The sequence below is a fragment of the Verrucosispora sp. WMMC514 genome (genome assembly GCF_027497295.1).
Taxonomy (GTDB): domain Bacteria; phylum Actinomycetota; class Actinomycetes; order Mycobacteriales; family Micromonosporaceae; genus Micromonospora; species Micromonospora palythoicola.
In genome coordinates this window covers 5,777,945-6,236,344 of record NZ_CP114906.1, presented here as the reverse complement: position 1 = coordinate 6,236,344, position 458,400 = coordinate 5,777,945, and the positions used below count along the sequence as shown (strand labels likewise).

The following is a 458,400-nucleotide window of genomic DNA, read 5'->3' as shown; positions in this document are numbered from 1 at the left end:
CGGGAGACGCTCCACGAGCAGGCCCGCCGTGGTCGTCTTGCCGACGCCGAAGGCACCGTTGATCCAGACAATCATGCCGATGATGCTCCCACGGCGAGGTTCCAGGGTGCTGCCTCCCAGGCTGGCGGCTGCCTACTGGTACTCGGCCGCGACTTCCTCCGCCTCGGCGAGGAACTCGTCCAGTTCGGCGTCGGTCAGGTTCCTGTCGAGGAGTATGTGGACGAGGACGAAGATCTCGGCGTCGAGCACGGTTTCGGCGCGCATGGTGTCGACCAGCTCTGGTTCGCCGAGGGCAGCGCGGATGAGACCCTCCGTTTCGAGGGCCGGCGGGGTGTCTCCGTCCTGGTAACGGGCGCGGACTGTCGACACCCAGGCCACGACGTCGGTGGGTGTCGCATCGGGCGCGAAGTACCGGTTGACGGCCAGGGCGAACGCGGCTCCGATGACGTAGGGGGTGCCGGCATTGCCGCTGCGGCGGATCTCGTCGCACAGTGCCTCGGCGGTGTCCCAGTCGGCCCGGGCCATGGCCCGGATGAGATCGCTGTACGGCTGTTCGTGCACCATGCCTCCTTCGTCGGGCCGGTCGATTTCCTGGCGGGTCACGGCTGTCGGGTCAGGCCGACCAGCGTGGCGAGCCGGGTGACGTCGGCTGGGGAGCTGCCCGCGCGTAGCACGGCGGTGAGCGCGGCGCGTCCGGCGGGCCGCACGCGGGTCTCAGCGGGGGCGATGCGGTCGGCGGCGATCAGGGCGCGTCCAGCCGCCTGAGGGTCGCCAAGGGCAAGGTGGGCTTGGGTGATGTCGATCAGGTGACCGGCGCGGTGTTCGGCGGGCAGCCGACGCCAGGCATCGGTGCTGACGGCGAGTGTGTGGGTGGCGATGGCGAGGCCGTTGTCACCGAGGCCGGTGGCGATCAGGGCGCGGGCGAGGTCAACCACAGTCGGCCCGAACCCACCATGGCGGCCGTGCCGGTGGGCGAGGCGGGCGGCCTGGTCGGTGAGGGTGCCGGCGGTGGTGGCGTCGCCGCAGGTGGCGGCGGCGAGGGCGGCTTCGACCAGCAGGATGCCGGCACGGGCGACGTCCTCCGACGGGCTGGTGGGGGAGGGCGTCGCGTCGAGCCGGTGCAGGGCGGTACGGGTGACGGCCAGCGCCAGCCGGCCGCGCCGCGCGGCACGCAGCGCCTGCGCCAGGCCGACCACCGCGATCGCGGTACGCCGTGCGTCGTCCCCGGCGACGGTCATCGCGCGGTCGGCGGCGAGCCAGGCCAGGTCGGGTTCACCGAGTTTGACCAGGACCTGCGCGGTCAGCCGGTACACCCGTACCAGCAGGTCGCCGGTGGACACCGGCATGCCGACGCCGGAGGCGTGTCGCGCGTCGGCGAGCAGGTCGGGCAGGATCCGGAGCAGCTGGGGATACTGGGCGTGCCGGTACGCCGCGAGCGCGTACTGGGCCTGGCGGTCAAGGCCCGCCGGGGCGACGCCGGCGGTGGCCGGTTCGTACCGGGCCAGGGCTTCGCGCACCCGTTCCACGGCGACGCTCATCTCGGTGACCGTCGGCTGCGGGCCGTCCCGGCCGACCAGCACGCCGGTGGCGACCCCGAGCGCCCCGGCGACCGTCTCGATCACCGACAGCCGGTCGAGCCGGCGGGCACCCCGTTCGATCTTGTCGACCCAGCTTTTCGACTTGCCGATCCGGTCGGCGAAGACCTGCTGACTCATCCCACGGCGGACCCGTAGCTGCGCGATGCGCCGCCCGATCGGCAGCTCCTGCCGGCTGCCGCCGGTCATCGCCGCGCCGCCGGGCCGATGGCCTCCGTGGACGCTCCGCAGCGCGGACACCACCGCGCCTTCACCTTGAACGCGAACAGCCCGGCGAGAAACCCCAGCAGTACGCCACCGAGCACCATCATCGCCACTTCTACGCCCACGCGCACTCACCTCTGGCGGGTGGTGCAAGTTGAGCCGCTGACCGTGAACCTGGCGTTCGGGTACGAGCGGTGCCCGCGACCGCCGCAGTCGCGCGGGTTCGATATCGGCGAGAGCCAGGGACGCGTCTTGGGTCCACCGCCTGAGCGGCGGCCACCGGGTGCATCAGGGAGGCATTCAGTTGATGATCTTTTCTGGTCTTGCAGATACTCTGCCGCATCGAGGCCACTCCTGCATGGCTGGTCCGTGGGATCTCGCACCAGCCCGCTCTTGTCCCGAAGCGCGGGGCGGTGCGAGGTCGATCGCTGTAGGACCAACCATGATGGATTGTCTGAAGACAATCAAGCGTTCAGCGGACAATTGTTGCCGCTAGACCTCGGCCGGGAAGGCGTAGACCAGCTCGTACGCCTCAGCGTCGAGCACCATCAGTGACACCTCGACGCAGCGGTCACCCGCGTAGGCGAATCTGGTGATCTCGAAAACCAGACCGCCTTCGCGTCGTAGACCCAGCCCTTCCCGGCCCTCCTGCCCGTCGATCTCCGCTGGGGTGGGCGCACGGCTGATGACCCTTTCCACGAACCTTGTCGGCCCGAATCCCTGCTCATCGAGTCGAGCGAACGTTCCACCGGGTCCGGTGTCTGTGTGTTCGATGCGAGTCCCGCGGGTCAGCTCGGTGGGAAGGTACGCAGTGGCGAGCTGGACCGAGCGTCGGTCTCGTACATACCGGCGGTATCTCAATAGCACCACCTCGCCGGGCGGCACCCCAAGCGCTTCGGCAACATGTGTCGGTGGTACGACATCGCCGACCTCGACATCTACCGCCTTCGGCGGGTTCGCTGCGTCGTGTGCCTGGATCGACAGCCCATGGCCCCACTGCTTCGGCGACAGTCGACCTGGAGATGTGCGGGGGATCCGGCTTGCCCGGACGTAGCTGCCAGAGCCTCGGCGGGACTCGATCAATCCTTCGGCGCGTAGGCGGTCGATGGCCTTCTCCGCCACGCCTCGAGCCACGCCCTCTTCGTTGGCGACGAACTCGCGCAGGGTAGGCAGCTTCGCGCCAGCTTCGTAGCCCGTGACGCGCGCCTCGATCCTGCGCCTGAGTTCGGCGGCGAAGGTTTCAGCGCTGTGCTTCTTGCCTCGGTCGCTTGCGTTGTCCACCGGATCTCCAACTGTCGCCTGACAGAAGGTTACTGGTGAGCCTGTCGGGGCAAAGCGCTGCCCTTGAGAGTATGGCGCCTAAAGGCCGATATGTCGGGAGACTGTCAAACTGTCAGCTGACAGTTTGACAGTAATGGCTCACTGTCGGTTGCCTCGGACACCCAACAATTAGCTGATAGTGATCGGGCGCGGGCTTGCAGTGAGGAATGCGGTATTTTGCTTGGTCGTCGCTCAGGAGGCCCCCTCGCGTAGTTCGTGGGTGCTCGGTCCGCAAGCTGACGTCGTACACACCGACGGTGCATCAGAGTCGGCGAGTGACCCGGTGCCGCCGTGAGCGATGTGCCACGTCCCTCGGTCATCTGCCGCCTCGGACTGTCGTGACTGGCGTCAGGTGGACGCCTTTACAGCTACGGCAATGCGTGCCGGTAGAGCGCGCAGCGGTGACCGGAATGCATGGCACTACAACTCCCCAGATGCCAAGTGCTACAGATGCTCGGCTGCGAGTTGCTCTGCCTCGGTCACGAACTCGTCGAGTTCCGTCGCGCTCAGGTTCTCCTGCAGAATTAACTGACCGAGCATGAGTAGTTCGGCCCCGAGCGCGGTTTCGGGAGCGATCGTGTCGACCAACTCTGATTCGCCTAGGGCGGCCCGGATGAGACCTTCCATTTCGAGTGTGGGCAGGGGGTCCTGCCCTTGGTACTGAGCGCGGAGCCCAGCGACCCAGTTGGCCACATCGGTCGGGGTGGCGTCGGGGGTGAAGCGTCGGTTAACGGCGAGAGCGAAGGCGGCCCCAATGACCCGGAGGCCGTTCGTCAGGCCATCCTGGCCGATCTCGACCACCAGCGCATCGACAGCATCCCAGTCAGTCCTAGCCAGAGCCCGGATCAGGTTGCGGAGCGTTTCTTCCCTCACCTTTGTTGTCCTTTGCTGTCCATCTGCGGATCAATCTGGTGGCTCGATCAACTACCACGCCGGCCAGCAGGCCGACCACCACAAGGTTTCCGGCGGCCTCTGCCCCATCTATCTTCGGGCGTGGCACGGGTGCCGGGGCGGTTGGGGTGGCAGTGCCAGCTGTTTGCGTGCCGGAGGGGCCGTTCATATCACGGAGAGCCTTGGCCCAGGGCTTAAGTCCTTCGATGGTGGAGGATGCCAGGTCCTGCGCGTCGTCCGCCCGTCGTAGGGAGCGAGTGAGGAACCCTCCCGCCCTTTTGCGGCGCAGGTCGCGGCGGTCGCTGTCGGACAACAGGTCTTCGCCCGAGGGTGGTCCCGACGGGGCGATGGCTGTTTGCGAAACCGAACCCGGGGCGATGGCGTTCAGGTACGCGGTGACATTCCGGGCGGCCTCGCTGCTCAGCCGGGCGAGTCGGTGGGCCTTGTCGACGCCGGTGCGGCTGTGGCTCACCGCCGCGCGGATGCTCGGGTGGTCGGAGCCCTTGCCGGCCGTCGCGTACCGGGTGTTGGCCCCGGCGACATCCGTGGCGGCCCGGGTGGCCTGCACCGCGAGGCCGTCCAGTTGGTCCACTGCGGAGCTGAGTTGGGCGATGACCTGAGCGAGCAGGCCGCTCATCCCAGCAGCTTCCGGTACGCGCTGCCGTTCTCCTGGGCCGTGGTGATGACTCGCAGGGTCAACGTCACCTCGCGGATGGCGTCCGCGATCGCCTTGCGGGCCTGTTCCGCCTCGGCCCGTCTGCTGTCGTGCAGGGTGGCGAGCACCAGCCCGGATACCTCGTCCAGGGCCGCGCCGACCCCTTCGATCGTGGCCTTGCCCTGGTCGAGCAGGTGGTTGGCCTCATCGAGGGTGGCCTTGACCTCGCCGATGCTCACGGGTCACCCGAGGATGCTGATGTACTGCCGGGCCGCCTGGGTGCTGCCCTGGAGCACCGTCGCCGCCTCGACCAGTCGCTGCTTGCTCTGCTCGGCCCGGCTGATCGCCTCCGCGATGGCGGGATGACCGGTGCCGGCCGCGACCGCGCGCAACCGGGAGATCACCTGTTCGGTGCCGTCGATGGCGGACCGGATCTGGTTCGTCGTCGCGTTGCACTGCTCGGCTGCCTGGGCGAGTTCGGCCTTCACTTGCTCGATGCTGGCCATGCCGTCCTTCCGGTCCACCGCACGGGTCGCTGGTCGGTCACGTCTCGTGGCGAGGCAGACACTATCCAACATGAATCGTCCTCCGCAGCCCCTGCGGCCGTGCGGGACGGGCTCAGCCGTGCCAGGACCGCCAGAGCGCGGCGTAGGCGCCGCCGGTGCGGACGAGTTCGTCGTGGCTGCCGAGTTCGGTGATCCGGCCGTCCTCCAGCACGGCCACCCGGTCGGCGTCGTGCGCGGTGTTGAGCCGGTGCGCGATGGCGATGACGGTACGCCCGTTGACCACGGCGGCGAGGGCTCGCTCGGTGCGTCGGGCGGTCGTCGGGTCGAGCGCGGCCGTCGCCTCGTCGAGGATCAGGGTGTGCGGGTCGGCGAGCACCAGGCGCGCCAGCGCGAGCTGTTGGGCGTCGGCGGCACCGAGGTCGCGGGCACCGTCGCCGAGTTGCGTGTCGAGTCCGTCGGGCAGGCCGGCGTACCAGTCGGCGCTCACCGCGCCCAGGGCGGCGCGCATCTGCTCGTCGGACGCGTCCGGCGCGGCGAAGGCGAGGTTGTCGCGCAGCGTACCGATGAAGACGTGATGCTCCTGGGTGACCAGGGCGATCCGGCGACGCCGCTCGGCCGGGTCGAGGTGCGTGACCGGGACGCCGTCGAGGCTGACCACGCCCTCTCGTGGCTCGTCGATCCCGGCGAGCAGCCGGGCGAGAGTGGACTTTCCCGCGCCCGAAGGGCCCACGATGGCGAGGCGTTCGCCGGGACGCACCGCCAGATCGATCCCGTGCAGCACGTCGGGGCCGTCGGCGTACGAGAACCGGGCGCCGCGTACGACCAGCCGACCGGGGCGGGCGGACGCCGGAACCCGCGGTCGCGGTGGTCCGGTGGCGACCGGGGTGGCGGCGGGCTCACTCTGCTGACCGACACCGAGTACCCGGGCGAACGAGGCGAGCCCGCGTTGGGCCTGTTCCATCCAGAGCAGCAGCCGGTCCAGCGGCTCGATCGCCTGTTGCAGGTAGAGCGCCGCCGCGACCACCTCGCCGAGGGTCACCATGCCACGGTCCAGCAGGAAGCCTCCGAACAGCAGGACCACCGCGATCGGCAGCGCGTAGCTCGCCTCCACCACCGGAAAGAAGACGGATCGCAGGGCCAGGGTCGCTCGGCGGGTGGCCCACACCTGGCCGATGCGCCGCCTGCCGTACCCGATGCGGTCGGCACCGAGGCGGAGCGCCTCGACGGTGCGGGCGCCCTCCGCGGTGGTGGTCAGCGCCTCGGTCAACTCGGCGGTCGCGGCCCCCTCGGCCAGGTAGGCCGGCCTCGCCCGCCGCAGATACCACCGGGTGACCGCGACGATGGTCGGCAGGCCGGTCAGGGCGACCAGGCCGAGCAGCGGATGCAACAGGAAGATCGCGCCGAAGAGCAGCGACAGCTGCGTCGCGGCGATGACCATGACGGGCATCACGTCCCGCACGGTCGTCCCGACGGTCGTCACGTCCACCGAGCTGCGGGTGGCGAGTTCGCCGGTGCCGGCCCGTTCGATGACGGAGATGGGCAGGTCCAGCGCCCGCGTGACGAATCCCTCACGGAGCCGGGCGACGGACCGCTCACCGAACCGGTGGCCGACGTACTGGGCGTACCGGGCGAGCAGCCCGTGAGCCAGCGCGCAGCCGCCGATCGCGAGGGCCAGACGGTCCACCGCGGCGGCGCCGGAACCGGCCGTGACCTCGTCGACGATCCGGCCCAGCAGCCACGGCGGGGCGAGCCCGGCGACCGCGGCGGCACCGTGCAGAACCAGGACGACGGCGACCGCGCGGCGGTCCGCGGCGATGAGGTTCAGCGCGGCGCGGCGGACGACCTGACGGTCCGCGACGGGCAGTCCGCTCACCGCAGTGATCCGTCCACGTCGGCGGGTTCGCTGTCCCGGGAAACCAGGGCCCGGTAGCTCGGATCCTGTTCGAGCAGATCGACGTGGGCGCCGACGGCGACGATCCGGCCGTCGCGCAGGTGCGCGACCAGGTCGGCGCGACCGAGCAGCAGTGGCGAGGTGGTCAACACGACGGTGGTGCGTCCGGCCCGCGCCCCCCGGAGCCGCTGCCCGATGCGCGCCTCGGTGTGCGCGTCCACAGCGGAGGTCGGGTCGATGAGAATCAGCACGTCCGGCTCGGCGAGCAGGGCGCGGGCCAGGCGTACCCGTTGCCGCTGGCCGCCGGAGAGCGTCCGGGCCCGGGTACCGACCGGCATCTCCAGCCCGTCCGGGTGAGCGTCGAGAAGATCCTCCGCCGACGCCGTACGCAGCGCCGCGCGCAGCTCGGCGTCGCCGAGATCCGCCCGGACGTGCAGGATCTCGCGCAGCGTGCCGGCGAAGAGATAGGAGTCGTGGTCGGCGACGAGGATCCGGGCCCGCACCTCGTCCAGCGCGATGCTGGTCAGCGGTACCCCACCCCAGGTCACGTCGCTGGCGACGAACCGCCCGAGCCGGTCGGCCAACGCGGCGACCTCGGCCGGGTCGTCGGCGGCGACGGCCAGCAGCGCTCCGGCGGGTACGGTCAGCCCGGACGCGGGATCGTGCAGGTCGGCGGGCCGGTCCGGTGCCTGACGTGTCCCGCCCTCAGGCGGCGTCGGGCCGGCCGTGTCCGGTCGCAGGTTGAGCAGCGCGACGATCCGGCGGGCCGCGACCCGCCCCCGGATCACCTGGTGACCGCCTTCGAGCAGGAACCACACCGGCACGATGAGGACCGCCACGTACCCGTAGACGGCCACCATCTGCCCGATCGTGATGTCACCGGCCGAGGCCATCCGGGCCGCCAGCCACACCACGGTGGCCAGGAACACCCCCGGTACGACGATCGTCAGCGACTCGATCCAACTGTTCACCGCACCCACCCGGTACCCCTCGGCCAGCAGCCGCTGCGAGCGGGCCGCGTACCGGCGGGCGAACAGCCCTCGCCCACCGACTCCGGCGAGCACGCGTAGCCCGGCCACGATGTCGGCGGCGCGGGTGGTGAGCAGGCCCTGCTGGTGGCGGTAGACCGACTCGACCCGTTCGAGGCGGCGCAGCAGCGGAGCGACGAGCAAAACCACCGTCGGCACGCCGAGCAGCACGAACACCGCGAGCGACGGCGACACCGACCACAGGAGAAAAGCGACGAAGACGTACGCGAGGACCGCTCCGACGCCCGGCCCGGTCATCGTCAGCACCGCCGAGGTGTTGGTGATGTCGGCACCGCCCACCGTGGCGACATCACCGGCGGCGAGCCTGCGGGGCAGCACGGCGCCGATCCGGGAGAGGTGGCGCAGCAGGACGGCGGCGGACCGGGCCGAGGCGTCCTCCCGGACGAACGTCATCGTGCGGTGCCGCATGATGCCCAGGTACGCCAGCCCTATCCCGGCGACGACGATCGCGGCCACCCACCACAGCAGCGTCCGGTGGTCGGCGGCGCGTAGCCCGTCGTCGATGGCGCGGGCGACGAGGTACGGCCGCAGCGACAGCCCGAGCATCCAGGCCGTGCCGATCAGACCGCCGCGCAACACCCGCCACGGCTGGCAGCGGACCAGCCACCAGATGTACCGCAGCGGCCCCCTCGTGTCCGGCGTGCCCGGCTCGGCGTGGGGGAGCTGTGGGGGCATCGGTTCAGGCTACGGTGAGCCTCGGGACGCTTCCACGTCAATATCAGCCGGTTCGGGCGTCCCTGAGGGGGTCAGGTCGGACGGCGCAGGATGGTGACGGCGAAGTCCGCGTCGTCGCGCCACGGACGCAGGTCCCAGGTGGCGAAGCGGTGTTCCAGGCGCAGTCCGGCGCCGACCGCGTCGGCGTCGAAATCGGTGAGCGGATACCCCCGGTCGGTGCCGAATCCGACCGCGACCACGCCGTCCGGGCGTAGGTGTGCGGCGACCCGGCTGAGCACCTGGCGTTCGGTGCCGGCGGCGACGAACGCCATCACGTTGCCGGCCAGCACCGCCGCGTCGAACGGCTCGCCCGCACCGGCCGTCGCGAGATCAAGTTCGGCGAGATCGGCGACGAGCCAGCGGGGCGCGGGGTGGTCGGCGCGGGCAGCGTCGATCAGGACCGGGTCCGCGTCCACCCCGACCACGGTGTGGCCGCGTGCGGCCAGCTCGGCGCCGACCCGACCGGTGCCGCAGCCGGCGTCGAGGATCCGGGACGCCGGCGGCACCAGCGTGTCGAGCAGCCGGGCCTCACCGGCCAGATCCGCCCCTTCGGCCGCCAACTGCCGGAACCGGTTGACGTACCACTGGGAGTGCTCGGGACCGGTGTCGGTGGCCCATCGGGTCCTGTTGGTCATGTCTGCACCGTAACTGGGCAGGCTCACGGAAGCCTGGCGACGGTGACGAACTCGTTGTAGGTGAACACCGTGCCGGCGGCGCGGTGGAACGGGAAGGAATATTGGCGCAGCACGGTCAGACCGAGATCCTGGCAGGTCTGCGCCGTCTCGTCGAAGCCCACGAAGCGGACGTGCGAGGCGTCGCTGCGGTAGCCCCGCTCCTGTGGGGTGATGAACACCGCCCGGCCACCCGAACGGACGAACGGCAGGTAGCCGGCGACCACCTCGCGTGCCTGCTCAACCGGCAGGTGTTCGAGCAGGTGCGCGGCGAGTAGCGAGTCGAACGTGTCCGGCCGGGCGTACTTGGACCGGAAGAATTCCGCGGCGGTGTACGCCTCCAGCCCCAAGGCCCGGGAGTGGGCCACCGAGGTGGGGTTGTGGTCCACCCCGACCGCGCCCGGTCCGAGGTTGACCAGGTTGCGGCCGAGGCCCGAGCCGACGTCGAGGGTCCGACCCAACTTCAGCCGCCGCAGGTTCCACCGGTAGGGCGCCTGCACGTCAAGCCACCGCTTCCAGCGCGCTCCGCTGAGTCGCCGCAGCCGCTGGGTGTAGCTCTCACTCTGCGTATCCGCTGGACCGGATCGTGGCTGTCTCATCGGGCACCCTCGCCTCGTCGTCTCGCCGTCCTGATTCACCCCCATGTACCGCGACCTGCGCTGCGGTCGTCCTAGCGTAGCGTCGGGCGCACCGCTACCATGTTGTGACTCATGGTGAACCGAACTGCTCCGTCGGCCGGACCGGGACCGGCTGCCAGTGCTGATGCCGCAGGCGAAGACGGCCTGCTGTGGGCGTTGGCCCGCGACACCCTCGACGGCAACTGGGCGGGCGGACACACGGTGCCGTCCCGCACCCTGTACCCGCACCAGTGGAGCTGGGATTCCGCGTTCATCGCGATCGGCTGGGCGCGGGTCCGTCCCGAGCGCGCCTGGTCGGAGCTGACCAGTCTGTTCCGTGCCCAGTGGCGCGACGGCCGGGTGCCGCACATCGTGTTCAACCCGGCCGTGTCCGGCGGCGCCTACTTTCCCGGGCCGGGATTCTGGTCGTCGGCGGCCGTCGAGGGGACGCCGCCGGTGGCCACGTCCGGCCTGGTGCAGCCGCCCGTGCACGCGCTGGCCGCCTGGCACGCCTACCGTCGGGTGCCGACGCAGGAGAGCCGGGCGGCGTTGCGTCGGCTCTATCCGCACCTGGTGGCGCAGCAGCGGTACCTGGCCAGCTGCCGCGACGTCGGTGGTGCCGGGCTGGCCAGCATCGTGCACCCGTGGGAGTCCGGACTGGACAACAGCCCCGCCTGGGACGAGCCGATGTCGGCGGTGGCGGCGGAGGCGGCGGTGATGCGCGCGTACCGGCGGCGCGACACCGTGCACGCCGATCCCGCCCACCGGCCCACCGACCTGGACTACGCGCGGTACGTCACCATCGTCACCGCGTACCGTGCCGACGGCTACCGTGACGACGGCCTGGCCGACCGACATCCGTTCCTGGTGGAATGTCCGCTGTTCAACGCGGCCATGGGTGCCTCGGAGTCGGCGCTCGCCGGGATCGCCGAGGTGATCGGCGTCGACCCGGGCCCGCACCGGGAACGGGCGGTCGCCATCACCGAGGCCGTGGTGGCCCGCCTGTACGACCCGGGCAGCGGCACCTTCCACCCGCGTGACCTGCGTACCGGCCGGCTGACGCCGGCCCGAACGGTGCTCGGCCTGACCCCGTTGATCCTGCCCGACCTGCCGGTGCGGCAGGTCGAGGCGGTGCTCGCCGAGGCCCGCTCGGCCCGCTTCGGTCTCGCCGCCGGGATGGCCCGGCCGCTGCCGAGCCACGACCGCACCGCCGGCGACTTCGAGCCGCTGCGCTACTGGCGCGGCCCGAGCTGGGCGAACATCACCTGGCTGGTCCGGCGTGGACTGCTGCGGCACGGACACGACCGGCTGGCGGCCGGACTGCGCACCTCGATGATCGACCTGGTCTCGGCGGCCGGTTGCCACGAGTACTTCCACCCGGACACCGGTGCCGGCCTGGGCTCACCGGCGTTCAGTTGGACGGCCGCCCTGCTGCTGGACGTGCTGGCCGACTGACCTGTGCGGCGTGACCCGTCCGGTGCCGCCTTCCGGGTGCCGTGGGAGGTGGCGTCGCCCGGGGGCGGGTAGGTTGCTGTCCAGGGTCGGCCGGCCGCCGCGCCGGTTCCGGGTGCCGCCGAAACGGGTGACCCGGCTGGACGGAAGGGACACGCGATGAGCCGGGACAGCTACGACGAGCAGCTCGACCGGCTGACCGGGGTGCTGGCGGTGATGAGCCGGGACGCCAGCGCGGCGATCCGGCGGGCCAGCACCGCCCTGCTGGAGGTGGATCGGGGCGCCGCCGAGACCGTGCTCGCCGAGGACGCGGTGCTGGACGCCCGGCGGGCCGAGGTGGAGGCGATGATTCCCGAGGTGCTGGTGCGCCATCAGCCGGTGGCCTCGGATCTGCGCCTGGTGGTGTGCGCGCTGCGGATCGCCGGTGCCCTGGAGCGGATGGGTGACCTGGCGGTGCACGTCGCGAAGGTCGCACTGCGCCGGCATCCGGTCGGGGTGGTGCCGGAGCCGGCGATGCCGGTGATGACGGCGCTGGCCGAGGCGGCGGCACGGGTTGCGGACAAGAGCGCGGTCGTGCTGGCCACCCGGGACCGGCTCGACGCGATGCAGCTCGGGCTGGACGACGACGAGGTCGACGCCGCCCAGGAACGCCTGCTGTCGCTGCTGGTCTCCGGCTGGCCGTACGGGGTGGAGTCCGCGATCGACCTGGCCCTGCTCGGCCGCTACTACGAGCGTTACGCCGACCACGCGGTGAACGTCGCCCGGCAGGTCGTGTACCTGGTGACCGGCACCATCCGCCTCTGACGAGGCCGGCAGAGGCCAAGAGGTCAGTAGCCGAGGCCCGCGGATTCCGGACATCCGGTACGGGGCGTCCGCAACGTCACATCCCGGCTCCCAGTTGGCCACCACTGAGCCGGCAAGTTCATTTTTCGTTCACCTGGGTCCGGGAGTCCGGCTACCTGCGCCTCCTAACTTGACTCGCGTACGGCCCGGACGGGCTGATGCACCCCGATAGAGAGGCTTACCTGGTGAACCGCAACGTGCTTTCGCGGCGCGTCCTTGCCGGCGTCGCGCTTGCCGCGCTCGCGCTTACCGGCTGTGGTAGCAACGACAACAGCTCGGAGCCGGGCGGCAGCGGCGGCGACAGCGCCTACGCCGACCTGTCCGGCGAGTTGAAGGCTTCCGGCGCCAGCTTCCCGGACGCTTACTACCAAGAGGTCGTCGAAGCCTTCAAGGCCGAGGCCCCCGACGTGACGGTCACCTACAACGCGACCGGCTCCGGCACCGGCAAGAAGCAGTTCGGTGAGGGTCTGGTCGACTTCGCCGGCACCGACAGCCTGGTGAAGGACACCGACGGCGTGGCCGCCGGCTCGTTCATGTACGTGCCGACGGTGGCGGCGCCGATCACGGTTTCCTACAACCTCGAGGGCGTCGACAAGCTCCAGCTCAGCCCGGAGACGCTCGCCAAGATCTTCCAGACCGACATCAAGACCTGGGACGACGCGGCCGTCAAGGCCGACAACCCGGGTGTCGAGCTGCCCAGCACCCCGATCGTGGTGGCGCACCGCTCGGACGGCTCCGGCACCACCAGCAACTTCACCAAGTACCTCGACGCCGCCGCCGCGGGCACCTGGAAGCTGGGCAGCGGTGACACCGTGGCCTGGCCGGCCAGCACCCAGGGCGGCGAGAAGAACACCGGTGTCGCCCAGATCGTCAAGCAGACCAACGGCGCCGTCGGGTACGTCGACCTGAGCGACGCGAAGGCCACCGGCCTGAAGTACGCCGCCATCAAGAACAAGGACGGCCAGTTCGTCGAGCCGTCGCTGGAGGGCACCACCGCCGGCCTGGAGGGTGCCGAGATCGCCGAGGACCTGAGCTACAACCCGCTCAACGCCGCCGGTGCCGCCGCGTACCCGATCACCGCGCCAACCTTCATCATCGTCAAGACCTCCTACGACGACGCGAACAAGGCCGCGCTGGTCAAGGGCTTCCTCACCTACCTGCTCAACGACGGCCAGGAACTGGCCGAGGAGGTCGACTTCGCACCGCTGCCGGCCTCGCTCAAGGAGAAGGCGCTGGCCCAGGTCGAGAAGATCCAGGGCTGATCACAATCAAGATCGCTAGGGCGTTCCAGCTGGGGACGGGATCACGTCGATCCCGTCCCTAGCGGGGTACCTGAGCTGGAGTGAAGATGACCTTGACGAACAATCCCCCCGCCGCCAAGCCGACGTTGACCCAGCGCGGCAGCAGCGCCCTCGGCGACCGCGTCTTCTCCTGGTGGACGCTCGGCACCGGACTGCTGGTGCTGGCCATCCTCGGGCTGATCCTGATCACCACGGTCCGGGAGGCCTGGCCCGCGTTCGACGCGATGGGCCTGCGCTTCATCACCGAACGGGTCTGGGACCCGAACCCGGCCACCGGCGACGCCATCTTCGGCGCGCTGTCGTTCGCGTACGGCACCGCGGTCTCGTCGCTCATCGCGCTGCTGTTCGCGGTGCCGGTCTCGGTCGGCATCGCGCTGTTCCTGACCGAGCTGGCGCCGCGCCGGTTGCGCGGCCCGGCGGTGACCGTGATCGACCTGCTGGCCGCCGTACCGTCGGTGGTCTTCGGCCTCTGGGGCATCCTGGTCGTCGCACCCGCCCTGGTCCCGATCTACCAGTGGATGCACGACCTCCTCGGCGGCATTCCGCTGCTCGGCCGACTCTTCGGGCCGGTGGCCAGCGGCCGCAACTTCATGACCGCCGGCCTGATCCTGGCGATCATGGTCACGCCGATCATCACGTCGATCACCCGCGAGGTGTTCAGCACGGTGCCGCGCGCCGACAAGGACGCCGCCCTCGCCCTGGGCGCCACCCGTTGGGAGATGATCCGGGGCGCGGTCTTCCCGCACAGCTTCGGTGGGGTGGTCGGCGCGGTGATGCTCGGCCTGGGCCGGGCGATGGGCGAGACGATCGCGGTCGCCCTGGTCATCGGCGGTGCCACCAACATCACCGCCAACCTGTTCGCCCCCGGCAACTCGATGGCCGCCGTGATCGTGCAGCAGTTCGGTGAGTCCACCGGCACGTTCACCGCCGCGCTGATCGGTCTCGGCGTGGTGCTGTTCGCGATGACGGTGCTGGTCAACCTGCTCGCCCAGGTGGTCGTCCGTCGGGCCGAGGCCCGGATGAAGGGAAGCGTCGCGTGACTCTCACCGCACCACCCGCCGCCCGTCCGGCCGCCGGCGGGCCCGACCTGACCCGGGCCGCGCTCTCCGGCCGCCGCCGGTTCACCAACCATCTCGCCACGGCGGCCATCTGGGTCGCCGTGCTGCTCGCCGTGATCCCGCTGGCCCTGGTGACCTACACCGTCATCGCCAAGGGCGGTGGGGTGATGAGCTTGTCGTTCCTGAACGAGGACATCCCCAACTCCTACCGCCGTGATGGCGGGGGCATGGGCCCGGCGATCGTCGGCACGCTGCTCATCACCGGGATGGCCGCCCTGATGGCGATCCCGCTCGGCGTCTTCGGCGCGATCTACCTCAACGAGTACGGCAAGCAGCGGCCGCTGGCCCGGATCATCCGGTTGATGGCCGACGTGATGACCGGCGTGCCGTCGATCGTGATGGGGCTGTTCATCTACATCTCCTGGGTGCTGCTGGTCGGCGAACAGACCGGCTTCGCCGGCGCGTTGGCGTTGGCCTGCCTGATGCTGCCGGTGGTCATCCGCAGCAGCGAGGAGATGCTCCGGCTGGTCCCCGACGAGCTTCGGCAGGCCAGCATGGCGCTCGGTGCCCGCAAGTGGAAGACCACGCTGACGGTCGTGCTGCCGGCGGCGATCTCCGGGATCACCAGCGGCTCGCTGCTGGCCGTCGCCCGCGCGGCCGGCGAGACCGCCCCGATCATCATCGTCACCGGCATCGTCTTCTCGCCGAACTGGAACCTCTTCGACGGTTCCAACACGGCACTGCCGGCACAGATCTTCCGCAACGCCAGCCAGCCGTTCGAGGCCGCCCAGAACCGGGCCTGGGGTGCGGCGCTGACGCTCATCGTGATCGTGCTCGGCTTCACGATCATCGCCCGATTCATCTCCAGCCGGTTCGCCATCAAGGAGCGCTGACATGGCCAGCAACGACACCAACCTCACCACCCGCCCGTCCGTGGCGGTGCACGCTCCCGGCACCACCGTCTCCGGTGCGGACTCCGCCGACTCGTCGGTGATGCAGTTGCGCGACGTGAGCGTCTACTACGGCAGCTACGAGGCGGTCCGCGGCACCACGATGCCGATCCAGCAGAACCAGGTCACCGCGATGATCGGGCCGTCCGGCTGCGGCAAGTCCACCGTGCTGCGCGCGCTCAACCGGATGAACGACCCGATCCCGGGTGCCCGGGTCAGCGGCGACGTCCTGTTCCACGGCCAGGACCTGTACGCCAAGGACATCGACCCGATCCAGGTGCGCCGCCGCATCGGCATGGTGTTCCAGAAGCCCAACCCGTTCCCCAAGTCCATCTACGACAACGTCGCGTACGGGCTGCGGATCAACGGCATCAAGGGTCGCCTCGACGACCACGTCGAGGAGGCGCTGACCAAGGCCGCGCTCTGGGACGAGGTCAAGGACAAGCTGCGCAAGAGCGCCCTGGCGCTCTCCGGCGGCCAGCAGCAGCGGCTGTGCATCGCCCGGACGATCGCCGTCAAGCCCGAGGTGATCCTGATGGACGAGCCCTGCTCGGCCCTCGACCCGATCGCCACGGCGAAGATCGAGGACCTGATCTTCGAGCTGACGAACGACTACACCATCGTCATCGTCACCCACAACATGCAGCAGGCGGCCCGGGTCAGCCACTACACCGCGTTCTTCACCGCCGAGGTGGACGAGGCGCAGGAGCGGCACGGGCGGCTGGTCGAGTTCAGCCAGACCGGCAAGCTGTTCACCAACCCCGCCGACAAGCGTACGGAGGACTACATCACCGGTCGCTTCGGCTGAGGCCGAACGCGACGGTCGACGGTGGGTCGCCGTTGGTCAAGGGTGACCCACCGGGCCCGGCTGGCTCGTCGTGACGCCCAGCCGTGTCCGGCCGACCGTCGTCGACCTGTAGTGCGGGGGATCGCCCGGCGCGCCCGAGGGTGTCGCGGTGGGCCTGAACTGAACCGGAGCCGGTGTGCGATGAACAATCTCGTCGAGGCCACCAGGGGTGACCATCGATCCGACGGGCGTTTCGTGCTGCTCGTGGTGGACGACGAGGAGAGCGTCGGTGCCGCGTTGGTCGCCCAACTGGCCGACCACCGGGTACGCGGCCACCACTTCGCGCACGCCGCCGAGGCGCTGCTGGCCGCCGGGGCGCTGCAACCGGACGCGGCCGTGGTCGCCGCCGGTCTGTCCACGATGAGCTGCACCGAGCTGGTGCGCCTGCTCGCCGGCCGGGCCGGCATCCCCACGGTGGTCGGGGTGGGCGACGAGGACGGTGGGGTGGCCGCCGCCGCGCTCAAGGCCGGTGCCACGGCCTGTGTCCGGCGTCCGTACCGGGCCGAGGAGGTGCTACCCATCCTGCGGGCCATCCGTCCGGAGACCTCCGGCGCCCTCGATCCGCCGATCGAGCTGGGTGGGCTGCGGGTGGACCCGGCGACGTTCGAGGTGAGCCTGGACGGCCGGACGGTGGCCCTGCCGTTGAAGGAGTTCCGCCTGTTGTACTTCTTCATGAGCCACGCGGAACGGACGGTCACCCGCGAGCAACTGCTCGCCGCCGTCTGGGGCGGCATCTCCGACGACACCTCGAACACCCTGACGGTGCACATCAAGCGACTGCGTCGACGGTTGGCGCTGGACGGGGACCGGGCACCGATGATCGTGACCGTACGCGGCCTGGGCTACCGGTTCGTGCCCGCCCAGGCCACGGCAACGCCGTCCACGTCGTGAACATGCCGGCGCTGCCGCCGTACCTGCCGTCGGCGGGTGTGCCGGGGACGCCTACCGAGGGGATGGTCCTGGTGGCGGTCCCGCTGGCGTACGTCCCGCACGTGGCCCGGTTGCTGGCCGACCTCGACGCGCGCCAGCGGGTGGCGCCGGTGCCCCGACGGCGGGTCGACCCGGTGTCCCGTCCGCCCGAGTCGGACTGGACGGTGGCGGACCTGCGCCGGCTCAGCCAGGGGCGCAGCGCCACCCACCGGACGGTCGCCGCGGTGCTCGACGCGCTCGCCTCCGAGCCGGAGCGGCTGTTCACGGTGGGGGAGCTGGCCGAGACGACCGGTCGGCCGCGCAAGAAGATCGTTGGTGCGATGGCGGGGCTGACCCGGCTGTTGAAGGCCCACTACGACTACGCCGGCCGAGGATTCCCGTTCGATCGGGTGCCCGGGCGGCCGGAGGCGCCCCGGGAGCTGTGCTACACGATGGACCGGGCACGCGCCGCGCGCTGGCGGGAGGCGCGGCTGCCGGCCTCGGAGGCGGACACCCGTGCGGGTCCGCCGGTCGACCCAGCGGAGCGACGCGAGGAGCAGGGCGCCGATCGGCGGACCGGGCGCGGCACCGGCGACCGCGCGGCCGAGGGCCCGGTGGCGTGCTCCGACGCGTGAGTGGCGGCGACGCTCAGCTTCCGGTCAGGCGCGCGGTGTCGCGGCGCCGACTGCCGGCGGCGACCTCCAGCCGGCGGACCTGCTCGATCACCGCCACCACGACGGCGTGGCCCTCCGGCGACAGGCGGGCGTCGACCAGCCGTCGGGCCACCTGCCGGACGTACGGGTCGGCCAGCAGGAGGACGAGGTCGTCGTCGAGCGGCCCCCGGTCGGCCGGCCGACCGGTGAAGAACGAGGGCGGACGACCGAAGAAGGCGGCTATCGCCTCCACCACGGACCGTCGTGGGTCCGGTGCCCGGCCCTGGCGCAGGTTGTTGAGGTGGGTGTGCGATATCCGGCAGCCGCGCCGGGTCAGTTCGACGGCGACGCGGCGGACGCTGTACGGCTTGCCGGTCGGATCCGGGGTGGTGCGGAACAGCCAGTCGAGACGCTCGGCGAAGGTCTCGCCGAGGTGGTCCGGCTCCTCAGGCATGGAGGCTCCTCGAACGGCGGAACACCATATTTACACAACGACTGGATCCGGAATCCAGCATTGACAGGACTCCTTACTGTCCGCGTACGATGACATTCGCCTGGCAACCCGGCGGCCGACTGACCGGCCCGGAGGGTTGCCAGCGTGGTCTTTCGGGCCGGCACACGTGGTGGCGAACGGGGGCGCGACGTGTGCCGGCGAGCCGCGCCGTCGGCCGAGAGACCTCCGGGCGGCGCTCGTCCCGCCGGCCTCGCTCGTGGTCGGTCCCCGACGGGCCCGCCCGGGCACCGTACGGGTCCGACCCGGGCCGGGCGGCCCCCGGCCGCGCCGGACGGGCGTTTGCCCAGTGCCGGCGGGGGTATCCAGCACGGCGCCGACGACAGGAGGGCGCCGTGCGGTTTCCGCTGTTCGTCGCCGCGGTGTCACGTCGCTCCGGGCTGGCGCCCGAACCCGCGGCCGACGTCGCGCGGGCGGTTCTGGATACCGTCGTGGAGCGGATGACCGGCGCGCAGCCGCCCGACCCGACCGGGTACCTACCGACCGAGTTGACCGACGCGCTGGCGCCGGGCGGGCCCGCGGACTTCCTGCGCCGGGTCGGCGAGCGGGCCGGAGTCGACGAGAGCACGGCGGCTGCCGGGGCGGCGGCCGTCTTCGCCACCCTGCGCGAGACGGTGACCGTCGGCGAGTTCCAGGAGATGGTGGCGCGACTGGCCACCGCCGACGGTGGTACCGACCCGGTCGTCGGGTGAGGCAGCCCCGTTCTGGGGCCAGGAAGCGCACGGTCCCTGCCGGCCGGGGCACCGGTGACAGCGGATAGGCTGCCGCCGTGGCAGGTCTGTTCAGGAGTGTGGCGTCCCGTGTCGGTGCGGTGATCCCGAGGCCGCGCGCGGCCGGGCCCACCCCGGCGAAGCTCGCGCGACGGCGTCAGGTCAGCGCGTTGCAGCGCCGCGAGTTGTCGTACGCCCCGGAGCCAGACGGACAGGCCGACCCGGGGGAGATCGTCTGGACCTGGGTGCCCTACGAGGACGACCCCCGGCAGGGCAAGGACCGGCCGGTGCTGGTGGTGGGCCGGCACAGCCGGACCCTGTTCGGGCTGATGCTCTCCAGCCAGCAGGACCGCCATGGCGACCGGCACTGGCTGGCCCTCGGGCCGGGCGACTGGGACCGTGACCGGCGGCCGAGCTGGGTGCGCCTGGACCGGGTGCTGACCATGCGGGAGGACAGCATCCGGCGGGAGGGCGCGGTGCTGGACCGGGCCCGGTTCGATCGGGTGGGCCAGGCCCTGCGCGCCGGGTACGGCTGGCGCTGACCGTCCGGCTCGCCCGGTCCGCAGCCCCGGCCGGCCTGCTGGACCGGGTCGGGCCGGTGGCCTCAGCCGGACCGCTGGGCCGGCTCGACCGCGGCGTCGCGGGCGTCCGGCGGCGGGTACGGCTGTTCGGCGAGCAGCCGCGCCAGGTGGGCGCTGTTGAGCGCCAACGCCTTCGTCGCCCGGCCGGTGGTGTCCGGCTTCGGACGCGCGTCGATGTAGTCGGTCTTGTGCAGTGCCTCGCCGACCCAGTACGTCGCGCCGGCCGCCGCGCAGGTGAAGCCGACCTCGTTGAGTGCCTGCTGCACCTGCCCGATCGTGTGGTGGGCACCGTCCTCGTTGCCGACGACCGCCACCGCGGCCACCTTGCCGTAGGTCAGCAGCCGCCCCTGGTCGTCGGTCTCGCTGAGCTCGGCGTCGAGGCGTTCCAGGACCATCTTGCAGACGCTCGACGGTTGCCCGAGCCAGATCGGTGTGGCGATCACGAAGATCTGCGCGGCCAGCAGTTTCGCCCGGATCTGCGGCCAGGCGTCGCCATCGCCCTCGTCGGTGGAGACACCGAAGCGGACGTCGTGGTCCACGACCCGGATCAGCTCGCCGGTGACCCCCTGCTCGCCGAGGGCGTCGAGCACCTCTCGGCCCAGCACCTCGGAGCTGGACCGGGTGGGGGAGCGTTTCAGGGTGCAGTTGAGGATCAACGCCCGAATGTCTGCCATGATCTTCCCTCCGCCGTACCAGCCTGGTTACGGCGGAGTACCCACCTGAGGGGCGGCGACGCGTGGTGCGGGTTGATGTCAGCACTCGGCGAGGTACGCGGTGTCGCGCAGCGCCCGGCCCGGTCGGCCGCTGCCGAGCGCCTTGGCCTCGTACATCGCCGCGTCGGCGCGGTTGAGCGCCTCGGTGAGCTGGCTGTCCAGCACGGGTGCCAGACCGACCGAGGCGGTCACCCGGAGGGTGACGGCACCCATCGGGATCGGCGCGGCGAGCATGTCGTACAGCCGCCGGGTGGCGTGGTCGATCCACCGCCGGTCGAGGGTCGGGCTGGCCAGCAGTCCGGCGAACTCGTCACCGCCGAGGCGGGCCACCAGGTTGTCACCGGCGAAAGTGGCCAGTCGCTGGGCGACGCTGACCAGTACCTGATCTCCCGCGGCGTGCCCGTACCGGTCGTTGATCTGCTTGAAGTCGTCGAGATCGAGGACCACGGCGATCAGATGGCAGCCGGAGCGGTCGGTGAGCAGCGTCGCGGCGAGGCGGTAGAAGGCCCGTCGGTTCGGTAGGCCGGTCAGCGGGTCGTGGCTGGCGGCGTGCCGTTCCGCGGTGAGTTCGGCCTGGAGACGTCCGATCTCCGCCTCGGCCCGCACGGCCCGGCGTCCCAACTGCCAGGAGGAGAGCAGCGCTCCTGCGGCGCAGATGCCGGACGCGACGGTCAGCGGATCCGGCACCACCATCTCCCTTCTCCGCGACACACGCCCGACACCTGGTGGCGGACGCTGCCAGACACCTCGTTTCCCCTGATGGTCGTCAGGTTCGCGGGACAGAGCGTGCGCAGGTAGGCGGCACGCACGTGCGTTATCATCCCCGGTGTCCATTGCAGATGCAATAGCAGATGCACGTGCATAACGAGCGACGCCGCCCCTCAAGCCGCTACCGCTCCTCCCACGGCACCGGCGCCAATCGGAGAGAACAGAAGCCCCTCATGCAGCAGCCGCCAAACGGTGTACCCGTTGACCACTTGCCTCCCCTCGCCTGGCAGAAGAGCCGGCGCAGCAATCCCAGTGGAAACTGTGTCGAGCTGGCGGAGCTGCCCGGCGGTGCGGGAATAGCCCTGCGCAACTCCCGGCACCCGGACGGACCCGCGCTGATCTACACGGTGGACGAGATCGCCGCGTTCGTGCTCGGCGCCCGGGACGGTGACTTCGATCATCTGATCGGCTGACCCCACATCCCATCGACGGGATTCGTCCCGCACGGGATGGGCGGTTCACCTCACTGACGGTTCATGGCATGCTTACACGTCGGTCGAGTCGGTCCACCGGTTCGACCACTGACGGCATGCGGAGGACGGTAGGTGACCATGGTTTCCGCCGAGGAGGGTCCGGCGGCCGGCCCGACCGTGCTGCGGATGCTGCTGGGTGCTCAACTTCGACGCCTGCGGGAGTCGCGGGGTGTCTCCCGGGAGAGCGCCGGCTGGGAGATCCGATCCTCCGAATCGAAGATCAGTCGGATGGAGCTGGGTCGGGTCGGGTTCAAGGAACGCGACGTCGCCGACCTGCTCACGCTCTACGGCGTCACCGCCGAGCAGGAGCGCGCCGCGCTGCTCAAACTGGCCCGCGACGCGAACAACCCGGGCTGGTGGCACCGGTACGGCGACGTCCTGCCGTCGTGGTTCCAGTCGTACCTCGGGCTGGAGGCCGCGGCCGCGCTCATCCGCAGCTACGAGGTCCAGTTCGTCCCGGGCCTGTTGCAGACCCGGGAGTACGCCCGCGCCGTGGTGCTGCTCGGTCACGGCACGGCCGGTCCCGAGGAGATCGACCGTCGGGTGGATCTGCGGATGCGCCGCCAGGAACTGTTGGCCCGGCCCCGCCCACCGCGCCTGTGGGCGGTCGTCGACGAGGCGGCGCTGCGCCGGCCGATCGGTGGCCCGCAGGTGATGCGCGGTCAACTGGAGGCGCTGCTCGAGGCGACGCGTACGCCGAACGTCCGGCTGCAGGTGATCCCGTTCGCCGCCGGTGGGCACGCCGCCGCCGGTGGCGCCTTCACCATCCTGCGCTTCGGTGACCAGGACCTGCCCGACATCGTGTACATCGAACAGTTGACCAGTGCCATCTACCTGGACAAGCGCGAGGATCTCGACTTCTACGCGGTGGCCATGGAGCGGCTCTGCGTCGAGGCCGAGCCACCGGAGCGCACCCCGGAGATCCTGGAACGAATGATCGCCGACCTCACCCCCCGCTAACACCCCCACCCCGCACCCCACCCCCCGCGCGCACCGCCCGCCCGGGGGTGCGCTGCGTTGCGCGCGGACCCAAGCGTTGATCATGAAGGTATCGCCGGGGCAAGCGCTTTCCGCAGCAACAACTTCATGATCAACCTGGGGGTCGGGGTGGTGGGGGATTGACGGGGGTGGGGGTGGGGGGTAGCGTCTGGATCGATCCAGTTGCTGGATCGATCCAGAGGGCAGGGGGGTGGGGAGATGAAGCCGACCTTGCGGGCCGTGGCTGAGGCCGTCGGTGTCTCGCGCAGCACCGTCTCCAACGCCTACTGCCGTCCTGACCAACTCTCAGCACAGCTGCGTCAGCGCATTTTGGGGACCGCGCGGGAGATGGGCTACCCGGGGCCCGACCCCACCGCCCGGTCGCTGCGGCGGGGCTTCGTGGGCGCGATCGGGGTGCTGTTCACCTCCCGGCTGTCGTACGCGTTCACCGACCCCTTCGCCGTCCGGTTCCTCACCGGGGTGGCCGAGGCGGCCGAGCGCCACGACAGCAACCTGCTGCTGATACCCCTGCCCGACGACGCCGTCGGCGCGCGCACGGCGGTGGAGAACGCCGCCGTCGACGGGTTCTGCGTCTACTGCGCCGGCGACGAGGAGGGCATTCTCGACGCGATCCGTGGCCGTGGCCTGCCCTTCGTCACCACCTCCTCGCGTCCCCGGGCGGGTGACCTCTGGGTGGGCATCGACGAACGGTCCGCCGCCCGGTCCGCCGCGACGCACCTGACCGCCCTCGGCCACCGGAAGGTCGCCCTGCTCGGCCACGACGTGCTGCCCGACGCGCCTGCCGGGCCGCTGCTGGTCGACGACGTGGCCGACGTGCCGCATCCCACCACCCGGGACCGACTGGCTGGCTTCGCCGACGCCTTCGCGGCGGCCGGGGTCGCCTGGCCTGACCTGACCGTGCTCACCGCGACCGACAACACCCGAGCCGCGGGCGCCGCCGCGGTCAGCGCGCTGACGCACCTGCCCGAGCCGCCCACCGCGGTGCTGGCCTGCTCCGACGTGCTCGCCCTCGGCGCACTCGACGTCCTGCGGGCCGACGGCGAGTGGGGACGGGGTGTCTCGGTGACCGGCTTCGACGACATCGCCGAGGCCGCCCCGGCCGGCCTGACCACCATCAGCCAACCCGGCGAGGCGAAGGGCCGAAGCGCCGCCACGCTGCTGCTCGACCCGCCCGTGGACACCGCCGCGGGCCAGATCCTGCTGCCCACCACGCTCGTCGTCCGGAGCAGCTCCGGACCGCTGCCGAGGAGTTGACCATGGAACAGTCCACCGGCTTCGTCATGGCCGTCGACGCGGTGACCCGCCATGTCCTGTCCGCCCGCCCGGACGCGCCGGTCCGACCCGACGTACCCCGGCCGGAGCGGCTGGTGGTCACCCGCCGGTTCGCCGCCGGGGCGCTGCGCCGGCTCGCCGAGAAGATCCAGCCTCGTCCGGTGCCCGCCCCGCCCGCCTGCCGTACGTAGGACGGGTGGTGCGCCGGGCGGTGCAGCAGGCAGACTGGAGGCCCATGTCGCCGTTCACCCCCAGCCTGCGGTTGCACGACCGCTACGTGCTGCACGACCGCGTCGGCCTCGGCGGAATGTCCGAGGTGTGGCGCGCCGACGACGAGGTCCTGGGCCGGTCGGTCGCGGTGAAGGTCCTCGCCGGGACGTTCGCCGTCGACCCGGACCTGCGGGCCACCCTCCGGCGGGAGGCCCGTGCGGCGGCACGCCTGGCTCACCCGCACGTGACCCAGGTGTACGACTACGGCGAGGCGGCTCTGACCGACGGCAGCGTCGTGCCGTACCTGGTGATGGAGCTGGTCGACGGGCGGAATCTCGCCGACCGGCTGGCCGACGGCCCGCTGCCCTGGCGGCCGGCCCTGCGGATGGCCGCCGAGGTGGCCAGCGCGCTGGCTGCCGCGCACCGCCTCGGCGTGGTGCACTGCGACGTCAAGCCGGGCAACGTCATGCTCACCGACGACGGTGCCAAGGTGCTCGACTTCGGCATCGCCGCACTCGCCGGGGCGCCCACGCCCGGTGGGCGACCGGCCGGCGGCGCCCTGATGGGTACGCCCGCGTACCTGGCGCCGGAGAGGTTGGGCAACGCCCCGCCCCATCCGGCCAGCGACGTGTACGCCCTCGGCGCGCTGCTGTACCGCGCCCTCACCGGTGACGTGCCGCTGCCCGTGCGTAGCTGGTCGGACGCGGTCCGGGTGCATGCCGACCGGCCGGCCGTGGCACTCCCACGGGTGCCGGGCCTGCCGGCGGATCTCGCCCAGCTGGTGCTGGCCTGCCTCGACCCTGATCCGGAACGACGTCCCACGGCCGGACGACTGGCCACCCGGTTGCGTGCCGCCGCCTCCGGTCCGGCGGCACCGGCCACGGTCGACGGGCCGGTCGTCAGCGGCGGCGGGCAGCAGCCGCAGGAAACCACCCGGCCGGTGCGCCACCATCCGCCGACCTTGATCGAGCCGGCGGACCGCCCGGCCGTCGTGTCCGGCATCGCGCCACGATCCGCGTCCCGTGGACCACTGCGGGCCCGCGGCCGGCCGGCACCCGGACGGCCGCCGGGCCGGCGCGGACCCACCGGCCCGCCCACCGGTGCGCTCGTCACGTTCGCACTTGTCCTGCTGCTGGGCCTGGGCGCGGCGCTCGTCCTCGGCGACCGGGGCGACGGGCAGCCGACGGCCACCCCCACCACACCCTCGGCCGATCGGCCGACCTCCGCCGCGCCGGCCGCACCACGACCCGCCGAGACCTCGCCGGCCGATCCACCGGAGCCGGCGAGCCTGCGGGGGGCGGCGGTCGAACTCATCGCGCTGCTCACCGAGGCGCAGCTCACCGGCGAGATCGAGCGGAAGGCCGCCGACCGGTTGCGTAAGGAGCTGACCGAACTGGTCGGGAGCCGGTCGAAGGACCAGCAGAAGCGACTGGAGGATCTGCGCGAACGGCTCGACGACGAGGTGGACCGCGGTCGGCTTCCCGCCGACTTGGCCGATCGGGTCGACGACGTGCTGGACCGGTTCGAGCAAACCCTGCCGCAGGGCTGAACGGTCCGGCACCGGCCAGCAGCCGGTCGGTGCGGACGGTCAGGTCAGGGTCGCCTGGACGAACTCACCCGGCGCGGTCCCGGCGCGGGCGAGGACCGAGCCGTCCGACGACCAGATCGCCGATCGTCCGGCCGTCTCGGTGTAGCCGCCGCCGGTGGCGCCGGCGAAGCTGGCGACCGCGACCGCGACCCGGTGGGTGGTGCTGATCCGCAGCGCCCGCTGATCCGGCACGTGCGCCTGGGCGGCGGCGTCGACGATCGAGGCGGCGTACACGTCGACGCCGGCAGCGCAGGTTTGTTCCGCGTGCGCCACGACCCCGGTGTCCTTGCAGATCGCCAGGCCGATCCGCCAGCCGTCGACGTCCAGCACGACCGGTGCCGGTCCGGGGCGGAAGCGGCGGGCCTCGACGTCCCCGAGCCACATCTTGCGGTACGCCACCTGGACCCCGGTGCCGTCCACGGCGAGGGTGGCGATGTGCTCCCCGGCCACCGGCGCGCCGACCAGCGCTACCGTCCCTGCCGCCGTACACGCGGCGACCAGCGGCGCGAGCCGCGGATCCGCCGGGTCGACCGGCGCGGCGTCGAGTTCGTAGCCGGTGAGCGACAGCTCCGGAAAGACGACCACCCTGGTCGCGGCGGCACGGACGATCGCGGCGTGCGCCGCCACGTTCGTCGCCACGTCGTACGACACGCACGGGGGCTGGGCGACGGCGACGGTCAGCGGAGGGCGGGGCATGCGCGCAGCCTAGTTCCGGAAAGTCGACGCCGGTGCGCCGACTCTCAGGTGCGGTTCGTAGCGTGTAGGACATGACGCATGTCCGGTACGCCTCGCCCTCGGTCGTCGGCCAGTCCGCACCACCCGAGGACGGCCTGGTCGGTTTCGTCACCGACCTGGTGGAGCGGCTCGGTGGCCCGGGTGCGGGGCTGGCCGTGGCGCTGGAGAACCTGTTCCCGCCGATTCCCAGCGAGGTGATCCTGCCGCTCGCCGGGTTCGTCGCGGCGCAGGGGCGGATGAACGTCATCGGGGCCATCTTCTGGACGACACTCGGTTCGCTGCTCGGCGCCCTCGCGCTCTACTGGGTCGGCGCCGCGCTGGGCCGGGAGCGGACGCGGGCCATCGCGGCGCGGCTGCCGCTGGTGAAGCTCAGCGACATCGACCGGACCGAGGAGTGGTTCCTGCGGCACGGCGTCAAGGCCGTCTTCTTCGGACGGATGATCCCGATCTTCCGGAGCATGATCTCCATTCCGGCCGGGGTGGAACGCATGCCGCTGCTCACCTTCGCGGTCTACACCACGCTGGGCAGCCTGATCTGGAACACCACCTTCGTGATGGCCGGTTACCTGCTGGGCGACAACTGGCACCTGGTCGAGGGGTACGCCGGCATCCTGCAGAACGTGGTCATCGCCGCCACGGCGTTGGGTGTCGTCTGGTTCGTCGTCACCCGGTTGCGCCGCTCGCGTCGAGCCGGCGGACTGCTGCCGAACGACAGCGGCGCCGGCCTGACCGACTCGACGCCCACCGGGGTGCCGGATCCCGACGGGCGGGGCACCATCTACCGCAGCGTCTGGTCGGACGGCCACGAACGGACCGACCGGGAACCCCGGCGCTGATTCCGGCCAGCCCCGGTGCGGACGACACGCCGCAGCGTCGCCGGACGTCGCGGTTTGCCGGCGAGGAGGTGTGGTGCGCGGATCGGACTGGGCGGACGGGGCCGGTGTGGTGGAACTGCCCGGCGGGGTCCGGATGCGGGGCCGCCGGATCGGTGACCCGGCGACACCGGCCGACTTCAGCCTGCTGCTCGCTGCCGGGCCGGTGCCCGGTTGGGCGTACCGGCGGGTCCGGTGGCCGGACTTCTGGGTTCCGCTGGATCGGGCGGACGCGCTGGACGCGCTCGGTGAGGCGCTGCGTCGCGGGTACGCCGGCCAGCGGGTGGAGGTGGCCTGCCGGGGTGGCACGGGACGGACCGGCACCGCCTTGGCGGCGCTGGCCGTCCTCGACGGGTTGCCCGCCGAGGACGCGGTCGACTGGGTACGCGCCGCCTACCGGCCGGACGCGGTGGAGACACCCTGGCAACGGCGCTGGCTGCGCCGGCTGTCCGCGGTCTGACGAGCCCGACCGGCGGTGTGGTGGTGGGGCCGGCGGGATGCGTAGCTCCGCGGCGTCGACGCGGCAGGAGCACCCCGGTCGGGCGACGGGGGGCCGGAGCCGGTCGGCGGGCGCCACCGGCTCCGGCGGCGTTCAGCCGGCCACGTAATCCCGCAGGTGGCGGGCGGTGAGCGTGTCGCCGCGCGCCACCAGGTCGGCGGGGGTGCCGGTGAACACGATCCGACCGCCGTCGTGACCGGCACCCGGTCCGAGGTCGATCAGCCAGTCCGCGTGTGCCATCACCGCCTGGTGGTGCTCGATGACGATCACCGTGTTGCCGGCGTCGACGAGCCGGTCGAGCAGCGCGAGCAGCTGGTCGACGTCGGCCAGGTGCAGTCCGGTGGTCGGCTCGTCCAGCACGTAGGTGCCGGCCTTGTCGGCCATGTGGATGGCCAGCTTGAGCCGTTGTCGCTCGCCGCCGGAGAGGGTGGTCAGTGGCTGGCCGAGGGTGAGGTAACTCAGCCCGACGCCGGCCATCCGGTCCAGGATGGTCCGGGCCGGTCCGCCGGGGAAGAAGTCCCGGGCCTCGGCCACCGACATGCCGAGCACCTCGCTGATGGTGCGCCCGCGCAGCCGGTAGGTGAGCACCTCGTCGGTGAAGCGGCGACCCTCGCACTGCTCGCAGACGGAGGCGACGCCGGCCATCATCGCCAGGTCGGTGTAGACCAGCCCGATGCCCTTGCAGGTGGGGCAGGCGCCCTCGGAGTTGGCGCTGAACAGGGCGGCCTTGACCCCGTTGGCCTTGGCGAAGGCGGTGCGTACCGGGTCGAGCAGGCCGGTGTAGGTGGCCGGGTTGCTGCGCCGGGAGCCACGGATCGGGGCCTGGTCCACGACGACCACACCGTCGCGGCCGTGCAGTGAGCCGTGCACCAGGGAGCTCTTGCCGGAGCCGGCCACGCCGGTGACCACGGTCAACACACCGAGCGGGATGTCCACGCTGACGTCGCGCAGGTTGTGCAGATCGGCGTGCCGGATCGCGAGGTGCCCGCGAGGCGTACGGACCGGTTCCCGGAGCCGTACCCGGTGGTCCAGGTGCCGACCGGTGAGCGTGTCGGAGCGGCGCAGGCCGGGCACGTCCCCGGTGTAGCAGATCCGGCCACCGGCGGCACCGGCACCGGGACCGAGATCGACCACATGGTCGGCAACCGCGATGGTCTCCGGCTTGTGCTCGACCACGAGCACCGTGTTGCCCTTGTCCCGCAGCCGTAGCAGCAGGTCGTTCATCCGGGCGATGTCGTGCGGGTGCAGGCCGACAGTGGGTTCGTCGAACACGTACGTGATGTCGGAGAGGCTGGAACCGAGGTGCCGGACCATCTTGACCCGCTGCGCCTCACCACCGGAGAGGGTGGCCGACTCCCGGTCGAGGCTGAGATATCCCAGACCGATCTCGACCAGCGAGTCCAGCAACTCCCGAAGGTTGCCGGTCAACGGGGCGACCGACGGGTCGTCGATGCGGCGGATGAACCCGGCCAGGTCGCTGATCTGCATCGCGGCGCACTCGGCGATGTTGCGGCCGGCGATGCGGGAGGACAGCGCCGCCGCGTTCAGCCGGGTTCCTCCGCAGTCGGCGCAGGTGGTGAAGGTGACCGCCCGGTCGACGAAGGCCCGGATGTGCGGCTGCATGGACTCCCGGTCCTTGGCGAGGTAGAGCCGGCGCACCTTGACGAACAGACCCTCGTAGGTCAGGTTCGTGCCGCCCACCTTGATCTTCGTGGCGGGCTTGTGCAGGAGGTCCTGCCACTGCTGCGGCGTGAAGTCCTGGAGCTTGACGTCCGGGTCGAACAGGCCGGAGCCGACGATGGTCTGCCAGTACCACGTGTCGACGGCGAAGTTCGGCACGGTGATCGCACCGTCGTTGAGCGACTTCTCCACGTCGACCAGTTCGTTGACGTCGAGATCGGAGACCCGGCCCAGGCCCTCACAGGTGGGGCACATCCCCTCGGCCAGGTTGAAGCTGAAGGCGCCGGCCCCGCCGACGTGCGGGTCACCCAGCCGGCTGAACACGATGCGCAGCATCGCGTACGCGTCGGTGGCGGTGCCGACGGTGGAGCGCGAGTTGGCGCCCATCCGCTCCTGGTCGACCACGATGGCCGGGGTGAGATTGCGTAGCGAGTCCACGTCGGGCCGGGAGAGGTTGGGCATGAACGACTGGAGGAAGGCGCTGTAGGTCTCGTTGATCAGCCGCTGGGACTCGGCGGCGATGGTGCCGAAGACCAGTGAGGACTTGCCGGAACCGGACACGCCGGTGAAGACGGTGAGCCGGCGCTTGGGGATGTCGACCGAGACGGCGTCGAGGTTGTTCTCCCGCGCCCCGCGTACCTCGATGACGTCGTGACTGTCGGCGGCGGACCCTGCTGACTGCTGCATGCGAACCCTTCGCGAGATCGTGGACGGACTCCCGCCCGGGAACTGGCTTCCGATGGCCTGGCCGGGTTCAATTGTCTCATTCAAGTGCTTGTGGAGACTTTCTCGGCAAACTGGGCACTGGTCAGCCCGATAGATGACGAGAAGTCTCAAACGACATGGGAGGCTAGACTGAGGCGGTGGTGGATCGTCGGGGCAGTGGACGGTTGCGTGCGGTGGATCTCGCCGCGACGGCGGGTGTCTCCGTACAGCAGGTCCGCAACTACGTCGACCTCGGCGTGCTGCCTCCGGTCGAGCGCACCCCGAGCGGCTACCGGATCTTCACCGACGCGCACGCGCGGGCCCTGGCGGTGGCCCGGTCGGTGGCCGACGGGCACGGCTGGACGCGTACCCGGGAGATCATGACGGCGGTCCACCGGGGTGACCTGCCGACGGCGCTGGCGTCGCTGGACGCCGGACACGCCGAGTTGGACCGCGAACGGGCCGAGATCCGGATGGTGCTCGGCGCGTTCGAGACGGTGGTCGGTAGTCCACGCCGGCCCACCGCCGTACCCCGCCGGGCGGTACGCGTCGGGGTTGTCGCCGATCTGGTCGGGGTCCGCACCTCACAACTGCGTCTGTGGGAGGCGCGCGGCCTGCTGCGCCCGGTCCGCGAGGCGGGCACCGGCTACCGGGTGTACGACGAGGCCGAGCAGCGTGCCGCCCAGGTGGTGGCGTTGCTGCGCCGGGGCGCGTACCCGTTCGAGATCATCACGGCGGTGCTCGACGAGATGCGGACCACCGGGAGCCCGCAGCGGGTTCGGGCCGAGCTGGCCCGCCGCGAGCAGGAACTGCACCGTCGCAGCCGGCGGCGGCTGGCCGCCTCGGCGATCCTGCACGACTATCTGTGCCAGCTGGCCGGCTGACACCGCTCGGCCAGGCACCTGGACCGAAGGCGGTGATGTCACGACGACATGTTCCGGTCTGAGTGACATCACCGCCTGAAGGCGATCTTCCAGCGGAGGCTCGGTCAACGTGGTGTTCGAGGGCGAACCACTCGTCTAGCTGCTCCGGGTGGCTCAGGTCGTCAGCGCGCCGAGCAGGGCCTGGCCAGGTTGACCAGATCGGCGGGCCGGTTGCCGTCGACCCGACCGATCGCGGTGGCGATGCGGTTGATCGCCGCGACGCGCCGGTCCTCCAGCGGGCCGATGATGGCGTTGCGCACGAAGTTCGGGCCGCCCTGAGGGTTGGCCGCCTGCCGGGCGAGGCGGGCGTTGGCGTCGGCGATCTGGCTCTCCAGGTTGGCGAGTTCCCGCCGTACCTCCGCGGCGGCCTGAGCCGGCACCGCCGGCAGCCGGTCGGCCACCGTCGGGCAGTTCACCCGCTGTGCCACCCCGGCCCCCGCATTCCCGTTACCCGCATTCCCGTTACCCGCGTTGCCGTTGCCCGCGTTGCCGTTGCCCGCGTTGCCGTTGCTCGCGTTGCCGTTGCCCGCGTTGCCGTTACCGGCGTTGCCGTTGCCCGCGTTGCCGTTGACGGCGCTGGGCACCCCTGCGGCGTTCAGGCCGCAGGGGGCGAGGCTGGCGAGGTCGGGGCGTTGACCACCGACACGGGAGATGTTGATGCCGATGCGATCGAGGGCGGCGGTCCGCTTGCTGGCCAGCGGCCCGAGGATGGCGTTCTGGATGAAGGCGGGGCCGCCCTGGGGGTTGGCGGCCTGCTGGGCGAGGCGGACGTTCGCCTCGGCGATCTGCTTGTCGAGGTTGGCCAGTTCCTGCTCCACCCCGGCGACGGCGGCGGCGGGCACGTTTGACAGCTTGTCCCGTACCGTCGGGCAGTTCGCCGTCTGCGGCTCGGCCGCGTCGTCGGCGGAGGCCAGCGTCAGACCACCGCCCAGGAGCACCACCGCCAGCACACCGACGCCACCGAGCTTCAAGGCAGCGTGCTTACGGTGCTGCTGCGTACGCCTGACCATGCTTCTCTCCTCATGATTGACCGCCCGACGGGTCGGCCCGTCGGCTGGTGCGCAAAGGGGTGCCCGGAAAGACGCTCGGCGGCGGCGGCCGGCCCCGCCCCGCATGCCGAGGACCCTCGCGGGTGACATCGGACCGAGCCGCGCGGGAGCGCTCCCGCCGCAGGTCCGGGCGTTTCATGTGTTCGGTCGTGGATACGGGGGGTGGGCGCGATCGGTTCAACGATCTGCGGCGACGATCGCGGCCAACGTCCGACCCGAGCCGGCCGAGCGGGGGTGGGCGACACCGACGATCCTGCCGTTAGTCTGCGTGTTCATGAGAGTCCGGGACCTGGCCACCGGTTGCGCCGCCGTCGCCGCCCTGGCCACGGCGGTGACTCCCGGTCCTGCGGTGATCACTGTCGGTTCCAGATCGTCCACCTCGGTCGCTCGGCCGGCCGCCGCCGCGCCACCGCTACCCCCGTCGGCGCCCGCGACGTCGGCCCCGACGACCGTGCCCTGTCCGAAGGCGGTGGCACCGAAGGTGGCCCGGTCGCCGAGGCCGACACCACCGCCATCCGTCGCGGCGCACCGGGTGGTCGGCGGAGCCGCGTTGGACACCCCCGGTCTGGTGGTGCCGCCGGGAATGCCGACCTCACCGAGGGTGACGGCGACCTCGTGGCTGGTGGCGGATCTGGACACCGGCGAGGTGCTGGGTGGCTGCGGTCCACACGAGTACGCCACCCCGGCCAGTGTGCAGAAGCTGCTGCTCGCCGCGACCATGCTGCCGAAACTCGATCCGGCGCAGGTCGTCACGGTCACCAGGGAAGACCTGGACATCGCACCGGGCAGCTCGGCGGTCGGGCTGCTGCCGGGCGGTCGCTACCGGGTGGAGACACTCTGGCTGGGGCTGCTGCTGCAGTCCGGCAACGAGGCGGCGAACGCGTTGGCCCGCCTCGGCGGCGGCGCCGAGGGCGTGACCGGCGGGGTGCGGGCCATGAACGAGCAGGCCAGACTGCTCGGCGCGTACCAGACCCACGCGGTCACCCCGTCCGGGCTGGACGCCCCCGGCCAGTTCACCAGCGCGTACGACCTGGCCCTGATCGCCCGGGTCTGCTTCGCCGATCCGACCTTCCGGCGGTACGCGCTCACGGAGCGCGCCCGCATCCCGGCGCAGAAGGCGGTGCGGGGCAGGGGCTTCGAGATCCAGAACGAGAACCAACTGGTATATCGCTATGCCGGTGCCCTCGGCGGCAAGACCGGCTTCACCGATTACGCGCGGCACACCTATGTCGGCGCGGCCGAGCGGGACGGTCGCCGACTGGTCGTCACGCTGCTCGGCGCCGAGCCCCGGCCGCAACGCGGCTGGGAGCAGGGTGCCGCGCTGCTCGACTGGGGCTTCGCGCTGCCCCGGCGGACCAGCGTCGGCCGGCTGGTCGAGCCGGGAGAGCTCGACGCCGCTCCGTCACCTACGGTGACCGGGCCGGTCGAGGTGGCACCGCCGCTCGACCAGCCGCGGGTCGGCACCGCCTCCGCCCAGGCGGCCGGCACCGCCTCGGCCACCGGCGGGCCGGGCGCGGGAACGTTCGTGGCGCTCGCCGTCGGAGCGCTCGCGATCACCCTGGCAATCCTCGCCGCCCGACGCCCGCGCCGAACAGATCTTGGTGCGAAACCGCCCTCATGAGGGCTGCCCGGGTCCAAGATCCGGGCCGCAGTGGTGGTCGATTTGCGGGACTGGTCGGAATTCACCCGATAGTGTCGCTGATTGTGAGAGCTTCCGCACTTACGGTGGCGGTGGCTGCCGCGCTGCTGACGACGCCTCTGGTACCGGTCGCCGACGCCCAGGCGGCGGCGGTGCGGTGTCCGCGTCCAGCGCCGCCCGCTCCCGGCCCCACACCTGCGGCGGCGCCGTCACCGGACCCGGTGCAGCGGGCCGTCGGCGGGCCCCGGCTGGCCACCTCCGGTCTGGTCGTGCCGGCGGGCGTGCCGAAGCCGCCGAAGGTGGCCGCCACCTCGTGGCTGGTGGCGGATCTGGACACCGGCGACGTGCTGGGTGGCTGCGGCCCGCACGAGTACGCCACCCCGGCCAGCGTGCAGAAGCTGCTGTTGGCCGCGACCATGCTGCCGAGACTCGATCCGTCCGACGTCGTCACCATCACCGCCGGTGACCTCGACATCGAACCGGGAAGTTCCGCGGTGGGGCTGGTGGCGGGCGGCCGGTACCGGGTGGAGACGCTCTGGCTCGGGTTGCTGCTGCGCTCGGGGAACGAGGTGGCGAACGCGCTGGCCCGCCTCGGTGGCGGGGCGGACGGCATGGCCGGCGGGGTACGGGCGATGAACGAGCAGGCGAAACGGCTCGGCGCGTACCAGACGCACGCGGCGACCCCCTCCGGGCTGGACGGTCCCGGGCAGTTCACCAGCGCGTACGACCTGGCTCTGATCACCCGGGCCTGCTTCGACGACGCACGTTTCCGGCGCTACGTGGCCACCCGGGAGGCGACCGTCCCGGCCCAGCCGAGGCAACGCGCCAAGGGCTTCACCATCGACAACGACAACCAGCTGCTCTACCACTATCCCGGCGCCCTCGGCGGCAAGACCGGCTACACCGATCTGGCCCGGCACACCTACGTCGGCATCGCCGAGCGGAACGGACGGCGGCTCGTGGTGACGTTGCTGGGCGCGGACGTGATCGACAAGCGGGGCTGGCAACAGGGCGCGGCCCTGCTCGACTGGGGATTCGAGCTGCCTTCGGCGGCCTCGGTGGGGGTGCTGGTGAGCCCGGGCGCGGCCACCGGCTCGGCGCCACCGGCCGCCGTACCCCCGCAGGCGTTGCCCGGCGGCGCGTCCGGCGCGGAGACCTCGCAGGCGGCGACCCTGGCCGGTCGCCTGCGGTCGGCCTCCCTGATCGGCCTCGCCATCGGGATGACGCTGCTCGCGGGCGGTCTGGTCGGCCGCCGTCGCGGGCGGCACCGCACCGCCGCGACGCGCACCGGCCGGCGGTGAGGTGACCTCGCCGCGCACCCTCGCCCTCGGTCTGACGGCGACGCTGGCGCTGGTGACCGGTGGCTGCGGACGGGGCGACGAACCAGAGCCGACACCATCACCACCGTCGCCATCGGTGTCGCCGGGTTTCGTCGTGCTGTCCGATGTCGACGATCGCATTCTCACCGACATCCGGTACGCCACCGCAGACAACTTCGTCGGCCGCCGCGTCGACGGCTACCGGGAACCGCTGTGCCTGCTCACCGCCCGCGCCGCCGAGGCGCTGCGCCGGGTGCAGGACACGGCGATCGCCGCCGGCCGCAGCCTCAAGGTGTACGACTGCTACCGCCCGCAGCGGGCCACCGACGACTTCCTGCACTGGGCCGGGCAGCCGGACCAGGACCTCACGAAGGCCGCGTTCTACCCTCGGGTGCCCAAGGCGGAACTCATCGACCGCGGCTACCTCGGTGCTCCCAGCTCGCACAGCCGCGGCAGCACCGTCGACGTCACGCTTGTCGACCTATCGGCAGTCGAGCAAGCTCCATCTCGCCCGGCACAGCCAATGGCGGCCTGCGCCGCTCGACGTCACGCTGGCAACAGCGTCGACATGGGTACCGGCTTCGACTGCTTCGACCCGCTGTCGCACATCGACGCCCAGGGCATCGCTCCCGCCGCCCGGGAGAACCGGCGGCAGTTGCGGCAGCTGATGACCGACGCTGGCTTCGTCGGCTACGACCGGGAGTGGTGGCACTTCCGCTACCGCGACGAACCCTGGCCGGACGCCTACTTCGACCTGCCGGTAACCCGTTCCTCGGCCGGCTGACACCGAACACAGTGCCCGTCTACGAGTGCGACGTGGATAGACCGGCCGAGCGGCTTCTCCTGTCCCGACAGCTGAGACGCGAATACGAGATCTTGGACATTTTTCGTTAGCGCGAAACGGAAAATTTCCAAGATCTCGTCTGGATGGTTCGAGGGTGGGGCGGTCTCTGCCGAGGGCAGAATGGTTGGCGTCGCGTCTGGTGTCGCGGGCAGGCTGGCGAGGTGAGGGCGGACTTCAGCGGTGAGGTGGCGGCGTACTACGCGAGGCACCGGCGCGGCTACCCGCCCCAGGTGCTCGACGCCCTGATCGCCGCATGCCAGCTCGACGTCGACGACACCGTGCTCGACCTTGGCTGCGGCACCGGCCAGCTGACTCTTCCGCTCGCCGCCAGGGTGGGAACTGTCATCGGCATGGACCCCGAGCCGGACATGCTGGCCAAGGCCCGCGAAGCCGCCCACCGCGAGAAGCGCGTCAATGTCACCTGGGTGCTCGGCGCTGACCGGGATCTGCCCACGCTGGGCCGGCTGCTCGGTGCGCGGACGATCAATGCGTTGACCGTCGCCGTCGCCGTCCATTTCATGGACCGCGACACGCTGTTCGCCGACGCCCGTCACCTGCTGCGTCCCGGCGGCGGTATCGCCGTGATCACCAACGGTGCTCCCTTGTGGGCGCAGGACGCCGAGTGGTCGGTGGTGCTGCGCGACTGTCTGCAACGGCTGTTCGGGCATCCGGTCACCGCCACCTGTCAGACCGACGAGACAGGTCGCCGGCTCAACCAGGAGGCTCTCGTCCGGGCCGGCTACCGGTACGCCGAGTCGTTTGTGCGGTACGACGCGCAGCTCACCGTCGAGGACATGGTCGGCGGGGTCTTCTCCGCCATGTCGGCCGAGCGGCTGCCCTCGGCGTCGGGCCGGGCCGAGTTCACCGCCGAGGTGCGTGGTGCTCTCGGCGGGCGGGACCACGTCACCGAGCGCGTCCAGGTGTGGTCGCAGTTCGGCGTCGTGGACTGATCGCGGCGACAGGGCGCAGCGGAGACCGAAGGGGGGCCGTCGACAGTGATCGGCACCACTGTGCGGCCCGGTGACGTGTGGGTCGCGGTCATGTCGGCGGTGACGCAGGTCACGTTAGCGTCGCCGTACGCCGACACCACCGCCGGCGCTCACCGAACCACAGGGAGCGTCATGATCAGACCTGTCTCGCGTCTGCTCGCCGCCGCCGTCGCGGCCCTGCTGCTCACGCCCGCGATGCCGGCCCAGGCCGCCGCCACCCCGCACACCAAGACCCCCGTGTCCGGCAGCCTGTCGACCTACCGCATCTCGGGGGTGTACGTCGCCGGGGTCTCCTCCGGCGCCTACCTGGCCGGCCAGCTCCAGGTGGCCTACTCGCAGCGGATCAGGGGAGCGGCGCTGTTCGCCGCCGGCCCCTACTACTGCGCGCAGAACAATGTCGCGCAGGCGCTGTACGGCTGCGGCGACAACATCTACCCGACGTATCTGAGCGCGTTGCAGTCGTACACCCGGACCTGGGCCGGATACGGCTGGGTCGACCCGGTCAGCGGGCTGTCCGGCGAGCCGGTCTACGTGTTCCACGGTGGATCCGACGGCACGGTGAAGCGGTCGGTCAGTGACGACCTGGTCCGCTACCAGCAGCACTTCGGTGCCAGCGTGCAGTACGACAGCGGCTCCTCGGCCGGGCACGGCTGGGTCACGCCCTACGGGACGGTGGGCTGCACGGCCACGACCGCGCCGTACCTCAACGACTGCGGCACCGACCCGCAGCGCACCTTCCTGCGCAAACTGTTCGGGTCGGTCCAGTCGCCCAACACCGGACCGCTCGGCGGCACGCTCGTGCGGTTCAACCAGAACAGCTTCGCGGTGAACGGCTGGGCCAACGGCCTGAGCATGGACGCCAACGGCTTCGCCTACGTCCCGTCCTCCTGCGCCTCGGGCGCGAGCTGCCGGCTGCTGGTGGCGCTGCACGGTTGCCTCCAGGGGCACAGCCGGGTCGGCACCGCCTTCGTGGATCGGGCCAACCTGAACCAGTACGCCGACACCAACGCCACGATCGTGCTGTACCCCCAGGCCATCACCAGTCCCGGCAACCCGAACGGGTGCTGGGACTGGTGGGGTTACCTCGGCGCCACCAACTACCCGATCAAGGGTGGTGCCCAGGTGGAGACGGTGATGAACATGGTGCGCCGGTTGGGCGGCTGAGCGCGGCCGGCGTCGGCCCGTACGCTGTCGTTCATGAATGCCGTACGTCAGCACACCGCCGACGCACGGTGGGCGGCCGCACCGGCCCCGGTGTCCGCACCGGGGCCGGTCGCACGATGAGCGGTGCACCGGTGCCGACTCCGCGAGGTGGACGGGCGCGTACCAGCAGGTTGTTCGGGTGCTGTGCCCGACTCGCCGCGTCCCGCTCCTTCGAGATCGCCATGGTCGGGGTCATTCTCGCCAACGGCGTCGTGCTCGGCCTGGAGACCTACCCCGACCTGGGCCCGGCGGGCACCGCGTTGCGGGCGTTGGAGTGGGCCTTCCGAGCGGTCTTCGTCGTCGAGATCAGCATCCGTATGCTGGCTTACGGTCGCCGCCCGCAGGACTTCTTCCGGCACGGCTGGAACGTCTTCGACTTCCTGGTGATCGCCGCGATCTTCATCCCCGGCCTGCACGGCGACTCGGCGCTGCTGCGGGTGATCCGGGTGCTGCGGATCGTCCGGCTGGTGCGGTTCTCACCCGGCCTGCGCACGATCGTCTCCGCGCTGTGGCGCAGCCTGCCCGGCATCGGTGGTTTCTTCGCCCTGGCGGTGGTGACGCTCTACGTCTACGGCATGGCCGGCTGGTTGATCTTCGGCGAGGCATATCCGGAGCAGTACGGAGACATCGGCCGCTCGCTGCTGACGTTGTTCGTGCTGCTGTCGCTGGAGACGCTGCCCGACCTCATCGAGCAGGGGATGGAGTTCTCGCCCTGGACGGTGCTGTACTACGCCAGCTTTGTGGTGATCACCGTCAACCTGCTGCTCAACATCCTGGTCGCGGTCTTCGTCAACTCGATGGAGGAGGCCCGACGGCTGGAGATGACCGAAGGGCTGGACCCCGGCTACGACTCCGACGGGGACGGTGTGCCCGACGAGGTGGACCGGATCGCGATCAGTCAACGTCTCGACGACCTGCGGACGCTCATCGTCGAACTCGAACGGGAGCTGCGCATCGACCGTGACGACCGACGACTCCGCCGCGTCGGCAGGGAGTGACCGCCGACCAGCGCGTCCGCCTTTGACCAGGATCACGACGCATGCGGATAACGGGCGTCACCGGATAGGGTCGTTACACCGGCTGATGATCTCTGGGGAGGGTGCGTGCTGGCACTGGTGGCGGTCCATGCGCTGACAGCCGTGATCGCTCCCGGTCTGGTGCGACTCTGGGGGCGTAACGCGCTCTATCTGGTGGCGCTGGCACCGGGCGCGACGCTGATCTGGGCGCTCACCCGCGCCACCGGCGTACGCGACGGTGTGCCGGTGGTCGAGACGGTGCCGTGGGTGCCGCGACTCGGGCTGGAACTCGCTCTCCGGATGGGGACGCTGTCCTGGCTGATGGTGGTCCTGGTCGGTGGGGTCGGCGCGCTGGTGCTGGCCTACAGCGCCCGCTACTTCCGCACCGACGACCCCGGCCTCGGCCGCTTCGCCGCCGTCTTCGTCGCCTTCGCCGGTGCGATGCTCGGCCTGGTGGTCTCCGACGACCTGCTGCTGCTGTACGTGTTCTGGGAACTGACCACCGTCTTCTCCTACCTGCTGATCGGCAGCGACCCGGCGAAGCGGGCCAGCCGGCGGGCCGCCATGCAGGCCCTGCTGGTGACGACGCTGGGCGGCCTGGCCATGCTCGCCGGGTTCGTCATGCTCGGCCGGCACGCCGGCAGTTTCCGCTGGTCCGAGATCGCCGGGAACCTGCCCGGTGGCGGCTACCTGACCGTCGCCGTGGTGCTGATCCTGCTCGGCGCCCTCAGCAAGTCGGCGATCTTCCCGTTCAGTTTCTGGCTGCCGGGTGCGATGGCGGCACCGACGCCGGTCAGCGCCTACCTGCACGCCGCCGCCATGGTGAAGGGCGGCGTGTTCCTGGTCGCCCTGCTGGGGCCGGCGCTCGCCGAGGTCACCCCGTGGCGGCCGGTGCTGCTGACCGCCGGCCTGATCACCATGTTCCTCGGTGGGTGGACGGCGTTGCGGCAGACCGACCTCAAGCTGCTGCTGGCCTACGGCACGGTCAGCCAGCTCGGCCTGCTGATGGTGATCCTCGGCGCCGGCACCCGCGACACCGCCCTGGCCGGTGCGGCGATGGTGCTCGCCCACGCGCTGTTCAAGGCCACCCTCTTCCTCACCGTCGGGATCATCGACCACGCCGCCGGCACCCGGGACCTGCGCGAACTCAGCGGGTTGGGGCGACGGGCGCCGACGCTCGCCGTGGTCGCCGGACTCGCGGCGGCCTCGATGGCCGGCCTGCCGCCGATGGCCGGCTTCGTCGCGAAGGAAGCCGCCGTCGACGCGCTGCTGCACGGCGGTGGGCCCGAGCTGGTGGTGCTGGCCGGTGTGGTCCTCGGCTCCGCGCTGACCGTCGCGTACACGCTGCGGTTCCTCTGGGGAGCCTTCGCCGGCAAGCCGGGCGTCCCGCCCGCCGAGGTGACGGCCGTGTCCTGGCCCTTCCTCGCCCCGGCGGCGGCGCTGGCCGTCGCCGGGGTCGCGGCCGGACTGCTCGCCCCGGCGGTGGACCGGCTGCTCGCCCCGTACGCAGACCGGTTTCCCGGCGCCGAGTCGGGCTACCACCTGGCGCTCTGGCACGGGCTGACCCCGGCGCTCGGGCTGTCGGTGCTGGCGGTGGCCGGCGGTGCCGCGCTGTTCCACCTGCTGCGCCGGGAACGGGTGCGGGCCACGCTGCGGCTGCCCTTCGACAGCGCGACCGGCTACACGCGGGTCGTCGGTGCCGTCGACCGGCTGGCGGTGGAGCTGACCGGTGCCACTCAACGTGGCTCGTTGCCCTTCTACCTCGGCGTCATCCTGGTGGTGCTGGTGCTGCTGCCCGGTGGGGCGCTGCTGATCGGGGCACCCTGGCCGCAGCGGTTCCACGTCTGGGACAGCCCCCTGCAGGGGGTCGCCGCCGCCGTGGTGATCGTGTCGGCGGTGCTGGCGGCCCGGGCCCTGCGCCGACTCACCGCGATGATTCTGGTCGGCGTCGCCGGCTACGGCACCGCGCTGCTGTTCATCCTGCACGGCGCACCCGACCTGGCGCTCACCCAGTTCCTGGTGGAGACCGTCACCATCGTCATGTTCGTGCTGGTGCTGCGCCGCCTGCCGGTGACGTTCTCGGAGCGGCCGATCCGGTCCAGCCGGCGTGGTCGCGTCGCGATCGGGATCGCGGTGGGCGCGGTCACCGCCGGCATGGCGTACGTCGCCACGGGCTCCCGTCAGGCCGTCCCGATCTCCGTCGGATTCCCCGACGAGGCGGTGTCGTACGGCGGCGGCAAGAACATCGTGAACGTTGCCCTGGTCGACATCCGAGCCTGGGACACGATGGGTGAGATCGCCGTGCTGGTGGTGGCCGCCACCGGCGTGGCCAGCCTGATCTTCCGGCGTTCGGGTGACCTGCACCGGCGCGCCGAGATTCCCGGTGGCGGCCGGGCCGGGTCGACCTGGCCGCGTTGGCTGACCACCGGTGCCACCACCCGCGCCCAGTCGGTGGTCCTCCAGGTGGTGACCCGACTGCTGTTCCACGCCATCGTGCTCTTCTCCATCTACCTGCTGTTCAGCGGCCACAACGCCCCGGGTGGCGGCTTCGCCGCCGGCCTGGTGGCCGGTCTCGCGCTGGCCGTTCGTTACCTGGCCGGCGGGCGTACCGAACTCAACGGCGCGGCACCCGTCGACGCCGGTGTGGTGCTCGGCGCCGGGCTGTTCGTCGCCGTCGGCACCGGGGTGGGCGCGATGCTGCTCGGCGGCGAGTTCCTGCAGAGCGCGGTCCTCGACTTCCACCTGCCGGTGCTGGGGCACGTCCACTTCGTCACGTCGGTCTTCTTCGACGTCGGTGTCTACCTGATCGTCGTCGGTCTGGTGCTGGACATCCTGCGCAGTCTCGGCGCGGAGATGGACCGGCAGAGTGAGACCGAGGATGCCGAGATCCGGGAAAGGGAGCTGGTGTGACCCCCAACCTCACCTACGTGATCGTGGTCGGCGTGCTGGTCGCCGCCGGGGTGACACTGCTGCTGGAACGCAGCCTCACCCGGGTGCTGATGGGGGTCATCCTGCTCGGCAACGGCGTCAACCTGCTGCTGCTGACCGGCGGGCGGGCCGGTGGCGCGCCGATCGTCGGCACCACCGAGCCGGAGCAGATGAGCGATCCGCTGCCCCAGGCGATGATCCTCACCGCCATCGTCATCACCCTCGGCATGACCGCGTTCCTGCTCGCGCTGGCCTACCGCAGCTGGCATCTCAACGGGCACGACGAGGTGCAGGACGACGTCGAGGACCGTCGGATCATGGATCTCGCGATCCGCGACGAAGGTCCGGGCACCGCCGACACCGAGGGCGGCACCGACGACGGCGACGGCGAGCCGACCGGCGATCCCCGGCCGGTCGCCAACGTGGTGGAGGCGGGTCGGGCCGGATGACGTACCTCGTTCCGCTGCCGGTGGTGATGCCGCTGCTCGGCGCGGCACTGACGCTGCTGCTGCTCGGTCGGCCGCAGGCCCAGCGCTGGGTCAGCCTCACCGTGCTCACCGCCACCGTGGCGGTGTCCGCCACGCTGCTGGTGCAGTCCAGCCTGCACGGCCCGCTGGTGGTGGAGGTCGGCGGCTGGGTCGCCCCGTTGGGCATCGTGCTGGTCGCCGACCAGTTGGCCGCACTGATGCTCGTGGTCTCGGCGACGGTGACGCTCTGCGTGCTGGTGTACTCGATCGGGCAGGGTATGGCCGACGGCCACGAGGAGACGCCCCTGTCGGTCTACCACCCGACCTACCTGGTGCTGACCGCCGGTGTCTGCAACGCGTTCCTCTCCGGTGACCTGTTCAACCTCTACGTCGGTTTCGAGATCCTGCTGGTCGCCAGCTACGTCCTGCTGACCCTGGGCAGTACGGAGAACCGGATCCGCGCCGGCACCACCTACGTGGTGGTGAGCCTGCTCTCCTCGGTGATCTTCCTGATCGCGATCGGTCTGGTCTACGCCGCGACCGGCACGCTCAACCTCGCGCAACTCGTCGACCGGCTGGACACCCTGCCGGACGACCTGCGCCTGGTGTTGCAGGGCATGCTGCTGTTGGCCTTCGGGATCAAGGCGGCGGTCTTCCCGTTGTCCGCCTGGCTGCCGGACAGCTACCCGACGGCACCGGCCCCGGTCACCGCGGTCTTCGCCGGTCTGCTCACCAAGGTCGGTGTGTACGCGATCATCCGCACCGAGACGTTGCTGTTCCCCGGCGGACGCACGGCCACGCTGCTGCTGGTGACGGCGGTGCTGACCATGGTGGTCGGGATCCTCGGCGCGGTGGCGCAGTCGGACATCAAACGGTTGCTGTCGTTCACGCTGATCAGCCACATCGGCTACATGCTCTTCGGGGTGGGCCTCACCTCGTCGCTCGGTCTGTCCGCGGCGATCTTCTACGTGGTGCACCACATCACCATCCAGACCACCCTCTTCCTCGCCGCCGGTCTGGTCGAGCGCCGGGGCGGCAGCACCGCCCTGGATCGGCTCGGCGGCCTGGCCCGGCTGTCTCCGCTGCTCGCCGTGTTGTTCTTCGTGCCCGCGCTGAACCTCGCCGGCATACCGCCGTTCTCCGGGTTCCTCGGCAAGCTCGGCCTGATCCAGGCGGGTGTCGACGACGGTGGTGCGCTGGCCTGGATCCTGGTGGCCGGCGGCCTGGTCACCAGCCTGCTCACTCTCTACGCCATCGCCCGCGTGTGGAATCTGGCCTTCTGGCGGACGCCGCACGCGGACATGCCGGCCGACGACGACGCCGCGGAGGCGGCCCGTACCGAGGGCGCGATGGAGCCCGACCGGAGCGGTGGGCGGTCGGGAGCGGTGCTGCCCGGCCTGATGATCGCGCCGACGCTCGCGCTGGTGGTGCTCGGGCTGGCGTTGACCGTGGTCGCCGGTCCGTTGTTCGACCTCAGCACCGACGCCGCCGACGACCTGTTGCGGCGGACCCCCTACGTCGACGCCGTCTTCCCGGGAGGTGCGCCGTGAGGTCCGATCCGTCGACGGAGTCGACCGACCCGGCACGTCCGCCGCTGAGCCGCACGGCCCGGCGACGCAACCAGGTCGTCGCGGTGACCGCCTTGGTCGCCGTGTGGGTGCTGCTCTGGGGCACCCTGTCCTGGGCCAACATCATCGGTGGCCTGGTGGTGGCCGCCGTCCTGCTGGCCGTCTTCCCGCTGCCGCCGGTGACCTTCGCCGGCCGCCTCCGTCCGCTGCCGCTGCTCCGCTTCTGGCTGCATTTCCTGCGCGACCTCGTGGTGGCCTCCGCGCAGGTCGCCTGGCTGGCCGTGCGGGTCGGCCACACCCCGCGGAGCGCGATCATCGCGGCGCGGCTGCGGGTCAACACCGACCTCAACCTCACGCTCACCGCCGAGGCGTTGTCGCTGCTGCCGGGCAGCCTGATCCTGGAGGCCGACCGGCGAACCGGCACGCTCTACATCCACGTGCTGGGCGTGACCAGCCGGGACGAGGTCGAACGGTTCCGCCGCGGCGTGCTGGAACTGGAGGCCCGCATCATCGAGGCGATCGGCTCACCCGAGGAGTTGCGTCGCGTCCGGGAGACCCCGGCCGACCGGGAAGGGGTACCCGCATGAGCGCGGTCGCCGTGATCGTCACCGTGCTGCTCGCCGCGGCCGGCGGGCTCACCCTCACCAGGGTCATCCGTGGGCCGTCGATCCTCGACCGGGCCGTGGCCACCGACGTGCTGCTGGCCGTGATCGTCGCGGCGATCGCCACGGAGGCGGCCTACAGCCGGGACGCCACCGCGCTGCCGGTGCTCGTCGTCCTCGCCGTGCTCGGCTTCGTCGGCTCGGTGAGCGTCGCCCGGTTCGCCGCCCGACGCGACGACACGTCCACCTCGGGTCCGTCGGACGGGAGCCGCGAATGAGCCTGGACGTGGCGTTCGACGTCGCGGCCTCGATCTGTCTGATCGCCGGGGCGCTGCTCAGCCTGGCCGCTGGGATCGCGTTGGTGCGCTTTCCCGACCTGCTCACCCGGATGCACGCCGCGGCCAAACCACAGGTGCTCGGGCTGCTGCTGGTGCTGGTCGGCTGCGCGTTGCGGCTGCGCACCGGGGTGGACATCACCACGCTGGTGCTGGTCGGTGCCTTCTCCCTCGCCACGGCCCCGGTCGCGGCACACATGGTCGGTCGGGCCGCGTACCCGCACGAGGACATCCGCACCGACCTGCTGGTCACCGACGAACTCGCCGCCCACCTGGACCGTGTCGCCGAGGAGCGGGAGCACTCGGCACCGGCCTGACCAGTCCTTTGACGGCCGGCAGGCCTCGCCCTGCGCACGACTGCGCCAGCCGGGACGGCGTCGCCGGCCAATATCCATTGCGGGCGCGGCGAATCCTCCCTAGCCTTTCCGGCATCAGGTCGATCACGACGGGAGCCGGAAGGAGTATGCCGTGCGAGAACTGAACCGCAGCCAGGTCGGTCGTTGTTCGTGGTGCCCCGCCGTCGCGCTCGCCGGCAGATCCGCCCTCCTGACGACCAGCAGGTAGTCCCGGCGCTCGGCACGTCGCCGCAGGGCAGACCCTGACCGGCACGGATTCGCCGACGTTGCCGCGACCGCCCCAACCGATCCGGGGCTGCCCCGGCATCTCTCACACCAACCCGCCACGCGCGCCCCGCGCGGCCGTGGATCATGCAGTTGTGGTCACGCCAAACAAGTACAAAAGCTGCATTCGACCGACCACAGGTGCATGATCGGCGGGCTTCGCCGCAGAACCAGGAGAACATCACCATGGGTTTCAGCCTGCTCGCGGGAACGCGGGCGCCGGTGCGGGTGTGGACCGACCCGTACGCCATCGAGCCGCAGGCCGCGCGGCAGCTGCGCAACATCGGCGCGCTGCCGTGGGTGCACGGCGTCGCGGTCATGCCCGACGTGCACTTCGGTAAGGGCGCCACGGTCGGCTCGGTCATCGCGATGCGGCAGGCGGTCTCACCGGCGGCCGTCGGAGTCGACATCGGCTGCGGCATGTCGGCGGTGCGTACCTCGCTGACCGCCGCCGACCTGCCCGACGACCTCGCCGGGCTGCGCCGGGCCGTCGAGGACGCCATTCCGGTCGGCTTCGCCCAGCGCGACGAGCCGGTGGACCCGCGCCGGGTACGGGGGCTGGAACAGCGCGGCTGGGACGACTTCTGGCGGCGCTTCACCGACCTCGACCGGCGGGTGGCGCAGCTGGAGACGCGGGCGAAGCGGCAGCTGGGCACCCTCGGTGGTGGCAACCACTTCATCGAGGTCTGCCTGGAACAGGGTGGCGCCGACGCCGGCCGGGTCTGGCTGATGCTGCACTCCGGATCCCGCAACATCGGTAAGGAACTGGCCGAGCGGCACATCGCGGTGGCCCGCCGGCTGCCCCACAACGCCGACCTGCCCGACCGGGACCTGGCGGTGTTCCTCGCCGGCACCCCCGAGATGGACGCCTACCGCCGGGACCTGTGGTGGGCGCAGGAGTACGCGCGGCGCAACCGCGCCGTCATGCTCGCCGTCCTGATGAACCTGATCCGGGACCGGTTCCCGCAGGTCAGTTACGACGAACCGATCAGCTGCCACCACAACTACGTGGCGGAGGAGACCTACGAGGGGGTGGACGTGTTGGTGACGCGCAAGGGTGCCATCCGGGCCGGCCTCGGTGACCTGGGCATCATCCCCGGTTCGATGGGCACCGGCTCGTACATCGTCCGTGGTTCGGGCAACGACTGGAGCTACCGCTCGGCCTCGCACGGGGCGGGCCGGCGGATGTCCCGGGCCCAGGCCAAGCGGACGTACAGCACCGCGGACCTGGCGACGCAGACGTCGGGTGTGGAGTGCCGCAAGGACGCCGGGGTGGTCGACGAGATCCCCGGCGCGTACAAGGACATCAACGAGGTGATGGCGCAGCAGGAGGACCTGGTCGAGGTGGTCGCCCAGCTCAAGCAGGTGATCTGCGTCAAGGGCTGAGGTGCGGTCGGCGCCCGTCGGGGGGCGGGCGCCGGCCGTACCCGTCGTCCGCCGCCGAGATCTCCGCGTGCCAGTCCGGAGCGTGCGCCTCGGCGAGCCGGTGCCACGTGGCCGGGCCGCCCCGCAGGGGCCAGGCGCGGCTGGTGCCGTAACCGGTGCCGACGCCGCCCAGCTCGCGGGCGAAACGGCGGTGCGTGGCGGCGAGGGCCTCCGCCGCGCCGGGCGTGCCGGCGGCCACCTGGTGTCGGACGGCCTCGGTGGTCGTCGCGTAGCGGCGCACGGCGGTGTCCGTGTCGGCGTCGACCTGGCGCTGGCTCACCGAGGAGAGTCTGAGCAGTGGCGGCGGTCCGTCCTCGGCGAGCGCGGCGGCCAGCCGATCGTGACCGTCCAGCACGACGTGGCAGTCGAGGCCGCTGATCCACCAGAGCAGCACCGGTGGCAGGACGCCCTCCCGGAACTGCTTCCGATACGCCTTGACCCGTCCGTCGTCGGGGTTCGCCAGCGGGCGCAGCGGCAGGACCTGCCGGTGCCGATCCCCGCTGAACCAGTCGATCCAGCCCCGGTCGTGCCACAGCGGCACCGGCGCCGGTGGCCGTGTCGCGCCGACGTTCAGGTACTCGACGTCGCCGCCGATCACCCAGCGGCCGGCATGCAGCGGGCCTGCGTCGGTCCCGGTCAGCGCGGTAGCGAAGTGATGGGCCCACCGCGCGTGCCAGGCACCGCCCGTGTCGGCGGTGCCGAAGGCCGCCGCCCGAGCCGCGCGGATCGGTGGCACCGGCGGGCGGTGGTGGCCCGTCGAGGCGTACGCGACGCCGAAGTGGTCGTCAGCCACCCGTGCCAGCAGCAGAACCGCGTCGTCACGCCGCAGCACGAGCAGGCCGCGCCCGGCCGCCTCCATTCGCAGGGCGGGACGCGTCGGTTCGCCGACGTCGAGAACCAGCGCCTCCCACGCCCCCTCCGCGCTCGACGCGGGAAGATTCGTCCTGCGCACTGCGGAACTGGTCTCGGCCACGGACCCATCATCGATCACCACGACCGCCGGCCGCCCCACGGTTACACCCGAGGACGTCCCCGCGTGGAACACCCGAGACGAACGCCGAAAACGGTTTGACGGCGCACATATTCTGATCCTCCGTGCCTTCGGCAGACCGTGAGTCGCGAGGGGGCCCTGCCCTCTCGACACTCAGGAGCCGCAATGCGCCGGGCACCCACCGTCACCGTTCTCCTCGGCACCGTCGTACTGGACATGCTCGGGCTCGGCCTGATCGTGCCGATCGTGCCGGCCCTGATGACGTCGGTCACCGAGGACGTCGCCGCCGCCGTCTTCTGGTCCGGCCTGCTCGGCTCGGTCTACGGGCTGCTCCAGTTCGTGGTCGCGCCGCTGCTCGGGAGGCTGTCCGACCGCTACGGCCGCCGTCCGGTCCTGCTCGTGTCGCTCACCTGCCTCGGCGTCGACTGGTTGGCCCACGCGGCGTCGCCGAGCCCGTGGACCCTGCTTGCGTTCCATGCTGTCGCTGGTGCCTGCGCGGGCACGTACACAGTGGTCAACGCCTATCTCGCCGACGTCACGGAACCCGGGGCGCGGGCGCACGCGTACGGGCTGATCGGTGCCGCTTTCGGGCTCGGCTTCGTCGCCGGTCCGCTCCTCGGTGGCCTGCTCGGCGCGGTCGACGTACGCCTGCCGTTCCTGGTCGCCGCCGCGCTCTGCTTCGCCAACGTCGCCTACGGCTGGTTCGTCCTGCCGGAGTCGCGTCCCGGTGACCCGAGCACTCCGTTGACCCTGCGGCTGGCGAACCCGGTCAGTGCCATCGCCGCCGTCCTCCGCCGACCGGTGCTCGGCCGCCTCGCCCGCGCCCGATTCTGCGCCGACGTCGCCCGGATGACGCACCAGTCGACCTGGACGTTCTTCCTCACCCACCAGTTCACCTTCGGCACCACCCAGATCGGGGTCGTCCTGGCCGTCTCCGCGCTAGCCGGTGCGGTCTACCAGGCCCGGGCCGTGGGACCGCTGGTGCGGCGTCTCGGCGAGAAGCGCGCCGCAGTGCTCGGCAGCCTCCTCGGTCTCGCCTCGCTCTGCGGTACGGCGTTCGTGTCGGTGCCGTGGCTGCTGTACTTCCTGTGCGGGGTCGGGGTGCTCGGCTCGCTCGCCGGGGTCGCCGCGCAGGCCTGGATCTCCCGCACCGCACGCGCCGATGAGCAGGGCACCGTGCAGGGTGCGCTGACGGGCATCGGCGCCGTCGCGGAGACCGTCGTGCCGATCACGGCCGGGGTGGCGTTCGGCTGGTCGCTGACGTACGCGTCACCGGGGTCGGTCTATCTCGGCGCGGCCGTCTTCGCGGCCGGGGCGGCGCTGCTGCTGGCCGCGACACCCGACGTCCCGAAAGGACAATGACGTAGGTCAGGTGTCGGTCGACCGCCACAGCCACCGCAGCGCATCGGGCAGGAGAACGCCACCGTGGTTGGGGGTGTGGCCACCGTCGCCGAGCACGAGCCGGAAGTCGTAGCCGGCCTCGGCCAGGGCGGCCGCGACCCGCAGATTGTGGGAGAGTCAGTTGTGGCGCGGCTCGCTCCAGTGCAGATCCCGATGACCGGCCTGCATGAGCCGTCGTCGGACCGGACAACGACAATTCCGCGTCGGGCGGTGCCTCAGGCCGGTGGTGTGCTCTGGCCGAGCGCCAGTGCCGCCGCGTCGCGTGCGCAGCCCCAGGACAGCATCACTCCGCTCCCGGCGTGGCCGTAGTTGTGGACGACGAGGATGGAGCCGCGCTGTTCGGCCTCGACCCGGGGCACCGGGCGGCCCGGACGGAGTCCGACCGTGTGCTCGATCACCTCGGCGTCGGTGAGTGCGGGTTCGATTGCGGCGCACCGTGCGACGATGTCGGCTGCCTCCGCCGGGTCCGGTGTGGTGTCGTCGCTACGCCGCTGCGCACCGCCGAGGACCACGTGGTCATCGTGCGGGAAGATCGACGCCCAGGTCGGTGTGATCGGTGCTTCGAGGAAGAACCGTTCGATACCGGGGTTGCGCAGCACGATCCTGGGACCGCGTAGCGGATACAGATCGGCGTCGCCGGTGAGGGCCTGCGCGCCAAGCCCGGTGCAGTTGACCACGATCGGCGCCACGGTTGCCGCCTCGTCGAGGGTGGCCACCGCCTGCTCGCGCAACCCGCCGCTCGCGTCGCGGAAACGCTCGAGCAGATAGGCCAGGTAGACGGGCATGTCCACCAACGGCAGGCGGACGTCGAACGCGGTGCCGAACCCGGCGGGCATCTCGTCGTCGCCGAGCGGCCGGAAGCCGGGTGTGCGTTCCGCGAAGGGCGGCGTGGCTCCGGCGGGGCGGGCGGCGAGGGTGCCCTCGCGCAGGGTCACACCCGGCATGGCCTCGTCGTGCAGGACCCGCAGGGTTTCGTCTGTCCACCCGCGTTGTGGGTCACCCGGCGGCGAGAGGTTCGGGCCGACCAGCGCGGACGCCAACGCCGATGTCGTCCGCGTGGGCGGTGCCGCGGTACGGATGAGGACCCGCGCACCAGCCTCGGCCAGCCGGACGCCGGTGCTGAGGCCGGCAACTCCGGCGCCGAGGACGACGACGTCCGGACGTACGGTCATGAAGACTCCCTCATCGGCGCGGTGGTCGTCAGGGCGGTGACGGCGCGGCGGACGCGGCTGGCCGCCGCCGGGTCCGCACCGTCGGTGAGGGCGACGTGGTGCAGCGCCCCGACCACCGCCACCGCCAGCGCCTCGGTGTCGGCGGCCGCGGGTAGCCGTCCGATGCGCCGCTCGACGGTCAGGTAGCCGGCGACGGTGCGTTCGAGCGCCGGCAGCGCGGCGCTTCCGCTGCCCAGTACCGCTTCGACGGCTTGCGTCAGGGTCGGCCGGTACGCGAACAGCCGGGTGACGGCGAGCAGCGTGATCATCGGGGTGGCGAGCAGCGCCTCGCCGAGGTTCGCGTCGACGGTGCCGGTGCCGGCGCGTTCGCCGAGCCCGGCCATGGTGGTGGCGATCTGGAAGCTCCGGTCGACCGCGTAACCGGTCAGAAAGTCGTCGAAGCTGGCGAAGTGAGCGAACAGCAGCCCGGTGGAGACGCCGCCCTCCCGGGTCACGGCTCGGCTGGTGAGCCGGCTGGGCCCCACTGCCGCGATCACGCGTTCCGCGGCGGCGAAGAGGTGCTGCCGAGGCTCGGTGATGGCGACTCCGCGGGGCATACCGGCAGTCTACGCACCCTTACGTCTGAATGAGCATGCGCTCATCATGGTTGAGCAAACGCTCATACCTGGGGGTCCGCCGAGCCTAGGCCGCCGTGGCCAGCCCGGCCCCAGTCGTCGCCGAGGCGGCACTGGGCCCCCGCACCATGACGGTGTTCCGGGGCGACCTGGAGGACGTGCTGTACGAGGCGGTCCGCGACCGGGTCGAGATCCGCTTCGGCACCACCGTCGATCGCGTCGCCCAGGACGCCGACCGGGTGGTGGTCACCCTCAGCGACGGCACCACCGAGGAGGCCGACCTGCTCGTCGGCGCCGACGGCGTGCACTCCACGACTCGGACGACACTGTTCGGTGCCGGTCATCGGGTCGACCTGCCGTACGTGGTGGCGGCCTTTCCGCTCGCCCACCCGCCCGAGGCCGTGCCCGCCTCGTCCGCCACGACATTCATCGGCCCGGGACGTACGGTGGCGTTGGTCAACCTGGATCCGGGGCGCTCCTCGGCCTTCTTCACCTACCGATGCGCGGACCCGGACCGGGAGTTGGCGCGCGGGCCGGTGCCCGCGTTACGCGCCGCCTTCGGCGACCTGGCCGGCGGCGTACCCGAGGCGCTGCGTGACCTGGAGGCCGATCCGGCCGGCGCCTACTTCGACCGGGTCAGCCAGGTGGACCTGCCGCAGTGGAGCGCCGGCCGGACGGTGCTCCTCGGTGACGCTGCCTGGTGCGTCAGCCTCTTCGCCGGGCACGGCGCGGCCCTGGCGCTCGCCGGTGCCGACCGGCTCGGCACCGCCCTGGCGCGGCACGGTGACGACGTCCGGTCGGCGTTGACGCAGTGGGAGGCCGGCCTGCGCGCCGAGGTCGCCAAGCGGCAGGCGCTGGCCCGCCGTGGCATGTACCAGTACGCGCCGCCGAGTCGCCTGCACGTGTGGCTGAACGAGGTCACGATCCGGGCGGTCACCCTGCCCGGCATCCGTGGCCTCGTCCGTCGCGGCATCGAACGGCAGAACCGGTGACCTCGGCGCGCGGTCGGTCAGCCGTACGGGTCGAAGGGGATTCCGGCTGGCTTTGCGGCGTTGAGCAGGTACTCGAACGAGCCATCTTTGATCTTGATGGTGGCGGCGCCGAAATCGGCGTCCATCAGCCGGGTGCGCAGCTCGGTGCTGGGCCAGCCGTTCCAGTCGACCACCGGTGGGTGGTGCCAGACGTGGTAGTGGTTCTCCGGCGGCTCGTCGTTGTTGTTGGCGAGCCGGAAGAAGTGCGTCGACGCGCCGTCCTTGTGGTAGACGACCTTCGGATGGGTGCCGTCGAACCGCACCTGTGAGCGCGGGTAGGTGCGCCGGCTGCTGTGTTGGGTGGTACTCACGTACTCGACCCGGTTGGCTGCCTGGTCGACCCAGGAGATGACGTGCTCCCAGTCGTGCCGATGGCCGCCGAGGCCGCTGCCGTGCACGGCCTGGTCCTTCTCGAAGTAGCTGGCGTAGACGATCGCGCACCAGCCGTTGTTGCACTTGGCGCGCGCGTACGTCTGCGACATGTCCAGATCGGAGCGGTCCCGGCAGCTGCCGTTGATCGCCCCGGTGGTCTTCAGTCCGCCGTTGATCGTGCCGTCCGGGCTGATCGCCGACACGGCGTAGCAGCCGTCGGTGTCGTAGTCGTAGGCGGGCGAGAACGACGACTCGTAACCACCGGCGTTGTGCGGCAGGTTGGGCAAGGAGTTCGCGTGTGCCGGTGCCGCCGGGACCAGGATGCCGAGCGCGGCCAGCCCGGCGCCGAGCCGGGACAGCCAGCGCCGGTCGGATCTCGGTGGCCGGCCGGTGGTCAGTGTCGGTGGGGGAGATGACGGCGATGACACGGGATCCATTCGTCGCCTTCCTGGGCCGGAGCGCCTGGTGGGGCACCGATACGTGAGCATCTATATCTCACACCGACGGGAGGCCGGTCAACGCAGAACACGAGGCAGACTCGTTAACGGTTGGTGGGGGCCGGTCGCGCCGGCGTCACCGAGCCGGTGAACTACGGCGTCGCACAGCGGTCGAGCAGCGTCGGCACCCCGTCGCCGGTCAGCTCCGCGCAGCGGCGGCCAGGGTCACCGGCACCGCGACCACCTTCGTGCGGGAACCGTCGACCGCCGACACCTCGTACACCTCGATCGTGCCGGCCTGCTCCGTCGGCAGCCGGTATCGCACGGCGACCCGGTAGGTGCCTCGGCAGCCGGTGCCGCAGGTGGCGGTGGTGAAGGCGGTGGCGACTTGGCGGCCGGCGGCGTCGAGCACCCGGACGGTGACGGTCGCCTCGAACACGTCGGCGCTGCCGGTGACGGTGACCGGGCTGGTCACCCGGTCGCCGATGGCCGGTCCGGTGACCACGATCGGTGGCAGCAGGTCGACATGATCGGCACGGCCGGTCGGTGCGGCGGTGCCGAAGTCGACCTGTCGCACAGTGGGGAACTGGGTGAGGGTGTAGACCACCTGCGCCTCGCGTAGTCGGGCGGTGACCGGGTCGGCCACGGCGGCCAGCCGGACGCTGGCGACGCCGTCGGCGATCCGGCTCACCTCGGCGCCGTCGGGCAGCAGGGTGACCAGACCGGCGTCGGCCTCCGGGCGGGTCGGCCCGGCGGCCAACTCGGCCAGGGCCAGCCGGGAGGTGGCCACCGTGGCGGGTCGGGTCCGCCGGGTCGGCACGAGCCGCCCGTCCCGGACGTACCACAGCTCCAGGGTGAGGGTCGCCGGCCGGGCGACGCCGGTGGTGCCGGTGGTGCCGGTGCGCGGCGTGGTTGGTGCGGGGGTGACTGTGGGCGGCGACGCGACGGTGGCGGACGGGCCGACGCTGGTGGGGGCTGGCACGGTCGGCGCGGCGGCGGTCGGCGCCGGGCCGAGCGAGCCGGACCGGGCCGGCGCGCACGCGGCGACCAGCAGCACCAGGGCGAGCAGCGTCGCGAGTCGGCGGCGGCTCATCCGGTGCCGCCGGTCGGCTCGGCCCCGCGCTCCCCGGACAGCTCGGCGCAGGCCCGCGCGGACCCGGCGTCCTCCGCCCGGGTACGCGCCGACGGGGCGGCGTCGGGCAGGTCGAGGCGGAAGCGGGTGCCGACGCCGGGGGTGCTGTGCACGGTCAACCGGCCGCCGAGCAGCCGGGCGTTCTCCAGGGCGATGGCCAGACCGAGCCCGCTGCCTCCGCCGGAGCGCGCCGGGTCGACCTTGTGGAACCGGTCGAACAGGCGGGGCAGGTGCTCGGCGGGGATGCCCGGCCCCTGGTCGTCGACGTCGAGGTGCACCCGGTCACCAGCCCGGGCCGCCCGTACCCGGACCGCACCGGCGCCGTGCTGCACCGCGTTGGCGATCAGGTTGCCCAGCACCCGCTCCAGTCGGCGCGGGTCGGTACGAAGCCGCAGTGGGCCGCCGTCGACTGTCACCCGATCAGACCAGCCGCGCGCGGCCACGACTGCGCGCACCAGGGCCGGCGCGTCGACGTCGGTCACGCTCAGCGCCTCCCGCCCGGCGTCCAGCCGGGAGATCTCCATCAGGTCCTCCACCAACCGGCGCAGCCGGACCACGTCGGTGACCAGCAGCTCACCGGCGCGCCGGGCGTCGCCGGGCAGCTGGTCGAGGTGGTCGCGCAGCAGCGAGGCCGCCCCCACCAGCGCGGTCACCGGGGTACGCAGCTCGTGCGCCACGTCGGCGGTGAACCGCCGCTCCCGTTCCTGCGCGCGGTGCAGCGCGGCGATCTTCGCCTCCAGCGCCTCGGCCATCTCGTTGAACGACGCGGCCCACCCGCTGAACTCGTCCCGCCCGGCCACCGGCAGCCGGGTGGCGAGCAGACCCTCGGTGATGGCCCGCGCGGCCCGGCTGGCCCGCCCCACCGGTTCCAGGGTGCGTCGGGCGAGGGTGTGCCCGACCGTGGCGGCCAGCAGCACCACCAGCACCCAGCCGGCGCCGAGCGCGTTGCGGAGCTGCTCCAGCCCGGCGGCGAGGTCCCGCTCGTCGGTGATGACGTACAACTCGGCGGTCGAGCCGGGAATCCGCCCGCCCACCACGAGCAGCCGGGTCGGTTCGAAGCTGCGCTGGTAGCCGAGTTGCCCGGCCGAGACGGTGCTGCGCAGCCGCTCGGTCAGCGGCGGCGCGTACGCCGGGTCCGAGGGCCAGCTGTCCCCGGCGATCAGCACCACGTGCCGGCCGCTGCCCTCGAAGCTGGTCAACAGTTCGGTGCGGCGCTGCTCGGTCAGCGGCAGGAACTGCCCGGCGACCACCAGCCGGTACCGGGCGTCGGCCGCCGCGGCGTGCAGCGACGCGTCGTAGCGGGCCTGCCGCAGCAGCAGGTACGACCCACCGGCGAGCACCCCGGCGGAGATCCCGGCGACCAGCACGAATGCGATGGTCAGCCGGCGGCGCAGCCGGGCGGGGCGGACCGTCTGCCGGTCCGCTGTCGTCGCCGGTGGCGGCTCGTTGCCCATCGCCGTCGCCCGCTCACCCGGCGATGAGCTTGTATCCGGCGCCGCGTACCGTGCGGATCAGCCGAGGGTTGCCCGGGTCGGCCTCGACCTTGGCGCGCAGCCGCTGCACCGCCACGTCGACGAGCCGGCTGTCGCCGAGGTAGCTGTGGTTCCACACGCGGTCCAGCAGCAGCTCCCGGGTGAACACCTGGCCCGGTCGGCGGGCCAGCTCCAGCAGGAGCCGGAACTCGGTCGTGGTCAGCGGCAGCTCGGTACCGTCCCGGCGGGCCACGAACGCGCCTGGGTCGATCTCGAGGTCGCCGACCCGCAGCGGCCCGGGCTCGGGCGGCACCACCGCCCGGCGTAGCACCGAACGGACCCGGGCCACCAGCTCGGGCAGGTCGAAGGGCTTGCGCAGGTAGTCGTCGGCGCCGCATTCGAGGCCGACCACCACGTCGATGGTGTCGGTGCGGGCAGTGAGCATGAGGATCGGCACCGCACTGCTGCGTCGGATCTCCCGACAGACCTCGAGGCCGTCGACGCCGGGCAGCATGACGTCCAGCACGATCAGGTCGACGGTCCCGGCCCGCCAGGTGGCCAGGGCCTGTCGGCCGTCGTCGGCGGTCGCCACCCGGAAGCCGGCGCGGCGCAGCCCGAGGGCGATGACCTCCCGGATGGAGGCGTCGTCCTCGACCACCAGCACGCGGCCGTCCATGACGCACCCAGGGTAGTCCCGGGCGGTCGGCAGGTCGCTCGGCGTGACGGGCGGCGACGGGGGGCCGGTCGGCGCCGGACCCCCGCCGCGGCGGTCGGTCATTCCTGCCACTGGTGCGCCACGTCGAGCACGATCCGGCTGTGGCTGCCCGGCCCGGCCAGCACGAACACCCGGAACGGCAGCCGGGCGCGGACGCCGACGGCGAAGGTGCTGTAGCCCTCGAAACTGCCGCCGAAGACCACGTCGCGCAGGGTCTGGTAGCGCAGCACGTTCGCCACGTGCTCGCCGGTCCGGTACGGCACCGTCGCGAGGTGCTCGTCGTCGTACGCGGGGGCGCGCAGCGAGACCCGCAGCAGCGCGTCACCGGCGGTGTACGGCGACAGCGCCAACCCTTCACCCTCGGTGTACGTCTCGCCGTAGCCGACCGAGTAGCCGGTGACCGGGCCGTCGAACTCGAACACCACCCGGTCGTGACAGTCGTGCCGACCGGTTCGCACGTCGACGAGCGGCGCGGAGCTGAGCGCCCCGGCGGTCTTGTCCGCGCTGCCCCAGGTGATCCCGCAGTACGGTGAGCCGGTCGCGGCCTGCCTGGCGGCGGTGGGTGTGGCTGTGGCGGTCGCGGCGATCAGCGTGGCGAGCGCCACGACCAGCGTGGTGACGGTCCTTCTGATCCTCATCTTCTGCTCCCTTCCGGCCCGCCGATTCCTGGGACGTGCGGGCTCGACCTGGTGAAGTCCCACCGTCGCGTCGCTTCGCCACGGCAGTTTCGCCGTGGCGTAACGCGCGGGTAACAGCGGTGGGCGGTATGACGCTTTCGCGATGACAACCAGCGAAGGGTGCGGATTAATATTCACACACATCGATTGCGGCGTGTCGGCGCGCCGCTCAGTCCGCAGGGAGTGCGTGATGATCCGACGACAACTGCTGCGCGCGGCCACCGCCGCGCTGGCGGCGGTGCTGGCGGCGACGGGGCTTCAGGTGGCCACCGCCGCCGGCGCCTCGGCGGCCCGGACCGTCTACTACGACGCCAGCCGGGCCGGCGAGTTCCGGACCAACTTCGACCAGGCCGCGCAGATCTGGAACAGCCGGGTCAGCAACGTGCGGCTGGTGCCCGGCACGCCCGCGAGCGTCACCATCTACGTCGACAGCGGCTGGCCCCGGGCACAGGTCACCGGGCTCGGCTCCGGACGCATCTGGATGGGCTGGCAGGCGGTCGACCAGGGCTACCACCGCACCCGGATCGCCACCCACGAGTTCGGTCACATCCTCGGTCTCCCCGACCGGCGCACCGGGCTCTGCTCCGACCTCATGTCCGGCAGCAGCGCGCCCGTCTCCTGCACCAACGCCTACCCCAGCGCCGCCGAGGCGAGCCGGGTCAACCAGCTCTTCGCCGGCAGCAGGAGCGCGTCGGCCGCCGGCAGCTACACCTGGACCGAGGACACCGGTGTCGGGATCCTCGTGGTCAACGGTCGCCCGGCCACCGAGAACTACCCGTGGTTGGTCTACACCTCCGGCTGCACCGGCACCCTGATCAAGGCCAACTGGGTGGTCACCGCGCGGCACTGCCCGACCCCGTCGTCGGTGCGGGTGGGCAGCATCAACCGCACCAGCGGCGGCACTGTCGTCCGGGTCAGCCGGGCGGTCAACCACCCGAGCATCGACGTCAAGTTGTTCCAACTCGCCAGCTCGGTCAGCTACGCGCCCGCGCCCATCCCGACCACCTCCGGCGCCGTCGGCACGGCCACCCGGATCATCGGCTGGGGCCAGACCTGCGCACCCCGGGGCTGCGGCTCCGCGCCGACCGTGGCGCACGAGCTGGACACCTCGATCGTGGCCGACAGCCGGTGCAGCGGCATCAACGGCCCGTACGAGATCTGCACCAACAACACCAACGGCAACGCCGGCGCCTGCTACGGCGACTCCGGCGGCCCGCAGGTGCGCCGGATCAACGGCGTGTGGAACGTGATCGGCGCGACCAGCCGCGCGGGCAACAACAGCTCCACCTGCGCCACCGCCCCGTCCATCTACGGTGACCTGCCCTCGATCCGCTCCTGGATCAACTCCCAGGTCGGCGGCCTGCCCTCCTGACCCGCACCGTCGCGATCAGGCAGTTGTGGTGCCCCACGGGTGCCACAACTGCCTGATCGGCAGGGGAGTGCGAAGGTTGGGCGGCGGGGTGGGATAGTGGGCGGTCGTGGCGAGGTATGGGGTGTTGAGTCTGCCGTCGAGTAACCGGGTGTACTCGGGGGCGGCGGTGGAGCTGACCCGGGCGGAGCTGGAGATCTTCGGCGAGGCGGTGCTCGGCGGGCGCATCGGTGACGTGGCGACTGCGACCATCGGCGGGGCGCGCTACGTCACGTTCGAGGCCGTCGGTGGCCTCAGCGAGCGGGACGCCGCGCTGCTGGGCAACCTCTCCAGCGCGTACGCGATCTTCGAGTTCGTCGGCGACCTGCTGCGCCCGGTGCCGTTGACCCGGCTGGACCGCTTCGACGACGACCTGCTCACCATCCAGAAGTACCCGGGCAAGACCAACGAGCAGTTCACCAAGCTGCTGCTCAACGTCACCCTGCTCGCCTCGGACGGGGCCGGGGAGCTGCTGACCCGACGGTTCCGGGTGCTCGATCCGCTGTGCGGCCGGGGCACCACGCTCAACCAGGCGATGATGTACGGCTTCGACGCCGCCGGCCTGGACCGCGACAGCAAGGACTTCGAGGCGTACCAGACGTTCCTGAGCACCTGGCTCAAGCGCAAGCGGATCAAGCACCGGGTGCTGGAGTCCGGGCCGATCCGCCGGGAGCGCAAGGTGGTCGGCCGTCGGCTACGGGTGGAAGTGGCCGCCTCGAAGGAGGCCCACAAGGCCGGTGACGTGCAGTGCGTGGACGTGGTCAACGCCGACACCACCCGGGTCGGTGAGTTCTTCCGCCCGGCGACGATCGACGTGGTGGTGGCCGACGCGCCGTACGGTGTGCAGCACGGCAGCCGTACCGCCGAGACCGGACTGACCCGCGACCCGCTCGCCCTGCTCACCGCCGCCGCGCCGGGCTGGGCCCGGGTGCTGCGCCCCGGCGGCGCGCTGGGCATCTCGTGGAACACCAACGTCGCGCGGCGGGAGGCCGCCGCCGAACGCCTCACCGCCGCCGGCCTCACCGTCCTCGACACCGGCCCCTGGCGCACCCTCACCCACCGCGTAGACCAGGCCATCCTCCGCGACGTCCTGATAGCCCAAAAACCCCACTAACACCCACCCATTCACCGCGTTGATCATGAGGTTAGCGGCAAAGTTGATCTATAAAACTGCCGCTAACCTCATGATCAACACGACCGGGGGGTGGGTCAGCGGGGGTGGGCTTGGGGGCGGGATCTGGTGGGGGCGAAGGCGGTTAGGAAGCGGTCGCGGAATTCGTGCATGGGCCAGACCGGGGCGTTGGCATCCGGGGTCAGGCCGTCCTGCCAGCCCCAGTCGTTGATCCGCTCGAACACGGCCGGGTCCTTCGCCACGATGTGGATCGGCACGTCGTGGCTCGGGTTCTCGCCGGTGACGACGGGCGCGGGCTGGTGGTCGCCGACGAAGACCAGCACCGTGTCGTCGTCGCCGTAGCGCTCCACGTAGGAGATGAGGGTACGCAGCGTGTAGCTGATCGAGTGCCGGTAGCCGGTGCGGGCCTGCGCCGTCGGCGTGCCGATGATGCCCCGCCGGAACACCTCGCCGTCGTCGATGGTGTCCCAGTCGACAAGCGACGGCACCTTCGTCCAGGGGGAGTGGCTGGAGACCAGGGCCAGCTCGGCCATGACCGGACGGTCCTGCTGCCCGGTCAGCTCCCGCTCGTGGAACTGGTGGATGGCGAACTGGTCCGGCATCGGGGCGAAGGCGAACTTGGGGCCCTGGTAGCCCAGGTCGGGGCCGCTGTAGAACTGCTCGTAGCCGTAGAAGGCACCCTCCGGCCAGGCCTGGTTGACCGCCGGCATCACCCCGACCGTACGCCAGGAGGCGCGCCGGAACGCGTCACCGAGGGTGAACCGGTCGGTGGCGAGCAGGTTCCGGTAGCGCTGGTTGTTGTCCACCCACAGGCCGGAGAGCAGCGTGGCGTGCGCCAACCAGCTCGCCCCGCCGATGGTCGGTGAGGTGAGGAAGCCGCTGCGGGTGGCGAACCCGGCCGTGGCCAGTCGATCGGCGCTCTCGTCGAGCATCCGGGGAATGGACGCGAACTCGGCGTCGGTGACCGCGTCGCGGCCGTAGCTCTCCACGAAGGCGATCACCACGTTCTTGCCGCGCAGCCCGGTGAGCAGCTGGTCGCCGGGCACGTCCCGGAACGGGTCGACCCCCACCTCGTTGGCGAACGCCTGGCGGTCGTACAGCCGGTCCCGGACCTCGGCGGCGTGCTCCTGCACCAGGATCGTGGCGTTGGTGTCGGCCATCGGCATGGCGGGCACGATCCGTGCCCCGAAGGCGGCCAGCACCGCCCAGACCAGCACCAGCGTGGCGATCGCGCGCGTGCTGCCGGTGCGGTGTCGGGCCAGCGACCCGGACAGCCGCACCGCCGACAGGGCGGTCAGCACCGGCACGGCCAGCAGGACCAACCCGACCCCGAGTGCGATGGCGATCGCGCCGGGTCGGCCGATCGACTCGGCCACGAAGGTGAACGCCTCGTCCAGCAGCGACCAGTCCAGCACCAGGTCGAACGGGCGACCCAGCGACGAGTAGAAACCGAGGTCGCCGACCTTCACCACGGCGACGAGCCCGAGCAGCCCACCGGCCAGCGCGGCCACCACCCGGCGGGGCCGACCGGGCAGCGCGAGCAGCAGCGCGGCCAGCAGCAGCCCCTCCAACGGGATCCGCAGGAACGCGCCGGGCTCCAGCTGCCACGGCCGGTTGGGCAGGGTGAAGGTGACGAGCACCAGCAGCGCGGCGAGCGCCGTGACCACCCGTGTGACGATCCGTCGGCGCAAGGTGACCGGCGCTGGCCGGGACGCGGCGTCATCCAGGTCGGTCCCGTGCGTCTCCCCGGTTCCGGTCCGACGCGCGCCGACAGTTCCGGTCGGGTGCCCGTCGGCCACGTCGGTCGAGTGCCCGTCGATCAGCGCGGTCTCGCGTGCGGAGCCGGCTTCGGGCGGGCCTGCCACGACAGTGTGCGTGCGCCGCTCGGTGGTGGCGCTCGGGTTCTGCTCGGCGTCGGGCGTGGACGCCCGGTCGGCGATCGGCAACTGGGTCTCCGGGGTCAGCGCAGCGACAGGACGGGGGCGGTGGGCAGGTCACGCTCATCGACCCGCCGCACGCCGATCGGCACGGTCGGCACGGTCGGTGCCACCACGGCCGCGACGGGCCGGGCCTGCCGGTGGCGCCACAGCCAGCCGACGTCGCGGCCGAACGACTCGACCAGCATCCCCAGCGCGACCACCAGCACGACAGTGGTCAGCACTCCGGGCAGCACCTGGGCGGCGGCGACCGCGAGCATGACTCCCTGGACCGCGGCGACCACCTTACGCCAGTACCGGTGCGGCAGCGGCGCGTTGACCCAGGGCAGCACCCAGCCGGCGAGCAGGAAGACGTACCGCATCAGGCCGATGGCGAGCACCCAGGCACCGACCGACGGCGCGACGTACAGGCTCAGCACCAGTACCAGGAACGAGTCGACCTCCATGTCGAACCTGGCGCCGAGGGCGCTCGTCGTCCCGGTACGCCGGGCCACCTTGCCGTCGACGGCATCCAGTGCCAGCGCCACCGCCGTCATCGCCACCAGCGGTACCACCGGGGCGGGGCGACCGTCGATCAGCGCGTCGGCGATCAGCGCGGTCACCGCGCCGACCAGCAGCCCACGGCCCATGGTCACCCAGTCGGCCGGTCCCAGTCGGTCCGAGCCCGCGTGGCGGAGCCCACGCACGAGTGCCAGGTAGGTCACCGCCCCGTACGCCAGGCCCGACAGCCAGCCCGCGACACCGAGACCGACCGTCGCGGCGAGCCCCGCCAGCAGGACGATCTGGACGATCAGCCCGATTCGTGGACCGGTTCGAACTGTGGACACCGTGCCTCCGTGTTTATGATCGACGACCCCCCGACTGGGAACTACGGAAAATACGACGGATCGGTTCGGTCTGGACGCAGGTAAGGAGAAAAAACCGGTGACGCGTAGCGCCCTCGCCTTCTGGCTCCGGACTCCCGGCGTGGGTGAACTCCGCCCGGAGACGCTGCCGGAACCGGGCACCGACGAGGTCCTGGTGCGCAGCCGGTACTCCGGGGTCAGCCGGGGCACCGAGACGCTGGTCTTCACCGGCGGCGTGCCGGCCAGCCAGTACGCCGCGATGCGCGCCCCGTTCCAGGATGGTGACTTTCCGGCCCCGGTCAAGTACGGCTACCTCAACGTCGGCGAGGTCGAGCAGGGGCCGGCGCACCTGCTCGGGCGTACGGTGTTCTGCCTGCACCCGCACCAGAGCGCGTACGTGGTGCCGGCGGAGGCGGTGACCGTCGTGCCGGCCGGGGTGCCGGCGGCCCGCGCGGTGCTGGCCGGCACGGTGGAGACCGCCGTCAACGCGCTGTGGGACGCCCCGCCCCTGGTCGGCGACCGGGTGACCGTGGTCGGCGGTGGCATGGTCGGCTGCGCGGTGACCGCCCTGTTGGCCCGCTTCCCGGGCGTACGGGTGGAACTGGTGGACACCGACCCGGCCCGCGCCGAGGTGGCCGCCGCGCTGGGCGTCGACTTCGCCACCCCCGAGACCGCCGGCGACGGCCGTGACCTGGTGGTGCACGCCAGCGCCAGCGCCGCCGGCCTGCAACGCGGCCTGGACCTGCTCGCGCCGGAAGGCACCCTGCTCGAACTGAGCTGGTACGGCGACCGACCGGTGCAACTGTCCCTCGGTGGTGCGTTCCACTCCGGACGGCTGGCCATCCGCAGCAGCCAGGTCGGCATGGTGGCTCCGGCGCGACGCGGCAGTCGCAGCTACGCCGACCGGATGGCACTCGCCTTGGACCTGCTCGCCGATCCGAGGTTCGACGCGCTGATCACCGGCCGGTCGCCGTTCGCGGAACTGCCCGACGTGCTCGCCCGACTCAGTGGGGGCGACCTGCCCGCGCTGTGCCATCTCATCACCTACGACGGGGAGTGAACCGTGTTCAGCGTTACCGTCCGTGACCACATCATGATCGCCCACAGCTTCCGCGGCGAGGTCTTCGGCCCCGCCCAACGGCTGCACGGCGCGACGTTCGTGGTCGACGCCACCTTCCGCCGCCCCGACCTCGACGACGACGGCATCGTGGTCGACATCGGACTGGCCACCGACCAGCTCAAGGCGGTGCTCGGCGAGCTGAACTACCGCAACCTCGACGACGAACCCGCGTTCGTCGGACAGAACACCACCACCGAGGTGCTGGCCCGCACCATCGCCGACCGGCTCGCCGACCGGGCGGCCGCAGGTCAACTGGGCGGCGGGGCCCGGGGTCTGACCGGGATCACGGTCACCCTGCACGAGTCGCACGTGGCCTGGGCCAGCTACGAGCGGGCGCTGCCCGGCTCGACCGCCGCCGGCGAGGGCACCGCCTGACGTGCCGATCCTGCACGTGATCCTGCCGGGCGACATCGACGACCCGGCGTCGCCCAGCGGCGGCAACGGCTACGACCGACGGATCTGCGCCGGGCTCACCGCCGCCGGCTGGTCGGTCCGCGAGCACGCCGTGGCCGGTGACTGGCCGCGACCGTCCCCGCCGGCGCGGGCCGCGCTGGCCCAGGTGCTGGCCGGTACGCCGGACGGTGCGCTGGTGCTCGTCGACGGCCTGGTCGCCTCGGTGGTGCCGGACGTCCTCGCCGCCCACCGCGGGCGGTTGCGGCTGGTCGCGCTGGTGCACCTGCCCCGAGACGACGACACCGAGGCCAGCGCCCTGGCCTCGGTCACCGCCGTGGTGGCCACCAGCGCCTGGACCCGCGACGCGCTGCTTCGGCGGTACGCGTTGCCCGCCGAGCGGGTGCACGTGGCCCCGCCCGGGGTGGACCCGGCCCCATCGGCGCCCGGGTCGGCCACCGGGTCGGGCCTGCTCTGCGTCGCCGCGGTCGCCCGGCACAAGGGACACGACGTGCTGGTCGAGGCGCTGACCACGGTGGCCGACCGGCGCTGGACGCTCACCTGTGTCGGACCGCTGCACCGGGAGCCGGAGTACGTGCGCCGACTGCGCGAGCGGATCACCGCCGGACGGCTCGGCGACCGGATCCGGCTGACCGGAGCGTTGGCCGGTGACCGGCTGCGCGCCGCGTACGCCGCCGCCGACCTGCTGGTGCACCCGTCGCGCGGCGAGACGTACGGGATGGTGGTCACCGAGGCGCTGGCGCGCGGCGTACCGGTGCTCGCCACCGCCGTCGGCGGACTGCCCGACGCCCTCGGTCGCACGGCGGCGGGCGACCGACCGGGTCTGCTGGTGCCGCCCGACGACCCGATCGCCCTCGCCACGGCGTTAGGCCGCTGGCTCGACGACGCGGCCCTGCGCGAGCAGTTGCGGCACGCCGCGCTCCAGCGACGGGACACCCTCGCCGACTGGAGCAGCACGGTCGCCCGGATCACCACGGCCCTGAAGGAGGCGTCGGCATGAGCATCGACCTACCGCCCGATTTCGCGAAGTGGCTCGCGCTGCGGGAACCCGCCGACGTGGCGGCCCGGTCCACCGAACTCGTCGACACGCTGCGTGCGGCGCTGCCCGGTCACGGCCCCCTGGTCGTGCATGATCTTGGCGCCGGGACCGGCTCGCTGGGCCGCTGGCTGGCCCCGCTGCTGCCCGGCGCCCAGCACTGGATCCTGTACGACCAGGATCCCGACCTGCTGGGCCGGGCGTGCGCCGGCATGCCGGCCACCGCCGCCGACGGGGCGCCGATCACCGTCGAGACCCGCCAGGGCGACCTGACCCGGCTGACCGCCGCCGAGCTAGCCGACGCCGCCCTGGTCACCGCCTCGGCCCTGCTCGACATGCTGACCGTCGAGGAACTCGACCGCCTGGTCGCCGCCTGTGCCGAGGCCGGTTGTCCGGCGTTGTTCCTGATCTCCGTGACCGGCGCGGTGCGGTTGACCCCGGCCGATTCGCTTGACGACGAGGTCGCCGCCGCCTTCAACGCCCATCAACGTCGTACCGTCGGCGGCCGGCGGCTGCTCGGGCCGGACGCCGTCGACACCTGCGTCGCCGCTTTCGCCCGCCACGGCGTGGACGTGGAACTGCGGCCCAGCCCCTGGCGGCTCGGGCCGGAGCAGGCCGCCCTGACGGCGCAGTGGTTCACCGGTTGGCTCGACGCGGCCCGCGAGCAACGCCCCGACCTGACCACCCACACCGACGAGTACGCACGACGTCGGCTGGCGGAGGCTGAAAGTGGTCGCCTCGGGGTACTGGTCGGTCACGTCGACCTGCTGGCCCTGCGCCGTTGAACCGGCAGCCGATCAGCTACGTGCGTACAGTCAGGAAAGATCGTCATGCCGGGGAGGCACGAGTGGGGGATGAAGCTGGCGGCGCCGCACCCACGGCGACCTCTGCGCGCCGGTCGTTCTGGGGCTGGGCCCGGCTGGCACTGGGAGTGGCCGTCCTCGTCGGGCTGCTCTGCTGGCTGGGCACCGGGCCGTTCCTGGCCGGGCTGCGGCTGATCGACGCGCCCGCGCTGGCCGCCGCGCTCGCCATCGGCGTTCTCACCACCGTCTGCGCCGCCTGGCGGTGGAGCCTCGTCGCCGGTGGCCTCGGCGTGCGCCTACCACTGCGCGAGGCGGTCGCCCACTGCTACCGGGCGATCTTCCTCAACGCGACGCTGCCCGGCGGCATCCTGGGTGACGTGCACCGCGCGGTGCGGCACGGCCGCGACGTGGGAGACGTCGGACGCGGCATCCGGGCGGTGGTGTGGGAACGGATGGCCGGGCAGGTGGTGCTGGTCGCGTTCGCCGCGGTGCTGCTGTTCGCCTTCCCGTCGCCGGTGCGCCCGTTCCTGCCGGTGGCGACCGCCGTGGCGGTGGCGGTGCTGGTCGCCGTGGTGGTGGCGGCCCGGCTGCTGCCGCAGTCCGGTGCCTCCCGGTGGGCCCGCGCACTGGGCACCGCCGTGTCGGACGTACGGCTCGGGCTGCTCGGCCGGCGGACCTGGGCGGGGGTCCTGCTCGCCTCCGCGCTGGCGGTGGCCGGGCACCTCGCGACCTTCCTGGTGGCCGCACGCACGGCGGGTTCGACCGCTCCGCTGACCCTGCTGTTGCCGCTGACCCTGCTGGCCCTGCTCGCGATGGGGGTGCCGGCGAACGTCGCCGGGTTCGGCCCCCGTGAGGGGGTGGCCGCGTGGGCGTTCGCCGCCGCGGGTCTGACCGCCGCCGAGGGGGTGGCCACCGCGACGGTGTACGGCGCCCTGGTGCTCGTCGCGAGCCTGCCGGGAGCCGCCGTGCTCCTGGCCCGACGTGTCCGTGTACCCGCCACCGTCTGACGAGGAGACCCATGTCCGAATCACTGCCTGTCGCCACCATCCGGACGCAGGTCACCGTGCCGCTGCGGTTTCCCGACGGTTACACCACCACGGCCCGGCTGTTCACCTTCGACGGGCTCGTCGACGGCCGGGAGCACCTCGCCTTCGGCCTCGGCGATCCCGGCGCGGCGGAACGCGCCGGTGGCGCGCCGCTGGTCCGCCCGCACAGTGAATGCCTCACCGGCGACGTGTTCGGCAGCCAACGCTGCGACTGCGGGCCCCAGTTGCGCGAGGCGGTGCAACGCATCGCCGACGTCGGCGGCTACCTGCTCTACCTGCGCCAGGAGGGCCGGGGCATCGGGCTGTACGCCAAGCTCGACGCGTACGCGTTGCAGGACGCGGGGCTGGACACCTTCGAGGCCAACGTCGCGCTCGGTCACGCCGAGGACGAACGCGACTACACCGTGGCGGCGCAGATGCTCGCCGCGCTCGGTGTCGGTCCGATCGCGGTGCTGAGCAACAACCCGGAGAAGACCGAGCAGTTGGGGCGGCTCGGGATCACCGTGACCGAGCAGGTGCCCACCGGCGTGTTCCTGTCCCCGGCCAACGCCGACTACCTCGCGGCGAAGGCCAGCCGCGCGGCCCGCGCCGCCGACCTTCCCTTCGTCCGGTGACCGGCCCGTCCGGGGCGGCCCGGCCGTACGTGCTGCTCAGTTGCGCCACCTCGATCGACGGCTACATCGACGACGCCACCGACGAGCGGCTGCTGCTGTCCAACGACGCGGATCTCGACCGGGTCGACGAGGTCCGGTCCGGCTGCGACGCGATCCTGGTCGGTGCCGGCACCGTTCGCCGTGACGACCCGCGGTTGCTGGTGCGCTGCGAGCGCCGCCGGGCCGAACGGGTCGCCCGTGGCCTGCCGGCATCGCCGATCCGGGTGACCGTGACCGGCTGCGGCGACCTGGACCCCGAGGCCCGGCTGTTCACCGTGGGTGACACCGACCGGATCGTCTACAGCGCCAGTGCGGCGGTCGAGAAGACCCGGCACCGGCTCGGTGAGCTGGCCACCGTGGTCGACGCCGGTGATCCGGTCGACCTGCGCTGGATGCTGGCAGACCTGGCCGAGCGGGGTGTCGGCCGCCTGCTGGTGGAGGGCGGCGCGGGCGTGCACGGCCAGTTCCTCGCCGCCGGGCTGGCCGACGAGCTGCACCTGGTGGTGGCCCCGTTCTTCGTCGGTGACCGGCGGGCGCCGAGGTTCGTCGGCGAGGGTCACTTCCCGTGGCACCCCGGGCGGCGGGCGCAGGTGATGGAGGCGCGCCAGATCGGCGACGTGGTACTCACCCGCTACGCCCTGTCCGAGCGCTGCGAGCCGCCGCCGTCCGACTGACGGTCGCCGGAGGCGGCGTCTCGCGGTGTCCGAGCGGTGGGAGGGCGCGACACGCCGAATGTCGGGCTACGCCGACGGGCGGTCGAGGAACATCAGCCGGGCGCGTTTGTCGGGCAGGTCGATCAGCGGACCGTCGACGAAGCCGGCCCGGCGTAGCCGGGCGATCGCCTTGTCGTTGCGGGCGTCCGGCTCCATCACCAGCCGTAGCCGGCCGGGATCGGTGAAGACGAAGGCGACGAACTCGGTCAGCAGCGTGCCGGTGAACCCCGGTTCGGGGCGCGCCGGGGTGCCGATCAGCAGGTGCCCGCCGTGGTCGCCGGGGCGTACCGGGTAGCACTTGCCGACCGGATCGTGCTCCGGTTCGTAGGTCTGGAACAGCGCCACCGGGTGCCCGTCGCGCAGGGTGAGGTACGCGTGATGGGTGGACAGCGAGTCCACGTACCGGTAGATCTCGGCCACCCGCTCCCGGTCGGCGTCGCGCATCCCCCAGAACCGGGCCCGCTCCTGACTGACCCAGGAGTGGATCACGTCGGCGTCGGCGTCCGGCTCGACCGGCCGGAAGGCCACCACACCGAACCCGGGCACGTGACGTTCGTAGTGGTGGCGGTCAGTCATGGTGCTCCTCGGTCAGCCGGTCCCAGTCGCCGCAGGTCTGGATCAGGTCGCCGCGCAACCACAGCGGCAGTTGGTCGTCGCGGTGCGGCCCGGTGCCGGCGGCCCCGAACGGCACCACCCAGCGGCTGTCGTCCCGCCGGGCCAGGTCCCACACGTACCGGGCCGCCGGCCCGCGCAGGCACAGGTCGGTGACGCCGGGGACGCTCGAGGTGGCCAGCACGCAGTCGTGGTCGCCGGACAGTCGCGGCCCCGGTGGCGTGGCCGGATCGGGCAGGGCCCGCCACGGCAGGAGCCGGTGCCGTTCGCCCCATCGGTGGGTGCCGCCGGCGGCGGCCACCTCCGCCAGGGCCTCGCGCAGCAGGTGGGCCCGCTCCACGCCAGGAAGGTCGGCGTACAGCAGCGGCGTCACCGCGTACCCGACCCGGGCCGGCAGGCCCAGCCACGGCCGGAACACCTCCGGGTAGGGGGGTGGTTCGGCAAGCGCCGCCAGGGCGGGGTGGGCGGCGAGCCGGCGGGTCACGGCGGCCCGCAGGTCGGCGAAGGCGGCGGCGTCGACGCTGTCGGCGTCCATCCGGCGGTCCCAGGTCAGCAGCCGCTCCCGCAGCTCGGCGGCGGCCGGCTCGAGCCCGTCCAGCGGGGCGAGCAGGTCCAGCAGCGGGCCGGCGGCGGCCAGGTGGGTGTCGGTGTGCACGGTCGCGAGCCGCTCGGCACGCCAGTCGTCGGCGGTGTCCAGCAGGTGGCGGATCCGGTCGGCCCGGTACGGCGGCGCGAACTCCACCCCCAGCCCGGCGGCGAGGCCACGCTCGTTGGCCATCACCGCCACCTGACCGACCGGGCTGCTCGGCGTGTCGTGCCAGCCCTGCCAGGCGTGGCCCGCCTCCCAACCGGGGACCACCCGCAGCCCGTTGTCGGGGTGGCGGCGCGGCACCCGACCGGCCACCCGGTGCAGCAGCCCGCCGGCGGTGTCGGCCGCGAGGACCACGTTCACCGGTTCGACCCAGCCGTCGAGTGCCGCGTCGACGTCGCCGACGGTGCGCGCCCGCAGCAGCGCCGGCAGGACGCCGAAGCCCAGCTCACCCAGGACCCGGGGCGGATATCGCAGGCTGACCGTGCTGGCCGGGTCGTCGTCCGGTCCACCGGAGACCAGCGGCCCCCGCTCGGTCTCGATCACCTCGACCTCGACCGGCGCGGCGCCGGCCACCTCGATCGTCTCGACGTGCCGGTGCGCCGGTCGCCACCCGTGCGGCCCGTACGCCTCGACCCGGTCGCCCCGGCGGCGCAGCCGTTCGACGTACCCGTCCTGGTAGTCGGCCATGGCGTTGGTGATCGCCCAGGCCACCTCCCCGGCGTGGCCGAAGTGCGGGATGCCCGGGACGCCGGGCACCGCGAAGCCGAGCACGTCGTACTCCGGGCAGGCCAGCCGGATCTGCTGGTAGATGCCGGGCGCCTCGATGAACCGGTGCGGATCACCGGCGATCAGGGCGGCGCCGGTGGCGGTGCGGTCGGCGGCGAGCAGCCAGCCGTTGCTGCCCGAGGTGACCTGGTTGTCGACGGCGAACAGGCCGGCGGCCCGCGGGCCGAGCCGGCGGGCCACGTGGTCGCGCCAGAGTTTGGTGCCGAAGCCCGCGAAGAGCACGTGGTGTCCGAGCCAGAGCGCGAGCGGCGTCCACGGCTGCCAGCGCCCCGGCCGCAGGCCGGTGGCGGCGAACTCCGGGGCCCGTGCCGCACCGGCGGACAGCCCGTCGTTGACCCCGTCCACGTAGCGCCCCACCCACTCGGCGGTGGCCGGGTCGAGGGCGGCGTGGCAGCGTCGCGCGGTGTCGTCGAGCCGGGCCCGGCGGGCGAAGCTGTCCCAGGCCACCGCCTCGGTGCCGAGGAAGGAGGCGGAGGTGCCCTGCGACCGGTGCCGTTCCACCTCGATCTGCCAGGCCCGGTCCAGGGCGGTGACCCGACCCTGGGCGTAGGCCAGTGACGGGTGGTCGTCGGCGCGCAGGTGGGGGACCCCGTAGCTGTCGCGGTACCGGCGGGCGTTCACCGCGGCACCGTACCGGCTCGGGCGCGGGCCGCCGGCACCACCAGCGGGGTACCCGTCTCCGGGTCGTCGATGACCCGGCAGGGCAGGCCGAAGACCTCCTCGACCAGTTCGGCGGTGACGATCCGGCGGGGTTCGCCGGCGGCCACCACCCGTCCGTCACGCATCGCGATCAGGTGGGTGGCGTACCGGGCGGCGTGGTTGAGGTCGTGCAGCACCGCGACCAGCGTGCGACCCTGCTCCTCGTGCAGCCGGGCGCACAGGTCGAGCACCTCGATCTGGTGGGCGATGTCGAGGTACGTGGTCGGCTCGTCCAACAGCAGCAGGGGTGTCTGCTGGGCCAACGCCATGGCCAGCCAGACACGCTGCCGCTGGCCGCCGGAGAGTTCGTCGACCAGCCGGTCGCCGAGGTCGTCGACGCCGGTGGCGGCCATCGACTCGGCGACGATCCGCTCGTCGTCGCGGGACCACTGGCGCAGCAGCCCCTGGTGCGGGTAGCGCCCCCGGGCCACCAGCTCGGCCACGTCGATGCCGTCCGGGGCGATCGGCGACTGGGGGAGCAGCCCGAGCGTACGGGCCACGGCGCGGGCGGGTAGCCGGTGGATGTCCGTCCCGTCGAGCAGCACCGCCCCGGCGGTCGGCCTCAGCAGCCGCGACAGCGCCCGCAGCAGGGTGGACTTGCCGCACGCGTTCGGGCCGATGATGACGGTGAAGGAGCGGTCGGGCACGGCGACGGTGAGGTCCTCGGCGACGACGCGTCGGTCGTAGGCGAGCCGCAGCCCGTGGCCACCGAGCCGGGAGGTCGACATGCTTGTTGCTCCGTTCTGAGGGGTGGTGGTCAGGACCGATCCGCTGGTCCGGCCCGGTCCGGCGGACTGCCCGGCGGTCACAGCCGGCCCGCCCGGCGCTCGGTGGCCAGCAGCCACACCAGGTAGCCGCCGCCGATCACGCCGGTCACCACGCCGACCGGTAGTTGGCCGGGCAGTGCGCGCAGCGCGACCTGGTCGGCGAGGACGGTGATCAGCGCGCCGACGACCGCCGCCGGTAGCAGGGTGACCCCGGGCGCCCGGGTGAGTCGTCGGGCCAGGTGCGGGGCGGTGAGCGCGACGAACGGCACGGGTCCGGCGGCGGCCGCGGACAGCGCCACCAGCAGCACCGCCCCGGCGAGCAGCAGCATCCGCAGCCGGTGCACGCTGACTCCCAGCCCGCTGGCGGCGTCGTCGCCCAACTCGGTCATCCGCAGCGCCGGTGCGCAGGCCAGCAGGGCCGGCAGCAGCACCGTGAGAGCGACCAGCAGCGGTGCGGCGTCGGACCAGCCGCGACCGTCGAGGCTGCCGGTGAGCCAGAGCATCGCCCGGGAGGCGCTCATCAGCGGTACCCGGGTCATCAGGTAGCCGTTGACGCCGGTGAGGATGGCCGACATGCCGATGCCGACCAGGACCAGCCGGTAGCCGTGCACGCCGCGCCGCCAGGCGATCAGGTAGATGAGCAGGCCGGTGACCACTCCGCCGAGGGCCGCGGAACCGGCGAGGGCGGCACTGCTGCCGCCGACGGCGACCACGACGAGCGCGCCGGTGGCCGCGCCCTGGGTGAAACCGAGCACGTCCGGGCTGCCCAGCGGGTTACGGACCAGCGCCTGGAACACCGCTCCGGCCAGGCCGAGCGCGGCGCCCACGGCCAGGCCGGTGACCAACCGGGGCAGCCGCAGCTGGGTGACGATGAACTCCTCGGCGGGGGTGCCGCCACCGGTCAGCGTGCGCAACACGTCGGTCGGCGACATCGGGTACTCGCCGTGCCCGATGGCCAGTACGCCGACGCCGACGGTGAGCAGCAGGCAGACCGTGCCGACGGCGAGGACGCGGGGACGCAGCCGGACCGAGAGCCGGGCGGGCGTCCGGATCACGATCATCGGACCGTCCTCGTCCGGAGCACCAGCGCCAGGAACAGCGGACCGCCGACCACCGCGGTGATCAGCCCGACCTGGAGTTCACCGGGGCGGCCGAGGACTCGCCCCAGCACGTCGGAGCCGAGCAGCAGCACCGGGGCGAGCAGCGCGCAGTAGGGCAGCAGCCAGCGCAGGTCGGGGCCGGTGAGGGCGCGGACCAGGTGCGGCACGAGCAGACCGACGAAGACGATCGGTCCGCACGCGGCGGTGGCGGCCCCGCAGAGCAGGGTGATGGCGATGATCACACCGGCCCGGGCCACGGCCGGTCGGGCACCCAGGGCCTGCGCGGCGTCGTCACCGAGGGCGAGCGCGTTGAGCGGACGGGCGGCGGCCAGCGCGACCAGCAGCCCGACCGCGATGAACGGCAGCACCCGCAGCACCGTGCCGGTGTCGGCGCTGGCCAGTGAGCCGACGGTCCAGAAACGCAGCCGTTCCAGGCCGGCCGCGTCGAGCAGCATCACCGCGCTGACGTAGGAGTACAGGGCCGCGTTGAGCGCCGCGCCGGCCAACGCCAACCGGGCCGGGGTGGCGGCGCGACCGCCGCCGACGGCGTACACCCCGACGGTGACGGCGGCGGCACCGAGCAGGGCGAACCACACCTGACCGGTGCCGCCGCCGAGGCCGAACAGGGCGGTGGCGGTGGCGATGGCGGCGGCGGCCCCGGCGTTGATGCCGAGCAGTCCGGGGTCGGCGAGCGGATTGCGGGTGAGGGCCTGCATCGCCGCGCCGGCCACGCCGAGCGCGGCACCGGCCAGCAGACCGAGCAGCGTACGGGGCAGCCGCAGCTGTCGGACGACGGTGTACTCGGCGGCGTCGCGGTCGGTCAGGGCGTGCCAGACCTCGGACGCCGGGATCGGCTTGGCGCCGACGGCGATGCTCAGCACCACGACCGCGAGCAGGGCCAGCACGGCTACGAGCAGACCGCCGGTCCGCAGGGCGGTACGGCGGTGCCGAGGTGCCGTGGTCGACCGGGTCGGCTTCTCGCGGGGTGGCGACTCGATGACGGACAGGGTGAACTCCAGTGTGGGGCGAAACGCCGTCGGGGGCTTGACAGGAGCCGAGTGTAGGCAGGAAGTTAGGTTAGGTTAGCCTAACCCCGGCTGTCCATGGTCCGAGACCCTGATCGAAAGACGACACGCATGTCTGAGCACCACTCCGTCCGTCGCCTCTCCCGCCGGGGGCTGCTCGCCGTCGGCGGCGCCGCCATGGCCGCCGCGCTCGTCGGTTGCGGCCGTGACGACACCTCCGGCACCGACACCGACAACGGCTCCGGGCCCTGGTCGTTCACCGACGACCGCCCCGAGACGGTGACCGCCGACGCCCGGCCCGACCGGGTGGTCGCCTTCACCGGCTCCGCCGCCGCGCTCGTCGACTTCGGACTCGGAAGCGAGATCGTCGGGGTCTTCGGTGAGACCAGGAAGGCCGACGGCAGCGTCGAGCCGCAGGCCGGCGACCTGGACGTGGAGAGCGTCGAGATCCTCGGCAACGTCTGGGGCGAGTTCAGCGTCGAGAAGTACGCCGCCCTGCGCCCGGAGCTGCTGGTCACCCACATGTACGACCCGGGTGCCTACTGGTACGTCCCGGACGAGAGCAAGGACAAGATCCTGCCGCTGGCGCCGGTGGTGACCATCACCACCGCCCGGGTGCCGATGACCAAGCCGATCGAGCGGTACGCCCAGCTCGCCGAGTCCCTCGGCGCCGACCTGTCGGCGCCGAAGGTCACCGACGCCAAGGCGCGGTTCGAGGCCGCGGCCGAGGCGGTACGCCAGGCCGTCGCGGCCAACCCGGGCATCAAGGTGATGGCCGCCTCGGGCAGCCCCGACCTGTTCTACGTCTCCAACCCCAAGGTCAGCACCGACCTGATGTACTTCGCCGAACTCGGCGTCGACATCGTGGTGCCGACCAAGCTGGAATCCGGTGACTACTTCGAGGCGCTCAGCTGGGAGAACGCCGGAAAGTTCGCCGCCGACCTGATCCTGCTCGACAACCGCGGCACCGCCCTGCAACCCACCGACCTGGCCGCCAAGCCCACCTGGAAGCAGCTGCCCGCCGTGCAGGCCGGGCAGGTCACGCCGTGGGACGCGGTGCCACGCTTCTCGTACGCCGGCGCGGCGCCGCTGCTGGAGAACCTCGCCAAGGCGATCCAGGGCGCCAGGAAACTGACCTGACACCGGCGGGCCGGCCGGTCGCGGTCCCGCACCGCACCGGCCGCCCCGCCACCGCCTGCCAGACCCGATCCGCCCGCCGCCCACCTGTCGTGCGGCAGGTTCCGGCTGCCCGAAAACCGAACCGCCGAGCGTGGAGGACACGTCCATGACCCTGCCGGTGCACACCGCCGAGGCAACGCCGACCCGCCCGCGACCCGGCCACACACCAGCCCGGGCCCACCTGCTCAGCGACGACACGGTCGAGCAGTACCGCCGGGCGGTGGCCGCCGGCACCGACCGGGTGGCCCGCCGGATCGCCGACGCCACCGGACCTTTCACCGGCGTACGCCCGGACGAACTCGCCCCCCAGGTCGAGGCGATCGACCTGGACCGGCCGCTGGGCGACACCACCGCCGCACTCGACGAACTGGAGGACGTCTACCTGCGCGACGCCGTCTGGTTCCACCACCCCCGGTACCTGGCCCACCTCAACTGCCCGGTGGTCATTCCGGCACTGCTCGGCGAGGCGGTCCTCAGCGCGGTCAACTCCTCGATGGACACCTGGGACCAGAGCGCCGGCGGCACCCTGATCGAGCGCCGGCTCGTCGAGTGGACCGCCGACCGGATCGGCCTCGGTCCGACCGCCGACGGGGTCTTCACCAGCGGCGGTACCCAGTCGAACCTGCACGCCCTGTTGCTGGCCCGGGAGGAGGCGCTGGCCGCCGCGACCCCCGCCGACCGGCGGATCCTGCTACCCCAGCTGCGGATCATCGCCTCGGCGGCCGGTCATTTCAGCGTGCAGAAGGCGGCCAAGCTGCTCGGCCTGGCGCCGGACGCGGTCGTGGTGGTGGAGACCGGCCCCGACCGGCGGATGCGTCCGGGCGCGGTCCGGCACGAGATCGCCCGTTGCCGGCGGGCCGGCCTGACCGTCATGGCGGTGGTGGCCACCGCCGGCACCACCGACTTCGGCACGATCGACCCGCTCGACGAGATCGCCGAGGTGTGCGCCACGGCCGGGGTGTGGCTGCACGTCGACGCCGCGTACGGCTGCGGGTTGCTGGTCTCGCCGACCCGCCGGCACCTGCTCGACGGCATCGAGCGCGCCGACTCGGTGACCGTCGACTACCACAAGTCCTTCTTCCAGCCGGTCAGCTCCAGCGCCCTGGTGGTCCGTGACCGGCGGACCCTGCGGCACGCCACCTGGCACGCCGACTACCTCAACCCGGCCCGGACGGTCGCCCAGCGCATCCCCAACCAGGTCGACAAGAGCCTGCAGACCACCCGCCGGTTCGACGCGCTCAAGCTCTGGTTGACCCTGCGGGTGATGGGGCCCGACGCGGTCGGTGAACTCTTCGACGAGGTCTGCGACCGGGCCGCGCAGGCGTGGGAGCTGGTCGCCGCCGACCCGCGCTTCGAGGTGCTGACCCGTTCGCAGCTGAGCACCGTGGTGTTCCGTTGGCGACCCAGCGGGCCGGGCCCGGACCTGACCGACGCGGCCAACCTGCGCGCCCGCGAGGCGTTGGCCGCCTCCGGCCTCGGCGTGGTCGCCGGCACCAAGGTCGACGGCCGCCAGTACCTCAAGTTCACCGTGCTCAACCCGGCCACCACTGTCGCCGACGTCGCCTACGTGCTTGACCTGATCGCCGAGCACGCCGGGCGCTACCTGCACGAACACGTGCCCGCCGCCGACCTGACCTGCCCGGTCGGCTGACCATGCCAGCTGCCAACCCGAGCCTGGAGGGCCGGATGCGAAGCTACGACTTCATCGGGATCGGCCTCGGGCCGTACAACCTCGGCCTGGCCTGCCTGACCGCACCCATCGCCGAACTCGACGGGCTGTTCCTGGAGGCCCGCGACGACGTCTCCTGGCACCCCGGCATGCTGCTGGAGTCGTCCCGGTTGCAGACGCCGTTCCTGGCCGATCTGGTCACTCTCGCCGACCCCACCTCGCCCTTCTCCTTCCTGAGCTACCTCAAGGAGATCGGCCGGCTCTACCCCTTCTACATCCGGGAGAACTTCTTCCCGCTGCGGGTGGAGTACGACGCGTACTGCCGTTGGGCCGCCGCCAAGCTGCCCAACCTGCGCTTCGGTCACCAGGTCACCGCCGTCGAGTACGACCCGACCGACGACCGCTACGTGGTGACCGCCACCGTCGACGGTGCCGTCGTGACCCACCGGGCCCGGCATCTGGTGCTCGGCACCGGCACTCCGCCGCACCTGCCGGACGCCTGCGCCGGCCTGACCTCCGACGCGGTGCACAACTCCCGGTACCTGGCGCACCGGGACGCGTTGCGGGCCAAGCGGAGCATCACCGTCGTCGGCAGCGGGCAGAGCGCCGCCGAGATCTACCACGACCTGCTCGGCGACATCGGCACCCACGGTTACCAGTTGAACTGGGTGACCCGCTCGCCGCGCTTCTTCCCGCTGGAGTACACGAAGCTCACGCTGGAGATGACCTCGCCGGACTACGTGGACTACTTCCACGCGCTGCCGGAGCCCACCCGGTACCGGCTGGAGGCCGAGCAGAAGGGGTTGTTCAAGGGCATCTCCGCCGACCTGGTCAATGACATCTACGACCTGCTCTACGCCTGCAGCGTCGACGGCCCGGTGAACACCCGGCTGCTCACCAACACCGAGCTGACCGGGGTGACATACGACGAGAGCGCCGGATCGCACACCCTTCGGCTGCGCCACGTCGAGCAGGGGCGGGACTTCACCCTGGACACCGAGGGGCTGGTGCTGGCCACCGGCTACCGGTACGAGATGCCCGCGTTCCTGGAGCCGATCCGGCACCGGCTGCGCTTCGACGACCATGGTCGGCTCGACGTCGCCCGCAACTACAGTGTGGACTCCACCGGGCGCGGCGTGTTCCTGCAGAACGGTGGCACCCACACCCACAGCGTCACTTCGCCCGACCTCGGCATGGGTCCGTACCGCAACAGCTGGATCATCCGGGAACTGCTCGGCCGCGAGCCGTACCCCATCGAGAAGTCGATCACCTTCCAGGACTTCGGGGTGCCGGGGTGACCCAGCTCGTCCACGTCCGCCACGATCGGCGACTCGGCGAGTTCGCCCTGCGTGCGATCGACGTGGCCGCCGACGCGCCGCTGCTGCACCGGTGGGTGACCCATCCCAAGGCGGCGTTCTGGCTGATGCAGGACGCCGACCTCGACGCGGTGGCCGCCGAGTACCGCCGCATCGCCGAGCACCCGCACCACGAGGCGCACCTCGGGCTGTGGCGCGGCGAGCCGGCCTTCCTCGCCGAACGGTACGACCCGGCGCACGTCGAGCTGGTCGGCCTGCACGACGCGCGGCCCGGCGACGTCGGGATGCACTTCCTCTGCGCACCCACCGACACCCCGGTGTCCGGGTTCACCCGGGCCGTCATCACCACCGTGCTGGCCTGGCTCTTCGCCGACCCCGCCACCGAACGGGTGGTGGTCGAGCCGGACGTGCGTAACACCGCCGTGCAGGCGCTCAACGCGGCGGTCGGCTTCGAGGTGGTCGGACCGGTCACCAAGCCGGAGAAGACCGCCCTGCTGAGCATCTGCACCCGGCAGGGATTCCGCGCCGCCACCGACGTGACCGCGGCGGCCGGCACCGAGACGAAGGAGCATCACCGTGACCACGCCTGACCCGGTCGCCCACCTGCGCCCGGAGACCTGGGAGCGGGCCAACCGCCTGCTGGTGCGCAAGGCGCTGGCCGAATTCAGCCACGAGCGGCTGCTCACCCCCGAGCCGGAGGGCTCGGCCGCCGACTCCACCGGCCGTCGCTGGTACGCCGTCACCGCCGCCTCCGGCGCGGTCCGCTACCGGTTTGCGGCCCGGGTGATGACCCTGGAGCACTGGGACATCGACCCGGAGAGCATCAGCCGGCACCGGGACGGTGAGTCGCTGCCGCTGGACGCGGTCGACTTCTGCCTCGACCTGCGTGACGCGCTCGGCCTCACCGACCGGATCCTGCCGGTCTACCTCGAGGAGATCACGTCCACCCTCGCCGGCCTGGCGTACAAGCTGGACCGGGCGCTGCCCGGCGCGGCGAAGCTGGTGGCGGCCGACTTCCAGACCATCGAGACCTCGATGACCGAGGGCCATCCCTGCTTCGTGGCCAACAACGGGCGGCTCGGCTTCGGCGTCGACGAGTACCACCGGTACGCCCCCGAGGCGGCCCACCCGGTCCGGCTGATCTGGCTCGCCGCCCACCGCGACCACGCCACCTTCACCAGCTCGGCGGACCTGGACCGGGAGACGCTGCTGCGCACCGAACTGGGCGAGGCGACCCTCGCCCGGTTCGCCGCCACCATGACCGGACTGGGCCTCGACCTCGCCGACCACCACCTCATCCCGGTGCACCCGTGGCAGTGGTGGAACAAGCTGTCGGTCACCTTCGCCGGCGAGGTGGCGCGGCGCCGGCTGGTCTGCCTCGGCGAGGGCCCCGACGAGTACCTCGCCCAGCAGTCCATCCGCACCTTCTTCAACGTCAGCCACCCCGAGCGGCACTACGTCAAGACCGCGCTGTCCGTGCTGAACATGGGCTTCATGCGGGGCCTGTCGGCCGCGTACATGGAGGCCACCCCGGCCATCAACGACTGGCTGGCCGACCTGATCGACGGCGACGAGGTGTTCCGGGCCACCGGGCTGACGATCATCCGGGAGCGGGCCGCGGTCGGCTACCGGCACCGCCAGTACGAGGCCGCCACCGACCGCTACTCCCCGTACCGGAAGATGCTCGCCGCGCTGTGGCGGGAGAGCCCGGTACCCGACCTGGCCGAGGGCCGGCGACTGGCCACCATGGCGTCGTTGCTGCACGTCGACGCCGACGGCCGGTCGTTCGCCGCCGAGCTGATCGCCGCCTCCGGGCTGGCGCCGGCGCAGTGGCTGCGCCGCTACCTGACCGCCTACCTGACCCCGCTGCTGCACGCCTTCTACGCCTACGACCTGGCGTTCATGCCGCACGGCGAGAACGTCATCCTGGTGCTGCGCGACGGCGTCGTCGAGCGCGCGATCTTCAAGGACATCGCCGAGGAGATCGTGGTGATGGGAGCCGAGGCGCAACTGCCGCCGGCGGTCGAGCGGATCCGCGCCGACATCCCGGAGGACATGAAGCTGCTGTCGATCTTCACGGACGTCTTCGACTGCTTCTTCCGGTTCCTCGGCGCGACCCTCGCCGGCCAGGGCGTCCTCGGCGAGGAGGAGTTCTGGCGCACCGTGGCCGACTGCGCCACCGAGTACGCCGGCCGGGTACCGCACCTGGCCGACCGGCTGGCCCGCTACGACCTGTTCGCCCCGCAGTTCGCGCTGTCCTGCCTCAACCGGCTGCAACTGCGCGACAACCAGCAGATGGTCGACCTGTCCGACCCGTCGGCGGCCCTGCAACTGGTCGGCGCCCTGACCAATCCGCTCGCCCGGTTCGCACCGTCCTGACCCTCGGCGAACCCCGGTGGCCGCGAACGAGGCACCGCATCACGACAAGCGTCGACCGACGTCAAGATCGAGCTAGGCTGTGGAAATGGCATCCATCGTGCAGCGGATCATGTCGTTCCTCAACAGCCCCAAGGGCCGCCAGGTTGTTGATCGGGGACGGCGCGAGTTGGCGAAACCTGGCAATCAGGAGAAGCTCCGGCGGCTCATTGCAAGGGGAAAGGGCAGCGGTCGCCGGCCCTGAACGGGCAGCGCGCCCCTGACTCGATGACCCTGGAATATCCGGGCCGCCACACCTGGCCGACCTTTCGCCGCGCCCTGCGACTGGTCGGTTCGGTGCTCACCGCGCGGCCAGCTCGGTGAGGTCGCGGTCGAGCAGCTCGGCCAGCAGGGCGTGCCGGCCGGGGTCGTTGTCCGGCGTGATGCCCCGGCTGGGCATCTCCACGGTCATCAGCAGGTGCAGGTGCATCCGGTACAGCGCGAGGCGGCGGCGGACCCCGTCGTCGAAGACCAGTGGCAGCCCGGTGGCCTCGGCGTACCCGCGCAGGAACGGGTGCGTGGGTTCGTCCTCGGCACGGCGGAACAGCAGCGGCGAGACCAGGTCGAGCAGCGGATCACCGTAGAGGAACCGCTCGCCGTCGACCAGGCCACACATCCGGTACGCGCCGTCGGCGTCCCGGTCGGCGAGGACGTTTCCGTCCCAGCAGTCGAAGTGCAGCAGCGCCGGCCGGCGTACCGTGTCGAGCACCTCGCCGTGCCGGGCCACCAGGGCGCGCAGCCGCTGCGGCGGCACCGGCAACGCCACCTGCCAGTCGGCCGCGTCGGCGAGCAGGTCGTCGATGATCGCGGTGAACGCGGCCGTCCAGGTCGGTCCGCCGGTGCGGCCGGCGTCGTAGCCGAACCGCTCGCCGGTGATCCGGTGCAGGGCGGCAGTCGCCGCACCCAGGTTGGCGCGGACCGGCCCGTCGTCACCGTCCAGGTCGGGCAGTGACCGGCCGGGCAGTCGGCCGGTGACCAGCCACTCGCCGAGCCGCCGGTCCCGGCCGTGGTGCAGCACCGGCGGCACCGGCACCCGCGGTGCCCGCTCGGCGACCAGCCGGAAGTAGCGGGCCTCGGCGGCGATCAGGTCGGTCTCGTAGCGCAGCAGCCGCGCGGTGGGCGGCGGGGCGACCTTCAGCACCACGTCCCGGTGACCTGGTGGCGTGCGGCCCGCTCCCGGGCGCGCGCGGTCGAGACGGACCCACCACACCGCGGCGAAGCCACCACCGGACAGCGGCCCGCAGTCGGTCACCCGCCGGTCCGGCCCGAACGAGGACCGGACGAGGTCGACCACGTCGTCGGGGGAGAGGACCCGTTGCGTTGGACTGACCGGCGCCACCCGGACAGCGTAGGGGGCGCTCCGCGCGCTGTCCGTCCCGTGCCCGTCGGCCGCACCGGGGGTGCGGCCGGCGGCCGGTACGGGTCAGCCGTCGGTCACCACCCCGGTCAGCACCACCTCCGGCACCGGCCCGTCGACGGGGTTGTGGACCTGTAGCTGTCCGAACCACTCCGGGTCGACGTCAGTGGCGTGCTCCGGTCGACGCGTCCGGCACGTACTCGAGCACCACCCCCCGCAGGTAGCGCGGGGTGGTGGGGAGATCCGCCGCGCCCACCGCGAACATCAGGGGGTGGCCCGGGGTCCCGGCGATCCCGTGCAGGCTCAGGCCGACCGCGTCCGGCGGCTGCGGCGCCGCAACGCCGGCCCACCCGCCCGTCCGGTACGTGACAAGCGAAGCGCTCGGTGCCGACGAGTTGTCGATCAGCCACGGCTGTCCGGCGGGTTCGGTGACCACGTCGGGCATCGCGCCACCCGGCGCGTACCTGAGCAGTTCGAACGATCCGCCGCCCCCGCGCACGGCCAACCCACCGTCGCCGACCGCCCACAGCTCGCTGGAGGATCGACCCGCCAGCGCTCGGAACGAGGACTCGTCGTTGTTGACGCCCACCTGGACCGTACGCCAGCCCGAGCCGTTCCAGTGGAAGAGCAACGGGCCCTTGAAGTCCTGCCACGCGCCGTTGCCGGCGGCCCAGACGTCATTCGGCCCGATGGCCTTGATCGTGGTGACGGTGCAGAAGTTCGGCATTCCGCCGAAGGACGTGCCGCCGGTGCGGCACTCGGCGGGCGGTTGGTGTGACCGCCAGGATCGTCCGTCCCACTGCTTGATGATCACATTGCTGCCGTCGTTGCCCACCAACCAGGTCTGTTCGCCGAGGACGGCAAGTCCGGTGATCAGTGCCCGGGTCTCGCCGTCGCCCCGCGCGAACGGCACCTCGCGCCAGGCACTCCCGTCGTAGTGCAGGACGTGCGTCACCTGCTCCTGCGGGGAGGCGGCGGCCGTGCTGCCGACCGCCCAGACATTCGACGGCGAGTCGGCCGCGACGAGGTCGAGCCGGCCGTGCCAGGAGATCGCCGGCACGGCCGCCCGCGTCCAGTTCGTTCCGTCCCACCGAAGGACCAACGGGGTACCGGTGTCGTCCGGCTGGTCCGGCGAGTAGGCCTCGCTACCGACGGCCCACGCGTGGCTCGCGTCCACCGACACCACGTCCCACAGCACGCTTGTGGGCCCGGCCAGTTCCGGCAGCGTGGCCAGCCGCCAACCCGGTGCCGGCGCGTCGGCGGCGACGGCGTCGGGTGGTCCGTCGGAGGGGTCCGAGGTGCTCGTGTCCGCCGCTCCGCCGGTGCAACCCGACACCAGCAGGACGGCGGCCGTCGCCACGACAATCTTGCGCATGGCCCTGATGATCGCACCGCCAATCCATGCACGCGACCACGTCTGTCCCATGCGTGCGACGTGCGGCGGCTGCCGGGTTCCGCGATGTGTCTAGCGCCTGGCCTGGCGGGTGGTCGATACGCTCGGCGGCGTGTTGGTCCCGGAGTCCGGATCGCCGGTTCAGCCGGAGCCGGAAGAGCCACGTCGCTTCGTCATCTGCGGCGACGACAGCCTGGCCTACCGGCTCGCCGACGAACTCACCAACCGGCACGGCGGTCGGGTCACGGTGATCCTGCGGTCCCGGACATCCCGGTACGGTCGACGCATCGCCCGGCTGCCCGGCGTCCGGTTCATCGTGGCGGAGCGACCGGATGCCGACGCCTACCAGACGGCCGGGCTGGGCGCGGCCGACGCGTTGGCCCTGGTCGACCGCAATGACGTGGCGAACATCGAGGCCGCGCTCCAGGCCCACGACCTGCACCCGACGCTGCGGATCGTGGTGCGGATGTTCAACACCGGACTGAGCCGAGGGCTCGACCAACTGCCCTACTGCACCGTTCTGTCCGACGGGGCGCTGGCCGCGCCGGCCTTCGTCTCCGCCGCCGTCGGCCAGGCCACTCCTCGGCACGGCCTACGCGACGGCACGATGTTCGTCGCCGGACGCGACGAGGTGCGTGAGCACGAGGTGGTCTGTGGCCTGGCGATCAGCCGGCACGGCGACGAGGTCGAGGTACTGCCGGCCCGCCAGCACGAGGCCGACCTGGTGCTCGCCGCCGTGGCACCCTGGCGGCCGGAGACGTCCCGCCGCCGTCCGATGACCCACGGCTACCCGCTCGGAACGATCGCGGGCCGGGTCTGGCGCCGGATCCGCGTCGTCCTGGGCGTCTTCCTCGGACTGCTGCTCGTCGCTGCGGCCGTGCTCGCCCTGAGTCGTCCGGCGACCACCTGGTCCCAGGCCTTTTTCGAGGCGGTCCTGGCTACCTTGGGTGGCGCGGACGTCGAGCCGACCGCCACCGGGGTGGAGAAGGTGACGCTGGTTGTCCTCACCATCGCCAGCATCGCCCTGATTCCGCTGCTCACCGGCGCCGTGGTGGACGCAGTGATCAAGGTACGACTGGAGGTGGCGGACGGTTCCCTGCCGAGACGGGCCAGCGGACACGTCATCGTGGTCGGGCTGGGCGGGGTCGGCAGCCACGTGGTCGAAGGTCTGCACGCCCTCGGGGTCGACGTGATCGCCATCGACCGCTCGGCGGACGCGCGCGGTGTGTCGGCTGTGCGGGAACTGCGGATTCCGCTGATCGTCGGGGACGCGAGTCGCCGAGAGACGCTGCTAGCTGCTTCGCTGGCGACCAGCCGCGCACTTGTCGTACTCACTGCGGACGATGTGACGAATCTGGAGACCGCGCTGGTCGGCCGCGCCGTTCGGGCCGATCTGCGGGTGGTGCTGCGGCTCTTCGACGGCGACTTCGCCGACCAGGTGCAGCGCGCCTTCGACCTCACCATCTCCCGCAGTGTCAGCTATCTCGCGGTGCCGTCGTTCGTCGCGCGGATGCTGGGTCACGAACTGGAGGCGATTCCCGTCGCCCGGCGGGTGTTGCTGGTCGCCGAGACGACGGTCGGCGAGCGCTCGTTGCTGGCCCGGATGACCGTCGGTGATCTGCGTCGGCCGGGCGAGGCATGGTTGCTGCGGTTGACGAACCTCGTCGGCAGTCAGCTACCGGCGACCGTCGCGGACGGACGGCGGTTGCGTCCCGGAGAGAAGATCACGGTGGTGGCGACCCGGGCCGGGCTGGCCCGGCTGATGGCGGAGGCGGCGGCCCGCCCCGACGCGCTCCGGCACATCGTGCCGCACGAGTGATCCCGGCGATCATGATGCGACTCCCGGTCAGGGGCGGTGTACGCCCGGGACGTCGCGCAGCGCCTCGGCGATCATGCGGTGGCCCTGGGCCTCGAACGCCTCGTCGCCCACCCGGTACGCCCATGCCGCGGTGCCGATCGCCTCGCGGATCCGGGTGCGGTGCCACGCGTGCGGCTCACGGGGGTCGGGCCCGTACCCGTCGAGGAAGGCTGCCTCGAGCCTCGGATCACCACGGAACTCCCGGGCGGCCAGCCGACCGAAGTCCGTGTACGCGGGACGCAACGCGGCGCGACCGAAATCGATCACACCGAGCACGCCGTCGTGGACCAGCCAGTTCCGGGGCTGCCAGTCACCGTGGGTGGGCACCAGGGACGCCGACGGGGTCGGCCAGGAGGTGATTTCGGCGCGTAGCCGCCGTACGGTGGGCGCGGCGATCCGATGTGGTCGGCGCAGCCAGGCCAGGGCCTTCTCGTTCTCGCGTCGCTCGTGGTCGTCGTCGGTGACGACGAGTTGGGCGTGCAGCAGCGCCAGCAACTCGCCGGCCTGCCGGTAGAGGCGAGGATCGTCGGCGTGCTCGCTGCCGAGCACCAACCGGCCGGGCAGGTAGCGGGTGACGAGCAGCTTCGCGTCGGCGTCGCCGTGTACGAGGATCGGCGCGCGGCCCCCATCGGTCCAGGGCCGCAACCAGTTGGCGTGGGCGTCCAGTTCGCGCCGGATGCCGTGGTCGTCCCCGGCGCTTGCCTTGACGATGAATCGCGCACCCGCGCAGGTCACCTCGAGGACCGTGGTGGCCACCAACCCCCAGCTGTGATCGGCCTCGACGCTCGCCCCGGGAAGCCACCGCGCCAGCAGCGTCTGCTGCTGGCGGGTCAGCTTCCCGAGCGCCGAGGTCACCGCGGGAGGATACAAGCCGACCGTGGGTACGGTCAGGACTCGCCGGACCCGGTTGCCTGCGGGATCGTCAGCGCGGTCCAGGACACGGGCGGCAGCTCGACGGTGAGCAGGCCGTCGGAGAGCCGCGCGGTGTCGTTGTTGCGCAGCCCGACCCGGTGCGGGTCGCGCAGGTCGTTGGCGGCGCGCACGTCGGTGTCCCAGACGCCCCGGGCCGAGACCGCACCGGTCGGCCGGAAGGCGCGCAGGTCGATCGTCACCGTCGTCGTCTCGCTGAGGTGCCGGTTCTGCAGGAACACCGACAGCCCGGTGCCGTCGCTGGTCGCCGCGGCGGCCACCACCGGCACCGAGCCGAAGGTCGCGGTGGTCGTCTCGTCGGCGTCGGCCAGCACCCGCAGCGCGTCGCCCCGGGCGGCGTGCGAGGTCACCGAGAACGGGAAGAACGTCGTCTGCCGCCAGGCTGGGCCGCCGGGCTCGGTCATGATCGGTGCGATCACGTTCACGAGCTGCGCGAGGTTCGCCGAGGTGACCCGGTCGGCGTGGTTGAGCAGGGAGATCAGCAGACCGCCGAGGACGACGGCGTCCGCGACGGTGTAGCGGTCCTCGAGCAGGCGTGGTGCGACCGGCCACTCGTCGATGGTGAAGGTACGTGCCTTCTCCTGCCACCGGCTCATGTACCAGATGTTCCACTCGTCGAACGCGAGATCCACCCGCTTGGCCGACCGTTTGACCGTGCGTACGTGGTCGACGGTCGCGACCACCGACTCGATGTAGGTGTCCATGTCGACCCCGGAGGCGAGGAAGCTCGCGAGATCACCGTCGTGTTCCTGGTAGTAGGCGTGGCAGGAGATGTAGTCGACGTCGTCGTAGGCGTGACTCAGCACGACGCGTTCCCACTCACCGAAGGTCGGCATGCCGCGGCCGGACGAGCCGCAGGCGACCAGCTCCAGGTTCTGATCCACCTGGCGCATCGCCTTGGCCGTCATCGACGCGAGCTTGCCGTAGTCGGTGGCGTCGCGGTGGCCGAGCTGCCAGGGACCGTCCATCTCGTTGCCGAGGCACCACATGGCGATGCCGAACGGCTTCTCCCGACCGTTGGCGGCCCGTTGCTCGGCACGGGCGGTTCCGGCCGGCAGGTTCGTGTACTCCAGCAGCTCGACGGCCTCCTTAGGGCCCCGGGTGCCGAGGTTCACGGCCAACATCAGTTCGCTGCCCACCAGGTCGAGCCAGTGCTGGAACTCGTGCAGGCCGACCTGGTTGGTCTCGGTGGAGTGCCAGGCGAGGTCGAGCCGACGCGGTCGCTCGGCCACCGGCCCGACCCCGTCCTCCCAGTTGTAGCCGGAGACGAAGTTGCCGCCCGGGTACCGGACCGTGCTGACGCCCAGTTCCTTGACCAGCTCGATGACGTCACGTCGGAATCCGTCCGGCCCGGCGCTCGGATGCCCGGGCTCGTGGATCCCGTCGTAGATGTGGCGACCGAGGTGCTCGACGAAACCGCCGAAGAGCCGGCGACGGACCGGCCCGATGGTGAACGCCGGGTTGATGGTGAGGTGCGCGCGGGGCATGAGACTCCTTACCGATGATCACCCACGATAACGTTTTCGGTGCCGGCGGACGAGCCCTCGGCAGGTCGTCGACGTCGCGCGGTGCCCACCGTCGGCCCGCCGCCTCACCCCGGGGCGGGGCCGGCGCTGTCCCGACGGACCAGTTCGGCGGCGAGCGACTCGATCCGGGGACCTGCGGCTCCCGGGTCCAGGGCCAGGGCCATCGCGCGGGCACCCATCTCGACAAGTGGCAGACGGACCGTGGTCAGCGCCGGGGTGACGTCCCGGGCCACCGGCATGTCGTCGAAGCCGAACACGCTCACCTGCTGCGGTACCGGCACCGCACGGGCGCGTAGCAGCGCCAGCGCGCCGATGGCCATCGAGTCGTTGAGCGCCGCGATCGCGGTCAGTCCCGGCTCGGCGTCGAGCAGCGCGGCGGTGGCCTCGGCGCCGCCGTCGCGGTCGAAGTCGGCGTACCGGACGCGGTGTTCCGGCAGTTCCCGGCCGTGGTCGGCGAGCGCCGCGCGCAGCCCGGCGAGCCGGTCGGTGATGGTGGTCAGCACCCGGGGACCGGCCACCACACCGATGCGTTCGTGGCCGAGGCGGCACAGTTCCCGACCGAGGAGTTCGCCGCCGCCCCGGTTGTCCGGCATCACCGCGTCACCGGAGTGCTCGTGGCGGCCGATCACCGCGACCCGCCCGCCGGTGGCCTCGTACGCGGCGAGCTTGCCGTTGAGCAGCCGGGTGAAGTCGGCGTCGTGGTACCCGGAACCGGCCAGGATGATGGCGGCGACCTGCTGGCCCCGCAGCAGCTCGACGTACTCCAGTTCCCGCTCGGGGTCGCGGTAGCTGTTGCAGATCATCAACAGCCGGCCCTGGTCGGTGGCGACGCGTTGCAGGCCCCGGGTGATCTCCGCGAAGTACGGGTCGGAGACGTCGTGCACGATCACCCCGACGGCGCCGCGATGCGACCGGGCCAGCAGTTGGGCGTGGGCGTTGGGCACGTACTGCAACTCGGCGACGGCGCGCAGCACCCGTTCGCGCAGCTCCTCGGTGACCGGCTTGCTGCTGCCGTTGATCACGCGCGAGGCGGTGGCGGGTGAGACACCGGCCCGTCGGGCCACATCGGACAGCGTCGCCACACCCGCCCCCTCACGCGTCGCGCCGGCCGCTGTCGCGGCGACCAGCGACACCGTACCGCAGGGCGGGGTCTTTTCCGGGGCGCGGTTAGCGCAGGTCAGGCCGGCCGGTCCGGCCGGTCCCGCGCGATGTCGGACGGATCGCGGACGATGCCCCGGGCGAGCAGATGGGCGCTCGCCGCGACCAGGGCGGGTTCGCGTCGGTAGACGCGGGCGAGCCGCAACGCGGCGGTGAACACGGTCTCCGCCATCGGCCCGTGCGCGGCCGCCTCGGCGGCGATCCAGGCCGGTCCCTCGATGCCGTCGACGGCCAGGTCGGACAGGCCGGCGGTCCGGCATTCGTCGAGCAGTTCCTCGACCCGGTGGAAGTAGGCGTGGGTGAAACCGAGACTCGCGTCGTTCCGGCCGTCGGTGAGCAGCACCGCGGCCTCCTCGACCATCCGGGCGTCGAGCCGACCGGTGGCGGCGAAGTCCAGCGGCCCGGCGAATCGTGAGATCGCGGCGGCGAGGACAGCACCGCCGGGCCGGGTGACCCGGACCGCCTCCGCCAGGGCCCGGCACCGGTCGGCGCGCCGGGGCAGGTGGTAGAGCGGCCCGAGCAGCAGGGTGGCGTCGTAGCTGGCGTCGGGCTCGGGCAGCGCGCGGGCGTCGGCGACGTCCGCGTCGACGGCGGGGTGGCCGGCGCGGGCCTGGGCGACGTGCGCGGGCACCAGGTCGAGCAGGCGTACCCGGTGGCCGAGGGCGACAAGGGCCCGGGCGTACTCGCCGGTGCCTCCGCCGACGTCCAGGATCCGGGCCGGGGGTGCGGGCAGGTACTCGCGCAGCAGTTCCACCGTGCGGGTCCGCTCCAGCCGGGCCTGCGGCCGTGCGGCGAGCCGCAGGTCCTCGCGGTACCGGTCGGTGTAGTACGCGACGATCTCGTCGGACTGGCGATCCATCCACTGATGGTCGTCGTTCCGGTGGCGGGGTGGCCAGCGATTTGCTCCGGCCGCGGCGGCCCGGCGTCGGTCGCCGAGGCCGGACGCACCGTCGTCAGGTAAGCCCTTGCCTGACTTCCGAGGTGCGGCCTAATCTGGGCGGGAAAGCGCTTACCTCGCCCGGTCCGAGCGCGTACGACGGAAGGACCCCCATGACCCGCAGGTCGATCGGCATCATCGTGAACGGCGTCACCGGCCGGATGGGATACCGGCAGCATCTGGTGCGCTCCCTGCTGGCCATCCGGTCCGCCGGTGGGGTGCCGCTGGCCGACGGCACCACCGTCTGGCCGCATCTCGTCCTCGTCGGCCGCAGCGAGGCCAGGCTGCGCGAGATCGCCGAACGACACGGCCTGGACGACTGGACCACCGACCTGACCGCCGCCCTGGCCCGCGACGACACCCAGGTCTACTTCGACGCGCAGGTGACCCAGCAGCGGGAGAAGGCAATCCGGCAGGCCATCGACGCCGGCAAGCACATCTACACCGAGAAGCCACTCGCCGAGGACACCGCGGCGGCCCTGGACCTGGCGCGTGCCGCCCGGGCGGCCGGCGTACGCACCGGCGTGGTGCAGGACAAACTCTTCCTGCCGGGGCTGCGCAAGCTCAAGCGGCTGCTCGACGGCGGCTTCTTCGGCCGGGTGCTCTCGGTACGCGGCGAGTTCGGCTACTGGGTCTTCGAGGGCGACTGGCAACCCGCCCAACGCCCCTCGTGGAACTACCGGGCCGCCGACGGTGGCGGCATCGTGGTGGACATGTTCCCGCACTGGCACTACGTGCTCGCGGAACTGTTCGGTGAGGTACGCGCCGTCTCCGCCACCGTCGCCACGCACATCCCACGCCGGGTCGACGAGGCCGGGCGGCCCTACGAGGCCACCGCCGACGACGCCGCCTACGGCGTCTTCGAGCTGGCGGGCGGCGTCATCGCCCAGCTCAACTCGTCCTGGTGTGTCCGGGTGCACCGCGACGAGCTGGTCGAGTTCCAGGTCGACGGCACCGAGGGCAGCGCGGTCGCCGGGCTGCGGCGTTGTCGGGTGCAACACCGGGCGGTCACCCCCAAGCCGGTCTGGAACCCGGACCTGCCCGCCACCGAGGACTTCCGGTCGCAGTGGACGGAGGTGCCGGACAACGAGGACTTCGACAACGGCTTCAAGGTGCAGTGGGAGGCGTTCCTGCGGCACGTGGCCACCGGCGAGCCGTTCCCGTGGGACTTCCTGGCCGGTGCCCGGGGCGTGCAGCTGGCCGAGCTGGGCCTGCTGTCGGCCCGCGAGGGACGCCGCGTCGAGGTGCCGGAGCTGAGCCTGTGAGCGGCACCGAGGTGACCCTGCCCGGCGGCCGTCGCCTGCGGCTTTCCGGCGGCACCGGGCATCCCCACCCCGACGGCCCGCCGACCTGCCGCGTCGCGTACGCCGCCGCGCACGTGGTGGCCGACCCGGCCGGCGACAACACCCCCGGCGCCCCGGCGGTCCTGGACTGGGACCGTACCCTCGCCTTCCGCCGCCACCTGTGGTCCTACGGCCTGGGAGTGGCCGAGGCGATGGACACCGCGCAGCGCGGCATGGGTCTGGACTACCCGGTGACCCGGGAGCTGATCCGCCGCAGCGCGGCCGAGGCGCGGTCCGTCGGTGGTCGGATCGTCGCCGGAGCCGCCACCGACCAGTTGCCGCCCGGCCCGGCGACGCTCGCCGAGGTCACCGCCGCCTACCGGGAACAGCTCGACGACGTGCGGGCCGCCGGTGCGGTGCCGGTGCTGATGTGCAGTCGGCACCTGGCCGCCGCCGCCCGCGGCCCCGAGGACTACCTGCGGGTGTACGACGAACTGCTGCACGCCACCGACCAGCCGGTGGTGCTGCACTGGCTCGGTCCGATGTTCGACCCGGCCCTGTCCGGCTACTGGGGCACCACCGACCTGGACCTGGCCGCCGACACCGTCGTCGAGCTGCTGAAGGCCCACGCCCGCCGGGTGGACGGCATCAAGGTGTCGCTGCTCGACGCCGGGCGCGAGGTGGCGTTGCGCCGCCGGCTGCCGGCGGGCGTACGCCTCTACACCGGCGACGACTTCCACTACCCGGAGCTGATCCGGGGCGACGGGTCCGGCCACTCCGACGCGCTGCTCGGGGTCTTCGCCGCCATCGCGCCCGCCGCGTCGGCCGCGCTCGCCGCCCTCGACCACGGTGACCTGGCCCGGTACGACGAGATCTTCGCCCCGACCGTGCCGCTGGCCCGGCACCTGTTCGCCGCACCCACCTGGTACTACAAGACCGGCATCGTCTTCCTCGCCTGGCTCGCCGGGCACCAGGAGCACTTCACGATGGTCGGTGGGTTGCAGTCCGGCCGGACACCCGAGCACCTGGGCACCCTGCTCGCCCTCGCCGACGCCGCCGGCCTGCTGCCCGACGCCGAGCTGGCCGCCGCTCGCGCCCGCGCCTTCTTCACCGTGGCCGGGGTGACCCAGTGACCGGGCCGGCGGACCGGGCGGCCCTGCGCCGGTTCTCGTTCAACCAGGCCACCGCCCAGCACTGGCCGCTACCCGACGTGGTCGCCGGCTGTGCCGCCGCCGGGGTGCCGGGCATCGGCCTGTGGCGGGAGCCGGTGGCCGAGTATGGTCTCGGCCGTACCGCGAAGCTGGTCCGCGACGCCGGGCTGACGGTCACCACCCTGTGCCGGGGTGGGTTCTTCACCGCCGACGACTGGCGGGAGCAGAACCTGCGGGCCATCGACGAGGCGGCCACTCTCGGCGCCCCGGTGCTGGTCCTGGTCTCCGGCGGCCTGCCCGCCGGCAGCCGGGACATCGACGGCGCCCGCGCCCGGGTCGCCGACGCGATCGCCGAACTCGCTCCGCACGCCGACGCCGCCGGGGTGACCCTGGCCATCGAACCGCTGCACCCGATGTTCGCCGCCGACCGGTGCGTCATCGCCACCCTCGGTCAGGCGCTGGACATCGCCGAACGGTTCGACCCGGGTGTGGTCGGTGTGGTGGTGGACGCATACCACGTGTGGTGGGACGACACCGTGCACGACCAGATCGCCCGCGCGGGGGAGTGGATCGCCGCGTTCCAGGTCTGCGACTGGGTCACCCCGCTGCCGGAGGGGGTGCTGCTCGGCCGGGCGCTGCCCGGCGACGGCTGCATCGAGCTGCGCCGGCTGCGCGAGGCGGTCGACGCGGCCGGCTACCCCGGCCCGATCGAGGTGGAGGTCTTCAACGCCGAGCTCTGGGGGCGTCCCGGCGAGCAGATCCTGGCCGCCGCCATCGACGGTTACCTCCGCCACGTCACCTGAGCCGCGGTGCCAACGCCGCTGCCTCCCGGTGCCGGCACTGATGCCGGACCGCCCGCCGGGTCCGACAAATGCTCGGACAGCTAACGTGCTGCGCAGACGGAAACATAGACGATCCGGCGTGGCCGGGTCCGAAGTGGGCGCGGGGCAGGTCGGGAGGTGGGTGGCAGGTGCAACGCGGGGCCGGCGAGGACCAGGCCGGTGACGCGCCGCCGGGGGTGGGCGTCGACTGGCGGGTACCGTCGCCGCGACCGGGCCTGGCCGGGGCTGCCGATCGGTTCTTCGGGCCGGGGCGCAGCCGGCGGGAGAATCTCGCCGAGGCGGGAGCGCACCTGCTTGTGCTGTCGCTGCTGGCCGGGTACGTCCTGCGTCAGGCGCGGGGCGAGCACTGGTCTGTCGTCGAGATCGTCGTGACGGCGGTGATCGCCGTGGACCTCGTCGGTGGCGTGCTCACAAACGCGACGAACGCGGCGAAGCGCTGGTATCACCGGCCCGGCCGGCGGGCTCGGCGGTTGGGCTTCGTGGCGGCTCACCTGGCGTACCCGGTGGTGGTGACCCTGCTCCCGGTGGCCGGTGCCGACCCGGCCTGGCTGCTGGCCAACGCGGCGCTGTTGCTGGTCGCGGCGGTCGTGGTCGAGTCTGCCCCGGTCGACGTCAAACGCCTGATCGCGATGGCGCTCTACCTGGTCGCCGTCCTGGTCAATCTCACCTTCCTGCCGCTCGCCCCGGCCTACGCCTGGTTCCCGCTGCTGTTCTACCTCAAGCTGCTGGTCTGCTTCCTGGTCCTGGAGGCGCCGCTGGTGCCGTCCGAGACCGACGGGTCGCACCGGGAGGGGACCGTCCGGTAGGGCCGGGTGGCCGATCCGTCAGGCCGACCCGCGGTACACCTGCTTCCGGTGATCGCGGCATCCATGAGAGTCTTACCCGGCTCAGCTCCCGTCGTGGTATCACCATGTTCCTGAGGGACCAGCCATGCAGACTCATGTTGTTCGTCGGTTGCTTGCCGGCGTGGCCGTCGTCGGTGTGCTCGCCACGGTGGCCCTCAGTGTGCCGGCCGCCGCCGAACCGGCCGCGACGGCAGTGGCACGCGTCAACAACGTCATCGTCGCCACCGACGGTCCGCAGAAGTGGGTCTCGGTCAGCCTGCAGGGTGACCCGCAGGTCGGCACCTACACCGTGCGGGTGGACCGCAGCGCTGTCCTGGCCTTCGCCGACGTCGACCAGGGCGACGACCCGGACGTCTGTACGGCGTCGGGCGCGGTCCTCAACTGCGCGGTGACGACCGACAGTGACTGGGGTTCGGAGCTGTTCAGCCTGGCCGTCCGGGCGGCGGCGGACGCGAAGCCGGGCCAGCAGGGTGAACTGGTGTTCACCGTCACCACGCCCGACGGGAGCACCGGGACCTACCGGTCCACCGTCACCGTCGGCGAAGGGGTCGACCTCGCCGCCGAGCCGAAGCTGGATCTGGACAGCAGCCTGGGCGGCCGGGTCGAGGTACCGCTGACGGTGCTGAACCGGGGTCCGAAGACCGCGCGCGGGTTGGTGCTGTACCTCTCCGGCTCCTACGGGTTCACCCCGTCGAAGCGGTACGCGAACTGCGAGTACAGCGACCTTGATCTCGACGACAGCAGCTTCGCCTGCACGTTCGGCAATTCGCTGGAGCCCGGTCAGTCGCTGCGGGTGGACCCGACGTTCGGCGGAACCGTCCCGGCCGACAGTTGGGCGCCGAACCTGCACCTCAGCAACGCGGTCTGGTTCACCCCCGCCGACTGGGCGGCGTTCCGTCCCGGGTTGGGCTCGACCGGGCCGCTCGGCCCGACGGGCGACGACGAGGCGCTGACGCTGGTGCCGCTCGACGGTACCCAGGCCCGCGCGCTCGGGCAGACCGACACCAACCCGCACGACAACGAAACCCGGATCACGCTGACCGTCGACGGCGACCAGCGTGGCGACGTGGCCGCCGAGGGGGCCACCGTCACGGGTGCGGTCGGCGACACGGTCGAGATGCGGGTCGGGTACCTCAACAACGGTCCGGCCAGCGCCGGACCCAACGGCCAGCGGGGGCTCAACGTCGAGACCATCGTGACCCTGCCGACAAACGTCACCGCGGTCACCGCCCCGCAGTCCTGTGTCGACCGGGACGCCGACGAGTGGCAGCCCGGCAAGCCGGGCGCGCGGGTCTACGTGTGTCTGGCGCGCGGCACGATCAGCCGCGGTGAGCGGCTGAGCTTCGAGTTCGACCTACGGATCGACCGGGCCGGTGGCAAGGGCGGCACGGTCCGGCTGCACACCTTCGACGGCACCGGCCCGGTCAAGGATCTGGACCCCGCCAACGACACCGCGAAGATCCAGGTGCAGCTCTCCGGCAGCGGCGGAGGCGGCGGCTCGCTGCCGATCACCGGTGCCCCGACCGGTCTGCTCGTCGGCATCGGTCTGGTGCTGATCGTCGCCGGTGCCCTCGGCTACCTGCTGGCCCGGCGCGGCCGGCTCCGCTTCATCGTCTGAGCCGACCCGGGACGGGTCAGCTCGTCGCGGTGCGGGTGGCGAGCGCGTCGACCAGGCGCCGGGTCGAGCCGGCGAGGTTCCACCGCTCGGCCAGGTCGAGCAACCGTTGCGGGTCGGCCGGCGATGCCGGCAACTCGGTGGACAGCGGTGGCAGCGGCACGTCCAGGGCCACCCGGACCACCTTCGGCGCCACGGCCAGGTAGTCCCGGGCCGCGGCGAGCTTGGTGCGCAGCCCGGGTGCGAAACCGGCGGCCGGGTCGTCCAGGGCGGCGAGGATGCCGGCGATGTCGCCGTACCTGTCGACCAGCCGGGCGGCGGTCTTCTCGCCGACGCCGGCCACCCCGGGCAGCCCGTCGGACGGGTCGCCGCGCAGCGCGGCGAACTCGGCGTACCGGTCGGCCGGCACCCCGTAGCGGGCGCGCACGGCGGCGTCGTCGCAGTCCTCCAGCTTGGCCACCCCTCGCCCGACGTAGAGCAGTCGCACGCCCCGGGCGTCGTCGATCAGCTGGAACAGGTCCCGGTCACCGGAGACCACCTCCACCGGACCGGGCTGGGTGACCGAGAGGGTGCCCAGTACGTCGTCGGCCTCGTAGCCGGTCGCGCCGACCACGGTCACCCCCAGCGCGTCGAGCACCTCCAGGATCATCGGCACCTGCGGGGAGAGGGTGTCCGGCACCACCTCGCCACCCTCCGGAGCCACCCGGTGCGCCTTGTACGACGGCAGCAGCGCGACCCGCCAGTCGGGCCGCCAGTCGTGGTCCATCGCGCACACCATCCGTCCCGGCTGTCGGGTGCGCACCAGGTGAGCGAGCATGTCCAGGAACCCGCGCACCGCGTTCACCGGCTGGCCGTCGGCGGTCTTCGCGGCGGACTCGGGGATGCCGAAGTACGCCCGGAAGTAGAGACTGGGCGCGTCGATGAGCATGATCGGGGTCTGCGCTGTCACGCCCGACAGCCTGGCACACCGCACCGACGTTCACGACGTACGGCATGTCGGCGGTGCGTTCCGCCGGCGCGACGAGGGAGGGCCCGATGACCGTACCGACCCGGCTGACGCTGACCACGGTGAATCTCGACACCCCGGACCCGGCGGCACTGGCCCGCTTCTACGCGCGCCTGCTCGGCTGGGACATCGCGGTCGAGGAGACCGACGACGTGATCCTGCGGGCCGCCGACGGTGGGGTCGGGCTGTCCTTTCAGCGGGAACGCGCGTACGTGCGGCCGAGCTGGCCGGCGCAGCCCGACCGGCAGCAGATGATGATGCACCTGGAGATCGGGGTGCAGGACCTGCCGGCGGCGCTGGAGCATGCGCTGGCCTGCGGGGCGACGCTCGCCGCTTTTCAGCCTCAGGAGGACGTCCGGGTCTGCCTGGACCCGGACGGCCACCCGTTCTGCCTCTGGCTGACGGACTGACCTCGCGGCGCCCTCAGCTCGCGCCGGCCGTGGCCCGCCCGCGGCGCCGCTTGGCGACGTACGGCAGCACGAACAGGTACAGGCCGGTGATCATCAGCAGGGCCAGCGGCAGCAGCGGCAGGTAGGCGATCCACTCGACCGGATTCTCCTGCGCGAGCGCGACGAAGGTGACGGCGACGGTCACCGTGAACGCGATCGCCAGCCACCGATGGGCCTGCCGGATCCAGTTGCTTCCACTCATCACGAACCTCCCGGGTGCCTCTCCGCACCGGCCCGAGCGGCTGCCCGGCCGGGTATCTACCCTGGTCAAGCTAGTGACGTCCGGCTGGTCGGTGCTTCTCGATTCCTGACCGGTGCGTCGTGGCGGTCCGGCACCGTGGGCGCCGACTGGCCCAAACGACCGTTAAGCTAGCGGTGTGGGGTTCGAGGAGCTGTATCCGCCAGGGCGGCTGGCCGCCGCGCAGCGTGCCGTGGCCGCCGCCGGGTTGGACGCGCTGCTGCTCAGCCCCGGCTCCGACCTGCGCTACCTGACCGGCTACGACGCCCACGCCGGTGAGCGGCTGACCCTGCTGGTGCTGCCCGCCGAGGGCGAGCCGACGCTGATCGTGCCGACCCTGGAACGGCCGGCGGCCGAGGAGTCGCCGGCGCCGGCCACCGGGGTGCGCATCGTCGACCACGCGGACGGCACGGACCCGTACCCACTGGTGACCGCCGCGCTCGGCGGGCCGGTCGGCGCGGTCGGGCTGGCCGACCGGATGTGGGCCGAGCAGGTGCTGGCACTGCGTGCGCTGCTGCCCGACGCCCGGCAGCGGCTCGCCTCGACGGTCCTGCGCGAGCTGCGCGTCCACAAGTCGGCCGCGGAGGTGGCGGCGCTCGCCGAGGCCGGCGCGGCGATCGACGCGGTGCACGCCCGGATGGGGCAGTGGCTGCGACCGGGACGGACCGAGGTGGAGGTGGCCGCCGACATCGCCGCCGCGATCAGGGCGGCCGGCCACGTCACCGTCGACTTCGTCATCGTGGCGGCCGGCCCGAACGCCGCCAGCCCGCATCACGGCACCGCCGACCGGCCGATCGGCGCGGGCGAGCCGGTCGTGGTGGACATCGGCGGCACCATGCCCTCGGGCTACCGCTCCGACTGCACCCGCACCTATGTCAGCGGTGGGCCGGCACCCGCCGAGTTCGTCGACTACTACGCGGTGCTGCACGAGGCGCAGCGCGCCGCCGTGGCGGCGGTCCGCCCCGGGGTGAGCGCCGAGGCCGTCGACGCCGCCGCCCGCGCGCCGATCACCGCGGCCGGTTACGGCGACGCGTTCCTGCACCGCACCGGCCACGGCATCGGTCTGGACGGCCACGAGGAGCCGTACGTGGTGGCCGGCAACGACCGTGCGTTGGCGGCGGGGATGGCCTTCTCCGTCGAACCGGGCATCTACCTGGCCGGGCGGCACGGCGCCCGGATCGAGGACATCGTCGTCTGCACGACGGACGGCGTACGACGGCTCAACACCATCCCTACGGAGCTCATCGCGCTATGACTGTCGACCGGATCCTGCCCACCGACGAGGCTCGCGACCTGCTGGAGTTGACCACCGAACTGGCCGACCGGGAACTCGCGCCGAAGGTGGTCGAGCACGAGCAGCGGGCCGAGTTCCCCCGGGAGGTGCTGCGCACGCTGGGCCGGGCGGGTCTGCTCGGCCTGCCGTACCCGGAGGAGTACGGCGGCGCCGCTCAGCCGTACGAGGTCTATCTCCAGGTGCTGGAGATCCTGGCCGGCCGCTGGCTCGCGGTCGCCGAGGCGGTGAGCGTGCACACCCTGTCCTGCTACCCGGTCGCCGCCTTCGGCAGCGAGGAACAGCGCAAGCTGCTGCCGGACATGATCGGCGGCGAGTTGCTCGGGGCGTACTGCCTGTCGGAGCCGCAGGGTGGTTCGGACGCCGCGGCGCTGACCACCAGGGCGGTGCGCGACGGCGACGGCTATCTGGTCACCGGCACCAAGGCGTGGATCACCCACGCCCGGGTGGCCGACTTCTACAACATCTTCTGCCGCACCGGCGGCCCGGGCCCGAAGGGCATCTCCTGCCTGCTCGCCGACCGCGCCACACCGGGCCTGCACCCGCAGGCCGCCGAGCGCACCATGGGCCTGCGCTCCTCTCCGGTGGCGCAGATCGTCTTCGACGAGGCCCGGGTGCCGGCCGACCGGCTGATCGGCGGCAACGGGGCGGGGTTCACCATCGCCATGTCGGCCCTGGACTCGGGCCGCCTGGGCATCGCGGCCTGCGCGGTCGGGCTGGCCCAGGCGGCGCTGGACTACGCGGTGGACTACGCCCGGCAACGCGAGCAGTTCGGCCGGTCGATCATCGACTTCCAGGGGCTCGGGTTCACCCTGGCCGACCTCGCCACCCAGATCTCCGCCGCCCGGGCGTTGACCCTGGCCGCGGCCCGGCTGCGCGACGCCGGTCGGCCGTACTCGATCGAGGCGGCCAAGGCGAAGCTGTTCGCCACAGACGTGGCGATGCGGGTGACCATCGACGCGGTGCAGGTGCTCGGCGGCGCCGGTTACGTCGCCGACCATCCGGTCGAGCGGTACCTGCGGGAGGCGAAGGTGCTGCAGATCGTGGAGGGGACCAACCAGATCCAACGGCTGGTGATCTCCCGAGCACTGGCGAAGGGCTGACCGTACGCGAGCATCCGCCCGCCGAACGCGACGGCGGGCGGGCTTGTCGGTCGCGTCGACCGGTCGTACCCGGTAGGTTGCACGCCGTGGAGGAGATCGACCGCGCCATCGTGGTGGCGCTGACCGCGGACGGCCGACTGTCGTACACGGATCTGGCGGAGAAGGTCGGCCTGTCGGTCTCCGCGGTGCATCAGCGGGTACGACGGCTGGAGCAGCGCGGGGTGATCAAGGGTTACGCCGCCCGGGTCTCGTTCGAGGCGCTGGACCTGCCCCTGACGGCGTTCGTGGCGATCCGACCGTTCGATCCGTCGCAGCCGGACGACGCGCCGGAGCGGCTGGCGCATCTGCCGGAGATCGACTCCTGCTACTCGGTGGCGGGGGAGGACTTCTACCTGCTGCTGGTCCGGGTGGCCGGGCCGGTCGACCTGGAGCGGGTGCTCCAGGAGATCAGGACATCGGCGAATGTCACCACCCGCACGACTGTGGTGCTGTCCACCCCGTACGAACATCGGCCACCGAAGGTGGGGCAGGATCCGGCGCGGCAGCAGCCGTCCCGCTGATCGACGCCGCGGTCCGTCACCGCCGGCCCGGCGAATGGTCAGTGGCGGGCCGGCGACTGCGCCGTGGGTGGGTCGAGCGGTGGGGGAGGCGGCTGGTTCCAGCGGAGGAGCACCCGCCGGCCGTGTTCGTGACCGAGCAGGCTGAGGGTGGCGGTGTCCAGCCGGAACAGCCCACCGGCCGACGGGGGCAGCCCGATCCACCGGGCGCCCAGCACGCGGAGCGCGTGCGCGTGCCCGACCACGGCGACGGGACCTCGGTCGAGCAGGGGGTGCAGCCGGGCGAGCAGTCGGTCCAGGCGTTCGCCGACCTCGCTCGGTGACTCGCCGCCCGGGCATCCGTCGGTCCAGACGCTCCACCCGGGACGTTCGTCCTGGATCTCCGCGGTGGTGCGGCCCTCGTAGTCACCGTAGTGCCATTCGGCGAGGTCGTCGTCGGAGTCGGTGACCGGCAACCCGGCCAGCTGCGCGGTGCGCAGCGCCCTGATCCGTGGGCTGGTCAGCACCGCGACGAACCGTCGCCCGGCGAGGGCCGGGCCGAGTGCGCGGGCCTGCCGCTCACCGTCGGGGGTCAGGTTGAGATCGGTGTAAGAGGTGTGGCGGCGGCTGGCGCTCCACGTGGTCTCGCCATGCCGGACGAGCAGGATCTCGTTCACCGCGTCGCACCACCGTGCGGCGCGACGCGGTGCGTTCTGACGGCGCCGATCCGGAGAATTCGCTCATCCATGGCCTCAGTCAACCAGGACACCGGGTTTGATGTCGGGCGGCGACCGGATCGGGCGATCCGCCGATCCGCCGATCGACGCCCGTCCAGCGATTCGCCCCGTGGTCGCCGCGCCGCTGACCAGGCTTCGCCATACACCTAGTATCCTAGGATGCTGTAGCGGTTGTGTGGTCCCGCACGAAGAGACCAACCCGTTTCAGCTCATCGCACGAGGGGACTCAAGAAAGAGCGGAGCGGACCGCTCCGCTCTACCGCCGAACAGGCAGGGAGGCGACATGAGCTTCACCGACAAGGCGAAGAACAAGGTCGAGGAACTGAGCGGCGCCGCCAGGGAGCGGATCGGCGACATGACCGACAACGAGCGCATGCGGGCCGAGGGCTCCAGCCAGCAGAGCGATGCCCGGGCCCGGCAGGCCGGTGAGAACGTCAAGGAGGCCGGGCGTAACACGAAGGACGCTTTCACGAAGTGATCGCCCGGTACGCAAGCGGGCCGCCGGATCATTCCGGCGGCCCGCTTCGCGGTGTGGCCCAGGTCGGCGAAGAGGCGCCGACCGGTCGGGTTCAGTCGTCGCGGTGGACGCGCCACCACTGCTGACCGGCCTCGGGGAGGGTGTCGATCGGGTCGTAGTAGGCGTAGCGCTTGCTGAGCGCCTCCAGGTCGGCGGATTCGATGGAGGTGCGGTAGTTCTTCGTCCAGTAGGAGATGCCGCGCTCGCGGTCGTACTCGGTGACCATGTGTACCCAGCGTTTACCGACGAAGGGCACGTCGCAGACGATCCGTGGGGTGGCGTAGCCGGGCAGGTAGCCCATGATGTCGTGCTGGAGCTGCTGGGCGTGCCAGACCGGGACCCGCCAGTGCTCGGCGTTGGGGATCATGTCGCACATGTAGAAGTAGTACGGCAGGATGCCCGCCTCGCCCTGGAGAGCGAAGCAGAGGTCGAGCAGGTCGGTGCTGGTCGCGTTGACCCCTCGCATCAGGACGCCCTGGTTGCGTACGTCGCGCACGCCGATGTCGAGGGCGGTCTGGGCGGCCCTGGCGACCAGCGGGGTGAGCGACTGGGCGTGGTTGACGTGGGTGTGGATGGCGAGGTTGACCCCGCGGCGGGCGGCGGTGCGGGCGACCCGTTCCAGGCCCTCGACCACGTCGGGTTGCAGCCAGTGCTGGGGCAGGCCCATCAGGGCCTTGGTGGCGAGCCGGATGTCCCGGATGGTTTCGATCTCCAGCAGCCGCATCAGGTACGACTCGAGGTTGCGCCAGGGCACGTTGGCCACGTCGCCGCCGGAGACGACGACGTCCCGCACGCCGGGGTGGGCCTTGAGGTAGCTGATGTGGGCGTCGTATCGGTCGACGGGCTTGAGGCTGAGCTTGAGTTTGTCCACCGTGGGGGTGGAGTTGCCGACCAGGTCCATGCGGGTGCAGTGCCCGCAGTACTGCGGGCAGGTGGAGAGCAGTTCGGCGAGGACCTTCGTGGGGTAGCGGTGGGTGAGGCCTTCGGCGACCCACATGTCGTGTTCGTGCAGTGAGTCGCGGGTGGCGTAGGGGTGGGACGGCCAGTCGGTGCGGCGGTCGGAGGCGACCGGGATCATGTAGCGCCGGATGGGGTCGGCCAGCAGCGTCTCGGTGGTGGGTGGGCCGTACGGCGCCATTGTGTTGATCATCTGTGGGGTCACCAGCATGGACATGGTGGCCAGGGCGCGTTGGTCGGCTTCGAGGTCGGCGTAGAAGGTGTCGTCGACGGTGTCACCGAGCACGGTGCGCAGTTGCTTGATGTTCTTGACGCAGTTGACGCGTTGCCACTGGGCGCTCTCCCACTGGTCGCGGGTGACCTCGCGCCAGCCGGGGAAGCGGGTCCAGTCGGGTTCGACGAGGGGGCTGCGGCGGTATTCGTAGGGCTGGCCGGTGCGGGTGGTGGGGGCCGGCGGGGGTGCCGGGATGGTCTGCACCGGCGGTCGGGTCTGGGTCACGGCCCCTCCTCTGGTCTGCCTGGGTGATCAGCGACCCGAAGGCTACTGGAAAAATTTCGGTAGAGAAATTATTCTGCCGTAAGTTTTCCCGCCGTGCGAGTCCAAGGCGAGGCTTCAGGCGGCCGGACAGGGGAGGTGGGTGTGACGTCACCGGTGGGTCTGCACCGTGTCGTGGAGCCTGCGGGCGTGTTGCCACAGGCCGCCTGGCGGCTCGACACGCGTCCGGAGATCGCGCCGAACGAGGTGCGGATCCGCGTGGAGCGGCTGAATCTGGACGCGGCGAGTTTCCGGCAGTTGTCCGTCAAGCACGACGGGGACGGCGCCGCGATCCGGGCCGAGGTGCTCGACATCATCTGCGCCCGGGGAAAGATGCAGAACCCGGTGACCGGGTCGGGCGGCATGTTGATCGGCACGGTCGAGGAGGCCGGTCGGCGTTCACCGTTGGGGCTCAAGGCGGGCGAGCGGGTGGCCACACTCGTGTCGTTGACGTTGACCCCGCTGGTGGTCACCGACGGGCTGGCCGGCTGGGACGGGCGCAGTGAGCAGGTGCCGTGTGCGGGGTGGGCGATCCTGTTCGCCCGATCGGTCGCGGCGGTGCTGCCGGAGGACCTGGACCCGCAGCTGTCCCTGGCGGTGCTGGACGTGTGCGGTGCGCCGGCGTTGACGTCGCGGGTGGTGTCCCGGCACGTGGCGGAGCGGGCGGCCGAGGGGGATCCCCGGCCGGTGACGGTGGCGGTGGTCGGCGGCGCGGGCAAGAGCGGTTCGTTGTCGCTGGCGGCGGCGCGGCGGGCCGGTGCGGGCCGGACGGTCGGGGTGGTGCCGGTGGCCGCGGAGCGTGACGCGCTGGTGGCGGCGGGCCTGGCCGATGCGGTGGTGGTGGCCGATGCCCGTGATCCGGTGGCGTTGTCGACGGCGGTGACCTCGGCGTTGGGGGTGCCGGCGGACGTGACGGTGCTGTGCGTGGATGTGCCGGGTTGTGAGCACGGCGCGGTGTTGGCGACGGCGGACGGCGGCACGGTGATCTTCTTCTCGATGGCGACGAGTTTCGCGGCGGCGGCGTTGGGTGCGGAGGGTCTGGCGGCGAACGTGACGATGCTCGTCGGCAACGGGTACGTGCCGGGGCACGCGGAGTTGGCGTTGGGGTTGTTGCGGGGCGAGCCGGGGGTGCGTGGGCTGTTCGAGGCGCGGCTGGCGGCAGACTGAGGCCATGACGAACATCCCCTCGACGTTGTACCGCGCCGGTGTGCTGCACTGCCCGGCGGATCCGTCCGCTACGGCGTTGCTGGTCCGTGACGGGCGGATCGTGTGGCTGGGTTCGGATGCCGACGCGCCGCCGGCCGATCGGGTGGTGGAGCTGGACGGTGCGTTGGTGACGCCGGCTTTCGTGGACGCGCACGTGCATGTCAGCGACACCGGGTTGGTGTTGTCCGGGCTGGATCTGTCCGGGGTGCGTTCGGCTGGTGAGCTGTTGGACGCGGTGTCCGCGTACGCGGCGGGGCTGCCGGTGGACGCGGTGGTGCTGGGGCACGGGTGGGACGAGTCGACGTGGCCGGTGGCGCAGCCGCCGTCGGCCGGGCAGCTGGGTCGGGCGGCGGGCGGTCGGCGGGTGTATCTGTCGCAGGCGTCGATCCATTCGGCGTTGGTGTCGGAGGCGTTGCTGGCGGCGTGTCCGGAGGCGGTGGCCGCGCCGGGGTACGACGGGTCGGGTTGGCTGCGTCGGGACGCGCATCATGTGGTGCGGGCGGTGGCGCGGGCGTCGGTGACGCGGGCGCAGCGGGTGGCGGCGCAGCGGGTGGCGCTGGGGTACGCGGCGTCGGTGGGGATCGCGGCGGTGCACGAGTGCGGTGGGCCGGAGATTTCCGACGAGGAGGATTTCTCCGGCCTGTTGGCGATCTCCGGTGCGGGGGTGCCGGAGGTGTACGGGTACTGGGGTGAGTTGGGTGGTGCGGCGCGGGCGCGGGAGTTGGGGGCGGTCGGTGCCGGTGGTGATCTGTTCGCCGATGGCGCGTTGGGTTCGCGGACGGCGCATCTGTCGCAGCCGTACGCCGACGGTGACGGGTGTGGTCACGGTTATCTGAGCGCGGACCAGGTTCGTGATCATTTGTTGGACTGTGCGGCGCACGGGATGCAGGGCGGGTTCCATGCGATCGGTGACGCGGCCGTGTCGACGGTGCTTGAGGGTTTCGCGGGGGCGGCGCGGCGCCTGGGCACGGATCGGTTGCGGGCGGCGCGGCATCGGGTGGAGCACGCGGAGATCGTGGATCGGCGGTTGATCGCCGGGTTCGTGGAGCACGGGGTGGTGGCGTCGATGCAGCCGGCGTTCGACCGGTTGTGGGGTGGCGCGGGGCGGATGTACGAGACGCGGTTGGGGTTGGCGCGGTCGTTGGCGTCGAATCCGATGGGTGCGATGCATGGTGTCGGGGTGGCGTTGGCGTTCGGGTCGGATTCGCCGGTGACGCCGTTGGATCCGTGGGGGTCGGTGCGGGCGGCGGTGGCGCATCACAATCCGGTTCAGCGGATGAGTGTGCGGGCGGCGTTCGCGGCGCACACCCGGGGTGGTTGGCGGGCGGTGCATCTGGACAGCGAGGGGGTGCTGGCGTTGGGTGCGCCGGCGACGTTCGCGGTGTGGTCCACGCCGGCCGGGGTGGAGCGGGGGTTGCCGGTGTTGCAGGCCGCTGATCCGGAGGCGCGTGGTGCGGATGATCCGACGCCGTTGCCGGTGTGCCGGCGCACGGTGCTGCGCGGTGAGGTGATCTATGAGGAAGGGTCCGCGTGACGGGGAAGCTTGACCTGGATCCGGTGCTGGTGGCGCGGGCGCGGGAGTTGGCGCGGCGGGCCGGTCGACCGGTGGTGGAGTTGGCGCGTGGTCACACCACGGTGTCGGTGGAGCGGGCGGTGTTGCGGCTGGCCGGGGTGGCCGGTGCGGATCCGGACGGCATTCCGTGGGTGAACCGGCTGGTGGACGCGGTGGTGGCGGATGTGGGTCTGGGTCACGGGGTGGCGTTGCCGGTGTTCGACGCTTTGGCGCGCGAGCAGATCAGTGACGTGACGCTGCTGGCGCAGAAGGCTGCCGCCGGTTCGGTGCGGTTCGCCGTTCCCGCTGGGCGGGCGGCTACCGCGGCTCGGCGGGCGGCTCGGCGGGCGGTTGGTGCGGGGATTCGGCGCATCGATCGGCGTCGCGTGGAGCGGGACCGTCTGGTGCGGCGGTTCGGTGATCCGCCGCGGCGGCCGTGGATCTATCTGATCGTGGCGACCGGGGACATCTACGAGGACATTCCGCAGGCGCAGGCGGCGGCGCGGGCGGGTGCGGATGTGATCGCGGTGATCCGGTCGACGGGGCAGTCGCTGCTGGACTACGTGCCGGAGGGCGCTACCCGGGAGGGGTTCGCGGGCACGTATGCGACGCAGGAGAACTTCCGGTTGATGCGGGCGGCGTTGGACGTGTCGTCGAAGGAGTTGGGGCGGTATGTGCGGCTGACGAACTACGCGTCGGGGTTGTGCATGCCGGAGATGGCGACCCTCGCTGGCCTGGAGCGGTTGGACATGATGCTCAACGACTCGATGTACGGGATCTTGTTCCGGGACATCAATCCGGTGCGTACGTTCGTCGACCAGCGGTTCTCGCGGCAGGTGCACGCGCGGGCGGGGATCATCATCAACACCGGTGAGGACAACTATCTGACCACTGCGGACGCGGTGGACGAGGCGCACACGGTGACGGTGTCGCAGTTGCTCAACGAGTACTTCGCGCATGAGGCGGGGTTGGCGGACTGGCAGTTGGGGCTGGGGCACGCTTTCGAGATCAACCCTGAGGTGCCGGAGTCGTTCCGCCTGGAGTTGGCGCACGCGTTGCTGGCGCGGGAGTTGTTCCCGGATGCGCCGTTGAAGTGGATGCCGCCGACGAAGCACATGACCGGGGACGTGTTCCGGGGGAATCTGCTGGACGGGTTCTTCAATCTGGTGGGCACGATGACCGGGCAGGGGATCCTGCTGGTGGGGATGATGACGGAGGCGGTGGTGACGCCGTGGTTGTCGGATCGGGACATCGCCCTGCAGAACGTGCGGTACGTGCTGGGCGCGGCGGGCGGGTTGCACGAGGATTTCGTGCCGGCTGCGGGTGGGTTCATTCAGCAGCGGGCGAATCGGGTGCTGGCCGAGGCGGTGGAGTTGTTGGAGCGCATCGGTGAGCAGTCGTTGTTGACGGCGATCGCCGAGGGCACGTTCGGGATCATGAAGCGGCCGGCGGATCGGGGTAAGGGTCTGGACGGTGTGGCGCGGCACGAGGTGGGTTACTTCAACCCGGCCACGGAGATCCTGGAGCAGCCGCGAGCCGAGGAGGCCCGGCCGTGACGGGCGGCAGTGTGGTGCGGCCGTACGGGGACACCACCGGTGACGGCATGGTGCAGGTGTCGTTCACGTTGCCGGTGCCGCACGACAAGCGGGCCGAGGGTGCGGCGGTGCAGTTGGCGAACAGGATGGGTATCGATCCGGCGTTGCTGGTGCACGCGAAGCCGATCGGTGACGGGTTCACGTTCTTCGTGGTGTACGGGCGGGTGAACCATCTGGTGGACCTGTCGGCGGTGCGGGTGGTGGAGCGGGACTTTCCGTTGCTGAGCGCCAAGGAGGTCAATGCGGTTGTCAAGCGGCGGTTGCGGCGGAAGTTGTCGGTGGTGGGTGCGTGTATCGGCACGGACGCGCACACGGTGGGCATCGACGCGATCCTGAATGTGAAGGGGATCGCGGGGGAGAAGGGTCTGGAGTACTACCGGGAGTTGTCGGTGACGAACCTGGGTGCGCAGGTGAGTGTGCCGGAGTTGGTGGAAGCGGCGCGGGTGGCGCGGGCGGACGCGGTGCTGGTGTCGCAGGTGGTGACGCAGCGGGATGCGCATCTGCACAACACGCGGGAGATGTCGGCGGCGTTCCGGGAGGCGTTGCCGGCGGGCCGACGACCGTTGTTGATCGTGGGTGGGCCGCGGTTCGACGAGTCGCAGGCCGCCGAGCTGGGGGTGGATCGGATCTTCGGTCGGGGTACGACCCCGGGTGAGGTGGCGTCCTATCTGGTCCATGCGTTGATCACGGGTAGGAGGGCGAGGGTGGCATGACTGACCGTCGGTTGGGTGTGACGGTGACGCATCGACGGTATGTGCCGTACGCGCACGCGCACTATGCGGGTGATCTCGTCGACGGGGCGTACGCGTTGGGGCTGTTCGGGGATGTGGCCACCGAGGTGTGTATCCGTACCGACGGTGACGAGGGGTTGTTCGCGTCGTACTCGGATGTGCAGTTCAAGGCGCCGGTGCGGGCCGGTGACGTGGTGGAGGTGGTGGCGACGGTGACCCGGGTGGGTGCCCGTAGTCGCACCATCGACTTCGAGGCCCGGGTGGTGTGCCGGGGTCGGCCGGATCGGGGTGGGTCGGCGGCGGAGGTGTTGGCTGAGCCGTTGGTGGCGGTGACGGCGACCGGCACGGTGGTCGTGCCCGCAGCGGTGTGAACGTCGCGGTCTGCGCCGACGTCGGTTCGACGTACACGAAGGTGGCGGTGGTCGACCTCGACGGTGGTGGGCTGGTGTCGGCGGCGGCGGCGCCGACCACGGTGGGGTCGGATGTGCTGCACGGCCTGGACGCGGCGGTGGGTGCGGCAACGGCCGGGCTCATGTCGGGTGAGGTGCCGTGGTTGGTGTGCTCGTCGGCGGGTGGCGGATTGCGGCTGGCGGTGATCGGCTACGAGCCGCTGGTGACCGCGCAGGCGGGTCGGCGGGTCGGCCTGTCGGCGGGTGCGGACGTGGTGCACGTGGCGGCGGGGCGGTTGGGTCGGGCGGAGTTGGCGGCGTTGCGGGCGGCCCGCCCGGACGTGGTGCTGCTGGTCGGTGGCACCGACGGCGGGGACGCGGAGACGCTCGCGCACAATGCGACGCGGTTGGCGCGGGCCCGGTGGCGGGTGCCGGTGGTGCTCGCCGGCAACGGTGATGTCCGCGATGACCTGCGTGTGCTGTTGGCCGGGGCGGGGGTGCCGGTGACGGTGGCCGACAATGTGCTGCCCCGCATCGGGGTGTTGGCGCCGGTGTCGGCGCGTGCGGCGATCCGGCAGGTGTTTCTGCGGCATGTGATCGGTGGTAAGGGGTTGTCGCGGGGTGGCCGGTTCACCCGGCTGGTGCGGGCGGCGACGCCGGACGCGGTGTTGTCGGGGGTGGAGGTGCTCGCCGACGTGGCCGGCGGTGACCTGGTGGTCGTCGACGTGGGTGGTGCGACCACGGACGTGTACTCGGTGCTCACTCCGGACGAGCGGGCCGGTGGGCCGGGCCGGGAGGTGGCCGGTGCGTTGTGGCGGGCCCGGACGGTCGAGGGGGATCTGGGTGTGCGGTGGAGCGCGCCGGGGGTGGTGCGGGCGGCCGTGGAGGAACGGCTGGTCGCGGTGGGGGAGGCTGACGGGTTGGCGGCCGAGGCCGCGGTGCGGGCCGCCGATCCCGGGTTCCTGCCGGCGGATGCCGCCGGTCGGGTGGTCGACGCGCGGATCGCGGCGTTGGCGGCGACGGTGGCGTTGCGTCGCCACGCCCGTGGGGTGGGCACCGGTGAGCGGGCCGGTCGGGATCTGCGGGACGTGCGGCTGCTGGTCGGCTCGGGTGGGGTGCTGCGGCACGCCTCGGACAACGACGCGGCCGGGGTGTTGGACGCGGTGTTGACCGATCATGCCGGTGGGTGGGCGTTGCCGAGGGCGGCCCGGCCGGTGGTGGACACCGACTATGTGCTGGCCGCGGCCGGGATGCTGGCCGAGGAGCATGAGGTGGCGGCCCGGGGGTTGCTGCGCTCGCTGCTCGGTTGACCGGGGTGGATGGTCGCGGTGGCCGAGGGTGACGGCGGGGTGGTGGCGCCCCGACACGCCGGATCGGGGCGACGACTCGTCGGGGGTGGGTTGACAAGGTCGGGGGTGGGCCACGTACCGTCTTTGAGTCCTACCACGGGAAGCGGCTGTTGTTCGCTTCGTCCCTTCGTCCGCTGGCCGAGCGACACGGTGCATGTTCAGTCGCGGCGGCCAGGTCCAGCGGGCGGGGGTCGGCGGGGCGGCGCGAACCGGCCGCGGTTACCGGTGTACGGGCAGGATGGGGTGCACGGCCAGTAGACAACGGCCAGGCGGGGACAGCCAGTCACCGTCGGGTCGGTCCGAAGGTCGGCGTGCCGCATTCCGCCGCACCGGCCGGGAGGGGCCTGGGAGCATCGGGGCGCGGCGTATGCCGCGCCCCGACTTCGTCGTGGCCGCTGATGCCGCCGCTGGGGCGGGCACGTACGTGCAGGTGTTCGCCCTGCGGGCCGTACAGGTTGAGCACTTCGGTGGGTTCGGGGCCGGGGTTGGCGACGCAGTGCGGCACCCGGGTGTCGAACTCGGCGACCTCGCCGGGGCTGAGGAGCAGGTCGTGGTCGCCGAGGCGCAGGCGTAGCTGGCCGGAGAGCACGTACAGCCACTCGTAGCCCTCGTGGGACTGTGGTTGCGCGTCGGTGGGGGTGTGTGGCGGCAGGATCTGTTTGAACGCCTGCGGGCCGCCGGTGCGGCGGGTCAGCGGCAGGAATGTCATGCCGTGCCGGACGATGGGGCGGGGGCGGACCCGGGGGTCGCCGACGGCGGGGGTGCCGACCAGTTCGTCCAGGGGCACCTGGTGGGCGCGGGCCAGGGGTAGCAGCAGTTCCAGGGTGGGGCGGCGCTGCCCGGATTCGAGCCGGGACAGGGTGCTCACCGAGATGCCGGTGGTGTCGGCGAGTTCGTTCAGGGTGGTGCCGCGTTGTTTGCGGAGGGCTCGCAGTCGGGGTCCGACCGCTGCCAGCACCGCCGCCTCCTCGTTTGCCACATCGGCAACATTACTTGTCGATTGTCGCGGCTGGCCGTGGGCTGTGCGGCAGGCCGGCCGCCGCTGACGGTCGCCTGCCACCGACCGGCCATCCGGGCAGGCGGGCGGGCGGGCGGGCGGGTGGTGCCGGCGGGCGGGTAGCCTTCGGCGCGTGATCGCGTCCGACCCGCCCGTGACGACCGTGGACCGCGCCGCCGGGCCCGAACCGCCGCCGCCCGGTCCGGTGCCGGCGGGCCTGGTGCGCCTGCCGGTGGCCGTCGCCATGGCGGTGGTCGCCGGCCTGGCGTTGCTGCTGGCCTTTCCGCCGTACGGGTGGTGGCCGCTGGCGCCGGTCGGGGTGGCGTTGCTGGCCGCCGCGACCCACCGGCGGCGGCTGCGGGCCGGCGCCGGTCTGGGTTTCCTGACCGGTCTGACCCTGTTCGCGCCGTTGCTGGCCTGGACGAACCTGCACACCGGCTACCTGCCGTGGGTGCTGCTGTCGCTGTTGCAGGCCGGCTACCTGGCGGTGCTGGGGCTGGCCGCGGCGTGGGTGTCGCCGCTGGTCGACCGGTTTGCGGCGATGTGGCCGGCGGTGACCGGCGTGCTGTGGGTGGGGCAGGAGGCGCTGCGCGACCGGACACCGTTCGGCGGGTTCCCGTGGGGCCGGTTGGCGTTCGGCCAGGACGAGTCGCCGCTGCTGCGGCTGGCCGCGCTCGGCGGTGCGCCGCTGGTGACGTTCGCGGTGGCGCTGGCCGGTGGATCGCTGGTCGCCGGGGCGTGGTGGACGGTCCGGGCGCGCCGTGGCGGCGGCGGTGCCCGGCGGTGGGTGCCGGCGGCCGGGTGCGCCGCGGCGGTGCTGCTGCTGCTCGCCGGTGGGCTGGCGGTGCCGGTGTCCAGCACCCGTGACGCGGCGGGCGTGACGGTGGCGATCGTGCAGGGCAACGTGCCGCGACTCGGGTTGGACTTCAACGCCCAGCGGCAGGCCGTGCTCGACAACCACGTCGAGGCCACCATCGCGCTGGCCGGTGAGGTCGCCGCCGGCACCCGGCCCCGACCGGACCTGGTGGTGTGGCCGGAGAACTCCAGCGACATCGACCCGCTGCGCAACGCGTCGGCGGGCGCGCGGATCTCCGCTGCCGCGGACGCCGTCGGGGTGCCGATCCTGGTCGGTGCCGTGCTGCGCGGGCCGGAGCGGGGGCAGGTGCGCAACGCCGGGGTGCTGTGGCGTCCGGGCAGCGGCGCCGACCTGGAGCAGCTGTACGTCAAGCGTCATCCGGTGCCGTTCGCCGAGTACGTGCCGCTGCGCCGGATCGCCCGGATGGTCAGCGACCAGGTCGACCGGGTGCGGGCCGACTTCGTGGCCGGTACCGAGCCGGGAGTGATCGACAGCGGGCCGGCGGTGCTCGGGGACGTGATCTGCTTCGAGGTCGCCTACGACGGGCTGGTCCGCGACACCGTCGTCGGTGGGGCGCAGCTGCTGGTGGTGCAGACGAACAACGCCACCTTCGACGAGGCCGAGGCGCGTCAGCAGCTGGCCATGGTGCGGCTGCGGGCGGTCGAGCACGGGCGTGCGGCGTTGATGGCCTCCACGGTCGGGGTGTCCGGGTTCGTCACCCCGGACGGGCGGGTAAGCGACGCCACCGGGTTCAACACCCGCGCGGTCGTGGTGCGGCAGCTGCGGCTGACCGAGGGACGCACGCTGGCCACCCGGGTCGGGGTGCTGCCGGAGGTGGTGCTGGCGGGGCTGGCCGTGGCCGCGGTGGTCGGCGCGGCGGTGCTGCGGCGTCGGCGGGACGGCCGGCCCGTACCGGGGGCCGCCCACCCGGGGTGAGGGGGCAACGGTGGTACGCGGAACCGACATCCGTCCGGTGACGACCGGGGTGCCCGGTGTGGGTCGGGTGCTGGTGGTGATTCCCACCTACAACGAGGCTGACAACGTCACGGCGATCGTGCGGCGGGTCCGGCGGGCCGCGCCGCAGGTGGAGATTCTCGTCGCCGACGACAACAGCCCCGACGGCACGGGTGTGATCGCCGAGGGCATCGCCCGCGCCGACGCGCGGGTGCACGTGCTGCACCGGGAGGGGAAGCAGGGACTCGGTGCGGCGTATCTGGCGGGGTTCGCGTGGGCGCGGCGGCGTGGCTTCGACGCGGTGGTCGAGATGGACGCCGACGGCTCGCACGCCCCGGAGGACCTGCCGGCGTTGCTGGCCGCGGCCCGGGACGCCGACGTGGTGATCGGATCGCGGTGGACCCGGGGTGCCCGGGTGGTGAACTGGCCGCTGCGGCGGCTGCTGCTGTCGCGGTGCGGCAACCTGTACGCACGGCTGGCGTTGGGGATGCCGGTCGCCGACGCCACCGGCGGCTACCGGGTCTACCGGGCCGGGGTGCTGGACGCCCTGGACCTGGACTCGGTGTGTTCGCAGGGGTACTCGTTCCAGGTGGAGTTGTCGCGGCTGGCGCATAGGGCGGGAGCGCGGATCGTGGAGGTGCCGATCACCTTCGCCGAGCGGGAGCGTGGCGCCAGCAAGATGAGCCCGCTGATCGTCGTCGAGGCGCTGTGGCGCATCACCGGCTGGGCGGTGCGCGACCGGCGTACGGCGGTGCGGCGTGGCATGCGGGCGGCCACGGCCGGACAGGCGCGGTGGCCCTGAGAGCGACCCGGCCGGGTCGGCGGCGACGCTGCCGGTGCGGCTCCGCGAGCCTGCGCTGAGCGGCGGCGTGTCATGCTGGACGGACGGGACGGCTGCGCCCGCCGGGCGGGGCCGAGATGACGAGGCGCCGTGAGGCGGTTGGGGTGAGATGCGCCGAGCACTGAGGTTCGTACCGTTGGCTCTGCTGGTGTCCGCGGCCGTGGAGATCGCCGTGTTCGTGGTGGTGGGTCGGGCGCTCGGGTTCGGTGCGGCGACGCTGCTGGTGTTCGCGGCCTCGCTGCTGGGCCTGGTCTTGCTGCGCCGGGAGGGTGTGCGGGCGTGGCGGGGTTTCCGGGAGGCCGCGCAGTCGGGTCGGCCGCCGGGTCGGCAGGTGACCGACGGGCTGGTGGGGCTGCTCGGTGCGCTGCTGCTGGCGACCCCGGGTCTGGTCAGCGGCCTGGTGGGGGTGCTGCTGCTGGTGCCGCCGGTGCGCCGGTTGGCCCGGGGTGGGGTGCAGCGGGCCGCGGAGCGCCGGGTGTCGTCGATGACCGCCGGTGACCTGTTCGGCCCTCGCCGGGTGCGGGTGTACCGGGGTGGGCCGCAGCAGCCGGGGCAGGCTCCGCCGCCGCAGGCACCGACGACGTCGCCGCGGACGTCTGCCACGGGGACGCGTCCGGCGGAGGGCGAGGCCATCGAGGGTGAGATCGTCGAACCACGCTGACGCACAAACGAAACGGTGCCCCCGGGATTCCCGGGGGCACCGTTGACGTATCGGGTCAGGCGCGACCGCGACGGGTACGAACCTCCTGCAGCCGTTCGGCCAGGATGTCCTCCAGCTCGGCGATCGAACGTCGCTCCAGCAGCATGTCCCAGTGGGTACGCGGCGGCTTGGCCTTCTTCTGCTCCGGCTCGCTGCCGTCGACCAGCCGGGCCACGCTGCCGTCGAACTTGCACTCCCAGGTGGTCGGCACCTCGGCGTCGACGGCGAACGGCACCTCGAACTGGTGACCCTTGGCGCACAGGTACTCGCGGGTCTGCCGCGGCGCGAGCTCCGTGTTGCGGTCGGATTCGTAGCTGACCGCGCCCAGCCGGCTTCCGCGCAGCATACGCTCGCCCATGATCGACTTCCCCTCTTCGGTGGTGCAGGTCCTAACGGTGTAACGGTCCGTCTCCGCCGGGTCATTCCCGATCCCGGGCCTCGACAACCCGTACACCCGGTGCGCAGTCCAGGGTAGCCGGCCATCACGTACGCCCGGCGGGGGTCGTCCCGGCCGGGTCGTCTCGGCGGACCGTCACCGCCAGCGGGAATGGTAACCGGCCGAGGTCTCGGTGCGGCGACGCGGCGGGTCGACGCGCCGGGCCGGGCCGCGCCGGTGCCGTAGTGCACCCGGTGCGGTCAGCCGGTCCGCGGCGTCGGCGGCAGCGGCAACGGCAGGCCCGGCAGGCCGTCGATGCTGGTGGCGATGTCGTCCTTGCCGGCGAAATAGGCGTCCAGTGAGGTGTCGTCCTCCCGGGCGAACCGGCGGGCGTGCAGGTCCCGGTCACTGTCGTAGGTCATGAACGGCACCGCGTAGCCGCAGGTGTCGCGGATCAGCCGGGCGCGCACCACGATGACCGCCCGCAGGCCGTGCGCAGTGGTGTCGATGTCCGGGAAGTGCGTCAGCAGGTCCGGGAAGCGGGGGTCGTCGCGGAACACCGGTTCACCCTGGCCGTGTATCCGCACGATGTTCGGCGGGCCGGCGAAGGCGCACCACATCAGCGTGATCCTGCCGTTCTCCCGCAGGTGGGCGATGGTCTCGGCGTTGCTGCCGGCGAAGTCCAGATAGGCCACCGTCTGCTCGTCGAGGACGGCGAGGCAGCCGCGCAGGCCCTTCGGGGAGAGGTTGACGGTGCCGTCGCCGGCCAGCGGCGCGGTCGCGGTGAAGAACATCGGCTGTGCCTCGATGAACTCCCGCAGCCGCCCTTCGATGCGCTTATGCGTCTTACCCATGCCGCCATCCTCCCCCACCCCGGCCCGCCGATCATGCAGTTATGGCGGTCAATTTGTCCGACCTGAGCGCTTTCTGGGGTGCCGCAACTGCATGATCGGCGCGGGACGGGGGAGGGCGGAGGTCAGCGGGCGGGACGGGTGAGGGCGGTGGCCAGGTCGGCGACCTGGGCGGCGAGTTGGGCCACCCGCTCGCGGGCGTCGTCGCGGTCGGCCTCGGTGGCGCGAAGGCGTACCGTGAGCTCACTCACCCGGCTCTCGGCGGCGCCGAGGGTCGCCCGCAGGCCGGTCAGCTCCGCACCCAACTGCTCGACGCGGGCGGCCAGCGCGACCTGCTCCTTGCCGGCCTGCCGGGCCTGCGTTTGCGCGTGCTCCCGGTCGGCGTCGGCCTGCGCCCGGGCCTGCTCCGCCCGCTCGGCCTCCGTTCGGGCCGAGGCCGCCTCCGTCCGCGCCCGTTCGGCCTCCGCCCGAGCCTGCGCAGCCTCGGCCCGCGCCTGCTCGGTCTCCGTCCGGGCCCGCTCGGCCTGCGCGTGGGCTCGCTCGGCCGCGGCCCGCGTCTGGTCCATCTCGGCCCGCAGCCGGTCGACCTCGGCGAGGGCCGCCGCGGCGGTGTCGGCGGCCCGCTGCGCGTCGGTACGGGCGGCGTCGCGTTCCGCGGTCAGGTCGCCACCGCGACGGCGTTCGGCGGCCAGGTCGGACCGTGCCGAGCTGACCTGGGCGCGGGCGGCGTCCCGGTCCGCCTCGGCCTGGAGCCGCAACGCCTGCGCGGCGGCGGCCTCCCGCCGCGCCTCGTCCCGGGCGGTCTGCGCATCCTGCGCCCGGTTCACCGCTGCTTCGGCCTGCTCGGCCGCGCGGGTGGCCTCGTCGCGGGCGCTGTCGCGCTCGACGGTCGCCGCCTGGGCCTGCCGACGCTGCCGCTCGGCCTGGGCGGCGGCGTCCTCGGCGGCCCGCAGCGCCTCGTCGCGTTCGGTCTGCGCCGCCGCGATCTCCCCGGCGGTCTCCGCACGCAGCTGTGACAGCTGCCGCTGCACCCCGGCGGGAGACAACTCGGCGTGCAGCGCCTCGGTCAGGGTGGCCACGATCTGGTCGAGCCGGTCCACCGCCTCCCAGGTCCGGGCCACCTGCCCGGGCAGGCCCGGGGCGTTGCGGTGCCGCATCCGGCTGTTACGGGAGGCCCGCTGGCAGGCACCGTCGTTGTCCCGGCAGTACCGGAACGGGCGGCCGGCGCCGGCCCGCTGCGGCACGTCGCGCCCACAGTGGGCGCAGGGGCGGGTCTCGGCGGCTGAAGTCGACTCAACGTCCATCGAGCGGGCAGTCTAGTGCCCGCCCAGCGCCGCCGACCGGGTCGCGGCGACGCCGGCTACCCGGTGAACGACACCTCGACCGGTACGCCGGCGGCCACCTGCCGGACCGTCTCGCCGTACGGGCTGCGGACCCGCAGCCGTCGGGGGACCGCCGAGACCAGCCGGGCCCGCACCGCACCCGGCCGCCAGGCCAACTCCTCGACGGTGACCCGCCCGGGACAACGCACCCCGCGCAGGGTGCCGCGCGGCAGCCCCGGCAACGGTGCCGGCAGCAGGCGCAGCCGGCCGGGTCGACCCTGCACCAGTGACTCGATCAGCACCGCCGGCAGCGCGTGCGCGGCATCGGCGTTGTAGGTGACCCGACCCGGGTTGTGGGCGCTCATCAGCGACCGGAAGAACATGTCGTTGCCGATGATCTTGAGTAGGTTCGCCTCGACCAGCGACCCGTCGTGCAGCCGGGCGGCGGCCAGCGCCCGGTGCAGGCTGCCGTGCGCGGACAGGTTCTCGTCGCCCCGGCGGCGCAGCGCCCGGTGCGCGGCGGTGGCCAGCTCCGGGGTGTCCTCGGGGTTGATCTCATCGAGCGGCCACACCGGATACAGGTGGCTGACGTGGCGGTGGTTGTCGTCGGCCCGGTAACCGGGCCAGGCCCACTCGGTCAACGCCCCGCCGGCGTCGACCCGGTACGGCGGCAGCCGCGCCGCCAACCGCGTCCACCGCCGGTCGCCGGTCAGCGCGGCGGCGACGGTGAACGCGTGCCGCGCCGCGGCGATGTCCATCGTGGCGTTGACCGCCACGTGCACCGCCGTACCCGAGGCGTCCAGCGGCCCGGTCTCCGCCGAGTACGACGGCACGAACCCCCACGTCCCGTCGTCGCCGGTGGTGGTCAGCACGTCGGCGAGGAACTCGGCCACCTCCACCAGCCAACCCGCCACCTCACCCAACGGCTCCCCGGTGACCAGATGCCGTTCGTGCAGCGGGAACAGCAGCCAGTGCGCGCCCGGCAACCACGCCGCGAACGGCCAGTCCGGATGCAGGTGGAACAGGTGACCGTGCTCCCCGTCGGTGCGGCTCGGGGCCAACAGCCCGCGCGCCCCGTAGATCGCGTGGGCGTTGCGCCGCCAGTGCCCGACCTGGGCGCGCACCAGCCGGGCGTGCGCCTGCGTGACCTCCGGCAGGGCGGCCAGATTGGCCGAGGCCAGTTGCAGGTTCAGGTTGGCGTCGGTGGTGAAGTCACCGGCCCAGGCGGCGTCCCACGAACCGAGCCACAGCCCGGTCAGCCGGGGCGGCAGCACGCCGCTGGCGCTGAGCAGCAGGTAACGCCCGGCGTGGAACAGCCGCTCCAGCAGCGCCGCGTCCAGCGTGTGCGGTGCGGCGGCCTGCCGGGCCAGCAGCTCACCGACGGGCAACTCCCGCTGCGCCGCCGGCACCGCCAGGTCCAGCTCCACCCGCCGGTACGCCGGGGTGTGCCGGGCCGTGTGCCGGGCCAGCAGATCGTCGTACCGGGCGTCGCGGTGGCCGGTCAGCCGACGCTGCAACGTCCCGGTACGCCACCGGCCGTGCGGGCGGGCGAGGACCGTCACCAGCAGGGCGGGCCCGTCGACCCGCACCTCGTCGCCGTCGATCTCGACCGCGCCACGCAGCAACGTCAACCCCTCGAAGCCGTACGCGGTGCCGGCCCTCGGGTAGCGGGCCCGCGCCCGCAGGAAGACCAACCCGTCGCGGCGGTACGCCGACACCGCGTAGCGCAGCCCCGCGGGGCGGCCGGGCAGGTCGCCGGTCACGCCGACCCGACAGGCACCCATGTCCAGCCGGGTGACGATCAGCCGGTCGGTGCGCGAGACGAACGACCGGCGGCTCCCGCCGGCCCACCGCACCACGACCTCGCCGGTGTCGAAGTCGGTGTACCGGCGGTAGTCGTCCACCGGCCCGCCGTCGGCGTCGACGGTCAACACGAAGCCGGGATGGAACGACTGCGTCCAGCGCAGCACGCCGTCACCGGCCAGCAGCCGGCTCGCCTCCGCGCGGCGGTCGGCCAGGATCAACCGCCGGATCCGGGGCAGCAGCGCGGCCAGCCGGGGCGGGCGGGCGTCGTGGGTGCCGTTGGGCAGCACGAACCGGTGATGGTTGACCACGATGCGTTCCGCCCACGGCCGGCCGTGCACCATGATCCCGTACTCGCCGTTGCCGGCGAGCAGGGCGTCCGGCCAGTCGTCCGCCGGTGCGGTGTCCCAGATCCGGTGCACCGGACCGGTCACCGGGCCGCCGCCCGGTCGTCGTGCGGTGCCGTCGCGCCGGTCGCCGCGGCGGTGCTGTCCCGCACGGTCAGCCGGGGTTCCAGCAGCGTCACCTGCGGGGTCGGCTCGTCCCGCAGGTGACGCATGAGCAGCGACACGGCCTGTCGACCGATCTCCTCGGCGGGTACCGGCACCGAGGTCAGGCGCGGGCTGGCGTGTTCGGCGAACTGGTCCGGGCAGACGGCCACCACCGACACGTCGTCGGGCACCCGCCGCCCCAGCGCGGCCAGCGCCGCCTGCACCGGGCCCACCGCCGCCTCGTTCTGCACCACCAGAGCGGACAGTTCCGGCTGCCGGGCGAACAGTTCGACCACCCGGGCGTGCACCTGCGCGGCGTTCTCCTCGCAGGGCAACGTGACCGCCTCGACGCCGTGCCGGGCCGCCGCCTCGACCACGCCCGCGCGGGTGCGGTGGGCGAACCCGGTGCCGCGTTCGTAGACGGCGGCCGGCGCGCCGAGCAGCGCGACGCGGCGGTGTCCGAGCCCCGCCAGATGCTCCACGCAGACCTGCCCGGCGCGGTGGAAGTCCAGGTCCACACAGGTCAGCCCGTCGGTGTCGGCGGGTAGCCCGATCAGCACGCTGGGCCGGCCCAGCGTCCGCAGCAGCGGCACCCGGGCGTCGTGCAGTTCCACGTCCATCACCAGCACCCCGTCGACCAGGGCGCCGGCGGCGATGCGGTGCAACCCCTGCGGGCCCTCGTCGGAGGTCAGCAGCAGCACGTCGTGGTCGTGACCGCGGGCGGCGGTCACCACCGCCGTGGCGAACTGCATCACCACCGGCACCTGGATGCCCGAGCGCAGCGGCAGCACCAACGCGATGACGTTGGCGCGTCGGCTGGCCAGGGCCCGGGCGCCCGCGTTCGGGTGGTAGTTGAGCAGCCGGACGCTGGCCAGCACCCGGTTGCGGGTCAGCTCCGAGATGGCCCGCTTGCCGCTGAGCACGTACGACACGGTGCTCACCGCGACACCGGCGTGCCGGGCCACGTCGGCGATGGTGGGTTGACCGGACGGCACCCGGCCCCGCCCGCTCACCGGACCCCGCTGGTGGCGTGCGGCCGGGCCGGCCGGGCCGGCGGCGCACCGCGTACGGCCACCGCGCCGACCAGCCGCACGTCGGTGGCCGACCGCCCGACCAGCACGGTATGGGTGGCGTCCTCCACCACGAAACCCTCCCGGTCGGCGTCCCACCAGCTCAGCTCGGCGCTGCGCAGCCGCAGCGTGACGGTACGCCGTTCCCCCGGCGCGAGCACGACCCGGGCGAAGTCGCGCAGTTGCCGCAGTGGCTGCTTCACCCGGGACCGCCGTTGCCGGGTGTAGAGCTGCACCACCTCCACCCCGGGCCGGTCGCTGGTGTTGGTGACGTCCACGCTCACCTCGACATCGTCGCCGACGTCGACCGACGTGGCGCTCAACCGGAGATCGCGGTAGTCGAACTCGGCGTAGGACAACCCGTGCCCGAACGGGTACAGCGGTTCGCCCCGGTAGTACAGGTAGGTGAAGTCCGCGCCGATCACGTCGTAGTCGAGCAGGTCGGGCAGTTCGGCGGTGTCGGCGTACCAGGTCTGGGTGAGCCGACCGCCCGGGTCGACGTCGCCGAGGAGCACGTCGGCGAGGGCGTTGCCGTGCTCCTGCCCGCCGTGCGCCGACCAGAGCACCGCCGGCAGGTGGCGCCCAGCCCAGCCCAGCGCGTACGGGTAACTGCTGGTGACCACCAGCACGGTGCGCGGGTTGGCGGCGTGCACGGCGCGCAGCATCGCCTCCTGCCGGGCCGGCAGGGCCAGGTCGAGGCGGTCCTCGGTCTCGCGTCCGTTGACCATCGGGTGGTTGCCCACGGTCACCACCGCCACGTCGGCGGCGGCGGCCAGCTCGGCGGCCCGCGCGGCACCGTCGGTGACCACGTCGATGCCGAAGCCGGTGCCGGCCCGGTCGTCGCCGTCGACCCGGAGCCGGCCGTGCTCGTCGACGGTGACGTAGCGGTCGGTGGCCAGGTGGCGCAGCAGCACGCTGCCGTCGGGCAGCGGATCGAACTGGAAGGTCTCCCGGACCACCCAGCCGCCGGGCCCGGAACGGTCGTTGACCAGCGCGCCGTCGTCGTCGACTCCGACGTGACGGCCGTTGCCGACGGCCCGCAACGCGACCGTGTCCCGACCCCAGTCGAACACGTCGAACGAGGCCGGGTCGGCACCGACGGTCAACGGACCACCGTCGGCCTCGTCGGTGCATCCCACGTAACGGTCACCCACCCGCAGGGTGATCCGGTCGGTTGCGGGGTCGCTGGTGAGCTCCGGCAGCCGCCGCGCCAACCCCTGGACAACGCTTGTCGCGTAGGGCAGCGTGCCGCTGTACCAGTCGGTGTGCACAGCGTCGGCGAGCGGACCGAGCACCGCGATCCGCAGGCCGGGCGACAGTGGCAGCAGGCCACGGTTGCGCAGCAGCACGATGGACTGCCGGGCGGCCTCCCGGGCCAGGTGCCGGTGCGCCGGGCAGTCGACGACCTCCGGTCCGGTCCCGGCGTACGGGTCGGTGTGCGGTGGATCGAGATCGCCCAGCCGCAGCCGGACGGTGAGCACCCGACGGACCGCCCGGTCCAGGTCGGACTCGGTGATCAGCCCACGGTTCAGGGCCTCGGTGAGGTATCGCCGGGTGGGCTCACTGTCGGCGTCGTGCTCGGTGAAGCTGTCGATTCCGGCGCGCAGCGCCGCGGCGAACCCCTCGACGTGGTCGGGCAGGTGGCCCTGCACCCCGGCGATGTTGCTCACCGCCCCCGCGTCGCCGACGACCAGGACCTCGCCGGGTGCCCACCGGCGCAGCTCGCCGTCGATCAGCGGGCTCAGGTGCGCCGGCACCCCGTCGACCAGGTTGTAGCTGGCCATCGCGGCGACCGCCGCGTCGGCGGCGAGCGGGGCGCGGAACGCCGGCAGCTCGTACTCGTGCAGCACCCGGGGTGGCAGGTCGCTGGAGGTGGTGGCCCGGTCGGTCTCGTTGTTGTAGCCGAGGAAGTGCTTGACCGTCGGAGCGGTGCGCAGCCGCTCGGGATGCCCGCCGCGCAGCCCCTGCGCGTAGGCGGTGGCGAGTCGACCGGTCAGCCACGGGTCCTCCGACCAGCCTTCCTCGTTGCGTCCCCAGCGTGGGTCGCGCAGCGGGTTGACCACCGGCGCCCACACGTTGAGGCCGACGTGCTGCGGGTCGGCGTGGTGCTTGGCGCGTACCTCGTCGCCGACGGCGTCACCGACGGCGCGTACCAGCTCGGGGTTCCAGGTGCTGGCCAGGCCGACGGCCTGGGGGAAGACGGTCGCCGGGCCGAGCCAGGCGACGCCGTGCAGCGCCTCGGTGCCGGTGCGGAAGCCGGGCAGGCCGAGCCGGGGGACGGGGGCCTGCCACTGGTGCAGCAGTCCGATCTTTTCCGGCACGGTGAGCCGGGTCAGCAGGTCCTCGACCCGGTCCCGGGTCGGGGGTGTGGTGCGGTCGGTCATGGTGGATCGCCTTCCAGTGCCCGGCGCGCCGGAGGTCGAAGCGCTTCGACGGCGGATGGCCGAGCGGCCTCGCAGGTCATGGTGGGGTGACGGTCGTCGGCCCGGACGCTGGCGAAGCGCTTCGACAAACCGTGGAAAGCAAGCCGCCCCGGGTGCCCGTGCGGAGCGGCTCGCTTCGAGGTTGGCACCCTCGGCGGGTCGGGTCAAGACTCCGACCGGCTGGGCACGCATCGACCGGCAACGCTGCGGTCGTTCAGCGGGCGGGTAGCCGCCCGGCCTCGATGGTGGCCAGGGCGGCGGTGGCGCCGCCGAGCGCACCCGCGGTGTCCAGGGTGGAGGCTTCCAGTCGGCACCCGCCGGCACCCGGGGCGTGCGCCCGGGCGGCCAGTTCCGACCGGGCCGCCGGCAGCAGCCAGGGTGCCAGGGTGGCGAAGTGGTCACCGAGCACGACGGTCTCCGGGTTCAGCAGGTCGGCCAGGACGGCGACACCACGACCGAGGTGCCGCCCGGTCTCCGCCAGGCCGCTGCACACGCCGGGGTCGTCCTGCTGGGCGAGCGCCACGATCCGGGTCAGTTCCGGCAGGTAGTCGACGACCGGGCCGTCGGCCTCGACGTCGGGCAGCAGCCGGCGTACCACGGCGGGCAGGCCGACCAGTGCGGTCAGGCAGCCCTGGATGCCGCAGCGGCAGGGCGGCCCGGCGGGATCCACCGCCAGGTGTCCGATCTCGCCGGCGAAGCCGCGCCCGCCCCGCAGCAGTCGTCCGGCGGCGATGATGCCCGCGCCGACGGTGAGCCCGCCGGTCAGGTGCACCAGGTCGCTCGTGGCCGCGTGTCCGCCGTGCCGTTGCTCGGCGAGGACGGCGAGGTTGGCGACGCTGTCGACCCCCACGGCGAACTCCGGATCCCGCAGGGCGGCGCGCAGTTGCGCCGCGAGTGGTACGTCACGCCAGCCCAGGGCGCTGGCCAGCGGTACCGCGCCGGACGGGTCGACAAGGCCGGGTACGCCGACGGTGAGGCCCAGGACGGTGCGGCCCTGGGCGGTGACCCGCCCGATCGCCCGTCGGGCGAGCGCGGTCAGGGCGCGCAGTGTCTCGGTGGGGGTGACGGTGCTGGCGGCGAAGGCCCGCCGCCAGGTCAGCAGCCGGTTGCCGCCGAGGTCGACGGCGACGGCCACCAGCTCGTCGGCGCCGATCTGCAAACCCAGCGCGGCGTACGGCTCACCGTCGAGGACCAGCATCGTGGCCGGTCGGCCGACCCGGTTCTCGGTGAGCCCGGTCTCGCGGACCAGCCGCTGGTCGATCAGCTCGGTCACCAGGCTGGAGACGGTGGCCTTGTTCAGGCCGGTCCGCGCGGCGATGTCGGCGCGGGAGCAGGGGGCGTGCAGACGTACGTGCCGCAGCACCACCGCCCGGTTGGCGACGCGGACGTCACCGAGGTCGGTCGGCTGCGGTTCGTTGTGGATGCTGATCACGCTCTGCCCGCTCCCTGCGCCGGTGTCGTGGCGCGCGTCCATCATCGCGTACCGCGCTGACGGGACCGACCAGGCCGCCCGCGCTGTCTTGTGGGACGCATTGCCGTCGATTAGTTTGTTCGGCTAGAACCCCAACTAATCCTAGCCGGAGTCCCCCGCTCCGCAAACCGCTATCGACGACGAAGGGAGTGCGCCGTGACGCCTGCTGCGCGCACATCCACCGACCGCCGGACCATGCTGCGGCTGATCGGCCTCGGCGCCGCCGCGACCGTGGGCGGCGGTGCGCTGGCCGGTTGCAGCAAGGAAGCCGGCAGCCAGGGCAGCGCCACGAACGCCGACGCCATCAAGGCGGTGCTGCCCACCTACCAGCCGGCCGAGCTGCTCAAGCCGGACATCCCCGGCGAGGGCCCGATCCCGCACGGCTACCTCAGCTATCCGCGCGAACTCGTCGACGCGGTCACCGAGCCGCCCGGGCGGGGTGGCCCGCCGATCCAGACGATGAGCCCCTGGTGGGGTCCGACCCCACCGCCGCTGGGCCGCAACTCCTACCTGGGCGCGGTGAACGGCAAGCTCGGCGTGGAGGTCAACCCGAGCCTGCAGGACGGCCTGACCTACGCCGACAAACTCAACGCGATGCTCGGCGCCCGCGACGTGCCGGAGCTGCTGTCCGCGCCGAACTGGGAGGTGGACAAGGTCGCCCGGTTCTCCGACGCGGTCAAGGCGTTGTTCACCGACCTGACCGACCACCTTCAGGGCGACAACGCGGCGAAGTACCCGTACCTGGCGGCGCTGCCCAGCGGTGCCTGGGAGTACTCGGTCTGGGGCGGGCGGCTCTACGCCGTGCCGTTTCCCACCGACGGTCCGTTCGCCTGGGCCATGTTCTACCGCAAGGATCTGCTGGGCGCCGCCGGGCTGGCCACCCCCACCAGCCCCGACGAGCTGTACGAGTTCGGCAAGAAGGCCACCGACCCGGCCAAGGGCGTGTGGGCCTTCGGCAGCGTCTTCGAGATGATCCAGCAGTACTTCGGCTGCCATCAGACCTGGCGCAAGAAGCCCGACGGCGGTCTGCAGCACAAGTTCGAGGACCCGGCGTTCGAGGCGGCGCTGGCGTTCACCGCCCGGCTGTTCGCCGAGGGCCTGGTACACCCGGACACGGCGGAGAGCAAGGGCGAGGACGAGAAGCAACTGTTCAACTCCGGCAAGATCCTCATGTACCGTGACGGCCTCGGCGCCTGGCAGGGCATGCAGAGCGAACGGGTCAAGGAGCTGCCCACCTTCGACATGCAGCCGCTGCCGGTCTTCGGCGCGCAGGGCGCCCAGCCGGTCATCTGGGGCAGCGAGAAGCCGATCTTCTACACCTTCCTCAAGAAGGACCTGCCCGCCGAGCGGGTCGACGAGGTGCTGCGGGTGCTCAACTGGTGTGCCGCCCCGTTCGGCAGCCGGGAGTTCGAGCTGCGCGAGTACGGCGTGGAGGGACAACACTTCACCCGGGGCCCCGACGGTACGCCGGCGCTCACCGAGCTGGGCCGTAAGGAACTCGGCGCGCAGTACACCCACATCGGTGGCCGGGTGCCGGTCAAGGTGCGCAGCGGCGACACCCCGAACTACGTGCAGGACTACATCGGGTACTACCGCAAGCACATCGGCCAGATGGAGCCGGACCTGTTCGCCGGGATCAAGCTGGAGCTGCCGGCGAACTGGTCGAAGATCATCCAGCCGACCGACGACAAGATCCGCGACATCCTGCGCGGCCGTCGCCCGGTCAGCGACCTGGCCCAGGTACGCAAGGAGTTCCTCGACACCGGTGGCGAGGAGGGCCGCGCGTTCCACGAGAAGGCGCTCGCCGACAACGGCCGATGAGCGGGCAGGCGACCGGTGCCGGGGTGCGGCCGTGAGTGCCCCCGGCGCCGTGGACACGCGGCCACCCGCCGGGCGTACGCCGTCACCCCGGCGCACCCGGCGGCGTGGGCGGCGCAGCCTGCGGGTCCGGCTGCGCCGCGACTGGCCGCTGCTGGCGATGGCCGCGCCGGCGGCGGTGCTGCTGCTGGTCTTCCACTACCTGCCCACGCTGGGCAACATCATCGCCTTCCAGGACTACAACCCGTTCGTCGGCGACGACCCGCTGGACGCGTTCCTCAACAGCGAGTGGATCGGCTTCGGCAACTTCGAGGCACTCTTCCGCGACCCGCTGTTCTGGGACGCGGTCCGCAACACCCTGAGCATCACCGCCTTCCAGCTGGTGTTCTTCTTCCCGCTGCCGATCCTGCTGGCGCTCATCCTCAACAGCGTCGTCTCCGGGCGGCTGCGTGGCTTCGTGCAGAGCGTCGTGTACCTACCGCACTTCTTCAGCTGGGTGCTTGTGGTGACGTTCTTCGTGCAGATGTTCGGCGGGGCCGGACTGCTGGCCCAGGAGATGCGCCAGGCCGGTCTGGAGCCCTGGGGGATCATGACCAACCCGGACACGTTCATCGTGCTGGTCACCGCCGAGGCGGTCTGGAAGGACCTGGGGTGGGGCGCGATCGTCTTCCTGGCCGCGCTGTCCGCCATCGACCAGAACCTGTACGAGGCGGCGGCGGCCGACGGGGCCGGCCGGTGGCGGCGGTTGTGGCACATCACCCTGCCCGGCCTGCGTCCGGTGATCGTGCTGCTGCTCATCATGCGGCTCGGCGACGCGCTCTCGGTCGGGTTCGAGCAGTTCATCCTGCAACGGGAAGCGGTCGGCCGGCAGGCCGCCGAGGTGCTCGACACGTTCGTCTACTACCAGGCGATCAGCACCCAGCAGTGGGGGCTCGGCGCCGCGGCGGGCCTGTTCAAGGCGGTGGTCGGGCTGGCGCTGATCCTCACCGCGAACAAGGTCGCCCATCGGCTCGGTGAGCAGGGGGTGTACGCGAAATCATGACCGCGCAGCTCAGTGGTGCCGGGCCGGTGCCGGCGGCACCGACCACGGCAGGGCCACCCGCGCCACCGCCGCGGCGACGCCACCCCGGCCGTCCGGTGTGGGCGGGCCGCCCGTCGACGTCGCTGACCATCGGCAAGGGGGTCGTGCTCACGCTGCTGGTGGCGGCGGTGCTGGTGCCGCTGTGGGCGGTGCTGGTCACCAGCCTCGCCTCACGCGGCACCATCGACGACGCGGGTGGCATGGTGATGATCCCCCGGGAGTTCGACCCGTCGGCGTACATCACCATCTTCAGCGGCGGCGACGTCACCCGGGCGGTGTGGGTCAGCACCCTGGTCACGGTGTTCGGCACCACGGTCAGCCTGGTGCTCACCGTGCTGGCCGCGTACGGGCTGTCCCGACCGGGCTCGGTGGCCCACCGGGGGCTGCTGTTCTATTTCCTGCTGACGTTCCTGATCTTCCCGGGGCTGGTGCCGAGCTACCTGGTGGTGACCGGGTTGGGCCTCAAGGACAGCCTCTGGTCGCTGATCCTGCCCAGCGCGATAAGCGTGTTCAACCTGGTGGTGATCCGCGCGTTCTTCATGAACGTGCCGGCGGAACTGCTCGACAGCGCCCGCATCGACGGCGCGGGGGAGTTGCGCATCCTCACCCGGATCGTGCTGCCGCTGTCCAAGGCGGTGATCGCCGTGGTCGGGCTCTTCTACGCGGTCGGCTACTGGAACGTGTACTTCAACGCGGTGCTCTACATCGACTCCAACGACAAGTTCCCGATTCAGCGGGTGCTGCAGAGTTACATCCTGGCCGGGCAGTCACCGAACGTCTCCGGCGCGTCGGTGAGCCTGCCCGGGGTCACCGCGTACCCGCCGACGCTCGCGGTCAAGATGGCGGTGGTGGTGGTGACGGTCATCCCGGCGGTGATCATCTACCCGTTCGTGCAGCGGCACTTCACCAAGGGCGTGATCACCGGCGCGGTGAAGGGCTGACCCCCGTTCCGCGACCCCGTGGCCGCGCGGTGCCCGACTCCGTCCAGTCGGGCGCCGCGCGGCCACGGTCAGCCCGACGCGGGGAAGAGCCCCGCGAAGGGCACGACGGTCACCGCCGCACCGTTGAGCAGTGACCGGGTCGGTCGGTCGGCGTCGCCGACCCCCGCGAGCGCCAACTGCCCCACCAGCAGCGGCCCTCGGGTCTCGATCCGCAACTCGTCGCCGTCGCGGACCGCCTCGATGATCGTGTCCCCGTCCACGTCGTGCACGACGGCGCACCCGTCCACCGCTCCCCAGCAGACCAGGGTGACCTCCCGGAAGGGCCCGTCGCCGACGGTGGCCCCCGGCGTGACCAGCGGCAGCAGCGCGCCCCGACGCACGTACAGCGGCATCCGGGCCAGCGGCGTGCGAACCCGAAGATGCCGGCCACCGGCATGCCGTTCGCCGGTGGCGGCGTCGAACCAGTCGTCGCCGACGGGCAGGTACACGTCGCGTACCCCGGACGTGTCGGTGACCGGCGCGACCAGCAGGTCGGTCCCGAGCCGGTACTGCAGGTCGGTCGTCCAGGCCGTCGGATCCTGCGGGGTGTCGACAAGCAGGGCCCGCATCATCGGTACGCCGGTGCGGGCCGCCTGTACCGCCGCCGACCACAGGTACGGCATCAGCCGGTAGCGCAGCCGCAGCGCGGCCACCGCGAGTTGTTCCGCCTCGGCCGGGAACTCCCACGGCAGTCGGCTGGTGGTGCCGTGCAGCCGGACCAGCGGCGACAGCGCGCCGAACTGCGACCAGCGTACGTACAGGTCGGGTTCCGGGGTGCCGTGGAAGCCGCCGGTGTCGTGGCTCCAGAACGGCACCCCCGACAGGCCGTGCGACAGGCCCCCACGCAGGGTGCTGGCCAGGGCCGGCCAGGTGGCGTTGACGTCGCCGCTCCACTGCGCGCTGTGCCGTTGCCCGCCCAGGTACGACGAGCGCGCCCACACCGCCCGGTGGCCGGCCACCTCCTCCGTGACGCCGGCGACCACGTCGTTGAACAGCAGGGCGTACACGTTGTGCAGCTCGACGCCGCTCATCCCGTTGTGGGCCACCGCGTCGGCGGGCACCCCCTCGGCGAAGTCGGTCTTGAACACCGCCACGCCCTGTCGCAGCAGCGGCCGCAGCAGCCCGGTGAACCAGTCGACCGCCGCCGGGTTGGTCAGGTCCACGATGGCCGAGGCCGGGTAGCTGCCGTGCCACACGTCGGCGACGTACGTGCTGCCGTCGGGTCGCCGCAGGAAGTAGCCCGCCGCGTCGGCCTCGGCGTAGAGCGGACTGGCCGTCATCAGATAGGGATTCATCCACAGGCAGACCCGGAAGCCCTGCTCGGACAGGGTTCGCAGCATCCCGGCCGGGTCGGGAAACGCCTCGTTGTCCCAGCGCAGGTCCGACCAGTTGCCGGCGACCTGCCAGTAGCAGTCCAGGTGCAGCACGTCGCAGGGGACGTCGCCCTCGCGCAGGCGCCGGGCCCGCTCCAGCACCCGCTCCTGGCTGTCCGGGTAGAAGCCCGAGGAGACCCAGGTGCCGAAGGCCCAGCGCGGCGGCAGGTACGGCTGCCCGGTCAACTGTCGCAGCCGGTCCAACACCTCGGCCGGGGTCGGCCCGGCCAGCACGTAGTAGTCGAGCAGGTCGTCGGGGACCAGGATCTGCACCGCGCTGTGGGTGGACTGGCAGACGTCGAACTGCACCGGCAGCCCGCTGTCGACAAGCACCCCGTAGCCCCGGTTGGACAGGTAGAACGGCACGTTCTTGTGCGCCCGGTCGGACTCGCTGCCGAAGGCGTCGAAGTTCCACATCAGAGCCCGCTGGCCGCGCTTGTCCAGCGGGGTGAACTTCTCACCGAAGCCGACGAACCGCTCGTCGCCGGGGGCGACGAAGCTCTCGTGCCAGGCGACCCGGACGCCGTCGGTGGTGGAGTGGCCGAACGGGAGGGTGCGTTGCCGGCCACTGATGTCGACCGTGCCCGGATCCTGCTCCAGCAGCAGCGAGCCGTCGGGACGCAGGAACCGGATGTGCCACGGGTCGAGCCGGATCTCGGCGACCAGCGCGCCGGCGTCGATCCGCAGGTGCCGGTCGTCGACGGTGACGGTGGCCGGGTGGGTACCGGGGTGCACCAGCGGCATCAGGCGGGCCGACCGGCTGCGGGCCTGCGGATCCTCGGCCAGCCGTACCCGGATCACGCCGTCGCCGGCCGCGTCGACGCGCACCACCGCAGTCATCCCGTCGGCCAGCACCGCCTTGACGGTGGCGCCGTGTGCGTCGGTGCCGGCGACCTCGGCCCGGCTCACCACGGCCGGGCCACCCTCGCCGGGGGTGCGCACCGGCAGGTCGGGTGGGTCGGCGACGAAGGTCTCGTAGGGCACCAACGGCGGTCGGTACGGCATCAGCTCTCCTCAGCGGCGGGTCGCGGCGGTACCGACAGTTTCTTTAACTATCCAACGAACTGTCAACGACGATCGTTGATATGAGCGGGTGATGGGCTGTTGACATGGGTCTGGGTGATCCATAGTTTGGACGCATCCCCAACTAAACCGGCGGGCTGGTGATGGTGATGTGGACCGACGGCCCGCTCTGCCACGGCGGTGACTACAACCCCGAGCAGTGGCCGGCGCAGGTCTGGTCCGAGGACGTCGCGTTGATGCGCCAGGCCGGGGTCAATCTCGTCACCGTGGGGGTGTTCGCCTGGTCCCGGCTCGAACCGGCACCCGGCCGGTACACCTTCGGCTGGCTCGACCAGGTGCTCGACCTGCTGCACGACGCCGGCGTACGGGTCGCCCTGGCCACCCCCACCGCCTCGCCACCGCCCTGGTTCTCCCTGGCTCACCCGGGCGCGCTGCCGGTCACCGCCGAGGGGGTCCGGCTGCACCACGGCAGCCGGGACACCTACTGCGCCGCCACCCCCGCCTACCGCGAGGCCGCACTGCGGATCACCGCCGCTCTGGCCGACCGGTACGCCCACCATCCGGCGCTGGCCGGCTGGCACGTGCACAACGAGTACGGCACCACGTGCCACTGCGAGCACACCGCCCGGGCCTTCCGGCGCTGGCTGGCCACCCGCCACGGTGAGCTGGCCGCCCTCAACGACGCCTGGGTCACCAGCTTCTGGAGCCAGCACTACTCCGACTGGGCGCAGATCAGCACCCCCCGGGCCACCCAGTACCTGCCCAACCCCGGCCAGTTGCTCGACTTCCGCCGCTTCTGGTCGGACACCCTGCTCGCCGCGTACACCGAGCAACGTGACCTGCTGCGGGCGGCGAACCCCGCGCTCACCATCACCACCAACTACGTCCTGGGCGACTGGGTGCCGGTCGACCACGCCCGCTGGGCCACCGAGGTCGATCTGGTCGCGGTCGACCACTACCCGTCCGCGGTGGACGGCGGCGCCGAGGAGCAGACCGCGCTGGTCGCCGACCTGGCCCGTGGTTGGGCCCGACACGCCGCCGCCCGCCGGCGCCCCGGCTCACCGCCGGCCGACGGTGCGCCGGCGTGGCTGCTGATGGAGAGCGCACCCAACCAGATCCACACGGCCGGACGGATGCACACCAAGGAACCGGGGCGGATGCTGCGGCACAGCCTCGCCCACGTGGCCCGCGGCTCCCACGGCGCGATGTTCTTCCAGTGGCGGGCACCGGTCGGCGGCGCCGAGCGCTTCCACTCCGCCCTGGTGCCGCACGCCGGCCCGGACAGTCGGGTGTTCCGGGAGACCGTCGCCCTCGGTGTCGCGCTGCGGCAGCTCGGCGAGGTTCGTGGCCGCGTCGAGGCGGCCGTGGCGCTCGTGGTCGACGCGGCGAGCGGCTGGGCGCTGCGCCATCCGGGCCTGCCGTCGACCCTGCCGGACCACCACGACGAACTCGCCGCCGCGCACCGGGCACTGTGGCGCAGCGGGTACGCCTGCGACACCGTCACCCCCGGCGACCCGCTCGACGGTCACCGGCTGCTCGTCCTACCCGCCGTCTACCTGATCGACGACGCCACCGCCGACTGGCTGCACGGCTACGTCCATGCTGGCGGGCATCTGCTGGTCACCTACCTCAGCGGCGTCGCCGACGAACACGCCCGGGTACGCCTCGGCGGCTATCCGGGCGCGCTACGGGACCTGCTGGGCGTGTACGCCGAGGAGTTCCACCCCCTCGCCGCCGACGACCACGTCCTGCTCGACGGCGGCGGCACCGGGCGGATCTGGGCCGAGACGCTGCGCCTGACCGGTGCCGACACCGTCGTCTCCTACGCCGGGGGCGTACTCGACGCGATGCCCGCCGTCACCCGGCACCGGGCCGGCGCCGGCACCGCCTGGTACCTGTCCACCCGCCTCGACGACACGACCTACCGGCGGCTGCTCGGCACCGTCGCCCGGGCGGCCGGCGTCACCACCGTCTACCCGGACGCACCCGAGGGGGTCGAGGCGGTACGCCGCCGCGACGGCGAGACGAGCTGGCTGTTCCTGCTCAACCACACCGGGCACGAGCAGCGCGTGCCGGCACGCGGAGTGGAACTGCTGACCGCGACACCGATCGACCGGGCGGTCACCCTGGCACCCGGCGGTGTCGCGGTGCTCCGCGAGCACCAGGGTTGATCCGTCGGCACCGACTGGCTAACCTCGCAGCTGCGCGTCGGGAACGCGCCGAGACTCGCCGGTAGGCTCGAAGCCACCCCCGCACACCACCTGTCGAGCGACGGACACCGAAGCTCAGTTCCGCCCGTGCGAGTCCGGGCGAGGAGTGAGGTGCCCCGTGAAGGACCTGCCCGACAACCCCAGCCTCGACCACCTGCGTCAACAGGCCAAGAACCTGCTCGCCGGCCTGCGTGACATCGACCCGGCCGCGACGCTGACCACCGCTCAGGCACGGCTCGCCGACCAGTACGGCTTCCCCACCTGGGCAGCCCTGAAGACCGAGGTCATCCGGATGCGGGGCCGGGCCGAGGCCGCCGAGGCATCCCTGGCCCACGCGATCGCCGCCAGCTACGGCCTCGGTGACGTCGTCGGCGAGATGCGCACCGTCGCCCGTGCCGACGACATGGGGCGTCGCTGGTCGCTGGTGACGGACCGGGGCCGCTGGGCGGTGCGGACGATGGACACCTGGTGGCCCATCGTCGACGCCGAGACCGACGTGGCGTTGCAGCAGGCCGCCGCAGCCGCCGGTGTCCTGCTGCCCGCGCCGGTGAGCAGCCGTGCGGGCCGGATCGTGGAGACGATCGGCGGACACCGCTGGCGGGTCTACCAGGGGCTGCGTTCCGGGCCACCACTGCTCGCCCCGGCCCGCTCGGCGGTCACCCGCGCCCTCGGCGGTGTCCTCGCCACGATCCACGGGCTGCGCCTGCCGGTCGATCGGGTCAGCCCGTGGCACGGCACCCGGTTGGCCACCGGGAGCTGGCCCGAACTCGCCGCCGTCGCCGCGGCCCGCCAGGCCAGCTGGGCCGCGGCGCTCGGCGCCGCGGTGGGCACCCTGACGGAACTCGACGACATCTGCGGGAACACCGGGACGCCGGAACCTGTGCTGTGCCACAACACCCTCGGTCCGGCGAGCACCCGGCTGGCCGCCGACGGTCGCCTCGTCGTCGTCGGCTGGGAACATGCCGGCGGTCAACCGCCGAGTTGGGAGCTGGCCAACGCGCTGCTGGACTGGGCCGTGGTCCCCGGTGGGTCGGTCAACGTGGCCGGCGCACGCGCGTTGCTCGACGGGTACCGAGCGACGGCGGGCACCCTGCCGCCGCTGGACCTGGCCGCGTTCCGTGGCGCGGTCACCAGCCTCGCCAACTACGTCTTCGGGCAGGTGGACGCCGCCCTGGCGGCAGCCGACGACGAGGAGCGGCGGTACGCCGACCGCAGCGTCGCGCACCTCCTGACGCACCTGCCCACCCGGGCGGTCCTGGACCAGCTGCTGGACGCGGCCACCGCGGCGGTACGCCGCTGAGCGTGGACCGGCAGTTCAGCCGGTCACGGCTGAGGTCGATGGTGGTGCGGGACGGCGGGCTCAGCCGGTGGCGACGGCGGCGCGGGAACGGTCGGCGGCGATGCGCACCGCCATCGCCGCCAGCACCGTGCCCATCAGCATCCGCTGGACGCGCAACCACAGTGGCCGCCGGCTGAGGAAATCGGCGATGCCACCGGCGGTGAGCACGATCATCGTGTTCACGGTCAGCGCCACGGCGATCTGGGTGAGACCGAGCAGCAGGCTCTGCCCGGCGACGTTGCCGCGTGCCGGGTCGATGAACTGCGGCAGCAGCGACACGTACAGGATGGCGATCTTCGGGTTGAGCAGGTTGGTGACCAGTCCCATGGTGAACAGCCGGCGGGCCGGATCCGGTGGCAGCGGCGCCGGGTTGAACGGCGACTGCCCGCCCGGACGCAACGCCTGCCACGCCAGCCACAGCAGGTACGCCGCGCCGGCCAGCTTGACCGCCGTGTACAGCGCCGGTACCAGCACGAACACGGTGGCGATGCCGGCGACCGCTGCCGCCGGGTAGACCGCGAAGCCGGCGGCGACCCCGAGCAGCGAGATCAGCCCGGCTCGTCGGCCCTGGGTCACCGACCGCGACACCAGGTAGACCATGTTCGGCCCCGGCGTCAGCACCATCCCGAGGGCGACAAGCGCTATGCCGACAATCCCGGCTGTACCGACCATGTCCGTGACCCCCGTCCCACCGTGCACCTGAGCCTAGGGCACCGGGGAATGCCGGCCGGGCCCGTGACGCTGCGCCATCGGGAGACGGTGGTCACGTTACGGTTGTCCGGGGAGGTGGCGAGGGTGGAGATGCGGTGGGAGGCGTCGATCGAGGCGCAGATCCGGGCGGCGCAGGAACGCGGCGAGTTCGACAACCTGCCCGGTGCGGGCAAGCCGATCGCCGGTCGGGGTCTGCCCTACGACGAGTCCTGGTGGATCAAGAGTTTCCTGGAGCGCGAACAGGTTCCGACCAACCTGTTGCTGCCCACCCCGTTGCTGCTGCGTCGTCGCATCGAGCAACTACCCGACGAGGTCCGGGATCTGCCCACCGAGCAGGCGGTGCGGGCGGTCGTGGCCGATCTCAACGCCGAGGTGCTGGCCTGGCTACGTAATCCGTCCGGCCCCCGGGTGGTGGTGCGCCCGGTGGACGCCGACGCGGTGGTGCGCCGCTGGCAGGAGCAACGGCGAAACGCCCCACCGTCGGCACCTGCCGCCCAGTCGCCGGCACCACGTCGGCGTTCCTGGTTCCGTCGCCGGGCCAGGTGACGGCAACGCCGCGCGTCCGGCGCGGCACGTCCCCTGAGCAGGTCGACCACCAACGAGCCGACCGATTCGCCGAGACCAGACAGGACCGCCCATGAACACCACCGCCGGGGAGCAGTTGCCGATCACCGTCTACAGCCGGCCTGGCTGCCCCTACTGCTACCTGCTGCGCCGTAGCCTCAAGCGGCGCAAGCTCGCCTTCACCGAGGTCGACATCTGGGCGGACCCGGCCGCAGCGGCAGCGGTACGGGCGGTGGCCGACGGCAACGAAACCGTCCCCACCGTGCACGTCGCCGGGCAGTGGTTGGTCAACCCGCGTGCGGCGCTCGTCGCCACCCTCGCCCGGCCCTGACACCAGTCGGCTCGGGCCCCGCGCCGTTTCCGCCGCGCCACGCGTCGCCAGATCGCCGGACCGGTTCCTGGCGGCGACTCGGATCCGAGCCGCCGCCGGTGACTCGATCCTCTATCCCACGGATTGTCGCGGCACTCTCCTCGTGATTTATCGAATTTCCGTTTACACGAATCCGATAATTACTGTGGAGCAATCGGACATTACGTGCGTGCATCATAATGACTGTTAAGGTGCGTAAGCGCTCAGGCTGTTGTAGACGGCCGGCTGGTCCTGTCGAGCGACCTCTCGATGTCACTGGTGCCGCCACGGGGCGCCAGCAGGCATTTGACATGGAGTTGAACGTGTCGGGCTGAAGTTGGCGACGAGCAACTGCACATCGATCCCGCAGTTGTCCTGCGTCCGCGCGGGCTCGCCTCGACCTGCTGCCATCGTGGCGAGCTGGTCAGCAGCAGGTCGCCAGGTAGGACTGCAAATCAGCCAGGGAGGCGAGGACGCCGTCGCGGTCGGCCCGGTAGAACACGGTCTTGCCGTCCCGTCGCGAGGTGACCACACCGCCGCGTCGCAGCAGGGTCAACTGTTGCGACGCAGTGGCCTGGCTGATGCCGACCCGCTCGGCCACCTCGCCTACGGACATCTCGGCGCCACCGGCGAACAGGATCATGATCCGCTGTCGGGTGGGACTGCCGAGAGCCTTGAGGAACTCCTGCGCCTGCGGCGTGAGACCTGGCGCGGGGACGCTCTGCGGACCGGTCGGCTGGTCGGCGGTCTGGCTCATGGTCACACCTTTCCTCGTCGCAATCATATTGTCATTAAGCGAAATGACAATATGATTGCGACGAGGACAGAGCTGATCCTGTGATCGTCATTGGCGGCGGCCAGTCCGGTCTCGCCGCCGCCCGCAGCGCCTTGGACGCCGGTCTGCGACCCGTCGTCCTGCACGACGGGGCCGAGCCGGTAGGCTCGTGGCCGCGCTACTACGACAGCCTCACACTCTTTTCACCCGCCCGTTACAGCGCCCTGCCCGGTATGCCCTTCGACGGCGACCCGGACCGTTACCCCCGCCGTGACGATGTGGTCGCCTACCTCCGCCGCTACGCGGACTCCCTCGACATCGAGACCCGCACCCGCACCCGCGCCGTCGCCGTGCACACGCGCCCGGGTGGGGGCTATCTCGTCCGCACCGACACGGGCGACGAGTTGGCCGGGCGCGGGGTCGTCGCCGCCACCGGCTCCTTCGGCAACCCGTACATGCCGACCCTGCCTGGGCGGGACGAGTACGGCGGGGACCTGCGGCACGTCGCCCACTATCACCGCGCCGACGCGTATACCGGCAAGCGGGTCGTGATCGTGGGAGCCGGCAACTCCGCCGTCCAGGTCGCCTACGAGCTCACCGTGCACGCCCGGGTGACCCTGGCGACCCGCGAACCAGTCCGGTTTCTACCGCAGCGCATCCGGGGCCGGGATCTGCACCACTGGCTGCGCGTCACCGGCGCCGACCGGCTGCCGCGCGCGGTCGTCACCCGTCTCATCCACCATGCCACCGTGCTCGACACCGGCCGCTACCGCGACGCCGTCATCTCAGGCGAACTTGCCCGGAAAGACATGTTCACCCGCTTCACCCCCGATGGCGTCGTCTGGAGCGACGGGAGGCACGAAGCGGTCGACGCGGTCATCTTCGCCACCGGTTACCGGTCGGACCTCGCCTACCTCGCACCCCTCGCCACTCTCGACCGCGGCGTGCCCCAGCAGGTCGGCGGAGTCTCCACCACCCATCCAGGCCTGGTCTACCTGGGCCTGGAGTTCCAGCGTTCCTTCGCCTCGAACACCCTGCGCGGCGTGGGACGCGACGCCGTGCACGTCATGGCCGCACTCGCCGCACACCGTCCCCGCGTGTTCCGCCAGAAGCTGCTGTGGACGGACCAAGCCACAGACAGTGGGCGGCGGTGGTAGGGGAGCGTGGTCAGGCTCGGGGCGCCGCCTCGATCGACAGCAGGGCGGCGAGCTGGCGCAGGATCTGCGGTCGAGCCCGGTAGTAGACCCAGGTGCCCCGCCGCTCGGCGTCCACCAGGCCCGCCTCGCGCAGCGTCTTGAGGTGGTGCGAGATCGTCGGCCCGGTCAGTCGAACGCCGGCGTCAGGTCGCACACGCAAACCTCCCCGCCCTCGGCTGAGGCGATCATCGACGTCAACTGCAGCCGCACCGGGTCACCGAGGGCCTTGAACGCGGGCGCGAGCACCGCGGCCGTCTCGGCTGGGACCGGGCTCTGCGCCAGTGGGGGGCAGCACGGCGCGTCGGCGTTGAGGTCGATGACCGGAAGCGAGGCCTGTTGATTCGACATGCCTCTAGGTTGACATCCCTCTAATCAGCGTGCAAGTCTCTGATTTGATAAACGTCAAGACAGGCGTTTCGAAGGAATGAGAGGGCCGACATGAGCGAGAACACGAGCGTCACCGGCGACCCCACCGCCGCCCTGCAGGTCACCGGCTCCAGCGCCTGCTGCGGCAGCCCCGCCCAGGCCGCAGGCGGAAGCCTCCCGCCGGTCGGCGCCACCGACGACCCGTGCTGCGGCACCCGCCAGGCAGCCGAGGCCGCCGGCTCCTGCTGCGACACGCAGGCGAAGGCCGACGCCGTCGCCGCCGGACGGGGATGCTGCTCATGAACACCCGCACCGATCTCACGGACCTGCTCGATCAGGTCAGCGCCGACCGGATGGCCGCCACCATCGTGATCCTCGCGTCGGACCCCCTGGCGTGGAGGTCGGCGGGCCCGGCCCCCGCATGGTCGTGCTCGACCAGGCGGAGTCTTCCCGGATGACACCGCAGCCTCGTCCTGCACCAGCGCGCCGGGTCCCTGTCATCGGCATCCGCGAGCGGGTCGGTCGGCACCAGGGGCGGCGGCGCCACGTCGTGCTGCGAGCGCCGCAGCCCCGTCATCACCTGAACCCCTTCAGTCCCATCCGCGCCAACACAACTGCACGTTCTTGATTCGACAGTTTCAACACAGAGGAGTTGTTCGATGAGCATCCCGAACGAGCTGCCCGTCGTGGTGATCGGCGCGGGCCCGGTGGGTCTGGCCGCCGCCGCCCATCTGCACGAGCGTGGCCTGCCCTTTCTTGTTCTGGAGGCCGGTGACACCGCTGGCGCAGCGGTGCGGCAGTGGGGGCACGTGCGGGTGTTCTCCCCGTGGCGGTACAACGTCGACCGGGCTGCCCGCCGGCTGCTCGACGACGCCGGCTGGATCGCCCCGGCCGAGGACGCCCTGCCCACCGGAGCAGAGCTGGTCGCCGACTACCTCCAGCCCCTCTCGCAACTGCCGGAGCTCAAGCCGCACCTGCGCTACGACGCGCGGGTGGAGGCGATCAGCCGCCTCGGCCTGGACCGGCTGCGCACTGCCGGCCGCGAGCACACGCCGTTCCTGATCCGCCTCGCCGACGGCGACGAGCTGCTGGCCCGCGCGGTCATCGACGCCTCCGGAACCTGGGGCACCCCCAACGTCCTCGGCGCCTCCGGCCTCCCCGGGCGAGGCGAGAAGAACGTGGCCGCGTACCTGGAGCACGCCCTGCCCGACGTGCTCGGCGCCGACCGGGACCGCTTCGCCGGCCGGCACGTCCTCGTCGTCGGCGCCGGCCACTCGGCCGCGAACACGCTGCTCTCCCTGGCGAAGCTGGCCACCGAGGAGCCGGGCACGGAGGTGACCTGGGCGATCCGCTCGGCCAGCCCGGCCCGTACCTACGGTGGCGGCGACGCTGACGCGTTGCCCGCCCGCGGGGCGCTCGGTTCCCGGCTGCGAGAGCACGTCGACGCCGGTCGGATCCGGTTGCTCAGTGGCTTCTCCGTGCACGCGCTCACTCCGGCAGACGGCAGGGTCGCCGTGGTGGTCCGGCACGCTGACGGTGGTGAGCAGTCGACTGTGGTGGATCGGATCGTCGCCGCCACCGGTTTCCGCCCCGACCACTCCATCGCAGCCGAGCTGCGTCTGGACCTCGACCCGGTCATGGGGGCCACCCGCGCGCTCGCCCCGCTGATCGACCCGAACGAGCACTCCTGCGGCACGGTGCCCCCGCACGGCGTAGACCAACTCGCCCACCCGGAGGTCGGCTACTTCGCCGTCGGGATGAAGAGCTACGGCCGCGCGCCGACGTTCCTCATGGCCACCGGCTACGAGCAGGTCCGCTCCATCGTCGCCGCACTCGCCGGCGACTGGCAGGCGGCCCGGGACGTACAGCTCGACCTGCCCGAGACGGGGGTCTGCAACAGCAACCCCGCCGACTCCACCGGCACCGACGGCTGATGACCACCACGATGGCGCTCGCCGACCGTCGGGTCGGCGGGCGCCACGGGTGGCGAATCGTCGCCGCCCTCGCCATCACCTCCACTGTTGGCTACGGCACCCTCTACTACGCCTACGCTGTCCTTCTCAACCCCATGGCCGCCAGCCTCGATGCCTCCACCACGGCGGTCACCGGGGCGCTGACCGCCAGCGTCCTCGCCGGCGCCCTGATGGCCGTCCCCGTCGGCCGGTGGCTCGACCGGCACGGCGGACGCGCCCTCATGACCACTGGCTCGATCACCGCCACCGTCCTCCTGATCGCCTGGTCCCAGGTCCAGACCACCGCGCAGCTCTACGCCGTCATGATCGGCATAGGCGTCGCCGGCGCACTGGTCCTCTACGAACCCGCCTTCGCCGTCATCGTCTCCTGGTTCACCGCCGACCGACGACCCAAGGCGCTGCTCGCTGTCACCATCGTCGCCGGGTTCGCCAGCACCATATTCATGCCGCTCACCGGCCTGCTCGTCGCGCAGTTTGGCTGGCGCGGCGCGCTGCTCACGCTCGCCGCCGTCCACGGCGTCGTGACCGTACCGCTGCACGCCCTCGCCATCCGTAAGCCGCCGCGTGTCAGGACTTCCAGGCCCGCGGGGCGACCGGATCACACCTCGCGTCGCATCGCCTCGCGCGCGGCGATGCGCGACCCCCGGTTCTGGATCCTCGCCGCCACCCTCACCGCCCACGGTGCCACCACCAGCACAATCGGCGTCCACCTCGTCGGCTACCTCATCAGCCGCGGCCACCCCGCCGCCTTCGCCGCCACCGCCGCCGGCCTCCTCGGCGTCCTGTCCGTCACCGGACGACTCGTCCTCACCGGCGCCCGCCGCCGGCTTCCGGTCACCACCATCGTCGCCACGGTGTTCGCCATCCAGGCCGCCGCCGTCCTCGCCATGCCCCTCACCGCGGGCAACAGGGTGGGTGCCCTGGTCACCGTCACCGGATTCGGGCTCGGCTTCGGCATCGCCAGCCTCGCCGCCCCCGCCCTCCTCGCCGAGAGCTACGGCACCACCGCCTACGCCACCATCGCCGGACGACTCGCCGCACCGGTTACCGCGGCCAAGGCCGCCGCACCCCTGCTTGCCGCCATGCTCCTAGTGCACGGCGGGTATCACGTCTTGCTGGCCGCTGTGAGCACCACATGCCTCTTCGCCGCCATCGGCATGCGGGCAGTGGGGCAGGAAAGGGATCGATAGCGGCAAGCATCGCAACGAGCCCGTTCAGAGAGATCAGGTACTTCTGGTCGGCGGTGCACTCGGGGACGGCGACGCCCGTACCCGCGTGCTGCTGCCGCGCGGGCCTGGCGGACAGCAGGCCAAGGGCGTCGGGCCGTACCTGCTGTTCCGGCGCGCGCCGGGGTTGAGGACCTGGTGGAGCCGGGCCCCGATGGAGACACTCGGTGCCACCGTCGCCGCCGGCCCGCACCGACCAACCGACGACCGTCGAATTCGGTTGAGCCCTCCTTGTCGTCCCCGTAGGTTGCCTGCGACCCGCGGCAGTGAGGACAGAGGACTAACCGCGTGACCCCACCTGCTCTCTAGACCTGACATTCACCGCTCACTGGTGGCCGACGCTCCCGTCGGCTCTGCCGGGCTGCGTCTGTGCGCCCGGTCGTACCGCGTGTGAGGCCGCGCTCAATCGGCCTCGGGTCAGGTCTTTCGGAGCAATCATGTCTTCACAACCTCATATCGTGCTGCCCTGGGTCGTGCGTCGGACCAGGCTGCCGCTGCTGTCGCTGCGCTGCGTGGACTGCCCGTCGGGGTCGGCCACCACCGGTCCCGGCAGGTTCCGCGTCAACGCCAACCACAAACTGCTCGACGTGTGGCTGCTGGTCCGCTGCGTGTCCTGCGACCGGACCAGCAAGCTCACCGTGTACGAACGCACCCCGGTCAGATCCTTCGATCCGGCGGAGTTGCGCGGATACCGCCTCAACGATCCGGCACTTGTGGCGTCCCGGCTGTTGGATCCGCAGTTGGCCCGCCGCAACCGGTTCGCTCTCGACTGGACGGGGGCGTGGCGGCTGCACACCCCGTCGGAGGGGCCCGACCAGACGTGGCCGGTCCAGGTGGCGGTCGCCTTCGACGATCCGGTTCCGGTGCGTCCGGAGCGGCTCATCGCGCACGGGCTCGGCCTCAGCAGGGGCGAGGTACTGCGTCGGATCAAGTGCGACATTCCGTTGCGCCGTCCGCGGAGTACCGGGTTCACCTTCACGGTGACGGCCGGGGACTGACGCAAGCGGCCGGGCGGGACCCACTCGACCCGCCCGGCCGCGGAGCCAACCTGGTGCGACAGGCGCGGCCGTCACCGCCCCGGCAGGCGGCGGGGACGGCCGGGTCAGCAGGGTGTTCGCCCGTACGCCGCACGGGCTGCGGCGACCTCCGCCGCCTGACGCTCCCGCCAGCGTTGCTGCGCCAGCCGGTTGCAGGTCCGGCAGACCCGCCGGTAGCGCCCCGTCGCCGGATCGGTCTCCCGGTCGTGCCCGTTGCGGCAGCGTGGCCGCTGGGTCCGTTCCCGGCAGTTGTCCGCATGGCTGAGCTGGCGCAGATGGGTCGGCTCGATGCAGTCCGGTGCGCCGCAGTCGTGGCGGACTTCGAGGGTGGGGTCGTAGCCGCCGACGAACACCACGTACGCCGCGATGTGCGCCCAGGCCCGTCCGGCGAGTTTCTGGTACCCGCCGCGCCGGCCGCCGTATCCGCGCACGATCAGGCATCCGTTGCCAGCCCGTGTCGAGCGGGCGAGCAGATACGCCCGCAGGGTGTCCTCGGTGAAGTGTCGGGACAGACCGGTGACCTGAGACAGCACCGGGCCAGCGTAGGGGTCGGGTGCGACGCGATGTACCGTCCGGCCGATCATGATGTGTCGGCGCGCCTGATCGTCTACTCATCACAGGACTGAGAGCATTTTTCACATGCGTCCGCACGACACTCCGGTGCAGTACCGCCCGTCGGCCTATCCGGCCCTGCCCGACGGACCGATGGCCGTCACCGACGCGTGGTTGCGCAACCGACGGTTGAGCGAGCACACCCGTGACGCGTACCGCCGGGACGTCGCCGGCTGGCTGGCCTGGTGCGCCGCCCGGGGGCTGGACCCGCTGCGGGCGAACTTCCTGCACGTCAACGAGTACGGGCGGGCGTTGGAGAGCACCGTCGCCGCCCGGACCGGCCGTCCGTTGACCCCGGCGACGGTGGCCCGGAAGCTGTCCGCGCTGTCGAGCTGGTACGACTTCCTGGTCAAGCTGCGGGCGGTGGAGCTGAACCCGGTGGCCGGCGCCGACCGGCCCCGGGTCGACCGGGACCACTCGGCCACGGTCGGTCTGGCGCCCGACGAGGTGGACGCGCTGCTCGCGGTGGCCGAGGCCGAGACCGGGCCGACCGCCGCCCGCAACCGGGCCGCGGTCGCGCTGCTCGCCGATCTGGGACTGCGGGTGGGGGAGCTGGTGTCGCTGAACCTGGACGACCTGGGCGCCGAGCGGGGACACCGCAGCGTGCGCTTCGTCGGCAAGGGTGGGCGGTCGCGCCGCCGGGCGTTGACCCCGGGCACGGCGTACGCCGTCGACGCGTACCTGGCCGAGCGGGCCGCCGCGCAGCGGGTGCCGGTGGCGGAGTTGACCGGCCCGCTGCTGGTCACCGCCAGCGGTGCCCGGCTCGACCGGCACTCGGTGTTCCGGCTGGTCCGGCGGCTCGCCCGGAGCGCCGGGATCGCCGCGTGGGCCCGGCTGTCACCGCACTCGCTGCGGCACGCCTTCGCCACCACCGCCCGGTCCGAGGGGGTGCCGCTGGAGGACGTGCAGGACGCGATGGGCCACGCCGATCCGCGTACCACCCGGCGTTACGACCGGGACCGGCACAACCTGGACCGGGATCCGGCGTACGCCATCTGGGCGGCCCGGGCCCGCCGCCGCGGCTGACCCGCCGGTCAGCCGCGCGTTGTGCGGACGCAGTACACGTCGCCGGAGTTGGCCTCGTGCGGCAGCGCGAGCAGGTGCGCGGCCATCGCCTCGGCATCGACCCAGCGCCCGAGGGTCAGTGTCTTGTCGTCGCCGAGGGCCACGTCGAAGCCGTCGAAGCCGAGCGCGGCGACACGGTCCAGGCAGCGCACCGCGACCGCCCGTCCGATCGTGGTGAACTCGAAGGACAGGGCGGGCAGGGGATGGCTCAGCCCGGCGAGCACGGCGTCCTCGAAGCCCTCGACGTCGATCTTGACGAAGGCCGGCGTGCCGTGTTCGGCGATCAGCGTGTCGACGGTGGTCACCGGTACCTCGATCTGGCCGTCCCAGACCTGGTCCTCCCAGCCACCCGCGCCGGTGGCGGCGGTGACGAAGTCGGTGGAGGCGGTGGAGACGGTGGGGTTGGCCGAGTTGACCAGGAAACCGATCCGGCCGGGTTGGGCGCCGCAGGCCGCCTCGATCAGGGTGACCTGGTCGTCGTCGGCGTAGATGGCGCGCAACGCCCGCAGGCACAGCGGTTGTGGCTCGACGGCGATGACCCGGGCGCCGAGCCGACGGAAGGTGCCGATGTGGTCCCCGACGTGCGACCCGATGTCGAAGACCAGGTCGCCGGGGCCGACGAAGCGGGCGTAGAAGGCGTCCATCGCCGCGTCCCGGTCCGGGTTGCCGTAGTAGACCTCGAGCGATCGGCGCAGTGAGGCGGTGCGCGGGTCGGTCTTGAGCGCCTCGACCGCGGCGGTATGGGTACCCATCGCAGCACCCTAACCCGCGTGCCGCGTCCGTCGTGGCGATCCGCGCGCCCGCCGGTCACCCCTGGTGACGCACTCCGGTGCCGCCGGCTGTCGGCCCACCGACGTCCGCACCCGTGCGACGCTCGCCGCAGCGGCTTCCACCAGGTCGGACACCGCCCGCCGGCCGGCGGGCGGGTGATGATCCCGATCCGGAGGATCTTGTTAGCCTCGGTGTATGGAATCCCCGTCGCCGGGTCGTCCGTCTGACCTGATGTTCCTGCTCAGCTGGGCCAGTCATGCGCTGCGCGCGGAACACGCCGCCGGCCTGGCCGAGTTGGGGATCTCGCCCAGGGCGTACGGGGTGCTGCTGCGCGCCCGCGGTGGTGACCTGACCCAGCGCCAGATCGGCGAGTTGTGCGGCGTGGACAAGACCACCATGGTGGTGACCCTGGACCAGTTGGAGGCCAACGGACTGGCCCGACGCGTGCCCGCGCCGAGCGATCGCCGAGCCCGGCTGGTCGAGGTGACACCCCAGGGGGAGCGGGTGCTCGACCAGGCCCGGCAGGTCGCCGCCCGCCTCGAAACGGATGTGCTCGCGACACTGCCGGAGGCCGAACGCGAGGTGTTCCTCCGGGCCATCCGCCGGCTGGTGGACGAGCGGCTCTCCGGTGCCCACACGTCCGGAGTGGCCGGCTCCGTCTGCTGAGGATCCCTCGCGCTGGCGAGCCCGCACATTGTTCCGCATCAGATAGTCTCGTACGGGATTATCTGATACGGTCGCTGCTCGGGTATCCCCTTGTTTTGAGGAGTGGTCCATGAGCAGCACCGCCGCGCATTCCGTCAGCACCGCCACCTCCCTGCGCCGTCGCGCCCTCGGCCCGCTGGTGGCCGTCGCGACCTGCGTCGCGATCTGGCTCGTCGGCGCGCTCGGCGGCGTCGACTACGCGGTCCGCAGCCCGGGGCAACCCGAGGTGGTGGTCAACCTCGTTCCGGTCGTCGTCGTCTCCCTCGGTTCGGCCCTGCTGGGCTGGGCGGCGCTGGCCGTGCTGGAGCGGTTCGCCGGGCGACGGGCCACCACCATCTGGTTCGGTCTGGTGGTGGTGGTGACGCTGTTGTCGTTCGTGCCACTGTTCCAGGTCGATGCCACCGGCGGAGCCAAGATCGCCCTTGGTCTGATGCACCTGGCGGTACCGGCCGCCCTGGTCGCCCTGCTGCCGAAGCGCGGTCACTGACCACGCGCCGGACGACTTGACGGGTGGCGGCTGGGCGCGCTAAATAGGAAGTGGAAGTTGAGTCGACTGGACTCAACTAGGGACCTTCGGCCAGGAGAACCGAGGAGGCACACGATGCTGATGCGTACCGACCCGTTCCGTGAGATCGACCGGCTCGCCGAGCAGTTCTTCGGCAGCACCAGCCGCCCGGCCGTCATGCACATGGACGCCTACCGCGACGGCGACTTCTTCTACGCCGCCTTCGACCTGCCCGGAGTCGACCCGGAGAGCATCGACTGCACGGTGCAGCGCAACGTGCTGACCGTGCGCGCCGAGCGGCGCCGTCCCGCCGGCGACAACGTCGAACTCGTCGCCGCCGAGCGCCCGATGGGCGTCTTCAGCCGCCAGCTGTTCCTCGGCGACACCCTCGACACCGACAAGCTCGAAGCCGGCTACGACAACGGCGTGTTGACGCTGCGAATCCCGGTGGCCGAGCGGGCCAAGCCCCGCCGGGTCACCATCAGTGCGACCGGCAACGGCCGCAAGGAGATCAAGCCCTGATCGACGACCTGCCCAGGGCGTGGCCGGACGGGACGCGGTAGCCGCCCCGCCCGGCCACGTCCCCTTTTCCGCCCGCCGCGGCGGCCGATTCTCTACCGTCGACTGGTGTGGGCGCTGCGCAGCCGTGGAGCAGACCGGCCCGGCGACGCCACCCGATGCGGGTCGGCCTCGTCGTCGCCGCGGCCGGGACGGCGCTGTGCTGTGTCGGGGTCGCCGGCCTGGGCGCCTGGAACCTGCAACTGGTCACCCAGGCCGCCGCCCCGGTGCGCCAGACCGCCGAGGGATTCCTGCGCGAGGTCACCACGGGTGACACCGGCAGCGCCTACGAGCGGCTCTGCGCCGACGCGCGTACCCGGTGGAGCGAACTCGGCTTCACCAGCTGGGTACGCACCCCGCCGGTGGTGCGCGACTACGAGATCGTGGACGTGTCCGTGGCCACCCGCGGCGGCCGACCCCACGGCAAGGTCACCGTGCTGCTGACCCGCGACAGCGGCAGCACCGAACAACGGGACCTGTCGGTGGTACGGGAGGACGGTGGCTGGCGCGTCTGCGGCGACCCGTACTGACGGTCATGCCGGAACCGGCTCGGTCGCTTCGACCAGCCGGCCGTCACGCAGCACCAGCACCCGGTCGGCCAACTCCACGAGCGTCGGGTCGTGCGTGGCGACCAGGGCCGTCATCCCCCGGGCACGCACCACCGCCCGCAGCAGGTCCATCACCGCCCGGCCGGTCTCCGAGTCCAACTGGCCGGTCGGCTCGTCGGCGATCAGCAGCGCCGGATCGTTGGCCAACGACCGGGCGATCGCCACCCGCTGCTGCTGGCCGCCGGACATCTCGTACGGCCGCTGCGCGGCGTGCCCACCCAACCCGACCAGTTCCAGCAGCACCGACACGCGCTGCTCACGATCCGCCGCCGGCACCTTCGCCAACCGCATCGGCACCCCCACGTTCTCCGCCGCGGACAGGATCGGCACCAGCCCGAAGGACTGGAACACGAACCCGATGGTGTCCCGACGCAGCCGCAGCAGCTCCTTCTCGCTGGCCGCCGTCACCTCCTGCCCGGCCACCCACACCCGCCCCGAGGTGGGTCGGTCCAGGCCACCGATCAGGTTCAGCAACGTGGTCTTGCCCGCCCCGGACCGGCCTCGCACCGCGACCAGCTCACCGCGACCGGCCCGAAACGACACCTCCCGCAGCGCATGGACGACCCGGTCACCACCGCCGTAGTCGCGGCTGAGCCCCTCGACCCGGATCAGCTCCTGCTCGCTCACCGCGCACTCCTCTCGTCACCGGGACGGACCTGCACGTGGTCCGGCTCCAGGGTCAACCGCACCCGGTCGCGCAACGCCAACGCGTCGACGAAACCCGCCGGCAGCTGCATCCGCCCGGCCCGGTCCAGCACCGCGTACTCCTCGGTCACCAACTCCTCGACGCCGTCGGCGCCGACCCGCGCGGTGCGGTGCACCTCCGAGGCGGTGCGGCCGTCGCGGATCGACACGGTCCGGCGCACCTGCGAGGCGACCTGCGGGTCATGGGTCACCACCACCACGGTCACCCCCAGCTCGGCGTTGATGGTGCGCAGCGCGGCGAAGACCTCCCCGGCCGTCGCCTCGTCCAGCTCACCGGTCGGCTCATCGGCGAAGAGCACCTCCGGGTCGTTGGCCACCGCCACCGCGACGGCACAGCGCTGCTGTTCGCCGCCGCTCATCTGCCCCGGCCGACGGTCCGCGCAGTAGCCGACGCCGACCATCTCCAGCAGCTCCGCCGCCCGCCGCCGCGCGGCCCGCCCACCCCGGCGCGCCAGCCGCATCGGCAACTCCACGTTCTCCCGGGCGGTCAGGTACGGCAGCAGGTTGCGTGCGGTCTGCTGCCACACGAACCCGACGGTGTGCCGCCGGTACCGCAGCCGCTTGGCCGCCGACATGGTCAGCAGGTCGTACCCGGCCACCCGGGCGATGCCCGCGGTCGGGGTGTCCAGCCCGGACAGGATGTTCAGCACCGTCGACTTGCCGGAGCCGGACGCGCCCACGATGGCGACGAGCTCACCACGGTCCACGACCAGATCGAGGCCCTGCAACGCGACGACCTCCACCCCCTCGCTGGTGAAGATGCGTACCAGCCCGTCGCAGACGATGTGTCCACGCAGCCGGTCGGCGCCACCGGCCCGCGCGGCGGCCCGCTCCGCCGCCCGTCGTTGCAGCGTCGCCAGGTCGGGACCATCAGACACCATCGTCACGGGTTCTCCTCTCCCAGCCGCAGCACCTCACCGAGGCGCATCCGCCGGTTCATCAGGTTCTCCACCACCAGCCCGGTCGCCAGGCCCAGGACCACCAGCCCCAGCACCGAAGCCAGCACCAACGGATCCAGGTGATCGCGGACCGGCACGTCGGGCACGAACGCGGACAGCCCGAGCGTCGGCCCCAGGATCCGGGGCAGGGCCGCACCCACCGCCGCCCCGGTCAGCGCCGCGACCAGGACCAGCGGCACCAGCTCGTACATCAGCAGCCGCCGGCCACGGCCGGCGGACAGGCCCAGGGTGCGCAGCCGGGACAGCATCCGGCCCCGCCCGGCGGCGTCGGCGACCACCGCGAACCCGACGGCCAGCACCGCCAGCGCGGTGCCGCCGGCCGCGCCGGCGGTGAACGCCAGGGTCAGCACGTCGTTGGCGCCGGTGCGGTCCAGGTCCTCGCGGTACCCCCGCCAGGTCTGCAACGACGCCGGCACCTGCGTCCGCGTCACCGCCACGCCGAGCACCGCCGACTGCCGCCGCCGCTGCGCGTCGTCGGCCACCCCCAGCAGGTCCGCCTCGTCGATGTCGTCACCGGCCACCAGATAGCGGTTCGGGATGATCGGCGTGTACTCGTACTCCGGAAGCGCCTGCCACGGAAGCACCACGAACCGTTCGGTGCCCAACCCCACACCCGGGAAGGCCTCGGCCACCTCGGCGACCCGGAACTCGTACCACCTGCCCTGCACGTCCACCGCTGCCTGGTCACCGACCTGCCTGGCCACCGCCGCCGACACCACCGCCGGCACCGGCCCGTCACCCCGCGCGGCCGCCCGCAGGGCCGCCGGCACGTCCACCTCGACACCGCTGCGCGCCACCACCTCCGCGAAGGCCGGAGCGTCCACCACCAGCACCCGGGCCGTGCCGATCTGCCGCGCCGGCGACCCCGCCTGCGGCACCAGCCGCCGGTTCGAGTCCACCCACACCCGAGCCACCGCCGACACCCCGGCCACCCCGGACAACGCGTCCTGCGCGTCGGGGGAGAAGGTGTACCCGGTCAGCCAGGCGTCCGCCGGCACCGTCAACGTGGCCGCCCGGTCCCGAGCCGCCGAGACGGTGGAGGTGACCACCCCGCCGAACACCCCGGTGCTGACCGCGACGATCAGCACCGCCAGCGGACCCAACGCCACCGGCGCGCCCCGTGCGGCGCGGGCCACACCGAGAAACAGCACCGCACCCCGGGCCCGCGCGGCCAACCGACCGGCCGCCCGCAGCGGCCACGGCACCAGCCGCACCGCCACCAACGCGGCGGCGACCGCGACCAGCACCGGCACCGAACTGAGGTACGCGTCGACACCGGCACCCGGGTCGAGACCACGCCGGCGCAGCAACACCACCCCGAGCACGGCCAGCACCAGCACACCCGCCTCGACCGTCAGCCGCCGCGCCGACGGACGACGCCACGCCACATCGGCACGCCCGCCGACCACCCCGACCCGCCGCTGCGAATACATCGCCAGCACCGGCACCACCGCGGTGGTGAGCACCGCCAACGCCAGCACCGCCCAGGGGAACCCCCCGTCGTGCCCCGGCACGCGGCTGCCGACGAACCAACCGACGAGCACCGCCAACGGCTGCACCGGCGCCGACTCGGCCAGGGCCCGCAGCCCGACGGCGCTCAGGGCGGCGCCCCGGGCCCGCAGCAGGGCGAACTCGTCACGTCGCCGCAGCACCGTCAACCGCGCCGCCAGCACGATCAAACCGAGCAGGCTGGCGACCAGCCCCGCCTGCACCACCGCGAGCAGGGCCTGCACGGCGCGCAACTGCCCGGCGAACCGCGACAACGCGCCGTCCAGCGACGTCTGCACCGTCGCGCCCGAACTCCACGACATGCGTCGGGCCTCGGCCACCGCCGCCGTCACCGACTCCAGCCCCGCCGCGTTCAGCCGCTGCTCGTCGAGGCGGTACCGCCAACCGCTGACGGCCGCGACACCACTGCCGGCGGCGACGACGTCCACCCCGGCCCAGTCGGTGACCCCCGCCACGACGTACGGCTCGCCGTCCAGCACCGGGACCACCGGCTCCAGCGCGTAGCCCAGGTCGTCCCAGACCGGGTCACCGGCGTCGCGCGGCTCGAACACCCCGACGACGCGCGCGTCCGCCTGACCGTCGCGTCCGGCGAACCGCAGCCGCTGGCCGGCGCGCAGGGACAGCGTCTCGGCCACCGCCCCCGACACCACCACCTCAGCCGGGCCGCCCGGACGGGTGCGGGGCCAGCGTCCGGCGGTCAGCTCGGCCGCCTCCGCGACACCGGTCTGGGCGCGCAGGCCGAACAGCTTGCGGGCACCACCGTCCATCGGCGGCTCGTCGCCGACGGCGAACAGTTGCTCCTCGTCCAACGACGCCGCGTACCACCGGCGCTCCACCAGGCCGGGCAGCGGCCGCGGCAACTCGGCGGCGTAACGGTCCAGATCGGCCTGCCCGGCCGCGGCCGGCGCGGACCGCGGCCCGGCCAGCGACACGTCCCGCACCAGGTGCGGCAGCCGGGCCACGTCCGCGCGCAACCCCCGGTCGGCGTACTCCCCGGTCAGCCGGGGTGCGGCGGTCAGCAGCAGCGCCGCCACCAACCCCAGCACCGCCAACAGGCCCACCTGACCGCCGTACGCCCGGATCCGTCTCGCGCTCACGGGACCAGCCTTTCGTTCGCGACTGCGGGGCTCCGCTGCGCTGCACTCCTCGCGCTCACGGTGCTGGCCTTTCGTTCGCGACTGCGGGGCTCGCAAGCTCACTCCTCGCGCTCACGGGACCAGCCTTTCGTTCGCGACTGCGGGGCTCCGCTGCGCTGCACTCCTCGCGCTCACTGGGACTCCCCGGCACGAAGGTGTGCGGCGGTGAGTCGTCGCCGCACGTTCACCGACACCGCGGCGCTGAACGCCAGCGCCAGCGCCAGCAGTCCGACGCCGGTGCCCAGCACCGGCACCCAGTCGACGCTCAGCAGCGGCGGCGGATCGGGGCGGTCCGCCGCCGGGGTGAGGATGACAAGCGGGGCCATCGTCGCCGCCACACCGATGCCCACGGCCAACCCCACCAGCACACCCATGCCGGCGAGCAACGACTGCTCGGCCAGCAGCGACCGGGCCACCAGGCGGTGACCCGCGCCGAGGGTGTGCAACACGGCCAGTTCGCCGGCCCGGCGCCGCGCCGTGGCGCTGACGTCCACGGCCACCCCCACTGCGGCCAGCAGCACCGCCGCGAGGGCGGCGACGAAGAGGGCACCACGGGCACCCACACCGAACGGGTCGCGAGCCAACTGGTCGGCGACGTCCCGGCGATCCAGCGCGGTCAGACCGTGGAGCGCGGCGGCTACCCCGGCCACCTGTGCCGCCGCGCCGGGCTGGGCGGCCACCCACCACTCCTGCGGCGCGCGGACGATGCCGTGTGCGTGGAACAGCCGGCCACGCAACGACGGCAGGTCGACAAGCAACGCGGCGTCCTCGACGTCACCGGGCAGAGCCGTGACCCGGTCGACCACGACGACATCGACCTCGGCGCCGCCGAGGAACAGCCGGGTCTGCGTCCCGACGTCGACGTGCAGCATGTCCAGCGCCGCCGCGGTGGCGACCACCGGCACCGGGTTCGTGCCGGCCGGCCGGGTGACGGCCAACTGCACCGGGGTGTCCGGGGCATTCCAGCTCACCGGCATGTCACGTGCGTAGCGGCCGGACAGGGTGGCGCCGGCGCCGGTGGACGCGGTGGCGGTGCCCGCCCGGTCGACCACCTGCCACGGTCCGTCCGCCCCCAGATCGACCGGGGTGCCGGCGCTGGTGTCCGGGCTGGCCCGCAGGTCCGACAACCGCCAGTCGAGGCTCAGCCGTGGGCCACCGCGGGTCTCGGTGGTGAAGCCGGCCAGCCGCCACTGCCCGTCGCCGGCCGGCAGTTCGACGGAGAACCGTAGCGGCTGGCCGTCCCAGCCGGTCGAGCCCAGGACCAGCCGGCGGTGTTCGCCCCGGGCGTCGCTGAGCACGACCTCATGGCGGATGGGCCCACCCGTGCCGACGTCGACGACGCCCCGGGTACGCAGCTGACCGGTCAGCCACCGGGTGCCGGTCGGCAACACCGTCGCCGGTGCCGGCACCCGCGCGTCCGCGAGGCCGCCGAGCAGCCGGCCGGTGGATCCGCCGGCCAGGTCGGACCGCAACCGCAGCACCCCGTCCGCGGCACCGGCGTCCACCGCCACCATGGTCGCCGGTTCGGCGCCGGCGCCGAGCCGTACCGGCTCCCGCCAGGCGGGCAGGACCGCCCGGGTACCCGGCAGGTCGGCGAGTTGGTCGGCGCGGCCGTCCGGGGCGGCGCCGGTGGTCTCGGTCAGCCGCAGGTCGGCGCCGACCCGGTGCGCGGCCTGGTCGTCGAGGGACCGTTGCGCTGTCCCGGCGAGGGACCAGGCCAGGGTGCCGACCGCCACGGCGAGGGCGAGCAGCAGCACCGGCCCGGCGTGCGGGCGCCGACCGGCCTGCCAGGTGCCGAGCAGCACGGCGGTCCAGGGCCGGCGGTCCACCCAGCGTTCCGTCAGCCGCACCAGCGGCGGCAGCAGCCGCAACGCGAGCACCGCCCCGGCCAGCACACCGAGCGTCGGCGCGGCCGCCAGCAGCGGATCGACCCCCAGCTCGCCGCCCCGGGACCGGGACAGCGGCGACGAGTACCTGCTCAGCTGGTACCAGCTGAGCAGGGCCAGGCCGACGAGCAGGACGTCCAGACCGGCCCGCTGCACCACGCCCCGCCGGCTCGGCCGGGACCGGCTGGCCAGGTCGGCGACGTAACTGTCGCCTCGGCGCAGACTCGGGCCGATCATCGCGGCCGCGCAGCCCGCGGCCGCGATCGCGGCCACCAGCCACACCGCCGGGTCGGCCCCGTCCGGCCGTAGCGAGACGGCGGCGAGGCCGGGCAGCCGGTCGGCCAGCCCCAGCAGCTCCACGACGAGCGGTGGGGCGAGGACCACGGCCGGCAACACCACCAGGGTGGCCTCCCGGGCGGTCAACCCGGCTACCTGCCAGCGGGCGGCGCCCCGGGCCCGCAGCAGCGCGGTCTCACCCCGGCGGTGCTCGGTGAGCAGGATCGCCACGAGCAGCAGCGCGTACCCGCCGAGCACCACCACCAGCAGCATCGGTGTGACCAGGGCGGACCGGCCGACGAGGGTGGCCTGGCGTAGTCGTCGCACCAGATCCACCAGGTCACCGCTGACCACCGCGGAGTCGCCGAGGCCGGCGTCGGCCGCACTGCTCGTGGTGATGCGGGCGGCGGCGTCGGCGAGCCGGTCCAGGGCGGCCGGACCGATCCCGGCCAGGTCGGGTTCGACAAGCCAGCCGGCGGAGGCGTTGGCCAGGAAGTGGGTGGCGAAGTCGTCCCGGGACACCGTCATCGGGCCGTAGGTGGCCGCCTGCGACAGCGAGCCGGTGCTCGTCTCCGGCGCCAGCCGCCAGTACGCGGCGTCCGGGTCCACGGGGCTGAACACGCCCGTCACGACGACCTCGGTGACCCGCCCGGTGAGCCCGTCGGTGATCGGGACGCGGTCGCCGACCCCCACCCGCAGCGTCGTCGCCGCGGCCGCGCCGATCGCGGTCTGCACCGGATCGGCCCCGGTCCGCGGCCACGTGCCGGAGGTCAACCGGGCGTGCGCGGGCAGATCGTCGAGGAACATCACCGACGCGTAGGTGACTCCGCTGCGGTCGGCGACAGCGTCACCGGTGTCGCCGCGCAACTGCCGGCCAGCCGCGTACCCGGCGGCGCTGACCCGCGCCGGCAGACCGGCCAGGTCGGCTTCGACCCGCTGCCGCAAAGCGCCGTCCCGGTCCCGCAGCCCCGCGTCGGTACCTCCGGCGGACGCGCGGACCAGCACCGACCGTTCCTCGGCGGTGGCCGCCGCCAGCACGTTGCGGGTGCCGGAGTCGACGACGTCGCGGTTGTACGCGGCCAGACCGGTGAGCGCGACGGTGGCCACCAGCGCCGCCCCGGCAGCGGCCAGCAGCAGGCCCCTCGTGGCCCGGGCACGCCGCAACGCGAACCTCATCTGTGTGGTACCCCCGCCGGTTCGCGGGCCGGTGCGGCCCCTGGTTGGTGCTCCCGTCATGCACCAGAAGGGGCCGGGACCGGGGAAAGGTTCGCAGCGGTGATCGTTTCGTTATCCGGGGGCGCGGGCTCAGGCTCCGGTGGCGGCGCTGCCGGGGCCCAGGTCACCGGCGCGGTGGTGCCGGCGGCAGAGCACCTGGTAGCGCACGTCGGCGGTGTCGGCGGTGTCGCCGATGACGACCTGTGCGCCCTCGCGGGCCACCCGCCCGTCGGCGACGCGGGCGTTGAGCAGCCCCTCGCGGCCGCACCAGCAGAGCACCTCGACCTGGATCCGAGCCACCGAGTCGGCCAGTTCGAACAGCCGCTGCGCCGCCGGGAACAGGCTGGAACGGAAGTCGGTGGCCAGGCCGAAGGCGTACACGTCGACGTCGTAGCTGTCGACCAGGTCGGCCATCTGCTCCACGTGCTCGACGGCGTAGAAGCTGGCCTCGTCACAGATCAGGTAGTCCACCCGCACCCCGTCGGCCCAGGCGTCCCGGACCAGGGTGCGCAGGTCCAGCTCGTCGGTCACCTCGACGGCCTCGTGGGCCAACCCGATGCGGGTGGTCACCTGCGGGCCGAGTGACCGGTCGATGCGGGTGGTGACCAGCCCTCGACGTCCCTGCCGGGCATGGTTGTAGTTCATCTGCAGCGCCATCGTGGACTTGCCGCAGTCCATCGGCCCCCAGAAGAACCGCAGCGCGGCGGCGTGTGCCGGTCGTCCGTCGACGCCACGGGCGGCGACACACCCGGCCGGGTTGTCGGCCGCACCGGGCAGGGTCGGGCGGGCCAGGCAGGTCGGTACGGCGTCGTCGGTCGTCACGGACCGGCAGCCTAGTGCGCGGTGACCCGCGCCCGCGCGGTTGCCCCGACCGGGGTGTCGATCATCGCATCGCCCGCCGGGATCAGAGCACCCGCGGCGGGGTGTTGCCGGCGGCGATGATGGCCCGCCGGATCGGCACCGCCGCCAGCAGCAGGAACCCGACCACGAAGAAGATCAGCAGGGAGACCAGACCCACCCGGTACGAGTTGGTCAACTGGAACACCAGGCCGAACGCGAGGGGGCCGAGCCAGCTGGTGCCCTTGTCGCTGATCTCGTAGAAGCCGTAGTACTCGCCCTCCCGGCCGGCGGGGATCAGCTGGCTGAACAGGGACCGGCTCAGCGCCTGACTGCCGCCGAGAACCAGACCGATCGCCGCGCCGAGCACCATGAACGGCAACGGCGCCTCGGCGGGGAGTCGGAACGCCGCGACGATCACCCCGGTCCAGAGCACCAGGCTGAGCAGCACCGTCTTCCAGGCCCCGATCCGCCCGGCCAGGGCGCCCAGCCCCAACGCGCCCCCGAAGGCCAGGAACTGCACCAGCAGGATCGTCACGATCAGGGTGCTCTGTCCCAGCCGCAGTTCCTCGGTGCCGTACTGACTGGCCAGGGTGATGACGGTCTGGATGCCGTCGTTGTAGACCAGGAACGCCAGCAGGAAGAACAACGTCAGCGGGTACGCCTTGATCTCCCGCAGGGTGCGGCCGAGTTGCCGGAACCCGTCGGTGAGCACGTTGCCGCGGCCGGCCGCGGCCAGCGCGGCGGCGGTGGGGTGCTCCCGCAGCCAGCGCAGCGGCACCAGGGTGAACGCCGCCCACCACAGCCCGGCCGAGACGATCGACCAGCGGGCCAGGTCCAGGGTGCGCTCGGCGGTGCCGTTGTCGAACGACTGCACGGCGACGAGGTTCAACGCCAGCAGCAGGCCGCCGCCCAGGTAGCCCAGCGCCCAACCCCGGCTGGAGATGGCGTCGCGCTCGTCCGGACCGCCCAGTTGCGGCAGGAACGAGTTGTACACCACGATCGCCGCGCCGAAGCTGATGTTGGCGACGACGAACAACGCCCCACCGAGCAGGTACCGGTCCCCGGTGACGAAGAGCATCCCGATGGTCGCCGCGGCCCCGGTGAACGCGGTGGCCGCCAGCAGCCGCTTCTTGTGCAGCGACCGGTCGGCGATGGCGCCGATCACCGGCAGCACGAAGACCGTCAGCAGCACCGACAGCGAGATCAGGTACGGGTAGTAGGAGCCGGCGGCCACCTTGATCCCCAGCGGGTACACGTACCCGACGCACTCGTCGGCGCCGAGTTCGCACCCGGCGGCGACCTCGGCGACGCTGGTCAGGAACGGCCCGAGGAAGACCGTGATGACGGTGGTCTGGAAGGCCGAGTTCGCCCAGTCGTAGAAGTACCAGCCGGTGCGTTCGCGGCGGGTGCTCCGCGGCGGTGGGATGTCCTGCGCCGCCGGGGTGACCGTCTCGGCCATGGGGGTCCTCCGCCCAGGTGTTCAGGCGGCCCAGTGGCCGCGGCTGCGGTAGACGTCGCGCAGCACGCCGACGTGGTCGGTCATGATGCCATCAACCCCAAGATCAAGTAACTCGTGCATCTCGGCAGGTTCGTCGATCGTCCAGACGTGCACCTGCAGACCGAGCCGGTGAGCCATCCGCAGGAACCGACGGTCGACCACCGGCACCCGGCCGTAGCGCACCGGCACCTGCGCGGCCACCACCGACGGCGGCAACCGAAGCGGCCGGCCGGTCCACGAGGCCCACCGCAGCCGGGCCACCCCGCGTACCCCGAGACTGGTGGCGACCCGCCCGCCGGTCAGCGCGCGCAGCCGGCTCAGCCGGGCGTCGCTGAACGAGGCCAGCAGCACCCGGTCGACGGCACCGGCCCGGTCGACGGTGGTCACCGTGGGCGTCACGCCGGCGTCGGACTTGACGTCGATGTTGAACCGCACCTGCGGCCACGCGTCGAGCACCTCGTCGAGGCGGGGCACCACGGCGGAGCCGCCGACTCGCACGGTGGCCAGATCGGCCCAGCGCATCGCGCCCACCCGGCCACGGTGTCCGGTGACCCGTTCCAGGGTGTCGTCGTGGAACACCACGGCCACCCCGTCGGCGGTGCCGTGCACGTCGGTCTCGACGTACCGGTAGCCCAGCTCGACCGCCCGGGCGAACGCGGCGGCGGTGTTCTCGTCGCCGTCGGCGGCGCCGCCGCGGTGGGCGAAGGCCAGCGGCGCGGGCGCGTCGAGGTAGGGATGCGCGGTCGTGGGCACGCGGCGCAGTATGCCTGGCCCTGGTGACCGCCTGGTGGCTGGCCGGCTGCGCGCCGGGTGCGTCCCGTCGTCCACGCCCATCCGATACCCGTCGGTGACTGCCGGATGCCGGGCGGTAGCCTTCCCCGGCCTCAGCGTCGTCGGCAAGGCGACCTGAGCCCGGCTCGTGCCCGGGCTTGCGGCGAGCGCTCAGCCTGCGGTGGGACGGCGCCGGTGTACGCGAGCGAGGTCGACCGGACGGCCGGGGTCGACGTGGCGGGGCCGGTCGGGTTCGTCCGGCCGCAGCGGGGCAAGGGTGTCGGTGATCGCGTCGATGATCCGGTCGGTGGCACGTCGGGCGGCGCCCGGGGCGCCACCGGTCAGGTCGGTCAGCTCCACCGGGTCGCCGAAGTGCACTCGTACCGTCGGGCGACGGACCAGCGCGCGGACGATGCCGCCCAGCAGGCCCTTGGGGGTCTGGTAAGGCAGCACCTCGTGGGATCCCCACTGGGCGACCGGGACGACGGGCGCACCGCAGGCCAGGGCGAGACGGGCGGCACCGGTCTTGCCGCGTTCGGGCCACATGCCCGGGTCCAGGCCGATGCGTCCCTCCGGATAGACCAGGATCGGCGCGCCGGCGGCGACCGCGGCGGCGGCGTCGTCCAGGGCCCGGTGTACGCCGCTGGTGCCCCGGTCGACGCGGATGTGCCCGGCGCGGCGCATCGCGACGCCGATCAGCGGAGCCCGGAACAGCCCGCCGGTGGCCATGATCCTCGGTGCCACCCGGCGGGCCCGGCAGGCCGCGGCGAGCACGATCGGGTCGAACGGGCTGATGTGGTTGGCGGCCAGGATCAGCGGTCCGCCGCGCAGCCGGGCCGGTATGTCGCCGGTGACCCGCAGCCGGGCCAGCATCCCGACGACCAGGCGGGCCAGCAGCAACGCGACGCGCCAGATCAGCGGCGGACGCCAGGGGGAGTGGGCTGCTTCCATCAGCGGGACATGATCGCACGGCGAACCGACGAGGCACCGCCCAGGGCGGGTCGTACGGCAGGAGTGAGCAGGGTCATCGGTCCCGGTCCGGTTCGGGCCACCCGCCCCTGCCATTCCGCGTACGACGCGCAGTAGTATTTACTACGTCTTGTAGTACGACTGGCTGGGGGTCGCAGGTGGACGCGTTGGACGTCGCCCGCTGGCAGTTCGGTGTCACCACCGTCTACCACTTTCTCTTCGTACCGCTGACCATCGGCCTGTCCGTCCTGGTCGCCATCCTGCAGACACTCTGGCACCGCACCGGAGACGAGAAGTACCTCAAACTCACCAAGTTCTACGGCAAACTCTTTCTGATCAATTTCGCCATGGGTGTGGTCACCGGCATCGTGCAGGAGTTCCAGTTCGGCATGAACTGGAGCGACTACTCCCGCTTCGTCGGCGACATCTTCGGCGCGCCCCTGGCCATCGAGGCCCTCGTCGCGTTCTTCCTCGAATCCACCTTCATCGGCCTGTGGATCTTCGGATGGGACCGGCTGCCCAATCGCCTGCACCTGGCCAGCATCTGGGCCGCCGCCATCGGCACCAACCTGTCGGCGTACTTCATCCTCGCCGCGAACTCGTTCATGCAGAACCCGGTCGGCTACCGCTTCAACCCGGACACCGGACGAGCCGAGCTGACCGACTTCGTCGCCGTGCTGACCAACAAGGTCGCCCTGATCACCTTCCCGCACACCATCGCCGGCGCCTTCCTGGTCGCCGGATCGCTGCTGGTGGCCGTCGCCCTGTGGCACCTGATCCGCAACCGCGACAGCGCCGACACCCCCGCCTACCGCTTCGCAGCCCGCTTCGGCGCCTGGGTCACCCTCGCCAGCGCCGCCCTCGTCGTCATCACCGGCGACATCCAAGGCAAGATCATGACGCAGGTGCAGCCGATGAAGATGGCCGCCGCCGAGGGCCTCTACACCACCGAGAGCCCCGCCTCGTTCTCCGTACTGACCATCGGCAGCCTCGACGGCAGCCGGGAACTGTTCGCCCTCAAGATCCCGTACCTGCTGTCCTACCTCGGCACCGGCGACCCCAACGGCACCGTGCAGGGCATCAACGACCTCCAGGCCAGCTACAGCGCCCAGTACGGCGCCGGCAGCTACACCCCGATCATCCCGGTCACCTACTGGAGCTTCCGAATGATGATCGGCTTCGGGCTCGCCGCCGCCGCCATCGCCCTGCTGGTGCTCTGGACCCAACGCAAGGGCCGCACCGTCCCGAACAGCACCTGGCTACTGCGCGCCGGCCTGGTCATGCCGATCCTGCCGCTGCTGGCCAACTCCTTCGGCTGGATCTTCACCGAGATGGGCCGCCAACCCTGGATCGTCTTCGGCGAGATGCTCACCCGCGACGGCGTGTCCCGCAGCGTCTCCCTGACCGAGGTGCTCACCTCCTTCACCGCCTTCACCCTCATCTACGCCGTCCTCGCCGTCATCGAGGTGAAACTGCTGATCCGCTACGCCAGAGCCGGCGTACCCGACGTCACCCCGGCCCCCGAACCCGACGACACCGACGACGCCGAGCGCCCGCTCGCCTTCGCCTACTGAGTCCGGAGCCCCACCGTGGAACTGACCACCATCTGGTTTCTCCTCGTCGCCGTGCTGTTCACCGGCTACTTCATCCTCGAAGGCTTCGACTTCGGCGTCGGCATGCTGCTGCCCGTGCTCGGCCGCGACGACAAGGAACGTCGCGTCATGATCAACACGATCGGGCCGGTCTGGGACGGCAACGAGGTCTGGCTGATCACCGCCGGAGGCGCCATGTTCGCCGCCTTCCCGGAGTGGTACGCCACCCTCTTCTCCGGCTTCTACCTGCCCCTGTTGCTCATCCTGCTGGCCCTGATCGCCCGCGGCGTCGCCTTCGAATACCGCCACAAGCGACCCGAGGTGTCCTGGAAACGCCGCTGGGACAACGCCATCTTCTTCGGCTCGCTCGTCCCGGCGATCCTGTGGGGCGTCGCGTTCGCCAACATCCTGCGCGGCGTACCCCTGGACGCCGACCACGAGTACGTCGGCGGCCTGCTCAACCTGCTCAACCCGTACGCCCTGCTCGGCGGCGCGACCACCGCGGCGCTGTTCGCCACCCACGGCGCCGTCTTCGTCGCCCTCAAGACCGTCGGCGACATCCGCCACCGCGCCGCCACGCTCGCCGTGCGCCTGGGCGTCGCCGCCGCGGTCCTCGCGGTGGCCTTCCTGAGCTGGACCCTGACCATCCGCTCCAGCACCGCTGCCGTCGTGCTCGCCGTCGCCGCCGGCCTGGCCCTGCTCGGCGGACTCGCCGCCGCCACCGTACGCCGCGAGGGCTGGGCGTTCACCGGAACCGCCACGGCGATCGGGCTGGCCGTGGCCACCCTGTTCGCCGCCCTGTTCCCGAACGTGCTGCCCTCCACGCTCGATCCCGCCGGCACCCTCACCGCCACCAACGCCGCCTCCACCCCCTACACCCTCACGATCATGACCTGGGTGGCGGTCTTCTTCACCCCGATCGTGCTGGCCTACCAGGGCTGGACCTACTGGGTGTTCCGCAAGCGCATCGGCGTCGCCCACATCCCGCAACACTGACCGGCCGCCGGGCGGGCCCCAGGGGGCCCGCCCGCCCGTCACACCGCCGTCAGAGTCTGCTCGGCGCGGCGGCGCACCACCTCCAGCACCCGCGCCGCCACTGCCAGATCCTCGGCGGAAAGATCGGCCCACAGCCGGGCTCCGATCTCGGCCGAAGCCGCGGCGACCAACTGCTGCGTGTGCCGTCCGGTCGGGGTCAGCGCCACCCGGGAGACGTCGGTGGACAGCGGCGCCACCAGTGTCGCCGCGATCAGCTCGGCCAGCGTGGCGTGTGCCGTCGCGGTGGGCACCTTCACGGCGTCGACCAGCCGACGAGCGGCCTCGGCGCGGGGGAGCGGGGCATCGGCGGCGGCCAGCGCGTTGAGCAGCAACGCCTGCACGAAGGTCAACCCGAGGCGGCCCAACTCCCGCTCCAGCACCGCCCGGGTGGCGTAGTGGGTCCGACCGAGGATCTGCCCGTTGAGCGTGGTGGACATGTCAACCCCTATCAATTGGCTTAGCCAACATTGGTCGGGCCAACGTACCACAGGTCGTGGGTGCCGCCAACGAAATGCCGTACAGTCACCCCATGGAGCACCCCAGCGCCCACCCACCCGGCCGACTACGCACCACCCCCAGCTGGCTGCTCACCCAGACCGCCGCCCACGCCGCACGCCTCGTCACCGCCGCACTCGGCACCCGCCACGCCCGCGGCTACCACTACCGACTACTGGCGACCCTCGCCGAAACCGGCCCCGCCAGCCAGGCCGACCTCGGCCGACACAGCGGCATCGACCGCAGCGACATCGTCGCCACCGTCAACGACCTCGCCGACCGCCACCTCGTACGCCGCCAACCCGACCCCACCGACCGACGCCGCAACATCGTCCACATCACCCCCACCGGCCAACGCGAACTCGTCCACCTGCAACACGCCCTCGACACCGCCCAGGACACCCTGCTCGCCCCACTGAACCCCACCGACCGCCACGAACTCGTCCGCCTGCTCGACCTCCTGCTCAACCACCACAGCAAACCGGAAGGCTGACCATGGCCCGCGCCCACCACTACGCCACCACCGTCACCTGGACCGGCAACCTCGGCACCGGCACCAGCGGCTACCGCGACTACCGACGCGACCACGACATCACCACCGACGGCCGCCCACCCATCCCCGGCAGCTCCGACCCCACCTTCCACGGCGACCGGACCCGCTGGAACCCCGAACAACTCCTCCTGGCCGCCCTGTCCCAGTGCCACATGCTCGCCTACCTGCACCTGTGCGCCGACAAGGGCATCGTCGTCACCGACTACGTCGACCACGCCACCGGCACCATGACCACCGACAACACCGGCAACGGCCACTTCACCGACGTCACCCTGCGCCCCCGGGTCACCGTCGCCGACCCCACCACCACCGACATCGCCACCGCCACCGCCCTGCACGACGACGCCCACCACACCTGCTTCATCGCCAACTCGGTCAACTTCCCGGTCCGCCACGAGCCCGTCACCACCACCTGACCCCACCGGAAAACACGGTCGACCACACCGCCACGACCGCTATCGTCGGCCCCGTGCCCGACGTGCGTGAACTCACCCCCGACGACCTCAACGACGCCTGGCAGCTCGGCCGGCTCGCCTTCGGCTCCGACCCGCAACCACCCCCACCACCCAACCCCGCCGGCCGCACCCTCTACGGCGCCTTCGACCCCACCGGCACCCTCATCGGCAAAGCCGTCGACCTGCACGACGACCAGTGGTGGGCCGGACACGCCGTACCCGCCGCCGACGTCGCCGGCGTCGCCGTCGCCCCCGAGGCACGCGGCACCGGAGTAGGCCGAGCCCTGCTGAAAACCCTGCTCCGCAACGCCCGCGACCGGGGCGCCGCCGTCAGCACGCTGTTCCCCACCACCGCCGCCCCCTACCGCGCCTGCGGCTGGGAGATCACCGGACAGCTCCGCACCCTCGACCTGCCCACCGCCACCCTGCCCCGACACCGCCCCGACCCACGGCTGACCGTCCGCGCCGGCACCACCGCCGACCTGCCCAACACCGCCGAGCTCTACCGCCGCGTCGCCCACCACCGCAACGGCCTGCTCACCCGCACCCACCCCCGGTTCACCGCCACCGACGAACTGCCCTACGACGGGCTCACCCTCGTCGAACACGACGGACACCTGCTCGGGTACGCCGGCTGGGACCGTGGCCGCGGCTACGGCCCCGACGCCGTCCTCACCGTCGAAGACATCCTCGCCACCACCGCCGACGCCGCCCGCGCCCTCGTCGGCGTCCTCGCCAGCTGGCACAGCGTCACCCCGACCCTGCGCCTGGCCCCACTACCCGGCGACACCATCAGCACCCACCTGCCCCTGGAACGCGCCCGCGAACACGAACGCGACGCCTGGATGCACCGACCCGTCGACATCGTCCGCGCCGTACAGACCCGCGGCTGGCCCACCCACACCCACGGCCAGGTCACCTTCACCCTCACCGACGACCTCGCCGACTGGAACACCGGCACCTGGCGACTCACCGTCGCCGACGGCCACGCCGACCTGCACCGCAGCACCGACGACGCCGACCTGCACCTGACCGTACGCGGCTTCGCCCGCCTCTACACCGGCACCGCCACCGCCCGTGCGCTCGCCGAAACCGGACTGCTGCACCACAGCACATCCGACCCGAGCGACCTGGACCTGCTCGCCGCCGGACCCACCGCCCACCTCATCGACTACTTCTGACAGACGCCGGTGGCCCGGCCCGGCAGGCGATGCCGGACCGGGCCACCGGTCGGATCGAGACCCTCAGCCCGCCTCGCGCAACTCCGCCAACCGGGCCTCGATCTCCGCCAACTCCGCCCGCAACTTCTCCGCCTGCCGCTCCGCCTCCGACCGCTCCGCGGCCAGGATCTGCTCCACCGCCTCGTGCACCCCCGGCACATCCACCAACGCCACCATCCGCAGCGCCTCCGCCGGCTTGAGCACGTACGGCTTGGCCAACACCTTCCCGCCCTGCTGCGCCGCGACCGTCCACTCGCCCTCGGCATAGGCCAACGTGACCGTCAGACCCGCCGGCCCCCTCGGCTTCGTCGCCTTCACCGCCCGCCGAGCCGGCTTCGCCTCCACCTTCGACCCCACCGTCTCGTCCACCCTCGGCTCCTCCCGACCCGGCTGCTCCTCACGGCGCTGCTGCTCCTCCCGGCGCTGCTGCGGCACCCGGTCCAGCACGAACTCCGGCGTCACCGCCCCCGGCTCGACCGGCGCCGACTCCGCCTTCGACTCCGCCGGCCGGCGACCCGCGCCGCGCGGCGCCACCGCCACATCGGCGGGGGAGAAGGGCAACTCGTCGCGCCCGAACCGCACCACCACGAACTCGTCGGACTCCGCCGGATCGGTCAACTCCACCACCTGACCCAGCTGACCGGCGATCTGACCGGCCGCCGCCGTGAACACCACCTTCGGCTTGCGGCCCGCGGCCAACGCCTCCCGGATGCCGCGCACCTCGTCCTCGGACAAACCCTGACCAGCGGCACCCATCGCCCAACCTCATTCCTCGTACACGTGTTCAGCCGCCTGCCTTGATACCAGCCGCCAGCGACAACACGAAGATCAGCCCCCCAGTGCCCGCAACGCCCGATCGGCGTGCTCGTGCATGCCCAACTCGCTGTGCACCACCTCGACGACCCGCCGATCGACCCCGATCACGAACGTCATCCGCCGCGTACTCAACGGACCCAACGGCAGCCGCCGCCGCACCCCGAACCGATCCGCCACCACACCGTCCGGATCCGACAACAACGGATAGTCGAACCCGTGCAGCCGCGAGAACTCCGCCTGACGCCGCACCGAATCCCGACTGATGCCCACCCGCTGCGCCCCCACCGCCGCGAACTCCGCCGCCAGATCCCGGAAGTGACAACTCTCCGCCGTGCACCCCCGCGTCATCGCCGCCGGATAGAAGAACAACACCACCGGCCCCGCCGCCAAGAACTCCGTCAACCGCCGCGGCCGACCCGTCTCGTCCGGCAACTCGAAATCGTCGACCAGATCACCGACACCCACACCCGCCACATACCCTCCCCACCGACACCGTCGCCGCGAGCGTATGCCAGGCCGTGCGCTCGGCCACACCGCGCTACCCGCCACCGCGACCACGCCGGTAACGTCCCCGACATCGGCTCGGGGCAGGGGAGAGGTCCGTTGACCAAGGTCACCATCATCACCGGCGGCAGCCGCGGCATCGGCGCCGCCACCGCCCGCCGCCTCGCCCACGCCGGCCACCACATCGCCCTCGGCTACCGCCGAGACCACACCGCCGCCGACACCGTCGCTGCCGACCTGCGCGCCACCGGCGTACGCGCCATCGCCGTACCCGCCGACACCCGCGACCCCGACCAGGTCACCGCCCTGTTCGACGCCGCAGCCGACCTCGGCACCCTCACCGGCCTGGTCAACAACGCCGGCATCACCAGCCCGATCGGGCCCTTCACCGACCTGGATCCCGACGACCTGCGCCGCGTCGTCGACGTCAACCTCGTCGGCTACGTCCTCTGCGCGCAACAGGCCGCCCGCCGCATGGGCGACGGCGCCGCCATCGTCAACCTCTCCTCCGTCGCCGCCACCCTCGGCAGCCCAGGGGAGTACGTCCACTACGCCGCCGTCAAAGCCGCCACCGACGCCCTCACCATCGGCCTGGCCAAGGAACTCGCCCCCCGGGGCATCCGCGTCAACGCTGTCGCCCCCGGCATCATCCGCACCGACATCCACACGCTGTCCGGCCAACCCGACCGACCCGAGCGCGCCGCCGGCCGCATCCCACTCGGCCGTCCCGGCGAACCCGATGAGGTCGCCGCCGCCGTCGCCTGGCTGCTCAGCCCCGATGCCTCCTACACCACCGGCGCCATCCTCCGCGTCGGCGGCGGCCTCTGACCGCCCATGCCCGCGCTCGTGCTACCCGCCCGGCCGCCTGCACCGCCTCCGGCAACCCACCATCGACGCCGACGGACTACGCCTGCGCCCCTGGCGACCCGGCGACCGCCCGGCGGTACTCGCACGACCGCCACGAGAAGGACCTCGGCCACCCCGACCCCGACTGGTACGCCCGCCACATGGTGGACGAGCGCACCGGCCACGAACAGCACCGCTGAGCGGTCGACGGCAGGTGCCCGTTCAACGTCAGGCAGGCCACGGCACCTCGTGGTACGTGATCCGCGAGGAGACGGTGACAATATGCTCGTGCCGCCGCAGTGGACCGTCCCGTAGCGCGTCGAGGTCGACCGATCGGGCCTCGACGAAGACCGTCGGCCAGGTGAGATCCGGTACGGGTTGACTGCTCGGGGGGCCGCCGAGCCGGGACCACTCAGCCTGCGCAACCCAGTCCTGTGACCATCCAACCTGGACAGTCCAGCCCTGCCCGGGGACGGAGTAGCCCAACCCGGGCCGAGGTAGCAGCAACCCGTCCTCGGTCCTACCGTTCGCCGCGTAGTACCCCTCGATCTCCTCGATCGCCGAGTCGGTGTGCGGTACCAGGCCGGCGGCTCTGGCATGCTTGTCGACCTCCCGCAGCACCTTGAGCAGGTCGCCGTCGGCCCCGAGGTACCTGATCTCGCTGAGACTGCAACTGAGGCGGTACTCGTCGTGGCCCCACAGAACATTTGTGTCCCCGGCATGGCAGATGTCCCGTGTTGCCACCGCGACCGGCCTGAGCGGCGCCGCCCGGCCCACGTCGGAGAGCAGGATGCTGATCTGCTCTGCGCTCGACGCGCTTGCCTGCCGGACCGCTGCCGATTGCGCTTCCCGGCTGGCTTCCTCGCGTGTGGGCGCGTCCGACCCGCAGGCCGTGAGCGTGAGCACCAGAGCTGTGGCTGTCGCCGCAGCGACCAGGTGACGAGCAGTCATGGTTGCGAGGATGATGGCCGCCTTGTGGCAAAGCATGAGTCGCCGTACTCACGTCGCTGCCGCACCGTCGGCGTTGTGAGCGCCCGCTCGTCGACGGTCTGCCAATCGATTCGATAATGCACATTATGTAAAGCTGACCAGAGTCGCCTCGCCGGGTCGCCCCGCGAGGCACGGACGTCAGTTGGTCGGGCCGAACCTGACCTCCGCGGTCTCGACGGTGCCGCCCTGACGTCCGGGTGCCTTCTGGAAACCCCAGTAGAGGTTGGTGTGGGCGACGACCTGCTCCGGCGGCGGCGCACCGTAGGCGGTCAGGTCCTCGGTGGTGTGCGCGTCACCCACAAGCGTCGTGTCGTACCCCCGGACGAACGCGCCGTGCAGGGTCGACCGGATGCAGGCGTCGGTCTGCGCGCCCGTGACGATCAGCCGGCCCACGCCGCGCTCGGCAAGCACCGTCTCCAACTCGGTGTCCTCGAACGAGTCGCCGTAGCGCTTGTGCACAAGCGCCTCGCCGTCCTCGCGGAACAGCTCGGGCACGACCTGCCAGCCATCGCTGCCCTGCGGCAGACTCTCGTCGGAGTGCTGCACCCAGACGACCGGTACGCCCTCGGCGCGGGCCCTGCCGAGCAGAGTGTTGATGTTGGCGATGACGTCGTCGCGGTTGTGGGTGCCCGCCACCACCCCGTTCTGCACGTCGATGACGAGCAGGGCCGTATTGGGTCGCTCGGGCAGGGTCGTCATGGCACGCCTCCGGTGACGGTGAATTCGGTGATCGCACCGTAGCCCCGACCCCTGACAGAAACGCTCCCCTCCCCACGGGCGCGGAATGTGAGAATCATGCATAATATCCCTTATGCATGACAAAAAGGACGAATCGGTAGTCCTACTGATCGAGGAGTTCCTGACCGCCCGGGCGACCCGCAAGCCCTCCCCCCATACCCAGGCGGCCTACCGGCGGGATCTGACAGCCGTCGCCGCGCTCGCCGCCGAACTGTCCACCCCTCCCCTCCCCCCGACCGACCTGCCGGTCGACGCGCTATCCCCCAGGATGATGCGGGCCGCGTTCGCCCGATTCGCCGCCGGACGGGCGGCCAGCTCCGTCGGTCGGGCCTGGTCGACCTGGAACGGCTTCTTCTCCTTTCTCGTCGCCGAGCAGGTGGTGTCCGGTAATCCGATGCCGGCCGTGGGACGTCCCCGCACTCCCCTGCCGACGCCCAAGCCGCTGCGCGGCGAGGACACCCCGGAACACCTGCTCACCTCGGTCGCGCGGGCCGAGGGTCGGCAGCGGGATCCGTGGCCGGAGCGGGACGTTGCGGTGCTGGCGTTGGCGCTGTGCGCGGGGTTGCGGCTGTCGGAGTTGCTGGCGTTGCGGGTCGGTTCGCTCGGCGGTCGTCCCGGTGAGCGACGGATCGAGGTGACCGGCAAGGGTGGGCGTCCCCGCGTACTGCCGGTCGAGCCGGACCTGGACGCGGTGCTGGCGACCTACCTCGACAGCCGGGCCCGCCGCTTCGGCACCCGTACCCTGCGCCAGGTGTCGCCGCTGCTGGTCGACCGGCAGGGTGAGCCGCTGCGCCGGGGTGGTCTGCAGTATCTGGTGGAGTCCTGCTACCGGCGGGCCGGGATCGGTGACCGGGTGCCGCGCGGAGCGCGGTTGCACGCGCTGCGGCACACGTTCGCCACCCGGTTGGCCGAGGACGGTGCCGGGGCCGCCGAGATCATGCGGCTGTTGGGGCACGCGTCGTTGGCGTCGTCGCAGACGTACATCGAGGTGACGTCGGGCCAGCAGCGGGAGGCGGTGCGGGCCAACCGTACGTATCGGGCGTTGGCCGGGTTGTTGCCGGCTGCTGACTGACCGGTGGGAGGTGGATGGCACCGTCGGTGGTGGTGTGCGAGGCTGGCGGCGACGCGACTGGCGGCATCGGGGATGGGATCGACCATCGGGAAGCTCGTCGTGGGGGTCGTCCGCCTGGGCCCGCCACGGGCGAGGTGAGTCATGTCGACGACGATGACCGCGCGGTTGCTGCCGGGTGCGCCGGTGGCGGAGGCGATTCTGGCCCAGGTGGCCGAGGGTGTGGCGGAGCTGCGGGCGGCGGGGGTGACGCCGACGTTGGCGACGGTGCTGGTGGGTGACGACGAGGCCAGTGCCGGTTACATCCGGATCAAGCGGCGGCAGGCGGCGGAGCTGGGTTTCGCGTCGCCGCACGTGCGGTTGGCGGCGACGGCGTCGCAGGCCGATGTGCATTCGGTGCTTGCCGACTTCAACGCCGATCCGGGTGTGCACGGGGTGTTGTTGCAGCATCCGATCCCCGGCGGTCTGGACTACGACCGGGCGTTGGAGGTTCTCGACCCGGATTCGGATGTGGACGGGATGCATCAGGTGAACATGGGGCGGCTGGCGTTGGGGTTGCCGGGGCCGCTGCCGTGCACGCCGGCGGCGATCGAGGCGTTGTTGGCCTGGCACGGGGTTCCGGTGGCCGGCCGTGAGGTGGTGGTCCTGGGTCGTGGGGCCACGTTGGGGCGGCCGTTGGCGATGCTGCTGGCGCAGAAGCGGTCGACGGCGAACGCGGCGGTGACGGTGGTGCACACGGGGGTGGCGGACTGGCCGAGGTACACGCGTCGGGCGGAGATTCTGGTGGCGGCGGCTGGTGTGCCGGGCATCGTGCGTCCGGAGCATGTGCGTCCGGGTGCGGTGGTGGTCGGTGGTGGGGTGCGGTACGCGGGGCGTCGGTTGCTGCCGGATGTGGACGAGTCGTGTGCGCGGGTGGCGGGGGCGATCACGCCGAGGGTCGGTGGGGTGGGTCCGGTGACGGTGGCGGTGTTGTTCCGCAACGCGTTGCGGGCGGCGCGGTCAGCCGTTGGTCTGGCGGGCCAGGTTCAGAGCGTCGGTGACGGCGGCGGGGATGTCGGTGATCGGGTAGATCACGGAGGTGATGGTGCGGCTCTGGTCGACGACCAGCACGAGGCGTTTGAGGCGGGTCTGCTGGCCGGCGCGGAAGGTGGGCAGGCGTAGGGCGGCGGTCAGCCGTAGGTCGGTGTCGGAGAGCAGGTCGAACGGGATGGCTTCGGCGGCGGCGAAGGCGGCCTGTTCGTCGGGGCGTTGGGTGCTGACGCCGTGGACGGTGGCGCCGGCGGCGGTGAAGTCGTTCCACTGCTGGCGGAACAGCCGGTTTTCCAGGGTGCATCCGGCGGCGCCGGGGATGTCTGTCCAGTGTGGCGGGGTGGGGGTCGGGTTGCCGGTGCCGGGATAGGTGAACAGCACGGTGGTGGGGGTCGTGGCGACCGGGTCGGTGGGTGTGTGGTCGGCGCTGGTGAGGGTGACGTCGGTTGGTATCCGGGTGCCGACGAGGGTCTGAACGCGGGTGGCCTCGGGCCCGTCGGGGCTGGTGGTGGCGGTGAGGCTGCCGTCGCCGAGCACCCAGCGGTCGGCCCAGTCCTGCATGGCGACGAGGGTGGGGAGCAGCGCGCGGCCGCGGTCGGTGAGCACGTACTCGTGGCGGGGTGGGTGGTGCTGGTAGGGGCGGCGGGTGAGCACGTCGTGGTCGACGAGGTCGTTCAGGCGTTGGGTCAGCACTTTGCGGGAGACGCCGAGTTCGGTGACGAGGGTGTCGAAGCGGTGGTGGCCTCGGGCGATCTCGCGTAGCACGAGCATGTTCCACCAGTCGCCGATGACGGCGGCGGCCTGGGCGATGCCGCAGGTGTCGTCGGCGCGGCGGCGGTTGGTCATGGTCGGATCCTGCCTCAGTGGTGCGTAGGGGTGTACGGGGCCACGCCTCCATAGTAAGTTCCCTTTGGGAACTCACCGGGAGGTGTGGCGGTGTCGGTCATGGGGGCCACCTTCGTGCGCAACTGGCGGATCACTCTGCGCGCCTACCCGTGGACCTACTTCGTCGGCACGCTGGCGACCGGGGTGCTGACCATCGGGGTGTCGATGCTGGCGTACCGGGCCATCGGGGGAGGTCGGGTCGGGGCGAGTTTCACCGCCGCCACCGGAAGTGCCGACTATCTCGGTTACGTCACCATCGGCGCCGCCGCGCTGACCTTCACCACCCGGATGGTGCTGTGGGTGGCCAAGGCGCAGATCACGGAGTACCGCGAGGGCACCCTGGAGAGCCAGTTGCTCACCCCGGCGCGGCGTCTGCCGTACCTGTTGGGGGTGACGGCGCAGGCGTTGAGCACCACCGCGGTGGAGATAACCGTGCTGGTCGCCGTGGCCGGCGTGCTGGGGGTGCGGCTGAGTGTGCCCGAGCCGCTGACGTTGCTGGCCGCGACGGTGGCGGCGACCGTGGCGGTGGTCGGCATGTCGGTGCCGTTGAGCGCGCTGATGCTGGCCGCCAGTGAAGCGCACATCACCCAGAACACGCTGTTCACCGCGATGGCGCTGCTGTGCGGGTTCACCTTCCCCACCAGCTACCTGCCGCAGGCGGCACGCTGGCTCGGTGAGGTGCTGCCGGTGACCTGGGCGCTGCGGGTGCTGCGGGCGGCCACCCTGCCCGGTGCCGACGTCGACCCCTGGCCCGCCTTCGCGGTCTGTCTCCTGCTGGGCGGGGCGTACCTGCTGGTGGGGTTGTCCATTCTCGCGCCCGCCGAACGGCGGGCGCTGCATCGGAGCGCGCGCGCATGAGCACTGGCATTGTCACCACCGACCTGCGCAAGACCTTTCCCGTCCGCCGTCGGCGGGGCTGGCGTCGCCGGCCGGCCGTCGCGCCGGTGGCGGCGGTCGACGGGCTGTCGCTGCGAATCCCACCCGGTCAGGTGACCGGCCTGTTGGGTCTCAACGGTGCCGGCAAGACCACCACCATCCGGATCCTGTCCACCCTGCTGCGGCCGACCGCGGGCACGGTGCGCGTGGACGGGTTGGACGTGGTCGCGCACGCTCGTGAGGTTCGCCGGCGGATCAACGTGATCTCCGGTGGTGAGCGGATGGTGTACGACCGGCTGACCGCCCGGGAGAATCTGTGGTACTTCGGCCAGCTGTACGACGTGCCGCGCGCCCGGTTGCGGGTCCGGATCGGGGAGCTGCTCGATCTGGTGGGGCTGACCGAGGCGGCGCACGTGCCGGTGGAGCGGTATTCGCGGGGCATGCGTCAGCGGCTGGTCATCGCCCGGGGTCTGATCAACGACCCGGCGTACCTGCTGCTGGACGAACCGACGTTGGGTCTGGACGCGCCGATCGCCCACCAGTTGCGGGCGTTGATCGCCCAGCTGGCCGCCGACGGGGTCGGGGTGCTGCTGACTTCGCACTACCTGGCCGAGGTGGAGCAGCTGTGCCGGCACGTGTACCTCATCGCCCGGGGGTCGCTGGTGGCCCAGGGCAGTCCGGCGCAGTTGGCGGGCCAGACGGTTCGCCGGCACACCGTGCGGCTGGTGCTCACCGAGGACGATCCGGCGGTCACGGCTGCGCTGCGTGAGCTGGCCGCCCGGCACGACGCGGAGCTGAGCGTCGACGTGGACCAGGAGGGCCGGCCCCGGTTCGCGTTGCGTCACCCGGAGGATCTGGTGGGGGCGGTGGTCACGGCGGTGGTGCGGCGGGGCGGGGCGATCGCCGGGCTGACCGTCACCCCACCGACGCTGGAGGACGCGATCCTCACCCTGGCCGGCCCGGCGGTGGTGGCGCGGTGAGCCATGCTCTGCGGGTCGTCGCGGCCGAGGCGCTCAAGCAGCACCGGCGGCTGTTCGGGCAGCCGTTGGTGTTGTTCTCCATGCTGCTGTGGCCACTGCTGACCCTGGCGGCCACGTACTACACGGTGCTGCCGGTGATGGAGTCCGCGGCGGCGCCGCAGCGGTGGCCGGTGGCCGCGGAGCCGCGCCGGTTGCTGGCGTTTCTCGCCGCTGGCGCGTTGGCGTACACGTTCTTCTTCTCGCTGGTCCAGTCGGCGTGGCACTTCTCGTTCGAGCGGGTCAGCGGCACCTTGGAGGCGTTGTTCCTCTCCCCCGCCAGCCGGATGGCGTTGGTGATCGGTAACGGTGCCGCGGCGCTGACGCAGAATGCCTGGTTGTTCGGCTGTTTCGCGGTGGCCGCGGCGGCCGCCGCCGACGTGTTGGACGTCGCCCATCCGGGGATGTACGTGGTGGCGGCGGTGGCGTTGTTGGTGCCCGCGGTGGCGTGGGGCGCGTTCCTGAACAGTTTGTTGATCTTTTCTCGGGACTCGGCGTTCCTGTACACGCTGCTGGACGATCCGCTGTGGTTCGTCGCCGGGGTGCGCCTGCCGTTGTTCGCGCTGCCGGTGTGGATCAAAGCGGTGGGCCTGGCGTTTCCGCTGACCAGCAGCCTGGTGGTGCTGCGGGGGGCGTTGTTGGATCGCGCGGACCTCGGTGACCTGGCGGTCCCGGTGGGGTGGTTGGCGTTGCTGACCGTCGCCCTGTTCGTCGGGGCTGCGATGCTGCTGCGCCTGGGCGAGGCACGGGTCCAGCGCACCGGCGATCTCCAAGTGTTCTGACGCGGGTGGCTTCCCGGGTGCTAGCCGAGGTCGACGACCAGGGGCCGGTGGTCGGAGATGGTCGACAGCGGGGTGCGCACGGCCGCGACCGGGGGTAGCTGGTCGAAGCCGTGCCGGTCGGCGAGGATGTGGTCGAGCTGGACGCGGGGTTGTGCGGCCGGGTAGGTGGGTCGGCGGCCCAGCAGGTGCCAGCCGGAGACGGCGCGGGTGGCCCAGGCGGGCAGGTTCAGGTCGCCGAGCAGGATGCGGGGGGCGGGCAGGGCGCGCAGGGCGCGGATGACCTGGCGGAGTTGGCGGACGTTCCAGCCGGCGACGAAGGACAGGTGGGTGGCGGCGACGGTGAGCGGGCCGTGTGGGGTGTCCAGTACGGCGGCGAGCACGACGCGGGGTTCGTCGCGGAGCAGGATGAGGCCGCCGCCCGGGCCGGGCACGTAGACCGGGGAGCGTACCGGGGCGGGGTGCAGTCGGGTGACCCGCCAGATGGTGACCGGGTGGCGGGAGATCAGGCCGACGCCGTAGCAGGGTTCGCCGTGGCCGTCGTCGTCGTGGGTCAGGGGGCGGAACGCCTCGCCGGGGGTGCCGACGACGGCGGCGGCGAAGCGGTGCTCGGGTGCGCCGACGGCCTGGGCGGCGATGGCGGTGAGGTCGAGGTGGCCGCTGCGGGACTGGTCGCGGTCGACCTCCTGCAGGGCCAGAACGTCGGCGTCGAGGGCGGCGACGGCGGCGGTCAGCCGGGCCGGGTCGACCAGGCCGTCGGCGAGGGACCGTCCGTGCAGCAGGTTGAACGTGGCCAGGCGCACGCTGTCACCTTAGCGACGGCGTGGGACAGTTGCCCGATGCTGCGGGCGTTGTGCTGTTCGGTGCTGGTGTTTGTCGCGGTCGGTGGGGTGGGGATCTGGGTGCGGCGTCGTCGGGGCCGGTGAGGCTGGCCACAGCCGGCGGTGTGGTGGGGCCGGCAGTGGGAAGAATGGCGGCTCGTGGAGGTGGACCCGGCGACCGTGGTGACGCTGCTGACCGCCGCTGCCCTGGCGGGCTGGGTGGACGCCGTGGTGGGTGGTGGTGGGCTGCTGCTGTTGCCGGCGTTGCTGGTGGCGGCTCCGGGGCTGCCACCGGCGACGGCGTTGGGGACGAACAAGTTGGCGGCGATCGCCGGCACGTCGACGGCGGCGGTGACGTACGCCCGCCGTACGAAGATCGACTGGGTGGTGGCGGGGCCGGCGGCGGCGCTGGCGGTGGTGTGTGCCGGCCTGGGCGCGGCGTTGGCCGGGGCGGTGCCGCCGTCGGCGTACCGGCCGGTGGTGCTCGTGGTGCTGGTGTCGGTGGCGCTGTTCGTGGTGCTGCGTCCCGCGCTGGGAGTGCTGGCGGTGCCGCAGCGGCGGACCCGGGCGCGGGTGGTGGTGGCGGTCCTGGTGGCCGGGGTGGGCATCGCCGCCTACGACGGGTTGATCGGTCCGGGTACGGGCACGTTTCTGGTGCTGGCGTTCACCGCGCTGGTGGGTGCGGATTTCGTGCACGGTTCGGCGATGGCGAAGGTGGTCAACGCGGGTACGAACGCCGGTGCCCTGGCGGTGTTCGCGGTCACCGGGCATGTGTGGTGGCTGATGGGCGCGGCGATGGCGGTGTGCAACATCGCGGGGGCGTCGGTGGGCGCCCGGATGGCGTTGCGGCGTGGTTCCGGCTTCGTGCGGGTGGTGCTGCTGGTGGTGGTGCTGGCGTTGGTGGCGCGGTTGGGTTACGACCAGTGGGTGGCCGGGTGACAGTGCCGACGCGGTGCGTGTGATCATCGGCGGGTGGTGGTGCGTGCGGAACACGACCGGGCCGTCCTGGCGGGTCTGCTGAGCCGGGATCCGGTGTTGCACGCCTACCAGTTGGGCGATCTGGACGACTTCTTCTGGCCGTACACGTCGTGGTTCCGGCGTGGCGATTCGGTGGTGCTGCTGTATCACGGAGCGGTGCCGCCGACGCTGCTGGCGTTCGCGCGGCCGGCGCAGGTCGGTGCGGTGGCGGCGTTGCTGGGTGAGGTGGCGCCGGTGCTGCCGGCGCGGTTGTCCGCGCACCTGTCCCCCGGCCTGGAGTCGGCGTTGGGCGGCACGTTCCGGGTCACCGCGGCGGGGCCGCATCGGAAGATGGCGTTGACCGACCGGGCGCGGCTGGCGGCGGTCACGCCGGCCGGTGAGGTGCTGGGTCGGGCGGACCTGCCCCGGCTGCACGAGTTGTACGCGGCGGCCTACCCGGGAAACTGGTTCGACCCGCGGATGGTGGACACCGGCCGGTACGTGGGCGTTCGTGACGGTGAGCTGCTGGTGGCGGTGGCGGGCGTGCATGTCGTCTCCGCGGCGCACCGGGTGGCGGCGGTGGGTAACGTGACGACCCGGCCCGGCTGGCGGGGTCGGGGGCTGGCGGGGGCGGTGGTGGCTCGCCTGTGTGGGCTGTTGGCCGCCGAGGTCGACCATGTGACGTTGAACGTGGCGGCCGACAATCCGGTGGCGGTGCGGTTGTACGAGCGGTTGGGGTTCACCCGGGTGGCCGACTACGGCGAGTTCACGCTCGTGGCGCGCAACGGGTCGCGGATGGCTGGTTCAGCCGCGGCGGGAGGAGTCGAAGCGGCCGGCGCGGATCTCGCGTAGGGCGCGGCGGCGGGTTTCGCCGCGCAGGGTGTCGACGTAGAGGCGGCCGGCGAGGTGGTCGGCCTCGTGTTGCAGGGCCCGGGCGAGGAAGCCGCTGCCGGCGATGGTGAGGGGTTCGCCGTGCTGGTCGTAGCCGTGGGCGGTGGCGTGCAGCGCGCGGGGGGTCGGGAAGTACAGCCCGGGGATGGACAGGCAGCCCTCGTCGTCGTCCTGGAGTTCGTCGGACAGCTCCAGCGTCGGGTTGACCATGTGGCCGCGGTGGCCGTCGGCGTTGTAGACGAAGACCTGGACGTTGACGCCGATCTGGGGTGCGGCGACGCCGGCGCGGCCGGGCGCGCCGAGCAGGGTGTCCATCAGGTCGGTGACCAGCGTACGTAGTTCGGTGTCGAAGCTGGTGACCGGTTCGCTGGGGGTGCGCAGCACCGGGTCGCCGATGATTCGGATGTCCCGCATCGTCATGTCGGCAAGGTTATCGGGCGGTGGCGGCCGGTGCGGGTCGGGTTCACCTCAGGGCGGCGCGTACCGGCGCGGTCTTGGCGGCGGCTTCGGCGACCTCGGCGGCCGGGTCGCTGTCCCAGGTGATGCCGCCGCCTGCCCAGACGTGCACGGCGGTGCCGTCGACGGCGGCGGTGCGGATGGTCAGGCCGAGGTCGATGTGGTCGGCCCCGATCCAGCCGAGGGCGCCCATGGCGGCGCCGCGGCCGACGGGTTCGAGGGCGGCGATGTGGTCGAGGGCGGCGAGTTTCGGTGCGCCGGTGACCGAGCCGCCGGGGCAGACGGCGCGCAGCAGGTCGGCCAGGCCGAGTCCGTCGGCGACCTCGGCGCGGACGGTGGATTCGGCCTGCCACAGGTCGCACCAGCGGCGTACGGCGAACAGCTCGTCGACGCGGACGCTGCCGGTGCGGGCGATGCGGGCCAGGTCGTTGCGTTCCAGGTCGACGATCATGATGTGTTCGGCGCGTTCCTTGGCGGAGGTGAGCAGGTCGGCCCGGCCGGCGGTGGTGGCCGCCCGGGTGCCTTTGATGGGTCGGGTGGTGAGGGTGCCGGCGCGGACCTCGACCAGGGTTTCCGGGCTGGCGCAGCCGATGGCCCAGCCGGGGCCGGTGAGGACGCCGCCGTAGCGGGCTCCGGGCAGCCGGCCGAGGCGGGCCAGGGCGGGGACCGGGTCGCCGGTGTAGGGGGCGCTGGCGTGCCCGACGAGGTTGACCTGGTAGACCTCGCCGCGGCCGATGGCCTCGCGGATCGCGGTGACCGCCTCGGCGTGCTGGCGTTCGCTCCAGCTCTCGGTCCAGGCGCCGCGCCACCACTGCGCCGGCGGGTCGGGACGCGTCGGCGCCGCCTCGGTGTGGCCGTAGACGACGACGGCCACCTCGGGCAGGCCGGTGGGGTTGGGTGCGCCGGGTGCGCCGCCGGCCAGCAGGGCTCCGGCGGCGGCGGAGACGTAGAGGGCGGCCCCGCAGACACCGTGCCGGTGGTGCTGGCGTGCCGGGCGGGCCAGGTCGTGCAGGTGCAGGCCGTGCTCGGCGAGGAACTGTTCGGCGTACCCGGCCGGGTCGCCGCCGTCGGCGGGGTGCCACTGCCAGCGGGCCCGTTCGACGAGCCGGCCGCGGCAGGACGCGGGAACCGCGGGCGGATCGACAGCCATCCGTGGGAGCGCTTCCACGACGTCTGGGCGGTTCATGCTCATCCGTTCAGCGGATTTCCCGCGCACCACGCGGACATCCGGTCGATGCGGCACGCTTCCGCTTGGTACTGTGCGTCACTGGTCATGTGAACCATGACACAGTGCCCCCACAGTCCGGAGAACCCGATGTGCCAGCACCAACCCACCTGTCCCTCCGCCGAAGCCACCGACCGGGAAGCCGCCAGGGTCATCGCCTGCTTCCGTGAACAGGGCTGGAGCCTGCTCTGCAACGGAGTCATCGTCTTCGAGGACACCGGCGAGCTGCTGCCCGACGGCAGCAGCATCGCACCGCACCGAGGCCCCGCCCGACACGCCCTCGCCGCCTGAGGCGCCGTAACGGTCCGTCACGACGTCTTTCCCGCGCCGACCCAGGCTAGTCCCCCGGTCAGGGACCGCCACGACCAGGTCGGCGCGGCACCGGACCGGTCAACTCTCGTAGGCCTGCGGTGACGGGCACGAGCAGACCAGGTTCCGGTCGCCGTACCCGCCGTCGACCCGACGCACCGGCGGCCAGTACTTCCCTACCCGGTCCATCCCGGCCGGCCACGCACCCACCGACCTCGGGTACGGGTGCGGCCAGTCGTCGCCGCCGACCATCGCCGCCGTGTGCGGCGCGTTCGCGAGGGGGTTGTCCCCGGCCGGCCACTCACCCGAACCCACCTTGTCGATCTCCGCCCGGATGGCGATCATCGCGTCGCAGAACCGGTCCAGCTCGGCCAGGTCCTCGCTCTCGGTCGGCTCCACCATCAACGTCCCCGCCACCGGGAACGACATCGTCGGCGCGTGGAACCCGTAGTCGATGAGCCGCTTGGCCACATCGTCGACGCTCACCCCGGTCGCCTTCGTTACTGGCCGCAGATCCAGGATGCACTCGTGCGCGACCAGGCCCTTGTTGCCCGCGTACAGCACCGGGAAATGCTCCCGCAGCCGCGCCGCCACGTAGTTGGCCGCCAGCACCGCCACCCCGGTCGCCCGGGCCAGACCGTCGGCGCCCATCATCCGCAGGTACGCCCACGGGATCGGCAGGATCCCCGCCGACCCGTAGCGGGCCGCCGCGATCGCCGGCCGCCCGTCCACCGGCGCACCGGCCGGGTCACCCGGCAGGAACGGCGCCAGATGCGCCCGCACCGCCACCGGACCCACCCCCGGCCCACCGCCGCCGTGCGGAATGCAGAACGTCTTGTGCAGGTTCAGGTGCGACACGTCCGCCCCGAACCGGCCCGGCCGGGCGAACCCGACAAGCGCGTTGAGGTTCGCCCCGTCGACGTACACCTGCCCACCGGCGTCGTGCACCTTCGCGCACAACTGCGCGATACCCGTCTCGTACACCCCGTGCGTCGACGGGTACGTCACCATGATCGCCGCGAGGGTGTCCCGATGCGCGTCGATCTTCGCGTCCAGGTCCACCAGGTCGACGTTGCCGTCGGCGTCGCAGCCGACCACCACCACCCGCATCCCCGCCATCACCGCGCTGGCCGCGTTGGTGCCGTGCGCCGACGACGGGATCAGACACACGTCGCGGTGCCGCTCACCCCGGCTGCGATGCCACGCGCGGATCGCCAGCAGCCCCGCCAACTCGCCCTGCGAACCGGCGTTGGGCTGCACACTCACCGCGTCGTAGCCGGTCACCTCCGCCAGCCAGCTCTCCAACTGGCCGATCAGTTCCCGGTAGCCGGCGGTCTGCTCCGCCGGCGCCAACGGGTGGATGTCCGCGAACTCGGCCCAGCTCACCGGCTCCATCTCGGTGGTCGCGTTCAGCTTCATCGTGCACGACCCCAACGGGATCATGCCCCGGTCCAGGGCGTAGTCGAAGTCGGCCAGTCGACGCAGGTACCGCAGCATCGACGTCTCCGACCGGTGGGTGCGGAACACCGGATGGGTCAGGAAGTCGGTGGTGCGGGCCAGGGCCGCCGGCAACCCCTCGGGCACCTCCCCGTCGACGCCGTCGACACCGAAGGCCGCCCACACCACGGCCACCTGCTCGACCGTCGTGGTCTCGTCGCAGGAGACACCGACCCGGTCGGTGTCGACCAGCCGCAGGTTCACCCCACGCCGCCGCGCCTCGGCGACCACCTGCGCCGCCCGACCCGGCACCCGCGCGGTCACCGTGTCGAAGAACGCCACCTCGGCGACCTCGACGCCACCGGCACGCAGTCCGGCGGCCAGCCGGGCCGCCATCCGGTGGGTACGGGCCGCGATCTCCCGCAACCCGTCCGGACCGTGGTAGACGGCGTACATGCCGGCCATCACCGCCAACAGCACCTGCGCGGTGCAGATGTTGCTTGTCGCCTTCTCCCGCCGGATGTGCTGCTCACGGGTCTGCAACGCCAACCGGTACGCCGCCGCGCCGGCCGCGTCCCGGGACACCCCGACCAGCCGGCCCGGCAGCATCCGCTCCAGACCGGCCCGCACCGCCAGGTAGCCGGCGTGCGGCCCACCGAAGCCCATCGGCACCCCGAACCGCTGCGTGGTGCCCGCGGCGATGTCCGCGCCGATCTCCCCCGGCGACCGCAGCACCGTCAACGCCAACAGGTCCGCCGCGACCGTCACCAGCGCACCCGCCGCGTGCGCGGCCTGCACCAGCGGGGCGTGGTCGCGCACCGCACCGGACGCCCCCGGGTACTGCAGGTGCAGACCGAAGAACTCCGCCGGCAACGGCTCGACGTCCAGGTCCAGCACCCGCACCTCGATACCGAGCGGCTCCGCCCGCCCGGCGAGCACCGCGACGGTCTGCGGCAGCGCGTCGGCGTCGACCACGTACACCCGGCTGCCGGCCTTCGACGCCCGCCGCGCCAGGGTCATCGCCTCCGCCGCCGCGGTGCCCTCGTCGAGCATCGACGCGTTCGCCGTCGCCAGGCCCGTCAGATCCGACACCATGGTCTGGAAGTTCAGCAACGCCTCCAACCGACCCTGGCTGATCTCCGGCTGATACGGCGTGTACGCCGTGTACCAGGCCGGATTCTCCAACACGTTGCGGCGGATCACCGCCGGGGTGTGGGTGCCGTGATACCCCAACCCGATCATGGACACGGCGACCGTGTTACGGGCCGCCAGGGCCCGCAACTCCGCCAAGGCGTCCGGTTCGCTGGCCGGCGGCGGCAGGTCCAGCCGGCCGTGCCAGCGGATCACCTCGGGAATCGCCGCGTCCATCAACTCGTCGATCGAGGCGTACCCGACGGTGTCCAACATGCGGCGCTCGTCGTCGGGACCGGGACCGATGTGACGGTCGGCGAACTGCTCGGCGGTCATGGGCGCTCCTGCACGGGCGGGGGTCGACAGGTCGGCCCTCCCCCTCTGTCACACCCGCGGGCGCTCCACAGTGCCTGACCCGACGTGGTCCTTCTGCCTGAGAGGTTCCGGGGAGGATTTGCCCCTTCGGCGCCGCCCCGGTGATCGCCAGGCGGTCTCTCCCACGTCGGTGCTACCGGCGCGATCAACGCTACCAGCGTGCCGGACGGCCCGCACCGAACCCCCTGACCTGCCCCCGCTCACCCGCCGACCGGACTCGGCACCGCCGGCACCGCCGACGGTGCGGCACCGAGCAGCCGGTCGGCCACCGCCGGCAACACCCGCCCCAACGGCGCCGGAACCCGCAGGCACGCGTACCCGTCACCACGGGTCGGCCCCTGGTTCACGATCACCACCGGCACGTTCCGCTTCGCCGCCCGTACCACGAACCGGCGCCCCGACATCACCGTCAACGACGACCCCAGCACCAGCAGCAGCCGAGCCTGCTCCACCAACGCGAAACACGCCTGCACCCGCGCCGCCGGCACCGTCTCACCGAAGAACACCACGTCCGGCTTGAGCAGCCCACCACAGGCCACGCAGTCGACCGTACGGAACGCCGCCACCTGCGCGTCAGCGAGATCCACGTCACCGTCCGGGTTGACCTCGACGGCGTGGGCGACGAACCCGGGATTGGCCGCCCGCAGCCGCCCGTCCACCTCCGCCCGCGACGTACGACGCCGGCACCCCAGACAGACCACCTCGTCGAGCCGCCCGTGCAACTCCGTCACGTCACGGCTACCGGCCGCGCCGTGCAACCCGTCGACGTTCTGCGTGATGATCCCCGTCACCAACCCACCCCGCTGCAGGCGGGCCACCGCCCGGTGCCCGTCGTTGGGCTCGGCCCCGGCGATCAACCGCCACCCCAGGTGACTGCGCGCCCAGTACCGCCGACGCGCCACCGCGTCGGTCAGAAACGTCTGGTACGTCATCGGCGTGTGCCGGCGCGCGACACCACTGGGCCCCCGATAGTCGGGAATGCCCGACTCGGTGGACAACCCGGCGCCGCTGAGCACCACCACCCCACCGGCGGCCACCAGACCCGCCAACGGCTCGATCAGCTCCTGCACCCACCCATCGTGCCCCAGCACCACCGTCAGCGACGAACACCACCGGCGGCGGCGGTGAACCGCCACCGGTGGCACCCCGGCGAGCCGGGCGGTCTCGGGTCAGCGCTGCTGGTGCCGAGGCAACGACCGGGCCGCCGCCGCACCGGCCGCCGCCGGCTGCGCGCCGATGCGCTCCATGGTCCGGGACAACTGCTCACTGCCGTCGTCCAGATGCCGCGCCGCCGCCTGCATGTGCGAGATCATCATCTCGCCGTAGATCCGCAGTGCCTCCCGCGCGGCCACCCCGTCGTCGAACGTCGGCCCCGCCGCCACGTGGTAGTCCTGCACCACCCGCTCCGCCTCCTGACGGGCCTCCTCCACCGCCGCCCGCACATAGCTCTCGTACTGGGTACGGGCATACTCGGCGACCCGCCGCGCGTAGTCGTGCGCCTGCGCGATGATCTGCTCGGCCTCCCGCTGCGCCGCCGAGAGCAGATTCACCTCCTTGGCCGCCGGCACCTTCGACGCCGGCTCCGAACTCGGAATCACCCCGTGACGATGCAACTCCACATGGTCGTTGAGCCGCTCGTTCTCCGCCCGCAGGTTCGCCACCTGCGTCGACAGCAGATCCAACTCATCGGCCACCTGCACCCGGAACCGGTCCACGTCGTTCTGGTCGTACCCACGCCGCCCGAACGACGACGACCCGAACTCCCACCGGCGCACCCGGTCGGCGGTCATCCGCACCTGCGCACCAGTGGCGACCTGCCCACCGTCGTACCGGCCGACCGGGACCCCACTCACCGCACCGGCCCGCCACTCGCGGCCACGAGGCTCACTCACCGGGCACCTCCGGAATCGTCAGAGACAGCGGGGCCTCCCACCGCCGTCCGCCACGAGGGGCCGTACCAGTGCCTACCCAGACCCTCGTGATGCACCTGCCCGGCATGGAAGCCGGACCGGGTCAGAATCGCCACCGTGTGCGACACCATGTCGTCGGAACCACACACGTACACATGCCGGGACCGCCAGTCACCGTCGGCCAGCGCCCGGTCCACCGGATACACGAACTCCCCCGGCCGGTTCAGGTCCAACCCGACCACCTGCGTCACCGACAACCACGGATACGAGGCGGTCAACTTCTCCAACGCGTCACCGTCGTAGAACTCACTGCGTGACCGTGCCCCCACGTACACGTCGACCCGACGCCGGGACCCCTCCGCGGCCACCTGCTCCACCAACGCCTTCAACGGCGCCCAACCGGTACCACCGGCCAACAGCAGCAGATCTGCCGAACCGGCCGCCCGCAACGTCAACCCGTCACCCACCGGAGCGGCCAGATGCACCTGGTCACCCACGGCACACCCGTACACCAGCCGCGACGACACCGCACCGCCCGGCGCGGCCCGCACATGCAACTCCACAGTGCCGTCCGCACGTGGCGCGTTCGCCGGCGAGTAGTACCGCCACGACCGCACCGCCGGATGCGACACCCCGATCGACTGACCAGCGGTGAACGGCAACAGATACTGCGGACGCAACGTCAGCACCGCCACGTCGAACGCCCGCCGCTCGTGCCCCACCACCTCCGCGGCCCACCACGGTGGACTCGTCGCCTCAGCGGCCTGCGCCGCCTCGGTCATCACCTGCGCCACCAGCCCGTACGCCGCCGCCCAGTCCTGCGCCAACTCGTCGGTCCACTGGTCGGCGAGGAAATGCCGCAGCGTCGCCAGCAACGCCTCACCCACCGCCGGGTAATGCTCCGCCCGCACCGCGAACTTACGGTGGTCGACGCCCAGATCCTGCAGGAAACCCACCAACCGGTCCACCTGGTCCACCTGGGACACGATGTGCCCGAGCGCGGTCACCAGCCGATCCCGCTGCCCCGCCATGTTCGTCGGGAACATCTGCCGGGTCTCCGGATACGCCAGGAACAGCGTCGAATAGAAGTAGAGCGGCACCTGGTCACCGTGCGCGGCGACCAGCGACCAGCTCTGCTTGAGCCGGGGCACGTCCACGCTCAGGCGCCCGCCTGGTCCCCGCCGGCCACCACCTGGTCCTGCACCTGCGCCAGCACCGCCTGCACGTCGGCGATGATGTCACCCGGCACACCCAGCTGCGTCAACGTCGCCGTCAGATGCTCACCCACCATGACGTAGTGCGCCACCGGGATGTTCAACGGCCGGTGCGCCGACGCCAGGTCCCGGCCGGTGTACTCGTTCGGACCACCGAGCACCACCGCCAGCATCAACGCCAGGTGCCGACGCTGCCCCGCCATGTCCACCTCGGCGAAGTAGCCGGCAAGCTCCGGATCGGCGAGCACCCGGTCGTAGAACAACTCGACAGCGGCCTTCACCGCCGCCGCCCCACCGATGCGCTCGTAATGCGAGACCGGAGCGGTCTCTTCGGTAACCGTCACGGTTGTTTCCTTCCGTCGTGAGGGGACGCGCGGTGTCAGCGCACGCGACGACAACCCGCCGACGTCTGCACCACCCCACGGCGGCGTCAGCCGGCAGACCGTGTCGGACGATAGCGTGCCCCGCCCGCCCCGTCACCGGCGACCCATCGGATTCCCGACAACAACCAGACACGAAGAGTCACAAAACTCACTCCGGGTCGTCACCCGAGCCACCCGGCGCTGTCACCGAGAGTGCACAACCTGGACCGACGGAACAGCGTCACCAGCGGCAGCGCGACCGCGGGACACCACAGTGGACCAACTCAACCCGCCCGCCGCCGGGCCCGCCGCGCGGCCAACTCGTCGCCCACCGCGCCACCCTCGGCGACCTCAGCCGGACCCGGCTCCACCGACACCGCCGCCGGCTCCGCCGGCAGATGCGACAACGAACCCTGGATCTCCTTGAACGCGCCACCGATCGCGATGCCGAACACCCCCTGGCCGCCCTGCAACAGGTCGACCACCTCCTCCGGCGAACGACACTCGTACACCGTCGTCCCATCGGAGATCAACGTGATGCCGGCCAGATCCGCCACGCCCCGCGACCGCAACGCCTCGATCGCCTTACGGATGTTCTGCAGCGACACCCCGGCGTCCAGCAGCCGCTTCACCACCTTCAACACCACCAGGTCGCGAAATGAGTACAACCGCTGCGTGCCGGAACCCGAGGCGTCCCGCACACTCGGCACCACCAGAGCCGTACGCGCCCAGTAATCCAACTGGCGGTAACTGATCCCCACCGCGTGGCAGGCCGTCACACCCCGGTACCCCACCGCACCGTCACCGTCAGTTGCCGACCCGGGCATCCCACCCGGCTCACCCGACACCGCACCCTGATCGGAATCCCGCGGCTCGTACATCCGGACAACCTCCCCGTCAGTGCGGTGCCACGCCGCTTCCGGAACGCGCACCCCTCGACACGGCAACCCTATAGCGACCGCCAGGAGTTACCACGGAGAAACCGTCGCGACACGCCGCGCATCGACAGCGATGACCATCACCATAACCGACAGTCACCGCCCACACGGCCTTCCCACCGACACCGGCAGGGCCGAACTCTCAGCCGGCGAAATCCTCCGGACGCACCTGATCCAGGAACTCCCGGAACTTCTCCACCTCGTCCTCCTGCTCGTCGGGAATCACGATCCCCGCCTCGCTGAGGACCTGCTCGGCACAACGAATCGGCGCACCCACCCGCAACGCCAACGCGATCGAATCACTCGGCCGAGCCGAGACCCGCACCCCATCACCGATCAACAGATCAGCGAAGAACACGTTCTCCTTCAACTCGGTGATCTCCACCGCCCGCAACGGCGCCTTCAACGCCGCCAACACATCCCGCAGAAGATCATGGGTCAACGGGCGCGCCGGCTTGACACCCTGCTGCTCGTAAGCGATCGCCGTCGCCTCGACCGCGCCGATCCAGATCGGCAGATAGCGGTCCCCCTCGACCTCCCTGAGCAGGACGATCGGCTGGTTGCTGGGCAACTCAACCCGAACCCCGACCACGCTCAGCTCGCGCACCGCCGCCTCCGTGTCGTTGTCACCTACGCCGCACCGCGCCCTTCCCTGCACGGTACACGGACCGCGACACGGCCGTCGCATGCGCTGCACGCACCCACGCCCGCGCCAGAAGAGGGGTTACCCCCGCAAGCCTACGCCACTCACGAACCGGCTGATCAGCACGCACACGCACCTCACCGCCCCAACGTCGAGCGCAACCCCACCCGCACCAACGCCGCATGCAACTGCTGCGACAACGCCACCAACTCCCGCGCCGTCTCCGCCGCCCGCGCCCGCGCCGCCGGATCACTCTGCCGCACCAACGGCGCCACCAACTGCGCGAACAAACCGACCTCACGATCGGCCGCCGTCCGATAACCCCGCAGATGCCGCGGCTGGAACCCGTACGCGGCCAGACCCGCCACCGCCCGCGCAATGATCAACGCATCGCCGTCGTACCACCCCGGCGGATCCGACACCACCAGCCCGAGCCGCTCCAACTCACCCAACGTCGACTCGTCCAGCCCACTACGCGCCACCAACTCGGCACGATCCAACCGGACCTGCGCCGACTCGACCGCCGACGCCGCGCCACGACCCGGCACCGCACCGTCAGGCCCCACCGCCACCAACGCCGGACGCGAACCCTCCGGCACCTCACCATCGGTGTCCCAGCGCGCCAACTGCTCACGGATCACCCGCAACGGCAGATACTGATCCCGCTGCGCGGTCAGCACGAACCGCAACCGCGCCACATCGTCCCAGCCGTACTTCCGGTAACCCGCCGCCGTACGCTGCGGCTCCACCAGGCCCTCAGCCTCAAGAAACCGCAACTTCGAAATCGTCACGTCCGGAAAATCCGCCCGCAACTGGGCCAGCACCTCGCCGATACTCATCAACGGCGGGGCGCCACCCACCCCGGACGGCCTGGAGGCCGCAGGCTCGTTCACCCCCGGCCGGCCTCACCCTCCGGGCGCGGACCGGCGATGAACACCACCCGGAACTTGCCGATCTGCACCTCGTCACCGTTGCTCAAGGTCGCCGCCTCGACCCGCTCCCGGTTCACGTACGTGCCGTTCAAACTGCCCACGTCCCGCACCGTGAACGTCCCACCATCCCGGTGGAACTCCGCGTGCCGACGCGACACCGTCACGTCGTCGAGAAAGATGTCACTGTCCGGATGCCGCCCACTGGTCGTCACGTCATGATCCAACAGGAACCGGGCACCCGCGTTCGGCCCCCGCCGGACCACCAGCAGTGCCATCCCCGGCGGCAGCGAACCGGACATCCGGCTCGGCACCACATCGGTGTCCGGCCCCTCCAGCGCTTCCTCGAGCGAACCGAGATTGAGCGTCGACGTGACGTCGAGCGGGGGGAACTCGTCGCCTGGGCGAGTCATGGGGACCACCTCACGGAATCTGTTTCGGTCGGCGTCGGGAGACGGCGGGTCTGGCCGCCGGGCTCTCATCCACCCGGCGGCTGGCTCTCCGTGCCCCGAAAGGCTGTCCGCGACGCTCAACTAATGGGTTCTCGGTCGACTGGGCGAGCCTAGCCAGCGCCGAAAAACAGGGCAACCGGACGCGCGGCAGACACCGCCCCGCCCGCACAGCAAGAAAGCTCAGCTCTCCGTCAACTCGCGATACGCGTCCGCACTCAACAACGCGTCCACCGCCGCCGGATCCGACACCGCGATCTCCACCAACCAGCCCGCGCCGTACGGATCACTGTTGATCACCTCGGGCGTGTCGACCAACGCCTCGTTGCGCGCCGACACCGTCCCAGCCACCGGGGCGTACAGCTCCGACACACTCTTGGTCGACTCGATCTCACCCAACGACTCACCGGCCGCCACCGCCGCCCCCGCCTCCGGCAACTGCACATACACGATGTCGCCAAGAGCATCCTGCGCGAAATGGGTGATGCCCACCCGAACGGCCCCACCGTCCGCGGCAGCCACCCACTCGTGCTCGGCGGTGTAACGCAGATCCTCAGGAATCACCAGCAGCGTCCTCATCCATCGCGACACCGGACCAACCGGTGCCGCCCGCCGACCTTCAGGAGACCGGACGGGCATGTTCCATCGGGCGGGGATCGTGCAGTGCCGAGACCTCGGCAACCTCACGCTCCTCAACGATCACGTTACCGCCGTCACCGGCCACCGACGCGACCACCCCACCAGGAATGTTGAGCGCCGTACGCATCGTCGCCGGGTCACCCAGCACCGTGATCGTGAACGGCCCCGTCAACGGACGCCCGTCCACGATCAACGACCCGCCCTCCCCGTTCAGGAAATACGTCGACGCCACGATCCGCACCGTCGCCCGGTCACCACCGGAGATCTGCATCGCCTCCGCACCGGCGCCCCGCAGCTCCTGCACCGCGTCCAACACCCGCACCGCCGAGATCGGCTTCGTCCCCGCCTGGAACCGCACCGTCAGACCCGGACCCCGCGCCGGCAACGTACCCGCCAGAATGCCCAACTCGTCCGCCCGCCGGGTCGCCTCCTCCAACGCGGCCTGACGCCCCTGTTCACCCGAACGCAACTGCCGCTGGCTGTCCTCCAACGCGGCGATGTCCTGCCGCAACCGGATCTCCCGCGCCTCCAGGTCGTACAGGATCCGGACCAGATCCTCCTGCCGCGCCGCCGCCAACGACGAATCCGTCGTCGTCATCTTCAGCTGCACCGCCAGGGTGAACCCCAGCAGCCCCAGCAACACCACGATCATCACCGCGGCGGAACTCAACCGCCGCCACGGCGGCACCGCCGCAGCCGGCTCGGCGGGCGCCGCCGAGACCGACCCGTCCGGCGCGGCCGACGGCTCCTCGTCCTCCGCCGGGTGACCCTGCGGCGACAACGGACTCAACTCGTCCGGATCCGGCGCCTCCGGACGCGGATCCGGCTCTCCCGCCGGGCCGTCCGGCCGCGCCGGCTCCGCCGGCTGCGGCCACCCCGTACCCGTCTGCGTGTGCTCGTCATTCACGCCACAAACCTACGCCCGGAACAGGTGCCGACGGATCGCCGCCACGTTGCCGAAGATTCGAACCCCCAACACGACCACCACACCGGTGGACAACTGACCGCCCACCCCCAACTGGTCACCCAGATACACGATCAGCGCGGCCACCAGCACGTTCGAGATGAACGACACCACGAACTGCTTGTCGTCGAAGATGCGGTCAAGCTTCGCCCGAACCCCACCGAACACCGCGTCCAACGCGGCCACCACCGCGATCGGCAGGTACGGCTGCAACGCCGCCGGCACCGTGGGATCAAGCCACAGCCCGAGCAGCACACCGGCCAACAGGGCCAGCACCGCGATCATCGACCACCTCCGGAGGGACTGGGGGACGTACCCGAGCCGGACGACTCGTCTGCGCCCGACGACGACACGCTCGGACTCACCGCGGGCTCCGCGTAGCGTAGCCGTGGCTCCGGAGCAGCGGGCAGCGTGAGGTCGTCGGCGTCGCGCACCGCGAAGGAGACCCCCGTCACCTTCGCCACCTGGCGCATCGTCAACGCGCTCCCGCTGGCCTCGTACCGCTCACGCATGCCGTCCGGCCCGATCGCACTCACCTCGTACGGCCCGGTCACCGGACGGAAGTCGACAAGGATCGCCTGACCCGCGGAACGGATCGTCGACGTCGACGTCAACCGTTGCCCGTTGATCGCGATCGCCTCGGCACCGGCCCCCCACAGGTCGTTCGCCACGCTCTGCAGATCAAGGTAGATCACCTGCGCCGGACCGGCGTCGGTGCCGCTGAGCGCGTCCTGACCAGCCGGCGCGTCCGCCAACTCCACCACCACACCGTCACCGCGCACCCGCCCCAGGCCGGTGCTCGCCTCCAGCTCCCGCAACCGGGCCGCGTGGGAACCACCCAACGCGGCCTCCCGCTGCCGGTTGACCTCCTCGCGCAGTTCCTCGGCCCGCGTCGACAGCGCGTCGGTCTCACCCTGCCGCTGCTTGATCTGCGCCACCAGGCCCGAGCGGGCCTGCGCACGACCCGGCTCCTCGGCCACCGTCTGCCGGTAGGCCACCGCGAACAGGAACCCGAGCAGCACGACCACCACCAGGCCGATCGGCCCCACCGACCAGCCCGACCGGGCCGGCCGGCCGGTCTTCGCCCGTCGGGCCGCCGCGTCGGCGTAGCCCGGATCCAAGGGATTACGGAACAACTCGGTGAGAAAGTCCGGGGTGAAGCCCCTCGGCCCACGCCGGCTCTGACCGGGATCGTCGCTCATGACGGCCCTCCCCCGTGCGGCAGCAGGGCGCTGAGTCGATGGACCGCTCGCCGCCGCGCGCTCATGCGACCGTTTCCTGCCGCTCGCGTACCGCCCGCACCAACTGCCGGGCCTGGATCACGTACAACACACCGGCGATCCAGTAGAGCACCAGACCCCACCACGCCAACGCCCAGCCGATCGCGCCGACGGTCGCCGCGGCCGCCGGAACCACCGCGGCCAGCAGCAGGATCGGAAAGGCGGCCAGCAACAGGAAGGTGGCCGTCTTACCGACGTAGTGCACCGGCGGCGGCCCGTAGCCGTGTCGCCGCAGCACGCCGAGCGAGCCCAGCAGCAGCAGCTCCCGCGCCAGCAGTGCGGCGGTGAACTGCCACGGCACCACCTCACGGGCGGTGAACGCGATGAGGGTGGCGAGGATGTAGAGCCGGTCGGCGAGCGGGTCGAGCAGTTCGCCGAGCCGGCTGACCTGTCCCAGCCGCCGGGCGATCCAGCCGTCCACCCAGTCGCTGGTGCCGCCGACGGCCAGCACCACGATCGCGGCGACGTCGGCGCGAGCCACCAGGAACAGGAAGAGGAACAGGGGCACACCCAGCAGGCGGACGAAGCTGATCAGGTTCGGCCAGGTGAGCACCCGGTCGTCGGATGTCCGGCCATCGCCGCCGCGGGCCTGCGGTCGCTCCGCCCGACCCGACACCGAACCTCCTCCGCGACGCGCTCGGGCACCGCGGCCCTGGTCCGCCGCGCGGCGTCGTACGCGTATCCAGCCGGCTGCTGCCGGCGCCCCCTGTGATTCCTGCCCCGGCCGTCCATCGTCGATGATCACCGGCCGGTCGGATGCGCTGCCACTATAGCGGGCTGTCGTGATGCTTCCGCTGCCCAGAGGTGGCGGGTCGGTCGTCGATCGATGCTGGTGTGACTGGCGTCACTGCGCGTAAAACGTCCTAGGATACTAGGGTCAGGTACTACGGGTGGCCGCGCGCTGCGCAGTCGCCGCCCGCCCGAAGGCCACAAGCGCCCAGAGCAGCTCCTGCCGTCCCCGGACCGGCATCCGTTCGAGGACGGCCCGTACCGCCTCGTGCCGGCGTGAGCGCACCTCCGCCAGCAGCGCCTCGGCGGCGGCGGTCGGGGCAAGGCGCACCTCCCGACGATCCCGCGGGTCGACCGTACGGCGCACCAGCCCGATCGCCTCCAGCCGGTCACAGAGCCGGCTGGCCGAGGAGGGCACCACGTCCAGCAGCTCGGCCAGCCCGTTGACATTCGTCTCCGGACGGACGCTGAGCAGGGACAGCACCCGTAGCTGGGTCGGCGACACCGCGAGCCGGTGCCGGTGCACGGCCGAGTCGAGCACGCCCACCAGCGCCTCGGCGGCCGTGTCCATCGCCGCGCTGAGATCCGGTCGCTCCACCCGATGTCCCCTGCGATCGTTCCGCTGTCCACACCGACCCGCCCCACGGTAGGTCAACCCAGATCCCGGCCGGCCGAGCCACGCCAGTCCAGACAGACGACAACCGCGTCGTCCCGCAGATCGGCGTCCGCGTGGAAGCTCTGCAACTCGCGCATCACCGTACCAACCGCCTCGGTCGGCGGCTGTAACCGTGTGGCCCGCATCGCCCGGGCCATCGCCCGCTCGCCGTACGTCTCCCGGCCGCTCGGATCCGCCGCCCACACCCCGTCGGAGACGACGAACAACCGGTCCCCCGGGTCGAGGTCGAACTCCTGGAGGTCGTACCGGGTCTCGCCGAACATGCCCAGCGGTAGCTGCTGTTCCAGGGCGACCCGGGACACCGCACCGCCCCGCACCCGCACCAGATGCGGCGAGCCGGCGTCCACCGCCCGCACCCGGCCGCTGGCACAGTCCAGTTCGAGCAGCAGCGTGGCCACGTGCCGATCGCCCCGATGCTGGTAGTAGACCGTGTCGGAGGCCAGCTCGGCCTGTTCCACCAGGCCGCCACCGGAGCGGCGGGCGTTGCGCATCGCGTTCACCGTCACCGCCGTCAACAGCGCGGCGGCGAGGCCGATACCGTCGCCGTTGAGCACCGTGACGGTGAGCCGCCCCTCGTCCAGGGACCAGTCGAAGTGGTCACCACCCACCGTGTACGCCGGTTCGAGCTGACCCGCCAGGTGGAAGGAGTCGTGGCTGACGCTGCGCCCTGGCAGCAGTTCCCACTGCAGCTCCGCCGCCATGCTCAGCCGCTCCCGCCGCCGGACCCGCCGGTAGCGGTCGGTCTCCCGGTCGGCCGCCCGCAGCGACATGGCCAGATCCCCGGCCATGTCGACCGCCGCGCGCACCACCGTCTCCGTCGGTTCGCCGGTCAGCTCGACCATGAGCACGCCGAGCCGCTCGCCCCACACCGTCAGCGGCAGGTGGATGCGGCACCGCCCGTCCTCACCGGACTGCCGGACCGGCTGCTGGCTGCTGAAGCAGCGCCGCACCGTACCCTGGACGTCCGAGCCGGCCGCGCCGCCCGGGCGCGAGTCGAGCACCGGCCACAACCCGCTGATCCGGTAGTCGGCGAGGTAGACGGCGGTGCCCGACGCACCGAGCGCCGACCGGATGGCCAGGTCGGCGGCTTCGACCACGCGGTCGGGCGGGGCCTCACGCAGGGCGCGGGAAATCCCTGTGGGGGCATCCGCCATGACCATCCTCCGAAAATACTTGCTCTGGGGCAAGCATCATACGGAGATGGATCCACGCATGGTCACCCGGCCGACCGCCTCGGCGGTATCGCCCCGCCGGCCGCCGGGAGACGGCGATACTGACCGGGACCGGTCCCGATGACGACCGAGCACGGGAGGCGACGGTGACCCCGGACAGCGGTGCGGCGGTGGTGGTCGGCGTGGACGGCTCCGAGTCCGCCCGCGCCGCGCTCCGACTTGCCGCCACGGCGGCTGCCCACCGCGGCCGACCGCTGCGGGTAGTGCACGCCTTCATCTGGCCGACGCTGCACTCCCCCGTCCGTCCGGCCACGCAGGGCGCCCCCGACGGCGGGCTGCGAGCGCGCGCGGAGCAACTGGTCGCCACCGCCGTCGACGAGGCCGAGGCGACCGCTCCCGGGCTCCGGGTCACCGGCGAGCTCGTCGACGGTGAGGCCACGGCCGTGCTGCTCGCCGAGGCGTCCACCGCGACGATGGTGGTGGTCGGTGACCGCGGCGGCGGTGGGTTCGCGGCGCTGGTGCTCGGCTCGGTCGCGGTGAAGCTGGCCGCGTACGCCGACTGTCCGGTGCTGGTGGCGCGCGGCACCTCGCGCGCCGACGGTGCCGTGGTGGTCGGGGTGGACGGGTCGGAACTGTCCCGCCGGGCCGTGGAGTTCGCCGTCCAGGAGGCCGCGCTGCGCGATGCCGCGGTGCTCGCGCTGCACGCCTACCGGCATCCGGTGTCCACCGGTCCGGGTGACATGCAGCCGCTGGTGTACGACGAGTCCGAGTTACGGGCCGACGAGGACCGCGCGGTGGCCGAGTCCATCGCCGGGCTGACCGAGCGGTACCCCGAGGTGCAGATCACCCGCAGCTCGGTGCGGGGTCGCGCCGCACGGGTGCTCACCGACGCCTCCCGCCAGGCGCAACTGATGGTGGTCGGTGGACAGGGGCGGGGTGAGGTGACCGGACTGCTGCTGGGTTCGGTGAGCCAGTCACTGCTGCACCACAGTCACTGTCCGGTCGCGGTGGTACGCCCGCCCCGATGACCGGCCGGCACGGTTGACGGCGGTTCAGGCGGGTAGACGGGCCGCGTCCGCCACCGGCGGCGAGCCGACGCCACGGCCACGACCCAACGGGTCTACCGAGGCCGCGACGACGAGGCGCCGAACAAAGGAGACAGTCATGCCCGGACCGCGACCCGGCAGCAACGCCTACGACAAGCAGCGTGCCCGCCTCCGCAACGCCATCGACGGCTCGGGCCGACACACCCCGGACCAGAAGGCCGACGAGGCGGCGAACCGGATCCTGCGGGAGGACCGGGGCCGGCGCGGCGTCGTGCGGGGCGAGCGGACCTACGGGCCCAAGGGCAACCGCGAGCCCGGAGATCCGAAGAAGTGAGGGCGACCGACCTGACCGACGGCCTCATCGCCGGGGCCGTCGGCACCACCGCACTCAACATCGCGACCTACCTGGACATGACGGCCCGGGCCCGACCGGCCAGCCAGACGCCGGAGCGCAGCGCCGGGAAGGTGGCCCGCATCAGCCATCTGTCCCTGGGCTCACCGCAACAGGCGGACAACCGGCGCAGCGGCCTCGGTGCGCTGATGGGCTACGCCGTCGGTGCCGCCGCCGCCACCGGCTTCGCCCTGCTGACCCGGGGCCGTCGACAGCCGCTGCTGCGGGCTGCCGTCCTGCTCGGCGGGGGCGTGATGACGTTGACGGACGGATCGCTGACCCTGCTCGGCGTCACCGATCCGCGCACCTGGCGCCGCGTCGACTGGCTCGCCGACCTCGGCCCGCACCTCGCCTTCGGGCTGACGGCCGCAGCCACCTGGAACCGGCTGCGGCCGTCGAGCTAGTGCGTCCAGCTACCGGTCGCTGTCGTCCTCGGCGACCGGTCCGCTCGGACCGTACGGCGACACCTGGCCGTGCGGCACCTTGCGGCCGGTGTCACCCGGCGACGAGCCACGGTTCCGGGGATGGCCCACCGGATCGGGGCCCTTGTTGTCCTGGCTGGTGTCACCGAGGGCGTTGCGCCGCAGTTCCTGCTGCTGCGGGTTCGTCACGGTGCTCTCCCTTCGCCGGTACGCGGCAAGCTGCCGCGTTCACCCGCGGCTTACCCGTCCCCGTCGGCGGCATTCCGGCGCGGTCAGCCCGGCGAGGGCTAACCGTGCCGCCGGTGGGTACACCCCGCGGATGGGCGACCAACGGGCGCTGGCGCGGACCCTGCTGACCCGCCGTACGTACGCCGAGGAGGCCGGCATCGCGCTGGCCGACCGACCGGCGCCGCTGTACCAGCTGCTGGTGCTGGTCACGCTGCTGAGCACCCGGATCCGGGCGCAGGTGGGGGTGGCGGCGGCCCGGGAACTCTTCGCGGCCGGCTACCGCACCCCGCAGGCCATGGAGGCCGCCAGCTGGCAGCAACGGGTCGACGCACTGGGTCGCGGCCACTACCGCCGCTACGACGAGCGGACCGCCACGATGCTCGGCTCCGGCGCCCGGCTCTGCCTGGACCGCTGGCACGGCGACCTGCGGCGGATGCACCGGGAGGCGGCCGGCGAGCCGAGGCAGCTGCGCCGGCTGCTCACCGAGTTCCCCGGCATCGGACCCACCGGGGCGGACATCTTCCTGCGCGAGGTGCAGTCGGTCTGGCCGGAGCTGCGCCCGTACGCCGACCGGCGGGCGGTGGCCGGAGCGCGACGGCTCGGTCTGCCGGCCACCACGGACCGGTTGGCCCGGCTCGTCGACGACGTCGACTTCGGTCGGCTCGCCTCGGCACTGGTCCGGGTCGCCCTCGGTGAGGAGTCGGCCGGGCAGATCACCCGCGCCGCCGCCACCCGCTGAGCAGCGTCACTTCGCCGCGTCGCCGCCGGGCCTGGTCAGGTACCACACCAGCAGCGACGCCAGCAACGCCAGCACCACCAACCCGCCGGAGAGGCCGCGCCCCTCCTCCGGCGACCGGCCGGTGGTGCCGAAGTAGATCACGGCGAGGCCGGCGAGCACCGCGAGGAACTTCCGGATGCCTCGGTCCTTCACAGTCGGCACCGTACGCGCCACCAGACGCGATCGGGCGTTTTGGCGGTATATGTCCCCCACAGGAGGGAGCGTTCAGTCGACCTCCAGATCGTCGAGGGAGATCTTGTGGCTCATCAGCCACCGCGCCAACGCCGACATGCCGAACAGCCACAGCGGCGCGGACTCAGTGGTGCCGTTCGTCGCGTAGACGGCGAACCGCAGGTCCGGCGCCCGGTACGCCTCGATCCGCCACCGGTGCTGCCGGTCCCGCCAGACCGCCGAGGGGTCCATGCCGTCACGGTAGGTGCCGGCTCCGGTTCCGGGGCGACGATGCGCTCAATCCACCACCACCCGGGCGTCATCCGGCAGTCGCCGGGTCAGTCCCCGCTGGTCCAGCAACTCCAGCAACGGCACCGCCACCCGGCGGGTCGTGTCGAGCGCCTGCCGGGCGGCGCTGAGGGTGAACGGCTGCGGCAGCCCGGTCAGCACCCGCACCGCCTGCTGCGGCGCGCCGGGCGGCAGCAGCACGTTACCGGTCAGTCGCAGCAGCGCCCCGGCCCGTACCGCCGCACCGATCTCCCGGGCACCCAACCCGACGGCGGTGAGCCGCGCGGCGTCGGGGGCGCGAAACGGGTGGGCCGCGTAGTCCTCGCTCACCAGGGCCAACGCGCGGGCCACCGGCTCGGGCAGCGCCGCCGTGCCGGGTCCCACCACCCGACCGGCGACCAGCCGCAGCGGCGGCCGGACCAGCGCCTCGACAAGCAACCGGTCGGGCAGGTCGAGGCGCCGGCGGAGCTGCTCGACCGGGGCACCCGCCGCCAGCGGATGCGCGGCGGCGTGCTCGGCCACGGCCACGGCGAGCCGATCGCCCAACCGCCGCCAGTGAGCCGGATCGGCCAGCCAGTCACCCGCCACCGGCGACCGGGTCACCGGCACCCCCGCACGGACCAGGTCGCCGACCCGGGCCAGGCCGCGGCGGCCCAGCTCACCGGCGAGATCGGGACGACCGTCCAGGGTGGCCAGCACCGCCGCCCGGGCCGCCGCGGCACCCCGACGAGCCAACGGGGGCGGCAACACGTCGAGCACGGTGACCGCCCCGGCGACGTACCGGCGGCCCGGATCACGCAGCAACGCCCGGTCCCCCACCAGCAGCGGCAGCGGGCGGCTCAGCCGCAGCCGGGCCGTGTCCGACCCCAGCGGACGGATCCGCACCGGCACCGCGGCCGAACCGACGTGCAGCGTCAGCGTCACCGGCAGCTCGGTCACCGCGACACCGGCCAGGCGTACGTCGACCAGGTCGGTGGGGCGGAACCGACCCGGGGTGAGCAGCGCGTCGCCGCGGCTGATCCGGTCGCGGGCCACCCCCCGCAGGTTCACCGCCACCCGAGCCACCGGCACCGCCTCGACGCAGGCGACACCGAGCCGATGCAGGCCCCGGATCCGCACCGGTTCGCCGCTGCCGGCCACCTCCAGTTCGTCACCGACGCGCAGCCGCCCGGCACCCAGGGTGCCGGTCACGACCGTACCGCTGCCCCGCACCGTGAAACAGCGGTCCACCCAAAGGCGGACCGGGCCGTCGGGCACCGGGGCCGGCATCCGGTCGGCCAACCGGTCCAGCGCGGCCCGCAGCGCAGGCAGGCCGGCGCCGGTCACGGCACTGACCGGCACCGCCTCGACCCCGGCGAGCGAGGTCACCGCCAGCTCCGACCGGGCCCGGGCCAGGGCCGCCGCCGGATCGGCCAGGTCCACCCGGGTCACCACCAGCAGGCCGTACCCGACGCCGAGCGCGTCCAGGGCGGCCAGGTGCTCGGCGGACTGCGGCATCCAACCCTCGTCGGCCGCGACCACCACCACGGCGGCCGGCACCGGACCCACCCCGGCCAGCATGTTCGGCACGAACCGCTCGTGCCCCGGCACGTCGACGAACGCGACGGTACGACCCGACGGCAGCGCCGTCCAGGCGAACCCGAGGTCGATGGTCATGCCCCGGCGGCGCTCCTCCGCCCAGCGGTCCGGTTCCATCCCGGTCAGCGCCCGCACCAGCGTCGACTTGCCGTGGTCGACGTGCCCGGCGGTGGCCACCACCAGCATGGTCAGTCGTCTCCCGACACGGCCAGCACCGCCGCGCGCAGCAACCCGTCGGCCCGCTCGGGCACGCAGCGCAGGTCCAGCAGCAGCCGGCCACGGACCACCCGCCCCAGTACCGGTGGGTCGCCGACCCGCAGCGGGCCCGCGTACCGCTCCGGCAGGCTCAGCGCCCACGAGTCGAGCTCGACGCCGGGTGCGCCGCCGCCGCCGACCACCGCCACCGACGGCACCACCTCCGCCGTGCGACCCTCGGCCGTGAGCGCGTCGCGCAGCCGTTCGGTCCGCTGACGCAGCACCACCGGGTCGGCGTGCAACGCCCGACGGGTGGGGGTGTCCTGGTCGCCGAGGGTGCCGGCGAGCGCGGCCAGGGTCAGCTTGTCCACCCGCACCGCCCGCGCCAGGGGGTGCCGGCGCAGCCGCTCGACCAGGTCGGCGGCGCCGAGCAGCAGCCCGGCCTGCGGACCACCCAGCAGCTTGTCACCGCTGGCGGTGACCAACGCCGCCCCGGCCCGCAGGGTGCTCGCGGCATCCGGTTCGTCCGGCAGCAGCGGGTCGGGCACCAGCAGCCCGGAGCCGATGTCGGCGACGACCGGCACACCGAGCCCGGCCAACCGCCGTACCGGCACGGCCGAGGTGAAACCGGTGACCCGGAAGTTGGACGGGTGCACCTTCAACACGAAGCCGGTACGCGGCCCGACGGCGGCGGCGTAGTCGGCGAGGGTGGTCCGGTTGGTGGTGCCCACCTCCCGCAGCCGGGCGCCGGTGCTGGTGAGCAGGTCGGGCAGCCGGAAGCCGTCGCCGATCTCCACCAGTTCGCCCCGGCTGACCACGATCTCGGCGTCGGCGGCGAGCGCGGTGGCCGCCAGCACCAGCGCGGCGGCACCGTTGTTGACCACGTGCACCGCCTCGGCGGCGGGTACGGCGGCGGCGAGCGCGGCCAACGCGTCCCGCCCACGACGGGCGCGCCGCCCGGTGCCCAGGTCCAACTCCACGTCGGTGTACCCGGCGGCGGCGGTCACCGCGACCAGCGCGGCCTCGGAGAGAGCGGCCCGCCCGAGATTGGTGTGCAACACCACCCCGGTGGCGTTGAGCACCACCCGGGGCACCGGCGGCGGCAACGCGGCCAACGCGGCGTCGCGTACCCCGGTCGGGTCGATCTCCCCCCGGCGGGCCCGGTCCTGCGCCTGCCGCACCGCGCTGCGCACCCGGTCGCGGCCGACCGCGACGGCGGCCGCGACCAGCGACGGCTCGGCCAGCAACACGTCGGTACGCGGCACCCGGCGCCGCGGGTCGGCGCCGCCGTCGCTCATCGGTTCATCTCCTCGCAGCCTGGCGGAGACGGACGGGAATCGAACCCGCCTGGCCCGGATCCCGGACCACACCGGTTTTGAAGACCGGGAGGGGCACCAGCCGCCTGAACGCCTCCACCGGCCATTGGATCACAGTGCGGCGGCGGGCGTGCGGCCTCGCCGACACCACGCTCACCGGTCGGGTTCGGCCGCCCGCCGGTCGAGCCGGGCCCGCTGTGGCAGCACCGTGTACTTCGGATCGCGGGCCGAGGCGACTCCGGCGTGGAACACCCCGAAGCGGGTGGCCACCGAGGCGGCCAGCAGCGCGGCACCGGAGACGGCCGAGACCAGTCGGCTACGCCGGCCCAGCACCGCCCCGGCCACCCCGGCCACGGTCAGTGCCCGTCCGGCACGCAGCAGCCGACCGGCCCGACCCGTCCGGTACGGCTCACCCAGCAGACCGAGGCGATTCTCCACCCGGTGCGCGCCGAACAGTTCCAGCCCGGCGCCGGCCACCGCCAGCCGGCGCGCCGGACCGGCCTGCGCCGGCGGCACGGCCAGCAGACCCACTCCCGCGCCGCTGGCCAACGCGGTGCCCGCGAAGACGAACGGCAGGTCGGGGTACGCCTCGTGCCAGGACGGCACGGCCGTGTCGGCCAGCAGCACCGCCGTGTACGTGCCCAGGGCCGGCGCGGTCACCGCGGCGGCCAGCCCGGCGACCCGCCCGACCGGCGGCAACGCCCGCCGGGCCAACCCCAGCGGACCCCGGGTGGGCAGCAGCGGCGCCACCTCGGCGACCGCGGCGAGTCCGGCGGCCGGACCGTAGCCGGTGAGGATCCAGGTGCCCACCGACATCGGTGAGGTCGGCTTGGCCACCCGCAGCATGTGGTGGAACCGATCCGGTCGGCCCAGGTCCTTGACCAGCAGGCCGGCGCTGGCGGTGACGGCGGCCAGCGCGGCGAACCGGCCGGCGCGGCGAACCTCGGCGCGCCCGGTCAGCTGCCCACCCGCCGCGAGCAGCGACGAGCCGGCGGCCAGCCCACCGGTGAACAGGTAGGCGGCGATCTCCCACGTCCACACCGGCGGTTTCAGGATCGGCCGGCCGTAGTAGGAGGTGAACTCCGCCGGCGGCACGGTCAGTTCCTCACCGCCACGGCGGCCGGCCCGGAAGCGGCGGAATCTGTCGCCGACCGCCGGCCGGTGCGGGTTCACCGTCGACCGCCGAGGAACGCACCGACGGCCGCCACCGTCATGGCCAGCGCGGCCAGCCCCGCCCGGCGCCACATCGCCGGCAGGTCCCGGGTGGTGACCTGCGGATCCGGCGGCAGGCCGTACACCTCCGGCTCGTCGAGCAGCAGGAAGAACGCGCCGTCGCCGCCGACGCCGTCGTCCGGGTCGTGGCCGTAGAGCCGTGCCTGCGTCTCCCCCCGTTCCCGCAGCGTGGCGACCCGGGCGGCGGCCCGCTCCCGCAGCTCGTCCAGGGGACCGTACTGGATGGACTCGGTCGGGCAGGCCTGCGCGCAGGCGGGGGTCAGGCCCGCGCCGATCCGGTCGTAACAGAGCGTGCACTTCCACACCCGACCGTCGTCCACCCGCCGGTCGATCACCCCGTACGGGCAGGCCGACACGCAGTAACCGCAGCCGTTGCAGATGTCCTCCTGCACCACCACGGTGCCGAACTCGGTGCGGAACAGCGCGCCGGTCGGGCAGACGTCGAGGCAGCCGGCCCGGGTGCAGTGCTTGCACACGTCCGACATCATCAGCCAGCGGAAGTCGCTGCGCCCTTCGGCGCTGCCGGTGCGTCCGGGTGGACCGGCCGCCGGCATGCCGAGGAACTCGGTCATCCGGGCGGCGGCCGGCGGTTCGCCGGGCAGCACACCCGGTTCGGTTCCGGTCGGGTTCGTGGTGTCGGCCGAGCGGGCGGCGGAGGTCGCACTGGCCGGGTCGCCGGTGGGGTTCCCGGCGAACGACGCGGTGCCGTGACCGGCCGGTCGGGGCTGTTCGACGAAAGCCACGTGTCGCCACGAATTCGCCGTCAGCGCGCCGGTGTTGTCGTAGGACATGCCGAGCAGGTCCAGCCCGGAGGTCGGTACCCCGTTCCACTCCTTGCAGGCCACCTCGCACGCCTTGCAGCCGATGCAGACGCTGGTGTCGGTGAAGAAACCCATCCGCGGTGGGGCATCGACCCAGCCGGCCGCGGCCGCCGGGTCGGTGTTCGGCAGCGACGACCGTGGTGGTGCGGCGGCCCGGTGCGGCGGGTCGGCCATCAGCGGTTCCCCTCTCCGTCGCCGGTGGGCCCGGGTGGCTCGACCGGTACGCCGGGGGTGACCGCCGGCGGTGCGGCACCCGGCACGATGCCGGCCCTGGTGCGGTAATCCTGCACCAGGTCTCGCAGCGCCGCCCCGGTGGGCCGGCGCCCCGGCCGCACGTCACAGGTGCCGATCTTGCTCTCCTGGATCAGCACGTTCGGGTCCAGGGTGATGCCGAACAGGTCGTTTGCCGAGTCTCCGGTGACCAGCCCCTCGAAGCCGAAGTGGTACGGCAGCCACAGCTGGTGGATCACCCGACCGTCGACGACCAGCGGCACCAGCCGATCGGTGACCAGCACCCGGGCCTCGATCGCCGCCCGGGCGGTGATCAGATGCGCCCAGCCGAGGTGGGTCAGCCCGGCCAGCGCCGCCAACTCCGGGGAGACCTCCACGAACATCTCCGGCTGCAGTTCCGCCAGCGGCGCGACGGTCCGGCTCATCCCACCGGCGGTGTGGTGCTCGGTGAGCCGGCTGACCGTGAACACGTACGGGAAGACGTGGTCGTGCTGCTGTGGCGGACTCGGGTTCGTCGAGTTCACCGGATGGGCGTACCGCTTGCGCGTCGGGTTGGCCTGCTGGCCGTAGAGCGGGTTGCGCACCGGCGACTCGGCCGGCTCGTAGTGCGTCGGCAGCGGCCCGTCCAGCACCCCGCTGGGCGCGTACAGCCAGCCCTTACCGTCGGACTGCATGATGAACGGATCGTCACCGGCCAGCGCCGCCGATCCCGTGGCGCCCTCCGGCGGCCGGTACGACGGCGGTTTCGTCGCCTCGAAGTCCGGCACGTCACGGCCGGTCCACCGGCCGGCCTCGGCGTCCCACCACACGTACCGCTTCCGCTCGCTCCACGGGCGGCCCTGCGGGTCGGCGGAGGCCCGGTTGTAGAGCAGCCGCCGGTTCGCCGGCCACGCCCACCCCCACTCGGCGGCCACCCAGTCCTGTTCGTGTCCGGGCCGGCGGCGGGCCGCCTGGTTGACCCCGTCGGCGTACACGCCGGTGTAGATCCAGCAGCCGATCGCGGTCGTCCCGTCCGCACGGGCCTGCGTGAACGCCGACAGCGGACGGCCGGTCGCCGTGTCGTACCCGTTGATCTCCCGCAGCACCGCCTCGGCGTCCGGCTCGGCGTGCCGGCCGTGGGTGGGATAGTCCCAGGTCAGATCGAGCAGCGCCCGGTCGCGCGGCAGGGCAGAGCCGGCCAGCTTCGCCCGGATCCGGCGCCCCAGGTGGTAGAAGAACCACAGCTCGGAGCGGGCGTCGCCGGGCGGGTCGACGGCCTTCTCCCGCCACTGCAGCAGCCGCTGGGTCTGGGTGAAGGTGCCCTCCTTCTCCACGTGCGAGGCGGCCGGCAGGAAGAACACCTCGGTGGCGCACTGTTCCGGCACGATCTCACCGGTGGCGACCTCCGGGCCGCGCTGCCAGAACGTCGCGCTCTCGATCATGAACAGGTCGCGGACGACGAGCCAGTCGAGGTTGGCCATGCCCAGCCGCTGGGCCCGGCCGTGCGCCGAACCGACCGCCGGGTTCTGGCCGAGCAGGAAGTAGCCCTTCACCTTGCCGTCGATCATGTTGAGCACCTGCTGGTAGGTGCCGTGGTCACCGGTCAGCCGGGGCAGGTACCCGTAGCAGAAGTCGTTCTCCGCAGTGGCCGCGTCCCCCCAGTACGCCTTGAGCAGGCTGGCGGCATAGGCGCGGGCGCCGCCCCAGAAACCCTTCTGACCCGGGTGCCGGATGCTGTCCGTCCAGGCGTCGAAATCGGGATGCCGGGCATGGTGCGGCATCGGCAGGTAGCCCGGCAGCAGGTTGAACAGGGTCGGGATGTCGGTGGATCCCTGGATGCTGGCGTGCCCGCGCAGCGCCAGCACCCCACCGCCGGGCCGACCCACGTTGCCCAGCAGCAGCTGGATGATCGCCCCGGTGCGGATGTACTGCACGCCGACCGTGTGCTGGGTCCAGCCGACCGAGTAGATCAGGCAGCCGGTGCGCTCCCGCCCGGAGTTCTCCGTCCAGGCCCGGGCCAGCTCCAGGAACTTCTCCCGAGGTACGCCACAGACCCGTTCCACCATCTCCGGGGTGTAGCGGGCGAAGTGCCGCTTGAGGATCTGGTACACGCAGCGCGGGTGTTGCAGCGTCTCGTCCCGCTGCACCTGCCGGGCGACCGGAGCACCGTGCGACTCGTGACGCAGCCCGGCCGCGGTCTCCCGCTCCCGGGCCGTGTGGCCACTGCCGGAGTCCCGCTCGTGGCCCGCGTACTGCCAGCTGTCCTGCACGTAGCTGGCGGTCGCCGGGTCGAATCCCGAGAAGAGCCCGTCGGCGTCCTCGGCGTCGACGAAGTCGTCACTGACGATCGTCGCCGCGTTGGTGTACGCCAGCACGTACTCCCGGAAATCCAGCTCGTTGCTGAGGATGTGGTTCACCACCGCGCCCAGCAACGCGATGTCGGTGCCCGCCCGGATCGGCAGGTACACGTCGGCGACCGCACTGGTCCGGGTGAACCGCGGATCGACGTGGAAGACCTTGGCCCCGCGCCGTTTCGCCTCCATCACCCACTGGAAGCCCACCGGATGGGCCTCGGCCATGTTGGAACCCTGGATGACGATGACGTCGGCGTTCGCCACGTCCTGCTGGAAATCCGTCGCGCCACCGCGACCGAAGCTGGCCCCCAGACCGGGGACGGTGGCGGAGTGTCAAATCCGGGCCTGGTTCTCGATCTGAAGCGCCCCCATCGCGGTGAACAGCTTCTTGATGAGGTAGTTCTCCTCGTTGTCCAGGGTGGCCCCGCCCAGACTGGCGATCCCCAGGGTGCGGTTCAACGGCCGGCCCTCGGCGTCGACGTCCTCCCACGTGTCGGCGCGCGCCGCGAGCACCCGGTCGGCGATCATGTCGAGCGCGGTGTCGAGGTCCAGGTCCTCCCACTCGGTGCCGTACGGCCGCCGGTAGCGCACCGTGGTCTGGCGCAGCGGGCTGGTGACCAGGCTCCGGCTGGCGGCACCCTTCGGGCAGAGCCGGCCCCGGGAGATGGGGCTGTCCGGGTCACCCTCGATCTGCGTGACCCGCTCGTCGGTGACGAAGACCCGCTGACCGCAGCCGACGGCACAGTACGGGCAGACGGAACGGGCGACCCGGTCGGCGTCCTGCGTGCGGGCGGTCAACTCGGCACTGCGGCTCGAACACGCCGCGGCACCCCGACCCAACGGGTCGGTGCCGGTGAGCTGCCGGTAGACCGGCCAGCCCAGCAACCTGTCCCGCAGCCCCACGCTCGACACCTCCGGTCTCGACCTTAGGACAGCGGGCCGGGATCGGCGACCCACCTACCGGAACCACACACGACGTCGCCCCCGGCCCGAGAACGGGCCGGGGGCGACGAAGGTGCCGGTGTGCAGGTCGCCTCTCGGCGAGTGGCGCGACGCGGCTCCAGCCGAACGGTATTCCGCGACGGCAATTTAGGTGAGGCCCGGGGACACTGGACACACCGACACCCGAGTCAACAGGTTACCCGCTCCGCTTCTTCGTACCCCTGTCGTGACCGCCGCCACAGTAGGGAGCCGATGGTCTCCGCGGAGCCCGCCGGCCGGCACCCGGGTTCGGGTGCCGGCCGGCGGCTTTCTGCTCCCCCTGTGGAGTAATGTTCGTGGTGGTCAGCTGGTGGTTGTCAGCTGGTCCAGTGCTGGGCGACGAGGTCGGCGGCCTGCTGTTCCCACTGGGCGTAGTGGTCGGGGTAGGCCGACACCTGCACGGTCTGCGCGGCCTGGGTCAGCGGCATGTCCTGCCAGCCGTCGACCTGCTTCAAACCCTTCAGGAACGCCAGGGTCGAGTACTCGGGGTCGGTGATCTGCTCCACCGTGCCCCAGCCGCTCGACGGGCGCTGCTGGAACAGGCCCTGCGAGTCGTGGTCGTTGCGGTCACCCAGGTGACCCAGGTTCTCCAGCTTCGACTCCTGCAACGCGGTCGCGATCGACACCACGGCGGCGCGCTCGTCCATGCCGGCCTTCTTCGTCGCCGCGATGATCGCCTTCACATTGCTGATCTGCTCGTCGCCCAGGTCGACGTGCGACTGGCCGGTGGGGGTGCCGTGCGGCAGCAGCCGGCCCATGTCCGGCTTGTCGGCCCGCACCACGTCGGCCTGCACGGCTGCGACCGGGTTGGTCTTGACCGGGGTGGTGTCGGCGTGAGCGGCCACCGGACCGGCGAACAGACCACCGGTGAACGCCACACCCGCGATACCCAACACGCTCTTACGCAGCATCGTGTTCATCACAAAGCTCCATTCGGGGGTCGACGCACACACACCCACAGGGGGACGGGACGCGCGCACGCAAGCACCAGAAAGGCGCTCAAACAAGGGGGAAAAATCTCCGGTACGCGGGGCCTCAGGGCCGCTTCGCGTCGCCGGGACCATGTGTAACGACCGCCGGCCCGCCATCATTCCCGGGGGCCCGCACCCACCCTCGGCGGGCGGCGTCTTCCACGGTCGTTCAGGGATGTCCAACGCCCCCGCCCCGGCACCCATTCCACCACCGGCCCGTCCCGAACCGGACACCCACCCCAAACCCCCCGACACCCCGCAATCTTGGTCCGACAACGCCCACCCAAGGGCACAATCGCACCAAGATCCACACCCAACGCTGATCCCTCCCGCACGACAAGGAAGGATGCGAGCCCGCCGCGCCCGGCGCACGGACCAAAGCTGACCGCCCGGCGCAGCGGCCAAGCCGCACCACCCCCGGAGCCGGGCACCACGCCCAAACCCCCGCAACACCCGACAGCACCCACAGCGTTGACCATGAGGTTAGCGGCAGTTCTAGAGATCAAAAACGCCGCCAACCTCATGATCAACGGGGAAGTCCGGGGGTGGGGCGGGCAGCGCACGCACGACGAGGGTGTGGCCCGCCGTGCCCGGCGCAGGGATCAAGCCTGACCGCCCGGAGCCGGGCACGGCGGGCCACACCCCCACCGCAACCCACCCCAACCGCAACCCACCCAGAACCAGGTCATCAGTTCGGATCGACCCGAACTGGGGTTACCCTGACACCATGCAGGCGGTCTCCCCCACCACGACCGGCGTGGCGCACCTGGCCCGACCCGGCCGGCCCGCCGTGGTGGCCCGGACCCTCGCCGAGCTGCGCGGGCCCACCCGAGGGGTGGTGGAACTGCCGGTGCGACTGATGTGGTGCGCCGACCGGGCGTTCGACCTCGCCGACCCCGACCAGTTGCTCTGGCTGTACGAGAACGTGCTGCGCGAGACCACGAACGCCGAGGACCTGCGTCGGCTGGTCGACGGACGGACGCTGCGCCGGGTGTGGCGACTGCTCAATCTGCCCCGGGGCGTACGGCTGGCGTGGGAGAGCCGACACCCGGGTCTCCGGTCGGCGTGACCGGGGCATCCCCCGACGCGCACCCCCACGAGTTCTACCGGGAGGTGGCCCGGGTCGCGCTGACCGTCGCCGGGCCGCACCGTTTCGTGCTCGGTGGCGGGGTGGCCTGGGCCGCGTACGGACTGGTCACCCGCCCCACCGAGGACGTCGACCTCTTCGCCGACGTGGAGGGGGCCGCCGCCGCGGCAGCCGCCGACGTCCGGGCCGCGCTGGAGTACGCCGGGTTCCAGGTGTCCGACGCCGACCCGGCCAGCGACCTCGGTGACCTCTTCGACGGCTTCGACCGGGACCTGCGGGACTTCGTCGTCGCCCGGGACGGCCGGCGCATCCGCCTCAGCCTGGCCCGTCTCGACCGGCACCGCAGCCCGGTGGTGATGGACCTCGGGCCGGTCATGGACGTCCGGGACCTCATCGCCAACAAGACCGCCGCCCTGGTCAACCGCCGCGAGGTACGCGACTACATCGACGTGGCATCCGCCCTGGCGCACCGGTCGGTGGCGGAGTTGCTGGAACTCGCCCGGCAGCTCGACCCCGCCCTCGATGACGACGACGTACGGGCGGCCGGCCGGTATCTCGACCGGATCCCGGACACCCGGTTCACCCGCTACGGCCTCGGCCCGGCCGACATCGCCCAGGTCCGGCGACAGCTGGCGGCCTGGCCCCGCTGACCGGGCCCCGCCGACCGGCACCGGGTCGGCGGGAGCACCGGGTCGACGGTGATGTCACTTGGTGAAGCGGCCGCCGGTGACGCCGAGGATCTCACCGGTGATGAAGCTCGACTCCTGCGAGGCGAAGAAGACGTACGCGGGTGCCAGCTCCGCGGGTTGACCGGGCCGACCGACCGGGGTGTCGGTGCCGAACTGCTCGACCTTCCCCTCCGGCATGGTCGCCGGGATCAGCGGGGTCCAGATCGGACCGGGCGCCACCGCGTTGACCCGGATGCCCCGATCGACCAGGTCGGCGGCGAGGGCCTTGGTGAAGTTCGCGATCCCCGCCTTGGTGGTGGCGTAGTCGAGCAACTGCGGCGACGGGTCGAAGGCCTGGATCGAGGACGTGTTGATGATCGTGGAACCTTCGCCCAGATGCGGCAACGCCGCCTTGCACAGCCAGAACATCGCGTACAGGTTGGTCTTGAACACCCGGTCGAACTGCTCGGTGCTGATGCCGGCGATGCCCTTGTCCTGCGCCATCTGGTACGCCGCGTTGTTCACCAGGATGTCGATGCCACCCAGGTCGGTCACCGCCCGCTCGATCAACGCCGCGCAGTTGCCCTCGTCGGCGATGTCACCCCGGATCGCGACGCCCCTGCGGCCGGCCGCCTCGATGAGACGTACCGTCTCCCGGGCGTCCGCGTCCTCCTCCGCACCGAGGTAGGAGATCAGCACGTCGGCGCCCTCCCGGGCGTACGCGATGGCGATCGCCCGACCGATACCAGAGTCACCGCCGGTGATCACCGCCTTCTTGCCGTCGAGCTTGCCGGTGCCCCGGTAGGAGTCCTCTCCGTGGTCCGGCTTCGGGTTCATCTCGTCGGTACGACCCGGTGGGCTCTGCTGCTGGTTCGGCTGCCCCGACTGCTGGCCGTACTGGTCGGTCGGGTCCTGCTGGGTGTACTGCGTCTCGCTCACGGAGGTCTCCTCGCCCGGGATCGTGGGGTTGCCGACCCGCAAGCACCTACCCGGGCGAAGTCGGCGGAAACCGACCAGCGAGCCGGACGAGACTCGCGGGCTTGGGCAGCGTGCGTCACTACGCGTACAGCATCCTAGGATCCTGGATGGCTGCCGTCGGGCGCTGGACCAGCCAGCCAGGGTCAGTCCGACACCCGGGCGGCGCGGCGGCGCCTCGGACCGGGCAGGCGATCCGCCAGCGCCAGTGCGGCCCGCACCGACATCCGGCCGACCACCTCGTCGAAGTCGGCGCGGCCCAGGCAGAACCGGGTGAACGCGCGCCAGCCCGGCGGGGTGGCGAGCGCCCGGTGGCAGAGCGCCGGGCGTTGGGCGAAGACGTCGAGCAGCCGCTGCCCGGCCCGCATGGCCGGGACGAGACGCTCGGTCACCGACCGTTCGTAGCCGGCGAGATCGGCGCCGGCCACCGCCGACCCGGCCAGCTCGCCGGAGCGCAACGCATAGCTGATCCCCTCCCGGGTCCAGGGCTCCAGCAGGCCGGCCGCGTCACCGGCCACCAGCACCCGCCCCCGCCGCAGCGGCGAGTCGTCGGACCGGCAGCGCGTCAGATGACCCGAGTCGTGCACCGGCGACACGTGGGCCAGCCCGAGGCGGTCGACGAACCGCCGCAGGTACTGCCGGGTCCGCTCCCCCTCCCCTCGACCGGCGATGACCCCGACGGTGAGCCGGTCCCCCTTCGGGAACACCCAGGCGTACGAGCCGGGCAGCGGTCCCCAGTCGAGCAGCACCCGGTTCCGCCAGCGCGCCTGCTCGGGCGGCGGTACCGGCAGCTCCAGCTCCAGCCCCAGGTCCACCTGACGGTGGCGCACCCCGACGTGACGGGCGGTCACCCCGGACGAGCCGTCGGCACCGACGACCGTACGGGCCAGCAGCACCTCGCCGCCGGCAAGTCGCAGTCGTACGACATCGGGGTCCTGCTCCACCGACCGGACCGTCACCCGCTCGCGGACCTCGGCCCCGGCGGCCACCGCGGCGGCCCGCAGCCGGTCGTCGAACTCCTCCCGGCGCACCATGCTCACCAGCGGTCCGGCAGCGTGCCGGCGGGTGAACCCGGCTCGCCCGTCGAGGGTGAAGGTGACCCGGTCCACCGTGTCGTGGGCGGGCACCTCGATCCGTCCGGCCACCGCGGCCAGCGAGGTGCCGATCAGACCACCGCCGCAGGTCTTGTAGCGCGGATGCGCGGCGCGCTCGACGACAAGCGTGCGCACCCCGCGACGGGCGGCGGCGTACGCGGCGGAGAGCCCGGCGGGGCCACCACCGATCACCACGAGTTCCCAGACGCTCACCGGTGCAGGGTAGATCAGCCGGGCGCGGGCATCTTCCCCGCCGCACCGGGTAACCGCCGGCCGCAGACCGCCTGCCGCAGGCGGACCAGGCGCGAGGAGGACACCATGCAAGAGGTGCGGCTGTCGGAGGACGAGGCGCGGGTGTACGACGCGGTGGCGGCCCTGGAGGCGCGCGGCCAGGTACCGTACCCCGACATGATCGCCCAGGAGTGCGGCCTGACCGAGGAGCAGTTGCAGACCCCGCTGCACCTGCTGACCGAGAAGAACCTGCTGCACCGGGAGGACTCGCCGATGGCCGGGCTGGACTTCGGCCCTCGATTCTGCGCGCAGCAGTTGGCATGACCGGTACCCGCACGCGTCGGCCGGCGCCACGGCGTCGGACCGCCGGTTGAACCCCGCGACGTCCGGCGGTCCGACGGGATCCGAGGCGGCCTCGTACGAACGGCGTCGCTGGCAGGCGCTCGGGGTGGGGCTGGTCGCGGCGTTCATGACGCTGCTCGACATCAGCATCGTCAACGTCGCCCTACCGTCCCTGGAACGTGCCCTACGGGCCGATCCGAGCGACCTGCAATGGGTGCTGTCCGGATACGCGCTGAGCTTCGGCCTGGTCCTGGTACCGGCGGGACGCTTCGGTGACGTCCGGGGGCGACGCAACGCGTTCGTCTTCGGCATCGCCCTGTTCACGCTGACCAGCGCGCTGGCCGGGCTGGCCCAGTCGCCCGGCTGGCTAGTCGCCGCCCGGCTCCTCCAGGGTGCCGCCGCCGGCGTGGTGAACCCGCAGGTGACCGGCCTGATCCAGCAGTTGTTCGCCGCCTCCGAGCGGGGCCGACCCTTCGGCTGGCTCGGTGCCACCATCGGAATCTCCACCGCGATCGGTCCGTTGCTCGGTGGCCTGCTGATCGCCGTCGGCGGCCCGGAACACGGCTGGCGGTGGGTCTTCTTCGTCAACGTGCCGGTGGGGATCGTCGCGGTGGTGCTCGGCTGGCGGTTGCTGCCCGGCCGGGTCACCCCACGCGGTGCGCAACGCCGGTTCGACCCGGTCGGTGTGCTGCTGCTCGGCGTCGGCGTGACCCTCGTGCTGCTGCCGCTGGTGCAGCGCGAACAGTGGCCCGGCGCGACGAAGTGGTTGCTGCTGCCCATCGGGCTGGCCATCCTCACCGGCTTCGTCGCCTGGGAGCGCCGCTACGCCCGGCACGGCCCGCCGCTGTTCGACGTGCGCCTGTTCAGGCACCGGTCCTACACCCTCGGCTCGATGATCGCGCTGCTCTACTTCGGCGGATTCACCGCGATCTTCTTCATCTTCACCTTGTACCTGCAGAACGGACGTGGCTACAGCGCCCTGGTCGCCGGTGCGGCGATCACCCCGTTCGCACTCGGCTCGGCCGTCGCGTCCGCCGTCGGCGGGCGGTTGGTCAACCGGTACGGCCGCCCGCTGGTCGCCGTCGGGCTGGTCGGCGTGGTGACCGGTCTCGGTCTCGCCGCGCTGGCCATCGAGCTGGCACCAAAAGCGCCGGTGCCCTGGGTGACCGCACTGCCGCTGCTGGTCGCCGGCATCGGCAGTGGCCTGGTGATCGCGCCCAACCAGACGCTCACCCTGACGGAGGTGCCGGTGCCACAGGCCGGCAGTGGCGCCGGGATGTTGCAGACCGGGCAGCGGATCGGTTCGGCCGCCGGGATCGCGGTGGTCGGCGCGGTCTTCTTCTCCGCACTCGCCGACGGCGCGGACGCCTGGTCGAGGGCGTTCGAACGGTCGCTGCTCACCTCTGCCGCGATCATCGCGCTGGCCCTGGTGGCAGCCACGGTCGACATCGTCGGCAACCACCGCCGAACCACGAGCGGACGACCCACCGGCAGCGAGCAGGCTCCGCGTAGCCACTGAGCCCGGCTTGCCTGAGCCGGGCATTCTCGCGCTCGTCCGTCCGGAGGGTGGCAACGAGAACCGTTGCGGAAACCCGGGCGAACAGTGGTCGCCGGGGCAGCGAAGCGGACGGCGGGGCCGGTAGACACAGCAACCATGACGAACACCCTCGACCGTCGTACCCTCCTCCGGTTGGCCGGCACCTCCGCCGGCACGGCCGCGCTGGCCGGCGCCACCCTCACCGGCAGCGCCGCGGCCCAGGCCGCCGCCGGCGCGTTCCGACACGGCGTCGCTTCCGGCGATCCGCTGCCCGACGGGGTCCTGTTGTGGACCCGGCTGACCCCCACCGAACAGGCCCAGCCGGGTTCCGGGACGGGCCCCGAGGCCGAGGTGACCTGGCAGGTGGCCGCCGATCCGGACTTCGCAACCGTGCTGGCACACGGTGTCCAGGTCACCGGGCCGGGACGGGACCACACGGTACGGGTGCCGGTAACCGGTCTGGCACCGGCCACCACCTACTGGTACCGATTCGGGTACGGAGGGAGTTGGTCGCCGACCGGCCGGACAATGACCGCGCCGCACCTGGACGCGGAGATCGACCGGCTGCGGTTGGGCGTCGTCTCCTGCTCCAACTGGGAGGCGGGCTACTTCGCGGCGTACCGGCATCTGGCCGAGCGGGGCGACCTGAACCTCGTGGTGCACCTGGGCGACTACCTGTACGAGTACGGCACCGGGCAGTTCGCCGCCGGTGCCAGCGTCGTGCGGCCGGTGAGCCCGCCGCACGAGACGCTGTCGCTGGCCGACTACCGGGCCCGGCACGCGCTCTACAAGACGGACCTGGACCTGCAGGCGCTGCACGCCGCGCTACCGTGGGTGATCACCTGGGACGACCACGAGGTGGCCAACGACCAGTGGTCCGACGGCGCGGAGAACCACACGCCGGGGGTGGAGGGCGACTTCGCGGCGCGGCTGGCGGCGGCGCGGCAGGCGTACCTGGAGTGGATGCCGGTGCGGGCCGGGGCGGACGGGGCGATCTACCGGCGACTGCGGTTCGGTCGGCTCGCGGAGTTGTCCATGTTGGATCTGCGCACCTACCGGTCGCGGCAGAGTTCGGGGGTCGCGGTGGACGATCCCGACCGGACCATGACCGGGCAGGCGCAGATGGACTGGCTCAAGAGTGGCCTGGCCGACTCCACCGCCCGGTGGAAACTGGTCGGCAACCCGGTGATGATCGCCCGGCTGGATGTCGGTGCGCTGCCCGCGTGGCTGCTCGGCCCGCTGGGGACACTGCTCGGCGTGCCACAGAACGGGGCGGTGCTCAACACCGACCAGTGGGACGGCTACAACGCCGACCGTAACGAGCTGGTCGACCACCTGCGAGCCACTGGCACCCAGGACGTGGTTTTCCTGACCGGCGACATCCACACGTCGTGGGCCAACGAGGTGACCACCCGCAGCACCGGGCGGGCCAACCCGGCCGCCGCCGAGTTCGTGGTGCCGTCGGTCACCAGTGACAACGTCAACGACTTCCTGGGCCTGCCGGCCGGCAACGCGCTCAGTGGCCTCGGCACGACGCTGATCCGTTCGACCAACCCGCACGTGCGCTGGACCGAGCTGGACGGACACGGCTACGGGGTGCTCGAGGTGACCCGACAGCGCTGCCGGATGGACTGGTACCACCTGTCCGATCGGACCCGGCGGGCGAGCGCGACCCGGTGGGTCGCGGGCTGGTCGGTCGGTGCCGGCTCCTCGACGTTGCATCGGGAGACGACGCCGCTGGTCTGACCGGACGACGCGACCGGCCGGCCCGGGTACGGGCCGGCCGGTCGGTCGGTCGGCACTGAGGTCACCAGAGCTGGGAGACGATGTCCGCCGCCTGCTCCTCCCACTGCGCGTAGTGGAACGGGTAGGCCGACACCTGCACCGTCTGCGCGGCGGCGGTCAGTGGCAGATCGCGCCAGCCGCCGACGTTCTTCAGCGCCTCGAAGAAGACGGTCGAGGAGTACTCGGGATCCCGGATCTGGTCCACGCTGCCCCAGCCGGTGGACGGACGCTGCTGGAACAGGCCCTGGGAGTCGTGGTCGTTCCACGCGCCGAGGTGTCCGAGGTTGTAGAGCTTCGACTCCTGCAGGGCGGTGGCGATGCCGATCACGGCACCACGCTCACCGACACCGGTGCGCTTGGCCATCTCGATGATGGTCTTGGCGTTGTCCCGCTGCGCGTCGTCGAGCGGGATGCGCGACTGAGCGCCCTGCACACCGTGCGGGATCAGCTCGTCGCGGGTCGGCTTCCCGGCTGCCGGCTGGTCGGTGCTGCCGGCGGTGGTCAGCCCGGATTCCACCGGCACACCGGTGCTGGTGCGACCGGTGGCCCGGTCGATCGCCGCGACCGCGCCGGAGTGCGGGCCGGCGGTGATCGGTGCGGCGACGGCGGTGGGGCCGAAGGCGAGTCCGGCGAGGGCGGTGGCGCCCACCACGCTGAGCGCGGTCTTCCGGTTCGGGATCGTCGCGATGGCCGGGAGCCATCGAGTGAAGTCCAGCTTCACGATGGTTGCCCTTTCGATCGGGTACGAGCCGCTCGGGGTTGAGCCGCTCTCGGGGGCGGACCGGGCCGGCGAGGTTTGCCGACCGGCACTATGGGGGACACAACTCGGCTGGCATGTCCGCCATTCCGGAAATGCTGTGATGGTGGTCGGCTGCGACCCAGGTCACGACGGGGGCCCACCCGGGCGGGCACGAAACGGACGGCCCGCCTCAAACCTCGTACGGGGCTCCGAAGCGCACCAGGACGTGCCAGAGCTGCTTGAGATGCTGCAGGGTGTCGGTGGCGGGGCCACGATCGGCCCAACGCCCCGGGTCGGTCACCACCGACGCGGCGGCCCGCCCGATCAGTGCGGCGTGCAGTGGCTCGCCCGCGCCGGCGAACTCGGCGTGCACCCGGGCCGCCAGCGGTGGGATCGCCGGCCCGCGGAACTCGGCGTCCACCCGGTCCACCGGCAGCGCGAAGCCGGCGTGCCAACGGATCGGAAAGCCGTACCGGTCGGCGGCGGCGATCAGCACAGCCTCGGTGTCGGTGCGCCGGAACGAGGGGTCGACGACCAGGTCCAGCACGTCCCGATCCAACCGGACCGCGCCGTGCACCTGCGCCTCGACGTAGTCGTCGAGGGCGCGACCGGCGGCCCGGGGCATCGCGGCCAACGCCTCCCGACGGCGCAGCAGCTCACCGGTGAGGGTCACCAGATCCATACCTGCCCGACCCAGGCACACGCCGGTGTCGATGGTGGCGGCGATCAGGGCGGCCAGCACCGGCTCGACCACGTCGACGGTGCCGACGTCGCGCGGTCCGAGGTGGCTGTCGCCGAAGCAGAAGGTGGTGCGGGCCAGCACCTCGGGGCGCAGCCGCAGGTGGCAGGAGCCGAACCGGGGGCAGGCGCCGTCGGGATGGTCGAGCAGGTTCAGGCCGCCGTACTTCGGCCGCTCCGCCGGGTCGACACCCGGTCGCTGGTAGGCGCCGCCGAACAGGCGCTCCTCCCAGCGGTCACGGTCACCGCCGGGATACGCGGTGAGGCCGCCGTTGGAGATCCGCGTCTCGAACTGGCTGCGGTAGACCCCCTCGGTGGCGAGCGCCTCGGCGACCGTGCGGCCGTCGGCCAGCAGCCGGTCCGGGTGGAAGTTGAGGGTGACCCTCCCCTGCCGGCCGATCGCCGCGACCAGCCGCTCCGGTTCGTGGCGTACGCCGGTGCCGGCCAGCGCCCGTCCGATGACGGCCAGCGCGGCGGGGCGGTCTCGCAGCGCCACCGCGCGTACGTGGCGCAGCGCCGCCCGTTGGGCGGCGGTCAGCGTCGGATCACCGGACATGCCGGCAGTCTCGTCCCAACCGGCCCCGGCGCGCAGCCCCGTTTCCGCCGCCGCCGGGCGACAGCGGTCCGGACAGCCCGGAGGGACCGAGCTCAATGCCCCCGGGCCAGCCACTGCGGTAGCCGCGGAGCCTCGGCCCCGATGGTGGTGCTGTCGCCGTGCCCGGTGTGCACGATGGTGTCCGGCGCGAGGGTGAGCAGCCGGTCGCGGATCGAGTCGACGATGGTGCCGAAGTCGCTGTAGGAGCGACCGGTGGCGCCCGGCCCGCCGGCGAACAGGGTGTCGCCGGTGAAGACGACGTTCAGCTCGGGGGTGTGCAGGCAGCACGCGCCGGGACTGTGCCCGGGGGTGTGCAACACGGTCAGCGCGGTGCCACCCACCTCGATGGTCTGGCCGTCGTCGAGGGTGCCGCCCGGTGGGTCGTCGGGATGCACCAGGTCCCACAGCACCCGGTCGGCGGGGTGCAGCAGCACCGGGGCGCCGGTGACCCGGGACAGCCGCGGCGCCACCCGGACGTGGTCGTCGTGGGCGTGCGTGGCGACGATCGCGGTGACCCGCCGCCCGGCCACCACCTCGACGATGGCGTCGACGTCGTGCGGGGCGTCGATCACGACGCACTCGGTGTCGTCGCCGACCACCCACACGTTGTTGTCCACGTCGAAGGTCTGACCGTCGAGGGAGAAGGTGCCGGAGGTGACCGCGTGGTCGATGCGGGCGGTCATCAGAACACCACCACCGAGCGGAGCACGTCGCCCCGGTGCATCCGGGCGAACGCCTCCTCCACCCCGTCCAGGCCGATCTCCTCGGTGACGAAGGCCTCCAGGTCGAGGCGGCCCTGCAGGTACAGCTCGGTGAGCATCGGGAAGTCCCGGCTGGGCAGGCAGTCGCCGTACCAGCTGGACTTGAGGGCGCCACCGCGGCCGAAGACGTCGAGCAGCGGCAACTCGACGCGCATCTCGGGCGTGGGCACGCCGACCAGCACGACGGTGCCGGCCAGGTCGCGGGCGTAGAAGGCCTGTTTCCAGGTCTCCGGCCGGCCGACCGCGTCGATCACCACGTCGGCGCCGAAGCCGCCGGTGGCGGCCTGGATCTCCGCAACCGGGTCGGCCTCGGAGGCGTTGACGGTGTGGGTGGCACCGAACCGGCGGGCCCAGTCGAGTTTGCGGGAGTCGGTGTCGACCGCGATGATCGTGGTCGCGCCGGCCAGGGCCGCGCCGGCCACCGCCGCGTCGCCGACGCCACCGCAGCCGATCACCGCCACCGAGTCGCCGCGGGTCACCCCGCCGGTGTTCATCGCCGCGCCCAGGCCCGCCATCACCCCGCAGCCGAGCAGTCCGACGGCGGCCGGCCGGGCCGCCGGGTCCACCTTTGTGCACTGGCCGGCGTGGACCAGGGTCTTCTCGGCGAAGGCGCCGATGCCCAGTGCCGGAGCGAGTTCGGTGCCGTCGGTCAGCGTCATCTTCCGGGCGGCGTTGTGGGTGGCGAAGCAGTACCACGGACGGCCGCGCCGGCAGGCCCGGCACACCCCGCAGACGGCCCGCCAGTTGAGCACCACGAAGTCACCGGGTGCGACGTCGTCCACACCCGCGCCGACCTGCTCGACGATGCCGGCGGCCTCGTGGCCGAGCAGGAACGGGTAGTCGTCGTTGATGCCGCCCTCGCGGTAGTGCAGGTCGGTGTGGCAGACGCCGCACGACTGCACCCGGACCACCGCCTCCCCCGGCCCGGGGTCGGGCACCACGATCTCGGTGACCTCGACGGGCGCGCCCTTGCTGCGGGAGATGACTCCCCGTACCTGCTGGCTCACGCTGTCCTCCTGCTCCGCGCCCGCGCGGCCCGTCGTCGCGCGGCGTGCCGCATTCGCCTCCGCAGGCGAACCTACCGCCGCGACGGCGTTTCGGCACCGTCGCACCGACGGCGCGGCGGTGGGGGGTGCGGGGTCGTGGCGGCCCCGGCGAACCTGCCCGACACGGCCGCCGCCGCGCCTATGGTGTGGCTGAACACGCCGCGAGGAGGGTCGGTGGACACCAGTGACGCTCCCCGGCCGTGGCGTCGACCGATGCGGCCCCGCCGCCGGGACGAGCCGCACCGGGCGGCGACCCCACTGGAACTCTTCTTCGACCTGTCCTTCGTGGTCGCTGTCACCCAGGCCGCGGGCGGCCTGCACGACGCGTTGGTGGCCGGTCGGATCGGGCACGCCGTCGTCAGCTACCTGATGGTGTTCTTCGGGATCTGGTGGGCCTGGATGAACGTCACCTGGTTCGCCTCCGCGTACGACACCGACGACGATCTGTACCGGCTCAGCACCCTCGTGCAGGTCGCCGGGGCACTGATCCTGGCCGCCGGAGTGCCGCAGGCGTTCGAGGGCGCCGACTACGCGTTGGCGACCCTCGGGTACGTGGTCATGCGGTTGGCCACCGTGGGCAACTGGCTGCGCGCCGCCGCCGGTGACCCGGCGCATCGACGCACCGCCCTGCGGTTCGCCGCCGGTGTGACCGCAGTACAACTCGGCTGGCTGCTCCGGCTGCTGGTGCCGCCCGGCCTGGGCGCCGTCTCGTTCCTGGTGCTGGCCCTGGCCGACCTGCTGGTGCCGGTGCTCGCCGAGCGGCGCGCGATGACCTCGTGGCATCCGCGACACATCGCCGAGCGGTACGGGCTGTTCGCCCTCATCGTGCTCGGCGAGGTGGTGCTGGCGATCACGGTGGCGGTGCAGACCGGCATCAGCAGTGGGGACGAGTGGCTGTGGCCGCTGGCCGGCGCGGGGACCGCGATCGTCTTCGCGCTGTGGTGGCTCTACTTCGACCGTCCGGTGCGCGTGCCGGCGTCGCTGAACGGTGCCCTGACCTGGGGGTACGGGCACTACGCCGTGTTCGCCGGACTCGGCGCGGTCGGCGCGGGACTGGGCGTCGCGGTCGAGCGCCAGCAGCACCCCGCCGAGGTCGACCCGCTTGTCGCGGGCTATGCGGTGGCGGTGCCGGTGGCGGTCGTACTGCTGGTGCTGTGGGGTTTGCGCATGCTCTCGGTCCGGCAGCGGGCGCGGCCCGCGGCGGTGCCGCTCGCCACGGTGGCCGTCCTGCTGACCCCGCTGACCCCGGTGCCGGTGTACCTGGTGGCGGTGGTGCTGGTCGGGCTGGCGGCGGCCCTCCGGTGGCCGGCCGCGTCCCGCCGGCCCCTGCCCTGAGGGTGGCTGACGACGTGGCTACGCGTCGACGGAACTTCGCGGGGTGCCGGCCCGGTCGAAGCGGATGGTGGCGTCGGTCAGCCGTCCGTACCGCATGGGCAGCAGGTCGCGCAGGTAGTTCTGGTGCAGCCGCCAGGGTGCCCGGATGCCCTGGCGGGGCAGTTTCCCGGCGCCGCGCCGCACGTACCCGGAGGTGAGGCCGATCAACGGGGTACGCGGCCCCGGTGGCGGGGCGAGCGGGGTGACGATCTGGGTTCCGGTGCGGTCCAGGTGACGCAACAGCCGGCACACGTAGCCGGCCACCAGGTCGGCCTTGAGGGTCCAGGAGGCGTTGGTGTAGCCGATCGTCATGGCGAAGTTCGGCACCCCGGAGAGCATCATGCCCTGGTACGCGACGGTCTCCGGCAGATCCACGTCCGTCCCGTCCACCCGCAGCGTCATCCCGCCGAGGGCGAGCAGGTCCAGCCCGGTGGCGGTGACCACCACGTCGGCGGGCAGTTCCCGACCGAAGGCGAGCCGGATGCCCTGAGTGGTGAAGGTCGCCACGGTGTCGGTGACGATCTCGGCCCGCCCGTCGGAGAGCACGGTGAACAGGTCGCCGTCCGGAACCACGCACAGCCGCTGGTCCCAGGGGTCGTAGCGGGGGGTCAGGTGGCGTTCGACGTCGAAGCCGGCGGGCAGCCGGCGGGCGGCCGCGCGGCGCAGCAGCCCGCGTACCAGGCCGGGGGCGCGCCGGCTGAGCTGATAGTTGGCCGTGGCGAGCAGGATGTTCTTCCAGCGCACGGTCTGGTGCGCCAGGCGCGCCGGCAGCAGCCGCCGCAGCGCGTCGGCGATCCGGTCGCGGGACGACAGCGCCAGCAGGTACGTCGGCGAGCGTTGCAGCATGGTCACCCGGGCCGCCTGTCGGGCCAGCGCCGGCACCAGCGTCACGGCGGTGGCGCCGCTGCCGATCACCACCACCCGGCAACCGGTGAGGTCGAGGTCGGCGGGCCAGTGCTGCGGGTGCACGATCCGGCCGGTGAACCGGTCCTGGCCGGTGAAGTGCGGCGTGTGGCCGGCCTCGTACCGGTAGTAGCCGGTGCAGGCGTACAGGAACGAGCAGGTCATCACCACGGTCTCGGTGGTGTCCTCGCGGTGGACGTGCACCGTCCAGCGGGCCTGGTGGCTGTCCCATTCGGCCCACCGCACCCGGTGCCGGAGCCGGATGTGCCGGGTGACGCCGTGCTCGTCGGCGGTCCGACGCAGGTAGTCCCGGATGGTGTCGCCGTCGGCCAGGCTCTTCGGGGCGGTCCACGGCGCGAACGAGTAGCCGAGGGTGAACATGTCCGAGTCCGACCGCACGCCCGGGTAGCGGAACAGGTCCCAGGTGCCGCCGATCGCGTCACGCGCCTCGACCAGCGCGAAGGTTCGGCCCGGATGACGACGCCGGAGGTGGCAGGCGGCTCCGATGCCGGACAGACCAGCGCCGACGATGAGCACGTCGACATGCTCAGGGGTCATCTCGTCTCCCGCCCGCCCAGTGCTGATCGAAACCCTATCGCCTGCGGCTGGCGGGTTCCCGGGTCACGCGGTGAGCAGGGCCGTCGCCGCGTCGAGCAGCGCGAGTTCGGTCGAGGTCTGGGTGGGGTTGGCCCGCCGGATGGCCACGGCCTCGGCGACCAGCGGAGCGGCGTGGTCGCGCAGCGCGTACCGGTAGGCACGCTGCATCTCGTCGGCGCCCGCCGCCATCGGCTGATCCGGGTCGACGGCGACCTGGGCGAGGATCAGGGCGGTCATCGCCACGTCCAGTCCGGGTGGACCGTGCCGGACGTTGCGCCAGTCGAGCAGCACCGGGCCGGCCGGGCCGAGGATGACGTTGTCCGGGTGCAGGTCCAGATGCAGGATGCGCTCGCCGTCCAGGGCGCCGGGCAGCGGCGCGATGGCGTGCAGTCGACGGTGCAGTTCGGCGAGGATGCCGGCGCCCGCAGCCACCTCGATCGTGCCCGCCGTCAGCGCCTGGAGCATCGTCGGTCCGGTCACCCGCTGCAGGACCAGGTCCGCACCGGCGGCCAGGTACACCCGGGGCACCGGGAACGCGGCGGCGTGCAGGTGCGACATGAACCGGGCCTCGCCGGCCACGGCGGTGCCGTCGCGGTAGCGGCGCAGCACCCGGCGGTCGTCCAGGGCGTAGACGTCGGCGTCGCGACCGGCGGCGAAGGGAGTCGACGCTGCCATGGGCGGCAGGGTAACCGGCGGTGTCCAGGGCCATGATGGACGGCGGGCCGAGCACTGAGCGTGGTTCCCCTGTGACAGGCTGGGGTGAGGGTGAGACCGCCGGAGGTGATGGTCACGTTACGCACGCTCAACCTGGTTGCCGTGCCGGACATGTCGCCGCTCGACGTCGAGGTGGCCGTCGGCGCGACGGCTGCCGTGGTCGCCCCACCCCGGCCGGCCACCGCCGTGGCGCGGGTGGTGGCCGGGCTGGCCGCACCGGTCACCGGGCAGGTCCTGGTCGGCGGTCGCGACGTCACCGACCTGCCTCCGTTGCGCCGCCGCATCGGGTACGTGCCGGCCGGCGGGGCCCTGCTGCCCCACCTCACGGTCGGGCGCAACATCTCCTACGGTCAGCGCCGTCGCCGGTGGGTGCGCGACGTCGCCGAGAGCTGGGCGGCCCTCCTGGTCGACCGGCTCGAACTCACCCCGACCCTGGGACTTCGCCCGCACCTGCTGTCCGAGGCGCAACGGTTCCGGGTCGCGCTCGCCCGGGCCATGGCCTGTCTGCCCGAGGTGCTGGTGGTCGACCTGCCGACCCCGATCGACGGGGTGCGTCTGCCGGAGCTGCTCGACCGGGCGGCCCCACCGGACGACCCGGGCGTGACGGTGCTGCTCTGCTCGGCCGACGAGGAGGTGCTGGCCGGCGTGAGCGCCCGGGTGCCGGTCGGTGACGACCGCCCGCCCGGTCCGGCCCGTCCGGCGGTGCGGGCATGACCGGGCTCGGGTTGCGCCGCCGTACGCTGCTCGGCGCCGCCGCCGCGGCCACGGCCGCCGTGACCGGAGGTTGCGGGCAGGGCCGCCGATCGGTGCAGGTGGCGGTGGTCTGGGCCGGCGGTGAACTGGCCCGGTTCCGCGAGGTGGTCGTCGGCTATCCGGCGACCGTGCAGGTGGTCGGCGTGGGCAACGACATCGACGCGTTCCTGACCGCGCGCCGCGCCGCGGGCACCAGTCCCGACGTGGCGATCCTGCCCCGCCCAGGTCTGGTGGTCGAGTACGCCCGGCGGGGCTGGCTGGACGAGGTGAGCCCGGCGGTCAGCTACACCGCCCCGGCCGGCATGGGTGACCTGCTCAGCGTCGGCGGGCGCCGCTACGGCGTCTGGGTCAAGGCGGCGCACAAATCGCTGTGCTGGCACTTTCCGTCGATGCTGGCCGAACCGCCGAGGTCCTGGGACGCGCTGGTCACCGTGACCCGTCAGCTCGGGCAACGGCACCGGGCGGGTGCGGGGCCGGCCCCGCTGGCGATCGGTGCCGCCGACGGCTGGGTGCTCACCGACTGGTTCGAGAACGTGCTCGCCGCCGTCGGCGGCGTGGACCAGTACGAGGCGTTGGCCCGTGGTGAGGCCGACTGGCGCGGCCGGCCGGTGGCGTACGCGCTGGACCGGCTCGCCGAGTTGTGGAGTGTGGCGGGGGCCTTCCCGGGCGGCGGACGGCGGGCCCTGCTCACCCAGTTCGAAGAGTCGGTCATCCAGGTGGTGCACCACCGTGAGGCGATCATGGTGTTCGGGGCCGACTTCGTCGACGCGGTGGTCGCCCGGTTCCGCCGTGGCACCGAACCGCCGGCCACCTTCCGCTTCCCCGGTGCCCGGCTGGCCGATCAACCGCTGATCGTCGGCGGTGACGCGGCGGTGGCGTTCGCCGGCTCCGACGGCGGTGCGGAGCTGGTGCGCTGGCTCAGCGACGCGGTGGCCTTCCTGCCGTGGCTGGACGCGGGAGGTTATCTCTCCCCCAACCTCGCCGTGCCGGTGGACAGTTACCGCGACCCGTTGCGTCGACGCCTCGCCGGTGAGCTGCGTGCCGCCGACGTCGTGCGGTTCGACCTCTCCGACCAGCTGCCCGGCACCTTCACCGGCACCGACGGGGTGGGCATCTGGCGGATCATGCAGGACTTCTTCATGGACGTGACCGACGGGGTGCCGGCCCGGGAGGCGGTCCGCCGGGCCACCGGGCAGCTCGCCGAGGCGGCCCGGGTGGCGGGGGGCGGCAGGTGAGCCGGGGCCCGCTGCTGGGTGGACTGGCGGTGCTCGACGACGTCGGGCCACCCCGACGTGGCCGCGCCTACCCGGCGGCGGGCGTCGGTTGGGCGCTGCTGACACCGGCGGTGCTGCTGCTCGGCGGCCTGCTGGCCTGGCCGGTGCTGCGCACCGTGCACGCCAGCGTCACCACCGAGGGCCGCTGGGTGGGTGTCGACCACTACCGGGCCGCCCTCGCCGCTCCCGGCACCGCGGCCGTGATCGGGCGGACCCTGCTGTGGGCGCTGCTGGTGCCGACAGTGGTCACGCTCCTGGGCTATCTGCTCGCCGCGGCCTCCCGGCGTTCCCAGGAGGGTTGGCTGGTCCGGCTCATCCTGGTGGTGCCGACCGCGCTGCCGCTCGTGGTCACCGGGGTGACCTTCCGGCTGCTGTACGACCCCGACCCCGGACGCGGGCTGGCCACCCGGTTGCTGACCTGGGCGACCGGACGGAGCCCGGAGCAGCTGCCGCAACTGCTCGGACCGGACCTGGTCACGGTGGCGGTGATGTCGGCGTTCGTGTGGGCCTGGGTCGGGCTGGCGATGCTGGTGTTCCGGGCCGCGCTCGACGCGGTGCCGACCGGGCTGGTGGACGCGGTCCGCGCCTTCGGGGGCAGCCGCCGCGACGTGCTCTGGGACGCGCAGTGGCGACCGCTGCTGCTGCGTACCGTCGCGGTGGTCTTCGCCCTGGTCGCCGTCGGCACCAGCCGGACGTTCGACCTGATCCTGGTGATGACGCCGGGTTCGGTGCGCGACGAGGCGGCGGTGCTGTCGGTGCGGATCTGGCAGACCTCCGGTGCGACGACCACCGGCGAGGGTGCCGCCCTGGGAGTCGTCTGGCTGGTCGCGGTGACCGCCGGCATGCTGGTCGTGGCCCTGTTCGTCCGGCAGGCATGGCCGCCGCCGCAGCAGCCGGCGGGCAGCGCCGTGACCGTGCCGCCACCGCGCCGACTGGTCCGGTTGCTCGCCGCCGGTGCGGCGATCGCGTGGCTGCTGCCGCTGGGGGTGCTGGCGGCCACCTCGTCACAGAATCCGGTCGGGGCGGCCACCGGCGGCTGGTGGTCCGGCCCACCGGGCCTGGACTCCTACCGGGCCGTGCTCGGCGGTGCCGAGCTGTGGCGCAGTCTCGGTTTCACGCTGGTCCTGGCCACCGTCGTCACCGCCGCGGTGCTGGGGGTCGCGCTGCTCGCCGCGTACCCGCTGGCCTGGCTGACCGGGCCGGCCGCCCAGGTCACCGGCCTGGTGCTGATGGCCGCGGTGGTGGTCCCCGTGCAGGTGATCGCCGGGCCGCTCAACGAGGTGCTCGGACTGGCGCTGTCCTCCGGCACGGCTCGGGGGGTGGCTCTGGTGCACATCGCCCTGGGGGTCCCGTTCGCCGTGCTGGTGCTGCGCAACGCCTTCGCCGACCTGCCCGCCGATCAGCTCCGTGGCGCCCGGATCGGCGGGTGGCACTGGTGGGGCACGTTGCGCCGACTGGCCCGGCACAACCGCACCGCCCTGGTGGCGGTGGCCGTGCTGGAGTTCGTCCAGGTGTGGAACGACCTGGTGGTGGGTCTGCTGTTCAGCGGGCCGGACGCCGCGCCCCTGGGGTTGTTTCTCGCCTGGCAGACCCGTGGTTTCGTGGCCGGCAGCGGGCCGCTCGCCGCCGGCTGCGTACTCGCCTCGATCCTGCCGGTGCTGGTGTTCGTGCTGGCGCGCCGGCAGGTCGTCGCCGGTCTGGTCGCCGGGGGTGTGCGGTGAACGGGCCGCCACCACGACGGGCCGACCGGCGGTCACGCCTGTTCAGCGCGCTGCTGGCCGCCGGTGGGGTGGTCGGTGCCGGGATCAGTGCGGTCCTCGGCAACGTCACCGGCAACCTGGTCTCCGCGTTGTCGTTGACCGTCCTCGGCTCGGCGAGCCTGGGCCTGGCCGCGCTCGGGGTGGCCGCGTCGTTTCTGGTGGAGTGGCGGCGGCGGCAACGCGAGCACCTGCTGGCCGGTGCGGAGGCCGAGGCCCGGTCGGGTAGCGGCGCACCGACGTTGCCCTGGCCGGCCGGGTACACCGGTCGGCGGGGGCAGGCGGAGGCGGTGGTGGCCCTGCTCGCCCCGGAACACGCGGTGGCGGTGGTGGGCCGGCGTGCCGTCGGTACGTCCTGGTGCGCGATCCAGGCGGCGAACCTGAGCCGGGCGGACTTCCCCGACGGGCAGTACTACCTCGACGTGCGCCGGGGCGGCCGGGCCCGCTCACCCCGGGAGGTGCTCGCCGCCCTGGCCCGCATCGTCGGCACCCGGGCACCGCGGTCCGGCCGACCGGACGACCTCGCCGACGCCGCCGACGAACTGCGCGGCCAGTTGGACGGTCGCAAGGTGCTGCTGGTGCTCGACAACGTGGACGAACCGGCGCAGGTCCGGCCGCTGCTGCCACCCACCGCCCGGGACTGCCGGTTGCTGCTGGCCGGCACCGGTCGGCTCGCCGCGGTCGACGGCGTGGTGGCGTACTGGCTGGCCGAGCCGGATCTCGACGACGCGGTGGAGATGTTCGCCGACGCGGGGACGGCCACCGCGTCGGCGCGTCCGCACCGCCCGGACCCGCGCACCGACCCGGCGGTACGGGCCATCGTCGAGTTGTCCGGACGGCAGCCGCGCGTGGTGACCGAGCTGGGACGACGCAGCGCGCAGCACGGGTGGCGGCCCACCGACGTGCTGCACGCGCTGCGCCGTGCCGCCGACACACCTCCGCACCAGCGGGTGGGCGTGTCACCGGTGACGGGGCTGGTCACCGCCCGCGACACCGCGTACCACGCGCTCACCGACGAGGCGCGCCGGCTGTGGCGGTTGCTGTCGCTGAGCCGGGTGCCGCTGGACCGGGCGACCATCGCCGCGCTCGCCGGACGCCGGCCCTCCCGGGTCGCCGCCCTGCTGGACGAGCTGGCCGACGGCGCCTTCGTCGTCGGCGCGCCGGGAGACCGGTACGAGGTCCGTCCGTTGCTCGCCGGGTACGCCCGGATGCACCTGCGGGACACCGAGCCGGTGCGCCGGCGGGTCACCGTGCAGGCGCGGCTGACCCGGCATCTGGCCCGCCGGGCCGAACAGCAGGTGGCCGCCCTGGCGGCCGGCGCGCTGGACCGTGACCAGCGACTGCCCGACGATGATCCGTACGGCTGGCTGGACCTGCACCAGGAGCTGCTGCTGGCGGTGGTGAAGGTGCCGGCCGGCGCGGTGGAGACGCTGCCGCGCCGGGTGCGGAACTGGTGGTTCCGGCTGGCCGTGGCGCTGTGCGGCTGGCTCGCCCACACCGAGCGGCTCGACGAATGGGAGGACGTCTGCCGCACGGTGCTGGCCAACCCCACCGCCCAGGACCGGCCGGAGATCGCCGGCTGGGCCCACAACGAGCTGGGCGTGCTGCGTCGTCGCCGGCACGACCCGTACGGCGCGGTGGCCGCGCTCAGCCTGGCGGTCGCCGGGCAGGGCCGCCGGGGCACCGCCCAGGCGCGGATGAATCTCGGGCTGGCCCTGCTCGACCTGGGTCGCACCGACGAGGCGGTGGAGCACCTGGAGCTGTCGCGGCGGTACCGGTCCGGCGCCGACCGCGCCGGCCAGGCGCTCAGCGATCTCGGCCTGGGTGCGGCGAGGCTGGCGCGGTACGAGCTGGACACCGCGCACGACCTGCTGGTCCGGGCCGCGAACTCGTTCCGTTCGCTCGGCGACGCCCGTGGCTATGCGGCGGCGTTGACGAACCTGGTGCTGGTCCACTCGGCGATGGGCGAGCACCTCGACGCGGCGCAGGCGTGGCGGGCCGCGCTGCGCGAGTACGAGTCGCTCGGTGACCCGACCAACCGGGCGGTGGCGCTGCTCAACGCGGGCGTGGCACTGCTCGGCGTGACACCGGGGCAGGCCGGTCAGGCGTACGAGCTGTTGGCCGAGAGCCGGCGGTTGCGCGAGGGTGGCCGCCCGGACGCCGGGTTGGGCCGGACGCTGTTGCATCTGGGCGACGCGGCGGCGACGCTCGGCGACGACGAGGAGGCCCGTGGGCGCTGGGCGGACGCGGCGGCGATCTGCGAGGTGGCCGGGGACGAGGATGGTCAGCGGGCCGCCGACGCCCGGCTGGGCGGTGAGCGCTCGGCCGAGCCACGCCCGGGGTGACGACGGCGGCTACCCCCGCCGCACGGCGGCGACGGTCGCGATCCCCGCGTCGATGGCCGACGCGGTGTTGGCCGCGTAGCCGAGCACCAGGCCGGGGCGATAGGGCCGCAGGCAGTGCCAGGACAGCGGCTGCACCTTCACCCCACGCGCCAGCGCCGCGGCGGCGAGTTCCGTGTCGACCACATCGCCGTCGAGGGTGACCATCAGGTGCAGCCCGGCCGCCGCGCCGTGCACGGTGGCCTCCGGCAGGTGCCGGGCCAGGGCGGCGGTCATCGCGTCCCGGCGGCGTACGTGGCGTTGGCGCAGCAGCCGCAGTTGCCGTTCGAACGCTCCGGAGGTGATCAGCTCGGCGAGCACGAGTTGGGGCAGGACGGCGTTTCCCAGGTCGGCGTTGCGTTTGGCCGCCACCACCGCCTCCCGGTATCGACGGGGCACCAGCAGCCAGCCGATCCGCAACGCCGGGGCGAGCAGCTTCGACACGCTGCCGGCGTAGCACACCCGCTCGGGCAGGGTGGCCCGCAGCGCGGGCACCGGCGGACGGTCGTAGCGATGCTCGGCGTCGTAGTCGTCCTCGATGACCAGGCCACCCGTCCGGGTCCAGGCGGCGAGCTGGCGGCGCCGTTCGCCGTCGAGCACCGCGCCGGTCGGAAACTGGTGCGCCGGGGTGAGCATCACCGCCGGCACGCCACTGGCTGCCAACTCGTCCACCAGCACCCCGGCGGCGTCCACCGGGATCGGCACGGTGGTCAGCCGCCAGTTGTCGAGATGCTGACGGACACCGAGCGAGCCGGGGTCCTCCACACCGACGGTGCTCACACCGTCGGCGCGCAGCGCCTGGGCCAGTAGGCCGAGCGCCTGTGAGACGCCGGTGGTGATGATGACCTCGGCCGGGTCGACGCCGATGCCCCGGCTGCGGGCGAGCCATCCGGCGACGGCCCGGCGCAGGGTCGGCGTCCCGCACGGGTCACCGTAGCCGAGGTCGGCGGCGACCAGCCGGCCGAGTACCGCCTTCTCGGCACGCATCCACGCCGCCCGGGGAAACACCGCCAGGTCGGGTACGCCGGGCGTGAGGTCGATGCGGGCCGGGATGGTGCGTACCGTGTCGAAGACGTCGGTGCCCGGTGCGGACCGGAACACGGCTGCCGGATCGGCCTCCCGGGCCGGCGGCGCGGCATTCGGCGGCGCGGCTGCCGAGGTCGTCACCGTGAGGGCGCTGGCCACGACCACCGTGCCGGCCCGGCCCCGGCCGGCGACATGCCCGTCCTCCATCAGACGCTGGTACGCCTCGACCACCACGCCCCGGGACACCCCCAGGTCCGCCGCGAGGGTCCGGCTGGCCGGCAGCCGGGATCCGATGGGAACCACTCCGTCGGCGATCGCCCGGCGTAGCCGGTCGGCCAGCCAGGTGGCCCGGCCACCCGGCGGTGCCTGGCCGACGTCCAGGTGCAGAAAGTCCGCCCCGGCGTTCAAGCTCGGTTCCGGCACCGGAGGCGACGTCCGGCCAGGGTCACCGCCGGCCGTTATGGACCTGTCGGCGGGCACGGTTTTGGCACTGCTCATCGGACCATTGTCGGCGGCAGGGTGGTGGTGAACCATAGCCGACCAAGGAGCAGTTCACGTGACCGTCGCATTCCTGCTGACCACGCTCATGGTGGTCGCGACCCCGGGAGCCGGGGTGCTGTTCACCCTCTCCGCCGGCTTGACCGGTGGGCACCGGGCCGCCCTGCTCGCCGCCCTTAGCGGCACGTTGGCCACCCTGCCGCACCTGGTGGCGGCGGTGACCGGGCTCGCCGCGTTGCTGCACTCCAGTGCGCTCGCCTTCGACCTGGTCAAGTACCTGGGCGTGGGCTACCTGCTCTGGCTGGCGGTGGCGACGGTACGCGAACGGGGCGCCTTCACCGTCGACGGCAGCGGCCCCGCCCGGCCGGCCAGCCGGATCATCGGCTCGGCGGTGGCGATGAACCTGCTCAACCCGAAGCTGACGATCTTCTTCGTGGCGTTCCTGCCCCAGTTCGTCCAGCCCGGCAGTCCGGGTGCGCTGGCCCGGATGCTCGGCCTGGGGGCGGTCTTCACGGCCACGACGCTTGTGGTCTTCGTCGGCTACGGACTCTGCGCCGCCGCGGTACGCCGGCGGGTGCTCGACCGCCCCCGGGTGGCCGACTGGCTGCGCCGGTGCTTCGCCGGATCGTTCCTGGGGCTCGGGCTGCTGCTGGCCCGCGCCGAGGCGTGAGCGGACGAGGAGCCGGAGTTGTTCTTCCAGCACTCACCACAGCTGTGGGCGCAGCACCCCACGCTCGTCGCCGGTGTGCTGTACGCCGAGGGCGTCGCCGGGAACCCCGATGCCGACCTGCCGCTGGCCGAGTTGGTCGGTGTGGCCCGCCGCAGGCTCGACGGGACCACCGAGGCGGCGTTGCCGGAGATCCAGGCGTGGCGACGGACGTTCGCGCGGATGGGTCTGGCTCCGACGAGGTACCGGTGCGCGGCGGAGTCGCTGCTGCGGCGGCTGCGCACCTCAGGTGACCTGCCGAGGGTGCACCCGCTCGTGGATCTCGGCAACGCCGTCTCGGCCGCGTACGCCGTGCCGGTGGGGATCTTCGACGTCGACCGGTGTGGCGACGGCATCGAGGTACGGCAGGCCAGGGGCGACGAACGCTACCTGACCTTCGGCGGGGTCGAGGAGCACCCCGAGCCCGGTGAAGTGATCTTCGCGGATTCGGCCGGCCGGGCACACGCGCGACGGTGGACAAATCGGCAGAGCGGATGGTCGGCGGTACGTGACGACACCCGCACCGTGCTGGTGGTGGTCGAGGCGATGCACCAGGCGGCGAACCGCGACGTGCCGGCGATGCTCGACGCGCTCGCCGCCGGGCTGCGACACGGCTGGGGCGTCTCGGCACACACCAGCGTGCTGACCCCGTCCGAGCCTCGGTTCGAGGCGTAGGGCCGGTGTCGAGGCCCACGGTCGAGCCGAGTTCAGGCGGCGGCCGGCGACGTGGGTAGGTCCGCAGACGGCCGGCACGGGGCGGCCGTCTGCGGACCTCGGTCCGCACGGATCAGCGGCTCTCGCCCGGCGCGAGATAGCGGTAGCCCGGCACGGTCTCGCCGAACCAGCCGTTGACGCTGGCCAGGCCACGCTCGTTGAGCTGGGCGTCGTGGATCGGCAGGACCTCGGGCGCACCGACCTCGACCGCGAAGTCGATCGCCTCGGTCAGCTTCAGCCAGGACGCCTGCGCCGGCACCAGCAGGGTCCGCACCGGCCGGTCCGGTGGGGCCAGCGAGTCGCCGGGGTGGTAGACCGCGTCGGCCACGAGGTAGCCGAGGTTCGGGCAGTCGGGCTGCCCTCCGTGGATGGTGGCGTGCCGCCCACCGACCGCGGTGACCTCGAGGCCGGCGGCGGTGAACCGCTGCCCCGACCGCACCCGGGTCACCGGTAGCGGCGCCAGGTCCGGCAGGGCGGCGCCCTCCGGCGCGAAGACCGGTACGCCGAGGCCGGCGAGCCGGAGCACGTCGATGTGGTCGGTGTGCTCGTGGCTGACCAGAACGGCGTCCGCGCCGACCAGTGCCCGCGGTTCGCTCCAGGTGCCCGGGTCGATGACCAGCACGACGCCGTCGTGTTCGAGCCGGACGCAGGAGTGCGTGTACTTCGTGATCCGCATTTCCGGGACGGTACGCCGCGGAGCCCGCCGCCGGGTGCCTCCCGCTCGGCGCGGGTCGTGCTGTCGCCGGCCGACGCGCCGGTGACGTGCTGCGTCAGGTCCGGGTCGGACGCCGCCGTGCGGCGCGTCCGGTGGGCGGCCGCTCCGCCGCCGCCTCGACCGCCTGGCACAGGTCGGTGAGCGGGTCGACCGCCTGCGCCGCGCAGGCCACCCGGCGCAGCAGAGCCCGCAGGGTGCCGGCCTGTTTCGGCGACAGCTCCCGCAGCAGCCGCGACTCGACCGCGTCGAGGGCTTCGCGCCGGTGCCGCGCGGCCGCCCGGCCGGTCTCGGTGAGGGTGACCAGGCGGCTGCGCCGGTCCGCCGGGTCGGGTCGGCGGACCACCAGCCCGCCCTGCTCCAGGTCGTCGATCAGGTACGTCAGGACGGTGCGGTCGATGCCCAGCTCCTCGGCGATCGCGCCCTGGTTGCGGGCCGGTTCCCGGTCGGCCGAGGTGAGCACCTGGTATCCGCGCGGTCCGCCGGGCAGGTCACCGACCGCGTGGTCGGCGGCGCGGACGTAGGCGCGGAAGACGACGCCGAGCATCCAACCGAAGTCGTCGTTGATCGGCTCGCTGCCCCGGGCACCGCTCATCACTCCACGATAGCGTAGGTCACATATTTTCTTGTGCGATGATGTTCTGTACGACATAACATTTTTCCTGCGGCGAGCGGCGCCGCGGGATCGGGAGGACGGCCGAGATGAGCGACTACGGGCACCCACTGACCTTCGGGTCGTTTCTCACGCCCGGCAACGCCGACCCGATGCGGCCGGTCGGCCTGGCCATGCTCTCCGAGCAGGTCGGGCTCGACCTGGTGACGTTCCAGGACCATCCCTACCAGCCGGCGTTCCTGGACACCTGGACACTGCTCAGTTTCGTCGCCGCCCGCACCGAACGGGTACGGCTGTCCGCCAACGTCACGAACCTGCCGCTGCGCCCGCCCGCCGTGCTCGCCCGTAGCGTGGCCAGCCTCGACCTGCTCGCCGCCGGCCGGATAGAACTCGGGCTCGGTGCCGGCGCGTTCTGGGACGCGATCGAGGCGATGGGTGGCCGACGCCTCTCCCCCGGGCAGGGGGTGCGCGCCCTCGAGGAGGCGATCGAGATCATCCGCCAGATCTGGGACGTCGACGCCCGCGGCGGAGTTCGCGTCGACGGCGAGTTCCACCGGGCGATGGGCGCCAAGCGCGGGCCCGCCCCCGCCCACGACATCGGCATCTGGCTCGGCGCGTACAAGCCGCGCATGCTGGCGTTGACCGGGCGGCGGGCCGACGGCTGGCTGCCCTCCCTGGCCTACCTGCAACCCGGCGACCTGGCCCGGGGCAACGCCATCATCGACGAGGCCGCCACCGACGCCGGGCGCTCCCCGACCGACGTGCGCCGGCTGCTCAACGTCAACGGACGGTTCGCGGCCACCGGGAGCGGCCCGCTCAACGGTCCGGCCGAGCAGTGGGCCGAGGAACTCGCCGGCCTTGCGCTGACCGAGGGAATCAGCACGTTCATCCTGGCCAGCGACGATCCGGACGACCTACGGCGGTTCGCCGCCGAGGTGGCACCGGCCACCCGGGAACTTGTCGCCGCCGAGCGCGCCGCGCCGCCGACCGGTGTCCCGGCCGGGCAGGGCCACACCGCGACCGACCCGGCCGGCGCCCCGGCCGACCGGACCCGCACCGCGACCGACCGGGCCGTCACCACCAGCGGCACGCGCAGCAGCACGTCGGCCGGCCCGACCGCACGTCCGACCACTGTCGGCGCGGCTCCGTTCGCCGTGGTGCCGACGCCGGACGACGGCGTACGCCGCAGCGAGGTGCGGGTGTGGGACGAAGCGGCCCGACCGGCCGGACCGGCCCCGGACCCGCAGCGCACCTACACGGCGCACGACCAGGCCGGCGCACAGCACCTGATCGACGTGCACGACGGTCTGCGGGCCGAGTTGGCCCAGATCCACGACCTGATCGAGCAAGTCGCGGCCGGTCTGATCGACGTGGGCACGGCCCGGTCGCACATCAACACGATGACCATGCGGCAGAACAAGTGGACGTTGGGCACCTACTGCGAGTCGTACTGCCGGGTGGTGACCACCCACCACACGATTGAGGACCGGTCGCTCTTCCCGCACCTGCGACGGGCCGACCCGCGACTCGCACCGGTCATCGACCGGCTCGAGGAGGAACACCACGCCATCCACGACGTGCTGGAGGGCGTCGACCGGGCGCTCGTCGCCTTCGTGGCCACCCCGGACGGGATGGCCGACCTGCGGGCGGCGGTGGACCTGCTCAGCGACACGCTGCTGTCCCACCTGTCCTACGAGGAACGCGAACTGGTCGAGCCGATCGCCCGCCTCGGCGCGCACTGACGTCGCGCTCGGCGCGGCTGGGGCGGGTGGTGGGTCCGGCGAACCTGTCGAGCTGACGGCACATCCGGATCGGTGGCGATAGCACGGACGGGTCAGGTCGACAGCGGGCATACATGGGGATCCGCCGGGAAGGACGCCCCGCGGGGTATGGGTGAACCCGAGGAACCGGCGGGGGCCGTGACGCGACAGCGGCATCGCCCACCGACGGGTCTGACGGCGGCTGGCGTACGTCGAGAGGCGATCCTCATCCGCGCCGTCAGACGGCAGATGACTCACCGTCACCGACCTACCGTTCACACCGCAACGGACCGAGCGCGCCCGCACGGGCGCCGAAACGGTGGGAGAAGCGGTGTCCCGCAGCAGATTGACCTGGCTCGGGCTGGTCGCGCTGACCTGGGCGGCGATGATGTCGTTCGGCGGCGTGGCGGCCGAGACCGTGATGCTCTACCCGAACATCTTCCACGACGCCCCGGCGTCGCTGGAGCGCGCCCGCGACTTCCTGACGGTGAGCGGCCCGAGCGACTACTTCCCGCCGCTGGGGGCCTCGGTGGTGCTGCTCGGCGTCGCCACCACGGTGCTCACCTGGCGTGATCGCCGGCTGCGGTGGTGGGTGGCCGCCGCGACGATGGTCTTCGTCGCGTGTGAGTTCCTGTTCTCGGTCGTCTTCTTCTGGCCGCGCAACGAGATCATGTTCGTCGACCCGGTGGGCACCCACTCACCGCAGTACCTGCGCCAGGTGGCGGAGGAGTTCGTCGCCGGGCACCGGGTGCGGCTCGCCGGTGGCGCGGTGACCGCCGCGCTGGCCTTCACCGCGCTGCTGCGGTGGGCCCGTACCTCCTCGGGGCCGCGGTCGACCGGCAGCACCGTCACACCTGGTAGAAGCGACGGTAACGGCGGATGAGCCGCCACTGGACCAGCACCGCGGCGACGGTCAGCAACATCATCACCAGGGTCGCCGCCGCCGCGTAGCCGTACCGCAGGTACTCGAACCCGGTCTGGTAGACGAACAGCGACAGGTAGGTGGTGGCGTACGGCGGGGGGCCGCCGTCGGTCACCACGAACGCCGGCACGAAGGTGAAGTGCAGGCTGGCCACCGCGTCGCGGACGGCCAGCAGGGCGAGCACCGGCGCCAGCAGCGGCAGGGTGATCCGGCGGAAGACGTCCCAGCCGGTGGCGTCCTCGATGGCAGCCATCTCGTACACGTCGCGGGGCAGCGCCCGCCGGGCGGCCAGCAGCACCACGAAGGTCTCCCCCATGGTGAACAGGCTCATCAGGATGATCCCGGCGCGGGCACTCGTCGGGTCGGTCAACCACTGCGGCGGGGTACGCCCCAGCACGGTCAGCCCGTTCTCCCCGCCGACCCGCAGCAGTTGGTTGATCGGCCCGTACAACGGGTTGAACAGCCACAGCCAGAGCAGGCCGTACGCGATCTCGGGCACGGCGGTGGGCAGCAGCGCGGCGGTGCGGGCGGTGCCGACTCCGGCCGCCCGGCGGTGCAGCAGCAACGCCAGGCCCAACGCCAGCAGCACCCGCAGCGGCACCGCGACGAGAGCGAAGACCACCGAGTTGAGCAGCGCCACGCGGAAGATCGGGTCGTCCAGCAGGGCGGCGAAGTTGTCCAGTCCGGCCCAGGTCGGCGGGCGCAGCAGGTCGTAGTCGGTGACCGACATGCCGAGCGTGACCAGGGCGGGCACCAGGACCAGCCCGACCAGCCCGATCAGGTAGGGCGTCAGCATCAACGCCAACTGCCGCCGCGCCCGGGTGTCCGGCCGGGCCGCTCGCCGCCCCGGCGCCGCGTCGCCGGCGCTCACGGCTGGTACCGACGGCCGGTGTTGGCGTGGAACAGGTGTGTGTCGGCCCATCGCACGTCGAGGCGTACGGTCGCGCCCCGCTCGGGCCGGCGGGCGGCCGGCATCCGGGCGACCACCTGGTGCCCGGCGGTGAGGCGCAGGTACGCGAAGGCGTCCTCGCCGATCACCTCGACCCGGTCGACGGTGGCCGGGGTGCCCTCGGCCACGTCGAGAGTGACCGCCTCGGGTCGGAACCCGATCTCCAACGGCTCCTCCCCCAGCGTCGGCGCGTCGCCGCGCGGTCGCAGCGGGCCGTCGGCCGGCAGCAGGTTCATCGCCGGTGAGCCGACGAACCGGGCCACGAAGCTGCTCGCCGGGGTGCGCCAGATCTCGTCCGGGGTGCCCACCTGCTCGACCCGCCCGTCCCGCAGCACCGCGATCCGGTCGGCGAGCACCAGCGCCTCGGTCTGGTCGTGGGTGACGTGCACCATCGTCGCCCCGAGCCGGTCGTGCAGGGCCCGCAGCTCGGTCCGCATCTCGGCGCGCAACGCCAGGTCCAGGTTGGACAGCGGCTCGTCGAGCAGGAACACGTCCGGTTCGCGGACCAGTGCCCGGGCCAGGGCGACCCGTTGACGTTCCCCGCCGGAGAGCTGCCCGGGCCGACGGTCGAGCAGCCCGGCGCAGCCCACCGTCTCGGCCGCCGCCCGGGCCCGGTCGCGGGCCAGCCGGCGCGGGGTGTCGCGGACCTCCAGCCCGAAGGCGATGTTCTCGACCACGGTCAGGTGCGGGAACAGGGCGTACGACTGGAAGACCATCGACACGTTGCGTCGGCCGGGCCGCTCGTCGGTGACGTCGCGATCGGCGATGCGGACCCGACCCGCGGTGACCGGTTCCAGCCCGGCGACCACCCGCAGCACCGTCGACTTGCCGGCGCCGGAGGGGCCGAGCACCACCAGCAGCTCACCCCGGGCGACGGTGAGGTCCACCTCGTGCAGCACGGTGGTGTCGCGATAGGCGGCGCTGACCCCGTCGAGCACGAGCCCGCCGCTCACCCATTCTCCCCTCGGGCGAACATCGGCCGGCTCTTGGTGTCCAGCTCCCGGATCACGTCGTCGATCTTGTCGCCACGGTGCACGGCGTTCTCCAGGATGCCGTAGCTGAGGTCCTCGATCTCCGGCCAGGTGGAGACGGTCGGCAGCGCCCGGACGGTGGGGATGGCGTCGAGGAAGACCTGCGAGTTGCGGGGCGGCTGATCCGGGTCCAGGAACGCCGGAGAGCGGGAGACCCCCATGTGCGACGGCACGGTACGCCCGGTCGCGGCGATGATCCGCTGTCCCTCCTCCCCCATCGCGTACTCCATGAACCGCCACGCGGCGTCCTTGTTCCGCGACCCCCGGGTCATGCAGTACGCGTCGGAGTGCAGCACCCCGACCGGCTTCCGGTAGACCGGCAGTGGTGCGACGTCCCACTCGAAGCCGGTGATGGTGCGGAAGTTGGTGGTGGCCCGGCGGGAGGTCATCAGCATCGCGAGCCGGCCGTTGAGGAAACGCGACTCGTCGTCCTCCGCCTCCACCTCGGCGTCGCTGGGCACCACCCCGTACGCCTGCCGCAGGTCGATCAGGTTCCGCAGCGCCTCCCGGGCGGCCGGGCTGTCCAGGGTGAGCCGGGTCGGCCGGTCGGGGTTGTCGACGATCTCACCGCCGTTGGACCAGACCAGCGGGGCCAGCCGGATGATCGACGGCTCCACGCCGAGGCCGTGCACGGCCGGCAGCCGAGCGGCGCCCTCGGCCTCGGTACCCTTGATCACCAGCCCTCGGTCGTCGCGGGTCATCAGGGTGGCGGTGGAGACGAGGTCGTTCCAGGTCCAACCGGCCGTCGGCTCGGGCACCGCGTACCTGGTGAACAGGGTGCGGTTGTAGTAGACGGCGAGGCTGGAGACGTTCTGCGGCAGGCACAGCTGGGCACCGCCCCACCGGAACGCCTCCATCGCCACCGGGTAGTAGTCGGCCGGGTCGAGCACCGACGAGGCGGCGATCCGCTCGTCGAGCGGCTCCACCACCCCCTTGGCGGCGAACTGGCCGTAGAAGCGGTAGTTCATCAGGAACAGATCCGGCGGCGCGCCGCCGGCCACCGAGGTGGCGAGCCGGGCCAGCAGGTCCTTGCGGTCACTGGCCTCGATCAGCTGGATCCGCTCACCGGTGCGGGCCCGCTGGTACGCCTCGGCGAGGGTGCGGTACGCGCCCAACTCCTCCGGAGCGCCGAACACCAGCAGCCTGACCGGGTCGCCGGCCGACGACCCGCCGCCGGAACCGCAGCCGGTGAGGGCGAGCAGGGCGCTCACCGCGAGAGCGGACAGGGATCTGATTCGCACGATGGTCATCCCTCGGCTCGGTCGTCGTGGCGCAGGAAGCGCCGCTGTGCCAGCGCGAAGACCACGAGCGCGGGCACCGTGGCGATCACCGCCCCGGCCAGGAAGACGGGAAAGTTGGTCGGGTCCAGCAGGGACAAGGACCGCAACGCCAGCGGCAGGGTGAACAGCTCGCGGTCGTAGACGTAGATCAGCGGATCGAGGAAGTTCGACCAGGTCAGCACGAAGGTCAACGCGGTGAGCCCGGCGGTCACCGGCCGCACCAGCGGCAGCGCAACCCGCCACCAGGTCCGCAGCGGCGACAGGTCCTCCACCAGGCAGGCGTCGTACAGGTCGGCCGGTAGCGCGCGGAAGGCCAGGTAGTAGACCAGGACGTAGAGCGGCGAGGTGCCCAGCAGCGCCGGGGCGATCAGGGGTACGAGGGTGTCGGTCAGCCCGAGCAGCCGGAAGATCGCGAAGCGGGGCACCAGCAGGGCGGTCGCCGGCACCATCAGCGCGACGAGCGAGGCGGCCACCACGACGGTGGTGGCGCGTGGGGCGATCCGGGCCAACGCGAAGCCGGCCAGTGCGGCGACCAGCACGCTCAGCGGCACCGCCAGCACCGCGACGAGCACCGAGTTGAGCGAGGCGCGCAGCAGACCGCCGAGGTCGACGGCGCGCTCGTAGCCGGTGGTGGAGAGCGGGTCGGGCACCAACTGCGGCGTCGGCGACGGCGGTAGCCCGGGCTCGGTGAGGGAGCCGGAGACCAGCAGCAGCAGCGGCGGGACGAAGACCAGCAGGACGAAGGCCGCGCCGAGGGTACGCCCCAGCCGGGCGGCCCGCTCGGGCAGCGGTGAGGGGCCGCGAGCGCGGCCCCTCACCAGTGTTGTGCCGATGATCGTGTCCCTACCTCAACGTCATCTTCCAGGCTCCGAGGCCGTGCGAGGCAGCGTAGAGGATCCGCTCGCCGGGCACGATGGTCAGCCCGGCCACCTCGACGTTCGGCATGCCACGGGCCGCCTTGGTCCAGGACTTCTTGCCCTTGGGCAGCAGCAGCACCCCGAAGTCGGTGGAGGCGTACAGGTCACCGGTGACGTCGTCGCGGACCAGGTCGGTGATCGGCTGGTCGCCGAAGTCGTACGACCGGTCGCTCCAGGTCGCCCCGTCGGCCGTGGCCGTCACCTCGAAGGCGTGACCGGGGGTGGTCGGCGTGTTCGAGCCGTACCCGCTGTAGGAGATCCACGCCCGGTCCGGGTTCGCCGGGTCGATGTGGATGCTGGTGACGAAGCGGTTCGGGCTGGTGGCGCTGTCCACCCGGGTCCAGGTCACCGCGGCGGCCGGCTCGGCGTCGACGTTGCGGCTGACGAAGACCCGGCCGGTGCTGGTGGCCGCCCAGGCGGTGGAGCTGTCCGAGTCGACCCGCTGGATCACCGACACCGCGCCGCCGGCCCGGTCGCCCCAGCCGGCATCGGTCAGGTTGGTGGTGCCCAGCGGCTCCCAGTCACCGCAGTCCTCCTCGTAGGTGCCGGTCCAGGAGTTGCAGATCCGGTCGGCCTCGGCCAGTGTGCGGTCGCCCAGACCGAAGGTCTTGGTGCGGTACGCCGTCCGGCCGGTGCCGGCGAACATGGTGCCGCTGACCTTCGGGTCGCTGATCACCGGGGCGTAGAACAGGCTGCCCGGCTGGCCGTAGATGGGGTCGGCGGTCCAGATCCAGCTCGCGATGTCACCGTTGGCGAAGCTCACCTCGGGAGAGACGTCGTAGTAGGTGTGGAACCGGAACTCGGGGCGGGCGACGTCCCAGCCGGAGGCTCCGCCGTCACCGATCATCGTGTTGACCCAGCGTTGCCGCTGGCCCTTGTTCTCCCAGGTGCCGTTGTCCTGGGTGCCGCCCTGCAACAGGTTGACGTCGTGCGGGCTGGCCGAGAGGCTGATGAACTGGAGGGTGTTCATCCCCTTGTTGACGCCGTCCAGCTTCGACGGGATCTTCGACAGCATCTGCCGGCAGCGGTCCCGCTGGGCCTGCGTGGTCAGGTTGCGGTCCGGGTTGTCGCACCAGGACGAGCGGTCCACGAACTCACCGCTGGAGCGCATCACCCCGCCGTCGTTGGCCTCGAAGAACTGGTACGGGTTACGCGGGTTGGTGACCAGGTCGTGCTGGTCGGGGTGCAGACCGTTGGGGTGCAGCTCGTCGGTGCCGTCGTAGGTCATGTCGGTGCCGCTGACCCCGGCGTCGGTGGACATGATCACGGCCCGCTTGTTGGCCACCGTCTCGCCGTACAGGTAGGAGCCGCCGGTGTAGACGATGTCGGGGTGCCCCGCCGGGGTGTGCACGAACACGTCGTACCAGCACTGGCCGGTGCACTGGTTGTAGGTGGCGAAGCCCGGGTCGGCCGGGTTGGAGCTGGTCAGGTCGGTGAACGTCGGAGTGCCGGCGGCCACGTCGTCGCTGCGGAACAGCCGTGAGTACGGGGTGCCGGTGTTGCCCTCGTAGACGTACATCCGGGTCTTGCCGCCGGGCAGGGCGGTCACGTCGATCGCCGGGCGGGTCTGGAACATCGCCGGGTTGAGTGACGGCTTGATCTGCGTCCAGGTCGCTCCGGCGTCGGACGAGCGCCACACCCCCCGCCCGTAGGAGGAGGCGTAGACGATGTCGGCGTCGCGCGGGTCGAGCTTGACCTGGCGTACGCCGCGCGGCGAGCAGCTGGCCGTGTTGTTGTACTCGGCGGCGCTGCCGGTGCAGGCCGTGGCGTCGGCCGAGCCGTTGTGGATGAACTTCCAGCTCTTGCCGCCGTTGGTGGACTTGTACAGGCCCCACTTCTCGGCGTCCGGCACCGGCCGGGTGACGCCGGTGCAGCAGGAGCTGGACATGCCGCGCAGCGCGGTGGTGGTCGCCACGTACAGCGTCTTGGGGTCGCCGGGCTTGATGGTGATCTCACCGATGCCCTTGCCGCCGAGCGCGTCCTTGCCGAGCGGGCCGGACCAGGTCAGGCCACCGTTGGTCGACCGGTACAGGCCCACGCCGGCGACGCAGCCGGAGCCGCAGGTGTTGGCCTCGCCGGTGCCGACGTAGATGGTCAGGCCGGTGCGGTCGTTGCGGTCGATGGTCACCGCGCCGGCCGCGTTGATGCCCAGCGGGCCACCCAGGTAGAACCACTTCGGTTCGGCGGCGAGGATGTTCAGGGTGCCCCAGACGCCACCACCGGCCGGGGTCACGTACGCCCGGCAGAGCAGCTTCGAGCAGTCCGGGCTGATGTCGATCGAGGTGACCCGGCCACCGGCGACGTACTCGTTGGGTACGTAGTTGAAGGCGTTGCGGTACTCGGTGAACGGGTAGAGCGCCTCGCTCGGGCCGACGTTCGTCCACTGCCGGCTGCCCCTGAACCGCTTGTCGGCCGCCGTGAAGGCCGCCTTCGACCGGTCCAACTGGGCGATGGTGATCGCGTCCGCGGGGTAGGCCCGCTCCAGGAACGCCTGCTGGGCGGCCCCACCGGGTCCGTCCGGAGACATGCCGCTGTCGCCCGGAACGGCGCGGCGCAGCCGCTCCAGGTGGGCACCGAGGGCGTTGGGCATCTCCCCGCCGACCGCGACGGGTGTCGGCACCTCGGCGCCGGCGAAGTGGATTCCGACCAGGCCGGTCGACGCCACGAGGGCACCTACCGCCAGGCCGACAAGAAGATGGCGACGTCTACGCTTCACGAGGGTTCCTCCGGCATGACGGCGTCACCGCAGCTCGGCATCCGGATTGGCGACCGTCGCTGGCAGCGTCCACGCAGGAATATGTCAGAGGGATCCACCACAGGCAATAGAGCTGTTAGACGTTATCCAACCGCCGCGCGGAGGAACGGATCGGATGTCGGAGGAGGGTGGGCCGACGGGCGCCGAGTTGCGGGCCGACTGTGCCCGCTGCTTCGGCCTGTGCTGCGTCGCCCCCGCCTTCGCCGCGTCGGCGGACTTCGCCCTCGACAAGCCCGCCGGCCAGCCGTGCCGCAACCTGGGGACGGACTTCGGCTGCACCATCCATGCCGGGCTACGGGACCGGGGTTTCCCCGGCTGCGCCGTCTTCGACTGCTTCGGTGCGGGTCAGCGGGTCGCCCAGGTCACCTACGGCGGGCGGGACTGGCGCGACGAGCCGCGACGTGCCGGGCAGATGTTCGACGTGTTCGCGGTCATGCGCCCGCTGCACGAGCTGCTGTGGCTGCTCACCGAAGCGCTGCGGCTGAGTCCCCCGGCCGACCTGCGGGCGGGGCTGGCAGCCGCGCTCGCCGAGACCGAGCGGTTGACCGGTGGCGACCCGCAAACGCTGCTCGCCACCGACGTCGACACGCATCGGGCTGCGGTCAACCCGCTGCTCTCGCGTACCGCCGAGCTGGCCCGCGCCCGGGGCGGAGCCGGCGCCGACCTGCGCGGTGCCACGCTGGTCGGCCGCGACCTGCGCCGCACCACCCTGCGTGGCGCGAACCTGCGTGGTGCGGTGCTGGTCGGCGCCGACTTGCGCGGGGTGGACCTGACCCGGGCCGACCTGACCGGCGCGGACCTGCGCGGGGCGGACGTGCGCGCAGCCGACCTGTCCGAAGCCCTCTTCCTGCACCGGTCGCAGGTCGACGCCGCCCGGGGCGACCCGCGGACCCGCTTGCCGGAGCGGATCAGCCGCCCGGCCCACTGGTCGCACCTGCCGCTCGACCCGACGAGAACGGTGCGGCGCGGCCGGCGCCGCTGACCCGGTGCCGGGTCGCTTCCCCGGCCCGCTCGACCCCGCCAACGGCGACCACCACGTGTCCGGTCCGGTCACGCCCGGCACCTGCCCGGGAAGCGATCCGCTGCCTGGCCGGTCAGCGACCACCGGAGGCGGCAGCGGTCCGGGCCTCGGTCATGCCCTGGTTGGCCAGGGCGTCGGCCCGCTCGTTCTCCGGGTGCCCGTTGTGCCCCTTCACCCACAGCCAGGTGATCTGGTGCCGGGCGCAGGCCGCCTCCAGCCGCTGCCACAGGTCGGCGTTCTTCACGGGCTGCCTGGCGGCGGTCAGCCAACCGTTGCGTTTCCAGGACGCCAGCCAGCTGGTGATGCCGTTGCGCACGTACGTGCTGTCGGTGTGCAGCTCGACGGTTACCGGACGGGTCAGGCTCTCCAGCGCCTCGATGGCGGCGGTCAGCTCCATCCGGTTGTTCGTGGTGGGGCTCGCCTCCCCGCCGCGCAGCTCACGCTCGTGGGAGCCGTAGCGCAGCACCGCACCCCAGCCACCCGGGCCGGGGTTGCCGCTGCACGCCCCGTCGGTCCAGATCCGCACCACCCGGCCGGCCGCCTCGTCCACCATGGGGAGAATCTACCGAGGCCACGCTGGCTGCCGGCGGGCACCGCGCAGGTGCCGGTTCCAGTAAGGTCTGGCCAGTGAGCGAACTCGTTACTGACACGCGTCTGGCGATCCGCCCGGCGGAGCCGGACGACGCCGAGTTGCTGCACCGCTTCATCGTCGAGCTGACCGTGGCCGAAGGCTATGCCGAAGAGGTCACCGCCGAGCCGGCGGACGTGCTGCGAGCGCTGTTCGGGCCACGGCCGGTCGCCGAGGCGGTGGTGGCTTCGGTCGACGGTGAGCCGGTCGGCTTCGCGCTCTACTACTCGACCTACAGCACCGTGGTCGGTCGGCCCGGCATCCACCTGGACGATCTGTACGTCCGGCCGGAGCACCGGGGCGGCGGCGTCGGCCAGGCGTTGCTGACACACCTGGCGCGGCTGGCCGTGGAGCGCGGCTGCGGCCGCCTGGAGTGGTGGGTGTTACGCACCAACGACCCTGCTCTGCGCTTCTACCGGAAACTGCACGCCCGCACCCTTGACGAATTGGACGTGCTGCGGCTCGACGGCGAGCACCTGCACGCCCTCGCTGCCGGGTCGCGCGGGCCGGGTCCGACCGGCGGCCGATCCTGACCCGGCCGCTACCGATCCGAGCCTGACCGCTCGACGCCCGGCGGCGCGGAGCCGACGACCGGCGGCGGCACGGTCCAGGCCGGTCGGCGCGACGGCGCGCTCCGATCACGCACCCGAGCTGCGGCGTCGGCGACGGTGGCGGTGACCATCGGTCGCAGGCGGGTGGAGCGCATCACCGCCAGGTCCTCGGCGAGGCTGGTGTCACCGTCGAGGAAGCGCAGCACCCGACTGGCCGGGTTGCGGTCGAAGAGGCGGCCGAAGAACTCCGGCCCGTTCACCAGACCACCGTCGAGCGCGCGCAAGGCCACCGCGTCCATCCACCGGTGCCGGCCGGGGTACGCGGGTGCCGGCACCGGCGGCCGGCCGGCGGCGACCGCCCGGGCCACCTGTTCGGCCTGACGGTGCATCGCCGAGAAGGTGAAGCCGGTCGAGGGTCGGGTGGCGCCACCGCCCGTGCCGAGCCGCACCACCCGGGGCGAGGGTCGGGCCACGAACGGACCGTCGGTCATCGGGATGACACCGTTCTCGACCTCGGTCACGGTGAGCCGGGTCGCATCGAGGCCGAGCAGGTCGCGATAGCCGGCCAGGGCCGTGTCGTACGCCGCTGCGGTCAGCAGGTCGGGCGAGAACTCGGTGTACTCGACGAGCGCGTACCGGCTGTCGACGGGCAGCACGTAGCCGAAGGAGACACCCCGGGCCGGCTGCGGGGTACGGAAGTCCATGAGCACGGCCCGCGCCGGGTCGAAGACCGGCCGGTCCGCCGTCAACCACCAACCCCGGAAGTGCTGCAACCAGTTGGTGCGCCCGGGTCGCCGAGGTGGCCGCGGTCGGGAGTCCAGCAGCCAGCGGGCCCGCAGCAACGGTCTACCGTCGACGGCACGCACCAGCACCCGGTCACCGTCGTCGTCGACCCGACCGGCGGCGGCGCCGATGCGGGTCACGCCCAGCTGCCGCTCAGCCTCGGCGGCCCGGGCGTAGATCGGGCCGGAACGCAGCATCGCGTACCGCAGGGGGGTCAGGTCCAGTGCGCGATGCGCGTCCGGCGTGACCACCTCGACCCGTGACCAACTGGCGCTGAGCAGCTCGTCCAGGTCGTTGCCGGACCGGCCCCAGAACGCCCAGGTGCGGTCCTGCCCACGTCGGTGCACCGGATCGACGACCGCGATCCGCACGTCGCGTACCCGGTGACGGGCCAACGCGGCCAGCACCAGCGACGCCGCACCACCTCCACCGACCAGGGCGAGATCGACGTCGACGGGCGAGGAGTCCATCCGATCACGCTGCCACATCGTCAGGCTCGTCGAAGGAGCAGGGGCCGTTCCAGACCTCTCCACACGACGACGAAAGCCCGCTGGCCGGCACCCGGGTTCGGGTACCGGCCAGCGGCTTTCTGCTCCCCCTGCGGAGGAATGTCTTCGGTTGTCAGCTGGTCGCTGTGGGGTCAGCTGGTCCAGTGCTGGGCGACGAGGTCGGCGGCCTGCTGTTCCCACTGGGCGTAGTGGTCGGGGTAGGCCGACACCTGCACGGTCTGCGCGGCCTGGGTCAGCGGCATGTCCTGCCAGCCGTCGACCTGCTTCAAACCCTTCAGGAACGCCAGGGTGGAGTACTCGGGGTCGGTGATCTGCTCCACCGTGCCCCAGCCGGAGGAGGGGCGCTGCTGGAACAGGCCCTGCGAGTCGTGGTCGTTGCGGTCACCGAGGTGGCCCAGGTTCTCCAGCTTCGACTCCTGCAACGCGGTCGCGATCGACACCACGGCGGCGCGCTCGTCCATGCCGGCCTTCTTCGTCGCGGCGATGATCGCCTTCACATTCGTGGTCTGCTCGTCGTTCAGGTCGACGTGCGACTGGTTGCTCGGGGTGCCGTGCGGCAGCAGCTTGCTGGTGTCGGGCTTGTCGGCCTGCACCGCCGCCGCGACCGGGTTGCTGGTGACCGGGGTGGTGTCGGCGTGGGCGGCCACCGGACCGGCGAACAGACCACCGGTGAAGGCCAGACCCGCGATACCCAGCACGCTCTTACGCAGCATCGTGTTCATCACAGAAGCTCCATTCGGGGGTCGACGCACACCCACACCAAGGGGGATCGGTCAGGCGTACGCAAGCACCAGAAAGGCGCCAGAAAAGGGGGAAGGTTCTCGATCCTCCGGGGCGCGGGGCCTCAGGGCCGCTTCGCGTCGCCGGGACCATGTCCAACGACCGCCGGCCCGCCATCATTCCCGGGGGCCCGCACCCACCCTCGGCGGGCGGCGTCTTCCTCGGCCGTTCACCCGTCTACAACGCCCCCGCCTCCCGCGCGATTCCGCCCTCAACCGGCCGACGGAACCCGGAAACCGGACACCCGGCACATCCGGGCAGTGTCCGCCCACGACGAGGGTGTGGCCCGCCGTGCCCGGCGCAGGGATCAAGCCTGACCGCCCGGAGCCGGGCACGGCGGGCCACACCCCCAACCCCGCACCACACCCCCAACCCCGCCCACAACGGACCCCGACCGCCCCTTTCACAACGCCTGCGGCGTCCGGGGTAACACGGGACGGCAACGAGGATTTCTCATTTTCACCGGATCGGGTCTCAAGCCCACCTAGTGTTGGGCACACCGGTGCTAGTCACGGAGTTGGCCACCCGAACGACGTCCCACGCAGTCAGCGGACGAAAAGTGAGGGAAGACGCGTATGAAGGCAACAAGATTTCTCGTACCGGCGGCAGGCGGAGTCGCTCTCGGCGCACTGCTGCTGCCCGGCACCGCGCTGGCCGACACGACCGTGTCGCCGTCCACCACACCGGTCGGTGGAACCGTCGTACTGACCGCGACGGGCTGCAACCCGAAGTCAGGTGACGCGATCTTCCGGGTCACCGGGCCGGACCGCGACCAGAACGTCCGCTCCACCACCGCCGCCGCCGGTGGCGGGTTGAGCGCGGAGCTGTTCACGGCCGGTTTCACCCTGGGCACGTACACGGTGGCCGCCACCTGCGGCGACGGTACGCCCGACGGCAGCGCGACCCTGACGGTCACCCCGATCGGCGGCGCCGCGGCCGGGGGCCGGGCCAGCGACGACGGTGTCGGGACGATGGCCACCGGCGCCACCCTGCTGGCCACCGCGCTCGGCGGCGCCGTCATCCTGGCCCGGCGACGCCGTCACGCCGTCACCGCCGCGACACACTGACCCACGACTCACCCCATCCCAACCTGCGACGGGTGCCCGTACCGTGCTCGACGGTACGGGCACCCGAGGTGACACGGCAGAGGTGGTTCCCGCGCCCCTCGCGGGCACCGGCGAACGGAGGTGCCCGTGCGGGCGTACCAGTTGGGCCGTCTCCTGGTCGCGGCGCTCGCGGTGACCGGCCTCGCGCTGGTGGGCGCGGGTGCGACGCGGCTGCCGGTGCGACCACCGCAACCGGACGGTACCGCCGCGCCGCACCGGACAGTGCCGGTGCCGCGCCTGCCGCCACTGCCCCGGGCCGTCCCCGTCGAGGTACGCATCCCCGCCATCGACGTCCGCGCACCGCTGGTGTCCGTCGCCGCCGATGCCGCCGGGGCGCTGGAGGTGCCGCCGCTGGACCGCCCGGCCGTGGCGGGCTGGTACCGGCTCGGCGTCAGTCCGGGAGAGACCGGCAACGCGGTGCTGGTGGGTCACGTGGACTCCCCCGACGGACCGGCCGTCTTCTTCGATCTCGGACGGCTGCGTCCCGGGGACACCATCGAGATCGTCCGGACCGACGCCCGGCTGGTGCGCTTCGCCGTGCTCGGGGTCGAGGCGTTTCCGAAGGACCGGTTCCCCACCGACCTGGTCTACGGACCGGGCGACGCGGCCGGGCTCCGCCTGATCACCTGCGGCGGCCGGTTCGACGGGGACAGCGGCGAGTACGTGGACAACCTCGTCGTGTTCGCCAGCAGGACAGCGTGAACCCGCGTTTGACCGTCAGGACGCCGGGAAGACCCGTCGCCAACGGCAGATTCGCAAGGAGCGACGATGGCGCAGGCAGCACGGGCCAGCAAGCGGACCGGCGCGGACAAGGGCGGCCCACCGCCGCGAAAGGTGGCGGCGAAGAAGGCGGCCACCGCGACCAAGCGGGCCACCGGGGCCACCGCCGCGAAGACGCCCGATACGAAGCCCACCCCGACGAGTTCCCGCGTCGCCCGCAAGAAGGCCGTCTCCGCCACCGCCAGCCCGGCCCGCCGCCCGACCGCCAAGGCGACAGCGGCGAAGAAGACCGCCTCGGTCCGGACGGCACCCGCGAAGAAGGCGACAGCGGCGAAGTCATCCGGCGCGACCGCACCAGCCGGCAAGGCCACGGGTACGAAGCGGGCACCGACGAGGAAGACCTCGGCCTCCCAGGCCGCCGCGTCCCGGTCCCGCTCCGCCAGCCCGGCACCGGCGAAGCGGGGCAGCACGATGGAGTCGTTCGGCAATCGTCGGGGTGCCCGAACCGGGTCGCGTTGACCGGCACGCCAGCGAGAACGTCGGTCACTCGCCGCCCGAGCGACGCGAAGTCCCGGCCACCGACACCGTAGGCGCCCCCTGACGACGCGGCCGGTCGGCCGTTGCGGTGACACGCCCCGGTGGCGGTGGCCGACGCCGCTACCGGAAGGATGGCGACGTGGCCAACCGAGACAGACGACCGGCCGGCGGGTCCGAGGTGAATGCGGCGTGCCCGTGCGGTCAGGGCCTGCCCTACGCGGACTGCTGCGGACGGCTGCACCGGGGCGAGGCCGAAGCGCCCACGGCCGAAGCGCTGATGCGATCCCGGTACGCGGCCTTCGCCGTCGGCGACCCGGACTACCTGCTGCGCAGCTGGCACTCCCGGACCCGGCCCCCTCGGCTGCACCTCGACCCCGCCCAGCGCTGGACGCGGTTGGAGGTGCTCGACACCGACCGGGGCGGCCTGTTCGACAGCACCGGCACCGTGCGGTTCCGGGCCCACTACCGGAACGGACGCGAGCCGGGCACGGTGACCGAACGCAGCCGCTTCGCCCGCGAGGACGGTCGCTGGGTCTACCTGGACGACGACCTCGGCTGAACCTGGATCACCGCCCGGGGCCGCCCCCACCGGCACGAGCGGTCTCCGGTCGTCGGCCCGGCCGGATCGCCAGCGCGGCCGCGATCAACAGGTACGGCACGGCGGCGACCGCGAACGCCACCGGGTTACCGGCCATGGTGGCGACCAGACCGTACCCGGCGTACACCACGATGATCGTCAGGTCGGTGCCCATGCCGGCGAGCGAGGTGACGGTGGCCCGCGGCCCGGTGATCCGGGCCTGTAGTCGTGCGTCGGCCAGCACCGAGGCCAGTTGCAGGCCACCGAACGCCACCGCCACCAGTCCGAACCCGGCCGGGTGACCCACCAGCGCACCCGAGGCCAGGGCCAGCGCCGAGCCGGCCAGCAGCACCGCGTAGCCGCGACCGCCGAAACGCTGACCGACCGGAGCGAGCAGACCGCCGACGATCTGCCCGACCGTGACGATCAGGAGCAGCAGCGGCACGGTCGTCAGCGCGACTCCGGTGTCGCGGGCCAGCAGCGGTGTGTACTCGTCCAGGGCACCCCAGACGGCACCGACCCCGGCGACGAGCAGCACCGCCCGGCGCACCGGCCGGCTGCCGCGGGCCTCGGCTACCCCCGCGCGCAGCCCCTGCCACCAGCCGAGCTCGTCCTCATCCGGGTCAGGTCCCGCCGTCGCGGCGTCTGCCGCGCTGACCACGGTCGACGCCGCCCTACCCCCGGCAGGCACGGCGGAATCGACGTCGAGGCCGCGCGGCACGGTGTGGACGGTGTCGTGGGCACCCGGCACGGTGTGGACGGTGTCGGGGCCACCCGACAGGCAGGTGCCGTCGCCGGCCCGGTCGAGATCCGGGCCGGCAACTCGGCGGTCGTCGGGGAAGCGGACCGCGACGGCCGCGGCGAGCAGGCAGGCCACCACGCTGGCCGCGCCGACCGCCGGGTAGCCGCCGAGCGCGAGCACGGGTGCGGCCAGCACGATCGACCCCAGCACGCCGACGGTGCCGGCGGTCCGTGCCCGGCCGATGACCCGGGCGTACCGGTCGGCGGCACCGAGCCGGTCGAGTTCGTCGAAGACCAGCGCCTCCGTCGCGCCGGAGGCGAGCGCGCCGCCCGCTCCCCAGAGGACGAAACCGGCGGCGAACGCCGGATAGGACGGGACGACGGTCCACAGGGTGAAGCCGGCGGCGGTGCACAGCGGGGCGAGGCAGAGCATTCGCCGCCTCGAGGTCGCGTCGGCCCAGGCGCCGGACGGCACCTCAAGCGCGATGCTGGCCAGCGACCAGATGACGAACAGCGAGGAGATCTGCCCGACCGACAAGCCGGTGTCGGCGAAGAGCAGCGCGTACACCGGGTAGAGCAGCACCAGGTCGGTGAGGAACGCGTACGCGTAGAGCGTGCCGGCCAGGCGGCGGGCACTCGGTGTGCTCGGGATCATCGGGGCCTTCCGAGGTGGGACGGGTCACGGACACCTGTGTCGCGGTGTCCGTGGCGGCCCACGGCCTCCGGTGACGGATCAATGTCGCCAGGTCATGGCGCTGATGGTAACGCCGCACGCGGCGGTTCCGCACGGCCGATCCGAGGCGGTCAACGATGTACGGGCGGAACGGGGCCGGTGCCGGCCCCGTTCCGCCCGTCAGTCAGCGCTGCTCGCCGGTCTTCGGCAGCACGATCGTCGAGTCGCTGTCGGCGGAGTCGCGCGGTGCCGGCACCTGCGGCGGGTTCGGGGCGACCACCTGGGTGGCGTCCGGGTCGCTCTCCGCCGACGTCGTTGACTCCGGCCCGGGTGTCGGGGCGGGGCTCTGGCGCGGCAGCGGCGTGGTCGCGTCGGGATCGTCGGCGGGCCCGGTGACGACCTGGGTCTCGTCGGCATCGAGCGGACGTCCGGTGACGACCTGCGTCGCCTCCGGGTCGTCGACGGACGGCGCGGCGGCGGCGGACGGCGCTGCGGGGTCAGCCACCTCGCCGGTCACCGGGTGGGAGGTGTGGGGGGCGGCGTCCGGGGCGCCGGTGGCCGGTGCGGGGTCGCCGCGATGCTCGTCGGTGTCGCGGCGGCCGGCGGAGTACGCCCGGGCGTGCTCGGCGATGGTCCGTGACTCCCGTTCGGCCCGGTCGAGCCAGGACTCCCACCGGCTCTGCATCGGACGGATCAGACCTCCGCCGACCCCGACCACGAGGATCCCGCCGATGGTGGCCAGCACCGCGATCAGCACCGGCGTGGTCACCGCGGTGGCGACACCGATCTGGTTGAGCGCGGCGATGATGCCGAGACCGAGAATGAACGCCGAGGCGACGGTGGCCAGCAGCCGACCGTAGGACAGCCCGCCGAGCGCGCCGGAGATGATGTCCTTCACCGCACTCGCGATCGCGGCGGCCACGACCACGATGACGATCGCCACGAAGGCGCGGGGCAGCCAGGCGATGACCCCACCGATCAGGTCGGAGATCGGGTTCGGCCCCCAGACCCCGAAGGCCAGGTAGAGGGTGAGCAGCAGGATCCCGTAGTAGGCCAGCCGGGCGACGATGTCGCTGGCGTCGTAGCGGGATCGGGCCAGGGCCCGGCGGATACCGCCGCGTTCGACCGCACGGTCGAAACCGACCCGTTCGAGCAGCCGGTTGACGATCTTCAGTGCGGCCTTGGCGAGCAGCCAGCCGACAACCAGGATCGCCACGAAGGCGAGCGCCTTGGGCAGGAAGAGAAGTACTGAGCGGAGGGTGTCCCCCACCGCGTCACCGAAGTCGTCTCGCATCGGATGGTCCTCCACAGGGGCGGGTGTTTCGTCCGGCCCGACCTACCCCGCCGCTCCGGCACAGAAACACCACCCCGGGTACGCCGGGAGCGGAACCGCCGCCCGCCCGGATCTGTGGCAGCGACGGTGGTCTGTGGCCGGCGTGTCGAGCGCCAGGGCTGCCACGGATCGGGATCGGCTATCGACCGGGCATCGCACGACGGGTGCGGCCCAGGACCTCGGTCCTGGGCCGCACCCGTGGGACGGATGGTGGAGCTGGTCGATCAGACGAAGTTCACGTCACTGCACCACATGTACGCCTGGTCGAGGTGCGAAGCCTGCCAGATGACGAAGACGATGTGGCGGCCGGTGTACCCGGAGGTCGAGACGTTGAACGAGATGTTCTGCGCGGGCGAGTACCTGCCGGTCTGCGTGATGAAGTCGAGGTTGCCCCAGCCGAGTCGTTGGGTGGTGGGGTCGAACCCCTGCTTGCTGACGTAGACGCGGAAGAAGTCGGCGCCGTGGCTGGCCTGGTCGTACAGCTGGACCGTGAAGTTGCGGCTCACGTTCGTCGTCCGCCAGGCGCCCGGCTGGTTCAGACTGTTGTTCCTGGACAGCCCGTTGCTGCACAGCTGCCCGTCCGGGGTACGGCCCTGGAAGTTGCCGCCCAGACCGTCCCGCAGCGCGCTCATCCAGTTCCACATGGTGTCGGGGTTGGCCTGGAACGCCTGCCAACACATGGGGTCCTGCTGCTGCATGGCCGGGTTCGTGTGCTGACTGCCCCAGCTCTGCCAACACTGGTAGGCGCGGGAGGCCGGGTTGATGATGGTGCCGTGGGCCTGGACCGGGCTGCTCCAGGGCAGCACGCCGACCATCATCGCGAGCAGCACGGCGAGCACCCGAAGGGGCTGACGGACACCGGACCGGGTTCGTCCGGAGTGGTCGGGCCTGCGTGAAGGCATGGTGCCTCCTCCGTTTCTGCGGTGGCATCGGTGTGGGAGCGCTTCCAACGACAGACAAGCATCGAGTTACGTAGATGTCAACATTGATCTTATTTGGTATTGGTGTGTGGCGAGTTGGTCCGAGTCGTCATGAACGGGCGGCAATGCGGCATCTAGCTGGGACGACGAGCCGGTGGAGCCGGCCGGGCATTCGGCCGATCGACGCCTCGGATCGAAACTTTCGGATGTTGACGGCACGCGACTCAGGACTCGCGCCAGCTCCTCGGGGCGGTGGTGCGGCAGGCTGGTGCGGTGGCGGACGTGGCGGCACCGCACCGCTACTCGCGGCTCAACACCGGACGAACCTCCACGGCGCTCATTCCGGCGCCGAGTGGCCAGGTGCCCGCGATGCGGGTGGCCTCGTCGAGGTCGTCGCACTCCAGGATGACGATCCCGCCGATGATCTCCCTGAGTTCCAGGTAGGGCCCGTCGGTGACGATTGGTCGACCGCTATCGTCGGCGCGTACGGTCCTCGCCGTGGTCCGCGGCTGCAACTCGGCACCCCCATCGGCGATCTTGCCGGTCGGCTGCCACCGCTCGTACCACGCGTAGACCTGGTTCATCAGATCCTGCTCGTCGGCCGGGGGCAGGGCGGTCCACTCCCGGTCGTCACCAAAGATCAACATCGCGTACCTCATCGTCACTCCTCGTGATCGGAAGGGTCGTCGTCCATCTGACGAACGGCCGCCCCCGCGTCCTCGACACGGCGCGGCCGATTGTCGTTCCGGCAATCGGCGGCCGACGGGCCGTCCCTGGCCTTCCACGAGCAGCTGCGCCGGGCGGGCGGAGCCGTCGAGAACCCGGCGTGCCGCCGGTCCGGACCGGGGCTGAGCTGCGCGGTCAGGACGTTTGACCGAGGGCGGCGGCGGAAAGTGTGGCGGGATGAGATGGGCCCGTCACGCCGTACCCGCCGCCGTCACCGCGCTCGCCGCGCTCGCCGCCCGTGACCTGCTGCAACGCGAGCACGCGTTGAGACGCAACTTCCCGCTGCTGGGTCGTGCCCGGTACCTGCTCGAATCGATCGGGCCGGAGCTGCGCCAGTACATCGTGGCGGGCAACAACGAGGAGCGTCCGTTCACCCGGGACCAGCGCCGCTGGGTGTACGCCTCGGCGAAGCGGCAGAACAACTACTTCGGGTTCGGCACCGACAACGACATCGAGTACACCCCGGGATACCCGGTCATCAAGCACCGCACCTTCGGGCGGGCGGTCCCGGCGTCGACGCCGACGATCGGGCACGAGGTACGGCTGCCGGCGGCGAAGGTGCTGGGCGGGGCCCGTCGGCGTACCCACGCGTTCCGCCCCGAGTCGGTGGTGACCATCTCGGGGATGAGCTTCGGATCGCTGTCCGGTCCCGCCGTCGAGGCGTTGAACCGGGGCGCGGCGATCGCCGGCTGCCTGCACAACACCGGCGAGGGCGGGCTGTCGGCGTACCACCGTCACGGCGGGGACCTGATCCTGCAGCTCGGTACCGCGTACTTCGGCTGCCGTGACGACCAGGGCCGCTTCGACCTGGCCCGGCTCAAGGATGTCGTGGCCGGCGCGCCGGTGCGGGCGCTGGAGATCAAACTGAGTCAGGGCGCCAAACCCAGCCTGGGTGGTCTGCTGCCGGCGGCGAAGGTGTCGGCGGAGATCGCCGCCACCCGGGGGATCCCGATCGGGCGGGACTGCGTCAGTCCGTCGCGGCACGCCGAGTTCTCCGACTGCGACAGCCTGCTCGACTGGGTGGAGCTCCTGGCCGCCGAGACGGGTCTGCCGGTCGGTATCAAGTCCGCCGTGGGTGACCTCGATTTCTGGACCGAGCTGACCGACCTGATGCGCGACACCGGCCGGGGCGTCGACTTCGTCACCATCGACGGCGGCGAGGGCGGCACCGGTGCCGCGCCGCTGATCTTCACCGACTCGGTGTCGCTGCCGTTCCAGCAGGGCTTCGCCCGCGTCTACCCCGTCTTCGCCGAACGTGACCTGCACGAGCAGGTCGTCTTCATCGGATCCGGCAAGCTCGGCCTGCCCGACAACGCGGTGGTCGCGTTCGCGCTCGGCTGCGACATGCTGGCCGTGGGGCGGGAGGCGATGCTGGCGATCGGCTGCATCCAGGCGCAGAAGTGCCACACCGACGCCTGCCCCACCGGTGTGGCCACCCAGAACGCCTGGCTGACCCGGGGACTGGACCCGGCGTCGAAGTCGGTCCGGGCGGCGCACTACATCAAGACGCTGCGCCGGGACCTGATGAAGGTCGCCGAGGCGTGCGGGGTGGAGCATCCCGGGCTGATCGACGCCGACGCCGTGGAGATTCTCGGCGGGCGGACCAGCGCCACCCCGCTGCGCGAGGTGTACGGATACCGGCCCGGCTGGGGCCTGCCGTCGGCGGCCGACCGCAAGGCGGTGGTGGAGCTGATGTCCACCGAGGCGCCCCAGGGCGGCAGCGCTCCGCCGTCACCGACCGCCCAGGGCTGACGCCGGCGGTCACACCGGCCATCGGTTCCGGCGCCCGGCTCTGCCTGGACCGCTCCGACGGAAGCCACCGTGCGGGCCGGTCGAGGCCGGCCCGCACGGTGGCTCCCGTCGTATCGCGGGTCAGCGGCGGGCCCCGACTCCTCCGGCGACGTCGACGGCCACCACGACGGGTCGGTTCGGTGTCGTCGTCCCCGCGGGTCGTACCGGTCGGCCCGCGAGGGTGGACGGGATGATCGGTACCGGTCGAACCGGCCGCCAGAGCAGGTTGACCGTGGCCCCGCCGGGACACGACAGGCGTTGCCGGTCGCGGTAGCCCAGCCGGCGATAGAGCCGGAGGTCGTCGTCGCCGTGCGCCTCCGCGTACGTCGGCAGGCCGACGTTGTCCATGTGGCGGTGGCTGCCGGCGAGGACGGCGGCGGCCTGACCGGCCCGGTCGGGATCCGGCGGCGCGGCCAGGAACGCGAGATGGTTGTGCGCCTCGGCGGGACGCCGGGCGGCAAGGAGGCGATCGACCCGCCGGAAGCGCACGGCGTGTTCTCCGCTGGCGTCGTCGAGTCGCTCGTCGTAGCGGGGTGGCGGCGGGATCGGGCGGTAGCGATGGAACCAGACGGTGGCGGCGGTCCCGTCCCTGAGCAGGAACGCGTCACCGAACAGCAGGGCGTGCTCGGTCCAGATGCGGGCGACGGCGGCGATCACGGCGGGGCGCCGCCGCTCGTCGGGCACGAGCCACGCGCCGAGGTGGGTCGGGACGAGGGTGGCGGTGAGCAGGTCGACGATCCAGTCGAGATCGCACCATCGGGCACGGTTGACCGGCAGGTTGACGTGCATGACTACTCCTGGTGGGGCATGAGGTCGGAAGGACGGTGACGGGCCGCCGCGCCACTCGGACAGGCGCGCGGGCCCGGGGACGGTCGGCGGGGTGCGGCCGTCGTCGGATGTCGCGGTGCGCGACCACGACCGGCGGGGCGGTGTGGGCGGGGCCTGCGCTCAGGTCAGGCGGGCCGGCTGCGCGGGCGTGGCGAGCGGGAGGGCTGCCGCCGGTCACTCGTCGATCGGGTCACCCGACCGCTGACCGGCGGGGGCGACCAGCCGGCCCCAGCCAGGTCGGCCGTACCGCTGTGCGAGTTCGGCGCCGGCTCGGTGCCGCTGGTGCCGGGAGCCGGCGACGAGGGCGGCGGGTCCGGCGTGGGGTCGGCCCGCCGGTCCCGGTCGCGCTGTCCACCGTCGACAACCCCCTGGTCGGGGGTCGACAGCGACGCGGCCGGTGAGCCGGACAGGCGACGGGTGAGCTGGTCGGCGGCACCGCGTTGTCGGGCGCTGTCCGGGCCGAGGCCGACCCGGTCAGGGCTGCCCGGTCGCCCGGGCTCGATCCCCGGTGCCGGTGGCGCGGGGTCACCTGCCGGTGCCGGCGGCGTGGCGGGGGCCGGGTCGGGTTGCGGAGTCGGGTCCACCGGTGTCGGGGCGGGCTGGGGCAGCTCCACGACCGGCTCCAGCACGTCGAGCACCGGCTCCAGCAGATCGAGCACCGGCTCCACCAGGTCGAGGACCGGCGTCAGCTCCCGAAGGACCGGGTCCATCCCCGCCATGACGGAGTCGAGCAGCGACGACGCGGGACCCAGCAGCTCGCCGAGCACGGCGGTGAGTGGCCCGGCTTCGGCCCCGGGCAGCGCGGGCGGTTGCGCCGACGGCTCCGCCGACCGGTTGTCGGGTCCGCTCGCGGCGGGCGGCGTGGCGGCGCGCTCTGCCGCCGGTGCCGCGTGCGCCGTCCCGGTCGCGACCGGGGGCGAGGTCGGCTTCGGTGTCGACGCGCTCCGGCCGGTCGACGGCGGTGCCTGCCCAGCCGGCCTCGTCGCGTCGGCCGGTGGCGCGGCGTCCTGCGGTGGTCGCCCACCCGCGGGTGCCGGCCGTCCCGCCGGCGCGGCGTCGACGGGTGGTGCCGACTCGTCGGATGGCGGCGGTCGGAGCGGCTCGGCCCTGGGTGGATGGGCCGGCGGCGCGGGTGGGGCCGGCGGCGGGCGGTCCCGGGGCGGGCGGGCCAGGACGGGCGGATCCGACCGGAGGACCGGAGCGAGCAGGCCGCGAACGAGGTCGGCGGCGCGGGGAGCAACCTCGTCGCGAACGGCGGGCGGCGGTTCCCCACCGGCCTGGGCGACATCGGTCGCGGCGACGTCGTAGGCGTACCACGCCGCCCCGGCGACCACGGTCAGGAACCCGAGTCGCAGGACCGCCCGGACGAGGCCGGGCCGTCGTCTCCGCACCGGCGCCTCCCCGTACCCCGACCGCCACCCATCGCGAACGCACCCTAACTCACCGCGACAGCATGGTCACGAGCCACGGGCGTGTCGACACGGGCCACAACTGGTCCAACCAGTTGACGGGTTGATGTGCGCTGAGCCACACTCGCCGGCATGACATTCGTCCCCGTCACCCGGGCCTCCGTCTCCGACCTGGTCTTCGGACAGTTGCGCGACGCCATCGTCAGCGGCACGTACCGCACCGACGACGCCCTGCCCGGCGAACGGGAGTTGGCCGCGGCCTTCGAGGTGAACCGGCACGCGGTACGGGAAGCGCTACGGCGGTTGCAGCAGCTCGGTCTGGTCCGGATCAGTCAGGGCGGAGCCACCCGGGTGCTGGACTGGCGGGTGCACGCCGGCCTGGACCTGGCGCTGTCACTCGTCCGCTCCGGCGACGTCCTGCCGGTCGCCACCCTGGTACGCGACATGATGGACATGCGGGCCTGTATCGGTGTGGACGCCGCCCGCCTCTGCGCCCGGCGCGCCGACGACGTGGCGCGACGACGGATCGTACGGGCGGTCGAGGAGTTCGCCGACCTCGCGCCCGACCTGACCGCGATGGGTGAGGCCAACATCGCCGTGTGGCGACTCATCCTCGACGGCTGCGGCAACACCGCGTACCTGCTGGCCTTCAACAGTCTGGTGGCCGGTGCCCTGGCGGTGGCCGAGGTGCCGCCGCAGCGGCGCGCCACCGAACTGCTCGACGTCGCCGGGCACCGCCGGTTGGCCTCGGCCATCGCCGACGGCCGCGACGTCGAGGCCGCCGAACAGGCCCGGTCCCTGCTCACCGCCGCGTTGACCGCTCCGACCAGAAAGGACAGCCGGGCATGATCCCCGCCGTGCTCTACGCCATCCCCGCGTTCCTCCTGCTCATCACCGTCGAGGCGCTGTCGTACCGGTTCGCGCCCGACGACGCCGAACGCGGCTACGAGGCCCGGGACACCGCCACCAGCCTGACCATGGGCGCCGGCAGCCAGGTCATCGGGGTGCCGTGGAAGCTGCTCACGATCGGCCTGTACGCCGCGGCGTACACGATCTCTCCGTTGCGCCTCTCCCCCGGTGACTGGTGGGTCTGGGTGCTGTTGTTCTTCGCCGACGACTTCGCCTACTACTGGTTCCACCGGGCGCACCACGAGGTCCGCCTACTGTGGGCGGGACACGTGGTGCACCACTCCAGCGTGTTCTTCAACTTCTCCACGGCGCTGCGGCAGAGCTGGACGCCGATGACCTCGCTGCCCTTCTGGCTCGGCCTGGCCCTGCTCGGCATCCCGCCGTGGATGATCTTCCTACAGCAGTCGATCAGCCTGCTCTACCAGTTCTTCCTGCACACCGAACGGATCAACCTGCTACCCCGGCCGATCGAGTTGCTGTTCAACACCCCCTCCCACCACCGGGTGCACCACGGCTCGAACGCCGAGTACCTGGACCGCAACTACGGCGGCATTCTGATCGTCTGGGATCGGCTCTTCGGCACCTTCCAGGCCGAGGGGGACGCGGTCCGGTACGGCCTGACCAAGAACATCGGCACCTACAACCCGCTGCGGGTGGCGACCCACGAGTACGCGGCGATCTGGCGGGATCTGCGCACCGCCGGCTCGTGGCGGGAGCGGGTCGGCTACCTGCTGCGCCGTCCGGGCTGGCAGCCGGCCCGATGAGCACCGCAGCCGACACCGGTGCGAGGCTGGTGGGCGGACGGTCGCACGGGCCGAACCGGGACACGGCGCTGCTCTGGGCGTTCGCCGTCGTGGCGGGCGTCGAACTGGTCGCCGTCGCCACCGACGTACCGGCCGTGCAGTGGTTGGCCAAGCCGCTGCTGGCGCCGCTGCTGCTGGCCTGGCTGTGGCGGGTCCGCGCGGCGGACGTCCCGATCGCGGTCGGACTGACCCTCGCCACCGCCGGGGACGTCGCGCTGCTGGTGCCGTCGGACATCGCGTTCCTGGTCGGCATGGGCTGCTTCCTCGGTACGCAACTGGCCTTCGTCAGCGCCTTCCTGGGTCACCGCCGGCCCCGACCGGCGGCCGTGACCGGCTACCTGACGCTGTGGGCGGTGGCGAACGCGGTGCTGTGGCCACGGCTGGGCGAGCTGCGACTGCCGGTGCTCGGGTACAGCCTGGCGCTGTGCCTGATGGCGGCGGCCGCCACCGCCCTCGGCCGGCGGGTCGCGCTCGGCGGCGCGCTGTTCCTCTTCTCGGACCTGCTGATCGGCCTCGGCGCGGCCGGTACGACGGTGCCCGGACACGGCGTGCTGGTGATGGCGACCTACAGCGCCGCACTGTTCCTGATCAGCACCGGCTGGGCGGCGGTGCGGCACCGACCTCAGTGACCGTGGTAGAGGGCGGCGACGTCGTCGGCGAAGTGGTCCCGCACGGTCTCCCGCTTGATCTTGAGGGTGGGGGTGAGTTCCCCGTCCGCCTCGGTGAGATCCCGGTGCAGGATCCGGAAGGTCTTGACCTGCTCGGCCCGGGAGACGCTGCGGTTGGCCCGGTCGATCGCGATCTGGATCTCGTCACGTAGCTGCGGGTCGTCCCGCAACGCGGACACCGACGCACCGGGGTGCCCGTGCCGCTCCCGCCAGCGCGTCCAGGCCTGCGGGTCCACCGTCACCAGGGCGGCGGGGTACGGCCGACCGTCGGCCACCAGCATCACCTGACTGACCAGCGGATGAGCCCGGATGCGCTCCTCGATCGGCGCGGGCGCCAGATTCTTGCCGGCGGCCGTGACCATGATGTCCTTCGTCCGCCCGGTGATCCGCAGAAAACCGTCGTCGTCGATCGTGCCCAGGTCACCGGTACGTAGCCAGCCGTCGTCGGTCAACGCCGCCCGGGTGGCCTCCGGATTGTTCCAGTACCCGCCGAACACCACCTCGCCCCGAGCATGGATCTCGCCGTCGTCGGCGATGCGGATCTCCACTCCCGGCAGCGGCCGCCCGACCGTGCCGATCCGCATCGCCGTCGGCAGGTTCGCGGTCAGCGCCGGGGAGGTCTCGGTCAACCCGTACCCCTCCAGCACCGTGATGCCCGCGCCCCGGAAGAAGTGCCCCAGCCGCTCCCCCAGCGGCGCGCCGCCCACGATGGCCAGCCGGCACCGTCCGCCGAGGGTGGCCCGCAACCGGCGGTACGCGGCGAGGTCGAACACCAGGTGCGCCAGGCGGAGCAGCCGCCCGGGCCCGCCCGGGGTGTCCAGCGCCCGGCTGTACCGCACGGCCGCCCGCTCGCCGAGGTCGAAGAGCCATCCCCGGTGCGTGTCCTCGGCGGTACGGCGGGCCTGATCGTGCATCTTCTCGAACATCCGGGGCACGGCCAGGATGAAGGTGGGCCGGAACCGGCGTAGCTGGTCGAGGACCCCGGAGATGTCGGCACTGTGCACCATGGTCGCGCGGTTGTGCACCATGCCGATCTGGATCAGCCGGGCGAAGGCGTGCGCGAGCGGCAGGAACAGCACCGTCGACGCACCCGGATGCAGCAGCTCGGGCAGCACCGCGGTGGCGTTGCCGACGTCGGCGGACAGGTTGCGGTGGGCCAGCACGCAGCCCTTCGGTGGGCCGGTGGTCCCGCTGGTGTACACGATGGTGGCGACATCGTCGCCGGTGACGGCGGCGCGGCGGGCCGCCACCTCGGCGGCGTCGACGGCGCGGCCCCGCACCACCAACTCGATCAGCTCACCGGCGTCGATGCGCCAGGTCTGCCGCAGCCCGGGCAGTTCCGAGCGTAGATCGGCCACGGTGAAGGCGTGCTCGGCGGTCTCCAGCACGCAGCCGACCGCAGCGGAGTCGCCGAGTATCCAGCGGATCTGTTCGGGGCTGGAGGTGTCGTAGATCGGCACGGTCACCGCGCCGATCGACCAGAGGGCGTAGTCGGCGAGCGTCCACTCGTACCGGGTGCGGCTGAGCAACCCGATCCGGTCGCCGTGCGCGATGCCGGCGGCGACGAGACCGCGGGCCACCGCCGCCACGTCGTCGCGGAACTGCCGGCAGGTCACCGGCAGCGCGCCACCGCGACCCGAGCGGCGCACCGGCCACGACCTCGGGTCCGGGTCGGGCCGGACGAACTGCACCGCGTCCGGGTCCTCGGCCGCGTTGCGCCACACCTGCTCCGCCAGGCCGGCGTCGTCGCCACCGACGACCGGCTCGACCGCTGTCTCCCGCACGCCCGTCCACCTGCCGTCACGTCACCCAGCCCAGGCCACCCGAACAGATGCTTACCTCCCCCCACACACCGCACCCCCAGAACCCCCGAATCCACCCCGCGCCAGCCCACCCCGTGCTACCACCCCAGCCCACTTCGTCGATCTTGCAGTTCCGGTCGCCGAAACAACCCTTTCGTGGCTTTCGCGGGGACAGAAGGTGCAAGATCGACGAGTGCCGGGACGGGGCGGTCACCAGTCGTGGACGGTGCCGTCCTGGAGTCGGTTGAACGGCAGGTACGCCGGTTGGTACGGGAACCGGGCGGCCGCCTTCTCGTCCAGTTCGACGCCGAGACCGGGCTGCTCGCCCGGGTGCAGGTAGCCGTCGGTGAAGGTGAACGACTGGCGGAACACCTCGTTGGTGAGCGCGCCGTGCCGCATGTACTCCTGGATGCCGAAGTTGTGGATGGCCAGGTCGAGGTGCAGTGCGGCGGCCATGCCGACCGGCGAGATGTCGGTCGGCCCGTGGATGCCGGATTTGATCTGGTACTGGGCGGCGAAGTCGAGCAGCTTGCGCATGGCCGTGATCCCCCCGGTGTGGGTGACCGCGGAGCGTACGTAGTCGATCAACTGTTCCCGGATCAGGGTCTGGTAGTCCCAGACGGTGTTGAACACCTCACCGATCGCCAGCGGCGTGGTCGTGTGCTGCCGGACCAGCCGCAGCGCCTCCTGGTTCTCCGCCGGAGTGCAGTCCTCCAGCCAGAACAGGTCGTACGGTTCGAGGGCCTTGCCCAGCTTCGCGGCCTGGATCGGGGTCATCCGGTGATGTCCGTCGTGCAGCAGCGGCAGTTCGGGCCCGAACTCGTTGCGGACCGCCTCGAAGACGCCGGGCAGGTGGCGCAGGTACGCCCGGGTGTCCCAGTCCTCCTCGGCCGGCAACGGGGTGCGCTGCGCCGGCTCGTAGTCGTAGCGTTTGCCGTCCGCGCTGGGCTGGGTGGCCACCCCGTACACGGCGTTGATGCCCGGCACGGAGGTCTGCACCCGGATCGACCGGAAGCCGAGATCGAGGTGGGCCCGGATGGAGTCGAACAGCTCCGGCAGGTCCCGCCCGGAGGCGTGCCCGTACGCCATGACGCCGGTCCGGGACGCGCCGCCGAGCAGCTGGTAGAGCGGCATCCCGGCGGCGTTGGCCTTGATGTCCCAGAGCGCGACGTCGACCGCCGCGATGGCCGCCATGGTGACCGGACCGCGCCGCCAGTACGCCGAGCGGTACAGGAACTGCCAGGCGTCCTCGATGCGATGGGCGTCGCGCCCGAGCAGCAACGGCACCACGTGGTCGCGCAGGTACGAGGCGACGGAGAGTTCGCGCCCGTTCAGCGTCCCGTCGCCGAGGCCGGTGTGCCCGTCCTCGGTGGTGATCCTCAGGGTGACGAAGTTGCGGTCCGGGCTGGTGACGATGACGTCGGCGGCCACGATCTTCACGAGGGGTGCCTTTCCCGCGGGCCGTCAACCCGGCGGCGGCACCGGCGGCGGGTCGGGGGAACCCGAGTTGAGCTCGACGTTGTACTGGCCCGAGATGCTAGGCCACAACGCCGCCGCGCCGCCATCCGCGGCCGGGAACCCGCCGTGGCCGGCGGCCCGCCCGATGTGGTGCAGCACCTGGTGGACGTGCGGACGGACCTGGGCGCGCAACGTGGCGCTCCAGCGCTCCTGCTCGTAGCGGTGGTGCAGGTACAGCCGGCGGGCGTGGGCCAGGACCGGCCGGTGTTCCGGCGGCAGGCGGGCCAGCGCCCAGTCGGCGGCGACGTCCTTGGCGCGTACCTCGCCGGTGGCCACGGTGAACCAGACGCGGGCGAGGGTGAGCAGCACGTTGCGGGTGTCGCCGTCGAGGTCGTCGAGCAGACCCGGTACGCCGGCCACGCTCGCCCGGACCACGTCGGCCCGGGGCACCGCCCCGAGCAGTCGTGCCGGGGGCGGTCCGGCCAGCGGGTGGTCGCCGGCGCGGACGGCCGCGACCACCAGCGCCAGGTCCACCATCGTCTCCGGCCGCGGCACGACGCCGGCCAGGTACGCCTCGCGCCGCCACTCGCCGTACTGGAAGTCCGCGGTCGGCGGGTAGCGCCACGGTCGCACCTCGGCGGCGACGACCACGGTCAACTCGATCGGGCGGGCCCGGTGCGCCGGACCGGAGATGGCCAGCAGCCCGTCGAGCAGCGACCGCCGCTCCCGGTCGGTCAGGGTGCGGGCGGCGACCGCGAGGACGTCGATGTCGCTGGCGGGACGCAACCCGCCGAGCACCGCCGAGCCGTGCAGGTAGGCGCCGAGGAGCCGGTCGCCGAGCACCTGATCGAGGAGTCCGACGAGCGGCCGGATCTGGTCGGTCACGGTTCGAGTGTCGTTCCGGCCGCGCGGGCGGGCCACCGCTTTAGCCGGCGCGCGGCGGCCGGTACCGGTGGTGCGTACGATGCGGCCCATGGCGTTGTTGCACCGAGCGGACATCCGTCCCACCAAACTGGAACTGTTGGCCGCCTGGCTACCGGGCCGCGGCTGGTACGTCGGCCGCGCCGAGGTGGCACGCGTGGCCGCGTACCGGTTCGACGACCCGGCCGGGCAGGTGGGCATCGAGACCCTGCTGGTACGCGGCGGCGACGGGCCGGTGCACCAGGTGCCGTTGACCTACCGTGGCGCGCCGCTGGACGGAGCCGACGAGTGGCTGGTCGGCACCACCGAACACTCGGTGCTCGGCCGACGCTGGGTCTACGACGCGGTCGGCGACCCGGTGTACGCGGCCGCCCTGGCCGAGGCCATCCTGGCCGGCACCGGGCAGGCCGAGGAGTACTTCGAGGTCGACGGCCGGCGCGAGGTGCGCCCACCCAGCATGGGCATCACCAGCGACACGCCCGCGGTCGACGTGCCCCCGGTCGGCGCGGTGCGCCGGGTGGTCGACGGCGACCCGACGCTCATCGTCACCGACACCGTCGAGCTGGCTGTGATCCGCCGCCCCGGATCCGCCGCCGCCCCGGTCGGTGCCACGTTGACCGGCACCTGGGACGACGCGCGGGCCCCGCTGGCGTACGCCGCGCCGCGCTGAGCCACCACGCACACCGCGCTGCCGGCCCCGCGCCGACCCGCCGGGCGGCACGTCGACCGGCACCGCGGCGGCGGGCGGCGCCGGTCAGGCCAGGACGACGGGGTTGGTCAGGGCCGCCATCCGCCGGTCAGGGTGGCGCACCTCGGCGCGGACGAAGCCGCTGTCCCGCGCGGTGGTGCGCCAGCGGACCGTGCCCGAGCCATCCGCGGGCAGTCGCTCACGGAGCACGGTGCCGCGTTCGGTGTGCAGACTGACGGTGCCGGCCGGTACCCCGGACACCCGCAGCCGCACGTCGATCGGTGCGCCGCCGGAGTCGAGGCGCTCGCCGACGCTGACGTCGCGGTCACCTGCCGTGGCGGCGAACGCCAGGTCGACGGTGGCGGAGCCGGCGATCCAGCTCCGGCCGGCCCGCAGGCCGGCGAGGACCGCCTGGACGCTCAACTCCGCGGCGAGGACCACGGTGTGCGGGGTGCCGAGCTGACCGGCGAGGTGGGTGTCGCTGTTGCCGACCGCCGGCCACCACCGTCCCCGATGGATGTCGTGACCGAGGTTGCGTCCCCACTCGGCCAACGCCGCCTCGTTGTCGGCGTTCCACGGCAGGTCAGAACGCCACTGCCCGTTCCACACCTCCACCGCGTCGAAGCACCGGTACGGGTAGGCCAGGGTTCCGGACTCGTACGGCGCGTACGGGTGGGCGGCCACGCAAAGTCCTCCGGACCGGCGGACCTGCGCCAACTGCTCGTCGATGGCGTCGTCGCGCACGCCGTAGCGCCACTCGATCTGGTGCCCGGGATCGAGGCCGAGGGCGAGCCAGTGGCCGGTGTGGGTGGTGACCTCCTGACCGAGAATGACCAGCAGGTCGTCGCCCGCGTACCGGCCCCAGTCGCCGTGCCCGGCCGAGGTGTTGTGCTCGGTGGCGGCGACGAAGTCCAGCCCGACCTCGCGAGCGGCGGCGGCGAGTTGCCCCGGGGTGAGTTCGCCGCCGGCCGAACGCACCGTGTGCAGGTGGACGTCGCCCCGGTACCAGCCGGTCCCCCGACCCGCCACCCGCCGGGCCGGGTACTGCGCCCCGGCGGGTCGCCGGTCGTCAGTCACGCGAGGGTCGCATGAGGCGCTCGGCGGAGCCGAACGCGTAGCCCCGCGACTCGATCAACTCCGAGTCGTCGCGTTCCCAGGTCAGTTCTTCGACCACCTCGACGACACCGGCGAGCCTGGCCGTGTGATCGGCCACCATACCGGCGAGGCTGCGACTCTCGACGCTGCCGGACAACGTCACCACACCGTCCACCACACCCACCGTCACGGTGTTCGGGTCGATCCACAGGCCGCGCAGGACGATGTCGACGACGTCGGCGCTGATCTCCTCGTCCGGCCGGGTGTGGATCCGCAGCAGGTCCCGCCGGGACACGATCCCGACGAGCCGCCGGTCGGTGTCCACGACCGGCATCCGCTTGACCCGTGCCGTCTCCATCCGCCGAGCGGCCGCGGCGACCGATGCCGTCGGCTCGACCACCACCGCCGGCACGGTCATCAGGTCGGCGGCGACGGTGGCCTGTGCCTTCGCCGCCACCCGGCGAACGCCGATGATCCGGCGGTGCCGCTCGTCCCCCGCAGCCTCGATCTTGTGCAGCAGATCGGCTTCGGACACCACGCCGAGCACGTGCCCGTCCGGGTCCACCACGGGCGCGGCGCTGACCCCCCTGCCCATCAGCGTGTCGACCACTTCGCGGTACGAGGTGTCCGGCTGCACCGACACGACGTCACCTGTCATCACGTCGCTGACCGTCCACTGTGGCTTTCGCTTCGGAGTATTGGTGGTCATCGTTCGCCTCCCTGCCCTTCCAGCCTTGCACCGCCGCCGCGCTGTCGACAGAGGCGTTGGGCCCTGCCGCAGGACGGGGTTTCTCTCTCCTACCCGGGTAGGGGACGGCCATCCAACCATCGTCCGTGGTCGGGGCCAGTGGTCGGGCGACGTCGGCCCGTACGCCGTCGAGCATCTACAGGCATGACTGACAACCTGTCGCGGCGGGTGAGCCGGCACCGCCCCCTGATGGTCTTCGTCTCGGCGATGGCGGTGCTCGCCGTCGTCTGCGCGGTCGGCATCGTGGCCGACCAGCGGGTCCTGACCGGCGCGCCGATCTGGCTCAAGCCGTTCAAGTTCGCGGTGTCCTTCGTGCTGTACGGCGGCACCCTGGCCTGGCTGCTCTCGCTGCTGCGTCGGCGCAGCCGGATCGCGGAGTGGGCGGTCACCGTGGTGGTCGCCATGGGTGTGGTGGAGATGTGCATCATCGTCGGGCAGGTGATCCGCGGCACCACCAGCCACTACAACGAGACCACTCCGTTGAACGCCGTGCTGTGGCAGCTGATGGGCGCGGCGATCATGGTGCTGTTCGTCGCGCACGTCGTCATCGGTGTCGCGGTGCTGCGGCAGCCGGTCGCCGGCCGCGCCGGCCGGTACGCGATCGGGCTGGGGCTCGGGCTGGCGGCGCTCGGCATGCTGGTGGCGGTACCGATGACCCTGCCGGCACAGGCTCCCGTGATCGAAGGCATCGCCGGGGCACACAGTGTCGGCGTGCCCGACGGGGGGCCGGGGTTGCCGGTGGTCGGCTGGAGCACCACCGGTGGGGATCTGCGGATCGGGCACTTCGTGGGGCTGCACGGGATGCAGGTGTTGCCGATCCTGGCGCTGCTGCTGAGCCGGATCGCCGGTGGTCGGCTGGACGAGCGTGCCCGGGCGCGGCTGCTGCTCGTGCTGGGCGTCGGCTATGGTGCGGCGACCGTGCTGCTGACCTGGCAGGCGCTACGCGAGCAGCCGCTGCTGCGCCCGGACACGCTCACCCTGGCCGCCGCCGCGACGCTGGCGGTGGTGACGGTCGCCGCTGCCGGCGCGGTGCTGGCCCGCAGCGGGCTTCCGACCGGCCGCGAGCACCAGCCAGCGGGTCCGGCAGGTCCGCCCAGCGGGCGGGTCGCGGGTGACAGGCAGACGGAGGTGACGGCGTGAGTGCCACGTTGTTCACGCTGACCTTCGCGGTGGCGGCACCCTTCTGGGCGCTGATGATCCTGCTTCCGGCCTGGCCGGTGACCCACCGGATCATCCGGTCGCCGCTGATCGTGCTCCCAGCCGTGGTGATCTACGCGGTCCTGGTGGTGCCGGCGTTCGGCGAGGTCCTGCCGGCCGTGCTGTCGCCCACCCTCGACGGCGTACGGGAACTGCTGGGCACTGCCGACGGCACGGCGGCGGCCTGGGCACACATGATCGCCTTCGACCTGTTCGTCGGCAGGTGGGCATGGCTCGACAGCCGGGAACGGAAAGTCCCGCCACTGGTGATGGCGCCGGTGCTGGTGCTGACGATCCTGCTGGGACCGCTCGGCCTGGCCGCCTATCTGCTCGTCCGCGCCAGATGGGCGCCGCCGACGGCCCCTGCTGGCCACGAACCGCAACACCTAGGCTGAGGCCGTGGGCTGGGTGGGACGGCTGTTCGACGCGCGGGACAGCCTCGTGCGGATGGTGCTGCTCATCCTCTCCGGCCTGGGCTACCTGTTCTTCGGCACCATGTCCACACCGACCTCCGTCCAGTGGGTGCTCGCGGTGCTGGCCTTCGCGGTCGGACTCTCGCTGCATGACCGGCCGCCGGCCAACACGCTCACCCAGACCGCGCTGCTGGCGGTCGCGATCTGGCTGGTCGACGACTTCACGATCAACCAGGTGGGGGCCAGTTGGGCGCTGCTCGAACTGACCATGGCCGCCGGCCGGAGCCGGACCATCTGGCTGGCGGCCGGGTTGCTGGCCGTGGTCGACCTGACCGACTCGATCGGTGACCCGCTGCCGCGCCTGCTCTCCGGCGTGTTCGGACTGCTGCCGGAGGTCGGCGTGCCGGTGCTGCTCGGGCTGGTCATCCGGACCACCCGGGAGCTCGGGCAGCAGTCGCGGCGCCGGGCGGAGGAGGAGCAGCGGCGGCGCGAGTCGGAGAACCGCGCGGCCCGCGCCGACGAACGCGGCGCCATCGCCCGGGAGTTGCACGACGTGGTCGCGCACCACGTGGCGTCGATGGTGCTGCGGGTCGGGGTGGCCCGGCACGTGCTCACCGACCTGGACCCCCGGGTCGGCGCGGTCTTCGACGACGTGCACGGCACCGGCACCGCGGCCCTTGCCGACCTGCGTCGGCTGGTCGCGGTGCTGCGTGACCCCGACGGCGTCCGCGGCGACGCCGCGCTGACCGCGATCGAACCGTCGGCGCTGCCGGCCGCGCTCGGCGCCGCGGTGGACCGGGCCCGGCAGGCCGGGGTCACCGTGATCGCCGACATCGACCCGGTGGTCGGTACCCTCGACGCGGTACGCGGCCTCGCGGTGCTGCGGCTCAGCCAGGAGGCGTTGACGAACGTGGCCAAGCACGCCGGTGCCGACGCGGTGGCGCGGCTGTCGGTGACCGTGGTCGGCGGCGCCGTGCACTGGGAGGTGGTCGACGACGGTCGCGGCAGGGTGCCCGCCCCGGTGCCGGCCGGCGGCGGCCACGGCATCACCGGTATGCGCGAACGCGTCGAGGTCCTCGGCGGACAGTTGACGGCCGGACCGACCGGACCGGGGTGGCGGGTCGCCACCGTGCTGCCCGCCGGCCCGCCGGCGACGGAACGCACATGATCCGGGTACTGCTTGTCGACGACCAACATCTCATCCGCGCCGGCCTGCGCATGCTCTGCGAGGCGCAGCCCGACATCGAGGTCGTCGGCGAGGCCGACAACGGCCGCGACGCGATCGTCCTCGCCGCCCGGCTGGTGCCGGACGTCGTGGTGATGGACCTGCGGATGCCCGGCGTCGACGGGATCTCCGCGACCAGCCGGATCCTCGCCGACCGTCCCGCTGCCCGCGTGCTGGTGCTGACCACGTTCGGCGACGACGACCACCTCTATCCGGCGTTGACGGCCGGCGCCTGCGGCTTCCTGCTCAAGGACGCGGCGCCGACCGAGCTGCTCGACGGTGTGCGCCGGGCCGCGACCGGCGACAGCCCGTTCAGCCCGGAGGTGCTGCGCCGACTGGTGCAGCGCGCGGTGCACGCCCGCACCGGGACGCCGACGCCGGTCACCGGACTGACCGGCCGGGAGCGGCAGGTGCTCGACCTGGTCGCCGACGGGCTGTCCAACGGCGAGATCGCCGAGCGGCTGCACATCGGCGTCACCACGGTCAAGTCCCACATCACCAGCCTGATGACCAAGACGGGCAGCCCCAACCGGGTACGCCTGGCGCTGTTCGCCCGCGGCCTGTGAACCGGGTCATCCGCCGGCCATCGCGCCGAGGACGATGAACGGCTCCTCGCCGGCGACCACCCGCTCGGGCAGGGGCGTGTCGGGGGGACAGTTGGACAGGTCCTCCTCGCAGGCGTAGAAGCGGACGAAGGCGCGGCGCTTACCGCTGTGCCGGTCGCGGATGGTGCCGAGCAGCATCGGGTACCGCGCCTCGATGGCGTCGAGCACCTGGCGCTGGGTGGCCGGCCCGGGGCCGGCCACCTCGATCCGCACCTCGCCGGTCACCCCGGCGAGGGTCTTCAGGTGAGCCGGGAGGACGACCCGGATCACGGCAGCACCTGGACTTCCACGGAGAGCACGGGTGGCAGGTCCCGGACGATCGGCGCCCAGCTGTCGCCGCCGTCGGCCGAGCGGTAGACCTGACCACCGGTGGTGCCGAAGTAGATGCCACAGGGGTCGAGCGTGTCGACGGCCATCGCGTCGCGCAGGATGTTGACGTAGCAGTCGGACTGCGGCAGCCCGTCGGTCAGCGGCTGCCACTCGTCGCCGCCGGTGCGGCTGCGGTAGACGCGCAGCCGGCCCTCCGGCGGGTAGTGCTCGGAGTCGCTCTTGATCGGCACCACGTAGATGGTCTCCGGTTCGTGGGCGTGCACCGCGATCGGGAAGCCGAAGTCCGACGGCAGGTTGCCGCTGACCTCGCGCCAGTTCGCGCCGGCGTCGTCGCTGCGCATCACGTCCCAGTGCTTCTGCATGTACAGGGTGTCGGGCCGCGACGGGTGCTGGGTGATGTGGTGCACGCAGTGGCCGACCTCGGAGTCCTGGTCGGGGATCTCCCCCGACCGCAGCCCCTTGTTGATCGGCAGCCAGCTGGTGCCGCCGTCGTCGCTGCGGAACGCGCCGGCCGCCGAGATGGCGGTGTAGATCCGGCCCGGGTGGGCCGGGTCCAGAATGATCGTGTGCAGACACAGGCCGCCCGCGCCGGGCTGCCAGGACGGCCCGCTCGGGTGGGTGCGCAGCGCGGTCAGCTCCGTCCACTTGCCGCCGCCGTCGGTGGACACGTAGAGCGCGGCGTCCTCCGCGCCGGCGTAGACGGTGTCCGGGTCGTCGCGGGACGGTTCGAGGTGCCAGATGCGCTTGAACTCCCACGGACGCGGCGTCCCGTCATACCAGAGGTGGTCGCCGACGTCACCGGCGTAGGCGAAGTCGTTGTCGACAGTGGTCCAGGTCCGGCCGCCGTCGTCGGAGCGCTGGATCAGTTGCCCGAACCAGCCGCCGGACTGTGAGGCGTAGAGCCGGTCCGGGTCGGCCGGCGACCCGGTGAGGTGGTAGATCTCCCAGCCCCCGAAGTGCGGCCCGTCGACCGTCCAGTTGTCGCGTCTACCGTCGGCGGTCAGGACGAACGCACCCTTGCGCGTCCCCACCAGCACACGTACACCACTCATCCGAGCATCCTCTCGTTTCGTCGCGCCGGCGGGCGGTCGCCGCACCGGACATACACCGGTCCTGGTCGGTCTACTCCCCGGGTACGACGAATTGGCATCAGCGGAACGGACAGCACCGGTCACCGGGGGTTCATCCCGAGCGGGTCCGCCGGGCGTCGGCGGGCCAGATGACGGTGGTGGGGATGCCCCGCTCGCGGGCCCAGCCGACGGTCCGGTCCGTCGACGCGGCGTGACAGCCCGGATCGCCGTCCCAGACCGCCAGCAGCCGCTGCACCCGCAGCAGCAGCTCCCGGTTGGCGGCCACGTACGCGGCGGTGCCGGAGGTGCGGTAACCGGTGTGCAGCACCCGGGTGGCGCGGGCGAGCAGCTCGTCGAAGGTGCCCCGGGCCGCCGGGGTGATGGTGTCGCGGTAGTCGGGCGCCGGCAGCACCACCTCGTACGTGCCGCCGCCGTCGAGGACCGCGCGGGCGAAGATCTGGTCGGTGCCCGCCGCCAGGCAGGTGACACCGTGTACCGGCCGGTCGCTGATCCTGCGCAGTTCGAGGCGGATCGCCTCGGCGACCAGCCGCTCGGTGGCCGGGGTCAGGTTGATGTGGCCGGTGACCCCGACGCGGACCGGTTCGCGTTCAGGCGGCATCGGCCGAGCCTCCCCGCTGGACGGGCACGCTGGGGCCCAGCCGGATCAACTCGAATCCACTGTCGGACAACACGTCGGGCAACGCCCGGATCTCCTCCCGGTTCTGCTCCTTCGCCTCCGGTGACAGCTCGTCCCACGGCCGCAGCAGGTGGTGTCGGCGTCGGGCGTCGTCGCGCGGCTCGCCGAAGGTCCATCCCTCGGAGCGCCGTTCCCGGCACCACCGTTCGTGCTCGAGCCGGGCCAGTTGCTCGATCCGGTCGTCGATGGCCCGGCCGGCGGCCGAGGCGTCACCGGCGCCGCCGTGCCGCGGCGCCACCACGCAGCCCAGGTCCAGCAGCTTGGCCGCGATGTCCTGGACATGGCTGCGGTTGGCGCGGCGCAGCGACTCCGGCAGCCGGGACCAGGGCACCATGGCGGGCGCGTCGCCGAGGCGTACCCCGGCCCGCTGCTGGGCGTACAGGTACCGCAGGTGGATCTGCTGGGCGAGCCGCTCGGTGAGGTCCTCGGCGATCAGCCCGGCGTCGCAGGCGTGGGTGAGCACCGGGTACAGCCGCAGCTTCCCGTGCACCTCGTCGAGCAGGTCGTGGCGGGCGTCGCCGTGAAAGGCGGCGGCGAGCGCCGCCTGCCGGTAGACCGGCACGAAGACGATGCTGCGCGTCCCGCGCCAGAGCGCGGGGGTGTCCAGCGCGAAGCGCAGGCCGCCGATCTCATCGGGGGCGCACAGGTAGATGCGGTCGTAACCCTCGGCGGCGACGTGGTCGAGGCCGACCAGGCCGGCGATGTCCCGGTCGTACCCGGCCAGCCGGCAGACCTCGGTGAGGAACGGATAGCGGGAGGTGGCCAGGGCGAGTTCGGCGCGGGCGTCCGGTGCCACCAGGTCCACCCGCAGCCGGCGGTCGGGCCCGCCCTGGTCGGCCTGGTGCGCCCGCCAGTGCCGGGCCGTCTCCACCAGCAGGGCCCGGCGGAAGCTGCCGTCGCCGGCGATGAGGACCGTCGTCGGCCGGTCCGGTGCCGACGGCAGCGGATGGTGCCGGTGCAGTGCCCGGGCGGCGATGTCGTCGACGTGGAAGTAGTCCAGGCGCAGCCGACTGGACCCGGCGGCGCCGAGCCGCCGGGCCTGCAACGACAGGCACATCTCCGGGTCGTGGACCTGGACGTACACCCGGGGTGGGTGGCGACGGTCCTGGATCAGCCGGTTGGCGGTGTTGGCGATGGCGTGGTTGCGGTCGTCGTCGTCGGTGCAGGCGTAGACGGTGTGTGCCCGGAGCAGGCCGGCGCCCCGCAACACCTCCACGTTCGTCGGATCGCCGACGACACCGAGGTAGCGGCGTCGGCGGTACTCCAGCGGCCCGAACGGTTCGGAGCGTACGACGACCACCCGGTCGCCGTCGGCGTACAGGCGGTCGGCGAGCATGTGCGCGAACTGCGAGTCGCCGCAGACGACCGCGTGGCCACTGGCCCGCCGGGCCCGCCGCCGCCGGATCTCCGTGGCCAGCAGCAGCCGACCGGCCTCGGCCACCGCCAGCAGGGTGAACAGCGGTGCCATGAACCGGGCGACCTGCAACTGCCACGGGTACGGACCGGGTTGCTCGAAGAGTTCGGCACTGAGGAGGAACAGCTGCAGGTCGTAGTAGAGGATGTCGTACCGGTCGGCGATGGTCTCGGGGCGTGCCTGCGACAGGCGTTCCAGGCCGACGTAACCGAGCACCGAGGCGACCAGCCCGATCACCCCGAAGACGACCCGAAGCCACCACGCGGCGGGACGGGCCGCACCGGGGACCGGCTGGGTCATCGCACCAGCCACCGGATTACGACCATGCGCGTCATGCTATTGGACAAGGTCGATCACCAGGGCCGGCGACGTGCACACCGGCCGGACACTTTTCGCAGGTGACGCCGTTTCCCCGGGGCCGAGCTGTCGGGGTTCAGCTCGACATGACCCGGGCGTGCAGGTCGGTGACCACCTTGCGGGCGGACTCGAACGCACCGGCCTGCCAGGCGATGTAGTGACTGAGGTGGTCACCGGCGAAGTAGACCCGGCCGTCCGGCTCCAGCAGCCGGCCGTACTGCCCGCTGGTGCGCGACGGCCACGACACCCAGCCGCCCTCGGAGTAACGGGTGCGGTCCCAGGCCACCGAGAACGACGTCTCCAACTCCGTCCGGTACGCCTCGCCGTGGATCTTCACGCCCTGGGCGACGGCGCGGGCCTCCCGCTCGGCGGGCGTGAGCACCGCGTACGCCTGGGCGTTGGCACCGAAGTTGTAGTAGCCGACCACCACGCCCTTCGCCCCGTGGTAGCCGTAGGAGGGGTACCAGATCGTGGCGAGGTCCAGGTTGGTGTTGGTGATGCCGGAGTAGATGTTCTCGTCCTGCTCCCACCACCGTCGCCGGTACTGCAAGCCGATCTTGCCGGTGGCGTTCGGGACCGGGTACGCCAGCGCGTCCCGGACCGGTTGGGTGAAGTTGGACGGGATCTTCGCCAGCACCTGCGGTGGGATGGTGCAGACGCAGAAGTCGGCGGTGGCGGTGCGCGGCCGGCCGCCCAGCCCGTCGTAGACCACGCTGACCCCGGAGCCGGTGTTGGAGATCGAGCGCACCTGGGCGCCGTAGGTGACGAGGCGCGGGCCCACGGCGGCTTCGAGGGCGTACGCGATGCGGTCCATCCCGCCGACCGGCTGGAACATCAGCATCGCCTGGTCGTAGCCGAACTCGAAGGAGAAGTACCGGCCGACGCCACTGGCCAGCACGTCGGTCAGCGGGTACGGGGTGAGTTTGGGGGTGCCCGCCTCGAAGCCGGCGCCCGGCTCCACCAGGTAGCCGCGCCGGTTGGTGCCCGCGTACCGCCAGCTGGCCGCCGGGTCGTCGGCGACCCGACCGCCGATCGCGCCGAACCCGCGCAGGAACTCCAAGAGCCGTTCCTTGTCCTCACCGGTCAGGTAGGTGTCGAGCGCGCCCTGGTCGGTGGCCTTGGCGAGCAGTTCGGAGACGTACCCGTAGACGTCCGCCTTGGCCTCGCGGTGCCGGATCGGCCGCCCGGACAGCGCCCCGGCGTTCTCGTTGACGTAGTAGGCGTCGGCGTTCTGGTTGCCGAAGATCTCGATCGGCACGCCGAGTTCCCGGCAGTAGTCGAGGGTCACCATGTGCTGGGCGATGCGGGCTGGACCGGCGTTGAGGTACTGCCCGTCGGCGAAGCGGGCCCGCTGGGTGCGTCCGTCCAGGTCGGTCTCGGTGGTGCCGCCCCGCACCGTCCAGTTGCGCCCACCGGGCCGGTCCCGCGCCTCCAGGATGCGCACCCGGTAGCCCGCCTTGCCCAGCTCGTACGCGGTGGCCAGGCCGGCGATGCCGGCCCCGAGCACCAGCACGGACCTGGCCGACCGGCCGGTCAGCGTGAAGTCGGACCGGTTCGGGGCCCGGAACGGTGGCGCCGCCTGGGCGGCGGGCGCCAGGCCGAGCGCACCCATCGTGCCGTAGAGCACGCCCGCGCCACCGGACACCCCGACGGCCTGGAGGAACTGTCGCCGCGTCGTCGGTATCGTCACCGCCACCTCCCGCACAAGATCGAAGCCCGACGATCCCAGGCGGCAGTTACATCGATGCGTCTCTCTTGTTTCGCGCCGATCTCCGGGCGGCGGCCCGGCTTACCGGTCGCGGGCCGGCGAAACGTCGATCACGACGTTGCCGACCTTGTGCCCGGCGTCGACGTACCGGTGTGCCTCGACGATCTCGGCCATCGGGTAGCTGCGGTCGAGGACGACCCGAAGCCGCTCCTCGGCGAGCAGGTCTCGCAGGGCGGCAAGTGCCGCGTGCTTGCGTACCGACATCCCGGTTCGGACCCGTCGACCACCGGTGAGGGCGGTGCCGAGCGTCAGCAGGCCGTTCGTCACCAGGCCGGTCGTGGGCAGGTAACGGCCACGCGGCGCCAGCACCGCCCGGCACCGGGCGAACGAGCTGCGACCGACCGTGTCGAAGACGATGTCGTAGCGCTCGCCGCTGCTGGTGAAGTCCTCCACCGTGTAGTCGAAGACCCGGCTGGCGCCGAGCGACCCGACCAGCGCGGCGTTACGCCCGCTGCACACCCCGTGCACGGTCGCCCCGAGATGGCCCGCGAGCTGAACGGCGTACGTGCCGATGCTGCCCGAGGCGCCGATGACGAGTACCTTCTGACCAGGTTGGAGGTCGGCCAGGTCGCGCAGGAAGTGCCAGGCGGTGGTGAAACCGTCGACGGTGGCCGCGGCCTGCGCGTAGCTCACGTTCGGCGGGATCGTGCTGATCGAGGCCCGCTCGGACAGGCATTTGTACTCGGCGTTCGCGCCGGCGCCGAAGCTGGTGAACCCGAAGACCCGGTCGCCGACGCGCAGCCGACGCACCCTCGGCCCGAGCGCCGTCACCTCACCGGCGAACTCCAGCCCGAGCACCCGGACGCTCCTGCGTGGCCGACGCAGACCGATGACGACCCGCCCCCATCGAGGCTCACCCCGGCGCATCCCGCACTCGGCGGTGGTCACCGTGGTGGCGTGCACCCGGATCAGCACCTGATCGGCCCGGGGCTCGGGGGTCGGCAGCTCGACCTCGGTGAGCACCTCCGGCGGCCCGTACCCGTCGAACATCACCGCTCGCATGGGGACCATTCTGCGGTGCCCCCGCCACCTGGCCGGCGCACCGGACCCCCGGTTGTGGCCCGCCGTCGCACCGACCGGTAGCCCACCGATCGGGCCTTTTTCGCAGGTGAGACCGATCTGTCGCCTTCGGAGGTCCGCCGGAATGGCCACTGACAGCTACGATTTGAAGACGCCCTGGAGGCGCGGAGGAGCAGTGCCTGCCCGGGCCGTGGGAGTTCCTGGTGCCCGGACCAGAGCTACCGGAGGATCAGAAAGATGGATGCAACTGGAGATCCACCGGCGGTCGTCCCGGTCAACCCGTTCTCTCCGACCGCGGTCGCCAGGGTGGCCGAGGGCCGGGCGCAGGCGACCACGGTCACCACCGCCGCCATCCGCGACGCCCTCGCCCATCTGGACCACTACCTGCGCAGCGGCGACAGCGGCACGGTCGCGGTGGTGGGTGACTACGGCACCGGCAAGACCCACCTGGCCGCCGAACTGCTGGCCCAGGCTCGGGAGAGGACCGGGGGTGCGATCCGAGCGATCTACCTCGACGCCCCCGCCGACACGTTCCTGTCACTGAGCCGCCAACTGCTCGGTCGGTTGTCCCGCGACACGGTGCGAGCCCTGGTCGAAGGACACCGGGCGGCGTCACCCGCCGTGACCGCGCCGGACGACATCCCGGACGGGTCGCCCACGGCCGGGCGGCTCGATGAGCGGCTCCGGGCGGAGTTGGCCCCGGTCACCACCGACCCCTCGGTCGGCACGGTGCTGGCGATGCTGCTCGATCCCGCCACCGAGGCGACCGCGTGGGACTGGCTGACCGGTCATCCGCCCGGGCCGGCGCTGGCGGCGGCCGGCGTCCCCGCCCGCGTCGACGTGGAGTCCGACGCGGTGGCGGTGATGGGTGCGCTCGCCCTGCTGTGCGGGCAGCGCCACGGACGCTTCGTGGTGGTACTCGACGAGGTGGACAAGTTCCTGTCGGCGGCAGGCGGCCCGGGTGACGACACGATGGCCCGGTTCTCCCGCCTGATCGAGCTGTTCGCCTCCGTCGGCGCCTTCCTGGTGATCGCCGGGCTGCCGGACATGTTGCACCTGTTCAGCCCGGACGTGCGGCAGCGGATCGGGCCGATCGTGCGGATGTCCGCGCTCAGCGCGCGGGACGTGCGGGACTTCATCCGGCGCAGCCAGCTGCGCACGTTCGGCCAGGCACGGCTCGCACCCTTCACCGTGGAGACCACCGAGTACCTCACCAACCTGACCGACGGCGTGCCCCGCCGGTTGATCCGACTGTGCTACCACCTGTACCAGCGGGCGGCGCAGGCCGACACGCCGGTCACCCACCTCATGGTCCGCGAGGCGGTACGGGTCCAGTTCGACCTGGCCAGCCGGCAGGATGTGGCCGCCGACGTGCGGCGGGTGCTCACCCAGGACGGCTGGTCGTACCAGCGGGACCATCTGGTGGGTTCGCTGCGGGACCTGCCGGTCGACTTCTGGGTGCCGCTGGAGGAACAGAACGCCGGCTGCTGCGTGCTGCTCACCGAGTCGGTGCTCAAGTCCGAGGAGGTCGACGCCCTCAACCGCCGGGTGGTGGCGATCCGGGCGGCGGTGCCGGACAGCGAGGTCATCCTGGTCGTCGTCGGGCACCTGCCGGCGGAGTTCGCCGCCGACCTCGCCGAGACGTTCAGCGTGGAGCCGATCGTCTACGAGCCGCAGTCGTTTCCGGAGGATCTGTCGGGCAGCGTGAAGGCTTCCCTGCGCCGGCTCGAGCAGGCGCTCGGCGCGGACGCGCTGACCTCGGTGCGGACGCGCGTCGAGCGCATCCAGCGCCAGCAGACGAACGCCCAACGCTCCATCGAGCGGTTGGCGTACCAGCTGGACGAGATCCGGGACGACCTGCGCCACGATCTGCGGCATCCGGCGCAACGGGAGCATTCCCCGAGGCGACCGGAGGTCGCATCCACTCCGCTGCCCGGCCCGGTCGCCCGGCTCTTCGGCGACGCCATCCAGGCGCTCGACCAGCTCACCGGCTTCGACCGCCACCTACGCGAGGCGTTCGCCCCGACGGGTACCGAGATCCGGCAGACGGTCGAGAACGCCGCCCTGCTGCGCTCGGGCCTGCGCTCCCGGGACGTGCAGCGGGCGCTGGGCACCTCGATGGTGTTACGACGGCTGATCGAGGCGTTCCACCACGGCGTCGAACGGTGGTACGAGGGGCACCGTCGGGCTCCGCGTCCGGGGGATCTGGACCGGCTGGACCGGCTCTGCGAAACCTACGACGGCATCGTCGAGTATCTGCCGCTGTTTCAACTGGACATGCTCGGTGACCTGGCCGTACCGGGTGACGGTGGCCCGACGGAACAGCCGGAGCGCTCGCGCAGCTGGACGGAGGCACGGTCGGTGTTCGACGGCCTGAGCGCTCGGGTGCGGCGGCTGCTGGTGAACGCCTGAGCGCACCCTTCGCGCACCGCGAGCCCCCGGCTCACGTGCCGGTCGGCACGTCCAACCGGGCCAGCTGCCGGCCCACCGCCGACATGTCGAGATCCGCCTGGGTGACCCAGTCCTGATCGAGCGCGACCCCGAACAGGTACTCCTCCGGCGCGAGCAGGTAGTAGAAGACCGCACCGATCTCCAGGTCGAGCACCAGACGTTCGGCCCCACCGGCCACGGTACGGCGCAGGTCCCGGCTGACCTGCAACGCCAGCAGGGACAGGTCCCCGGCCAGACGTTCGTAGCGGGCCCGCCGACCGGCCACGGTGACCCCGCGACTGAAGAAGGACTCCAGTTCCGGATGCCGCAGGATGTCGGCCGCCGCGGTCTGCTCCCCCGCCCGGTGGTGGCTGAGATAGTGCAGCCCGGCCGGCCGCAACGTGGTGCTGAGCAGACCGCCGGACTCCGGAGACCCGACCACGTACGCCATGAAGTCGGCGGTCGACGCCGTGACGGGCACTTGGGCGTTATCGGCGGTGAGCCAGCCGCCCGGGTTCTGCGACGGCAGCCGTACCAGCTGACGCAGCGCGGTGGCGAGTTGGGCCGCGGCCCGGTCGATGCCGCTCGCCCGGGACGGGTCGGCGACCGCCTCGGTGCCGGCCGGTGGCAGGGACCCGAATCCCACCACGTGTTCGCCACCGGTCACCGTGTTGCAGAAGACAAGATCAGCCCGGGTCTGGACGGCCAGCCGGACCAACCCGCCGCACTGCAGCTCCCACACCCGCCGGCTGAGGTCGGCTGCCCGGTAGACGAGTTGGGCACCCGCCCGTCGGTGCGCTTCCCGGCGCTGCGCGGGCTCGGCACCGTCGAGTGCGGCCGGCGTCGACGCATGGTCCAGGATGTCCAGTGAGAAGTCGAGCACTCCCCCGGTGTAGTGCGCGATGTGGTAGATGCCGGTGTCGCCGAGCAGCAGTTCCCGGCACAGGTTGCGCTTCTTGCGGAACCCGGGCACATCCTGCTCGGCCGACTCCTCCACCAGCGCGTCGACCAGCTGCGGATCCGTCACCTGTCCACTCCTCAGCCTCTTGGCACGTCGATGTCGGTGTCGGTCAGCGCGGTGGCGCCCGCGTCGGGGGCACCGTCGCGGAGCGCCCGGATCGCCGCGAGGTTGGCGACGGCGTCGACCGTGCACGGATGGCGTCGGCCCAGGTAGCGCAGGCAGGTGTGCTGCGTGTCCTCCTGGATCCGGACGGCGTCGGCGAAGTCGCCCCGGACCGCCAGGTGACCGGCCTGGGCGGTGGCGGCGGTGAGCGTCCACGGATGGGTGTCGCCGAGCCGGGCGCGGAGCGTGCGCAGACCCCGTTCGCCGTCCCGTACGGCCTGGTCGTACTCCCCGGCCCCACGCTGGAACAACCCGAGGTTGACCGAGCAGACGGCGGTGAACGGGTGACCGGCCTCCAACTGCCGCTCGTAGCCCCGCAGGCACCGGATGGCGTGTTCGACGGCGATGCCGGCGTCCCCGGCCCGGTAGTAGTCCACGGCCATGCTGAGCAGGCTGGACCGGGTGGTCGGATGGTCCTCGCCGAACCGGTCGCGGTAGCCCCGGAAGGTCTCGATGCTGCGCTTCTTCGCGGCGATGGCGAGCCCGAGCCGGCGTTCGGTGACCGCCAGACTCCGGTTGACGCGCAACTCGTCGAGGTGGCTGGCGGACCGCAGCTCGTGCACCCGTTCCAGGGTCTCGCGCAGGGTGGCCAGCGACAGGTCGTACTCGCCGGCCTCCCGCTCAAGCGTCCCCACCAGGCACGACGCCCGCCAGGTCGCCGGTTCCTCCGGCCCGAACAGCGACATCCACCGGTCGAGCAGCTGGTGGGCGAGCCGCAGTGCCTCCCGCGCGTCGCCGGTCAGCTGGAAGGCGATGGCGAGGTTGTTGACCGCCATCAGGGTGTTCGGGTGGTCGTCGCCGAGCACCTCCTGGTAGCCGATGAGGGTCGCCTGGTCCTCCACCAGCGCGTCCTCGAATCTGCCGAGACCGCGCAGGTCACCACCGCGGCCACGGCCCACGATGAGGGTCCGGAAGTGTCGTAGCCCGTGCCGGCGGCGTTGCTCGCTGAGCACCCGCTCGTCCAGGCGCAGCGCCTCCTGGTGCTTGCCCAGCACCCGGTGCAGGTTGGCGGTCTGGACGAACAGCCGCATGGTCAACTGGTCAAACTCGCCGTCGGCCGTCCACCGGTCGCAGACCTGCTGAGCCAATCGCACCGCGGACTGCCAGGCGTCGCTGTCGCCGAAGAAGAACAGGTAGCGGACCTGCTTCACCACCCAGTGCCGCACGGGCGCCTCGTCGGCCGTCAGCGCGCCGGAGGGCACCAGGTGGCGTTGCAACTCATCGAAGAGCGGCAGGTAGCGGCGGTCGTCGGCCTCCGGGTCCGTCGGGGCGTAGCCGGCGAGCCCGAGCAGGACCTGGCGATGACGCTCGCGGCGCTGTGGCTCGGGCATCGCCTCGCGCAGCAGGACCTGGATGGCCCGGTGCATCCGCAGGGCGGCGCCCCGCCCCCAGTCGATGTCGAAGAGGGCGAACCGCGCGCCGACGGTCAGGACCAGGTCGACCTCTCCGGCGTCGAGCAGCAGCTCCTCCGCGTCGAGATCGGCGGCGGCGGCGAGTTGGGTCAGCATCGGCACCGACCGCAGCAGCGGAAAGCCGATGCCCTCGGGCGAGAGGAACGAGCCGAGTTCGGCGACCCGGATGGCCAGCGACCCGAACTCGGTCTCCCGCAGGGTGGCCAGGGTGATGTCCAGCATCCGGGCCACGGTCGAGGTGCGGGAGCCGGGGATCCGCTCGGCCGGTTCCTCGTCGGTCGAGGGCCGCCGCAGCCCGTCCAGCAACTCGGCGACGCACCGGCTGACGGCCTCCAGGTTGGGCGTACCCGCACGTTCCAGGGCCCGGGTCCGCTCGCGGATCCACGCGGTGGCCAGCCGCAGCGCCAGCGGCAGGTGCTCCACCGCGGCCGCGATGGCACGGGCGTCGTCGGCGCTGATGCCGAGGGTCCGCCGCAGCATCGCGGTGCTCTCGTCGCCGGTGAAGGCCGCCACCTCGAGCGGTGCCGGCAGGTTCGAGGAGCCGTCGTCCCGTGAGGTGAACAGCACGTGCCCGACGCCCGGTCGGGGTAGCAGCCCGGCCAGCACCTCCGCGTCGTCGGCGTTGTCGTAGATCAGCAGCCAGCGGGCGAAGGCACTGCGCGGAGTCGACAGGGCGGCCACCGCCGCCTCGGCCGCCCCGACGCTGTCGGCCACGTTGATCTCCTGGGCCAGTTCGCCGAGCGCCGCCTGGACGGTCTCCCGGTCCTGCGCCGGGATCCACCAGACCACGTCGTAGTCGTAGGCGAAGCGGTGCGCGAACTCGCGGGCGATCTCGCTCTTGCCGACTCCGGCGCCACCGGTCAGGGTCACCGGGCCGCCACCGTCGGTGAGCTGGTCGCGCAGCCGTTCGAGATATTCGCCGCGGCCCACGAAGGACTCGTTACGCGGTGGCAGGTTGGTCCGTAGCCGACGGTCCGTCTCGGACGGATAACGCGGCGCGCTCCGCAGGTCGCCGGTGGGCTGCCCGGGTGCGATGAGGCCGAGCCGGCTGAGCAGCAGCGGCTGGGCCCGCGCCCCGTCGACCGCCCGGAGGTCGATGACCCGGCTCGGATCCAGCTGTTCGGGCGCGTCCCCCCGGGTCAGCACGCCGAACACCTCGACGTCGGTGGCCGACGCCACGGTGCCGAGGGCCTGGATCACGCCCGGCGAGAGGATCGCCAGCACCGTGGCGTCCGGGCCGTGGGCCGGCGCCAGCCCGGACCGCACGACGTGCCGCTGCACCTGGGTGTTGGCCCGGCGCAACTGACCGGCGATCCAGTCGGCGAACGGCCGGTCGACGGGCTCGTAGAGCACCTGGATCTCGTCGGCGCGGTCGGCCGGGTCGAGCAGCACACCCCGGCGATAGCGCCGACGGATCCGCTCGGGCACGTCAGCCACCCGGGCCACCGCGCCCCCGCTGATCCAGGAGGCCATCTGTTCGTAGGCCGCCAGGAGAGTGTTCTCGCTGCCCGGCGTGTCGGCCAGCACCGCCAGCACGTCGTCGTAGGTGTCGTACGCCGGCTCGGGCACCTCCACGATCTCCACCGTGGAGACGCCGGACAGCCCGGTCATCGACTCGTCGAGCAGGTTGGTGAACGCCTTGCGGGCCGAGTCACGGGCGGGTCCGTACCACGGTTGGCTGACATCGCGGAGCGTCGGCGCGGCGAGCACCCGGATGCCGCCGGTGGCCTCCCGCTGGAGCTGGGCGGCCAGGTCCGCCGCCTGCTGCATCGCCTGCCGACGAGGCGGTATCGACACCACCGCCACGTCGCTGAGCATCGCGGTGTAGGTGATGCCGGGCAGGGTGAGGTCGACCGGGGTGTCGATCAGGACGTAGTCGTAGCCGCCGTGTTGCAGCAGTTGCCGGGCGCGGACCGGATCGACCTCGGGTAGGGCGTTGACGTCGAGGCTGATGCCGATCATCTCGAAGCCGAAACTCGACCCGGAGATCGCGTACCGGTAGAGCATGCCCTGTTCCGGCCCGGGAGGCGCGGTCGTCGCCGCCCGGTGCGGGTGCGTGTCCGGATGCGGGCTGATCAGCGTGGCGAGTTCGGAGCCGAGCACCCCGGCGGCCGGCACCGCGTCCACCCGGAACGAACGCAGATAGTCGTAGACCCTGGGTGTCTTGGTGCACCAGTCCACGGCGAGGACCCGTTTGCCGTTGGAGGCGAGGATCCAGGCGATGTTGGCGACCGCGCTGCTACGACCGGTGCCGCTGGTTGGCGAGACGAACGAGACGATGGTGCAGGTGCCGACCGTCTCCTCCCGGCCCGGCTGACCGGTCTGGCCACTGGCCGGTCGCTGCTGCGGGACGTCACCCGGGACGACCGGGGCGTCCTCGCGGTCAGTCGTCGCCATCGATGGCGCTCTGCCAGCCCGCGTACTGGTCACCGGCGGCGCCGCTGCGGCGCCGCAACCGGTGCAGCGCGGCCAGGAGCACCTCGCTCGGCACGACGTCGAGCGCGGCCAGGTCGACGTCGGTCAGATCGATCAGATCGGAGCGCAACGAGTCCTCCCCGGTGTCCATAGCCCGATCACCGCCTGTCTGCCTCTCGCACAATGATCGCGTCGCAGGTGCGGACGTCGACGTTGGCCAGATCCGCTGCGTACGCCCATGATAACGGTATGACGTGGTCGCCAAGCGGCCGTACGCGGGCCGGGCCACTGTCCCTCCGTGACGGTCCGGCCGAGGACGGCGCCCCCGGATCAGGTCAAACGCGGCGAACAGAGCGTCATGCGTCGATGTATGCTGTGGACCCGTCGACCCCGGCCGACCGGCCGCAGCCAGGACGGTGAAGCGCCTGATGCCCGGATCCGACGACGGCCACCGGCCAGCCGGCGGCACCGCCACCCACCCCGCGCCACCCGTCGCCTTCCGCCAGTTCGTGCTCAAGCTGCACAGCCGCTGCGACCTGGCCTGCGACCACTGCTACGTCTACACGATGACCGACCAGCGGTGGCGGGATCTGCCCCGGATCATGCCACCCGAGGTGCTCGACGCGACCGCCCGGCGCATCGGCGAACATGCCCGGGCACACCGGCTCGACCGGGTGTCGGTGATCCTGCACGGCGGCGAGCCGCTGCTGGCCGGACCGGAACGCGTCGAGGCGGCCGTGTCGGTCATCCGACAGGGCGTGGCACCGGTGCCGGTACGGATGACCGTGCAGACGAACGCCACCCGGCTGGACCAGCGGTACCTCAGCCTGTTCGACCGGCTCGACGTGCGGCTCAGCATCAGCCTCGACGGCGACCGGGCCGCGCACGACCGGCGTCGGCGCGGGCCCGACGGACAGGGCAGCCACGCCCGCGTCGAGGCCGCGCTGCGCCGCCTCACCACGGGCTACCCGCACCTGTTCAACGGGCTGCTGTGCACGGTCGACCTCCGCAACGACCCGGTCACCACCTATCTCAGCCTGCTCGAACACCGGCCGCCGACGATCGATTTCCTGCTACCGCACGGCACCTGGCACACTCCCCCGCCCGGACGCCCGGCCGATCCTCGACGAACCCCGTACGCGGCCTGGCTGATCTCGGTGTTCGACAGGTGGTACCACGCGCCGGGCCCGCCGGTCCGGATCCGCCTCTTCGACGAGATCATCCAACTGCTGCTCGGCGGCGCCTCCCACCTGGCCGGTGTCGGCCTGAGCCCGGTGGTGGTGGCGGTGGTGCAGACCGATGGGCAGATAGAGATGGACGACACGCTCGCCGCCGCCTACGCCGGAGCGGCAGGTACCGGGCTGCACGTGCGACGGGATCCGTTCGACGTCGCCCTCGACCTGCCGGCGGTGCGGTCCCAGCAGCGCGGGGCGGCGGCGCTCTGTGCCACCTGCGGCACGTGTGACCTGCGGCGGGTCTGTGGCGGCGGGCTGCGTACCCACCGCTGGCGGGCCGACAACGGCTTCGACAACCCCTCGGTCTACTGCCCCGACCTGTACGCCCTGATCGACCACATTCGTCAGACGGTCCGCCGGGACGTGGCGACGCTGCCCCGGGCGACCCGTTGATTCCGTCGGTACACCGGATGCCGAGGGCGGTCCTGGACGAACTCGCCGCCGGCCGGGGCGGTGTGGCGGCGGTGACGCGGCTGCGGGCCGCCCAGCACAGCAAGATCCTCCTACTGGTACGCGCCCTGCTGCTGCTGGTACGCCAGACGGCGCACCCGGATCGGGCGGTGGTCGAGACGGCGTACCGGGTGCTGGCCGAGGTCCCGACGCCGGACCGGGTGGCCGCGCTCTCCCATCCGCCCGTCGCCGCGTGGGCGTTCGGCACCGTGTCGCTGCTGGAGACGGGCAACGGGTCGGCGGCGTACCCCGGGCTGCTGGCCGCCGTGGCGGTCACCGCCGCCGTCCGTGCCGGCGCCGCTGTCGAACTCGACGTCCCGCTGGCTCCCGGCGCCGGCGGCCGGCTGGATCTGCCGGGCCTCGGCACGTTGACCCTCCCGGTCACCGCGACCCGGGCCCGGATCCGCACCTGCGGCGGGCAGGCGTGGGTGAACGCCGCCGGAAAGCGGGTCGACATCGACGCCGGCCGGTCGGCGGACCGCCGGTGGCGGCCACTGTCCCGACTGGACGTCGCACATGATGGGCTGCCGTTGTCGCTGCTGGTGGACACCCGGACCTGGCGGTACGTGCCAGGCTTGGGCGGGGACCGCCGCTTCAGTGGTGCGTCGACCGGGGCTTGGCAGGCACGCCTCGACGGTGCGTGGCGAATCCTCGTCGACCACCACCGGCCGGTGGCCGAGGAGATCTCCGCGCTGCTCCGCGCGCTGGTGCCGATCGCCGCGCCCCGGACCAGCACCCGCAGCGGCACCTTCCACCACGCCTTCGGATCGGTGGCCATGTCGCTGCCACCGGATGCCCGGTCGACGGCCGTGGCGCTCGCGCACGAGATCCAGCACGCCAAGCTGGCCGCGTTGACCGACATGTTCGCCACACTGGAACCGGGCCCCACCGAGCTGTTCTACGCACCGTGGCGGACCGACCCGCGGCCGCTGGACGGCCTGCTGCACGGGGCGTACGCCCACCTGGGGGTGGCGGGGTTCTGGCGTCGCCAGGCGCGGGTGACGGACCCGGGTGCGGCGCGGCACCACGCGGAGGTCCAGTTCGTCCGGTGGAGCAGGGCCGCCGCCGACACCGTCGCGGTGCTGGCCGCGCAGCGGCGACTCACCCCGGTGGGTCGACACCTGGTGGACGGCATGGCCGGCGTGCTCGGCCGGTGGTTGGCGGAGCCGGTCGCCGCGCGGGCGGTCGCCGAGGCCGACCGACTGCTGGCCGCACACCGCAACCGGTGGGACCGGTACCGGGCACCGACCGGCTGAACACCCGTCTCGCCGGCCTCAACTACGCTGGGTTCATGGGGGAGGACAGCGAGCAGCCTACGCGTCGTGAGTGTTTCGTGATCGCCCCGATCGGTCCGGAGGACTCGGAGATCCGCAGACGCAGCGACCAGATCCTCAAGCACGTGATCCGCCCGGTGGTGGAGGCGCGTGGCTTCGTCGCGATACGTGGCGACGAGATCGAACGGGCCGGTCTGATCACCTCCCAGGTGCTGGACCGCATCATCCGCAACGACCTGGTGATCGCCGACCTGACCGACCAGAACGCCAACGTCTTCTACGAGTTGGCGGTCCGGCACGCGCTGCGCAAACCGTTCGTCCAGTTGATGGCGAAGGACCAGCAACTGCCCTTCGACGTGCACGGCATGCGGACGATCCTGGTCGACCACACCGACCTGGACAGCGTGCACGCCGCCAAGGAGCAGCTCGGCCGGGCCATCGACGCCATCGGCAGCGAGGCGGACATCGTCACCCCGATGTCGGTCGCCCTCACCCTGCAGGAACTGCGCGGCTCGTCCAGCCCGCACGAGGCCGGTCTGTCCCAGGTCATCGAGACGCTGCCGCAGATGATGGACATCCTCCAGGACCTGCAACGTCACCTCGGGGCCGGCGCGGTCGGGGTGACGGCGGCGGAGGACGACGACCATCGCCGGCTGCGCACGATGGTCGAGTCGCTGGCCGCCCGTGGCGGGGTCACCGAGGACGAACTCACCGGGCTGCTGGGTGGCGGCAGCAGCAAGTTCGAACGGTGGGTCGAGAACCTGATCCAGCGGGCCCGCAGCTCGAACAACCATCGGCCCGTCTGAACGGAACCCACCACCCGGCGCATCGCTCGGCGACGGAGCCGGCCGGGTCCGGCGGGTCGGTTCAGCCCGGCAGGGGGTGGATCGGGGTGACCGTCGGAATGAAGGCGATCGCGTCGAAGCTGCCGGCCAGCGAGGGCAACTCGTAGTAGTGCTGCTCGTCGTGGTCCGCCCGGTAGAGACCGGAGATCAGTCGGGTCCGCCACGGTCGTCCGGGTCGGTCCGCGAGGTCCGCGGGTACGGCGGAACGCAGGTCGACGATCCGCGCACCACCGCCCTGGAGCAGCGACGCGTCCAGTGACGATCCGACGGGGCGCGGAATGTCCCGACCGGGAATGCCGCCGTGGCCGAAGGTGACGTGGACGGCCGCGTAATCGCTGCCCAGGGCCGCCCTGAGGTGTGCGCCCAGCATCGTGTCGCCGTGCGCCGCGACGTGGGCGCTGCCTTCCCAGAACACGACCCGGTCGCCGGTGGCCCGCTGATGATCGAGGAGTCGCTCGGCGGCGGCGCGCTCCTGCGCTGCCGCGTCGTACCCGGCACCGAGGGCGTGCGCGTGGAAGTCGACGATCGCGTCGATCAACGGCAGCGCTTCGTCGCGTTCCCGGCTGTCAGGCAGCTTGGCGACCAAATCGCGGGCGGTGCGGGCGAGGTCGACGAAGGGTACGCCGGGATGGGTGCCGTGCAGGCGCTGGACGTGCTCGCCGTTGTCGTGCGCGGTACGGATGACGTCGAAGACCTCGCCGATCCGCGCCACGGTCGCCGGATCGGCCGGGGCGAGCAGCGCCACCACCCGGTCGTAGTCGGCGGGCAGCGCACGTGGCCCGTTGACGGCGATGACGCGTACCGGATCGTCCGGGTGACGCTTGTTGTGCCGGCGCAGCCGGACGAGCGCGTCGCGCATCTCGACCGTCCGCCACGGACCCCACGCCTGGCGGAGCGCCACGTCCAGGTCGACGTCCTCGCCCCGCACATACCGGTCGTAGCGGTCACCGACCCGCTGGTTGTCCAGCAGCGCGACGACCCGGAAGCCGCGCCGGATCAACTCGTGGGTGGTCTCCTCGACCAGTCGGAAGGTCTCGGTGGCCTCCCGGGTGCTGGTGCCGAGGCCGACGATTGTGGCCGTCCCGACGAGGGCGGCAAGCGTTGCGGGGGACGGGACGGAGGTTGGCAGATCGCTCATGCCCCGACGATCAGGGTTCACCATATGTTGAAGTCAAGTCCCGCGACGTCGGGCACGTCAGCGTGCCGGACGGTCGCGCCCGATCTCGCACAGCCGGGTGCCCGACCCCAGTGCCGCGAGTTGCGCCTTGAGATTCCGTACCCGCTCCTCCACCTCGGTCACCAACCGATTGGCGACGCCCGCCCACTCGTCGGGCGTCGGATCGGCCGACAGGTCGGCGAAGAGCGCGGCGATCTCGCGAACACTCAGCCCGGCCCGCTGGGCGAGCTTGGCGACCTGGATCCGGCACGCGGCGGATCCGTCGAAGCGGCGCTGGTTGCCGGCGGTGCGTACCGCGTTGATGACCCCGTGGTTCTCGTAGAACCGCACGGCCGACGGCGCGACGCCGCTGTCGGCGGCAACCTCGCCGACGCCGAACATCCGAGCGGTACCCGTGGCTACTGTCATGACCGCAGGGTAGGCACACCGGGACTTGACTTCAACATATGTTGAACCTGCACGGTCTCGGACATGAGTGTTTCGACCGACCAGAACAGCAGCTTGTCCCCCGCCGCCGGCCTACGGGTGGCCGTGATCTCGGGCAGCGTCCGTAAGGACCGGATGGGCCCGACGATCGCCCGCTGGGTCGCCGCCGCCCTGGACCCCGCTGCCGCCCTCGACCCTGCTGCCGCCCTGGACCCTGCTCCGGTCGACCTGATCGACGTGGCCCAGGTCGCGCTGCCCGACGACAGCCTCCTCTATCCCGGCGGCGGGCCGAAAAGCGAGGTCGCCGACCGGATAGCCACCGCGGACGCGTTCGTGTTCGTCACGCCGGAGTACAACCACAGTTACCCCGCCTCGCTGAAGCGCCTGATCGACTGGCACTACGGCGAGTGGCGGCTCAAGCCCGCGACAGTCGTGGCCTACGGCGTGCAGGGTGGGCACGCGGCCATCGCGCACCTGCGTGGGGTGCTCGCCGAACTCAGCGTGGTGACCACCCGCCGGGCCCTGGGCCTACGGGCACCGTGGACGTCGCTCGACGACCACGGTCGCTACGCGCCGGACGCGGAACTGTCCCGCGGCCTGACCGCGAGCCTGACCGAGCTGCGCTGGTGGGCGCAGGTGCTGGCCGACGCGCGTCGGGACCGCCCCCTGATGACCTGAACGCCGCGCCGGCGGCCGGTCCCGGCGGCGCGAGCCGACTCAATGCTCACCGTCACTCCCGCCGTCGTCGACTGGGATGTCCAGTTCGGTGAGGAACGCCGTTGCCGCCGGGGTCAGCGTGGTCCGGTTCCAGATGAGATGTTCGATCCGGGCCGGGGCGTCCCGCACCGGAATGGTGACCACGCCCGGCAGGTGCGGCGTGAAGTTCGACGGAAGCAGGGCGATGCCGAGCTGCCGGCGGACGAGCCGGGTCATCATCGAGTCGACGGTGCTCACCTCGAAGGCGACCTCGCGGTGCACTCCGGCGGCGGCGAACGCCTGGTCGGACTGGGCCCGCCCCGCCGTTCCCGGCGGCAGGTCCACGAACGTCTCGGTGGCCAGGCGGGCGAGGTCGACCTCGGTCCGACCGGCGAGCGGATGGTCGGGGGCGACCACGGCCACCAACCGGTCGTACGCCAACCGCCGCGCGGTTACCCCTTCGGGCCTGGCACTCACGGGAAGTCCGAGAAAGCCGATGTCGACCGTGCCCTCCTTGACCTGGTCGACGAGCTGCTCGCTGCCACCGACCCGCAGCCGGATGCGGACCTGCGGATACCGCCGGTGGAAGGCGTCCAACGCGGCCGGGATGTCGACCGCCGCGACCGTCGGGATCATGCCGACGGTCAGCTGGCCCCTGATCTCGCCGACCGCCGAGGCGACCTCGGCGGCGGCCCGCTCGGCGGCGGCCAGGCACTGACGGGCCGCCGGCAGGAACGCCTCGCCGGCCGGGGTCGTCCGCACCCGGCGGCTGGTCCGGTCGAACAGACGGGCGCCGAGTTCCCGTTCGAGGCGGGCGATCTGGTGACTGAGGGCGGACTGGACGACCAGACAACGCTCGGCGGCACGGGTGAAGTTGCGCGTCTCGGCGACGGCCACGACGTACCGCAGCTGGTGAAGCTCCATCCATCAATCGTGAATCGTGATGGTTGGGTTGACAAGGATGTGTTGGACTCATGATTACGTGTCGTCGATCCTGATTCACGTGACGAACCTGTTGCCACCTCCGGCCACGGGCCGGCTGGCCGCCACCGCCACGACCGCCTTCGCACCGGCGGTGTGGGGCACGACGTACGTGGTCACCACCGAGTTGCTGCCGGCCGGCCATCCGCTCTTCGCCGGGCTGATCCGGGCACTGCCGGCGGGCCTGGCCGCACTCGCGATCGGCCGGGTGCTGCCGCACGGCAGGTGGTGGCTCAAGGCGGCGGTGCTGGGCGTGCTCAACATCGGCGTGTTCCTGCCGCTGCTGTTCGTCGCCGCCGAACGGTTGCCCGGCGGAGTGGCCGCCACGCTGGGCGCGGTGCAGCCACTGGCCGTGGCGATCCTGGCGGTGACCGTGCTGCACCAGCGCCCGTCGGCTTGGACCTTCGCCTGGGGAATCGTCGGCGTCGCGGGAGTCGGACTGCTGGTCATCGGCCCCGACGCGGACGTCGACGCGGTCGGGCTACTGGCCGGTCTCGGCGGCGCCGGGGCGATGGCCGTCGGGGTGACGCTCACCAAGCGATGGGGGCGCCCCGAGGGCGTGGGCCCCATGGCGTACGCCGGCTGGCAACTCGCGGCCGGCGGCCTGTTCCTGCTGCCGGTGACGCTGCTGGTCGAGGGGGCACCGCCCGCGGTCGACGGCAGCGCCGTGCTCGGGTACCTCTGGCTCGGCCTGCCCGGCGGCCTGCTCGCCTACGTCCTGTGGTTCCGGGGCATCGCCACGCTGCCAGTCACCTCCGTGGCGGTGCTCACCCTGCTCTCGCCGGTGGTGGCGGCCCTGCTGGGTGCGGTGCTGCTCGACGAATCGCTCACCCCGATCCAGTCGGCCGGCTTCGTGTGCTGCCTCGCCGCGATCGTCGCAGGCCAGGTCAGCCCGACGCGCGCCGCGGCCACCACCGGGCCGACCAGGGTCAGCCGGTGACCAGCGGGTCATGCACCCGGCCGAGGAACAGCGGTACGCCGGTGACCCGATCGTGGATGACGTACAGGAACGGCCGGTTCACGAAGAACTGCGGCCCCTGCGGGATCGACGGTGGCCGGATGATGACCGCCGACGCGGCCGCCGCCTCGACACCCTTCTCGTCCACCCCGATGAACGTCTCGTGCACCACGTCGTCGATGCACAGGTTCGGGTCGGTGGTACTCATGCCGCTGAAGTCGGCGTACGGCGTGAAGGCCGTGGGCATGCCGAGGCCACTCAGGGCGGCGCCCAACTGGGCGGGCAGGCGGAACGTCCACCGGGGCATCCGCAGCTGGATGTCGGTGAACTGGAAGCCGGCGAACAACGCGCTCAGCCACGCCGCGTCGAGATTCGCCTCGACCGCGGCGAGGTCGTCCCGGGTCGGCATGACGACGGCCATGGCCAACCCGTCGCCCGCGAGCGGCACGTCGACCGCCCGCCAACCGTCGCCCAGCAGGTGCCCCATCCGGTCGAACGGGCCGCGCATCATCGGCACCTGGACGACCGTGCCGTCATCCCGGGTGAACGGTTCCTCCACCGTGGCCGACGCCCGGAAGGGGTAGTACCAGGCCGCCTTGAGGTAGGCCGTGTTGGTCAGCATCAGGCTGGTGTCGAGGCGCACCGAGTCCGGAGCCAACAACTCCGAGATCTTCGCGTTGGTCCGATCGGACACCCAGGTGTTGATCTCCTGGCGAGCCGCCTCCGGCGCGCCACGAAAGTCGACGGGGTGTGGGAGAGCGCCGTAGTAGCCGGCCAGGGTGTCCTGGAATCCGGTTCGCAGGCCCAGCTCGAGGCGGGTCCACACCGCGTTGGCCGTGGTCACCCGGGGCTGCCGCACACCGTCGCCGTCCTGGAACCGCGCGGCGAGTGACTGGTCGACGGTGTTCAGACCACTGTCGAGCGCACCGGGTCGCGGATGCGGGGCGTGCAGCACGGCGTCCATCTCGTCCGCCGTGGTCGAGCCGGCGCCCGCCCTGGCCATGGCGAGGGCCAGTTGGACCGAGTACGGCGCACACACCACGTTGCCACCGGCATGGCTCGCCGCGATCGTGCGGTAGAGGTCGGCGGTGAAGCCGCGTACCGCTGTCGCGGCGGCCGGCAGCGTGGCCGGGTCGGGCGGTACGCGTACCGGTTCGGTGGAGGCGGACGCTCCGGTGAGCCAGCGGGGATGGGCTGGGGCGGCGGTCAGGGCGGCGGCGGCGAGTGGCACCGCTCCGAGAATCGATCGACGCGAGACCATGTCCCGACGGTAGTGCAGTGTTACCGTGACCGTGCCCGAGCAGCGTCCATAATGCATCGAAGTTCACCAATGTTTGTAACTTGCGTACGGCACCCCCGCGACGAACGAATCGGGGCGACGATAACGATCAATTGGGGTCACCGCGCGAGCACCCGCGCCAGAAGTCGGGGCGAGGACGAGCTGCGGGCACGATCGCTCGACGGCCGATAGCGAGGCGGGCAGGCGCGGGTACGTCAGGATCCGAGACTCACCGCCTGCTGGTAGAACCAGGCGAGGTGTTCGATCAGTGCCTCGCGGGCCGTGGTGTGGGCTAGGACCTCCAAGGTGAAGCCGGGGCGGAGGGCAAGCTTGGCGGCGGCGATGTTCACACCCGGCAACTGGTTCAACCGCTGGCGGAACTCTTCGCGAAGCGCGATGTCGTCGAACGGGGACCGGATGCTCAGGTGTTGGAACACGATCTCGAATTTGCCGCTCGGGTAGATCGCCGCGGGCCAGATGTTGCCCAGCTCGTGCTCCTTGCCCCGAGCCATCAGGAAGCACGACGTCTCACCGCCGGAACCGTAGAGCGGCCGGCCACCCAGTCCCGCCCAGGCTTCGATGACGGCAACCGTGCCGGTCACCACGCGAGCGTCCTGGAGGTCGGTCAACTGCTCGATGAAGCGGTCATCGAGCGAATCGTTACGGTGGGAACGCGGGCGGAGGAACTGCCGAGGCGCGTCCTGCTGCGGCAGGCCGGCGAGCTGGGCCAACTCCTCGACGCCGAACCGCTGTGCCTGGCTGGCCCGACCGTGCGTGTCGAACTCGACGCCTTCGGCGCGCAGCAGGTCACGCGGTTCGTCGGTCTTAGCCGGGTCGAGCCATCGGAAGTTCGGCGAGACCAAGCCTTCGGCCTGGAGCACCCGGTGGGCGTTCGGCGCCGGGTGGCTCGCGAGTCGCACGCCGACCGGCACCGGGTGGCTGCCGATCAGCGCCGCCACGTCGCCGTATGCGGTCCAGGAACCGGCCGGCAACGCGGCGAGCGCTCGATTCATCACGTCCCAGGGCACCTCGGACCGGTTGCCCGCCGCTTCGGTCGGGCCGGGCCAGTGCTTGATGATCCGTTCGGCGAGGGCGTCGGCGCGGGCGTGGATTTCCGGGCGGCCCCAACGCTTCTGCTCGGCGATCTCCCGGCTCAACGAGATTCCACTCTTGCCCAGCTGGGCCCGCTTGACCAGGAAGGAACTGTTACTCAGCTCGGCGTTGTAGCCGGTGAGGGTGAGGTTGCCCAGCGTGTGAACCAGGGCCTCGTGCACCTCGGCGAAGCTCTCCTCCCCTTGGAGATCCTCGCCCAGCATCTGCCGCCATTCCGTGGTGGGGCTCTGCGGCATGACATGTTCGATGGTCAGCGAAGCCGAATCCACCGGTTCCTTGCTGCCGTAGGACTCCTCCAGCCACTGGAGCACCAGCTTCCGCTGGGTCGCCCGGCCGTTGAGGTAGAACGGAATCGACCGTACCGCCTCGCGGATGCTGGAGTCCGTGGCGTAGTGCTTGCGGCCGACCGACAGGTACGCGCGCACCGCCTCATCGACCGGCAGGTCGGCCCGCATGTCGGTCACGATGCGCAGCAGGATCCGGTTGATGCTCGCGGTGGCCCGGCCGATCAGCAGGCGCCGGATGAAGTAGCTCTCGACGTACAGCATCGCCGACGCGATCTGCGCGGAGGTAGCGGTGCCCTGCTTACGGCGGTCCAGCAGGTGCAGCAGCAGCGGGTAGACCGTCGTCGTGTCCCAGCCGTTGAGTCGCTTGAGCCGCCGCCGTACCTCCAGGTCCTCTTCTTCCTCAGGGTGCAGGATGGTCCGCAGGAGGGCACCGAGCCGACAGAATCGGCGGACCTCGTCCTCTATCTCCGCCTCGCTGCGAAGCCCGTTGAGCCGTGCCTGTTGGCCGGTGTAGGTGTCGGTCTGCTTGACCTCAGGGTTGCGGTGTACGAGGTCGAGCCAGAACAACTGCTCAAGCTCTGCCGAATCCAGCTGTTGCTGGAGCGGAAACCAGAGCGAGCGGTAGACGGCGTCGCCGCGATTCGGCAGCCGCATGAAGAGGTAGTTGCGCAGCAGATCGGCCTGAGTGAGCTTGAGGCCGGTGTTGTTCAACGACTCGAAGATCCGGTAGACGTTGTCGCCGGCTTGGGCGACGACCGACACCAGCGCCATCCCGGAGGTGACCGCATCCTCGATGCGATCGATATCCAGCGGGTCGTCCGAGGTGATGGCCGCGAGCTGCGACTTGAAGAACCGGTACGCCGCTCCGACCCGGTCACTGCCACCAGCCTGCGGAGTCACGTCCAGACACGCCTCGTACGCGGGCCGGTCGGCTTGCGTCGGGACGAGCTTGAGCCGGTGGCTGGGCCGCCACTTGTTGATCAGATATTCCTGGTCGATGCGGTCCCGGTGACCCGGATCCTCATGCTGCGCACGATGGTCACGGATCGCGCAGAGCAGGATGGACAGGGTGGTCAGCCGCTGCTGACCATCCACCACCAGGAACTCGGAGACCGACGGGCCATGCGTGGGGCTGGGCGCGAGCACCAACGAGCCGATGAAGTGGGTGAGGTTCGGGTCTGCGGTCCGCTCCTCGGCGAGCTTGCGGATGTCCTCCCACAGACGGTCGAGTTGCGGGTCCGTCCACGAGTATGTGCGCTGGTACAGCGGCACCCGATACTGCTTCGCGCCTTCCAGCAATTCCCGCAGCGTCGTCTCGTGTGCCGCAACCATGCAGTCGACCCCTCGCTGACCGTGTTCCGTCTCTGAGCCGGCAACGTAACCAGACCATCCACTGACGGAACAACCCACGAAACGGGTCAGATCACCCGGCATTCGTGTCGGCTTACCGACAAGCGGCGATCGGTCGGGGAAGGAAGCGCACGTGACGCAGGTGAAGAACAACCCGCCGCAGCATTACGTCCGCTCGTCCAATGCGGACACTACTTTTGATCGATTGGCGGGCAAGTGGCACGGCATAGCCTGGCTACCTGCGGCTGAGATGGACGCTGATCTAACCGCCCACCCCCGCTGGCCTCTAAGCAAGGAGTTCCAGGCATGGCAACAGATGCCCTTGACGGGCCGGTTTCGGCAGCCGGTCAGCGAATCCTCGACCTCCTGGACAAGGCTATCGACCTCCAAGGCCCCCTGGTGCGCAAGAACATCACCCGGGCCCGCCAGCGGAACCCGGAGGCGACACCGGCAGAGGTGATCCGCAATCTGGAGCGGATGTATGTAAGCGCTTTGACCGGAACGGGTGCCGCAGTCGGCGGAACTGCCGCCGCGCCTGGCGTCGGCACCGCTGCCGCGCTGGCACTGTCGGCGGGCGAAGCACTCTCGTCCCTTCAGCTGAGCGCTCTCTTCGCCCTCTCGATCGCCGAAATCCACGGCGTCCCCATCGACGAGGTGGAGCGCCGCCGGACGATCGTCATGGGAATCATGCTGGGCGGAAGCGGCTCCGCCACCATCACCAAGGTCGCTGAGCGTACTGGGCAACACTGGGGACGCCAGGTTGTCGCCAAGGTACCTGGTGAGACGTTGCGTCAGATCAACAAGATGCTGGGCAGACACTTCGTCACGAAGTACGGCACCAAGCAGGGCATCGTCGTTCTCGGTCGCGTCGCACCGTTCGGGATCGGTGCTGTGATCGGTGGCGGCTTCAACGCCGCCATGGCCACTCTGGTGGTGAAGGCCGCCCGGCACGCCTTCGGTCCGCCGCCGCCGTCCTGGCCGTAGCCGCATCTGCGAGTTCCTCGGCGACCTGCCGGCACACGCCTTCCTCGGACAGCGGCTGCCGTTCGGTCCCAGCGGCCAGCGCTGCCCGACGCGCCCGCAGGATCAGCCGGTTGCGGATCTGCGCGGGCGACAGGTCGAAGACGTTCATCGCCAGTACGTCCGCAGGCAGCGCACGATGATCGTGTCGGCCCAGTCCGCCCGGGGGCAGGTGCCGTCGACGCGGCAGTCCGGACACTTCCTGGTACGCGGATCCTCGACGGGGCTCCGCCAATGCACCTCGAAGAGCCGGTGCGCCCAGGCGAGCTGAGCAGGCGTCACGAAGAGGTCGTTGTCCGCATCCGGCCGAGCGGACCGGACCGGCTCGCCGTCGGTCGGCCCTCGGAACCTCCCACGGTTCCGCTCGCCTCGCCGGCCCGGTTCGTAGCGACCCGCACGCTGATTCCGCGCCGAAGACGCCGCCGGCCGTTCCTCGGGCCGCTCGTACACGAGCGCACCGTCGCACCGCGAGGTCACCCGCAGCTCCGGTACGACATGCTCGACCGACACCCGCCGGAACCGCCCCGGCGCGTCCCCGTCCGGCACGGCCTGCCCGGTCAGGTCGAGCGCGACCGGCCCCGGCCGCAAGAACCACTTCCACCGCCTACCCATGCCCCACCCCTGTCCCGTGGCCGGACAGGTCGACTGTCGCTCTACTGCCACGACGGCGGGTCATCGGTCACCGCCCCGGGCGCGAGCCCGCGCGGACTGCCAGTCACGCAGCGCGATCCTGACTCGGGCGGTCTCTCGGTGGCTCTCGGCGAGCGCCTGCTGGACGGTGGCCAACTCGCCGGCGACCCGATCGAGGAACGCGTACACCTCGTCGGGGGCCAGGCCGCGACGTCCGAGCCAGACACGGCGGAACCGGTGCCCACGCACCTGCCAGGGCAACAGACCGGAGTACGCAGTGGAGCGGTAGGTCGACATGTCGCTGCCTTTCCACAGTCAGCGGGGAGGTGCGATCGGAACGCGGCGGCCGTCCGGGGGGAATCGGCCGGCCGCCGCGCTGTGACCATCCTGGAACGCTCCGCAGTGGATGAGCAACATTCCACGGCAAAATTTCGCGCTTGTGCATTGACTTTCTTTGCCGAAACCGATAAGCGTTACAGCAGCAGGTGACGCAGTGTTGCGGGTCGGAACCAGGGAGTGTGCGAATGGCCGAAGACATCGGATCGACCGTGCCGCGCCGGCAGCTCGGCCGGCTGCTGCGCCAGTTCCGCAACGAGGCCGGGGTGACGCTGGACGCCGCCGCCGAAGCCCTGGAATACAGCCGGCAGAAGATCTGGCGGCTCGAATGTGGCATGGGCTCCGTCCGGGTGCTCGATGTCAAGGCCATGTGCGAGCTGTACGGGGTGTCCCCGGAGATGACCGAGGCGATGCGCGGCCTGGCCGTCGAGACGAAGTCCAAGGGCTGGTGGCACGCCTACGGCGATGCCGTGCCGAGCTGGTTCGAGCTGTACGTCGGCCTGGAATCCGCCGCCGCCCACCTCCGCCGTTACGACGAATCGCTGATCCCCGGGATCCTTCAAACCAAGGAGTACGCACATGCTCTCTACCGCCTCGGCGGGCGGCTGAGTGAGGAGGACCGCGAGCGAGCCGTACAAGTTCGACTTCAGCGGCAAGCCCTGCTCGTCCGACGCCTGCCGGCGGCTCCTCGGCTTGATGCGGTGCTATCAGAGGCGGTACTCCGACGCGGCGTCGGTGGTCCGGCGGTCATGGGCGGTCAACTCGATCAACTGCTCAAGCTCTCCGACCTGCCGAACGTGTCGGTTCGGGTGCTCCCCCTGGCAGCCGGGCCCCAGCCCGGCGCAGTCGCCGGATCCTTCGTCGTCCTCGACTTCCCGCCCACCAAGGGCGGTCGGACCGCACCGGAGCCGTCGGTCGTCTACAGCGAGTCGTTGACCGGGGCGCTCTACCTCGACAAGCCCGATGAACTGGCGGCATACGAACGCGTCTGGCGGGGACTGGATGCGCTCGCCCTCGGCGAGGCAGAATCGAAGGACATGATCAAAAGGCTCATCGGGGAGATCCGGCATGACTGACCTGACCGGCGCCGTCTGGCGCAAGAGCACCCGCAGCGGCGACAACGGCGGTGACTGCGTCGAGGTCGCCACCAACCTCCCCGGCCTCGTCGCCGTCCGCGACTCCAAGGACCCGACCGGGCCCGCCCTCACCTTCTCCCCTGCTGCCTGGGCTACCTTCGTCCGGACCGTACCGTTGGCCGACTGAGGAACACGAGGGCTCAGCCGCTCCACGGCACCGACAACTCCACCTCGTCAACCATTGGACCGCCGGACCGCCGCCTCTCGCCCCGCCCGCCGGTCCCGCCCCACCCCCTCCGTGCGGCCCCGGCCCCACCGTCACCCTGGCTCATTAGGTACACCCACCAACCGGCCCTGCAGCCGAGGGCCCGCCCGGCCGCCGTGCAGGTCGGACCGAGGCTCTATGTGCGGGAGCGCGGGCGCTTGAGAGACGCGTTACGCTCTCGGCACGGTTTTATGGAAGGTCACAAATGAATCCACGGTCACTTGCCAACCCGGTCGGCGTACGTATGATGTGCTCAGATCGATATTCCTGGGGAGAGCATGAATGAGATCTCAGGACTACCCGAATTCTGGAAGGAGTTCTGTTCTCTAGGGCAGGACGTTGACTACTTCGTCACCGCCCGGCTATTCGACGGCATACCCGCGGCGTGGCCTCACGAACTTAGCTACATCAGATGGCGGCATCTGGTTGCAACTGAACTTGGCATTGACCCGATGGCGGTCCAGCTAGTCGGAAGCGCCCGTTTAGGGTATTCGCTCAACCCGAAAAAGAACTTCAGAAAGTTTCAAGCAAGCTCGGACTTGGATATCGCGGTTGTCTCGCCGGAACTGTTCGATCAAGCGTGGACCGAGCTCCGAGAAATGATCACAGAAGAGTCTTTTGCCACGAAGAAGAACTACCTCCGAAAGCTGGTTTTCGAAGAATGCATTGCTCTCGACGTAATACTGCCCCGACTATCCTTCGGTGAGCGGTGGTCACGGTCGCGGGATAGCTTCATTCAAGACCTCGGGGAGGCCTTCATAAACTGCGAAGTCAATTATCGACTGTACCGCAACCATAAGTCGCTCAGAACTTACCAGATGAGAAGCGTGAGCATCGCGCGCGATCGTGCGATCGAGGACGGAGTGCACCATGACTGATCATGGGCTCAAATTCGAGATCGAATCGAAAACCGTGGCAGAGTTTCGGTCGCTCGACAAGTCTGGCGAGCTGATCCTCCGGCCGGAGTACCAACGTAAGGCCGTGTGGCCCGAACGCGCCAAAGTCTCCTTGATGGAGACCATCCTTCTCGGATATCCGATTCCGGAGATCTACCTCGCTTACGAGACCTCCCCGGAAGGGGATCAAAAGGCTTCCGTTGTTGACGGCCAACAACGCCTCACCTCCCTGCTCGGGTTTCTGAACAACGAGTTTCCGCTGGATGGACTGGAAGACGAAAAGCTGAGGGAGAAGTTCGAGGGAATGCACTTCAAGGAGCTTCCAGCCGATGTTCGCCAAGAGTTCTTTCAGTACCGCTTCCCGATTCGACGGCTATCGAATCTTGCCGACGAGTTCGTCCGCGCAGTTTTTGCCCGCGTGAACAGAGTGAACATGGTGCTCACAGACCAAGAGCTCCGAAATGCTCTGCTGCCCGGTCCGTTCAACGACTTCCTCAAGGACTGTGCAGCACATCCGATGAGTGCGGTGTCCGGAGTTTTCAGTGGCGAACGCCGCAAACGAGGTGGAGACCTAGAGTTCTACGCCGAAGTCTTCGGCACCTGCATCTTCGGCCTGTCTAATAAAAAGACTGAACTCGACGAACGCTACGACAAGATATCCGCCGATTTTGAAGACTACCAGGACCGCGCAAAAGAGTTCCTCGCGTTGCTGACGTTCCTTAAGGACACCATCAGGTGGAGCGGCCGAACCAGATGGTCGAACATTGTCGATATGTTTACGCTGCTACACGTTTCTTGGGAACTGCGCGAGGACGTCAGCAACGAGAATAAGGTTCAAGCAGAGCAGCTTCGGGATCTTTTGGATCTGTTTCAGCGCGCAGTCTCAGCCAGGAAGCGTAACGGCGAAAACGGAGAAGGCGTCGGCCTTTCTGTATCTCTTGCAGCGATGCTCGGAATAGCGGCCGAGGAGGTCGACAAGGCCATCGAAGGATACATGTCAGGGATCCGGAACTCGTCCGACCTGGGATCACGCCGGGTCCGCTCCCAGCACTTGAAATTCTTCATGTCAAAAAAGCTTGAAGCGGGAATTTGATCACAGCTGGTGAGGGCTTGCTGGAATTCGCGGTGGTGTGGAACGGCCGCAGTAACCATCCCAGGTCGCGAGAAACTCGTGCGGTGGGGCAAGTCCTTTAAGGAATCCCGTCGGTCCGCTCGACTCAGGGCCACTGCAGTTAGCGCGTACGGGATCGGCTACCCAGCGTCCGAACCATCGCCAGGCGACTCATAGTGGGTTTCCACCTCGCGGGTGGGTCTCACCAGAGCAGCCAGGAACTCGCGGGTCTCCGGGTCGACCGAGTGGATGATCGTCCCGCGCATACCGCGGGTCAGCAACACCTTGTAGGTGTTGCGGACTAGCCGGTCGGCTTCGTCGTCGCTCACCGCTTTGCGGCTCCGCAATGCCGGGTCCTTCGACTCGCCCCGCCGAATCACCAGTCGGCCGTCGCGTGCCACCAGGTCGGGTCCGATGATGACCCCGGACCAGTCGTACTCGAAGCCTTGGGCGGTGTAGACGCAGCCCACCTGGTCAAAGCCGTTCGGATCGGTGGCCCAGAAGGCACTACCGGGAGCATCACCCACGCTGCGATCGCTCTTGACGTTCCAGGGTCGGGCCCACTCGCCTACCACCACGTCCGGCACCAGGGTGCCGTCCGGTCGAGGGTCGCTCCACGGCCAGCAGTAACCGGCCGACATCCGGGCCGTCTGTCCCGGCTCATCGGCAGCGCCCGGCGGGCGTTGGCGCGACCGCAGGAACGCCTCCAACTGCGTCGGGGACTCCGCCAGCCGCAGATCGAACCGTCCGTCGCCGGCCCACACGGTCGGACCATCGCCGGCGAGACCGAGCAAGGTGAGCACCCAGTCCTCGTACGCCGCGCTGCCGCCACACCGGAACTGGTCGTGCAGGGCCACGACCTCCACCTCCAGGCCCAGCTTCTCGGCGTACGCCGAAATGACCTCGACGTTGCCCAACTCCCCCGGTTTCACCACCTGATGCTCATCGAGCAGGAAGACCGGCACGCGCGCGGTCGAGATCAGTTCGTCCAGCTGCGGCCTTGCCCGGTCCCGCCGAGCCTTGGGTGTGTACCGGTTGACGGAGGTTTCTCGGATCCGGTGTGCCTCGTCGCAGAGCAGCACCTCGATGTCGTTGGCCCCGGCGTCCATGAAGCTGTTGAAGTACTTGAACATCCCTTGGAGCCGGGTCGAGCCGCGCCCGGCGTAGCGCCGCAGAGTTTGAGTAAACGCGCGGGAGCCGGTGGCGTGTAGCACGGTCCGACCCTGACGGGCCAGCTCACCCATCACTGACAGGGCGATGACGCTCTTGCCGCTGCCTGGTCCGCCGGCGACCACCACTGCCCGCTTGCGGTTCGCCTTCCGGGCCCGCTCGACCGCGTGCAGCACCAATTCGTACGCCACGTGCTGCTCGTCGAGCAGGGTGAACTGTGGCCGGTCCTTGAGTTCCTGCGCGGCGTACCGCAACAGGTGCCGGCTGGGCCGGACGGTGCTGGTCAGGAAGCGATCGGCGGCGGCCGCGCCGGACTTCGGCGCGAACCGCGACTGGAGATACGCGAGCCACTGGCCGCGACGCTGCCTGGTGAAGAGTCGGCTCTGCTCGCTGACTGGCCGGTCAAGCAGGTCGGCGATGTCCCGGTCAACGGCGTTATGCAGGTAGGCGGCACCGTGTAGCGGATACTGCTGACGGCCCAGAACGCCGAGAAAGTCGGTGAGGTACTGGCAGTAGTCAGCGACCTGCACGCCGGGGTGAAGCCGTGGTCCACGTGCGTGCTCGACCGCGACCAGGGTGTCGGATTCCTCGTACGCGGTCGCGTAGGACCATTGCTTCAGCTCGACGACCAGATAGGAGTCATTCCCGCTACGGGGGTCAACGCCGGCGAGCACCGCGTCGATGCGTCGGCTGGTCAACGGCAGTTGGTACTCGACCAGCACCTCCACCTGGTCGAGACCCGCATCGGCGAGATCCTGCGCCAGCACCGGCAGGCTGTTCACCCAGGACCGCCGCTCTGCTGGGCTCACACCGTGGCGGATCGACCACAGATGCTCGGCGACCCGGTCGGCGAGGGCGCCGTCGGTGGCCAGACGCAACAGATTGGCGGCGGACGTCCGAAACGCCGACATTGGCACATGCCCCCAGGCAGCACGATGTGATCGTGCGGATGGGGGCATATCCGTGCACCGGAAGCCCGTCGGACCGCTTGGCTCTGAGCACCTTACCGAGTCGGATCGGGTGTTGGTGGCTAGCTGGTGCGGTCGGCCGATGGAGCCTTGGCCGCGGATCCGTACGACCGTTCGACCGGGTAGCGCCGGGCCGCCTCGGTCAACTTGTCGGTGGCGGCGGCCAACGGATCGATGCCCAGGATGTCGCTGAGGCGGGCCAGGTAGATCATGACGTCGCCGATCTCGGCGCGTACCCGGGCACCGTGCTCGGGATCGGCCATCACCTGCGCGGATTCCTCCGGGGTGAGCCACTGCAACTCGGCCAGCAACTCGCCCACCTCGCCGGCGAGGGCCATCGCCAGGTTCTTCGGCGTGTGGAACCGCTGCCAGTCCCGCTCGTCGGCGAACCGGCGCAGCCGGTGCACGAGGTCGGCCAGCCCGGGGTCGTTCGGTTCGTGTTCCACGGGGCCGAACCCTACCGCCGCCGGCCCATCAGTCGACTTCGGCCGGGCCGGTGAGTGCCGTCCGTCCCCGGCTTCCCGACCCTGCCCCCGGCGTTCCCGAGTTCTGTCGGACCGGTGTCGTAGCTTGGGCCGATGACCGACATGGCGGCGATCGTCCGGCGGGCCTGCCTGCGTCTTCCCGAGGTCAGCGAGCGGCTGAGCCACGGCACCCCGACCTGGTTCGTCCGGGGCAAGAGGTCGTTCGTCATGCTCTGGCCGGACGGCCATCACCAGGACGACTTCGCCCACCTGTGGTGTGCCGCCCCGCCCGGCTCCGCCGAGGAGCTGATCGCGGAGAATCCGCGGACCTACTTTCGCCCGCCCTACGTGGGGCATCGCGGGTGGGTAGGCGTACGCCTCGACACCGGGATCGGCGAGGCCGAGCTGGCCGAGATCATCGAGGACGGCTACCGGTCGGTGGCGCCCCGGACGTTGCTCGCCCGGCTCGACGAGCCTCGATGAAGCCACCCTCCGACACAACCTGGCGTCGAGCCGGAAGCAGTTGCAGTTCACTACCTCATGGGAGACAGCGTGTCGGGTCGGTTCGTGTACTGGATGAACGTGTCGGTCGATCTGCGGATCGAGCGCGCCCCGGGTGAGCAGGGCGGCGGCGACTGGATGCGCATCGGCGAGTCGTTGCATCGGGAGTTCAACAGGCGGGCTCGGGCGATGTCGCTGATGATCGAGGGCCGCACGATCTACGAGACGATGGAGGCGTTCTGGCCGGGCGCCCGCGACGACGAATCTCTGCCGGACTACCTGCGTGAGTACGGCGAGATCTGGACCTCGATGCCCAAGGTTCTGGTCTCGCGCACCCGCGACGACGCCGGGCACCACACCCGGGTCGTCGGTGGGGACGACGCGATCGGGCAGCTCGCGCGGCTGCGGGAGCATTCCGACGGCGACATCGGGGTCGGCGGTGCCACCCTGGCGACCAACCTGCTGCGGGCGGGGCTGCTCGACGAGCTGCTGCTCTTCACCCACCCGGTCGTGCTCGGTACCGGCCGGCCGCTGTTCGACGACCATGACGAGCCGGTCGAGCTGGACCTGATCGAGCAGGCGTCGTTCGACCAGGGTGTGACGATGCACCGGTACGCGGTCCGGAGGGCCCGCGACACCGGCCCGCTGGCCTGACGGGTCACACCGAGCCGTCGGTCCAACCTGCACCGCCCTCGGGTCCTGAGAAGCCACCTCCGGGGCCGAGGGCGATTTTTCGTGTGTGGACGATCCTTTCGCCACCGTGGCGGAAAGTTCCATTAAACCTGGCAGAAGCCATGGACATATCGACATGGCTTTTGTTAACTTCAGCCCGGATGTTACGACGAGGTGAATCGCCGCAGGGGCCAGCGCCACGCTCGTGACCTCCGACGGCCCCTCGGACACCTACCCCAATCCTCAGCTTCCGCGCCCGCGTCGCCCACCGGCGACCCAACGGGCCATTCGGTGCTGCCCGACACCCGGAGGAGAAGCCCAGCACCCGTACGTCCCCGACCTGCCCGACCCGTCCTCACACCAAGGAGAGGCAGTTGAAGAGACGACTCGCGCTCGCGGTGGCCGGTCTGACGACCATCACGCTCGTCGCCCCGCCCGCCAGCTCGATGGCCGCGCCGGCCAACCCCACGGCCGCCGGCACCACCACTCCCCCGCCCGACACGGCCTTCCAGAAGGTCACCCTCAACGACCGTCCCGGCGAGCCGATGGACCTTGCCGTGCTGCCCGACGGTCGGGTGCTGCACGTGACCCGCGCCGGCCAGGTGTGGCTGCACAACCCCGACACCGGGCGCAACACCATCGCGGCCACCCTCGACGTCTACCAGCACGACGAGGAGGGCCTGCAGAACGTGGCCGTCGACCCGGGCTTCGGCCGGCGCGGCAACAACTGGGTCTACCTGTACTACTCGCCGCCGATGGACACCCCGGTCGACGACCCGTCCACCCCGGACGTCAACGAGGGCGACGCCCCAGCCTGGGGCACCGAGGAGGAACTCGCACCGTTCCAGGGTGTCATCCGACTGTCCCGGTTCCGGCTGGTCAAGGACACCCTGGACCTGCGTACCGAGCAGCGGATCATCGACGTGCCGGTGGACCGGGGCATCTGCTGCCACGTCGGCGGAGACATCGTCTTCGACGCGAAGGGTAACCTGTACCTGTCCACCGGGGACGACACGAACCCGTTCGAGTCCGGCGGGTACGCCCCGATCGACGAGCGGCCCGGCCGCAACCCGGCGTACGACGCGCAGCGCACCAGCGCCAACACCAACGACCTGCGCGGCAAGATCCTGCGGATCAAGGTCGGCGCCGACGGCAGGTACACCATCCCCAAGGGGAACCTGTTCAAGCCCGGCACCCGGGGCACCCGTCCCGAGATCTACCTGATGGGGCTGCGTAACCCGTTCCGGATCGAACTGGACCGCAAGACCGGCGACCTGTACGTCGGCGACTACTCACCCGACGCCGGTCAGCCCGACCCGCTGCGCGGACCGGCCGGACACGGCAAGTGGTTCGTGGCCCGCGAGCCCGGCAACCACGGTTGGCCCTACTGCGTCACCGCGCAGTTGCCGTACCGGGACTACGACTTCGCCACCGAGGAGTCCGGTGCGGAGTTCGACTGCGCGGCACCGGTCAACGAGTCACCGAACAACACCGGGCTGCGCAAGCTGCCCGCCACGCAGCAGCCGGACGTGTGGTACAGCTACGGCGCCTCCGCGCAGTTCCCCGAGTTGGGCACCGGCGGCATCGGCCCGATGGCCGGGCCCGCGTACCGCTTCGACCGCTCCACCACCCGGGGCCGCAACCCGGTGGCGTGGCCGTCGTACTACGACGGCAAGCCGCTGTTCTACGAGTGGACCCGCGACTACGTCAAGGCGTTCCAGCTGGACCGGCGCGGCACGCTCGACGGCATCGAGCCGGTACTGCCGTCGGTCGTCTTCGACAACCCGATGGACCTGGAGTTCGGTCCCGACGGCGCGCTCTACGTCCTCGAGTACGGCGACGGTTTCTTCAGCGAGAACCCGGAGGCGCAGGTGGCCCGGATCGACTTCATCGGTCGCGACGGCAACCGCAGCCCGATTCCGGTGGTCTCGGCCAGTCAGACCGCCGGTCTGGCCCCGCTGACCGTGGAGTTCTCCAGCGAGGGCACCACCGATCCGGACGGCGACCGCCTGCGGTACGAGTGGTACCTCGACGACGACGACCGGGTCGACTCGCGGTCGGCGAACCCCACGTTCACCTACCGGGAGAACGGCAGCTACGAGGCGACGCTGAAGGTGACCGACCGGAAGGGACGCTCGGCGTCGGCGTCGGTGCGGGTCGTGGTCGGCAACGCCGTGCCGGTGGTCGAGCTGGTCGCGCCGGTCGAGGGCCAACCCTTCGCCTTCGGCGACACCATCCGGTACGAGGTACGGGTGACCGACGACCAGCCGGTGGACTGCGCCCGGGTCAGCGTGACCTACATCCTCGGCCACGACGACCACGGCCACCCGCAGACCACCGCCAACGGCTGCACCGGCTCGATCCTCACCACTGTTCCGTCGGGGCACGACCCGGCGACCGACAACCTGTCCGCCGTGTTCGTCGCCTCCTACACCGACCCCGGTGACGACGGACTGCCGCCGCTGACCGGGACCGACCAGGTCGTGCTCGTACCCGGCGTGTAGATCCACGAGAGGAGTCATCATGTGTTACGGCTACGACGGGATGGCCGCGCTGCGGCGTTCCGTCCTCGACCGGCGGGGCCTGCTACGCGGCTCGGTGGCCGCGATGGCCGGTGTCGGCCTCGCCACGGCGGGAGTGGGCGCGACCGCCGCCTCCGCCGGTTCCAAGCACGGTCCCGGCCACGGACACGGGCATGGCGGTCGGCGGCGGGTGCCGCCGGGGCTGATCAGCATCCAGTTGTGGACGGTCCGCGACGCGCTCAACGGCGAACCGGGGTACGACGCCACCCTGCGGCACCTCGCCCGGATCGGCTACCCGAAGGTGGAACTGGCCCTGGGCTACTTCGGCCGCAACGCCGCCCAGCTGCGTCGCTTCCTGGACAGCATCTGCATCAAGGCCACGTCCAGCCACGACGGGATCAGCGAGACCCCGGCCGCGCTACAGGAGAAGATCCGCAACGCGGTGACGCTGGGTCAGAAGTTCATGGTGGTGCCGTACCTCTACTCGGAGAACGCCGACGACTGGAAGCGGTGGGCGGAGCAGATGAACGTCGAGGCCGCCGCGGCGGCCCGGGCCGGTCTGCGCTACGGCTACCACAACCACGCCCACGAGTTCACCATCGACCTCGGCGGCGGTCGTACGCCGTGGGACGTGCTGACCGAGGAACTGGATCCCCGGCTCGTCCACCTGGAGATCGACATCTACTGGGCGGTCACCGGCGGCATCGAGTCCGGCGACGGGGTACGCGACCCCGAGGGTTTCACCCTGGACGTCATCCGCGCGGCGCCGCAGCGGGTGCTCCAGTACCACGTCAAGGACCGGCACGCCGCCGACGGCGACATGGCCGACCTCGGCACCGGGATGATCGATTTCAGGCGGATCTTCCGGAAGCACCCGGTGCTGGAGTACATCGTGGAGAACGACACTCCCGACGTGACGCCTCAGCAGACCGCCGAGGTCGGCTATCGCTACCTGCGCAACCTGCGGTACTGACGAACCTTCTCCCCGGTAGTCGCCGGGGCGCCGGGTCGACCAGATCGGCCCGGCACCCCGGCGATGCGCAGGCCCGTACGTCGTCGGACCTGCTCACTCAGTCGAAGTCCGCGGGGGTGAACTCCCGCTGTTCGACCAGGACCAGCCAGTTGCCCGAGTTGTCCCGCGCGACGGCCTCCACCCCGTACGGCCGATCCGCCGGCTCCTGGATGAAGTCGACCCCCTTGGCCCGCAGGTCGTCGTAGGTCTTGCGGCAGTCGTCGACGGCCAGGCCGACGGCGAACAGGTTGCCCTCGTCCTGCGCCCGACGGAACATCTCGGCCACCTCCGGCGTCAGCGGCGGCCCGGGAAGGGTCAGGTGCACCTCCAGTTCCGGTTGGCTGGGGTGCTTGACGGTGCACCACCGGTAGCCCTCGCCGAGGGTGATGTCGACGCCCTCGACGAAACCAAGAATGTCGACGTAGAACGTCTTGGCGGCGTCGATGTCCTTGACGAACACGCTGGTCAACGAGACGTTGGTAATCATGGGACCAGGTTAGGAGACGGTCGGCGGCGTACGGCTTCTCCTGGCTTGCGGCGTCACCCGCGTCGTTCGGCGAGCCCCCACATGAAGACGAAGCAGCCCGGAATGTGCGGGGCTCCGCTACTCGCCCAGCGGCGCTGGAATTCGCTCGGCGTCTCACCGACCACGTCACGAAACCGGCTGCTGAACGAGCCGAGACTGGCGAACCCGACGGCGTAGCAGACCTCGGTCACCGTCAGGTTCGTGGTCCGCAGCAGATCCTGGGCCCGCTCGATGCGCCGTTGCGACAGGTACGCCGCCGGAGAGCAGCCGTAGGTGACGGTGAACAGGCGCTGGAAGTGGTACTTGCTGACGCTGGCGACAGCCGCGACGGCGGTGAGATCCAGCGCCTCGGTGTAGTGGCGGTCCATGTGATCGCGGGCGCGTCGCAGGTGAACCAGCAGGTCACCGGAGGCGCGGCGGGGTGGAGCGCTCATCACCGGCAAGCTTATGCCGTGGTCGGTCTGGATGCCTGGGCACGATCCGGCCTCGGCATCGGGAAGGGCTGCCGGATCAACGTGAACATGATCTTCGGTGTTGAGCGGGAGCCGACGGCAGCAGCACCAACCGAAAGTTACGGTGACAATACGTGCGCGTAGCGCTTCCCACCACCTAGTCCCCAACCACGCTTTGCTCTGCTTCACTCCACGCACAACCGACATGAGCTGGGGTTGTCCGGCGACACCGCCCGGCACGTAGGTTGCGGAGCGCAATCAATGCGTGGGGTGAAGCAGAGCAAAGGACGTAGGGGTAGTCCTAGGTTCCGGCCGGAATGTCACTGAGTGTGAGGCCGGGAGGTGGAGATCGTCACGGATCAGCGGCTCACCTGAGTGTCGCCGGTCGGCGGTGCGGACTCGCCTTCCGGGCCGCGTCAACGCAGCCGGCGGGCGGGGAACCTCGGCGGCGGGTCGGCGATCGCGGACTGGGCGGCGACCAGTTGGAGTTCGCGGGTGCCGGCCGCCAGGGTCGCCTCCAGCACCGCGAAGATCGAGGCGGTGGTGCGTTCCAGCGCCGTGGCCGGCGATCCGGTCGTGGCCAGGTGCGCCAGGTACAGGGCGGCGGTGACGTCGCCGCCGCCGTTCGGGGTGATCGGCAGCAGCGGGGTGGTCACCGCCCAGGCACCGGCGTCCGAGACCGCCACCACCTCCAGGGTGTCCGCCGGCAGGTCGCCGTGCAGCACGCTGGTCACCAGCACGTGCCGGGGCCCGGTGGCGCGTACCGCGTCGACGGCGGCCAGCAGGTCGCCGACCGTGTTCGTCGGTCGGCCGGCGAGGAACTCCAGCTCGAACTGGTTGGGCGTGACGATGTCGGCGCGGGGCACCACCACGTCGCGCAGGTACTCCGGGATGCCGGGCCGGACGAACATGCCCCGGCCGACGTCGCCCATCACCGGGTCGCAGCAGTACAGGGCGTCGGGGTTGGCGGTCTTCACCAGGGTCACCGCGTCGAGGATCACCGCGCCCATCGCCGGATCCCCCTGATAGCCGGAGAGCACCGCGTCGGCGTCACCGAGCACCCCACGGTCGGCGATGCCGGCGATCACCTCGGCGACGTCGGTGGGGGCCAGCAGCGGTCCGCGCCACGCGCCGTAGCCGGTGTGGTTGGAGAAGTGCACGGTCAGCACCGGCCAGACCTCGTGGCCGAGCCGCTGCAGCGGGAACACCGCCGCCGAGTTGCCGACGTGGCCGTAGGCCACCGAGGACTGGATGGACAGGATCTTCACCGTCCCATCATGGCGGTCGACGGCCTCCGGTGGAGCCGGGCCCCCGCTACCCGCCGCGCCAACAGCCGGGCGACCGGGCAGCCGGGCGACCGGGTGGCAGCTGACCCCGACCGGGCGCGCTGACACTCCGCTGCGGCGCCTGACCGACGTGGCCGCCCGGCCGCGCGCTCCGCTATCGCCCGTCGCGCAGGGTCAGCACGTACCTGGCGGTGGCCGCGACGGTGCGGTCCGCGTCCTCGGACAGCTCGGCGAGGGCCCGGGTGGCCGTGGCCCCCGGGATGTCGGCGAGCGCCTGCGTCAGCCGGCTGCGTTCCGGCGGCCCGATGCCGCTGTCGGTCAGACGCTCGACGAGCCGGGTGGCGATCTGGTCCGCCAGCGCGGGCTCACCGGCCAACGCGGTCAGGGCGTCGGCCGCGTCGGCCTCGTTGGTCTCCTCGACGACCATCTCGATCAGGGGCGGGATCGCCTCGGCCACGCCACGTGCCCCCAGCGCGAGGGCCGCGTACCTGCGGACGACGGGGTCGGGGTGGGTGAGGGCGTCCCGCAGCAGCAGGGTCGCGGCACCGTCGGGGATCTCGGCGACGGACCGCACGGCGCGTTCGCGTACCTCGGCGTCGGGTGCGTCGAGGCCCACCGCCAGCAGCGCCGCCGCATCGCCGGCCGACTGCGCCAGCGCCCAGCGCAGCGCACCGGCGACGTTCGGGTCCGACTCGCCCAGCACCGCCTCGACAAGTGCCTCCGCCGGCATCGCCGGGTCACCGGCCGAGGACAGGGCGGCGTGCTGGCGGCGTCCGGCGTTCTCGGAGCCGAGAGCCTGGAGCAGGGCGACGACCTGGAGCACGTCCGCCCAGTCGGTGGGTTGCGCGGCCCCGATCCGACGCAGCCGGGTGAGCAGCTCCGTCTGCGCCGCTATCCGCTCCCGGGTCTGCTGGATCAGGTCCGCCACGAGTCGCGCGGGGGTGAAGGCGGGATCGTCGAGCGCCCGCCTCACCTCCCGCAGCGACAGCCCCAGCGACCGCAGGCTCTCGATGTGGAAGATCCTGCGGATGTCTTCGCTTGAGTACTCCCGGTAGCCGACCCCGCTGCGGCCCGTCGGCTCCACCAGACCGAGCGACTCGTAGTGCCGGAGCATCCGGGCACTGACGCCGGAGCGTCGGGCCACCTCACCGATCAGCACCGCCGGTCACCGGATCCGGTCGTTCTCGCCGAGAGCCACCACACGCTTCGCCTCCTCGACCGCGAACTCGAAGCCGGCGTCCGGGTCGTCGAGCAGGCGTTGCGTGGCGATAGCGTGCTGCCGCACACCGGGGTCGGGATGGGTCCCGGCCGCGGCCAGGACCGGAGTGACCACCTCGCCGAGCGCGATGAGTGCCCGGCTGAGGCTCAACCGCGTCTCCCGACCGCCGCGCCCGAGCTGGGTCGCCAGCGCCTCGGCCAGCGCCGGCCGGTCACCCTCGGGTGCCAGCACCACCGCCGCCCGCCAGGCGCTGCGGGCCACCTCGTCGTCGGCGTCGGTCAGCAGCGCTCGGGTGATGGCCGGCCACGCCCGCCGGTCGCCGATCTTGGACAGGGTGTGCAGCGCCTGGCTACGGGCCTGTGCGGTTCCCGAGCGCAGCTCCGCGACGAGCCCGGGGACGGTCAGTGCGGCCGGGTGCCGGGTGAGGGCCCAGGTGAGCATCTCGCGTACGGAGAAGTCGGGCTCGACCTCGCAGCGCTCCACCAGCTTGTCGATCAACTGCGGGTCGGGGGTCGTGCCGGCCGCCAGCGCGGCCCGCAGCCGCACCGACGCGTCGACGTGCGCCAGCCCACGCAGCATCCGTGCGGTCTGCGTGGCCTCCTGTGACGTGTTCATCCGGATCACCTCCTCGACACAGTGAAGACCTTGTCACTCTGTCAAGGTCAAGCCGTGGGTGCCGGCAGATCGGCCGGGGCACCCACGGCTCGCCGAGGCGTCCGGTCAGCGCTTCGGTGCCTTGACCTTCTGTTTGTTGTGGTTGTTGCCCCGGCCGTCGGGCTTGTAGTTGCGCTCCACGTTGCCGGCCGCGTCGACGGAGAACCAGTGCACGGTCGTGCCGACGGGGATGGTCAGTGTCTCGCCGCCCTCCCGGATGCCGGCCGAGCCGTAGAGGGTGGCGGCGTAGGTGGGTCGGCTGCGGTCGAGGGTGTAGAACACGGCCGCCGGTTCGCTGGTGGAGAAGGTGACGTCGACCATGCCCGGGGTGGCGCTCGCCCGCACCGAAAGCGAGCTTTTCGGCCGCTTGCGGTCGGTGTCGAAGTCCCGGGCCACCCGCAGCATCTCGGTCAGGCCGTTGGCGAACTCCATCGTCTCGGCGTGCGCCTCCTGCCAGTCCGGCTGGAACGAGGTGCCGACCTCGAAGTTCCAGGCGTAGATGCCGTACTTGTACCAGAGCATGTCACCGGAGTTGCCGGCCGCCGAGTACAGCACGTCGGCGATCGGGCCGGTCCGGGCCGGGGTGACGGCCAGGTTGCGGTGCCGCTTGATGGCGGTCAGGATCCGCGACGACGCGCCCCAGAACAGCGACTCCTCGGCCAGCGTCGGCCGCGGCGCGGAGATCCGGCCGGGGACGGCGTACGAGCCGGGCGACCACATGAAGTAGTTGCCCGACGAGTGCAGGTTCATCGAGAACCTGATGTTCGGTCGGGCGGCCAGCCAGTCGACGTTGCGGTTCTCCGGCTCGGACAGTTCGCCCGGGCCGGCGTACGTGCCGCTGGTGCAACTTGTCGACGCGCCCGCGTACCCGTCGAACAGGCTGTACTCGGTGTAGTTGCGGTTGTTGTCCACGCCCCACGAGTTGCGGCCGAGGAAGTCCGCCGGCGCCTGCGGGGCGCAGTGGTTGGTCATGTTCTTGCGCTGGGAGTTGAAGTCGTAGAACGAGTAGTGTCCGCCGTCCGGGTTGATCGAGGGGGCGATCCAGATGTCGAGGTTGTCGACCAGTTCGCGGGTCTTGCGGTCGTGCGCGTAGTTGCGCAGCAGCCGTTCGGCGGTCTCGATGGTGACCAGCGGCGGCACCCACTCCCGGGCGTGTTCCTGGGCGTACGCGAGCACCCCGAGGCGGGAACCGTCGCGGTGCTTGCCGATGCGGATGGCGTACACCGGGTGCGGGTCGCGGGAGACCGACGCCGGCGCGGCGAGGCCGTCGGAGAGCGCGGTCCGCGCGACCGGCGCGACCACGCCGGTGCCCGGGCTGCCCCGATAGGTGTACGCGGTCAGCAGCGTCCCCGCCTGCGCGTTGAGCGCGGCGACGACCTGCTCGGCGGTGCTGGTGACGGTGCCGCTGCCGTCGGTGGCGAGGTCGACGCGGACCGTGGCGCCGGTGACGGTCACCGCCAGGGGCGCGTCGGCGACGCCGGGATCGGCGAGTTCGACGGAGATGTCGTTGCCGCCCTGGTGACCCCAGGCCAGCGAGTCGACCGCGACCCGACTGGCGTCGACGGTGCCGAGCACCGCCTGCGCCTTGCGCCGGTAGCCGTTGGTCCGGTGCGGCAGCTCGACGATCTCCGAGATCTTCGGGTACTGCGCGGCCAGGGCCTTGATCCGGTCGTACAGCTCGGTGGGGGTCAGGTAGCTGGCCACGAAGTCCTTCATGTAGCCCGGCCCCTCGGGGTCCTTCGGCGGGATCGGCAGCCACTCGTTGACCTTGGCCACCGCCACGTCACCGCTCGGGCTGGTGATCCGCACGTACGCCGGACGGCTGGTCACCTGCGCCGCACCCCGGTGGTAGAGGTAGACACCGGCGTCGACGAACCGGGAGATGGTCTGGGTGCCGCCGGAACCGATCTCGGTGCCCGGCCCGCTGTCCCGCTCGACGGTCAACGGGCTGGCGTCGGCCTGTCCCTGCGCCCACTTCGCCTCGACCGAGAGCACCTGCGTGTCGCCGGAGGTGTAGTAGTCCGCCCGGATGATCCTGACGTCGGCGACCGTGGACCGGGCCGAGAAGTCGGCGGCGGCCGCGTACTCCCGGTTCTCGGCCAGGTGGGCGGCGATGGTCGCCTCCCGCTCGGCCACCCGCTGCGCCGCGTCCTGTGGGGTGTGCAGCACCGCGCCGAAGGTGAAGCCGGCCCGGGTCAGCGTGGCGACCTCGTTGCCGGTCACCACGGCGTGCACGACGATGCCGTCCCCGGTGTGGGTGACATGGTGGTCGAGGTCGACGCCGGTGGCCACCAGGGCGTCCAGTTCGGCGGTGTCGGCCAGGATCACCTCGACTACGCTGGCCCGCTCGTCGGCGAGCCGGCCGAGGTCGGCGGGCGCGGTCACCGGCGCGGCGGTCTGTGGCGCGATCGCCGCGGCGGGGTTGACCAGCAGCAGGACGGCCGCGAAGGCGGCCAGTGCGGTGGCGGCGGGCAGCTGGGGTCGCCAGCGCGAGCCCGTACGGACCTTGGACATGAGGCGGTCGCCCCTCTTCTCGGCGCGCGGCGCGGAGGCAGCGGGTTCAGCGCGGATCCGCGCAGCCGCCCAGCCTGCGGACGGCCACGACGGCGCGCTCGGCGGTCGACGCTGCCCGCATCGCCGATTACGCAGCGTCGCGCATCCGGGTCGTAGGAGTGATCGAGATGCCGACATCCTTCGCCCGCAGATAGGGATCTGTCAATCGTCGGCGGCCCCGCCCCCGGTGACCGCGCCCACCTCCCCCGACGGTCCCGGAACTCGTGTTTGACCTGCGTGCAGACTGGAGATCAAGAGCGTGAGGCTCGACAACGAGGGGGATCACGCGTGTCCGAGAACGCCACCGACCGGCACCACCACACCGCCGACCGTCCGGCCGGGGTCACCGACCCGTTGCTGTGGCGGCTCGCCCTGGACGTCGCCGACGCGCACGCACCGGGCGAGGACGGTGGCTGCACCCACCTGCTGTGCGCCGGCCAGAACTGGCCGTGCGAGCCGTGGCAGCAGGCCCAGCGGGCACTGAACCTCGCCCAGGGCGGCACAGCCGACGAGACGTCGGCATCCGCCGCCCCGCAGGAAAGCACCTGGGCCGCCCCGGCTGCCCGGCCGGCCTGGTCGACGGAGCGGTCCCGCCACGAGTCCGCAGCCGCCTGAGCGACCGACCGCCCAGCACATCGTTGGGCATGTCGCCGAAGGCCAGCACCTCCGGCGGCCGACGGACAGGACCGGGTTGCTGTCAATGTAGCGTTGACGCATGGTTGACCCGCTCGATCAACTGGCCGGCGTCCCGGCCGCCCGGGACCGACTCGACGAGACCGAACTCGATCTCATCGACCGGGCCCGGCTCGCCGGTGCGACCTGGGCCCAGGTGGCCGAGGCCCTCGGCCTGGCCAGCCGGCAGGCCGCCGAGCAGCGCCGCCAGCGCCTGGCCGCCGCGCGTGCGGCCCGTCGAGCGGTGGCGGACCGGGGCTGGCCGGCCGAGGTCGCCGCGTTACGCGGCCTCCTCATCGAGCTGCGACGTTGGATCGACGCCGACCGTCGCTGGGATTCCCGCTTCGACCGGGCCGCGTTGACCCGCCGTACCACGATGCTCGCCCTGGAGGCCGAGCCCGGCGGACTGTACGACCTGGCCACCCGGATCCGCGCCGACCTACCGGCCAACCATCCCGAACTACCCGCCCCGGTACGCGCCGTCGCCCGCCACCTCGCCGAGGCACTGTCAACGCAGCGTTGACACCTGCCCAGAGTCTTGCCTCGAAGTAACTCAAGAATGGACGCTGTGAGCTCCCCTGACTCGTTCCGGAGGGCCCATGCAGCGCAACGCGATCCTGTTCGTGGCGGTGTCGCTGCTGTCCGGCCTCGGCGGCAGCGCGATGGCCCTGGTCACCGGCATCTGGATTCTCGACCTCACCGACTCCCCCGGCCTGGCCGCGCTCGCCGGCCTCTGCGCCTACGCGCCCACCCTCGCCGGCCCGTGGCTCGGCGCTGTCGTCGACCGGCTGCCCCGACGCCCGGTCGTCGTCGCGGCCAACCTGACCCTCACCGCCACCCTGCCCACCCTGCTGGCGGTGCGTGGTCCCGGCCAGGTGTGGCTGCTGTTCTGCGTGGCCACGGTCTACGGCATCGCGTACGTCCTGATCGACGCGGGCGAGAGCGCCCTGCTGCCGGCGGCCCTGTCGGGTGTCCACCTCGGACGGGTCAACGGGTGGCGCTCCAGCGCCCAGGAAGGCGTCAAGCTGGTCGCCCCGCTGGCCGGTGCCGGCCTGTACACCTGGCAGGGCGGCCACCTGGTCGCCCTGCTCGCCGCCGTGCTGCCGGCCCTCGCCGCAGCCGGCTACGCGGCGCTGCGCCTGACCCGCACGCCGCCGCCGGTCGCGACCCCGGACCGGGGAGTCCGAGTCGGGCTGACCGTCCTGTTCGGCGCGGTGTCGATCCGACAACCGGTGACGCTCGCCGCGGTCGCCATCGGCATGTCCGGGTTCACCACCGCCGCCGGCTACGCCGTCGTCACCGACACGCTCGGCCTGCCGGCGACGTTCCTGGGTGTACTACTCAGCGCCCAGGGCGCCGGCTCGGTCGCCGGTGGACTGGTGGTCGGCCGGATGATCACCTGGTTCGGCCCGACAGCGGTGGCCCTGGCCGGGGCCGGACTCTTCGCCGTCAGCTGCCTGGGCAGATGCCTGCCCTGGTGGCCAGCGGTCGTCGCCGCGTCGGTGGTGACCGGTCTGGGGTTGCCGTGGGCGCTCGTCGCGGCGATCACCGCCGTCCAGACCCACAGCCCCGACGCGCTGCTCGGCCGGGTCGCCGCCACCGCCAACACGGTCATGTTCGGGCCGATCGCGGCGACGACGCCGCTCGGCGCCGCCGCCGTGCTGCTCGGCCCCCGGCCACCGCTGGTCCTCGCCGCCGCCGGCTGCCTCACCGCTTGCGCGCTGACGTGGCGACGTCGGCGCGAGCGGACATCGTCGCGCCGCTCCCCCCATGTCGGCCGGGCGACGGCGCTGACGTCGGGAGCGGGAGTGCCGGACGCCGTCAACGAGAGAAGGGTTCCAGGCACCCGAACTCGGCAGCCGAGCCGCTGACCTCGACCATCACTCGGTCGGGCCGCACGGCCCCGCTGGGTGGGGGCGGGCATGCTCGCGTCCTGCATTCCCGGCTCCCGAGCCGCGCCTGTAGCGCTGTCCGACAGGCCGGCCACTCCGAATCAATGATCGAGTACATGGCAGAGTCTCGGACCAGCGGCACACGTCACAGGAAATGGCATGCTCTCTCCGTTCGCGGCTTGCCCGATGCTTCGTGCAGCGGGCCGGGTCATCACCCGGGGCACCCCACCCACGAGACGGAGGGTTGCCGGCCAGCAAGCCGGGGCTTCGCGCTGGCGCTCATGACCTGGAGGGACCATAACAAGTCCAAGCCCTGAATGATGACCGTGGACCTCGACGAAAGGATGCGGCGTGACCACGATCCTGGTGCCGTACCACCAAGATGAGCGGCTGCTCGACGATGAGATCCCGGTGGCGGCGGACATCAATGTTCGGTCGCAGGTGCGCGACGGGGACGTCTGGCGACACATGGCGGGGGTGTGCTCCGCTACTGCGGCGGCAGTGTCGCCGGTGGTGGCGGCCGGCCGCGTGCCGGTGGTGGTCTCCGGCGACTGCCTGGTCGCCGGCGGCACCGTCACCGGGGTGCAGGAAGCGGGAGTCGACCCGGCGGTTGTCTGGTTTGACGCCCACGGTGACGTGCACACCTTGCAGACGAGCACATCGGGCTACCTGGGGGGTCTCGCGTTGCGGCTGCTGAACGGCGCGCATCCGGAGCGGTACGCCGACGTGATCGGGCTGCGGCCGGTGCCGGCGGAGCGCACGGTGTTGGTCGACGCGCGCGACCTGGATCCCGCCGAAATCGAGTATCTGGCCGGCAGCGCGACCCGCCGGATTCCGGTCCCCGAGGTTTCCGCGGACACCGTGCCGTCCGGTCCGCTGGTCCTGCACGTCGACGTGGATGTCATCGACTCCGGCGCGGTGCCCGGTCTGCGTTACCCGGCGCCGGACGGCCCGTCGGCGGATGCCGTCTTGGCCGCCTGCGTACGGCTGTTCGCGACCGACCGGGTGGTGGCGTTCGATGTGGCATGCCCATGGTCGCGGACCGAGGACGAGGGCCAGCGGGACATCCGTACGGAGCTGCTGTCCCGGCTGACGGCTCTCGCCACCCACTGAGCCGCAGTCCCTCAACCGGGAACGTCGCGAAGCTCCTTGACCAGGAACAGACAGCGGTCGGCGACCTCGTGTCGGCTTCCTCGCTCGTCGATGTAGTGGTAGCGGTCGAGGTAGCGGCAGCCGGTGTCCTGGTATCCGAGTCGCAGGTAGAGCGCACCCGCCCGGGAGTTGTCCTCGCCGACGCCCATCCCGATCCGGTGGTGGCCGCGTCGCAACGCGAGTTCCTCGGCGGCCCGGATGATCGTCGTTCCGACGCCCTGAGACCGGTGGCCGGCAGCGGACACTGTAGTGACAGCGGCAAATCCGGTCTCTGCTCCACGGCTGCTTTGTCCAGACGCCCGCAGCGACATCGCCGATCGACCCCGATAATGGCCGGTGTGGATGAGGTCACGGTCGTCGTCGCCCACAGTGAGCGCGCGACCCTGCGGGTCGGTGATGTGTTCCTGAAGGTCGACAGTGACCAGGCGCGCATCGATGTCGAGGTCGAGGCGATGCGGCTGGCGCCCGTTCCGACCCCGGAGGTCCGGTGGCGCAAGCCGCCCGTCCTCGCGATCGCCGCATTGCCCGGCCGGGCACTCGGTCGTCTCGGCGAGCCCTCGCCCGCGTCACCGGCGGCGTGGGCCGCGGCGGGCGCGGTGATCCGGACGCTGCACGACACGCCACCACCGCCGTGGACCGGCAGGAAGCTCGTCGGCCTGGACGCGGAACTCGAACGCGAATGCGCCTGGCTCGTCGACAGCGGCGCCCTGCCGGCGGACCTGGTCGACCGCAACCGCGAGATCGCCGAGGCCGCGATTCGGCCGTGGACGCCGGTGTTCATGCACGGCGACCTGCAGATCACCCACATCTTCACCGACGGCGACGAGGTCACCGGCGTGATCGACTGGTCCGAGGCGGCACCCGGCGACGCGCTGTACGACCTGGCCATCCTGACCCTCGGGCACGAGGAACGACTCGACGATCTCCTGGCCGGCTACGGCACCGACGTCGACCGGGACGTGATTCGGGCCTGGTGGTCGCTGCGCAGCCTGCTGGCGTCCCGCTGGTTGATCGAACACGGCTTCGACCCGTCGGCACCAGGCTGCGAGTTCGACGTGCTCAGATCGCGGATGTGAGGCGACACCGGCCCGACGTCGGCGGGGATGCACGGCGACCGGGGCCCCGTCCCGCATGACCGGATCGGCGACCTGCACCGGACCCCGGGACCACGTTCGCCCGAGCGTGGTCTTGCCGGTGGCGGGTCGGGTCGGGCGACCTGCCGTCCCGGCTCACTGTGGCGCGGCCAGCGCCTCCTCGTCGTCCCGATCGGGGCAGCACACGGTCAGGGCCGCGGGCACGGCGCGTACCTTCAGTTTCCGGGCCGTGCTGCGGGCGCCGCCGTCCAGCTCGTACGTCTTCGGCTCGGCGAAACGGACCTTGACCTTGCGGCCCCGGGTGATCCGCACGAACTTGGAATCCTCGGAGCGGCCGGTGGCCATCTTGCCGAGGGTACGGGCCCAGTCGACGGCACCGCTGGCGGTGGAGACCCCGATCTCCAGCGAACCGCTGTCGGGGCGGGCGTCGTCGAAGGCGGGGATGCCGCCGGTGATGGTGCCGACGTTGCCGAACAGCACGCAACTGGCCTCACCGTCGAACCAGAGGGCACCGTCGACGGTGATCCGGGTCCGGGTCAGCTCGCCACGCACGTGACGCAGCCCGGTCCACACGTAGGCGAGCCGGCCGAGACGCCCCTTCATCTCCCGGTCGGCCTCCCGGATGAGGTCACCGTCGAAACCGGCACCGGCCATCACCGCGAAGTGCTCACCGTTGAGCTTGCCCAGGTCGAGCCGACGCCGCTGACCGTGCAGACCGATCCGGACCGCCTCGCGCAGATCCTCGGGAACGCCCAGGTTGGTGGCGAACAGATTGGCGGTACCGGCCGGCAGGATCGCCATCGGTACGCGGGACCCGGCGAGGGTGTCGGCGCACCGTTGGACCATGCCGTCGCCGCCCCAGACGAAGACCAGTTCGGCACCCTTGTCGAGCGCCTTGCGGACCTTCTTCGGCGCCTTACGGCTCTTGGGCACCTCGTACCAGAGCAGCTGCTCGACACCCGCGCCGACCAGGGCGGCGCGCAACTCGTCCAGGCCCCCACCGAGGTTCTTCTTCCGGTGGGCCACAACCGCGACGGTGCCCACCGCCACGGTGGGCGCAGGCCGGTCCGGATCCACCAGCACACTCGCACTCATGCCGGCCAGTGGTACCCGACGGCCCGCGATTTCACGCCTGGTCTAGCGTTGGCGGGGCGATGATCCACGCCGTCCGCGGGCGGCATCAGGACCGCGGACGTCAACGTCGTTACCCAGCCACACCGGTCGCGGTCAAATCCCTGCACTTGCCTGAACTGTTACGCAAGGTCCGTACGCAAACCGTCAAGGCTCCCCCGGGTGCCCATTCGGACGACGTGCGATAGCTTGCCACCGGTGGCGAGGCGAAGGTACGTGGCGAGGGGCGTGGATGGCGGCTATCGGATCTGGGACAACCGGGCTCGCCGGTGGTGGGGCGATCTTTATGAACTCTGCCCAGACGAGTTGCTCAACGAGCTGAACGGCGCCCGTGACTACGCCAGGATTACCGCGCTGCTCCGGAAGTACCGAGCACAGAAGCGGTAACGCAATACATCAGACCGCCGCGTTCGTTGCGGCATGAGCGGTATCGCAACCGCTTCGATTGTTGCTGGTCGCGGGCATTCCGCAGCGCTACGGTTCTGTGCCATGCCCGACGCCATCTTTGCCCATCCGCGCCTCGCGCCTGTCTACGACGCGTTCGATGGCGACCGCGCAGACCTCGACGCATATCTTCGCATCGCCGACGAGTTCGACGCCCGACACGTGCTCGATGTCGGATGCGGTACCGGGTCCCTGGCCATCCTGCTGGTGAGCAGCGGACGACAGGTGACCGGCGTCGATCCCGCCGCCGCCTCCCTCGACGTGGCGGTATCCAAACCCGGCGCCGCGGCGGTCACCTGGCTCCACGGGGATGCCACGACCCTCCCCCGGCTGTCAGCTGACATCGCGGTCATGACCGGCAACGTGGCTCAAGTCTTTCTCGACGACGATGACTGGAGCGCGACACTGCAGGGCATTCGTGGTGCGCTACGCGACGGCGGCCACCTCGTGTTCGAGACGAGACGCCCGCAGCGCCGCGCCTGGGAGGAATGGCTCCTCGACACTGACCCTGTCACCCGAAACCTTCCTGGCATCGGTGAGGTCGAACGGCGTATGGAAGTCACCAGGGTCGCGCTGCCATATGTCTCCTTCCGGTACACGTACACCTTCGCCTCCGACGGCTTCTCGGTGGAATCCGACTCCACCCTCAGGTTCCGCAGTCGAGCAGAGGTTGAGCAGACCCTGGTGACCAGTGGTTTCACCACCATCGACGTCCGCGAGGCCCCGGACCGCCCCGGGCGGGAGTACGTGTTCGTGGCGCAACGAACGCACTGACCGCACCAACGCTGAACCCTTCTCGGGCGTGTCCTCATGGGCAGCGGGTTCGCGAACACCACCACCCGGACCTGCCTCGCCCGACACGCATCGGCGACCTCGCGGGCCTTGCCCGCGCTCACGAAGGTCCGCCGCGAGAACGGAGCCACCATCTTGTCCACGCCGCCGTGTGAGACACCCCGGCGCTGAACATGCCGGCCCACGACCCGCGCACCGTACGCTTCCACCGCGGTGGCCAAGCGGTCCAGTTTGGTGTCGATCTCGGCGTCCTTCGCCGAGAACAGGCCCACGAGTAACACCTCGGCACCCGGCAGCACTCGCGCTGACTCCGTTCGGCGTTGCATCACGCAGCGATCATGCCAACGCCGACCGCCGAGCGCGCACTCATCAGCACGAGCGCGCGCAGCGTGCGCCTTACGATGCGGGACAGCCTCTGCTGGCTGCCGCGCAAACTCGGCGGCTAGAAGAGGATGCGTGGTTCCGTGCGACCTGTCAGCGGGCACGAAGGCGTCCCTAGTTCCGGCGTTGCGTCAGGTGCACGACCACCTCGTCGCCGTCGGTCTTGCCGATCGCCTTGCGCACGGCGCCGTTGACCGGCAACTTGTGCGTGCCGTCGCCGAGCGCCATGAAGGCGCCCTCGAACGGCACGCCGTCCATGGTGCCGGCGACCTTGACGAGGCCCCGGGTGCCGAAGATCTCGGCCGAGCCGGGCAGCTTGACGCAGGTCCAGGTGTCACCCTCGCTAATCTTGCCAAGGGTCGCGGTGAAGGTGATGTCGAGCGGTCCGGCAGCCATGGCGGGTCCTTTCGGGTAGGTCCGACGTCGGGGAAGCGGTTTAGGCGAAGGCGCCGACGATGGCGCCGATGGCGAGCAACTTGATCAGCCAGTCGGCGGCATGCAGGGCCGCGCCCCGAACCGGGACGTTCTCCCAGACGACCGAGCCCGTCAGCAGGACGACCGGCAGGGCCCAGAGTGCCAAGCCGAGCAGCACGCCAGCGGCCAGGCCCGACCAAGCCCCGGCGATCAGCAGGCCGGTAGTCAGCGTGGCCGTGACTGCGCTGCGGAGCACCTCGGCGATGATCTGCCACGCCTGAGGGCGCGTGGGTGGGCTCTTTGCTGTGGCCGGCGCCGCAGGTGCGACCGAGTAGAACGCGAAGCTGCTGATGAAGGCGACCGCCGTCGCGACCAGGATTCCTCCGACGACCATGGCCTTGACCTCCTTTTAGTACCCTGCGGTACCTATTGTGGCCATCATAGGAGGAGAATTAAAGTAATCTCAAGTACTGAATTGGAGGCCGGTCATCACCGAGTCAACCGCACGCCGGCGTGGACGTCCCAGCGGCAGCCGCGGCGCCGAGCTTTTGGGCGTCGCCCGCGAGTTGTTCCTGGAGCATGGGTTCGCGGCTACGACCATGGATGCCGTCGCCGCCGCGGCCCGCATTTCCAAGGCGTCGCTCTATGCACAGCACCCTTCGAAGGACGCCCTCTACGCCGCGGTGGTCGTCGACTGGGCGGACCAAGGACGGGACGCGATGCGGCCGCATCTCGACGCACTGCTCGCCTCGGAGAACCTACCGGCCGCGCTCGGCCGCTTCGGGCGCACGCTGCAGGCGGCGGTGCTCAGCCCGGGTGTGCTGCGCATGCGGCGGCTGGTCGCGGCCGAGGCGGGCCGGCACCCCGAGGTGGCCGCCCGCTACGTCGCCGAGAGCTGGGACCGCAACATCGCCGCTCTCGCCGCCGCCTTCGCCGAGCTGGACAGCCGTGGCAGCCTCCGGGTGGACGACCCGGCCGTCGCGGCGCAGCAGTTCACCTGGCTGTTGCTCGGCGCGGCCCTGAACGACCACACCCTGCGCGGCGACGCCACACCATCGGAAGACCTGACCGCCACGGCCGACGCCGCGACCGCCACCTTCCTCGCCCGCTACGGCCGAGCCGAAGTCACGCCGCGACCGTGAGCCGCACCGCGCCGAAGGCAGGATTGCTCAGGCGCCCCCTTGGATCACAAGCGCTACGGCGGGGGTAGATCAGGATGTCTGATCTTGGCGATTCGGCTGACGTGTGCACTTACCTCAGGTTGCGCCGAGGAGGTCCCACCGGTTGCCGGCGATGTCGAGGAAGACCGCGACCCGGCCGTAGGGCTCGGTCCGTGGTTCCCGGACGAAGGTGACACCGGCCTCGGTCATCCGTCGGTAAGCGGCGTCGAAGTCGTCGACGCGCAGGAAGAACCCGACCCGGCCGGCTACCTGGTTGCCGACAGCGGCACGCTGGTGTTCTCCGTCGGCACGGGCGAGCAGAAGCCCGGTCTGGGCACCCGGGGGCCGCACGACGACCCACCGCTTGGGCCGCCCGTCATTGGTCAGCGATGGGTAATCCTCGACGAGGTCGAAGCCGAGTACGTCGGTGAAGAACGCGATCGCCGGGTCGTACTCCTCGACAATCAGGGCAACCACGTCGATCTGCACCACGGCAGCGTACGCGGGGTCGACTCCTGCTGCCGCTCGCGCGCACCACCACGGCAAGAGTGGGTGTCGTTTGTGAGCAACCCATCGGTCTGTGGGCTGCTGAGGTCGCGCTTGAGCTTGTGTTACGGCCGGTTTGGTCCGTGCTTGAACAGCCGATCGATGTGATCGGTGAGAATACGCAGTGCGGCTGCGCCGTCGCGTTGCCCGCCGAGCACGCTTGAGCCGAGGCCGTTGGTGAGGGCGAGGAGTCCGGCGGCGATTGTCGCCGGGTTCAGCGTGGTGTCGATCTGGTCGGCCTGCTGCGCGGTGGTCAATTGCCCGGCGAGCAGTCGTTCGATCTTGTCCGGGTAGGTGGCGCCGTGCCGGGTAGCGAGGTCAGGGTCGGTGAAGACCAAGGTGTAGTAGCCGGTGTAGGCCCTCGTCAGGTCGAGGCTCTCGGCGTCGGTGGGCAGAATCGCGGTGAGTGTGCCGTAGACGACGTTGCGGGGGGTCACCGGTCCCAGGGCGCGGATGTGGCTCTCCACCCTGGTGGCCAACCGTTCGCCGAGATAGCCCAAAGCGGTGAGTAGCAGCTCTTCTTTGGTGTGGAAGTAGTACTGCACCAGGCGGAGAGAGACGCCGGCTTCGGCGGCCACTTCACGCATGCTGGCGGACTGCAGGCCGCGGGCGCTGGCGATGCGCAACAGCGCCTCCCCGATCTGCCGGCGGCGTATCTCGTGGTCCACACGTTTGGGCACGGCTTGTATCAAGAAATTCGAGCGAGGTGGTGACAGCATGCCAGCTGCCGGAATCAGCACCTTCACCAGCGACAAGGCTCAGGCGCGGTTCGCGCGGGCGTACGAGGGCATGCGTCGGCAGCGGTGGCCAGCGGAGGCGACCGTGATCGACGTGGCGACCAGTTTCGGCTCTACCAGGGCGTACCGGATCGGCAGTGCAGGCGTCCCGCTCGTGCTGCTGTCGGGAGCCGGCGGCAACGCGTTGTCCTGGCATCGCTACATACGCCCGTTCGCCGCGACACGGCAAGTGATCGTTCTCGATCCGGTCGGTGAACCCGGATGTTCAGTGCAGGCGAGACCACTACACGACGGGCGCGACTGGGCCAACTGGCTGCATGAGACCCTCACCGCCCTGGACGTTGAGCGCGTCCACCTGGTCGGCATGTCCCACGGCGGCTGGTTCGCCTTGCAGTACAACCTGCACCTGCCCGGCCACACCGATACGATCACCCTCCTCGACCCCGCCGGCTTCGGCCGACTCAACGGCCGTTTCCTCGCCTGGATCATGCTGGGCGGACTCGCCGCGTTCAGCCCCACGCCGATTCGCCGTCTCGCGGCACGGGCGCTACACAACGCCTCCTTGCTCGACGACGACCTCGTCCGCCTACTACGGGCCAGCACTGGCTTCCGCCGCCGCCACATCGCTCCGCCCGAAATCACCGACGAGGAGCTACGCCGGGTAACTGCTCCGACCCTGGCGCTGCTCGGCGAAAGAAGCCAGATGTACGCCGCCCAAGCCGTGGCCGCCCAGATCCGGGCCCAGATCCCCAACGCACACGCCGAAACCGTCCCAGAAGCCGGCCACGACCTTCCTGTCCGCTGCCCCGAACTGGTCAGCAACCGGACCATCCAGTTCACCGCCGCAACCGAGAAGCAAGCATGAACATCCGCTCATCGGCTAGATCCGGATGCCAGCGCCGCTGACCTCCGCTATCCAATGGACGGCCGATCGGCGGCAGATCCCGACGCCTGATCTTGGCGAGTCGTGTGGCCGACAGGGAGGCGGCCTCCGATGGCTCGGCGCGGCGATGTTGCGTTCTCGGGTCATCAGCCGATCGGATGGCCGGCGGCGATGATCGGCTGTTTCGATGGGCGGTGGACACCCTACGACGTCTAGGAAGGAGGCATGACCAACGAGCGGACCGTTCCCCTGCTGCCGTGCGCGTCCATTGTTGACATCGAAGCCTTCTACGGAGTTGTCGGTTTCCGCACCACGTACAAGCAGCGCAGGCCCAACGCGTGTGTGGGGGTGCAGCGGGAAGACCTGCAGCTGCAGTTCTTCGAGATCGCCGGGTTCGACCCGGAGCAGTCCTATGGCTCCTGTCTGGTTCTCACCGCCGACATCGAGGGACTGCACGGGGCGTTCGCCGCTGGCATGCGCGCCGCGTACGGCAAGGTCCTGGTGTCCGGAACGCCGCGGATGACCCGGCCTCGGGCGCGGAAGAACGCCGACGGGTTGGGCGGGTTCAGCGTCATCGACCCGGGCGGCAACTGGATCCGCGTCTTCCGGGACGCCGCCATCGCGCCGATGCCGGCCACCACGCCGATGCCGGCCGGGCGGCTGGCCAAGGCCCTGGCGAATGCTGTCGTGCAGGCCGATTCCAGAGGAAGCGTCGGACAGGCCGTTCGGATCCTCGACAGCGCGTTGGCCCGACCGCAAGCCGACGACGACCCGGTCGAGCAGGTGGAGGTCTTGGTCTACCGCGCCGAACTCGCGATGGTGCTGCACGATCCGGCGGCTGCGGCCGAGATGCTGACTCGCGCCAAGTCCGTCACGCTCACGGAGGACGAATCCGAAAGAGCGGCATCCGCGTTCGACAACGCCGCCGAACTCGCCGCAGCACTGCGGTGACTCACCAGGCGAATGTCTCCCTCGTCTCGGCCATGTCAGGACGAGGTGGTGATCCGGTGCGACGGGTGGCGGCGGCTGCCGGCCGAGTAGCGGGATGCCTACCCGGTGGACGCCGCACGGCGTACCTGCTCGCGGCCGGCCGGATGCTGGTCGCCGCCGACGCGGTGGCACCGGCCGAGGTCCGTTGGCGGGCGTCGGCGCGTACGCTGCTGGCGGAGATCGCCCGAGGCCGACCCGCACCGGCCGGCATGGCGCGGCTGACCGCCCTCGCCGGCCTCACCCGCTGAGCCGCCGCCCCGACCGATGCCGAGACCCGATGCCGCCCCGCGTCTCGACGGCATGTTGAGGACCTTGCCGACTGCGCGCCGAGCCGGCCCGCTGTCGGGATCGAGTGGGCTCCGACGTCACCCGATCCCGACAGCGGGCGCGACTACAGGGTGCGGGCGAGGCGGTCGGCGAGGATCCGGGCGAAGCGCGCCGGGTCGGCCAGGTCGCCGCCCTCGGCGAGCAGCGCGGTGCCGTAGAGCAGCTCGGCGGTCTCCGCCAGGGAGTCGCCGGTGGCGCCCTGCTCGTGTGCCTTGCGCAGGCCGGTGACGAGTGGGTGGGTCGGGTTGATCTCCAGGATCCGCTTGACCTTCGGCACCTCCTGCCCCATCGCCCGGTACATCTTCTCCAGGGTGGGCGTGAGGTCGTGCGCGTCGCCGACCACGCAGGCCGGCGAGGTGGTCAGCCGCGACGACAGGCGGACCTCCTTGACGCTGTCCGCCAGCACGGTGCCCAGCCAGCTGAGCAGGTCGGCGTACTCGGTGCGCTGCCGCTCCCGTTCCGCCTCGGCCTCGGTACGCTCCTGCTCGGTGTCCAGGTCGACCTGCCCCTTGGCGACCGAACGCAGCGTCTTGCCCGCGTAGCTGCCGACCCGCTCGACCCAGACCTCGTCGACCGGGTCGGTGAGCAGCAGCACCTCGTAGCCCTTGGCGCGGAACGCCTCCATGTGCGGGGAGTTCTCGATGGTGGTCCGGCTCTCGCCGGTGGCGTAGTAGATGTCCTGCTGGCCCTCGCGCATCCGCTCGACGTAGCCGGCCAGGTCCGTCTGCTCGGCCGGGTCGTTGGTGGAGGCCACCGAGAGGATCTCCAGCAGGGTGTCCTGGTTGTCGGTGTCCTCCAGCAGGCCTTCCTTGACCACCGGACCGAACTCGGTCCAGAAGGTGCGGTAGCGCTCCGGCTGGTCGGTCTTGAGGTCCTTGACCGTGGCGAGGATCTTCTTGACCAGGCGACGGCGGACGGCGCGGATCTGCCGGTCCTGCTGGAGGATCTCCCGGGAGATGTTCAGCGACAGGTCGTGGGCGTCCACCACACCCTTGACGAACCGCAGGTAGTTGGGCATCAGCGCGTCGCAGTCGTCCATGATGAACACGCGCTTGACGTAGAGCTGCACCCCCCGGCGGCCCTGAGGGGAGAACAGGTCCAGCGGCGCGTGGGTGGGGATGAACAGCAGCGCCTCGTACTCGAAGGTCCCCTCCCCCCGCATGTGGATGGTCTCCAGCGGGTCCGCCCAGTCGTGGCTGACGTGCTTGTAGAACTCGTGGTACTCGGCGGGCTCGACCTCGCCGCGCGGGCGGGCCCACAACGCCTTCATCGAGTTGAGGGTCACCGTCTCGGTGGTGGCGGGGGCGTCGTCGGAGCCGGGCCGCTCGACGGTCATCCGGATCGGATGGGCGATGAAGTCGGAGTAGCGCTTGACGATCTCCCGGATCGTCCACTCGGCCGTGTAGTCGTGCAGGTTGTCCTCGGCGTCGGCGGGTTTGAGGTGCAGGGTCACCGCCGTGCCCTGCGGGGCGTCGTCCAGCTCGGTGATGGTGTAGGTGCCCTCGCCGGTGGACTCCCAGCGGGTACCGCCGCTCTCGCCGGCCCGCCGGGTGACCAGCTCGACCCGCTCGGCCACCATGAACGCGGCGTAGAAGCCGACGCCGAACTGACCGATCAGCTCCTGCGAGGCGCCCGCATCCTTGGCCTCCCGCAGCTGCCGCAGCAGCTCCGCGGTGCCGGACTTGGCGATGGTGCCGATGACGGAGACCACCTCGTCGCGGCTCATGCCGATGCCGTTGTCCCGCACGGTGAGGGTGCGGGCGTCCCGGTCGACCTCGATGGTGATGTGCAGGTCGCCGGTGTCGACGGCGAGGTCCTTGTCGACCATCGACGCCAGGCGCAGCTTGTCCAGCGCGTCTGAGGCGTTCGAGATCAACTCGCGGAGGAAGACGTCCTTGTTCGAGTAGATCGAGTGGACCATCAGCCGGAGCAGCTGACGCGCTTCGGCCTGGAACTCCAACGTCTCGGCCCGGTCGTTCACACCAAGTCCTTTCCGGTCGTCGGCACGACGGTTCGCGGAAAGGATACGAGTCGTCGCGCTGCGCGTGCGTCGGGTGGTCCGGCCCTCGTCAACGAGGATTGATCAACACGGCGTAGTCGGCCGCGGTGAGCGGTCCCGACGACAGCGAGCCGTCCGCCCGGGGGACGCTCAGCGGCGTGCCGCCCTCCAGGAACAGCACCGCCGTGACATCGGTGCGCGCGGTGAGGGTGCAGACGATCTGACCGTACGCCAGCCGGCCGTCGCTGCGGCCGGTGTCCACCGCTGTCAGCCCGACGGTGACCCGGGCCAACCCGTCGACCAGCTCGACCACCGCGCTGGTGAAGGCTCCCGGCAGGGCACTGGTCAGCCCGTCGTCGCGCTCGGCGGGGGTCGGCCCGGCCAGCAGGGCCCGCAGCTGCGCGTCGAGCGCGGGCACCTGGTCGGCCCGGCGGATCACCGGCACCAGGCGTTCGTCGCGGGCGAAGTAGAGCACCTCGGTCACCGCACCGGTCTCCGCCGCCGTCGGGGCGGCCGAGGCGGTCGCCGGGAAGGGCACCGGCGGTGGGGTGACCGCGCGGGGTCGATCCTCGGCGGGCACCCCGCACGCGCCGAGCAGGGCGAACACGGTGACGAGTGCCGCGACCCCGACCGTCCGCGCGGCCTGGACGATGCCGGGGCGGGTCATGACAGGCTCCCGGGCAGGGTGACCCGGAACCGGGCACCGCCCTCCGGGCGGTCGCTGACCGAGGCGTCTCCGCCGTGCGCGGCGGCGTGCTGGGCCACCAGGGCCAGCCCCAGGCCGGTGCCGTCACCGCCACCCCGGTAGTTGGCCGCCCGCCCCCGGACGAAGCGGTCGAAGATCGCCTCGCGGTCCTCCATCGGCACTCCCGGGCCCTCGTCGTCGACCTCGATCACGCCCGTGTCCCCGTCGTGGGACAGCCGCACCGCGACCGGTCCCGCACCGTACCGCTCGGCGTTGTCCAGCAGGTTGGCCAGCACCTGGGCGACCCGGCGACGGTCCACCCGCCACTCGGCCGGCGTCCCCGCCGCCGGCTGCACCATCGACTCCGGCAGATCCCGGTCCCGGCACGCCTGCCGGGCCAGCTCGGGCAGGTCCACCGACTCCCGGTGCACCGGTTGGTCACCACGGGCCAGGTCCAGCAGGTCGTTCACCAGTTGCTGAAAACGGTCGATCTCGTCGGCGACGAGCCGGGCCGCGGTGGCGGTCCGCTCGTCCTGGTTCTCCCGGCGGCGGGACAGCACACTCGCGGCGGCGGCGAGGGTCTGCAACGGCGACCGTAGTTCGTGACTGACGTCGGCGGCGAAGCGCCGGTCCCGGTCGATCCGCCCGGCCAGTTCGTCGACCATCCGGTTGAAGGAGGTGGAGAGACGGTTCAGGTCGGGGTCGGTGTCGGGGGCGAGCCGGGTGGTGAAGTCGCCGGCGGCGATCCGCTCGGCCGCGTCGGCGACGGCGGTCAGCGGACGCAGCCCGTGCCGGGTGGCGTACCAGCCGAGGGCCGCCCCGGACCCGGCGATCATGATCGCGACCGCGGTGAGCGCCAGCGCCAGCACCTGGAAGGTCTGTTCCAGTTCCCGCAGCGAGGCGATCTCGTAGAAGGCGGTCGACTCGGACAGCGGCACGCCGACCAGCATCACCGGGGTGTCGTTGACGCGGACCCGCTGCACCGCCGGCTCCCCCGCCGCGACCAGTTCCTGGAGCCGGGTCGGAACGATCGTGGTGAGCCCGTTGTCGGCGCTTCGGGCGTACCACTCGCCGTCGAGCAGCACCAGGGGTCGCCGTCCGGTGCCGGTGTCCAACGCCCGCAGCGCCTCCGCGACGTCCGGGTTGTCGGCGTTGAGCCCGGCGCGGACCACCGCCGCGTCGTAGTAGGCCGCCCGCAGCACGGTGCGTTCGCGCTCGTCGAGCAGGGTGCGGCGGGTCAGCTCGTACGACACCAGGGCCATCGAGGCGGACAACAGCAACGCACCGATCGCGAACGCGGCGGTGACCCGGGCACGCAGTCCGAGGCGTCTCATCGTTGCAGTTTGTAACCCAGCCCGCGCAGCGTCACCAGGTGCCGGGGGTTGGCCGGATCGGCTTCGATCTTCTGGCGTAGCCGACCGACGTGCACGTCGACAAGCCGTTCGTCGCCGCTGTCGTACCCCCAGACCCGGCTGAGCAGCTGCTGCCGGGAGAGCACCCGGCCGGCGTGTTCGGCCAGCTCGCACAGCAGCCGGAACTCGGTGCGGGTGACCGCGACCGGCTCACCGGCGCGGCGCACCTCCCCCGCCTCGGGGCTCACCTCCAGGTCACCGAAAGCGAGCACCGGCACCGGCTGCGGGCCGTCCGACGCGGTCACCGTACGCCCGCGTCGGCGCAGCGCGCGCAGCCGGGCGGTCAGTTCCTTGATCGCCACCGGCTTGACCACGTAGTCGTCGGCGCCGGCCTCGAGGGCGGCGACGATGTCGTGGGTGTCGTCGCGGGCGCTGACCACGACGATCGGTACGTCGTCGTCGCGGCGCAACTGGCGGATGCCCTCGAAGCCGTCGATGCCGGGCAGCATCAGGTCGACCAGGACGTAGTCGGCGGGATCCCGGCGCTGCGTGCGCAGCCCCTCCTCGGCGGTGGCCGCTCCCCGGGCCTCGTAGCCCTCGTCCTCCAGAGCGAGCAGCAACGCCAACCGGATCCGGTCGTCGTCCTCGATCACCAGTACCGCTGTCATATCGGAATCATCCCCAAGCCCTGACCGCCGGGCCAACCACGATCGACAACAGGGGGTTTTGTCACGCAACTGTCATCCGTCCGCGCGGTGCCCGCCAACCCCGCTGGGCAGGGTGAGAGCCACTCGGAGACCGCAGGAGAGGGGGCCTTGGCCGTGACCGCACCACGACGCCCCGAGTGCTCGGTGCCGCTGGTGGAGGTGTCCATCACCGAGTTCGATCTGAGCTGCCTGCCGGAGACCGGCGCGGTCCTCGATCAACTCCTCGCCCTGCGGCCCGGTCAGGTCGTGATCGACCTGGCGGGTTGCCGGCACATCGACGCCGCCGCCATCGGTCTGCTGCTCGACGTGCACCGCCGGATGGTCCGGGCCGGCGGTGTGCTGGCCGTCCGCAACCCGAACCCGCGCATCACCCGCATCCTGCAGACCGCCCGGCTGGACCAGATCCTGCCGGTGCACACCGACGCCGGAGCCGCCCCGGCCCCGGTCGCCGAGGCGATCACCGCCGCACCGGGTGTCCCGCCGGCCGACGGGGCACCGGCACCGGGGGGTACGGTCCCGCGCGCTGCCGCGTACGGCCGCGCCGCCGTCACGGTGCGCACCTGACACACCGCAGCCGACGCATCTGACCGCGAGTACGAGGAGCAGCATGACCAGCGCCGGGATCGTCACGGCCCTCGCCGTCGGCCTCGCCGTCGGCGCGCTCGGCCGACTGGTCCTGCCCGGCCGCCCGGGTGCGCCGCTGTGGCTCACCATGACCATCGGCGCCGTCGCCTCGTTGCTCGGCGCCATCACCGCCTGGCTCGCCGGCGTTCAAGGGTTCAGCATCCTGGGTCTGGTCGTGCAGGCCGGGCTCGCCGCGGTCGCGGTGGTGATCGTGGTCGCCACCACCGGCAAGGAACGCTCCGACTCCCTGTGAGGAGTCCGTACGGCGAGGGTGCCCCACCCGCCGCCCCGAGTCCCGCACCCGGCCGACCGGCCGCGGCACGGAGAGGAAGCAGGATGACCGTCGTACCGGACGACAACCTGATGACCCTGATCTGCGACGTCTGTGGTGACACCACCACCGGCACCGCCTGCGTGCTGCCCGACGCCGAGGTCGTCTGGACGCTGGTCTCCGACCACGGGTGGAGCGGGTCACCGTTCGCCACCGGCCCGCACCGCTGCCCCCGGTGCAGCGCGCTGCCGCCGGGCAGCCCCCTCGCTGACGGCGACCGCGCTGGATCGGGCGTCACCGAGGCGGCGGTGGTGCCTGCCGACGGCGGCGCAGACCAGGACACCGGCGACGCGCTGCGGGCCGCGCTGCGCGGCGCGTTCGACGTGGCCGGGATGGTGGTGGTGGACCTGACCCACGTGCAGGTCATCGACTCGCTCGGGCTGGGCATGCTCGTCCGGGCGCACCGCGACGTACGTGAGCGCGGCGGGCGGCTCTGCCTCGCCGCGCCGTCGAGGTTCATCCGCACCGTGCTGCACACGATGAAGCTCGACGGGGTCTTCCCGATCTTCGACAGCCTCGACGCCGCCCTTGATCAATTGCGGATCGCGGCGTCGCAGGACGCCGTCCCGGTCGGTATCTCGCCGGTGGACGTGACACCGTCCGACCTACCGCGGCCCGCCGCCGAGGTGCCGTCGGTGTCCACGGCCCGCCGCCGGGCGGCCAGCCGAGTCAGCGTCTGACCTCGACCGGCCCTCCGTCGCGCCGGGTCACCCGGCAGTGTCGGCGTCCCTCACTCCACCACCGAGTCCGCCCACTGCCGCCACCAGGCTCCGTCGGTGAGCTCACCGGCGGCGCGCAGTACCGCCACCAGCGCGTCGGTGGTGCCGTCGGTGCGACCGGGGCGCAGGTCGGCCAGCATCCGCTCCAGTTCCTGCTGTCGGGCGCGCATGCCGAGGCCGACAAGTTCCTTGCCGGCGACGGTCAGCCCGACCCAGGCAGCCCGACGGTCCGCCACCCGCTCGTGCCGGGCCACCAGCCCCTTGCGGACCAGTCGGTCGCACATCCGGGTGGCGGTCGACGACTGCACGCCGAGCAGCTTCGCCAGGTCGATCACCCGCTGCGGGCCGGGCACCAGCACCACGAGCGTCCGAAACTGCTGGAGCGTCACATCGGCGTCGATGCGCGCCAGCGTCCGCATGGCGACGGCCACCATGACCCGGCTCAGCGAGACGAGGGCGCCGACGAACTCGTCGGCCGGCTCACCGCGTACCTCGTCCGTCGACGCCATCGGATCGGACTGGATGGTCATGTCCTCCATGCTGGCACAACACGGACGGGATCGGGCCGACCGGTCCACATGGGGCACATCCGCAGCGCTGACGGTGAGCAAGGGGAACGATCCGGGCCGGTCAGCGCGTACCGGGTCGCGGTCGCGTACCGGTGGCCGGACACCGATTCGGGAAAAGGCGCAGCTCACGCCCGATCCGGCCCGAGGTCGACCTCGATCTAAAGGCGACGGGCGGCGGGACCGTTCGCGAGACTAGCATTTCCGTGCGGCCCGGAGCGTTACGGACAGATTGCCAGCAATTGACGAAACATATGCTCGGTTAATTGCTGGGGTCGGGTCGGCCGCTGCACCGTACCGGCTTGGCGGGGACAGCGCCACCGCTTGGTGCGACCCGACGACACGGTGCGAGTCTCCCGCGACCAACGACTCGCCACACCGGCATTGAGCTGCTGGAAGGCGGCGACTATCGGTCAGTGGGGTGGCACCAGGTCTGCCAGTTGATCACTTAGGGTGAGCCTAACACCTCGCAGGGCGATCATGCAACGCTCGCCGGCTGACTGACTGATCAGAGCCCACCAAAACGGTCGCAAACAGGGTGAGCCTCCCGGAGGCAGCAATTCATAACCACTGACCAAAATGAGTCAAATGATTGACGGTTGTCACCCGGGAAACACCCTTGTAGATTTCGGTGGTCGCCAATTCGCCGACGTTCTTCTCGTCTCGGGACAGCTCGGAGGTCGGTCATCCATGCCCGAATCCCGCACTGCCGACACAGCACCCGCCAAACACCGCGGCACGCTCGGCTTCCTGCTCGGCGTGGCGTTGGTGACGGCCGGCGTGCTGTTCCAACTGCCCGACGTGAAGATGATGATCGACCACGCCCGGATGGGGTCGACCGAGCCCGACATGCCCTCCATGCCCGACATGGAGAGCATGCCGGGCATGGAGGGCATGAGCCCCGGCGAGCCGATGGACATGTGGACACCGACGATGATCCTCGGCATGCTGCTGCTCCTCGTCGGTCTGCTGGTGGCCGGACGGGCGCTGTTCGCGGGGGTCCGACGACCGGACTCCGTCAGCGTCACCGTGGAGTCGATCGAGCACGGCCGGCTGCGACCGGCGTACTGGATCACCTGCGCGGTGCTCACCATCGCCCTGGTGGTCGACATCATGAAGCCGCTCACCCTCGGCTTCGTCATGCCCGGCATGAGCGACGAGTACGGCATGTCGCTCGAATCGATCTCGATCCTGCCCCTGGTGGCCCTCACCGGCACCGCGGTCGGGTCGGTCGTCTGGGGCCTGCTCGGCGACCGGTACGGCCGGCGGACCGCCCTGCTCCTGGCCACCCTGCTGTTCATCGCGACCTCGGCGTGCGGCGCCATGCCCACCTTCGAGTGGAACCTCGTCATGTGCTTCGCGATGGGCACCTCCGCCGGTGGCCTGCTGCCCCTGGTGTTCACGCTGATCGCCGAGCTGACCCCACGCCGGCACCGCGGCTGGGTGGCGGTGACCGTCGGCGGGATCGGTGGGCTGGGCGGATACCTGGCGGCCAGCGAGGCGGCACGGCATCTGGAGCCGGCGCTGACCTGGCGCGCACTCTGGCTGATCGGGCTGCCCTCCGGTCTGCTGCTGTTGCTGATGGCGCCGTTGACCCCCGAGTCGCCGCTGTACCTGCTGCGCGCCGGGCGACGTACCGAGGCGGAGGCGGTGCTCCGCCGCTACGGGTCCCACCTGGGAGCCACGCCGCCGGTCGCCGACACCGCCGCCGCGACGCGTCCGGGCGTGGGAGCGATGCTGCGGGCGTATCCGGTCGTGACATCGGTGATCGGCGTGGTCGGGGTCGTCTGGGGCCTGGTGAACTTCGGCTTCCTGGTGATGCTGCCCGCGCAGCTGCGCGAGGCGGGCCTGGCCGGTGGTGTCGCGAGCGGGCTGCTGGCCGACTCGGCGCTCTACTCCACCCCGGCCCTTGCGCTGGTCGTGCTGCTCTACGCCGCCTGGAGCGGCCGCCGTGCGCTGGCACTGTTCATCGCGATCACCGCGCTCGGGCTCGGCGGCGTGGCCCTCTGGACCGCCGACACCGGCGGGACGGTGCTGCTGCTGGCCTCCATCGGCCTGCTGGTGCTGTCGCTTTCCGCGGTCAACGCGATGCTGCTGCCGTACAGCGCCGAGATCTACCCGACCGCGATGCGGGCCACCGGCTCCGGCTTCGCCGGCGCGGCCACGAAGGTCGGTGGCATCCTCGGACCGTCCACCATGCTGCTGGTCCTCTCCCTCGGCGGCGGGCTCGTGCTGCCGGCCGTCGCACTGGGTGTGCTGTGCCTGACCGCCGCCGGCCTGCTGCTGGTGTTCGGGCCGGAGCTGGGCGCCTCCGTCGGGCCGCTCGCGCGTCGCGGCGGCGGCACCGTGCCGGTGGACCGGACCGGGACCGCGCCAGCCACCGGCCCCACCGACACCGAAAGCCCGGTGTCGGTGGCGTGGCCGGCGAGCGGCAACGGTGCGCCGGCGACCCGGCCGGCAGCCTCCGACGACGACGATCCACGGGATGCCCGTACGGCCGCGACACCCACCCGCACGTAGTTGCGCAACCACTGTCGGCACGGAAGCCTCTACCACGGCAACGGGCGTGGCAACCCAACGAGAGCGAGGAACGTCGATGGCCACTGAGGACGAAGGTCGACCACGCGGCGCCCGGCTGGTGCTGCTCATCCTCCTGGTGGCACAGATCATGGCGACGATGGACAACTCCATCGTCGCCGTGGCCACCAAGACCATCAAGGATGACCTGAACACCTCCGGCGCCGTTCTGCAACTGATCCTGTCCGGATACACGCTCATGTTCGCGGTGCTCGTGGTCACCGGCGCGCGCCTCGGCGGCGACGTGGGGCACCGGCGGCTGTTCATGATCGGGCTGGCCGGCTTCACCGCCAGCTCTCTGCTCTGCGGGATCGCCCCGACCGCGGGCACGCTGGTGGCCGCCCGCCTGCTGCAGGGGGCGTTCGGGGCCATGATGGTGCCGCAGGTGCTCTCGGTGATCCAGCTCGTCTTCACCGGCTCGGCCCGGGCCCGCGCCATCGGGCTCTACTCGATGGTGCTGGCGCTCGGCGTGGCCGCCGGTCAGATCGCCGGCGGCGTGATCGTCAGCGCCGACGTACTGGGCAGCGGCTGGCGAGCCGCGTTCCTGGTGAACGTGCCGATCGGGTTGGCCCTGCTGGCGGCGGCACCGCGTTACCTGCCCGGGCACACGCCCAGCTCGCGGTTCCGGCCCGACATCGTCGGCATCCTGCTGCTCGCCGTCTCGATGGGTGCGGTGGTCGCACCGCTGGTCTTCGGCCGGGAACAGGGCTGGCCGGCGTGGGCACTGGCCAGCATCGCCGCCGGCACGGCCGGGCTCGTCCTGTTCGTCCGGTACGAGCTGCGGCTGGGCGCCCGGGGCGGACAACCCGTGCTGGAGATCGACGCGTTGCGACCGCGAGGAGTCAAGTCGGGACTGCTGGCCTGCTGCATCCTCAACTTCGCCTTCGCCGGGGTGCTGTTTCCGCTCACCCTGCACGTGCAGAACGGGCTGGGCTACACACCGTTGCAGGCCGGGTTGATGTTCATCCCGTACCCCGTGGGTTTCGCGGCCGTCAGCCTCACCTGGACGCGGCTGCCGAAACGTTTCCACCGCCCGCTACCGGTCGCCGGCCTGCTGGTGTTCGCCCTGGCCCTGGCCGCACTCGCGGTCGTGGTGGCCGGCGGCTGGCCGATCGCGGTGGTGTCGGCGCTGCTGCTGCTCGCCGGCGCGGGGATGGCGGCCGGTTTCAGCACGCTCGTGGAGCAGACGGCCGCGACCGTGGGCCCCCGCTACGCCGCCGCCCTGTCGGCCCTGGTCTCGACCGGAACGCTGCTGGCCAGCGTGGTGAGCGTGGTCGTCGTCGGCGGCGTCTACCTGGCGACCGCCGAGAACGACCCGAGCCGTTCCGCGCTGGGGTTGAGCCGCAGCCTCTGGGTCGACGCCGGTCTGCTGATCCTCGGATTCCTGCTGGCCTACCGGACCTGGCGGCTGTCCACCCGGGTGTCGACCGAGACGGCGCCGAGCGGCGACGCCGCCGAGCAGGTCGAGGCCGTGGCGGCGCCGGGCAACGCTCCCCCCGGTGAGGTCGAGGTCGAACCGGCAGCGGGCCCGGTCGAGGAGGCGTCTACGCCGACCGGAGCGCGTTCCGCGCCGAGGTGACCGGGGGCCGCCGCCGGTGACGATGCTCGTCCGGGGCCCGCCCAGCCGTTGGTCTGGGCGGGCCCCGGTGCCGGTCAGCCGAGGTCGAGCACCCGGGCCACCTGGTCGTCGATGAGAGCTGCCAGCGCGGGCAGGTGCTGCGCGGACCACATCGAGTAGTGGTCGCCGGGCAGCGTCACCACCTCCATCGCCGGACTCCACCGGCGCCACGCCGCGCGGCTGGCCTCCCGCTCCGCCTGCACCAGCACCGTCCGACCGGCGTACGGTGCGGGTTGGTAGCCGTAGATGGCCCGCATGTTGGCGCGGAACACCGCGTACCGGTTGGCGACGAAGTCGGCCCGCACGTCCGACGGGATCAGTCCGTGCCGGACGAGGAAACCGGTGAGCGCCGCGATCGGGTCTGCCGCGTCGACCACCTCGGCGTCCAGCGGCGGTGCCGGTGCCGCGGAGAGCCCGGCCAGGTCGGCGACGAAGGTCTCCATCACCTGGCGCTCGCTCGGCAGCGGCAACGGGCCGGGTTCATTGGAGTCGATCATCACCACGAGGTCGGGTGCGGCACCGGCGGCGGCGAGCTGCCGGGCCATCTCGAAGCAGAGGAAGCCGCCCATCGACCAGCCGGCGAGCAGGTACGGCCCGTGCGGCTGCCGCTCGCGCAGCGCGCCGACGTACCGCCCGGCGAGCGTCACCAGGTCGTCGACCGGGTCGATGCCGCCCTCCAGTCCCGGCGCCTCGAAGCCGTCCACCGGCTGCTCCGGGTGCAACGCCCGGCTCAGCGGGAGGTACCAGTACGGCGAGCCGGAGACCGCGTGCGGGCAGTAGAGCCGGGGCCGCGAACCGGTGGCCTTGAGCGTGACCAGTGGCGAGGCGTCGACCACCGGCCCGTGCTCGACGAACCGGGCGACCGCCCGGACGGTCGGAGTGGCGTAGAACTGCTTGAGCGACACCGACGTGCCGATCCGTCCGGCGATGCGGGCCAGCACGTGCGCCGCCTGCAACGAGTGCCCGCCGAGGTCGAAGAAGGACGTCTCCGCGCCCACCCGGGCCACCCCCAGCACCTCCGCGAAGATCTCCGCGACCTGGCGCTCGGCCCCGGTGGTGGGGGCCGCGCCGGTGTCGTCGGTGTCCGCCGCCTCCGGTGCCGGCAGCGCCCGCCGGTTTACCTTGCCGCTGGTGGTCAACGGCAGGGCGGGCAGTCGGACGAACCGGCCGGGCACCAGGTGGGCGGGCAGCTCCGTGCTCAGGTGCGTGCGCAGGGCGGCGTCGGCGGCCGGCTCGGCGGCGTCCACCACGTACCCGACGAGCCGCTGCACCCCGTTGCCGTCGCGGACCACGGTGACGGCGGCGCGGGCCACCCCTGGGTGCCGGCTCAGCAGTGCCTCGATCTCGTCGAGTTCGACGCGCAGGCCGCGCAACTTCACCTGGCCGTCCAGCCGGCCACCGAAGTGCAGCCGGCCCTGCGCGTCCCAGTGGCCACGATCGCCGGTGCGGTAGACCCGCCCCTGCGGATCGAACGGATCCACCGTGAACCGGCGTCGAGTCAGCTCGTCGTCGTTGAGGTAGCCGGTGCTCAACGCCGCGCCGCCGATCAGGATCTCCCCCGGCACCCCGACCGGGACCGGGTTGTCCCAGCGGTCGACCAGGTAGGTGCGGCGGTTCGGCATCGTCACGCCGATCGGCGGTGGGGTGGCTGCCGACCAGTCCGTGCAGTCATGGGCGAGGCAGCCCACCGTGGCCTCGGTCGGGCCGTACAGGTTGACGAACCGACGCCGGCCCGGACGCGCCCACCGGGCCACCAGGTCGGCGGGGCAGACCTCGCCACCGACCAGCACCTCCCGCAGCGCGTCGAACCGGTCGGTGTCGCCCTCGACCAGACCGAGCGTGGTCGGGGTCAGGAACAGGTGGGTGATCCGTTCGGCCGCCAGGACCTCGGCGAGTCCGCCCGGCGAGAGCAACCGGTCCTTGCCGATCACCACCACCGTGGCACCGGAGGTGAGCGCCGCCAGCACCTCGCCCGCCGCCAGGTCGAACACCGGCGCGCAGCCGTGCAGCACCCGGTCGCCGGGCCCGCAGCGCCACTGGTCGCGCATCCAGTCCAGGTAGGTGACGAAACCCCGGTGCGGCAGTTGGACGCCCTTCGGGTCACCCGTCGTGCCCGAGGTGTGCAGCACGTACGCCAGGTCGTCCGGGCCGGTGGACGGTTCCGGGGCGAGCCCGGCGGCGGTGTCCAGGTCGCCGGTGTCGAGCAGGAGGGTCCGCCACGGGCCGTCCGGCACCCCGGCGGCGTGCTCGGTGCGGGTGAGCACGAGCCGGGCGGCACAGTTGGTCAGGATCCGGCGCAGCCGGTTCGGTGGGGCGGCGGTGTCCAGCGGCACGTACACCCCACCGGCGTGCCAGATCGCCAGCGGCGTCAGCACCTCGTCGACGCCCCGGTCCAGCAGCGCCGGCACCCGGTCGCCGGGTCGCAGGCCGGCGGCGCGCAGGCCGGCCGCCCGCCGGGCGGCCAGGTCGAGCAGCTCCCGGTAGGTCAGCTCGTGATCGCCGTGCCGGACGGCCACCGCGTCGGGGTCGCGTTCGGCCTGCGCCCGCACCAGTTGGTGGACGGTGGCCGGGGCCACCTCACGTCGTTCGCCCGCGCCGAGGGCCAGGACCCGCTCGCGTTCGGCGGGATCGAGCATCGGCAACCGCGACAGCGTCGTACCCGGGTCGGCCAGACCCGCGTCGAGCAGCCGGGCGACGTGGTCGAGCATGGCGCGTACCCGCCGTGCGTCGAACAGGTCGGTGGAGTACTCGGTGAGCACCGAGTACCGGTCGCCGTGGTCGACGAGGCTGACCATCATGTCGAAGCGGGACCGGTCCAGCCGCAGGTCGACCGGGGTGCTGTCGGTGCCGGGCAGCGTCGGTCCGCCCCAGGTGGAGCCGTCCAGCAGTTGCACGGCCACCTGGAACAGCGGGTTGCGGCCCGGGTCGCGGGGTGGGGCGAGCCGCTGCACCACCCGCTCGAACGGGGCGTCCTGGTGTTCCCACGCGCCCAGGCAGGTGTCCCGGGCCCGGTCGACCAGGGTGGCGAAACTGGGGTCGCCCGAGGTGTCCAGTCGCAGCACCCCCATGTTGGCGAAGAACCCGACCACACTCTCCAGCTCCGGTCGACTGCGCCCGCTGAAGGTGGTGCCGACGGCCAGGTCGTCGGTGCCGGTGTAGCGGGCGAGCATCGCCGCGAAGGCGGCCACCAGCACCATGAACGGACTCGCGCCGGTCTCCTTGGCCAACGCCTGCACCCCGGCGTGCAGCTGCGGATCCAGTGGTTGCTCCAGCAGCGCACCCCGGAACGACGCGGTGGTCGGCCGGGGTCGGTCGGCCGGCAGTTCCAGGGTGGGCAGCTCGGCCAGCCGCTGCGCCCAGTACCTGAGGTGGTTGTCCAGTTCGGCGGTGGCCAGTTGCTGATGCTGCCAGCGGGCGAAGTCCGGGTACTGCAGGGCGGGCGGGTCCAGCCGCGCTGACGTGCCGTGCCGGTGGGCGTCGTACGCGGCGGCCAGTTCCCGCAGGATCAGGCCCATCGACCAGCCGTCGACCACGATGTGGTGCGCCGCGACGGCGAGGGCGTGCTCGGTGGGACCGAGCCGGACCAGCCGGGCCCGGAACAGCGGGCCGGTGGCCAGGTCGAACGGGCGGTGCACCTCCTGCTGCTGGAGCAGGGTGAGCGCCGCCGGCCGGCGCTGCTCCTCGGGCAGCCGGGACACGTCGTCGACGACCAGGCTGGCCGGACCCGGCGGCAGCACCCGCTGGTACGCCACGCCGTCGACGCTCTCCACGACCGTCCGCAACGCCTCGTGCCGGGCGACCACGCCGTCCAACGCCCGCCGCAGCGCGGCGGGGTCCACCTCGCCGGTCAGGTACGAGGCCTGCACCAGGTTGTACGTCGGCTCGGCCGGCGCGAGCTGGGCGAGGAACCACAACTGTTCCTGGGCCCGCGACAGCGGCACCCGCTCGTCGCCGGCCGGGCGGGCACCGATCGTCGCCGGTGGCTGCCGGCGCTGTTGCCGCATCCGTTCCAGCAGCAGCCGCCGGCGCTCGTCCAGTCGGGCTACCCTGCCGTCGAAGGTCTCGTCGGACATCTCACTCCTTTCAGGACACCGCCGGCCCCGCCGCGCACGGCGGCGGGGCCCGCGGACGCGACCGGCGATCAGTCCGCCGCCAGCAGCCGTTCCACCTCGTCGTCGCTGAGCTGCTCGATCTCGTCGAGCAGTTGCCACTGCGCCGCCTGCTCGGCGGCCCGTCGGCGTCCGGCCAGCTCGGCCAGGGCCGCGACGGTCGGTGCCGCGTAGAAGTCCCGCACGGTCAGCGGCACACCGAGTGCGTCGTTGAGCCGGCCCACCGCCCGGATCGCCTGCAGCGAGTTGCCGCCGCTGAGGAAGAACTCGTCCTCGCGGCCGGCCCGTTCCAGACCGAGCAGGTCGGCGAAGACCCCGGCGATGAGCCGCTCGTCGTCGGTGCCCGGCGGCACGTACGCCGCCTGCCCGGCACCGGACTCGGGCGCGGGCAACCGCTTGCGGTCCACCTTGCCGGTGCGGGTCAGCGGCAGCTGCGGCAGGCGCAGCACCACGTTGGGCACCATGTACCCGGGCAGCTTCCCGGCGAGCGTCGCCCGCAGGGCCTCCGCGTCGTCGTCCGACAACTCGCCGACCACGTATCCGACCAGGACCGCCTCGGCGCCCGTGCCGTGCACCGCCGCGGCGGCCCCGGACACGCCGGCCGACGTGCGCAGGGCGTGCTCGACCTCGCCCAGCTCGACCCGCAGGCCACGCAGCTTGACCTGCCCGTCGCGGCGGCCGAGGAACTCCAACTGGCCGTCCCGGTCCCACCGGGCCAGGTCACCGGTGCGATAGGCCCGTCCCTCCCCGGCCCGCTCGTCGGCACCGAACGCCGAGGCGGTCAGCTCGGGTCGGTCGAGATAGCCACGCGCCACCCCGTTGCCGGCGACGACCAGCTCACCGGGCACACCGACCGGCGCCAGGTCGCCGCTGTCGTCGACGACGTACACCCGCCGGTTCGGCATCGGACGACCGATCGGTACGGTCGCCGCGGGTGCGCCGCCGGCCGGGCACTCGTACCAGGTGCAGCCCACCGTGGCCTCGGCCGGGCCGTACAGGTTGAGCACCCGCCGGCCGTCGACGTGCCAGGCGGCCACCAGCGACGGCGGCGCCGGCTCGCCGGCCATCATCACCGACCGCAGTTGCGGCAGTTGGGCGGGATCGAGCAGACCCAGCACCGTGGGGGTGGTGAAGATGTGCGTCGCGCCGGTCTCGCGGGCCAGCCCGGTCAGCGCGCCCGGTCGGTGCACGTCGTCGTGACCGGCCACCACCACGGCCGCACCGGCGGTGAGGGCACCGAACAGTTCACCGACGGCCAGGTCGAACACCGGCGCACAGCAGTGCATCATCCGGGACCGTGGCTCGATGCCGAAGTCCGGCACCATCCACTCCAGGTAGCCGGCGACCATGCCGTGCTCGATGAGCACACCCTTCGGCTCGCCGGTGGAACCGGAGGTGTACAGCACGTACGCCAGCGACTCGGGGGTCAGCTCGGCCAGCCACGGCTCGTCGGCCGCGTCCGGCAGCTCTGCCGCCGGGTCCACGACGGTAACCCCGGTCAGGGTGCCGAGCCGCGCCGGGTCGCCGACCACCACCCGGGCGCCGGTGTCGCGTACCTGGAAGGCCAGCCGGCTCGGCGGCGCGGCCGGGTCCATCGGCGCGTACGCGGCACCGGCCCGCAGCACGGCCAGCACGCTCACCACCTCCGCGAGGCTGCGCTCCAGCAGCACCGGCACGACCTCCCCGGTGCCCACCCCGGCGGCACGCAGCCGCGCGGCGAGCCGACGGCTGCGCTCGTCGAGTTCGGCGTAGCTCAGCGTGCCCTCGGCGGCGATGACCGCGGTGGCCTGCGGGGTGCGGGCCACGCTCGCCGCGAACAGCTCCGGCAGGGTCGCCGGCCGGTGGGCTCGTCGCTCCCCCTGAGCCAGCGCCAGCAGTTCGGTCCGCTCGGTGTCGTCGAGCAGTGGCAGGGCCGACAACGGGGTCTCCGGCGCCGCCACGGCGGCCCGCAGAACGCGCTCCAGGTGGCCGAACATCGCCTCGATCCGGGCGGTGTCGAACAGATCGGTGGCGTACTCGATCCGGAAGGTGATGCCGTCGGTCTCCTCGTACGCGTTGATCGCCATGTCGAAGCGGGAGACGCCGGGATCGACGTCGAGGAACTCGGCGGCCAGCCCGGGGAACCGGAAATCCACCAGGTCGCCGCTGAGCAGGTCGATGGAGACCTGGAAGACCGGGTTGCGGCTGGCGTCGCGGCGTCGACCGAGCCGCCCGACGACCCGCTCGAACGGCGCGTCCTGGTGGTCCCAGGCGGCCAGCAGGGTGCCCATGGTGCGGCGGACCGCCTCGCCGAAGCTCGGGTCGCCGGAGAGGTCGGTACGCAGGGCCAGCATGTTGACGAAGAAGCCGACCAGGTCCTCCAGCTCCGGACGGCCGCGACCGGCACCGGCGGTGCCGACCACCACGTCGTCGACGCCGGTGTAGCGCATCAGCACCGTCTTGAAGCCGGCGAGCAGCACCGCGTACGTGCTGGCCTGCTCCTGCTGGGCCACCCGGCGCAGGCCCTCCAGCACGTCGGCGGGCATCCGGCGCACCAGCAGGGCGCCGCGGTTGCTGGCCGTGGCCGGGCGGGGCCGGTCGGTGGGCAGGTCCAGGGTGGGCGCGTCCGCCAGCTGCCCAGCCCAGTACGCCAGCTGCGGCTCCAGGTCACCGGCGTCGAGCTGCCGGCGCTGCGCCAGCGCGTGGTCGGCGTACTGCAACCGCAGGGCGGGCAGCTGCGGCTGCCGGTCGTGCCGCAACGCGTCGTACAGCTCGGCGAGATCACGCACCAGCAGCCCGGCCGACCAGCCGTCGGCGCAGATGTGGTGCAACACCATGCTGAGCACGTGCTCCTGGCCGTCGAGGCGGATCAGCCGGGCCCGCAGCATCAGGTCGCGACCCAGGTCGAACGGTTCGGTGGCGTCGCGCTCCAGCTCGACGCGCAGCGCCTGCTCCCGGTCGTCGGCTGCCGTCGCGTCCAGCTCGTGCACCGGCAGCGGCACCTCACCGACGGGTGACACCAGTTGGTACGGGGTGTCGTCCTCGGTGCCGAACGTGGTGCGCAGCGCCTCGTGGCGGGCCACCACGGCGGTCAGCGCCCGACCGAGCAGGTCGACGTCGAGCGGTCCGGTGAGGCGTACCGGCACCGGGATGTGGTAGGTGGGCTGGCCGGGTGCGAGCTGTTCGAGGAACCAGAGCTGCTCCTGGGTCGGTGACAGCGGCAGCCGCTGTCCCTCGTGCCCGCCGGACGCCGGACCGTCCTGCCCGGCGAGGGCCGCCCGCGCGGCCCGGAGCCGCTGTTCCAGGTCGGCGATCTCCTGCTCCAACCGGGCCCGGGTCTGGTCGGTCACCGCTGCCGCGTCGGTGGGGGTCGCGGTGTCGGTGGCCGACGGCGTGCCGGCGAGCAGCTGCGCGATCTCGCTGACCCGCGGCTTGGTGTAGAAGTCCCGCATGGTCGCGCTGGCCCCGCCGAGTTCGGCGATCCGGGACAGCACCCGGGCCGCCATCAGCGAATTGCCGCCCAGCTCGAAGAAGTTCGCGTCGGCACCGACCCGCTCGACACCGAGCACCGCGGCGAAGATCTCAGCGACCCGCTCCTCCTCCGGGGTGCGCGGCGCGACCAGCTCCACCTCGGCCGACCCGGTCTCCTCGGGCACCGGGAGCCGGTTGCGGTCCACCTTGCCGACGCTGGTCAGCGGCAGCACGTCCAGGGCCACGAAGACGTGCGGCACCATGTACGGCGGCAGATCGGCGAGCAGGTGCTCGCGCAGTTCCTCGGTCGGTGGTGCCGCCGCGCCGGCCGGGACCACGTAGCCGACCAGCCGCTTGCTGCCGGGGCTGTCCTCGCGCAGCGCCACCGCCGCCTCGGCGACGCCGGGATGCGCGGTGAGCGTCGACTCGATCTCCTCCAGCTCGATGCGCAGCCCGTTGAGCTTGACCTGGGTGTCGATGCGGCCGAGGAACTGGATCTGCCCGTCCTCGGTCCACACGCCCAGGTCGCCGGTGCGGTACATCCGCTCACCGGGACGGTACGGGTCGTCGATGAACTTCTCGGCGGTCAACTCCGGCCGGTTGAGGTAGCCCCGGGCGAGGCCCTCACCGCCGGTGACCACCTCACCGGGCACCCCCACCGGTTGCAGGTTGTTCCACCGGTCCAGCACGTAGGCCACCCGGTTGGGCATGGCCCGCCCGATCGGCGGTTGGCCGATCCAGGTGCGGTGCTCGCACTCGTAGAAGATGCAGCCGACGGCGGCCTCGGTCGGTCCGTACCCGTTGATGAACCGGCGGCCCGGGGTGTTCCAGCGGTTGATGAGATCACCTGTGACCGCCTCACCGCCGGCGATCATGTACTTGAGGTCGGGGTAGCTGCCCGGCGGGATGCGGCCCAGGATGGCCGGCGGTCCGCCGATGTAGGTGATTTTCTCCGAGACCAGCAGCTGCCCGATCACGTCCGGGTCGGTGCGGTGTTCCTCCGGTACGAAGACCATCGTCACGCCACGGGTCAGCGCGGTGAAGATCTCACCCTCGGCGAAGTCGAAGATGGGCGCCATGTGTTGCAGCAACCGGTCGCCGGGGCCGAAGTCGAAGATGTTGCCGAGCCAGAGCAGGAACGTGTTCAGTGCGTGATGCTCGATCATCACGCCCTTGGGTTTGCCGGTCGACCCCGAGGTGTAGAGCACGTAGGCCAGCGAGTTCTCGTCGGCCAGCTCGTCGAGCGGCGCAGCACCGGCGGCCGCCGCCGACAGCTCGTCCCACTCCGTGTCGACCAGCACCGGCGTGGCGGCGGCGCCCTCGGGCAGCCGGTCGGCCAGCGCGCTGCGGGTGACCACCGCCTTGGCCGCGGTGTCTTCGAGGATGAACTCGATGCGGCGTACCGGGTGGCCCGGGTCCATCACCACGAACGCGCCGCCGGCCTGCTGCGCGGCGACCATGCCGACGATCAGGTCGAAGCCTCGTTCCAGCAGCAACGCGACGATGTCGTCCCGGCCCACGCCGAGCGCCCGGAAGCGGTGCGCCAGCACCCGGGCGCGGCGATCCAGCTCGCCGTAGGTCAGCTCGGCACCGTGCAGGGTGGCCGCCACCAGGTCGGGTCGTTCGGCGGCCAGCCGCGCGATCTGCACGTGCACCGGTTCGCGGGCGCGCTCCCCCCGCGGTCCCTGCCAGGTGTGCAGCAGCAGCGTCCGCTCCTCCTCGTCGAGCAGCGGCAGCGCCGACAGCGGGGTGTCGGGGGCCTCGACGGCGGTCCGCAACACCCGTTCGAGATGCCGCAGCAGCCGCGCCATCCGCGGCTCGTCGAACAGGTCGACCGAGTAGTCGGCGACCAGCCGCAGCTGGTCGGGGCTCTCGGTGCAGGTGATCGACAGGTCGAACGGGTGCCCGCCCGGGTTGGCGTCCAGCGAGGTGACGGTGAGCCCGGGCAGGTTCGGCTCGGTGCTCTGGGTGGCGCTGCCCAGCAGTTGCAGACCCACCTGGAACAGCGGGTTCCGCGAGGGGTCACGGACCGGCTGGATCCGCTCGACGACCTTCTCGAACGGCACCTGCTGGTGTTTCCACGCCTCCAGCACCACGCCGCGTACCCGGGTCAGCAGTTCGCCGAAGGTCGGGTCGTCGGCGACCTCGGTCCGCAGCACCACCATGTTGACGAAGTAGCCGATGAGGGGCTCCAGCTCCGCCGGCTCCCGGCCGGTGGTGGTGGTGCCGACGACGATCTCGTCCTGTCCGCTGTAGCGGGCCAGCACCGCCTGGTACGCCGTCATCAGCGTCATGAACAGGGTGGCGTTGTTGCGGGCGGAGAGCTGACGCAGCCGGTGCAGCAGGTCCCCGTCGAGGGTGCGGGACACCGCGGCGCTGCGGTACGACATCGTGGCCGGTCGCGGCCGGTCGGTGGGCAGTTCCAGGGTGGGCAACCCGCTCAGCCGCTGCTGCCAGTGGTCGAGCTGGTCGGTGAAGACCTCGTCGCTGAGCTGGTTGCGCTGCCAGGCCGCGTAGTCGCCGTACTGCACGGGCAGCGGTGCCAGCGCCGGCGGGCGGCCGGTGTGGTGGGCCGCGTACAGCTCGGACAGCTCGTTGGTGAGCACCGCCTGCGACCAGCCGTCGGAGGCGATGTGGTGCATGGTGACGGCGAGCAGGTGGTCGGCGTCGTCGAGGCGGACCAGCAGCGAGCGGAACAGCGGCCCCTCCGCCAGGTCGAACGGTCGCCGGATCTCCTCCTGCACCCGCCGCTGCGCCTCCGCCAGCCGCACCGCCGGGTCCGCGACGTCGCTGAGGTCGTCCACCACCAGGTGGTGCGGCTGGTCCCCCGGCTTGGCGATGTGCTGGTACGGTTCGCCGTTCTCGGCCCGGATGGTGGTCCGCAGCGCCTCGTGCCGATCGACGATGTCGGCCAGCGCGCGGCGCAGGGCCGTCAGGTCCAGCGGTCCCTGCAACCGGAACACCGACGGCACGTTGTACGTGGACTGTCCCGGCACCAACTGGTCGAGGAACCACAGCTGTTCCTGCAGGTAGGACACGGGCGCCCGGTCCGCGTCCCCGACCCGGCGGGGGATCCGGGTCGACGGGCGTTGGCGTTCGGTCAACTGCGCACCGACCTGCTTCAGCAACAGGGCGCGCTGCTCGGCGGTCAGAGTGGAGAGGCGTTGGGCGTGCTGGTTCATCTCGCTCCTCGGCACGGACTGCGGTGACGACTGTCGGATGGTTTCGGAGGTCATCGGTAGTGGCTGCCTATGACGGACAACGCCTCGTCGAGGATGTCCAGGCCCTCGCGGATCTCCCGCTCGGTCGCGGTGCACGGCGGCACGACGTGGATCCGGTTGGTGTGCAGGAACGGCCAGAGCCCGCGCTTGCGGCAGGCGGCGGCCAGCTCCTCCATCGGGCCGGGCGGGCCGCCGGGCGCCCCCAGCGGCGGCAGCATCTCGCGGGTGTCCCGGTCCCGCACCAGCTCCAGCGCCCAGAACACGCCCAGTCCGCGTACCTCGCCGATGACCGGGTGGCGTTCGGACAGCTCCCGCAGACCGGGGCCGAGTACCTCGGCACCGAGGTGGGCGGCGTTCTCGACGATCCCTTCCTCGCTCATCGCCGTGATGGCGGCCACCGCGGCGGCGCAGGCCAGCGGGTGACCGGAGTAGGTCAGGCCGCCGGGGTAGGGCCGGTCGGCGAAGGCGTCGAAGACGCGCGGACCCATCAGCACCCCGCCGAGCGGGACGTAGCCGGAGTTCACCCCCTTGGCGAAGGTGATGAGGTCGGGTACGACGTCCCAGTTCTGCACCGCGAACCAGCGTCCGGTCCGGCCGAAGCCGGCCATCACCTCGTCGGCGATCAGCAGGATGCCGTGCCGGTCACACAGCTCGCGTACGCCGGCCAGGTAGCCCTCCGGCGGCACCAGCACCCCGTTGGTGCCGACCACCGGTTCCAGGATCACGGCGGCGACGGTGCCCGGCCCTTCCAACGCGATCACCTGCTCGAGGTGGGCCAGCGCCCGCTGGGCCTCCTCCGGCTCGGTGCGGGCGTGGAACGCGCTGCGGTACAGGTAGGGGCCGAAGAAGTGGACCACGCCGGCCGCGCCGGTGTCGATCGGCCAGCGGCGCGGGTCGCCGGTCAGGTGCAGCGTCAGGTGGGACCCGCCGTGGTAGGAGCGGTACGCGGCGAGCACCTTCGGCCGCCCGGTGACCAGGCGGGCCATCCGTACGGCGTGTTCCACCGCGTCGGTGCCGCCGTTGGTGAACAGCACCCGGTCGAGGTCGCCCGGTGCCCGTTCGGCGATCAGCCGGGCCGCCCGTGCCCGCTGGTCGTTGCCGAACGCCGGGCTGACCGTGCACAGCCGTTCGGCCTGGCGCTGGATCGCCGCCACCACCTTCGGGTGCTGGTGACCGATGTTGACGTGCACGAACTGGGAGGCGAAGTCGAGGTAGCGGTTGCCGTCGTAGTCCCAGAAGTACGAGCCGAGCGCCCGCGCCACCGGCATCGGCGACAGTTGTCGCTGCGCGGACCAGGAGTAGAACAGGTGGGCCCGGTCCTCGGCCAGGATGCCCTGCGCCGTGTCGGGCAGCGGATCGCTGTGATGGTCGTGCGCGCTCACGCGGCTGCTCCCGTCGGACTGAAGTGGTGGATACTGCCGGGCATCGATGACCGAGAGGGGTGGTGGGCGTGCCGAAGCTGGCCGTGGTTTCCGGAGGTGGCACCGGGATCGGGCGGGCGATCGCCGAGGAGCTGGCCGCGGAGCACGAGGTGGTGCTGCTCGGCCGGCGCGCGGAGGTGCTGCGACGCACCGCCGAGGAGTTGTCCGGCGAGCACCGCCGGGTCCGGGCGGTGGTCGCCGACCTGTGCGAACCCGATGAGGTACGCCGGGCCGCCGACGAGATCACCGCCGGGGACCGTACGGTCGACGTGCTGGTCAACAACGCCGGGGGCAACTTCGCGCCGCAGCCCGCCGAGGATCTGTCCACCCTGCGCGAGCAGTACCTGCACAACCTCGGTGGCAACGTGTTGCCGGTGGTGCTGCTGACCCAGGCGCTGCTGCCCGCCCTGCGCCGCCCGGGTGGTCGGATCGTCACGGTGACCTCCATCGCGGCCTTCCGTGGCAACGCCTCCTACGGGGCCGCCAAGGCGGCGCTGCACCCGTGGTCCACGGAGTTGGCCGCGCGGCTGGCCGGTGCGGGCATCACGGTGAACGTCGTCGCGCCCGGTTACGTGGGCGGCACCGAGTTCTACCGGGACCGGATGACGCCGGAGTTCCACCGGCAGCGTTCGGCGCAGGCGCCGGTGGGTCGCGGCGGCACGGTGGCCGACGTCGCCGGGCTGGTCGGCTACCTCGCCGGCGCCACGGCGGGCTTCGTCACCGGCCAGATCATCCAGATCAACGGCGGCGCGCTGATGGGCCGCGGCTGACCCGGAACCGGCCGGCGGCCGCCGGACGGGCCCCCGGTGGGGTCCGCCGCCGGCTCGCCGGCACATCGGCCGGTCCCGTCGTCGCGCACCGCTCACCCGCGGCCTGCCAGCCACTTGCGCGCCTCCGCCACGGCACGGTGGGTCAGGTCGGTCGACGCACCGAGATAGCGGGCCGGATCGAAGATCACCTCGACCTCGTGGTCGGGCAGCAGGCGGCGTAGCTCGGCGCAGCCGTCCAGGGACTCCCGCAGCGAGCCACCGGCGTCGTGGGCCTGCTGGCTCAGCTCGTAGACACGCTCGTGGGCGGTCTGTTTGCCCACGTGCGCGCCGAGGGCGAGCATCAGCCGCTCGGAGGCGAGCTGGTCGGCGACGACCCGGGTGTTCTCCCGCAGCCGGTCGACGTTGACGGTGAGGCCGCTGACCAGCTCCCGGGTGATCTCGCAGGCGGCCAGGGTGTAGTGGGACACGTCCGGCACGCACGCCCACTCCACCCGCAGCGCCCGCGAGTCCCGCTCGTGGTCACCGATCATCCCGCTGTACGCGATGCCCGCCTGGGCGGCGGCGAGCTTCGCCATCACCACCACCTGCTCGCACCGCTCCGGGTTGCGCTTGTGCGGCATGGTGCTCGACCCGACCTTGCCGTACCGCCACGGCTCGGTGACCTCGCCGAACTCGGGCCGGCCGATGGTGCGGATCTCGTCGGCCACCCGGCCCAGGGTGCCGGCCACCATGGCCAGGGTGGTGACGAACTCCACCACCCGGTCGCGGGCCACGTGCCAGCCGATCGTCGGTACGCCCAGACCCAGCCGCGCGGCGAACCGCTCCAGCAACCCGATGCCCTCGGTGCCGAAGCCGGCCATGGTCCCGGCACCGCCGAACAGCTGGGCCACCACCACCCGGGACCGGACGGTCGCCAGCCGCTCGGTGTGCCGCAGGATCTCGTCGATCCAGCTGGCCGCCTTGAGGCCGAAGCTCATCGGCAGCGCCGCGCGGGCGTGGGTGCGTCCCACCGCCACCGTCTCGGCGTGTTCCTCGGCCAGCTCCACCAGGCAGCCGAGAATCTCCGTCAGCTCCCGGTCGATCTCGTCGAGGGTGTCGCGGATCTCCAGCGACTGCCCGGTGTCCTGGATGTCCTGGGTGGTGGCGCCGAAGTGGATGAACTCCCCGGTGCCGTCCGGGCAGGCCGCCTGGAACACCCGCAGCAGGCCGACGAGCGAGTGCCCGGAGCGCTCGATCTCGTGCTGCACCGCGTCCAGGTCGATGCGGTCCAGCCGGGCCGCCGCCACGATGCCCTCGACCGCCGTGGCGGGAATCATGCCCAGCTCACCCTGCGCCTGGGCCAGCGCCGCCTCGATGTCGAGCCAGCGCTGCTTGCGACAGACGTCGCAGTAGATCCGCCGGCTGGCGGCGGTCGCGTAGCGGTTGCCGTAGAAGCGGGAGTCGGTGATGTGGCCCCGCTCGTGGCGGCAGGTCTCGACCGAATGGGCGTGGGTGACGGACATCGGTGCCTCCGTGGTTCAGCGACGAACGGATCGGCTGGTCGCGGTCAGTGGTCGGGTGAGGAAGGGGCTGGTGCCGTACGGCGGCTGGTCGGGGGTCACGCGGGCGGCGGCGGCGGTGTCGTAGGCGACCTGGCGCAGCGGCAGGCCCCGGCGGCGGGCCTCGTCGGTCAGGTGGTCGACGAGCTGACGCATCAGCTCCGTCACGCCGTCGAGCACCCCGCGCGGGCTCGGACAGCGGGTGGGCCCGAACAGCGCCTCCATCGAGGCTGATCCGCCGATGCCGCCGACGAAGTCGGGCACCACGAGCACCCCGGCCCGGTGCAGCGCGTGCTCCGCCTGCGGGCTGAGCCCGCAGTTGGCACCGACCACCACCACCGGTGCCGGCAGCCGGTCGGCCCGCTCCGCCGGCAGCCCGTCGGCGCCGGCGGCGAGCAGGACCAGGTCGGTGGGGAGGTCGAGCAGCGCGGCAGCGGGCATCCGTCGGACGTGCCGGGCCAGCTGCGACACCGGGGTGCCGGCCGGCTCGGCCAGCATCGCGGCGACGTCCAGTCCACCCGGGTCGGCGACGCAGCCGTACTCGTCGGCGATCGCCGTGATCCGTACGCCCTCCTGCGCCAGGGTGTACGCCGCCGCGCGTCCCAGGTTGCCGAACCCCTGCAGCGTGCAGGAGAGCGGACCCGGCAGGGCACTGGCCCGGGCGGCCATCACCGCCGCCTGGGCCAGGGCGTGCCCGGCGCGGCGCTGGGCCAGGGTCAGCGCGCCGACGTGCTGGTCGAGCAGGCCCATCCGGGCGACGAACTCCGCCTCACTGAACTCCTGGGCGCCCCGGACGGCGTACTTGATCGACGGGATGCCCTCCAGCAGGGCGAGCTGTTCCAACTCGTCCCACTGGGTGCCCATGTCGCAGCCCATGCTGAACCGGGTCATCAGCTGCCCGCGCAGGAAGCGGAGGAAGCGACGCAGCGCCGCCGCCTTGCCCGGCGCCCTCGGGTCGTAGTCGATGCCGCATTTCGCGCCGTCGACGTTGATGCCCAGCAGCCGCTCCTTGAGCGTCATCCGGGAGGCCAGTTCGCCCAGTTCCGCCGCGGTCAGCCCCGGTTTCACTCGGCAACCACCGGCGGCCAGCCGGCAGTCCAACCCGTCGTAGGCCAGCCAGCCCCGGAACCCCTCGATCGGGTCCACGTACTCGATGACAGCGTTCACGGCTTCCCCCGCGATGATGGTGGTGCGGACCCGCTCGCGCCCCCACCCTCGCCCAGGTACGCGACCAGGCAGCGGGCGGTCAGCAGGCAACGCGGGAGTCCTCCGTCGACCACCAGCACGGCGGTCGACGGCTCGGACAGCATCGGAACCACGTCCGGCAACGGCGTGCCGGCGCCGACCTGCGGCGGCGGCGGACTCAGGTGATCGCCGACCAGGTCGTCGGCGCCGGCACCGGCGGCGTACGCACCGGCGAGCGTCGCCTCGGTGACGCATCCCAGGATCTCCGCCAGCCGCAGCGGCGGCGCCGCCGCACTGACCAGCAGGTGCGTGGTGTCGGCGTCGCGCAGCAGTTTCGCCGCGTTGGCCAGGGTCTCGTCCGGCCGGATCAGCGGCGGATGTCCACCGGTCGCCGCGTCGCGCACCCTCGGCTGGTCGGTGGGTGGGTCGTACAGGCCCAGGCCGGCGAGCCAGTCGTCGTTGAAGATCTTGGACAGGTAACCACGGCCGGAGTCCGGCAGCAGCACGACGACGAGGGCCTCCGGTCCGGCCGCGGCGGCCACCCGCACCGCCGCGGCGGCGGCCATCCCACCGGAGCCGCCGGTGAGCAGGGCGTCCTCGCGGGCCAACCGGCGGGTCATCAGGATCGACTCCTGGTCGGTGACCGCGATGACCTCGTCGACCACGGACGGGTCGTAGGAGTCCGGGCGGCTCGGCTGGCCCACCCCTTCCACCAGGTACGGCCGCCCGGTGCCACCGGAGTAGATCGAACCGTCCGGGTCGACGCCGATGATCCGCACCGTCCCGCCGGAGACCTCCCGCAGGTAGCGCCCGGCACCGGAGATCGTGCCGCCGGTGCCGATTCCGGCGACGAAGTGCGTCAGTCGGCCCTCGGTCTGCCGCCACAGCTCCGGTCCCGTGGTGTGGTAGTGCGAATCCGGGTTGCTGCGGTTGGCGTACTGGTTGAGCTGGACCGCGCCGGGCCGCTCGGTGGCTATCCGGGAGGCCACGCTGCGGTACGAGTCCGGGTGCTCGGGCCGCACGGCGGCGGGACAGACCACCACCTCCGCCCCGTACGCCCGGAGCACGTCGATCTTGTCGCGGGACACCTTGTCGGGGCAGGTGAAGACGCAGTGGTAGCCCTTCTGCTGGGCCACGATGGCCAGGCCCACCCCGGTGTTGCCGGAGGTGGGCTCGACGATGGTCCCGCCGGGCCGCAGCAGGCCGTCGGCCTCGGCCGTCTCCACCATCCGCAGGGCGATGCGGTCCTTCACCGAACCGCCCGGGTTCAGGTACTCCACCTTGGCGTAGAGCGGGGCCGAGCCGGGGGGCACCACGCTGCGCAGTCGCACCAGCGGGGTGTCACCGATCAGCTCGGTAAGGGATTCGTGCAGGTTCACGCGACACCCACCTCCATGCTCACCGGGCCGCGCACGCTCATCCGGCGGTACGCCGAGATCCAGGACAGGCTGGTGCGCACGTCGACCACCACCGGCCCGCCGTGGGCCAGCGCCCGGGCCAGGCACGGCTCCACGTCCTGCTCGGTGGTGACCGCGAGCCCCAACGCGCCGTACGCGCGGGCGAGCGCGACGAAGTCGGGGTTGTCGAGGTCGGTGGCGATGACCCGGCCGGGATAGACCCGCTCCTGGTGCGCCCGGATGGTGCCGTAGCTGCCGTTGTTGGCGATCACCACGATCAACGGCAGGCGGCGGCTCACCGCGGTGGCCAGTTCGGAGCCGGTCATCAGGAACCCGCCGTCGCCCACGATCACCACCGTCGGCCGGCCGGTCCGCAGCGCGGCGGCCACCCCACCCGGCACCCCGAAACCCATGGCACTGGAACCGACGCCGAGCATCCTCGCGTCGCCGGTCAACCGCAGGTAGCGGTAGAGCCAGCTGGTGAAGGTGCCGGAGTCGAGGGTGACCACCACGTCGCCGCCGGTCAGCTCGTCCAACCCGGCGACGAGCGCACCGAAGGCCAGGCCGTCGTCGCTGGGGTGCGGCGACCACCGGGCCTTGGCCACCTCCAGCTGGTGCAGCTCGTCGACCCAGCCGACCCGCCCCGCGTCCACCCCGGCCGGTGCGAGGTCGGCCAGTTGCCGCAGGAACTGCACCGGGTCGGCGGCCAGCCCGACCGTCGGCGGATGGGTGCGGCCGAGCCGCTGCGGGTCGGGGTAGACGTGCACCAGTGCCTGTGCGGGGTTGCCGGGCCTCGGCAGCCGCCGCGACAGGGTGGTCACGTCGTCGAGCCGGGTGCCGACCGCCAGCACCAGGTCGGCGCGGTCGAGCAGGGTCCGCTGCCGTTCCTGGGTGTTGTTGTGCAGGTGGCCGGCGTAGCACGGGTCCCGGTTGTCGAACAGGTCCTGCCGCTTGTTGCTGGTCAGCACGGGCAGGTGATGCCGGTGGGCGGCGGCGGCCAGCGCCCGCCGCCCGGCCTCGCCGCCGAGCGTGCCGCCGGCCAGCAGCAGGGGACGTTCCGCCCCGTGCAGCAGCGCCCGTACCCGGTCGAGATCGGCCGGGGCGGCCGCGGCCGCGCCCGGCTGCCAGCCGGTCGGTGCCACGCCGACCGGGTCCGGCAGGTCCAGCACGTCCTCGGGCAGCACCAGCACGACCGGGCCCGGGGTGCCCGACTGGGCGGTGCGGAACGCGCGGGCGACGAACTCACCGGTGCGGGCCGGCTCCAGCAGCACCAGCACCTCCTTGGCCAGCCCGCTGAAGGCGCGTGCGTAGTCGACCTCCTGGAACGCCTCGGTGCCGAGGTCGCAGCGGGGCACCTGGCCGATCACCAGGACCAGCGGTGTGGCGTCGTACCAGGCGGAGTGCACCGCGATGCTCGCGTTGGTGGCCCCCGGGCCCCGGCTGACCAGGCACACCCCTGCTCGTCCGGTGAGCTTCGCGTCGGCCACCGCGGCGAAGCCGGCGGAGGCCTCGTGCCGGCTGGTGACCACGTCGACGGTCGACGCGGCGTGCAACTCGTCCAGCACCGCCAGGTAGCTCTCCCCGGCGACGCAGAAGACCCGGTCCACGCCGTGCGCGAGCAGCGTGTCCACGACCGTGGCGGCGACGGTGCGCGGTGCCGGCGACGCCCGGTCCGCCGCCTGCGGGGCCGTTGTCACGGCAGTTCCGCGTCGGCTGCCGAGGACCGGAACTTGCTGTCGGCCAGGGCCGGCGGGTAGATGATCGCCGCCTCGTCGAAGGTCTGCCCGACCGTCTGGTACTGCATGACCACCAGCTCCGGCGGGTTGTGGTGCCAGTGCTCGGCGCCCCGCTCGAAGCGCAGCGGGCCCCGCCAGGTGTCGAACTCGGTGGACTCCAGGGCGTCGAGCAGCCCTTCGCGGCTGTCCGTGCCGGCCACCTGCAACGCCTGGCCGATGATGGTCACGTCGGTGAAGGCGCTCAGGCAGGTGTCCGGCGGCGCGAAGCCGTAACGCTGCATGAACCGGTCGGTGAACCAGCGTCCGATCGGGGTCATCTCCGACCACGAGGGACGGAACTTCGTGGCCGGCCACATCACCCCGTTGCCGCCCGCGCCGGCCATCCGCCAGTAGTCCTGCGAGCGCATCGGGAAACCGAAGGTCACCATCATCGGCACCGCCGGCAGCAGACCGAGCTCGATGGCCTGTTGCAGGATGTGGTAGCTGTTGCCGACCGGGCCGCCGCCGGCGACGACGTTGAGCCCGCCGTTGATGAACGCGTCCGGCTGCCACTGCTTGATCTGCCGCAGCTGCTCCCGCCAGTCGAGCGCGACCTCCTGCTCGAAGTCGAACCGGAGGAACTCCATGCCGTGCCGCGACTCGCCGTACTGCTGGAGGGTGTCGGCCATGGTCTTGCCGAACACCGTGTCGGGCGCGATCATGCCGATGCGGCGGGCGCCGATGTCGGCCAGGCAGTCCATCATCAGCGGCACCCGGTCGGCGATCGAGAAGTAGGTGCGGAAGATCGTGCGCCGCCCGTGGGTCACCGTGCTGTGCCCGTTCTCGACGAACATCGGCACGCCGATCTTCTCGCACATCTCCGCCACCCACGGGGTGGTACGCAGGTGCCACTGGCCCAGCACGGCGAGCACCTCGTCGACCATGGCGAGCTTCGCCATGCCCGCGACGGCGGAGCGTGGGAAGCCCTCCTCCGCGGCGGTCGCCATGTCGTTGTACGCGATGAACGAGACGTTGCGTCCACCCAGTACGCCGCCGTGTTCACGCAGGTACTCGGCACCCAGGCGGGCACCCCGCGAGACCAGTACACCGGCCATCGCGTCACCGGGGCGGCTCATCGGCGACAGGATCCCGATCTTGATGGGGTTGTCGCCGGCGACCGAGTTCACCGCCTCGATCTCCTGCAACGCCAGCTCCATCGGAGTGCTCGCCGGTGCGGTCGGCTGCGGGTTGCGCGGCGCGGGAACCTCGGCGTTCGTCGTGGTGGTCACGGCATCTCTCCTTCTGCGGTCGGCTCGTGCCAGATGGGACAAGGTCACAGTCGGTAGGCGGCCCGATAGTCGGCGAAGCGACGGCGCAGGCCGTCCGCGTCGAGCCCGTAGTCGCTCAGTCGGTACTGGTGGCGGCCCGGAGCGGTGTGCTCGGCGGTGCGGACCGCCGACCGCACCGCGTGCTGGGCCGACGCGTCGAACGGCAACCCGGCGAACTCGCAGACCCGGCCGACGGCCGTCACCGGGTCGGCGACCAGGTCGCGGTAGCGCAGGTCGAGCACCGGCAGGCCGGCGAACGCCCCGGGGTCGCGCAGGCCCGGCAGGGCGGCGGCGGTGCGGTCCAGCCAGAAGGCACCGATCTCGTACGGGTCGACGTGCCGGGAACGCGCCGCCCGCACCGTCCGGGTGAGACTGCACACCGAGGCGACCGTGGTCACCGGATCCCGGTGCAGCCGGACGACCCGGGCCTGCGGGTAGGTGCCGGCCAGATCCGCGGCGTGCCACAGGTGGAACGGGCACTTGAGCACCACGTGCCGACCCGCGCCGGGGCCGACGATCGCGGTGAGCTGCGCCCGGTGCAACGCGTACGCCGCGGTGTGGTCCTGACGGGACAGCCAGTCGAGGTATCCGGGCACGTGGTAGCGCAGCCCGAAGATCTCGGAGTGGAAACTGTTGGCGATCAGCCGGTGACACTCCTCGGGCTTGCGCGGATGCAGCGGATGGATCGCGGCGAAGGCCGGGGCGGCCCGGTGGTACTCCGCCACGTAACGGTCGGCCGCGGCCACCAGTTCCTCGGGCGGCTGCGTCGCGGCCGGTGCCAGCAGCTCCCACAGCTGCGGCGCGCGCACCCGCGGGTGCGCGGCGAGCAGCAGTTGCAGCAGGGTCGTCCCGGTGCGGTGCAGTCCGGTCACCACGGTCACGGCCGGCGGCCGGTCCGTCGACGGCCGCTGCCGGGCGGCCAGCCGCTGCTGGACGCGCAGCGCGTTGACCAACGAATCCCGCGCCACCCGCGCCCCGTCGGGCGTGAGCCGCGCCTCCTCGTTGATCGCCCGGACCAGCCGGTGCAGCGCGGGCTGGAAGCGCAGTCCGGCGGTGGCCGCCTCGCCCGCGCCGAGCGCGGCCCGGGTCACCTCGTCCGGATCCAGCAGGACGGTGGTCATCATCGGACACCTCCCGAACTCGCGGCGGCGCCCGGTCCGGCGGTGGCCGGGCCGGGGCACTCGACCGTCGCGCGGTCCGCCTGGAACCGTCGCTCCGCGTGCAGGAAGAAGTTGATGTCGGAGCGGATCTCGTCGATCAGCCGGCGGCTGAGGCTGGCCCGGTCCACCCGCAGACACTGCTCGTTGCGGCGCAGGGTGGGCCGGCTGAACGGCAGCCGGCCCGGGTTGAGATAGCGGATGGCGCCGGTGGCGTCCCGCTTGGGGATCACCTCCGACCGGGCGTGCACGCTGGCACTGAACGGGATGTCGAGCCGTCCGTCGGCGAAGGCGTCGACGATCGCCGCCGCGAGGTCCGGGGCGGCCAGCACCGGTTCGACCAGTTCGGCGACCTCGCGTTGCAGCCAGTAGGTCTCCTCCTCGACCGTCGCCTCGTCGACCCGTACGAAGTCGAGCAGGTGGGTGCAGGCCAGCGCGGCGGTGCGGATCCCGGCCACGTTGGCCTGCGCGTCGGGGATGCCGCGGGCCTCCTGGTTCGTCTTGTTGATCACTTTGGCGGCGCCGCCGAGTCGGGCGGTGAGCCCGCCGTACAGGATCAGGGCGTCGGCGACGTCCGGGTCGGCCGGGAAGACGCCCATGAACTCGTGCAGGACCGGGAAGATCTCCACGTTCTCCGGCAGGTACCGGCGGGCCAGCACCGGGATCGAGCGCAGCGCGGCGATGTCCTGGTGCACCTCGCCGCCCTGCGGGTACGCGACGGACAGGCAGCGCACCCCGGCCAGGCTCGCCGCGCGCGCCTCCAGGACGCAGACCGCCAGGCTCACCGACGGGGGCACCAGCACGGCGGTGAGGGTGCCGAACAGTTCCCGGTCGACGATCACCCCCTCCTCGGCGAGCAACCCGCAGAGCCGGTCGACCTGCGCCCACGCCGCCAGGGACCGGGTCAGCGACACGTCCTTGGAGTACGGCAGGTTGTAGTCGATGCCGCCGCCCTCGAACGAGGTGAACCCCGAGGCCAGCGAGACCGCGAACAGCTCACGCGGGTCGGGTGAGCCGTGCCGGACCTCGATCGGGGCGTCCACCGCCTCGTTGAGTTCCCGGCCGCGCCGCCAGCCGTGGGTGACCAGCGGATAGCCGTTGAGGTCCGCCGGCTCACGCTGCAACGTCTGGGCCGCGGTGCGGAACTGCTTGAGCCGGGTGAACGAGTCGATGGTGATGGTCAGGATGCCGGGCCGGGCGCGCCGCTCCAGAGTCGTCAGCAGGGTCCGCATCTCGTCGTGTCCGCCGACGCCGCAGCGGGGCTGCACCACCGGCCGGCCGCGCGCGGCCGCGGCCCGCAGCACCTCCACCGGTGCTCGCTTCGGCGACTTGCGGATGTACTGCATGGTCTCCGTCCAGGGCGGCAGCATGGCCGCGACTCGTGGCTCGACGTCGAGCTCGGGTAGGTCAGACACCGGTCAGCGGGGTGGCCCGGGCGGCGTGCAGCAGGTCCAGCAGCAGCGGGATCTGGTCGGCCTCGTCGAGAATGTGGTCGACGCCGAGGCTCAACAGCCGTTCCCGCTCGTCGCCGTCCTTGTGACTGCCCACCGAGAGGTTCCCGCCGACGATCAGTGGGCAGTGCAGGCGTCCGGCGGCCCGCAGCGCCGGCAGGTCACGCAGATCCTCGTACGCGTGGCCGTTGAGGCTGCCGATCAGCACCGCCTCGGCGTCCGGGTGGGCGACCAGCGCGTCGGCGAAATCCTCCAACGGTGTGCAGACGCCCAGGTTGACGACGCAGAAGCCGGCTTCGCGCAGCCGCATCGCGATGAGATGGTTGGCCACCGCGTGGGCGTCGCTGCGGGCCACCCCGATGATGACGGTTCGTTGGGTCTTGCGACTGGACATGTCGTCGTACCTCCCGATGTGCGCAGTGCGTGCCGGCCGTCAGTCGTCGAAGGCGGAGAAGACGCTGCGCCCGCTGACCTGAGCGATCCGGGCCCGGTCGTACTCCTGTGGGTCGGCCCGGCCCAGCGAGTCGAAGACCAGGTTGATCGCCGGGATCAGGCCCCACACCTCGCGGTACGGCGGCCATCCGCGGTGTCCCGCCTCGATGTCGGCGTGCCGGGCGAAGATGTAGTTGGCCCAGTCACGACTCATCGGATGCCGATGGTGGAAGTCGTGCACCACCGTGTCGCCGGTGAGCACCAGGTACCGTGCCGGCAGGTGCACCACCAGCATCCGCAGCGACCAGTGCAGCCACCGGGCGGCGCGGCGCAGCGGCCCACCCGACCGGTCGGCCGGCGCGCGCTCCCCGATCAGGATGGCGTTGGTGAGGCTGGCGAAGTACTCCCGACCGCGCCGCTGGGTGACCTCCGGGCCGGGGAAGGTGTGCTTGACGCACAGCCGCAGGGTGTTGCTGATCTGGTAGAAGAACGTCATCGGCAGCAGCCAGGCGACCAGCAGGAAGACCCACATGTCGAGCAGGACGGCCGCCGCGACCACGGTGGCGTAGCCCGCCACGGTCGCCACCCGCAGCGTCCGGCTGGCCGGGGCGAAGTAGGACTGGATCCGGCCCAGCAGGAAGTTCAGGTGAAACGCCGGGGACAGCAGCTTGCGCCGGACGAGGTGCCGCCACATCTGCCGGCGGGTCATCCCGGGCCGCAGTTCCAGGCCGATCAGGAACGCCTGGACGGTGGGGTCGCGGACGGTCATGTGATGCACCGCGTGGTGGTCGATGACGTGCTCGGTGCTGTAGCGGTCGAAGTCCTGCACCATGAGCGCGGCGGCGACCAGCCGACCGACCACCCGGTCCCGGCGGGGACGGGCCCACATGTTCCGGTGCGCCGCCTGGTGGTACATCATCATCCGCAGGTTCCGGGCCCCGTGCAGCGTCATCGACCAGCCCAGCAGCAGAAGCAGCAGCCACCAACCGCCGCTTGCCAGCGCGACCCAGCTGACCGCCAGTCCACCGACCATCGAGGCCGTCGCCGCCCAGAGATGGAATCCGGGCGTGAGCCGTACCGGCCGCTGACCGGTGTGTGGCTTGCCGGTGAGGAACGTCAGCGGCATCGCCAGTACCCGGGGCAGGACGTTCATCGAGTCCCGGATCGACACCGACTCGTCCGCCGGTGTGTAGGCGAGAGTCGTACCGTGTTGCTGCATCACCATCGTTGCGCTCCCTGACGGATCTCTGCGGAAGGGGCGTCAGGACCGGCCCGCCGCCTCCAGCGCCGCACCCGCGGCCAGCACGTCGTCGATAACCTGGTCGAGCTGCTCGCCGGTGGTGTCGGGGTTGAGCAGCATGAGCTTGAGCCACACGTCCTTGCCGCCGCCGGGGCGCGGCAGGAAGACCCGGGCGAGCATGGCGTGCCCGTCACGCATCAGCTGCCGCCGCAGGCCGCTGTTGAACGTGTCGAGATCGCTCCCGTCGCCGGGCAGGTAACGGAACAGCACGGTGCTGAGCACCGGCTCCGCGGCCAGTTCGAGCTTCGCCTCCCGGGCGACCCGCGCCGCGCCGTACCGGGACAGCTCGTGGCAGGCGTCGACCATGGCGCCGATGCCGTCGCGGCCGTACGCCCGCAGGGTGGCGGCGATCTTGAGCGCGTCGCAGCGGCGGGTGGCCTGGATGGAGTGCCCGTAGCGGCCGACGAAGCCCTCGGCCACGTCGTCCGGCGAGTTGAGGCTGGTCTGCTGGACGGCGAGATGGTCCAGCATGGCCGCGTCCCGGGTCAGGAACACCCCGGCCGACGCCGGTACCCAGCCGAACTTGTGCAGGTCGAGGGTGACCGAGTCGGCCTCGGCGAGCCCGTCGAACAGGGGTCGCAGCCGCTCGGAGAACAGCGCCCCACCGCCGTACGCGGCGTCGGCGTGCAGCCACACGCCGTGCTCGCGGGCCACCCGCGCCAGCTCGGGCAGCGGATCCACCCAGCCGAAGTCGGTGGAACCGGCGCAGACGAAGAGCATCACCGGCAGGCAGTCCGACGGCAGCTCGCGCAGGATCCGGTCGGCCTCGGCGGGAATCATCCGGCCCAGCTCGTCGGCGGGTACCCGGATGATGCCGTCCGCGCCGATGCCCGCGATGCTCGCGCCCCGGTCGACGGAGAAGTGCACCGTCTCGGTGCACAGCACCACCGGACGGACGCCACCGACGGCCAACCCGCTGTCGAACGTGGAGCGACCGAGTCGGCGGCGGTACGCCTCGTCCCGGGCGATCAGCATGGCCATGACGTTGGAGATGCTTCCGCCGGCGGTCAGGGTGCCACCCGCGTCGGCGCCGTAGCCGACCAGGGTGGCCAGGTCCTCGATCAGCCGACGCTCCAGTTCCAGCGCGAACGGGCCCGCCTCCCACGCGTGCATCGACTGGTTCAGCGCGCCGGCGACCAGGTCGGCGGCGACGGCGACCGCGGTGGGTGGGCACTGCATCCGGGCCACCGTCGCGGGGTGGCTCACGTCCACCGACCAGTTGGCGTACGCCTCGACGAGCTTGCGCAGCACCTCGGCGGGGTTGCCGCCGGTCGCCGGCAGCAGCGGCTCGGCGAGCACGTCGTCCGCGTACGCCCGGACGGCCGTCGGGCCGCCCGGCGCCACCGGGTTGGCCCGTCCCTTGCCCACGTCCTCCAGGACACCCAACACGTCGTCGATCAACGTCCGGAGCTGTCGCATGCTGTCGTGGTCGGCGGTCGCCACGAAGGTAGGTGCGTCGCCGATGCTCGGCACTGACACGGCATTCCCCTTTCTGGTTCAGCAGCGGGAAAGGGCATTCGGGTACGGCCCTCCACCGAACCGAATCCACCTTCGTGGAGTCGGCCCGGAACCGCCGTCAATTGTGTGACCGAAAGTAGTCGCCGAACTGGACTGCCAACCATGGGCGTGCCAGGAAGCGAATGTCTCATCGCTGCTCATCGCGCTCCGACAACGACGGTACAACCGACCGGCCCCTTGCGCCAGTGGAGAATCGAGGAACTAGAATCTCCGGCATGTCCGATTTGGAGAGACTAAGTACGACCAGTTGGGAACGGTCCGACCGACTGTTCCTGGAAATGGGCAAACTCGACCGGACGCCGACCGGCTTCCGGCTGTCGGGAACCGCCCTGTACCGAGGCAGGGGCGGGCCGACCAGCGCCACCTACCTCGTCGAGACGGACGCCTCGCGGCGGTCCCGGTCCGTCCGGATCGAGGTGGACGAGCCGACCGGGTTACGCACGCTGGCGCTGCACGCCGACGACGAGGGTCGCTGGCACTCCGCCGACGGCGCCCTCGACCTGCCGTTTCCTTGCGAGGACGTGGATCTGGCGGTTACCCCGGCCACGAACGGCCTGACCATCCGGCGGCTCGATCTGGCCGTCGGCGCTGAGGCCACCGCCCGGGTGCTGTGGATCCAGGTGCCCTCGTTCGGCGTACGCGCCGTCGAACAGGGATACCAGCGGATCGACCGCGACACCTATCGGTACAAGGGCCGATACGGCAGCTACAAATTGACGGTCGACGCCAATGGAATGGTGCTCGACTATCCCGGCGGCGGTTGGCGTTCAGTGGCGCACAAGGTTAGCCGTCGGATGTCGTGACAGTTGTGCGGTCGGGGGCCGGGTGCGGCACACCCGACCCCGACCCGCAATTGCGGCTCAGCCGCCGATATCTGCGAACATACGCTCCAGCTCCTCCGCGGGAATGGCCTCCAGCATGCGCTCCTCGATACGCGTCGCGAGCGCTTCCAGAACGGGTACCTCGAAGATGTCCTGAACCGCCAGGTCGACCCCGAACCGCATGCTGACCGCCGCGATCATCGGTACCGCACGCAGCGAGTGGCCACCCAGCTCGAAGAAGTTGTCGTCGAGACCGACCGACGGCACGCCGAGGATCTCCTGCCAGATCTCGGCGACGGTCTGCTGGGTACCGGTCTCCGGCGGTCGGTGCGCGCCGCCGGCCGCCAGGTCCGGCGCGGGCAACGCCCGGAAGTCGACCTTGTTGTTCGGGGTGAGCGGGATGGTGGGAATCGTGACGTAGTGGGCCGGCACCATGACGCTGGGCAGCGCGGCCGCCACCCGGGCCCGCACCGCGGCGGGGTCGAAGGTGTGCCCCTCGGCCGGCACGACGTACGCGACGAGTGTGCGTCGCGTGCCGATCACCGGTGCGGTCACCACGGCGGCGGCGACCGACTCGTCGTCGGCCACGGCACTCTGGATCTCGCCGAGTTCGACCCGCAGCCCGTCGATCTTCACCTGGGTGTCCAGCCGGCCGTGGAACTGGATGGTGCCGTCGGGCAGCCAGCGACACCGGTCGCCGGTGCGGTAGAGCCGGTGCCCGTCGCCCGGGCGGAAGGTGTCCGGCAGGAACCGCTCGGCGTTGAGGTCGGGACGGTTGTGGTAGCCGAGCGCCACGCCGGGGCCGCCGAGGTACAGCTCGCCCCACACCCCGACGGGTACCGGTTGGCCCAGTGGGTCGAGGATGTAGGCGGTGGTGTTGTGCATCGGCCGCCCGATCGGGATCGACGGCCAGTCCGGGTCCACGTAGGTGATCCGGTGGCTGACGCTGAAGGCGGTCACCTCGGTCGGCCCGTACCCGTTGACCATCGACACGTGCGGCAGCCGCTCCAGCACCTGACGGATGTGCGGCAGCGACAGCACGTCTCCGCCGGCCATGAACTGGCGCAGGTCGCGCAGGTCCTCCAGGTGGGTGTCGATGGTGAGGTTCGCCAGCGGCGCGACCAGCCAGAGGGTGTCCACCCCCTGCTCGCGGACCGTACGCGCGACCCGGGCCGGGGTCGGCACCCCGGGCGGCAGCAGCACCACCCGTCCGCCGTTGAGCAGCGGCCCGAAGATCTCCAGCGTGCAGGCGTCGAAGGAGAGCGGGGAGATCTGCAGGTAGCTGGTCCGCTCGTCGAGTTGGAGAATGTCGGTGTTGATGACCAGACGGACGACCCCCCGGTGGATCGTCTCGACTCCCTTCGGCCGGCCCGTCGAACCCGAGGTGTAGACGATGTAGGTCAGGTCGTCGGCGGTGTTGACGTTCACCGGGTTGTCGGTGGGCTGCGCGGCCAACGACGCGGCGTCGGCGGGGTCGTCGAGCACGAGCACCGCGACGTCGTCGCCGACCGGCGCCAACTCACGCAGCCGCTGCTGGGTGACCAGGAAGCGGGCCTGGGTGTCGGCCAGCATGAAGGCCAGCCGGTCCGTCGGGTACGCCGGGTCGAGGGGCACGTACGCGCCGCCGGACTTCAGCACCGCCACCACGGCGACCATGAGTTCGAGCGAGCGTTCCAGGCAGAGGGCGACCAGGGTGCCCCGCCCGACGCCACCGGCGCGCAGTCGGTGGGCGAGCCGGTTGGCCTGCTCGTTGAGCTCGCGGTAGGTCAGGTGTCGCCCCTCGATGGTGACCGCCCGGGCGTCCGGCGTACGCAGCACCTGCTCCTCGAACAACTCGTGCACGGTGACGTCCTGCGGGAACGGCGCGTCGGTGCGGTTGAACTCGTCGAGCAACCGGGCCCGCTCGGCGTCGTCGAGGATGGCCAGTCGGTGCACCGCGGTGTCCGGGTCGGCGACCGCGGCACGCAGCAGGTTCACGTAGTGGCCGAGCATCCGCTCGGTGGTCGTCGGGTCGAACAGGTCGGCCCGCCAGGTCAGGGTGAGCCGGGTGCCGCCCGGGTCGGGCTGGGCCAGCAGCGCCAGGTCGGGCAGGGTGGCCGCGGCCGGTACGAGGGTCTGCGCCAGCACCGTCAGCTCGCCGAAGCAGTCGGTCGCGGCGGTGGCCCGGCGGGCGGTGAACGCCGCCTGGAACAACGGGCTGCGGGCCGGATCGCGGGGCGGCCGCACCTCCTCGACGAGCGTCTCGAACGGCAGCGGCTCGGGAGTGTCGGACGGGGCGCACAGCGCGGCGAACGGGGTGTGCTCGTCGGTCTCGCTGCGCAGCACCCGCCAGGTCGCCACCGGTCCCACCAGGCCGGCGGTGTCCGGCGTCCGACGCTCGTCGCTGACTCCCAACGCCAGCACCGGTTGGCCGGACCAGCGGTGCAGCAGGGCCTGGAAGCCCGCCCGCAGCACGTCGGCCGGCGCCACGCCGAGCCGGGCGGCCAGGTTCTCCACCTGCTCGTGCAGCACCGGCGGCAGCCGCAGGTCGGCGGTGCCGGCCGCGTAGTGGGGCTGTACCGGGCGGATCCGGTCGGTCGGCAGCTCCAGCGGGGCGACGTCGGCGAGGTACTCCCGCCAGGCGGCGCCGGCGACCACCCGGGCCGCCTCCGCCGCGGCGCGTTCCCGCTGCGCGAAACCGGCGAACTCATCCCGGACGGTGGCCTCGGCCGGTCCGGACGGTTCGGCGAGCCGGGCCCGGTAGGCCGCACCGAGACGGGCGACGACGAGCGTGAGGGAGGCCGGGTCCACCACGGCGCGGTGGGCGATCAGCAGAAGCAGGTGTTCGTCGGCCGCCAGGCGCAGCAGTTCGGCGCGGATCAGCGGGCCACGGCCGAGGTCGAACCGGGTCTCGCTGGCCCGCCCGACGGCTCGCCGGACCGCCTCCTCGCGTTCGGTGTCCGACAGCTCGGACAGGTCCGCGCCGGCCAGCGCCGCCGGCACCGGCGCCGCCGACCGCCGGTCGGCCCGGCCCTGGTCCGTGCCGATCGCCAGGCCGAGCACGGCTTCGGCGGCGACCACGTCACCGAGCGCGGCGGCGAGCGTGGCCGCCCGCAGCGGGCCACGCAGTCGCACCTGCTCCACCAGCACCTCTACCGGCGCGTCCACGTACTGATCGATGAACCAGGACCTCTCCTGCCCGAGCGACAGGCTCGGTTCGGTCTCCCCCTGCTGCATCTGCTCGTCACTCCCGTCTCGACATGCGGTGGTCATACATACGGAATGGAAGATCAACGTGGACACGACGATGCGGCCTGTCCCTGCCTGTCGGGTGCCACCCGCCGGCCGGTCTGTTCACTCCTCGGCGGCGATCACCTCCCGGCGGGTCGGCACCGAGGAGACCGGATAGGAACCGGCGGAGTGCGCGTTGTGGAAGGCCATCGCGATGCCGAGCAGGATCACGCAGCCGAGCAGGACAGGTACGAAGAGGAACAGCCATCCGGGTTGCGCCAGCATCACCAGTACGGTGTCGCCGCCGGCCGGCGGGTGGAACGACCGGGTCAGTCCCATCAGGGCCATGGCCAGGCCGACCGCGGCGGCGATCGTCCACGGGGCGTTGCCCAGCACGCGTACGCCGAGCAGGCCGACCAGGGTGCAGATCGTGTGTCCACCGAGGACGTTGCGTGGATGGGCGAACGGCGCGTGCGGCGCCCCGAAGATCATCATGCAGGTGGAGCCCAGCGGAGCGATCAGCAGGGGCGTACCGAACAGCAGCGCGATGGAGCCCACCGCTCCGATGCCCAGGGTGCCCCCCACCCCGGCGAGCACCGCCGTCCGAGGCGGCCACGGGCGTCCGACTCCACGCACCAACGACCGTACGACAAGCACGCGCTTCCCCCAGCCATGCCTTGATGTTGCCGTCGCGTTAAAACCGCGCCCGAAAGGGCTCTCGATCCCACGAATCCCGACCCACGGAGCGGACGCCGGCCCGCCCTCCAGCCTTCGATTGGCACCCCGGACAGCTCGACTACCAGGCAAGACATCGGATCCCCGGTCCCCGCACCGACGGATCCAACGACCGGAAGCTTATCGCTTTGGATGCATCCTGTCACTGGATGACATGTGACATGGAAGTGACATTCACCGATGTTGCTGATTTACGGTTATCCCACGCGAGGGACGAGAAAACATGGCCTAACCGGGCACTGGCGACATCCCGCGAGAGGTTTCCCGGCACCTGATTGAACCCATCCACCACCTCCGCCCGTACCTCTGTGCGAAGGGAGTGGCCCATGAAGCGCCTGACCCCGTTGCTCACCCTCCTGTCGGGGGCGGTGACGGCTGCCGTGCTGTTCACGATGAGTGCACAGGCATCCCCGCCGGGCACCCAACCCGCCGCCGGCGGCGGTGCACCGGCCGCCGCGCCGGCCCCACCCGCCGACGAGGCGGCGGACGCCGACGCCGAGGTGGATCCCGACGCCGCCGCGCCCGACGAGGAACCGAGCGACGCCGACGCCCGCCGACCGGCCGGCACCTCGCCACCGACGGACCCGGACGGCTCGTCGGCCGGCACCGAGGTGACGTCGGTCGAGCAGAACTGGATCGGTGAACTCGAGAACGGGGCCACCATCGCCATCACCGTCAAGGACGGCAAGGCCGAGGCGTACGTCTGCGACGGTCGGAGCATGGAGCTGTGGCTGTCCGGCACGGTGCGCGACGGCAAGATCGAACTGACCGGCAAGGACGCGAAGTTGACCGGTGTCATCCGGGGCGACCGCGCCAGCGGCGAGATGATCGTCGGCGTACGGCGCTGGAAGTTCACCGCCCGACCCGACGACACGTCGACCGACGAGGCGGTGGTGAAATCCGGCTCGGGAACCGCACCGGCGATCTACCGGGTGACCGACGAGACCCGTAAGGCCGGCTTCGACGGCGGCTGGATCATGCTGCCCGACGGCACCCAGATCGGCATCGTCACCTGGAACGGCAAGCCCATTCCGGCTCCGCCGCTGGACCCCGCCTTCAACAGCACGGTGGTCGACGGCGTCACCCTCGTCGCCGAACCGGTCATCCCCGGGGCGCGGTGATGTCCCAGCATCGACAGGGCGGGGCACGCACCGTGCCCCGCCGGGCGTCCGAGCCCACCATCGAGGTGATGCGTGACTTCGGCGCCCCGCCGCCGAGCGCACCGAGACGGCGGCCCTCGCTGCTGGTACCGCTCGTCGTCGGGGCCGGGGTCGCGGTGGCGCTCGGCGTCTACGGACGTACCCACACCCCCACCGGCATCGCGGTGAACGTGGCCGGCTTCTCCTCGCCGCTGACGGTGAAGGTGTGGCTCGGCACGGGGGCGGCGTTCTTCGCCGTCATCCAACTGCTGTCCGCGCTGGCGATGTGGGGTCGGCTCGGCGGCTTCTCCCCGTCCTGGGCCGGCGCGGCGCACCGCTGGTCGGGGCGGGTCGCGTTCCTGCTCACCGTGCCGGTCGCGGTGCACTGCCTGTACGCGCTCGGCTTCGCCGACTACGACACCCGTACGCTGCTGCACTCCCTGCTGGGCTGCTTCTTCTTCGGGGCGTTCGCCACCAAGATGCTGACCCTGCCGAAACGGGGCCTCGCCGGTTGGGTGCTCCCCACGGTCGGCGGGGTCGTGTTCGTCGCCCTGATCGGGATCTTCCTGACCTCCTCGGTCTGGTACTTCACCACGTTCGGCATCCAGTTCTGATCACCGGAAAGGCAAGGCACCGCAGATGAACCACGAGCAGGCTGGCTGCTGCCGGTCGCGACGCGCCCTGCTGGCCGGTACCGGCGCGGTGGGGGTGGCCGCGTTGGCCGGTTGCGCGACGTACGGTCAGCCGACGGCGGCGCCACCGGCCGCACCGCCCGCCGGCACCGCCGGCGCCGACCCGTCGGGCACCTCCGGTGCCGACCCCTCCGGTACCGCCACCCCGGGCGACGACGGCGCCGACCCCGGCCCACCGGCACTGGCCACCCTCGCCGACATCCCGGTCGGTGGCGGCGCGATCTTCGCCGACGCCGGCGTGGTGGTGACCCAGCCGACCGACGGGATCATCAAGGCGTACTCGGCAACCTGCACCCATCAGGGCTGCACGGTGACCTCGGTCTCCGACGGCACCATCGTCTGCGCCTGCCACAACAGCGTGTTCGACATCGCCGACGGCTCGGTACGCAGTGGCCCGGCGGGAGCGCCGCTGCCCGCCGCGAACGTCACCGTCGACGGTGACGCCATCAGGCTGGCCTGACCCGGCGCCCGGCGATGCGAACGCGGTGACGCGGCCCACCCAGGCCCGGGCCGCGCGGGGCCGTCCGAGGTGGCGTCACGCCCCCGGACGGCCCCTGCCCCACCCACGATCCGCAGGTGGAGCAGGGGACGCCGCCGGGTCAGGACGCGGCGCAGGTCAACCCGGAGGGCGTACCCGATCCGCTGCCGGTCAGCCCGAAGGTGGTGCTGGCGCCGGCGGCGAGTTGCCCGTTGTAGGGCTCGTTGCGCACCGTCACCGTGCTGCCGGAGGTGGTGAGCCGGCCGTTCCACAGTGACGCGATCGTGGTGCCGGCGGGGGCGGTCCAGGTGACCGTCCAGCCGGAGATGGCCGCCGTACCGGTGTTCCGGACGGTGACCTCCGCCTGGTAGCCACCCTGCCACGAGCTGGTGACCCGGTACGTCGCGGCGCACCCGCCGTCGCCGTTGTCGTTGCCGGCCGGGGTGGTCACGGTCAGCGCCGGCGAGGCCGCCGAGACGTTGCCGGCCGCGTCGCGGGCCCGCACGGTGAAGGTGTAGCTGGTCGAGGCGCTCAGCCCGGTCGCCCGGTAGGTGGTCCCGGAGACGGTGCCGACCACGGTGGCCGCCCCCGATCCGGTGGCCCGCAGCACCTCGTACGAGGTGACACCCACGTCGTCCGTGGCCGCCGCCCAGTTCAGCGTGGCCGCGGTGGCGGTCACCTCGGTGGCGGTCGGCCGTCCGGGGGCGGTCGGCGCGGTGGTGTCGCCGGGGCCGGGCCCGCCGGCGTAGCGCTCGGCGAGGCTCATGCCGGTGGTGGAGTCGGTGCCGCCGAGGCGCACCTGGTGGTCGAGGCCGACGAACTTGCCGTTGTGCTGCCACAACGCCGGCTTGAGCATCTGGTTGTACTTCGTCTCGTCCCAGCTGGCCCAGTCGTCGAGCAGCAGGCCCCCGGTGTCACCGGAGTTGGGGTTGAGACACCAGAACGTGTGGTGGATGCCGTTCTCGATCATCAGGTCGCGCAGCGCGGCCATCCAGCGGTCCTGCCGGGCGTCCTGCCCCAGCCGGCCACCCCACTCCCCGACCAGCAGCGGCGCGATGTTCTGCTCGTGGATGTAGAACCAGTTCGGCCGCCACACGTCGTTGGTCAGCGAGTCCTTGTCGAAGTCGCCGGCGAACCACGGCTGCTCGTACACCAACGGTCCGTAGTCGTGCGGGGAGTAGACGAGCTGGTCCTGCTGGGCACCGAGGTCGACCGGGTGCTCGGCGACGCCGCGCAGGTTGCCGCCCCACCAGTTGTAGTGGTAGTTGGGGCTGCGGTCGGGGTTGGTGTTCGGCGAGTTCCAGGTGGCACCGGCGCGCGGGTAGATCTCGATGCCCTCGCAGAGGATCAGCAGGTTCGGGTTGATGGCCAGGATCCGCCGGCCCGCCGTCTCGCACGCGTACTTGAAGTTGTCCTGGTCGGTGCTGGAGTCCCACTTGGCCCGTTGGGGGTCGTTCGGGGTCCCGTGCGGCTCGTTCTTGATGTCCATCGCGACGATGGTGTCGTTCGTCCGGTAGCGGGTGGTGATCCACTCCCAGCCCTGGAAGAACAGCTCCGGGGTGATGCTGCCCTTCCACCACACCGGATAGACGTGGCCGGAGTTGTCCGCCTCGGCGCTGTGCACGTCGAGCATGACCTTCAACCCGTACTTCTCGCACAGGGCGAGCCAGTGGTCGAAGACCTGGAGGTTGTTCAGGCCCTCAAGCTCCGGGTTGACGTACGTGTTGACGTTCGGCCGGATCGTCTGCCCGGCCTTCCACTCCAGCAGCAGTTGCGTGGAGATGGGCACCCGGACGATGTTGATGCCGCGCTGGGCCATCTGGCGGGTGATCGATTCTAGGTTGCCCGACCACAGGCCGTGGAAGACCCGCTCGCTGGCGTTGAAGCCGAACCAGTTCGCCCCGGTGAGCCAGACCTGGTTGCCGGCCTCGTCGACGATCCGGTTGCCGTCGGTGTGCAGCCAGTCGGCGGTCGGCGCGGCGGCGACGGCCGGAGCCCCGACCGTCGGCGCCGCCGTCGCGGCGGGCGCGGCGGCGGCCAGGCCGAGCAGAGCCACGGCCACCGTCGCGGCGGCCTGAAGTTTCGTACGTGCAGACATGCGACTTCCTCTGTGGTGGGTGAGGGAGCGAGCACGTCGAGAAACAGTCCTGCCCAGGGACCGTGGGAGCGCTTCCACACCCACCTTAGGCGGTCGACCCCGACAACGGAAGGCCCACCCACCGAACTCGCTGATCTTGCACTTTCCGTCGTCACACAAGCCGCGACAAGGGGCATCTCAGCGACCGAAAGTGCAAGATCGCGGGGGGTCACACCGCGAGGGCCTCCCGGACGGTGTGTTCGGCGGTGGCGCCGCCGTCGCCGGCGGAGGTGACGCGGCCGGATTCGAGGACGTGGTACCGGTCGGCGACCCGGAGCGCGAAGCCGAGATGCTGCTCGACCAGGAGCACGCTGAACCCGCTCTGCGCGATGAGCGCGACGATCCGGTCCTGGATCTCGGTCACCACCGACGGCTGGATGCCCTCGGTCGGTTCGTCGAGCATCAGCAGCCGGGGTCGGGTGATGAGTGCCCGGGCGATGGCCAGCTGCTGACGCTGCCCGCCGGAGAGCAGCCCGGCCCGTCGGCGCAGCAGCGCACGCAGCGCCGGGAACAGGTCCAGCACCTCCGCGGTGGCCGTCGCACCGTCCCGGCGACCGTCGGCGACCAGGCGCAGGTTCTCCGCGGCGGTCAGGTGCGGGAAGCACTGCTGCCCCTGCGGCACGTACGCGATCCCCCGGGCGACCCGCTCGTGCGGCGCCAGCCGGGTGATGTCCTCGCCGTCCAGCTCGACCCGGCCGGCGGTGGGCCGCAGCAGGCCGGCGGCCACCCGCAGCAGGGTGGACTTGCCGGCTCCGTTGTGGCCGAGCACCGTGGCGACCCCGTCGTCGGGCACCGTCACGTCGACGCCGTGCAGCACCCGGCTGCGCCCGTAACCGGCGTGCACGCCGCGCATCGCGAGCATCATGCCTCCGTCCGCGTCGGGGCCGACCCGGCGTCGACCGGGTGACCGAGGTAGACCTCCTGCACGCGTGGGTCGGCCTGCACCTCGGCGACGGTGCCCTCGCTGAGCACCCGACCCGCGTGCAGCACGGTGACGGTACGCGCGAAGCGGCGCAGGAAGTCCATGTCGTGCTCGATCACCACCACCGTGCGGTGCTGGCTCACCTTCTCCAGCAGTTGCCCGGTGGCGTCGCGTTCCTCGTGGCTCATGCCGGCGACCGGCTCGTCGAGCAGCAGCAGCCGGGTGTCCTGCACCAGCAGCATGCCGATCTCCAGCCACTGCTTCTGCCCGTGGGCGAGGGTGCCGGCGAGCTGGTCGGCGCGGCTCGCCAGGCCGATCACGTCGAGGGCCTCGGCCACCTCGTCGGGTACGCCGTGGCGGCGGCGCAGCAACGTCGCCCAGTTGCGCCGGGCCCCGGCGGCGATGTCGAGGTTCTGCAACACGGTCAGCTCCTCGAACACCGTCGACGTCTGGAAGGTGCGGCCGACGCCGAGCCGGCTGATCCGGTGCACCGGCCGGCCGAGCAGCTCCCGGTCGCCGAAGCGCACCGATCCGGTGGCCCGGACCAAGCCGGTGACCGCGTCCACCAGGGTGGTCTTGCCGGCGCCGTTGGGCCCGATCAGGAACCGGATGTCGCCGGGGGCGACGTCGAGGGAGACCCCGTCGACGGCGGTGAACCCGTCGAAGCTGACCCGCAGGTCACGCACGTAGAGCCCGTGCAGCTGCCCGGTCATGCCGCCCCCTCCCGCCGCCGTGCTCGGAATCGGGCGAATCGGCTCGGGCGGGGTTCGCCGTCGTCGCGGCGGCGGGCCAGACCGATCAGCGAGGCCAGGCCGCCGGGCAGGAACGCCACCACCACCACGAACAGCAGGCCCTGAAGGTACGTCCAGGTACCCGGGAAGCGCTCCGACAGGGCGGTACGCGCCCACGCCACCGCGACCGCCCCGAGGACCGGGCCGAGCAGCGTGGCGCGCCCGCCGATGGCGACGCCGATGACGAACTCGATGGACGGCACGATCCCGATCAGGGCCGGCGAGATGATGCCCACCGCCGGCACGAACAGCGCGCCGGCCAGCCCGGCCATGCCGGCGGCGACCACGTACGCGACCAGCTTGACGGTGGCCGGGTCGTAGCCGAGGAAGCGGACCCGCTCCTCCGAGTCGCGCACCGCCACCAGCAGCTCGCCGTAGCGGCTCTGCATCAGGTGCCGGGCCAGGGCCAGCAGCGCCAGCAGGGTGCCGGCGATGATGAAGTAGACCATCCGCTGGTTGACCGGGTCGTCCAGGTCGTAGCCGAAGAAGCCCTGGATGTCGGTGAGCCCGTTGGTGCCGCCGGTGGTGCCCTGCTGGCCGATCAGCAGGATCACCATGGCGGCGGCGAGGGCCTGGCTGAGGATGGCGAAATAGGCGCCGCGCACCCGACGGCGGAACACCAGCGACCCGAGTACGAAGGCGACCGCCATCGGCAGCAGCACCGTGGCGGGCAGGGCGAACCACGGGCTGGCGAACGGCCGCCACCACAGCGGCAGCTCGTCGAGCTGCCCGTAGAGCATCATGAAGTCGGGCATGTTGCCCGGCCCCGCGTCGGCGAGCTTGAGGTGCATGGCCATCGCGTATCCGCCGAGGCCGAAGAAGACGCCCTGGCCGAGGGTGAGCATGCCGCCGCGCCCCCAGGCCAGGCCGATGCCGACCGCGACCATGGCCACGCAGAGGTACTTCGCCAGCAGGGAGAGCCGGAAGTCCGACAGCAGCAGCGGCGCGACGGCGAAGAGCAGGGCCGCGCCGAAAGCGAATCCGACGGCGGCCCGGTACCGGTGGCGCGACGGTCCGGCCGCCGGTCTGGTCGGTGGGGTCGGCGCCGGGTCGGCGGCGGCGACGGGATCTCGGGCGACGGTGGTCATGCCAGACTCCTGGTGCGCAGGGTGAACAGGCCCTGGGGTCGCCACTGGAGAAACGCGACGATGGCGATGAAGACCATCACCTTGGCGACGCTGAGGGTGGTGAGGTACTCGCCGGTCGCCTGGAGCACACCCAGGGCGAAGGCGACGATGACGGTGCCCTTGAGCTGGCCGATCCCGCCGACCACGACGACCAGGAAGGCGTCGATGATCAGGTTGGTGCCCATGGTGGGACCGATCGGCCCGAGCAGGGTGAGGGCCACTCCGGCGATGCCGGCCAGGCCGGAGCCGATGAAGAAGGTCATCCGGTCGACCCGGGCGGTGGGGATGCCGGACACGGCGGCCAGGTCCCGGTTCTGCACGACGGCCCGGATCCGGCGCCCCAGCGGGGTGACCCGCAGGGCGAGGGTCAACGCGACGACCGCGCCGCCGGCCAGGGCCAGGATGAACAACCGGTTGTTGGCCACCGTGATGCCGCCGGGCAGCGCGATGTTCCCGGTGAGCAGCTCCGGCGCGCGGGTCTGCACGTTGGGGCTGCCGAAGATGTCCCGGGCGAGCTGTTGCAGGATCAGCGACACCCCCCAGGTGACCAGCAGGGTGTCCAGCGGGCGGGCGTAGAGGCGGCGGATCAGCAGCATCTCCAGCAGCACGCCCATCGCGCCGGCCACCACGAAGGCGACCGGCAGGGCGATCAGCAGTGACCAGCCGGCCGCGGTGATGACCTGTTGCAGCACGTAGGTGGTGTAGGCGCCGGCCATGATGAACTCGCCGTGGGCCATGTTGATGACGCCCATCTGGCCGAAGGTCAGGGCCAGGCCGAGGGCGATGAGCAGCAGCACCGCCCCGATGCTGACGCCGGTGAAGAGTTGGCCGATGAGAACTGTCACGGTGCGTACTCCGAACTGCTGGTGGGTGCGGGCCCGGGCGGGTGCGCCGCCCGGGCCCGCCGGGTCAGCTCAGGCCGCCGGCCCACGGGTAGCTCTTGAGGTACGGGTCGGGGGTGATCGGTTCGCCGGAGTTCCAGACCTCCGTGATCAGCCCGTCCGCACCGACCTTGCCGACCCGCGCCGTCTTGGCGATGTGCTGGGTGGCGCCGTCCACGGTGACCAGTCCCTCGGGCGCCTCGAAGGTGATGCCGTCGGAGGCCTCACGGACCTTCTCCACGTCGAAGGTGCCGGCCTTCTCGACCATCGCCTTCCACAGGTAGACCGAGACGTACGCGGCCTCCATCGGGTCACTCGTCGGCTTGTCCGCCCCGTACTTGGCCTTGTACGCCGCGACGAACTTCTCGTTCGCCGCCCCGGGCGTGGTCTGGTAGTAGTTCCAGGCGGTGAGCTGGCCCTCCAGGTACTGGGTGCCGATGCTCTTGACCTCCTCCTCGGCGATCGACACCGACACCACCGGCATGCTGGCGGCGGTCAGCCCGGCCGACTTGTACTCCTTGAAGAACGCCACGTTGCTGTCACCGTTGAGGGTGTTGAAGACCGCGTCCGCGCCGGCGGACTTCACCTTGTTCGTGATGGTGCCGAACTCGGTGGAGCCCAGCGGGGCGTAGTCCTCGCCCAGCACCTTCATCCCGTTGGCCTCGGCGTACGCTTTGATGATCTTGTTTGCGGTGCGCGGGAAGACGTAGTCGGAGCCGACCAGGTAGAGCGAGGTGGCGCCCTGGGCCTTGAGGTAGTCCAGGCCGGGAACGATTTGCTGGTTCGTCGTGGCCCCGGTGTAGAAGATGTACGGCGACTGCTCCAGACCCTCGTACTGCACCGGGTAGAACAGCAGCGCCTTGTTCTTCTCGAACACCGGCTTGACGGCCTTACGGCTGGCCGAGGTCCAGCAGCCGAAGACGGCCGCCACGCGGTCCTCACGGATCAGCTTCTCGGCCTTCTCGGCGAAGGTCGGCCAGTCCGAGGCGCCGTCCTCGCCGACAGGTTCGATCTTCTTGTCGAGTACGCCCCCGGCGGCGTTGATCTCCTCGATCGCCAACATGATCGCATCGCGGACGGTGACCTCGCTGATGGCCATCGTGCCGGAGAGGGAGTTGAGCAGGCCCACCTTCACGGTGTCCCCGGAGACGTCGGCGGCGACTCCCGCCGAGGTGTTCCCGTCGGTGGTCTTGCTGCCGCACGCGGCCAGCGCGGCCGCGGCGACCAGGGTCATGGCACCCGCCAGGATGCGGCGGCCCCGGATCAGTGTCATCAAATCTCCCTGCGTCGCGAGTGACGTCAGTCAGTGCCCGGGAACGGTCGTCGGCCCCGAGTCGAAGTGCGGATCTGTCTAACTGCGGTGCGGTCCATCGGAACATTGGGCGCTGCCCGGTACGGCGGGTGGACACCGATCCGGGCGGCGACTCGAATATCGGGCAGGGCAAGCTTCGATCCGTTTCATTGCACGGATGTTTCCCGGTCCTCAATAGAGTGTTTCCGCTGGCCCGACCGCGCTGAGGAGGGCATGAAAAATGCCGGCGCATCGCCGAGGAGAATCAGCGAAATGACACCGGCACACGATTTTCAGCCGCATTCGGCTGCACTTTTCCGTCCATCGCCGGACGGTGGTGATATCCGACGCGACGGCCGGATGCTTCACGTAGGAAGTATCTTGGCCGCCGGCCGACAAACCTGTCAAGACACGGTCCGGTCACGCCCGGCGGGGATCACAGTTCGGTCAGGACGGTGAAGTCCAGGCCGTCGGCCTCGGCCAGGTAGATGCGCTGGCGCACGTGCCGACGACGTAGCCGCAACTCACCGCGCGGTCCGTCGTAGGTCACCACCCCGGCGGACGCCTCCACCGCCCGTACGTCGAGCGTGCCGGCCTTGGCGATGAGCGCGGCCAGCAACATCACGCCCTCGTAGCAGGACTCCCCCAGGCTGCCCAGCGGCGGTGCCTCCAGCCCGAAGCGGCGACCGAAGCTGCCGTGGAAGTCCAGATTCTCCTGCGTCACCAGGCCGGCGAAGAAGCCCGCCGCGCTGAACAATCCCCTGGTGTTGGCGGCACCGCTGGCCAGCAGCATGTTCTCGTCCATCAGGGTGCTCAGGCGCCGGCACCGCTGGTCCAGGCCGGCCCGGGCGAACGCCCGGTTGAACCGCACCGCGTCCGCGCCCACGAGCAGCATGAGCACCGCGTCGGCGTCGCTGTGTTCGACGCGCCGCAGCACCTCGGTGTAGTCGTGGGTCTCCAGCGGCAGGAATTGCTGGCCGACCACCCGCCCGCCGCTGCGTAGCGCGTACCGGTGCGCCGCGCGGGCTGTCCGACGTGGCCAGACGTAGTCGTTGCCGACCACGAACCAGCGCCGCACCCCGAGATCCCCCGCGAGCACCCGCATCGCCGGCCACAGCTGCGCGTCGGGCGTCTCGCTGGTCAGGAAGACACCCTCGGTACGCTCGCCCCCCTCGTACAGGGCGGTGTAGACGTACGGCACCCGGTGCGCGATGCGCGGCGCCACCGCCTGGCGCACCGAGGAGATGTGCCAGCCGGTGACGCCCTGCACCGCGCCCACCGACACCAGCGCCTCGACCTCCGCGGCCACCTCGGCCGGCGGCGCCCCGCCGTCGACCGGCACCAGCCGCAGCTCCCGGCCGAGCACACCGCCCCGCCGGTTGAGTTCCTCGACCGCGAGCTGCGCGCAGAGTTCACAGCTCGGACCGAACATGCCCGCCGGCCCGCGCATCGGGTACACCAACGCGATGCTGACCACGCCCCGGTCGACGGTCAGCCAGGACGCCCCGGCGGCGATGCTCTCCCCTGCCTGCGGGCGTCCGGACCCTGGTGCCGGCGCGGACATGAACACATGGTGGCCGCCGCCCCTGGTGGAAGACCAGCCCTCCCAGCCAGCGGGACATCTCGGTACGATGACAGCGCATCAGCGAGGCGGGAGTGCCATGTCAGACCTTCCCGGTTCCGCAGCCGACCTGCTACCCCTGCTCACCCGCGCCGAGCGGCTGCTCTCGCGCCGGGTGGGCGGGGTGCTCGCCGCCGAGTCGCTCACCATCGAGGCGTGGCGGGTCCTCTGCCTGCTCGCCGACGGTCTCGGGCACCCGATGAGCGAGGTCGCCGCCGAGGCGTCGCTGCCGCCCGGCACGCTGACCAAGCTGGTCGACCAACTCGTCGACCGCAACCTCGTCTTCCGCCGCGTCGATCCGATCGACCGCCGCCGCATCCGCGCCTACCTCACCGTCCGGGGACGTCGCGAGCACGAGCGCCTCTCCGCACGGATCCGCGACGAACTGGCCGAACTACCCGGTGACGGCGACCTGGCGGCACGCCTCGACGAGTTGATCCGGCACCTCGATCCGAAGCGTCGGCACGTCCCGGTCGGCTCCTGAACGCGCTCGTCCGCGGAAACGACGATGGTTCGGGCAGCCACGGCGGCCAGACCACCACACCGACCGGCCACACGAGCGGGCTCAGAAGTGACCGAAGCTGCTCGGCCAGGTGGTGGCGTGCCGGGTCGACGACCGGGACTCCGACGTCCGTGGTGCCGGCGCAGGCCACGGGTCGGGGCGACCGTTACGTCGTGCGACGGTCCGGAAGTGCTCGTGCTCGTAGAGGTAGGACTGCGTGGCGAGGATGGCGCGTAGCCGGGTGCCGTCGGGGTCCTCACCGTCGTACCGCTCGAACTGCTCGGTGAGGAAGAGCACCGGCAGCGCCGATTCGTCGTCATCCTCGGGCAGGTACCCCGCGTCGACCACGGCCGCCACCGCCTCGGGCACCAGCGTGACCGCGTGCGTCAGGAGCGCCCTTCGCATCGCCCGGCGGCAAAAATCGTCGTCCAGAGAGGAGCCCGAGGGGCCAAGGTCGCGCAGGGACCCCCGCACGGATGCGGCCACGTCGTCCGGCAGATCCGTGTCCAGGACGTGCAGAACCCGATCGATGATGGCCTCTTCCTCGACCTGCAACTCGTCGCGGACGTCCTCGTCCGCGCTCCCCCACTCGCTGGCGAAGCACGCCAGTTGCAGCACCCGCCCCTCCGGATCGGCCTCGCGGTAGGCCGCGAACTGCCGGGTGAGGAGCAGGAAGAGGGGCAGCCAGGCGGGGTGAGCCGGCCGGTGCCCGGCGGCACGGACCGCTGCGGTCGCCTCGGTGTCGCCCAGCATGGCCTGCTTACAGACCACGGCGACGCCATCTCGGGCAGACAGCTCCCGCAACGCACGGCGACACCGGTCGTGGACCTCGTCCGGCAGCCAGGTGTCGAGACACTTCAGCAGTCGCTGGGCCAGGGCGGCCTGGTCGAACGCCGGCAGCAGATCGAGCCGGTCCTTGACGAGCGGCAGCAGAACCAGGTTGACGTCTCCGGGATCGGCGGGCGGGCGGGGCAGATGGGGGTTGGCGCAGACGATCCGCAGCAACGCGGTCGGCTCGCCCCGTACCACAGGTTGCACAGGGTTTCGTGGCCGGGCGGTGCCGCGCCGACGTAGGTCGATTCCAGCCGCGCCCGCGATCGGAACTCGATCTCCAGGGCGTCCAGCAGCCCGGGCTGGTCGGTGACCGACATCAGCTCGGCCAGCCGTCGGCGCAGTTCGAGATCGGGAAATGCGAGCGCGGCCTGAACCAGTCGCCGTACGTACGGGTCGCCCTCGTACAGGCCTTGCGGCGGGTCGGCGGCGGTCTGCGGAAGGCAGGCGGTCAACCGCACCCGCGGAAGGTACCCGGAGGTGGGGTCGGGTTCGAGCAGGAACTCCAGCGCCGGAGCGACCTGCTCCGGCCGTTCGTGATTGCCGAACCTGAAATACGCGGCGCTCAGCAGAAACCACGCACCACGCCATACCCGGTCGCGATCGGCGCCGCCGGCCGCCCACCACCGGTCGATTCGCGCCCGGGCGCGGGCGTTGCCCGCAAGGGCGTCGGCCAGCACATACTGGCCACGCCTGGGACTGTGGAACGGTCTGCGCCAGCGACGAAGCAGCATCACTCCATTATGCGTCGTCCGCTACCGATCGTGACCAGGCGGGAAACGCACGGGATCGACCGAGCCCAATGGCTAGGCTCGATCAGCCGCCGTTGACCGGGCGGAACCGCTGGACGGAGTGGCGGGCGCGCGGGGCGGGGTTGGTGGTTCGGGCGATGGTGTCAAACATGGTTCGGCCGAGGGCCGCGTGGGCGCGTACGGCCGGGTGGGTGCCGCCGTAGTTGTCCAGGTCGCCGAGGGAGTCGGCGAAGAACGCGTACGTGAGAGTGGGCGCGCCGGTCGCGTCGAACATGATCCCGACCTCGTGCCGCGCCGCCCCTGAGGAGTCGTAGTCCGCGCCGTACTTGGTGGCGACCCGGCTGCGCTCCGCCGAGGACATGTCGCGGCGGATCCCGTCGTGGTAACCGTTGATCCAGCGCAGGATGCCGAGCAGGAAGTCACTCGACCGGGTCGACAGCAGGGTCTTGTTGGCCAGCCGCCACAGCAGGTCATGGGTCTCGCGCGGGGTGGTGACGCCGAGGAAGAACCGGTTCGGGTTGGCCACCGGCTCGACCCGGGTGTGGGTGAAGCCCTTGGCCGCCAGGATCTCGTTGATCTCCAGTGCCGGCACCACCCGGCCGCACATCCGCACCGCCGTGTTGTCGGAGACCAGCAGCATCGCGGTGAGGAAGTTCGCCACCGTGACCTCGTCACCCCAGACCGTCTGCAGGAAGTAGATCCCGCTGCCGCCGAGGATGATGTCCGCGGTGAGGTCGAGACGCTGGTCGAGCCGCAGCTCACCGCGATCGATCTTGTCCATGACGGCCACCGCGACCGCGAGCTTCTGCACGCTGTACCCGTGCGTGACCCGGTCGGCGTCGTCGGCGATCACGGTACGCAGGGCGCCGGATTCGTCCACCATCGCGACGTGCGAGCGCCACACCCCGCCGGCCCGGGTCTTCTGCTGCCGGTACGCCCGCCGGATAGCCTGGCGCGGTGAGGTCGTGCCGGGGGCCGCTACGGTGCCGTCCGCAGGAGCGGCCACCGCGCCGGACGGCGTTGCCGCCACTGTCACCGCTGCCGCACCGAACCCGATCGCTGCCCGACGACTGATCCGCATGGTCATTGACTCTCCCCAGGGTTTCCACTGACGCCGACGAGCACCGGCACCCGACACACCCTGCCATATGACCACAAAGGACGGCCGGCCTGACTGGTCAGAGTGCGCTGACGCTCTCCGGGGCCCGTTCCCGGCGGGACAGTGCCCGCACCACCGCGAGGGGACCGTGCCGCCAGGCGGCGATGCGGGTGAGCAGGTCAGTGGTCAGCTCGGTGGCGGCCGTCGGCATCTCCGGCGTCGGCAGGTCGAGGCTGACCGCCAGATCGTCGGTGTGCACCACCAGCTCCAGCAGCCGGGTCAGCAGGAAGTCGTCGACGGTCAGTCCCCAGTCACCGAGGTCGACGATCCGGTACGGCGGCTGCGCCGGCACCATGCGGTGCAGCCTCGCCAGGCACCCGTCGACCTCGGCGGCGAGGCGGTCGGCGGTGGTCTCGGCGGCGGCCCGTTCGCCCCGGTCGCGGATGTCGGTGTTGTCCGCCTCGTCGGCACCGGTGGTGACCCAGGCGCTCCCGGTGAAGTGGGCCAGGACGTCGATCGCGGTGTGCCCGGGCGGCGCGTCGAGCAGTTCCGCCGTCCGGGTGATCTGGTTGGCGAGGTGCCGGGCCAGCCCGCCGGTCGAGTAGTACGGCAGGGCGCTCGGCGCCGTCCAACGCTCGGCCAACATCGGCGTACGCAGCAGCGCGGCGGCGACGTCGGCAGCGGCGAGGTAGGCGTTCCGGGTGACGGCCTCAGGCCGGAAACCCGCGATCCGCCGCTCGGCGACGACCTCACCCAACTCGGACAACCTCACGCTCCTCGCCCCCGCCCGACGCAGCGATGGTATCCAACGCGGTATCCGGTTCGAGGTACTCGCGCAGGGTGTGCGCGTCCGGCGCGGTGGCGCTCCACAGGGTCGCCGGACCACCGGCAAGCGGCAGCCGGGCCCGCGTACCGCACACCGCGGGCGGCTCCGCCGGTCGGTTCGGGTCCACGATCAACAGCGAACCGGTGGCCGGTGCGCCGGCGAGCACCGCCGGTCCGGCCCAGCCGGGAGCGTTCGGCCCCACCGTCAGGGACTGCCGCAGCAGCGGCCGGCCGGCCAGGTCGACCCAGGTGTTGATCTCGACGTCACCGGGTGGCTCACCGTGCCGCCCGCAGACCAACTCGTCGCGCCAGTGCAGGGTGCCACCGTCGGCGACGTCCACCCGTGCGTCGGCGACGTGCGCGCAACCGGCCGCCGCGACCAGTTGCTCGGGCAGCCAGTACAGGGCCGCCCGTTCGGCGATGGTGGCCCGGACCAGCATCCGGGACACCGCGCCGGGACGCCCCGGCAACGCGATGGACGCGGCCACCGTGTGCACGCGGACCACCGCACCGGGGCCGACCTCGACGTCCAGCCGCAGGTCGTCGCCGGCCAGCGGACCGGCCGCCCCGCCGACGACGTACACCGTGACACCACCGCCCGGGGCCGGCACCTGGCGCAGCAGCAGCGGGCTCTCCCCGCGCAGGTCGGCCAGCACGGTGCGGCCGTGCCGGTCGCGCCGGGCCACCAGCCGGGCGGTGGCCCGCATCAGGCCTGCCCAGCCGGGATGGCCTGGGCGGCCCGATGGTGGGCCAACTCGTGACGGATCCAGCCGGCGACCTGGGTCGCCAGCGGATCCTCGCTGATGGACTGGAACACCGTAGGCAGGTCGCCGCGGCGGGCACGCGCGTCCCGGTCCATCACGGACAGGTCGGCACCGACCATCGGCGCCAGGTCCGTCTTGTTGATGACCAGCAGGTCGGCGGCGGTCACCCCGGGACCGCCCTTGCGGGGCACCTTGTCCCCACCGGCCACGTCCACCACGAAGATCTGCCGGTCGACCAGGCCCCGGCTGAACGTCGCGGTCAGGTTGTCCCCGCCGCTCTCCACAAGCACCAGGTCCAGCGGACCCAGCGCGTCGGTCAGGTCGTCGACGGCGTCGAGGTTGGCGCCGATGTCGTCGCGGATGGCGGTGTGCGGGCAGCAGCCCGTCTCCACCGCCCGGATCCGGGCCGGGTCGAGCACCCCGGCGCGCTTGAGGAAGTCGGCGTCCTCGGTGGTGTAGATGTCGTTCGTCACCACGCCGAGGCGCAGCTCACCGGCGAACGCCCGGCACAGCGCCGCGACCAGGGCGGTCTTGCCGGAGCCGACCGGCCCGCCGATGCCGACCCGCAACGCCCGCGCGGCGGTCGGTAGCGGGGCGTGCGGATCCACCCCCGGCTCGGGGTGGGTGTGGGGAACGGACTCGTCGTGGTCGAATTCAGGACGCAAAGAGACGCACCTCCCAGGTGACGTGAGCTTCGGCGTGGATGTCGGCGAGCGGAGCGGCGGCGGCGGGCAGCCGCTCCGGTGGTTCCTCGGCGGCGCGGGCCGCCCGCGCCGCGGTGGCGTCGCAGGCGCCGGCGAGCCGCACCAGCAGGGCCTGCACCTGGTACGGGTCCAAGCCGAGCAGGCGTACGGCGGCACTGGCCGCGCCGGTCACCGTCGCGTGGGCAGCGACCGTGGCCACCTGCCCGGGGTCGAGGCCGGCGGCGGCACCGACGAGTCCCAGCACCAGCGGCTGGTGCGGCCCGTCCGGCCCGGCGGGCAGATCGTCGAAGGTGACCGCCGGCCAGATCCGGCGACCGGCCCGCAGCAGCGCCCGCCCCTGCCGGCGGGACACCGACCGCTGGGCGGGCGAGGCGGTCCGGGCGTCCAGTTCGGCGTCGAGTCGGGCCAGCGTGTTGGCCCGGCCCGCCGACCAGGCCGCACCCCGGGCCGCCGCCGCGAACGCCGCCGCGACAAGTCCCGCAGTGGCCAGTCGACCCCGCAGGTACTCCCCCAGCGTGTCCAGGTCGGTCACCCGGCCGGCGGCGACTGCCGCCTCCAGCCCGGCCGAATGCGCGTGCGCACCGGCCGGGAACCGCCCGTCGGCGAGGAGCAGCAGCATCGTCGTGGCGGCCATCAGAACAGGAAGTACCGCTGGGCCATGGGTAGTTCGGCCACCGGATCCGGTTCCACCACCACACCGTCGATCCGGACCGTGAAGGTGTCCGGGTCGACCTCGATGCGTGGCAGCGCGTTGTTCTCCGGCAGGTCGGCCTTGCCGCGCGACCGTACGTCGGCCACCGGCACCACCCGACGCCGCACGTCCAGCCGCAGCCCGGCCTCGAGCGCGGCGGGGGCGACGAAGGCCAGGCTGGTCGCGGCGGCCGCGCCGCCGTACGCGCCGAACATCGGCCGGGGCAGCATCGGCTGCGGGGTGGGGATCGAGGCGTTCGCGTCACCCATCTGCGCGTACGCGATCATGCCACCCTTGATGACCAGGTGCGGTCGTACGCCGAAGAACGCCGGCTCCCACAGCACCAGGTCGGCGAGCTTGCCCGGTTCCACCGACCCGATCTCGTGGTCGAGGCCGTTGGCCATCGCCGCGCAGATGGTGTACTTCGCGACGTACCGGCGGGCCCGGTGGTTGTCGGCGGCCCCGTCGCCGGGCAGGGCGCCCACCCGGGCCTTCATCACGTGCGCGCTCTGCCAGGTACGCAGCACGACCTCCCCGATGCGGCCCATCGCCTGCGAGTCGGAGCCGATGATGGAGATCGCCCCGAGGTCGTGCAGCAGGTCCTCGGCGGCCATGGTGGACGGCCGGATGCGGCTCTCGGCGAACGCCAGGTCCTCCGGCACCGCCGGGTTGAGATGGTGGCAGACCATCAGCATGTCGAGGTGCTCGGCCAGCGTGTTGCGGGTGTACGGGCGGGTCGGGTTCGTCGACGACGGCAGCACGTTCGGCTCACCGGCGACGGTGATGATGTCCGGCGCGTGCCCGCCGCCGGCACCCTCGGTGTGGTACGAGTGGATCGCCCGGCCGCCGATGGCGCGCAGCGTGTCGGCGACGAACCCGGCCTCGTTCAGGGTGTCGGTGTGGATGGAGACCTGCACGCCGGAGGCGTCGGCGACGCGCAGGCAGGCGTCGATCGCCGCCGGGGTGGTGCCCCAGTCCTCGTGCAGCTTGAACCCGGCGGCCCCGGCCCGCAGCTGCTCCCACAGCGCCTCCTCCGAGACGGTGTTGCCCTTGCCGAGCAGCAGCACGTTGACCGGGAAGGTGTCGAGGGCCTCGTGCATCCGGGCCAGGTGCCAGGCGTTCGGGGTGACGGTGGTGGCCCGGGTGCCCTCGGCCGGTCCGGTGCCGCCGCCGACCAGGGTGGTGACTCCGCTGGCGAGGGCCTCGGCGACCAGTTGCGGGCAGATGAAGTGCACGTGGGTGTCGACCGCCCCGGCGGTCAGGATCCGGCCGTTGCCGGCGATCACCTCGGTGGCCGGGCCGATCACCAGGTCCGGGTGGACACCGTCCATGGTGTCCGGGTTGCCGGCCCGGCCCAGCGCGACGATCCGCCCGTCGCGCAACCCGACGTCGGCCTTCACCACCCCCCAGTGGTCGAGGACGACCGCACCGGTGATGACGGTGTCCAGGGCCCCCTCGGCGCGGGTGGCCCGCGACTGGCCCATCGACTCACGGATCACCTTGCCGCCACCGAAGACCGCCTCGTCACCACCGGCACAGTGGTCCTGCTCGACCTCGATGAGCAGGTTCGTGTCGGCCAGCCGGATCCGGTCACCGGTGCTCGGGCCGTACAGGGCGACGTAGCGGTCCCTTTCCACGCTGCTCATGCCGGCACTCCACTTCGCTCCATGCCGCCGGGCGGCGGGTCCAACCTGCTGATCCGCGCGTTCATGCCGTCCGTCCTTCGTCGAGTGCGCCGGCGCACTCGCCGCGCAGGCCCGGCACGATCCGTGCGCCACCGAGCGGAACCAGCTCGACGCGGCGGCTCACCCCCGGCTCGAACCGCACCGAGGTGCCGGCCGGCACGGCGAGCCGCTGCCCCCAGGCGACGTCCCGGTCGAAGTCCAGCGCCGGGTTGGCCTCCGCGAAGTGGTAGTGCGAACCGACCTGCACCGGCCGGTCTCCGGTGTTGACCACCAGCAGCGTGGTCACCGGCCGCCCGGCGTTGATCTCCACCGGTCCGTCGGCCGGCAGGATCTCCCCGGGGATCACGGAATCGGGTGGTGCACCGTCACCAACTTGGTGCCGTCCGGGAACGTCGCCTCCACCTGCACCTCCCTCAGCAACTCGGGGATGCCGTCCTGCACGTCGTCCCGGCTGAGCACGGTGCGTCCGGCGGCCATCAGGTCGACCACGGACTGCCCGTCGCGCGCCCCTTCGAGCAGGAAGGCGGTGATCACCGCGACGGCTTCCGGATAGTTGAGGCGCAGGCCGCGCTCGCGGCGACGCCGGGCGACGTCGGCCGCCACGTGGACGAGCAGGCGGTCCTGCTCGTGGGGGGTGAGATACACGGGTACTCCCGGTGGATGTCCGCGCTCCCGACGCCGCCGGCCCGGCGCCTCGACGCGCCGCCGCACGGTTCGGGGTTCGCCCGCCGGCCCATCCGTCACGCGCGTCGGACCCGGGAGTTCCACCCTCCCAGCCCACGTGACGGACCACCGGCGGTGTCATCGGATGCGGACCGCACCGCCCACCGCTGAGCAGACCGTAGAGGATCACCCACTCCCCCGGCAACACCCCCACCCCCACCCCCGCTCCCGCCCCCGCCCGCGTTGATCATGAGGTTAGCGGCAGTCGAGGAGATCAACTTTGCCGCCAACCTCATGGTCAACCTGGGGTGAGGGTGAGGGTGAGGGTGGTCATAGGGGGTGGACGGTGGGTGGGCGGGGGCTGATAGCGTCGGCGCAGGTCATGAGTGCCAGCGTCAAGCCCCGGCTTGCTGGCCGGCAACCCTCGTCCGCGCAGGGGTGCCCCGGGTGAGGACCAGGCATCGGTGCAACCACCGGTGCAAGCGTGGCCTGGGTTCCCAGGTCATCACGACCTTGAGGAGCACCATGTCGTACCGCCATCGACCTGTGGCCCGTCCGGGCCTGACCCGGCGTCGGCACGTCGACATGATGCGGGTGTGCAGCGCCGCGTGTAGCTGACCGCGTCGCTCCCCGTCACCGATCCGCCACGGGTCGGCTGACCCCTCTGCCATCGATCCCATTCCAGCGGTCCGCCCGGCGGCGGACCGTCGGTGCGGCACGTCCGTGCCCGCCGTAGCTCAACCAGGAGACACCTGTGCGATTCCTTCCTGCCCTGACCCGCGCCGCCGCCGTCGGTGTCGCCGCGATCCTCGGCGCCGCCACCCTCACCGCCTGCGGCTCGGATTCCGCCAGCAGTGCGGCCGACAACCCGTACAACCTGGTGCAGCCGGGTGTGCTGCGGGCCGGCACGCTCACCGACGCCCCGCCGAACGTCTACCTGAAGGACGGCAAGTTCACCGGCTTCGACAACGACCTGTTGGTCGCCGCCGCCGACAAGCTGGGCCTGAAGGTGGAGTTCGTCGGCACCGACTTCTCGGCGTTGCTGTCGCAGGTCAACACCCGCAAGTTCGACGTCGGCAGCTCCTCGATCACCATCACCGAGGCGCGCAAGAAGACCGTGGACTTCGGCAACGGGTACGACTTCGGCTACTTCGGGCTCGACGTGCCCGCCGGGTCGGCGCTGCGCAGCTTCGACGAACTGCCCGGCAAGCGGGTGGTGGTCGTGCAGGGCACCGTCCAGGACGACTACGCCACGAACAAGGGCCTCGACCCGGTCCGGGTGCCCGACTACAACGGCGCGATCAACCAGCTCAAGGCCGGCACCGCCGACGCGTGGATCGCCCCCGCCGAGATCGGCGAGAAGACCGCCGCGGACAGCGGCGGCAAGATCACGGTGGCGGCGAAGGAACTCAGCCCGGCACCGACCGCGTACGCCTTCGCCAAGGGCAACGACGCGCTGCGCGAGGCGCTGAACAAGGCGCTCGACGAGGTGATCGCCGACGGCACCTGGACCCGCCTGCAGGAGCAGTACTACCCGGGCCGGCCGATCCCTGCCGACTTCACCCCGGGCAGCGGTGACGTAGTGGCACCCTCCGCGTCGGTCGGCGCGGCGGCACCGTCGGCGTCGGCCGCTTCCTGACGGTAGGGCCACGAGCGAGCAGGGCGGAGGTTGACCGTGGATCCGTTGCGGACCCTGTGGGAGACGTTCTTCGACTGGGAGTCGATGCGTGAGGCGCTACCCGAGATGCTCACCGTCGGGTTGCCCAACACGCTGATCCTGGCGGTCACCGCCGCCCTGCTCGGCTCGGCGCTGGGCATCCTGCTGGCGGTGGCGGGCATCTCGCGTACCCGCTGGCTGCGGTGGCCGGCTCGGGTGTACACCGACATCTTCCGGGGACTGCCGGCGGCGGCGACGATCCTACTGATCGGGGTCGGCCTGGCCCCGCTCGGCATGCAGGTGTGGGGCCCCAATCCGTACCCGCTGGGCATCCTGGCGCTGTCGCTGATCGCGTCGGCGTACCTCGGGGAGATCTTCCGCTCCGGCATCCAGTCGGTGGAGGCCACCCAGTTGGAGGCGGCCCGCGCGCTGGGCTTCTCCTGGCGGGAGGCGATGCGGCGGGTGGTCATCCCGCAGGGCGTCCGGCGGATCCTGCCGGCCTGGGTGAACCAGCTGATCGCCCTGATCAAGGACTCCAGCCTGGTCTACTTCCTCGGCCTGCTGGCCAGTCAGCGCGAGCTGTTCCGGATCGGTCAGGACTACGCCGCCAACACGGGTAACCAGTCGGCGCTGCTGCTGGCCGGGCTCTTCTACCTCGTGCTGACCGTGCCACTGACCCACGTCGTCAACTGGATCGACCGGCGGCTGCGGCACGGCCGGCCGGCGGCCGGGCCGACCGACGACCCCGACGACCTGGACCTGGCGCTGCCCGGCGCCGCCGGAGGCAACCAACGATGAACACCTCGGTCAGTCTCAGCCTGCGCGACGTGCACCTGGCCTTCGGCAGCCATCGGGTGCTGCGCGGGGTGGACCTGGACGTGGCGCGCGGCGGCACCGCCTGCGTGATCGGCCCGTCCGGGTCGGGAAAGTCCACCCTGCTGCGCACCGTCAACCGGCTGCTCGAACCGGACCGGGGCGACGTGCTGCTGGACGGCCGCAGCGTGCTGCGCGACGACCCGGACGCCCTGCGGCAGCGGATCGGCATGGTGTTCCAGCAGTTCAACCTCTTCCCGCACATGAGCGTGCTGCGCAACATCACCCTGCCGCTGCGCCGCATCGGCAAGCTCGGCGAGGACGAGGCGGTGGCCCGGGCCCGGGCCGAACTCGACCGGGTCGGCCTGGCCGCGAAGGCCGACGCCCGGCCGGCACAGTTGTCCGGCGGGCAGCAGCAGCGGGTGGCCATCGCCCGGGCGCTGGCCATGCGGCCGCAGGTGATGCTCTTCGACGAGGCCACCTCGGCGCTCGATCCAGAACTGGTCAAGGGGGTGCTGGCGCTGATGGCGGACCTCGCGTCGCAGGGCATGACGATGGTGGTGGTCACCCACGAGATGGGCTTCGCCCGCCAGGTCGCCGACACCGTCGCCTTCATGGACGCCGGGGTGGTGCTGGAGGCCGGCGAGCCGGCGGCGATCTTCGAGTCCGCCGAACACCCACGCCTGCGCCGCTTCCTGTCTCAAGTGCTGTGACCTCGGACAGTCGTTGGCCAGCGACGGCGGCCGGCGAGGATCGCCAAGGTTTCCCGGGCCACCTCGTGGGGCTCCCGTCGAGACGGCGGTGACTGAACCTGACCACCAGGATGCCCACCGTGGCGAGTAACGCGTCGCGCCGCAGGTCGATCTCGCGCTGACGGGGATCGCCATGCGAGGTGGCACCGTCCAGCTCGATGTTGACCCGCTCCTCCTCAGCGAACAGGTCCAGGTACGTGGTTCGCTTTCCCACCCGGACCCGCACCTGCCGCCTCAGCTCGGGCATTCCCGGGCCGGTGAAGACCCGGTCATGGCCCCAGATCTCCAGCGCGCTGCGGCAGCCGGCTTCGAGCCGGTCGATGAGCACGGACAGCGCCGCCCGCCCTTTCAGCTTCGGAGGGAGCGCGATGCGGAGCCGGTACGCAGTGGTCATCCGGTCGTTCACCGCACGAGCGATCGGCCCGATGCGTCCTTCCTCGGACAACAACGGCCAGGAGTGCACCAACGCCTCCTCCAGCCGGACGAGAGGCACGCCTCGTCGCACCACGACGTGAGGTGGTTCCGCCGCAAATGCCGTCCGGTGCCGCACCACCAGCCTCTCCTTGCTCCGCAGCCCGATACCAGCCGGCACATCGAGGTACACGGGCTCACCGGCCGGTTGCGGCCGAAGGCCGTACACGTCAAGCGCGGTCAACGCGCTCAACGCCGCCCGGCCGTCGGCGTACGCGAGCGCCGCCCGCCGGGCGACCTCGGGTGTCAGCCTCGCGAGCAGGCTGGCGGAGTCCGAGGTGGCCAACAACGAGGTGTCTACGTAGACCGCAGGTAGGACACGACGCAGCCAGCCACTGCGGTACGCCCGCCGCAACGTCCATGGCGGTACCACCTCAAGGGCCCGAGCGCGGGTCACCACACCGCCACCAGCCTCGACGAGCGATCGGAGCACGCCATCCACGGCGACAGAGCCTGCCCCAGGCCGCGCCGACCCCGCAGCCCCCTGTGGACACCACGCGGAGCTGTGGACAACCCCGCACTCCAGTGCCGCGTGTGCTATAGCTCCTGATCGTTTGCAGTCGAGTGACCGGACCAGCGGCGTGTCGAGTCACTCGACTGCAAACGATCAAGCTCGGCTCAGGCCGGCTCAGGCCGCGTCAGGTGGGGGTGTCGCGGCGGCGGAAGGTGGTGAGGCCGAGGGCAAGCAGGGCGGCGGCTACGGCGGTCAGGACCACCAGGGGCAGGACGGTGACGTCGACGGCGGGCACCGACGGCACGTGGGTGTACGGGGAGAGGTTCAGCGCCGCCTGCGGCAGGTCCAGCGCGGCACCCAACTGGCCGAGCAGCAGGAAGACGATGAGCACCGCCCAGCTCGACGCGACCGACAGGCGCGGCACGGCACCGAGCAGGGCGGTCACCACCCCGGCGACGACCAGCAGCGCCGGCAGCCGCAGCAGCGCGGCGCCGGTCAGGTCGACCGTCCAACCGACCGGGTCACCGACCGCCAGGCCGTACCCGAGGCCGGTGGTGGCACCGGCCAGCAGCATCAGCGCCAGCGCACCGAGCACGGCACCGGCCACCTGCGTGCCCAGCCAGCGGTAGCGGCTGACGGCGGTGGCGAGCAGCGGTTCGAGGATGCCGTCGGACTCGTCACCGCGTACCCGCAGCAGGGCCTGCACCACGTAGGCCCCGATGGTCAGGGCGAACAGCCCGAGCATTGCGGCCAGGAAGGCGTCGACCAGCTCGGCCCCGCCGCCGAGTTGGGCGATCGCCTCGGCGGCGGCCGGGTTGTCGGCGATCATGTCGTCGACCTCGTTGCCGGCCAGACCCATGGCGAGGCCGAGCACCGCCACCGCGACCGCCCAACCGGTCAACGCGCCACGGTGCAGCCGCCAGGTGAGTCCGGCCGGGCTGAGCAGGCCAGCCGTGGCTCGGGCCGGCCCCCGGCGGGCGGCGAGCAGGCCGGCGCCGAGGTCGCGTCGTTCGGCGAGCGCGTACGCCCCGGCGACCCCGGCGACCAGCAGGGCGACCGGCAGGGCGAGCACCCACCACCGCTCGTCGTCGAAGGCACGGGTCTGGGTGCCCCAGCCCAGCGGCGACAACCAGGTGGGCCAGGCGCTGTCCAGGCGCACCCCGTCGGCGGCGGGCTGACCGAGCACGTCACCGGTGGCGCGCAGCAGGAACGCCACCCCGACCGTGGCCGAGGCGAGGGCGTTGGCGCCCCGGGAGGTCACCGAGAGCTGGGCGGTGACGGCGGCCACGCCGGTGAAGGCGAGGCCGACCCCGACGATCGCTGCGGCGGCGGCGACCGAGCCGGCGGCCGGCAGCCCGGCACCGACGAAGGCGACCGCCAGCAGCGCCCCGGCCAGCACGTTGGCGCCGACCACGACCACCAGGGCCGCGGTGAGCAGCGCGTACCGGCCCACGGCGGCGGCACCGAGCAGTTCCGCGCGGCCGGTCTCCTCGTTCTGCCGGGTGTGCCGGACCACGGCGAAGGTGCTCAGCAACGCGGCGAGCACGGCCAGGGTGAGGTACGTCTCGGTGACCACCACGGCACCGAGGTCGGTGCTCGCGACCGGGCCGTTGAAGGCGCGGGCGACGACGCTGGTGTTGGCCACCTCGGCGTACCCGATGCGGTTCTGCTCGTCGGGGTAGATGCTGGCCACGCTCTCGGCGAGGGCGTAGCCGATCAGCGGGCTGCCGAGCGTCCAGATGGCCAGGCGGATCCGGTCCCGACGCAGGGCGAGCCGGGTGAGTCGGCCGGTGCCGGTGAAGGCGCTCATCGGGTGCCTCCGGCCGGCGCCTGCCGGTCTGAGTCGATGGTCTCGCCGTAGTGGCGCAGGAAGAGTTCCTCCAGGGTGGGCGGTGTGCTGGTCAACGCGCGGACCTCGAAGCGGACCAGGTGGGTCAGGAGCGTGTCGAGGTGCTCGGGCTCGACCTCCAGCCGGACGCGACCGTCGACGGGGCGGACCTCGTGCACGCCGGGCAGCTCGGTCAGGCCGGTCACCGGGCGTCCGGTCTCGACGGTGACGGTGGTGCGCGCCAGATGGCGCAGCTCGGCCAGCGTGCCGGACTCGACGATCCGGCCCTCCCGGATGATGCTGACCTGGTCGCAGAGCGCCTCGACCTCGGCCAGCACGTGGCTGGAGAGCAGGACGCTCGCGCCGGCCTGGGTGAGCTGGCGGACCTCCTCCTGGAACACCGCCTCCATCAGCGGGTCCAGCCCGGAGGTGGGCTCGTCCAGCACGTACAGCTCGACGTCGCTGGCGAAGGCGGCGACGATGGCGACCTTCTGCCGGTTGCCCTTCGAGTAGGTGCGGCACTTCTTCGTCGGGTCCAGGTCGAAGCGGCGCAGCAGTTCGTCGCGGCGACGCCGGTCCAGCCCGCCGCGCAACGCCCCGAACAGGTCGATCGCCTCCCCGCCGGAGAGGTTGGGCCAGAGGTTGACGTCACCCGGCACGTACGCCAGTCGCCGGTGCAGCGCGACTGCGTCGCGCCACGGGTCGCCGTCGAGGATGCGTACCTGCCCGGAGTCGCGGCGCAGCAGGCCGAGCAGGATCCGGATGGTGGTGGACTTACCCGAGCCGTTGGGTCCGAGGAACCCGTGCACCTCCCCCGGTTCCACCGTCAGGTCGAGCCCGTCAAGTGCGCGTACGCCGCCGAAGGTCTTGACGAGGTTCTCGATGGCGATCACGGACATGGACGCCTCCTGTCGTTGCCGGTGTCTGCCACTGACCGATGGTAAGGGATCCGCGCACTCCACCGTCCGGCGGTCAGCAGCGACTACGCTGAACGCCATGACCTGGGAGGAGACCGACGGCACCCGCAGCCGGATCCTGCGCACCGCGTCGGACCTCTTCGCCGAGCAGGGCTACCAACGCACCTCGCTGCGGCAGATCGCCGAACGGTTGCGGCTGACGAAGGCCGCCATCCTCTACCACTTCCCCAGCAAGGCGCATCTGCTCACCGCGCTCGCCGAGCCGCTGATCCGTGATCTGGAGGCGCTGCTGGACACCGCCGGGGCGCTGCCCGGTCGGCAGGCGAGATGGGCGCTGCTGGAGGGCTGGGTGGACACCATGCTGGCGCACCGCGGCCCACTCGGCATGCTCTTCCACGACCTGGCGCTCGTCGACCGGGGCAGCACCTACCACCGACTGATGCAGATCGCCATGCGGGCCAACGAGATCGTCGCCGGACCGGACGCCGGACGCCGGGATCGGGTCCGGGCGGTGCAGGCCATCGCCATGTGCAGCGATCCGGTGGTGTTCATGATCGACGTTTCCCCGTCGGTACTGCGAGGAGACATGCTCGACGGCGCCTGCCGGCTACTGGGTGAGACGCCCACCGAGGCGGCAGCGACCGACCGGACGGCGCCGGTGACCGACGCGCCGACCGCTGCCGGGCCGGGCCGGGTGGGCCGGCGGCGGCCAGGACGCCCGAAGTCGATGAGCCCGGAACAGGTGCGCGCCGCCCGTCGGATGCATCTGGCGGGCACCCACTCGGCCGACGAGATCGCCGCCGAGTTCGGTGTCTCGCGGGCCACCGTCTACCGCCACCTCGACGCGGACCACGATAACGAGACAGTTACCAGATAGTTTTGAGACACCGCCGGCAGGTCACCGGACCAGGCCGATCCCGGCGTACGTCCGCGCGTGCGCCGGGAACTGCTCGTCGGTGTGCGGCGCGTAGATCCAGGTACGCAGCGAGTCGGCCGTCGCGTCGATCTCCACCAGCCGCACCGGGTTGGTACTGCGGGAGTGGAACGTCTGCAGGAAGGAGTAGATCCGGTTGCCGTGCACCCCGGTGTCCACCCGGGACGCCGCCGTGCCGGTGTGCCCGGAGAAGACGAACCGGATGTTCGGGTAGCGCCGCACGAGATTGTCGAAGACGTACTGCGGGCTGGTCGAACCGTAGCCGGCCGACTGACCGATCGAGGCGTCGCTCTCCAGGTGGTGATGGGTGACGATGACGACGTTGTGCCGGGGATGAGCCGCCACGACCGCCTTCGCCCAGTCGACGGCCGCCCGGCGCGGCCACAGTTCCAGGCTCAGCACCAGCCACCGCACCCCACCGGCGGTGTAGGTGGCGTACGCGTTGTCCACCTTGCCCGCCTCGAACTGGCCACCCACCGCGCCGAACCGCCCGGCGGTGAAATACCTGTTAAACACCGTCGTGTCGCGCAGCAACCGCCCGGCGGGAGTGCGCAGTTCCCCGTCCGGGCCGGCGGCCTGGGTGTCGTGGTTGCCGACGGCGAGGGTGTACGGCAGGCCGGCCGTCTCCAGCGGACGCAGCGCGGCGCGGGCCCGTTCGTACTGCGCGTGGTCGGGGGTGTCGTAGTTGACCACGTCGCCGGAGTGCGTGACAAAGCGCAGGTCGAGGGTGGTGCGCTGGGCGACCAGCCAGTCGACGCGCTGACGCAGTCGGGTGTCGCGGGCGTTCAGCACCTCCTCCTGCGTGTCCGGCACCACGGCGAAGGTGAAGCGCGGGTCGACCGCCGGGGGCGGCTGCGTCCGCACGTACGCCAGGTGCGCGTTGCGGTCACACGCACCGGTGTACCGGTCGTTGACCAGCTCGATCCGGACGTCGTGGGTACCGTCCGGCAGCTCGGCACCGACCGGATAGCCGCCGTAGTCGGTGGCGCTGGTCACGGTGACCTCGCCGACCAGCGCACCGCCGACCCTGACCCGTAGCGTCGGCCAGCCGTCGCAGTGGTCGCCGATCGCACCGACGACCAGCCGCCCGGCGCCCGGCACGGCGATCGTCGCGTAGCTGGCGTTGTGCCACAGCGTGGCGTGGGTGCCCGACGACGGCCGGGGCGTGCCCGTGGCCGGTTGGATCGAACCGTTGACCACGGTGAACGGTGACGCCGCGTGTGCCGCGCCGGCTGGTACGCCGACCGACAGGACGACCACGACCGCCATGATCGCGCGCATGATCCGCATGGATGCCCTCCCTGTGCCACCTCCGGCGGCTGCCGGACATCGGGATGCTAAGGCAGACCGACCGGGCATTCCGGCACCGGAACATAGACACGCAGTGACGTTAACCGCAACGAAACGTGACCGGTGGGTACGGCGCCGGTCAGCCGACGTCGACCCAGTCGAGCGTGCGTTGCACCGCCTTGCGCCAGCCGGCGTAGCCGGTGGCCCGCTGTTCGGGCGACCAGGACGGCTGCCAGCGCCGGCTCTCGTTCCAGTTCGCCCGCAGTTCGTCGGTGTCCCGCCAGAATCCGACGGCCAGTCCGGCAGCGTAGGCCGCGCCGAGGGCGGTGGTCTCGGCGACCACGGGCCGACTCACCGGCACGCCGAGGATGTCCGCCTGCAACTGCATGCACAGGTCGTTGACGGTCACCCCACCGTCGACCTTGAGGCACTCCAGCGACACGCCCGAGTCCCGCGCCATGGCCTCGGCCACGTCGCGGCTCTGGTAGCAGATGGCTTCCAGGGTCGCCCGGGCGATGTGCGCGTCGGTGTTGTAGCGGGACAGGCCGACGATCGCGCCCCGGGCGTCGGATCGCCAGTACGGGGCGAACAGACCGGAGAAGGCCGGTACGAAGTAGACCCCACCGTTGTCGTCGACCTGGCGGGCGAGGTCCTCGCTCTGCGCCGCGCTGCTGATGATCTTCAACTGGTCGCGGAGCCACTGCACGGCCGAACCGGTGACGGCGATGGAACCTTCGAGCGCGTAGACCGGCGGCTGGCCGGCGAACTGGTAGCACACGGTGGTGAGTAGTCCGGCCTCGGAGCGGACGATCTCCGGTCCGGTGTTCAACAGCAGGAAGTTGCCCGTGCCGTAGGTGTTCTTCGCCTCGCCCGGGGCGAAGCAGACCTGACCGACGGTGGCCGCCTGCTGGTCACCCAGGTCCCCGGTGATCGGGACGGGGCCGGCGAACGGGCCGTTGGGCAGGGTGACGCCGTAGGCGTCCGGGTCGGAGGACGGGACGATCCGGGGCAGCATGGCGCGCGGGACGCCGAAGATGGACAGCAGCTCGTCGTCCCAGTCCAGCGTCTCCAGGTTCATCAGCATGGTCCGGCTGGCGTTCGTGGGGTCGGTGACGTGGATGCCGCCGTCGGTACCACCGGTCAGGTGCCACAGCAACCAGGTGTCGGTGTTGCCGAAGATCGCCTCACCGCGTTCGGCGGCCGCCCGCACCCCGTCGACGTGCTCCAGAATCCACTGGATCTTGCCGCCCGAGAAGTAGGTCGCCGGCGGCAGGCCGGCCTTGCGCCGGATGATCTCGCCGCGCCCGTCACGCTCCAGCGCCGAGGCGATCCGGTCGGTCCGGGTGTCCTGCCAGACGATGGCGTTGTAGTACGGCCGGCCGGTGCGCCGGTTCCACACCACCGTCGTCTCCCGCTGGTTGGTGACACCGAGGGCCGCCAGGTCACCCGCGGCCAGGCTGTGCGTGTTCAGCGCCGTGCGTACGACCGTCTGGGTGCGTTCCCAGATCTCCAGCGGGTTGTGCTCGACCCAGCCGGCGCGCGGCAGGATCTGCTGGTGTTCGAGCTGGTGGCGGCCGACCTCGTTGCCACCGTGGTCGAAGATCATGAACCGGGTGCTGGTGGTGCCCTGGTCCACGGCGCCGACGAAGTCAGCCATGCGGTTCTCCTTGTCCTGGTCCTCGCTGCGGGTGCGGCCTCGGGTAGATCCTTCCCGATCTCCGCGTCGCTCACCACGAACGGTTGGCGCGGGCGGCTTGGCGGGTATGCCCGCCGGGCGCGGCGGCGCCGGGTGGGAGGGCCGGCGGATGCCCGGTAGCGTTCGGCAGACCACCACTGGGTCGTCGCTGGCGGCGACCGGGAGCAGGAGCGCAGCATGCGGTTAGATCTACGCGACCGGACCATCCTGATCACCGGAGCGGCGCGGGGTATCGGCGCCCAACTGGCCCGGGCGGCCGCCGCCCGGGGCGCCCGGGTCGCCCTGGTGGGCCTGGAACCGGTGCCGTTGCGGCAGGTCGCCGCCGAGGTGGGCGGGCACTGGTACGAGTGCGACGTGACCGACCAGGCGGGCCTCGACGACGCCGTCGCCTCGACCGTGCAGCGCTACGGCGGCATCGACGTGGTGGTGGCCAACGCCGGCATCGCCAACATCGGCACCGTGTCCACCGGCCCGGTCGACGCCCTGGCCCGCACCATCGAGGTGAACCTGACCGGCGTGGTCCGCACGGTCAGCGCGGCGTTGCCGCACGTGCGCGCCGCCCGGGGCCACGTCCTGATCGTCTCGTCGGCGGCGGCCTTCGCCGCCATGCCCGGGATGGCCGCGTACTGCGCGTCGAAGGCCGGGGTCGAACAGTTCGGCAACGTGCTGCGGCTGGAGAACCGCCGGTTAGGGCTGACCGTGGGCACCGCCCACCCGATCTGGATCGACACCGACCTGGTGCGCGACTTCCGCGACGACCTCGCCTCGTTCCACACCGCGCAGCGCAAGCTGCCCTGGCCGCTGAACACCACGGTCAGTGTCGAGCGGTGCGCGGAGGCACTGCTGCGCGGCATCGAAGGTCGCCGACGCAAGGTCTACGTACCCCGGTCCATCGCCCTGGTCCAGGCGCTGCGTCCAGTGGTGCTCAGCGGGTTCGCCGACCGACTGATCGACCGGTTCGGCGGCGCGGAGCTGGCCGAGCGGATGGAGGCGGAGGTACACCGTCTCGGCCGGTCCTTCGGTCGGACGTCGGTGGAGGGTGGCCAGTAACGTCCAGATGGTTGCCCCTCGGCAAAGGTCGCGGATCTTCGCGGACGACGTAATCTGCCTGCATGAACAACCTCGGCCCGTCGGACTCCCGGGATTCCGGCGACCCGGCCCCCGGCGGCGAGGCCACGTCCCTGCTGTCCGAGACGTTCACCGCGCAGACGGTGACAGCGCTACGACACCTGCTCACCGCCCGGGTGGCCGCCGCCGGCCTCACCGGCGACGTGGCCGAGGATCTCGTCCTGGCCGTGCACGAGCTGGTCACCAACGCCGTGCTGCACGGCGGGGGCCAGGGGCGACTCGACCTCTTCCGGCGGGCCGACCTGCTCGTCTGCGAGGTCACCGATCACGGGCCTGAGCGCGGCGCGGACCTGCCGGTGCACCTGCCGGCGACGAACACCCCGGGTGGCCGGGGCCTCTGGCTCGCCCATCACCTGACCGGGGCGCTGACGCTGACCCGCCGGCCCGACGGCCTGACCGCGACCGTCACCGCCAGCCTGCGCGTCGAGCCGCCCGCGGTGACCGGATCGCCCGAGGTGTCCACGGACCGGCCGTCGCACCCGTAAGGCCGACGGCCGGTCCACCCGGTCAGCCCTGCTGCTTCTGCTGGCACGGCACGCAGAACCGCGCGTGCGGCAGGATCTCCAGGCGTTCCCGGGGAATGTCCGTTCCGCACCGCTCGCACCTGCCGTAGCCGCCGGCGGTGAGGCGCCGCAGCGCCCCGGCGATCTGGTCGAGGCTCAGCCGGGTCGCGGCGATCAGCGCGGCATTCGTGTGCGCCTCCCCCGGATCGCCGGTGTCGGCCGTCAACTCGGTCAGCCGGGTCGTCTGGGCCTCGAACTCGTGGTGCAGCGTCGTTTCGAGCTCGCTGATCCACTGCTGGTCGTGGCTGTCGGTCCGTTCGCTCATGTCGGTTCCCTTTCCGGAAAAGAAAAAGGGCCGAAGCGGAACGCTTCGCCCTTGCCGTCACGTGTCCGTGCCCGGTGTCCGGAGGGCTGCGACCGGCGGGGCGCGGCTGGCCGTGACCGGCCGGTGCCGAGAACCGGGGCGCCGGAGTGGCCGCGCCCGGCACGCGCAGACCGGCCGCCGCCGGGACGGCGGCGGCGCGGCTGAGCAGCACGGCGGATCGCATCGGACCACCATAGGCGGCGGCCGGCCGGAAACCAACGCCGATCTCCGACCCTCGGCTCGGACGCCCGGGCGCACCTGAAGGTGGGCCAGTAGTACAGACCAGCACCAGAGCGGATCAAAGCCGCTAAGGTGACCATGGCGGAGGGGTTGACCGGCGCTTCGCCGCCGGCTCGGGTCGCCCCGGCAGCAGCCCTCGTCGGCCGGGCACAGCCCGCAGGAGGTCCGGGATGTCGGAGGCGGTGCACGACTTCTTCGACGGTCTCACCAGGGGTGGGGGGCGAATGCTGCGGCAGGTCTCCGGCACCGTTCGGTTCGACCTGGCCTATCCCGACCGGGTCGACCACTGGCTGGTCACCATCGACCGGGGCCGGATCACGGTGTCACGCGACGACGTCGCGGAGGTGGACACGGTGATCCGGGCCGACGCGCAGTTGTTCCTCCGGATGGCCCGCGGCGAGGTCAAGCCACTGTCGGCGTGGCTGCGCAACGACTTCACCGCCGACGGCGAGTTCCGGTTCGTCATCATGCTGGAGCGCCTGTTCGCACCGCCGCCCGACGCCCACCACCCGCGTGAGGTGGCCGTCCACCGCAATCACCGGGCGCTGGCCGACCCCGGACAGCCGTCGCGGCACGGCGTGGTCCCCCCGGTCGGCGAGGGGGAGCCACGGTGAAGAAGCTTGTCCGCATCCTCGACGGCAACCTCTTCGCGCTGAGCGACGACAACGGCGACATGGATTTCAGCCCCACCAATCCGGCCGGGTTCTTCGCCTTCGACACCCGCTTCCTGTCCACCTGGCGGGTACGGCTCGACGGGGAACGGCTGCACCCACTGGCCGTGCACGATCCGAGCTACTACAAGATCCGGTTCTTCCTGGTGCCCGGTCATCCGACCCACTACGTCGACGCGAAGGTCTCGATGATCCGCGACCGGTGGATCTCCGACAGCGCCTTCGTCGAACACCTCACCGTGCTCAACCACACCAACGGCCCGGTCGACTACGTGCTGCGTATCGACGTGGACAGCGACTTCGCCCCGGTCTACGACGTGATCTGGCCGCACGCGTCGGCGCTGCGCGGCTACCGCGAGGTCTCGGCGGACGGCCTGCGGCTCGGCTACCGGCGGGAGAAGTTCCACCGGGTCACCGACGTCTCGGCGAGCGAGCCGGCGGAGTTCGACGAGCACGGGCTGACCTTCCGGATCCGGGTCGACCGGCAGGGCCGGTGGAGCACGACCCTGCGGGTGCGGGCGCTGGTGCTGCGTCCGGACGGCGCGGACATCCGGGAGCGGCTGCGGCACCCGCACGGCAAGATGGGCACCGAGTTGCGCCACGACCTGAGCGAGTGGATCGCCGAGGCACCCCGGCTGTACTGCGACTGGGAGCCGCTGTGCACGACCTACCGACGAGGGCTGGCGGACCTGGCCGGCCTGCGTTTCTCTCCGCTGGCGCTGCCGCACGAGACCATGCTCGCCGCCGGGTTGCCCTGGTCGGCCACCATCATCGGCCGCGACAACCTGCTCACCTGTTACCAGACACTGCCGTTCGTGCCCCGGATGGCGGCGACCACGCTGCGCCTGCTCGCCATCGACCAGGGCACGGTGCTCGACGACTTCCGGGACGAGGAACCCGGCAAGATCCTCAACGAGTTCCGGTACGGGGAGATGGCCGCCTTCGAGCAGCGTCCCCAGTCGCCGTACTACGGCGGAGCGGACGTGACGCCCCTGTTCGTCGTGCTGCTCGACGAGTACGAGCGCTGGACCGGCGACGCCTCGCTGGTGCGCGATCTGGAGGACGCCGCCCGCGCGGCGCTGAACTGGATCGACGAGTACGGCGACCTGCGCGGCGACGGCTACCTCTGGTACCAGCCGCGCAACGACGCGAGCGGGGCGCAGAACCACTGCTGGAAGGATTCGCCGGAGGCCATCTGTTACCGGGACGGCCGGCTGCCGGGGCTGCCGCGCGCCACCTGCGAGTTGCAGGGCTACGCGTACGACGCGAAGCGGCGCGGAGCCCGACTGGCCCGCGAGTTCTGGGGCGACCCGGCGTACGCCGACCGCCTGGAACGGCAGGCCGAAGAGCTCAAGCGGCGGTTCAACCGCGACTTCTGGATCGACGGGAGTGAGTATTTCGCGCTGGCGCTCGGCCCCGACGGTGACCAGGTCGACGCGCTGGCGTCGAACATGGGACACCTGCTGTGGAGTGGCATCGTGGACGACTCCCGGGCCGCCGCCGTCGCCGGCCACCTGCTCGGGCCACGGCTCTACTCCGGCTGGGGGGTCCGGACGCTGGCCACCGGGCAGGCCAGCTACAACCCGCTCGGTTACCACGTCGGTACGGTCTGGCCGTTCGACAACTCGCTGATCGCCTGCGGGCTGCGCCACTACGGCTTCGTCGAGGAGGCGGGAAAGATCGCGGAAGCCGTCATCGAGGCGTCCGAGCACTTCGCCGGACGGATGCCGGAGGCCTTCGCCGGCTACGACCGCGAACTGACCCGGTACCCGGTGCCGTACCCGGCCGCGAACAGCCCGCAGGCCTCCGCGACCGGTGCCACGTTCCTGCTGCTGCGCAGCCTGCTCGGCCTGGAGCCCTACGGCGAGCACCTGGTGGTGCACCCGGCGCTTCCCCCGCGCTTCGGCCGGATCGAACTGTTGAACATTCCGGGCCGGTGGGGGCGCAAGGACGCGATCGGCAACGCCCGGGCGGGCATGCCGGTGGCGCACAGCGCCAACCGGTGAGCCTCGACTGGTCCGAGGTAACGTGCTGCGGCATGAGCGGCGTGGCGTACTCGCATTGTTCGTACTGTGGCGCGGCCTACCCGCCGCCGATCGGCTGGCCCCGGCTCTGCGCGACCTGTGGCCAGCAGGTCTGGCGCAACCCACTGCCGGTGGCGGTGGCCGTACAGCCGGTGCTGACCGCCACCGGCCTCGGCGTGGTCGTCGTCCGGCGCGACATCGAACCCGCCCGGGGGCGGCTCGCGCTGCCCGGCGGGTTCATCGAGTACGGCGAACGGTGGGAGGACGCCCTGGTCCGTGAACTGCGTGAGGAGACCGGCCTGCGTGCCGAGGCGGCCGGCGCCAGGCTGGTCACCGTGCGGAGCGCGCCGGCCGGCGGCACCATGCTGATCTTCGGAGAGCTGCCGGCCCGGCCCGCCGAGGAGCTTCCGCCGTCGGCGCCGACCGCGGAGGCCACCGAGTGGCTGGTGCTGACCGAGCCGACCGAGCTGGCCTTCTCCACCCACACCGAGGTCCTGGCCGACTTTCTCACCCGCCGGCCGGTCTGACCGGCCGGGCAGGCGTGTTCGCCGGCTCGGTGGGTAGACCGGGAGACCGCACCGGGACGTCGCGCCCGTGCCGGGTCGGGTTGGTGCACACGTTCCGGGGGGTCGATGACCAGCCAGCCGGGGGCGTCGGACGACGTCGTGGAGCTGCGGGTGCACGGCGTGTCCGGCGCCGACGCCGAACAGATCCTCGACCGTCCGCACAGCCATCAGGTCGCCGGGGACCGCAACGGCGGGTTCTACCGGCCGCGCCCGGGCTATCCGGACACCAGGGGACCGGCGGGCGTGACGCTGGAGGCGTACCGCTGGGGTGAACTGCCCTCCGGCACCACCGTCCGCACGCTGTCGCTGATGTTCCTGCTGCCGTTCATGCTGTGCAACGTCGCGATCTGGATGCGGCCGCCCCCTGGGAACAGGTCCGATTCCGGGGTGAAGGCGTTGTGCCGGTTGCTCGCCCTCAGCCTCACCATGCTGTACGTGCTGGCGGCGATGGGTGTGGCGCTGGACCTGCTCGCCTGGCGGTGCGTGCCGAATCCCTCCTGCCTGGCCGGGCGGCCGTGGCTGTCCTGGCTCAGCGACCGACCCACCGGGCTGACCCTGGCCGTCTTCGCGCTGCTGCCCTTCGGCGCGCTCATGCTGGTCTGGCTGCTCGGTGTCCGCCCCGGCCGCAACTTCGCCGCCTTCCACACCCCCGTCAGCACCTCCGGCAGCCACCAGCTCAGCGCCGTGGGTCAGTGGGACAGCGCGCCGACCGTGGACCGGCTCTGTTCACTGCACGGCGCCGCCGGGCTGATGACCCTGGGCCTCGGTCTGGTCGCCGCCCGGATCGGCTCGGGCCCGTCGCCGCTGAGCGTGACCCTGGCCGTCGTCTGCGGGGCGGTGCTGGTGGTCAGCATCGTGCTGGTCTGCGCGCACAGGTTCGTCGACCTGCTGCCGACCGGCTCGTACGCGGACCGGATCTCCAGCGGGCTGCGCAACCTGGCCTTCGCCCTGATCGCCGTGGTGCTGGTCGCGGTGTCGGTCGACCCCACTCCGTGGCGGATCCGGGACGGGCTGCCCGGCTACGCCACCGCCGTCGGGCTGGTCATCTCCTCCCAGGCGGTCCTGCTGATCCTGCTCGGCACCGGCGCGCTGATCGCCCGGAGCCGACGACGCCAGGACACCACCGACAGGCCCGAACCGTCCGAGCGTGGCGACGCCGGCCGCGATGCGGCGCCCGTACCCAGTGTCGAGCCCGATGAGGCGCGGCGCGGATTCGGCCGTGACGGGCTCGGCGCCGGACCGCTGCGCGGGCTGGGTGCGCCGGTGATCGCGGCCAGTGCGACCGGGCTGGCGGTGGCGATCTCCGCGGACCTGGTCTACCGGGTGGCCGATTTCCTCAACCGCCGTGCCGAAGCCGACGGTGAACGGGAGATCAGCCCGCCGCTGGGCTACAAGTGGGCCATCTTCGTCTTCCTGGTGGCGGCGGCAGCCACCCTGCTGGCGGCGCTGATCATCGGCCTGGCCAGTCGTATCCCCCGGATGCGTACCGCCCGGGCCACCGTCGCGCACGACTTTCCCGACGCGCCGCCGGCCGCCCGGTACCGCCTGCACCAGGTCGAGCGCATGATCGCCCGGGCGCGGTTCACCGAACGGTTGGAGTCACTCGCGGTGGTGTACGCCTGTGTCGTCGGGGTGGGCATGCCCAGCAGCCTGCTCGGCATGCTGGGGCTGGCGCCGGACACCACGGTGCAGCAGCTGACCGGCATTCCGGCCGCGGCGACCAGCTTCGGTATCCAGATGGGCAGTTTCCTCATCGCGGCGCTGCTGCTCGCGCTGCTCGTCGGCGGCGTCTTCGCGTACCGTACGTCCCGGTTCCGCAGGTACGTGGGTGTGCTGTGGGATCTGGGGACGTTCTGGCCACGGCTGGCGCATCCGTTCGCACCGCCCTGCTACGCCGAGCGCGCGGTTCCGGAACTGGGTCGACGGATCGCGTACCTCACCGCACAGGGTCACGGAGTGCTGCTCACCGGGCACAGTCACGGCTCGGTGCTGCTCGCCGCCACGATCCTGCAACTGCCACCCGAGGTGTGCGGCCGGTTGGCGCTGCTGACCTACGGCTCACCGCTGCGCCGGCTCTACGCCCGCCTGTTTCCGGCCTACGTCAGCGACGAGGTGCTCCGCGACGTGGGCGACCGGGTCAACTGGCGGTGGATCAACCTGTGGCGGGACACCGACCCGATCGGAGGCTGGGTCTTCTCGCCGCACCGGCCGGAGCGTCCGCCGACGGTGTCCGGTGTCGCCGGCGCGGTGGACCGGCGGCTGCGCGACCCGGTCGGCGTCGTCCCGCCACCCGGCGACAGCGTCCCGCACCCGATCGTCGGGCACTGGCCCGGCGAATCCGATCCGCGCTTCGAGGCCGCGGTGGCGGAGCTGGCGAGCCGTTTGCGGGCCGGGCTGCGCGAGCACGACAAGCGGGCGTGAACCCTCCCACGGTGCGGCTATCCTTCCCCGGATGGGCACCTCCTCCAGCGCCGAGCGGACCCTGATCGCGGCCAACCGTCGGGCCCGCCACGACTACGCCGTGCTCAAGACCTACGAGGCCGGCATCGTGCTGGCCGGCACCGAGGTCAAGTCGCTGCGCGCGGGTCGGGTCTCGCTCGTCGACGCCTTCGCGCAGGAACGCGACGGGGAGATCATGCTGTACGGCCTGCACATCGCCGAGTACGGCTACGGCAGCTGGACCAACCACGCACCCCGGCGGACCCGCAAGCTGCTGCTGCGCCGGGTGGAGATCGCCCGGATCCTCGACCGGACCCGCGAGGGCGGAATCACCCTGGTGCCGCTGTCGATGTACTTCTCCGGCGGCTGGGCGAAGGTCGAGCTGGCCCTGGCCAAGGGACGCCGGTCGTACGACAAGCGACAGGTGCTCGCCGAACGCGACGCCAACCGGGAGATCGCCCGCGAGCTGGGCCGCCGGCTCAAGGGCCGCCCAGACCGGCGCTGAGCCGAAGCCGTGGCTCGCCCCCAGGACCGGGTCGAGCCCGGGCGGGAACCCGGCGGAAACCGGCGCCGGTCTCCCTGAGCGGTTTCAGTCGGCGAGCAGTTGGGTGTGCGCCGCACGCAACCGGGTGAGCGCCGGATCGCTGCCCGGCGGGAAGCGCCGATCCAGCTCGGCCCAGACCTCGGCGAGCGCCATGGTCACCGCCCGCAGCTCGGCGGCGTGCCGACGCCCGCTCTGCTGCCGCTGGGCGTCGAGTCGTCGGGACCAGCCGGCGGTCACCTCGGCCAGGCGGGCGGCGTCGGCGCGGGCCTCGGCGACCGTGCGGGCGGCCGCCGCCGGCACGATCGCGGCGACCGGCCGGGAGTCACCGTCGCGGGTCACCACCGTGACCGAGTCGGTCAGTTCGGCCATGGCGACGAGTTGGCTGAGTCGGGTGCGCGCCTCGCGGAGGGGCAGCGAGCGCGCCGGGGCGTTTCGCGGAGTGAGGGCGGGGACAGCCATGAATACATCGTCGGTGCCGGGTACGACACTTTCCGCGACCGTCAACGCGACGAATGGTCCCGGCGGGACGGGAACTGGGCACCGGGACGGGCCAGTGTCGACCGGGCGCGCAGCCCCACCGGATCGGGTGCGCTGACGTCCGGTGTCGCGGCGGCGGCCGTGGTCGGCTGCGGCCGTTGCCGGGCGTCCAGGTAGGCGAGCGCGGCGCGGTCCTCGTCGGTGGGTGCGGCCAGCAACGCGTACACCAGACCGACCACGCCGAAGATGACCAGCAGCACGATCGGGATCAGCAGCGTACCGACACCGGCCCCGGTGACCTCTCCCCGTTCCTCGTGCAGGTGCACCGACAGGGCGCTCATCCCGGTGAAGTGCATGCCGTTGACCGCCACCCCCATCACCAGCGCCGAGGCGAAGATCGCCACTCCCTTGCGTACGGTCACCGCGAGCCAGAGGGCGACGGAGGCGGCGACCACGGCGATCAGCACCGACAGGCCCACCCGGAGGTCGTCGTAGACCAACCGGCCGTCCAGCCGCATCGCCGCCATGCCCGTGTAGTGCATCGCCGCCACCCCGGCGCCGGTGAACAGGCCGCCACCGAGGATCCGGGCCGCCGAGAGCCGACCGGTGCCGACGATCGCCAGCCCGAGACCGACGGCCGCCACCGCGATCAGCGCGCTGGCGACCGTGATCGGCACGTCGTAGCGGATCCGCGTGCCGGTCACCGCGAAGCCCAGCATCGCCATGAAGTGCATCGTCCAGATCGCCGTGCCGCCGAGCGCCCAGGCGGCCAGGGTTCCCCACCAGAGTTTCTGGCCCGTGCTGGTGGCGGTCCGGATGCGGCCGGCGCAGACCAGGCCGAGGATGGAACCGAGCACCGACAGCGCGTAGCTCAACGCCGGTGTGATCCAGCCGTACTCAAAGTGATTGATGTCCGCCACGTGGGCTCCCCCCAGAGCTGCTACCGGCGCGTAGCGCACGCGCCGATGACATCATCGGCGACGCTCTCACCAGGCACAACAGGACCCCTGGCCAATTCGGGGGGTGCCGCGGCGGTGACGCAGCGATGCGTCGGTTCCGAGGGTCGACCGGCCGCCGTCGCGGCCGGCTCAGGCCGGTGAGTGGTACGCCAGCACACCCCGGTTGACGTCCTTTATCGCCTGGCGAGCGGTGGCGCGAAGCTCCGTCGAGGCACCACCGGAGTCGGCGAGCTGGCCGAGCAGGTCCACCACCTGGCGGGCCCAGCGGACGAAGTCACCGGCCGGCATCTCGCCGTCGAGTTGCCCGCTGGTCAGCACCTTCGCCAGCGCCTCGCCCCGGGCCCAGCGGTAGACCGGCCAGGCGAAACCCAGATCCGGCTCGCGGGTGACGGCCAACCCGCGCGACGCCTCCTCGGCCTCGATCTCGCTCCACAGCTTGAGGGTCGCGTCGACCGCCTCGGCCACCGCGCCGCGCGGCAGCGAGGCCCGTTCGTCGACGTCGCGGCGGGCCTCGAAGACCACCACCGACACCGCGGCGGCAAGTTCGGCCGGGGACAGCCCGTCCCAGACGCCGCGCCGTAGGCACTCCGCGACGAGCAGGTCCGCCTCCGTCCAGATCCGCCCGAGCATCCGGCCGGCGTCGGTGACGGCGCCGTCGGTGGCGAGGTAGCCGCGCGCGGTGAGCAGCGCGACGATCCGGTCGAAGGTACGCGCCAACGACCCGGTCCGGCCGGCGACCCGCTGCCGCAGCTCCTCGGTGTCGCGTTCCAACCGGCGACGGCGCTCGGCCCAGCGGGCGTGCTCCTCCCGCTCCGGGCAGGCGTGGCAGGGGTGCCGACGCAGTTCGGTGCGCAACTGACTGAGCTGGTGGTCCTCCCCCGACTGCCGGCCTCGGGCCCCCCGGCGGGAGTGCCGGTCCAGCCCGGTGCCGCTGACCTGGGCAGCCAGGTCCCGCCGGGCGGCCGGGTTGCGGTGGTTGAAGTGCTTGGGCACCCGGATTCGGGCCAGCACCTCGGCCGGCGTGGTGAAGTCGCCGGGGCTGATCCGGCCGGCCCAGCGGTCCTGGGTGAGCACCAGCGGGCGCGGCTCGCTGAAGCCGCCGGCCGCCGGGTCGAGCACCACGGCCAGGCCGGCCCGCCGCCCGGACGGCACCCGGATCACGTCACCCACCCGCAGCCGCTCCAGGGCCGCCACCGCCGCCGCCCGGCGCTGGCTCTGCCCCTGCCGGGCGATGGCCCGTTCCCGGTCGGCGATGGCGACGCGCAGCGCGAAGTACTCGTCGAAGTCGCCGTGGTGGCACTCCGCCTCCACGCCGTACGCCTCGATGGTCTCGGTGTTGCGCTGCACCTGCCGGGCCAGCCCGACCACCGAGCGGTCCGCCTGGAACTGCGCGAACGACGACTCCAACAGCGCCCGGGCCGGTTCCGCGCCGACGCTGCCGACCAGGTTCACCGCCATGTTGTACGACGGTCGGAAGCTGGACCGCAGCGGGTACGTGCGGGTGGAGGCCAGACCGGCCACGTGCCGGGGGTCGGTCTCCGGAGACCACACCACCACGGCGTGCCCCTCCACGTCGATGCCCCGGCGCCCGGCCCGCCCGGTGAGCTGGGTGTACTCCCCCGGGGTCAGGTCGACATGCGCCTCGCCGTTGTACTTGACCAGGCGTTCCAGCACCACGCAGCGGGCCGGCATGTTGATGCCCAGCGCGAGGGTCTCGGTGGCGAAGACCGCCTTGACCAGCCCACGGACGAAAAGCTCCTCAACCACCTCCTTGAACGCCGGCAGCATCCCGGCGTGGTGCGCGGCCAGCCCGCGCTCCAGCCCGTCGAGCCACTCCCAGTAGCCGAGCACCGACAGGTCCTCGCCGGGGATCGCGGTGACCCGGGACTCCACCACCCGGCGGATCTCCGCCCGCTCCTCGGGCGAGGTGAGCCGCAGCCCGGCGGCGAGGCACTGCTGCACCGCGGCGTCGCAGCCGGCCCGGCTGAAGATGAACAGGATCGCCGGCAGCAGTCCCTCGCGGTCCAGCCGGTCGACGATGTCGGGGCGCAGCGGCCCGCGCCAGCGGGGACCGCGCCGGCCGGCACCGAAGCCGGCGGAGCGGCCCTCGCCGAGATCCAGCCGGCGTACCGTGTCGCGGGTGTAGCGCAGCAGCTCCGGGTGCACGTCGTGCTTGCGGGCGGCGGCGGCGTCGTGGAACAGGTCGAACATCCGCTTGCCGACCAGCATGTGCTGCCACAACGGCACCGGCCGGTGCTCGCTGACCACCACGGTGGTCTCGCCCCGGACGGTGATCAACCAGTCGGCGAACTCCTCGGCGTTGGAGACCGTCGCCGACAGCGACACCAGGGTCACCGAGGCGGGCAGGTGGATGATGACCTCCTCCCACACCCCGCCACGGAACCGGTCGGCCAGGTAGTGCACCTCGTCCATCACCACGTACGCCAGGCCTTCGAGGGTGGCCGAGCCGGCGTACAGCATGTTGCGCAGCACCTCGGTGGTCATCACCACCACCGGGGCGTCGCCGTTGATGGCGTTGTCGCCGGTGAGCAGCCCCACCTGCGCGGCGCCGTACCGGTCGACCAGGTCGTGGTACTTCTGGTTCGACAGCGCCTTGATCGGCGTGGTGTAGAAGCACTTGCGCCGGGCCCCGTCGGCCGGTTCCGGCCGCCCGGGCGCACCCCGCAACGCCAGGTGTACGGCGAACTCGCCGACCACGGTCTTGCCGGCACCGGTCGGCGCGCACACCAGGACGCCGCTGCCCCGCTCCAAGGCCTGGCAGGACTCCCGCTGGAAGTCGTCGAGATCGAACCCCAGATCGGAGGTGAACTCTTCAAGCGCCGGGAACTGTGAGGCCTGGGCGGCCCGGCGGCGCGCCGCGGCGTACCGCTCGGCGGGGCTCGACATGCCCCAAGATTAGTGCCTGCCCCCGACTGGCATCGGGCAAGGCCGAGCGCCGGGGCGGTCCGAGTGGGTCGGTAGGGTGCACCACGTGCCGGATCATGCCGAACCGACCAGCCCCGTACCCGACATCGACGATCGGGGCCCCTCCCGTCGGCGGGTGCGGGCGGTGCTGTTCGACTTCCACGGCACCCTCGCGCAGGTGGAGGAGGCCGGCCAGTGGGTGCTGGCCGCCGCGTCGGCATGCGGCGTGGACCTGGACCGGGCGCGCGCGACCGCCCTGGCCGACCGGCTGCTCACCGCCGGCCGCGCCGGTGGGCCGCTGCCCGCCCGGGTACCGCCGCACCTGGCCGAGCTCTGGGCCGACCGGGATCTCTACGAGCACGCCCACCGGGGCGCCTACACCGGGCTGGCCGACACCGTCGACGCCGGCATCGAGGGCTTCGCCGAGGCGCTGTACGAACGGCTGCTGGTGCCGCAGGGCTGGGTGCCCTACCCCGACGCCGCGCCGACCCTCGCCGCCCTGCGGGCCGCCGACGTCCGGGTGGCCGTGGTCAGCAACATCGGCTTCGACATCCGGCCCCTCTTCGACGCCTGGGGACTTGCCGAACTGGTCGACGCCCACGTGCTGTCGTACGAGGTGGGCCGGTGCAAGCCCGACCCGGCGATCTTCTGGCGGGCCTGCGGCCTGCTCGGCGTCGACCCCGAGGAGGCGCTCATGGTCGGCGACTCCCCCGCCGACGCCGGTGCCGTCGCCGCCGGCTGCGCGGCACTGATCCTCCCCGCCGCCGACCCCGGCCGCCCCAACTCCCTCGGCACCGTCCTCGACCTCCTCCCCACCCCCTGACACACCCCACCCACCCTCCGACCCGCGATCATGCAGTTGTGGCACCCGATTAGCCCGGCTATGCACCTTTTGTCGTGTGCCACAGATGCATGATCACGGGGCCCGCGGTCAGCGGAGGAGGTGCAGGGCGGCGGGGGTGGCGGTGACGGTCAGCGGGAGGGGGAGGGAGCGTTCGCCGTCGGCGTAGGTGGTGATGCCGTGGGCGGCGAGGGTGACGGTGCGGGCCTGGTAGGTGCGCACCAGCGGGTGGGTGACGTGGGTGCCGGCGTAGATGCGCGGCTTGACCCGGATCAGGGTACGTCGGTCGAACCGGCCGCCGACCACCACGTCGAGCAGGCCGTCGGTCGGGTCCGCGTCGGGGCAGATCCGCATCCCGCCGCCGTAGCTGGCGCCGTTGCCGACCGCCACCAGGACCGCGTCGACCTCGATCCGCTCGCCGTCGAGGGTGAGGGTGTACCGCCGTGGCCGTAGCTTGGCCAGCTCGACCAGGATGGCCAGGTCGTAGCGGCGTGGACCGCGCGGCCAGCGCATCCGGTTGGCCCGCTCGTTGACGATCGCGTCGAAGCCGGCCGCCAGCACCGCGCCGTACCAGCGGGCCGTGCCGTCGGCCCCGGTCATCCGGGCCAGGTCGACCGGCCGGCTGCGTCCCTCGCGCAGCGCCGCCGCGATGACGTCGACGGCCGCCCGGGGATCGGCCGGGAACCCGGTCTCCACCGCGAAGTCGTTGCCGGTACCCGCCGGCACCGGCCCGAACGGCACCGGGGTGCCGGCGACAGCCTGCATCGCCCGGTGCACCGTGCCGTCGCCACCCACCGCGACCAGGGCGCCGATCCCCTCCGCCACGGCGGCCCGGCAGGCCGCCTCGGCCTCGACCGCGCTGCCGGCCCGCAGCAGCCGCACCGGCCGGTCGGCGGCCGCGAGCCCGTCCAGCAGGTCCGGCAGCAGTCCTCGGTGCCGGCCACGGCCGGCGGACGGGTTGGTCAGCACGGCGACCGGTCCGCCGGGCACCCAAGGGTGATCGTCTGAGGTCACGGCCAGCACCGTACCCGCCCGGACCGGCCCGGGTGCGACGGTGCCGACCCGGCGGCGGCTCGCGCCGGCGGGGCGAAACCGGACAGTCCCGCCGCTACGCCGCAACTGTCATTTGTCACGACCGGTCGTGCGGCACGCATTCATCTCCATGACTGAAAACACTAGGGACGCCATAGGCCGAACGGACAGACTCGAATCCATCGACAGGACCACAGCCGACAGGCGGACGGGAGGCGACACAGTGGACGAGCGCTACGACAGCTACTGCGCCGCCGACCCGCTGTTCTACGACTCCCTCGGCAGCGCCGTCGCGCAGCCCACCTTCCCCGCGGCGACCCGGCCGCTGCCGGCGGGTTGGCGCCGGGAGTCGCTCGACGACTGGCTCATCCACGCCCCGGACGGCGAGCGCCTGCCGCAGCAGGGCTGGAAGGTGCACGTGTCGGCCACGGTCGCCAACGCCGACCGGGTGCTGGACACCGTCTGGGACTACTGCGTACCCCGGGGCCTGTCGTTCAAGTTCCTGCGCGGCCCCCGCACCCTGCTGCTGCGCAACTCCAAGTACGCTGCCCGGGCCGCCAGCGGCAAGTTCGTGACCGTCTACCCTCGCGACGACGCCGAACTCGAACTGGTCTGCAAGGAACTCGACGAGCTGCTCACCGGCGAGGCCGGCCCGTACATCCTCAGCGACCTGCGGTACGCCGCCGGGCCGGTGTACGTCCGCTACGGCGGCTTCGCCGCCCGGTACTGCCACTCCCCCGACGGCCAGGTGGTCCCGGCGGTCGAGGACGAGACCGGCACGCTGGTGCCGGACCGCCGCGACCCGGTCTTCCACCTGCCGTCCTGGGTGGCGCTGCCCGACTTCCTCGCGCCGCACCTGGCCGCGCGCAACGCGACCAGCACCGACGAGGTCCCTTACCAGATCGAGAAGGTCATCCACTTCTCCAACGGTGGCGGCCTGTACGTCGGACGCGACCGGCGCACCGACACCCAGCTGGTGTTCAAGGAGGCCCGGCCGCACGCCGGCCTGGACGCCGACGGCACCGACGCCGTCACCCGGCTCGCCCGGGAGGCCGCCGTCCTGCGCCAGCTCGCCGACCTGCCGCAGGTGCCGCGGGTGCACGACGAGTTCGCCCTCGGTGACCACCGGTTCCTCGCCCTGGAGTTCATCGAGGGCCGCCCGCTGAACAAGGTCCTGGTCGACCGTTACCCGCTGATCGACGCCGACGCCACCGACGACGACCGCGCCGCGTACGCGAGCTGGGCGCTGGACGTGCACCGCCAGGTCGACGAGGTCGTCCGGGCGATCCACGCGCGCGGCCTGGTCTACGGCGACCTGCACCTGTTCAACATCATGCTGCGTCCGGACGACCGGGTCGCGCTGGTCGACTTCGAGGTGGCCGCCCCGGTCGACGGGCACCGCCGGCCGGGCCTGCGCAACCAGGGCTTCGCCGCGCCCCGGGGACGCACCGGCGTGGCCGTCGACCACTACGCCCTGGCCTGCCTGCGGCTGGCCCTGTTCCTGCCGCTGACCCAGCTGGTCCGCCTCGTCCCGGCGAAGGCGGCACACCTGGCCGACATCATCGCCGACGCCTTCCCGGTGCCGAGAGACTTCCTCGACGCGGCGGTAGCGGAGATCACCGCTGCGGACGCCGAGCCCGGGAACCGCGTCCCACCCACCACCGACGTCCCCTCCGTCGACCGGGACCGGCTGGCCCGCGCCATCCTGACCAGCGCCACGCCCGCCCGCACCGACCGGCTGTTCCCCGGTGACATCGAGCAGTTCCGCAGCGGCGGGCTCAACCTCGCCCACGGCGCGGCCGGCGTGCTGTACGCGTTGCACCAGGGCGGCGCCGGGCGGTGGCCGGAACACGAGCAGTGGCTGGTCCGCCAGGCCACCTCACCGCCGTCGGGCACCCGGTGCGGCTTCTACGACGGCCTGCACGGCGTCGCGTACGCCCTGGAGGTGCTCGGTCGCCGGCAGGACGCGCTCGACGTGCTCGACATCTGCCTCCGCGAGTCGACGACCGGGCTGGACCACAGTCTTGCCGGCGGGCTGGCCGGCATCGCCCTGAACCTGGCCGAGCTGGGCGGGCGTACCGGTGAACCGGCGCTGCGGGAGGCGGCCTGGCAGGTCACCGGAGAGTTGGTGGAACGGCTCGCCGACGACCCCGGCGGCGAGGTCAGCGGCGGGCGACACCCGTACGCCGGGCTGCTGCGCGGCCGGACCGGCGCGGCGCTGCTGCTGGTGCGTCTGTACGAGCTGACCGGCGATCCGGACCTGCTCGACCACGCCGCCACCGCGCTGCGGCAGGACCTGCGCCGCTGCGTGGTCCGACCCGACGGCGCGCTGGAGGTCAACGAGGGTTGGCGCACCATGCCCTACCTGGGCCAGGGCAGCGTCGGCATCGGGCTCGTCCTCGACCAGTACCTGCGCCACCGCGGCGACGAGCAGTTCGCCGAGGCGAGCGCCGGGGTGCGTCGCGCCGCCCGGTCGCCGTTCTACGCGCAGTCCGGTCTCTTCGCCGGGCGGGCCGGCATCATCGCCTACCTCGCCGCCCACCGTGACGACACGCAGCTGCGCCACGAGATGGAGGGCCAGGTCCGGCGGCTGGGCTGGCACGCCCTGCCGTACCGGGACGGCACCGCCTTCCCCGGCGAGCAGTTGCTACGGCTGTCCATGGACCTGGCCACCGGCACCGCGGGCGTCCTGCTGGCGCTGGCCACCACCCGACGTGACGCCCCGACGACCCTGCCCTTCCTCGCGCCCCTCACCGGCGCACCGGACTCCCCCGCGACAGCGGGGGCGACCCTGACCCCGACGCCCGATGGGAGGTGACACGACATGGCGCTCCTCGACCTTCAGGGACTGGAGGCGGCTCCGGCCGACCGGACCGGCGGTGGTAGCCGGGCGAGCCTGCTGCTCTGCGGCGACAGCTCGCTGTCCGTGACGACCTGCAACTGATCGGACCGCACCACGCGAGGCCCTGGACGGTTACCTGACCGTCCAGGGCCACGCCGTACGACCGGGAGGACCGATGCGAACGCTGGCCGGCGCGGACCGCCTGCTGTTCCGGGTGGTCCGAGACGGTGGCGGCTGGACCGTCACGCTGGTGGTGGTGGCGCTGGCCGGTGCCGCCGCCGAACTGGCCCTGCCCGCGGTGCTGGGGCTGGCCGTGGACGCCGCCGTCGGTGGTGACGCCGCCCACCGATGGCCGCTGGTCGCCTGCCTCCTCGTCGTCGTCCTGCTGGTCACCGACGTCCTCGGTGACCTGGCTGGCGGGTACGGCGCCGCCCGGGCCACGGCCCGGCTCCGCCGGAGGCTGCTGCGGCACCTGTTCGCGCTGGACGTCCGGGCCGTGCGCCGTTTTCCGGTCGGTGACCTGGTCGGCCGGTTGGCCGGACAGGCCGCCGACACCGGGCAGGCCGGCAACGCCGTGGCACTCGGCGGGATCGCCGTCCTGCCGCCGCTGGGCAGCGTCGTGGCGCTGTTCCTGCTGGAGCCCGTGCTCGGCTTCACTCTCCTCGCCGGGCTGGCCGTGCTGACCGTCCTCATGGCCACGTTCGTCACCGACGCCTCGGCGGTTGTCACCGCGTACCAGCGGGTGCTCGGGGCGATCGCCGGCCGGCTGCAGGAGGCACTCGGTGGTGCCCGTACCATCGCCGCGGCCGGCACCACCGACCTCGAGTGCGACCGGGTGCTGGCGGCGTTGCCCGACCTGCGCGGCCACGGCCGGTCCGGCTGGCGGTTGCTGGCCCGGGCCAACGCCCGCGTCGCGGCCGTGGCACCGCTGCTCCAGGTCGCCGTCGTCGCCGTCGGCGGGTACGCGCTGAGCGTCGGCTGGCTCACCGCCGGCCAACTGGTCGCCGCCGTGCAGTACGCCGCGCTCGGCGCCGGGCTGGGTGCGGTGCTGGCCACCCTCAACCGGCTGGTCCGTAGCCGGGCAGCGGCCCGCCGGATCGCCGAGCCGCTGTCCTGTCCGGTGCGTCCCGGTGGCAACGAGCCGTTGCCGCCCGGCGGCGGTCACCTGCGGCTGCGCGGGGTCGGTGTCCGCGCCGACGACCGGGCGGTCCTGGACGCCATCGACCTGGACGTGCCCGCCGGTCGCACGGTGGCCGTGGTCGGGCGTTCCGGGGCCGGCAAGTCCGCCCTCGCCGCCGTGGCCGGGCGGTTGTACGACCCGGACAGCGGCGAGGTGCTGTTGGACGGGGTACCACTGGCCCGCCTCGACCGGGCCGCGCTGCGTCGGGCGGTCGGTCACGCCTTCGACCGTCCGGTGCTGGTCGGTGAGACGGTGCACGACGCGATCGGGCTCGGTCTGCCGGAACGGTCGGCCCGGCCGCCCTCGACCGGTGCGCCGGCCACCGCCGCCGTGCTGGCGGCGGCCCGGTCCGCGCAGATCGACGGGGTGGTGGCCCGGCTGCCCGACGGGTTCCGCACCCGGACCGTGGACGCACCGCTGTCCGGAGGTGAGACCCAGCGCCTCGGGTTGGCTCGCGCGTTCCACGCCGAGCGGCTGCTCATCCTCGACGACGCCACGTCCAGCCTGGACACCGCCACCGAACATCGGATCACCCGCGCCTTGACCGGCCGGGACGCAGGGCGTACCCGCCTGGTGGTCACCCACCGGGTGGCGACGGCCGCCGCGGCCGACCTGGTCGCCTGGCTCGACGCCGGTCGGCTGCGCGCGTTGGCCCCGCATCGGCGACTCTGGACGGACCCGGACTACCGGGCGGTGTTCGCGGAGGACGGTGTCCCCCGGTGATCGGTCCGGGCGTTGGTCGGACGACGTGGCGGGCGTTGCGGGCCCGTCGCCGGGACGTCGGCCGGCTCGCCGCCTGGTCGGCGGTGGAGTCCCTGCCGGCGCTGCTCGCCGGGCTGCTCGTCGCCCGCGCCGTCGACCAGGGTTTCCTGGCCGGCCGGTTCACCACCGGCGTGGCCTGGCTCGGCGGACTCGCGGTGGCCGTCCTGCTCGGCGCGGCGGCGACCGGGCGCGTCTACCGGAGCCTGGGTGACGTGGTGGAACCGTTCCGCGACGAGCTGGCCCGTCTGGTGGTCCACGGCGCGTTGCACGACGCCACCCGGACCGGCGCTCACCCGGACAGCGCTCCGGTGGCCCGCCTCACCCACCACGTGGAGATCGTCCGGGACACCTTCGGTGGCCTGGTCATGGTGGTACGCGGCTTCCTGTTCACCGCCGGAGCGGCCCTGCTCGGCCTGCTGGCCCTGGATGCCACGGTCGCGGCGCTGGTGGCGGCCCCGCTGCTCGTGGGGCTTGTCGTCTTCGCCGCCGCGCTCCCGTCGATGCTGGCGCACCAGCGGACCCAGGTGCGAGCCGGCGAGGCGCTCGGCCGGTCGGCGGCGACCGCGCTGACCGGTCACCGCGACGTGCTCGCCTGCGGTGCCGAGGAACGCACGGTGGCCGAGGTCGACCGCAGGGTCGGCGACCACGCCGACGCCGAGCGGACGCTGGCCCGGATGTCCGCGCTACGCAGCTTGAGCCTCGGCCTGGGCGGCTGGCTGCCGGTGGTGGTCCTGCTGCTCGCCGCGCCGTGGCTGGTGCGGCGCGGACTGACCACCGGCGCGGTGCTCGGCGCGTTGGTCTACGTCACCACCAGCCTGCAACCCGCGCTGCACGCCCTGGTGCAGGGGCTCGGTGGTGGAGGGCTGCGCTACGCCGTCACCCTGGAACGGATCCTGCGCACCTGCCGGCCCCCGTCGCGGCGCGACCGGGCGGCCACCCCCGGCCCGGACCCGGCGGGCGGCACCCCGGCGGTCCGGTTGTCCGACCTGACCTTCCGGTACGGGCCCGGTGCCCGGCCGATCCTGGCCGGCTTCTCGCTGACCCTGCCCGAGGGAGAACATCTGGCGGTGGTGGGACCCAGCGGCACCGGCAAGTCCACCCTGGCCGGGCTGGTCGCCGGGCTGATCGAGCCGGAACGCGGCACGGTCCGTCTCGCCGGTCGCCCGGTGGCCCCCCTCGGTCGAACGGACCTGGCCGCGCTACGGGTGCTCGTGCCGCAGGAGGCGTACGTGTTCACCGGTTCCCTGGCCGACAACCTCCGCTACCTGAGTCCGGACGCCGACGACAGGGCCGTCGAGACCGCGCTGGCCCGGCTCGGTGCCGACGCTCTCGCGCGGCGGCTCGGCGGCCTCGCCGCCACGATCGACCCGACCACGCTCTCCGCCGGTGAACGGCAACTTGTCGCCGCCGTACGCGCCTACCTGGCCCCCGCCCCGCTGGTCATCCTGGACGAGGCGACCTGTCACCTGGACCCGACGCTGGAGGCCACCGTCGAGTCGGCCTTCGCCCGACGACCGGGCACCCTGGTCGTCATCGCCCACCGGATCAGTTCCGCCGTCCGCGCCCGACGGGTGCTGGTGTTCGACGAGGACGGACCGCTGGACGGCAGCCATCAGGAACTGCTGGCCCGCTCGCCCGGCTACCGCGACCTGGTCGGGCACTGGGACGGTGTGGCGGCGGCGGGCGGCGGCGCCGACCGTACCGCCGACCGGGTCGCCGCGCCCCGCGGCTGACCTTCGGCGGTCAGATCCAGCCGGCGTCGCGGGCCACCTGGACCGCCTCGACTCGGGTGCGCCCGCCCGTCTTCCGGATGATCCGGCCGAGATGATTACGGACGGTCCCAGGGGCCAGACCGAGCGAACCAGCCACCTCGGCGACCGGCGCGCCGCCGGCGGTCAGGTCGAGGATCTGCGCCTCACGCGCAGTGAGTGGGTTCTCCCGGTGCAGCGCTGCCAGCACCAGATCCGCGTCGACCACCGGCTCGCCACGGGACAGCCGGCGGATCCCGTCGACCACCCGGTGCGGCGGAACGTCGCTGCCGAGGACGCCGACGGTTCGGGACGGGGTGAGCGTCCGGTACAGGCTCCCGGCCCGACGCGGCTCGGCGAGCACCAGCAGCGGACAGCAGCCGGTCGCCGGCAGCCCCTCGACGAGGTCGAGGTCGACCACCGCGACGTCCGGCCGACGGCTACGGATCGTCCAGGTGACCACGTCACCCCGGGCCACCTCCGCCACCACGCTGATGTCGTCCTCCGCGGCGAGCACGAAGGACAGGGCACCCCGAACCAGGGCACCGTCGATAGCGAGCAGGGTACGGATCACCGCAGGCTCTCCGAACTCGTCGGCTGGATCACGGACCGTCAGCATTCAAACACGCCCCGGCTGGTTCCGCCCGTCGGCGGGCGGTGGTGGGCTGGGGCCGCCGGGCGGCGACCCCAGCCACGGTCACATCCAGCCGTCACGGCGCGCGAGCAGGACCGCCTCCATCCGGTTGCGGGCGCCGGTCTTGCGCATGATCGCCGACAGGTGGTTACGCACCGTGCCGTGCGCCAGGAACAGCCGGTGGGCGATCTCCTTGAGCGGCAGCCCCTCGGCGGCCATCCGCAGCACCTCGGCCTCCCGAGGCGTCAGCGGGCCCGTGGCGGGACGCAGCGCCGTCGCGGCGGCGGCCACGTCGATGACCCGTTCCCCCGCCGCGAGCGCCCGCACCGTCCGGACCAGCTCGTGCAGCGGCTCGTCCTTGCCGACCAACCCCTGCGCTCCGGCCGTCAACGCCTCCGTCACCAGGCCCCGGCTCCACCGGTCACTGAGGGCCAGCACCGCTGTCGCGGGTGCCGCCCCGATGATCTCGGAGATCACCGCCACCGGCTCGGGAACACCCGACGCCAGATCCACGAGCACCACGTCCGGCAGGTGTCGACGCACCAACGCGGGCAGGTCACCGATGCCCGTCGCCTCGGCGACGACCTCGATGTCCGCCTCACCCGCCAGCGCCGCGCACAACGCACTGCGCAGCAGCCCCATACTTTCGCCAATCACAACGCGGATCACCACGTAGCTCCGATCTGAGGTACGCGCGGCGCGGCGACTGCCGGTCCCCTGGACGGGACCACGCAGGTCGGCCCCGCGCGAACGGACTGGGCCCGGCCCGTGGGACGTCGGCTGCACGACGGCCCCGGGCACCCGTACGACCACGCCGGGCGACCAGCCGGTGGAATCCCGGCGGCGCGGGCGGGTCAGGGCGGACTCAGCCGGGTCGGGCGCTCACGCCGGGGAAACGGCCCGCGTACCTGCGGGGCGCGGGGACATCGGTCCGAGCGTTGACTGTCGGCGGCACCTGGCACCCGTCGAGGACCATTCCCCGCAGTGGTGCGGGGCCGCCGTCGGCTCCGGTGACACCGTCGCCAGCGGGCGGATGAGGACGCTGCGGTAGGCGGGTCGGTGACTGCGTCAACCCGGATCCGGCTTCCGGGGTGCCGGCGGAGAACCGAGGCCAGCCGAGCGACACCCCGGCCACGGGAACAGCCGGCGTCACCTCGTGCGGCGGTGTGGCCCTCGGTGCCGCGGGCGGCGGATCAGGTGCCAGCGATCGAGCCGGCGGCGGCACACCCGCGACAGGGGCGGTGACCGACGTCCACGACGTCGGTTCACCCCCGGTGTACGGCCCGGCAGCGGAACCTGGCGGCAGCACGGGAAGTGTGCCGGTGACCAGGTCCGGGAGCTGCGTGAGCGGCGTCGTTACCGTTGCCACCCCGGAGCCCACCACCGCGACGGCCGCGACCAGCACCGGTCGCAGAACAGCCTGCGACAGCACGACGACGGCTTCCGTCGCGGGCAGCGCCGCCAAAGCTGTCCCGGGCAGCGCCGCAAGGCCCGTCGCGGGCAGCGCCGTCAAAGCTGTCCCGGGCAGCGCCGCAAGGCCCGTCGCGGGCAGCGCCGCCAATGCCGTCGCGGCGTCGCCCGGGACGGGCGGAGCAACCAGGCCGGTCGCGGGCCGGGTGACCTCCGGCGGGGGCGGCAGCGCCAGGCCCGGCTCCGGCGCCGGAGGCCGGTCGCCGACGATCGGCACGGTCGACCGGCTCGGCGGCGTCACGGGCGTACGCCCGACCGGCCCGGAGCCCTTCGACGACCCGTCGCGCGGCGTCCGGGCAGCCACCGCACGGTGACCCGGTGTGTCGCTGGTCAGGGACGGGTCAGCCGGTGAGCGGCTGCCCGGTGACGGGTCGACGGGACCGTCGGGCGTCGGTACTCGACCGGTACGCGTGGTCGCCGGTGGCCGCGCCGGGCGGCCGCCGCGCGCCCCGCCTTCGTCGGCACGACGGTCGTCATCCCGCCGACCGGTGACCGGCAAGCCCCGCGTCGAACTCCGGCCCTCGCCGGAACGCCGGACGTCCGGGCGTTCGACGAGGCCGGTGACCAGTTCGTCGAGGGGCGAGGTGGGCCGGTCACGTTCGCGTTCCTGCCGATCCGCGCCGGCCGAGGGCACACCGACGCTGTCCGCACTGGCCGGGTCGCTCGACAGGGCACCGATGAGCAGGCCGACGCCCACGGCGGCGGCTCCCATGACGGCGAGACGGGCGACGGCGACCGCTGGGCGCGCTGGCGAGGCGTCGGGCCCCCGCCGGACGGCGGGCGGACGGCGAAACGTCGGACGACGCACAGAGCCTCTCTCTCGCCGGGAACGTCGACTTATCGTATTCAGCCCCTTACCCGGTCGCTGACCGTGAGCAACCCGTTGACGGATTGCCGACTCTCCGGCTGACGGTGGCGCTGCTGTCGGGTAACCGGTGCGGCCACACCGGGGTTCGACCGCCGATCGCGGTCACCGAAAACGCGGCAAGCCTTCCACCCCGGGAAGGCTTGCCGCGTGCATCCGTCACACGTCGCGCGTCAGGTCACGTCGTCATACCGTCGGTCGATCGGAGCCGGCGCGTCGACAGGTGCGGGGGCGTCGATCGGGCCGCTCGCGTCGACCCGCTGCCCCGCCTCGACCGGCTCCCGGTCGAACTCCAGCGGGGAGACCTCGTCGTCGTCGATGCCGGCATAGATCTCCTTGCCGCGTCCCCGGCGCTTGTCGTTGAGGAACGCGACGCCGACCGCGGCGAAATAGAGCGCGCACAGGCACAACGCCAGCGCGCTCATGCCGAACGGGTCCGGCGTGGGGGTGACCACCGCCGAGAAGGCGAAGAAGACGAACACGGCGACCCGCCACCAGCTGAGCAGCCGCTTCGCGCTGGCGATGCCGACGAAGTTGAGCATCAACACGATCAACGGAAACTCGAACGCCACCCCGAACATCAGAATCAGGTTGGTGATGAACGATATGTAGCGGGTGATGTCGAGCGTGGTGTTGATGTCATCGCCCGAGATCTCCAGCAGGAACTCCAGCCCCTTCGAGGCGACGAAGTACGCCAGCACGGCGCCGGCCGCGAACAACGGTGCGGCCAGGGCGGTGAAGGCGTACGCGTACCGCCGCTCGTGCCGGTGCAGGCCCGGTGCGATGAAGGCCCACAACTGGTAGAGCCAGACCGGCGCGGCGAGGATCAGACCGACCCACAGACCGATCTTCAGGTTCAGCAGGAACAGGTCCGCCGGACCGAGCTGGACGAAGTTGCACCGGCCGTCGGGCAGTTGACTGCCGGGCAACTGGCAGTAGGGCTGGGACAGCAACTCACGGACGGGGCCGGCCAGCCAGAGACCGAAGCCGAAGCCGATCAGGATGCCCAGCGACGCCTTGAACAGCCGGTTGCGTAGCTCGCGGATGTGCTCGACGAGGGTCATCGAGCCGTCGGCGGCCCGCTCGAAGCTGCTCGGTCCGCGCTTGCTGAGTCCGAAGGCCACGATTACCGGACCCGGGGGTCAGTTCTCGCGGACGCGCTGCACCGGGTCGACGACCGGCTGCTGCACGGTGCCCTGGTAGGGCTGCTGCTGCGGTGCCGGCTGCTGCGGCGGGTACGGCTGGTAGCCGGCCTGCGCGTCGGCCTTGCCGGCGAGGTCGCGGTCGTCGTCGGCCAGGCTCTTCGTCTCGGCCTTGATGATCCGCAGCGAGCGGCCGAGGGACCGGGCGGCGTCGGGGAGCCGCTTCGCGCCGAAGAGCAGGATCAGCACGACCACGAGTACGGCGATGTGCCAGGGCTTGAGGGCATGCATGGAGGGCTCCAGTCGCACTGTGTCGATGAGGGTGGTTCCGCAGCCCATCGTACGTGCGACGACGGCCATTGCCACCCGCCGGGGCGGTGGTGGTTCGTCCCGGCGGGTGAAGTCTCGGCCAACCGCGAGTGTCCCGTCAACCGTGCGGCTGGATCATTCTGCGCGAAGCCGCGACGCCGTGTGCAGCAGCACGCACCGTACGGGCAGGAATGCGCACCGCGCGGGATGTGACGCCGGTGGAACGGCCCTCAGTCGCCGCGACGCGCCTTGATCACGGTGAGCCGCTGCTGGGTCGTCTCAAGCCGGCTCTGCAAGCCCTCCGCCCGCTGCTGGAGACTCTCCGCCGCCTCGCGCAGCGCGGTCGCCTCGTCGGCCCGTCGCTGCAACGCCAGCGCCGCCCGGCGCAGCCGGGGCAGTCGCGCCAGCACGGGTCGTACCGCCAGCGCGAGCAGAACCAACGGCACCAGCACGAGCGCGAGCACGATCCACTTCAGCACGCCGGCCAGCCTACTGCCTGTCGCCGGCCGCCGCCGGATTCGCGTCGGCCGGCACCGGGTGGGCGTACGCCTCCAGGGCCGCCACCGCCGACTCGTGGATCTGCCCGGCCAACTCGGCCGGCGCGACGACCTCGACGTCCGGGCCGAGACCCAGCACGAACCGACGGGCCCAGCCGAGATCGGTCACGCGCAGCGACACCAACCACCGCTCGCCGTCGGACTCGACCCGCTCACACGGGTAGTACTCGGTGATCCACCGTTCGCCCCGACCGATCCGCAACGTGATCAGGGGCAGGTCGGGCGAGGGCCGGAACGCCCCGTGACGCAGGTCGTGCGGTTGGGCCTGCGGGGGTACCACGGCGGGTTCGGCCAACGCGGTCACCGCGTCGATCCGGTCGGCCCGGAACAGCCGCACCGCCTCGGCGCGGCGGCACCACGCCTCCACGTACGTCCGGCCACCAATCATCAGCACCCGCAGCGGGTCGATGACCCGCTCGGTGGTCTCGTCCCGGGCCGGCGTGTAATACGTGATCCGCAACGCGCGACCGCCCTCCACCGCGGCCCGCAACTGTTCCACCCGCCCGGTGTCACCGGGCAGCCGCACCTCGACCGGCGCGGCGACCAGGTCACCCGCCGCGTCCTCGATCTTCGCGAGGGCCCGCTCGACCGCTTCCCGGTTCGCCACCCCGGGCGTCTCGGCAAGCATCCGCAACGCCACCACCAGCGCCAGTGCCTCATCCGGGGTGAGCCGCAGCGGCCGGTCGATGCCCGCGTCGTAGGTGATGGTCACCCGGTCACCGTCGAAGGCCATGTCGATCAGGTCGCCCGGGCCGTACCCGGGCAGCCCGCAGACCCACAACAGCTCCAGGTCCTCGCGTAGCTGCCGCTCGGTGACACCCAGGTCACCGGCCGCCTCGGCGATCTCGATCCCGGGCCGGGCGAGCAGGTACGGCACCAGGTTCAGCAGCCGGGCCAGCCGGTCCGCCGAGGCCCGGGATCCGGCCCGTGGCGCCACACCGCTCACCGGGACCACCCTCCGCGCACCACCGCGCGGCGCGCCGGCTCGTCCCGCGTGCTCACCGGACCACCGCCAGGGAGTCGTGTCGGGCGGCGATCTCCTTCAGCCGCTGGATGACCGCCTCCCGCACCTCGGGCGGGTCGACCACCCGCACGTCGGGCCCGTAGCCGACGAGGTGACCGGCCAGCGAACAGGCGTCGCCGTACGGCAGCACCAGCCGGTCCGCGTCGGGGCCGGCGGTGACCTCCACCGCCCAGCGGCGCAACCCGGCGGCCCGGCCCGGGGTGACCAGCACGGTCGCCCGGCCGGGTCGCTCGACCGGACCGGACCAGCGGGCCACGTGACTGATCAGGTCGACGCCGGTCGGCGGCTGGTAGGCACCCGACTCGCCGGTGGCCCGCACCGGGCCCACCACCCGGGACAGTCGGAAGCAGCGGGTGGCGTCGCGGTCCAGGTCGTGACCGACCACGTACCACCGGCCCCGCCAGCAGACCACTCCCCACGGTTGCAGGCGGCGCCGGGCAGACGCGTCGCGGTCCGGCACCCGGTAGTCGAAGCGGACCTCCCGCCGGTCGCGGGCGGCGGCGGTCAGCGGCGCGAACGCCGGGTCGACCGTGACCATCGGCTCCAGCCCGAGGGTGGCCTGCGGATCCACGTCCACGCCGGCGGCGCGCAGCTTCGCCAGCCCGGACGAGGCGGCGGCGGCCAGGCCGGCGTGCTGCCACAGTCGAGCGGCGATGCCCACCGCGGCCGCCTCGTCGGGCTGGAGGGGGATGTCGGGCAGCGCGTACTCCCGGTGGGCGATCCGATACCCGGGCTCCGCGTCGAAGGCGCTCGCCGTGCCGGTCTCCAGCGGTACGCCCAGTTCCCGCAGCTCGGCCTTGTCCCGCTCGAACTTGCGCTGGAAGGCCTCGTGCTCGCGGGCGTCGTCCGGATCGTGTTCATAACCGGGCACGGTCGCGGCGATCTGCGCGGCGGTCAGGAACCGCCGCGTGGACAGCAGGCAGATCACCAGGTTGACCAGCCGTTCGGTGCGACTACGTGACACCCCGTAGACGCTAGCAGCCCTGACCCCCCACACAGCCATCCCACGCCACCCTCACCACCCCCCAACCCCCCCTTCTCGTCGATCTTGCACTTGTGGTCGCCGGTATGTCGCTTTTGTTGTGCTATCGGGGGCAGAAAGTGCAAGATCGACGGGGTGGGGCGAGGGGTGCCGGGGGTGGAGGGTTAGCGTTCGGGGGTGGTGCGGTGGCGGGCAGGTGCGGTACTCAGGGTGCGTCGGCGGTGGGCCGGCGCGGTGGAGCTGGACGTCGAGGTGGACGGCGGCGGCGCGATGCGGGCGCTGGCCTATCCGGCGCTGGTCGGTGAGCCCGAGACCGGCGACCGGGTGCTGCTCAACGCCGGTGCGCTGCTGATGGGTCTGGGCACCGGCGGGTACGCCCTGGTCGTGGCGCTGCCGGAGCGGCTACCGCCGGATCCGCCGCAGGCGATCGACTCCCGCGACGCGGGTCATCTGGTCAAGGCCCGCTACACCCCGTTGCAGCCGATCCTGCTCGGCGTCGACGAGGAGGCGTCACCGCACCGGGCGGCGCTGGCGGCCGCCGACGACCTGGCCGGTCTACCGGTGGTGACCGCCGACCTGCACTCCGCGCTGCCGGCGATCCTCGCCGGCATCCGGGTCGACGCGCCGCGGGCGCGGGTGGCGTACCTGCTCACCGACGGCGGGGCGTTGCCCGCCTGGTTCTCCCGCACCCTCGCCGGACTGCGCGACGAACTTGTCGGCACGATCAGCGTGGGGCAGGCGTTCGGAGGTGACCTGGAGGCCACAACGCTGCACAGCGGACTGCTCGCCGCCCGGCACGTGCTCGGCGCGGACGTCGCGGTGGTGGCCCAGGGCCCGGGCAATCTCGGCACCGGCACCCGCTGGGGATTCTCCGGGGTGGCCGTCGGCGAGGCGGTGAACGCCGTCGCCACGCTCGGTGGACGCCCGGTCGGCTCGCTGCGGATCTCCGCCGCCGACCCGCGCCCCCGACACCGCGGCGTCTCGCACCACAGCCTCACCGCGTACGGCCGGGTGGCGCTGGCCCGCGCGGAACTGGTGCTGCCGGCGGGCCTGGAACCGGCGCTGGCCGCCGAGGTCGACGCCGCGGTGGCACCGCTGGCGCAGCGGCACACGCTGGTGCGGGTGGACACCGTCGGGCTGGACGCGGCGCTGCGCCGCAGTCCGGTGCCGTTGTCGACGATGGGACGCGGGCTGGACGCCGACCACGCCTACTTCCTGGCCGCCGCCGCGGCCGGCCGGCACGCCGCCCGCCTGACGGCGCAGTCACCGGCCGGGGATTGACGAGGCGCCCTGCTCGACCGCCCCGCGCGCGTCAGGCGAAGATGACCAGGGCGGCCCAGGCACCGACGATCAGCGCCAGGGCCAGGGCCAGCACCCAGGTGGGCACGGTGTACTCGCCACGGCGGTTACGCTCGATCTCGTCGCGGATCTTGTCGCGGCGGCGTTCGAGCCAGCTCTGCCGTTGCGCGCCCGGAGTGGGAGGTTCAGGAAAAATCATGGCCTGACCAGCCTACCCGGGGCCGCGCCGGTCGGCGTGGCCCCGGTCGACCCCGTCACATGCTGGCGATCAGCCGCTCCACCCGCTCGTCGTACGCCCGGAACGGGTCCTTGCAGAGCACGGTCCGCTGCGCCTGGTCGTTGAGCTTCAGGTGCACCCAGTCGACGGTGAAGTCCCGCCGCTTCTCCTGGGCGTGCCGGATGAACTCGCCGCGCAGCCGGGCCCGGGTGGTCTGCGGCGGTGTCTCCTTCGCCTCGAAAATCTCCGGATCGGTGGCCACCCGGTCCACCTCGCCGCGCCGCTCCAGCAAGGCGTAGAGGCCCCGCCCACGGCGCAGGTCGTGGTACGCCAGATCCATCTGCGCCACCCGGGGGTGCGACAGCGGCAGGTCGTGCTTGCGCTGGTAACGCTCGATCAGGCGCAGCTTGGTCACCCAGTCGATCTCCCGGGAGACCGGTTCCAGGTCGCCGGTCTCCACCGCCCGCAGCACCCGGCCCCACAACTCGACCACCCGCTTGGCGGTCTGGTCGCCGCCCCGGCGCTCGACGAACTCGGTGGCCTTGGCCAGATATTCCTGCTGGATCTCCAGGGCGCTGATCTCCTTGCCCGAGGCCAGTCGCACCTTCCGCCGGCCGGTGATGTCGTGCGACACCTCCCGGATCGCCCGGATCGGGTTCTCCAGGGTGAGGTCGCGCATCACCACGCCACCCTCGATCATCCGCAGCACGATGTCGGCGGTGCCGACCTTCAGCAGCGTGGTGACCTCGTTCATGTTGGAGTCACCGACGATGACGTGCAGCCGGCGGTACCGTTCCGCGTCGGCGTGCGGCTCGTCCCGGGTGTTGATGATCGGGCGGCTGCGGGTGGTGGCCGATGACACCCCCTCCCAGATGTGCTCGGCCCGCTGGGACAGGCAGTAGACCGCCCCACGCGGCGTCTGCAACACCTTGCCGGCACCGCAGATGAGCTGCCGGGTGACCAGGAACGGGATCAGCACGTCGGCGAGCCGGCCGAACTCACCGTGCCGGGACACCAGGTAGTTCTCGTGGCAGCCGTACGAGTTGCCGGCCGAGTCGGTGTTGTTCTTGAACAGGTAGATCTCGCCGGCGATGCCCTCGTCGTGCAGCCGCTTCTCCGCGTCGATGAGCAGCCCCTCCAGGATCCGCTCACCGGCCCGGTCGTGGGCGACCAGGTCGACCACCGAGTCGCACTCCGGGGTGGCGTACTCGGGGTGCGAGCCGACGTCCAGGTAGAGCCGCGCGCCGTTACGCAGGAAGACGTTGCTCGACCGGCCCCAGGACACGACCCGGCGGAAGAGGTACCGGGCCACCTCGTCGGGGGACAGCCGCCGCTGTCCGCGGTAGGTACAGGTGACGCCGTACTCGGTCTCCAGACCGAAGATTCGCCGTTCCATGATGAGACATTAGCCGTACGGAGGCCCTGTTCGTCACTGTCGGGGCACGTGCCGACCTCAGCCGTCGGTGGAACCCGCCGCGGCGACGAGAGTCGCGACGTGCCGCCGGCAGGTGTCGTACTGCGGCAGCAGCCCGGCCGACCGGGCCTGCGCCAGCGTGGGCGCGGCGGCGTCGCGGGCGGACAGGCGCGGGCTCGCGGTCGGCCAGTCGATGCCCAGCTCCTCGTCCAGCGGGTGCACCGCGTGCTCGGCCGACGGGTTGTACGTGGTCGAGCAGAGATAGTTGAGGGTGGCGTCGTCGGTCAACGCGCAGAAGCCGTGACCGAGCCCCTCGGCCAGGTAGACCGCGCGCCGGTCCACGTCGTCCAGGCGCACCCCCTCCCACCGGCCGAAGGTGGGCGAGCCGACCCGCAGGTCGACGATGACGTCGAGCACCGCTCCCCGGACACAGGTGACGTACTTCGCCTGCCCCGGCGGCACGTCGGCGAAGTGGATGCCGCGCACCACGTCGCGGGCCGAGACGGACAGGTTGCCCTGCGCCAGTCGCAGCGGATGCCCGACCGCCTCGGCCAACCGGTCGAAGCGGTACCACTCCAGGAACAGTCCGCGTGGGTCGCCGTGCTGCTGCGGAGTGACCTCCCAGGCGCCCTCGACGCTCAACGGTCGCAGCTTCACCGGGCCGCCCCCGTAGCGCCGAACTCGCCGGTCGGCTCCTGCCGGTCACCGGCGAGCAGGTCGAGCAGGTAGTCGCCGTAGCCGCTGCGGGTCAGCGGCTCGGCCAGGGCGCGCAACCGCGCGTCGTCGATCAGCCCGGCCCGCCAGGCGGCCTCCTCCACGCAGCCGATCTTCATGCCCTGCCGCTCCTCGATCACCCGGACGAACTCGGCGGCCTGCATCAGCGAGGTGAAGGTGCCGGTGTCCAGCCAGGCGGTCCCCCGGTCCAGCACGGTGACCGACAGCTCACCCCACCGCCGGTACGCCTCGTTCACCGCGGTGATCTCCAACTCGCCCCGGGCGCTGGGCGTGAGCCCCCGGGCGATCTCCACCACCCGGTTGTCGTAGAAGTACAGGCCGGGCACCGCGTACCGGGACGTCGGGCGCTGCGGTTTCTCCTCGATCGACAACACCCGCCCAGCGGCGTCGAAGCGCACCACGCCGTACGCCTGCGGGTTGGCCACCGGGTACGCGAAGATCCGGCCACCCACCGGATCACCGGCCGCGGCCAACTGCCGGCCCAGACCCGCACCGTGGAAGATGTTGTCGCCGAGGATCAACGCCACCGACTCGTCGCCGATGAAGTCCGCGCCCAGCACGAACGCCTGCGCGATGCCCTCCGGCCGGGGCTGGGCGACGTACTCCAGCCGCAGCCCGAACTGGCTGCCGTCACCGAGCAGCCGCTGGAACTGGCCCTGCTCCTCCGGTGTGGTGATCACCAGGATCTCGGACATCCCGGCCATCACCAGGGTGGAGAGCGGGTAGTAGATCATCGGTTTGTCGAAGACCGGCATCAGCTGTTTCGACACCGCCCGGGTGATCGGCCACAGCCGGCTTCCGGTGCCACCGGCGAGCAGGATTCCACGCATCCGGGCGAGCCTACCGGCAGCGGGACGGACCGGCGCGCGTCGCCTGCGCTGCGGATGTGGCCGTTTCGCGTAGACTTCCGGACCCGTGAGGATCCTGGTCACCGGCGGCGCCGGCTTCATCGGCTCGGAATACGTCCGGACGCTGCTCGGCGTCCCCGGCGGCGGCGCGGCGGGCGTACCGGCGGTGGAACCGGCCCAGGTCACCGTGCTCGACGCGCTGACCTACTCCGGCAACCTGGCCAACCTCGCGCCGGTGGCCGACGATCCCCGGCTGCGGTTCGTCCAGGGTGACATCCGTCACCCCGAGGTGGTCGACGAGACCGTCGCCGGGCACGACGTGGTCGTGCACTTCGCCGCCGAGTCCCACGTCGACCGCTCGATCGCCGGTGCCGCACCCTTCGTCACCACGAACGTCCTCGGCACCCAGAACCTGCTCGACGCCGCGCTACGCCACGGCGTCGCCCGGTTCGTGCACGTCTCCACCGACGAGGTCTACGGCTCCATCGCCGAGGGCTCCTGGACCGAGGACTGGCCGCTGGCCCCCAACTCCCCCTACTCGGCGTCGAAGGCCGGCTCCGACCTGCTCGCCCTGGCCTACCACCGCACCCACGGCCTCGACGTGGTGGTGACCCGCTGCTCCAACAACTACGGGCCCTACCAGTACCCGGAGAAGGTCGTCCCACTGTTCGTCACCAACCTCCTCGACGGGCGCACCGTCCCGCTCTACGGCGACGGCGGCAACGTACGCGACTGGCTGCACGTGCACGACCACTGCCGCGGCATCGCCCTCGTCCAGCACAAGGGTCGCGCCGGCGAGGTCTACCACATCGGCGGCGGCACCGAACTCACCAACAAGGAGCTGACCGCCCGGCTGCTCGACGCCTGCGACGCCGGCTGGGACCGGGTGACCCCCGTCGCCGACCGCAAGGGACACGACCGCCGCTACTCCCTCGACATCACCAAAATCAGCAACGAGCTCGGGTACGCCCCCAGCATCACCCTCGACACCGGACTCGCCGACACCGTCAGGTGGTACCGGGACAACCGCGCCTGGTGGGAACCGCTGAAGGCGGCGAGCGCATGAGGTTCCTGGTGACCGGCGCCGGCGGGATGCTCGGACGCGACCTGGTCGACGTCGTCGAAGCGCGGCCGGAACACCAGGTCACCCCCGCCACCCGCGCCGACCTCGACATCACCGACCCGGCCGCCGTGCACGCCGCCGTCGCCGGCCACGACGTGGTGGTGAACACCGCCGCCTGGACCGACGTCGACGGCGCCGAGACACACGAGTCGTCCGCCACCGCCGTCAACGGTGACGCCGTCGCCCACCTCGCCACCGCCTGCGCCGCCCACGGCACCCGCCTGCTGCACCTGTCCACCGACTACGTCTTCGACGGCACCGCCACCACGCCGTACCCCGAGGACGCGCCCACCGCACCGCTCAACGCGTACGGTCGCGGCAAACTGATCGGCGAACAGGCCGTGACCCGGCTGCTGCCCGACACCGGATACGTGGTGCGGACCGCCTGGCTCTACGGCGCCCACGGCCGCAACTTCGTCACCACCATGCTCGACCTGGCCGACCGCCGCGGCACCCTCGACGTCGTCGACGACCAGCGCGGCCAGCCGACCTGGTCCCACGCACTGGCCCGACACCTGGTCGCGCTCGCCGAGGCCGCCCACGCCGGACGCGCCGCGCCCGGGATCTACCACGGCACCTGCTCCGGCGAGACCACCTGGTACGGCCTGGCCCGCGCCGTGTTCGCCCGGCACGGTCTCGACCCGGACCGGATCCGACCCACCACGAGTGCCCGATTCGTGCGACCCGCCCCCCGACCGACGTACAGTGTGCTAGGGCACGGCCGGTGGGCCGAGGCCGGGCTGCCGCCCCTGCCGGACTGGCACGCCACCCTGGCCGACGCGTTCGCCCCCGCCGCTCCACCCTCCCCGTGGAAGGTCGTATGAAGCTCACCCTCGTCACCGGCCTGACCGGCCTGATCCTGCTGGCCACGATCGTCGAACTGCTGCGCCGCCGGCAACTGCGCGAGAAGTACGGCATGCTCTGGCTCGGCCTGCTGTTCGTGGTGATCCCGCTCTCGCTGTTCCCCCGGCTGCTCGACGGCGTCGCGGACCTGCTCGGTGTCGCCTCCGGGGTCAGCCTGGTGCTCTTCCTCGGCATCGTCTTCCTCCTGCTGGTCTGCATCCACCTCAGCTGGGAGGTCAGCGCGCTGGAGGAGGAGACCCGCACCCTCGCCGAGGAGTTCGCCCTGCTCCGCGCCGAAGTCGAGGCCGAACGGGCGGAACGGGCGGAGTGGACCCGACGACTGGACCGGACCGAGATGGTGTCCCACGATGGTTAACGGCAAGCGGCTGCTCATCATCATTCCGGCGCTCAACGAAGCTGCCTCCATCGGCGACGTCGTCGGCGAGATCCGCGGCGAACTGCCCGGCGTCGACGTGCTCGTCGTCGACGACGGCTCCACCGACCACACCGCCGCCGTCGCCGCCGCCGCCGGCGCCCGGGTCGCCCGACTGCCGTACAACCTCGGCGTCGGGGGCGCCATGCGACTCGGCTACCGCTACGCCCACGACCACGAATACGACGTCGCGGTGCAGGTCGACGCCGACGGGCAGCACGACCCCCGGTACGTACCGAAGCTCGTCGACCTGCTCGACGACTACGACCTGGTCATCGGGGCCCGGTTCGCCGGCGAGGGCGAATACACGGTACGCGGGCCGCGCCGCTGGGCGATGGGCATGCTGTCGCTGGTGCTGTCCGGCCTGGCCGGCACCACGCTGACCGACACCACGAGCGGCTTCCGGGCGGCCAACCGACGAATGATCGAGATGTTCGCCGGCTGGTACCCCGCCGAGTACCTCGGCGACACCGTCGAGACGCTCGTGCACGCCGCCCGGCGCGGCTACCGGATCCAGCAGGTGCCGGTCGCCATGCGCCGCCGGATGGCCGGCACGCCCAGCCACTCCCCCGCGCGGGCGATGATCTACCTCGGCCGGGCCGTGGCCGTGCTCACCCTCGCCCTCATCCGCCGGTGATGCGCCGCCTGCTCCGTCTCGTCCCACCCGGCACCATCGGCGTCGGCATCGGACTGGCCGTGGTCGGGCTGGCCTCGTACGTCCACCTCGCCCTGGCCGGGCACAACCTCGACGCCGCCGACTACTCCTCGCTGTCGGTGCTCTGGTCCGTCGTGTTCACCCTCGGCATCGGCGTGTTCTTTCCCGTGGAACAGGAGGTCGCCCGGCTCGTCGCGGCCCGGCACACCCGTGGGCTGCCACCCGGACCGGTACTGGCCCGTGGCGCCGCCGTCGCCGCCGCCGTACTCGGCCTGCTGCTCGTGCTCACCGTCGGCGCCGCCGACCTGCTCACCGACCGGCTCTTCGACGGCGACCCCGCGATGGTGCCCGCCCTCGGCGGCGCACTGGCCGCGCTGGCGGTGGCGCACACCACCCGAGGGGTGCTCTCCGGCCTGCGCCGCTTCGGCTGGTACGGCACCCAACTCGGCCTCGACGGCGGGCTGCGCATCGGCCTGGTCGCCATCCTCGCCCTCACCGGCGTGGACTCACCCGTGGCCTACGCGCTGGTGCTGGTCGCGGCCCCGCTGGCCGCCGTCGCGCTGACCGCCGCACCGATCGTCCGGACTATCGGCCGTGGACCGGCGGTCCCCTGGCCACCCCTGCTCCGCGGCCTCGCCCTGCTCACCGTCTCCAGCCTGCTCGCCCAGGTGGTCGTCAACATCGGCGTGATCAACGTACGGCTGCTCGACCCGACCGACGTCGCCACCGCCGGCGCCCTGCTCTCCGCGCTGGTGCTGGTCCGCATACCCCTGTTCGTGTTCGGCTCGATGCAGGCCGCGCTGCTGCCCGGCCTGTCCACCGCCGCCGCCACCGGCGACGAACCGGCCTTCCGCACAATGCTCCGCCGATCCCTGGCCGTCGTCACCGCCCTCGGGGCCCTCGGCGGTGCCCTTGCCGCACTGTTCGGCCCGTGGCTCGTGCGGGCCCTCTTCGACACCCCGGACGTCCTCGGCCACGGCGACTTCGCCTGGCTCTCGGTGGCCACCCTGGCCTACCTGTGGGCGATGGTGCTCGGCCAGGCGCTGCTGGCCCGCGACCGGCACCACGCCCAAGCCCTGGCCTGGACCGTCGGTGTCGCCGCGCTGATCGTGGCGACCCTGCCCCCACTGCCCGTCGCGCTGCGCGTCGAACTCGGCTACACCGTCGGCTCCGTGGTGGCCGCCGCCGTCATGGTGGCCCTGCTGCGCCGCCGACGGACGGCACCACCCGCACCACCGGTCGCGGCGCCGGTGCCCGCCACCACCAGCGGAGGAGCACCATGAGACCGCCCCGCGTCACCGCCGTGATGCTCGCCTACGGTGCCGAACCCTGGCTGGTCGACGCCGCCCGGGCCGTACTGGCCAGCACCGGAGTCGACATCGAACTCGTCGTGGTCGACAACGGCTGCACCGGCGACGGCATCGACGTGGTCAAGGGCCTGCCGGGCGTGCGGCTCGTGCGGCCGGAGGCGAACACCGGCTACTCCGGCGGCTGCAACATCGGTGCCGCCGAGGCCACCGGCGACTGGCTGGCCTTCGTCAACTCCGACGCCATCGTCGCCCCCGACGCCCTCGCCAAGGTCGTCGCGGTGGCCGCCGAGCCCGGCGTCGGCGCCGCCATGGCCTCCATCCGGCTCGCCCACGACCCCGAGCTGATCAACACCTCGGGCAACCCGCTGCACTTCACCGGCCTGTCCTGGGCCGGCGGCAACGGCGAACCCGCCAGCGCCCACGCCCGGCGCACCACGGTGCCCTCACTGAGCGGCTGCTGCTTCGTCATCAGCCGCCACCGCTGGACAGACCTCGACGGCTTCGCCGACGAGTACTTCGCCTACCACGAGGACACCGAACTCAGCCTGCGGCTGTGGCAGCGCGGCCTACGGCTGGAGTACGTGCCCGACGCCGTGGTCCGGCACCACTACGAGTTCTCCCGCAACGACCTCAAGCTCTACCTGGTCGAACGCAACCGACTGCTCACCCTGCTGACCGCGTACCAGGGCCGGACCCTGGCCCTGCTGGCACCGATGCTGCTGCTCACCGAGGTCGCCATGCTCGCCGCCGCGCTGGCCGGCGGCTGGGGGCGGCAGAAGACCCGGGGCTGGGCCTGGCTGTGGCGGCACCGCGGTTGGGTACGCGCCCGTCGGCGACGCCTGCAGGCCGAACGCACCGTCGGCGACGGCACCCTCGCCCACCTGATGACCGCCCGCGTCGCCCCGTCGAACGTGGCGGCCCCGCCCGGGATGGGCGTCTTCAACGCGGTCGCCATGGCCTGGTGGGCACTCGCGCGGAGGCTGCTCGCCCGCCGCTGATCGGGTCCACCCGGCGCCAGCCGACTCAGCGCACCGTCGGCCCGGTCGGGGAACGACGCGGCGCCCGACCGGTCGAAACCGCTCGGGCGCCGGCGCCGCCGCAAACGACGATCAGGTGTCGGACTTGTCGCCCGGCTTGTCCTCCAGGTCCGCGGAGCCGGCCGAGGTGGTCGGCTTGTGCCCCTCCTCGGTCGGCGTCGTCGGGGTCTGCGCCCGGTCGCCCTCCGCCGCCGCCTCGCCGGCCGCGTCGCCGTCCAGCAGCCCGGTCAACGCGGCCCCGGTGATCCGTCGGAAGGTGCGACCCACCCGGTTGCGGTCCAGGATCGCGACCTCCAACTGGTCGCCGGCGATCGTGCGGGCGGCACCGCCCTCACCACCGACACTGCCCAGCGCCTGCACCGCCACCTTCACCGCATCGCCGAGCGACATGTCCGGCCGGTGGTGCGACTTCAGCACCCCGGAGATCGCCTCGGCCTGACCACCCATCGCCATCCGACCCGGCTCGTCGGTCACCGACCCGTCGTAGGTGCACCGGTACAGCGAGTCCTCGCCCGGCATGGCACCGACCTCCGCCACGCAGATCTCCACCTCGAACGGCTTGGACTGCTCGGTGAAGATGGCACCGAGAATCTGCGCGTACGAGTTGGCCAGCGCCAGACCGGTCACGTCCCGACGGTCGTAGCTCAGACCGTTCAGGTCGGCCATCCGCACGCCCGCCCGACGCAGGTTCTCGAACTCGTTGTACCGCCCGACGGCGGCGAAACCGATCCGGTCGTAGATCTCGCTGACCTTGTGCAGCGTGCTGGAGAGATTCTCGGCAACGAAGAGCACCCCGCCGGCGTAGCTGACGACCACCGCGCTGCGTCCCCGAGCGATGCCCTTGCGGGCCAACTCGGAACGGTCGCGCATGATCTGCTCGGGCGAGGCGTAGAACTGCATGGCCACGGCGGCGGCTCTCCTTCGGCGGTACTCGGGGAAACGGGATCAGCTGCGGACGGGCGGCTCAGCCGCCCGGATTCTCCATCCGACCGGCGACGACGCTCTCCGCGATCGCCGACGTCTCCGCGTCGGTCAGCCGGTGCGTGCCCTCCGCCGTCGCGGTCATCACCACCGGGTAGATCCGGCGGGTCAGGTCGGGTCCACCGGTCGCGGTGTCGTCGTCGGCCGCGTCGTAGAGCGCCTCCACCGCCAACCGCACCGCGTCGTCGACGGACAGCCCGGTCCGGAACCGCTTCTTCAACGCCGACCTGGCGAACAGCGAACCCGAGCCGATCGCGTCGTAGCCGGTCTCCTCGTACGGGCCGCCGGTGACGTCGAAACTGAAGATCCGGCCGGCCCGCGCCGGGTCGCTGGCCGCCAGGTCGAAGCCGGCGAACAGCGGAATCACCGCCAGCCCCTGCATCGCCGCGCCCAGGTTGCCGCGGATCATCGAGGCGAGCCGGTTGGCCTTGCCGTCGAGCGAGAGCATCGCGCCCTCGATCTTCTCGTAGTGCTCCAGCTCCACCTGGAACAGCCGCATCAGCTCGATGCCGATGCCGGCGGTGCCGGCGATGCCCACGAGCGAGTACGCATCGGCGGGGTGCACCTTCTCGATGTCCCGCTGGGCGATCAGATTGCCCATGGTGGCCCGCCGGTCTCCGGCCATCACGACACCACCGGCCGCGGCGATCGCCACGATCGTGGTCGCGTGCGGGGCCAGGTCGGCGGCCATGCCCGGGGGCAGCGCCCGTCGGCCGGGCAGCATCTCGGGAGCCACCTTGCTCAGGAATGCCGTGAAGGAGGACGTCCCCGCGTTGGTGAACACATCTGGAAGACGCCCGGATGGATCAAAACCCGCTGCCACGTGGTTCCTCTCAGGTACGTGACGGCCCTGGCCAGCCTCGTCGGACTGTCACGGAACTGGCCAAGACCACCGTTGCAGTTGAAGCAGAGTATCCCGCGCACCCACCCGGTGCGATGATCGTGGTCCACATGTTCCGGATCGGGGTCACCGCAGACCGCGCAGACACCGCCCTGCTCGGCCAGCAGCTCGTCGAACTCCTTCTGCCCGATGCCGTACCGCCGCCGCAGGTGGTACTCGCGGGTGCCGCCGTAGAGCCGTTGGGCGGTCTCCTTACCGCGTGCGTTGTGGCAGGGCTTGCAGTAACTGTGCCGTCCGCTGGCCGTCCTCGTGGTGCTCGGGAAGTCGCTCAACGGCTTGATCTGCTCGCAGTCCGGGCACCACTTCAGACCCTGGCCCACCGGAGTGGCCGACCGCCGTGCGGGGCGATGCCACGCTTGCGGCGGCTGGCCTCCGAACGGGCCGTCGCACACGCCTTGCAGTAGTAGGCGCGACCGTCGACCCGGCGACTGTTGCGGTGAAATTCGGTGAGGGGCAGCGTTCGTCGGCACTGTGGGCACGTCTTGTCCGATCCGGTGGGCAAATCGGACATATGCCTCATTGACCCCCTTTCTGGACATAACCCCTCACGAACTCCTCGGCGTTTTCTTCGAGGACGGAGTCGATCTCGTCGAGCAGGTCGTCGACGTCCTCGGTGATCTCGGCGTGCCGCTCGGCGACTTCCGGGTTCGCCTCGACGGTGACGTCCTCGACCTCTTCGCCCTGACGGGCCTTGCCCGACTGCGACTGACCGCCGCTGTCACGAGTGGCCATCGTTGCCTCCTCCACGATCTCCCTGCGATGAACTTACCTCGCGGGAGCGACGAAACGTCCCCCGCGCGCCGGTACCGGCGCGCGGGGGACGAAGAGCTGATGCACGGGAACCGGTGGGTCAGCCGCCGGTAAGCGTCTCCAGCAGATCCTTGGCGCTGGCACAGCGGTCGAACAACTCTCCGACGTGCCGCCGGGTCCCCCGCTCCGGCTCCATCATCGGCACCCGCACCAGCGACTCCCGACCGACGTCGAAGATCACCGAGTCCCAGCTGGCGGCGACCACCTCCGAGGCGTACTGGGCCAGGCAGCGGCCCCGGAAGTACGCCCGGGTGTCCTCCGGTGGCTCCGTCATCGCCGTACGGCTCTCCTCGTCGCTGAGCAGCGTCTTCATCGATCCACGAGAGACCAGCCGGTGGTAGAGGCCCTTCTCCGGGCGTACGTCGGAGTACTGCAGGTCGACCAGTTGGAGCTTGTGCGAACCCCAGCCGAGCTTCTCCCGCTCCCGGTAACCCTCCAGCAGCCGCAGCTTCGCCACCCAGTCCAGCTCGTCGGCGCAGAGCATCACGTCGCGCCCCAGCCGGTCGAGCACGTTCTCCCACCGGTCCAGCACGTCGGCGGTCTGCTCGTCGACGTCGTTGCCGTAACGGTCGTCGACGAACGCGCGCACCCGCTCAAGATAGGCCCACTGCACGTCCATCGCGGTGAGCCGACGCCCGTCGCGCAGCCGCATCAGATGCGACAGCGACGGGTCGTGACTGACCGCGCGCAGCTCGCCGACGGGGTCGGCGATGCCGAGGTCCGGGCCGAGCGCCTTCTCCTCGATCATCGTGAGGATCAACGCGGTGGTGCCCACCTTGAGATAGGTGGAGATCTCCGAGAGGTTCGCGTCACCGATGATGACGTGCAGGCGGCGATACTTGTCCGCGTCGGCGTGCGGTTCGTCGCGGGTGTTGATGATCGGCCGTTTGAGGGTGGTCTCGAGGCCCACCTCGACCTCGAAGAAGTCGGCGCGCTGGGAGATCTGGAAGCCGCTCTGGCCGCCGTCCTGGCCGATGCCGACGCGGCCGGCGCCGCAGACGATCTGCCGGGTGACGAAGAACGGCGTCAGGTACGCCACGATGTCGGCGAACGGCGTCTGCCGGCGCATGAGGTAGTTCTCGTGCGCGCCGTAGCTGGCGCCCTTGTTGTCGGTGTTGTTCTTGTAGAGGTGGATCGGTGCGGTGCCGGGGATCGTGGCGGCCCGCCGCGCCGCCTCCGCCATCACCCGCTCTCCCGCCTTGTCCCAGCGGACCACGTCGCGGGGGTTGGTCACCTCGGGGGTGGAGTACTCCGGGTGCGCGTGGTCGACGTAGAGCCGGGCGCCGTTGGTCAGGATCACGTTGGCCAGGCCGAGGTCCTCGTCGGCGAGCGCCTCGGCCGGGTCGTACGCCGCGCCGGAGTAGGTGAAACCGCGGGCGTCCCGCAGCGGTGACTCCTCCTCGTAGTCCCACCGGGCCCGGCCGCCGCGGTTCAGTTCGGGTCGGGCGCCGTAGGCGTTGACCACCTGCGAGGAGGTCACCATCGGGTTGGCGCCGGCCTGGCCGGGCACGGAGATGCCGTACTCGACCTCGGTGCCCATGATTCGTCTAACGCTCATCGACCTACCCGCTTCGTTTGCCTGACCGGTCCCCGTCACGTCGAGCGTAGTCGCCACTCGGGCAACCGGGGGCGTGGCGGTCGGTCGGCGTACCAGGTCGGCTCTGCCGCTCGTCGATCCGGCGGGGGCCCGGGTGTACGCGTGGGGCCCGCGACGCCTGGCGTCGCGGGCCCCACGTGGCGCGTTCCGGTCAGAGGTACTGGCCGGTGTTGCTCGCGGTCTCGATGGAGCGTCCGGCCTCGGTGCCCTTGCCGCCGGAGACGAGCGTGCGGATGTAGACGATCCGCTCGCCCTTCTTGCCGGAGATGCGGGCCCAGTCGTCCGGGTTCGTGGTGTTGGGCAGGTCCTCGTTCTCGCGGAACTCATCGACGCAGGCGTCGAGCAGGTGCTGCAGGCGCAGTCCCTTGCGTCCGGAGGTGAGGAACTCCTTGATGGCCATCTTCTTGCCCCGGTCGACGATGTTCTGGATCATCGCGCCGGAGTTGAAGTCCTTGAAGTACAGGACCTCCTTGTCACCGTTGGCGTAGGTGACCTCCAGGAAGCGGTTCTCCTCCGTCTCCGAGTACATCCGTAGCACCACCGCGTCGATCATGGCGGCGACGGTGGCCTGGGCGTCGCTGCCGTGCTCGGCCAGGTCGTCGGCGTGCAGCGGCAGGCCGGGGAGGATGTACTTGGAGAAGATGTCCTTGGCCGCCTCGGCGTCCGGACGCTCGATCTTGATCTTCACGTCGAGTCGTCCCGGTCGCAGGATCGCCGGGTCGATCATGTCTTCCCGGTTGGAGGCGCCGATGACGATGACGTTCTCCAGCCCTTCGACACCGTCGATCTCGCTGAGCAGCTGCGGCACGATGGTGTTCTCCACGTCGGAGGAGACACCGGAGCCGCGGGTGCGGAAGACCGAGTCCATCTCGTCGAAGAAGACGATGACCGGAGTGCCCTCGCCGGCCTTCTCCCGGGCCCGCTGGAAGATCAGTCGGATGTGCCGCTCGGTCTCGCCGACGTACTTGTTGAGCAGCTCGGGACCCTTGATGTTGAGGAAGAAGCTGGTGTGCTTCTCCTCGCCCCGCCGCTCGGCGATCTTCTTGGCGAGCGAGTTGGCGACCGCCTTGGCGATGAGCGTCTTGCCGCAGCCGGGCGGGCCGTAGAGCAGGATGCCCTTCGGCGGACGCAGCTGGTGCTCCCGGAACAGGTCCGCGTGCAGGAACGGCAGCTCCACCGCGTCGCGGATCTGCTCGATCTGGGAGTGCAGGCCACCGATGTCGGTGTAGTCGACGTCGGGCACCTCCTCCAGCACGAGTTCCTCGACCTCGCTCTTGGGAATCCGCTCGTACGCGTACGCCGAGCGAGGTTCGATCATGAGCGAGTCGCCGGCCCGGATCGGACTTCCGATCAGGGTCTCGGCCAGGTGCACGATGCGTTCCTCGTCGGAGTGCGAGACCACCAGCGCCCGGTCGCCCGGCGCGCCTTCGGGACCGGCGAGGATCTCCTTGAGCATGACCACCTCGCCGACCCGCTCGTAGCCGAACGCGTCGACGATGTTGAGCGCGTCGTTGAGCAGGACCTCCTGGCCACGCCGCAGCTCGTCGACGTCGAGCGAGGGCGAGACGGCCACGCGCAGCTTCCGTCCGCCGGTGAAGACGTCGACGGTGCCGTCGTCGTGCTTGGCCAGGAAGACACCGTAGCCACTTGGGGGTTGAGCGAGCCGGTCGATCTCCTCCTTGAGCGTCACGATCTGCGCGCGAGCCTCCTTGAGGGTGCTCACGAGCCGTTCGTTGTTCTCGGTCAGCCGCGCCAACTGCGCCTGGGTGGCGGCCAGCCGCTCTTCGAGCTGCCGGACGTGTCGGGGGCTCTCGGTCAACTTGCGCCGCACCAGAGCGAGTTCCTCTTGAAGGAACGCGACCTGCGTGGAGAGATCGTGGGCCTCCTTCTCCCACCGTGCGGCGCGCGAGTCCGCGTCGTCGCTGCGTGCCACGTCCCACCTCCCCGGGGGGCTTGAACGTTCTGACCTAACACTAGCCGCTATGAGCCCGATTCGGTCCTCCGCAACGCGCCCGTCACCGAAGCTTGATCGCCAAGGGTGGGTCGACGGGCGGGTACGGGCATTCGGGTACCGTCGAGGGGTGGGACGGGAGAACATGGGGGGTGCGCCGGTGGCCGAGGTCGCGACCGACCAGTTGCAGGTCTGGGTCGACCAGGATCTGTGCACGGGCGACGGGCTGTGCGTGCAGTACGCGCCGGAGGTCTTCGAGTTCGACGTCGACGGGTTGGCCTACGTCAAGGGGCCCGACGGTGAGCTGGTGCAGGCGCCGGGCGGCCGGGTCGACGTGCCGGAGCACCTGCGCCTCGAGGTGATCGACTCGGCGAAGGAGTGCCCGGGCGAGTGCATTCACGTCGTCCGCGGCAGCGACGGCGTCGAGGTCGCCGGCCCGGAGGCCGAGGACTGACCCGCTGATCCCGGCATCACCCGGTCGGGCTACAGCAACGGGCGACCGACCACCGAGGCGACCAGCCGGGCGAACTCCTCCAACCGGGCGATCTGCCCGGCACCGCCGTCGTCGAGGGTCTTGCCGAAACGCAGGGCGTCGTGGCGCGGCCCGCCGGCCGTCTCCTCGCTCGGCGGCGACTCGTCCAGCGAGGTCAGCAGCAGGTACACGTCGATGCTGTCGACCCGGATCTCGCCGTTGTCATGGCGGAACAGCCGGCGTCGGCAGCCGACCTCGGTGACCGAGGAGACCGGCACCACCCGCAGCGAGGAGGTCATCGAGCCCGGCGGTCCCTCCCCCGGTGGCACGTCCTCGCCGTGCCAGAGCACCAGGCGGCTGCCGTCGCAGACGACGACCTCCTGCCACACCCCGTTCACCTCGTTGACGAAACGTTCCAGGGTGAAGCCGAGCACCGAGGCTCCGCGCAGGACGCCGCCGAGCGCCTCCAGGGCGACGTCGGGGTCACGCAGGTAGGCGCGCGCCGCCGATTCCAGGTCGGTGTACGGCGACCAGTCGGGAAACACGGCCGGCAGGTCGCCGCCGCCGAAGCCGGGACGACTCATCTGCTCACCTCGTCCCACCCGGCGCCGGCCCGGGCGTGGGCCGGATCACGCCGACGGTCCACCGCCCTCTCACGCCGCCACGTCGGGCCGCCGCCGAACCCGCCCCGGATCAGCCCGCTCACTCCCAGCCGCCCCTTCCGCCGTCACGGCCTGTCCGTCTCCCGCGTCACGTCCGGTGGTGTCTGCCCGGCCGGCGCGTCGTGCGCCACCACGGTGGCCTGCCGGGCCGCCTCCGCCTCGCGAAGCGCCTGGCGGCGTTGCGCGTACGCCTCGGTGCCCTTGCTGGGCTTGCGACGCCGTGGCGGGGCGGTGACTCCGGGGGCGAGCTTACGCGCGGAGACGAGGAACGCGGTGTGGGCGATCATGCGGTGGTCGGGGCGGACCGCCAGCCCTTCGGCGTGCCAGTCCCGCACCAGTGACTCCCAGGCCCGTGGCTCGGTCCAGCCGCCGCGCTCGCGCAACGCCTCCACCAGCTCGGACAGCTGGGGGGTGGTGGCGACGTAGCCGATGAACACGCCGCCGGGCAGCAGCGCGCGTTCGACCATGTCGAGGTTCTCCCAGGGGGTGAGCATGTCCAGGATGATCCGGTCGAAACCGGTCTCGCGGCACTCGGCGACGTCACCGACGTGCAGGTGCCAGGCCGGGTGCGGGCCGCGGAAGAACGACTCGACGTTTCGTCGGGCGATCTGGGCGAAGTCGTCGCGCAGCTCGTAGGAGTGCAGTTCCCCCACGTCACCCACCGCGCGCAGCAGCGAGCAGCTCAACGCTCCGGAGCCGGCGCCGGCCTCGAGCACCTTGGCGCCGGGGAAGATGTCGCCCATGGCGACGATCTGCGCGGCGTCCTTGGGGTAGATCACCTGAGCGCCGCGCGGCATGGAGAGCACGTAGTCCGACAGCAGTGGACGCAGCGCGAGGAACGCGGTGCCGCCACCGGAGGTGCTCACCACGCTGCCGTCGGGCAGGCCGATCAGCGCGTCGTGCGCCAGGATGCCGCGGTGGGTGTGGAACTCCTTGCCCGGTTCCAGGGTCACCGTGTGCATCCGCCCCTTGGGGTCGGTCAGCTGCACCCGGTCACCGGGCTGGAACGGCCCGCGGTGCACGGCGGGCGGCGTCACCTTCTCCTCGGGGAGGTCGCTGGCCGGGTGGGCGGAGTGGGTGACGGTCACGTGTTCATCTTCCGGTGAGGTTCGAGCAGTTGAGCCAGATCCGCGATGTGCAGAACGCCGACGACATCTTCGCCTGCGGTCACCACGTACTGTGCGCCCGGGTGGGCCTGTACGGTCTCCAGCACCCGTTCGCCGTCCGTGTCGACCGGGATGGCCGGCACGTCGGCGAGGGTACGGGCGACCGCGTCCACGGCCAGCCAGGGCCGGCGGGCTTCCGGCACCGCCGCGGCGGCGACCGGGTCGACCAGGGCCACCGGCCGGCCGGCGGAGTCGATCACCAGCAGCGCGGCCGCGTGCGGTGGCTCGGTGACCGGGTGGGTCGGCGCGGCTCGGCGCTGCGCCTCGGCCAGCGGGGTGCCGGTGGGCACGGTGTGCACCGGGCGGGCGAGGGTGGTCAGGTCGACCAGGGGGAGCCGACGGCCGATGCGGGACATCCGGATCGACTGTCCGGCGCCGTGCCAGAGGGTGAGGGCGACGAGTGCCGTCAGCGGCAGCGCCAGCAGGCTCAGCACGTCTGCCGCGTAGAGCGCGGCCACCAGCAGCGCGGTGCCGACGGCCAGGATCCGTCCGGCCCAACCGGCCACCTCGGTGGCCCGGTGCCGGTCCCGGGTCAGCGCCCAGACCACCGCACGCAAGGCCCGACCGCCGTCCAGCGGCAACCCGGGCAGGATGTTGAACAGCGCGACGATGACGTTGCTCGCCGCGAGTTGGAAGGCGAGCTGGTCGGCCACGGTGCGGTCGGGCAGGGCCAGCGTGGCGGCCACGGCGGCCGCGCCGAGCACGGCGGAGACGGCCGGTCCGGCCAGTGACACCAGCAGGTCCACCCGCGGCGAGGGCGCGTCGCGATCCATCTCGGTGTACCCGCCGAGCAGTTCCAGGGTGATGCCGCGCACCCCGATGCCGAAGCGGCGGGCGGTGAGGGCGTGACCGAGTTCGTGGGCCAGCACCGAGCCGAGCAGCGCGACGACGAACCCGGCGCCGACGAGGTAGCCGCCGAGCGGGGACAGTTGCAGCCGTTGACCGGCCAGTTCGCCGTACAGGACCGTGATCAGGAGGGCGAGCAGCAGGATCGAGGCGTTCAGGTACAGCGGCACCCCGAGGATCCGGCCCACCCGGATGCCGGGGCGCTGGCCGGCACCGGCTCGCCTGCGCTGTTCCATCGGGCTGATGCTACGCGGCGAGAGATCACGTACCGGAGCGGCGGCGGTCGGCCTGTCACACCGGTGGCCTAACCTTCCGGGGCATGACGGCGGATCCGGTGATCACTCAGCAAGCCCCGACCCCGACGCAGCCGCCGGCGACGGTGCGGGCCTCGCTGTCACCGTCGCGGGCGGCGGATTTCAAGACCTGCCCCCTGCTCTACCGGTTCCGCAGCATCGACCGGCTGCCCGAGCGGCCCAGTGTGGAGCAGGCGCGGGGCACGCTGGTGCACGCGGTGCTGGAGCGGTTGTTCGACCTGCCGCCGGCCGCCCGCACTCCGGAGGCCGCCGGTGACCTGGTGCCCGGCCAGTGGGAGCACCTGGTCACCGAGCAGCCCGAGCTGGCCGGGCTGTTCGCCGACGACGACCCGTCGGCCGCCACGGAGTTCCTCCGCTCGGCGTCGGCCCTGCTGGATGGCTACTTCGCGGTGGAGGATCCGCGCCGGCTGGAGCCGGCCGAGCGGGAGAGCCTGATCTCCGCCGTGGTCGACGACGAGCTGCTGATCCGCGGCTACCTCGACCGGCTCGACGTGGCTCCCGACGGCGCGCTGCGGGTGGTGGACTACAAGACCGGCGGTGCCCCACGGGAGGCGTTCGAGGCGCGGGCCCTGTTCCAGTTGAAGTTCTACGCCCTGGTGCTGTGGCGCACCCGTGGCGTGGTCCCCCGGGTGCTGCGACTGCTCTACCTCAAGGACGCCGAGGTGTGCGACTACGCCCCCGACGCCGAGGAGCTGGTGCGCTTCGAGCGGACGGTGGTGGCGCTGTGGCGGGCGATCGAGCAGGCCACCGCCGCCCGGGATTTCCGGCCACGACCGAGCCGGCTGTGCGACTGGTGCAGTCACCAGGCCCGCTGTCCCAGCTTCGGGGGGACTCCGCCGCCGTTCCCGGAGCCGGCGGCGACGCCTGATCCGATGCGCGACGCCCGGTCCTCCCCCGCGCCACCCGGTGCCGACGAGTAGGCGCTCTCCTTCCCGGGGATGAGGAACGAGTCACCACACAAGACGATCTTTCGTCGGCACGGGCGGTTAGCGTCGGGGCGTGGGTAGCGCGCTGAGGGAGTGGCTGCGTCGCAGTCCGGCGGCCGGTGACTCGCTGCTGGCCGTCGCTCTGGTGCTGGGCGAGGTGCTGTTCACCCTGCTCACTCCCCGGGAGTTCTGGCCGCGACCGTTTCCGACGGCGCTGGGGTGGAGTGTGTTGTGCGCGGCGCCGGTCGTGCTGCGCCGGGTGGCGCCGTGGCCGGCGCTGCTGGCCGCGTTGGCCACGCTGCTGCTCCCGGTCGTCATCGAGGTGGCGCCGACCACCCAGAGCCTCACCTTCGTGGTGCTCACCTACACGATGGCGGCCTACCGTCCGGTACGTCCGGCGCTGGTGGCGGCGGTGGGGCTGTGGCTTCCGGTGGCGGTGGTGAACGCTCTGGTGCCGCCGGTGGGCGTTCCGCAGGTCGGCTCGGCGTTCCTGATCGCGAACAACATCCTGGTGGGGATCGTGTCGTTCTCGGTGGGTCGGACGGTGCACGCGCGCCGCTCCTCCACCGAGGCGCTGCGGGAACGGGCCCGGGTCGCCGAGGCCAACCAGCGGGCGCTGGCCGAGCAGGCGGTCGCGGACGAGCGGCGCCGGATCGCACGGGAACTGCACGACGTGGTGGCCCACCACGTGAGCGTGATGGGGGTGCTGGCGACGGGGGTGCGCCGGGTGCTGCGCCGCGACCCGGACAGCGCCGACGAGGCGATGGCCACCATCGAGGAGACCAGCCGGGCGACCCTGCGGGAGCTGCGCCGGCTGCTCGACGTGCTGCGTACCGAGGCCGAGCCGGCGGCGGAGTTGGCACCGCAACCGGGTCTGGCCGGCATCGAGGCGCTCACCGATCAGGTCCGCGACGCCGGGCTGCCGGTGACGTTGACGGTGGCCGGGCAGCCCGGGCAGTTGGAGGAGGGGGTGGCGCTGACCGTGTACCGGATCGTGCAGGAGGCACTGACCAACGCGCTCAAGCATGCCGGGACGGCGACCGCGCAGGTGCGGGTGGGTTTCGGTGGCGACGCGGTGGAGGTCGAGGTCACCGACACCGGTCGGGGGCCGTCACCGGACACCGATCGGATCGGACACGGACTGGTCGGGATGCGGGAACGGGTCGGCCTCTACGGTGGGATCCTGCGCACCGGCGCCCGAAGCGGCGGCGGCTACCGGGTGTACGCCCGGATTCCGGTCGAGCCGCTACCGGAGTCGAGCCGACGGTGAGGCGGGCCTGGTGAGCGGTGCAGCCGACAGGGAGGACCAGATGGCCGATGCGACGGGACGCGCCCGACCGGTGCGGATCCTGCTCGCCGACGACCAGCCGCTGCTGCGTACCGGCTTCCGGATGGTCCTCGGCGCGGAGGCCGACCTGGACATCGTCGCGGAGGCCGGCGACGGGGTGGAGGCGGTGGAGCTGTCCCGTCGGTTGTTGCCGGACGTGGTGCTGATGGACATCAGGATGCCCCGGATGGACGGGGTGAGCGCCACCCGGGCGATCGTGGACGCCCGGTTGCCGGTGCGGGTGCTCATCCTGACCACCTTCGACCTGGACGAGTACGTGGTGGGGGCGCTGCGGGCCGGGGCGAGCGGCTTCCTGGCCAAGGACGTGCCGGCGGAGGACCTGGTCACCGCGATCCACACGGTGGCCGCGGGTGACGCGGTGGTGGCGCCGCGGATCCTCCGCCGGCTGCTGGACCGGTTCGCCGACGTACTGCCGGACCCGTCCGCGACCCCGTCGAAGGCGTTGGGCGCGCTCACCGAACGGGAGCGGGAGGTGCTCGTGCAGGTCGCTCGCGGCCTGTCGAACGCCGAGATCGCCCGGGTGCTGTCGGTGAGCGAGACCACCATCAAGACCCACGTCGGGCATGTGTTGACCAAGCTGGGACTGCGCGACCGGGTGCAGGCCGTGGTGCTGGCGTACGAGTCGGGCCTGGTCCGACCTGGCGGTTAACGTCGGCGTTGCATCGGTCACCTACCGTGACGGCCTGCGGTGGAAATCGGTTGACCCTCACGCGACGGCAACGTCCAGGATGACCGTGACCGCCGCCGGCAGACGAGCGACAGCTGCCGGAGTCGGGGACAACCCTGACTCCGGTTGGGGGGTACCCGCAGCCGGAAATCCGCTCCGCCTCCGCCCGGAGTCGGACGGATCGGCGGTGGGCAGCACAGATGATTGACTCGCACCGGTCCAGCGGGGGCGGTGCGAGCTGACGCGACGGAGAGGTACGTGACGTGACCGCTACCACAGGCCAGTCGGCATCGGCCGCAGCCCGGGCGAGCGACGTGTGGAAGGTGTACGGCAGCGGCGAGGCGCAGGTCATCGCCCTGCGGGGGGTCAGTGCGGAGTTCGAGCGCGGACGATTCACGGCGATCATGGGCCCGTCGGGGTCCGGCAAGTCGACGTTGATGCACTGCCTGGCTGGCCTGGACTCGGTGACCAGGGGGACCGTGCAGATCGGCGAGACCACCGTCACCGGGCTCGGTGACGCGGGCCTGACGAAGCTGCGCCGCGACAAGGTCGGCTTCATCTTCCAGCAGTTCAACCTGCTGCCGACGTTGACCGCCAAGGAGAACATCCTGCTTCCGCTGTCGATCGCCGGCCGGAAGCCGGACCCGGCCTGGTTCGACGTCGTGATCGACACGGTGGGCCTGCGGGACCGGTTGGGGCACCGGCCGGCGCAGTTGTCCGGCGGTCAGCAGCAGCGGGTGGCGTGCGCCCGGGCCCTGGTGGCCCGCCCTGAGGTGATCTTCGCGGACGAGCCGACCGGCAACCTCGACTCACGCTCCGGCGCGGAGGTGTTGAACTTCCTGCGCAACTCGGTACGGGAGCACGGGCAGACCATCGTGATGGTGACCCACGATCCGACGGCCGCCGCGTACGCCGACCGGGTGGTGTTCCTCGCCGACGGGCAGATCGTCTCGGAGCTGATCGAGCCGACCGCGGACACGGTGCTGGACACGATGAAGAAGCTGGACACGCCCGCCGAGGTGGCCGGCTGATGTTCCGGGCAACCTTGAAGAGTCTGCTGGCCCGCAAGGTCCGGCTGATCCTGTCCGGCCTGGCCGTGGTGCTCGGCGTCATGTTCGTCTCCGGCGCCTTCGTCCTCACCGACACCCTGGGCCGCTCCTTCGACTCGCTGTTCGCCGACGCGTACGCCGAGGTCGACGTCAACGTGGCCGCCAAGCCGAAGCTGGAACTCGGCGAGCTGGAGGGCGAGCAGCTCGCCACCCCGTTCCCGGCCGCCACGGTGGAGACGGTGCGCGCGGTGGACGGGGTGGCCGAGGCGACCGGTGTGGTCGCCGCCGACGGGGCCCGGTTGATCGGCAGCAACGGCAAGGCCGTCACGTCGTTCGGGCCGCCGCAGTTGGGCGGGAACTGGACCGGCGAGAGCGACCTGGTGCGGTTGCGCGAGGGTCGGGCACCGCAGGCCGACGACGAGATCGTGATCAACAAGGGGCTGGCCGAAGCCGGCCGGGTGGCGCTCGGCGACCGGGTGGGTGTGCTCACCCTCCAGCCGCGCAAGGATTTCACCATCGTCGGCATCTTCGGCTACAGCGGTGACCGGGACTCCCTCGGCGGCGCCAACGAGGTCATGTTCACCACCCCGGTGGCGCAGCAGCTGATGCTCGGCGAGTCGGACGTGTTCAGCAACATCGTGGTCACCGCCGCCGACGGGGTCTCCGACGAGCAGCTGCGCGACTCGGTGGCCACGGCCCTCGGCGACGGCTACGTGGTCAAGACCGGCGAGCAGCTCTCCGCCGACGCCGCCGCCGGCCTGAAGGAGGGGCTGTCCTTCTTCAACCGGATCCTGCTCGGCTTCGCCGCGGTGGCCCTGCTGGTCGGCACGTTCCTGATCCTCAACACCTTCTCGATCATCGTGGCGCAACGCACCCGGGAACTGGCGTTGCTGCGGGCGGTCGGCGCCAGCGGCAAGCAGATCATCGGTTCGGTGGTGCTGGAGGCGGTCGCCGTCGGGTTGATCGCCTCGGTGTTCGGTCTGGCCGCCGGCATCGGCATCGGCGCGCTGCTGGCGTACCTGTTCGGCAACCTCGCCGGCGGGCTGGCCCTGGCCGGGGTCGGCGTACCGGCGTCGGCGGTGATCGGCGCGTTCGGCGTCGGCCTGGTGATCACCGTGCTGGCGGCGCTGCTGCCGGCGCTGCGGGCCGCGCGGATCCCACCGATCGCGGCGATGCAGGACGTGGCGACGCCGGACCGGCCGTTGACCAAGGTGACCGTCGGCGGTGCGCTGGTCACCGCGATCGGCGCCACCCTGCTCTTCCTCGGTCTGGGCGGGCACGCCGGCGACAGCACGCTGGCCACCATCCTCGGTGGCGTGCTGTTCTCGTTCATCGGGGTGGCCCTGCTGACGCCGCTGATCAGCCGTCCGGTGGTGGCGGCCCTGGGTACGGTCTTCTCCGGCTGGGTGCCGGGCAAGCTGGGCCGGCTCAACTCCGGTCGCAACCCGCGCCGCACCGCGATCACCGCGGCCGCGCTGATGGTGGGCATCGCCCTGGTCACCGGCATCACGGTGATCCTGGATTCGGCCAAGAGCAGCATCAGCGGGCTGGCGCAGGACAGCATCAGCGCCGAGTTGGTGATCGCCGGAGCCCAGTCCGGTCCGCGCCCGCCGACGTTCGACCCGGCGGTGCTGGACGAGGCGAAGGCCATCCCCGGCGTTCGCCTCGTCGACGGCGAGTACGGCGACATGGCGCTGGTCGGCGGCGAGCGCACCTGGGTCGGTGCGAGCAGCGAGCCGAGCGCGCTGGTGGAGATGTTCGGCCTCACCGCGACCGCCGGGGACATCGGGCGGCTGGGGCCGGGCCAGATGTTGATCAGCTCGGACGCGGCGGAGTCACGGGGCCTGTCGGTCGGCTCCACCGTGCCGGTGCAGCTGGCCCGGGGCGAGGAACGCAGCTACACGGTCACCGGCATCTACGGGAGCACCCCGCTGTTCGGCGGCGTGACGTTGCCCGCCGAGGCGGCGCGTGACTTCTCCATCCCGCAGCCCATCCAGGGTTACATCCAGTTGGAGCCGGGAGTCCGGGCGGCCGACGTGCTGCCCCGGGTGGAGGCGCTGCTGGCGGACAGCCCGGAGGTCTCGGTGGCCGACCGCGACGCGTTCATCGAACAGCAGGCCGGGCAGCTCGACGGGCTGCTGCAGATGATCCAGATCCTGCTGGCGCTGGCCATCGTGATCGCGGTGCTCGGCATCGTCAACACCCTCGCCCTGTCGGTGCTGGAGCGGACCCGGGAGCTGGGTCTGCTGCGCGCCATCGGCCTGCGCCGGTCGCAGACCATGGGGATGATCACCGTCGAGGCGGTGGTGATCTCGGTGTTCGGCGCGCTGCTCGGCGTGGTGGTCGGCGCCGGCCTGGGTGCCGCGGTGGTGGAGGCACTGCGCGACGAGGGGATCACCAGACTGGTGCTGCCGTGGGGCCAGATGGGTGTCTTCCTCGGCCTGGCCGCGATCATCGGCGTGGTCGCGGCGGCGCTGCCGGCGATCCGGGCCGCCCGGATCAACGTGCTGGGTGCCATCGCCCACGACTGAGCGGTCAGGCGGGCCCCGGTGCGACGCGCGTCGCACCGGGGGCCCGCCCCGGTCAGCCCGGGGTGGCGGCTGGACGCAGCAGCTCCGCCAGCAGTTCCAGGTCGACCAGCAGCAGGCTCTCCAGCTGGCGTACGCCGTCGGTGGGTGCCAGCGGCACCTCGGCGGGCACGGCCAGCACCGCGGCCCCGGCGGCGACCGCGCTGGCCACCCCGGTCGCCGAGTCCTCGATCGCCACGCACCTGTCGATGGGCACCCCGAGCAGCCGGGCGGCCGTCAGGTACGGCTCGGGATGCGGCTTCGTCGCGTCGACCTCGTCGCCGCAGACCACCACGTCGAAGCTGTCGCGGCCGAGGGTGTCCAGGGCGATCTCGACCAGGGCCCGCCCACTGGAGGTGACCAGCGCCGTCGGAATCCGCGCCTGCCGGACCGCGCCGAGCAGCGTCAGCGCCCCCGGCCGCCACTGCAACCCGGTGCGGAACAGCTCCAGGATCCGCGCGTTGATCCATTCCGCGCTGGTCCGCGGATCCCGGTGCGGCTGCCCCAGGTCGTCGTGCAGGATCCGCATCGAGTCGGCCATGCCCGTGCCGACGATCGCGCGCCGGGCGTCGGCGGAGAGGGTGCCCCCGTACTGCTGCGCCAGTTCGGCCAGCGCGACGTCCCACAACCGCTCGCTGTCGACCAGGGTGCCGTCCATGTCGAAGAGCACGGCGGCTGGACGGGTGCTGCTCACCGGATCCTCCTCAGGCTCGGTTGACCGGTGAATCCTGTCAGCCGACGGTGGTCCGGCGCTCGGCGCAGTGACCTTTCTCAACCGAGGTCGCAGGCGGTCAGGGACCGTTCGTAGCCACGGAAGAACGCCTCGGACCGCTGCTCGGGGGTGCCGTGGGAGCCCTCGGCGAACCACGGTTGACCCGGGTCGTCGCCGACCGCGAGCAGTCCGTCGTTGAACTCGTCGAGGTCACCCTCTTCCAGCGTGAGCCGGTCGGACCGGACCGAGTCGCCGAGGAACGCCCCGGCCATGCAGTCGGCCTGTAGTTCCTGCTGGATGGTGAAGTTGTACCGGATGCCCAGCCGGGTCTGGATGCCGTGCGCGTACTCGTGCCCGAGCAGGTAGAACACGAACGCGTCGCCGATCTGCCGGAAGGCGCCGAACGACCAGTTGATGTCGTACGCGATGTAGTCGTCGACGGTGCAGTAGACCGCGTTGTTGCGGGGCACCTCCTGGCCACCGCAGGAGACCTCACCGTCGCGCTGGTACGGCAGGACCTGCCGGATCGGCCGGAAGGACTGCCCCGACGCCTCGAACTGGTCGGCCCAGTACAGCTCGGCGAGCCGCTGCGCGTCGGCCACGTCCTGGCGGAACTCCTCCACGGTGTCGGTGCCGTCGGCGCGGGTCACCTCCGCCGTCGGGTCGGCCGGTTGCGGCTGCCCGTCCGGGTCCGCCGGCCCACCCACCGGCTCCACCATGCAGGCGGCCGCCGCCACCAGCGCCACGGCCAGGCCGGCGAGTCTGCCCCGGCGTAACCCTCGCCCACCTGCCGCCACCGCACGCCTCCCGCCTCGACGTCGCCGGTCCTGTACCCCGACGGTACGACCGTCACGCCCGTTGCCGTCAGGTACGCCTTACCGCCCCGTCCGGTTCAGTCGCGCGTGTTCCATCCGCTCCGCCGGCCGGTCACAGAAAGACGGCCTATGGTGCGGTGGTCGGTGTCCGGTAGGCACACCCGGCTCCGACGTCCCCGATGAACCGGCACCGCGATGGTGGCGGACGGAAGAGGGAGACGCCGTGAAATATATGATCATGCTGTACGGCTCGCAGCGGGACTACGACGCGATGGCCGGACACGGGTCCGACCGGCCGGCGATGTCGGCCGAGCAGGTGGCCGCGATGCACGCGCACATGGGCAGGGTGCACCAGGACCTCGCCGACGCCGGTGAACTGGTGGACGCCCAGGGGTTGACCGCGCCGGTGCACGCCCGTCGGGTCCAGGTGCGCGACGGCGCGGCGATGGTCACCGATGGTCCGTACCCGGAGACGCAGGAGGTCCTCGCCGGGTACACGGTGGTCGAGTGCGCCAGTTTCGACCGGGCCGCCGAGATCGCCGCCATGCTGGTCAACCCGGACAACCCTGGCGAGTACGTCGACGTGCGTCCGATCGCCGAGGGCATCGACGACCTCGTCTGATGGATGAACCGACCGTCGAGGGCCTGCTGCGCCGACTGGCGCCGCAGGTCCTCGGCGCGCTCGTGCGCCGCTACGGGCACTTCGACACCGCCGAGGACGCCACCCAGGAGGCGCTGATCGCGGCGGCCACCGGCTGGCCTCGGGACGGTCTACCGGCGAACCCCCGAGGCTGGCTGATCACGGTGGCGTCGCGGCGGCTCACCGACCTGCTCCGGGCCGAGCAGGCCCGACGGCAGCGGGAGGACGTCGTCGGCCGGCGCGTGGTGGCCGAATGGCGGCTGGCACCGTCGGGTCATCGGAGCACGGACTCCGACGACACCCTGATCCTGCTGTTCCTGTGCTGCCATCCGTCGCTGTCCCCGGCCGCGCAGGTCGCGTTGACCCTGCGGGCGGTCGGCGGGTTGAGCACGGCGGAGGTGGCCCGGGCGTTCCTGGTGCCGGAGCAGACCATGACCCGGCGGATCAGCCGGGGCAAGCAGCGCATCCGCGACAGCGGCCTGCCCTTCGCGATGCCCGACCCGGCCGAGCTTCCGGGGCGGCTGGCGACCGTGCTCCGGGTGCTCTATCTGATCTTCAACGAGGGGTACGCGAGCACATCCGGGCCCGGGCTGCTCCGCGCCGACCTGTGCGCCGAGGCGATCCGGCTGACCCGGCTGCTGCGCCGGACCATGCCCGACGCCGCCGAGGTGACCGGCCTGCTGGCGTTGCTGCTGCTCACCGACGCGCGCGCACCGGCGCGGACCGGTCCGCACGGCGAACTGATCCCGATGGCCGAACAGGACCGCTCCCGCTGGCGTGCCGATCAGATAGCCGAGGGCACCGCGCTGGTGGTCGAGGCGCTGCGCCGCGGGTCTCCCGGGCCCTACCAGGTCCAGGCCGCCATCGCCGCCCTGCACGACGAGGCGTCCGGCCCGGAGCAGACCGACTGGCCGCAGATCGCGATGCTGTACGAGGTGCTGACGGCGATGGACGCCAGTCCCCTGGTCGCACTGAACCGTGCCGTCGCGGTGGCCATGGCGGACGGTCCCGACGCGGGGCTGACGCTTGTCGAGAAGGTGGCCGCCGACGGTCGGCTGGCCCGGGACGCGAGGCTGCCCGCCGTACGCGCGCACCTGCTGGAACGCCGCGGCGACCCGGCGGCGGCCCGTGCCGAGTACCGTGTGGCCGCCGCGCAGGCCACGAATCTGGCGCAGCAGCGGTACCTGAACGCTCGCGCCGACCGCCTGACCGACGGCTGAGCGAACGTTGGCGGTCAGGGAAAGAGCGTGTGGTACGCGTTCAGGGCCGGCTGCCCGCCAAGATGGGCGTAGAGCACGGTGGCGTCGGCGGGGATGTCCCGGGTACGGACGAGGTCGATCAGCGCCGCCATCGACTTGCCCTCGTACACCGGGTCGATGATCATGCCTTCCAGTCGGCCGGTGAGCCGGATCGCGTCCAGGGTGGACTGGATCGGGATGCCGTAGCGGTCTCCGGCCCAGCCCGGCAGCACGCTGATCTCGTCGTCGCGCAGGTCGCGCCCGAGACCGATCCGTCCGGCGGTGTCACGGGCGATCTTCTCCACCTGGGCCCGGGTCTCGTCGAGCTTGGCCGAGGCGTCGATGCCGAGCACCCGCCGGGGCCGGTCCTGGCCGGCGAAACCGGCGATCATCCCCGCCTGGGTGCTGCCGGTGACGCTGCAGACGACAATGGTGTCGAAGAAGATCCCCAGTTCCCGCTCCTGTTGCTGGACCTCGTAGGCCCAGTTGGCGAAGCCGAGCCCACCCAACGGGTGGTCGGACGCCCCGGCGGGGATGGCGTACGGCACGCGGCCACCGGCCCGGACCTCCTCCAGCGCCCGCTGCCAACTCTCCTTGACGCCGATGCCGAAACCGTCCGGCGCGAGACGCACGTCGGCGCCCATGACCCGCGACAGCAGGATGTTGCCGACCTTGTCGTTGACCGGGTCCGGCCAGTCCACCCAACTCTCCTGCACCAGCACGGCCCGCAGGCCGGCCCGGGCCGCGACGGCGGCCACCTGGCGGGTGTGGTTGGACTGCACGCCACCGATGCTCACCAGGGTGTCCGCGCCGCGGGCAAGGGCGTCGGCCACCAGGTACTCCAGCTTGCGGGTCTTGTTGCCGCCGAAGGCCAGCCCGCTGTTGCAGTCTTCCCGCTTGGCCCAGATCCGGGC

Annotated in this window: 425 protein-coding genes, 1 tRNA gene, 6 pseudogenes and 4 riboswitches (2 of these 436 only partly in view); of the genes and pseudogenes, 200 read left to right on the top strand and 232 right to left on the bottom strand. The window is 72.0% G+C overall.

Features of this window, described 5'->3' with window-relative positions; translation table 11 throughout:
• The 13 genes from O7597_RS28960 to O7597_RS28900 all read right to left on the bottom strand — a co-directional run.
• Positions 1–75 carry the 5' portion of an AAA family ATPase gene (locus O7597_RS28960; RefSeq protein WP_281581322.1) on the bottom strand. 447 nt of this gene lie to the left of the window's left edge, so the window shows 75 of its 522 coding nt (coding positions 1–75); its start codon is at positions 73–75; its stop codon lies off the left edge, out of view.
• 57 nt (positions 76–132) lie between these two features.
• Positions 133–603 carry a hypothetical protein gene (locus O7597_RS28955; RefSeq protein ID WP_281581321.1) on the bottom strand — a complete coding sequence of 157 codons (471 nt, stop codon included), beginning with the start codon at positions 601–603 and terminating at the stop codon, positions 133–135.
• On the bottom strand, positions 600–1,784 hold the full coding sequence (locus O7597_RS28950) for a helix-turn-helix domain-containing protein (protein WP_281581320.1): 1,185 nt from the start codon (positions 1,782–1,784) through the stop codon (positions 600–602). The genes O7597_RS28955 and O7597_RS28950 overlap by 4 nt, the downstream gene beginning before the upstream one ends.
• Complete coding sequence (locus O7597_RS28945; protein WP_281581319.1) at positions 1,781–1,924, bottom strand: hypothetical protein; 144 nt, start codon at positions 1,922–1,924, stop codon at positions 1,781–1,783. Before O7597_RS28945 ends, O7597_RS28950 begins: the two co-directional genes overlap by 4 nt.
• 367 nt (positions 1,925–2,291) lie before the next feature.
• Entirely contained in the window at positions 2,292–3,080 is a 789-nt protein-coding gene (locus O7597_RS28940; protein ID WP_281581318.1) for a GntR family transcriptional regulator, read from the bottom strand.
• A gap of 483 nt (positions 3,081–3,563) precedes the next feature.
• Positions 3,564–3,992: a hypothetical protein gene (locus O7597_RS28935; RefSeq protein ID WP_281581317.1), complete on the bottom strand. Its 429-nt coding sequence runs from the start codon at positions 3,990–3,992 to the stop codon at positions 3,564–3,566.
• Positions 3,949–4,647, bottom strand: coding sequence for a hypothetical protein (locus O7597_RS28930; protein ID WP_281581316.1), 699 nt, complete (start codon positions 4,645–4,647; stop codon positions 3,949–3,951). The genes O7597_RS28935 and O7597_RS28930 overlap by 44 nt, the downstream gene beginning before the upstream one ends.
• Positions 4,644–4,904, bottom strand: a complete 261-nt coding sequence (locus tag O7597_RS28925) for a hypothetical protein (protein ID WP_281581315.1) — start codon at positions 4,902–4,904, stop codon at positions 4,644–4,646. The genes O7597_RS28930 and O7597_RS28925 overlap by 4 nt, the downstream gene beginning before the upstream one ends.
• A gap of 3 nt (positions 4,905–4,907) precedes the next feature.
• Entirely contained in the window at positions 4,908–5,171 is a 264-nt protein-coding gene (locus tag O7597_RS28920; protein WP_281581314.1) for a hypothetical protein, read from the bottom strand.
• 112 nt (positions 5,172–5,283) lie between these two features.
• Complete coding sequence (locus O7597_RS28915; RefSeq protein WP_281581313.1) at positions 5,284–7,044, bottom strand: ABC transporter ATP-binding protein; 1,761 nt, start codon at positions 7,042–7,044, stop codon at positions 5,284–5,286.
• A complete protein-coding gene (locus O7597_RS28910; RefSeq protein WP_281581312.1) occupies positions 7,041–8,786 on the bottom strand; it encodes an ABC transporter ATP-binding protein in 1,746 nt (581 codons plus the stop codon). Before O7597_RS28910 ends, O7597_RS28915 begins: the two co-directional genes overlap by 4 nt.
• 71 nt (positions 8,787–8,857) lie before the next feature.
• A complete protein-coding gene (locus O7597_RS28905) occupies positions 8,858–9,460 on the bottom strand; it encodes a class I SAM-dependent methyltransferase (protein WP_269741851.1) in 603 nt (200 codons plus the stop codon).
• A 23-nt stretch (positions 9,461–9,483) separates the two neighbouring features.
• Positions 9,484–10,095: a methyltransferase type 11 gene (locus tag O7597_RS28900; protein ID WP_281581311.1), complete on the bottom strand. Its 612-nt coding sequence runs from the start codon at positions 10,093–10,095 to the stop codon at positions 9,484–9,486.
• A 111-nt stretch (positions 10,096–10,206) separates the two neighbouring features.
• Between O7597_RS28900 and O7597_RS28895 the strand changes: the two genes are divergently transcribed.
• The 8 genes from O7597_RS28895 to O7597_RS28860 all read left to right on the top strand — a co-directional run bounded on the left by O7597_RS28895 (position 10,207) and on the right by O7597_RS28860 (position 18,108).
• Positions 10,207–11,568 carry a hypothetical protein gene (locus O7597_RS28895; RefSeq protein WP_269741849.1) on the top strand — a complete coding sequence of 454 codons (1,362 nt, stop codon included), beginning with the start codon at positions 10,207–10,209 and terminating at the stop codon, positions 11,566–11,568.
• 156 nt (positions 11,569–11,724) lie between these two features.
• On the top strand, positions 11,725–12,369 hold the full coding sequence (gene phoU, locus O7597_RS28890; RefSeq protein ID WP_269741848.1) for a phosphate signaling complex protein PhoU: 645 nt from the start codon (positions 11,725–11,727) through the stop codon (positions 12,367–12,369).
• 224 nt (positions 12,370–12,593) lie between these two features.
• A complete protein-coding gene (pstS, locus tag O7597_RS28885; RefSeq protein WP_281581310.1) occupies positions 12,594–13,670 on the top strand; it encodes a phosphate ABC transporter substrate-binding protein PstS in 1,077 nt (358 codons plus the stop codon).
• A gap of 86 nt (positions 13,671–13,756) precedes the next feature.
• Positions 13,757–14,749: a phosphate ABC transporter permease subunit PstC gene (gene pstC / locus O7597_RS28880; protein WP_269741846.1), complete on the top strand. Its 993-nt coding sequence runs from the start codon at positions 13,757–13,759 to the stop codon at positions 14,747–14,749.
• Entirely contained in the window at positions 14,746–15,660 is a 915-nt protein-coding gene (gene pstA / locus O7597_RS28875) for a phosphate ABC transporter permease PstA (protein ID WP_269741845.1), read from the top strand. The genes pstC and pstA overlap by 4 nt, the downstream gene beginning before the upstream one ends.
• Before the next feature lies 1 nt (position 15,661).
• Complete coding sequence (pstB, locus tag O7597_RS28870; RefSeq protein ID WP_164449773.1) at positions 15,662–16,525, top strand: phosphate ABC transporter ATP-binding protein PstB; 864 nt, start codon at positions 15,662–15,664, stop codon at positions 16,523–16,525.
• 180 nt (positions 16,526–16,705) lie between these two features.
• Complete coding sequence (locus O7597_RS28865; RefSeq protein ID WP_269741844.1) at positions 16,706–17,455, top strand: response regulator transcription factor; 750 nt, start codon at positions 16,706–16,708, stop codon at positions 17,453–17,455.
• On the top strand, positions 17,452–18,108 hold the full coding sequence (locus O7597_RS28860) for a hypothetical protein (protein ID WP_281581309.1): 657 nt from the start codon (positions 17,452–17,454) through the stop codon (positions 18,106–18,108). The genes O7597_RS28865 and O7597_RS28860 overlap by 4 nt, the downstream gene beginning before the upstream one ends.
• A gap of 13 nt (positions 18,109–18,121) precedes the next feature.
• Here O7597_RS28860 and O7597_RS28855 read toward each other — a convergent pair whose 3' ends face one another.
• Positions 18,122–18,580, bottom strand: coding sequence for a hypothetical protein (locus O7597_RS28855; protein WP_269741842.1), 459 nt, complete (start codon positions 18,578–18,580; stop codon positions 18,122–18,124).
• Between the two features lie 392 nt (positions 18,581–18,972).
• Here O7597_RS28855 and O7597_RS28850 point away from each other — a divergent pair, with 392 nt between their 5' ends.
• Both O7597_RS28850 and O7597_RS28845 read left to right on the top strand, forming a co-directional pair.
• A complete protein-coding gene (locus O7597_RS28850) occupies positions 18,973–19,329 on the top strand; it encodes a DUF2267 domain-containing protein (protein WP_269741841.1) in 357 nt (118 codons plus the stop codon).
• A gap of 77 nt (positions 19,330–19,406) precedes the next feature.
• Positions 19,407–19,889, top strand: a complete 483-nt coding sequence (locus O7597_RS28845) for a type II toxin-antitoxin system PemK/MazF family toxin (RefSeq protein WP_269741840.1) — start codon at positions 19,407–19,409, stop codon at positions 19,887–19,889.
• Positions 19,890–19,951: 62 nt separating this feature from the next.
• Here the strand turns inward: O7597_RS28845 and O7597_RS28840 are convergent, their stop codons facing one another.
• Both O7597_RS28840 and O7597_RS28835 read right to left on the bottom strand, forming a co-directional pair.
• Positions 19,952–20,602: an NAD(P)H-dependent oxidoreductase gene (locus tag O7597_RS28840; RefSeq protein WP_269741839.1), complete on the bottom strand. Its 651-nt coding sequence runs from the start codon at positions 20,600–20,602 to the stop codon at positions 19,952–19,954.
• A gap of 78 nt (positions 20,603–20,680) precedes the next feature.
• Positions 20,681–21,328, bottom strand: coding sequence for a GGDEF domain-containing protein (locus O7597_RS28835; RefSeq protein WP_269741838.1), 648 nt, complete (start codon positions 21,326–21,328; stop codon positions 20,681–20,683).
• Between the two features lie 254 nt (positions 21,329–21,582).
• On the opposite strand from O7597_RS28835, the gene O7597_RS28830 reads away from it, so the two are divergent.
• From O7597_RS28830 to O7597_RS28810, 5 genes are all read left to right on the top strand, one after another.
• Positions 21,583–21,822 carry a DUF397 domain-containing protein gene (locus O7597_RS28830; protein WP_164449783.1) on the top strand — a complete coding sequence of 80 codons (240 nt, stop codon included), beginning with the start codon at positions 21,583–21,585 and terminating at the stop codon, positions 21,820–21,822.
• 132 nt (positions 21,823–21,954) lie between these two features.
• Entirely contained in the window at positions 21,955–22,842 is an 888-nt protein-coding gene (locus O7597_RS28825; protein ID WP_269741837.1) for a helix-turn-helix transcriptional regulator, read from the top strand.
• 237 nt (positions 22,843–23,079) lie between these two features.
• Positions 23,080–24,135, top strand: a complete 1,056-nt coding sequence (locus O7597_RS28820) for a LacI family DNA-binding transcriptional regulator (RefSeq protein WP_281581308.1) — start codon at positions 23,080–23,082, stop codon at positions 24,133–24,135.
• Positions 24,136–24,137: 2 nt separating this feature from the next.
• Positions 24,138–24,344 carry a hypothetical protein gene (locus tag O7597_RS28815; RefSeq protein ID WP_269741835.1) on the top strand — a complete coding sequence of 69 codons (207 nt, stop codon included), beginning with the start codon at positions 24,138–24,140 and terminating at the stop codon, positions 24,342–24,344.
• A gap of 44 nt (positions 24,345–24,388) precedes the next feature.
• The gene (locus tag O7597_RS28810; protein ID WP_269741834.1) at positions 24,389–25,912 is read left to right on the top strand and encodes a serine/threonine-protein kinase; all 1,524 of its coding nucleotides are present in this window, start codon (positions 24,389–24,391) and stop codon (positions 25,910–25,912) included.
• 39 nt (positions 25,913–25,951) lie between these two features.
• Here the strand turns inward: O7597_RS28810 and O7597_RS28805 are convergent, their stop codons facing one another.
• Positions 25,952–26,647, bottom strand: coding sequence for a carbon-nitrogen hydrolase family protein (locus tag O7597_RS28805; protein ID WP_269741833.1), 696 nt, complete (start codon positions 26,645–26,647; stop codon positions 25,952–25,954).
• A 71-nt stretch (positions 26,648–26,718) separates the two neighbouring features.
• On the opposite strand from O7597_RS28805, the gene O7597_RS28800 reads away from it, so the two are divergent.
• Together O7597_RS28800 and O7597_RS28795 are read left to right on the top strand one after the other, a co-directional pair.
• Positions 26,719–27,522: a DedA family protein gene (locus tag O7597_RS28800; protein ID WP_269741832.1), complete on the top strand. Its 804-nt coding sequence runs from the start codon at positions 26,719–26,721 to the stop codon at positions 27,520–27,522.
• A 73-nt stretch (positions 27,523–27,595) separates the two neighbouring features.
• Positions 27,596–28,018: a protein-tyrosine phosphatase family protein gene (locus O7597_RS28795; protein ID WP_281581307.1), complete on the top strand. Its 423-nt coding sequence runs from the start codon at positions 27,596–27,598 to the stop codon at positions 28,016–28,018.
• Positions 28,019–28,150: 132 nt separating this feature from the next.
• On the opposite strand, the gene O7597_RS28790 is transcribed toward O7597_RS28795, so the two are convergent.
• Positions 28,151–30,424 carry an excinuclease ABC subunit UvrA gene (locus O7597_RS28790; RefSeq protein ID WP_269741830.1) on the bottom strand — a complete coding sequence of 758 codons (2,274 nt, stop codon included), beginning with the start codon at positions 30,422–30,424 and terminating at the stop codon, positions 28,151–28,153.
• 176 nt (positions 30,425–30,600) lie between these two features.
• Between O7597_RS28790 and O7597_RS28785 the strand changes: the two genes are divergently transcribed.
• Positions 30,601–31,326 carry a MerR family DNA-binding transcriptional regulator gene (locus O7597_RS28785; RefSeq protein ID WP_281581306.1) on the top strand — a complete coding sequence of 242 codons (726 nt, stop codon included), beginning with the start codon at positions 30,601–30,603 and terminating at the stop codon, positions 31,324–31,326.
• 161 nt (positions 31,327–31,487) lie between these two features.
• On the opposite strand, the gene O7597_RS28780 is transcribed toward O7597_RS28785, so the two are convergent.
• Positions 31,488–32,375 (bottom strand): hypothetical protein, encoded by an 888-nt coding sequence (locus tag O7597_RS28780; protein WP_281581305.1) that lies wholly within the window; start codon positions 32,373–32,375, stop codon positions 31,488–31,490.
• 313 nt (positions 32,376–32,688) lie between these two features.
• Between O7597_RS28780 and O7597_RS28775 the strand changes: the two genes are divergently transcribed.
• From O7597_RS28775 to O7597_RS28715, 13 genes are all read left to right on the top strand, one after another.
• Positions 32,689–34,035, top strand: a complete 1,347-nt coding sequence (locus tag O7597_RS28775) for a serine hydrolase (RefSeq protein ID WP_281581304.1) — start codon at positions 32,689–32,691, stop codon at positions 34,033–34,035.
• Positions 34,036–34,139: 104 nt separating this feature from the next.
• On the top strand, positions 34,140–35,354 hold the full coding sequence (locus O7597_RS28770; RefSeq protein WP_281583340.1) for a serine hydrolase: 1,215 nt from the start codon (positions 34,140–34,142) through the stop codon (positions 35,352–35,354).
• 1 nt (position 35,355) lies between these two features.
• Entirely contained in the window at positions 35,356–36,156 is an 801-nt protein-coding gene (locus tag O7597_RS28765) for a M15 family metallopeptidase (RefSeq protein WP_281581303.1), read from the top strand.
• 221 nt (positions 36,157–36,377) lie between these two features.
• Positions 36,378–37,166: a class I SAM-dependent methyltransferase gene (locus tag O7597_RS28760; protein WP_281581302.1), complete on the top strand. Its 789-nt coding sequence runs from the start codon at positions 36,378–36,380 to the stop codon at positions 37,164–37,166.
• Between the two features lie 171 nt (positions 37,167–37,337).
• The gene (locus O7597_RS28755) at positions 37,338–38,369 is read left to right on the top strand and encodes a PHB depolymerase family esterase (protein ID WP_281581301.1); all 1,032 of its coding nucleotides are present in this window, start codon (positions 37,338–37,340) and stop codon (positions 38,367–38,369) included.
• Positions 38,370–38,500: 131 nt separating this feature from the next.
• Positions 38,501–39,406 (top strand): ion transporter, encoded by a 906-nt coding sequence (locus O7597_RS28750; RefSeq protein ID WP_281581300.1) that lies wholly within the window; start codon positions 38,501–38,503, stop codon positions 39,404–39,406.
• Between the two features lie 105 nt (positions 39,407–39,511).
• Positions 39,512–42,334, top strand: a complete 2,823-nt coding sequence (locus O7597_RS28745; RefSeq protein ID WP_281581299.1) for a Na+/H+ antiporter subunit A — start codon at positions 39,512–39,514, stop codon at positions 42,332–42,334.
• Entirely contained in the window at positions 42,331–42,801 is a 471-nt protein-coding gene (locus O7597_RS28740) for a Na(+)/H(+) antiporter subunit C (protein ID WP_164449795.1), read from the top strand. Before O7597_RS28745 ends, O7597_RS28740 begins: the two co-directional genes overlap by 4 nt.
• A complete protein-coding gene (locus O7597_RS28735) occupies positions 42,798–44,369 on the top strand; it encodes a Na+/H+ antiporter subunit D (RefSeq protein ID WP_269741820.1) in 1,572 nt (523 codons plus the stop codon). Before O7597_RS28740 ends, O7597_RS28735 begins: the two co-directional genes overlap by 4 nt.
• Positions 44,366–44,974 (top strand): Na+/H+ antiporter subunit E, encoded by a 609-nt coding sequence (locus O7597_RS28730; RefSeq protein ID WP_269741819.1) that lies wholly within the window; start codon positions 44,366–44,368, stop codon positions 44,972–44,974. Before O7597_RS28735 ends, O7597_RS28730 begins: the two co-directional genes overlap by 4 nt.
• Entirely contained in the window at positions 44,971–45,267 is a 297-nt protein-coding gene (locus tag O7597_RS28725) for a monovalent cation/H+ antiporter complex subunit F (RefSeq protein WP_269741818.1), read from the top strand. Before O7597_RS28730 ends, O7597_RS28725 begins: the two co-directional genes overlap by 4 nt.
• Complete coding sequence (gene mnhG, locus O7597_RS28720) at positions 45,264–45,641, top strand: monovalent cation/H(+) antiporter subunit G (protein ID WP_269741817.1); 378 nt, start codon at positions 45,264–45,266, stop codon at positions 45,639–45,641. Before O7597_RS28725 ends, mnhG begins: the two co-directional genes overlap by 4 nt.
• Before the next feature lie 489 nt (positions 45,642–46,130).
• Entirely contained in the window at positions 46,131–47,330 is a 1,200-nt protein-coding gene (locus tag O7597_RS28715) for an RtcB family protein (RefSeq protein ID WP_269742766.1), read from the top strand.
• Here the strand turns inward: O7597_RS28715 and O7597_RS28710 are convergent.
• A complete protein-coding gene (locus O7597_RS28710) occupies positions 47,320–48,342 on the bottom strand; it encodes a hypothetical protein (RefSeq protein ID WP_281581298.1) in 1,023 nt (340 codons plus the stop codon). The two genes, O7597_RS28715 and O7597_RS28710, sit on opposite strands and share 11 nt — an antisense overlap.
• 183 nt (positions 48,343–48,525) lie before the next feature.
• On the opposite strand from O7597_RS28710, the gene O7597_RS28705 reads away from it, so the two are divergent.
• Positions 48,526–49,722: an MFS transporter gene (locus O7597_RS28705; protein ID WP_281581297.1), complete on the top strand. Its 1,197-nt coding sequence runs from the start codon at positions 48,526–48,528 to the stop codon at positions 49,720–49,722.
• A 6-nt stretch (positions 49,723–49,728) separates the two neighbouring features.
• Here O7597_RS28705 and O7597_RS31850 read toward each other — a convergent pair.
• The 3 genes and pseudogenes from O7597_RS31850 to O7597_RS28695 form a co-directional block, all read right to left on the bottom strand.
• Positions 49,729–49,929, bottom strand: a pseudogene (locus O7597_RS31850) (esterase family protein); the annotation flags it as partial.
• Positions 49,930–49,976: 47 nt separating this feature from the next.
• Entirely contained in the window at positions 49,977–50,933 is a 957-nt protein-coding gene (locus O7597_RS28700; RefSeq protein WP_281581296.1) for an FAD-dependent oxidoreductase, read from the bottom strand.
• The gene (locus O7597_RS28695; protein WP_281581295.1) at positions 50,930–51,529 is read right to left on the bottom strand and encodes a TetR family transcriptional regulator; all 600 of its coding nucleotides are present in this window, start codon (positions 51,527–51,529) and stop codon (positions 50,930–50,932) included. Before O7597_RS28695 ends, O7597_RS28700 begins: the two co-directional genes overlap by 4 nt.
• Positions 51,530–51,624: 95 nt before the next feature.
• Here O7597_RS28695 and O7597_RS28690 point away from each other — a divergent pair, with 95 nt between their 5' ends.
• Positions 51,625–52,539: an FAD-dependent monooxygenase gene (locus O7597_RS28690; protein ID WP_281581294.1), complete on the top strand. Its 915-nt coding sequence runs from the start codon at positions 51,625–51,627 to the stop codon at positions 52,537–52,539.
• 17 nt (positions 52,540–52,556) lie between these two features.
• Here O7597_RS28690 and O7597_RS28685 read toward each other — a convergent pair whose 3' ends face one another.
• The 5 genes from O7597_RS28685 to O7597_RS28665 all read right to left on the bottom strand — a co-directional run bounded on the left by O7597_RS28685 (position 52,557) and on the right by O7597_RS28665 (position 57,344).
• Positions 52,557–53,387 (bottom strand): NPP1 family protein, encoded by an 831-nt coding sequence (locus tag O7597_RS28685; protein ID WP_281581293.1) that lies wholly within the window; start codon positions 53,385–53,387, stop codon positions 52,557–52,559.
• Between the two features lie 199 nt (positions 53,388–53,586).
• A complete protein-coding gene (locus O7597_RS28680) occupies positions 53,587–54,480 on the bottom strand; it encodes a Gmad2 immunoglobulin-like domain-containing protein (RefSeq protein ID WP_281581292.1) in 894 nt (297 codons plus the stop codon).
• Complete coding sequence (locus tag O7597_RS28675) at positions 54,477–55,973, bottom strand: HAMP domain-containing sensor histidine kinase (RefSeq protein ID WP_281581291.1); 1,497 nt, start codon at positions 55,971–55,973, stop codon at positions 54,477–54,479. The genes O7597_RS28680 and O7597_RS28675 overlap by 4 nt, the downstream gene beginning before the upstream one ends.
• A 13-nt stretch (positions 55,974–55,986) precedes the next feature.
• A complete protein-coding gene (locus O7597_RS28670; protein ID WP_281581290.1) occupies positions 55,987–56,667 on the bottom strand; it encodes a response regulator transcription factor in 681 nt (226 codons plus the stop codon).
• 98 nt (positions 56,668–56,765) lie between these two features.
• On the bottom strand, positions 56,766–57,344 hold the full coding sequence (locus tag O7597_RS28665; RefSeq protein ID WP_281581289.1) for a hypothetical protein: 579 nt from the start codon (positions 57,342–57,344) through the stop codon (positions 56,766–56,768).
• A 142-nt stretch (positions 57,345–57,486) separates the two neighbouring features.
• Here O7597_RS28665 and O7597_RS28660 point away from each other — a divergent pair, with 142 nt between their 5' ends.
• On the top strand, positions 57,487–58,755 hold the full coding sequence (locus O7597_RS28660; RefSeq protein ID WP_348650776.1) for a snapalysin family zinc-dependent metalloprotease: 1,269 nt from the start codon (positions 57,487–57,489) through the stop codon (positions 58,753–58,755).
• Between the two features lie 121 nt (positions 58,756–58,876).
• On the top strand, positions 58,877–59,905 hold the full coding sequence (locus O7597_RS28655) for an SAM-dependent methyltransferase (RefSeq protein WP_281583339.1): 1,029 nt from the start codon (positions 58,877–58,879) through the stop codon (positions 59,903–59,905).
• A 95-nt stretch (positions 59,906–60,000) separates the two neighbouring features.
• On the opposite strand, the gene O7597_RS28650 is transcribed toward O7597_RS28655, so the two are convergent.
• Positions 60,001–61,869: a sulfatase-like hydrolase/transferase gene (locus O7597_RS28650; protein ID WP_281581288.1), complete on the bottom strand. Its 1,869-nt coding sequence runs from the start codon at positions 61,867–61,869 to the stop codon at positions 60,001–60,003.
• 113 nt (positions 61,870–61,982) lie between these two features.
• Positions 61,983–62,687: pseudogene (locus O7597_RS28645) on the bottom strand (CDP-alcohol phosphatidyltransferase family protein); the annotation flags it as partial.
• Between the two features lie 97 nt (positions 62,688–62,784).
• Between O7597_RS28645 and O7597_RS28640 the strand changes: the two are divergent.
• From O7597_RS28640 to O7597_RS28610, 7 genes are all read left to right on the top strand, one after another.
• Positions 62,785–63,765, top strand: coding sequence for a zinc-binding alcohol dehydrogenase (locus O7597_RS28640; protein WP_281581287.1), 981 nt, complete (start codon positions 62,785–62,787; stop codon positions 63,763–63,765).
• Between the two features lie 3 nt (positions 63,766–63,768).
• Positions 63,769–64,200 (top strand): 6-carboxytetrahydropterin synthase, encoded by a 432-nt coding sequence (locus O7597_RS28635; protein ID WP_281581286.1) that lies wholly within the window; start codon positions 63,769–63,771, stop codon positions 64,198–64,200.
• A gap of 1 nt (position 64,201) precedes the next feature.
• The gene (locus O7597_RS28630; RefSeq protein ID WP_281581285.1) at positions 64,202–65,236 is read left to right on the top strand and encodes a glycosyltransferase family 4 protein; all 1,035 of its coding nucleotides are present in this window, start codon (positions 64,202–64,204) and stop codon (positions 65,234–65,236) included.
• Positions 65,233–66,057 (top strand): class I SAM-dependent methyltransferase, encoded by an 825-nt coding sequence (locus O7597_RS28625; RefSeq protein WP_281581284.1) that lies wholly within the window; start codon positions 65,233–65,235, stop codon positions 66,055–66,057. Before O7597_RS28630 ends, O7597_RS28625 begins: the two co-directional genes overlap by 4 nt.
• Before the next feature lie 62 nt (positions 66,058–66,119).
• Positions 66,120–67,082, top strand: coding sequence for a lysylphosphatidylglycerol synthase transmembrane domain-containing protein (locus O7597_RS28620; protein WP_269741799.1), 963 nt, complete (start codon positions 66,120–66,122; stop codon positions 67,080–67,082).
• An 11-nt stretch (positions 67,083–67,093) separates the two neighbouring features.
• Complete coding sequence (ribA, locus tag O7597_RS28615; protein ID WP_281581283.1) at positions 67,094–67,735, top strand: GTP cyclohydrolase II; 642 nt, start codon at positions 67,094–67,096, stop codon at positions 67,733–67,735.
• Positions 67,732–68,448, top strand: coding sequence for a dihydrofolate reductase family protein (locus tag O7597_RS28610; RefSeq protein ID WP_269741797.1), 717 nt, complete (start codon positions 67,732–67,734; stop codon positions 68,446–68,448). The genes ribA and O7597_RS28610 overlap by 4 nt, the downstream gene beginning before the upstream one ends.
• A 66-nt stretch (positions 68,449–68,514) precedes the next feature.
• Here O7597_RS28610 and O7597_RS28605 read toward each other — a convergent pair whose 3' ends face one another.
• The 5 genes from O7597_RS28605 to O7597_RS28585 all read right to left on the bottom strand — a co-directional run bounded on the left by O7597_RS28605 (position 68,515) and on the right by O7597_RS28585 (position 73,975).
• The gene (locus tag O7597_RS28605; RefSeq protein WP_281581282.1) at positions 68,515–69,063 is read right to left on the bottom strand and encodes a GNAT family N-acetyltransferase; all 549 of its coding nucleotides are present in this window, start codon (positions 69,061–69,063) and stop codon (positions 68,515–68,517) included.
• Positions 69,056–71,098, bottom strand: a complete 2,043-nt coding sequence (locus tag O7597_RS28600; protein ID WP_269741795.1) for a penicillin acylase family protein — start codon at positions 71,096–71,098, stop codon at positions 69,056–69,058. Before O7597_RS28600 ends, O7597_RS28605 begins: the two co-directional genes overlap by 8 nt.
• Positions 71,095–71,904 carry an ABC transporter ATP-binding protein gene (locus O7597_RS28595; protein ID WP_269741794.1) on the bottom strand — a complete coding sequence of 270 codons (810 nt, stop codon included), beginning with the start codon at positions 71,902–71,904 and terminating at the stop codon, positions 71,095–71,097. The genes O7597_RS28600 and O7597_RS28595 overlap by 4 nt, the downstream gene beginning before the upstream one ends.
• 77 nt (positions 71,905–71,981) lie before the next feature.
• Entirely contained in the window at positions 71,982–73,004 is a 1,023-nt protein-coding gene (locus O7597_RS28590) for an iron chelate uptake ABC transporter family permease subunit (RefSeq protein WP_281581281.1), read from the bottom strand.
• Positions 73,001–73,975, bottom strand: a complete 975-nt coding sequence (locus O7597_RS28585) for an iron chelate uptake ABC transporter family permease subunit (protein WP_269742764.1) — start codon at positions 73,973–73,975, stop codon at positions 73,001–73,003. The genes O7597_RS28590 and O7597_RS28585 overlap by 4 nt, the downstream gene beginning before the upstream one ends.
• 204 nt (positions 73,976–74,179) lie before the next feature.
• Between O7597_RS28585 and O7597_RS28580 the strand changes: the two genes are divergently transcribed.
• The 6 genes from O7597_RS28580 (at position 74,180) to O7597_RS28555 (ending at position 80,852) form a co-directional block, all read left to right on the top strand.
• Positions 74,180–75,208, top strand: coding sequence for an ABC transporter substrate-binding protein (locus O7597_RS28580; protein ID WP_269741792.1), 1,029 nt, complete (start codon positions 74,180–74,182; stop codon positions 75,206–75,208).
• A 145-nt stretch (positions 75,209–75,353) separates the two neighbouring features.
• On the top strand, positions 75,354–76,898 hold the full coding sequence (locus tag O7597_RS28575) for an aspartate aminotransferase family protein (protein WP_281581280.1): 1,545 nt from the start codon (positions 75,354–75,356) through the stop codon (positions 76,896–76,898).
• 35 nt (positions 76,899–76,933) lie between these two features.
• Positions 76,934–78,214, top strand: coding sequence for a SidA/IucD/PvdA family monooxygenase (locus O7597_RS28570; RefSeq protein WP_281581279.1), 1,281 nt, complete (start codon positions 76,934–76,936; stop codon positions 78,212–78,214).
• A complete protein-coding gene (locus O7597_RS28565) occupies positions 78,211–78,822 on the top strand; it encodes a GNAT family N-acetyltransferase (RefSeq protein ID WP_281581278.1) in 612 nt (203 codons plus the stop codon). Before O7597_RS28570 ends, O7597_RS28565 begins: the two co-directional genes overlap by 4 nt.
• Entirely contained in the window at positions 78,809–80,611 is a 1,803-nt protein-coding gene (locus tag O7597_RS28560; protein ID WP_269741788.1) for an IucA/IucC family siderophore biosynthesis protein, read from the top strand. Before O7597_RS28565 ends, O7597_RS28560 begins: the two co-directional genes overlap by 14 nt.
• Before the next feature lie 85 nt (positions 80,612–80,696).
• A complete protein-coding gene (locus O7597_RS28555) occupies positions 80,697–80,852 on the top strand; it encodes a hypothetical protein (RefSeq protein ID WP_210828710.1) in 156 nt (51 codons plus the stop codon).
• A gap of 96 nt (positions 80,853–80,948) precedes the next feature.
• Here O7597_RS28555 and O7597_RS28550 read toward each other — a convergent pair whose 3' ends face one another.
• Positions 80,949–81,986, bottom strand: coding sequence for an aminoglycoside phosphotransferase family protein (locus tag O7597_RS28550; protein WP_269741787.1), 1,038 nt, complete (start codon positions 81,984–81,986; stop codon positions 80,949–80,951).
• A gap of 181 nt (positions 81,987–82,167) precedes the next feature.
• Positions 82,168–83,379, bottom strand: a complete 1,212-nt coding sequence (locus O7597_RS28545) for a hypothetical protein (RefSeq protein ID WP_269741786.1) — start codon at positions 83,377–83,379, stop codon at positions 82,168–82,170.
• A 130-nt stretch (positions 83,380–83,509) separates the two neighbouring features.
• On the opposite strand from O7597_RS28545, the gene O7597_RS28540 reads away from it, so the two are divergent.
• Positions 83,510–85,216 carry an NAD-binding protein gene (locus tag O7597_RS28540; RefSeq protein ID WP_269741785.1) on the top strand — a complete coding sequence of 569 codons (1,707 nt, stop codon included), beginning with the start codon at positions 83,510–83,512 and terminating at the stop codon, positions 85,214–85,216.
• 27 nt (positions 85,217–85,243) lie between these two features.
• Here the strand turns inward: O7597_RS28540 and O7597_RS28535 are convergent, their stop codons facing one another.
• The 4 genes from O7597_RS28535 to O7597_RS28520 form a co-directional block, all read right to left on the bottom strand.
• The gene (locus O7597_RS28535) at positions 85,244–86,110 is read right to left on the bottom strand and encodes an aminoglycoside phosphotransferase family protein (RefSeq protein WP_269741784.1); all 867 of its coding nucleotides are present in this window, start codon (positions 86,108–86,110) and stop codon (positions 85,244–85,246) included.
• Positions 86,111–86,142: 32 nt separating this feature from the next.
• Entirely contained in the window at positions 86,143–87,672 is a 1,530-nt protein-coding gene (locus O7597_RS28530) for an alpha-N-arabinofuranosidase (protein WP_281581277.1), read from the bottom strand.
• 104 nt (positions 87,673–87,776) lie between these two features.
• Complete coding sequence (locus tag O7597_RS28525) at positions 87,777–88,793, bottom strand: LacI family DNA-binding transcriptional regulator (protein ID WP_269741782.1); 1,017 nt, start codon at positions 88,791–88,793, stop codon at positions 87,777–87,779.
• 95 nt (positions 88,794–88,888) lie between these two features.
• The gene (locus O7597_RS28520; protein WP_269741781.1) at positions 88,889–89,728 is read right to left on the bottom strand and encodes a class I SAM-dependent methyltransferase; all 840 of its coding nucleotides are present in this window, start codon (positions 89,726–89,728) and stop codon (positions 88,889–88,891) included.
• A 191-nt stretch (positions 89,729–89,919) separates the two neighbouring features.
• On the opposite strand from O7597_RS28520, the gene O7597_RS28515 reads away from it, so the two are divergent.
• The 5 genes from O7597_RS28515 to O7597_RS28495 all read left to right on the top strand — a co-directional run bounded on the left by O7597_RS28515 (position 89,920) and on the right by O7597_RS28495 (position 95,545).
• Positions 89,920–91,071, top strand: a complete 1,152-nt coding sequence (locus O7597_RS28515) for a Gfo/Idh/MocA family oxidoreductase (protein WP_281581276.1) — start codon at positions 89,920–89,922, stop codon at positions 91,069–91,071.
• Entirely contained in the window at positions 91,068–92,222 is a 1,155-nt protein-coding gene (locus O7597_RS28510; protein ID WP_281581275.1) for a DUF993 family protein, read from the top strand. The genes O7597_RS28515 and O7597_RS28510 overlap by 4 nt, the downstream gene beginning before the upstream one ends.
• Positions 92,219–93,043, top strand: a complete 825-nt coding sequence (locus O7597_RS28505; protein ID WP_281581274.1) for a sugar phosphate isomerase/epimerase family protein — start codon at positions 92,219–92,221, stop codon at positions 93,041–93,043. The genes O7597_RS28510 and O7597_RS28505 overlap by 4 nt, the downstream gene beginning before the upstream one ends.
• Before the next feature lie 167 nt (positions 93,044–93,210).
• Positions 93,211–93,888, top strand: coding sequence for a hypothetical protein (locus tag O7597_RS28500; RefSeq protein WP_269741778.1), 678 nt, complete (start codon positions 93,211–93,213; stop codon positions 93,886–93,888).
• Positions 93,889–94,012: 124 nt separating this feature from the next.
• Positions 94,013–95,545: a cell wall anchor protein gene (locus O7597_RS28495; protein ID WP_269741777.1), complete on the top strand. Its 1,533-nt coding sequence runs from the start codon at positions 94,013–94,015 to the stop codon at positions 95,543–95,545.
• A 16-nt stretch (positions 95,546–95,561) separates the two neighbouring features.
• Here O7597_RS28495 and O7597_RS28490 read toward each other — a convergent pair whose 3' ends face one another.
• Positions 95,562–96,470: a 5'-3' exonuclease gene (locus O7597_RS28490; RefSeq protein WP_269742762.1), complete on the bottom strand. Its 909-nt coding sequence runs from the start codon at positions 96,468–96,470 to the stop codon at positions 95,562–95,564.
• Positions 96,471–96,577: 107 nt separating this feature from the next.
• Between O7597_RS28490 and O7597_RS28485 the strand changes: the two genes are divergently transcribed.
• The gene (locus O7597_RS28485) at positions 96,578–96,958 is read left to right on the top strand and encodes a VOC family protein (protein WP_269741776.1); all 381 of its coding nucleotides are present in this window, start codon (positions 96,578–96,580) and stop codon (positions 96,956–96,958) included.
• A 13-nt stretch (positions 96,959–96,971) separates the two neighbouring features.
• Here the strand turns inward: O7597_RS28485 and O7597_RS28480 are convergent, their stop codons facing one another.
• Positions 96,972–97,199, bottom strand: a complete 228-nt coding sequence (locus O7597_RS28480; protein WP_281581273.1) for a hypothetical protein — start codon at positions 97,197–97,199, stop codon at positions 96,972–96,974.
• Between the two features lie 175 nt (positions 97,200–97,374).
• On the opposite strand from O7597_RS28480, the gene O7597_RS28475 reads away from it, so the two are divergent.
• The 3 genes from O7597_RS28475 to O7597_RS28465 all read left to right on the top strand — a co-directional run bounded on the left by O7597_RS28475 (position 97,375) and on the right by O7597_RS28465 (position 100,189).
• A complete protein-coding gene (locus O7597_RS28475; RefSeq protein ID WP_281581272.1) occupies positions 97,375–98,490 on the top strand; it encodes a Xaa-Pro peptidase family protein in 1,116 nt (371 codons plus the stop codon).
• On the top strand, positions 98,487–99,629 hold the full coding sequence (locus tag O7597_RS28470; protein ID WP_281581271.1) for an acyl-CoA dehydrogenase family protein: 1,143 nt from the start codon (positions 98,487–98,489) through the stop codon (positions 99,627–99,629). The genes O7597_RS28475 and O7597_RS28470 overlap by 4 nt, the downstream gene beginning before the upstream one ends.
• A gap of 86 nt (positions 99,630–99,715) precedes the next feature.
• On the top strand, positions 99,716–100,189 hold the full coding sequence (locus tag O7597_RS28465) for an Lrp/AsnC family transcriptional regulator (protein ID WP_164449836.1): 474 nt from the start codon (positions 99,716–99,718) through the stop codon (positions 100,187–100,189).
• A 38-nt stretch (positions 100,190–100,227) separates the two neighbouring features.
• Here O7597_RS28465 and O7597_RS28460 read toward each other — a convergent pair whose 3' ends face one another.
• Positions 100,228–100,842, bottom strand: coding sequence for a histidine phosphatase family protein (locus O7597_RS28460; protein WP_164449837.1), 615 nt, complete (start codon positions 100,840–100,842; stop codon positions 100,228–100,230).
• 343 nt (positions 100,843–101,185) lie between these two features.
• Between O7597_RS28460 and O7597_RS28455 the strand changes: the two genes are divergently transcribed.
• The gene (locus O7597_RS28455) at positions 101,186–101,380 is read left to right on the top strand and encodes a CsbD family protein (RefSeq protein ID WP_269741770.1); all 195 of its coding nucleotides are present in this window, start codon (positions 101,186–101,188) and stop codon (positions 101,378–101,380) included.
• 91 nt (positions 101,381–101,471) lie between these two features.
• Here the strand turns inward: O7597_RS28455 and O7597_RS28450 are convergent, their stop codons facing one another.
• Positions 101,472–102,875, bottom strand: coding sequence for a lysine 2,3-aminomutase (locus O7597_RS28450; protein WP_281581270.1), 1,404 nt, complete (start codon positions 102,873–102,875; stop codon positions 101,472–101,474).
• A gap of 153 nt (positions 102,876–103,028) precedes the next feature.
• Here O7597_RS28450 and O7597_RS28445 point away from each other — a divergent pair, with 153 nt between their 5' ends.
• Genes O7597_RS28445 through O7597_RS28420 form a run of 6 tightly spaced genes read left to right on the top strand, consistent with a single transcriptional unit; the run spans position 103,029 to position 109,694 of the window.
• On the top strand, positions 103,029–104,078 hold the full coding sequence (locus O7597_RS28445; RefSeq protein ID WP_281583338.1) for a zinc-binding alcohol dehydrogenase: 1,050 nt from the start codon (positions 103,029–103,031) through the stop codon (positions 104,076–104,078).
• A gap of 4 nt (positions 104,079–104,082) precedes the next feature.
• Entirely contained in the window at positions 104,083–105,651 is a 1,569-nt protein-coding gene (locus O7597_RS28440) for an amidohydrolase family protein (protein ID WP_281581269.1), read from the top strand.
• Positions 105,648–107,225, top strand: a complete 1,578-nt coding sequence (locus O7597_RS28435) for a lysine 5,6-aminomutase subunit alpha (protein WP_269741767.1) — start codon at positions 105,648–105,650, stop codon at positions 107,223–107,225. Before O7597_RS28440 ends, O7597_RS28435 begins: the two co-directional genes overlap by 4 nt.
• Positions 107,222–107,977, top strand: coding sequence for an OAM dimerization domain-containing protein (locus O7597_RS28430; RefSeq protein WP_281581268.1), 756 nt, complete (start codon positions 107,222–107,224; stop codon positions 107,975–107,977). Before O7597_RS28435 ends, O7597_RS28430 begins: the two co-directional genes overlap by 4 nt.
• Complete coding sequence (locus O7597_RS28425) at positions 107,974–108,366, top strand: hotdog domain-containing protein (RefSeq protein ID WP_269741765.1); 393 nt, start codon at positions 107,974–107,976, stop codon at positions 108,364–108,366. Before O7597_RS28430 ends, O7597_RS28425 begins: the two co-directional genes overlap by 4 nt.
• Positions 108,363–109,694: a glutamate mutase L gene (locus O7597_RS28420; protein WP_281581267.1), complete on the top strand. Its 1,332-nt coding sequence runs from the start codon at positions 108,363–108,365 to the stop codon at positions 109,692–109,694. Before O7597_RS28425 ends, O7597_RS28420 begins: the two co-directional genes overlap by 4 nt.
• A gap of 322 nt (positions 109,695–110,016) precedes the next feature.
• Here the strand turns inward: O7597_RS28420 and O7597_RS28415 are convergent, their stop codons facing one another.
• Complete coding sequence (locus tag O7597_RS28415) at positions 110,017–110,712, bottom strand: XRE family transcriptional regulator (RefSeq protein WP_281581266.1); 696 nt, start codon at positions 110,710–110,712, stop codon at positions 110,017–110,019.
• A gap of 223 nt (positions 110,713–110,935) precedes the next feature.
• On the opposite strand from O7597_RS28415, the gene lnt reads away from it, so the two are divergent.
• The 3 genes from lnt (at position 110,936) to O7597_RS28400 (ending at position 114,042) form a co-directional block, all read left to right on the top strand.
• Positions 110,936–112,522, top strand: a complete 1,587-nt coding sequence (gene lnt / locus O7597_RS28410) for an apolipoprotein N-acyltransferase (RefSeq protein WP_281583337.1) — start codon at positions 110,936–110,938, stop codon at positions 112,520–112,522.
• A 10-nt stretch (positions 112,523–112,532) separates the two neighbouring features.
• Positions 112,533–113,342 carry a polyprenol monophosphomannose synthase gene (locus tag O7597_RS28405; protein WP_281581265.1) on the top strand — a complete coding sequence of 270 codons (810 nt, stop codon included), beginning with the start codon at positions 112,533–112,535 and terminating at the stop codon, positions 113,340–113,342.
• A gap of 148 nt (positions 113,343–113,490) precedes the next feature.
• Positions 113,491–114,042: an FxsA family protein gene (locus O7597_RS28400; RefSeq protein ID WP_281581264.1), complete on the top strand. Its 552-nt coding sequence runs from the start codon at positions 113,491–113,493 to the stop codon at positions 114,040–114,042.
• Between the two features lie 55 nt (positions 114,043–114,097).
• Here the strand turns inward: O7597_RS28400 and O7597_RS28395 are convergent, their stop codons facing one another.
• The 7 genes from O7597_RS28395 to O7597_RS28365 all read right to left on the bottom strand — a co-directional run bounded on the left by O7597_RS28395 (position 114,098) and on the right by O7597_RS28365 (position 123,849).
• Positions 114,098–114,439 carry an RNA polymerase-binding protein RbpA gene (locus O7597_RS28395; RefSeq protein ID WP_046564157.1) on the bottom strand — a complete coding sequence of 114 codons (342 nt, stop codon included), beginning with the start codon at positions 114,437–114,439 and terminating at the stop codon, positions 114,098–114,100.
• Between the two features lie 278 nt (positions 114,440–114,717).
• The gene (locus O7597_RS28390; RefSeq protein WP_281581263.1) at positions 114,718–115,311 is read right to left on the bottom strand and encodes a pyridoxamine 5'-phosphate oxidase family protein; all 594 of its coding nucleotides are present in this window, start codon (positions 115,309–115,311) and stop codon (positions 114,718–114,720) included.
• A gap of 122 nt (positions 115,312–115,433) precedes the next feature.
• Positions 115,434–116,612, bottom strand: a complete 1,179-nt coding sequence (locus O7597_RS28385) for a hypothetical protein (protein WP_281581262.1) — start codon at positions 116,610–116,612, stop codon at positions 115,434–115,436.
• Between the two features lie 56 nt (positions 116,613–116,668).
• On the bottom strand, positions 116,669–118,867 hold the full coding sequence (locus O7597_RS28380; RefSeq protein WP_281581261.1) for a glycoside hydrolase N-terminal domain-containing protein: 2,199 nt from the start codon (positions 118,865–118,867) through the stop codon (positions 116,669–116,671).
• The gene (locus O7597_RS28375) at positions 118,864–119,937 is read right to left on the bottom strand and encodes a LacI family DNA-binding transcriptional regulator (protein WP_269741757.1); all 1,074 of its coding nucleotides are present in this window, start codon (positions 119,935–119,937) and stop codon (positions 118,864–118,866) included. The genes O7597_RS28380 and O7597_RS28375 overlap by 4 nt, the downstream gene beginning before the upstream one ends.
• The gene (locus O7597_RS28370; protein ID WP_281581260.1) at positions 119,934–122,378 is read right to left on the bottom strand and encodes a glycoside hydrolase family 3 C-terminal domain-containing protein; all 2,445 of its coding nucleotides are present in this window, start codon (positions 122,376–122,378) and stop codon (positions 119,934–119,936) included. The genes O7597_RS28375 and O7597_RS28370 overlap by 4 nt, the downstream gene beginning before the upstream one ends.
• A 253-nt stretch (positions 122,379–122,631) precedes the next feature.
• Positions 122,632–123,849: an ROK family transcriptional regulator gene (locus O7597_RS28365; protein WP_281581259.1), complete on the bottom strand. Its 1,218-nt coding sequence runs from the start codon at positions 123,847–123,849 to the stop codon at positions 122,632–122,634.
• Positions 123,850–124,044: 195 nt separating this feature from the next.
• Between O7597_RS28365 and O7597_RS28360 the strand changes: the two genes are divergently transcribed.
• Genes O7597_RS28360 through O7597_RS28350 form a run of 3 tightly spaced genes read left to right on the top strand, consistent with a single transcriptional unit; the run spans position 124,045 to position 127,728 of the window.
• Positions 124,045–125,709, top strand: a complete 1,665-nt coding sequence (locus O7597_RS28360) for an extracellular solute-binding protein (RefSeq protein ID WP_281581258.1) — start codon at positions 124,045–124,047, stop codon at positions 125,707–125,709.
• Positions 125,710–125,740: 31 nt separating this feature from the next.
• The gene (locus tag O7597_RS28355; protein ID WP_281581257.1) at positions 125,741–126,748 is read left to right on the top strand and encodes an ABC transporter permease subunit; all 1,008 of its coding nucleotides are present in this window, start codon (positions 125,741–125,743) and stop codon (positions 126,746–126,748) included.
• Complete coding sequence (locus tag O7597_RS28350) at positions 126,745–127,728, top strand: carbohydrate ABC transporter permease (RefSeq protein WP_164449851.1); 984 nt, start codon at positions 126,745–126,747, stop codon at positions 127,726–127,728. Before O7597_RS28355 ends, O7597_RS28350 begins: the two co-directional genes overlap by 4 nt.
• A gap of 68 nt (positions 127,729–127,796) precedes the next feature.
• On the opposite strand, the gene O7597_RS28345 is transcribed toward O7597_RS28350, so the two are convergent.
• Positions 127,797–130,145: a TIM-barrel domain-containing protein gene (locus tag O7597_RS28345; RefSeq protein WP_281581256.1), complete on the bottom strand. Its 2,349-nt coding sequence runs from the start codon at positions 130,143–130,145 to the stop codon at positions 127,797–127,799.
• Between the two features lie 167 nt (positions 130,146–130,312).
• Between O7597_RS28345 and O7597_RS28340 the strand changes: the two genes are divergently transcribed.
• Both O7597_RS28340 and O7597_RS28335 read left to right on the top strand, forming a co-directional pair.
• Positions 130,313–132,334 carry a beta-galactosidase gene (locus O7597_RS28340; protein WP_281581255.1) on the top strand — a complete coding sequence of 674 codons (2,022 nt, stop codon included), beginning with the start codon at positions 130,313–130,315 and terminating at the stop codon, positions 132,332–132,334.
• A 157-nt stretch (positions 132,335–132,491) separates the two neighbouring features.
• On the top strand, positions 132,492–133,673 hold the full coding sequence (locus O7597_RS28335; RefSeq protein WP_281581254.1) for a phosphotransferase: 1,182 nt from the start codon (positions 132,492–132,494) through the stop codon (positions 133,671–133,673).
• Positions 133,674–133,733: 60 nt separating this feature from the next.
• Here the strand turns inward: O7597_RS28335 and O7597_RS28330 are convergent, their stop codons facing one another.
• Positions 133,734–134,384, bottom strand: coding sequence for a LysE family translocator (locus tag O7597_RS28330; protein WP_281581253.1), 651 nt, complete (start codon positions 134,382–134,384; stop codon positions 133,734–133,736).
• 129 nt (positions 134,385–134,513) lie between these two features.
• Between O7597_RS28330 and O7597_RS28325 the strand changes: the two genes are divergently transcribed.
• The gene (locus O7597_RS28325; protein WP_281583336.1) at positions 134,514–134,969 is read left to right on the top strand and encodes a DUF1992 domain-containing protein; all 456 of its coding nucleotides are present in this window, start codon (positions 134,514–134,516) and stop codon (positions 134,967–134,969) included.
• 91 nt (positions 134,970–135,060) lie between these two features.
• Positions 135,061–135,318, top strand: a complete 258-nt coding sequence (locus O7597_RS28320; RefSeq protein ID WP_269741748.1) for a glutaredoxin domain-containing protein — start codon at positions 135,061–135,063, stop codon at positions 135,316–135,318.
• Positions 135,319–135,760: 442 nt separating this feature from the next.
• On the opposite strand, the gene O7597_RS28315 is transcribed toward O7597_RS28320, so the two are convergent.
• Positions 135,761–136,093: a metalloregulator ArsR/SmtB family transcription factor gene (locus O7597_RS28315; protein ID WP_269741747.1), complete on the bottom strand. Its 333-nt coding sequence runs from the start codon at positions 136,091–136,093 to the stop codon at positions 135,761–135,763.
• 80 nt (positions 136,094–136,173) lie between these two features.
• On the opposite strand from O7597_RS28315, the gene O7597_RS28310 reads away from it, so the two are divergent.
• Positions 136,174–137,268: an NAD(P)/FAD-dependent oxidoreductase gene (locus O7597_RS28310; RefSeq protein ID WP_281581252.1), complete on the top strand. Its 1,095-nt coding sequence runs from the start codon at positions 136,174–136,176 to the stop codon at positions 137,266–137,268.
• A gap of 10 nt (positions 137,269–137,278) precedes the next feature.
• Here the strand turns inward: O7597_RS28310 and O7597_RS28305 are convergent.
• Positions 137,279–137,655: pseudogene (locus O7597_RS28305) on the bottom strand (metalloregulator ArsR/SmtB family transcription factor).
• Between the two features lie 90 nt (positions 137,656–137,745).
• Here O7597_RS28305 and O7597_RS28300 point away from each other — a divergent pair.
• From O7597_RS28300 to O7597_RS28285, 4 genes are all read left to right on the top strand, one after another.
• Positions 137,746–137,976, top strand: coding sequence for a hypothetical protein (locus O7597_RS28300; protein WP_281581251.1), 231 nt, complete (start codon positions 137,746–137,748; stop codon positions 137,974–137,976).
• 356 nt (positions 137,977–138,332) lie between these two features.
• The gene (locus O7597_RS28295; RefSeq protein ID WP_281581250.1) at positions 138,333–139,607 is read left to right on the top strand and encodes an FAD-dependent oxidoreductase; all 1,275 of its coding nucleotides are present in this window, start codon (positions 138,333–138,335) and stop codon (positions 139,605–139,607) included.
• The gene (locus O7597_RS28290; protein WP_281581249.1) at positions 139,607–140,836 is read left to right on the top strand and encodes an MFS transporter; all 1,230 of its coding nucleotides are present in this window, start codon (positions 139,607–139,609) and stop codon (positions 140,834–140,836) included. The genes O7597_RS28295 and O7597_RS28290 overlap by 1 nt, the downstream gene beginning before the upstream one ends.
• Positions 140,837–141,330: 494 nt before the next feature.
• Positions 141,331–141,870 carry a DUF1062 domain-containing protein gene (locus tag O7597_RS28285; protein ID WP_281581248.1) on the top strand — a complete coding sequence of 180 codons (540 nt, stop codon included), beginning with the start codon at positions 141,331–141,333 and terminating at the stop codon, positions 141,868–141,870.
• 104 nt (positions 141,871–141,974) lie between these two features.
• On the opposite strand, the gene O7597_RS28280 is transcribed toward O7597_RS28285, so the two are convergent.
• Complete coding sequence (locus tag O7597_RS28280) at positions 141,975–142,442, bottom strand: HNH endonuclease (protein WP_281581247.1); 468 nt, start codon at positions 142,440–142,442, stop codon at positions 141,975–141,977.
• Between the two features lie 106 nt (positions 142,443–142,548).
• On the opposite strand from O7597_RS28280, the gene O7597_RS28275 reads away from it, so the two are divergent.
• Positions 142,549–143,547 carry a tyrosine-type recombinase/integrase gene (locus tag O7597_RS28275; protein WP_281581246.1) on the top strand — a complete coding sequence of 333 codons (999 nt, stop codon included), beginning with the start codon at positions 142,549–142,551 and terminating at the stop codon, positions 143,545–143,547.
• 8 nt (positions 143,548–143,555) lie between these two features.
• Here O7597_RS28275 and O7597_RS28270 read toward each other — a convergent pair whose 3' ends face one another.
• Entirely contained in the window at positions 143,556–144,338 is a 783-nt protein-coding gene (locus tag O7597_RS28270; RefSeq protein ID WP_281581245.1) for an FkbM family methyltransferase, read from the bottom strand.
• 214 nt (positions 144,339–144,552) lie between these two features.
• On the opposite strand from O7597_RS28270, the gene O7597_RS28265 reads away from it, so the two are divergent.
• The 4 genes from O7597_RS28265 (at position 144,553) to O7597_RS28250 (ending at position 146,655) form a co-directional block, all read left to right on the top strand.
• Entirely contained in the window at positions 144,553–145,023 is a 471-nt protein-coding gene (locus O7597_RS28265; RefSeq protein WP_269741738.1) for a MarR family transcriptional regulator, read from the top strand.
• A 109-nt stretch (positions 145,024–145,132) separates the two neighbouring features.
• Positions 145,133–145,549 (top strand): DUF6069 family protein, encoded by a 417-nt coding sequence (locus tag O7597_RS28260; RefSeq protein WP_269741737.1) that lies wholly within the window; start codon positions 145,133–145,135, stop codon positions 145,547–145,549.
• A gap of 114 nt (positions 145,550–145,663) precedes the next feature.
• On the top strand, positions 145,664–146,089 hold the full coding sequence (locus tag O7597_RS28255; protein ID WP_164449863.1) for an Hsp20/alpha crystallin family protein: 426 nt from the start codon (positions 145,664–145,666) through the stop codon (positions 146,087–146,089).
• A gap of 107 nt (positions 146,090–146,196) precedes the next feature.
• The gene (locus tag O7597_RS28250) at positions 146,197–146,655 is read left to right on the top strand and encodes a hypothetical protein (RefSeq protein ID WP_269741736.1); all 459 of its coding nucleotides are present in this window, start codon (positions 146,197–146,199) and stop codon (positions 146,653–146,655) included.
• 3 nt (positions 146,656–146,658) lie between these two features.
• Here O7597_RS28250 and O7597_RS28245 read toward each other — a convergent pair whose 3' ends face one another.
• The 8 genes from O7597_RS28245 to O7597_RS28210 form a co-directional block, all read right to left on the bottom strand.
• Entirely contained in the window at positions 146,659–147,360 is a 702-nt protein-coding gene (locus O7597_RS28245; protein WP_269741735.1) for an ABC transporter ATP-binding protein, read from the bottom strand.
• On the bottom strand, positions 147,357–148,319 hold the full coding sequence (locus O7597_RS28240; RefSeq protein ID WP_281583335.1) for an ABC transporter ATP-binding protein: 963 nt from the start codon (positions 148,317–148,319) through the stop codon (positions 147,357–147,359). The genes O7597_RS28245 and O7597_RS28240 overlap by 4 nt, the downstream gene beginning before the upstream one ends.
• Before the next feature lie 2 nt (positions 148,320–148,321).
• Entirely contained in the window at positions 148,322–151,003 is a 2,682-nt protein-coding gene (locus O7597_RS28235) for an FtsX-like permease family protein (protein WP_281581244.1), read from the bottom strand.
• 170 nt (positions 151,004–151,173) lie between these two features.
• Positions 151,174–154,380 (bottom strand): FtsX-like permease family protein, encoded by a 3,207-nt coding sequence (locus O7597_RS28230; protein ID WP_281581243.1) that lies wholly within the window; start codon positions 154,378–154,380, stop codon positions 151,174–151,176.
• Positions 154,381–154,509: 129 nt separating this feature from the next.
• Positions 154,510–155,196 carry a thymidine kinase gene (locus O7597_RS28225; RefSeq protein WP_281583334.1) on the bottom strand — a complete coding sequence of 229 codons (687 nt, stop codon included), beginning with the start codon at positions 155,194–155,196 and terminating at the stop codon, positions 154,510–154,512.
• Positions 155,197–155,323: 127 nt separating this feature from the next.
• Positions 155,324–156,718: an MFS transporter gene (locus O7597_RS28220; protein WP_281581242.1), complete on the bottom strand. Its 1,395-nt coding sequence runs from the start codon at positions 156,716–156,718 to the stop codon at positions 155,324–155,326.
• 21 nt (positions 156,719–156,739) lie between these two features.
• A complete protein-coding gene (locus O7597_RS28215) occupies positions 156,740–157,510 on the bottom strand; it encodes a glycerophosphodiester phosphodiesterase (RefSeq protein ID WP_269741731.1) in 771 nt (256 codons plus the stop codon).
• 189 nt (positions 157,511–157,699) lie between these two features.
• Complete coding sequence (locus tag O7597_RS28210) at positions 157,700–158,479, bottom strand: lysophospholipid acyltransferase family protein (protein ID WP_269741730.1); 780 nt, start codon at positions 158,477–158,479, stop codon at positions 157,700–157,702.
• Positions 158,480–158,655: 176 nt separating this feature from the next.
• Between O7597_RS28210 and O7597_RS28205 the strand changes: the two genes are divergently transcribed.
• Together O7597_RS28205 and cydB are read left to right on the top strand one after the other, a co-directional pair.
• A complete protein-coding gene (locus O7597_RS28205; RefSeq protein WP_281581241.1) occupies positions 158,656–160,071 on the top strand; it encodes a cytochrome ubiquinol oxidase subunit I in 1,416 nt (471 codons plus the stop codon).
• Positions 160,072–160,086: 15 nt separating this feature from the next.
• Positions 160,087–161,085 (top strand): cytochrome d ubiquinol oxidase subunit II, encoded by a 999-nt coding sequence (gene cydB / locus O7597_RS28200; RefSeq protein ID WP_281581240.1) that lies wholly within the window; start codon positions 160,087–160,089, stop codon positions 161,083–161,085.
• 38 nt (positions 161,086–161,123) lie between these two features.
• Here the strand turns inward: cydB and O7597_RS28195 are convergent, their stop codons facing one another.
• The gene (locus O7597_RS28195) at positions 161,124–161,561 is read right to left on the bottom strand and encodes a hypothetical protein (protein WP_281581239.1); all 438 of its coding nucleotides are present in this window, start codon (positions 161,559–161,561) and stop codon (positions 161,124–161,126) included.
• A 92-nt stretch (positions 161,562–161,653) separates the two neighbouring features.
• Here O7597_RS28195 and O7597_RS28190 point away from each other — a divergent pair, with 92 nt between their 5' ends.
• The 3 genes from O7597_RS28190 to O7597_RS28180 are packed head-to-tail and all read left to right on the top strand — an operon-like array spanning position 161,654 to position 163,808.
• Entirely contained in the window at positions 161,654–162,112 is a 459-nt protein-coding gene (locus O7597_RS28190) for a MarR family winged helix-turn-helix transcriptional regulator (protein ID WP_281581238.1), read from the top strand.
• 2 nt (positions 162,113–162,114) lie between these two features.
• Positions 162,115–162,588 (top strand): OsmC family protein, encoded by a 474-nt coding sequence (locus O7597_RS28185; RefSeq protein WP_281581237.1) that lies wholly within the window; start codon positions 162,115–162,117, stop codon positions 162,586–162,588.
• 53 nt (positions 162,589–162,641) lie between these two features.
• Positions 162,642–163,808 (top strand): GNAT family N-acetyltransferase, encoded by a 1,167-nt coding sequence (locus O7597_RS28180; RefSeq protein ID WP_281581236.1) that lies wholly within the window; start codon positions 162,642–162,644, stop codon positions 163,806–163,808.
• Positions 163,809–163,871: 63 nt separating this feature from the next.
• On the opposite strand, the gene O7597_RS28175 is transcribed toward O7597_RS28180, so the two are convergent.
• Both O7597_RS28175 and O7597_RS28170 read right to left on the bottom strand, forming a co-directional pair.
• Positions 163,872–164,603 (bottom strand): hypothetical protein, encoded by a 732-nt coding sequence (locus O7597_RS28175; RefSeq protein WP_281581235.1) that lies wholly within the window; start codon positions 164,601–164,603, stop codon positions 163,872–163,874.
• Between the two features lie 72 nt (positions 164,604–164,675).
• Complete coding sequence (locus O7597_RS28170) at positions 164,676–165,137, bottom strand: peroxiredoxin (protein ID WP_269741722.1); 462 nt, start codon at positions 165,135–165,137, stop codon at positions 164,676–164,678.
• Positions 165,138–165,266: 129 nt separating this feature from the next.
• Between O7597_RS28170 and O7597_RS28165 the strand changes: the two genes are divergently transcribed.
• Entirely contained in the window at positions 165,267–165,995 is a 729-nt protein-coding gene (locus O7597_RS28165) for an SDR family oxidoreductase (RefSeq protein ID WP_281581234.1), read from the top strand.
• A gap of 246 nt (positions 165,996–166,241) precedes the next feature.
• On the opposite strand, the gene O7597_RS28160 is transcribed toward O7597_RS28165, so the two are convergent.
• Both O7597_RS28160 and O7597_RS28155 read right to left on the bottom strand, forming a co-directional pair.
• Entirely contained in the window at positions 166,242–166,964 is a 723-nt protein-coding gene (locus O7597_RS28160; RefSeq protein WP_281581233.1) for a hypothetical protein, read from the bottom strand.
• Positions 166,965–167,141: 177 nt separating this feature from the next.
• Positions 167,142–167,702 (bottom strand): cysteine hydrolase family protein, encoded by a 561-nt coding sequence (locus tag O7597_RS28155; protein ID WP_281581232.1) that lies wholly within the window; start codon positions 167,700–167,702, stop codon positions 167,142–167,144.
• Between the two features lie 112 nt (positions 167,703–167,814).
• Here O7597_RS28155 and O7597_RS28150 point away from each other — a divergent pair, with 112 nt between their 5' ends.
• On the top strand, positions 167,815–168,813 hold the full coding sequence (locus tag O7597_RS28150; RefSeq protein ID WP_281581231.1) for a tyrosine-type recombinase/integrase: 999 nt from the start codon (positions 167,815–167,817) through the stop codon (positions 168,811–168,813).
• Positions 168,814–168,856: 43 nt separating this feature from the next.
• A riboswitch (ZMP/ZTP riboswitch) is annotated at positions 168,857–168,940 on the top strand.
• A gap of 14 nt (positions 168,941–168,954) precedes the next feature.
• A complete protein-coding gene (locus O7597_RS28145; protein ID WP_348650775.1) occupies positions 168,955–169,971 on the top strand; it encodes a tetrahydrofolate dehydrogenase/cyclohydrolase catalytic domain-containing protein in 1,017 nt (338 codons plus the stop codon).
• Here O7597_RS28145 and O7597_RS28140 read toward each other — a convergent pair.
• A pseudogene (locus tag O7597_RS28140) lies at positions 169,945–170,685 on the bottom strand (winged helix-turn-helix transcriptional regulator); the annotation flags it as partial. The gene O7597_RS28145 and the pseudogene O7597_RS28140 overlap by 27 nt on opposite strands.
• A gap of 99 nt (positions 170,686–170,784) precedes the next feature.
• Here O7597_RS28140 and O7597_RS28135 point away from each other — a divergent pair.
• The 3 genes from O7597_RS28135 to O7597_RS28125 are packed head-to-tail and all read left to right on the top strand — an operon-like array spanning position 170,785 to position 173,398.
• Positions 170,785–171,582 (top strand): ABC transporter permease, encoded by a 798-nt coding sequence (locus O7597_RS28135; protein WP_281583333.1) that lies wholly within the window; start codon positions 170,785–170,787, stop codon positions 171,580–171,582.
• Entirely contained in the window at positions 171,579–172,580 is a 1,002-nt protein-coding gene (locus O7597_RS28130; RefSeq protein ID WP_281581230.1) for an ABC transporter ATP-binding protein, read from the top strand. The genes O7597_RS28135 and O7597_RS28130 overlap by 4 nt, the downstream gene beginning before the upstream one ends.
• Positions 172,577–173,398, top strand: a complete 822-nt coding sequence (locus O7597_RS28125) for an ABC transporter permease (protein WP_269741714.1) — start codon at positions 172,577–172,579, stop codon at positions 173,396–173,398. Before O7597_RS28130 ends, O7597_RS28125 begins: the two co-directional genes overlap by 4 nt.
• Positions 173,399–173,418: 20 nt before the next feature.
• Here O7597_RS28125 and O7597_RS28120 read toward each other — a convergent pair whose 3' ends face one another.
• Positions 173,419–174,198, bottom strand: a complete 780-nt coding sequence (locus tag O7597_RS28120; protein ID WP_281581229.1) for an endonuclease/exonuclease/phosphatase family protein — start codon at positions 174,196–174,198, stop codon at positions 173,419–173,421.
• 177 nt (positions 174,199–174,375) lie between these two features.
• Here O7597_RS28120 and O7597_RS28115 point away from each other — a divergent pair, with 177 nt between their 5' ends.
• Together O7597_RS28115 and O7597_RS28110 are read left to right on the top strand one after the other, a co-directional pair.
• The gene (locus tag O7597_RS28115) at positions 174,376–175,155 is read left to right on the top strand and encodes a TSUP family transporter (RefSeq protein WP_269741712.1); all 780 of its coding nucleotides are present in this window, start codon (positions 174,376–174,378) and stop codon (positions 175,153–175,155) included.
• 33 nt (positions 175,156–175,188) lie between these two features.
• Positions 175,189–176,025, top strand: coding sequence for a GNAT family N-acetyltransferase (locus O7597_RS28110; protein ID WP_281581228.1), 837 nt, complete (start codon positions 175,189–175,191; stop codon positions 176,023–176,025).
• Here O7597_RS28110 and def read toward each other — a convergent pair.
• The gene (def, locus tag O7597_RS28105; RefSeq protein ID WP_269741710.1) at positions 175,978–176,484 is read right to left on the bottom strand and encodes a peptide deformylase; all 507 of its coding nucleotides are present in this window, start codon (positions 176,482–176,484) and stop codon (positions 175,978–175,980) included. The two genes, O7597_RS28110 and def, sit on opposite strands and share 48 nt — an antisense overlap.
• 43 nt (positions 176,485–176,527) lie before the next feature.
• Positions 176,528–177,739, bottom strand: a complete 1,212-nt coding sequence (locus tag O7597_RS28100; protein ID WP_281583332.1) for a chorismate-binding protein — start codon at positions 177,737–177,739, stop codon at positions 176,528–176,530.
• A gap of 96 nt (positions 177,740–177,835) precedes the next feature.
• On the opposite strand from O7597_RS28100, the gene O7597_RS28095 reads away from it, so the two are divergent.
• Positions 177,836–178,036 (top strand): DUF5999 family protein, encoded by a 201-nt coding sequence (locus O7597_RS28095; RefSeq protein WP_093402410.1) that lies wholly within the window; start codon positions 177,836–177,838, stop codon positions 178,034–178,036.
• Between the two features lie 99 nt (positions 178,037–178,135).
• On the opposite strand, the gene gcvP is transcribed toward O7597_RS28095, so the two are convergent.
• The 16 genes from gcvP to O7597_RS28015 all read right to left on the bottom strand — a co-directional run bounded on the left by gcvP (position 178,136) and on the right by O7597_RS28015 (position 192,884).
• A complete protein-coding gene (gcvP, locus tag O7597_RS28090) occupies positions 178,136–180,958 on the bottom strand; it encodes an aminomethyl-transferring glycine dehydrogenase (RefSeq protein ID WP_281581227.1) in 2,823 nt (940 codons plus the stop codon).
• A 75-nt stretch (positions 180,959–181,033) separates the two neighbouring features.
• Positions 181,034–181,132, bottom strand: a riboswitch (glycine riboswitch).
• Positions 181,133–181,197: 65 nt separating this feature from the next.
• Entirely contained in the window at positions 181,198–182,067 is an 870-nt protein-coding gene (locus O7597_RS28085) for an NAD-dependent protein deacetylase (RefSeq protein WP_281583331.1), read from the bottom strand.
• Between the two features lie 99 nt (positions 182,068–182,166).
• Positions 182,167–182,889, bottom strand: a complete 723-nt coding sequence (locus O7597_RS28080) for a DivIVA domain-containing protein (protein WP_269741707.1) — start codon at positions 182,887–182,889, stop codon at positions 182,167–182,169.
• Positions 182,886–184,064, bottom strand: coding sequence for a globin domain-containing protein (locus O7597_RS28075; RefSeq protein ID WP_281581226.1), 1,179 nt, complete (start codon positions 184,062–184,064; stop codon positions 182,886–182,888). The genes O7597_RS28080 and O7597_RS28075 overlap by 4 nt, the downstream gene beginning before the upstream one ends.
• A 2-nt stretch (positions 184,065–184,066) precedes the next feature.
• Positions 184,067–184,465 (bottom strand): group 1 truncated hemoglobin, encoded by a 399-nt coding sequence (locus O7597_RS28070; RefSeq protein WP_281581225.1) that lies wholly within the window; start codon positions 184,463–184,465, stop codon positions 184,067–184,069.
• 302 nt (positions 184,466–184,767) lie between these two features.
• Positions 184,768–185,364, bottom strand: a complete 597-nt coding sequence (locus O7597_RS28065; RefSeq protein ID WP_164449894.1) for a MerR family transcriptional regulator — start codon at positions 185,362–185,364, stop codon at positions 184,768–184,770.
• 199 nt (positions 185,365–185,563) lie between these two features.
• Complete coding sequence (locus O7597_RS28060; RefSeq protein WP_269741704.1) at positions 185,564–186,028, bottom strand: bifunctional nuclease family protein; 465 nt, start codon at positions 186,026–186,028, stop codon at positions 185,564–185,566.
• 173 nt (positions 186,029–186,201) lie between these two features.
• Positions 186,202–186,903, bottom strand: coding sequence for a MerR family transcriptional regulator (locus O7597_RS28055; RefSeq protein WP_269741703.1), 702 nt, complete (start codon positions 186,901–186,903; stop codon positions 186,202–186,204).
• Positions 186,904–186,953: 50 nt separating this feature from the next.
• A complete protein-coding gene (locus tag O7597_RS28050; protein WP_093402417.1) occupies positions 186,954–187,406 on the bottom strand; it encodes an FHA domain-containing protein in 453 nt (150 codons plus the stop codon).
• A gap of 219 nt (positions 187,407–187,625) precedes the next feature.
• The gene (gcvH, locus tag O7597_RS28045; RefSeq protein WP_164449897.1) at positions 187,626–188,006 is read right to left on the bottom strand and encodes a glycine cleavage system protein GcvH; all 381 of its coding nucleotides are present in this window, start codon (positions 188,004–188,006) and stop codon (positions 187,626–187,628) included.
• A gap of 55 nt (positions 188,007–188,061) precedes the next feature.
• Positions 188,062–188,988, bottom strand: coding sequence for a DUF881 domain-containing protein (locus O7597_RS28040; RefSeq protein WP_281581224.1), 927 nt, complete (start codon positions 188,986–188,988; stop codon positions 188,062–188,064).
• A gap of 9 nt (positions 188,989–188,997) precedes the next feature.
• Complete coding sequence (locus O7597_RS28035) at positions 188,998–189,330, bottom strand: small basic family protein (RefSeq protein ID WP_093402419.1); 333 nt, start codon at positions 189,328–189,330, stop codon at positions 188,998–189,000.
• On the bottom strand, positions 189,327–190,247 hold the full coding sequence (locus O7597_RS28030) for a DUF881 domain-containing protein (RefSeq protein WP_269741701.1): 921 nt from the start codon (positions 190,245–190,247) through the stop codon (positions 189,327–189,329). The genes O7597_RS28035 and O7597_RS28030 overlap by 4 nt, the downstream gene beginning before the upstream one ends.
• A gap of 61 nt (positions 190,248–190,308) precedes the next feature.
• On the bottom strand, positions 190,309–190,878 hold the full coding sequence (locus tag O7597_RS28025) for a CDP-alcohol phosphatidyltransferase family protein (RefSeq protein ID WP_281583330.1): 570 nt from the start codon (positions 190,876–190,878) through the stop codon (positions 190,309–190,311).
• Between the two features lie 324 nt (positions 190,879–191,202).
• Positions 191,203–191,652, bottom strand: a complete 450-nt coding sequence (locus tag O7597_RS28020) for a MarR family transcriptional regulator (RefSeq protein ID WP_281581223.1) — start codon at positions 191,650–191,652, stop codon at positions 191,203–191,205.
• Positions 191,653–191,705: 53 nt separating this feature from the next.
• Positions 191,706–192,884, bottom strand: a complete 1,179-nt coding sequence (locus O7597_RS28015; protein ID WP_281581222.1) for a PP2C family protein-serine/threonine phosphatase — start codon at positions 192,882–192,884, stop codon at positions 191,706–191,708.
• Between the two features lie 164 nt (positions 192,885–193,048).
• Here O7597_RS28015 and O7597_RS28010 point away from each other — a divergent pair, with 164 nt between their 5' ends.
• The 3 genes from O7597_RS28010 to O7597_RS28000 all read left to right on the top strand — a co-directional run bounded on the left by O7597_RS28010 (position 193,049) and on the right by O7597_RS28000 (position 194,743).
• A complete protein-coding gene (locus tag O7597_RS28010) occupies positions 193,049–193,930 on the top strand; it encodes a universal stress protein (protein ID WP_281581221.1) in 882 nt (293 codons plus the stop codon).
• A 136-nt stretch (positions 193,931–194,066) separates the two neighbouring features.
• Complete coding sequence (locus O7597_RS28005; protein ID WP_269741697.1) at positions 194,067–194,282, top strand: phosphatidylethanolamine-binding protein; 216 nt, start codon at positions 194,067–194,069, stop codon at positions 194,280–194,282.
• The gene (locus O7597_RS28000; RefSeq protein WP_269741696.1) at positions 194,279–194,743 is read left to right on the top strand and encodes a hypothetical protein; all 465 of its coding nucleotides are present in this window, start codon (positions 194,279–194,281) and stop codon (positions 194,741–194,743) included. The genes O7597_RS28005 and O7597_RS28000 overlap by 4 nt, the downstream gene beginning before the upstream one ends.
• Positions 194,744–194,752: 9 nt before the next feature.
• On the opposite strand, the gene O7597_RS27995 is transcribed toward O7597_RS28000, so the two are convergent.
• A complete protein-coding gene (locus O7597_RS27995) occupies positions 194,753–194,950 on the bottom strand; it encodes a hypothetical protein (RefSeq protein WP_269741695.1) in 198 nt (65 codons plus the stop codon).
• A 130-nt stretch (positions 194,951–195,080) separates the two neighbouring features.
• Here O7597_RS27995 and O7597_RS27990 point away from each other — a divergent pair, with 130 nt between their 5' ends.
• Positions 195,081–195,728 carry a hypothetical protein gene (locus tag O7597_RS27990; RefSeq protein ID WP_269741694.1) on the top strand — a complete coding sequence of 216 codons (648 nt, stop codon included), beginning with the start codon at positions 195,081–195,083 and terminating at the stop codon, positions 195,726–195,728.
• A 6-nt stretch (positions 195,729–195,734) separates the two neighbouring features.
• On the opposite strand, the gene O7597_RS27985 is transcribed toward O7597_RS27990, so the two are convergent.
• From O7597_RS27985 to O7597_RS27945, 9 genes are all read right to left on the bottom strand, one after another.
• On the bottom strand, positions 195,735–195,920 hold the full coding sequence (locus tag O7597_RS27985) for a hypothetical protein (RefSeq protein WP_164449908.1): 186 nt from the start codon (positions 195,918–195,920) through the stop codon (positions 195,735–195,737).
• 72 nt (positions 195,921–195,992) lie between these two features.
• On the bottom strand, positions 195,993–196,190 hold the full coding sequence (locus tag O7597_RS27980) for a hypothetical protein (RefSeq protein ID WP_093402430.1): 198 nt from the start codon (positions 196,188–196,190) through the stop codon (positions 195,993–195,995).
• Positions 196,191–196,235: 45 nt separating this feature from the next.
• Entirely contained in the window at positions 196,236–197,990 is a 1,755-nt protein-coding gene (gene selB, locus O7597_RS27975; RefSeq protein ID WP_281581220.1) for a selenocysteine-specific translation elongation factor, read from the bottom strand.
• A gap of 2 nt (positions 197,991–197,992) precedes the next feature.
• Positions 197,993–199,297, bottom strand: coding sequence for an L-seryl-tRNA(Sec) selenium transferase (selA, locus tag O7597_RS27970; RefSeq protein WP_281581219.1), 1,305 nt, complete (start codon positions 199,295–199,297; stop codon positions 197,993–197,995).
• A gap of 20 nt (positions 199,298–199,317) precedes the next feature.
• Positions 199,318–199,413, bottom strand: a tRNA-Sec gene (locus O7597_RS27965).
• Positions 199,414–199,468: 55 nt separating this feature from the next.
• Complete coding sequence (nrfD, locus tag O7597_RS27960) at positions 199,469–200,488, bottom strand: NrfD/PsrC family molybdoenzyme membrane anchor subunit (RefSeq protein WP_281581218.1); 1,020 nt, start codon at positions 200,486–200,488, stop codon at positions 199,469–199,471.
• Positions 200,485–201,543 (bottom strand): 4Fe-4S dicluster domain-containing protein, encoded by a 1,059-nt coding sequence (locus tag O7597_RS27955; RefSeq protein ID WP_269741690.1) that lies wholly within the window; start codon positions 201,541–201,543, stop codon positions 200,485–200,487. The genes nrfD and O7597_RS27955 overlap by 4 nt, the downstream gene beginning before the upstream one ends.
• Positions 201,543–204,836, bottom strand: a complete 3,294-nt coding sequence (gene fdh, locus O7597_RS27950) for a formate dehydrogenase (protein WP_281581217.1) — start codon at positions 204,834–204,836, stop codon at positions 201,543–201,545. Before fdh ends, O7597_RS27955 begins: the two co-directional genes overlap by 1 nt.
• Before the next feature lie 395 nt (positions 204,837–205,231).
• A complete protein-coding gene (locus O7597_RS27945) occupies positions 205,232–205,834 on the bottom strand; it encodes a hypothetical protein (protein WP_281581216.1) in 603 nt (200 codons plus the stop codon).
• Between the two features lie 778 nt (positions 205,835–206,612).
• On the opposite strand from O7597_RS27945, the gene O7597_RS27940 reads away from it, so the two are divergent.
• Positions 206,613–206,954 carry a hypothetical protein gene (locus O7597_RS27940; RefSeq protein ID WP_269741687.1) on the top strand — a complete coding sequence of 114 codons (342 nt, stop codon included), beginning with the start codon at positions 206,613–206,615 and terminating at the stop codon, positions 206,952–206,954.
• Entirely contained in the window at positions 206,951–207,622 is a 672-nt protein-coding gene (locus O7597_RS27935; RefSeq protein ID WP_269741686.1) for a nucleotidyl transferase AbiEii/AbiGii toxin family protein, read from the top strand. Before O7597_RS27940 ends, O7597_RS27935 begins: the two co-directional genes overlap by 4 nt.
• A gap of 54 nt (positions 207,623–207,676) precedes the next feature.
• Here O7597_RS27935 and O7597_RS27930 read toward each other — a convergent pair whose 3' ends face one another.
• Entirely contained in the window at positions 207,677–208,579 is a 903-nt protein-coding gene (locus O7597_RS27930; protein ID WP_281581215.1) for an SDR family oxidoreductase, read from the bottom strand.
• Positions 208,580–208,761: 182 nt separating this feature from the next.
• Complete coding sequence (locus tag O7597_RS27925) at positions 208,762–209,922, bottom strand: geranylgeranyl reductase family protein (protein ID WP_281581214.1); 1,161 nt, start codon at positions 209,920–209,922, stop codon at positions 208,762–208,764.
• A 105-nt stretch (positions 209,923–210,027) separates the two neighbouring features.
• Between O7597_RS27925 and O7597_RS27920 the strand changes: the two genes are divergently transcribed.
• The 3 genes from O7597_RS27920 to O7597_RS27910 all read left to right on the top strand — a co-directional run bounded on the left by O7597_RS27920 (position 210,028) and on the right by O7597_RS27910 (position 213,565).
• The gene (locus O7597_RS27920) at positions 210,028–210,264 is read left to right on the top strand and encodes a hypothetical protein (RefSeq protein ID WP_164446813.1); all 237 of its coding nucleotides are present in this window, start codon (positions 210,028–210,030) and stop codon (positions 210,262–210,264) included.
• Positions 210,265–210,310: 46 nt separating this feature from the next.
• On the top strand, positions 210,311–211,801 hold the full coding sequence (locus tag O7597_RS27915; protein WP_281581213.1) for an MFS transporter: 1,491 nt from the start codon (positions 210,311–210,313) through the stop codon (positions 211,799–211,801).
• A 135-nt stretch (positions 211,802–211,936) separates the two neighbouring features.
• Positions 211,937–213,565, top strand: coding sequence for an alkaline phosphatase D family protein (locus O7597_RS27910; RefSeq protein WP_281581212.1), 1,629 nt, complete (start codon positions 211,937–211,939; stop codon positions 213,563–213,565).
• 61 nt (positions 213,566–213,626) lie between these two features.
• Here O7597_RS27910 and O7597_RS27905 read toward each other — a convergent pair whose 3' ends face one another.
• From O7597_RS27905 to O7597_RS27890, 4 genes are all read right to left on the bottom strand, one after another.
• On the bottom strand, positions 213,627–214,325 hold the full coding sequence (locus O7597_RS27905) for a hypothetical protein (protein WP_281581211.1): 699 nt from the start codon (positions 214,323–214,325) through the stop codon (positions 213,627–213,629).
• Between the two features lie 208 nt (positions 214,326–214,533).
• The gene (locus tag O7597_RS27900; protein ID WP_281581210.1) at positions 214,534–215,637 is read right to left on the bottom strand and encodes a DUF3626 domain-containing protein; all 1,104 of its coding nucleotides are present in this window, start codon (positions 215,635–215,637) and stop codon (positions 214,534–214,536) included.
• A gap of 92 nt (positions 215,638–215,729) precedes the next feature.
• The gene (locus O7597_RS27895; protein ID WP_281581209.1) at positions 215,730–216,359 is read right to left on the bottom strand and encodes an MBL fold metallo-hydrolase; all 630 of its coding nucleotides are present in this window, start codon (positions 216,357–216,359) and stop codon (positions 215,730–215,732) included.
• On the bottom strand, positions 216,359–217,444 hold the full coding sequence (locus O7597_RS27890; protein ID WP_281581208.1) for an S-(hydroxymethyl)mycothiol dehydrogenase: 1,086 nt from the start codon (positions 217,442–217,444) through the stop codon (positions 216,359–216,361). Before O7597_RS27890 ends, O7597_RS27895 begins: the two co-directional genes overlap by 1 nt.
• A gap of 213 nt (positions 217,445–217,657) precedes the next feature.
• Here O7597_RS27890 and O7597_RS27885 point away from each other — a divergent pair, with 213 nt between their 5' ends.
• On the top strand, positions 217,658–218,818 hold the full coding sequence (locus O7597_RS27885) for a low temperature requirement protein A (protein WP_281581207.1): 1,161 nt from the start codon (positions 217,658–217,660) through the stop codon (positions 218,816–218,818).
• Between the two features lie 18 nt (positions 218,819–218,836).
• Here O7597_RS27885 and O7597_RS27880 read toward each other — a convergent pair whose 3' ends face one another.
• Together O7597_RS27880 and O7597_RS27875 are read right to left on the bottom strand one after the other, a co-directional pair.
• Positions 218,837–220,318, bottom strand: a complete 1,482-nt coding sequence (locus O7597_RS27880; protein ID WP_281581206.1) for an NAD(P)/FAD-dependent oxidoreductase — start codon at positions 220,316–220,318, stop codon at positions 218,837–218,839.
• Positions 220,319–220,381: 63 nt separating this feature from the next.
• Positions 220,382–221,032 (bottom strand): phosphotransferase, encoded by a 651-nt coding sequence (locus tag O7597_RS27875; RefSeq protein ID WP_281581205.1) that lies wholly within the window; start codon positions 221,030–221,032, stop codon positions 220,382–220,384.
• Positions 221,033–221,122: 90 nt separating this feature from the next.
• On the opposite strand from O7597_RS27875, the gene O7597_RS27870 reads away from it, so the two are divergent.
• Genes O7597_RS27870 through O7597_RS27855 form a run of 4 tightly spaced genes read left to right on the top strand, consistent with a single transcriptional unit; the run spans position 221,123 to position 227,200 of the window.
• Positions 221,123–221,785, top strand: coding sequence for an ATP-binding cassette domain-containing protein (locus O7597_RS27870; protein WP_281581204.1), 663 nt, complete (start codon positions 221,123–221,125; stop codon positions 221,783–221,785).
• Complete coding sequence (locus O7597_RS27865) at positions 221,782–223,059, top strand: extracellular solute-binding protein (RefSeq protein WP_281581203.1); 1,278 nt, start codon at positions 221,782–221,784, stop codon at positions 223,057–223,059. The genes O7597_RS27870 and O7597_RS27865 overlap by 4 nt, the downstream gene beginning before the upstream one ends.
• Positions 223,056–224,819, top strand: a complete 1,764-nt coding sequence (locus O7597_RS27860) for an ABC transporter permease subunit (protein ID WP_281581202.1) — start codon at positions 223,056–223,058, stop codon at positions 224,817–224,819. The genes O7597_RS27865 and O7597_RS27860 overlap by 4 nt, the downstream gene beginning before the upstream one ends.
• Positions 224,816–227,200 carry a hypothetical protein gene (locus tag O7597_RS27855; protein ID WP_281581201.1) on the top strand — a complete coding sequence of 795 codons (2,385 nt, stop codon included), beginning with the start codon at positions 224,816–224,818 and terminating at the stop codon, positions 227,198–227,200. Before O7597_RS27860 ends, O7597_RS27855 begins: the two co-directional genes overlap by 4 nt.
• 9 nt (positions 227,201–227,209) lie before the next feature.
• On the opposite strand, the gene O7597_RS27850 is transcribed toward O7597_RS27855, so the two are convergent.
• Positions 227,210–228,760 carry a PLP-dependent aminotransferase family protein gene (locus tag O7597_RS27850; protein WP_281581200.1) on the bottom strand — a complete coding sequence of 517 codons (1,551 nt, stop codon included), beginning with the start codon at positions 228,758–228,760 and terminating at the stop codon, positions 227,210–227,212.
• 58 nt (positions 228,761–228,818) lie between these two features.
• On the opposite strand from O7597_RS27850, the gene O7597_RS27845 reads away from it, so the two are divergent.
• Both O7597_RS27845 and O7597_RS27840 read left to right on the top strand, forming a co-directional pair.
• Positions 228,819–229,430 carry a LysE family translocator gene (locus O7597_RS27845; RefSeq protein ID WP_269741670.1) on the top strand — a complete coding sequence of 204 codons (612 nt, stop codon included), beginning with the start codon at positions 228,819–228,821 and terminating at the stop codon, positions 229,428–229,430.
• An 18-nt stretch (positions 229,431–229,448) separates the two neighbouring features.
• On the top strand, positions 229,449–230,141 hold the full coding sequence (locus O7597_RS27840; protein ID WP_281581199.1) for a phenylalanine--tRNA ligase beta subunit-related protein: 693 nt from the start codon (positions 229,449–229,451) through the stop codon (positions 230,139–230,141).
• 112 nt (positions 230,142–230,253) lie between these two features.
• Here O7597_RS27840 and O7597_RS27835 read toward each other — a convergent pair whose 3' ends face one another.
• Both O7597_RS27835 and O7597_RS27830 read right to left on the bottom strand, forming a co-directional pair.
• Positions 230,254–230,856 carry an MBL fold metallo-hydrolase gene (locus O7597_RS27835; protein ID WP_281581198.1) on the bottom strand — a complete coding sequence of 201 codons (603 nt, stop codon included), beginning with the start codon at positions 230,854–230,856 and terminating at the stop codon, positions 230,254–230,256.
• Positions 230,857–230,950: 94 nt separating this feature from the next.
• Positions 230,951–231,487, bottom strand: a complete 537-nt coding sequence (locus tag O7597_RS27830) for a MarR family transcriptional regulator (RefSeq protein WP_281581197.1) — start codon at positions 231,485–231,487, stop codon at positions 230,951–230,953.
• Between the two features lie 107 nt (positions 231,488–231,594).
• Between O7597_RS27830 and O7597_RS27825 the strand changes: the two genes are divergently transcribed.
• Positions 231,595–233,247: an LLM class flavin-dependent oxidoreductase gene (locus O7597_RS27825; protein WP_281581196.1), complete on the top strand. Its 1,653-nt coding sequence runs from the start codon at positions 231,595–231,597 to the stop codon at positions 233,245–233,247.
• A 349-nt stretch (positions 233,248–233,596) separates the two neighbouring features.
• On the top strand, positions 233,597–234,148 hold the full coding sequence (locus O7597_RS27820) for a DUF1772 domain-containing protein (RefSeq protein ID WP_281581195.1): 552 nt from the start codon (positions 233,597–233,599) through the stop codon (positions 234,146–234,148).
• Here the strand turns inward: O7597_RS27820 and O7597_RS27815 are convergent.
• The 5 genes from O7597_RS27815 to O7597_RS27795 form a co-directional block, all read right to left on the bottom strand.
• Positions 234,114–234,983 carry a sugar ABC transporter permease gene (locus O7597_RS27815; protein ID WP_269742753.1) on the bottom strand — a complete coding sequence of 290 codons (870 nt, stop codon included), beginning with the start codon at positions 234,981–234,983 and terminating at the stop codon, positions 234,114–234,116. The genes O7597_RS27820 and O7597_RS27815 overlap by 35 nt on opposite strands.
• A gap of 71 nt (positions 234,984–235,054) precedes the next feature.
• Positions 235,055–236,089, bottom strand: coding sequence for an ABC transporter ATP-binding protein (locus tag O7597_RS27810; RefSeq protein WP_281581194.1), 1,035 nt, complete (start codon positions 236,087–236,089; stop codon positions 235,055–235,057).
• On the bottom strand, positions 236,086–237,411 hold the full coding sequence (locus tag O7597_RS27805; RefSeq protein WP_281583329.1) for a sugar ABC transporter substrate-binding protein: 1,326 nt from the start codon (positions 237,409–237,411) through the stop codon (positions 236,086–236,088). The genes O7597_RS27810 and O7597_RS27805 overlap by 4 nt, the downstream gene beginning before the upstream one ends.
• Before the next feature lie 2 nt (positions 237,412–237,413).
• Positions 237,414–238,235: a carbohydrate ABC transporter permease gene (locus O7597_RS27800; RefSeq protein ID WP_269742751.1), complete on the bottom strand. Its 822-nt coding sequence runs from the start codon at positions 238,233–238,235 to the stop codon at positions 237,414–237,416.
• 55 nt (positions 238,236–238,290) lie between these two features.
• Positions 238,291–241,080 (bottom strand): sialidase family protein, encoded by a 2,790-nt coding sequence (locus O7597_RS27795; protein WP_281581193.1) that lies wholly within the window; start codon positions 241,078–241,080, stop codon positions 238,291–238,293.
• Positions 241,081–241,234: 154 nt separating this feature from the next.
• On the opposite strand from O7597_RS27795, the gene O7597_RS27790 reads away from it, so the two are divergent.
• Positions 241,235–242,101, top strand: coding sequence for a pentapeptide repeat-containing protein (locus O7597_RS27790; RefSeq protein WP_281581192.1), 867 nt, complete (start codon positions 241,235–241,237; stop codon positions 242,099–242,101).
• Positions 242,102–242,213: 112 nt separating this feature from the next.
• Here O7597_RS27790 and rnhA read toward each other — a convergent pair whose 3' ends face one another.
• Complete coding sequence (gene rnhA, locus O7597_RS27785; RefSeq protein ID WP_281581191.1) at positions 242,214–242,693, bottom strand: ribonuclease HI; 480 nt, start codon at positions 242,691–242,693, stop codon at positions 242,214–242,216.
• Positions 242,694–242,767: 74 nt separating this feature from the next.
• Between rnhA and O7597_RS27780 the strand changes: the two genes are divergently transcribed.
• On the top strand, positions 242,768–243,301 hold the full coding sequence (locus O7597_RS27780) for a GNAT family N-acetyltransferase (RefSeq protein ID WP_281581190.1): 534 nt from the start codon (positions 242,768–242,770) through the stop codon (positions 243,299–243,301).
• Between the two features lie 8 nt (positions 243,302–243,309).
• Here the strand turns inward: O7597_RS27780 and O7597_RS27775 are convergent, their stop codons facing one another.
• Complete coding sequence (locus O7597_RS27775; protein WP_281581189.1) at positions 243,310–244,590, bottom strand: lycopene cyclase family protein; 1,281 nt, start codon at positions 244,588–244,590, stop codon at positions 243,310–243,312.
• Positions 244,591–244,742: 152 nt separating this feature from the next.
• Entirely contained in the window at positions 244,743–245,333 is a 591-nt protein-coding gene (locus O7597_RS27770) for a hypothetical protein (RefSeq protein WP_281581188.1), read from the bottom strand.
• A gap of 633 nt (positions 245,334–245,966) precedes the next feature.
• On the opposite strand from O7597_RS27770, the gene O7597_RS27765 reads away from it, so the two are divergent.
• The 4 genes from O7597_RS27765 to O7597_RS27750 all read left to right on the top strand — a co-directional run bounded on the left by O7597_RS27765 (position 245,967) and on the right by O7597_RS27750 (position 248,313).
• A complete protein-coding gene (locus O7597_RS27765) occupies positions 245,967–246,458 on the top strand; it encodes a hypothetical protein (protein ID WP_281581187.1) in 492 nt (163 codons plus the stop codon).
• Positions 246,459–246,584: 126 nt separating this feature from the next.
• Complete coding sequence (locus O7597_RS27760; RefSeq protein ID WP_269741656.1) at positions 246,585–247,199, top strand: class F sortase; 615 nt, start codon at positions 246,585–246,587, stop codon at positions 247,197–247,199.
• A 66-nt stretch (positions 247,200–247,265) separates the two neighbouring features.
• Positions 247,266–247,736 (top strand): hypothetical protein, encoded by a 471-nt coding sequence (locus O7597_RS27755; RefSeq protein ID WP_269741655.1) that lies wholly within the window; start codon positions 247,266–247,268, stop codon positions 247,734–247,736.
• Between the two features lie 157 nt (positions 247,737–247,893).
• Positions 247,894–248,313, top strand: coding sequence for a YchJ family metal-binding protein (locus O7597_RS27750; RefSeq protein ID WP_281581186.1), 420 nt, complete (start codon positions 247,894–247,896; stop codon positions 248,311–248,313).
• A 7-nt stretch (positions 248,314–248,320) separates the two neighbouring features.
• Here O7597_RS27750 and O7597_RS27745 read toward each other — a convergent pair whose 3' ends face one another.
• From O7597_RS27745 to O7597_RS27730, 4 genes and pseudogenes are all read right to left on the bottom strand, one after another.
• Positions 248,321–249,727 carry an MFS transporter gene (locus O7597_RS27745; RefSeq protein WP_269741653.1) on the bottom strand — a complete coding sequence of 469 codons (1,407 nt, stop codon included), beginning with the start codon at positions 249,725–249,727 and terminating at the stop codon, positions 248,321–248,323.
• A gap of 601 nt (positions 249,728–250,328) precedes the next feature.
• Positions 250,329–251,039, bottom strand: a pseudogene (locus O7597_RS27740) (hypothetical protein); the annotation flags it as partial.
• Positions 251,040–251,302: 263 nt separating this feature from the next.
• On the bottom strand, positions 251,303–251,980 hold the full coding sequence (locus O7597_RS27735) for a lytic polysaccharide monooxygenase (RefSeq protein ID WP_281581185.1): 678 nt from the start codon (positions 251,978–251,980) through the stop codon (positions 251,303–251,305).
• A 317-nt stretch (positions 251,981–252,297) separates the two neighbouring features.
• Entirely contained in the window at positions 252,298–252,657 is a 360-nt protein-coding gene (locus O7597_RS27730; protein ID WP_269741651.1) for a YciI family protein, read from the bottom strand.
• 244 nt (positions 252,658–252,901) lie between these two features.
• Between O7597_RS27730 and O7597_RS27725 the strand changes: the two genes are divergently transcribed.
• On the top strand, positions 252,902–254,476 hold the full coding sequence (locus O7597_RS27725) for an FMN-binding glutamate synthase family protein (RefSeq protein ID WP_281581184.1): 1,575 nt from the start codon (positions 252,902–252,904) through the stop codon (positions 254,474–254,476).
• A gap of 120 nt (positions 254,477–254,596) precedes the next feature.
• Here the strand turns inward: O7597_RS27725 and O7597_RS27720 are convergent, their stop codons facing one another.
• Entirely contained in the window at positions 254,597–255,304 is a 708-nt protein-coding gene (locus O7597_RS27720) for a hypothetical protein (RefSeq protein WP_269741649.1), read from the bottom strand.
• Between the two features lie 164 nt (positions 255,305–255,468).
• A complete protein-coding gene (locus tag O7597_RS27715) occupies positions 255,469–256,734 on the bottom strand; it encodes a hypothetical protein (protein WP_281581183.1) in 1,266 nt (421 codons plus the stop codon).
• Between the two features lie 150 nt (positions 256,735–256,884).
• On the opposite strand from O7597_RS27715, the gene O7597_RS27710 reads away from it, so the two are divergent.
• From O7597_RS27710 to O7597_RS27700, 3 genes are read left to right on the top strand one after another with little or no spacing between them, the layout of a single operon-like run.
• The gene (locus O7597_RS27710) at positions 256,885–257,601 is read left to right on the top strand and encodes a GntR family transcriptional regulator (protein ID WP_269741647.1); all 717 of its coding nucleotides are present in this window, start codon (positions 256,885–256,887) and stop codon (positions 257,599–257,601) included.
• Complete coding sequence (locus tag O7597_RS27705; RefSeq protein WP_281581182.1) at positions 257,598–258,425, top strand: sterol desaturase family protein; 828 nt, start codon at positions 257,598–257,600, stop codon at positions 258,423–258,425. The genes O7597_RS27710 and O7597_RS27705 overlap by 4 nt, the downstream gene beginning before the upstream one ends.
• On the top strand, positions 258,422–259,093 hold the full coding sequence (locus tag O7597_RS27700; RefSeq protein ID WP_281581181.1) for a lysoplasmalogenase: 672 nt from the start codon (positions 258,422–258,424) through the stop codon (positions 259,091–259,093). Before O7597_RS27705 ends, O7597_RS27700 begins: the two co-directional genes overlap by 4 nt.
• Here O7597_RS27700 and O7597_RS27695 read toward each other — a convergent pair.
• From O7597_RS27695 to O7597_RS27685, 3 genes are all read right to left on the bottom strand, one after another.
• A complete protein-coding gene (locus tag O7597_RS27695; protein ID WP_281581180.1) occupies positions 259,087–260,916 on the bottom strand; it encodes an AMP-dependent synthetase/ligase in 1,830 nt (609 codons plus the stop codon). The genes O7597_RS27700 and O7597_RS27695 overlap by 7 nt on opposite strands.
• Before the next feature lie 228 nt (positions 260,917–261,144).
• Positions 261,145–262,374: a D-mannonate dehydratase ManD gene (gene manD / locus O7597_RS27690; protein WP_281581179.1), complete on the bottom strand. Its 1,230-nt coding sequence runs from the start codon at positions 262,372–262,374 to the stop codon at positions 261,145–261,147.
• A 24-nt stretch (positions 262,375–262,398) separates the two neighbouring features.
• Entirely contained in the window at positions 262,399–263,277 is an 879-nt protein-coding gene (locus O7597_RS27685) for an aminoglycoside adenylyltransferase family protein (RefSeq protein WP_281581178.1), read from the bottom strand.
• A gap of 88 nt (positions 263,278–263,365) precedes the next feature.
• Here O7597_RS27685 and O7597_RS27680 point away from each other — a divergent pair, with 88 nt between their 5' ends.
• Positions 263,366–263,983, top strand: a complete 618-nt coding sequence (locus O7597_RS27680; RefSeq protein ID WP_281581177.1) for a hypothetical protein — start codon at positions 263,366–263,368, stop codon at positions 263,981–263,983.
• A gap of 84 nt (positions 263,984–264,067) precedes the next feature.
• Here the strand turns inward: O7597_RS27680 and O7597_RS27675 are convergent, their stop codons facing one another.
• The gene (locus tag O7597_RS27675; RefSeq protein ID WP_281581176.1) at positions 264,068–265,078 is read right to left on the bottom strand and encodes a CehA/McbA family metallohydrolase; all 1,011 of its coding nucleotides are present in this window, start codon (positions 265,076–265,078) and stop codon (positions 264,068–264,070) included.
• Positions 265,071–265,805 carry a CBS domain-containing protein gene (locus O7597_RS27670; RefSeq protein WP_281581175.1) on the bottom strand — a complete coding sequence of 245 codons (735 nt, stop codon included), beginning with the start codon at positions 265,803–265,805 and terminating at the stop codon, positions 265,071–265,073. Before O7597_RS27670 ends, O7597_RS27675 begins: the two co-directional genes overlap by 8 nt.
• Before the next feature lie 183 nt (positions 265,806–265,988).
• Between O7597_RS27670 and O7597_RS27665 the strand changes: the two genes are divergently transcribed.
• The 4 genes from O7597_RS27665 to O7597_RS27650 are packed head-to-tail and all read left to right on the top strand — an operon-like array spanning position 265,989 to position 269,245.
• The gene (locus tag O7597_RS27665; RefSeq protein WP_281581174.1) at positions 265,989–266,984 is read left to right on the top strand and encodes a hypothetical protein; all 996 of its coding nucleotides are present in this window, start codon (positions 265,989–265,991) and stop codon (positions 266,982–266,984) included.
• Positions 266,981–267,436: an ABA4-like family protein gene (locus O7597_RS27660; protein WP_281581173.1), complete on the top strand. Its 456-nt coding sequence runs from the start codon at positions 266,981–266,983 to the stop codon at positions 267,434–267,436. The genes O7597_RS27665 and O7597_RS27660 overlap by 4 nt, the downstream gene beginning before the upstream one ends.
• Positions 267,437–267,440: 4 nt before the next feature.
• Positions 267,441–268,622, top strand: coding sequence for a histidine kinase (locus O7597_RS27655; RefSeq protein ID WP_281581172.1), 1,182 nt, complete (start codon positions 267,441–267,443; stop codon positions 268,620–268,622).
• Entirely contained in the window at positions 268,619–269,245 is a 627-nt protein-coding gene (locus O7597_RS27650) for a response regulator transcription factor (protein WP_281581171.1), read from the top strand. The genes O7597_RS27655 and O7597_RS27650 overlap by 4 nt, the downstream gene beginning before the upstream one ends.
• Before the next feature lie 6 nt (positions 269,246–269,251).
• On the opposite strand, the gene O7597_RS27645 is transcribed toward O7597_RS27650, so the two are convergent.
• From O7597_RS27645 to O7597_RS27620, 6 genes are all read right to left on the bottom strand, one after another.
• A complete protein-coding gene (locus O7597_RS27645; protein WP_281581170.1) occupies positions 269,252–269,554 on the bottom strand; it encodes a MoaD/ThiS family protein in 303 nt (100 codons plus the stop codon).
• Positions 269,551–270,666 (bottom strand): sialidase family protein, encoded by a 1,116-nt coding sequence (locus O7597_RS27640; RefSeq protein ID WP_269741633.1) that lies wholly within the window; start codon positions 270,664–270,666, stop codon positions 269,551–269,553. Before O7597_RS27640 ends, O7597_RS27645 begins: the two co-directional genes overlap by 4 nt.
• Before the next feature lie 130 nt (positions 270,667–270,796).
• Complete coding sequence (locus O7597_RS27635) at positions 270,797–271,303, bottom strand: hypothetical protein (protein ID WP_281581169.1); 507 nt, start codon at positions 271,301–271,303, stop codon at positions 270,797–270,799.
• Positions 271,293–273,095: a RyR domain-containing protein gene (locus O7597_RS27630; RefSeq protein ID WP_281581168.1), complete on the bottom strand. Its 1,803-nt coding sequence runs from the start codon at positions 273,093–273,095 to the stop codon at positions 271,293–271,295. The genes O7597_RS27635 and O7597_RS27630 overlap by 11 nt, the downstream gene beginning before the upstream one ends.
• 133 nt (positions 273,096–273,228) lie before the next feature.
• Positions 273,229–274,842 (bottom strand): flavin monoamine oxidase family protein, encoded by a 1,614-nt coding sequence (locus tag O7597_RS27625; RefSeq protein ID WP_281581167.1) that lies wholly within the window; start codon positions 274,840–274,842, stop codon positions 273,229–273,231.
• A gap of 99 nt (positions 274,843–274,941) precedes the next feature.
• A complete protein-coding gene (locus O7597_RS27620) occupies positions 274,942–275,922 on the bottom strand; it encodes an NAD(P)-dependent alcohol dehydrogenase (RefSeq protein ID WP_281581166.1) in 981 nt (326 codons plus the stop codon).
• Between the two features lie 255 nt (positions 275,923–276,177).
• Between O7597_RS27620 and O7597_RS27615 the strand changes: the two genes are divergently transcribed.
• A complete protein-coding gene (locus tag O7597_RS27615; protein ID WP_281581165.1) occupies positions 276,178–278,352 on the top strand; it encodes an AAA family ATPase in 2,175 nt (724 codons plus the stop codon).
• A gap of 31 nt (positions 278,353–278,383) precedes the next feature.
• Here O7597_RS27615 and O7597_RS27610 read toward each other — a convergent pair whose 3' ends face one another.
• From O7597_RS27610 to fxsA, 3 genes are read right to left on the bottom strand one after another with little or no spacing between them, the layout of a single operon-like run.
• Complete coding sequence (locus tag O7597_RS27610; RefSeq protein ID WP_281581164.1) at positions 278,384–279,397, bottom strand: hypothetical protein; 1,014 nt, start codon at positions 279,395–279,397, stop codon at positions 278,384–278,386.
• A gap of 11 nt (positions 279,398–279,408) precedes the next feature.
• Complete coding sequence (gene fxsT / locus O7597_RS27605; RefSeq protein ID WP_281581163.1) at positions 279,409–283,302, bottom strand: FxSxx-COOH system tetratricopeptide repeat protein; 3,894 nt, start codon at positions 283,300–283,302, stop codon at positions 279,409–279,411.
• Complete coding sequence (fxsA, locus tag O7597_RS27600) at positions 283,289–283,471, bottom strand: FxSxx-COOH cyclophane-containing RiPP peptide (protein ID WP_281581162.1); 183 nt, start codon at positions 283,469–283,471, stop codon at positions 283,289–283,291. The genes fxsT and fxsA overlap by 14 nt, the downstream gene beginning before the upstream one ends.
• Before the next feature lie 277 nt (positions 283,472–283,748).
• On the opposite strand from fxsA, the gene O7597_RS27595 reads away from it, so the two are divergent.
• The 3 genes from O7597_RS27595 to O7597_RS27585 are packed head-to-tail and all read left to right on the top strand — an operon-like array spanning position 283,749 to position 287,085.
• Positions 283,749–284,948, top strand: coding sequence for an FxsB family cyclophane-forming radical SAM/SPASM peptide maturase (locus tag O7597_RS27595; RefSeq protein ID WP_281581161.1), 1,200 nt, complete (start codon positions 283,749–283,751; stop codon positions 284,946–284,948).
• Between the two features lie 17 nt (positions 284,949–284,965).
• Complete coding sequence (locus O7597_RS27590) at positions 284,966–286,261, top strand: HEXXH motif domain-containing protein (protein ID WP_281581160.1); 1,296 nt, start codon at positions 284,966–284,968, stop codon at positions 286,259–286,261.
• Between the two features lie 35 nt (positions 286,262–286,296).
• Positions 286,297–287,085, top strand: a complete 789-nt coding sequence (locus O7597_RS27585; RefSeq protein ID WP_269741622.1) for a hypothetical protein — start codon at positions 286,297–286,299, stop codon at positions 287,083–287,085.
• A gap of 61 nt (positions 287,086–287,146) precedes the next feature.
• Here O7597_RS27585 and O7597_RS27580 read toward each other — a convergent pair whose 3' ends face one another.
• The gene (locus O7597_RS27580; protein WP_281581159.1) at positions 287,147–288,262 is read right to left on the bottom strand and encodes an erythromycin esterase family protein; all 1,116 of its coding nucleotides are present in this window, start codon (positions 288,260–288,262) and stop codon (positions 287,147–287,149) included.
• Positions 288,263–288,319: 57 nt separating this feature from the next.
• Positions 288,320–288,709: a MerR family DNA-binding transcriptional regulator gene (locus O7597_RS27575; protein WP_281581158.1), complete on the bottom strand. Its 390-nt coding sequence runs from the start codon at positions 288,707–288,709 to the stop codon at positions 288,320–288,322.
• A gap of 63 nt (positions 288,710–288,772) precedes the next feature.
• Here O7597_RS27575 and O7597_RS27570 point away from each other — a divergent pair, with 63 nt between their 5' ends.
• Entirely contained in the window at positions 288,773–289,405 is a 633-nt protein-coding gene (locus O7597_RS27570; protein ID WP_281581157.1) for an NAD(P)H-dependent oxidoreductase, read from the top strand.
• 39 nt (positions 289,406–289,444) lie between these two features.
• Here the strand turns inward: O7597_RS27570 and O7597_RS27565 are convergent, their stop codons facing one another.
• On the bottom strand, positions 289,445–290,347 hold the full coding sequence (locus tag O7597_RS27565; protein ID WP_281581156.1) for a LysR family transcriptional regulator: 903 nt from the start codon (positions 290,345–290,347) through the stop codon (positions 289,445–289,447).
• 79 nt (positions 290,348–290,426) lie between these two features.
• Between O7597_RS27565 and O7597_RS27560 the strand changes: the two genes are divergently transcribed.
• Positions 290,427–291,344 (top strand): EamA family transporter, encoded by a 918-nt coding sequence (locus tag O7597_RS27560; protein ID WP_281581155.1) that lies wholly within the window; start codon positions 290,427–290,429, stop codon positions 291,342–291,344.
• Here O7597_RS27560 and O7597_RS27555 read toward each other — a convergent pair.
• Together O7597_RS27555 and O7597_RS27550 are read right to left on the bottom strand one after the other, a co-directional pair.
• Complete coding sequence (locus tag O7597_RS27555) at positions 291,334–292,623, bottom strand: serpin family protein (RefSeq protein WP_281581154.1); 1,290 nt, start codon at positions 292,621–292,623, stop codon at positions 291,334–291,336. The genes O7597_RS27560 and O7597_RS27555 overlap by 11 nt on opposite strands.
• Positions 292,624–292,856: 233 nt before the next feature.
• Positions 292,857–295,373, bottom strand: a complete 2,517-nt coding sequence (locus O7597_RS27550) for a DUF262 domain-containing protein (RefSeq protein ID WP_281581153.1) — start codon at positions 295,371–295,373, stop codon at positions 292,857–292,859.
• A gap of 324 nt (positions 295,374–295,697) precedes the next feature.
• Between O7597_RS27550 and O7597_RS27545 the strand changes: the two genes are divergently transcribed.
• Positions 295,698–296,375, top strand: a complete 678-nt coding sequence (locus O7597_RS27545; RefSeq protein WP_281581152.1) for a hypothetical protein — start codon at positions 295,698–295,700, stop codon at positions 296,373–296,375.
• Positions 296,376–296,519: 144 nt separating this feature from the next.
• Here the strand turns inward: O7597_RS27545 and O7597_RS27540 are convergent, their stop codons facing one another.
• Together O7597_RS27540 and O7597_RS27535 are read right to left on the bottom strand one after the other, a co-directional pair.
• Entirely contained in the window at positions 296,520–297,023 is a 504-nt protein-coding gene (locus O7597_RS27540; RefSeq protein ID WP_281581151.1) for a hypothetical protein, read from the bottom strand.
• Between the two features lie 60 nt (positions 297,024–297,083).
• Positions 297,084–297,338: a DivIVA domain-containing protein gene (locus O7597_RS27535; protein ID WP_281581150.1), complete on the bottom strand. Its 255-nt coding sequence runs from the start codon at positions 297,336–297,338 to the stop codon at positions 297,084–297,086.
• Between the two features lie 227 nt (positions 297,339–297,565).
• Between O7597_RS27535 and O7597_RS27530 the strand changes: the two genes are divergently transcribed.
• The 4 genes from O7597_RS27530 (at position 297,566) to O7597_RS27515 (ending at position 300,707) form a co-directional block, all read left to right on the top strand.
• Entirely contained in the window at positions 297,566–298,453 is an 888-nt protein-coding gene (locus O7597_RS27530; RefSeq protein WP_281581149.1) for a helix-turn-helix transcriptional regulator, read from the top strand.
• Positions 298,446–298,640 (top strand): DUF397 domain-containing protein, encoded by a 195-nt coding sequence (locus O7597_RS27525; RefSeq protein WP_281581148.1) that lies wholly within the window; start codon positions 298,446–298,448, stop codon positions 298,638–298,640. The genes O7597_RS27530 and O7597_RS27525 overlap by 8 nt, the downstream gene beginning before the upstream one ends.
• A gap of 356 nt (positions 298,641–298,996) precedes the next feature.
• Complete coding sequence (locus O7597_RS27520; protein ID WP_281581147.1) at positions 298,997–299,596, top strand: hypothetical protein; 600 nt, start codon at positions 298,997–298,999, stop codon at positions 299,594–299,596.
• A complete protein-coding gene (locus O7597_RS27515) occupies positions 299,589–300,707 on the top strand; it encodes a DUF262 domain-containing protein (RefSeq protein ID WP_281581146.1) in 1,119 nt (372 codons plus the stop codon). Before O7597_RS27520 ends, O7597_RS27515 begins: the two co-directional genes overlap by 8 nt.
• A 158-nt stretch (positions 300,708–300,865) precedes the next feature.
• On the opposite strand, the gene O7597_RS27510 is transcribed toward O7597_RS27515, so the two are convergent.
• Both O7597_RS27510 and O7597_RS27505 read right to left on the bottom strand, forming a co-directional pair.
• Positions 300,866–302,806: a DUF2075 domain-containing protein gene (locus O7597_RS27510; protein WP_281581145.1), complete on the bottom strand. Its 1,941-nt coding sequence runs from the start codon at positions 302,804–302,806 to the stop codon at positions 300,866–300,868.
• Between the two features lie 119 nt (positions 302,807–302,925).
• A complete protein-coding gene (locus tag O7597_RS27505) occupies positions 302,926–303,309 on the bottom strand; it encodes a nucleotide pyrophosphohydrolase (RefSeq protein ID WP_281581144.1) in 384 nt (127 codons plus the stop codon).
• A 132-nt stretch (positions 303,310–303,441) separates the two neighbouring features.
• Here O7597_RS27505 and O7597_RS27500 point away from each other — a divergent pair, with 132 nt between their 5' ends.
• The 4 genes from O7597_RS27500 to O7597_RS27485 all read left to right on the top strand — a co-directional run bounded on the left by O7597_RS27500 (position 303,442) and on the right by O7597_RS27485 (position 307,995).
• Entirely contained in the window at positions 303,442–303,810 is a 369-nt protein-coding gene (locus O7597_RS27500; protein ID WP_281581143.1) for an MmcQ/YjbR family DNA-binding protein, read from the top strand.
• Between the two features lie 69 nt (positions 303,811–303,879).
• The gene (locus O7597_RS27495; protein WP_269741583.1) at positions 303,880–304,482 is read left to right on the top strand and encodes a dihydrofolate reductase family protein; all 603 of its coding nucleotides are present in this window, start codon (positions 303,880–303,882) and stop codon (positions 304,480–304,482) included.
• Between the two features lie 392 nt (positions 304,483–304,874).
• Complete coding sequence (locus tag O7597_RS27490) at positions 304,875–307,004, top strand: PQQ-dependent sugar dehydrogenase (RefSeq protein ID WP_281581142.1); 2,130 nt, start codon at positions 304,875–304,877, stop codon at positions 307,002–307,004.
• 19 nt (positions 307,005–307,023) lie between these two features.
• Positions 307,024–307,995: a sugar phosphate isomerase/epimerase gene (locus O7597_RS27485; protein ID WP_269741580.1), complete on the top strand. Its 972-nt coding sequence runs from the start codon at positions 307,024–307,026 to the stop codon at positions 307,993–307,995.
• 97 nt (positions 307,996–308,092) lie between these two features.
• On the opposite strand, the gene O7597_RS27480 is transcribed toward O7597_RS27485, so the two are convergent.
• The 6 genes from O7597_RS27480 to O7597_RS27455 all read right to left on the bottom strand — a co-directional run bounded on the left by O7597_RS27480 (position 308,093) and on the right by O7597_RS27455 (position 314,685).
• Positions 308,093–308,521, bottom strand: a complete 429-nt coding sequence (locus O7597_RS27480; RefSeq protein ID WP_164446885.1) for a VOC family protein — start codon at positions 308,519–308,521, stop codon at positions 308,093–308,095.
• A gap of 53 nt (positions 308,522–308,574) precedes the next feature.
• A complete protein-coding gene (locus O7597_RS27475) occupies positions 308,575–308,994 on the bottom strand; it encodes an AraC family transcriptional regulator (RefSeq protein WP_348650774.1) in 420 nt (139 codons plus the stop codon).
• 434 nt (positions 308,995–309,428) lie between these two features.
• Positions 309,429–310,280: a pyridoxal kinase PdxY gene (gene pdxY / locus O7597_RS27470; RefSeq protein ID WP_281581141.1), complete on the bottom strand. Its 852-nt coding sequence runs from the start codon at positions 310,278–310,280 to the stop codon at positions 309,429–309,431.
• Between the two features lie 172 nt (positions 310,281–310,452).
• Positions 310,453–311,457: a MerR family transcriptional regulator gene (locus tag O7597_RS27465; protein ID WP_281581140.1), complete on the bottom strand. Its 1,005-nt coding sequence runs from the start codon at positions 311,455–311,457 to the stop codon at positions 310,453–310,455.
• A 6-nt stretch (positions 311,458–311,463) separates the two neighbouring features.
• Positions 311,464–312,132, bottom strand: a complete 669-nt coding sequence (locus tag O7597_RS27460; protein ID WP_281581139.1) for a HEAT repeat domain-containing protein — start codon at positions 312,130–312,132, stop codon at positions 311,464–311,466.
• 105 nt (positions 312,133–312,237) lie between these two features.
• Positions 312,238–314,685 (bottom strand): M14 family metallopeptidase, encoded by a 2,448-nt coding sequence (locus O7597_RS27455; RefSeq protein ID WP_281581138.1) that lies wholly within the window; start codon positions 314,683–314,685, stop codon positions 312,238–312,240.
• 327 nt (positions 314,686–315,012) lie between these two features.
• On the opposite strand from O7597_RS27455, the gene O7597_RS27450 reads away from it, so the two are divergent.
• The 4 genes from O7597_RS27450 to O7597_RS27435 all read left to right on the top strand — a co-directional run bounded on the left by O7597_RS27450 (position 315,013) and on the right by O7597_RS27435 (position 318,401).
• Positions 315,013–315,339, top strand: coding sequence for a hypothetical protein (locus tag O7597_RS27450; protein ID WP_281581137.1), 327 nt, complete (start codon positions 315,013–315,015; stop codon positions 315,337–315,339).
• A gap of 100 nt (positions 315,340–315,439) precedes the next feature.
• The gene (locus tag O7597_RS27445; RefSeq protein ID WP_281581136.1) at positions 315,440–315,919 is read left to right on the top strand and encodes a hypothetical protein; all 480 of its coding nucleotides are present in this window, start codon (positions 315,440–315,442) and stop codon (positions 315,917–315,919) included.
• A gap of 76 nt (positions 315,920–315,995) precedes the next feature.
• Positions 315,996–317,267 (top strand): MFS transporter, encoded by a 1,272-nt coding sequence (locus tag O7597_RS27440; RefSeq protein ID WP_281581135.1) that lies wholly within the window; start codon positions 315,996–315,998, stop codon positions 317,265–317,267.
• Between the two features lie 191 nt (positions 317,268–317,458).
• Positions 317,459–317,575: riboswitch (SAM riboswitch) on the bottom strand.
• A gap of 64 nt (positions 317,576–317,639) precedes the next feature.
• A complete protein-coding gene (locus O7597_RS27435; RefSeq protein WP_281581134.1) occupies positions 317,640–318,401 on the top strand; it encodes an arginase family protein in 762 nt (253 codons plus the stop codon).
• An 11-nt stretch (positions 318,402–318,412) separates the two neighbouring features.
• Here O7597_RS27435 and O7597_RS27430 read toward each other — a convergent pair whose 3' ends face one another.
• Positions 318,413–318,685: a GNAT family N-acetyltransferase gene (locus O7597_RS27430; RefSeq protein WP_348650773.1), complete on the bottom strand. Its 273-nt coding sequence runs from the start codon at positions 318,683–318,685 to the stop codon at positions 318,413–318,415.
• 84 nt (positions 318,686–318,769) lie between these two features.
• Here O7597_RS27430 and O7597_RS27425 point away from each other — a divergent pair, with 84 nt between their 5' ends.
• Positions 318,770–319,516, top strand: coding sequence for an aminoglycoside phosphotransferase family protein (locus tag O7597_RS27425; protein WP_281581132.1), 747 nt, complete (start codon positions 318,770–318,772; stop codon positions 319,514–319,516).
• A 153-nt stretch (positions 319,517–319,669) separates the two neighbouring features.
• On the opposite strand, the gene O7597_RS27420 is transcribed toward O7597_RS27425, so the two are convergent.
• The gene (locus O7597_RS27420) at positions 319,670–320,629 is read right to left on the bottom strand and encodes a diacylglycerol kinase family protein (RefSeq protein ID WP_281581131.1); all 960 of its coding nucleotides are present in this window, start codon (positions 320,627–320,629) and stop codon (positions 319,670–319,672) included.
• Between the two features lie 234 nt (positions 320,630–320,863).
• Between O7597_RS27420 and O7597_RS27415 the strand changes: the two genes are divergently transcribed.
• The gene (locus tag O7597_RS27415) at positions 320,864–321,052 is read left to right on the top strand and encodes a hypothetical protein (RefSeq protein WP_269741567.1); all 189 of its coding nucleotides are present in this window, start codon (positions 320,864–320,866) and stop codon (positions 321,050–321,052) included.
• A 102-nt stretch (positions 321,053–321,154) separates the two neighbouring features.
• A complete protein-coding gene (locus tag O7597_RS27410; protein WP_269741566.1) occupies positions 321,155–321,883 on the top strand; it encodes a class I SAM-dependent methyltransferase in 729 nt (242 codons plus the stop codon).
• 513 nt (positions 321,884–322,396) lie between these two features.
• Here O7597_RS27410 and O7597_RS27405 read toward each other — a convergent pair.
• Complete coding sequence (locus O7597_RS27405; RefSeq protein WP_269741565.1) at positions 322,397–322,678, bottom strand: DUF1905 domain-containing protein; 282 nt, start codon at positions 322,676–322,678, stop codon at positions 322,397–322,399.
• A 40-nt stretch (positions 322,679–322,718) separates the two neighbouring features.
• Positions 322,719–323,090 (bottom strand): DUF1761 domain-containing protein, encoded by a 372-nt coding sequence (locus tag O7597_RS27400; RefSeq protein WP_281581130.1) that lies wholly within the window; start codon positions 323,088–323,090, stop codon positions 322,719–322,721.
• Between the two features lie 154 nt (positions 323,091–323,244).
• Between O7597_RS27400 and O7597_RS27395 the strand changes: the two genes are divergently transcribed.
• On the top strand, positions 323,245–323,838 hold the full coding sequence (locus tag O7597_RS27395; RefSeq protein ID WP_269741563.1) for a TetR/AcrR family transcriptional regulator: 594 nt from the start codon (positions 323,245–323,247) through the stop codon (positions 323,836–323,838).
• A gap of 114 nt (positions 323,839–323,952) precedes the next feature.
• On the opposite strand, the gene O7597_RS27390 is transcribed toward O7597_RS27395, so the two are convergent.
• Both O7597_RS27390 and O7597_RS27385 read right to left on the bottom strand, forming a co-directional pair.
• On the bottom strand, positions 323,953–324,348 hold the full coding sequence (locus tag O7597_RS27390; RefSeq protein ID WP_269741562.1) for a VOC family protein: 396 nt from the start codon (positions 324,346–324,348) through the stop codon (positions 323,953–323,955).
• Positions 324,349–324,467: 119 nt separating this feature from the next.
• Positions 324,468–325,148, bottom strand: a complete 681-nt coding sequence (locus tag O7597_RS27385) for a TetR/AcrR family transcriptional regulator (protein WP_269741561.1) — start codon at positions 325,146–325,148, stop codon at positions 324,468–324,470.
• Positions 325,149–325,224: 76 nt separating this feature from the next.
• Here O7597_RS27385 and O7597_RS27380 point away from each other — a divergent pair, with 76 nt between their 5' ends.
• From O7597_RS27380 to O7597_RS27370, 3 genes are all read left to right on the top strand, one after another.
• Positions 325,225–326,004 carry an alpha/beta hydrolase gene (locus O7597_RS27380; protein WP_281581129.1) on the top strand — a complete coding sequence of 260 codons (780 nt, stop codon included), beginning with the start codon at positions 325,225–325,227 and terminating at the stop codon, positions 326,002–326,004.
• A gap of 243 nt (positions 326,005–326,247) precedes the next feature.
• Positions 326,248–326,973, top strand: a complete 726-nt coding sequence (locus tag O7597_RS27375) for a VOC family protein (RefSeq protein ID WP_281581128.1) — start codon at positions 326,248–326,250, stop codon at positions 326,971–326,973.
• 56 nt (positions 326,974–327,029) lie between these two features.
• Complete coding sequence (locus O7597_RS27370) at positions 327,030–327,260, top strand: hypothetical protein (protein ID WP_269741558.1); 231 nt, start codon at positions 327,030–327,032, stop codon at positions 327,258–327,260.
• 143 nt (positions 327,261–327,403) lie between these two features.
• On the opposite strand, the gene htpG is transcribed toward O7597_RS27370, so the two are convergent.
• The 4 genes from htpG to O7597_RS27350 all read right to left on the bottom strand — a co-directional run bounded on the left by htpG (position 327,404) and on the right by O7597_RS27350 (position 332,043).
• Positions 327,404–329,320, bottom strand: coding sequence for a molecular chaperone HtpG (gene htpG / locus O7597_RS27365; protein ID WP_281581127.1), 1,917 nt, complete (start codon positions 329,318–329,320; stop codon positions 327,404–327,406).
• Positions 329,321–329,408: 88 nt separating this feature from the next.
• A complete protein-coding gene (locus tag O7597_RS27360; RefSeq protein ID WP_281581126.1) occupies positions 329,409–330,005 on the bottom strand; it encodes a GerMN domain-containing protein in 597 nt (198 codons plus the stop codon).
• Positions 330,002–331,357 carry a HAMP domain-containing sensor histidine kinase gene (locus O7597_RS27355; protein WP_281581125.1) on the bottom strand — a complete coding sequence of 452 codons (1,356 nt, stop codon included), beginning with the start codon at positions 331,355–331,357 and terminating at the stop codon, positions 330,002–330,004. Before O7597_RS27355 ends, O7597_RS27360 begins: the two co-directional genes overlap by 4 nt.
• Positions 331,354–332,043 carry a response regulator transcription factor gene (locus O7597_RS27350; RefSeq protein WP_269741554.1) on the bottom strand — a complete coding sequence of 230 codons (690 nt, stop codon included), beginning with the start codon at positions 332,041–332,043 and terminating at the stop codon, positions 331,354–331,356. Before O7597_RS27350 ends, O7597_RS27355 begins: the two co-directional genes overlap by 4 nt.
• Before the next feature lie 153 nt (positions 332,044–332,196).
• On the opposite strand from O7597_RS27350, the gene O7597_RS27345 reads away from it, so the two are divergent.
• From O7597_RS27345 to O7597_RS27335, 3 genes are all read left to right on the top strand, one after another.
• Positions 332,197–332,646, top strand: a complete 450-nt coding sequence (locus O7597_RS27345; protein ID WP_269741553.1) for an STAS domain-containing protein — start codon at positions 332,197–332,199, stop codon at positions 332,644–332,646.
• A 43-nt stretch (positions 332,647–332,689) separates the two neighbouring features.
• Positions 332,690–332,959: a GlsB/YeaQ/YmgE family stress response membrane protein gene (locus tag O7597_RS27340; protein WP_164446898.1), complete on the top strand. Its 270-nt coding sequence runs from the start codon at positions 332,690–332,692 to the stop codon at positions 332,957–332,959.
• Between the two features lie 83 nt (positions 332,960–333,042).
• Positions 333,043–333,717 (top strand): STAS domain-containing protein, encoded by a 675-nt coding sequence (locus O7597_RS27335; protein WP_281581124.1) that lies wholly within the window; start codon positions 333,043–333,045, stop codon positions 333,715–333,717.
• A gap of 50 nt (positions 333,718–333,767) precedes the next feature.
• On the opposite strand, the gene O7597_RS27330 is transcribed toward O7597_RS27335, so the two are convergent.
• On the bottom strand, positions 333,768–334,286 hold the full coding sequence (locus tag O7597_RS27330) for a MarR family transcriptional regulator (protein ID WP_269741551.1): 519 nt from the start codon (positions 334,284–334,286) through the stop codon (positions 333,768–333,770).
• Positions 334,287–335,012: 726 nt separating this feature from the next.
• On the opposite strand from O7597_RS27330, the gene O7597_RS27325 reads away from it, so the two are divergent.
• Entirely contained in the window at positions 335,013–336,842 is a 1,830-nt protein-coding gene (locus O7597_RS27325; RefSeq protein ID WP_281581123.1) for an MFS transporter, read from the top strand.
• 76 nt (positions 336,843–336,918) lie between these two features.
• A complete protein-coding gene (locus O7597_RS27320; protein WP_281581122.1) occupies positions 336,919–338,478 on the top strand; it encodes an MFS transporter in 1,560 nt (519 codons plus the stop codon).
• A 74-nt stretch (positions 338,479–338,552) separates the two neighbouring features.
• Here O7597_RS27320 and O7597_RS27315 read toward each other — a convergent pair whose 3' ends face one another.
• From O7597_RS27315 to O7597_RS27305, 3 genes are all read right to left on the bottom strand, one after another.
• A complete protein-coding gene (locus O7597_RS27315; RefSeq protein WP_281581121.1) occupies positions 338,553–342,590 on the bottom strand; it encodes a non-ribosomal peptide synthetase in 4,038 nt (1,345 codons plus the stop codon).
• A gap of 68 nt (positions 342,591–342,658) precedes the next feature.
• The gene (locus O7597_RS27310) at positions 342,659–349,258 is read right to left on the bottom strand and encodes a non-ribosomal peptide synthetase (RefSeq protein WP_281581120.1); all 6,600 of its coding nucleotides are present in this window, start codon (positions 349,256–349,258) and stop codon (positions 342,659–342,661) included.
• A gap of 50 nt (positions 349,259–349,308) precedes the next feature.
• Complete coding sequence (locus O7597_RS27305) at positions 349,309–350,679, bottom strand: aspartate aminotransferase family protein (protein WP_269741546.1); 1,371 nt, start codon at positions 350,677–350,679, stop codon at positions 349,309–349,311.
• A 68-nt stretch (positions 350,680–350,747) separates the two neighbouring features.
• Here O7597_RS27305 and O7597_RS27300 point away from each other — a divergent pair, with 68 nt between their 5' ends.
• Entirely contained in the window at positions 350,748–351,488 is a 741-nt protein-coding gene (locus tag O7597_RS27300; protein WP_269741545.1) for an SDR family oxidoreductase, read from the top strand.
• A gap of 92 nt (positions 351,489–351,580) precedes the next feature.
• Here O7597_RS27300 and O7597_RS27295 read toward each other — a convergent pair whose 3' ends face one another.
• The 10 genes from O7597_RS27295 to O7597_RS27250 form a co-directional block, all read right to left on the bottom strand.
• On the bottom strand, positions 351,581–352,990 hold the full coding sequence (locus O7597_RS27295) for an adenylosuccinate lyase family protein (protein ID WP_281581119.1): 1,410 nt from the start codon (positions 352,988–352,990) through the stop codon (positions 351,581–351,583).
• Positions 352,991–353,005: 15 nt separating this feature from the next.
• Entirely contained in the window at positions 353,006–354,193 is a 1,188-nt protein-coding gene (locus O7597_RS27290) for a Glu/Leu/Phe/Val dehydrogenase dimerization domain-containing protein (protein WP_281581118.1), read from the bottom strand.
• The gene (locus O7597_RS27285; protein ID WP_281581117.1) at positions 354,190–355,590 is read right to left on the bottom strand and encodes a pyridoxal-phosphate dependent enzyme; all 1,401 of its coding nucleotides are present in this window, start codon (positions 355,588–355,590) and stop codon (positions 354,190–354,192) included. The genes O7597_RS27290 and O7597_RS27285 overlap by 4 nt, the downstream gene beginning before the upstream one ends.
• Positions 355,587–357,305, bottom strand: coding sequence for a thiamine pyrophosphate-dependent enzyme (locus O7597_RS27280; protein ID WP_281581116.1), 1,719 nt, complete (start codon positions 357,303–357,305; stop codon positions 355,587–355,589). Before O7597_RS27280 ends, O7597_RS27285 begins: the two co-directional genes overlap by 4 nt.
• Positions 357,302–358,540, bottom strand: a complete 1,239-nt coding sequence (locus O7597_RS27275) for an ABC transporter substrate-binding protein (protein WP_332317190.1) — start codon at positions 358,538–358,540, stop codon at positions 357,302–357,304. Before O7597_RS27275 ends, O7597_RS27280 begins: the two co-directional genes overlap by 4 nt.
• Positions 358,541–358,656: 116 nt before the next feature.
• Positions 358,657–359,775: a sulfotransferase gene (locus tag O7597_RS27270; RefSeq protein ID WP_281581115.1), complete on the bottom strand. Its 1,119-nt coding sequence runs from the start codon at positions 359,773–359,775 to the stop codon at positions 358,657–358,659.
• Positions 359,772–361,223, bottom strand: coding sequence for a methylaspartate mutase (locus O7597_RS27265; protein ID WP_281581114.1), 1,452 nt, complete (start codon positions 361,221–361,223; stop codon positions 359,772–359,774). The genes O7597_RS27270 and O7597_RS27265 overlap by 4 nt, the downstream gene beginning before the upstream one ends.
• On the bottom strand, positions 361,216–361,653 hold the full coding sequence (locus tag O7597_RS27260) for a cobalamin-dependent protein (protein ID WP_164446911.1): 438 nt from the start codon (positions 361,651–361,653) through the stop codon (positions 361,216–361,218). Before O7597_RS27260 ends, O7597_RS27265 begins: the two co-directional genes overlap by 8 nt.
• Positions 361,654–361,692: 39 nt before the next feature.
• Positions 361,693–362,916, bottom strand: coding sequence for a stearoyl-CoA 9-desaturase (locus O7597_RS27255; RefSeq protein ID WP_269741537.1), 1,224 nt, complete (start codon positions 362,914–362,916; stop codon positions 361,693–361,695).
• 36 nt (positions 362,917–362,952) lie between these two features.
• Positions 362,953–364,470, bottom strand: coding sequence for a pyridoxal-dependent decarboxylase (locus O7597_RS27250; RefSeq protein WP_281581113.1), 1,518 nt, complete (start codon positions 364,468–364,470; stop codon positions 362,953–362,955).
• 254 nt (positions 364,471–364,724) lie between these two features.
• On the opposite strand from O7597_RS27250, the gene O7597_RS27245 reads away from it, so the two are divergent.
• Complete coding sequence (locus O7597_RS27245; RefSeq protein ID WP_269741535.1) at positions 364,725–365,312, top strand: putative glycolipid-binding domain-containing protein; 588 nt, start codon at positions 364,725–364,727, stop codon at positions 365,310–365,312.
• Between the two features lie 57 nt (positions 365,313–365,369).
• On the opposite strand, the gene O7597_RS27240 is transcribed toward O7597_RS27245, so the two are convergent.
• Both O7597_RS27240 and O7597_RS27235 read right to left on the bottom strand, forming a co-directional pair.
• Positions 365,370–368,546, bottom strand: coding sequence for an amino acid adenylation domain-containing protein (locus O7597_RS27240; protein ID WP_269741534.1), 3,177 nt, complete (start codon positions 368,544–368,546; stop codon positions 365,370–365,372).
• Between the two features lie 117 nt (positions 368,547–368,663).
• Positions 368,664–369,125: an HPP family protein gene (locus O7597_RS27235; protein ID WP_269741533.1), complete on the bottom strand. Its 462-nt coding sequence runs from the start codon at positions 369,123–369,125 to the stop codon at positions 368,664–368,666.
• A gap of 476 nt (positions 369,126–369,601) precedes the next feature.
• Between O7597_RS27235 and O7597_RS27230 the strand changes: the two genes are divergently transcribed.
• From O7597_RS27230 to O7597_RS27220, 3 genes are all read left to right on the top strand, one after another.
• Positions 369,602–370,396 (top strand): hypothetical protein, encoded by a 795-nt coding sequence (locus O7597_RS27230; RefSeq protein WP_269741532.1) that lies wholly within the window; start codon positions 369,602–369,604, stop codon positions 370,394–370,396.
• A gap of 68 nt (positions 370,397–370,464) precedes the next feature.
• Positions 370,465–371,028: a DUF6529 family protein gene (locus O7597_RS27225; protein ID WP_269742749.1), complete on the top strand. Its 564-nt coding sequence runs from the start codon at positions 370,465–370,467 to the stop codon at positions 371,026–371,028.
• A gap of 25 nt (positions 371,029–371,053) precedes the next feature.
• Entirely contained in the window at positions 371,054–371,566 is a 513-nt protein-coding gene (locus O7597_RS27220) for a Rieske (2Fe-2S) protein (protein ID WP_269741531.1), read from the top strand.
• Between the two features lie 139 nt (positions 371,567–371,705).
• Here the strand turns inward: O7597_RS27220 and O7597_RS27215 are convergent, their stop codons facing one another.
• From O7597_RS27215 to O7597_RS27185, 7 genes are all read right to left on the bottom strand, one after another.
• Complete coding sequence (locus O7597_RS27215) at positions 371,706–373,682, bottom strand: cellulase family glycosylhydrolase (protein WP_281581112.1); 1,977 nt, start codon at positions 373,680–373,682, stop codon at positions 371,706–371,708.
• A 208-nt stretch (positions 373,683–373,890) separates the two neighbouring features.
• Positions 373,891–374,574: an urea ABC transporter ATP-binding subunit UrtE gene (gene urtE / locus O7597_RS27210; RefSeq protein WP_281581111.1), complete on the bottom strand. Its 684-nt coding sequence runs from the start codon at positions 374,572–374,574 to the stop codon at positions 373,891–373,893.
• A gap of 8 nt (positions 374,575–374,582) precedes the next feature.
• Complete coding sequence (urtD, locus tag O7597_RS27205) at positions 374,583–375,356, bottom strand: urea ABC transporter ATP-binding protein UrtD (RefSeq protein ID WP_281581110.1); 774 nt, start codon at positions 375,354–375,356, stop codon at positions 374,583–374,585.
• A complete protein-coding gene (gene urtC / locus O7597_RS27200; protein ID WP_269741527.1) occupies positions 375,353–376,522 on the bottom strand; it encodes an urea ABC transporter permease subunit UrtC in 1,170 nt (389 codons plus the stop codon). The genes urtD and urtC overlap by 4 nt, the downstream gene beginning before the upstream one ends.
• On the bottom strand, positions 376,519–377,406 hold the full coding sequence (gene urtB, locus O7597_RS27195) for an urea ABC transporter permease subunit UrtB (protein WP_164446921.1): 888 nt from the start codon (positions 377,404–377,406) through the stop codon (positions 376,519–376,521). The genes urtC and urtB overlap by 4 nt, the downstream gene beginning before the upstream one ends.
• A gap of 64 nt (positions 377,407–377,470) precedes the next feature.
• Positions 377,471–378,715: an urea ABC transporter substrate-binding protein gene (gene urtA, locus O7597_RS27190; RefSeq protein ID WP_269741525.1), complete on the bottom strand. Its 1,245-nt coding sequence runs from the start codon at positions 378,713–378,715 to the stop codon at positions 377,471–377,473.
• Positions 378,716–379,169: 454 nt separating this feature from the next.
• Positions 379,170–380,297: a substrate-binding domain-containing protein gene (locus tag O7597_RS27185; protein ID WP_269741524.1), complete on the bottom strand. Its 1,128-nt coding sequence runs from the start codon at positions 380,295–380,297 to the stop codon at positions 379,170–379,172.
• 97 nt (positions 380,298–380,394) lie between these two features.
• On the opposite strand from O7597_RS27185, the gene O7597_RS27180 reads away from it, so the two are divergent.
• Positions 380,395–380,838, top strand: coding sequence for a MarR family winged helix-turn-helix transcriptional regulator (locus O7597_RS27180; RefSeq protein ID WP_269741523.1), 444 nt, complete (start codon positions 380,395–380,397; stop codon positions 380,836–380,838).
• Positions 380,839–380,919: 81 nt separating this feature from the next.
• On the opposite strand, the gene O7597_RS27175 is transcribed toward O7597_RS27180, so the two are convergent.
• The 9 genes from O7597_RS27175 to O7597_RS27135 form a co-directional block, all read right to left on the bottom strand.
• Positions 380,920–381,894 (bottom strand): hypothetical protein, encoded by a 975-nt coding sequence (locus O7597_RS27175; protein ID WP_281581109.1) that lies wholly within the window; start codon positions 381,892–381,894, stop codon positions 380,920–380,922.
• Between the two features lie 609 nt (positions 381,895–382,503).
• The gene (locus tag O7597_RS27170) at positions 382,504–383,526 is read right to left on the bottom strand and encodes a serine hydrolase (protein ID WP_281581108.1); all 1,023 of its coding nucleotides are present in this window, start codon (positions 383,524–383,526) and stop codon (positions 382,504–382,506) included.
• Positions 383,527–383,617: 91 nt separating this feature from the next.
• Positions 383,618–384,304, bottom strand: a complete 687-nt coding sequence (locus O7597_RS27165; RefSeq protein ID WP_281581107.1) for a maleylpyruvate isomerase N-terminal domain-containing protein — start codon at positions 384,302–384,304, stop codon at positions 383,618–383,620.
• Positions 384,288–385,070, bottom strand: a complete 783-nt coding sequence (locus O7597_RS27160) for an urease accessory protein UreD (RefSeq protein WP_281581106.1) — start codon at positions 385,068–385,070, stop codon at positions 384,288–384,290. Before O7597_RS27160 ends, O7597_RS27165 begins: the two co-directional genes overlap by 17 nt.
• Positions 385,070–385,792 carry an urease accessory protein UreG gene (gene ureG, locus O7597_RS27155; RefSeq protein WP_332317150.1) on the bottom strand — a complete coding sequence of 241 codons (723 nt, stop codon included), beginning with the start codon at positions 385,790–385,792 and terminating at the stop codon, positions 385,070–385,072. The genes O7597_RS27160 and ureG overlap by 1 nt, the downstream gene beginning before the upstream one ends.
• Positions 385,782–386,465: an urease accessory UreF family protein gene (locus tag O7597_RS27150; protein ID WP_281581105.1), complete on the bottom strand. Its 684-nt coding sequence runs from the start codon at positions 386,463–386,465 to the stop codon at positions 385,782–385,784. Before O7597_RS27150 ends, ureG begins: the two co-directional genes overlap by 11 nt.
• Positions 386,465–388,168 carry an urease subunit alpha gene (locus O7597_RS27145; protein WP_281581104.1) on the bottom strand — a complete coding sequence of 568 codons (1,704 nt, stop codon included), beginning with the start codon at positions 388,166–388,168 and terminating at the stop codon, positions 386,465–386,467. The genes O7597_RS27150 and O7597_RS27145 overlap by 1 nt, the downstream gene beginning before the upstream one ends.
• Before the next feature lie 61 nt (positions 388,169–388,229).
• The gene (locus tag O7597_RS27140) at positions 388,230–388,553 is read right to left on the bottom strand and encodes an urease subunit beta (RefSeq protein WP_281581103.1); all 324 of its coding nucleotides are present in this window, start codon (positions 388,551–388,553) and stop codon (positions 388,230–388,232) included.
• A complete protein-coding gene (locus O7597_RS27135; protein WP_281563057.1) occupies positions 388,550–388,852 on the bottom strand; it encodes an urease subunit gamma in 303 nt (100 codons plus the stop codon). Before O7597_RS27135 ends, O7597_RS27140 begins: the two co-directional genes overlap by 4 nt.
• 396 nt (positions 388,853–389,248) lie before the next feature.
• Positions 389,249–389,361: riboswitch (SAM riboswitch) on the top strand.
• Between the two features lie 263 nt (positions 389,362–389,624).
• On the opposite strand from O7597_RS27135, the gene O7597_RS27130 reads away from it, so the two are divergent.
• From O7597_RS27130 to O7597_RS27120, 3 genes are read left to right on the top strand one after another with little or no spacing between them, the layout of a single operon-like run.
• Positions 389,625–390,509, top strand: coding sequence for an ABC transporter substrate-binding protein (locus O7597_RS27130; RefSeq protein ID WP_281581102.1), 885 nt, complete (start codon positions 389,625–389,627; stop codon positions 390,507–390,509).
• Positions 390,510–390,545: 36 nt separating this feature from the next.
• Entirely contained in the window at positions 390,546–391,325 is a 780-nt protein-coding gene (locus O7597_RS27125; RefSeq protein ID WP_281581101.1) for an amino acid ABC transporter permease, read from the top strand.
• Entirely contained in the window at positions 391,322–392,053 is a 732-nt protein-coding gene (locus tag O7597_RS27120; RefSeq protein WP_281581100.1) for an amino acid ABC transporter ATP-binding protein, read from the top strand. The genes O7597_RS27125 and O7597_RS27120 overlap by 4 nt, the downstream gene beginning before the upstream one ends.
• On the opposite strand, the gene O7597_RS27115 is transcribed toward O7597_RS27120, so the two are convergent.
• The 3 genes from O7597_RS27115 to O7597_RS27105 all read right to left on the bottom strand — a co-directional run bounded on the left by O7597_RS27115 (position 391,953) and on the right by O7597_RS27105 (position 395,744).
• Positions 391,953–393,005 carry a DUF559 domain-containing protein gene (locus O7597_RS27115; RefSeq protein WP_281581099.1) on the bottom strand — a complete coding sequence of 351 codons (1,053 nt, stop codon included), beginning with the start codon at positions 393,003–393,005 and terminating at the stop codon, positions 391,953–391,955. The genes O7597_RS27120 and O7597_RS27115 overlap by 101 nt on opposite strands.
• 196 nt (positions 393,006–393,201) lie before the next feature.
• Positions 393,202–394,827 carry an anibiotic ABC transporter gene (locus O7597_RS27110; protein WP_281581098.1) on the bottom strand — a complete coding sequence of 542 codons (1,626 nt, stop codon included), beginning with the start codon at positions 394,825–394,827 and terminating at the stop codon, positions 393,202–393,204.
• Positions 394,824–395,744 (bottom strand): ABC transporter ATP-binding protein, encoded by a 921-nt coding sequence (locus tag O7597_RS27105; RefSeq protein WP_281581097.1) that lies wholly within the window; start codon positions 395,742–395,744, stop codon positions 394,824–394,826. Before O7597_RS27105 ends, O7597_RS27110 begins: the two co-directional genes overlap by 4 nt.
• Positions 395,745–395,841: 97 nt before the next feature.
• On the opposite strand from O7597_RS27105, the gene O7597_RS27100 reads away from it, so the two are divergent.
• Complete coding sequence (locus O7597_RS27100; RefSeq protein ID WP_269741509.1) at positions 395,842–396,639, top strand: TetR family transcriptional regulator; 798 nt, start codon at positions 395,842–395,844, stop codon at positions 396,637–396,639.
• Positions 396,640–396,660: 21 nt separating this feature from the next.
• Here the strand turns inward: O7597_RS27100 and O7597_RS27095 are convergent, their stop codons facing one another.
• A complete protein-coding gene (locus O7597_RS27095; protein WP_269741508.1) occupies positions 396,661–397,986 on the bottom strand; it encodes a carbohydrate-binding domain-containing protein in 1,326 nt (441 codons plus the stop codon).
• Positions 397,987–398,125: 139 nt separating this feature from the next.
• Complete coding sequence (gene glpK, locus O7597_RS27090) at positions 398,126–399,643, bottom strand: glycerol kinase GlpK (RefSeq protein ID WP_269741507.1); 1,518 nt, start codon at positions 399,641–399,643, stop codon at positions 398,126–398,128.
• A gap of 216 nt (positions 399,644–399,859) precedes the next feature.
• Between glpK and O7597_RS27085 the strand changes: the two genes are divergently transcribed.
• The gene (locus O7597_RS27085) at positions 399,860–400,732 is read left to right on the top strand and encodes an SDR family oxidoreductase (RefSeq protein WP_269741506.1); all 873 of its coding nucleotides are present in this window, start codon (positions 399,860–399,862) and stop codon (positions 400,730–400,732) included.
• A gap of 62 nt (positions 400,733–400,794) precedes the next feature.
• Positions 400,795–401,295, top strand: coding sequence for an ATP-binding protein (locus O7597_RS27080; protein WP_269741505.1), 501 nt, complete (start codon positions 400,795–400,797; stop codon positions 401,293–401,295).
• 22 nt (positions 401,296–401,317) lie between these two features.
• Here the strand turns inward: O7597_RS27080 and O7597_RS27075 are convergent, their stop codons facing one another.
• Complete coding sequence (locus O7597_RS27075) at positions 401,318–401,638, bottom strand: TraR/DksA family transcriptional regulator (RefSeq protein ID WP_269741504.1); 321 nt, start codon at positions 401,636–401,638, stop codon at positions 401,318–401,320.
• Positions 401,639–402,087: 449 nt separating this feature from the next.
• Here O7597_RS27075 and O7597_RS27070 point away from each other — a divergent pair, with 449 nt between their 5' ends.
• The 5 genes from O7597_RS27070 (at position 402,088) to smpB (ending at position 408,122) form a co-directional block, all read left to right on the top strand.
• A complete protein-coding gene (locus O7597_RS27070) occupies positions 402,088–402,531 on the top strand; it encodes an SCP2 sterol-binding domain-containing protein (protein WP_269741503.1) in 444 nt (147 codons plus the stop codon).
• Positions 402,528–404,594, top strand: coding sequence for a glycogen debranching N-terminal domain-containing protein (locus O7597_RS27065; RefSeq protein WP_269741502.1), 2,067 nt, complete (start codon positions 402,528–402,530; stop codon positions 404,592–404,594). Before O7597_RS27070 ends, O7597_RS27065 begins: the two co-directional genes overlap by 4 nt.
• Positions 404,595–404,626: 32 nt before the next feature.
• Positions 404,627–405,139 carry an NUDIX domain-containing protein gene (locus tag O7597_RS27060; protein WP_269741501.1) on the top strand — a complete coding sequence of 171 codons (513 nt, stop codon included), beginning with the start codon at positions 404,627–404,629 and terminating at the stop codon, positions 405,137–405,139.
• Between the two features lie 105 nt (positions 405,140–405,244).
• Positions 405,245–407,599: a hypothetical protein gene (locus O7597_RS27055; protein WP_281581096.1), complete on the top strand. Its 2,355-nt coding sequence runs from the start codon at positions 405,245–405,247 to the stop codon at positions 407,597–407,599.
• A 31-nt stretch (positions 407,600–407,630) separates the two neighbouring features.
• Entirely contained in the window at positions 407,631–408,122 is a 492-nt protein-coding gene (gene smpB / locus O7597_RS27050; RefSeq protein WP_269741499.1) for an SsrA-binding protein SmpB, read from the top strand.
• A gap of 84 nt (positions 408,123–408,206) precedes the next feature.
• On the opposite strand, the gene O7597_RS27045 is transcribed toward smpB, so the two are convergent.
• The 3 genes from O7597_RS27045 to O7597_RS27035 all read right to left on the bottom strand — a co-directional run bounded on the left by O7597_RS27045 (position 408,207) and on the right by O7597_RS27035 (position 412,504).
• Complete coding sequence (locus tag O7597_RS27045) at positions 408,207–408,620, bottom strand: type II toxin-antitoxin system Phd/YefM family antitoxin (protein WP_281581095.1); 414 nt, start codon at positions 408,618–408,620, stop codon at positions 408,207–408,209.
• Positions 408,621–408,661: 41 nt separating this feature from the next.
• Positions 408,662–409,558, bottom strand: a complete 897-nt coding sequence (locus tag O7597_RS27040; protein WP_269741497.1) for an MHYT domain-containing protein — start codon at positions 409,556–409,558, stop codon at positions 408,662–408,664.
• A gap of 168 nt (positions 409,559–409,726) precedes the next feature.
• Positions 409,727–412,504 carry a DEAD/DEAH box helicase gene (locus O7597_RS27035; protein ID WP_269741496.1) on the bottom strand — a complete coding sequence of 926 codons (2,778 nt, stop codon included), beginning with the start codon at positions 412,502–412,504 and terminating at the stop codon, positions 409,727–409,729.
• An 85-nt stretch (positions 412,505–412,589) separates the two neighbouring features.
• On the opposite strand from O7597_RS27035, the gene O7597_RS27030 reads away from it, so the two are divergent.
• Complete coding sequence (locus O7597_RS27030; RefSeq protein ID WP_269741495.1) at positions 412,590–413,345, top strand: HAD-IA family hydrolase; 756 nt, start codon at positions 412,590–412,592, stop codon at positions 413,343–413,345.
• Positions 413,346–413,453: 108 nt separating this feature from the next.
• Here O7597_RS27030 and O7597_RS27025 read toward each other — a convergent pair whose 3' ends face one another.
• A complete protein-coding gene (locus tag O7597_RS27025) occupies positions 413,454–414,386 on the bottom strand; it encodes a diacylglycerol kinase (RefSeq protein WP_269741494.1) in 933 nt (310 codons plus the stop codon).
• A gap of 232 nt (positions 414,387–414,618) precedes the next feature.
• On the opposite strand from O7597_RS27025, the gene lanKC reads away from it, so the two are divergent.
• The 4 genes from lanKC to O7597_RS27005 all read left to right on the top strand — a co-directional run bounded on the left by lanKC (position 414,619) and on the right by O7597_RS27005 (position 420,912).
• The gene (gene lanKC, locus O7597_RS27020) at positions 414,619–417,213 is read left to right on the top strand and encodes a class III lanthionine synthetase LanKC (RefSeq protein ID WP_281581094.1); all 2,595 of its coding nucleotides are present in this window, start codon (positions 414,619–414,621) and stop codon (positions 417,211–417,213) included.
• Positions 417,214–417,219: 6 nt separating this feature from the next.
• On the top strand, positions 417,220–417,339 hold the full coding sequence (locus tag O7597_RS27015) for a SapB/AmfS family lanthipeptide (protein WP_093405935.1): 120 nt from the start codon (positions 417,220–417,222) through the stop codon (positions 417,337–417,339).
• A gap of 73 nt (positions 417,340–417,412) precedes the next feature.
• Positions 417,413–419,140 carry an ABC transporter ATP-binding protein gene (locus tag O7597_RS27010; RefSeq protein WP_269741492.1) on the top strand — a complete coding sequence of 576 codons (1,728 nt, stop codon included), beginning with the start codon at positions 417,413–417,415 and terminating at the stop codon, positions 419,138–419,140.
• A complete protein-coding gene (locus tag O7597_RS27005; RefSeq protein ID WP_269741491.1) occupies positions 419,137–420,912 on the top strand; it encodes an ABC transporter ATP-binding protein in 1,776 nt (591 codons plus the stop codon). Before O7597_RS27010 ends, O7597_RS27005 begins: the two co-directional genes overlap by 4 nt.
• Before the next feature lie 10 nt (positions 420,913–420,922).
• On the opposite strand, the gene O7597_RS27000 is transcribed toward O7597_RS27005, so the two are convergent.
• From O7597_RS27000 to O7597_RS26965, 8 genes are all read right to left on the bottom strand, one after another.
• Entirely contained in the window at positions 420,923–421,546 is a 624-nt protein-coding gene (locus tag O7597_RS27000) for a response regulator transcription factor (RefSeq protein ID WP_269741490.1), read from the bottom strand.
• Positions 421,547–421,624: 78 nt separating this feature from the next.
• Complete coding sequence (locus tag O7597_RS26995) at positions 421,625–422,218, bottom strand: response regulator transcription factor (protein WP_269741489.1); 594 nt, start codon at positions 422,216–422,218, stop codon at positions 421,625–421,627.
• A gap of 208 nt (positions 422,219–422,426) precedes the next feature.
• Entirely contained in the window at positions 422,427–423,743 is a 1,317-nt protein-coding gene (locus O7597_RS26990) for a hypothetical protein (protein WP_269741488.1), read from the bottom strand.
• 326 nt (positions 423,744–424,069) lie between these two features.
• Positions 424,070–425,020: a twin-arginine translocase subunit TatC gene (gene tatC / locus O7597_RS26985; protein WP_269741487.1), complete on the bottom strand. Its 951-nt coding sequence runs from the start codon at positions 425,018–425,020 to the stop codon at positions 424,070–424,072.
• Between the two features lie 18 nt (positions 425,021–425,038).
• Positions 425,039–425,329 carry a Sec-independent protein translocase subunit TatA gene (tatA, locus tag O7597_RS26980; RefSeq protein ID WP_269741486.1) on the bottom strand — a complete coding sequence of 97 codons (291 nt, stop codon included), beginning with the start codon at positions 425,327–425,329 and terminating at the stop codon, positions 425,039–425,041.
• Positions 425,330–425,577: 248 nt separating this feature from the next.
• Entirely contained in the window at positions 425,578–425,826 is a 249-nt protein-coding gene (locus tag O7597_RS26975; RefSeq protein ID WP_093405953.1) for a hypothetical protein, read from the bottom strand.
• Positions 425,827–425,836: 10 nt separating this feature from the next.
• Positions 425,837–426,850 (bottom strand): YafY family protein, encoded by a 1,014-nt coding sequence (locus O7597_RS26970; RefSeq protein ID WP_269741485.1) that lies wholly within the window; start codon positions 426,848–426,850, stop codon positions 425,837–425,839.
• Positions 426,851–426,902: 52 nt separating this feature from the next.
• On the bottom strand, positions 426,903–427,892 hold the full coding sequence (locus O7597_RS26965) for a WYL domain-containing protein (RefSeq protein WP_269741484.1): 990 nt from the start codon (positions 427,890–427,892) through the stop codon (positions 426,903–426,905).
• A 195-nt stretch (positions 427,893–428,087) separates the two neighbouring features.
• Between O7597_RS26965 and O7597_RS26960 the strand changes: the two genes are divergently transcribed.
• Positions 428,088–429,191, top strand: a complete 1,104-nt coding sequence (locus O7597_RS26960) for a DUF3866 family protein (protein WP_269741483.1) — start codon at positions 428,088–428,090, stop codon at positions 429,189–429,191.
• Between the two features lie 31 nt (positions 429,192–429,222).
• On the opposite strand, the gene O7597_RS26955 is transcribed toward O7597_RS26960, so the two are convergent.
• The 4 genes from O7597_RS26955 to rfbA are packed head-to-tail and all read right to left on the bottom strand — an operon-like array spanning position 429,223 to position 432,405.
• Entirely contained in the window at positions 429,223–429,408 is a 186-nt protein-coding gene (locus O7597_RS26955; RefSeq protein ID WP_164446957.1) for a hypothetical protein, read from the bottom strand.
• 55 nt (positions 429,409–429,463) lie between these two features.
• The gene (gene pafA / locus O7597_RS26950; RefSeq protein ID WP_164446958.1) at positions 429,464–430,822 is read right to left on the bottom strand and encodes a Pup--protein ligase; all 1,359 of its coding nucleotides are present in this window, start codon (positions 430,820–430,822) and stop codon (positions 429,464–429,466) included.
• Positions 430,823–430,879: 57 nt separating this feature from the next.
• Positions 430,880–431,497 carry a dTDP-4-dehydrorhamnose 3,5-epimerase gene (gene rfbC / locus O7597_RS26945; protein WP_269741482.1) on the bottom strand — a complete coding sequence of 206 codons (618 nt, stop codon included), beginning with the start codon at positions 431,495–431,497 and terminating at the stop codon, positions 430,880–430,882.
• Complete coding sequence (gene rfbA, locus O7597_RS26940) at positions 431,494–432,405, bottom strand: glucose-1-phosphate thymidylyltransferase RfbA (RefSeq protein ID WP_269741481.1); 912 nt, start codon at positions 432,403–432,405, stop codon at positions 431,494–431,496. The genes rfbC and rfbA overlap by 4 nt, the downstream gene beginning before the upstream one ends.
• A gap of 85 nt (positions 432,406–432,490) precedes the next feature.
• On the opposite strand from rfbA, the gene rfbB reads away from it, so the two are divergent.
• Genes rfbB through O7597_RS26910 form a run of 6 tightly spaced genes read left to right on the top strand, consistent with a single transcriptional unit; the run spans position 432,491 to position 437,785 of the window.
• Positions 432,491–433,489 carry a dTDP-glucose 4,6-dehydratase gene (gene rfbB, locus O7597_RS26935; RefSeq protein WP_269741480.1) on the top strand — a complete coding sequence of 333 codons (999 nt, stop codon included), beginning with the start codon at positions 432,491–432,493 and terminating at the stop codon, positions 433,487–433,489.
• Entirely contained in the window at positions 433,486–434,370 is an 885-nt protein-coding gene (gene rfbD / locus O7597_RS26930; RefSeq protein WP_269741479.1) for a dTDP-4-dehydrorhamnose reductase, read from the top strand. Before rfbB ends, rfbD begins: the two co-directional genes overlap by 4 nt.
• The gene (locus O7597_RS26925) at positions 434,367–434,765 is read left to right on the top strand and encodes a DUF2304 domain-containing protein (protein WP_269741478.1); all 399 of its coding nucleotides are present in this window, start codon (positions 434,367–434,369) and stop codon (positions 434,763–434,765) included. Before rfbD ends, O7597_RS26925 begins: the two co-directional genes overlap by 4 nt.
• Entirely contained in the window at positions 434,758–435,459 is a 702-nt protein-coding gene (locus tag O7597_RS26920; protein ID WP_269741477.1) for a glycosyltransferase family 2 protein, read from the top strand. The genes O7597_RS26925 and O7597_RS26920 overlap by 8 nt, the downstream gene beginning before the upstream one ends.
• Entirely contained in the window at positions 435,459–436,760 is a 1,302-nt protein-coding gene (locus O7597_RS26915; RefSeq protein ID WP_269741476.1) for a polysaccharide biosynthesis protein, read from the top strand. Before O7597_RS26920 ends, O7597_RS26915 begins: the two co-directional genes overlap by 1 nt.
• Entirely contained in the window at positions 436,757–437,785 is a 1,029-nt protein-coding gene (locus tag O7597_RS26910; RefSeq protein WP_269741475.1) for a glycosyltransferase family 2 protein, read from the top strand. Before O7597_RS26915 ends, O7597_RS26910 begins: the two co-directional genes overlap by 4 nt.
• Before the next feature lie 111 nt (positions 437,786–437,896).
• On the opposite strand, the gene prcA is transcribed toward O7597_RS26910, so the two are convergent.
• The 6 genes from prcA to arc form a co-directional block, all read right to left on the bottom strand.
• Positions 437,897–438,730 (bottom strand): proteasome subunit alpha, encoded by an 834-nt coding sequence (gene prcA, locus O7597_RS26905; RefSeq protein WP_281581093.1) that lies wholly within the window; start codon positions 438,728–438,730, stop codon positions 437,897–437,899.
• A 58-nt stretch (positions 438,731–438,788) separates the two neighbouring features.
• Positions 438,789–439,628: a proteasome subunit beta gene (prcB, locus tag O7597_RS26900; RefSeq protein ID WP_269741473.1), complete on the bottom strand. Its 840-nt coding sequence runs from the start codon at positions 439,626–439,628 to the stop codon at positions 438,789–438,791.
• Positions 439,547–440,026: an endonuclease VII domain-containing protein gene (locus tag O7597_RS26895; RefSeq protein WP_269741472.1), complete on the bottom strand. Its 480-nt coding sequence runs from the start codon at positions 440,024–440,026 to the stop codon at positions 439,547–439,549. Before O7597_RS26895 ends, prcB begins: the two co-directional genes overlap by 82 nt.
• Before the next feature lie 196 nt (positions 440,027–440,222).
• On the bottom strand, positions 440,223–440,438 hold the full coding sequence (locus O7597_RS26890) for a ubiquitin-like protein Pup (protein WP_164446970.1): 216 nt from the start codon (positions 440,436–440,438) through the stop codon (positions 440,223–440,225).
• Positions 440,439–440,556: 118 nt separating this feature from the next.
• Positions 440,557–442,074, bottom strand: a complete 1,518-nt coding sequence (dop, locus tag O7597_RS26885; RefSeq protein WP_348650772.1) for a depupylase/deamidase Dop — start codon at positions 442,072–442,074, stop codon at positions 440,557–440,559.
• A 190-nt stretch (positions 442,075–442,264) separates the two neighbouring features.
• Positions 442,265–444,046, bottom strand: a complete 1,782-nt coding sequence (gene arc / locus O7597_RS26880; protein ID WP_164446972.1) for a proteasome ATPase — start codon at positions 444,044–444,046, stop codon at positions 442,265–442,267.
• 178 nt (positions 444,047–444,224) lie between these two features.
• Here arc and O7597_RS26875 point away from each other — a divergent pair, with 178 nt between their 5' ends.
• The gene (locus tag O7597_RS26875; protein WP_093406155.1) at positions 444,225–444,518 is read left to right on the top strand and encodes a ferredoxin; all 294 of its coding nucleotides are present in this window, start codon (positions 444,225–444,227) and stop codon (positions 444,516–444,518) included.
• Positions 444,519–444,547: 29 nt separating this feature from the next.
• Here the strand turns inward: O7597_RS26875 and O7597_RS26870 are convergent, their stop codons facing one another.
• The 3 genes from O7597_RS26870 to O7597_RS26860 all read right to left on the bottom strand — a co-directional run bounded on the left by O7597_RS26870 (position 444,548) and on the right by O7597_RS26860 (position 447,446).
• The gene (locus tag O7597_RS26870) at positions 444,548–445,120 is read right to left on the bottom strand and encodes a hypothetical protein (protein ID WP_269741471.1); all 573 of its coding nucleotides are present in this window, start codon (positions 445,118–445,120) and stop codon (positions 444,548–444,550) included.
• 143 nt (positions 445,121–445,263) lie between these two features.
• Complete coding sequence (locus O7597_RS26865; RefSeq protein ID WP_269741470.1) at positions 445,264–446,286, bottom strand: tRNA (adenine-N1)-methyltransferase; 1,023 nt, start codon at positions 446,284–446,286, stop codon at positions 445,264–445,266.
• The gene (locus O7597_RS26860; RefSeq protein ID WP_269741469.1) at positions 446,283–447,446 is read right to left on the bottom strand and encodes a M50 family metallopeptidase; all 1,164 of its coding nucleotides are present in this window, start codon (positions 447,444–447,446) and stop codon (positions 446,283–446,285) included. Before O7597_RS26860 ends, O7597_RS26865 begins: the two co-directional genes overlap by 4 nt.
• Before the next feature lie 83 nt (positions 447,447–447,529).
• Between O7597_RS26860 and O7597_RS26855 the strand changes: the two genes are divergently transcribed.
• The 5 genes from O7597_RS26855 (at position 447,530) to O7597_RS26835 (ending at position 454,045) form a co-directional block, all read left to right on the top strand.
• Positions 447,530–448,444: a PD-(D/E)XK nuclease family protein gene (locus O7597_RS26855; RefSeq protein WP_269741468.1), complete on the top strand. Its 915-nt coding sequence runs from the start codon at positions 447,530–447,532 to the stop codon at positions 448,442–448,444.
• Between the two features lie 79 nt (positions 448,445–448,523).
• Positions 448,524–449,720: a sensor histidine kinase gene (locus tag O7597_RS26850; RefSeq protein ID WP_269741467.1), complete on the top strand. Its 1,197-nt coding sequence runs from the start codon at positions 448,524–448,526 to the stop codon at positions 449,718–449,720.
• Between the two features lie 40 nt (positions 449,721–449,760).
• Positions 449,761–450,447: a response regulator transcription factor gene (locus tag O7597_RS26845; protein WP_269741466.1), complete on the top strand. Its 687-nt coding sequence runs from the start codon at positions 449,761–449,763 to the stop codon at positions 450,445–450,447.
• Between the two features lie 281 nt (positions 450,448–450,728).
• Complete coding sequence (locus O7597_RS26840) at positions 450,729–451,496, top strand: ABC transporter ATP-binding protein (protein WP_269741465.1); 768 nt, start codon at positions 450,729–450,731, stop codon at positions 451,494–451,496.
• A complete protein-coding gene (locus O7597_RS26835) occupies positions 451,496–454,045 on the top strand; it encodes an ABC transporter permease (RefSeq protein ID WP_281581092.1) in 2,550 nt (849 codons plus the stop codon). The genes O7597_RS26840 and O7597_RS26835 overlap by 1 nt, the downstream gene beginning before the upstream one ends.
• 52 nt (positions 454,046–454,097) lie before the next feature.
• Here the strand turns inward: O7597_RS26835 and O7597_RS26830 are convergent, their stop codons facing one another.
• On the bottom strand, positions 454,098–454,751 hold the full coding sequence (locus tag O7597_RS26830; RefSeq protein WP_281583327.1) for an HAD family phosphatase: 654 nt from the start codon (positions 454,749–454,751) through the stop codon (positions 454,098–454,100).
• Positions 454,752–454,852: 101 nt separating this feature from the next.
• Positions 454,853–455,617, bottom strand: a pseudogene (locus O7597_RS26825) (neutral zinc metallopeptidase); the annotation flags it as partial.
• Positions 455,618–455,840: 223 nt separating this feature from the next.
• Between O7597_RS26825 and O7597_RS26820 the strand changes: the two are divergent.
• Together O7597_RS26820 and O7597_RS26815 are read left to right on the top strand one after the other, a co-directional pair.
• Positions 455,841–456,230 carry a YciI family protein gene (locus O7597_RS26820; protein WP_269742744.1) on the top strand — a complete coding sequence of 130 codons (390 nt, stop codon included), beginning with the start codon at positions 455,841–455,843 and terminating at the stop codon, positions 456,228–456,230.
• Positions 456,230–457,468, top strand: a complete 1,239-nt coding sequence (locus tag O7597_RS26815; protein WP_269741463.1) for a sigma-70 family RNA polymerase sigma factor — start codon at positions 456,230–456,232, stop codon at positions 457,466–457,468. Before O7597_RS26820 ends, O7597_RS26815 begins: the two co-directional genes overlap by 1 nt.
• 14 nt (positions 457,469–457,482) lie before the next feature.
• On the opposite strand, the gene O7597_RS26810 is transcribed toward O7597_RS26815, so the two are convergent.
• On the bottom strand, positions 457,483–458,400 hold the 3' portion of the coding sequence (locus tag O7597_RS26810) for a 1-aminocyclopropane-1-carboxylate deaminase (protein WP_269741462.1). 90 nt of this gene lie beyond the right edge of the window; only the last 918 of its 1,008 coding nucleotides appear in the window; its start codon lies off the right edge, out of view — the gene reads right to left on this strand; the stop codon is at positions 457,483–457,485.

Excerpts from the sequence above, each read along its gene's own strand:
- O7597_RS28950 (WP_281581320.1), bottom strand. The coding sequence starts at position 1,784 with ATGACCGGCGGCAGCCGGCAGGAGCTGCCGATCGGGCGGCGCATCGCG.
- O7597_RS28930 (WP_281581316.1), bottom strand. The coding sequence starts at position 4,647 with ATGAGCGGCCTGCTCGCTCAGGTCATCGCCCAACTCAGCTCCGCAGTG.
- O7597_RS28920 (WP_281581314.1), bottom strand. The coding sequence starts at position 5,171 with ATGGCCAGCATCGAGCAAGTGAAGGCCGAACTCGCCCAGGCAGCCGAG.
- O7597_RS28910 (WP_281581312.1), bottom strand. The coding sequence starts at position 8,786 with ATGCCCCCACAGCTCCCCCACGCCGAGCCGGGCACGCCGGACACGAGG.
- O7597_RS28905 (WP_269741851.1), bottom strand. The coding sequence starts at position 9,460 with ATGACCAACAGGACCCGATGGGCCACCGACACCGGTCCCGAGCACTCC.
- O7597_RS28900 (WP_281581311.1), bottom strand. The coding sequence starts at position 10,095 with ATGAGACAGCCACGATCCGGTCCAGCGGATACGCAGAGTGAGAGCTAC.
- O7597_RS28895 (WP_269741849.1), top strand. The coding sequence starts at position 10,207 with ATGGTGAACCGAACTGCTCCGTCGGCCGGACCGGGACCGGCTGCCAGT.
- phoU (WP_269741848.1), top strand. The coding sequence starts at position 11,725 with ATGAGCCGGGACAGCTACGACGAGCAGCTCGACCGGCTGACCGGGGTG.
- pstC (WP_269741846.1), top strand. The coding sequence starts at position 13,757 with ATGACCTTGACGAACAATCCCCCCGCCGCCAAGCCGACGTTGACCCAG.
- pstB (WP_164449773.1), top strand. The coding sequence starts at position 15,662 with ATGGCCAGCAACGACACCAACCTCACCACCCGCCCGTCCGTGGCGGTG.
- O7597_RS28865 (WP_269741844.1), top strand. The coding sequence starts at position 16,706 with ATGAACAATCTCGTCGAGGCCACCAGGGGTGACCATCGATCCGACGGG.
- O7597_RS28855 (WP_269741842.1), bottom strand. The coding sequence starts at position 18,580 with ATGCCTGAGGAGCCGGACCACCTCGGCGAGACCTTCGCCGAGCGTCTC.
- O7597_RS28840 (WP_269741839.1), bottom strand. The coding sequence starts at position 20,602 with ATGGCAGACATTCGGGCGTTGATCCTCAACTGCACCCTGAAACGCTCC.
- O7597_RS28830 (WP_164449783.1), top strand. The coding sequence starts at position 21,583 with ATGCAGCAGCCGCCAAACGGTGTACCCGTTGACCACTTGCCTCCCCTC.
- O7597_RS28820 (WP_281581308.1), top strand. The coding sequence starts at position 23,080 with ATGAAGCCGACCTTGCGGGCCGTGGCTGAGGCCGTCGGTGTCTCGCGC.
- O7597_RS28815 (WP_269741835.1), top strand. The coding sequence starts at position 24,138 with ATGGAACAGTCCACCGGCTTCGTCATGGCCGTCGACGCGGTGACCCGC.
- O7597_RS28810 (WP_269741834.1), top strand. The coding sequence starts at position 24,389 with ATGTCGCCGTTCACCCCCAGCCTGCGGTTGCACGACCGCTACGTGCTG.
- O7597_RS28805 (WP_269741833.1), bottom strand. The coding sequence starts at position 26,647 with ATGCCCCGCCCTCCGCTGACCGTCGCCGTCGCCCAGCCCCCGTGCGTG.
- O7597_RS28800 (WP_269741832.1), top strand. The coding sequence starts at position 26,719 with ATGACGCATGTCCGGTACGCCTCGCCCTCGGTCGTCGGCCAGTCCGCA.
- O7597_RS28790 (WP_269741830.1), bottom strand. The coding sequence starts at position 30,424 with ATGCAGCAGTCAGCAGGGTCCGCCGCCGACAGTCACGACGTCATCGAG.
- O7597_RS28780 (WP_281581305.1), bottom strand. The coding sequence starts at position 32,375 with ATGGTCAGGCGTACGCAGCAGCACCGTAAGCACGCTGCCTTGAAGCTC.
- O7597_RS28775 (WP_281581304.1), top strand. The coding sequence starts at position 32,689 with ATGAGAGTCCGGGACCTGGCCACCGGTTGCGCCGCCGTCGCCGCCCTG.
- O7597_RS28755 (WP_281581301.1), top strand. The coding sequence starts at position 37,338 with ATGATCAGACCTGTCTCGCGTCTGCTCGCCGCCGCCGTCGCGGCCCTG.
- O7597_RS28735 (WP_269741820.1), top strand. The coding sequence starts at position 42,798 with ATGACGTACCTCGTTCCGCTGCCGGTGGTGATGCCGCTGCTCGGCGCG.
- O7597_RS28725 (WP_269741818.1), top strand. The coding sequence starts at position 44,971 with ATGAGCGCGGTCGCCGTGATCGTCACCGTGCTGCTCGCCGCGGCCGGC.
- mnhG (WP_269741817.1), top strand. The coding sequence starts at position 45,264 with ATGAGCCTGGACGTGGCGTTCGACGTCGCGGCCTCGATCTGTCTGATC.
- O7597_RS28715 (WP_269742766.1), top strand. The coding sequence starts at position 46,131 with ATGGGTTTCAGCCTGCTCGCGGGAACGCGGGCGCCGGTGCGGGTGTGG.
- O7597_RS28705 (WP_281581297.1), top strand. The coding sequence starts at position 48,526 with ATGCGCCGGGCACCCACCGTCACCGTTCTCCTCGGCACCGTCGTACTG.
- O7597_RS28700 (WP_281581296.1), bottom strand. The coding sequence starts at position 50,933 with ATGACCGTACGTCCGGACGTCGTCGTCCTCGGCGCCGGAGTTGCCGGC.
- O7597_RS28695 (WP_281581295.1), bottom strand. The coding sequence starts at position 51,529 with ATGCCCCGCGGAGTCGCCATCACCGAGCCTCGGCAGCACCTCTTCGCC.
- O7597_RS28685 (WP_281581293.1), bottom strand. The coding sequence starts at position 53,387 with ATGGATCCCGTGTCATCGCCGTCATCTCCCCCACCGACACTGACCACC.
- O7597_RS28680 (WP_281581292.1), bottom strand. The coding sequence starts at position 54,480 with ATGAGCCGCCGCCGACTCGCGACGCTGCTCGCCCTGGTGCTGCTGGTC.
- O7597_RS28675 (WP_281581291.1), bottom strand. The coding sequence starts at position 55,973 with ATGGGCAACGAGCCGCCACCGGCGACGACAGCGGACCGGCAGACGGTC.
- O7597_RS28670 (WP_281581290.1), bottom strand. The coding sequence starts at position 56,667 with ATGGACGGCCGCGTGCTGGTGGTCGAGGACGACGCCTCCATCCGGGAG.
- O7597_RS28665 (WP_281581289.1), bottom strand. The coding sequence starts at position 57,344 with ATGAGGATCAGAAGGACCGTCACCACGCTGGTCGTGGCGCTCGCCACG.
- O7597_RS28660 (WP_348650776.1), top strand. The coding sequence starts at position 57,487 with ATGACAACCAGCGAAGGGTGCGGATTAATATTCACACACATCGATTGC.
- O7597_RS28625 (WP_281581284.1), top strand. The coding sequence starts at position 65,233 with ATGAGCATCGACCTACCGCCCGATTTCGCGAAGTGGCTCGCGCTGCGG.
- ribA (WP_281581283.1), top strand. The coding sequence starts at position 67,094 with ATGTCCGAATCACTGCCTGTCGCCACCATCCGGACGCAGGTCACCGTG.
- O7597_RS28605 (WP_281581282.1), bottom strand. The coding sequence starts at position 69,063 with ATGACTGACCGCCACCACTACGAACGTCACGTGCCCGGGTTCGGTGTG.
- O7597_RS28595 (WP_269741794.1), bottom strand. The coding sequence starts at position 71,904 with ATGTCGACCTCCCGGCTCGGTGGCCACGGGCTGCGGCTCGCCTACGAC.
- O7597_RS28590 (WP_281581281.1), bottom strand. The coding sequence starts at position 73,004 with ATGATCGTGATCCGGACGCCCGCCCGGCTCTCGGTCCGGCTGCGTCCC.
- O7597_RS28580 (WP_269741792.1), top strand. The coding sequence starts at position 74,180 with ATGTCTGAGCACCACTCCGTCCGTCGCCTCTCCCGCCGGGGGCTGCTC.
- O7597_RS28575 (WP_281581280.1), top strand. The coding sequence starts at position 75,354 with ATGACCCTGCCGGTGCACACCGCCGAGGCAACGCCGACCCGCCCGCGA.
- O7597_RS28570 (WP_281581279.1), top strand. The coding sequence starts at position 76,934 with ATGCGAAGCTACGACTTCATCGGGATCGGCCTCGGGCCGTACAACCTC.
- O7597_RS28555 (WP_210828710.1), top strand. The coding sequence starts at position 80,697 with ATGGCATCCATCGTGCAGCGGATCATGTCGTTCCTCAACAGCCCCAAG.
- O7597_RS28545 (WP_269741786.1), bottom strand. The coding sequence starts at position 83,379 with ATGCGCAAGATTGTCGTGGCGACGGCCGCCGTCCTGCTGGTGTCGGGT.
- O7597_RS28530 (WP_281581277.1), bottom strand. The coding sequence starts at position 87,672 with ATGCCCCGCGCGCACCTCACCATCAACCCGGCGTTCACCATCGGGCCG.
- O7597_RS28520 (WP_269741781.1), bottom strand. The coding sequence starts at position 89,728 with ATGGATCGCCAGTCCGACGAGATCGTCGCGTACTACACCGACCGGTAC.
- O7597_RS28515 (WP_281581276.1), top strand. The coding sequence starts at position 89,920 with ATGACCCGCAGGTCGATCGGCATCATCGTGAACGGCGTCACCGGCCGG.
- O7597_RS28495 (WP_269741777.1), top strand. The coding sequence starts at position 94,013 with ATGCAGACTCATGTTGTTCGTCGGTTGCTTGCCGGCGTGGCCGTCGTC.
- O7597_RS28490 (WP_269742762.1), bottom strand. The coding sequence starts at position 96,470 with ATGCTCATCGACGCGCCCAGTCTCTACTTCCGGGCGTACTTCGGCATC.
- O7597_RS28485 (WP_269741776.1), top strand. The coding sequence starts at position 96,578 with ATGACCGTACCGACCCGGCTGACGCTGACCACGGTGAATCTCGACACC.
- O7597_RS28480 (WP_281581273.1), bottom strand. The coding sequence starts at position 97,199 with ATGAGTGGAAGCAACTGGATCCGGCAGGCCCATCGGTGGCTGGCGATC.
- O7597_RS28470 (WP_281581271.1), top strand. The coding sequence starts at position 98,487 with ATGACTGTCGACCGGATCCTGCCCACCGACGAGGCTCGCGACCTGCTG.
- O7597_RS28455 (WP_269741770.1), top strand. The coding sequence starts at position 101,186 with ATGAGCTTCACCGACAAGGCGAAGAACAAGGTCGAGGAACTGAGCGGC.
- O7597_RS28440 (WP_281581269.1), top strand. The coding sequence starts at position 104,083 with ATGACGAACATCCCCTCGACGTTGTACCGCGCCGGTGTGCTGCACTGC.
- O7597_RS28425 (WP_269741765.1), top strand. The coding sequence starts at position 107,974 with ATGACTGACCGTCGGTTGGGTGTGACGGTGACGCATCGACGGTATGTG.
- O7597_RS28400 (WP_281581264.1), top strand. The coding sequence starts at position 113,491 with ATGCGCCGAGCACTGAGGTTCGTACCGTTGGCTCTGCTGGTGTCCGCG.
- O7597_RS28395 (WP_046564157.1), bottom strand. The coding sequence starts at position 114,439 with ATGGGCGAGCGTATGCTGCGCGGAAGCCGGCTGGGCGCGGTCAGCTAC.
- O7597_RS28390 (WP_281581263.1), bottom strand. The coding sequence starts at position 115,311 with ATGGGTAAGACGCATAAGCGCATCGAAGGGCGGCTGCGGGAGTTCATC.
- O7597_RS28385 (WP_281581262.1), bottom strand. The coding sequence starts at position 116,612 with ATGGACGTTGAGTCGACTTCAGCCGCCGAGACCCGCCCCTGCGCCCAC.
- O7597_RS28370 (WP_281581260.1), bottom strand. The coding sequence starts at position 122,378 with ATGACCGACCGCACCACACCCCCGACCCGGGACCGGGTCGAGGACCTG.
- O7597_RS28350 (WP_164449851.1), top strand. The coding sequence starts at position 126,745 with ATGACCGCGCAGCTCAGTGGTGCCGGGCCGGTGCCGGCGGCACCGACC.
- O7597_RS28345 (WP_281581256.1), bottom strand. The coding sequence starts at position 130,145 with ATGCCGTACCGACCGCCGTTGGTGCCCTACGAGACCTTCGTCGCCGAC.
- O7597_RS28340 (WP_281581255.1), top strand. The coding sequence starts at position 130,313 with ATGTGGACCGACGGCCCGCTCTGCCACGGCGGTGACTACAACCCCGAG.
- O7597_RS28330 (WP_281581253.1), bottom strand. The coding sequence starts at position 134,384 with ATGGTCGGTACAGCCGGGATTGTCGGCATAGCGCTTGTCGCCCTCGGG.
- O7597_RS28325 (WP_281583336.1), top strand. The coding sequence starts at position 134,514 with ATGCGGTGGGAGGCGTCGATCGAGGCGCAGATCCGGGCGGCGCAGGAA.
- O7597_RS28320 (WP_269741748.1), top strand. The coding sequence starts at position 135,061 with ATGAACACCACCGCCGGGGAGCAGTTGCCGATCACCGTCTACAGCCGG.
- O7597_RS28315 (WP_269741747.1), bottom strand. The coding sequence starts at position 136,093 with ATGAGCCAGACCGCCGACCAGCCGACCGGTCCGCAGAGCGTCCCCGCG.
- O7597_RS28300 (WP_281581251.1), top strand. The coding sequence starts at position 137,746 with ATGAGCGAGAACACGAGCGTCACCGGCGACCCCACCGCCGCCCTGCAG.
- O7597_RS28295 (WP_281581250.1), top strand. The coding sequence starts at position 138,333 with ATGAGCATCCCGAACGAGCTGCCCGTCGTGGTGATCGGCGCGGGCCCG.
- O7597_RS28290 (WP_281581249.1), top strand. The coding sequence starts at position 139,607 with ATGACCACCACGATGGCGCTCGCCGACCGTCGGGTCGGCGGGCGCCAC.
- O7597_RS28275 (WP_281581246.1), top strand. The coding sequence starts at position 142,549 with ATGCGTCCGCACGACACTCCGGTGCAGTACCGCCCGTCGGCCTATCCG.
- O7597_RS28270 (WP_281581245.1), bottom strand. The coding sequence starts at position 144,338 with ATGGGTACCCATACCGCCGCGGTCGAGGCGCTCAAGACCGACCCGCGC.
- O7597_RS28265 (WP_269741738.1), top strand. The coding sequence starts at position 144,553 with ATGGAATCCCCGTCGCCGGGTCGTCCGTCTGACCTGATGTTCCTGCTC.
- O7597_RS28260 (WP_269741737.1), top strand. The coding sequence starts at position 145,133 with ATGAGCAGCACCGCCGCGCATTCCGTCAGCACCGCCACCTCCCTGCGC.
- O7597_RS28255 (WP_164449863.1), top strand. The coding sequence starts at position 145,664 with ATGCTGATGCGTACCGACCCGTTCCGTGAGATCGACCGGCTCGCCGAG.
- O7597_RS28240 (WP_281583335.1), bottom strand. The coding sequence starts at position 148,319 with ATGGTGTCTGATGGTCCCGACCTGGCGACGCTGCAACGACGGGCGGCG.
- O7597_RS28230 (WP_281581243.1), bottom strand. The coding sequence starts at position 154,380 with ATGAGGTTCGCGTTGCGGCGTGCCCGGGCCACGAGGGGCCTGCTGCTG.
- O7597_RS28220 (WP_281581242.1), bottom strand. The coding sequence starts at position 156,718 with ATGGCCGAGACGGTCACCCCGGCGGCGCAGGACATCCCACCGCCGCGG.
- O7597_RS28210 (WP_269741730.1), bottom strand. The coding sequence starts at position 158,479 with ATGGAAGCAGCCCACTCCCCCTGGCGTCCGCCGCTGATCTGGCGCGTC.
- O7597_RS28195 (WP_281581239.1), bottom strand. The coding sequence starts at position 161,561 with ATGTCCACCACGCTCAACGGGCAGATCCTCGGTCGGACCCACTACGCC.
- O7597_RS28190 (WP_281581238.1), top strand. The coding sequence starts at position 161,654 with ATGGAGCACCCCAGCGCCCACCCACCCGGCCGACTACGCACCACCCCC.
- O7597_RS28185 (WP_281581237.1), top strand. The coding sequence starts at position 162,115 with ATGGCCCGCGCCCACCACTACGCCACCACCGTCACCTGGACCGGCAAC.
- O7597_RS28175 (WP_281581235.1), bottom strand. The coding sequence starts at position 164,603 with ATGGGTGCCGCTGGTCAGGGTTTGTCCGAGGACGAGGTGCGCGGCATC.
- O7597_RS28160 (WP_281581233.1), bottom strand. The coding sequence starts at position 166,964 with ATGACTGCTCGTCACCTGGTCGCTGCGGCGACAGCCACAGCTCTGGTG.
- O7597_RS28155 (WP_281581232.1), bottom strand. The coding sequence starts at position 167,702 with ATGACGACCCTGCCCGAGCGACCCAATACGGCCCTGCTCGTCATCGAC.
- O7597_RS28150 (WP_281581231.1), top strand. The coding sequence starts at position 167,815 with ATGCATGACAAAAAGGACGAATCGGTAGTCCTACTGATCGAGGAGTTC.
- O7597_RS28145 (WP_348650775.1), top strand. The coding sequence starts at position 168,955 with ATGTCGACGACGATGACCGCGCGGTTGCTGCCGGGTGCGCCGGTGGCG.
- O7597_RS28135 (WP_281583333.1), top strand. The coding sequence starts at position 170,785 with ATGGGGGCCACCTTCGTGCGCAACTGGCGGATCACTCTGCGCGCCTAC.
- O7597_RS28130 (WP_281581230.1), top strand. The coding sequence starts at position 171,579 with ATGAGCACTGGCATTGTCACCACCGACCTGCGCAAGACCTTTCCCGTC.
- def (WP_269741710.1), bottom strand. The coding sequence starts at position 176,484 with ATGACGATGCGGGACATCCGAATCATCGGCGACCCGGTGCTGCGCACC.
- O7597_RS28095 (WP_093402410.1), top strand. The coding sequence starts at position 177,836 with ATGTGCCAGCACCAACCCACCTGTCCCTCCGCCGAAGCCACCGACCGG.
- gcvP (WP_281581227.1), bottom strand. The coding sequence starts at position 180,958 with ATGACCGCCGAGCAGTTCGCCGACCGTCACATCGGTCCCGGTCCCGAC.
- O7597_RS28065 (WP_164449894.1), bottom strand. The coding sequence starts at position 185,364 with ATGTACGAGCCGCGGGATTCCGATCAGGGTGCGGTGTCGGGTGAGCCG.
- O7597_RS28055 (WP_269741703.1), bottom strand. The coding sequence starts at position 186,903 with ATGAGTATCGGCGAGGTGCTGGCCCAGTTGCGGGCGGATTTTCCGGAC.
- O7597_RS28050 (WP_093402417.1), bottom strand. The coding sequence starts at position 187,406 with ATGACTCGCCCAGGCGACGAGTTCCCCCCGCTCGACGTCACGTCGACG.
- O7597_RS28035 (WP_093402419.1), bottom strand. The coding sequence starts at position 189,330 with ATGATCGCGGTGCTGGCCCTGTTGGCCGGTGTGCTGCTCGGGCTGTGG.
- O7597_RS28030 (WP_269741701.1), bottom strand. The coding sequence starts at position 190,247 with ATGAGCGACGATCCCGGTCAGAGCCGGCGTGGGCCGAGGGGCTTCACC.
- O7597_RS28015 (WP_281581222.1), bottom strand. The coding sequence starts at position 192,884 with ATGGCGGATGCCCCCACAGGGATTTCCCGCGCCCTGCGTGAGGCCCCG.
- O7597_RS28005 (WP_269741697.1), top strand. The coding sequence starts at position 194,067 with ATGCCCGGACCGCGACCCGGCAGCAACGCCTACGACAAGCAGCGTGCC.
- O7597_RS27990 (WP_269741694.1), top strand. The coding sequence starts at position 195,081 with ATGGGCGACCAACGGGCGCTGGCGCGGACCCTGCTGACCCGCCGTACG.
- O7597_RS27980 (WP_093402430.1), bottom strand. The coding sequence starts at position 196,190 with ATGGACCCCTCGGCGGTCTGGCGGGACCGGCAGCACCGGTGGCGGATC.
- selB (WP_281581220.1), bottom strand. The coding sequence starts at position 197,990 with ATGCTGGTGGTGGCCACCGCCGGGCACGTCGACCACGGCAAGTCGACG.
- selA (WP_281581219.1), bottom strand. The coding sequence starts at position 199,297 with ATGAGCGACGGCGGCGCCGACCCGCGGCGCCGGGTGCCGCGTACCGAC.
- O7597_RS27955 (WP_269741690.1), bottom strand. The coding sequence starts at position 201,543 with ATGGCCGACCCGCCGCACCGGGCCGCCGCACCACCACGGTCGTCGCTG.
- O7597_RS27945 (WP_281581216.1), bottom strand. The coding sequence starts at position 205,834 with ATGAACACGATGCTGCGTAAGAGCGTGTTGGGTATCGCGGGTGTGGCG.
- O7597_RS27940 (WP_269741687.1), top strand. The coding sequence starts at position 206,613 with ATGCAGGCGGTCTCCCCCACCACGACCGGCGTGGCGCACCTGGCCCGA.
- O7597_RS27920 (WP_164446813.1), top strand. The coding sequence starts at position 210,028 with ATGCAAGAGGTGCGGCTGTCGGAGGACGAGGCGCGGGTGTACGACGCG.
- O7597_RS27910 (WP_281581212.1), top strand. The coding sequence starts at position 211,937 with ATGACGAACACCCTCGACCGTCGTACCCTCCTCCGGTTGGCCGGCACC.
- O7597_RS27900 (WP_281581210.1), bottom strand. The coding sequence starts at position 215,637 with ATGTCCGGTGATCCGACGCTGACCGCCGCCCAACGGGCGGCGCTGCGC.
- O7597_RS27895 (WP_281581209.1), bottom strand. The coding sequence starts at position 216,359 with ATGACCGCCCGCATCGACCACGCGGTCACCTCCGGCACCTTCTCCCTC.
- O7597_RS27880 (WP_281581206.1), bottom strand. The coding sequence starts at position 220,318 with ATGACCCCTGAGCATGTCGACGTGCTCATCGTCGGCGCTGGTCTGTCC.
- O7597_RS27875 (WP_281581205.1), bottom strand. The coding sequence starts at position 221,032 with ATGGCAGCGTCGACTCCCTTCGCCGCCGGTCGCGACGCCGACGTCTAC.
- O7597_RS27865 (WP_281581203.1), top strand. The coding sequence starts at position 221,782 with ATGACCGGGCTCGGGTTGCGCCGCCGTACGCTGCTCGGCGCCGCCGCC.
- O7597_RS27850 (WP_281581200.1), bottom strand. The coding sequence starts at position 228,760 with ATGAGCAGTGCCAAAACCGTGCCCGCCGACAGGTCCATAACGGCCGGC.
- O7597_RS27835 (WP_281581198.1), bottom strand. The coding sequence starts at position 230,856 with ATGCGGATCACGAAGTACACGCACTCCTGCGTCCGGCTCGAACACGAC.
- O7597_RS27830 (WP_281581197.1), bottom strand. The coding sequence starts at position 231,487 with ATGAGCGGTGCCCGGGGCAGCGAGCCGATCAACGACGACTTCGGTTGG.
- O7597_RS27825 (WP_281581196.1), top strand. The coding sequence starts at position 231,595 with ATGAGCGACTACGGGCACCCACTGACCTTCGGGTCGTTTCTCACGCCC.
- O7597_RS27815 (WP_269742753.1), bottom strand. The coding sequence starts at position 234,983 with ATGCTGACGCCCTACCTGATCGGGCTGGTCGGGCTGGTCCTGGTGCCC.
- O7597_RS27790 (WP_281581192.1), top strand. The coding sequence starts at position 241,235 with ATGTCGGAGGAGGGTGGGCCGACGGGCGCCGAGTTGCGGGCCGACTGT.
- rnhA (WP_281581191.1), bottom strand. The coding sequence starts at position 242,693 with ATGGTGGACGAGGCGGCCGGCCGGGTGGTGCGGATCTGGACCGACGGG.
- O7597_RS27775 (WP_281581189.1), bottom strand. The coding sequence starts at position 244,590 with ATGTGGCAGCGTGATCGGATGGACTCCTCGCCCGTCGACGTCGATCTC.
- O7597_RS27770 (WP_281581188.1), bottom strand. The coding sequence starts at position 245,333 with ATGAACACGATGCTGCGTAAGAGCGTGCTGGGTATCGCGGGTCTGGCC.
- O7597_RS27765 (WP_281581187.1), top strand. The coding sequence starts at position 245,967 with ATGAAGGCAACAAGATTTCTCGTACCGGCGGCAGGCGGAGTCGCTCTC.
- O7597_RS27755 (WP_269741655.1), top strand. The coding sequence starts at position 247,266 with ATGGCGCAGGCAGCACGGGCCAGCAAGCGGACCGGCGCGGACAAGGGC.
- O7597_RS27745 (WP_269741653.1), bottom strand. The coding sequence starts at position 249,727 with ATGATCCCGAGCACACCGAGTGCCCGCCGCCTGGCCGGCACGCTCTAC.
- O7597_RS27735 (WP_281581185.1), bottom strand. The coding sequence starts at position 251,980 with ATGCCTTCACGCAGGCCCGACCACTCCGGACGAACCCGGTCCGGTGTC.
- O7597_RS27730 (WP_269741651.1), bottom strand. The coding sequence starts at position 252,657 with ATGAGGTACGCGATGTTGATCTTTGGTGACGACCGGGAGTGGACCGCC.
- O7597_RS27725 (WP_281581184.1), top strand. The coding sequence starts at position 252,902 with ATGAGATGGGCCCGTCACGCCGTACCCGCCGCCGTCACCGCGCTCGCC.
- O7597_RS27720 (WP_269741649.1), bottom strand. The coding sequence starts at position 255,304 with ATGCACGTCAACCTGCCGGTCAACCGTGCCCGATGGTGCGATCTCGAC.
- O7597_RS27710 (WP_269741647.1), top strand. The coding sequence starts at position 256,885 with ATGACATTCGTCCCCGTCACCCGGGCCTCCGTCTCCGACCTGGTCTTC.
- O7597_RS27705 (WP_281581182.1), top strand. The coding sequence starts at position 257,598 with ATGATCCCCGCCGTGCTCTACGCCATCCCCGCGTTCCTCCTGCTCATC.
- O7597_RS27700 (WP_281581181.1), top strand. The coding sequence starts at position 258,422 with ATGAGCACCGCAGCCGACACCGGTGCGAGGCTGGTGGGCGGACGGTCG.
- O7597_RS27680 (WP_281581177.1), top strand. The coding sequence starts at position 263,366 with ATGGCGTTGTTGCACCGAGCGGACATCCGTCCCACCAAACTGGAACTG.
- O7597_RS27670 (WP_281581175.1), bottom strand. The coding sequence starts at position 265,805 with ATGACCACCAATACTCCGAAGCGAAAGCCACAGTGGACGGTCAGCGAC.
- O7597_RS27665 (WP_281581174.1), top strand. The coding sequence starts at position 265,989 with ATGACTGACAACCTGTCGCGGCGGGTGAGCCGGCACCGCCCCCTGATG.
- O7597_RS27650 (WP_281581171.1), top strand. The coding sequence starts at position 268,619 with ATGATCCGGGTACTGCTTGTCGACGACCAACATCTCATCCGCGCCGGC.
- O7597_RS27640 (WP_269741633.1), bottom strand. The coding sequence starts at position 270,666 with ATGAGTGGTGTACGTGTGCTGGTGGGGACGCGCAAGGGTGCGTTCGTC.
- O7597_RS27635 (WP_281581169.1), bottom strand. The coding sequence starts at position 271,303 with ATGCCGCCTGAACGCGAACCGGTCCGCGTCGGGGTCACCGGCCACATC.
- O7597_RS27630 (WP_281581168.1), bottom strand. The coding sequence starts at position 273,095 with ATGACCCAGCCGGTCCCCGGTGCGGCCCGTCCCGCCGCGTGGTGGCTT.
- O7597_RS27620 (WP_281581166.1), bottom strand. The coding sequence starts at position 275,922 with ATGCGAGCGGTGATGTTCGACGGGTACGGGCCGCCGGAGGTGCTCACC.
- O7597_RS27615 (WP_281581165.1), top strand. The coding sequence starts at position 276,178 with ATGGATGCAACTGGAGATCCACCGGCGGTCGTCCCGGTCAACCCGTTC.
- fxsT (WP_281581163.1), bottom strand. The coding sequence starts at position 283,302 with ATGGCGACGACTGACCGCGAGGACGCCCCGGTCGTCCCGGGTGACGTC.
- fxsA (WP_281581162.1), bottom strand. The coding sequence starts at position 283,471 with ATGGACACCGGGGAGGACTCGTTGCGCTCCGATCTGATCGATCTGACC.
- O7597_RS27595 (WP_281581161.1), top strand. The coding sequence starts at position 283,749 with ATGCCCGGATCCGACGACGGCCACCGGCCAGCCGGCGGCACCGCCACC.
- O7597_RS27590 (WP_281581160.1), top strand. The coding sequence starts at position 284,966 with ATGCCGAGGGCGGTCCTGGACGAACTCGCCGCCGGCCGGGGCGGTGTG.
- O7597_RS27585 (WP_269741622.1), top strand. The coding sequence starts at position 286,297 with ATGGGGGAGGACAGCGAGCAGCCTACGCGTCGTGAGTGTTTCGTGATC.
- O7597_RS27580 (WP_281581159.1), bottom strand. The coding sequence starts at position 288,262 with ATGAGCGATCTGCCAACCTCCGTCCCGTCCCCCGCAACGCTTGCCGCC.
- O7597_RS27575 (WP_281581158.1), bottom strand. The coding sequence starts at position 288,709 with ATGACAGTAGCCACGGGTACCGCTCGGATGTTCGGCGTCGGCGAGGTT.
- O7597_RS27570 (WP_281581157.1), top strand. The coding sequence starts at position 288,773 with ATGAGTGTTTCGACCGACCAGAACAGCAGCTTGTCCCCCGCCGCCGGC.
- O7597_RS27565 (WP_281581156.1), bottom strand. The coding sequence starts at position 290,347 with ATGGAGCTTCACCAGCTGCGGTACGTCGTGGCCGTCGCCGAGACGCGC.
- O7597_RS27555 (WP_281581154.1), bottom strand. The coding sequence starts at position 292,623 with ATGGTCTCGCGTCGATCGATTCTCGGAGCGGTGCCACTCGCCGCCGCC.
- O7597_RS27550 (WP_281581153.1), bottom strand. The coding sequence starts at position 295,373 with ATGGTTGCGGCACACGAGACGACGCTGCGGGAATTGCTGGAAGGCGCG.
- O7597_RS27545 (WP_281581152.1), top strand. The coding sequence starts at position 295,698 with ATGGCAACAGATGCCCTTGACGGGCCGGTTTCGGCAGCCGGTCAGCGA.
- O7597_RS27540 (WP_281581151.1), bottom strand. The coding sequence starts at position 297,023 with ATGGGTAGGCGGTGGAAGTGGTTCTTGCGGCCGGGGCCGGTCGCGCTC.
- O7597_RS27535 (WP_281581150.1), bottom strand. The coding sequence starts at position 297,338 with ATGTCGACCTACCGCTCCACTGCGTACTCCGGTCTGTTGCCCTGGCAG.
- O7597_RS27530 (WP_281581149.1), top strand. The coding sequence starts at position 297,566 with ATGGCCGAAGACATCGGATCGACCGTGCCGCGCCGGCAGCTCGGCCGG.
- O7597_RS27525 (WP_281581148.1), top strand. The coding sequence starts at position 298,446 with ATGACTGACCTGACCGGCGCCGTCTGGCGCAAGAGCACCCGCAGCGGC.
- O7597_RS27520 (WP_281581147.1), top strand. The coding sequence starts at position 298,997 with ATGAATGAGATCTCAGGACTACCCGAATTCTGGAAGGAGTTCTGTTCT.
- O7597_RS27515 (WP_281581146.1), top strand. The coding sequence starts at position 299,589 with ATGACTGATCATGGGCTCAAATTCGAGATCGAATCGAAAACCGTGGCA.
- O7597_RS27510 (WP_281581145.1), bottom strand. The coding sequence starts at position 302,806 with ATGTCGGCGTTTCGGACGTCCGCCGCCAATCTGTTGCGTCTGGCCACC.
- O7597_RS27500 (WP_281581143.1), top strand. The coding sequence starts at position 303,442 with ATGACCGACATGGCGGCGATCGTCCGGCGGGCCTGCCTGCGTCTTCCC.
- O7597_RS27485 (WP_269741580.1), top strand. The coding sequence starts at position 307,024 with ATGTGTTACGGCTACGACGGGATGGCCGCGCTGCGGCGTTCCGTCCTC.
- O7597_RS27480 (WP_164446885.1), bottom strand. The coding sequence starts at position 308,521 with ATGATTACCAACGTCTCGTTGACCAGCGTGTTCGTCAAGGACATCGAC.
- O7597_RS27475 (WP_348650774.1), bottom strand. The coding sequence starts at position 308,994 with ATGAGCGCTCCACCCCGCCGCGCCTCCGGTGACCTGCTGGTTCACCTG.
- O7597_RS27460 (WP_281581139.1), bottom strand. The coding sequence starts at position 312,132 with ATGAACACGTCACAGGAGGCCACGCAGACCGCACGGATGCTGCGTGGG.
- O7597_RS27455 (WP_281581138.1), bottom strand. The coding sequence starts at position 314,685 with ATGTCCAAGGTCCGTACGGGCTCGCGCTGGCGACCCCAGCTGCCCGCC.
- O7597_RS27445 (WP_281581136.1), top strand. The coding sequence starts at position 315,440 with ATGGTTGACCCGCTCGATCAACTGGCCGGCGTCCCGGCCGCCCGGGAC.
- O7597_RS27440 (WP_281581135.1), top strand. The coding sequence starts at position 315,996 with ATGCAGCGCAACGCGATCCTGTTCGTGGCGGTGTCGCTGCTGTCCGGC.
- O7597_RS27425 (WP_281581132.1), top strand. The coding sequence starts at position 318,770 with ATGGCCGGTGTGGATGAGGTCACGGTCGTCGTCGCCCACAGTGAGCGC.
- O7597_RS27420 (WP_281581131.1), bottom strand. The coding sequence starts at position 320,629 with ATGAGTGCGAGTGTGCTGGTGGATCCGGACCGGCCTGCGCCCACCGTG.
- O7597_RS27410 (WP_269741566.1), top strand. The coding sequence starts at position 321,155 with ATGCCCGACGCCATCTTTGCCCATCCGCGCCTCGCGCCTGTCTACGAC.
- O7597_RS27405 (WP_269741565.1), bottom strand. The coding sequence starts at position 322,678 with ATGGCTGCCGGACCGCTCGACATCACCTTCACCGCGACCCTTGGCAAG.
- O7597_RS27400 (WP_281581130.1), bottom strand. The coding sequence starts at position 323,090 with ATGGTCGTCGGAGGAATCCTGGTCGCGACGGCGGTCGCCTTCATCAGC.
- O7597_RS27375 (WP_281581128.1), top strand. The coding sequence starts at position 326,248 with ATGACCAACGAGCGGACCGTTCCCCTGCTGCCGTGCGCGTCCATTGTT.
- O7597_RS27360 (WP_281581126.1), bottom strand. The coding sequence starts at position 330,005 with ATGACCCGCCCCGGCATCGTCCAGGCCGCGCGGACGGTCGGGGTCGCG.
- O7597_RS27355 (WP_281581125.1), bottom strand. The coding sequence starts at position 331,357 with ATGAGACGCCTCGGACTGCGTGCCCGGGTCACCGCCGCGTTCGCGATC.
- O7597_RS27350 (WP_269741554.1), bottom strand. The coding sequence starts at position 332,043 with ATGACAGCGGTACTGGTGATCGAGGACGACGACCGGATCCGGTTGGCG.
- O7597_RS27340 (WP_164446898.1), top strand. The coding sequence starts at position 332,690 with ATGACCAGCGCCGGGATCGTCACGGCCCTCGCCGTCGGCCTCGCCGTC.
- O7597_RS27335 (WP_281581124.1), top strand. The coding sequence starts at position 333,043 with ATGACCGTCGTACCGGACGACAACCTGATGACCCTGATCTGCGACGTC.
- O7597_RS27330 (WP_269741551.1), bottom strand. The coding sequence starts at position 334,286 with ATGACCATCCAGTCCGATCCGATGGCGTCGACGGACGAGGTACGCGGT.
- O7597_RS27325 (WP_281581123.1), top strand. The coding sequence starts at position 335,013 with ATGCCCGAATCCCGCACTGCCGACACAGCACCCGCCAAACACCGCGGC.
- O7597_RS27320 (WP_281581122.1), top strand. The coding sequence starts at position 336,919 with ATGGCCACTGAGGACGAAGGTCGACCACGCGGCGCCCGGCTGGTGCTG.
- O7597_RS27315 (WP_281581121.1), bottom strand. The coding sequence starts at position 342,590 with ATGTCCGACGAGACCTTCGACGGCAGGGTAGCCCGACTGGACGAGCGC.
- O7597_RS27310 (WP_281581120.1), bottom strand. The coding sequence starts at position 349,258 with ATGAACCAGCACGCCCAACGCCTCTCCACTCTGACCGCCGAGCAGCGC.
- O7597_RS27295 (WP_281581119.1), bottom strand. The coding sequence starts at position 352,990 with ATGTCCGTCACCCACGCCCATTCGGTCGAGACCTGCCGCCACGAGCGG.
- O7597_RS27275 (WP_332317190.1), bottom strand. The coding sequence starts at position 358,540 with ATGGAGCTGGCGTTGCAGGAGATCGAGGCGGTGAACTCGGTCGCCGGC.
- O7597_RS27270 (WP_281581115.1), bottom strand. The coding sequence starts at position 359,775 with ATGATGACCACCGTCCTGCTGGATCCGGACGAGGTGACCCGGGCCGCG.
- O7597_RS27260 (WP_164446911.1), bottom strand. The coding sequence starts at position 361,653 with ATGTCCAGTCGCAAGACCCAACGAACCGTCATCATCGGGGTGGCCCGC.
- O7597_RS27255 (WP_269741537.1), bottom strand. The coding sequence starts at position 362,916 with ATGGTGATGCAGCAACACGGTACGACTCTCGCCTACACACCGGCGGAC.
- O7597_RS27245 (WP_269741535.1), top strand. The coding sequence starts at position 364,725 with ATGTCCGATTTGGAGAGACTAAGTACGACCAGTTGGGAACGGTCCGAC.
- O7597_RS27240 (WP_269741534.1), bottom strand. The coding sequence starts at position 368,546 with ATGCAGCAGGGGGAGACCGAACCGAGCCTGTCGCTCGGGCAGGAGAGG.
- O7597_RS27230 (WP_269741532.1), top strand. The coding sequence starts at position 369,602 with ATGAAGCGCCTGACCCCGTTGCTCACCCTCCTGTCGGGGGCGGTGACG.
- O7597_RS27225 (WP_269742749.1), top strand. The coding sequence starts at position 370,465 with ATGCGTGACTTCGGCGCCCCGCCGCCGAGCGCACCGAGACGGCGGCCC.
- O7597_RS27220 (WP_269741531.1), top strand. The coding sequence starts at position 371,054 with ATGAACCACGAGCAGGCTGGCTGCTGCCGGTCGCGACGCGCCCTGCTG.
- O7597_RS27215 (WP_281581112.1), bottom strand. The coding sequence starts at position 373,682 with ATGTCTGCACGTACGAAACTTCAGGCCGCCGCGACGGTGGCCGTGGCT.
- urtE (WP_281581111.1), bottom strand. The coding sequence starts at position 374,574 with ATGCGCGGCGTGCACGCCGGTTACGGGCGCAGCCGGGTGCTGCACGGC.
- urtD (WP_281581110.1), bottom strand. The coding sequence starts at position 375,356 with ATGACCGGGCAGCTGCACGGGCTCTACGTGCGTGACCTGCGGGTCAGC.
- urtC (WP_269741527.1), bottom strand. The coding sequence starts at position 376,522 with ATGACCACCGTCGCCCGAGATCCCGTCGCCGCCGCCGACCCGGCGCCG.
- urtA (WP_269741525.1), bottom strand. The coding sequence starts at position 378,715 with ATGACACTGATCCGGGGCCGCCGCATCCTGGCGGGTGCCATGACCCTG.
- O7597_RS27185 (WP_269741524.1), bottom strand. The coding sequence starts at position 380,297 with ATGTCCGCGCCGGCACCAGGGTCCGGACGCCCGCAGGCAGGGGAGAGC.
- O7597_RS27180 (WP_269741523.1), top strand. The coding sequence starts at position 380,395 with ATGTCAGACCTTCCCGGTTCCGCAGCCGACCTGCTACCCCTGCTCACC.
- O7597_RS27170 (WP_281581108.1), bottom strand. The coding sequence starts at position 383,526 with ATGACCATGCGGATCAGTCGTCGGGCAGCGATCGGGTTCGGTGCGGCA.
- O7597_RS27160 (WP_281581106.1), bottom strand. The coding sequence starts at position 385,070 with ATGCGGGCCACCGCCCGGCTGGTGGCCCGGCGCGACCGGCACGGCCGC.
- O7597_RS27150 (WP_281581105.1), bottom strand. The coding sequence starts at position 386,465 with ATGGCCGCCACGACGATGCTGCTGCTCCTCGCCGACGGGCGGTTCCCG.
- O7597_RS27145 (WP_281581104.1), bottom strand. The coding sequence starts at position 388,168 with ATGAGCAGCGTGGAAAGGGACCGCTACGTCGCCCTGTACGGCCCGAGC.
- O7597_RS27120 (WP_281581100.1), top strand. The coding sequence starts at position 391,322 with ATGAACACCTCGGTCAGTCTCAGCCTGCGCGACGTGCACCTGGCCTTC.
- O7597_RS27110 (WP_281581098.1), bottom strand. The coding sequence starts at position 394,827 with ATGAGCGCCTTCACCGGCACCGGCCGACTCACCCGGCTCGCCCTGCGT.
- O7597_RS27105 (WP_281581097.1), bottom strand. The coding sequence starts at position 395,744 with ATGTCCGTGATCGCCATCGAGAACCTCGTCAAGACCTTCGGCGGCGTA.
- O7597_RS27100 (WP_269741509.1), top strand. The coding sequence starts at position 395,842 with ATGACCTGGGAGGAGACCGACGGCACCCGCAGCCGGATCCTGCGCACC.
- O7597_RS27095 (WP_269741508.1), bottom strand. The coding sequence starts at position 397,986 with ATGCGGATCATGCGCGCGATCATGGCGGTCGTGGTCGTCCTGTCGGTC.
- glpK (WP_269741507.1), bottom strand. The coding sequence starts at position 399,643 with ATGGCTGACTTCGTCGGCGCCGTGGACCAGGGCACCACCAGCACCCGG.
- O7597_RS27085 (WP_269741506.1), top strand. The coding sequence starts at position 399,860 with ATGCGGTTAGATCTACGCGACCGGACCATCCTGATCACCGGAGCGGCG.
- O7597_RS27080 (WP_269741505.1), top strand. The coding sequence starts at position 400,795 with ATGAACAACCTCGGCCCGTCGGACTCCCGGGATTCCGGCGACCCGGCC.
- O7597_RS27075 (WP_269741504.1), bottom strand. The coding sequence starts at position 401,638 with ATGAGCGAACGGACCGACAGCCACGACCAGCAGTGGATCAGCGAGCTC.
- O7597_RS27070 (WP_269741503.1), top strand. The coding sequence starts at position 402,088 with ATGTCGGAGGCGGTGCACGACTTCTTCGACGGTCTCACCAGGGGTGGG.
- O7597_RS27060 (WP_269741501.1), top strand. The coding sequence starts at position 404,627 with ATGAGCGGCGTGGCGTACTCGCATTGTTCGTACTGTGGCGCGGCCTAC.
- O7597_RS27055 (WP_281581096.1), top strand. The coding sequence starts at position 405,245 with ATGACCAGCCAGCCGGGGGCGTCGGACGACGTCGTGGAGCTGCGGGTG.
- smpB (WP_269741499.1), top strand. The coding sequence starts at position 407,631 with ATGGGCACCTCCTCCAGCGCCGAGCGGACCCTGATCGCGGCCAACCGT.
- O7597_RS27045 (WP_281581095.1), bottom strand. The coding sequence starts at position 408,620 with ATGGCTGTCCCCGCCCTCACTCCGCGAAACGCCCCGGCGCGCTCGCTG.
- O7597_RS27035 (WP_269741496.1), bottom strand. The coding sequence starts at position 412,504 with ATGTCGAGCCCCGCCGAGCGGTACGCCGCGGCGCGCCGCCGGGCCGCC.
- O7597_RS27015 (WP_093405935.1), top strand. The coding sequence starts at position 417,220 with ATGGCGCTCCTCGACCTTCAGGGACTGGAGGCGGCTCCGGCCGACCGG.
- O7597_RS27010 (WP_269741492.1), top strand. The coding sequence starts at position 417,413 with ATGCGAACGCTGGCCGGCGCGGACCGCCTGCTGTTCCGGGTGGTCCGA.
- O7597_RS27000 (WP_269741490.1), bottom strand. The coding sequence starts at position 421,546 with ATGCTGACGGTCCGTGATCCAGCCGACGAGTTCGGAGAGCCTGCGGTG.
- O7597_RS26990 (WP_269741488.1), bottom strand. The coding sequence starts at position 423,743 with ATGGGAGCCGCCGCCGTGGGCGTCGGCCTGCTCATCGGTGCCCTGTCG.
- tatA (WP_269741486.1), bottom strand. The coding sequence starts at position 425,329 with ATGCATGCCCTCAAGCCCTGGCACATCGCCGTACTCGTGGTCGTGCTG.
- O7597_RS26955 (WP_164446957.1), bottom strand. The coding sequence starts at position 429,408 with ATGATTTTTCCTGAACCTCCCACTCCGGGCGCGCAACGGCAGAGCTGG.
- pafA (WP_164446958.1), bottom strand. The coding sequence starts at position 430,822 with ATGGAACGGCGAATCTTCGGTCTGGAGACCGAGTACGGCGTCACCTGT.
- rfbA (WP_269741481.1), bottom strand. The coding sequence starts at position 432,405 with ATGCGTGGAATCCTGCTCGCCGGTGGCACCGGAAGCCGGCTGTGGCCG.
- rfbD (WP_269741479.1), top strand. The coding sequence starts at position 433,486 with ATGAGGTTCCTGGTGACCGGCGCCGGCGGGATGCTCGGACGCGACCTG.
- O7597_RS26925 (WP_269741478.1), top strand. The coding sequence starts at position 434,367 with ATGAAGCTCACCCTCGTCACCGGCCTGACCGGCCTGATCCTGCTGGCC.
- O7597_RS26920 (WP_269741477.1), top strand. The coding sequence starts at position 434,758 with ATGGTTAACGGCAAGCGGCTGCTCATCATCATTCCGGCGCTCAACGAA.
- O7597_RS26915 (WP_269741476.1), top strand. The coding sequence starts at position 435,459 with ATGCGCCGCCTGCTCCGTCTCGTCCCACCCGGCACCATCGGCGTCGGC.
- O7597_RS26910 (WP_269741475.1), top strand. The coding sequence starts at position 436,757 with ATGAGACCGCCCCGCGTCACCGCCGTGATGCTCGCCTACGGTGCCGAA.
- O7597_RS26890 (WP_164446970.1), bottom strand. The coding sequence starts at position 440,438 with ATGGCCACTCGTGACAGCGGCGGTCAGTCGCAGTCGGGCAAGGCCCGT.
- dop (WP_348650772.1), bottom strand. The coding sequence starts at position 442,074 with ATGAGCGTTAGACGAATCATGGGCACCGAGGTCGAGTACGGCATCTCC.
- O7597_RS26870 (WP_269741471.1), bottom strand. The coding sequence starts at position 445,120 with ATGAGTCGTCCCGGCTTCGGCGGCGGCGACCTGCCGGCCGTGTTTCCC.
- O7597_RS26860 (WP_269741469.1), bottom strand. The coding sequence starts at position 447,446 with ATGGAACAGCGCAGGCGAGCCGGTGCCGGCCAGCGCCCCGGCATCCGG.
- O7597_RS26855 (WP_269741468.1), top strand. The coding sequence starts at position 447,530 with ATGACGGCGGATCCGGTGATCACTCAGCAAGCCCCGACCCCGACGCAG.
- O7597_RS26845 (WP_269741466.1), top strand. The coding sequence starts at position 449,761 with ATGGCCGATGCGACGGGACGCGCCCGACCGGTGCGGATCCTGCTCGCC.
- O7597_RS26835 (WP_281581092.1), top strand. The coding sequence starts at position 451,496 with ATGTTCCGGGCAACCTTGAAGAGTCTGCTGGCCCGCAAGGTCCGGCTG.
- O7597_RS26820 (WP_269742744.1), top strand. The coding sequence starts at position 455,841 with ATGATCATGCTGTACGGCTCGCAGCGGGACTACGACGCGATGGCCGGA.
- O7597_RS26815 (WP_269741463.1), top strand. The coding sequence starts at position 456,230 with ATGGATGAACCGACCGTCGAGGGCCTGCTGCGCCGACTGGCGCCGCAG.